Raw genomic sequence first — 461,373 nt, 5'->3', positions numbered from 1 at the left:
GGGGATCATCTGCTGGTTTATTGCAACATACGCAGGATTGTGTTTTAACCCAGCGGGTGTATGTCTCATTTATCCAGCGGCGACGTTTTGGCCTGAGCATAAAAGACTCTGGCGACTCCGGATCAACAGAGAGCGTGAGGATCTTCTTCGCCTTCTCCTGCACGAGTCTGGTTGCTGACGAGGAAGGCACTATGTCGCTTTCCCTCATGACAGAACGGATCTTCTCATCCGGAAGGCGCAGCCCTTTGTGCGCAACGCTTTCCGGAATAACATCAGCCAGGTCGTTTCTGACCATCCACCAGCACAGTTCCGGAAGCGTCAGGATATGCGACTCGGGAAAACCAGAATCACGCCGAATGACTTCCAGAATCCAGGATACCAGGTTTCCGGCCGCTATAACTGCAAGCTGTTCGGTATGCTGCCCCGACAAAGTGTGATCGCAATGCCAGCACAGGCGAATGCTTCCTGGTGGGTGCCGCATTGTTGTGAAGTTCTTGTCGTGCCACGTTGAATGTGGCCACTGGCATTCAAACCGATTACTCAACCATTGCTCAAGGGAAGGAAGCCCACCGGCACGCTGAATAACCCTCTCATTACCGAAGACCTGACGCATTACCGGATCATCAGCCAGCGGCTGAATGGCTGCCGGAACAGCCCCGGTACTTAATGACGCCATTTCTTCTGGTTCAGGCTCGAGCAGAACGCGACCACGCATGAAGAGGTGCATCAGTTCCGCACCGGGACGGAACAGCACAATCCCCATACGATGGGCGATCTCGGGGGTAAGCAGAGCTCTCACGCGACCTGCCCCCTGGCAATGTGTTCTGCCCACAGTCCACCAATCCAGCGCACACCTTTCGCCGTGAAACGTGCCTGGCTGAATGCATGATTTGAGGTTACGGATGTGCCGGTTTTCACTTCAAAACGGCCCGCATCAATATGCTGATGCCGTGGGGTCATCGTTCCGCCAAGGCGATACATGATGTCGTTCTCAAGGAGGAATAACCGCAGATCTGGCTCTTTGGCCTTAAGCAGTTTTGCCACCTGGCGGAATGACATTGACCCACTGGCTGTACAGTACCGATCAACAAACGCTACCTTCGGCGCCGCGGCAGCCAGTTCGTTAGTCAACTGCTGTTTTTGTTCTGCAAGGTCAGCTGCAAGACGTAGGGCTTCAGAGAATGATTGAGGAATCGTCTGCTGCTGTGCCTGCTCAAGCTCCTGCCAGCGATCAACCAGACGCGCGGTAAACTCCGGCGACAGCTGCGCGACAACGATATAACTGTCCCGTTTCCCTATCAGATAAACCGATACCGACTGATTGAGGTGATTTTTAACTTCCCCCATTGGGGGGAGTTCAATAACACCGCGCTCTGCCAGGCGTTCAATGGACCGTTTAACATGGTCATGTCGTGATTCCACCAGCTCAGCAATATCGCTGCTGGACATGGTTAATGCTGTTGTTGCTAATTGGCTCATACTTTTCTCCATATCAGGCGGCTGCACCCGCCGGTTCATATCTGCTGATCGTTATCTCTACCCGACCTTTCGGCACAACGGGTCCCCATTCCACCAGCATGCGCTTAATCTGGCTGTCGTCTTCCCAGACACCCGCATGTGTCAGCGCGTCAAACAGGGCTTTGTTGTAATTATCGATATCCCGGCGGCGCGCATCCGGCGGGTACAGCGTGATTTCTACCGCTGCCAGTTCAGTCGATGGCTTCGGGAGACGTCGTAATTGCTCAATGATCGCTACGCAGGCAGCGCTCTGGTATTTACGACCATCAGCGCTAATGAGGTGACGACCGGCCAGCGGCCCCTTGTTAGGGGCGCGCCAGTAAGTGTTCACGCTCGGAGGAAAAGGCAGGACTAGTTTCACGCGGCCTCTCCCCGCATATTGCGAACAAGTTCAGAAGCAGCAGTAATGATTTCGCTGGTGGCAGTCCGCTCCAGCCAGAGTTGATTGATATTGGCTTTCAGTTTGTTCTGCTGAGCCTCGCTCAATACGTCAACGCCTTCCACCTGGTTAAACACCAGGCCAACCTCGAGAGGCCAGATTCGTGACTCAGTTTCCAATGGTATTACTGGTTCCTGGGCTGTCAGCGTTGCAATTGTTTGCTCTTTACCAACAGCGAATTGAGCCAGCGCCATAAATGCCCCACCTTTTGCCTCCAGTTCTGTGCGGTTGATATAGCTGAACCGCTCACCACGCCATGACTTATCGAAGACAGCTATAGCACCGGCAAAAAACGCGCTGGTGGGTTTCTGTTTTTCGTCAGCAGGTACAAACCACACCGGCAGATCGAACCCAATGCGCCCACGGATGAATACGATGTGATCAGCATCTTCCGGCCACCACGTTTCGCTCGGCGCAGCTTTTATCAGGAATACATAACGCCCACCCTTTTCGCGCTGGGTTGCTGCGTAGTTCATGATGTGCGTCATGCCGGTGATCGCCTGTTTCTCGTGGTACTGCGAACGGCTATATGGTGGGTTGCCATAACCAGCGCCACCCAGTTCAGCAAGACGTTCAGACCAGTCCTGTGTCAGCGCATTATCTTCGGCGGTGTACCATGCCGGGCACTTCGCGTTGTCATCGTCAGCAAACAAGTCCAAAACTAATGGACCAAATAGCGCGTTGATCCCCCAAAAAAGCAGATCCGGTGTTCGCCACTGATCGCCAACTTCTTTCAATTCGTGGGCTGGTTGGCTACGTAGTGCCGCCAGCGACTGGCAATATTTATTTAACGTCATCCTCTGAACCCCGCAGGGGTCGTTGTATCAACCGGACCAAAAGCCATCACATCGCGCTTTTTCGCACCCCATTCAGCACGTTTAGGCCGTCCCTTCTGATCCCAGCGGGTAGCACTTTGCAGATAGCTCTCGAACTTTTTCGGGCCAAACAGCGTTTCCGGCCGCATGTACTGGTACTGCTCGTCGTTCTCGTGCCAGTGCTCATGCTTCAGGTCGATAACGAGTTGCAGGTCTGCAACGCTGTATCCCTCACGCAGCCGGGCGCGGATGTTCTCCAGGGATGTTTTGGATTTCTGATACCTGGATCCGCTGATCTGGTTCAAATGGGTCAGAACAAAAATTGCCTGGTCGGTAATCACAACTTCAGGGTCTGGTTGCGCCGCAACCGGACAAGAGGGTTTTGAAGTTACTTGTGGATCTTGTGTTGATTTTACTGACGGATCCCCGCCAGATTCTGACGGGTCAAAACCGCCGTTTTTGCCAGATTTCGACGGGTCAGTTTTTGAGGCGTCAAATTTTGATGCGTCAGATTTTGACGTGTCAGAATCTGACAGTTGAGAAAATGCGGCAGCCTGAAGTTTCGTCACATTCAGGCGGTACACGTTCGAAGCATTACGGTTACCATTACGGCGCTGTGTACGCGTGAGCCAGCCATCTTTTTCAAGCTTAGCGATTGCCGTTCTGATAGTGCTCGGCCCTGCGCCAAGCTGGCGAGCAATAGTTTCAATGGACGGCCAGCACACCCCCTCATCGCTGCTGAAATCAGCAAGGCGAGCCATGATCGCGACACTAGACAACTTCATGCCCGACGCCGCGCAACCATCCCATACGTAGCCGGTTAATTTAGTGCTCATGATCGTCCGTTATCTCCCTGAATTTTTGCCTGAAATGCTCAAGTGGGCTGAAGCATTCGTGCGGGTAGCCATCACGCAGATAGATAACGCGCTGTGTTTCTGGCTCCCAGCGGATAACACGGACTGGCACTCCGCGGTGGTCTTTGAACCTTCGGTTAAGTTCGCGCACAAGCGTTTTTCCCTCCGGTTGTAGACCCCCACAATTGAAACCGCCCTACTGTGGTTACACGGAACCCAGCGGTTTGATAATCTGCGTTCATACCGAAACAACGGAGTACCCGAAACCGGGATCATCCTGAGTTGCGGTAGACGGTTAAAAGCCGTTAAACTGCTCATGCGGATTATTTCTCCATACTCGAAGAGTTGTTCGCCAAGGCGCCCGGAGCTGCACACTCGCGGGCGTCACTCTTTTCAGCGACACAAAAAACTCGATAAAGAAGCGTTACGTGCTCCTGGAACTTCGCGATAACCTGATAGCTGTTTTCCTCAATCTGAGCACGCTCATCTGCGTCAATTAACCCATCAGCCGTGGCTTTACGTACAAAATTAGAATGACGGCCTATCCATTCAATGGACTCCATCAGGCGCTGATTTATGTCGGCGTTATCCAGATCATCAACATCTGCCAGTGGTACAAATACGCCCTGAGAATGGCGCGCAACGGCATCAGCGATATGAGTTGAACCACCAGCACGTTGTAAAACCATTGCCCAGCCCAGTGGGAAGATCTGGTCGCCGTCAACACGAAGGCGGTTAAACAATGCGTTCTCTGTCACGCCCAACCATTCCGCCGCCTCGGCATAACCACCAGGAAGATCGGTGATCGTTTTTTTTATCGCCGCCACCAGCCAGGCTGGCTGACGTTCGACTTTCCAAATAGGTTCGTTACCCACAGCTACCCCCTTATTCCTGTGGTTTGAGTTTTACTGAAGCATCGCTACGCTTTTCGTAAAGGTCGGGATGAAAAACCAATTTCCCCCCGGTCCGATAGGCTGCTTCAGCTGCACGCCCTTTTGGGATAAGGCGACCAGTTCTATTACGCCACTGGTAAACAGCCTCGCTTGTGATTCCAAAAAATTCGGCAACCTTCTCAGTACTGCCAAAGTAGTTTTCAATATCATCGGTTGTCATAACGCCTCCTTAGCTAAGTTTGATTAGATATTAATAACCAATCTAACTTTGGTCAATAAAAACTAAGATTGCTTAGCCTTTTAATTTATTTATGGTGTTCAAATGGAAACTGTCGGTCAGCGCATCAAAGCTCTCAGGCGCATAACCAAAACCTCGCAGAAAGAACTGGGTAAGTTCTGCGGTGTTAGTGATGTGGCGGTTGGGTATTGGGAAAAAGACGTTAATGTGCCAGGCGGCGAGTCACTTGCGAAACTTGCGAAGTATTTCAACACATCAATTGATTACATACTTTATGGCACTGAATTTGAAGGCAATCTGATAACCAAGATGCGAAGGATTCCGGTGATATCCTGGGTTCAGGCTGGACAGTTTACAGAATGTAAAGCAGCAGAAGTTTTCAGCGAAGTAGATAAGTGGATAGAGACATCACTCCGGATAGGGGATAGCTCCTTTGCATTGGAGGTTAAAGGTGATTCGATGACAAACCCTAATGGCCTCCCAACAATCCCTGAAGGGGCAACAGTCATAGTAGATCCAGATGCAGAGCCAATTCATGGAAAGATAGTCGTAGCCAGGCTTGATGGGACAAACGAGGCTACTGTAAAAAAACTTGTCATCGATGGGCCTCAAAAGTTCTTAGTTCCCTTAAATCCACGCTATCCAAACATTTCGATTAACGGTAATTGCCTGATCATCGGCGTTGTCAAAGGCGTTCAGTACGAGCTTTAACCCACCTCTAACCTTCCTCTTAACATCAGACTAAGAATAGTTTGGTGTTTTTTCTTGATCTGAAAGCTAAGTTAAGTTAGATTTTGTTCATCAACAGCGAACAGGCAGAACGCCCACGAAGTAGCCGCCGGTGGCATATGAATAACCGGATGATTCGCTGACAGGTGTCTTCGGGAGGGGTAACAGAGACGCGTCTGATTAACCGCAACTCGTAGTCAAATTCCTATAGCTGGTGGCGATACCCAAGCCAGGAATACCAAAACCAGCAGGAGTGTTAAGGGCAAGGGCTAATCACCCCCTTAGCACCCCGCCCGAAGATATCTACCACCGCGCCTGATGTGGTTAAAAGCAGGCCAAAGCTATAACAAGTAACTCCCTGTTCTGGCGGCCCGGTGTTTTCCCACTTGTCCGGTAACCGCCAGCCTTTTTCAGGGCACAACAGAAAAGGGCATCACCGGGCGACGGGCTCATAACCCAATCCACCCGGGCAAAAAGAAAGCGGTCTCTGCAAGTCGCCGACCAATGCAGGTGCCCTTCTCTGTTGTGTATGGAGAAAACACGGCGGTGGCAGCCGCCTTAACGAGGGTAAAACCATGAGTAATGACCGCACGACCGTAGTACCCGACTTCCTGAGCGAACTGGATGCCGGTGTGTTCATGAACAAAATCGCAGGAGCGCTTAATACCACTGCGCTAGGCGTTCTGAATAACGGTAACAAAGGCCAAGTAGCTCTCATCTTTGATTTTGAGCGCATGGGCAACTCTGTCGAAGAGAAACGCGTCAAGATCAAACACAAGCTGAAATACAGCACCCCAACGCCACGCGGCAAAGTCTCCGAAGAAGACACCACCGAAACACCAATGTGGGTCAACAAAGGCGGGAAGCTCACCATCCTGCAGGAGGATCAGGGGCAACTATTCGGCATCACCGGCGCGGTGGATGGAAAGCTTAAAGCGGCTCAGTGATCCGCAACAACAAATTCACTGATACCACCTAGATCATCAGTTAATAAGGAATTTCTATGTCTCAGTTAGACAGCGGTACATTTAAGCAGGTAAAAGACCTGGTCCTTTCTGGCTACCACCTGAATGATATTCATGGCCTGGCTTGCCCGACCGCATTACTACCAGAGGGTACTGGCGTTGAAAGCCTCGAGCGCTTTTCTCTGGAGCGTTTCCGCTTCCGCGGTGCCATGACCACTACCAGTATTGAAGATTTTGTTCGTTATTCGAAAGGCTATGCCAGTACCACTGAAAAAGCACGCTGCTTTATCGATGCTGACCACATGACAGCTCGTTCAGTATTCAACATTGGTACTCTTGATAACCCCGGTCACGCGGACAATATTGCATCTATCACCCTAAAACAGACCGCACCATTCCGTGCTCTTCTCCAGATCAATGGTGAGCGTCTGAAACAAAAACAGATCGCCGAGTGGCTGGAAGACTGGAGCGATTACCTGCTGGCGTTTGATGCTGATGGCAATACGATGCAGATTTCCCAGGCAGCTCAGGCCGTTCGTCGTATCACTATCCAGCAGGCAACCCAGCAGGATCATGAAGACAGCGATTTCAGCGGCAAAAAATCTCTTATGCAGAGTATTGAAGCCAGCAGCAAAGACGTAATGCCTGTAGCGTTCGAGTTCAAATGTGTGCCGTATGAAGGTTTAGGCGAACGCCGCTTTAGCCTACGCAACAGTCTGCTTACAGGTGATGAACCTCGTTTTGTACTGCGCATTGTACAACTGGAAGCCCAGGAAGAAGCTATCGCCAACGAATTTCGCGATTTGCTGATCAGCAAGTTCGAAGGTGAATCAGTGGAAACTTTCATCGGTAACTTTAAAGCCTAATTGCTCTGCATTAAATCCCCGGCGCCGCGGGGATTTATTGAAGCGTAATTCCATTAATTATCGCCACACGGCGAGGGATTCGTGCAACCAAAATCTGCGCGGTGCAGCGCGCCAATATGGAGAAAACCATGAGCTACATTCAGACATTATCCGGTAAAAAATTTAACTACCTGACCGCCACAATCGACGATATCGATGTTGAGGATATCGCGACTGCTCTTTCCAACATCTGTCGATTCGCTGGGCATCTGCCAGAGTTCTACAGCGTAGCCCAGCACTCTGTGCTTGTAAGCCAGATTGTGCCGCCAGCGTTCGCCTTCGAAGCGCTGATGCACGACGCTGCTGAGGCATATTGCCAGGATATTCCGGCCCCGCTCAAAGCCTTGCTGCCTGACTACCAGCGCATGGAAACTTATATTGATGGTCTTATCCGCTTTAAATTCGGTATCCAGCTTGAGCAAGCTGCCGTCGTGAAATATGCCGATCTAACCATGTTAGCTACCGAGCGCCGTGATCTGGAAATCGATGACGGTTCGAAGTGGGAAATTCTCGAAGGTATTCCTTGCTCTGATCTCGTTCAGGTTATCCCCCTCCGTCCTGGACAAGCCTATGGCCTGTTCATGAACCGCTTTAACGAACTGGTGGAGCAGCGCCAATGCGCCGCATGAAGGTAAAAGAACTCGTTGCGGAGGCTTTTGCCTCCGTTGCTGAATTGCCACCGAAGCATGCACCGCTTATGCGCGAAGTAGCCACCAGACTGGAAGCTACGTTCGCAGCATTAAAAGAGTCTCTGGTGCAACTGGAACAGGAACGTAAAGGTAAAACGCCATGACCGTATTTGAATATCTCCAGGCTCACCCCAACGCCACCAGCGCTGAAATAGCTAAGGGTTTAAACAAAAAAACAGCTTCGATCGCTGGTTCGTTATCGCAACTCTATACCACTGGCCGGATCGTTAAATCGGGTATTCGCAATGGTATTCCTACATACCGTATTAACGATATGCCGTTTGGGTGCAGTAACAGCTTAACCATGATGTTTAACCAGCTATTAAACACAGCCAGAAAGGGAACTGCACAATGAGTAAATCTCTGAACGCACGTTGCATCCGTCGCTGGACCGTCGAATTTAAAGGCCGCTGCGACTCGAAACATAGCCCGTATTGGCGCAAGCGCGACCTGCGCGGTTACATCCGTGAAGCGGCACTAACTACAGCTTATTGCATGGTTGAGCGTATGGCTGAGAACAATGCCAGGGTTGCTTTTTTCGGGTACCTGTACGGTTGGTCGCCTGAATTCTCAGCCTGGTACGATGAACGCCGTGAGTCATATCTGAAAGAAGCCCGGCGCACACTCAATAAGAACGCCACCAATGACGAAATCGACGAAGAGATTCAGAACGAGCTGGAGGCATGGAATGACTAAAAGCACAAACCACCCGGCTCACGGTCCTGTATCAGTCGAGCGCCTGCATCAAATACGTGAACACCTGCAGCATGATACCCAGTACTCAAACGGCGGGAACAGAGCTTACATTCTCGCTGATATGTTAAATGTGATTGATGAGGTGCTGGCATCGAGGAACGCAGAGCCAGTATTTTTCATCGAGGTTGACGGAGACGACTGGATTCAGGCTGGCAGGATTCCGGGCAGTACGTTTGATTTTAATAATCTGCCGGATGGCGTCAATAAGCTCTGGGCCGCCCCGCAGCCAGCGCCAGTAGTGCCGGATGAAAAGCCGATGCCAGAAGCGTCGAAAATGCATGCGATAGACGCTGTAGCTGCAATCGCTGAAGTCAGGGGATGGAACGCCTGCCGCGCCGCAATGCTTAAAGCAGCACCAAAACAGGAGAATATTTAACGTGAACAATTTAATGATCGACCTCGAATCCATGGGCAAAAAACCGAATGCCCCTATCGTCTCAATTGGTGCCGTGTTCTTCGATCCGCAAAGTGGTGAACTGGGTCAGGAGTTTTACACCGCTGTTAATCTTGAAAGCGCTATGGAGCAGGGAGCGGTGCCGGATGGTGACACTATTCTGTGGTGGTTAAGACAAAGCTCAGAAGCACGATCAGCAATCTGTGTTGATGATGCGATGCCGATATCATCTGCCCTATCTGAACTGAGCCATTTCATTAATCGGCATTCTGATAACCCAAAATATTTAAAAGTTTGGGGCAATGGAGCTACTTTCGACAACGTTATATTGCGCGGCGCATATGAACGCGCCAGCCAGGTTTGCCCGTGGCAATTTTGGAACGATCACGACGTCAGAACCATCGTCACATTAGGCAGAGTTGTGGGTTTCGATCCAAAGCGAGATATGCCATTCGATGGGGTTGCACATAACGCACTGGCCGATGCCCGCCACCAGGCCAAATACGTTTCAGCAATTTGGCAACGTCTACTGCCCCACCAACAATAATTTATAAATATGTAAGCCCGGGTGCAGCCGGGCTGTATGGAGAATCTGTCATGGCAAAACTTATGAAGGCGAGTCAGTGGGGTAAACGCGAATTTACCAAAGACTCGATCCCGGATAATCGAACCATTAAACGTTGGGTTGAAAACGGACTTCTCACAGGCAAAATCGTAGACGGATCTGTTTGGGTCTGCGAGTCTGAAAAATGGGGGGTCGACTCAATGGTTAATCATACGGTTCGCCAGCTTATCAGTGAGGGCTAACCATGGCAGCCAGGCCAAGAAAAAGAGAATACCGCCATCTACCCGAATATCTAATATTCGATAAAGATCGCGGCGTTTATAAATTTACGCTTATAACTGGGAAAAAAAAGAATATCGGTAAAGACAGGGCTGTAGCGATAGCTATAGCCCGTGAATACAACCTCAGAATGAGGCCTGCAAATGTACCATCAGTAGAAATACTTGTCCGTGAATCTGGCGGGGTAACGGGTGAAGCAAAACCATTCGCTGAACACGTAGATCATATTATGGAGCGGGCGATTGAGAATGAGCGCCCTTCACAGAATACACTCGACGATTGGAACAACGATGCTCTGAGGGTGAAAGAATTCTTCATCAGCATGCCAGCTTGCGATATTGAACTGGAGCATGTGAACGCCTATATAAACCACTACCATGCCGAAGCATCAGCAAACGTACAAAACAGGAAAGTCAGCTTTCTTAAAAAACTATTCTCGTATGCAGTCGATGAATCGCTAATGTTCGATAACCCGGCAACCCGTAAAAAAATGCGTAGGACAGAAGAGAAGAAACGCCAGCGCCTCTCACTTGATAACTTTAAAGCTATCAGGCGCGCAGCTGAACCATGGTTACGGACCGCGATGGATTTGGCATTGCAGACAACACACGCACGATTGGAGGTTTCACGGATCCGTTACTCCATAAGAGAGCCTAAAGACGGCATCTGCGGGTGTCTATGGTTAGCACAACCAGAAAACGGTATTTATGGGACGCTATACATCCACAGGCAGAAAGTACAAAAAAAAGAGGCATCTCACGTTGCAATCCCGATTGGGGAAGAGTTGAAGCGGATAATTGACGATAGTCGAGATAATGTTGCCAGTCCGTTTGTCGTTCACAGAATCCCAGAACGGCAGGTTAAACGCAGCAAAGAGGTTTCACACCCTACTCAAGTTGCACCGGATTATTTAAGTCGGTCGTTTTCAGCTACGCGTGACATGCTAGGTTTATGCGACCATCTACCGATGGACGAAAGACCAACCTTTCACGAAATCAGAGCGCTGGCTGCGCATCTTTTCGATCAGCAGGGTATCGATCCACAAGGGCGAATGGCACATAGCGATGCGAAATCAACAAAGATCTACACGCAAAACCATATCGATTGGGTCGTCGTTCCGCATGGAGAAATTAAATCCAATTGCTGAACATAATCTCCATAATTTATTTTCGCGACTTCATAAGCTGACGTTTTTCACTAAACCAACAAGAAATGACATTTAAAAGGCCATCCGAAATGGATGGCCAAACATAGAAGCAAATAAATTAATACTTCAGTTATTTTGATTGTTAGCAGAGAAAAGACTTATTAATTTGTTTGCTTTCTCTTGAGGCATGAAGTTAGCATAAAATAATCTCATTTCTTCTGCATAATCATCACTTTCATCAGCAACTATAGCCCAATTCAAATCTGCTTTTCTACTTAACGCTTCAAAATCATGGACAATCATTATATCACGCAAAAAGCCGTAAATATTATTATCAGGGTTATGTTCCATTGATGCTTCAACATAATTAGTAGGTAGGGCATCTGCAATAGACTTAAAATCTTTCAACCCGATATATTTTAGCTCCTCAATAATTTCTTTAGTGGTTTCTCCACCCCAATCTTTTACTTCAGCCAATTCAAATCCAATTTTTTTCGTTATCTCTTGAACAAATTTATAAAGATTTATAGAGTTAATCTCTTGAGTGAATAACTGAGTTAAATCATTATTTTTGATTGAATCCTTATACTCTTCAATAGATTTTACAATATCGGAAAATCCCTCATCTGCTATCTCAAGCATGCCTGAAAAAAGATTGATTTTTCTTTGTATTTGCAGTGGTAAATTGGCACCTAGTTTATAATTTCTATCATGTGTTAATTCTGCCCAAGCATGCTGCAGCATTGTCCTAACTTGAATCTCACAGGTTAGACCTGAAATATACTCATACTCTTTTAAAAGGGTTCTGTCTTCACCTATGTCACATACATAATGTACAGACCTATATCCAATTTTATCTGATGAAAGTCTACTTTCATTGCTCATACTATTACTCTCATCGATATTGAAAGTAGATTTTATAATCTCACTCACTTTAGCTATATCTGATTCAAGATAAAGTATAACCCTCACTCCAGAAATATCAGTAAGTTCTTCAGTAGGTTTTTTATATTTTTTACGACCAACCTTTTCAAGAATCCCTTCTTTAGTCTTAGTTCTATAACCAACTGAAAGATAATCAATTTTGTTTTGCTGCAATAAATTCTCAATTATAAAAGCAATATGCTTACCTAAAAGTTTAAATTTAGGCAAGCTAGTATCAATCCATTCGTTAAAATCAATCTCTTTCATATTCGAACCTTTATTATTAATAATAAATCTTTCGCATTATAAAAACAATAATTAAACTCAATATCAAGACAACTTGATGATTTATGTAAGACAATATAACTATAAATTATTCAATTATCAATCGATGCATTGCACAGAATGAAATTTGAAATAAATTACTACATCCCTCTGATTATTTTTATCTTTATGACACGACAACGCGATCTCACTCACAAAACTGACTGGCCTACAAATATAATTCATTGCAATCATTACAAAACTAATATATTCAATTTAATCTAAAACATCTAAACAGCATGGGGAGAAACCACCACCTAACCCATTGATGTATATAGAGCAGATTTTGTCAAAAAAGCACTGTTTGTTTATACATGCGATTAGCACCTACCACCAGCAACGGTGCGGCTTCCAGCGTTTTATAGTCGGTGTCATGGGGTGTCGGGGGTCGGAGGTTCAAATCCTCTCGTGCCGACCAAAAATCCCAATAAAACCAACCCTTGTGGTTGGTTTTTTTATGCCTGTTTTCTGAACGGGGAATTACTGGGGAAGAAAGCCATTAAATGTTGTACCCGCCCCCTGGCCGCCCGCGAATAGCTGCGGATGGAGGTTCCTGGGAGAAAGGGCGAAGAAACCGCAGTTCATAGTATAGTGCCGGTTGATAGATCTTTCTGGCACGTGGTGACACGCGCCATTTTTGTTCTCATGATTAAACTATCAATCATCATCCAAACCAAAAAGCTTGCCTAATTTGGATACTTTCTGCTTCTTATGATAAGGACTCGCGTCTTTATAAGCTTGCGCCTGAGTCTCTCCAGCCCTTTCGATAGAATAGTTGGTCTGATAGTTGCGCTGATTAGCCATATACTCTTGATAGCAAACATTGCGATCTATGCCCATGGCCTGACAACGGTTAAGACGTTCTGCCTGACTAACACAACCAGAAAGCATGGAGACAGAAGAAACTTATTCAGTAAACAGATGATTTATAATAATTTAATTTTAAAGAATTCAGAATTTATCCCGGAAAGAAACATTCCCAATGCTTTAGAGTAGGAGTACGATTAGCGCATAAAACAGTACAAATAATATGGATATACTATGTCCGTAAACGGAACAATAAATCCCACGTCGGGAACTCCCATAGTCCCCGGAGGGGTCAGGCTACTTACAATAGGAGAGATTGCACTAGCCAGGACGCTGTTTGGTGAGAGTATTATCTATAGCAAGGTGTGGGTACACCGTGAAAGCTATCTCCCCTTCAACTTACAACCCGTAGATATTGCCATGACACCAAACGGTGAACTTTGGTTTAGAGAGGGTACGTATTCACCTGATTTTTCATTAGATATACTAGAGAAAAAACACAGATTCATGCATGAGATGGTTCACGCCTGGCAAGCACAGAAAGGTATGTTTGTCAGAACCAGAGGTTTATTCTCTCGTTTCGCTGATTACAGTTACAGTTTAGATAAGGCTGACTTTCTTCATTACGGATTAGAACAGCAAGCATCAATAGCCAGTGATTATTGGTTGATACAAGCATTTGGGCTTAACAGAGATACTTACGCCCTGGTTAAATACCGTAACCTCAATTCTAATGACTCTATTCATTCAATATTATCTATATATAAATCTGTTATGAAAGGATTCCCTGGATGAAAAGATTAATAATAATGCCATTGGTATTAATGCTATCTGGATGCCCCGGAGGTATGCCTGCACCACACCCAAGAGTTACTTTTATAAATGGCAATTATCTTTGTTTTAGCACTGATCAAAAAGATGTATTGAACTACTACCGAATCGAGTCGAGTCGGAGCAAGGGATATCACATTGAAAAATCCGAATATGACTTACAACTTTCATATCCGAGTGATTGCATTGATTTTAAATGGAGTTATGGTTATTCCTATACAGTGTCATATGGATTAAATGGCAAGGACTATGTACATAAATTTTTTATTGATAATAATGGACAGCTAACAAATATGGTGTATTAATTATGTCATTACCAGCTTATTTGTTTTTATATGATGAAAACGGAATGCAGATTCCGGGAGATTGTTTATCCTTAGGCCGTGAAGGTGCTATAGAAGTCATGAATAGTAGTTACGGTGTTAGACAGCCTGTTGATAGCAACACTGGCAGCATGACAGGCTGTAGGCAGCATGATCCCGTAATTGTGCATAAGCAACTTGATAAAGTCAGCCCTTACCTGGCTGTAGCTGTTTGTGAAGGGAAGAGACTGCAAAAGGCAGTCATTAAATATTATGAGACTATAGAAGCAGGGATCGAAGTAGAGATTTATAATATTACTCTGGAGGATGTCGTTATATCCTCTGTAGATTTTACACATGTCTACTATCCTGGTAGTTCATCTCCTAATATGCATGAGGTAGTAGGTCTTAGATTCCGTGACATTAAATGGAATTATGTTAGAGGGAATATTAAATACAATGATGCCTGGATGAAACCAGCAAAAAAAGAACAGCAACAATAAATAAACGGGCATCACGCGCCCTCTATTTCATCAATCAATTTTAAACTCAACAATATCAGAACGTGGGTAACGTTTTTGTACCTGGGTACCCATTCCTGATGAAGAACGACGGCTGATGCGTAAAGACGTACGGGTCGATCCTCAATGCTCCAGATTGTTACACCATAACCATTTGTGAACGTTGGTTCTCAATAAGGCGCTGTAACTATACATTACTGACAGAACCGTAACCGTATGCAGGATCGGCCCGATTACAGACACTGAAAAGTTATGCCATAGCCTGATCCCATTTTCCCCCGCCCCCCAGCACCCTCACGGCGTCTTACCGTTCTTGAACCTCACATTGTCCATGTATTCTCCCTCTCTTCAGCACAGGTTTTACTACTTACCCATGCACAAATTGGGGTAAAATTTATCCTCTCATCAGCGCGATGAATCTGGACGATTGATGCGCTGAAAACAATAATGATACTAATAAAACTCAGGAGAATAGTATGCCTGAAGCAACGCCTTTTCGGGTGCTGATTGTCGATGACCACCCACTGATGCGGCGGGGAATTAGTCAATTATTGCAACTGGATCCCGCATTTAACGTAGTAGCTGAAGCAGGTGACGGCGCAAGTGCGATCGATCTGGCAAACCGTCTGGACCTTGACGTGATCCTGTTGGATCTCAATATGAAAGGTATGAGTGGGCTGGATACCCTGAATGCGCTGCGTCGGGACGGTGTGACCGCACAAATTATCATTCTGACCGTTTCGGATGCCGCCAGCGATGTATACGCCCTAATTGACGCGGGTGTGGATGGTTATTTGCTCAAAGACAGCGATCCTGAAGTCCTGCTGGAAGCCATTCGCAGCGGAGCCAAAGGCGGTAAAGCGTTCAGTACACGCGTCAGTGAATATCTGCGCGAACGCGACCTGTTCGGCGCACAAGAAGATCCGTTCAGCATTCTCACCGAACGCGAGCTGGATGTATTACACGAACTGGCTCAGGGGCTGTCGAATAAACAGATTGCTTCAGTGCTGAATATTTCCGAACAGACGGTGAAGGTGCATATTCGCAACCTGCTGCGCAAACTCAACGTGCGCTCTCGCGTTGCTGCCACTATTCTGTTTTTGCAAACGCGCGGTATGCAATAACCAGATATTGCCCGATAGCGCTACGCTTATCGGGCCTACACGTCACGTGCATCGCCAGGCCGGATAAGACGCGTTGCGTCGCCATCCGGCATCTTCCACTCTTACTTCTCCTGCGGCGTTAGCTGCTCCATCGCCTGTTTAATACTGCGCTCGATTACCGCCCGACGGGTATCGTTGGCGGGTAATAATTTCAGCATCATCTCCCACGCCGCAACCGCTTCGCCGAAGCGCTGCTGTTCGAAAGCGTTAAACGCGTACATGCTCAATACGCGCACGTTGGCATGTTCGCCGCGTATTAGTTGACGTAACAGCTCCCCGCCCCGACGGTTATCATCAGGGTCGGATGAACGGGTCAGCGCTTCCGCATAGCCCAGCGCCGCATCGCTGTTTTTCGGATCCAGCCGATAAGCATTGGCATAGGCTTCAGTAGCCGTGCTGGCGTTGCCGAGCACCATGCCAATACGTCCAAGCATAATCCAGCCTTCAACGTTTGCGGGATCGGCCTGTAAGCGAGTGCGCAGCCCCAGCGCCAGACGCGTCATGTCTTCTTCATTCAACGGGTCGGCTTTTGGATCCAATGCCCGCTCCAGTAGCATAGGTGCCTGAGCGGTGGCCTGTTGCCAGACCTGCACCTGTTTATAGTTCCCGGTTTGGTAATAGCTCACCGCGCCGACCACCAACGCCACCACGATGCCGGGCACAAAGAGTCCGAATCCACCGCGCTTGCCATCCGGGATGATGTCATCAGGAAACTCTTCTTGTTTCACCCGCACGCGTCGGCGAGTACGGGCGAAAATAATCCAGCCCCCGAGACCAATCGCTACCACCGGCATCACCCACAGCAGCACGGTCAGCGGAGTTAACGGAGGATCGTAAGTGACGAAGTTACCGTAGCGCGCCACCATGTAGTCAACAATCTCTTTCTGACTTTTGCCTTCCTGCATCAGTTCGTACACTTTCTGCCGCAGGTCGGTGGCAATCATTGAGTTAGAGTCGGCAATGCTGTTGTTCTGACACTTAGGACAACGCAGTTGCTCGGTAAGCTGGCGGAACTGCTGCTCCTGCGCTTCATCCTTAAACTGCATTACATCGATAGTCGCCAGCGCGGATCCCGAGATAACCAACATCAGCAGGCCCAATAAAAATCTCATTGCGCAGCCTCCTTACTGTACTTGTCCCACAGCGGTTTGATCTCGCTTTCCCACACCCGGGCGTTAAGATCACCGGCATGGCGATAGCGAATAATACCTTTCCCGTCGATCAGGAATGTCTCCGGCGCGCCGTACACGCCAAGATCGAGGCCGAGCATACCGTCGCCGTCAAACAGACTTAATGAGTATGGATTGCCCAACTCTTTCAACCAGACAATGGCTTTCTGACGATCGTCTTTATAGTTCAGACCCACTACCCTTACGCCTTGCGCAGACAGCTGATTCAGATACTGATGCTCGGCGCGACAGGTCGGACACCAGGTCGCCCAGACGTTCAGCAACACCGGCTTGCCCTGCGTCAGCACATCGGCCTGATAATGCTGACCCGGGTTTTCCAGCGATTCCAGGCGGAACGTCGGAACAGGTTTGCCGATCAACGCCGACTCCAGATTAGTAGGGTCGTCTCCCTGCGCGTTACGCGCTAACTGCCACAGCAGCGCTGCCGCAATAATGAGAAAAATAATAAACGGAATTAACAGTGCGTTGCGCTTCATACAGCCTCCGACGCATTTTTTTGCACCGCGGCGCGAGGGCGCGTGCGCTGGCGATAGCGTGGATCAAACAGGCAGAACACCCCGCCCAGCGCCATCAGCAATCCTCCGGCCCAAATCCAGCGAATAAACGGTTTGTAATACAAACGTACAGCCCATGCGCCGTTATCCAGCTCTTCACCCAGCGCAGCATACAGATCGCGCGTGAACCCGCCGTCAATCGCCGCTTCAGTCATCATCGAACTGGTGCTGTTATAGAAACGTTTTTCCGCATGCAGCGTGGCTGCCGGTTTACCATCATGCGTGACGCCAATAATGGCGACCCCGCCCCGGTAGTTTGGTCCGGTAATATCTTTCACTTCACGGAAAGTAAACTGATAGTCATGGATGCTGACGCTATCACCCGCTTTCATACGGACATCGCGTTCCACGCTGTAATTCTGGCTAAAGGCAATACCAACAATGGTAATCGCCAGCCCAACGTGAGCCGATACCATCCCCCAGTAGCTGGGCGTCAGCTTCGTTCCACGAGAAATGCGCAGGTACGCTTCGGACATGGCCAGCACAAAAATCCAGCACGCCATCGCCAGCCCCACCACCGTCATGGCGGCAATACGATCCTCAAACAGCCACGGCAACAGCAGCGACAGAATTAGCGTGGTGACAAACGCGATAATCAGTAACGTTTTCAGTTTACGCGGTCGGTCACGGCCCCAGCGCACTAATGGCCCAATGCCCAGCAGCAGCGCAAACGGCGCCATCAGCCAGGTAAACATGGTATTGAAGAACGGCTCGCCAATCGAAATGCTGCCCAGCCCAAGCTGTTTGTGCACCAGCGGCAGTAGCGTGCCCAATAACACCACCAGCATAGCGGCGATCAGCAGAACGTTGTTGCCCAATAGCAGCGATTCACGCGACCACAGCGCGTTGTTTACCCGCGAGCGAACCTTATGCCCACGCACTGCAAACAGCAGCAGGGAACCGCCAATCACCAGCACCATAAAGGCCAGAATAAACATCCCTCGCGACGGGTCAGAGGCGAAAGCATGCACCGAAACCAGTACGCCGGAGCGTACCAGGAAAGTCCCCAACAGGCACAGCGAGAAGGCGCAGATTGACAGCAGCAGCGTCCAGGCTTTGAAGCTGGCGCGCTGTTCGGTTACCGACAGCGAGTGCATCAGGGCGGTGCCCACCAGCCATGGCATAAAGGAGGCGTTCTCAACCGGATCCCAGAACCACCAGCCGCCCCAGCCCAGCTCGTAATAGGCCCAGGCCGAACCGAGTACAATCCCCAGCGTCAGAAACACCCACGCCGCCAGCGTCCATGGACGCGAAAAGCGAGCGAAGGTGCTGTCCAGACGCCCGCTCATCAACGCGGCGATCGCAAACGCGAAAGCTACCGAGAAACCGACATACCCCATGTACAGCAACGGCGGATGGAAAATCAGTCCCGGATCCTGCAACAGCGGGTTCAGATCGCGCCCTTCAACAGGGAAATTGGGCAACGTGCGGGCAAACGGATTAGAGGTAAAGAGAATAAACAGCAGGAAGCCGACGCTGACCATCCCCATCACCGCCAACACGCGGGCGACAATGTCCAGCGGCATACGCTGACTGAACGCCGCGACGGCGAACGTCCAGCCGCTCATCAGCAGCACCCACAGCAGCAGCGAACCTTCATGCGCGCCCCATGTCGCTGCCACCCGGTACCAGACAGGAAGCTGGGTATTGGAGTTACTGGCGACGTAGGTCACGGTAAAGTCATTAACCACGAAGGCATTAACCAGAATCAGGAACGCTCCCATCACGCAGATAAACAAGACCCAGGCAAAGGGCCGTGCTGAGGCCATCATCCGCACGTCGCCGCGCGCCACGCCCCACAACGGATAGACCGACAGCAGTAGTGCAACGCCAAGCGCAAGGCACAACAGCGCATTGCCAATTTCCGGCATCATGACGTTTTATCCTTATAAACACTTTCCGGGCGACGGTGGTTTTCCTGCATTGCTTTTTCGACTTCCGGCGGGGTGTAATTTTCATCATGTTTGGCCAGAACCTCTTTAGCCTGCACATGATTTCCCTTGTCCAGCTCGCCCTGAACAACGACCCCCTGCCCTTCGCGGAACAGGTCCGGCAAAATGCCTTCATAGGTCACATCCACCACACCTTCGGCGTCATAGATGCTGAAAGTTACTTTTAGCGATTGCGGATCGCGCTTCACGCTGCCCGGCATCACCATCCCACCCACGCGCAGACGCTGACCGACTTCAGGCATCTGCTGTGTCTCGCGCTTACCGTAGAGTATCTCTCCCGGGGTGTAGAACAGATCGATATTGGAACGCAGCGCGTAGAGCACCAGCGAAATGGTCAACGCCAGACCTGCCAGTACCGCGCAGGCTATCCATAGCCGATTTTTACGTCGAATATTCACGCCGCCTCCCGTTGTACTTGCGCTGCGCGCATGCGCGCTTCCCTCGCCCGCTGCTGGGCCACACCGCGTAAAATTGCGCGATGCTGTAACGCAGAATGTAGCACCAGCACCAGCAGCGGAATAACGCTCATGGCGACAGCCAGCCAGACATACAAGGCGTAACCGCCCATCGCGAAAAAATCACTCCATGATGCAAATGCAGGGGTCATTGGCGGCCTCTTTTTAAGATCAGTTCGCTCACCCACGGGCGGCGTTTTTCCATTATCAAAATCAGGTTACGCATGCGCATTAGCGCCAGCGTGACAAACAGCAACAGGTAACCGACAATCGCCAGACGCAGCGGTGCGCGCATTGCCGGATCGATACTTTGCTGCATACGGGTTGACCCCTGATGCAGCGTGTTCCACCACTCGACCGAGTAGTGAATAATCGGTAAGTTGACCACACCAATTAACACCAGAATACCGGCGGCACGCCCTGCCAGGCGGCGGTCGTCAAACGCATGCCACAATGCAATGGCGCCAACGTAGAGAAACAGCAACACCAGTTCAGAGGTGAGTCGGGCATCCCAGACCCACCAGGTTCCCCACATCGGTTTGCCCCATGCGGACCCCGTCACCAGCGCGATAAAGGTAAACACAGCGCCAATGGGCGCCATCGCAGCCAGCGCCAGATTGGCCATTTTCATCTGCCAGACCAGGCCGATAAACGCCGCAACAGCCATCGAGGCATAAATTCCCATCGACCAGATTGCCGCCGGAACGTGCAGATAAATGATGCGATAGCTCTGTCCCTGCTGATAATCAGCTGGCGCGAAGCCAAAGCCCCACACCCATCCGGTTATCAATACCACCGCGCTGGCAATCGCCAGCCACGGAATAAACCAGCCGCAGATCTGATAGAGCCGAGGGGGCATCGCCAATTGATGAAGTGTTTTCCACATAGTTCAGTCACCAGACTCCATTAATTAATATCCGTTTTGCCGGAGCGCCTTGCCCGGCCTGCAAATCCTGTCGCATTACTGCACGCTGATCCGTAACGCCGCAGCCGTGGCAAACGGGCTTAACGTGGCGCTGCCTACCAACAACGCCCCCAGAATCGCCATGTATCCTTCAACAGGCAAGTGCATGGAGGCCGCATCCATCGCCGCGGTCGCAAAAATCAGTAGTGGAATAGTAAGCGGGAGAACCAGCACGCTTAACAGCACGCCGCCGCGCTTTAACCCCACCGTCAGACCTACGCCAGGCGCGCCGAGAAAACCCAACGTCGGCGTGCCGAGCAGCAAAGTCAGCGCCATAATTTTCCAGCCGTACATATCCATGCCCAGCAGTAATGCCACCAGCGGAGAGAGGATTAACAGCGGCAAACCGGTTACGACCCAGTGCGCCATCACTTTCGCCAGCACGACCGCCGGAAGCGGCAGCGACAGCAGCATCAACTGCTCAAGGCTGCCGTCCTGTAAGTCATCACGAAACAAGCGCTCCAGCGCCAGCAATGACGCCAGCAGCGCCGCAACCCAGATAATGCCTGGCGCAATACGCGCCAGCAGCTGTGGCTCCGGCCCAATGCTCAGAGGAAACAACGTGATAACAATCAGAAAGAACCATAAAGGATTGGCGATTTCCGCACTATGACGAAACGCAACTCGCAGTTCTAAACGGAAGATTCGCCACATCATTGCGTTGCCCTCTCGCTGGTCAGCGCAATACGTCGCACTTTATTGGTCTCAACATTAAGCGGCTGGTGAGTGGTGAGAATGACAATACCGCCCTGTTCCGTATGCTGTGCCATACGCTGAGTCAGTCGCTCAACGCCGTTTACATCAATGGCGGTAAAGGGTTCATCAAGGATCCACAGCCGGGCGCGGGTCAGCCACAAACGGGCCAGCGCCACGCGCCGCTGTTGTCCGGCGGAAAGTTGATTTACCGGAATATCTTCGTATCCGGCAAGTCCCGCCTGCGCCAGCGCGTCCAGACACTGTGCGATGTCGCCATCGTGATGGAAAAAACGCAGGTTCTCCAACGCCGAAAGCCGGGTTTTTATCCCCGGCTGATGTCCGATCCACAGCAATTGCTGATGGTAGCTGTCCCGCACGTGATGCAGGGGTTGCTCTTGCCAGCAAACCTCCCCTGCGTCGGGACGCGCCAGCCCGGTAAGCAACCGCAGCAAAGTGGTTTTCCCCGCGCCGTTGCTGCCGGTAATTTGTACCCATTCCCCTGCGTTGACGCGAAATGACAGATCGCTGAACAGTATTCTGTCATCCCGCTCGCAAAGTAATTCTCTGGCTTCAAGCATACCTGGTTATCTACATCCTGTTAAAAGCCCGGTTTGACTTCGCGCATATCAGGCAATTTGTGCGCTATCCCTTTATGACAGTCAATACAGGTTTGCCCGTCTTTCACGGCCTGGTCATGCATTTTGGCCGCAACGCCTTTCTGGGCGGTTAAATCCATAAACTCGAAGTTGTGACAGTTGCGACACTCTTGCGAATTATTATCTTTCATACGCCGCCACTCATTTTGCGCCATCGTCAGACGATGATCTTCAAATTTCTGCGGTGTATCTATTAACCCCAGCGCCTTCGCGTACAGCTCTTTACTGGCCTTGATCTTACGGATCATTTTCGGGCCCCACTCATGTGGGACGTGGCAATCAGGGCAAGTCGCACGCACACCGCTGCGGTTGTTGTAGTGTACGGTTTCCATATATTCCTGGTACACCGTATTGCGCATTTCGTGACAGCTAATGCAGAACTCTTCCGTATTGGCCTTTTCCATACCGGTATTAAAGCCGCCCCAGAAAATAATGCCGCCCACAAAGCCGATTAACAACAGCGTGCCGAGCGCCAGACGGCTGGGGCGACGCCACCATTGCCAGACGCGCTTAATCCAGCCTGGTTTACGGTTAGAATTTTCCATAATGACCTCTTATTTCCCGTAACCTTTCGAGGGGGTGAAGGTATTTTCAACAATCGGCGCAGCGTCAGCCTGCGGGACGTGACATTGCAGACAGAAATAACGACGCGGCGCGACTTCAGCCAATACCTTGCCGTCGCTGTCCATAAAGTGCGTCGGACTGATGCGCGGCGCGCCGGTGGTGCGATAGCTTTCCACACCGTGACACTGCAGGCAGCGGTTAGTATTGGTCGTCACCTGATACCCTTCAACGCTGTGCGGAACCATTGGCGGTTGATTCACATAGTTCAGCGGCATACGCTCCTGCTCTTTCGGCATGCGAATCGCCCCTTCCTGCGTCCCTGAGACTTCCGGTGACTGGCTTAGGTCCACTCCGTTTGCAGCCCAAACGGCCCCACTGACGACCAGGGCAAGCAGGGCCGTCCATTGACTCAGCTTTTTAATCAGGTCATGGCTTTTCATGATTTCGCTCCCGAACTCCATCGTGTTGTTATTGTAAAAACATCCTCAGAACAGACATCCACGCAGCGACCGCAGGCCATGCAATCGCGACTGGTTACCTGCACCGGGCTTTGCTCATCCAGCACCGGCGCACGTAGCACATGCGGTTCCGGGCAAACATGAAAACAATCCATACAGCGGTTACATCTGTTACGTTCTTTTGCCGAAACGGTTAATGCACCTTTACTTCCCACCACGCTATACAGTGCGCCCAGTGGGCAGAGATGCCCGCACCAGCCATGCTCAACGACCAGTAGATCAAATAAAAACAGCGCCAGAATCAGCAGCGCTCCACTGCCAAATCCCATTATCAGACTCCGTCCGAGCAGAGAGACGGGATTTATCCATTCCCACAGCAGCGTACCGGTCAAGGCGGAACCGACCAGGATAACCACCAGCAGGACATACCGTATATAGCGCGGTAGGGTCGCGGACTGATTCAGGTCAAACCTTCTGCGTAACCAACTGGCTAAATCGGTGACCGGGTTCATCGGACAAACCCAGCTGCAAAACAGACGCTTACCCGCAAGGGCATACAGCACCGTGATGACGACCGCCCCCGTTAACGCAACCGTTGCCGGCAGGTGTCCGCTGGCCAGGCTTTGCAGCGTAATTAGCGGATCGGTGAATGGGACAGTATCCAACAGCAGGCTGCCACTGTAATTGCCATGCAGGATCCATACGCCAAGCCACGGGCCGCTCAGGAACATCGCCAGTATCAGAAACTGACTCAGACGACGCAGCAGCAGCCAGCGATGACTCTTCCACCACCCTTTTTTTGCCTGCGCTTCACGCCCGGCGTCACGTTTACGATTTGCCATTGTTCCCCTCCAGCCAGCCGAAGCGGTAATGGTGTCCTAACTCCCCTTTCGCCAGCGACAGTGGCAGCACTTTTATTGCTGGCTGCTCCAGTACGCAGACTTTTTCGCATTTCCCGCAGCCGGTACAGGCATCGCTATGGACGGTTGGAATAAACCGCGCATGCTTGCCGGTACGCATATTGCGGTCCAGCTCAAGGGTGATAGCCTCATCGATTTTCGGGCACTCGCGATAGCAAACATCGCAGCGTAGCCCTTGATAGTTGAGGCAGTTTTCGTGATCCAGCAGTACCGCCAGCCCCATACGCGAATCGTCAATGGATTCAATTTCCTTGTCCAACGCGCCACTGGGGCAGACTTTGGCGCACGGAATATCCTCACACATTTCGCAAGGAATATCGCGGGCGACAAAATACGGCGTACCAGCTGCCAGCCCGGAGGCCAGCGTCGCCAGTTTCAGCGTGTCATACGGGCATGCCTGAACGCACTGACCGCAACGCACACAGGCGCTGGCGAATGCCTCCTCGCTCAGTGCGCCAGGCGGGCGTAACCGCACGCCGGTTGCACGTGCGGTTTGCTGTTGTAACCCCAGCGCCACGCCAACGACGGCCAGCCCGCCCGCCGCGCGAACCATGTCGCGCAGAAAACGGCGGCGGCCATTTTGGGGTTTTGCTGACCGGGACATAACGCGTTACACCTTCGCCAGTTTCACAGCGCACTTCTTGAAATCCGTCTCTTTGGAGAGCGGATCCGTCGCATCCAGCGTCAGATTGTTCACCAACTGTGCGGCGTCGAAGAACGGCATGTATACCAGCCCCTGCGGCGGACGGTTACGCCCGCGCGTTTCAACAATCGAGATAACTTCGCCACGGCGGGAAACCACTTTGACTTTATCGCCACGGCGCAGATCGCGCGCTTTTGCATCCAGCGGGTGGATAAACAGCACAGCTTCCGGGAAGGCGCGGTGCAGTTCAGGCACACGACGCGTCATGCTGCCGGTATGCCAGTGCTCCAGCACACGTCCAGTGGAAAGCCACAGGTCATACTCTTTATCCGGCGCTTCAGCGGCAGGTTCAAATGGCAGCGCGAAGATGACCGCTTTGCCGTCCGGCTTACCATAGAACTTGTAGCTTTCCCCCGCTTTCACGTACGGGTCGTTGCCTTCGCTGTAGCGCCACTGAGTCTCTTTGCCCTCAACGACCGGCCAGCGTAAACCGCGCGCTTTGTGGTAATCGTCGAATGGTGCGAGATCGTGCCCGTGGCCACGGCCAAACCAGGCGTACTCTTCGAACAGCCCTTTTTGCAGATAGAAGCCCAGCTCGCGGGATTCATCGTTGAGCTGATCTTCAGCCAGTTCAGCTACCGGGAATTTGGTCACGGCTGGCGTGGCGAACAGCACGTCATACAGCGTTTTGCCGCGCAGCTCCGGTTTCTGCGCCAGTAGTTCTTCCGGCCATACCTCTTCTGTTTTGAAGCGACGGGAAAACTGCACCAGTTGCCACAGATCCGATTTCGATTCACCCGGCGCTTTAATCTGCTGACGCCAGAACTGAGTACGGCGTTCCGCGTTGCCGTAAGCCCCTTCTTTCTCTACCCACATTGCGGTCGGTAGGATCAGGTCGGCTGACAGGGCGCTGACCGTCGGGTACGGATCGGAGACGATGATGAAGTTGCGCGGATCGCGCCAGCCCGGCATACGCTCTTCGTTGATGTTCGGACCGGCCTGCATGTTGTTGGTGCACATCGTCCAGTAGACATTGAGTTTGCCATCTTTCAGCGCACGGTCTTGCGCCACGGCATGCAGCCCGACTTTTGCCGGAATGGTCCCTGATGGGATATTCCAGTGCTTCTCACAGATATCGCGGTGTTTTTCGTTGGTGACCACCATGTCCGCAGGCAGACGGTGGGAGAACGTCCCAACTTCACGCGCGGTACCGCAGGCGGAAGGCTGACCGGTCAATGAGAACGGACCACAGCCTGGCTGAGAAATTTTACCGGTCAGCAGGTGCAGGTTATAGACCAGGTTGTTGGCCCACACGCCGCGGGTATGCTGGTTAAAGCCCATCGTCCAGTAGGAGATGACTTTTTTCTTCGGATCGGCATACAACTGCGCCAACTGTTCCAGTTGATCTTTCGGTACGCCGGTCATTTCGGCGGTTTTATCCAGCGTGTACTCAGCAACGAAGGCTTTGTAATCCTCAAAGCTCATCGGTTCAGAGGCATCGGAACCTGGATTCTTCGCCGCTTTTTCCAGCGGATGAGTTGGACGCAGGCCGTAGCCGATGTCCGTCACCCCTTTACGCAGGTTAACGTGCTTGCTGAAGAAATCCTGGTTGATCGCATTGTTTTGAATGATGTAGTTTGCGATGTAGTTGAGGATCACCAGATCGGTTTGCGGCGTGAAGACCATACCGTTATCCGCCAGCTCAAAACTACGATGCTGGAAGGTGGAGAGCACTGCGACGGTAACATTCGGATCGGACAGACGACGGTTGGTGATGCGCGACCACAGAATCGGGTGCATCTCCGCCATATTCGCGCCCCACAAGACGAAAGCATCGGCATGCTCAATATCGTCATAACAACCCATCGGCTCATCCATACCGAAGGTACGCATAAAGCCAACCACCGCTGACGCCATGCAGTGACGCGCGTTCGGGTCGATGTTATTAGAACGGAAGCCGGCTTTAAACAATTTGGCGGCGGCGTAACCTTCCCAAATCGTCCACTGACCCGAGCCGAACATGCCGATAGACTCTGGGCCTTTTTCTTTCATGGACGTTTTGAATTTCTCTTCCATCACGTCAAAGGCCTGCTCCCAGCTAATCGGCGTGAATTCACCCTCTTTGTGATACTTCCCGTCCTTCATGCGCAGCATCGGCTGTGTTAAACGGTCTTTTCCGTACATGATTTTTGGCAGGAAGTAACCTTTGATGCAGTTAAGCCCACGGTTAACCGGCGCATCCGGATCGCCCTGGCATGCCACTACACGCCCTTGCTGCGTCCCGACCAATACGCCACAGCCTGTCCCGCAGAAACGGCACGGGGCTTTGTCCCATTTGATGGCTTCTTGCTGACCGACTACTGCGCGGGCTACGCCCGGCACGCTTAACCCGGCAGCCGCCGCAGCGGCCGCAACGGCGTTAGCTTTCATAAAGCTACGACGACTGAGTTTCATGGTGTTTCCTCACCTTGCTCATCCTGCTGGTGATAAACCAGCGACACCGCCAGCACGCCCGCAACGTTGCGCACTGACTCAATAGTTTTCATTAGCGTTTCACTTTGCTCTGCTTCCACCACCACAATGAGCTGGCCGCTTTCCACGTCGCTAAGTGCAACTTCGCAACCCGGAAACGAACGCAACTGCGTGGCGATATCATTGATATGCTGACTTTTGGCCTGAACGACCAGGCTGCAGACCTGCCAGTTACTGTCCATGGTTGTACTCCGCATTAATGGCTGATACCGGGCAAATCGCGACACACGCGCCACATCCGTTACAGGCCTGATTGTCGAGCTGTGGCTGATAAATACCGGACAGCGTGGGGCGAAAGGTTATAGCCATAGGTTCACAGCTATCCTGACAGCGATGACATTCAACTGACTGGTGTGCGAGACAGTTTTCCCCGATCGTAAAATTCAGATCCCATGCCCTGGTGTGGCGCGGAAGAAAAAGTGATTCGGGACAGGCCTCTGCGCAGGCATAACAAAAGCTGCACTCGCCGTGTTTGAAATTTACGCTCGGATAACCACCCTGGCCTCGCTGCAGGATGTCGGTTTCACACGCCTGGATGCAGGCGTCACAACGAAGGCAATGGGCCAGAAAGTGAGAGTCTTCCTTGCTCCACGGCGGACGGATCCCTGCGTTGGCGTTACGCCAACTGCCTGTCAACATGCCTCGACGGGATAAATCAACCATGACATTGTCCTTCCATAATGACGCTCTCCCCCGGCGGGTTGAACGACATAAAAAACTGCACTATTTATGAGTAGTTATTTTTAGTCGTAAGATATTTCAGGATGTGTAAGAGGAGCATACCCCGATCGGGGTAAATGCTGTTGCCGGATCAAAAGAGTGTTGAGTTGACGGGAAAAAATGCGCTTTTGCTCACATTTCAATGGGTTATATAATAAATTACATAACGGACACGTCACAAAGAGAATAATCTTAAAATTAAGATAAATCTTAGAATATATCGCTACACACAACCGACAACACTCAAATACTCACTGAAAATATAAGTAAATCCAGATTAATAGATAATGCAAATATGTTAACCTGCCCCAGACTCGTTCATAAGACAGAAGAAAGGAAACACTGTGAACAATAAGATGAAGACAATTGTCCCTGCCGTGCTTTTCGCCGCCTTTGCCAGCACCTCTGCCTGGGCTGGCAGTAACGATACCGGTGCTCAGCCGCTGGAAAAGGTCGCCCCTTATCCTAAAGCGGAAAAGGGTATGAAGCGCCAGGTAATCCAGCTTCCCCCTGAGAAAGATGAATCTACCCTGAAAGTAGAACTATTGATCGGCCAGACGCTGGAGGTCGACTGCAACCAACATCGCCTGGGCGGAGAACTGGATAGCAAAACGCTGGAAGGTTGGGGATACGACTACTACGTTTTCGACAAAGTCACCTCTCCGGTTTCAACCATGATGGCCTGCCCGGACGGTAAAAAAGAGAAGAAATTTATTACCGCGTATCTGGGTGATGACGGTATGCTGCGCTACAACAGCAAGTTGCCGATTGTGGTCTACACCCCGGAAAACGTGGAAGTGAAATACCGTATCTGGAAAGCGGAAGAGAAGATTCAGGACGCAGTCGCGCGCTAAGTGAGAATGTGCCGGATGGCGGCGTTCCGCCTTATCCGGCCTACAGACGCGTGAACCAGGCCGGATAAGCGCTGCGCTTATCCGGCATTTTATTTACAGCGCGATATCCGCCACAGCTTTCTGCTCAGGCTGCGGTTGAGCCTGAGGTTTCAACTGCGGTTTTGGCGCTTCATCGGCAACCTGCGGCTTGTCGTATTTCAGACCCAGAACTTCGCTGGTGTATTGCAGCTCTTGTTCAGTTGCCTCAACGTTTCCGTTCAGCTTAGTACCATAAGACGGAATAATCGTTTTCAGCTTCGCCTGCCACTCGGGGCTGGCGACTTTATCTTTAAACACTTTTTCCATCAGATGCAGCATGATCGGCGCCGCGGTTGATGCACCAGGCGAAGCGCCCAGCAGTGCAGCAATCGTACCTTCTTTATCGCTGACCACTTCAGTTCCCAGACGTAGCACGCCGCCCTTTTCTGCATCACTTTTAATGATCTGCACACGCTGACCCGCCTGCCATAGACGCCAGTCCTCTTTTTTCGCCTGCGGATAGTATTCTTGCAGTGCGGCAAAACGGTCGTCATCGTTCAGCATCACCTGACTTACCAGATATTTCACCAAATCGAAGTTATCCAGACCTACGTTGACCATCGGCATAAAGTTCGACGTCGTGGTCGAGCTGAGCAGATCCCACAATGAACCGTTTTTCAGGAACTTGGTGGAGAATGTCGCGAATGGCCCAAACAGCACGACACGCTTGCCATCCAGGATACGGGTATCGATGTGCGGTACCGACATCGGCGGCGCGCCCACAGAGGCCTGACCATACACTTTCGCCAGGTGGCGATTCACTACGTCCGGGTTTTCTGCCACCAGGAACTGGCCGCCAACCGGGAATCCGGCATAGCCTTTCGCTTCTGGAATGTCGGTTTCCTGCAACAGCTTCAGCGCCGCGCCACCGGCACCGATAAAGACAAACTTCGCCTTGATATCATGTTCCGCTTCGTTGTTTTTCAGATCGGCGACCGTAACGGTCCAGCTATTGTCTGCATTACGCTTAAAGCCTCGTACTTCGGTGCTCAGTTGCAGCGCAAAGTTGGGCTTCTTCTGCAACGAGGCAATCAGTTGGCGCGTGATTTCACCATAGTTAACGTCAGTACCAATCTCGGTGCGCGTTGCCGCGACTTTCTGTTTCGGATCGCGACCTTCCATAACCAGCGGCGCCCACTCTTTAATCTGCGCGTGATCTTCGGAATAACGCATACCACGGAATAAAGTGCTCTGCTGCAGTGCGGTGTAACGGGCGCGCAGGAAATTCACGTTCTCGTCGCCCCAGACAAAACTCATATGCGGGACGGTAGTGATAAATGAGCGTGGTTCATGCATCACGCCATTATTGACCTGATAAGCCCAAAACTGACGGGAAATCTGGAAGGCTTCGTTGATTTCGACTGCCTTTTCAATGCTGATGCTACCGTCGGCCTTTTTAGGCGTGTAGTTCAGCTCCATCAGTGCGGAGTGGCCGGTTCCGGCGTTGTTCCAGCCGTTCGAACTTTCCTGAGCGACGCCATCCAGTCGCTCGACCATGGTCATTGACCATTGTGGCTCCAGCTCTTGTAAATAGGTTCCCAGCGTGGCGCTCATGATACCGCCGCCAATCAACAGTACATCCGTTTCCTGCTCTTCCGCCGCTTTCGCTTTTGCTGCCATTGAGACAACGTTCAGCCCTACAGCCATGGTGAAGAGCATGGCAGTCACTTTTTTCATAATCTTAATGCCTTACTTTTAGTATCGCTTTTTGCTTTTAATGCAGGTGAAAATCGAGCGGCACCAACGGTAACACTTAAGTAAAAATAATTAAATATTGTTTATAAATTATATTTTAATTTTAAAAATGTTATTAATACGTTGATAATTTATGCGGTTATTGACAATCACCTCTGGAAACCTGCCCGCCAGACGCGTACTATGCTGCGCTTTGCTATTCACGCACGGATGCCTGTCGGTCTGCTGTTATCAGGCCCTTTCTGACCTGAGAGTTACTATGTCTGCAACACACTCCTCCCCTGCGGTGACAGAACAGAGCACCCGCGCCGTACTGCGACAACCCCGCCTGTTGGTACGAGAAACGCTGGCGGGAGTGGTAACCGCCCTGGCGCTGATCCCGGAAGTGATCTCTTTTTCCGTTATTGCGGGCGTCGATCCTAAAGTCAGCCTGATAGCTTCCGTCGTGTTGTGCCTGGCAATGTCTTTTTTAGGCGGCCGTCCGGCAATGGTTACCGCCGCGGCAGGATCGGTTGCGCTGGTGATTGGTCCGATGGTGCATCAACATGGCGTGCAGTACATTCTGCCAGCGGTGGTGCTGGCTGGGATGATTCAGATCCTGTTTGGCGTATCAGGGATGGCGCGTCTGATGCGATTCATTCCTACAGCCGTCATGACCGGCTTTGTCAACGCCCTGGGCATTTTGATTTTCTTTGCCCAGGTCCCGCATTTCTGGGGGAAAAGCCCGCTAATCTGGGGACTGTTTATCCTGACGCTGCTGATTGTGCTGTGGGTTCCGCGATTGATTAAAACAATCCCCGCGCCGCTTATCGCCATTGTGCTGCTGACGATATTTACTGTAAGCAGTGGGCAACTGTTACCAACCGTCGGTGGTGAAGGTTCAATGAGCGGTAGCCTTCCGGGGTTAACGCAGTTGTTAGTGCCGCTCAACCAGCAAACATTGGTCATTATCTGGCCCTGTGCGCTGAGCATCGCTTTTGTCGGTTTAATGGAGTCGCTGTTAACCGCCCGTCTGGTGGATGATCTGACGGTGACACCGTCGAACAAGAATCGAGAGAGCACTGGACTGGGGATAGCCAATATTCTGGCCGGATTTTATGGCGGCATTGCCGGGTGCGCGATGATTGGTCAAACCATCGTTAACGTCGAGATGGGCAAAGGACGCAGCCGCGTTTCGACGATTGCCGCCGGGCTGGTGTTGCTGCTGCTAGTCACCGCGTTGAGCGAAGTCATGGCGAAAATACCCATGTCGGTGCTGGCGGGAATTATGGTGATTGTGGCGGTGAAAACCTTCAGCTGGCAGAGTATCCAGCCCGCGACACTGACGAAAATCCCCGTTACTGAAACGCTGGTCATGCTGATAACCGTCGGCGCAACGGTCGCTACCGGCAACCTGGCGATTGGCGTGGTTGCCGGGGTGATGACGATGCTCATCCTGCCGCGCATCGTCAGACGTAAACGCGCGGCTACATCAGAAATAGCGTTGCCAGACCGAGAAAAATAAAGAAACCGCCGGTATCGGTGATGGCCGTGATCATGACGCTTGAGCCGACCGCCGGGTCGCGCCCAAGCTTCACCATCGTCATGGGAATAATCACCCCCATCAACGCCGCCATCAGCAGATTAAGCATCATCGCCAGGGTCATCACGCCGCCGAGCGCCATATCATCGTACAGCCACCAGGTAATGCCGCCCATAATCCCACCCCAGACGAGGCCATTTACCAGCGCCACGCCCATCTCGCGCAGGATCAAAAATGTCAGGTTTCCCGGCTGAATATTTTGTAGCGCCAACGCGCGAACAATCATGGTAATAGTTTGATTTCCGGTATTGCCGCCGATCCCTGCCACAATCGGCATCAGCGAGGCCAGCGCCACCAGTTGCGAGATCGTATGTTCAAAGCCATCAATGACCCGCGAGGCGATAAAGGCGGTACAGAGATTAATGGCCAACCATGCCCAGCGGGTTTTTACCGCTTTGGTAACAGGAGCAAACACATCCTCTTCGGCGCTCAAGCCCCCCATTCGACGCAGATCGGTATCGGTCTCTTCGTATACCACATCAACGATCTCATCAATGGTCAAACGGCCCATCAACTTACCGGCAGGATCAACCACCGCGGCACTGACCAGGTTGTCACGTTCGAACGTACGCGCGGCGTTTTCGGCAATGTCTTCCGGGGAAAAGGTGAGTGGGTCATCTTCCATCACCTCGCTGACTTTACGCTGCACATCATTGAGCAGGATACAGGTTAGCGTCAGTTCGCCGACCAGCACCTTATTGCGATCGGTCACGAAAAGTTTATCGGTGTTCTCCGGCATCCTGCCCAGCCGCCGTAAATAGCGCTGCACCACTTCCAGCGTCACGTCCGGGCGCACGGTGATGACTTCGAACTCCATAATCGCACCGACGCGATTCTTCTCGTAGTGCAGTACCTGGCGCACGCGCGCCCGCTCCTCTGCGGGTAACGTTGCCAGCAGACGGCCTGTGAGATTACGCGGCAAATGCTGGACCAGATAAATCTGTTCATCGATGTCGAGATATTGCAGGGCATCCAGCAGCTCGCGGTCGCTCATCTCATCAATCAGATCGTCCCAGACGTTTTCTGACGCCTCAAGCAGGACGTTACCGCGTTTTTCATTTTCGACCAGCCGCCACAGGGCGTGGCGCTCTTCAGAAGGTAATGCTTCGAGGGTATCGGCCAGATCGGGCGGCGGCAGGTGCGCCACCAGCGCCCCTACCTCAGCAATATCGTCGGCTAAGGTACCGACGTCATATTGCTCAGCCAGGGTAAGCTTGCCCAACAGCGTGGAAATAATGGCTTTATCTGTGGTCAGCAGCCAGATGAGGCGCGCGCGCTCTTCATCACGCAGTCTGGCGCTGTTTTTGTTGAATGCGGACATTAATCATAAATCCATGATATGAAATATCATTAATCATGATGCCGATTTATGTAAATAACAATAAACGCAACCGCCGGGCGGCTAAAAAACCGGCGGTTACAGGGATTACGCAGTACGAGCGACGGCATCTCGCGAGGCGGCGTCACGCTCATCGCCCACTAATTCACTTAACTGTCCGTTACGCATCTCCAACAGACGATCGGCGTGAATAAAATAATGATCGTCATGGCTAATAGCGAAGATGGTTTTACCCATTTCCTGCATCAGCGGCAATAACACCTGATAGAACTCACGGCGGAAGTGCGGGTCCTGATCGGCAGCCCATTCATCCAGCAGAATAATGTCACGCTCCTCCGCCAACGCCAGCAGCAGCGCTACGCGTTTTTTCTGCCCTTTCGACAGCTTGAGATTAAGAATACGCCCATCGTTCAGCTCAAGCTTGTGACCCATCTTCAGATGTTCCAGCCACTTCGCCACCAGCGCCGGATCGGCCTCTTTACCTTCCGGACCGAGCAGTTTGTCGAACAACCAGACGTCGGTAAACACGGCGGAGAACAGCTGGCGATAGTCCTCTGGTTTTTCGACAGCAACCGCTTTGCCGTCGAGCAGGATCTCGCCTGACTGCGGTTGATACAACCCGGTGAGTAACATAGCCAGTGTGGATTTCCCGCTACCATTGCCGCCAATCAGGAAGATCAGTTCCCCGCGACGAATAGTCAGATTTACCGGTCCGACAGAGAACGCATTATCCTGATAGTGGAATACCACGTTACGCAGCTCCAGCGTTTGCCAGTCCGGAAACGCGGTTGGTCGCGGGAATTCGGCCTTAAAGGGCGCCAGTGAGAATTTATTCAGCTTGTTAAAAGCGACCTGTGCGGTGAGCAGCGTCGGCAGTGCGCCAACGGCGGAGAGCAGCGGCGTACGCAGGAATAACAGCGTCAGCGAATAGGTCGCCGCCACGGCGGTATCCGCCCAGCCCAGACTGTTAGCCATCCAGAACACCAGGCCAATGGCGCCCAGCATCATAATGTTCGACCAGTTCACCGCGCTGAGGTGGAAGGTATCGGCACGGATAATATGGTGACGATATTCTTTAGCGTCCGGGACGTATAATTGATTAAAGATATGCTCGGCGCGCTCGCGGTTGAGCGTCAACTCTTTGCGCCCTTCCAGCACCGTCTGGTAATCGTTGTACAATTTGTCTTCTGTTTCGCGCAGGGTCGCCATATGTTTATATACCCGCGCGACCAGCACAAACCCGCCCCAGATGGTGATTGCCATCCAGATTGCCGTCACCAGCAGCATTTTGGTTGATAGCATCGCCAGATACGCCGCCGACCCAATAGTCAGGATAATCCCCTGCACCAGCTCAGGCAGACGAACAAAAGCGATGGTGATGTTGCGGATATCGCTGGTTAAACCGGCCAGCAACGAAGCGCTGCCAAGCTGTTCGATACGCTCGACGTGGGTGTCCAGAATACGCTTGATAAATTCACTACGCAGGCGGTAAACAAAGTGGTGTCCCAGCGTGGTTAACGCCAGCTGTGAGCCGAGGGTGACAACCATCAACAGCAGCAGCAGGCCAAGAAACTCCGGCAGCACCATCAACGTGGTGTCGACCGTTTCAATCAGGCGCTGGTTAATAAACGCAATCAGCCCAATTCCCAATGCTGCGCTGGCGAGGCTGAGCGCCATGACGCTGATAAATGGCCAGCGATACTGCCGCCAGACAAGAAGTAAAAGTTCCATGCAAACAACCCGGACAAGTAATAACAGCCCGCAGTTTAAACATCTCTTTGCCGACAGCAATAATAATTCTTATTTTTATTCTTTTTTACCAGCCTGGCGAAACGTCAGATTGTAACGACAGTCACCGGTTAACGGATGATACCCTGTCTTAAGCGGCTGGATCCCATGATAAAACAACCGTGAGTTCCCACCCCATACCACGACATCGCCATGCTCCAGCAGTAAACGTTTTAAAGGGTCATTACGGCGCAAACCGCCAAACTGAAAGATGGCCGGTAACCCCAGCGAGACAGAAACGATAGGCGCCCGCAGGTCAGGTTCGTCTTTATCCTGATGTAATGACAGTTTCGCCCCTGGCGTGTAGCGGTTAATAAGGCAGGCATCGGGTTGAAAATCGGCATAGCCCGCCGCCGTAGCCGCCTGCTGGCACAGCGCAGCGAAAGCATCCGGCATCGGCGGCCATGGCGCACCGGAAAGCGGGTCAAACGGAGAATAAAGGTAGCCATGTTGATCCGTCGTCCAGCCCAAATGACCGCAGTTGGTCATCGCCACCGACATCGTGTAACCGCCGGGCGTCACCATCTGGCGAAACGGCGAGTGTCGGGCGACAGCCGCGATCGCCTGCAGCAAAGACGGTGCGGACTCAAAGGCAAAACGCCGCAAAATTACCGCGCCGGATGCCAGCGGTTCCTGCCAGGGTTTCTCATCCGCAAAGAGATCAAGCATTACGTTTCCTCCCCAGAGATTTCTCGTTGCAGTAACTGCGCCTTGCGCGCAATACCCCAGCGGTAGCCCGAAAGCGCACCATCATTACGGATCACCCGGTGACACGGGATGACAATCGCCAGTTTGTTGGCTCCGCAGGCGCTGGCCACCGCGCGCACCGCTTTCGGTTTACCGATGGCGCTGGCTAACTGCTGGTAACTAACCGTCTTACCACATGGGATTGCGCGCAGCGCCTGCCACACCTGCAGCTGGAATGCGGTCCCGCGGATATCCAGCGGCAGCGACAGTGGAGTATTGCGCGTATTAATCACGGCGATGACCTCACGCACATGCTGCTGGAAATCAGCATCGGCTGCCTCATCCTGAGCGGCGGGAAACAGCTCATGCAGTTCCGCAACCAATGTAGCATCATCATCACCCAGCAAGATCGCGCAGATACCGCGTTCGCTTTCCGCCACCAGGCAACGCCCCAGGGCGCAATCTGTCAGGGTATAGCGCACAGAAACGTTATCGCCGCCTTTGCGAAATTGCCTGGCGGTCATACCTAGCGCCTGATCCGCTTGTCGGTAATAACTGCTGCTGTCGGGGAATCCGGCGTTCAAAATCGCCTGGGTTACTGGCGCCCCTTTTGCCAGGGCATCGCGCAGACGACGAGCGCGCCAGGACTGCTGCCACGCTTTCGGGGTCATGCCCGTCGTGGCTTTAAACAGACGGTGCAAGTGATACGGGCTCATCGCCACCTGCTGCGCCAGCTCATCCAGCGTGAGGGGCGACTCCTGCTCCAGCAACTGACAGGCGTGGGCTATTTTGTCCAGCCGATGCTGCTGCGCGCTGTCTTTATCCGGCTGGCAGCGTTTACAGGGCCGAAACCCGGCGGCCTGCGCCTGCTGGGCATCAGCAAAGAAACTGACATTTTTGCGCAGCGCATGTTTCGCCCGACAGGACGGACGGCAGAAAATACCGGTGGTGTGGACGGCGAAAACAAACTGACCGTCGGCGTCAGCATCACGATCCACAACAGACTGCCAGCGGTCATCATCAGTTATGCGTAAACGACTTTTCATTATGGACTCCTTTGTTAAGCATAGCGCTTAGCCTCAGTGTGTCCTGATAGCCAGGTATAAAAACCCGCAATCTTGCTTTTTAATTTTTATCGCTGAGCAGAAAGCTTTTAAACTGCGGCGACATCCAGGTTTTAAACCCCTGCCCCTCTTTCACAATCATATACACCGCCAGCCCTTCACGACGCACCACTTCTTTGGCCTTTTCCGGGCCGAGCACCATCAAACCGGTATCCCAGCCGTCAGCCTCCAGCGCCGTAGGCGCTATCACCGTCACAGACACCAGATTATGTTCGATCGGACGACCGGTTTGCGGATCGATAACATGCGACAGGCGTTTACCGTCCAGCTCGTAATAGTTACGGTAGCTACCGGAGGTGCTGATGCCGTGCCCGTTAATGTCGACAACCGCTTGCACCGCGTTTTCTCGATCGGTGGGTTTCTGGATCGCCACCCGCCATGGATGGCCTTCCGCATTCATACCACGACTGTTTAGCGCACCGCCAACGGAAACCAGATAACGGGCGATCCCCTCTTGCTCCATCAGTCGCGCCAGATGATCGGCGGCATAACCTTCACCAACGGTAGACAGATCCACATACAGATCCGGCAAGTCTTTTTGCAGGTAATCCCGATGAGCCTCATTAATCACTTTCAAATGTGAAAGTCCGGTTTGCGCTTTTGCGGCGTCAATTTGCGCCTGAGTGGGAATGTGCACGGGTTGCTGATCCGGACCGAAACCCCACAGGTTGACCAACGGTCCCACGGTGATATCCATCGCCCCATCGGTTTTCGCGCCAATTCTCAGCGCCGACGTGACGATATCCGCCATAGCGTCATTGACCGGCCACGGCGACAAGCTTTTCGACAGATTAAAGCGCATCAGGGCAGAATCATTTTTATAGGTTGAAAGAAGCTGATCGTCAGCATCAAGCTGAGTCTGGATCTTCGCCTGCAACTCCCTGGCGCGTTTGGCATCCACGCCCACCGCGCTGACCCGCCAGAAAGTGCCCATCGTTTTACCTTCCAGAACGGTGGCGGATTGTGTGGCCTGAGCCGGTTTCGGGGCCTCATCGCACCCGACAAAAAAGATCGTCACAGCTATTAGCGCTGCGCGATAAAAATTCATTTCCATACGTAATTATCCTCATGCGAACGGGCGCAAGAGTACACCAAAAATCGTTGTTTGTACGGCGAAAAAATAGCATTAAAAAAGGCCCCGCAGGGCCTTTTAACAACATGAACGCAGATTAGAACTGGTAAACCAGGCCCAGTGCTACGATATCATCGGTAGAGATGCCAGCATCACGGGTGAACTGGTTGTCATCCAGCAGGTTGATTTTGTAATCAACATAGGTGGACATGTTTTTGTTGAAGTAGTAGGTTGCGCCAACATCAACATATTTCACGATGTCCTGGTCACCGTAACCATTGTTCAGGTCTTTACCTTTAGACTGCAGGTAAGCCACGGACGGACGCAGACCGAAGTCGAACTGGTACTGCGCAACAGCTTCGAAGTTCTGCGCTTTGTTAGCCCAGCCCAGGTTACCCGCACGCGTTGCGTTGTAGGTCTGGGTGTACTGTGCTGCCAGGTACACGTTGTTCGCGTCGTATTTCAGACCACCAGTGTAAGTTTCAGCACGATCGCCAGTACCGAAGTTCAGCTTGTTCTGCTCGTCAGTACGTTTAGAGCTGGTGACTGCAGTACCCAGGGAGAAACCTTCACCGATATCATAAGTGATAGATCCGCCAACGCCGTCGCCGTTCTGATTCAGTGCATCACGACCGTTGCCGGTCACCCCCGTCATACCTTCACCTTCCGGGCTACCGTTTTTACCCTGGTACTGAATGGCAAAGTTCAGGCCATCAACCAGACCGAAGAAGTCGGTGTTACGGTAGGTCGCGAAGCCGTTACCACGCTGCTGCATGAAGTTGTCAGAAGTGTAAGTGTCGCCGCCGAATTCCGGCAGAACGTCGGTCCAGGACGTTACGTCGTAAACCACGCCGTAGTTACGACCGTAGTCGAAAGAACCTGCATCAGCGAACTTCAGACCAGCAAACGCCACACGGGTCCAGGCGTTGTTTTCGTTTTCAGAGGAGTTACCCATGATCTGGTATTCCCACTGGCCATAACCGGTCAGTTGGTCGTTAACCTGGGTTTCGCCTTTGAAGCCGATACGCATATAGGTCTGATCGCCATCTTTAGTAGAGTCATCAGAGAAATAGTGCAGACCATCGACTTTACCGTACAGGTCTAATTTGTTGCCGTCTTTGTTGTAAATTTCAGCCGCATTTGCTGCGCCTGCTACCAGCAGAGCCGGTACCAGGAGGGACAGTACTTTAACTTTCATGTTATTAACCCTCTGTTATATGCCTTTATTGCTTTTTTATGCCACTGCTCACTGGCTAACCCTCATTAACCAGTCGGCAACTTCATTCTCCGCAAAAACACAGAATAATCCAACACGAATATGATACTAATACTTTAAAGATGTTTCATTTATCTATGTAGATGTTTCAAAATATTAACAAAAGGGAACTTTTTTTAATTAAGAAAATGGAGAGAATAAGCACAAATAGTCAAGAATCATTATAAAATATATATAAATCAATAAATTAAACAAATGGCAACCATAGCACTGAATGATAAAAAAAAATCTTCACTCGCAACTAAAATAGACTCGCTATCATCATTAACTTTATTTATTACCGTCATTCATTCATGAATGTCTGTTTACCCCTATTTCAACCGAATGCTCTGCGTTCGGTTTTTTTTTACTCTTCTTTACACAAAGCTGACTGCTCTGTGCTACCGATGAAAAACTATCACGTCTATTAATCACCCCGTCACGTCGAGATCAGAAATAAACCTTATTATTAATTTCTTGTTATTTAATGCTAAATGTATACATTCACTACAAAATATTTGTACCCGTTATTATCCGCTGTACACCTTTGCACCATCAAGGGTTGCAGCAAAATGTGACGTAGACAATGCAAACTCTGTGGCATGGTCCAGGTATGGCAATTCATACATTACCCTTTATACTGCCCCTTCAACTTTCGCGTCGTTTAACAGGTCATAAACACGAATGAGTCAGTCTGACACAACGGCTTCTACCCGATTCTCCCTACTACCGGGAAATATTACCCGTTACTTCTTATTACTGATCGTGGTGCTGTTGGTGATGATGGGCGTCATGGTCCAGAGCGCCGTCAATACCTGGCTAAAGGATAAGAGCTATCAGATTGTCGATATCACCCATGCCATTCATAAAAGGGTCGATACCTGGCGATACGTGACCTGGCAAATTTATGACAATATTGCCGCCACGCCGAGCTCGCCTGGCGCAGAAGGGCTGCAGGAAACTCGCCTGAAACAAGATGTCTACTATCTTGAAAAACCTCGCAGAAAAACCGAGGCGCTGATTTTCGGCTCGCATGACAGCTCTACGCTGGAGATGACCCAACGAATCTCAACCTATCTGGATACGCTGTGGGGCGCGGAAAATATTCCATGGTCAATGTATTACCTTAATGGTCAGGACAATAGCCTGATCCTTATCTCAACATTGCCGCTAAAAGATCTGACTTCCGGCTTTAAGGAATCGACGATCGGTAATATTGTCGACTCCCGGCGCGCTGAAATGTTGCAGCAGGCCAATGCGCTGGATGAGCGCGAAAGCTTCTCGTCGTTGCGCCGTCTGGTCTGGCAAAACGGACATTACTTCACGCTGCGCACGACCTTTAATCAGCCGGGACATCTGGCAACGGTTGTCGCCTTTGACCTGCCGATTAATGACCTGATCCCTGCCGGCATGCCGCTGGACAGTTTCCATCTGGTCCCTGATGCCAGCTCAACGACTGAACACGTCAATGAAAAAGAGTCGCCTGACAGCGTCAGTATTAGCTTCAACAACAGTAAAATTGAGATCTCATCGGCGCTGGACACGACGGATATGCGGCTGGTCTGGCAGGTTCCATTTGGCTCATTGCTACTCGATACGCTGCAAAACATTCTGCTGCCGCTGTTACTGAACATCGCGTTGCTGGCCCTGGCGCTGTTTGGTTATACCACCTTTCGTCACCTCCCTGCCCGTTCAACCGAAGTGGCGCCAAATCATGCGGCAAATAATGAACTGCGGATCCTGCGTGCGATCAATGAAGAGATTGTTTCCCTGCTGCCGCTGGGATTGCTGGTGCACGATCAAGAAGCCAACCGCACGGTAATTAGCAATAAAATTGCCGACCACCTGCTGCCGCATTTAAATCTGCAAAATATTACCAGTATGGCGGAACAACATCAGGGCGTCATTCAGGCCACTATCAATAATGAACTGTATGAAATCAGGCTGTTTCGCAGCCAGATCTCATCGCGAACGCAGATCTTTATCATTCGTGACCAGGACCGTGAAGTACTGGTTAATAAGAAGTTGAAGCAAGCGCAGCGGCTGTATGAGAAAAACCAGCAGGCCCGCGCGGCCTTTATGCAGAATATTGGTAATGCGCTGAAGGACCCGGCTAAAACACTGGCTGCTAATGCCGCCGCGCTCAATACCCCCGACAGCCAAAAACTGGCCAATCAGGCCGACGTTCTGGTTCGCATGGTGGATGAAATCCAGTTGGCTAACTTGCTGGAAAGCGACGCCTGGAAAGGTGAATCGACGCTGTTTTCCGTGCAGGCGTTGATTGACGACGTGGTCCCGGAGGTGTTGCCGGCCATTAAGCGTAAAGGGCTGCAGCTACTTATTAAAAATCACCTTAGCGCTCATGACGAACGCCGTGGCGACCGCGATGCCCTGCGTCGTATTTTGCTGCTGCTGATTCAATATGCGGTAACCACCACGCAGATTGGTAAAATCACACTGGAGGTCGATCAGGATGAATCGGAAGCTGAACGTCTGACCTTCCGCATTCTGGATACCGGGGAAGGCGTCACGTTACAGGAAGTTGATAACCTGCATTTCCCGTTCATTAATGACACACAAGGCGATCGTTATGGCAAAGCCAACCCATTAACGTTTTGGCTGTGCGATCAGTTAGCCCGTAAGCTGGGCGGACACCTGAACATTAAAGCGCGGGAAGAGCTTGGAACACGTTATATAGTCCATGTTAAAATGCCACTGCACGATCAACATGCTGATAGTGAAGAGCGCCTGTTAGATGACGTCTGCGTGATGGTTGATGTGACGTCTAATGACGTACGGAGCATTGTATTACGTCAACTGGAAAACTGGGGGGCAACCTGCATCACGCCCGACGAACGGTTGAATAGTCAAGAATATGATCTCTTTTTAACAGATAATCCGTCTAATCTTACTGCCTCGGGCTTGCTTTTAAGCGATGATGAGTCTGGCGTACGGAAAATTGGCCCCGGTCAGCTGCGCGTCAACTTTAATATGAGCAATGCTATGCAGGAAGCTGTCCTCGAGCTGATAGAAGAGCAGTTGGCACAAGAAGAGCTCCAGGAGCTCCCCCTCGGCGGAGATGCAAACGCCGAACTTCATGCCAGCGGTTACTATGCACTCTTTGTAGACACAGTACCGGATGATGTTAAGAGGTTGTATACTGAGGCAGCAATCAGTGATTTCGCTGCGTTAGCCCAAACGGCTCATCGCCTGAAAGGCGTGTTTGCCATGCTTAATCTGGTACCCGGCAAGCAGTTATGTGAAGCGCTGGAACATCTTATTCAAGAGAAAGATGCTCCAGGTATAGAAAAATACATCAGCGACATTGACGCATACGTCAAGAGCTTGCTGTAGCAAGGTAGCCCAATACATGAACACTATGAACGTAATTATTGCCGATGACCACCCGATTGTACTGTTCGGTATTCGTAAATCACTTGAACAGATCGAGTGGGTTAATGTTGTCGGCGAATTTGAAGACTCCACAGCACTGATCAACAATTTGCCTAAGTTAGATGCTCATGTGTTGATTACCGACCTCTCCATGCCAGGAGATAAATACGGTGATGGGATCACGTTAATAAAATACATCAAGCGCCATTTCCCGAGCCTGTCGATTATTGTACTGACCATGAACAATAACCCGGCTATCCTGAGCGCGGTGCTGGATCTCGATATTGAAGGGATTGTCCTGAAGCAAGGCGCGCCAACAGACCTGCCGAAAGCGCTGGCCGCGCTGCAAAAGGGGAAGAAATTTACTCCGGAAAGCGTTTCTCGGCTGCTGGAAAAAATCAGCGCCAGTGGCTATGGCGACAAACGCCTGTCACCGAAAGAGAGCGAAGTTCTGCGCCTGTTTGCCGAAGGTTTCCTGGTGACTGAAATTGCCAAAAAGCTCAACCGCAGTATTAAAACCATCAGCAGCCAGAAAAAATCGGCGATGATGAAACTCGGTGTGGAAAACGATATCGCGCTGTTGAATTACCTCTCTTCCGTGACGCTGAGTCCTTCAGATAAAGAGTAATTAACTGCCTGATGGCACTGCGTTTATCAGGCCTACGAACAGTTTGTTCCGTAGGCCTGGTAAGGCAAACCCCGCTATCCGGCATCTTTATACCCGCGCCTTCCTCACTCTTTCCGCATAGACCGTCAGCGTTTGCTTCAATACATCTAATGTCACTGGCTTGGAAAGACAGCTATCCATACCGGATTCCAGACACCGCTGCTTCTCTTCAGCCAGCGCGTTTGCCGTCACGCCCACAACCGGCAACGTTAAACCTAACTGGCGGATGCGCTGAGTCAGGCGATAACCATCCATGTTTGGCATGTTGACGTCGCTCAGCACGATGTCGATATGGTTTTTACTCAGTACATTGAGGGCATCGACACCGTCATTCGCCGTTTTACACTGATATCCCAACGATCCCAGTTGATCGGCCAGTAAACGCCGGTTGATAGGATGATCGTCGACCACCAGTATCATCATGTCATCGTTGGTAGCGCCGACTTTATCCGGAGCGGGTAGCGCCGTCGAGAGTTCTTCACTCCCCAGATCAACGCTGTAAATATGCGCCAGCAGCGCGGGCAGTTCGTGCGGTGACGCCACGCTGTGCACCCACTCCCCTGGCCCCCTTTCCAACGGAATCCCAATATGGCGACGGCAGAAAATCACCGCGGCACGTCCTTGCCACGCCTGTTCCAGCACATCGTCGGCAACCAACAAGTCATCAGCATCCGGGCGCTGCCCCTCATAACGCAGCACGGTCACCCCGCTACGCATCAGACTGGATTCGACAAAGCGATACAGCGATGCGTTACGCACCGCCAGCCAGCAACGGGTGCCAGCCAGTCCTTCTACGCCTTTTTTCTGCGGATACTGGGCGCCATAAAGAGGAATACGGAGCGTAAACTGGCTGCCCATTCCCGGTTCTGAATCAACGGAAATGTCGCCATCCATCATGCTGATCAGTTTTTCACAGATAGCCAAACCGAGCCCGGTTCCCTGGAAATTACGCTGTACGCCAGTGCCCACCTGGAAGAAAGGATCGAACAAACGGACCACTTCTTTGGCGGGGATACCCACCCCGGTATCACGCACACGGATACTGAGGTAGTCACCGTCACACTGCACATGCAGCACAATGCAGCCGGTATCGGTAAACTTGATCGCGTTACTCAGCAGATTGGAGATCACCTGCTGTAAACGCATAGGATCGCCATTCAACGCGACGGGCACATCCGGGTCGATAAAACAGTACAATCCCAACTGCTTACGCACCACCAGCGGCAGATAGTTTGCCGTAATATGGCTCATCACTTCACGCGGTGAGAACTCGCGCGGTTCAATCTTCAACTGTTCAGATTCAATTTTCGAGAAATCGAGAATATCGCTGATAATTTTCAACAGCAGGCTGGAAGAGTTATTCATCGCCGTCACCAGGCGATCCACCCCGTTGGGTAACTCTTTGGTTTGCAACAAATCGAGGTTACCGATAATGCCATACAGCGGCGTACGCAGCTCATGGCTCACTGTCGCAAGGAACATCGATTTGGACTGACTCGCCTGTTCCGCCGCCTGGGCCATCTCCTGCAACGACTCTTCCATTTTAACGCGCGCGCTGACGTCAACCAGGACGCAAATTGCCACGTTTTCATTGCGATAGCGCGAATGCACAAAGCTGATTTGCAGATTGGTATTGTTACTGGTCAGCACATCGACAAAATTAACCTGCTGGCCGCAGATGATTTGCGTTAACCGTTGCCGGTCTTCGTGCGTCAGCATGTTCAGATAGGTATGCGCCAGTTCATTACTCAGGATGTTAATGCCATCCAGCGTGCGCAAAATACAAATTCCCACCGGCGCGGAAGCCACGATTTTACGGTTAAATTGCTCGTGTTCCTCCAGGCGCTGAGCATCGCTTTCCGCAGGAATAAAAATACGCCGCTCATACATACGCGTAAGCATAAACAATGCCGCGCCGACCAGCACATTCAGCAGAATAGCGTTCAGGATCATCATGCGGATCCGCTCCAGCACCAGATCAACCGGAACAGAGTACACAATGCTCAGCGATGACGGCGGGAGATTTTTCTTCAGCACCAGATCGCGAAAACCCGGCGTATAGCCAAACCAGGAACGCTCCTGCATCCAGCGTGGTTCAGCCTTAATATTCCCCTCAGGGCCGGTGAGCGAAATCAGCGCATGACCATTTTCATCGAGAATGGTCACCCCCATCGGCAAACTGCCCGGCGTGAAGAAGTTCTCCATGCGAATAGGTTGTTCCACGCCCAGCAGCGCCTGCAGACGGTTGGCAAGATAAACCGGCGTCAGCGCATAGAAATAGCCCACTCCAGGACGCGGCCCCTGGCTAATCCAGAACAGGTTATTACCGTTTTCATCCTGCGGCGCATTGCGATACTTAATAATGCGCTCATGCAGCGCTTTCAGGGCCTGGTCACGTTCGACGGGCATCTCACGCAGACCAAAGTTCGCCATACAGAGATTATCGCTGCCGATCAGGAATACGCGATTCAAATCATAGGCAGCAGAAAAATTGTCGCGCCAGTAGCGCATAAACCACGCCAGCGACTCCAGAGAACCTCGCCAGGCGTTGCCCATCACCGAACAGTCGGAGTCGGCAAACAGCGGCTCAAAATTAGGTACGACGGTTTTGTCATCCCGCGCCCGCAGCGACATCACGCCGTTTTCCGCCGTTAAGCGATTCTCGGCAATATATTTCAGCTCTTTAATAACATCCGATGTGCGCTGGATATAACGCTGGGCCTGATCGGAGCTGAGGTTAAGTTCCTGATGGATCTCAGACTCTCTCTGGTGCAGCGCGTTCACAATGTAGAACACAGAAGCAAAAGCGATCAGACACCAGATCAGGAGCGCCAACGCTCTGAACAGGTAGCGTGAGACTTTTAGGGTTGAATGAACGGAAGCAAGGTATTTCAAAGGGGCGAAGCTCCGCCTCAGGGCATTAATAGAGTGTGGTTAAGGTAGCGGTAAATGTCCGGCGTCGCAATGCCCTCTCTTTACGGGAATATGATACACCGCTCTGAAACCGTTGTCTTAACCCGTGATAATCGTCGTTTGCCTGAAACACACTGCACGGATGTCAGAATGCGCGACCTGAGATGGCTGGCTCGTCGGTTATATCCACGACGATTACGCAACCAAATGATCATGATGGCCATTCTGATGGTCATCATTCCGACGATATCCATAGGTTATATCGTAGAAACTGAAGGCCGTTCAGCAGTCTTATCTGAAAAAGAGAAAAAACTGTCATCAGTCATAGCGCTGCTAAACGATGCGCTGGGCGACAGCTTTAACGACTACGATAACCTGCCGCGCGAAGAGCGCATTCGGGCGCTTAATCATGAGTTAGCTCCTGTTACCGAGCGAATTACCCGGGCGTTTCCCGGCGTTGGCGCAGGGTATTACCACAAAGCGCTGGATGCCATTATCACCTACGCGCCCTCTGCGCTGTATCAGAGCAATGTAGGTATCACTATCACCGACGATCATCCGGGACGCGAAGTGATGAGTAGCAATGCGCCAGTGGTCTATTCAGGGCGACAGGTTCGTGGCGACATACTCAACTCCATGATCCCAATAGAGCGCCAGGGAGAGGTTATTGGGTATATCTGGGCCAATGAACTAACCCAAGATATTCGCCAGCAGGCCTGGAGAATGGACGTCAGGATAATTGCCGTACTGGTTACTGGGCTCATCTTTAGCCTGCTGCTGATCGTGCATTTTTCACGCCGACTCAGCGCGAATATCGACATTATTACTGATGGACTCTCAACGCTGGCACAAAAAACGCCCGCCCGACTGCCTGAACTCCCCGGCGAGTTGGGACAAATCAGCCGTAGCGTTAATGCGCTGGCGCAAACGCTACGGGACACCAAAACCCTCAACGATCTGATTATTGAAAATGCCGCAGATGGTGTGATCGCCATCGACAGACAAGGCGACGTCACCACCATGAACCCGGCGGCAGAGCAGATAACGGGCTACTCGCTGCATGAGCTGGTGGGTCAATCTTATGCGACGCTGTTTGCCAATACGCAGTTTCATAGCCCGGTACTGGATACCCTCGAGCACGGTACTGAGCACGTGGCTCAGGAGATTAGCTTTCCGGGACGTGAACGCACCATTGAGATAAGTGTTACCACCAGCCGGATCCATAACGCACACGGCGAACTGATTGGCGCGCTGGTTATTTTCTCCGATTTAACCGCCCGGAAAGAGACCCAGCGTCGGTTGGCGCAAACCGAAAGGCTCGCCACTCTGGGTGAACTGATGGCCGGGGTCGCGCATGAAGTGAGAAACCCGCTGACCGCAATCCGTGGCTACGTCCAGATCATCCGCCAGCAAACCTCCCTGCCGGAACATCAGGAGTATTTATCTGTTGTGCTTAACGAAATTGATTCCATCAATAAAGTTATTCAACAGCTGTTAGATTTTTCACGTCCGCGACAAAGCCAGTGGCAGCAGATTCAGCTCAATGCGTTGATTGAAGAGACGCTAATCCTGGTGCAAACCGCCGGCCTTCAGGCACGGATTGGTTTTACCACGGAATTAGATCCCAGCCTGCCGCCGATCGTCGCCGATCGCGAACTCCTCAAGCAGGTGATCCTCAACATTTTAATCAATGCAGTACAGGCGATCGCTGCGCGAGGCGAAATTCGCATTCGCACCTGGCAATACTCGGCCTCACAACAGGCCGTGATGATTGAAGATAATGGCAATGGTATCGATCTCGCCATTCAGAAGAAAATATTCGATCCCTTTTTTACGACGAAAGCATCAGGCACTGGTCTTGGACTGGCGCTGAGCCAGCGCATCATCAATGCGCATCAGGGGGATATCCACGTAACCAGCCAGCCTGGCTGTGGGGCGATATTTACCCTGATTTTACCTCTTAACCCGCTGGGAAATCCGTCAGAATGAAAACGACATACCGTATTCTCATCGTTGATGATGAAGAAAATGTTCGCCGTATGCTTGCCACCGCATTTTCCCTGCAAGGGCATGAAACGCATTGCGCCAGCGACGGGAAAGCCGCGCTGAGCCTGTTTAGCGAAACGCAGCCTGACGTCGTGCTGATGGATATTCGTATGCCGGAGATGGACGGCATCGACGCGCTGAAAGTGATGCGCGCCCAGCAACCACGCATCCCCGTCATTCTGATGACCGCGTATGCCGAAGTCGAAACCGCCGTAGAAGCGCTACGTAGCGGCGCATTTGATTACGTGATTAAGCCCTTTGATCTCGACGAGCTTAGCATGGTGATTCAACGCGCATTGCAACTGCAGGAGATGAAACAGGAAATCCGCAATCTACACAAAGCGTTGAGCACCAGCTGGCAGTGGGGGCATATTCTGACCAACAGTCCGCGTATGATGGATATCTGTAAAGACACAGCGAAAATCGCCCTGTCACAGGCCAATGTTCTGATAAGCGGTGAAAGCGGCACAGGAAAAGAGCTGATCGCCCGCGCCATTCACTACAACAGCAAACGCGCCAATGGCCCATTTATCAAAGTTAACTGCGCGGCTCTGCCGGAGTCGCTGCTGGAAAGCGAGCTATTTGGTCACGAAAAAGGCGCTTTTACCGGGGCACAGACGTTGCGTCAGGGATTGTTCGAGCGCGCTCATCAGGGAACGCTGTTGCTTGATGAAATTGGTGAGATGCCGCTGGTGTTACAAGCCAAACTGCTGCGTATTTTGCAGGAGAGAGAGTTTGAACGCATCGGCGGGCACCAGACCATTCGCGTTGATATTCGTATCGTCGCCGCTACCAACCGCTGCCTGCAAACCATGGTGAAGGAAGGAACGTTTCGCGAAGACCTGTTTTACCGGCTCAACGTTATCCATTTAACTTTGCCTCCCTTACGCGAGCGTCGTGAAGACATTGCCTTACTCGCCAACCACTTTTTACAAAAATTCAGCGCTGAAAATCAGCGCGATATTATCGAGATCGACCCGACGGCAATGTCGATGCTCACCGCCTGGCCCTGGCCGGGTAACATTCGTGAACTGTCAAACGTCATCGAACGTGCCGTCATTATGAATACTGGCGCGATAATTTTTGCCGACGATCTCCCCGACGCTTTCCGCAACCCGGTGAGCGCCACGACAGAGACAAAACCGACTCACTCCGGGGAGCGCAATCTGAAAGAAGAGATTAAGCGTGAGGAAAAACGCATTATCCTCGAAGTCCTCGACAGTCAGGACGGCAACCGCACCCGCACGGCGTTGATGCTGGGGATTAGCCGACGCGCCCTGATGTATAAATTACAAGAGTACGGCATCGACCCTTCGGGTTCCTGATACGCAAATTTGCTATGCAGAATTTTGCACACTGCGCAAAATTCTGCATAGCCCCTCGCTTTACCTCCCCGTTAGAAATATAAAAATACATTAATAAATTCAAACGACTAAAGATTAATACGTCTTTTAAAGCATCCTGGCATTCTGCTTGCACTTCCCTGAGCGTACCCAAAATGGAGTATGCAAAAGGGAAACATAATGAAAACAAAACTGATTACCTTACAAGACGCTGCAGGCTTCTTTCGTGACGGCATGACCATCATGGTCGGTGGTTTTATGGGGGTTGGCACACCGCCTCGCCTGGTTGAAGCCCTGCTGGAATCCGGCGTCAGAGATCTGACGCTGATTGCTAACGATACTGCATTTGTCGATACCGGTATCGGGCCACTGATCGTCAATGGGCGGGTGAGCAAAGTCATTGCCTCGCACATTGGCACCAACCCGGAAACTGGTCGTCGCATGATTGCCGGCGAGATGGACGTACAGTTGGTTCCGCAAGGTACCCTGATCGAGCAAATTCGCTGCGGCGGCGCGGGTCTTGGTGGTTTTCTGACGCCTACCGGCGTTGGCACCATCGTGGAAGATGGTAAGCAGACCATCACGCTCGAGGGCAAAACCTGGCTGCTTGAACGCCCATTGCGCGCCGATTTAGCGCTTATTCGCGCCCATCGCTCTGACATGCTTGGCAACCTCACCTACCAGCTCAGCGCCCGAAACTTTAACCCTCTGATTGCTCTCGCCGCTGACATCACGCTGGTTGAACCGGATGAAATGGTTGAAACAGGCGAGCTGCAGCCTGACCAGATTGTTACCCCCGGCGCCGTTATCGACCATATCGTCATTCCACAGGAGAGCTAATCATGGATGCTAAACAACGTATTGCGCGCCGGGTGGCGCAAGAGCTTCGCGATGGCGATATCGTCAACTTAGGTATTGGCCTGCCAACCATGGTAGCCAACTACTTGCCTGCAGATATTCACATTACGCTGCAATCTGAGAATGGTTTTCTGGGACTGGGCCCGGTGACCACCGCGCATCCTGATCTGGTAAACGCGGGCGGCCAACCGTGCGGTATTTTGCCAGGCGCGGCGATGTTTGATAGCGCCATGTCATTCGCGTTGATTCGCGGCGGTCACGTTGATGCCTGTGTATTGGGTGGGTTACAGGTCGATGAGCAGGCAAACCTTGCCAACTGGGTGGTTCCCGGCAAGATGGTGCCCGGCATGGGGGGCGCTATGGATCTGGTAACCGGTGCACGGAAAGTCATTATTGCCATGGAGCATTGCGCGAAAGACGGCTCAGCGAAAATCCTGCGGCAATGCACCATGCCGCTCACCGCGCAGCATGCTGTGCACATGCTGGTCACTGAACTTGCCGTATTCCGCTTTATTGACGGCAAAATGTGGCTAACTGAAATTGTCGAAGGATGTGATATCGCCACGCTGCGTGAAAAAACCGAAGCGCAGTTTGCTATTGCCGACGATCTGCTCATCCTGCGAGGTGACGCATGATTGGCCGCATCGCTCGCTTTATGACACGGGTGGTCAGCCGCTGGCTGCCCGACCCGCTGATTTTCGCCATGTTGTTAACATTGCTGACCTTCGGCATCGCGCTATGGTTAACGCCACAGACGCCCATCAGCATGGTGAAATTCTGGGGTGATGGTTTCTGGAACCTGCTGGCGTTTGGTATGCAGATGGCGCTAATCATCGTGACCGGCCATGCGTTAGCCAGTTCCGGGCCGGTGAAAAGCCTGCTGCGTACGGCGGCATCCGCTGCCAAAACCCCCGCCCAGGGCGTAATGCTGGTCACTTTTTTTGGTTCGGTTGCCTGCGTTATCAACTGGGGATTCGGTCTGGTGGTCGGGGCGATGTTCGCCCGCGAAGTCGCTCGTCGGGTACCGGGTTCCGATTATCCGTTACTGATTGCCTGCGCCTACATCGGCTTCCTGACCTGGGGCGGTGGTTTTTCCGGCTCAATGCCTTTGTTGGCGGCAACGCCTGGCAACCCGGTCGAGCACATAGCGGGATTAATTCCCGTCGCGGATACCCTGTTCACCGGCTTCAATATCTTCATCACCGTGGCGCTGATTGTGGTAATGCCGTTCATCACGCGCATGATGACGCCAAAACCTACAGATGTGGTGAGCATCGATCCGAAACTATTACTGGAAGAAGCTGATTTTCAGAAGAAGCTGCCACCAGACGCGCCGCCGTCGGAAAAACTGGAAGAAAGCCGCATTCTGGCACTGATCATCGGTGCATTAGGTATTGCCTATCTGGGCATCTACTTTGCCGAGAAAGGTTTCAACATCACCATCAATACCGTCAACCTGATGTTTATGATTGCCGGTCTGCTGCTGCATAAAACACCGATGGCCTATATGCGCGCCGTCAGCGCTGCCGCACGTAGCACCGCCGGAATTCTGGTGCAATTCCCCTTCTACGCCGGTATTCAGTTGATGATGGAGCACTCCGGTCTCGGTGGGCTTATTACCGAATTTTTCATTAACGTCGCCAACAAAGATACCTTCCCGCTGATGACCTTCTTCAGTTCAGCGCTGATTAACTTTGCCGTGCCGTCCGGCGGCGGCCATTGGGTTATTCAGGGACCGTTCGTCATGCCTGCGGCGCAGGCGCTGGGTGCCGATCTTGGCAAATCAGTGATGGCCATCGCCTACGGAGAGCAGTGGATGAACATGGCACAACCATTCTGGGCGCTACCGGCTCTGGCCATCGCCGGGCTGGGCGTGCGCGACATTATGGGGTACTGCATCACCGCCCTGCTCTTCTCCGGCGTCATTTTTGTTATTGGATTGACCCTGTTCTGACGGCAACAACTTATTAAAAGGAACTGAAAAATGAAAAACTGTGTCATCGTCAGCGCGGCACGTACCGCAATCGGCAGTTTTAACGGCGCACTGGCAACAACGGGTGCCGTCGAGCTTGGAGCCACCGTCATTAGAGCCGCCCTTGAGCGTGCTCACCTTGACCCCCAACGCGTGGACGAGGTGATTATGGGCAACGTGTTGCAGTCAGGACTCGGACAAAATCCGGCGCGTCAGGCATTGTTAAAAAGCGGCCTGTCCGACACCGTTTGCGGCTTTACCGTCAACAAAGTGTGCGGCTCGGGCCTGAAAAGCGTAGCGCTTGCCGCCCTCGCAATTAAGGCAGGACAAGCTCAGGCGATCGTGGCGGGAGGGATGGAAAACATGAGCCAGGCCCCCTACCTGTTAGACGCAAAGGCCCGCTGGGGATATCGTCTTGGTGATGGGCAATTGTCAGACGTTATTCTGCGCGACGGCCTAATCTGCGCCGAGCATGGGTACCACATGGGGATCACCGCAGAAAATGTCGCCAAAGAGTACGGCATCAGCCGCGAAATGCAGGATGAACTGGCACTGCAGTCGCAACGTAAAGCCGTGGCTGCCATCGCGTCCGGCGCATTCGAGGCTGAAATCGTGCCCGTCAGCGTGTCGTCCCGTAAAAAAACCATCATCTTTGAGCGCGACGAGTTTCCCAAAGCTGACTCAACGGCGGAAGGGCTCGCCGCCTTACGCCCGGCCTTTGATAAAACAGGAACCGTCACCGCAGGCAACGCTTCGGGGATCAACGACGGTGCTGCGGCATTAGTGGTAATGGAAGAGTCTGCGGCACTGGCGGCAGGGCTGAAACCGCTGGCGCGGATCAAAGCCTGGGCCAGCGGCGGCGTGGCACCGGCGATGATGGGGATGGGGCCGGTTCCGGCCACGCAAAAAGCGCTACAGCTGAGCGGGTTGCGGCTGTCCGATATCGATCTTATCGAAGCCAACGAGGCATTTGCCGCGCAGTTTCTTGCCGTCGGCAAAATGCTGGGGTTCGATCCGCAAAAGGTGAACGTCAACGGCGGGGCCATTGCGCTGGGACATCCTATTGGCGCCAGCGGCGCACGAATTCTGGTTACGCTGCTGCATGCGCTACAGGCACGCGATCAAACGCTTGGGCTTGCCACGCTGTGCATCGGCGGCGGTCAGGGAATCGCAATGATTGTGGAACGCATGAATTAAAAAAAGGGCCGGATTTCTCCGGCCCTTTTCATAACATCTCAATTACTCGTCAGCGTCATCCGCTGCATCATCATCGGTTTCTGCTTCAGGCGCGATATCCTCGTCGCCCTCAGCGGCACTTCCGTCGATGGAGTCGAGTTCTTCATCATCAACCGGCTCAGCAACGCGTTGCAGACCCACAACGTTTTCATCTTCCGCAGTACGGATGAGGATCACGCCCTGGGTGTTACGCCCTACTACGCTGATTTCCGACACGCGAGTACGTACCAGCGTACCTGCATCGGTGATCATCATGATCTGGTCGGTATCTTCAACCTGCACCGCGCCAACAACAGAGCCGTTGCGCTCGGTCACTTTGATGGAGATAACGCCCTGAGTCGCACGAGACTTGGTCGGATACTCTTCTGCCGCGGTACGCTTACCGTAGCCGTTTTGCGTCACGGTCAGGATAGCGCCTTCGCCGCGCGGAATAATCAGAGAAACGACTTTGTCTTCGCCTGCCAGCTTGATACCGCGTACGCCGGTCGCGGTACGACCCATCGCACGAACGGCATCTTCTTTAAAGCGCACTACTTTACCCGCGGCAGAGAACAGCATGACTTCGTCACTACCGGACGTCAGGTCAACGCCAATCAGCTCGTCGCCTTCGTTCAGGTTAACCGCAATGATACCGGCGGAACGCGGACGGCTGAACTCGGTCAGCGCGGTTTTCTTCACGGTACCGCTGGTGGTCGCCATAAAGACGTTCACACCTTCTTCATACTCGCGTACCGGCAGAATAGCGGTGATACGTTCGTTCGCTTCCAATGGCAGCAGGTTGACGATTGGACGTCCACGCGCGCCACGGCTGGCTTCCGGCAACTGATAAACCTTCATCCAGTACAAACGACCACGGCTGGAGAAGCAAAGGATCGTGTCATGGGTGTTGGCCACCAGCAGGCGGTCAATAAAGTCTTCTTCTTTAATACGTGCTGCTGATTTGCCTTTACCGCCACGACGCTGTGCTTCGTAATCGGTTAACGGCTGATATTTCACGTAGCCCTGATGAGACAAGGTCACGACAACATCTTCCTGGCTAATCAGATCTTCGATATTGATGTCAGCGCTGTTGGCGGTGATTTCGGTACGACGTTCGTCGCCGAACTGCTCGCGAATCAGCTCCATCTCTTCACGGATAACTTCCATCAGACGATCTGCGCTACCCAGAATATGCAGCAGTTCAGCGATCTGCTCCAGCAGCTCTTTGTATTCGTCGAGCAGTTTTTCATGCTCAAGGCCGGTCAGCTTCTGCAAACGCAGATCCAGGATCGCCTGAGCCTGCTGTTCAGTCAGGTAGTACTGACCGTCACGCACGCCAAATTCCGGCTCCAGCCATTCAGGACGCGCGGCGTCATCACCGGCACGTTCCAGCATGGCGGACACGTTACCCAGCTCCCACGAACGCGCAACCAACGCAGCTTTCGCTTCTGCCGGGGTCGGCGCGCGGCGGATCAGTTCAATGATTGGGTCAATGTTCGCCAACGCAATCGCCAACGCTTCAAGGATATGCGCACGGTCGCGGGCTTTACGCAGTTCAAAGATAGTACGGCGCGTTACGACTTCACGACGGTGGCGTACAAACGCGGCAATAATATCTTTCAGGTTCATGATCTTCGGCTGACCATGGTGCAGCGCAACCATGTTGATACCGAAAGAAACCTGCAGTTGGGTCTGGGAATAAAGGTTGTTCAGAACCACTTCCCCGACCGCATCGCGTTTCACTTCAATCACGATGCGCATACCGTCTTTATCAGACTCGTCACGCAGCGCGCTGATGCCTTCAACGCGTTTGTCTTTTACCAGCTCGGCGATTTTCTCGATCAGGCGCGCTTTGTTCACCTGATACGGAATTTCATGGACGATGATGGTTTCACGGCCGGTTTTGGCGTCAGCTTCGACTTCCGCGCGGGCGCGAATGTACACTTTGCCGCGACCGGTACGGTAGGCTTCTTCGATACCACGACGACCGTTGATGATCGCGGCGGTCGGGAAGTCCGGACCCGGAATATGCTCCATCAGCCCTTCAATGCTGATGTCTTCATCGTCAATGTATGCCAGACAGCCGTTGATCACTTCCGTCAGGTTGTGCGGCGGAATGTTGGTTGCCATACCTACCGCGATACCGGACGAACCGTTCACCAGCAGGTTAGGAATTTTGGTCGGCATGACGTCAGGAATTTGTTCGGTGCCGTCGTAGTTATCGACGAAATCAACCGTTTCTTTTTCCAGGTCAGCCATCAGCTCATGGGCGATTTTCGACATACGGATTTCCGTATAACGCATCGCCGCTGCGGAGTCGCCATCGACAGAACCAAAGTTACCCTGACCATCTACCAGCATGTAACGCAAGGAGAATGGCTGCGCCATACGAACAATGGTGTCGTAAACGGCGATATCACCATGAGGGTGGTATTTACCGATTACGTCACCAACGACACGGGCAGATTTTTTATAGGCTTTATTCCAGTCGTTGCCCAATACGTTCATGGCGTAAAGTACGCGACGGTGAACCGGTTTCAGGCCATCTCGGACGTCTGGCAGCGCACGGCCAACAATGACCGACATCGCATAATCCAGATATGAGCTCTTCAGCTCTTCCTCAATGTTGACCGGTGTAATTTCTCTCGCAAGGTCGCTCATCTAACCGCTATCCCTCTACTGTATCCCGGATTCAAAGGTCGCAAATTATAACACATTCGCACAGATTCAGGTAAATGGATTCCCCCTGACAGAGGCTTTATTCATCCCGTCAGGCTGATATACTCATTTGCATCGCAAATTTAGGAGTAGAAGCCCCAATGAATGCCGAAAAACCCCCGGTAAGCCACAACGTTGACCATGAAGAAATTGCCAAGTTTGAAGCAGTCGCGTCACGCTGGTGGGACCTTGAGGGGGAATTTAAGCCACTGCACCGCATTAACCCGCTCCGTCTGGGCTACATCACGGAGCGCTCAGGCGGCCTGTTTGGTAAAAAGGTACTCGACGTCGGCTGCGGCGGCGGCATTCTGGCGGAAAGTATGGCGCGCGAAGGCGCAACCGTCACGGGCCTGGATATGGGCTTTGAACCGTTACAGGTAGCAAAACTGCATGCGCTGGAGAGCGGTATCCAGGTCGAGTACGTCCAGGAAACCGTCGAAGAGCATGCGGAAAAACATGCGCACCAGTATGACGTGGTGACCTGCATGGAAATGCTGGAGCACGTGCCGGACCCGCAGTCGGTGGTCAGCGCCTGCGCCAGGCTGGTTAAACCGGGCGGCGAAGTGTTTTTCTCCACGCTTAACCGCAACGGCAAATCCTGGCTGATGGCCGTGGTCGGAGCGGAATATATTTTGCGCATGGTGCCGAAAGGCACGCACGATGTGAAAAAATTTATTAAGCCTGCAGAGTTATTACAGTGGGTAGATCAGACCGTGCTGAAAGAGCGTCATATGACCGGCCTGCACTACAACCCGATCACCAACAGCTTTAAACTCGGTCCGGGCGTAGATGTGAACTATATGGTCCATACCACTGCCAGCGTTGATTAACCGCTTCCTGTAGGCCGGATAAGGCGTCCAACGCTGCTATTCGGCATGCTGACAGGAACAGGGCCTGATGGCGCTTCGCTTATCGGGCCTACAAATCCTGTGCCAGATCATAAGAACTTTCTTCGCCTTAGATGAAGAAATCAGCACTCGATCAAATTTTCTATTTTTTTTCTCAATTATTGACATCCCCGCCAGGCCTTATAAGACGCGCACTTAGCGATTCTTACCCTTTTGCAACCTCAATTTAACGTCAAAATCAACTCTTGTGCTGAAAAGAATCCCTACTAGAATACTCACCATATAGCGTCTATTTTATCAAACAACCCCTACATATAGTATTTATCCACAGACTTAGTCACAACATGACTCTGTGGATAATATGGGGGATATTTTTTCTTTCACGGACAGGTAAAAAACCACATGAATCAGAGTCTGCTGGTGACAAAGCGTGATGGTAGTACAGAGCGCATCAATCTCGACAAAATCCACCGAGTTCTGGATTGGGCGGCAGAAGGACTGAATAACGTATCGATTTCTCAGGTCGAGCTGCGCTCTCATATTCAGTTTTATGACGGTATCAAAACGTCCGATATCCATGAGACGATCATCAAAGCAGCCGCCGACCTGATCTCCCGCGAGGCACCGGATTATCAGTACCTGGCTGCCCGCCTGGCCATTTTCCACCTGCGTAAAAAAGCCTACGGCGAGTTTGAACCGCCTGCACTTTACGACCATGTCGTGAAAATGGTTGAAATGGGCAAATACGACAATCATCTGCTGGAAGACTACACGGAAGAAGAGTTCAAGCAGATGGACTCGTTCATCGTACACGACCGTGATATGACCTTCTCCTATGCTGCTGTGAAGCAGTTAGAAGGTAAATATCTGGTGCAAAACCGTGTCACCGGTGAGATTTATGAAAGCGCGCAGTTCCTCTACATTCTGGTAGCGGCCTGCCTGTTCTCTAACTATCCACGTGAAACGCGTCTGCAATATGTAAAACGTTTCTACGATGCCGTTTCAACGTTCAAAATTTCTCTGCCGACGCCAATTATGTCCGGCGTGCGTACCCCAACCCGCCAGTTCAGCTCCTGCGTACTGATCGAGTGCGGCGACAGCCTGGATTCCATCAACGCCACCTCCAGCGCTATCGTGAAATATGTTTCTCAGCGCGCCGGTATCGGTATCAACGCCGGCCGCATCCGTGCGCTGGGCAGCCCGATTCGCGGCGGTGAAGCGTTCCACACTGGCTGTATTCCGTTCTATAAGCACTTCCAGACCGCGGTGAAATCCTGCTCGCAAGGCGGCGTGCGCGGCGGTGCGGCCACCCTGTTCTACCCGATGTGGCATCTGGAAGTCGAAAGCCTGCTGGTGCTGAAAAACAACCGCGGCGTTGAAGGCAACCGCGTGCGTCATATGGACTACGGCGTGCAGATCAACAAGCTGATGTATACCCGTCTGCTGAAAGGCGGCGACATCACCCTGTTCAGCCCGTCCGACGTCCCGGGCCTGTATGATGCGTTCTTCGCCGACCAGGACGAGTTCGAACGTCTGTACACCCAATATGAAAACGACGACAGCATCCGTAAACAGCGCGTGAAAGCGGTTGAACTGTTCTCCCTGATGATGCAGGAACGTGCCTCTACCGGCCGTATCTACATTCAGAACGTTGACCACTGCAACACCCACAGCCCGTTTGATCCGGTTGTTGCGCCGGTGCGCCAGTCCAACCTGTGTCTGGAAATCGCCCTGCCGACCAAACCACTGACCGACGTGAACGACGAAAACGGCGAAATTGCGCTGTGTACGCTATCCGCATTTAACCTGGGTGCTATCAACAGCCTGGACGAGCTGGAAGAGCTGGCCGTACTGGCGGTACGCGCGCTGGATGCACTGCTGGATTATCAGGATTACCCAATCCCGGCCGCCAAACGCGGCGCAATGGGCCGTCGTACGCTGGGTATTGGCGTCATCAACTACGCCTACTGGCTGGCGAAAAACGGTAAGCGTTATTCTGACGGTAGCGCCAATAACCTGACCCACAAAACCTTTGAAGCCATTCAGTATTACCTGCTGAAAGCTTCTAACGAGCTGGCAAAAGAGCAAGGTGCGTGCCCGTGGTTTAACGAAACAACTTACTCCCAGGGTATTTTGCCGATCGATACCTATAAGAAAGACCTTGATGCTATCTCTGACGAGCCGCTGCACCTGGACTGGGAAGCGTTGCGTGAGTCCATCAAGACTCACGGCCTGCGTAACTCCACGCTCTCTGCGCTGATGCCGTCGGAAACCTCTTCGCAGATCTCTAATGCGACCAACGGTATTGAACCACCGCGCGGCTACGTGAGCATCAAAGCGTCTAAAGATGGGATTCTGCGTCAGGTCGTGCCGGACTACGAACACTTGCACGACGCCTACGAACTGCTGTGGGAAATGCCGAGCAACGACGGTTATCTGCAACTGGTAGGTATCATGCAGAAGTTTATCGATCAGTCGATTTCCGCCAACACCAACTATGATCCGACGCGTTTCCCATCAGGAAAAGTGCCGATGCAGCAGTTGCTGAAAGACCTGCTCACCGCCTACAAATTTGGCGTCAAAACGCTGTATTATCAGAACACCCGCGATGGCGCGGAAGATACTCAGGACGATCTGGTGCCGTCTATTCAGGACGATGGCTGCGAAAGCGGCGCATGTAAGATCTGATGAATATTGCCGGGTGGCGCTACGCTTACCCGGCCTACGATTGCACGGTTTGTAGGCCGGATAAGGTGTTTGTACCGCATCCGGCGCTCATCCCACAAAGGATTCACATTAATGGCATACACCACTTTTTCACAGACGAAAAATGATCAGCTTCTGGAACCGATGTTCTTCGGCCAGCCGGTGAACGTCGCCCGCTACGATCAGCAAAAATATGACATCTTCGAAAAACTGATCGAAAAGCAGCTCTCTTTCTTCTGGCGTCCGGAAGAGGTCGATGTTTCCCGCGATCGCATCGACTTCCAGGCGCTGCCGGAGCATGAAAAGCATATCTTCATCAGCAACCTGAAGTATCAGACGCTGCTGGACTCCATTCAGGGACGTAGCCCGAACGTCGCGCTGCTGCCGTTAATCTCGATTCCTGAACTGGAAACCTGGGTCGAAACGTGGGCGTTTTCTGAAACGATCCACTCGCGTTCTTATACCCATATCATCCGTAACATCGTCAACGATCCGGCGGTGGTGTTTGACGATATCGTCACCAACGAGCAGATCCAGAAGCGCGCGGAAGGCATTTCCAGCTACTATGACGAATTGATCGAGATGACCAGCTATTGGCATCTTCTCGGTGAAGGCACCCATAGCGTTAATGGCAAAACGGTTGTCGTGAACCTGCGTGAGCTGAAGAAAAAGCTGTACCTGTGCCTGATGAGCGTGAACGCGCTGGAAGCCATTCGCTTCTACGTCAGCTTCGCCTGCTCCTTCGCCTTCGCCGAACGTGAACTGATGGAAGGCAACGCGAAAATTATTCGTCTGATCGCCCGCGACGAAGCCCTGCATCTGACCGGTACACAGCACATGCTGAACCTGCTGCGCAGCGGTGTAGACGACCCAGAGATGGCGGAAATCGCAGAAGAGTGTAAGCAAGAGTGCTACGACCTGTTCGTGCAGGCCGCGCTGCAAGAGAAAGAGTGGGCGGACTATCTGTTCCGTGACGGTTCGATGATCGGTCTGAACAAAGATATTCTGTGCCAGTACGTTGAGTACATCACCAACATTCGTATGCAGGCTGTTGGGCTGGATCTGCCGTTCCAGACGCGTTCTAACCCGATCCCATGGATCAACACCTGGCTGGTGTCCGATAACGTACAGGTTGCGCCGCAGGAAGTGGAAGTCAGCTCTTATCTGGTCGGCCAGATCGACTCCGAGGTTGATACCGACGATCTGAGTAACTTCCAGCTCTGATGGGCCGCGTTACTCTGCGCATCTCTGGCACACAGCTGCTGTGCCAGGATGAACACCCCTCCCTGCTTGCCGCACTCGAATCGCACAATGTTGAAGTCGAATACCAGTGTCGTGAGGGTTACTGTGGTTCCTGCCGTACCCGCCTGGTGGCGGGACAGGTGGACTGGATCGCCGAGCCTCTGGCCTTTATTCAGCCGGGCGAAATATTGCCCTGCTGTTGCCGGGCAAAAGGCGATATTGAAATCGAGCTGTAACGGTTAGTGCACTTCGTGTGCGCTAACTAACGGCATCGCCCCGCGACGCTTCATCTGTGCAATGTACAGCGCCCCGGCTAAAACCACCAGCAGCGCCCCTACCAGATAAATCGCCCGATAGCCCACACCCTCGACCATCATCCCCATAATGAACGCGCCGATCGCCATTCCCGCATCCATCGCATTGAAGAAAAGCGAATTGGCGATGCCAATTTTATGCGGCTCCACCGAGCTAATAATTTGTGTCTGGAATACCGGCGTGACTGAACCATAACCAATGCCGATTAATCCCCCGGCAATAATCATCATGATACTGCCGTTGGTGTAGCCAAGCGCCACCAGTCCGATGGTAAAGGCCAGCAAACACGGATATACCACGTATTTCGGCCCCTTTTTATCACAAATGTTGCCGGTAAAGGTTCGACAGATCATCAGACAAATGGCGTAGCACAACAGGAAATTACTGGCGGCGGCCATCAGATCCAACTCGCGCGCATACAGCGCGAGAAAAGCAGAAACACCCGCATAGGAGAAAGTCATGAAAAACGTCACCATCGCGAAAGGCAGCGCGGCGCGATCAAACATTGCCGCAAATCCCAGCTTCGGTTTTGAGCCGTCGGCATGACGGATGACCGGCGGTACGGCGACGATCAATGACAGGATAATACCCAGTACGGCAACCGCGCTACACAGCCAGAATGCGGTGGTAAAAGCTTCCCAGCGTGCCATATTCAGCCCTACCCACGGCCCCACAACCATTGCCAGCCCCATGGCCAACGAGAAAAAACTGATGCCCTCCCCACGTCGGGAGGCCGGTATCAGCCGCGCGGAAATCGTTCCTTTTACCGTGGTAATGACGCCAAACGTCACCCCATGAAGCACCCGAATAAACAGCAGCGATTCAATTGAGTGGCAAACAGGATACAGCGCAGTGACAACCAAAAAGGCCAGAGAAGAGAGCACCAGAATCGTTTTATTCGAATATTTCCCCACCCATTGCCCGGCGAACGGACGCACAACAATTGCGGCACCTAAAAAGAAGGTGACCAATAAGCCGGCTTTATCTGGCGTGGCGTGCAGGCGATCCGAAATATAGATCGGTAATAACGTGAGCAGGACATAAAACACAAAGAATATAATGAAGCTAATTATCGTGATTGCCCAAAAATCTTTCGTCCACAGTTTTTCTTTCATATTCGACAGCCTGTCCAGACGGCGCACGCAGGCAACGCTCAGCTCAACTGAGCAACGGAGAGGTGCGTCAAAATGTGATTTATACGGTAGACCGCAAGTGTAAACAGATTCATCATATTAGAGAAATTAATCGTTTTAATATTGTTAATTAGAGGGAACTAATGACATTAACCCAGATCCACGCCCTGCTTACCGTGCTTGAATGCGGCGGTTTTACCGAAGCCAGTAAGCGGTTGTATATGACCCAATCCGCTGTGAGCCAGGCCATTTCGGTGCTTGAAGAAGAGTTGGGAGTCGAATGTCTTATCCGCGAGCGCCGTAAAGACATTCAGCTCACCCCGGTTGGAAGGCGGATCGTTCCGCACCTGCGCATGATCGTTGCAGAAACCAACGCGGTGAAAGAAATTGCCGAGCAGGAGCGAAAAAACCCAGCCCGAACCCTGCGCATCGGCTGCTTTCCCAGCGCCTGCGCCTGCATTTTACCGGGCATTATCCACCACTTCGAGCAGCATCATCCGCACATCAAAATCATTCCCTTCGAAGAGAACAGCACGGCGATCGTTGATTCCCTGCGCAGTGGGGATATCGATGCCGGATTTGTGCATTTTCCGGTGAGCGGCATGTACTGCGTACCGGTCTATCGCGACAAATTTACCGTCGTGGTTCCCGAAAGCCATCCTCTGGCAGCCCATACCGCGGTTACGGTTGAACAACTGGTGGGAGAACCGCTGATTATCAGTAAAGGTCGCTATGAATTAAGCATCATGACGCTATTTAAAGAGAAAGGTATCGAGCCGGTTATTAAATACGAATTTAACCATCCGGATACCGCGATGAGTTTTATTCGTCAGGGGCTGGGTATTGCGTTATTACCGGAGTTAACGCTGAAAGCCGTTGGCGGGGAGATACGCTCGGTGGCGCTGGAGCCGACGTTCTATCGACAGATATCGTTACTGGCAAAAGAGCCGCCGGTGGACGGCAGCCCTTTATTTCTCCTGCAGGCTTGTATGGAAACGTTGACAGCAGACGGCCTTATCTAACAGTTTATAACGTTATCCAATAAGGCCTGTGACCGGAGGTGCATCACAGGCCTTGTGCCATTACTCTTTATTCAGGAATTTGACTGCTTTGTCGGGGAAGTCGGTGAACAACCCGTCAACGCCCGCCTTGTTATACAGAATGTCATACAGCTGGTTTACGTCAGTGGTGTAATCCGGTAGCTGATCGGCACGAACAGTATAAGGATGCACCACCATCTTGTTCTGATGCGCGTCCTGAACCATGCCAGTTAACGAGATATTGCCTTTTTTCGACTTCTCATCAACCAGCATGTGGTAGTCCGGCCCAATGCCGTCCGCATACTGCGCCACCTGCTTCATGGCACCCGGTTTAAACATCCAGTCGTAGTTGTAATTAACCCAACTACCGTCCGGCTTTTTCTCCTGGGTTTCATTCCAGTCAGTGTACGCAATCAACTGCACCAGATTGAGATCCATCCCCATCTTTGGTTCCAGTTCGTTTTTAATGCGCTTTAACTCCGCGACATCAAAACACTGTAGGTAAACCTTGTCGTTTTTGCTGGTATACCCGTACTTTTTCAGCACTTCCAGCGTTTTCGCTGCGATGTCCTTCCCTTCCTGGTGATGGAACCACGGCGCCTTCATTTCCGGGTAAATGCCGATGTTTTTACCGGTTGAATGATTCAGTCCCTGAACGAACTCTATCTCTTCTTCGAAGGTGTGCACGCGGAAATCAGATTTACCCATCGGGAAGCGCCCAGGGTAAGTCTGTACCTTTTTGCCATTCTCGATATCAAAGCCTTCGGTAAATTTCAGCGATTTGATCTCGTCCAGCGTAAAGTCGATGGCGTAATAACGTCCATCTTTACGCGCACGATTCGGAAAACGCTCAGCGACATCGGTGACGCGGTCCAGGTAGTGGTCATGCAGGACGACCAGATGGTCATCCTTGGTCATTACCAAATCCTGCTCCAGATAATCCGCGCCCTGAGCATAGGCCATCGCTTTCGCGGGCAGCGTATGCTCCGGTAAATAACCGCTTGCCCCACGATGCGCAATCACGATTTTATCGGCGGCGACCGCCGCGCTGCTAACAACCATACCAGCCAGCATCAGCGCCACGCTGAGACTTTTCAATGTGGTTTTCATTAATTAGCCCCCGTTACGTTTCAGCTGTACTTCTTCGTGGTGACGTTTTTCACCAATCATGACGACCACCAGCAGAATGACCGCCAGCACGCTACCGCCAATCATCACCATAAAGCCGCCGTCCCAGCCGAAGAAGTCAACGGTGTAGCCGACAATGGCGCTCGCCGCCACAGAACCGCCGAGATAACCGAACAGTCCGGTAAAGCCTGCTGCCGTGCCCGCCGCTTTTTTCGGCGCCAGTTCCAGCGCGTGCAGACCGATCAACATGACCGGGCCGTAGATCAGGAAGCCGATGATAATCATACAAGCCATATCAACGTTCGGGTTACCTGCCGGGTTCATCCAGTAAACAATGGTCGCGATAGTCACCAGCGTCATAAAGAACACGCCGGTCGCGCCACGGTTGCCACGGAAGACTTTATCCGACATCCAACCACACAGCAGCGTGCCCGGAATACCCGCGTATTCATACAGGAAGTAGGCCCAGGATGATTTATCGAGTGCGAAATGCTTCACTTCTTTCAGGTAGGTTGGTGACCAGTCCAGGATGCCGTAGCGCAGCAGATAAACGAACACGTTGGCGATAGCGATGTACCACAACAGTTTGTTTGGCAGTACATACTGCATGAAGATCTGCTTGGCGGTCAGCTCTTCTTCGGCTTTCTCGTTGTAGTCGTCCGGGTAGTCGTTCTTATACTCTTCGATAGGCGGCAGACCGCAAGACTGCGGCGTATCTCGCATCATCGCAAAGGCGAACAGCGCAACCACAATCGCACCGAAAGCAGGCATATACAGCGCCGCTTTCCAGTCATTGAACCAGGCCATACCGAGCAGGAACAGCAGAGGAGGCAGACCGCCGCCCACGTTGTGCGCACAGTTCCAGACGGAAACAATGCCGCCACGTTCTTTCTGCGACCACCAGTGCACCATGGTACGGCCACACGGCGGCCACCCCATCCCCTGGAACCATCCGCAGAGGAACAGCAGCACAAACATAATCGCAATGCTCGATGTCGCCCACGGCACAAAGCCCATAAACAACATCACTGCGGCAGCCAGAATCAAACCTGCTGGCAGGAAAACGCGCGGATTCGAGCGATCCGAAACGGACCCCATGATGAATTTCGAAAATCCGTAAGCGATGGAGATACCGGACAAGGCAAAACCCAGATCGCCGCGAGAGAAACCCTGCTCAACCAGATATGGCATCGCCAGGGCAAAGTTCTTACGTACCAGATAGTACGCGGCATAACCAAAGAAAATCCCCAGGAAAATCTGCCAACGCAATCGACGATATGTCGGATCGATCTCCGTAGCAGGCAAACGCGCCTTATGTGGCGCTGGTTTAAAAATACTCAACATAGCGTAGCCTCCGTGGCCGTCTTTCATTCGAAGTAAACACTGCAGTTCGTCATTACTACCCTACCGCTTCCAGTGTGGCCGCGATGTTAAGGAAAGATACCTAACAAAAATGTGAAACGCAGCACAAATTGTTACAGATTTATGACAAATGTTCATAAAGGCGCACGAAATCACGTTTCATTTTCGAATAATGAGCGATTATGCGCGAAATCAAACAATCCATGTTTTTTATGTGGCTAAATGATAAAAAACGAACTGTGAGGAAAAACAATGAAAACTCGCGACTCGCAAACAAGTGACGTGATTATCATTGGTGGAGGAGCAACAGGTGCAGGGATCGCACGCGACTGTGCGCTGCGCGGGTTGCGCGTCATCTTAGTGGAACGCCACGATATCGCCACGGGCGCGACCGGACGTAACCATGGCCTGCTGCACAGCGGTGCGCGCTACGCCGTCACCGACGCTGAATCTGCCCGTGAGTGCATCAGCGAAAACCAGATTCTGAAACGTATCGCCCGTCATTGCGTTGAGCCGACGGACGGTCTGTTTATTACCCTGCCGGAGGATGAGCTCTCCTTCCAGGCTACCTTCATTCGCGCCTGTGAAGAGGCCGGTATTCGCGCAGAAGCGATTGACCCTCAGCAGGCGCGCATTATCGAACCCTCCGTCAACCCACAGCTGATTGGCGCGGTCAAAGTGCCCGACGGTACGGTCGATCCCTTCCGCTTAACCGCCGCCAACATGCTGGATGCGCGTGAGCATGGCGCGGTTATCTTAACGGCCCATGAAGTGACGGGGCTGATTCGCGAAGGGACAACGGTTTGCGGCGTTAACGTGCGCAATCATCTGACGGGTGAGATGCAGTCCCTGCATGCGCCGGTGGTGGTGAATGCCGCCGGGATCTGGGGCCAGCGCATTGCCGAATATGCCGATCTGAGTATCCGGATGTTCCCGGCCAAAGGATCGCTGCTGATTATGGATCATCGCATAAACCAGCATGTCATTAATCGCTGCCGTAAACCTTCTGACGCCGATATTCTGGTGCCTGGCGATACCATTTCGCTCATTGGTACCACCTCGCAGCACATTGATTACGACGATATCGACAGCAACCGCGTCACCGCAGAAGAGGTCGATATTCTGCTGCGCGAAGGTGAGAAACTGGCGCCGATTATGGCGAAAACGCGCATTTTACGCGCCTACTCCGGTGTGCGACCGCTGGTCGCCAGCGACGACGATCCAAGCGGTCGTAACGTCAGCCGCGGTATTGTGCTGTTCGATCACGCTGAACGTGACGGACTGGATGGGTTTATCACCATTACCGGCGGCAAACTGATGACCTACCGTCTGATGGCGGAATGGGCCACCGATGCCGTTTGCCGTAAGCTGGGCAATTCTCAACCTTGCACCACCGCAGACACCGCGCTGCCCGGCTCGCAGGAATCCACCGAGCACACGCTGAAACGCGTAATTTCGTTGCCCGCGCCGTTGCGCGGTTCGGCGGTCTACCGTCACGGCGATCGCACCCCGGCGTGGCTTAGCGAAGGTCGTCAGCACCGTAGCCTGGTCTGTGAATGTGAAGCGGTCACTGCGGGCGAAGTGCAATACGCCGTCGAGAATTTAACCGTCAACAGCCTGCTGGATTTGCGTCGCCGTACCCGCGTTGGTATGGGGACCTGCCAGGGCGAATTGTGCGCCTGCCGCGCCGCAGGTTTGCTGCAACGTTTTAATGTCACCACCGCTGCGCAATCTATTACCCAGCTTTCCGATTTCCTCAACGAGCGCTGGAAAGGCGTGCAGCCTATCGCCTGGGGCGACGCGCTGCGCGAAAGCGAATTCACGCGCTGGGTCTATCAGGGATTGTGCGGTCTGGAAAAGGAGCACCAGGATGAAATTTGATACCGTCATTATCGGCGGCGGCCTGGCAGGACTGCTGTGCGGCCTGCAACTGCAAAAAAGCGGGTTGCGCTGTACGATTGTCACGCGCGGCCAAAGCGCCTTGCATTTTTCCTCCGGCTCACTGGATTTGCTCAGCAACTTGCCCGATGGTCAACCGGTGATGGAGATAGAAGCCGGTCTGAATGCGCTGCGTACTCAGGCGCCCACGCATCCGTATAGCATCATCGGAACACAGAACGTCCTGGAACTGGCCCAGCAGGCGCAGGATCTGCTGGAAGAATGCGGAACGCATTTGCAGGGCAAAGTACGCCAGTCACATCAACGCGTAACCCCGTTGGGAACCCTGCGCTCAACCTGGTTAAGTTCCCCAGAAGTTCCAGTGTGGCCACTGTCCGCACAGCGTATCTGCGTTGTCGGTATCAGCGGTTTACTGGATTTTCAGGCGCATCTCGCCGCGGCCTCGCTGCGCCAGCGCAATCTCAGCGTCGAGACGGCGGAAATCGATCTGCCTGAACTGGATGTCCTGCGTGATAATCCAACCGAGTTTCGCGCTGTCAATATTGCGCGCCTGCTGGACAACGAAGATAAATGGTCGCTGCTCTATGATGCTTTACTGCCACTGGCAAAAACCTGCGACATGATTATTATGCCAGCCTGTTTCGGCCTGGCGGATGAGCGCCTTTGGCACTGGCTTAACGAGCGCCTGCCCTGCTCGTTGACGCTGTTACCGACTCTACCGCCTTCGGTACTGGGTATGCGTCTGCACAACAAATTACAGCGCCAGTTTGTACGCCAGGGCGGTGTCTGGATGCCGGGTGATGAAGTGAAGAAAATCACCTGTCAGGATGGCGTCGTCAGTGAAGTCTGGACCCGTAACCATGCCGATATCCCGTTGCGTCCACGCTTCGCCGTGCTCGCCAGCGGCAGCTTTTTCAGCAGCGGTCTGGTCGCCACGCGCGAGGCCATTCACGAACCGATCCTCGGACTGGATGTACAGCAAACCGCCACCCGCGCCGAGTGGTATCAGCGTGATGTCTTCGATCCGCAACCGTGGCAACAGTTTGGCGTCACAACCGATGCCACTTTGCGCCCGTCGCTGGCGGGGAAAACGGTAGAGAACATGTATGCCATCGGTTCTGTTCTCGGTGGTTTTGACCCTATTGCCGAGGGTTGCGGAGGCGGCGTATGTGCAGTCAGCGCCTTACACGCCGCACATGACATTGCGAAACGTGCAGGAGGACAGCAATGAGCGACACACGTTTTGAAAGTTGTATCAAGTGTACGGTGTGCACCACCGCCTGCCCAGTAAGCCGCGTCAATCCGGGCTACCCTGGCCCAAAACAGGCCGGACCGGACGGCGAGCGTCTGCGTCTGAAAGATGGCGCGTTATACGACGATGCGCTGAAATACTGCATCAACTGTAAGCGCTGCGAAGTGGCATGCCCGTCAGATGTGAAAATTGGCGATATCATCCAGCGTGCGCGCGCCAAATATGACACTACGCGTCCATCGCTGCGTAATTTTGTTTTAAGCCATACGGATTTAATGGGAAGTGTATCCACCCCGTTCGCGCCGATAGTGAATACCGCCACCTCGCTGAAACCGGTACGCCAGTTGCTGGACTACGCGCTGAAAATCGACCATCGCCGTACGCTGCCGAAATACTCCTTTGGTACGTTCCGCCGCTGGTATCGCAGCGTTGCTGCACAGCAGGCGCAGTATCCGGAGCAGGTCGCCTTTTTCCACGGCTGTTTTGTTAATTACAACCATCCGCAACTCGGTAAAGACCTGATCAAGGTCCTGAACGCCATGGGAACCGGCGTACAGCTGCTGAGCAAAGAGAAATGCTGCGGCGTACCGCTGATCGCCAACGGCTTTACCGATAAAGCGCGCAAGCAGGCGGTCAGCAACGTGGCCTCGCTCAGGGAAGCAATTGACGGGAAAGGTATTCCGGTGATCGCCACCTCATCAACCTGTACCTTTGCACTCCGCGATGAGTACCCGGAAGTGCTGGACGTCGACAACACCGGCCTGCGCGAACATATTGAGCTGGCGACCCGCTGGCTGTGGCGCAAGCTGGATGAAGGCAAAACGTTGCCGCTGAAGACGCTACCGCTGAAAGTGGTCTATCACACGCCTTGCCATATGGAGAAAATGGGCTGGACGCTCTACACGCTGGAGCTGCTGCGCCAAATTCCGGGACTGGAGCTGACGGTGTTAGATTCTCAGTGTTGCGGAATCGCCGGAACATACGGCTTTAAAAAGGAAAACTACCCGACGTCACAATCGATTGGCGCACCGTTATTCCGCCAGATTGAAGAAAGCGGTGCCGATATCGTTGTCACCGACTGTGAAACCTGTAAATGGCAGATAGAGATGTCTACAAGCCTTCGCTGTGAACATCCGATCACCCTGCTTGCCAAAGCATTAGGTTAACTCTGTTGCCCGGTGGCGTTTGTTACCGGGCATTTTTGCGTACTCTGTTCCGCCTATCTGAATACGTTGCAATCGGGCGTATTTATCTCTGATTCACTCACGCAAATAGCCAAATCCCCCAATGCAGCTCTGATTAAAAGTGAGTACCGTCATGCCATCTTCTCCTTCAGGTGACGGACTACCATGGATGAATCAACCACCGCTACACCGCATGATGCCGTTTTTAAGAAGATAATGTCTTACCCTGAGATGGCTCGGGATTTTCTGGATATTCACCTTCCTCCAGCATTACGTGAAATGTGCGATTTGCAAACGCTGAAGCTGGAGCCCGGCAGTTTTATCGAACAGGATCTCCGCGCGTTCTATTCCGACGTATTGTGGTCGTTAAAAACCCGCGAAGGCCAGGGTTATATTTATTGTGTTATTGAACATCAGAGTACAGCGGTACAGCAATGGCATTTCGCCTGATGCGTTATGCCATTGCGGCGATGCAGCATCATCTTGATGCTGGAAATAAAACGCTGCCACTGGTCGTTCCCATGTTGTTTTATCACGGCCAGCAAAGTCCCTACCCCTGGTCACTCAACTGGCTGGATGAATTTGACTGTCCGCAGCTGGCACGGCAACTGTATTCAGAGGCTTTCCCGCTGGTGGACATCACCGTAATACCGGACGATGAGATTGCGCAGCATCGGCGCGTCGCGTTGCTTGAATTAATGCAAAAACATATTCGCGATCGTGATTTGATGGGGCTGGTGGACCGTCTGGTCTCGCTTTTAGTTACAAGCACCGCTAATGACAGCCAGCTGCAAACGCTATTAAATTACCTGCTACGATACGGCAATGTTTCTCACGTCAGCGCATTTATCCATGAGGTTGCCGAACGTTCCCCCCATCACAAGGAGAGGTTGATGACGATCGCAGAGAGGCTAAGACAAGAAGGCCACCACCATGGCCTACAAGAAGGGATACAGCAAGGATTAGAACAGGGAGTGCAAAAAGGTACGCAAGAAGAAGCCTTACGTATCGCTCGCATGATGCTGGAAAATGGAATTGATCATAATTTGGTTCAGTTAATTACCGGGCTATTGCCTGGCGATGTTACAGAGTGAGTCAGGTTGGGAAGATTTGTAGCCTTCCCAATCAATGTTTAAATCGTCAGCGATTCAACCACTTCTATCCAGCCGTGTTCGCTGGCGATATCCTGGCCGTTTAGCCAACGACGCAGCATATTCAGCGCCATCATCGCGCAAACTTCCTGACGAATCGGCAAACTGTAGCGATTAGCGCTAAGCCTTACGCGCAAGGCATGTGTCCCATCCGGGGTTGCCAGCGCAAAGTTAATATGTTCGCTTTCGAATGCCGATACTGCCAGCGCCAGCCCGGCATAGTGTTTGCCGCGTCGCTCGGTAATCCAGTGCGCCGTTTGCGCCAGCGTTTCTTCCTGAGGTGGAACCACTTCACTCGCTAGCAGAGGAGCATTAGCGCGAGAGAGCTGGAGTGCAACTAAGCCACCGGTGAACTGTTCGCTCAGCGTCAGACTGTATTGTCGCTCCTGCAATGTGCGGGCGATTTGCGCCGGCAAACCTTCCGTACCTTCGAATATCATATTCTGCCCGGCAACCCGCTTCACTTCAGGCCACAGCGCCAGCATGGCGTCTCGTTGGGAATCAGGCCCGGTCAGCTTCAGCTCAATAATCGGCATCGACGAGCGGTAACCCATTGTCACTCCCGGCGGCAAAGGCAGCGGATCCAGACTCTGCGCCAGATCGCTTTCGGAACGGCCAAAGGTGGTTAATCGCAGGCAGAGAGGTGGTTGAGGCAGAGAAAAACGCTCACGCAAACGCGGCAGAATCTCATGCTCAACCATGACTTTAAATTCCGATGGCACGCCAGGCGTAAAGAACATCAGGCAGCGGTTTAGCTTCACGGCGAACCCGCACGCGGTGCCGACCGGATTATTGATAAATTCAGCGCTGGCAGGAAGCTCAGCCTGTTTGCGGTTGCTCGACGCCATCACGCGGCCACGGTCGCGGAAATAACGCTCCATCTCGGCCAGCCAGGCTTCATGCAATACCAGCCCCTCGCCTTTTGCCGTTGCCGCCGCCTGCGCGCTTAAATCATCGCTGGTCGGCCCCAGACCGCCATTAACGATCAACACATCGGCGTGTTCGCTACGCTCACGTAGAATAGCGACCAAATCGTCAAGATTGTCCCCTACCGTATTACGGCGGGTTAACGGTAATCCCTGATTAAAGAAAAAATCAGCCAGCCAGGCGGCATTGGTGTCGACGATTTGTCCGTGCAACACTTCATCCCCGGTGGATAGCATCTCCACGTTTAACATCGTGTTCTCCTGCTTTTATGATGAAAACACTATAGCGCATGGAGGGGGGAAGGCGCGACTGAACGCCGCGCCAGAAATGTCAGAAGCTGGCGTTAACCCCAACGTACGGACCATCAGCAATCGCGTTATCGCGGTTGCCATCTTTACCCGCCAGGTTCAGGTAGCGATAACCGGCTTCAATGCTCAGCGGGCGCATAATTGTCAGACGCGCACCGGCATTGGCTTCTTCATAGCTGTCGATACCGCTGGAAAGCGAATCAGGAGAGTAATAGTACTCGCCAAACAGGCGGAAACTATCGCCAATCGGCCACTGCAAACCGCCACCAACTGCCGCCGCGTAGCCTTCATCACCATCATTAGGGTTAGTATAAATACCTTTCCCTCCGACGGTTGCCAGCAACGGACCAAGTGGAATATTCAGACCCAGTCCCAGACCGGCTGCATCGCCGTCGTCATCGTTATGCATCCAGTTACCGCTGACCGCCAGTCCGGTAGATTCAGTCCCCATACCAAACCCAAGGTTGGTGTAATCTTCGCCCGCCTGGCCACTAATGCTAATTGCGCTCGCCGATGCGGAAACAAACAGCATTCCGGCAAAACCCAACATTAAACTTTTTTTCATTTTCTATCCTTTCCAGCAAGAATCAAAACATAGCCCCAAAACCGAGGAATTGTACTGCCAGATGACAAGGAATCAATGAGCTAAAAAAGCGATGCAATGGCATATTGTAACCAAATACTACTTACAAGTTTGAGTTAAGGTTAAATTCCAGGGCTATTTGCAGAATCGACATAGCAGGCCCCCGTTTTCAACAAACATCCCCTTCTCCCCTGATAAAGCAGGGTTAAACGTCACGGAAGCGTTTTTTCTGCCGCCAGCAAAAGGTAAGATGGGTACACAATGGAATTCTCAGCATCCCCTACAAGGACCCAACCTATGCGCCAAAGAACGATTGTTTGTCCATTAATTCAAAATAATGGCTGTTATTTACTGTGCAAAATGGCTGATGACCGTGGCGTTTTCCCCGGCCAGTGGGCGCTTTCTGGCGGCGGTGTTGAAGCGGGCGAACGCATTGAAGAGGCTTTGCGTCGGGAAGTAAGGGAAGAACTGGGCGAACAGCTCGTGTTGTCAGAAATTACCCCCTGGACCTTCAGTGATGATATTCGCACCAAAACCTATGCCGATGGCAGCCAGGAAGAGATTTACATGATTTACCTCATCTTTGATTGTGTCGCGGCGAATCGTGAAGTGAACATTAACGAAGAGTTTCAGGCATTCGCCTGGGTTAAACCGGAAGATCTCGGCACGTACGACTTAAATGTCGCCACGCGTAAAACGTTAACCCTGAAAGGATTACTGTAAATTATCATTCTAATAGCGACATAAAATACCTTCCTGAATTGCGGCATTGCATTGACCTGGCTACAGCAACCAGCAATGCCGTTTACGCCACGCCATTTCTGTAAAATTCATTTAATTTCAAAACAATAAATTAAAAACACCGTTATTTTTCTTTATATCTCGAACCTTAAACTCTTAAGGATAAATTAACCTTCAGTCATTAACCTTTGAAGCCTGATAAATAATTAACGACGCCCCTGTTTATCGCGAAAAATAAAACGTCGGTGGCGTTAAATGGCTTGAAGGAATAATGATGTCTGACTTTTTGCCTTTCTCTCGCCCGGCGATGGGAGCTGAAGAACTTGCCGCAGTGAAGGCGGTTCTGGACTCGGGATGGATAACCACCGGCCCGCAAAATCAGCAGTTGGAACAAGCCTTCTGCCAGCTCACGGGAAATCAGCATGCCGTCGCCGTCTGCTCCGCCACCGCTGGAATGCACATCACGCTAATGGCGCTGGGCATTGGTGCGGGCGATGAGGTCATCACGCCATCAATGACGTGGGTTTCTACCCTCAATATGATTGTCCTGCTGGGTGCGACGCCGGTCATGGTCGACGTTGATCGTGATACGCTCATGGTCACGCCAGAGCAGATTGAAGCGGCCATCACGCCGAGAACCAAAGCGATTGTTCCGGTACATTACGCAGGCGCCCCGGCCGATCTTGACGCGATTTATGCCATTGGCGAGCGCTATGGCATTCCGATCATCGAAGATGCGGCGCACGCCGTAGGGACGTTATATAAGAATCGTCATGTCGGCGCGCACGGCACCGCTATTTTCTCGTTTCACGCCATCAAAAATATTACCTGTGCGGAAGGTGGGCTGATTGTTACCGACGACGGCCAGCTTGCCCAGCGGCTTCGCAGTCTGAAGTTTCACGGCCTGGGCGTTGATGCTTTTGATCGACAAACCTACGGCCGCGCGCCGCAGGCTGAAGTGTTGGCGCCAGGATACAAATACAACCTCACGGATATCAATGCCGCCATCGCGCTGATCCAGCTGAAGAAACTGGAGCAACTGAACTCACGCCGCGCACAAATTGCCCGGGAGTATCAACAGGCGCTGGCCGATACGCCATTTCAACCGTTGAGCCTGCCCCAGTGGTCTCACGTTCACGCCTGGCATCTGTTTATCATTCGTGTTGACGAAGCGCGCTGTGGCCTGAACAGAGATGCCTTAATGGAAGCGCTGAAGGCCAGAAATATCGGCACCGGTCTGCATTTTCGTGCGGCCCATACGCAAAAATATTATCGCGAACGCTTCACCACGCTTTCGCTGCCCAATACAGAGTGGAATAGCGCACGCATCTGCTCGCTGCCGTTGTTCCCCGATATGACCGCCACTGACACCCAGCGAGTTATTACGGCACTTCGCGAGATTGCAGGACAATAACCATGTTTGAAGCAACACCGATCAAAAAAGTCTCGGTGGTCATTCCCGTTTTTAATGAACAGGAAAGCCTGCCAGAGCTAATCAGACGTACCAGCGCCGCCTGCGAAAAATTGGGCAAAGAGTATGAAATCTTGCTGATCGATGACGGCAGCAGCGACCATTCCGCGCAACTGATGATGGACGCGTCTCAGGCGCCGAACAGCCATATTGTTTCTATTCTGCTGAACCGCAATTACGGCCAGCACTCGGCGATTATGGCCGGTTTCAGCCATGTCACCGGTGACTTGATCATCACGCTGGATGCCGATTTACAAAACCCGCCGGAGGAGATCCCCCGGCTGGTCGCCACCGCAGATGAAGGCTTCGATGTGGTCGGAACGGTACGCCAGAACCGACAGGACAGCGTATTTCGTAAAACCGCCTCGCGCATGATCAACCACCTGATTCAGCGTACTACCGGTAAAGCAATGGGCGACTACGGCTGCATGCTACGCGCCTACCGTCGCCATATTGTCGATGCCATGCTGCATTGTCAGGAGCGCAGCACCTTTATTCCGATTCTGGCCAACATTTTTGCCCGTCGCGCCACGGAGATCCCGGTACACCATGCAGAGCGTGAATTTGGTGATTCTAAATACAGCTTCATGCGTCTGATCAACCTGATGTATGACCTGGTGACCTGTCTGACCACCACGCCGTTACGTATGTTGAGCCTGCTCGGCAGCGTGATTGCCGCCACGGGCTTTACGTTGTCCGTTCTGCTTGTTGTGTTGCGCCTGACGCTCGGCCCGCAGTGGGCCGCGGAAGGGGTATTCATGCTGTTTGCCGTCCTGTTTACCTTTATCGGCGCACAGTTCATTGGCATGGGTTTACTCGGCGAATATATCGGTCGCATCTATAACGATGTCCGCGCCCGCCCCCGCTATTTTGTTCAACACGTTATTCGCCCACAAACCACGCAGTCAACCGAGGAAAACCGCGCATGAAAGCCGTCGTATTTGCCTATCACGATATGGGATGTCAGGGTGTCCAGGCCTTGTTGGATGCAGGTTATGAAATCGCCGCAATTTTTACCCACACCGACAACCCGGGTGAGAAAGCGTTTTTTGGCTCTGTTTCCCGCCTCGCCGCCAGCGCCGGTATTCCGGTTTACGCCCCGGACGAGGTTAATCATCCTTTGTGGATCGAGCGCATTAGCCAACTGGCACCCGATGTTATCTTCTCGTTCTACTATCGCCATTTACTGAGTGAGGAGATCCTCAGTCTTGCGCCTAAGGGAGCATTTAATCTGCACGGTTCGCTGCTGCCGAAATATCGCGGCCGCGCGCCGCTGAACTGGGTATTGGTCAATGGCGAAACCGAAACCGGCGTCACGCTTCATCGCATGGTCAAACGCGCGGATGCCGGCGCTATTATCGCCCAGCAGTCTGTCGCTATCTCTCCGGATGATGTGGCGTTAACGCTGCACCATAAATTGTGCCAGGCTGCGCGTCACCTGCTGGAACAGGCGCTGCCCGCGATTAAAACGGGGGATTACGCAGAGCGCCCTCAACAGGAAGCAGAGGCTACCTGTTTTGGCCGCCGCACGCCGGAAGATAGCTTCCTTGACTGGAACAAACCCGCCGCGGAGCTGCATAACCAGGTCCGCGCCGTCAGCGATCCGTGGCCGGGCGCATTTAGCTATGTCGGCACGCAAAAGTTCACCGTCTGGTCGTCGCGTGTTTGCACAAATAGCCTTGCAGCCCAACCGGGCACCGTCATCTCCGTGTCGCCTTTGCTGATCGCCTGTGTCGATGGCGCACTGGAGATTATTACCGGGCAAGCTGGCGATGGTATTGCAATGCAGGGCTCACAGCTGGCGCAGGTTCTGGGCCTCGTACCCGGTTCTCGTCTGAACAGCCAGTCAGTTACCAGCAGCAAACGTCGTACTCGCGTGCTGATCCTCGGCGTTAACGGCTTCATTGGTAACCATCTGACCGAGCGCCTGCTGCAAGAAGACAATTACGAAGTATATGGACTCGATATTGGCAGCGACGCCATTGGGCGTTTCCTGCAACATCCGCGTTTCCATTTCGTTGAAGGCGACATCAGTATTCACTCCGAATGGATTGAATATCATGTGAAAAAATGCGACGTCGTATTGCCGCTGGTCGCGATCGCCACGCCAATCGAATATACCCGTAACCCACTGCGCGTGTTTGAGCTTGATTTTGAAGAGAACCTGAAAATCATTCGCTACTGCGTGAAGTACCGTAAGCGCATCATTTTCCCGTCAACGTCCGAAGTCTACGGCATGTGTACTGATAAAGTCTTCGATGAGGACAGCTCGAATCTGATCGTCGGTCCGGTGAATAAACCGCGTTGGATCTACTCCGTTTCCAAACAGTTGCTGGACCGTGTGATCTGGGCATACGGCGAAAAAGAGGGATTGCGCTTCACCCTGTTCCGTCCGTTTAACTGGATGGGACCGCGTCTGGACAGTCTGAATGCCGCGCGAATCGGCAGCTCACGCGCCATTACCCAATTGATTCTCAATCTGGTGGAAGGCTCACCGATTAAGCTGATTGAAGGCGGCAAGCAAAAACGCTGCTTTACCGACATTCGCGATGGTATCGAAGCCCTGTACCGCATTATTGAAAATGAAGGCGGACGTTGTGACGGCGAGATTATCAACATTGGTAACCCGGAGAACGAAGCGAGTATTCAGGAACTGGCAGAAATGCTGCTTTCCTGCTTTGAAAAACATCCATTACGTCAGCATTTTCCGCCGTTTGCCGGTTTCCGCGACGTCGAAAGCAGCACCTACTATGGTAAAGGTTATCAGGACGTTGAGCATCGTAAGCCCAATATTCGCAACGCAAAACGTTGCCTGAACTGGGAACCCACCATTGAGATGCAGGAAACGGTAGAAGAGACGCTGGACTTCTTCTTACGCAGTGTGGATATCACGGAACACATATCATGACCAAAGTTGGCTTGCGCATTGATGTCGACACGTTCAGGGGGACGCGCGAAGGCGTGCCCCGCCTGCTGGAGACATTGAACCGACATAACGTTCGGGCAAGTTTTTTCTTTAGCGTGGGACCTGACAACATGGGACGCCATCTCTGGCGTCTTGTGAAGCCACAATTTCTGTGGAAGATGCTGCGCTCAAACGCAGCATCGCTCTACGGGTGGGATATTTTGCTGGCGGGTACAGCATGGCCGGGAAAAGAGATCGGCAAGGCCAATGCGGCAATGATTGCGCAAACCGCCCTGCTTCATGAAACCGGTTTGCATGCTTGGGATCACCATGCCTGGCAGGCGCGAAGCGGAAACTGGAATGACAAAGAGCTGATTGACGATATTTCACGTGGCATTACCGCCCTTGAAGCTATCATCAATCAGCCCGTTACCTGCTCCGCCGTTGCCGGATGGCGTGCCGACGACCGCGTCGTCCATGCCAAAGAAACATTCCATCTGCGTTATAACAGCGACTGTCGGGGAACGTCGTTATTCCGTCCTGTGCTGGCGTCCGGGAAAGCAGGTACGCCGCAAATTCCTGTCACATTACCCACATGGGATGAAGTGGTGGGTCAGGAGGTTCAGGCGGTGAACTTTAACGCTTATATTCTCTCCCACATCCGGATGAGCAGAGAGACGCCGGTATACACCATTCATGCAGAAGTGGAAGGTATTGCCTTTCAGCAGAATTTTGACGAGCTGCTCACTCGCGCTGCCGACATGGGAATTACGTTTTGCCCGCTCGGGGATCTGCTACCGGACGATATCAGTACGCTGCCAACAGGGCGGATCGTGCGTGGGAAAATTCCCGGCAGAGAGGGATGGATCGGCTGTCAGCAACCCGTGGATATGACACAATGAAATCGGTACGTAACGCCCTGGCATTTGTCGCTTTTATTGCGCTGTATTTTATTCTCCCCATTAATAGTCGTCTGCTGTGGCAGCCTGATGAAACGCGCTATGCCGAAATCAGTCGGGAGATGCTGACCTCTGGCGACTGGATCGTTCCGCACTTTTTAGGACTGCGTTATTTTGAAAAACCGATTGCCGGATACTGGTTGAACAGCATCGGGCAATGGCTGTTTGGCGCCAATAATTTTGGCGTCAGAGCGGGGGCGATTTTTGCCACCTTGCTGACTGCGCTACTGGTAGCCTGGCTTGCTATGCGAATATGGCAGGATAAGCGTACCGCAGTACTCTCTTCAGTCATCTTTTTAACCTTTTTTTCGGTCTATGGCATCGGCACCTACGCGGTACTCGATCCTATGATCGCACTCTGGCTGATGGCGGGCATGTGCTGCTTTTGGGTGGGGATGCAGGCCACGACCAGAACACGCAAAATCATCGCCTTTCTGCTGTTAGGGCTAACCTGCGGCATGGGCGTGATGACCAAGGGTTTCCTGGCGCTTGCCGTTCCTGTGCTCAGCGTACTGCCGTGGGTTTTCGTGCAAAAACGCTGGAAAGACCTGATCATCTACGGCCTGTTGGCAGTCGTCGGCTGCGTCGTGATTGTGCTGCCGTGGGGAGTTGCGATTGCTCAGCGTGAGCCGGACTTCTGGCATTATTTCTTTTGGGTCGAACACATTCAACGCTTCGCCCAGGATGATGCCCAACATAAAGCCCCTGTCTGGTACTACATTCCCGTGCTTTTGGCTGGCGCGTTACCGTGGCTCGGGCTGCTTCCCGGCGCGCTGCGCACGGGCTGGCGGGAACGCGATGTTTCGTGCAGCGCGCTATACCTGCTAAGCTGGATTATCATGCCGATCCTGTTTTTCAGCATCGCAAAAGGAAAACTGCCGACCTATATTCTTTCCTGCTTCGCGCCGTTGGCGATATTAACGGCGCGGTTCGGCCTGCAGGCCGCGCAAAAAGGTTCAGCCGCGCTGCGTGTGAATGGCTGGATCAACGTTCTGTTTGGTGTGGCGGGCATTATCGCCACGTTTATTGTTTCCACGCTGGGACCGTTGAAAACGCCTGTCTGGTCGCATATCGAAACCTATAAGGTTTTTTGTGCATGGGGTATTTTTCTCACCTGGACGCTCTTTGGCTGGTATACGTTAAATAACCGCGAGAAGAACTGGCAATTTGCCGCGTTTTGCCCATTAGGACTGGCACTGTTGTTTGGCTTCTCCATTCCCGATCGGGTCATGGAATCTAAACAACCGCAGTTTTTTGTCGAGATGACCAAAGAGTCGCTGGAATCCAGCCGCTATATTCTCACCGACAGCGTTGGCGTCGCCGCGGGGCTGGCCTGGAGCCTGAAGCGTGACGACATCATGCTATACGGACAAACAGGCGAGTTGAAATACGGCCTCAACTATCCGGATGCCCAGGGGCGCTTTGTCAGTCGGACGGACTTTGTCGACTGGTTAGCCCAACACCGTCAGCAAGGAAATATTACCCTCGTGCTCTCGATTGATAAGAATGAAGATATTAATCAACTAGCCATTCCTCCCGCTGATTATATCGATAATCAGGGGCGCCTGGTCCTGATTCAGTATCGACCGAAATGATCTGGATAGTCTTAGTTTTCGCCAGCCTGCTCAGCGTATGCGGACAGTTATGCCAGAAGCAGGCAACCCGTCCGGTACCATCAGGCAGGCGAAAACGCCATATTACGCAATGGATTGGGCTGGCCCTGGCAAGCCTCGGCCTGGCTATGCTGCTGTGGCTGGCGGTGTTGCAGAATATCCCTGTTGGCATCGCCTATCCCATGCTGAGCCTGAATTTTGTCTGGGTGACGCTGGCCGCCTGGAAAATCTGGCGCGAACCGGTCGCAACGCGCCACTGGCTGGGTGTGGGGCTGATAATCACCGGCATATTCATTCTTGGGAGCGCGGTGTAATGGGCATTTTTTGGGGATTATGTAGCGTTATTATCACCTCGGCCGCCCAACTGAGTCTCGGCTTTGCGATGGATAACCTGCCGCCGATGCTGCAACCGTTGAAATTTCTATCCGCCGTATTCGCCCTCAACGCTGGCGCATTTGCTCTTTTTAGTGGGCTGGCGGGATATTTACTGTCGGTAATTTGCTGGCATAAGGCCCTGCATCAGCTCGCCCTGAGCAAGGCTTATGCCCTGCTCAGCCTGAGCTATGTTCTGGTTTGGATCGCATCCATGATTCTGCCCGGCTGGCAGGGCACATTTTCAGTGAAGGCGCTGGTTGGGGTACTGTGCATCATGGCGGGTTTAATGGCGATTTTTCTGCCTGCTGACCAGCATCGGCGCTGAGCTCATTTATCTGCCGACAGTCGTACCAGGCGCTCCCATTCGTCACATATGTACTGTCTGGCATCGATTATTTTAATCACGCGAGATGCATCACGATTAACACAATACTGGGCGTCTTTCAGCGGTGAAAGGAGATCGCCGGGCTTAACCCGTTCGGAAGATTGCGCCTCAGCAAGCATCTTAAGTGATCCACCGCTATCGCAAAGTACGATATAGAGCCTCCCTGTTTTCTTATGGCAGCAAGACTTCTTCACATGCCATTCCATAGCGCACCTTTTGTTAATGAATTTCACATCAGGTTACACTTTAGCTGATAAACAAAACGACAATAGCGACGGAATGGCAAAAATGAGAAATGTAATTAATGTTTTCTTAATGTTAATGATGAAGCACTTACCCAATCCGCCAACGCGCGACGAGAGATTTTAATCCCTCCGGCTTTGAGCTCGGGCGGCAACGTCAGCCAACAAACCGGTTGCTGAAAACGGGCCAGCTTATCCTGAACCCACTCTGCAAGATTGGCATCGCCAGCATCGGTGTCATACTCGACGACCGCCACCGGACGATGACCAAACTCTTTATCTTCTAACGGGACAATAAAGGCCTGCAGAACCTGCGGATGCGCTGCAATCACGCGTTCCACTTCTTCTGGCTGTATGCCTTCCCCGCCGCTAAAAAACAGATTGTCCATGCGGCCGATAATGGTTAATTTGCCGTCCTTTAACACCCCACGATCGCGGGTGGCAAACCAGCCTTCCGCGTTAACCAGAGGGGTAAGCTGCCCGTTGCGCCAGTAGCCTTGCGCCATGCTGGCCGCACGCAACCAGACTTCGTCATCCACGATTCTGACTTCTCTGCCCGCTAAGGCTGAACCGACATCTGCCAGACCATCCGCCTCTTTCGCACAGACGGTGGAAGCGAATTCCGTCAGTCCATAACCGCACCAGCAGCGAATCCCCTGATCGCGCGCCTGCTCCGTCAACTCAACAGGAATAGCCGCGCCGCCCAGCAGCACCGCTTTGAGCGTAACCGGCGTTTTATTGACCAACAAGCGCCACAACTGAGTAGGGACCAGCGAGGCATGGGTGCAGCCGATCAGCATTTGTTCCAGCGGCTGCTTGTCGCGCACGGTCATTCGCGCTCCGGCAAACAACCAGCGCCATAAAATACCCTGGCCGGAGACATGAAACAGCGGCAGTGAAAGCAGCCAGTCATCTTCAGCGCCAAACGGCATTAATGACAGCACCCCCTGCGCGCTTGCCAGATGCGCCTGACAGGTGTGAACCGCCGCTTTTGGCAATCCGGTGGAACCTGAGGTTAACGTCATTGTGCTCAAGCGCTGAGGCAACCACGCGGCGGCATGTGCGCCAGGTAGCGCCTGCATCTGCAACGGATTCAGCCCCGGGAACGCGGTAGCCGCCTCCAGATCCAACGCAAAACGTAGCGTTAAGTCCGGAACCAGCGCGTCAAGCAACGACTGTGGCAACTGCGGGTTCACAGGTAAAACCCGCGCCCCACATTGCAGCAGCGCGAGCCAGGCCAGTAAGGCTCGCGGATGATTCCATGCGCGGAGCAGGACGCCATCGCCCTCTTCCACGCCCTGAGCGGCAAACCCGCAGGCCAGATGATCGACGCGCGTGCAAAGCTCACTCCAGCTTAATACTTCATCGTTGAGGCGCAGGGCTGGCGCCTGCGCACGAACCTGTCGCCAGTCGCGCCAGGGCCAGTCAGTGCCCGCTAAGCTCGCGCTAGCAGGCGTTTCCCATGAGGTCATAGCAGGCGTTCCAGCGCATCAACGGCAATACACGGCAACGCGCTACCCGGCCAGGCGCGTACCTGCTGGCACTGCATCAGACTCAGCGTGTCCAGACCCGGAATGGTCTGCGGCGTCAGCCAGGCGGCAATTCTCGCCAGTTGGGTTAAGCCAAGACTCGACTCAATAGACGAACTAATAACGGCGGTGAGACCAAGCGCATGCGCCGCCGCAACCTGTTCACGCACTTTGTCGAGACTACCGGTCAGCGTCGGTTTGATAACCACAGCCTTGACGCCCTCTTCGGCTTCAAAGGTGAAATCCGCTTCGCGCAGACTTTCGTCCCAGGCGATAGCGATGCCGGTTTCACGTGCGAATGCGCGTGAGTCATCGCGCGTTTTACATGGTTCTTCAAGGAAGGCGATGCGCCCACGATACTCAGGATTGACGTATTTCGCGAACTGTTGGGCTTTCAACGGCGTCCAGGCACGGTTGGCGTCAAGTCGCAGATGCAGCTCCGGAATCGCCTCCAGCAGCAGATTGGCTACCATCCCGTCGCGAACCGCTTCATACAGCCCAACCTTGATCTTGGCGACTTTTTCGCCCGGCATATCCGCCAGTTGCAGCACCAGATCGTCAGGATCGCCCGTACACAGAGGCGCAGCACGATAGTCTGCAGCCTCCGGCAGAGCGTCTGCCAGTTCGGCCAGCGCACAGCTTGCGCCAAAAGCGACAGAAGGCAGTTGTGGTAAAGAAGCATCCCCTTGCAGCCAGCCTTTCACCCAGGCCAGCAGCTCGGTTTGCGCCTCTTCCCAGCTTTCCTGACTAAAGCCTGGCAGCGGGGAGATCTCTCCCCACCCTTCACGCTCGCCGTCACGCAGACAAACATACAACCCATCACGCGTTTTTAACCGCCTGTCGCGCAGAATCACCCCCGCGTCCATGGGGATCTGCCAGCGGTATACCTGCGCGCTACGCATTACGGATTCCGTTTGAATTTGCTGAAGTCAGGCTGACGTTTCTGGTTAAAGGCGTTACGGCCTTCCTGACCTTCTTCCGTCATGTAGAACAGCATGGTGGCGTTACCGGCCAGCTCTTGCAGGCCTGCCTGCCCATCGCAGTCGGCGTTCAGCGCCGCTTTCAGGCAACGCAGCGCCATCGGGCTGTTTTGCAGCATCTCACGGCACCAGCGTACGGTCTCTTTCTCCAGATCTGCCAGCGGAACCACGGTGTTGACCAGGCCCATATCCAGCGCCTGTTGCGCATCGTACTGACGGCACAGGAACCAGATCTCACGCGCTTTTTTCTGACCAACGATACGGGCCATATAAGAGGCACCCCAACCGCCGTCGAAGGAACCCACTTTCGGGCCGGTCTGACCAAAGATGGCGTTTTCTGCCGCAATGGTCAGGTCACACATCATATGCAGCACATGGCCGCCGCCAATGGAGTACCCTGCTACCATCGCCACGACCGGTTTCGGGCAGGTACGAATCTGACGCTGGAAGTCCAGCACGTTCAGGTGATGCACACCGGAATCATCCTGATATCCGCCGTAGTCGCCACGCACTTTCTGATCGCCACCTGAGCAGAACGCTTTGTCACCCGCACCGGTCAAAATGATCACGCCGATGTTATCGTCATAGCGGGCATCCGCCAGCGCCTGGATCATCTCTTTTACGGTAACAGGACGGAAAGCATTGCGTACCTGCGGACGATTAATGGTGATTTTGGCGATACCGTCGGTGGATTTCTCGTAGAGAATGTCGGTATAGCCTGCAGAGCAATCGTGCCATTCTACCGGTGCGTAAAGCATTGTTTCATCAGGATAGATCATAAAATGTCCTATAGTCAGCGACGCAGAATCTGAGCCAGACAGTCCACCACGCCAGCGGGGTTGTCCCGATGCGCGTTGTGTCCGGCATTACGAATCACATGGTTTGGTACTGACATTTCCGTCGCCAGCGCGCGGAATTTATCGTCACGTTCACCACATAAATAATAAAACGGAAATGTGCGCGCAGTGAGTCGCGCACGTAAATCAGGTTGTACGGCAAGCGAGGTGGCCTCCAGCATCGCCGCCAGCGTATGCCCGTTATTCTGGCTACGCAGATCGACCAGCGCCTCTCTTTGCGCCGCATTCAGCGAGGAAAATACCGGCTGTTGATACCAGTCATTAAATACCTCACGCAGCGGTTCAGCGCGAAAACGCGCGGCCCAGCGGCCATCTGAAAGGCGACGTTGAACGCGCGCCTCCTCGCTTTGCAAACCAGGATGTCCACCCTCAACGACCAGACCGCAAAGCCCGGGCATCTCCTGACAGGCCGCCATCATCGCGACTCTGCCGCCAAGAGAGTATCCCACCAGCCAGTAGCTAAGTATGTTGTAACTAAGCAAGGTGCTACGCAATAGCATACAAACATCATTGAACCCGCTCACCTTGATGTCGGCGGAACCGCCGTGTCCCGGCAGGTCGATATACAGCCGCGAATAATCCTGAAACGCTTCGCCGACCGTCTGCCATTCCCGACAGTCGCCGGAGAACCCGTGCAGGAAAACCAGCCAGGGTGATCCACTCTGGCTAACGCTCGCCTGGGCGTGCAGGATCATAGATGGCTTACCTGCGCCAGCAGTTGCTGCAGGGTTTGCGCCCCGTCAGTTTCGTTCACCACCAGCTCAATAACCGTTGCCGCAGGAGTACGCCAGGCATTTGTCAACGCGCTCTCCAGTTGCTCCCAGTTTTCTGGGCGCTGATATTTGAGGTTAAACATGGCCGCGGCATGCTCAAAGTGCACGTTCTGCGGCATCAGATAGAACCGTTCACGTTCACTTGCCGGCGTCGGCAGCAGGGAAAATATCTGCCCACCGTTATTATTGACCACTATCAGGACAAACGGCGCGGAAACTTGACGCAATAACGCCAGCGCATTAAGGTCATACAGTGCAGATAAATCACCGACGATAGCCAACGTAGATTTTGCGCTAGCGCGCTGTACGCCCGCCGCCGTTGACAGCAGACCGTCAATGCCGCTCGCGCCGCGGTTGCTATAAACTGGAAAACCAGCCGGAAGCTGCGACAGCGCATCAATCAGGCGCACGACCAGACTGTTACCCACGAACAGTTGCCCTTGTTCGGGCAGATACTCGTGAATACGATGGGCTAATTGCGCTTCACCAAACACGTCGCGACGGGCTTCCACCGCCTGCCATGCCAGTTGCGCCAGGCGCGGGATTTCCACGCACCAGGGTTGGCGTTTTTCCGCCGGGTGTAGATCCAGCCAGTCACCCACCTTCGCCACCAGCCTGCGCCCACGATGATGCGCCGGATCAAGGCGACCTTCGATATTATCGACAATCCAGTATTCCTGCGGATCGCAGCTGGCCTGCCATTGCAGGAGTCGTTTTCCGGTCAGGCTACTGCCAAGCTGCACCACTATCTGCGCCTGCTGTAACTCAGTCACCGCCTTCGCATTCCCCAACCACAGGTCAGCACACGGCAGGGGTTGTCCGGTTTGCGACAAGACATCGCCAATCAGCGGCCAACCGAGCATCTGCGCCCATTGCGCAACTTTCTTGCCCTCTTCCGCGCTCATACGACCCGCGATGACGACGCCGCGCTTTTGTCGCCAGAAAAACCAGTCACGTTGTTTGTCGCTTTCCAGCCGACGCGCTTCACGTAGCCAGGGCTTGTCGTCCTGCCACCAGTCGCCGAGGCGTTGCTGCCAGGCAATACCCGTTTCGTCCATGTCGCCATACAGCGGTTCCGCAAAGGGGCAATTAATATGAACCGCCCCGCTATGCAGCGCGGCCAGGGCATTATCAATGGTGGACACCAGCCAGCTCGCCGGAATATCCTGCGTCGGGCGCGGTAAAGAGAGCGTTTGCGACGGATGAGAAGCAAACATGCCGGCCTGACGAATCGCCTGATTAGCGCCACAGTCGATAAGTTCCGGCGGTCGGTCAGCCGTGAGTAAAATCAGTTTTTCACCGGTCAGGCCCGCTTCAATCAATGCGGGATACAGGTTCGCCACTGCCGTACCGGACGTGACAATCACGGCGACTGGCTGGCGACTCACTTTTGCCAGACCTAAAGCCAGATGCCCAAGACCACGCTCATCAAAATGGGTATGGTGGATAAAAGCAGGATTTTCCGCTGCTGCCAGCGTCAACGGTGTAGAACGAGAGCCAGGGGCAATGCAGATATGCCTGACGCCGTGGCGAGTGAGTGCTTCCAGTATGACCGCCGCCCAGCGTCGGTTAAATGCGCTTACTGACATGAGATTGTCCGGTATCAATATTGCGACACAGTATAGAGAATCGAATAAATGGATTTTTGATATGAATCGGAAATATACACGAAATCACTATCCTTCCATCTGTAATAAGGTGCGTAACCCTGCCGCTTTATTGTCTATTTCTTGCCATTCTTGCTCAGGATCTGAACCACGCACGATCCCCGCGCCGGCATACAGGCGGACCACGTTGGCGTTAATTTTTGCCGAACGTAATGACACGCAGAATTCACTTTGGCGCAGAGAAAGATAACCTGCAGAACCGGCATACCACTCGCGCTCAAAGGGTTCATTTTGCCGGATGAATTCGCGCGCCAGCTCACGCGGAATGCCTGCAACTGCCGCCGTAGGCTGGAGTTGCATCAGGCAGAGCGTATCGTCGGCCTGATTCAGTTCCGTCCAGATACAACGGCGTAGATGCTGCACCTTACGCAGTCTGAGCACCTGCGGGGGGAGCACATCAAGGGTTTGCGTACAGCCTTGCAGCCGCTGGCAAATATCCTCGACCACCAGCATATTCTCGCGCTGGTTTTTATCATCTTTCATCAACCACTCGCCTAACTGCCAGGCGCGATGATCCTCGGCGTGATTGGCAACGGTTCCGGCCAGCGCTTCGGTGCGCAGCGCCGTGTCGCGCCGCCGATACAAACGTTCAGGGGAAGAGCCAAGAAAAGCGGAGTCGGCAGAGAATGCCATAAAGAAATGGTAGCAGTTAAGGTTCAGGCGACGGCTGGAAGCCATCACCGCAGCGGCATTCACCGACTGTGAAAACTGTAAATCTGTTGCTCGCGCCAGCACAACTTTGTCGAGTTCTTCGCCATTGATGGTGTGCGTGGCAAGCTTTATCAGATCTATCCAACCGGCTTTATCAGGCCAGTGCTGTTCTCCCGTCAAACTCAAACGCAGCGCGGGCAATGGTTTAACATTGGCCAGCGTGGAAATAAATTCAACCGCGCGTGCGGCGTCTTCACGCAGCGAAACATCACTGTAAAGGTGTAACCGTAAGCTCGCCACTCCGGCGCAGCGTCGCCATTCCAGTCGCGGTAACAACAAATTGCCGTGCCGAGGCTCGAACGCATTGAGGCCCCAGATACGCAGGTCAGGTTGATTGTCGTGCTGACGTAAAAACTGCTGAGCAGATGCCAGCGAGGAAAACGTGGCGACAGCCCCCAGCACAGCGGCTTCTTCGTCGCCGTTACGCTGCTGCCAGTAAAACTGGGGCCAGACGGGTTGACTGGCCAGCCATCCTAAAGCGTCAAACGCATCGTTCAGAGGGAAAGGTATGTCGTAAATACGAATTCCAGGTGCTGCCGGTATCTCTTGCGACAAATGACGCATCAGACCTTCCAGCGCAGTAGTGATTGATTGCACGCGGACCTCTCCCTGTTAAAAACCTCTCATTATACGGGGTACTGAACAGAAAAAGCAGTACCCCGAGTTAGGGAGTACGAACAAATGCGATGACGGAGCGGAATTTATCGCCGCGCTAACAATAATCCCATCACTAAACCGACCGTGGCGCCAACGCCAATTCCGCGCCAGGGTTTTTCATGCACATAGTCATCCGCCCGGCAAACGGCCTTTTTCGCGCGGAAATAATAATTGTCAGAAGCATGGCTGACGCGATTTCTCACCTCTTCTAACGCCCGCTCCGCCCGCGCTTTTAACTCAAGATATTTTTGATCGGCCGGATCGCCGGAAGAACGCAACACCTCTTCCAGCGTTTCGCTCAAGAGTTCCAGATCATCATCGATACGTGATTCATAAGATTGAAAAGACATTGTATTCTCCCTTTCTATTGACGTATCCGCTAACTATAGACAACCTGGACCGTTTGCGCCTGTTTAAGCCTGATGTGCTTCTCGCGCCATTCCGATGTGTGGAATCCCGTCTTCGTCATAAATATCCGTCACCGGCATAAAACCAAAGCGCGCATAAAACGGTTGCAGATGCGCCTGCGCGCCCAGATACAGCGCCTTGTGCGGCCAGTGTTGCGCACAGGATGCCAGCGTCTGGGTCATCAATTGTTGCCCCAGTTTTGCGCCGCGTAGCGCTTCGCTGACTATCACCCGGCCAATGACCACCGGCTCCAGATCGTCATCGCTTTTCAGAATCCTCGCATACGCCACCAGCTCATCATTGTGCCAGCCCAGAATGTGCCGATTTTCGCCAACCAGATCGTCGCCATCTACATCCTGATATGGACACTGTTGTTCAACAACAAATACCGCGCAGCGAAGCTGAAGAATGGCATACAGTTCTTGTGTACTCAGCTTTGCATGGTGGAGATCTTGCCAGTGAATCATTGTCTGCCCCTTTGTTGTGATAACCTGAACACCCTGCCTTAGCGATGGCGAAAAGTGTAACGCAAAGATGGAATTACTATTTTTAGGCACGTCAGCGGGAGTTCCTACCCGCTCACGCAATGTAACGGCAATTTTACTGAATCTGCAACACCCGACTCAGCCGGGGCTGTGGCTTTTCGATTGTGGCGAAGGAACACAGCATCAAATGCTCGCCACACCGTTCAATCCGGGAAAACTCGACCGTATCTTTATCAGCCACCTGCATGGCGACCACCTGTTTGGTTTACCTGGATTGCTGTGTAGTCGTTCGATGGCCGGGAACGTCAAGCCACTGACGCTTTACGGCCCAAAAGGATTACGGGAATTTACCGAAACCGCTTTGCGTCTGAGCGGTTCATGGACTGACTATCCTCTGGATATTGTGGAAATCACCGCGGGTGAAATCGTCGATGACGGCCTGCGTAAGGTAACGGCATATCCACTGGAACATCCGCTGGAATGCTATGGTTTTCGCATTGAAGAACACGACAAACCAGGTGCGCTAAACGCCAGTGCGCTGAAGGCGGGTGGTGTTAAATCCGGTCCGTGGTTCCAGGAGCTGAAAGCCGGGAAAACCATCGTCCTGGAAGATGGTCGCGTAATTAACGGTGCCGACTTTCTTGCCCCGGCCACCAGGGGAAAATCCGTGGCGATTTTCGGCGACACAGGCCCTTGCGCAAGTGCCTTCGAACTGGCAAATGGCGTGGATGTGATGGTGCATGAAACTACACTGGACGCGTCAATGGAGGAGAAGGCCAATAGCCGTGGACACAGTTCAACCCGACAAGCCGCGCAACTGGCGCTTAAAGCGGGTGTCGGACGCTTGATCATGACCCACGTTAGCTCACGCTACGATGAAAAAGGCTGTCAGCGATTACTCGAAGAGTGCAGAGCGCTATTCCCGGCAACAGAACTGGCTCACGATTTCGCCATTTTCACCGTTTAACGCTCTATTTTTTCGCTTCAGTGCCGATAACAGAGAAAAGGCTGGCTTTCACACTGAGGACAGGATGAACAATTTCCAGAAAGATATTGATGACAGGACCAATCTAACCCTGTCTAACCGTTTTGAACTGCTGCTGTTTCGCCTCGGCAAATCCATCGAGGAGCAGAAATCAGAGCTGTTTGGCATCAACGTATTCAAACTGCGTGAAATCGTGCCGATGCCGACGTTTACGCGTCCGGCGGGAATGAAAGCTCCGCTGTTAGGTATGGTGAATATTCGCGATCAAGTGATCCCGGTGATTGACCTGCCGGCGGTGGCGGGCTGTAAACCAGAGACCGGGCTCAACATCCTGCTCATTACGGAATACGCCCGCAGCGTACAGGCGTTTGCGGTGGAGTCAGTGGAAAACATTATGCGTCTGGACTGGCAACAGGTACATACCGCCGAGAAAGCCGTCAACGGTCGCTACATCACCAGTATCGCCTGCCTGGATGACGACAAAGAGACCAACAACCTGGCGCTGGTACTTGATGTTGAACAAATTCTTTACGACATCGTACCGTCCAATCACGATTTACGCGCGACAGACCTGAAAACCAGTAAATTCAACATCACGCCGGGTGCGGTGGCGATTGTGGCAGAAGATTCGAAAGTCGCGCGCGCGATGCTGGAGAAAGGGCTTAACGCCATGGAAATCCCGCATCAGATGCATGTGACAGGTAAGGATGCGTGGGAAAAAATCCAGCAGCTTTCCGCAGAAGCGCAGGCGGAAGGCAAGCCAATCACTGAGAAGATAGCCCTGGTGCTCACCGACCTGGAAATGCCGGAGATGGACGGTTTTACGCTTACCCGTAAAATCAAGACCGATGAACGCCTGAAGAAAATCCCGGTCGTTATCCACTCCTCGCTTTCCGGTAGCGCCAATGAAGATCACGTTCGCCGGGTTAAAGCTGATGGTTATGTGGCAAAATTTGAGGTCAATGAGCTCTCTTCTGTGATTCAGGAAGTCATGGAGCGCGCAGCGAAAGACATTAGCGGTCCACTGGTGAGCCGTCAGCTTTCGGCCTGACGCCCAACCAGCCCCCTTACTCTGCGGTTCTCCAACGAGTAAGGGAGTCGTTCCCCCACAAAAATAATCTCCTTACCATACCCTCCCTTTAATTATCATTAAAAATTGCCGCTTTTAGATATCAGCCGTTGAGTCAAAAAAATAGCCTCAACAATTATCCTACATGATTTTCACATTTCTAAGCAGGCAGTGACGTGGATAAACACCGTTTCATAAAAGATCTCCAAAAACATGCAAAATCCCTGGCCAAATACAAACTTAATTTAGACATCGACAATATCAAGAATACCTTAATCGCAGGCCAGCAACATATAGAGGAGAATGAACAATCTGTCACCTTAATCAATAACCTCATACCACTCACGACAAGAGATATCACTGAAAAAGACGTAGACATTATTCTTCCTATAATTTCAGGATACTGGATGACGCTCCTGCGCTCCGCGCAATATAAGATTTTCTTTTATGGCACCGATAGTCATTATCTCAGTTTTAGTACTATTATCGCGGATTGTTTTCAGTCACAACTTGTACATCTGGACATCACCGCAGACGTTGAACACTGTATCCAGACCATCAATCATCCGTCACCCGATAATGCAACTAAAATTCTCATCTATGATGATGAAGGGAGCCATATTTTAAGAAGAAAATTCGACTGCGCGAATGTCTTCTCTTACATCTACTATAGTCCTCTACGTGTGACCTGTGGGACTAACAAAAAATATGCCATGTATCTGGAACATGAATACAAAAAATACAATACACAGATTATTGATAATGTCGTTACCGGGTCGTCATATGCCTGGTGGGGTGTACCAACACAATTGACTACCTGTACAGCCAATATGTCCGTTAAAAGTGGTGATACTGCCTTTGCCCTGGCTATCACTGAACATCTGTCTCAGAGTGGCAAGTTAAAAAACCATATTCATATCACGAGTTTTTTTGATTTACACCATGAATTGGCCAGAAGTAAAGGCACCTTTAACAGTGGTGTATTTAAGGAGCTTAAATTTTTCGCCAAAAAAAATAATATCCCATACATTCAATATGATGAAGAAATTTTCACCAGCAATCATGATGAGATATACCAACCGGCGTCAATTAGCAGTAGCATTGAAAAAAACCTGTTAAGTTTATTTATATCTGAAGCAAAGTTGATAGCCGCAATAACAGACATTGTTAACCATAAATATCTCAACTTTGACTTTCATATGTTAATTGATGAGCAAAGAAATGAAAGTTCAATGTGCGAAGAAGAAATGGATAAACTCAGCATACAGCGCGGCAGCAATCATTCCAAACTTTTTCGTCATAAGGAATCATTGAGTTCGAATTCTCGTAATATTGAGAAAATGGTCCACAATGCTGAGAAGAATAAATACGCTATGTATATAGTATTTCCCCCTCAGCCACAGAAATATATAGAAAACATTAATAAAGAAATGGTCAATGAGGCTTTTTCATTTTACCAACAAATCACATTAAATAAGGAAAACATTGTACTTATCGATATGAGTGGTGACCCGGACTTTACTCGTCACGACTTTCAGGATGGCGACCACTTAAACTTTAATGGTGCGATTAAATTTATACAGAAACTTCAGGCCTATGGCATCACAATATAGATAAAAAAAAAGAGTCTGGACATTGCCCAGACTCTTTTTTGTTTACAGCATGATGTATTACATCAGCGGTGCCGCTAACTGCACAATGCTGATCAGCGGTTGCGGCCAGATACCCAGCACCAGCACCAACAGAGCAGAAATCAGCACCACGATCCCACCCGCGCTGTACTGCCAGTTAGACGGCGCATCGCGGTTCAGTTGTTGCGGCGCGCTCAGGTACAAGCTCACGGCAACACGCAGGTAGTAGTACAAACCAATCGCGGAACCGACCACCACGGCAGCAACCAGCCACCACAGGTTAGCCTGCACACCGACCGCCAACACGTAGAACTTACCGATAAAGCCCAGCGTCATCGGGATACCCGCCAGAGACAGCATCATTACCGTCATCACTGCCGCGAGGATCGGGCGATGCCAGAACAGACCACGGTAGGAGAACAGAGAATCTGCATCCGGGCCACGGTACGGGCTGGACATCAGGCTGACCACACCGAACGCGCCGAGGCTGCTGAACAGGTAACCGGCCAGGTAAACGCCAACCGCTTCCATCGACATCTCGCCGCTCTGCAGGGCAATCAACGCCACCAGCAGATAGCCGAGGTGAGAGATGGAGGAGTAACCGAGCAGACGCTTGATGTTGGTCTGGCTCAGCGCCATCAGGTTACCGAAGATGATGGAAGCAAAGGCGATCACGCCCAGCACGGTACGTACCGCTTCGCTGTCGCCAACCGGCGCATACAGGAACAGACGCATCACTACGCCGAAGATAGCGATTTTGCTCGCCGTCGCCAGGAAGGTGGAAACCGGAGCCGGAGCGCCCTGGTATACGTCTGGCGTCCACAGGTGGAACGGAACCAGCGAGAGTTTAAAGCCGAGGCCAACAATCATCAGACCGAAGCCCGCCAGCAGCAGCGGTTCGTGCAGCATGCCGTCGCCAAGGCTCTTACCGAGCGCAACAAACGACAGGTTGCCAGACTGCGCGTACACCAGCGCCATACCGAACAGCAGGAAGGAAGACGCTGCGGCAGACAGAATGGTGTATTTGATACTGGCTTCCAGAGAACGTTTCTGACGGAACGCGTAGCCAACCAGACCAAACAGCGGCAGAGAAATCAGTTCGATACCGAGGAACAGCGCCGCCAGATGGTTAGCATTTGCCAGCAGAATACCGCCGAGTGCAGCAATCAACACCAGCAGGTAGAACTCTTCCCGGTTGTCGTCGTAACCTTCCAGCCACGGGTAAGCAAAGGTACAGGTGGCAAGACTCGCCAGCAGCACCAGCCCGGTATAGAGCATGGCGAAACCGTCAACCCGCATCAGCGGGGTGACGTCCATGGCGCCCGCCTGGCCAACAAACCAGAGCGAAACCAACGCGGCGTTAAGCCCAATGACCGACAGCGTGGCATTGAGGAAGTGATTGCGTCGCCACGCAATGGAGAGCATCACAACCACCACCGTCAAGCCGACGATCAGCAGCGGTAGCAGCGCAATCAGGTGTTGTGGAGTTATTGTCATGGCGATTTACGGCCTTGTAGTAGTAACGGAATTAACAAACCACTGCTGGATGTTGCTCATCGCAGAATGCGAGGTATCCAGAATCGGCTGCGGATAGAAGCCAAGCAGTACCAGAAGCACGACCAGCAACAGGATGATAAACAGCTCACGCAGCGACATCCCTGGCAGTTCTACACTGGCAATCTGGCTCTTCGCCTTACCAAAGTAAGCGCGATGCAGCATCGCCAGCGAGTATACAGAGGCAAACACCAGACCAAAGGTCGAGATCACGGTAATAACCGGAACCACCTGGTAGCTGCCGAACAGAATCATAAATTCGCCAACGAAGTTACCTGTACCCGGCATACCCAGCGTACAGACTGCGAAGAACATGGACAGCGCAGGCAACCATTTCATTTTGCCCCACAGACCACCCATCATGCGCATGTCACGCGTGTGCAAACGTTCGTACAGCTGACCACACAGGATGAACAGACCGGCTGCTGACAGACCGTGCGCAATCATCTGAATTACCGCGCCCTGGTAAGCCAGTTGGCTGCCGGTGTAGATAGCAATCAGCACGAAGCCCATGTGGGATACGGAGGTATAGGCAATCAGACGTTTGATGTCGTACTGATTAAAGGCCATCCACGCGCCGTAGAAGATACCAATTACGCCAAGCCACATGGCGATAGGCGCAAACTCCGCCGACGCGTTCGGGAACAGCGGCAGAGAGAAACGCAGCAGACCGTAGGCTGCGGTTTTCAGCAAGATCCCCGCCAGGTCAACGGAACCTGCGGTCGGAGCCTGGGAGTGCGCGTCCGGCAACCAGCCATGCAGCGGAACCACTGGCATTTTCACCGCAAAGGCGATGAAGAAGCCCAGCATCAGCAGGTATTCCACGCCATGGGACATCGGGGTATTCAGCAGCTCTTCATAGTTGAAGGTCCACACGCCGGTCGCTTTGTAGTGCACAAACACCAGCGCCAGGATGGCAATCAACATCACCAGACCACTCGCCTGGGTATAAATGAAGAACTTGGTCGCCGCCGTGATACGCGTTTTCCCGTCAGAGGCTTTATGCCCCCACAGCGCGATCAGGAAGTACATCGGCACCAGCATCATTTCCCAGAAGAAGAAGAACAGGAACATGTCGATGGCCAGGAACACGCCGATCACGCCGCCTAAGATCCACATCAGGTTCAGGTGGAAGAAGCCCTGGTATTTTTCGATTTCATTCCAGGAGCAAAGGACCGCCAGAACGCCGAGCAGGCCGGTCAGCACTACCATCAGCAGCGACAAGCCGTCGATTGCTAAATGGATAGAGATGCCAAAACGTGGGATCCACGGCAGGACAAACTCAGACTGCCACTGCGGAATACCCGCAGATTGCGTCAGTGAATAGCCGCCCTGCAACCACAGTTGCAGGCCAAGCGCCAGCGTCAGTCCCATGGTAATCAGCGCGATCCAGCGCGGCACCTTCACGCCAAAGCGTTCGGTCTGCCAGCACAGGAAGCCACCGATGAAAGGGATTAATATCAACCAAGGTAATAACATGGTGATCTTTGTTCCTTGTTTAAGTCCCGTTCAGGCTATCTCACTCGTCATAGTGAACCCCGGCTGTGCTCGCAACCCTCACGTACTTCAGTACGCTCCGGTTGCTGTGCGCGGGCGGTGTCCACTCTGACTTTGCCGATAACGCCTGTCCTTTTGGACCTGATTTTCAACGAATTTTAAAAATTCTCTTTGGGTTTGTTGTGTCGGGCACAATACCAACCCTCAAACTCAACGCAGTACCATCAACAGTGCCAGCACAACGACGGCGCCAATGCTCATCGATGCCACATACCAGCGCAGATAACCGTTCTCGCTTAACAGCAGGCCTTTACCTGCAAAGCGGGAAAGGACAGCCGGAATGTTCATCATTGAGTTCAGCGGGTCGCGTTTCAGCAGCCAGGCAATGCCCAGGAACGGCTTAACGAATACTTTGTCGTACAACCAGTCAAAGCCCCAGGCGTTATACCACCAGGTACCCAGCAGACGGCCCGGCGCACTGTTGGCAATCGACGTCACAAGCGTACGTTTACCCAGCCACAGCCATGCTGCGATCAGGATGCCCGCAATCGCGACGATACCAGAGGTAATTTCCAGCGTCATGACGCGACCATGCTCAAGTTCGGTCGTTGCAGGCAGCACTCCCTGCAGCGGCGGTACGATCAGCGCGCCAACAAAGGTGGACAGGATCATCAGCACAATCAGCGGCAGATGATGGGTAATCCCCTTCCCGGCGTGAGCGTGAATTTGTTCTTTACCGTGGAATACGATGAAAATCATTCGGAAGGTGTACAGCGAGGTCATAAACGCACCGACCAGTCCTGCAACCATCAGATTGATATGACCGTTCGCCATCGCACCGACCAGAATCTCATCCTTACTGAAGAAGCCTGCGGTAATCAGCGGCAGAGCCGACAGCGCCGCGCCGCCCACCAGGAAGCAGAGATACACCAGCGGAATAGATTTACGCAGGCCGCCCATCTTGAAGATGTTCTGTTCGTGATGACAGGCCAGGATAACCGAGCCGGACGCCAGGAACAGCAGCGCTTTAAAGAAGGCGTGCGTCATCAAGTGGAAAATCGCCGCATCCCATGCCTGAACGCCGAGCGCCAGGAACATGTAGCCAATCTGGCTCATGGTGGAGTAAGCGAGAACGCGTTTGATGTCGGTCTGTACCAGCGCGGCAAAACCTGCCAGCACCAGCGTGATCGCACCGATAATCCCCACCAGATGCAGGATTTCCGGGGTCATCAGGAACAGACCATGGGTACGTGCAATCAGGTAGACACCAGCGGTAACCATCGTCGCGGCGTGGATCAGCGCGGAGACAGGCGTCGGGCCGGCCATCGCGTCAGCAAGCCAGGTCTGCAACGGCAGCTGTGCGGATTTACCTACCGCACCACCCAGCAGCATCAGGGTCGCCCACATCAGCATGTTGTTGCCGTCGGCAAAGTGCGCAGGCGCCAGTTCAACCATTTCGCGGAAGTTCAGCGTGCCCAGCTCGTTGTAGAGGATGAACAGCGCGAAGGCGAGGAACACGTCACCGACACGGGTCACCACGAAGGCTTTCATTGCCGCAGCGCCATTCTTCGGATCGCTGTAGTAGAAGCCGATCAGCAGATAAGAGCACAGACCCACGCCTTCCCAACCGAGATACATCAGCAGCAGGTTATCCGCCAGTACCAGAACCACCATGCTGGCGATAAACAGGTTGGTGTAAGCGAAGAAACGAGAGTAGCCCTCTTCTCCACGCATATACCAGGAGGCGAACATGTGGATCAGGAAACCGACGCCGGTCACCACGCTGAGCATAGTCAGCGACAGACCATCCAGCACCAGGTTAAAGCCGATGTTGAAGTCACCGACAGACATCCACGTCCACAGCGGCTGACTGTAGGCTTGTTGACCATTAGCAAAGAAGTCAACGCCAACAAACGCCGTCACCAGCGCAGCCAGGCCGATAGAGCCAACGCCCACGGTAGCGGACAGATTTTCTGACCAACGACCGCGAGAGAACGCCAGTAATACAAAGCCAATAAATGGCAGAATAATGGTTAAGGCAAGCATGTTCATCCACGCATCTCACTTACTGAATCGATGTTCAGGTTCTGGCGACGGCGATGAAGTTGCAGCAACAGCGCAAGTCCAATGCTCGCTTCCGCAGCCGCGAGGCTGATGGCGAGAATGTACATCACCTGACCATCGGTCTGGCCCCAGTAGCTTCCGGCGACCACAAAGGCCAGCGCGGAGGCGTTAATCATGATTTCCAACCCAATCAGCATAAACAGCAGATTGCGGCGGATAACCAGACCGGTTAAGCCCAGCACGAATAAGACAGCCGCGAGGATCAGTCCATGTTGTAAGGGGATCATGCGTGCTCCTCCGTTCTTCTTTTCGCACGGTCATCGGTGCGATTGCTCAGTACTTCACCTGAACGCTCTTCGCGACCCACGTGGAAGGCCACAACCAGGCCCGCCAGCAGCAGCATCGAAGCCAGTTCGACCGCCAGTACATACGGTCCGAACAGGGAAATACCGACCGCTTTCGCGCTAATTGGCGTACCGTCGATGCCCTGATCGTTAACGCCAAGAATGGCGTACACAATCACCACCAGCATGATGGCCGACAGAATCGCCGGACCAATCCACACCTGCGGTTTCAGCCATTGGCGTTCCTGTTCAATTTCAGAACCACCGAGGTTGAGCATCATTACCACGAACACGAACAGCACCATGATGGCGCCCGCGTAGACGATAATTTCCAGCGCACCGGCGAAGTAAGCGCCTAACGAGAAGAACACCCCGGAAATCGCCAGCAGCGAAATAATCAGATACAGCAGTGCGTGTACCGGATTGGTGTGGGTGATCACCCGCAAGGTTGCGAGAATGGCTATCAGGCCACAGATATAAAAAGCGAACTCCATTGCCCCTCTCCTTACGGTAACAGGCTCTTGACGTCGATAGGCTTGGCTTCGTTCTCTGCTTCGCCCTTATCTTTGCCGTCGATTGCCATACCTGCCATCCGGTAGAAGTTATATTCCGGGTATTTGCCCGGACCGGAGATCAGCAGATCCTCTTTCTCGTAAACCAGGTCCTGGCGCTTGTACTCACCCAGCTCGAAATCTGGAGTCAGCTGAATAGCCGTTGTCGGACAGGCTTCTTCGCACAGGCCGCAGAAAATGCAGCGTGAGAAGTTAATGCGGAAAAACTCCGGATACCAGCGGCCGTCTTTGGTCTCTGCTTTTTGCAGAGAGATACAGCCTACCGGACATGCTACCGCGCACAGGTTACAGGCAACGCAGCGCTCTTCACCGTCCGGGTCGCGGGTCAAAACGATACGACCACGAAAACGGGGCGGGAGATAGACCGGCTCTTCCGGGTACATCTGCGTTTCGCGTTTCGCGAACGCATGCAGGCCGATCATCCAGATACTGCGTACCTGGGTGCCGAAACCTACGAACAATTCTTTTAAGGTCATGGTCTTTGTGTCCCTTATTGCGCCTGCCACAGAATGACAGCCGCCGTTACCAACAAGTTGACGAGCGTCAGCGGCAGACAGACTTTCCAGCCGAAGGACATTACCTGGTCATAACGAGGACGCGGTAACGACGCACGAATCAAAATGAACATCATCATGAAGAACGCGGTTTTCAGCGCGAACCAGACGAATGGCGGTAAGAACGGGCCATGCCAGCCACCGAAGAACAGGGTAACCATCAGTGCAGAAATGGTGACGATACCGATGTACTCGCCCACGAAGAACAGACCGAATTTCATACCGGAATATTCAATGTGGTAACCGTCGGCCAGTTCCTGTTCGGCTTCTGGCTGGTCAAACGGGTGACGGTGACATACCGCCACGCCCGCGATGGCAAAGGTGACAAAACCAAAGAACTGCGGAATAACGTTCCAGATATCAGCCTGGTTATTGACGATGTCGGTCATGTTGAATGAACCGGCTTGCGCCACCACGCCCATCAGGGACAGTCCGAGGAACACTTCGTAGCTCAGCGTCTGCGCAGAAGCACGCATCGCCCCCAGCAGCGAGTATTTGTTGTTGCTCGACCAACCAGCGAACAGTACCGCGTATACCGCGAGACCTGCCATCATCAGGAAGAACAGGATGCCGATGTTCAGGTCAGCAACAACCCAGTTTGGGCTCACCGGCACGATGGCGAAAGCCAGCAGCAGCGAGGTAAAGGCGATCATCGGCGCCAGGGTAAAGATGACGCGATCCGAGAATTTCGGGATCCAGTCTTCTTTAAAGAACATCTTGATCATGTCCGCAACCAGCTGGAGCGAACCGCCCCAGCCAACACGGTTCGGCCCGTAACGGTTCTGGAACAGACCCAGCAGACGACGTTCGCCAAAGCTCATGAATGCCCCGCAGGTGACCACCACCAGCAGAATCACCACCGCTTTGAGAATGCTCAGCAGGATCTCAATCAGATCGGGTGTAATCCAACTCATTGTTGTGCCTCCTGCAGATCCTCAAGACGCGCACCTGCCAGAACCGGCGCGATGCCAGGCATACCCATCGGTAAACCAACCTGCCCTGCCGTTAATCCTTCAGCGATTTCAACCGGCAGCGTGATCGTATTGCCATCGTAGCTGAAAGAAACACGGGTACCGGCATTAACACCCAACTTCGCGGCGTCTGCCGGGTTAAGTTTGATGTACGGCTGCGGCATACGGGTCTGGAAGACCGGCGCACGCTGGGACAATTCGTCGCTACCAAACAGATGGTAGTACGGCGCGATACGCCACTGACCATCCTGAGCTTCGAAGCTCGCCGGAACGGTAGTGAAGTAATCCATACCGCCCGCAGAGGCTTCAATCAGACGCACGCCCGGATCGCCATGACGCAGTTTACCGCCCACTTCATCCTGGAACTTGTTCCACGCCTGTGGGGAGTTCCAGCCCGGAGCCCAGGCAAACGGAATTTGTGAACGCGGCGCAGACGGCTGGTTGTTCCCTTCCATCGAGAAGGCGAACATGGTGTCTTTATCCTGCGGCTGACGAGGTTCATGGACGCTGATGTTAGCCCGCATCGCGGTACGACCGCTGTAGCGGTGCGGCTCACGCGCCAGTTTCTGTCCACGGATACGGAAGCTTGCATCCGGCGCGGCATCTTTGATCCCAGCCAATTGCGGCAGCTTCTCAACAACCGCGTCGATAACATGGTCGAGCTGCGTCCAGTCCACTTCACGGCTCTGCACGGTGCTGTGCAGCGAGTGCAGCCAGCGCCAGCTTTCCAGCATCACGGTGTTGCTGTCGTAGTAGGAAGGGTCATAGACCTGGAAGAAGCGCTGCGCGCGGCCTTCGTTGTTAATCACCGTCCCATCGCTTTCGGCAAAGCTCGCGGCGGAAAGCACCAGGTGGGCGTTTTCCATAATTGCTGTACGCTGATGGTCAACAACCAGTACCAGCGGCGCTTTCGCCAGCGCGGCATTAACACGCGTTGCTGAAGCATGGCGATGCAGGTCATTTTCCAGCACCACAACGGCGTCAGCACGACCTGTTTCCAGCTCGGTCAGCGCATCGTCAAGAGAACCACCGCCAATCATACCCAGACCCATGCTGTTAACAGAGCGCGCAATCATGGTAATGCCGACGTCAGCGCCACGACCTTTCAGCGCCTTCGCCACGTTGGCAGCAGCCTGAATTACTTCGGCGCTACCGGCGTTGGTGCCGGAAATAATCAGTGGTTTCTTCGCTCCGGCTAATGCCTGAACGATCACGTCAATTTTGTTCTGCAGGTCACGATCGATACCGTCAACCGCCGGGGCGTTGTTATCCAGCGCGTGGGCGATAGCGAAACCTAAACGCGCCTGATCTTCAACCGGCGCACGGTAGGTCCATGCAGCGATATCATCCAGACGAGTATTATCGACGTTAGTCACAAACAGCGGGTGCTTAGCGCGCTGTCCGATGTTAAGGATTGCCGCAATCTGCCAGTCGGCCACTTTCTGCGCCGCCGCCATTTCACGTGCTTTACCTTTCACCGCCTGACGCACCGCCAGCGCAACGCGCGCGCCGGTCTGGGTGACGTCTTCGCCCAGCACCAGCACCGCATCGTAGGATTCGATTTCGCGCAGCGCCGGGGTATGAATACCGCCGTCACGCAGCACGCTCAGCGCCAGTTGCAGACGTTCCTGCTCACCCTGGGCGATACCGGTATAGAAGTTATCCGCGCCGACCAGTTCACGCAGCGCGAAGTTGCTTTCAACGCTGGCACGCGGGGAGCCGATACCAATCACTTTCTTCGACTGGCGCAGAATATCTGCCGCGCCCTGCATCGCCTGTTCGGCGTTGAGCGTGATCAGATCATCGCCACGACGCTGTACCGGCTGACGCGGACGGTCTTTCAGGTTCACGTAACCATAGCCAAAACGACCACGGTCGCAGAGGAAGTAGTGGTTAACGGTACCGTTGTAGCGGTTTTCGATACGACGCAATTCACCGTAGCGCTCGCCCGGGCTGGTGTTACAGCCAATAGAACACTGCTGGCAGATGCTCGGCGCAAACTGCATGTCCCACTTACGGTTGTAGCGCTCGGAGTGCGTTTTATCGGTGAACACGCCGGTCGGGCAAATCTCGACCAGGTTACCGGAGAATTCGCTTTCCAGCGTACCGTCTTCCGGGCGACCGAAGTAGACGTTGTCATGCGCGCCATACACGCCCAGATCCGCGCCATCGGCGTAATCTTTGTAGTAACGTACGCAGCGATAGCAGGCGATACAGCGGTTCATTTCGTGAGAGATGAACGGCCCCAGGTCCTGGTTGCGGTGCGTACGCTTCGTGAAGCGATAGCGACGGAAGCTATGACCGGTCATGACGGTCATATCCTGCAGGTGGCAGTTACCGCCCTCTTCGCAGACCGGACAGTCGTGCGGGTGGTTGGTCATCAACCACTCCACAACGCTTTCGCGGAACTGTTTCGCTTCTTCGTCATCAATAGAAATAAAGGTGCCTTCGGTGGCTGGTGTCATACAAGACATCACCAGGCGACCACGCGTATCTTCCGCGTTTTGATATTGCTTCACCGCACACTGGCGGCAAGCACCGACGCTGCCCAGCGCCGGGTGCCAGCAAAAGTACGGAATATCAAGGCCGAGAGACAGACAAGCTTCCAGCAGGTTGTCCGCTCCGTTGACCTCATATTCTTTGCCGTCTACATGAATCGTAGCCATAGTCAGCATGCTTCCAGTTGGCTTAGTCAGGGACTAAGCGTTAATCGAATTACTTATCGCGATGCAGGGGGTAACCTGCAATTACCAGCGCTCTTTCAGCAGGTTCGGCTGAATACCACCAATAGCGTGGGTATTGCTGAAGGTCTGCTTGATGCCAGCTTCGAATTCTTCGCGGAAATATTTAATGGCGCTCTGCAGCGGCTCCACCGCACCCGGTGCGTGTGCACAGAAGGTTTTACCCGGGCCGAGGAAACGACACAGTTGCTCAAGTGTCTCGATATCCCCAGGCTGGCCTTCGCCACGCTCCAGCGCACGCAGAATTTTCACGCTCCACGGCAGACCGTCACGGCACGGCGTACACCAGCCGCAGGACTCGCGGGCGAAGAACTCTTCGAGGTTACGCACCAGCGGTACCATGCCAATCTCGTGGTCAACGGCCATTGCCAGCGCAGTACCCAGACGGCTGCCTGCTTTACCGATGCTTTCGAACTCCATCGGCAGGTCAAGATGCGCCTCGGTCAGGAAGTCGGTTCCCGCGCCGCCCGGCTGCCAGGCCTTGAATTTCAGGCCATCACGCATACCGCCCGCGTAGTCTTCGAGGATCTCACGCGCAGTGGTGCCAAACGGCAGTTCCCACAGGCCAGGGTTCTTCACACGACCGGAGAAGCCCATCAGCTTGGTGCCCGCATCTTTGCTCTTCGAGATGTTCTGATACCACTCCACGCCGTTGGCGAGGATGGCCGGTACGTTACACAGGGTTTCGACGTTGTTAACGCAGGTCGGCTTACCCCATGCGCCAGAGCTTGCCGGGAACGGCGGCTTGGAACGCGGGTTAGCGCGACGACCTTCGAGGGAGTTGATCAGCGCGGTTTCTTCACCGCAGATGTAACGCCCTGCCCCGGTATGGACAAACAGTTCGAAGTCGAAACCGGTGCCCATGATGTTTTTGCCAAGCAGACCGGCTTCGGTTGCTTCGGCAATCGCGCGGCGCAGATGCACAGCCGCCTCGATATATTCACCGCGCAGGAAGATGTAACCACGGTACGCTTTCAGCGCAAACGCGGAAATCAGCATGCCTTCCACCAGCAGGTGCGGCAGTTGTTCCATCAGCAGGCGGTCTTTATAGGTGCCCGGTTCCATTTCATCGGCGTTACACAGCAGGTAACGGATGTTCATGGATTCGTCTTTCGGCATCAGGCTCCACTTCAGACCGGTGGAAAAGCCCGCGCCGCCGCGCCCTTTCAGGCCAGCGTCTTTTACCTGATTGACGATTTCGTCCGGTGACAGGCCGGTCAGGGCCTTACGCGCACCTTCGTAACCGTTTTTGCTACGGTATTCGTCCAGCCAGACTGGCTGTTTGTCATCACGCAGACGCCAGGTCAGCGGATGTGTTTCGGGAGTACGGATAATATCTTTCATTTATACCGCTCCAGCAGTTCAGGAATGCCTTCCGGGGTCAGGTGAGCATGAGTGTCGTCATCGATCATCATGTTCGGCCCTTTATCACAGTTCCCCAGGCAGCAGGTCGGCAGCAGCGTAAAGCGACCATCAAAGGTCGTCTGCCCCGGCTTGATGTTGAGTTTTTTCTCAAGCGCAGCCTGGATCCCCTGATAACCATTGATATGGCACACCACGCTATCGCAATAGCGGATCACGTGGCGACCTACCGGCTGGCGGAAGATCTGGCTATAGAACGTGGCAACACCTTCTACGTCGCTTGCCGGGATACCCAGCACATCCGCGATCGCATAGATCGCCCCGTCCGGCACCCAGCCACGCTGCTTCTGAACGATTTTCAGCGCTTCAATGGACGCCGCACGCGGGTCTTCGTAGTGGTGCTTCTCGTGCTCAATCGCTTCACGCTCAGCCGCACTCAGCTCAAAAGCCTCGGTTTGTGGTTGTTGATTCTCGTGCATAATTAGCGGTCCACATCTGACATAACAAAATCAATACTACCCAGATGGACGATAAGGTCGGACACCAGGCTGCCGCGTACCGCTACCGGGATCTGCTGCAGGTGCGCATAGCTCGGGGTACGGATACGAGTACGGTAACTCATGGTGCTGCCATCGCTGGTCAGGTAGTAACTGTTGATACCCTTGGTCGCTTCCACCATCTGGAAGGACTCGTTTGCCGGCATAACCGGTCCCCACGAAACCTGCAGGAAGTGGGTGATCAGGGTTTCGATATGTTGCAGCGTGCGCTCTTTCGGCGGCGGCGTAGTCAGCGGGTGATCCGCTTTGAACGGGCCTTCCGGCATGTTGTTGAGGCACTGCTCAAGGATGCGCAGACTCTGGCGCAGCTCTTCAACTTTCAGCATTACGCGGGTATAGCAGTCAGACACGCCGCCGCCAACCGGAACTTCAAAGTCAAAGTTTTCGTAGCCAGAGTATGGACGGGCTTTACGCACGTCGAAATCAATACCGGTCGCACGCAGCGCAGCACCGGTACAACCCCAGTCCAGCGCTTCTTTCTTGCCATAGGCGGCAACGCCCTGGGAACGACCTTTCAGGATGGTGTTACGCAGTGCAGCTTTCTCGTAGGAATCCAGACGTTTTGGCATCCAGTCGAGGAAGTCACGCAGCAGCTTGTCCCAACCGCGCGGCAGATCGTGTGCGACACCGCCGATACGGAACCAGGCCGGGTGCATACGGTAACCGGTGATCGCTTCCACCACGTCATAAATTTTCTGACGATCGGTAAAGGCGAAGAAAACCGGCGTCATCGCGCCGACGTCCTGAATGAACGTGGAGATGTACAGCAGGTGGCTGTTGATACGGAACAATTCAGACAACATAACGCGAATCACGTTGACGCGATCCGGCGTGGTGATGCCCGCCAGTTTTTCAACCGCCAGTACGTAAGGCATTTCGTTGACGCAGCCGCCGAGATATTCGATACGGTCAGTGTACGGAATGTAGCTGTGCCAGGACTGACGTTCACCCATCTTTTCAGCGCCACGGTGGTGGTAGCCGATGTCAGGCACGCAGTCGACGATTTCTTCGCCATCAAGCTGCAGCACAATACGGAACGCGCCGTGAGAAGATGGGTGGTTAGGGCCGAGGTTGAGGAACATGAAGTCCTCGTTTTCGGTACCACGCTTCATGCCCCAGTCTTCGGGTTTAAAGGTCAGCGCTTCCATTTCCAGATCCTGTTTGGCTTTGGTCAGCTCAAACGGATCGAATTCGGTCGCACGCGCCGGGTAATCTTTACGCAGCGGGTGGCCTTGCCAGGTATGCGGCATCAGCAGACGCGTCAGATGCGGGTGGCCTTCGATATCGATACCAAACATTTCCCAGGTTTCACGCTCATACCAGTTGGCGTTGGGGAACAGTTTGGTAAACGTCGGTACACGCAGATCGTTTTCAGACAACGCCACCTTGAGCATGATATCGCGATTGCGTTCAATAGAAATCAGGTGATAGAAAACGGAAAAATCCGCGGCAGGTAACCCTTCGCGGTGCGTACGCAGACGTTCGTCCATGCCATGTAAGTCAAACAGCATGACGTAAGGTTTCGGCAGTCTCTTTAAGAAATCGCCAACTTCCAGTAATTGTTCACGCTTGACCCAAACAACGGGTACCCCGGTGCGAGTCGCCTGAACGGTAAAGGCATCCGGCCCAAAACGGTTGCGCAGTTCGCCAATGACCGGGTCATCAAGGTGATCCCGTGTTTGCCATACAGCATCTTGCGCGGTTAAGTCGGTCATATTGTTCACCATTGTAAATGGTCCGTGGTAGTCGGCAGTGCTTCGCGCTATTTATGTAGTGATAAGCGAAGGAAGTGCGGCTGCCGACAGGCGCAAATTAAATCTCGTCTGGTGTACGAAGATTCGTTACAGCAATACGTTCACCGCGTTTACGCTCGCGTTCTGACTGCATATTGGCGCGATAAACACCCTGATCCCCAACCACCCAGGAGAGCGGACGGCGTTCTTTGCCAATGGAATCCTGCAGCAGCATCAGAGCCTGCATATACGCTTCTGGACGCGGCGGGCATCCCGGGATGTACACATCGACCGGAATAAATTTATCAACGCCCTGCACCACAGAATAGATGTCGTACATACCGCCGGAGTTGGCGCATGCGCCCATGGAAATAACCCATTTTGGTTCCAGCATCTGATCGTAGAGGCGCTGAATAACCGGTGCCATTTTGGTAAAGCAGGTTCCAGCCACGACCATCAGGTCAGCCTGACGCGGCGATGCACGCAGTACTTCCGCACCAAAACGGGCCACATCGTGCACAGCGGTAAACGAGGTCACCATCTCAACGTAGCAGCAGGAAAGGCCAAAGTTATATGGCCAAATTGAGTTTTTACGGCCCCAGTTAACCATGTCATGGAGCTTGCCCATGAACACGTTTTTATTAACTTCTTGCTCCAGGGGGTCGGTTACGATCTCCTGTTTTTGCAGGGGGTAACGGTCGTTCTCACCGTTAGGATCTATGCGGGTGAGCGTATAATCCATCTTAATGCCTCGCGGTTAGCGTTGACGATTAGCGATACTGTTCGTTTCCGGGTTCATACGCTCGCGGCGTGAACGCGCGGGCGTCCAGTCCAGCGCGCCAATACGCACCAGATAAACCAGACCAGCCAGTAACACAAAAATAAAAATTGCAGCTTCCACAAAGCCAATCCAACCGCTTTCACGGATAGATGTTGACCATGCGAACAGATACAGCGCTTCAACGTCGAAGATAACGAAGAACATGGCTACCAGATAAAACTTGGCAGACAGGCGCAAGCGGGCGGTGCCGACCGAGTCGATACCTGATTCAAACGGCACGTTTTTAGATCTCGCGCGCGCGCGACCACCTAAAAACCAGCCGCCGACGAGCATCAGGCAGCACAGGCCAATGGCGACAATAAGAAAGATAGCGAATGCCCAGTGATGAGCGATGATTTCAGTGGATGTTGACATACTCATTGCTTACTCATCAAAAGTAGCGCCAAATTCTCTGCTCTTTTCGGCAGATGAACGCCACATCGATTCATGGGGAGGAATAAAAAAAACCTTACAATCACTGTAGAAAACCATTTTATACAGCCAATTGATGGGGTTTTTTACTCCTTTCTATAACCTTTTGTCAACTTTAACAAAAGTTTCCTCACATTATTTTACACTACTCCAACCTCATTAACATAAAGTGCTGTTTACAGCCATTTCGGTTGCATCATCGGTCTTTTTTAATGTTGTTGAATCGTGTCCGTAGTGAAGTAAAAAAGATAATACTCGTCTATTTTGACAGGAATTCACACTAATGCCTCCCCCTAAATGGGAGTATTTTCTTGATCTGTGACACGCTTTTGTTAATTCACCATAAAAAACAGCAACAATTTCTCTAGTTTTTTAACATGGAAACAATTAACACTTCTGCTGATTATTTTTCACCCTATTTGCTGGCTGTTTTTTTACCCGCTGATTTTGTTAAGTTTTAGTATAGCAAATGACATAAACCAATGTTATTTGCATAAAAAAAGAGCCGCTGGATGTTTTTTCATCATTAGCGGCTCTTTTTTTACACTTACATTTTAAAACGTTTTTTGTGACGCGTTACTCGAAGTCGCCTTCAATAAGGAGCGAATCATCTCCCCCTTCGGGGGTAAACTGATTGTATTGCCAAGGATTTTGATATGTCTGCATCGAGTTAAAGATCACCTGAGCTAAATCATTTTGCGTAGCCGGATCGCAGCACAACAGATACTCGGTATCAGGCAATGGCGGTAATCCGTCCGCCGCGCCCAGTACGCGTAAATCAGGGCTCATCATTTCAACGGGACGCGCAGTAACGCCCAGACCGGCTTTGACCGCAGCACGAACCGCAGGCAATGTTGAAGCAACATACGCTAAGCGCCACGGGATCTGCGCAGCATTCAGCGTTGCCAACACCATATCGCGGAACGGGCTCGGATCGTCCAACAGCACCAACGGGACCGGCTCACCTTTTTGCAGGATATATTCGGCCGCACAATACCAGTGCGTCGGCGAAGTGCGCAGATTCAGGCATTCAAAATCGCCCGGACGGTTAGTCGTTACCACCAAATCCACTTCTTGCGACTTCAGCATATCCACCATATAGGCGTTGCGCTTGACCCTTACATCCAATGCAAGCTTCGGATAAACCGAGCTTATACGGTTGAGCAGGAAAGGCAGTATCGTATCGGCGGATTCATCAGAAGCGCCAATAGTTAACACTCCCTGAAGATTGTTAAACATTAATGATGAGCATGCCTCATCATTAAAACGCAATATTTTTCTGGCGTAACCCAACAGCTGTATACCATGTTCGGTCAGCAGTTTGTTGCGTCCATGACGCGCGAACAACTCTTTCCCCACGAGTTGCTCAAGACGCTGCATTTGCTGACTCACCGCAGACTGAGTGCGACATACCGCAGCTGCCGCAGCCGCGAAGGTATTCAGGTCGGCAACAGCAACGAAGGTTCTCAGCAGATCGAGGTCGAGGTTAATTATCGGACGATTTGCATTTATCATAGTTTTTCACTTACTCGCGGGTCATACCGGGTTAATGCTGTGCATTCAGAATCAAACCACTCCATTTGTTATCTGCCTTCCTTGCAGTTTCGCTTAGTGTAACCAAGTGAAAATAAGGATGTATTTGGTTTAACAAACGAAACAATTCTCTTTCTACGCTATATAATAACCGTGACACTCATCGGAATATAGCAACGAGAAAGGGCCATATTTTTAGCTGCTGGATGATTCTGACTAATGGAAAACATGTAAATTTTGTAAATTTAAAAAAAACTTAACGAACAATAATTTACACATTAAAAACTAACTTTTCAGTACGTTAGGAACAACCAACAAACATTTGAATTATCGTAAAATTCGTACTACGCACCATTTCATGAGACTTATCTTAACCTAAAACCACTATATTTATAAGTGTTATCGCGAATAATTCGAGTCTACCTGAGGTTATGTCTGACCTGCGGTTTTCGTATTATTAGGCCATTCAATTTAATGCGATTTAAATATTAAATAATAATTAATTAAGAATCCTTCAATTCATTAATTATACTTAACAATGAATTCACACCGTACCACGCACGGATCAGGCCGATAACAGCCCTCGCAGATAAAACCTCAGTATTTTCGAATGACGTCATACCGCTTATGTGTCGGCGATCTTTTGCTTTACAGAGTTAAGTTTTTTTGACCAGACAAACCACCACACTCAAACCAACACTACAAAACATATCACCAATATAATACAATTCCCCAGATTATTATTTCATGATAATTGCGTTATTTAGTTATTAACAGTTAATTATAACTTCATGGATTTTCAAAATCTTCTACTAAAGACCCTTCAAAACTTACCGTCGTGGGAGTACATTGTGCTGGGCTGACTTCCACGGCAGGGAGTGGCATTCACAGCTAAAAAGGTCAACGTTCATGTCCCCCATTGAAAAATCCAGCAAATTAGAAAACGTCTGTTATGACATTCGCGGCCCGGTTCTGAAGGAAGCAAAGCGCCTGGAAGAAGAAGGCAATAAAGTTCTGAAACTTAACATCGGCAACCCGGCGCCATTCGGGTTTGAAGCGCCAGACGAAATTCTGGTTGATGTGATCCGCAATTTGCCAACAGCGCAAGGATATTGCGACTCCAAAGGTCTTTATTCAGCCCGTAAAGCGATCATGCAGCATTACCAGGCCCGCGGGATGCGCGATGTGACCGTGGAAGATATCTATATCGGTAACGGCGTTTCCGAATTGATTGTGCAGGCCATGCAGGCATTGCTGAACAGTGGGGACGAAATGCTCGTTCCGGCGCCTGATTATCCACTGTGGACGGCAGCGGTATCGCTCTCCGGCGGTAACGCCGTGCATTACCTGTGTGACGAATCATCTGACTGGTTCCCGGACCTTGACGACATTCGCGCCAAAATTACCCCGCGTACGCGTGGGATCGTCATCATTAACCCCAACAACCCAACCGGCGCTGTGTATTCCAAAGAGTTGCTGATGGAGATTGTTGAAATTGCTCGCCAGAACAACCTCATCATTTTTGCGGATGAGATTTACGACAAAATTCTCTACGATGATGCTGAACACCACTCGATCGCCGCGATGGCGCCGGACCTGCTGACTATTACCTTCAACGGCCTGTCAAAAACCTATCGCGTTGCCGGTTTCCGTCAGGGCTGGATGGTGCTGAACGGGCCGAAGAAACATGCCAAGGGGTACATCGAAGGTCTTGAGATGCTGGCCTCTATGCGCTTATGTGCTAACGTTCCGGCGCAACATGCGATTCAGACCGCGCTGGGCGGATACCAGAGCATCAGTGAATTTATCATGCCTGGCGGGCGCCTGTATGAACAACGCAACCGCGCCTGGGAGTTACTCAATGATATTCCCGGCGTCTCTTGCGTGAAACCGCGCGGCGCGCTGTATATGTTCCCAAAAATCGACGCTAAACGCTTCAACATTCATGACGACCAGAAAATGGTGCTCGACTTCCTGTTGCAGGAAAAAGTGCTGCTGGTTCAGGGGACCGCGTTCAACTGGCCGTGGCCGGATCATTTCCGCATCGTCACGCTCCCGCGCATTGACGATATCGAAATGTCGCTGAGTAAATTTGAGCGCTTCCTGTCAGGGTATCACCAGCTGTAATAAAACACGGGCTGTTGGATCAGTATGACGAGTATTTGCATCTGACAGCCTTCTCTGCGCACAATGACTCTTAGGTTGCCATCATATAAGGGTCGTTATGAAGCAGAGCCATTTTTTTGCCCACCTCTCCCGCCTGAAGCTCATTAACCGCTGGCCGCTGATGCGCAACGTGCGCACCGAAAATGTGTCCGAGCATAGTTTGCAAGTCGCCATGGTCGCTCATGCGCTGGCCGCGATCAAAAACCGTAAATTTGGTGGTCAGCTTAATGCAGAGCGCATTGCCCTGTTGGCAATGTACCATGACGCTTCAGAGGTGCTGACCGGTGACCTCCCTACCCCGGTAAAATACTTCAACTCACAAATCGCCCAGGAATATAAAGCGATAGAGAAAATTGCCCAGCAAAAGCTGGTCGATATGGTTCCCGATGAGCTGCGCGATATTTTTGCTCCGCTGATTGATGAACATGCTTACAGCGAAGAAGAGAAATCTACCGTCAAACAGGCCGATGCGCTGTGCGCTTATCTGAAGTGTCTGGAAGAACTTTCGGCGGGCAATAATGAGTTCTTGTTGGCGAAAACGCGACTGGAAAAAACGCTGGAGTCGCGGCGCAGCGAAGAGATGGATTATTTTATGGAGGTGTTTGTCCCGAGCTTTCACCTCTCATTAGATGAGATCAGCCAGGATTCACCGCTTTAAACGATGTTGCCGGATGGCGACGTCAACGTCTTATCCGGCACATAAAAATCAAAACGGGAACAGCATCGGGATCATCACCACGCACACCGCCATCACGATCACCGTAAACGGCACGCCAATTTTCACGAAATCGCTAAAGCTGTAGTTACCCGGCCCCAGCACCAGCGTGTTCACCGGCGAAGAGACTGGTGTCATAAAGGCTGCGGATGCCGCCATTGCAATCACCATTGCAAAAGGATACGGCGAAACCCCCATCGACTTTGCCGCCGCCAGGGCAATTGGCGCCATGAGTACCGCCGTCGCAGTATTTGAGATAAATAACCCGATGCTCGCGCACAGGACGAACAGGCAACCCAACATCATGTACGGGCCATACCCGCCGCCGACGTCCATCAGTCCTTTTACTACCAGATCGACACCGCCGGTTTTTTGTAGCGCCAGTGCAAAGGGCATCATCCCGACGATCAAAATAATGCTCGGCCAGTGAATCGCTTTATAGGCGCTTTCGGCATCGATACAGCGGAATTTCCCCATCAGCAGGCAGGCGATAATTGCGGCAACCGTATTAGGAATTTCATCGGTAAGCATCAGGGCCACCATCAGCACCAGGCAGAAAATGGCATGCGGCGCCTGACTGTGCGCCGGGGAGGCTTCACTGACCTCAGCCGGCATGTTCAACACCACGAAGTCGCGCCCTTTTTGTCCCAGCAGTGTAATGAGCTTCCAGTTACCCACCACCAGAATGATATCCCCCATCAGCAACGGTTCATCCACCACCGCGCCTGCCAGCGCCGTACCATCGCGTTTCAGGCCGACCACATTCAGACCGTAACGCGTACGAAAGGCTATCTCCCGTACCGTTTTGCCAATCAGTTCCGATTCAGGGATCAGTGAGATCTCGGCCATGCCCACATCAAGCGCCTGCTCGGAGAAGTATTCCCCGCGCAGCACCATCGGCTCCAGCAGTTGCTCACTGCAAAATTCTCGCAGATCGACATCCGCTGCAGACATATCAATCAGCAGCACGTCACGGGCGCGAAATTCAGAGACCCCGTTAACATCAACAATCACGCGACGAAAGCGCCGCCAGCGCTCCACGCCAATCACGTTTGCTCCGTAACGCTCACGCAGCTTCAGGTCGTCCAGACGCTGGCCAATCATCGGTGAACCAGGGCGAATCGCCAGACGGCGGGCACGCCCCGTGAGGCGATACTCTTTGATTAAATCGCGAAAAGTCCGGCGTTTCCAACCGTCTCCCGGCTGCCCGGAGTCTTCGCCCTTCAGCATAAAGCGCATCAGCAGCATATAAATTATGCCAAGCACCAGAACCACCAGCCCCAGCGGAGTGACGCTAAAAAAGCTGAAGCCGTTAAGTCCTTCGCGTAACAACTCACTGTTGACGACCAGGTTTGGCGGTGTCGCCACCAGCGTCATCATACCGCTTATCAATCCGGCAAAGCTCAGCGGCATCATCAGGCGCGAGGGAGAAATTTGCATGCGCATGGAAACGCTTAAGACAACCGGTATAAAGATAGCAACCACGCCGGTCGAACTCATAAACGCACCGAGCCCGGCCACGGTTATCATCAGCAACACCAGCATTTTGACTTCACTGCTGCCGGCGACCTTCACCAGCCAGGCCCCCATCACCGTCGCCACTCCGGTACGCACCAGACCGTCGCCGATAATAAATAATGCCGCGATCAAAATAACGTTAGGATCGCTGAACCCGGAAAAAGCTTCTGTGATGCTCAATGTTCCACTCAGAACAAAGGCAATAATGACCAGCAAAGCGATCGCATCCATACGCACTCTGCCAGTTGCAAACAAGACGACGGCAATCGCCAACAATGAGAGAACCCATATCAATTCACCGTTCACAACATATCCTTGTTAAATGAGAGGGATGGAGCGATTCTGCCATAAAAAAGCCCCAACAATCTGGGGCTAAATCATGATCAGGTATTTCTTACAACGACCACATTTCCGTTGGGCTGCTTGGTCACAGAAATATGTTCCAGACTGGTCAGCGAAAAATCGACCTCATCCAGACGCGGCGTGTCCGCTGGCGCATTTACCGCTATTACATGGCACCCTGCCGCTAGTCCCGAGAGCACCCCTGCGGGCGCATCCTCGACTACCGCGCATTCCTGTGGCGCCAGGCCCAGTAGCTGAGCGCCTAACAGATAGGCGTCTGGCTCTGGCTTACCTCTTTTTACCCGTTCGGCAGTGACAAACACTTCAGGAGCAGGAAGTCCTGCGACACGATGACGCGCCCGTGCGACCGGCATTGAACCGGAAGTCACAATCGCCCATGGAATGCCCGCGTTGTTGAGATGGTTGAGCAAGTCAACCGCCCCTGGCAGCGCGGTGATCCCCGCGGTTTCCGTCGCTTCGATCTGCTCCAGGCGGGTGAACTCCGCAGCGATCTCCGCCTCGGACTTGCCCACCATAAAGTGTCGCAGGGAGGTAATGGCCTGCTTACCATGAATAAAGCCGAGCACCTCGGCGTGATCGAGGCCAAAACGATCGGCCCAGTTGCACCACGCGCGCTCTACTGCGGGTAAGGAATCGACCAGCGTTCCATCCAGATCAAACAGAAAACCTTTGCACTGCACGCTCGCCCCCTCAGGCATTAATGATTTGGTTAATTTCATTCGCGCTCAGGTGATACTGGCGCGGGCAAGAGTGCCAGACATTCAGCATACGTTGATATTTTTCCCACATCGGGGTCTGGGCGTTGAAGCCATGCGTACCCGCATCAAAGTGGGTATAACGCCCTTCCACATTGACCATAAACCGTACATACCCGAGGAAACGGGCTTCCGTTGCAGCGTCAAAGCCGAGGAAGGTCACGCGGCGCTCATCAATAGACTGCGCGTCTTTTAGATTAGTCCAGGACACATGTAATGCGTGATACATCTCCATAATATCGATAACCGTACGACAGGTTTCTTCCGTCAGCTCACCAAACTCACGATCCAGCTCGCGCATCTGCAAGCCGTAACCGCGTTCAATAATCGTCTGCAAACGACGATAACGCTCGGCGTTAGTGGGATCGAGCATAGTCATCATTTTGTACTGGTTAGACAAAATCAGACGTTGAGCGTTGGTCATTTCCATTTGGGACTCCTGTATCACTACTACTACGATGAAAAAAAAGAAGGCATCTTGATGCCTTCTTTTATATGCGTAATCAGGGGTCAATTACAAATCATCAAGGAAAGTTTTATCCAGTTGTTTGAAGGCGCGCTTAAGCGTGTCAGCCAGCGCCTGATAATCAGGCTTTCCTTCTACCGGAGCGAGCGCCTGTCCGGCCTCTTGCAATTTACCCCGAACTTCGTAGAACCAGTTGAGTATTGAAGGCGGCAGCGGCGTGACAGAACGCTTACCCAGCCACCACATGCCCTGCATCGGCAGACTGAGCGCAAACAGCGCCGTCGCCACGGCGGGTCCCAACTGCCCGCCTAAAGCAATTTGCCAGCATAAGGTGAAAACAGCGATGGGCGGCATAAAACGGATTGCGTAACGCGTCATACGGATGACGCGGTTCTCAACAAATACGGGCGCGAGGCGCTTTTCCATTGGCCACGTCTTCGCATAGTGCTGCCCCCGGCGAAACAAACTAAAAAAATTGACGGAACGATTATCCGGTGTCGACATGGCGGTTACCTCAACTTCACATATAAAAATTAAAAAATTTGTGCAAAACAACAACTATAAAGGACATCGTTCAAAACATTTTGTCTTTGATACCCACATTCAGGTATCCTGTGCCGGCCTGTAAGGCCTTTAGTCCAAAATCATTGAGTCGTCAAATTGGCATACAGTATGCCACTGGCTGAAAAATACGCAAAATGACATAGACTCAAAGGTATTTATTCCATCGTGCCCAAAAAGACTCTGGCGCATGATGTTAATCATAAACGTCGGTGTCATCATGCGCTACGCTCTATGACTCCCTGACGTTTTTTTAGCCACGTATCATAAATAGGTACTTCCATGTCGAGTAAGTTAGTACTGGTTCTGAACTGCGGTAGCTCCTCACTGAAATTTGCCATCATCGATGCAGTAAACGGTGAAGAATACCTCTCTGGTTTAGCCGAATGTTTCCATCTCCCAGAAGCACGCATCAAGTGGAAAATGGACGGCGGTAAACAAGAAGCGGCTTTAGGTGCAGGCGCCGCTCACAGTGAAGCGCTGAACTTTATCGTTAACACTATTCTGGCACAAAAACCAGAATTGTCTGCGCAATTGACCGCTATCGGTCACCGTATCGTACACGGCGGCGAGAAGTATACCAGCTCTGTGGTTATCGATGATTCCGTTATCCAGGGCATCAAAGATTCTGCCTCTTTCGCACCGCTGCATAACCCGGCTCACCTGATCGGTATCGCAGAAGCGCTGAAATCCTTCCCAAGCCTGAAAGACAAAAACGTCGCTGTGTTCGACACCGCGTTCCATCAGACTATGCCGGAAGAGTCTTACCTCTATGCTCTGCCGTACAGCCTGTACAAAGAACACGGCGTTCGTCGTTACGGCGCGCACGGCACCAGCCACTTCTTTGTTACTCAGGAAGCGGCAAAAATGCTGAACAAACCGGTTGATGAACTGAACATCATCACTTGCCACCTGGGCAACGGCGGTTCTGTATCTGCTATCCGTAACGGTAAATGTGTTGATACCTCCATGGGCCTGACCCCGCTGGAAGGTCTGGTGATGGGTACACGTTCCGGTGACATCGACCCGGCGATCATCTTCCACCTGCACGACACCCTGGGCATGAGCGTTGACCAGATCAACAAAATGCTGACCAAAGAATCCGGCCTGCTGGGTCTGACCGAAGTCACCAGCGACTGCCGTTATGTTGAAGATAACTACACAACCAAAGAAGACGCTAAACGTGCAATGGACGTTTACTGCCACCGTCTGGCGAAGTACATCGGTTCTTACACTGCGCTGATGGATGGTCGTCTGGATGCGGTTGTCTTCACCGGTGGTATTGGTGAGAACGCAGCGATGGTTCGTGAACTGTCTCTGGGCAAACTGGGCGTTCTGGGCTTTGAAGTTGACCACGAGCGTAACCTGGCCGCACGTTTCGGCAAATCTGGTTTCATCAACAAAGAAGGTACCCGTCCTGCGGTGGTTATCCCAACCAACGAAGAACTGGTTATCGCGCAAGACGCGAGCCGTCTGACTGCCTGATTTCACACCGCCAGCCTAGCTGGCGGTGCTGTTTTGTAACCCGCCTGAAATGGGCGGTAACGAAAGAGGATAAACCGTGTCCCGTATTATTATGCTGATCCCTACCGGAACCAGCGTCGGCCTGACCAGCGTCAGCCTCGGCGTGATCCGTGCTATGGAACGCAAAGGCGTTCGTCTGAGCGTCTTTAAGCCCATCGCTCAGCCTCGTGCCGGTGGCGATGCGCCAGACCAGACTACCACTATCGTTCGTGCGAACTCTAACCTGCCAGCTGCTGAGCCGCTGAAGATGAGCCACGTTGAATCTCTGCTGTCCAGCAATCAGAAAGATGTGCTGATGGAAGAGATCATCGCGAATTACCACGCGAACACCAAAGATGCTGAAGTTGTACTGGTTGAAGGCCTGGTCCCAACACGTAAGCATCAGTTCGCGCAGTCTCTGAACTACGAAATCGCGAAAACGCTGAATGCGGAAATCGTCTTCGTGATGTCTCAGGGTACCGATACCCCGGAACAGCTGAACGAGCGTATTGAACTGACTCGCAGCAGCTTCGGCGGCGCGAAAAACACCAACATCACTGGCGTTATCGTTAACAAACTGAACGCGCCGGTTGATGACCAGGGCCGTACTCGCCCGGATCTGTCCGAGATTTTCGACGACTCTTCCAAAGCGCAGGTGATCAAAGTGGATCCGGCTAAACTGCAAGAATCCAGCCCGCTGCCGGTTCTGGGCGCGGTGCCATGGAGCTTCGATCTGATCGCTACCCGTGCAATCGATATGGCGCGTCACCTGAACGCTACCATCGTTAACGAAGGCGATATCAACACCCGTCGCGTGAAGTCTGTGACTTTCTGCGCACGCAGCATTCCGCACATGCTGGAGCACTTCCGCGCAGGTTCTCTGCTGGTGACTTCTGCCGACCGTCCTGACGTGCTGGTTGCAGCATGTCTGGCTGCTATGAACGGCGTAGAAATCGGTGCTCTGCTGCTGACCGGCGGCTACGAAATGGACGCGCGCATCAACAAACTGTGCGAACGTGCATTCGCTACCGGCCTGCCGGTATTCATGGTGAACACCAATACCTGGCAGACCTCTCTGAGCCTGCAGAGCTTCAACCTGGAAGTTCCGGTTGACGATCACGAGCGCATCGAAAAAGTTCAGGAATACGTTGCTAACTACATCAACGCTGACTGGATTGAATCTCTGACCGCGACTTCTGAACGCAGCCGTCGTCTGTCTCCACCGGCGTTCCGTTATCAGCTGACCGAGCTGGCGCGTAAAGCGGGCAAACGTGTTGTTCTGCCGGAAGGCGACGAACCGCGTACCGTTAAAGCGGCTGCTATCTGTGCTGAACGCGGTATTGCTACCTGCGTTCTGTTGGGTAACCCGGATGAGATCACCCGCGTTGCGGCCTCTCAGGGCGTTGAGCTGGGCGCTGGCGTAGAAATCGTTGATCCCGATGTGGTTCGCGAAAGCTACGTTGCTCGCCTGGTTGAGCTGCGTAAGAACAAGGGCATGACCGAAACCGTTGCCCGCGAACAACTGGAAGACAACGTGGTTCTCGGTACCCTGATGCTGGAGCAGGACGACGTTGACGGTCTGGTTTCTGGTGCCGTTCACACTACCGCAAACACCATTCGTCCACCGCTGCAGTTGATCAAAACTGCGCCGGGTAGCTCGCTGGTGTCTTCCGTGTTCTTCATGCTGCTGCCGGAACAGGTTTACGTTTACGGTGACTGCGCGATCAACCCGGATCCGACTGCTGAACAACTGGCAGAAATCGCCATTCAGTCCGCTGAATCCGCCATCGCCTTCGGTATCGAACCGCGCGTTGCGATGCTTTCCTACTCCACCGGTACCTCTGGTGCAGGTAGCGATGTAGAGAAAGTTCGCGAAGCGACTCGTCTGGCGCAGGAAAAACGTCCTGACCTGATGATCGACGGTCCGCTGCAGTACGACGCTGCGGTTATGGCTGACGTAGCGAAATCCAAAGCGCCGAACTCGCCGGTTGCAGGTCGCGCTACCGTGTTCATCTTCCCGGATCTGAACACCGGTAACACCACCTACAAAGCGGTACAGCGTTCTGCCGACCTGATCTCCATCGGGCCAATGCTGCAGGGTATGCGCAAGCCGGTGAACGACCTGTCCCGTGGCGCGCTGGTAGACGATATCGTCTATACCATCGCCCTGACCGCGATCCAGTCTTCCCAGCAGCAGAAGTAATTTGCTGCGGTGTGCCGGATCTCTTATCCGGCAACACCTCTGCTTATCAAACCGGAAATAGCTGATATTTCCGGTTTTTTTATATCTGTTTTTTCTTTGGTACATTCTGAAATATTTGCCAGGATGCGCTGCATCAATGAATAACTATTCTTCTGTTTGCATACTTACTCTCTTTTGCATTGCAACAGGGACAGTCTTTCATGTCAGCAGTCACAGAATCACAGCCAGCCAAAAAATGGGCGATGCCCGATACGCTGGTGATTATTTTTTTCGTCGCCATTTTAACCAGCCTGGCGACATGGGTTGTTCCGGTCGGGATGTTCGACAGCCAGGAAGTGCAGTATCAGGTTGATGGGCAAACCAAAACCCGTAACGTTGTCGACCCCCACTCTTTTCGTATTCTGACCAACGATGCGGGTGAAGAGCAGTATCACCGGGTGCAGTTTTTCACCACCGGAGATGAACGCCCTGGCCTGATGAATTTTCCGTTTGAAGGATTAACCTCCGGCTCTAAATTCGGCACCGCCGTCGGCATTATTATGTTTATGCTGGTGATTGGCGGCGCATTCGGCATCGTTATGCGTACCGGAACCATTGATAACGGTATCCTGGCGCTCATTCGCCATACGCGAGGTAACGAGGTCCTGTTTATCCCGGTGCTGTTTGTTCTCTTCTCATTAGGCGGCGCGGTGTTTGGCATGGGCGAAGAGGCGGTCGCCTTTGCCATTATTATCGCGCCTTTGATGGTACGCTTAGGTTACGACAGTATCACCACCGTTCTGGTCACTTATATCGCCACCCAGATTGGTTTTGCCAGTTCATGGATGAACCCGTTCTGCGTGGTGGTCGCACAGGGTATTGCAGGCGTCCCGGTGCTCTCTGGTTCTGGTCTGCGTATCGTCGTGTGGGTCGTTGCGACCCTGATAGGGCTGACCTTCACCCTGGCCTACGCAGCACGCATCAAAAGAAATCCGCTTCTCTCCCGGGTACATGAGTCAGACCGTTTTTTTCGCGAGCAGCAGGACGAGGTTGTAGAACGCCGCTTCACGCTGGGCGACTGGTTGGTGCTGCTGGTACTGACGGCGGTGATGATTTGGGTCGTCTGGGGCGTTATCGTCAACGCGTGGTTTATTCCTGAGATCGCCAGCCAGTTCTTCACGATGGGACTGGTGATTGGCATTATCGGCGTCGTGTTCCGTCTCAACGGTATGACGGTCAACGTTATGGCATCTTCATTCACTGAAGGCGCGCGAATGATGATTGCTCCCGCTCTGCTGGTCGGTTTCGCCAAGGGCATATTATTGCTGGTCGGTAACGGAGAGGCGGGCGAAGCCAGCGTATTAAATACCCTGCTGCACAGCATCGCCAACGGTATCAGCGGGCTGGATAACGCTATCGCTGCATGGTTTATGCTGCTGTTCCAGGCGGTATTTAATTTCTTCGTCACGTCCGGTTCTGGCCAGGCTGCATTGACCATGCCGCTATTAGCGCCGCTGGGCGATCTGGTTGGCGTAAACCGTCAGGTCACCGTACTGGCCTTCCAGTTTGGCGACGGATTCAGTCACATTATCTATCCGACGTCGGCATCATTGATGGCAACGTTAGGCGTTTGTCGGGTGGATTTTCGTAACTGGCTGAAAGTAGGCGCCACGCTGTTGGGCCTGCTGTTTATTATGTCCAGCGTGGTGGTGATTGGGGCGCAGATAATGGGTTACCATTAAAAAATGATTGCCCGGCCTACGTGATTTCTCGACGCTGTAGGCCGGATGAGCAGACGTTACTCGGCTTCTTCCTGCTTTTCGGCTTTCGCCCCTTCATTCTTGGCGTTGCGGGTCATCCACAGCGCCAGCGCTTTCAGTGAGTCCGGCGTAAATTCGTCGCAGCGTGCGGTGATTTCTTCCGGCGTCAGCCAGCAAACTTCACTGACCTCTTCTTCCTGAAGCGCAAACGGCCCGTGGGAAACGCAGCTAAACAGCCCGCCCCAGACGCGACAGTTCTGGTCTTCAAAATAAAACTGACCGTGCTCGGCAAACGGCACGCCCGCAATCCCCAACTCCTCTTCCGCTTCACGGCGCGCTGAGTCCAGTAGCTGCTCGTCAGCCTGAACAACACCGCCAGCGGTGGCATCCAGCATGCCGGGCAAAAAATCTTTTGTCTCAGTCCTACGCTGAACCAGAATTTTACCCATACCATCGTGCACCACGATATACGTCGCACGATGGCGTAAGCGCTGCGCCCGCATTTGTTCCCGGCTGGACTGTGCGATGACTTCGTTGTCTTCATTCACAATATCCACCCATTCCGTACTTACCAAACGACGCTGTTCCACCATCAGGAAACCTTCTTTTTTCTGGCGCTCTTACGGCGCGTTTATGTTTGTGGGGTAAATTACGGATTAATCTCGATCTGCGCAATAACACTTTGATCATTGAGTGCCATTACGCTGAGAACATTATCATCCAGAATCCCGTAGCTTGCCGCAAAGCCTCCTTTCGGGATGCTTACCGAGCCAGGGTTAAAGTGATAGACATCCCCTTGCAACTCGGCAACCGGCAGATGAGTATGGCCATAAACCAGTACATCTCCCGCGCTGAGCACTGGCATATTTTGCGGGCCAAAAAGATGCCCGTGCGTCAAAAAGAGTCGCTGGTTTTCTGTCAGAATTTGCTGCCACGGCGCGGTTATCGGAAAATGCAGGAGCATCTGATCCACTTCGCTGTCGCAATTGCCACGCACCGCAATAATCCGCGCTGCCAGTTCATTCAACCGCTCTGCAACCTGCGCGGGCGCATAGCCTTCCGGCAACGCATTACGCGGTCCGTGATTTAAAACATCACCCAATATCACCAGCCATTGCGCACCGCTTGCGCTAAACAGTTCGAGTACGCGTTCCGTGGCTGGCAACGAACCATGAATGTCCGATGCGAACATCAGTTTCATCACTCACTCCTCGTTGAAAATTACCTTGTAATGATACTGGATTACGCTCCGATGGTCAGCAGGAACGCTTCGCTGAAAGCGCGATAAAACGCTGAACTGAAGCGCGCTGCCACTGGAAGGTGGCGTATTCCGCAAGCGCTTCTGGCACCTCATCGCCGTTAAGGACCAGACGATTAAGCATTAGCGCTAAATCGCAATCAGCGATACACCATTCGCCAAATAAATTCTGTTTACCATGCCTCAGTAAACTGCTCGCAGTGGCGAACAGTTTTTCCGCACTGGCTTTTCCGGCGTCGCTCAGCGGCGCTTTTTTCACGCCAGCAAAAACCACATCCGTTGAGCGCTCTTCACGAATAGGCATCAGATCGCTGCGGATCCACGCCTGCAGCTGGCGAGCCCGCGCGCGCTTTTGCACATCGTGTGGGTAGATGCGCTCCCACTGCGGCGGGGCAAAGCTCTCTTCCAGAAACTCAGTAATTGCTGATGATTCGCTCAGCTCGAAATCGTCAATCTCCAGGACCGGCACGCGGCGCGTCAACGCATAACCTTGCCATGAAGGTTGCAAGTGTTCACCGCTGCTGAGATCAACAGTTTTCAGCGTAAAAGGTAGCCCTTTCTCTTGCAGAGCGACATAAACAGACAGCACGTAAGGGGAGAAAAAATTGGCATCTGACCACAGCGTAATTGCAGGTTTACTCATAACGTCCTCTGAAGTGTATTGGCTTGCCTTCAAAATATAGAGTCTTTCTCTCGCTGTCACTTGATGAAAACTCACGCACGCCAACAGGCTCTATACTTGTAATGACCCGGTTCATGACAAAACGGACGCTGAAAATGATCGATCTCTATTACACGCCATCGCCAAACGGTCACAAAATCACGCTGTTTCTTGAAGAAGCGCAGCTGCAATATCGTCTGATTCATGTCGATATCAGCAAAGGTAGCCAGTTTCGTCCTGATTTTCTGCAGATCTCGCCGAACAATAAAATCCCGGCCATTATCGACAATGCGCCGCAGGATGGTGGAAGCCCGATCAGTCTGTTTGAGTCCGGAGAAATTTTACTCTATCTGGCGGAAAAGAGCGGCAAGCTGCTGAGCGGTGAGTTGCGTGAGCGCCACACCACGCTGCAATGGCTGTTCTGGCAGGTCAGCGGCCTGGGGCCCATGCTCGGTCAGAATCATCATTTCAGTCATTACGCCCCGCAGACTATTCCCTACGCCATTGAAAGATACCAGGTTGAAACCCAGCGCCTGTACAACGTGATGAATAAACGTCTGGAAACCTCCCCCTGGCTGGGGGGCGATCACTACAGCATTGCGGACATAGCCTGCTGGCCATGGATTCATGCCCACCAGCGTCAGCGTATCGACCTCGACAATTACCCGGCGGTTAATAACTGGCATGAGCGCATCCGTACGCGGCCCGCCACAGAACGCGCCATGCTGCAAGCGCAGAGTGAGAAGCGGTAACACGGTTCGATTCTCGTGTATCATGAATAGGTTCATACATGGAGGAAACCTGCAATGTCACAACCTGACGCGATTATTCGTATAAAAAACCTTCGTCTGCGCACCTTTATCGGCATCAAAGAAGAGGAGATCCTTAACCGCCAGGATATCGTCATCAACATTGCCATTCATTATCCGGCAGACAAAGCCCGTATCAGCGAAGATATCAACGACGCGCTGAATTATCGCACTATCACCAAAAGCATCATTGCGCACGTGGAGAGTAACCGCTTCTCACTATTAGAAAAATTAACTCAAGATGTGCTCGATATCGCACGCGAACATCACTGGGTCACTTATGCTGAAGTGGAGATCGATAAACTTCACGCATTGCGTTACGCCGACTCAGTATCCATGACGCTGAGCTGGCAGCGTTAAACGTAACCCGGGAGGCGACATGCAGATTCTGATTACCGGCGGTACTGGCCTGATTGGACGTCATCTGATCCCCCGCCTGCTCGAACTGGGGCATCAGATAACCGTAGTGACACGTACCCCTGATAAGGCGCGTCAGATTCTCGACTCTCGGGTCACGTTATGGAAGGGGCTGGCAGAGCAGCAAAATCTCGACGACATTGATGCCGTGATTAACCTTGCCGGAGAGCCTATTGCAGATAAGCGCTGGAGCGCTGAGCAAAAGGAGCGCCTGTGCCAGAGTCGTTGGGGCATCACGCAGAAACTGGTCGATTTAATCAACGCCAGCGAGACGCCGCCCGCGGTGTTAATATCCGGTTCCGCTACCGGTTACTACGGCGATCTGGGCGAAGTTGTCGTCACGGAAGAAGAGCCGCCGCATAACGAATTTACTCATAAGCTGTGCGCCCGCTGGGAGCAAATTGCCAGCACCGCGCAAAGTGACAAAACCCGCGTGTGTATGTTGCGTACCGGCGTGGTATTGGCCTCTGCTGGCGGGATTCTGGGGAAAATGGTCCCGCCATTCCGTCTTGGTTTAGGCGGCCCGATTGGTAACGGACGCCAATATCTGGCCTGGATCCATATTGATGATATGGTCAACGGCATTATCTGGCTGCTGGATAACGATCTGCGTGGCCCCTTCAATATGGTTTCACCGTACCCGGTACACAATGAGCAGTTTGCCCACGCACTGGGTCATGCATTAAACCGCCCAGCCATTCTGCGCGTTCCCGCTGGCGTAATACGTCTACTGATGGGCGAGTCTTCCGTGCTGGTTCTCGGCGGACAGCGGGCGTTACCCAAACGCCTGGAAGCGTCCGGTTTTGCGTTTCGTTGGTACGATTTAGAAGAGGCGCTAGCGGATGTTATCCGATAGTTGCTAAGCGCTATTCACATTCGCCGTTGCGATGGTAAGGTTATAGATCTGACTTCCGCAATGGCGACGTTATGGCAAAAATATCGACTCCCCGTCTTACCCTCTCTTTGTTTCAATTTTCTGACTGGTCATTTTTCCAGAGACTGCGTGAAAGCCCTGAAGTCATGCGCTATATGGGCGACATCGCCCCAGCAAAGGATACGCGTCTGTTATTCGCCAGACGCCTTGCCGCACAGCACACATTTGTTATTCGCGAGCATAACAACCCGACGCCGCTCGGCGATATTGGTCTGCAAATCAGTCATCTTTATCCGCATGAGGCCGACCTCGGTTACGCCCTCATGCCGCATGCGCAGGGGAAAGGTATTGCCAGCGAAGCCGTGCGCGCGGTGTGTCAGTATGCCCTGGAGCAGGCTGGCGTCACGGCGATAAATGCTTACGTGCTGGCAGAGAATAAGGGGTCGATACGTGTTCTGGAAAAGACGGGCTTTGTACGAACGCAGGTGCTGGAAAAAGCGTATGAAATTAATGGGATCGCGCACGACGACTGGGTTTATCGCCTGGAGTGCGATGCGTTAAAGCGGTAGGCCCGGAAAGCATAGCGCCTCCGGGCAACTGAATTACTTCAGCGATCCTTTGAGGAACTGCTGCAAGCGTGGGCTTTGCGGGTTGCCGAATACCTGCTCCGGGTCGCCCTCTTCTTCAATTTTCCCCTGATGCAGAAAGATTACGTGCGTGGAGACATTTCGGGCAAACCCCATTTCATGGGTCACGACCACCATGGTTTTCCCCTCTTCGGCCAGTTGCTGCATAATGCGCAGCACTTCGCCGACCAGCTCTGGGTCAAGCGCCGAGGTGGGTTCATCAAACAGCAACACCTCCGGTTCCATCGCCAGCGCTCGCGCAATAGAAACGCGCTGCTGCTGACCACCAGACAAATGCACCGGATATTTACCCTGCGCTCGCTCATCAATGCCCACTTTAGCCAGATACTTCACCGCGCGTGCGCGGGCTTCCTGCTTGCTCAATCCCAATACCTGAATCGGCGCTTCCATGACGTTTTCCAGCACCGTCATGTGGCTCCACAGATTAAAGTGCTGAAAGACCATGGTTAGTCTTGTGCGCAGCAAACGCAGTTGATTTTTGTCCGCAACCTTGAGCTGGCCGTCTTTGTCACGCACCAGTCCAATGTTCTGCCCACTGACGACAATAGAACCAGCGCTCGGTTTTTCAAGAAAGTTAATGCAGCGCAGAAAGGTACTTTTACCGGAACCTGACGAACCGATAATACTGATAACATCACCCGCATTAGCTTGCAGCGATACCCCTTTCAGCACTTCATGTTCGCCGTAGTGCTTATGTAAATCGATAACGTTTAATTTATTCTCAGACATCGTGTTACTCGAATTATTTAGAGGATACATGCTGCAACCAGCGTTTTTCCGCTTTACGGAACAGACTGATCAGGACATACGAAATAATCAAATACAGCACCGCGGCAATACCAAAAGCGGTAAACGGTTGATACGTTGCCGAGTTGATATCGCGGGCGATTTTCAACAAATCAGGCACCGTGGCGGTAAACGCCAGCGCCGTGGAGTGCAGCATTAAAATCACTTCATTGCTGTATGCCGGCAGCGCAATACGCAGCGCGGAAGGCAAAATTATGCAGCGATACAGTTTGAATGACGAGAAACCGTAAGCGCGCGCGGCTTCAATCTCACCGTGTGGCACAGAACGAATCGCCCCGGCGAAAATCTCCGTCGTATAGGCGCAGGTATTCAGCGTCAACGCCAGTACGGTACAATTCAATCCGCTGCGGAAAAACGCGTTGAGGAAGTCCGTTCCTTTGACTATCTCCAGCGTATACATCCCGGAATAAAACACCAGCAGCTGTACATACAGCGGCGTGCCACGAAAAACATAGGTAAATAACCAGATCGGGAACTGGATAAATTTATTGCTGGAAACGCGACCAATCGCCAAAAACAGCGCCAGTATGCCGCCCATCACCACCGACGAGATCAACAACCACAAAGTAATTGCCACACCGGTAAAGCGGTAACCGTCCGTCCACAGCAGGGATTTCCAGTACTCCTGAATTATCTCAATCACAGGTCAGCCCTCTTCACACCCACGGAGTAACGGCGCTCAAGGTACAGCAGCACACCATTAGAAACTGTGGTAAACACCAGATAGATGACCCCGCACACCACGGCAAAATAGAACGGCTCCCAGGTGCTCTTCCCGGCAAGCTGAGTGGCTTTCACCACATCTTCCAGACCGAGCAGCGATACCAACGCCGTGGCTTTGAGAATAACCTGCCAGTTATTACCAATTCCCGGTAAGGCATAGCGCATCATCGCCGGGAACATAATGCGGCGAAATATTTGTGAACTGGTAAAGCCGAATGCCGTCGCGGCTTCAATATGGCCTTTGGGCACAGCCATAAACGCGCCGCGGAACGTTTCGGTAAAGTAAGCCCCGTAGATAAATCCGAGCGTGATTATCCCTGCTACCATCGGATCGATATCAATCTGGCTGACCCCCATTGCATCGGTAATGGTATTCAGCGCGATTTGTAATCCATAGAAGATGAGCAACATTAAGACCAGATCGGGCACGCCGCGGATAAGCGTGGTGTACGCTTCGAAAATAAGCCCCAACGCCCGGCTTTGCGACAGTTTTGCTGCCGCGCCGACAAGGCCTATCAGAACCGCCAGCACCACTGAGCTGAGAGCCAGCTCAAGCGTAACAATTGCGCCCTGTAAAATAACACCTGAAAAGCCATACAACATGCTGCCTGTCCTGTCGTGTGTGGTGGAGTAATAAGCCTCTTTTGATTTCAGACTCACCGTTAAATGCCGGATGGCGGCGTTGCCTTATCCGGCCTACAAAATCAATGTAGGCCGGATGAGCGCAGCGCCATCAGGCATAAATTCAACGCGTCAAAAATCTACGGGCTTTATCAGCACCTGCGGTGATTAACCGCCATAAACATCAAAATCGAAGTACTTTTTAGCCAGCTTCTCGTAAGTGCCGTCAGCGCGCATCTCCGCAAAGGCTTTATTCAGTGCTTCGCGCAGCTCGTTATCATCTTTACGCAGCCCCATACCGGTACCCACGCCAAACAATTTCTCGTCTTTCACAGACGGGCCGCCGAATTTGTAATCCTTACCAACTGGCTGTTTCAGGAAGCCTTCGCTGGCAGCGACTTCGTCCTGGAATGCGGCGTCAATACGCCCGGCAGTCAGGTCAGAATAGATGTTGTCTTGTCCCTGATAGGAGACAATTTCAATACCTTTTGGCGCCCAGTGTTCGTTGCCGAACGTTTCCTGAGTGGTGCCCTGCAGCACGCCGACACGTTTGCCTTTCAGCGACTCAATGGTCGGCTGAATAGCAGAATCCTTAGCGACAACCAGACGCGAGTCGGCTGCATAAAGTTTGTCGGTAAACGCGATTTCCTGCTGACGTTTTTCAGTAATGGAAAGCGAAGACATAATCGCATCGATTTTCTTCGCTTTTAGCGAAGGGATCAGCGCGTCCAGCGGGTTTTCCACGAAGGTACATTGTGTATTAATACGTTTGCATAGCTCTTTAGCCAGATCGATATCAAAACCGACTAATTCACCCTGCGCATTTTTCGATTCGAACGGCGCATAAGTAGGATCGGTGCCGATACGAATTTTTTGCGGAATGGCTGCAAATGCTGCGGTAGCACTGGAGAAAGCCAGGACCAGAGAAAGAGACAACACCAGTTTTTTCATAACTATCCTCAACAGACTGTCTTTTATAGGGGATCTTTACAGGACCAGGTGCAGTTATCGTGCCATTAATCAGGCCGACAAGGCAAAGCATTCTACCTTGTCGGCGGTATTTATTTGCATGAAAAGCGCTTAAGTATGCACTCATGCTTATTAAGTCAGCGATAAAGGCACCAAAACAGTGCACTGAATTTATGATGCACCATAATGGTTACCCGCCATGGTGCAGCCAACTCCCCACGTCGATGAATTAATCGCCGTAGACATTAAAGTTAAAATACTTACTCGCCATCTTGTCGTAGGTGCCGTCTTTGCGCAGTTCGCCCAGCGCTTTATCGAAAGCCGCTTTCAGCTCCGCATCATCTTTGCGCAAGCCAATCCCGGTTCCGTCGCCAAAGTATTTTTTATCTTTAACTGAAGGACCGGCAAAAGCGTAGTCTTTGCCTGCAGGCTGTTTAAGGAAACCTTCACTGGCCGCGACTTCATCCTGCAATGCCGCATCCAGACGGCCCGCCGTCAGGTCAGAATAGATCAGGTCCTGGTTCGCATAGGCCACCACATCCACGCCTTTGCTGCGCCAGTTATCATTGGCATAGGCTTCCTGAGTTGAGCCTTGTAGTACGCCTACGTGTTTACCTTTGAGGGAGTCCAGAGTCGGTTGAATCGGGGAACCTTTCGCGGCGATCAAACGAGAATCTGCGGCGTAAAGTTTGTCTGAGAAGGCAATCTCTTGCTGGCGCTTCTCGGTGATAGAAAGCGAGGAGATAATGGCATCAATTTTTTTCGCTTTCAGCGACGGGATCAGCGCATCAAAGTCGCTGGCAACCCAGGTACATTTGATCTGCATGCGTTTACACATCTCATTTCCTAAATCGATATCAAAGCCGACAAAGTCGCCCTTGGCATCTTTAGAGGAAAAAGGCGCGTAGGTGGTATCTGTACCAATACGAACTGTCTGCGGAAGTGCTGCGTAACTGGCCGCGGTTGCGGAAAGTCCTACCAGCAAAGACAAAGCAAGAACCGTCTTCTTCATACATAACCCTCAAGTGGCGTAATTTTATTATGTTTTACGTTGTGTTGTGTTTGCAGACTTTTTCATGCAGGTCTTATGCCATTTTCGCGTCGTTGAGGATAATCGACGTTAAATATGTTAATAAAACGTTGCAATATTGTCCTGATTTTGAAGATAGCAGGTCTGACGGTTGAAACGCAGCGTTTCGTTGAGTTTTGACGAATTAAATGTTGAGGATATGATCGCGGTTACAAAATTGCCCTGAAACAGGGCAACGGATGTTTCTTTGCACGCTGATGGAACGGCTTACGCCCCTTGCCAGCGGGTGAAGAGGTCCTGAGGAAGGGAAATATCAAACTGGTCAAGGACACGATTAACCGTTTGATTAATCACATCATCTAACGTTTGCGGGCGATGATAAAACGCCGGGACAGGCGGCATAATCACCGCTCCAATTTCTGCCGCCTGCGTCATCAGCCGCAAATGCCCCAGATGCAATGGCGTTTCACGCACGCACAGCACCAGCGGTCGACGTTCTTTCAATACCACGTCAGCCGCACGGGTGAGCAGCCCATCGGTATAGCTATGAACGATGCCAGAAAGGGTTTTAATTGAACAGGGCAGGATAACCATCCCGGCGGTCTGAAAAGAGCCAGACGATATACTGGCGGCGATATCGCGCGTATCGTGAGTCACATTCGCCAGAGCCTGCACGTCGCGTACAGAGAGATCCGTTTCCAGCGCCAGCGTCTGCCGGGCAGCGGCGCTCATCACCAGATGGGTTTCCACATCAGTAACGTCACGCAAAACCTGCAGCAGGCGCACGCCGTAAATCGCTCCACTTGCGCCAGAAATACCAATGATGAGTCGTTTCATGTTTAATCGCCCTTGCTTGCTTCAGGTCCGACTTTGCAGGAATTTACGGGGAGTTGCAAGCAAGGGTGCGGGTTGCGCCCTTGCTTGCGAGCAAACATTAACCTTCGTTGTGCATCTCAAGGTTTTCCGCTTCATTCTGACGCAATATCGCTTTGGCATCGTCATTACGCAGGGAGTCAAGGAAATCGAGATACTGCTGGTCAACGTCTTTGGTGACATAGACGCCGTTAAACACTGAACATTCAAACTGCTGAATATCCGGGTTCTCAGCGCGGACCGCTTCAATCAGATCGTTGAGATCCTGGAAGATAAGCCCGTCTGCGCCGATTATCTGGCGGATCTCGTCCACTTCGCGACCATGAGCAATCAGCTCCGTCGCCGTCGGCATATCGATACCATAAACGTTCGGGAAGCGGATTTCCGGTGCGGCAGAGGCCAGATACACTTTCTTCGCTCCGGCTTCACGCGCCATCTCGATAATCTGTTCTGAGGTGGTGCCACGTACGATAGAGTCATCCACCAGCAGCACGTTCTTATCACGGAACTCCGCACGGTTGGCGTTCAGTTTACGGCGCACGGATTTACGACGCAGCTGCTGGCCCGGCATGATAAAGGTACGCCCTACGTAGCGGTTTTTCACAAACCCCTGACGATACGGCTTGCCGAGAATACGGGCGATTTCCAGCGCGATATCGCATGAGGTTTCCGGAATCGGGATCACCACGTCGATGTCCAGATCTTCCCACTCGCGGGCAATTTTTTCGCCGAGCTTAGTTCCCATATTCACACGCGCGCTGTAGACGGAAATCTTGTCGATAAAGGAGTCAGGACGCGCAAAGTAAACGTATTCGAACAGGCACGGATTGCTGACCGGGTTATCGGCGCACTGGCGGGTAAACAGCTGACCTTTTTCGGTGATGTACACCGCTTCGCCAGGTGCTACGTCGCGCAGGAATTCAAAGCCCAGCGTATCCAGCGCCACGCTCTCGGAAGCCACCATATACTCGGTGCGACCATCGCCGATATCACGTTTCCCCAGCACCAGCGGGCGAATACCGTTAGGATCGCGGAAGGCGACCATACCGTGGCCGATAATCATCGCCACGCAGGCATAGGCGCCACGGATCTGGCGGTTGGTTGCCGCAATAGCAGCAAAAATATTGTCTGCTTCCAGCGGGTAATGGCGGAAGTTATCCAGCTCGCTGGCGAAAATATTCAGCAGGATTTCAGAATCTGAAGTGGTATTGATGTGGCGGCGCTTTTCTTCAAATAGCTTTTTCCGCAGCTCATGCGCATTGGTCAGGTTGCCATTGTGGGCAAGCGTGATGCCATACGGTGAGTTGACGTAAAAAGGTTGAGCTTCGGAGGCGCTGGAGCTGCCAGCCGTTGGGTAACGCACATGACCGATGCCCATATTGCCCTGCAAACGCTGCATATGGCGCGCTTCAAAAATATCGCTCACCATTCCGTTTGCTTTACGCAAGCGGAAGCAGTTGTTGGCATCAATAGTGATGATGCCCGCAGCATCCTGACCACGATGCTGGAGCACCGTTAACGCGTCATAAATCGACTGGTTTACCGGCATAACACCGGCGATACCGACAATACCGCACATACGTCTTTTCCTCGTTCAGCAACGACCCAAAGTTTATACTTTGGGCAAGAAACTTGACGAGCTTTGCAGATAGTCAAAGAACCATCTGATGATGAAACTGAACTGCGGGATCAGCTGCGACTTATTCCAGTCTTCACTTTTTGACAGACCGGTAAACGTATCGAGAAAGAACAGTATGGCGGCGACGATCAGCGCTCCTCGCAGAGCACCGAAGCAAATCCCCAACACCCTGTCGGTACCCGACAGACCTGTTTTCTCTACCAGTTGGCCTATCACAAAGTTAACGATAGCGCCGACGATAAGTGTCGCGATAAACAGTATCGCGATAGCAATCCCATTTCGAACCAGTTCGTCTTCAAAGCCCGTAAACCAGACAGACAGGTAAGTGTAGTAATGGCTGGCGACAAAGAAAGCACAACCCCAAGTCACCAACGATAATGCTTCACGAACAAAGCCACGGATCAGGCTAACCAGACAGGAAAAACCAATCACCGCGATAATGGCGTAATCAATCCAGACCATAAGTGTCCCACGATTTTACGCCCTGTCGTCCTGTTCGGGGCGCATTCTAACAGAAAAAGAAAACGTTTGCGTAGGGATTTCCTTTCCACGCGTAAATAAAAATGGCGCTGAAAAAATCTTCAACGCCATACGGTTTTATGCCTCTTCGGGCACTGGCCGGAGACGGTGAAAACACCGTATCCGGCCTGCATGTAACAGCCCCTTAATTAGGGGTATATCCCATCACAACCCCACTCAGACCGGAGATCTTCTGTAGCTCGCCCAGCGAATTCTTCAGCTTATCTCTGGAGGCGTCAGGGCCGACGAGAATGCGGGTTATTTTACCCTGTACCGGCGTTGACGGGGAAGTATATACCCGGAAGCCCGCGCCACGAAGTTTACCCACGATCTCATTGACCTTATCCGCATTTTTCAGCGCGCCGAGCTGCACAACATACGCTTTGCCGGTCGGGGCTGGCGCTTCTTCAGCGACCGGTTTCGGCGCTGGAGCTGGCGCAGGCGTTGGCGCCGGTGTGGCGACAACGGGTTGCGGCTTCGGTTTAGGTTTCGGCGGTTCAACAGGTACGGGGACAGGATCTAACTCCGCGCTACTTGCCGTTGTCATACGCGACGGATCCAACGATGGCGCGGCGGCATCGCCCGCGCGCACCTCTTCTGCCGCCCCTTCAGGCGGTTGCGTTGGCAGCGCCTGCGTTGCCGCAGGCATCATGTCCGGCTCATCGCGATCGCCCGGTTTGGGCACCAGAGGGATCGCAGCAAACTCATCCTGATAATGTTTTTTTTGCCCGTCAAGCAGCCCGGGGAGCACAATCACCCCAAGCGCGACCAGCACAATTGTGCCAACTAATCGATTCTGAAACTTACTCGCCACCGCTTCTCCCCACGTCTATCACTTCCATGACATGTGCGACAGTGTGAAACGATCCACACACCAACACGGTATCTTCTGGCTTCGCCTCGGCCAGTGCCGCAGACCATGCCTGCGCCACGCTGTCATAGGCTTCACCTTTGCCCAGATGTTCTAACAGCTGTTCTGCCGTTGCGCCACGCGGCCCTTCCAGTGGCGCGCAGTACCAGGCATCAACCACGCTTTTTAACCAGGCCAACGTACCGGCAATATCTTTATCATGTAGCATACCGATAACTGCAAGTACACGCCCGCTTTTCACTAACTTTTTCAGACGTCCGGTCAGATATTCCGCCGCGTGCGGGTTATGGGCAACATCAAAAATCACCCGCGGCGACTCGCTCACAATCTGGAAGCGCCCCGGTAAAATCGCCTGTTTGATTCCGTCACGAATTGCCTGCTCGCTGACGTCAAGACCACAGGCACGCAGCGCAGCCAGTGCGGTCGCGGCGTTCGGTTGTGGAACCTGTGGCAATGGCAGATGCGCCAACGTGCCGTGAGTGTCCGTAAAGGACCAGTCGTTATCCGTTACCGTATAGCGCCAGTCCACACCACAGCGTTGCAAAATCGCCCCGCACTCTTGCGCCACATCCGCAATAGTGTATGGCATTTCAGGTTCACCAACGATGGCCGGTTTCTCTGCGCGGAAAATCCCCGCTTTCTCACGACCAATGCTCTCGCGATCAGGGCCCAGCCAGTCGGTATGATCAAGCGCAATACTGGTGACGACCGCAACATCGGCATCGACGATATTCGTCGCGTCAAGGCGACCGCCTAACCCCACTTCCAGAATGACTACGTCCAACTGAGCCTGTTTAAACAACCAGAGCGCCGATAGCGTACCGTATTCAAAATAGGTCAATGAAATATCGCCACGTGCGTCTTCAATCTCAGCAAACGAGGCAGTATGCGCGGATTCCGGCAGTTCCCCCCCCTGCACGCGCACGCGTTCCGTGTAACGCACCAGATGCGGCGAACTGTATACTCCGACTTTATAACCTGCTGCGGTCAGCACCGATTCCAGCGTACGGCAGGTCGTGCCTTTTCCGTTGGTGCCCGCCACCGTAAAGACAAATGGTGCGGGTTTTAACACGCCCAGTTTGCGCGCCACCAGGCTTACGCGTTCGAGGCCCAGATCGATGGTTTTACTGTGCAGGTTTTCCAGATAAGAAAGCCACGACGCCAGAGGCGACGCGGCTTGAGGAATACGTTTATTGTCCATGATGCCTGTAGATTCTTTACGTTGAGAAAAGCAAAAGGCAGCGCCAACTGGCCCTGCCCTTTTGTACTCGTCGTCTTTCAAGCTGCAGGCTTGTTGGCTGCGGATTACTCGGCCCATCCCTGGGCCTCCCCCTTCGGGGCCGCCGCATGCGGCGTTCAAATCTGCTCCCGGCAGATTTGTCGTTCACCCGAATCACTTACCTGTGCAAGCTCATCGGGATGAACTCTCTTGCCGCCTACCTGCAACTCGAAATCCATAGAGTATATTATCAGGACTCTGATTCCTGATCGGGTACCGGAGGTACCACTTCGCCTTCACGTGGCTCATCCGGATTCGGCGCCGGAAGATTCATCAGCTTCGCCAGAATGCTTGCCAGTTTCAGGCGCATTTCCGGACGGCGGACGATCATATCGATAGCGCCTTTTTCAATCAGGAACTCGCTGCGCTGGAATCCCGGCGGCAGTTTCTCACGTACGGTTTGCTCAATAACACGCGGACCCGCAAAGCCAATCAGCGCTTTCGGTTCGGCAATGTTGAGATCGCCCAGCATCGCGAAGCTTGCGGAAACACCGCCCATCGTTGGGTCGGTCAGTACAGAAATGTACGGTAAACCGCGTTCCTGCATTTTCGCCAGCGCAGCAGACGTTTTCGCCATTTGCATCAGAGACATCAGCGCTTCCTGCATACGCGCCCCGCCAGAAGCGGAGAAGCAGATCAGCGGACAGTTGTCTTCCAGCGCCTGCTCAACGGCACGGACAAAACGCGCACCGACGACAGACCCCATGGAGCCGCCCATAAACGCGAACTCGAATGCAGCCGCAACGACCGGCATGCCGTGAAGCGTGCCTTTCATCACCACCAGCGCATCTTTCTCGCCGGTTTCTTTCTGTGCTGAGGCCAGTCTGTCTTTGTACTTTTTGGAGTCACGAAACTTCAGCACGTCTTTCGGCTCAAGTTCGCTACCCAGTTCCACAAGAGTACCTTCATCTAACAGGCTATGCAGGCGATTGCGCGCCGACATGCGCATATGATGGTCACACTTCGGACAGACCTCAAGATTACGTTCCAGCTCAGCACGGTATAAAACCTGACCGCAGCTATCACACTTGGTCCACACCCCTTCAGGAATGCTTGCCTTGCGGGTGGGAGTAATGTTGCTTTTAATTCGTTCAATCCAGCTCATTGGTGACCTTTCTGCCTGAACCCTAGTCAGCTTTGTTATAAGGGGCGCATAATGCCATTTTTGCCCCTAACAGACCATGAATGTTGCACATTAAAACATAACAGCCCGAAACTTTGGATAAAAAAGTGGTCGAACCGCTGAGTTACTTTCTATTTTGCAGCCCGTGACGCAGCCCGTTTATGACGAATCACTTCTATCACGCCCGGCAATACGGAAAGGACGATAATCGCCACAATCAATAATTTCAGGTTTTCCTGAACTATTGGCAGATCGCCAAACAGATAGCCTGCATAGGTGAACAGCAATACCCACAGCAGCGCGCCTACAACGTTATACATCGCAAAGTGGCGGTAGGACATGTGTCCCATACCGGCAACAAATGGCGCAAATGTACGCACGATAGGCACGAAACGCGCCAGGATAATCGTTTTCCCGCCATGACGCTCGTAGAACGCATGGGTTTTATCCAGGTAGCTGCGACGAAAAATTTTGGAGTTCGGGTTACTAAAGAGTTTCTCACCGAACAACCGGCCAATCGTGTAGTTCACCGCATCGCCGACAATCGCAGCCACAATCATCAACGCCACCATCAGATGAACATTGAGATCGTTAGTTGGCAGCGCAGAAAGCGCGCCGGCAACAAACAGCAGCGAGTCCCCCGGCAGGAACGGCGTCACTACCAGCCCGGTTTCACAGAACAGGATCAGAAACAGAATCGCGTATACCCAGATACCGTATTCCGCGACCAGCTCCGCCAGGTGCACATCAATGTGCAGAATAAAATCGATAAGAAAGTAAATCAGATCCATAGTTTTGCCTTTATACGACTCAAATTAGTCCGCCAGAAATAGCGGGCCCATTGGCGGTTTTGGCAGGTCGAACCGGTCAGGGTAATCTACCGCGACCAAATACAGTCCTTCCGCTTTCGCCGTTGCCGCTGCCAGCGTTCTGTCCTTCGCCGCTAACAGTTCTGCTATCCAGCTCTCCGGCTGGTTGTTGGCGCCTACTTCCATCAGGCTGCCGACAATATTCCTGACCATATGATGTACAAAGGCATTCGCTTTAATATCCACCACCACATATGCGCCAAAACGTTCAACGTTTATGTGCATCACGTTACGCCACGGCGTGCGCGACTGGCACTGCACCGCACGAAACGAGGTAAAATCATTTTCGCCGATCAGACACTGGGCTGCACGATGCATACGTTCAGCATCCAGCGGCTCATAGTAATGGGTTACCCCTTTGCCCAAAACCGCAGGGCGCAACCGATGATTGTAGATGATGTAGCGATAACGGCGAGCCGTGGCGCTGAATCGGGCATGAAAATCATCAGGTACAGCTTTCACCCAGCGCACGGCGATGTCACCAGGTAGATTCGCATTTACGCCCAACGTCCAGGCGGCATCTTTACGCACAGCGTGCGTTTCAAAATGTACGACCTGGCCTGTGCCATGAACGCCTGCATCCGTGCGCCCCGCACAAAAGACATTGATACGCTCATTCGCGACCTGAGAAAGCGCTTTTTCCAGCTTTTCCTGAACGCTACGCACTTCGTTCTGGCGCTGCCAGCCATAATATTTGCTGCCGTCATACTCAATGCCCAGCGCAATTTTATGGGGTAGCGGCTGTTGCAGGTCCGACATTAGTACAGATACTCCTGCACCAGTTTTTCCGCAATTTTCACCGCCATCAACGCGCCGCCAAAGCGTACGTTGTCTGCCACGGACCAGAACTGAACCTGCTCCGGCATACCGTAATCGTTATGTACACAGCCGATGGAAAGATGTGGGGTACCAGACGCATCGCCAACCTGAGTCGGGAAATCGGTCTCTTCCGACAACACCACGTCTTCAGCGCGAGAAAACGCATCGCGCGCTTCTTCCGCCGCCAACGGACGCAGGGCTTCAAAATTCACCATCTGCGCGTGACCGTAGAATACCGGTGACTGTACGATGCTAGCGGAGATAAGCAGACCGTCATCCTGCATAATTTTGCGCACTTCATCGACGATACGACGCTCTTCGCGCACGCTACCTTCGCGATCTGGCAGCAGCGGCAGCATATTGAATGCCAACTGGCGACCAAAGAAATCGTCTTCGTCAATCGGGATACCATTGAGCAGTTTCGCACTTTGCCCTGCCAACGCATCCACCGCTTTTTTACCGTGCGCGGAGGCCGACAGAATATTGGTCACCGTAATACGTGAAAGACCACCGTCATCAATCAGCGGTTTCAACGCAGACAGCAGTTGACTGGTCAGGCTATTAGGGACTGCAATCACATTGCGGTTGCGGTAATCTGCCAGCACGAACGGGTTAACGTCCGGAACCACCAGCGGAACGTCAGGCTCAAGTGCGAACAGACCGCTGCTGTCGATAACCAGGCAACCGGCATTGGTTGCTTCTTCCACCCATGCAGCGGTGGCCTCAGCGCCCGCAACAAAAAATGCCAGTTGTGCCTGCGTCCAGTCAAAGTCTGCAACATCCTGAACAATGACCGATTTACCGTTAAAACGCAGGTGCTCACCAGCGCTTTCGTTACGCGCCAGCGCAAAAATTTCACCGACCGGGAACTGGCGTTCAGCCAGCGTATCGAGCAGGGCTTCGCCTACGGCGCCCGTTGCGCCCAGAATGGCAATGTTCCAGCCTTCAGACATGGTGATTTACTCCAGAAATACATAAGCGTCCCTGTCGCATTATTCGACAGGGAGCATTAAGAAGACATTAATGTGCCGGGTGATGAACCGCGTTAAAACCCAGCTTACACAGCAAGGCGGCAGCCGTTGCGTCGTCACACATCACGTATAAAGACGACCATTCACGGCGCTCAAGATAATTTTTACGCAGTTTATCAAACTCACCCGGAATTCCAGCGACTTTACGCAGCGGCGCATCATCGCGGCGCACATCATACACTAAATGCGCCAGCCTTTTCAGCGTTGGCTGATCTAACGGGCCATGCAACGTGATACGCCCAAATTCCGGCGCAGGTAACAGAGTGTTCAGCGCAACGTGCTGTTCGCGGCCAATAAACTTACTATAGGCCTCAAAGACCTGCGTGGTCCCACGCGCTTTTCCTTCCAGGGTATACCCGGCAATGTGCGCCGTGCCGATATCGGCTTTCTCCAGCAACGCCACATTGAGATCCGGCTCGCCTTCCCAGACATCCAACACCACGCTCAGCGTCTGCCCGGCGTTAAGCCGATTCAGTAATGCCGTATTGTCGATAACCGGCCCCCGGCAGGCGTTGATCAGAATGGTGCCCGGCTTCAGCCGACTAATCAGCGCGTCATCCGCAAGGTGCAGCGTTTTGTACGGACCGTCTTTAAATAACGGCGTATGGAAAGTCAGTACATCGGCCTGCTGTACCAGTTCGTCCAGCGAGCGGAAATCGCCCTCATCACCGCGATCGGCCCGCGGAGGATCGCACAGCAAGGTACGGATCCCCAGCGCTTCCAGTCGCGCCTGCAAACGTCCGCCCACGTTACCAACACCGACGATGCCCACGGTACGATCGCGTAACGCAAAACCGTCGCGCTCCGCCAGCATCAGCAACGCTGAAAAAACATATTCTACGACCGCAATCGCATTACATCCGGGCGCTGCGGAAAAACCGATTCCCGACTGCGCAAGCCAGGCTTCATCCACATGGTCCGTGCCTGCGGTTGCCGTACCGACAAATTTAACCGGTTTTCCGCTGAGCAGTGATTCATTGACTTTCGTCACCGAGCGCACCATTAAGGCATCCGCATCATCCAGTTCGGCAACGGGAATCGGACGACCAGGAACCGCTTTGACCTCCCCCAAACGACTGAACAGTTCGCGGGCATAGGGCATATTTTCATCAACGAGGATTTTCACGTCTTTCGCACCTGTTTGAGAACGAGAGTTAACCGGGCAAGTGTGCCATAATCTCGCCGCCAGGCATACTGCGAGACCTGGTCAGCACAGATTTAAGGAACAGAGACGATGCAGCCCATTTCAGGTACGCCCGCTCGCCCTCCCGGCGAAGGCCAAAATGCCCCCTCCGTTGCAGGTGAGCAACCGTTATCCACGATACAACGTACCGTGCTGGAACGACTGATTACCCGTTTGATTTCGCTCACTCAGCAGCAAAGCGCTGAGGTATGGGCCGGAATGAAACACGATCTGGGCGTCAAAAGTGATACACCGTTGCAGTCACGTCACTTTCCCGCCGCCGAACAAAATTTGAACCAGCGGCTGGAAGTCGCACAACAGAACCATGCTAATCGTCAGGTGCTGTCGCAGCTCACGGAGCTATTGAGTCAGGGAAATAACCGTCAGGCGGTGAGTGATTTTATCCGCCAGCAGTACGGGCAGACGGCGCTTAGCCAACTCACGCCTGAGCAATTGAAGAACGTGCTGACCCTGTTACAACAAGGTCAGCTTTCGATACCGCAGCCGCAGCAGCGTCCGGCTACCGATCGTCCGTTACTCCCCGCAGAGCACAATACGCTGAACCAGTTGGTTACCAAACTGGCGGCGGCCACGGGCGAATCCGGTAAGATGATCTGGCAGTCTATGCTGGAGCTGTCTGGGGTAAAAAGCGGAGAGTTAATCCCCGCCAAACAATTTTCGCATCTGGTCACCTGGCTGCAGGCGCGCCAGACGCTCAGTCTGCAAACTGCCCCGACCTTACAAACGCTGCAGGCGGCGCTGAAGCTGCCGTTAGAGCCGAATGAGCTGACGGCAATCAAAGAGTACGCGCAGCAGACGTATCAGATCCAACCACAATCGATTCTGACCACGGTTCAGGTGCTGGACTTGCTGAATCAAATCTTCCTGCGCCGCGTGGAACGTGACCGGGAGCAGGAATTAAACGATCCGCGCCATCCTCAGCCCATTTTCAGCCCGTTCGCGCCGATGATTGAAACGGTTAAATCACTGTCGACACGACCGGGAATGATATTTATTGCCTTGATGATTGCGTTAGCCATTTTCTGGCTGGTCGCTTAGCCTTTTCGCAAAGTCAGCAACGTCACAACAATTCCCACCACGGCGGATATCGCCCCGGCAAGGAATACCGAGGGATAGCCGTACGCGGTGGCCAGCACCCCGGCGACAGGGCCGCTTACGCCGTAGGAGATATCCTGAAATGCGGCGTAACCGCCCAGCGCCGTACCGCGAACCTGCGCGGGCACTCGCTTCACAACCTCAACGCCCAATGCCGGGAAGATAAGCGAACATCCGGCCCCGGTTAATGCCGCCCCGAGCAGAGCAACCCAGGCAGAGGGAGCCTGCCACAGCAGGATCAGACCCGCAGTTTCAACCAGCAATGAAACAACGGCGACCTGCACGCCGCCGAACCGGTCCGGCATCCAGCCAAACAGAATGCGCATCAGCACAAATGCCCCGCCAAACGCGGTCAGGGTGAATCCCGCCATCGTCCAGCCATTGCTGACAAAATAAAGCGAAATAAACGTACCGATGACGGCAAACCCCACGCCCTGCAATGCCAGACCCAGGCCCGGTTTCCAGATAAGCCCGACCACGCTCCACAGTGAAGGTCGCTCCCCGGCATGCGCAGGCACTTTACGAACGGTGCCGTTGAATGCCCAGGCCAGCAGCGGTAATACCATTGTGGTTCCCGCCAGCGCCGCGAAGCCGAAGTGGCTATGGATCAGCAAGCCCAACGGCGCACCGGCAGCCAGCGCACCGTAAATCGCCATCCCGTTCCACGACATCACCTTACCGGAACGCGTTGGGCCAACCAGCCCTAGTCCCCAGGTCAGCGTTCCGGTGAGCAGTTGGCTTTCGCCAAAGCCGAGGATCAGACGTCCGACAATCAACAACGCAAATTTCACCGGGACAGAGACAGGTAATAGCGCGGCTAAAAGCCACGCCGCGCCCGCCAGCGCACAGGCAAACATCCCCTGTAGCGCCGAACGTTTAGCGCCATATTGATCGGCTAAGCGCCCGGCATAACCACGCGTTAAGACCGTTGCCAGAAACTGTACGCCTACGGCGATACCGACCATGGTATTGCCATAGCCCAGCTCGTGGTGCACAAACAGTGGAATGACGGGTAAAGGCAGACCGACCGTCATGTAGGTCAGGAAAACCGCAAAAGCGATACGAAACAGCGAAAAGTTCGCCGACGGTGTTTTTTCTTGTTGGGTTACTGCTGTCATGCGTTACTCCAAAATGCAGAGTAAGGCGAGGAATGCCCACGCCCCCTCTACCTGACTTTCAGGATTAAGGTGCGTTGGATAACGTTAAACGCTTACGCATTATCAAGAGGATAATGTTGAAGCTGGAGTCTGCCTGTGAGGGGCTAAACTTGTCAACCTCGAAATCACCGAAGGCATCCACAAAACAGAGGGTTATATTATCGAAGAAAAGCACTAACAATGAGGAAATAGTTTTCAATCAGGGGGACACTCAACGATCTTTTTTGCCGGAATATATTTTTAGGGACACGGTAATGAAAGCATTTTCGTTTATTGCTCTCATCCTGATGCTTTGCGGCTGCTATGCGCCTCATCAAGACAGCACACAGGCTGTTAAACAATTCTATCTCGCGTGGATGTCCGCCTACACACAAGATCGAGATACGTCCGCGCTCATGCAACATTATGTGGCGAAAGACGTTATCGACCGTTTGGCGCTGATTGACAGCCTTTACGAGCAGGAAATAATAAATTCTGACTATTTTATGTACGTGCAGGATTACGACCCCAAATGGATCCCGCTGTTACAGATTGGAGCGGCTGAGCCCTTTCTCGGTGGTGAAAAGGTGGGAGTACAATTAGGTGGGCCGGCAGGCGAAACGCCCATGCAACTGGAAGTGTATACCCGTTGGGAAGAAGGTCGCTGGAAAATTTATCGCGTGCGGGATCTGGGCAATCAATTTGAACAACCAATCTACAGTACCGGTGATATTACACAAGCCAAAGCGTGGTCGGCGAAAATCGCATCGGAGTACGAAAAGATGAATAAATAAAAAAGGGAGCCATCAGACTCCCCTTTGCATTTTATTTTACAGACTTACGCTTTCAGCTTACGCATGACCAGCGTCGCGTTAGTGCCGCCAAAGCCGAAGCTGTTGGACATCACGGTGGTCAGCGCCTGCTCGGTCGGTTTGGTCACGATGTTCAGACCTGCCGCCTGCTCGTCCAGCTCTTCAATGTTGATGCTCGGCGCGATAAAGCCGTGTTCCAGCATCAGCAGAGAGTAGATAGCTTCCTGCACGCCAGCCGCGCCCAGTGAGTGACCAGTCATCGCTTTGGTTGCAGAAATTGCCGGGCTGTTGTCGCCAAACACTTCACGGATTGCGCCCAGCTCTTTCACGTCGCCTACCGGAGTAGAAGTACCGTGAGAGTTCAGGTAGTCGATCGGGGTGTCTACACCGTGCATCGCCATCTGCATGCAACGTACTGCGCCTTCGCCTGACGGTGCAACCATGTCTGCGCCATCAGAGGTCGCGCCGTAACCGACGATTTCCGCGTAGATGTGCGCGCCACGGGCCAGAGCGTGTTCCAGCTCTTCAACCACAACCATACCGCCGCCGCCCGCGATAACAAAACCGTCACGGTTTGCGTCATAGGTACGGGAAGCTTTCGACGGGTCGTCGTTATATTTGGTAGACAGCGCGCCCATGGCGTCGAATTCACACGCCATTTCCCAGCACAGCTCTTCGCCGCCGCCAGCAAACACGATGTCTTGTTTGCCCAGTTGAATTTGTTCTACTGCGTTGCCGATGCAGTGCGCAGAAGTCGCACAGGCAGAACTGATGGAGTAGTTTACGCCGTGAATTTTAAACGGCGTTGCGAGGCAGGCAGAAACGCCGGACGCCATCGCTTTGGTGACCACATACGGGCCAACCGCTTTCAGGCCACGCGGGCTACGCATTGCGTCAGCGCCGAACACCTGAAAACGCGGGGAACCGCCGCCGGAACCTGCAATCAGGCCAACGCGCGGGTTATTCTGGTAATCTTCTGCAGCAAGACCGGCATCCGCCACAGCCTGCTCCATGGAAAGGAATGCATAGATGGATGCGTCGCTCATGAAGCGCACTACTTTGCGGTCAATGAGGCCAGTGGTATCCAGTTTTACGTTGCCCCATACGTGGCTACGCATGCCGGAGTCCTTCAGCTCCTGAGAGAAAGTGATCCCTGAACGTCCTTCACGCAGAGATGCCAGGACTTCCTGCTGGTTATTACCGATGCTGGAAACGATGCCCAAGCCAGTAATCACTGCACGTTTCATTCAATACCTCTGTAAGTCGCACTATTTTAAAGTTTCGAGTGGCACAATAGCGTACACTTGTACGCCGAACAAGTCCGATCAGCCATTTAATGTGGAAATTTGCGCAGCCAGGCACTCATCGCTAAGATCGGGGCACAGCCTGCCAGACGAGTAACTTACGTGAAACAATACGCTATACAACCTGCCAACCTTGAATTCAACGCTGAGGGTACACCTGTTTCCCGAGATTTTGATGATGTCTATTTTTCCAATGATAACGGGCTGGAAGAGACACGTTACGTCTTCCTCGGCGGGAATCATCTCGCACAGAGATTTCCTGCGCATTCACGTCCCCTTTTCGTGGTGGCTGAAAGCGGGTTTGGCACCGGGCTTAACTTCCTGACGCTCTGGCAGGCATTTGCCGATTTTCGCGATACCCACCCTGACGCTACCCTGGAAAGATTACATTTCATCAGTTTCGAAAAATATCCGCTGACGCGTGAAGATCTGACCCTGGCCCATCAGCACTGGCCGGAGCTTGCTCCGTGGGCCACGGCACTGCAAGAGCAGTGGCCGCTGCCGCTGGCGGGATGCCATCGTCTGCTTCTTGATGATGGGCGCGTCACGCTGGATCTGTGGTTTGGCGATATTAATGAACTGACCAGTAAACTGGATGACTCTTTGAATCAAAAAGTGGACGCCTGGTTCCTGGACGGTTTCGCACCGGCGAAAAATCCGGACATGTGGACGCCAACGCTGTTTAACGCGATGGCCCGACTGGCTCGCCCCGGCGGCACGCTGGCCACCTTCACATCGGCAGGCTTTGTGCGACGGGGGTTGCAGGAAGCCGGGTTTACAATGCAAAAACGCAAAGGCTTTGGCCGCAAACGCGAAATGCTTTGTGGCATCATGGAACAGACTCTGGCGCTCTCTTCATCGGCTCCGTGGTTCACGCGCACGGGCACAGATAAGCGCGAAGCCGCTATTATTGGCGGTGGCATCGCCAGCGCATTGCTGTCGCTGGCGCTACTACGCCGCGGCTGGCAGGTCACGCTCTATTGCGCAGACGCGAAACCTGCTGAAGGCGCATCAGGTAACCGTCAGGGCGCGCTCTATCCGTTACTCAGCAAGCATGATGCGGCCATTAATCTCTTTTTCCCCACTGCGTTTACCTTCGCCCGCCGACTGTATGACGCCCTTCCGGTTGAGTTCGCACATGACTGGTGCGGCGTGACGCAGCTCGCCTGGGATGAAAAAAGCCAGCAGAAAATCACTCAAATGCTGTCTCTTGAACTGCCCGATGCGCTCGCCGTCGGCGTAGACGCACAGCAGGTGTTGCAAACGACAGGCGTGGAAACCGGATGCGGCGGGATTCAGTATCCGGCAGGTGGATGGCTGTGCCCGGCGCAGTTAACCGCCGCCGTACTGGACTATGCCACAACGCTGGGATTACGTACCCGCTACCAACACACGTTGGTCTCACTGACGCGCCAGACAGCAAGCTGGCAATTACAGTTTGCCTGTGGAGAAACCGCCACTCACGAAGCGGTGGTTCTGGCTAACGGCTATCGCATTAACCGCTTTGAGCAGACGCAGTCGTTACCGGTCTATTCCGTTGGCGGTCAGGTGAGTCATATCCCCACCACGCCTACGCTGTCAGCGCTGCGCCAGGTGTTGTGCTACGACGGTTACCTCACGCCGCATAACCCGCAAAACCAGCAACACTGCATTGGCGCCAGCTATCATCGTGGGTGTGAGGAGACTGAGTATCGCGAGGACGACCAGCAGCAAAATCGTCAGCGTTTAATCGACTGCTTCCCGCACGCCGCATGGGCAAAAGAGGTGGATGTCAGTGCGCATGCCGCCCGCTGCGGGGTCCGCTGCGCTACGCGCGATCACATCCCGATGGTGGGCAATGTCGCGGACTATAACGCCACGCTCAGCCAGTACGCCACGCTTGCCGAAGACAAAGCGCACGCGGTAAGCGCCCCGGTGTATGCCGATCTATTTATGCTGGGCGCGCTGGGGTCACGCGGGTTGTGCTCAGCCCCACTGTGTGCAGAAATTCTGGCAGCGCAAATGAGCGATGAACCCATTCCTATGGATGCCAGTACGCTGGCGGCACTGAACCCGAATCGGTTGTGGGTCAGGAAGCTATTGAAGGGTAAAGCGGTGAAATAAAATACTTTCTCATCATTGCCTGATGCGCTGCGCTTGTCAGGCCTACAAACTGAACCCGAATCGTCAGTCCACGTAGGCCGGATAAGACGCCTTAGCGTCGCCATCCGGCACAATCCACTGCAATTATTATTGCGTTGCCTTTTGAAATAAAGCGTCCCACATCTCTTTCACTAACGCCTGGTCACGCGGCGAAAGTTCGCCTGCGCTAATCGCTTTTTCCAGGCTGCTGGTCACATTGGTGTACAATGCCTCAGCGGAATGGTCCTCGCCAGCGTCCAGCTCTGCTACGGCCAGCGTCAGGTGCCCACGCAAATAGCCACTGGCAAACAACTCATCATCGCTGGCGTGCTCTACCATATCGTCGATTAATGCCAGAATGCGTGATTCAAACTCCGCGATCATCTTCTTTCCTCATTGTAAACGTGGCGGCGGCTTCAGTTGAGCGCTTCGGGCCACGGGAATTGTTCCGCCTTAAGTTCAGGCGTGTGATAATAATTCTGTAACGCGTTAATAAAGCGCGCTGGACGCTCCGGGATCCCCTTTTCCAGATATTCCATCACCTGGGCATGAACACGACGCTGGAATACCACGCGATCCGGTTCAAAGTCGCCGTTCAGATTGTCGCAACTGACGTTAAACGGATAGCCCGCCGCCATGCAAAACAGCCAGTCAAACGCCTGCGGCTTCACTTCCACATCTTCAAACTGGCATTGCGTGTTCGCGTCGCGTCCGTCCGGGCAGTACCAGTAACCAAAGTCAACCAGTTCACGACGCGCTTTACCCGCAATACACCAGTGCGAAATTTCATGTAACGCGCTGGCGTAATAACCATGCGCAAAAACGATACGGTGATACGGTACTTCCGCATCAGCAGGAAGATAGATCGGTTCGTCATCACCTTTAATCAGACGGGTATTAAATTCATCGGCAAAGCAGCCGTTAAAAATCTCAATTAACTGTTCGTAGTGATGGGTGTTATTCATTAGTTCATCCCCAGCCAGTGGAGAATCTCCTGTCCATGATTATCGTAAAGTAGCTTGGCGCTCATCACGGCGGAGACAATGACGATCATTGGCCGAATGAGTTTTTGTCCTTTGCTGAGCACCAGTCGCGATCCCATCCGTGCGCCAATGAACTGGCCAATGAGCATCACAAACCCGGTCGCCCAAATCACTTTGCCGCCGAGGGCAAACAGCAACAGTCCACCGATATTCGAGGTGGCATTTAATACTTTGGCGTGGGCCGTCGATTTTGCCAGGTTATAGCCGCACAGCATGACAAAAGCCAGCGCGTAGAACGATCCCGCCGCCGGGCCAAAAAAACCATCGTAAAACCCAACGCAGCCCCCGGCCACCAGCGCGAAAGGCAAACCGTGCAGCCGACGCTGCCGGTCTTCTTCGCCCACTCTGGGCATCAACAGAAAGTAGAGGCCAATACAGATAACCAGCACCGGCAGGATCTGGCGTAATATGTCGGACTGCACATGCTGGACCAACAACGCGCCGCTCATGGAACCGACAAAAGTCATGAAGATGTTGAGCTTCTGATCCGCCAGATTAACCACGCCCCGGCGAATAAAATAGATCGAGGAAGAGATCGATCCCCCGCAGGCCTGTAGCTTATTGGTGGCCAACGCTTGCGCGGGCGGCATTCCGGCCGCCATCAATGCCGGGATGGTGAGTAAACCGCCGCCTCCGGCCAGAGAGTCAATAAAACCTGCCAGCATTGCCACAAAAAAAAGCACACCTAACAGCAGTGGCGACACCATAAACAGAGAGACAAAATGATCCATTAGAGTACATGCTCATCCAGTAGCGCCTGGCAGGAAGGCGGCAACGGCGGCGGTGTCTTCTTCTCAGGCTTGGTGGTTCCAGGTTTAGGAGGTTCGAACCAGCTTTGCAGCTCCGCGCCACAGCCATCGCCTGGAGGAGGCAACGGTTGATCTTCGCATTCAAGGCTGTCAGCAGGACAACGTAATCGTACGTGCATATGCGCACGATGCTGGAACCACGGTCGAACTTTACGCAACCAGTCCCTGTCGGTCCCTGCATCCAGACACAGTTGCTGCTTAATCGCCGGATTCACAAAAATGCGCGTGACTTCATTATCTTTTGCCGCCAGCCTAATCAGGCTGAAAATCTCCGGCTTCCACAGCGACGGCACGACATGTTTGCCATCCCGTGAGACCAGATCTAACGCCTGAGGACGCAGCAGTTGTGACTGGGTCCAGCGCGTTTTCGGCAACTGCAGGAAAATATCGACATCCAGTCCCGTCTGGTGGCTGGCGTGACCGCCATTGAACCGCCCACCGGCCGGCATACCCATATCGCCGATTAACACCGTGCCCAGCCCCAGATTATTCGCCTGATTACTCAGACGCTGGATAAACATCACCAGATCCGGATGACCAAAATAACGTCGCTGATCGGTGCGCATCACCTGATAGTGTTCAGACTGTACAGGCAGCGTCTCGGCGCCAACAATACAGCCATTGGCGAATGCGCCGATAGACTGCGGGCTGCCCGCCACCGGATGGGTAATTTTCTGCCAGGGCGTCGCCGCCAGGCAGGCAGTGCTGGCAAAGAGAGCCAGCGCCGCAAGTGCCGTTTTTTTCATGTCTTACCAGCGTGGAATGTCAGTCTTCACGTCCGCGTTTTGCGCCCGCTGACGCAGCAGGTGATCCATTAATACGATCGCCAGCATTGCTTCTGCGATCGGCACGGCGCGGATCCCAACGCACGGATCGTGGCGTCCTTTGGTGATCATGTCGACTTCTTCGCCAAAGCGGTTAATCGTGCGTCCAGGAACGGTAATACTGGACGTCGGTTTCAGCGCCATATGTGCAACAATTTGCTGCCCGCTGCTGATCCCGCCCAGAATGCCGCCCGCATGGTTACTCTGGAAACCGTCTTTGGTGATTTCATCACGGTTTTGGCTGCCGCGCAGCGCGACAACGTCAAACCCGTCGCCAATCTCTACGCCCTTAACGGCGTTAATGCTCATCAGCGCATGGGCAATGTCGGCATCCAGGCGGTCAAATACAGGTTCACCGAGACCCGCAGGTACGCCGCTTGCCACCACGCTGACCTTTGCTCCGATGGAGTCGCCCTCTTTTTTCAGGCCGCGCATCAGTTCATCGAGCGCCTCAATTTTATCCGGGTCCGGGCAAAAGAACGGGTTAAGCTCTACCTGAGACCAGTCTTTAATCTCCAGCGGGATATCGCCCATCTGCGTCAGACAGCCGCGAATTTCAACGCCGAATTTTTCCGCCAGATATTTTTTGGCAATCGCCCCGGCCGCCACGCGCATTGCTGTTTCACGTGCGGATGAGCGTCCACCGCCACGATAGTCGCGCAGACCGTATTTTTGCTCATAGGTATAGTCGGCGTGACCAGGACGAAAAACATCCTTAATCGCGCTGTAATCCTGTGAACGCTGATCGGTATTTTCGATCAGCAGACCAATGCTGGTACCGGTGGTCACGCCTTCGAACACACCAGAGAGGATTTTCACCTGATCCGGTTCACGGCGCTGCGTAGTGTAACGCGACGTACCTGGGCGACGTCTGTCGAGATCGTGCTGCAGGTCAGCTTCTGTCAGAGAAATGCCCGGCGGAACACCATCGACAATACAACCGAGCGCCAGCCCGTGTGATTCGCCGAATGTGGTTACGCGAAAGAGTTGCCCAATTGTGTTTCCTGCCATCACGGCTCCGTTATGAGTGTTGTGTTTGTGCGCGTGTATTTAGTCTTTATAAATGCTGAAGTGCTCGCGAGCAGCAACTAACTGTTCTTTGGTCAGCATGAATACACCGTCACCGCCGTTGTCAAACTCCAGCCAGGTAAACGGTACATCCGGGTATTGCTCTATCAGATGTACCATGCTGTTTCCGACTTCACAAATCAGAATACCGTTATCTGCCAGGTAATCTGGAGCGTTCCCCAGAATGCGGCGAGTCAGTTTCAGCCCATCGCTACCGGACGCCAGACCCAGCTCAGGTTCATGACGATATTCGTTTGGCAGATCGGACATATCTTCCGCATCGACATACGGCGGGTTGGTCACAATCAGGTCATACTGCACTTTCAGCAGATCGCGGAACAGATCGGAACGGATCGGCGTCACGTGATGGATCAGACCATGTTCTTCAATATTGTGCTCAGTCACCGCCAGCGCGTCAGTGGAAATATCCACCGCATCCACTTCGGCTTCCGGGAAAGCATACGCGCAGGCAATAGCGATGCAGCCGCTGCCGGTACACATATCGAGGATATGCTGCGGCTGCTCATTGATGAGGCCCGCAAAACGATTATTGATCAGTTCGCCAATCGGTGAGCGTGGAACCAGCACGCGTTCGTCAACATAAAACTCATGCCCGCAGAACCAGGCTTTATTGGTCAGATAAGCAACCGGGATACGCTCGTTGACGCGGCGAATCACGCGTTCAACAATACGATGGCGCTCGCTGGAGGTCAGACGCGCGGTGCGCATATCTTCAGGTATATCCAGCGGCAAATAGAGCGACGGCAGCACCAGTTGTACGGCCTCGTCCCATGGGTTATCCGTGCCATGGCCATACCAGATATTCGCCGCGCTAAAACGGCTGACCGCCCAACGCAACATGTCCTGAATGGTATGCAGTTCACTCACTGCTTCATCGACGAAAATTTTATCCACGTATTCCTCCAGGGCATGCTCGTATTAATTTCGGCGGCTAGTTTGCCACGAAGACGGCGATAAATCAGCATCCACACCGGGCCTGAACGCGAAAATTGCGTTTTAAGCGATCGGATGCCCGTCGAGTCGGGTTAAACTAACGGAAAATAAAAGATGAGACTCTCGAATGAAAAAGAAAACATCGCTCAGCGAGGAGGATCAGACGCTGTTTCGCCAGCTGATGACCGGCACGCGTAAAATTAAGCAAGACACTATTGTTCACCGACCGCTACGTAAAAAAATCACCGAGGTTCCGGTTAAAAGGCTGTTGCAGGAACAGGCTGATGCCAGCCACTATTTTTCTGACGAATTTCAGCCGTTGCTGAACACAGACGGCCCGGTAAGATATCTACGTGCCGACGTCAGCCATTTCGAACTCAAGAAAATGCGCCGTGGCGACTACTCCCCGGAGCTGTTTCTTGATTTGCATGGACTGACCCAGCAACAGGCCAAACAGGAATTAGGCGCGCTGATCGCCGCCTGTCGTCGTGAGCATGTGTTTTGCGCCTGCGTTATGCATGGCCACGGAAAGCATATTCTTAAACAGCAAACGCCTCTCTGGCTGGCACAGCATCCGCACGTGATGGCCTTTCATCAGGCACCGAAAGAGTATGGTGGCGACGCCGCACTGCTGGTGCTGATTGAAGTGGAAGAGTGGCTGCCGCCAGAACTTCCCTGATGCAGAAAAACAGAAAGAGCCGCGTTTGCGGCTCTTTTATTTTCCGGATGGCGGTTGTGCCTTATCCGGCCTACTTATATCGCTTTCGCCATTTTGAGATTACACGGGCTCATCTGCCAGTTGAAAACCCCTTTTCCGCTTTCATCAAGCGTAACGCTGGCAATCGCTGACGTGGTAAACATCGGCGGAGTTTCTCCTGGGCAAAGCTCAGACACCAGATACCCCACTAAAGGTAAGTGAGAAATCACCAGCGCCGTGGTGATACCTTCATTGGCCAGAGCCTGTAAATAGGCGCTGACCAGACCAACATCGCCGCAGGGAGTCAGCTCCGGCAAAACATCCACGCCGCTTGGCAGGTTCATGCATTCCCCCACCACATCCAGCGTTTGTTCGGCTCGCAGGAACGGGCTCACCAGAACACGTTCGATATCCACTTTTTGACCTTTCAGCCAGTTCGCCATCAGGCGAGATTCGTCACAACCACAAGAGGTTAAAGGACGAACCGAATCACTGGCGGCATCGAGGGCCGCGTCGCCGTGACGCATGATAAAAACTTGCATATTGCACCGCTTTTGTTAACCAGAATCACCAACACCAGTTAATCACGGCCCCTATTGACCGTGGTAACGATATGGTGGCCGGCATTGTGCCTTATCCATTCACCGAATGAAACGCTGTTTTTTACCTCAACGGCGTAAGTATAGTCAATCTCTGTTTACATTTTGAGCATGAGCCATACATTCAGTGCGGATTCATCCTACCTTTGACCTCATGAATTCAGGTCAGTTTCCCTACTATTCCAGAATCTTTCACCGCGTTCCGCCATCAGCAATAACTGCTCACACGGCGTAAACCGCGAGCCATATTGTGTTGATAGCCGTTGCAGAACCGCAACTACTTCACCCGCGCCGAGGGAATCCATATACCGGAACGGGCCGCCGAGGAATGGCGGAAAACCAATACCAAATACAGCGCCGATATCGCCATCACGGGCGCTGCGGACGACCTTCTCGTCGAAACAGCGAGCTGCTTCATTGAGCATTAACATGACACACCGCTCAGCAATTTGCGTGGCGGTGAGTCGAGCCTGGCCCTGAGCGCCAATAAGCGTATAAATTGCAGGGTCGACCTGTTTTTTGCTTTTACGCCCTTTCGCCCCATAAAGATAGAAACCACGACCATTTTTTCTACCTTTGCGATCGTCATTCAAAATTGAAGCAACAACATTTGCAGGCGCGCTAAAACGTTCTCCATACGCCGCTTCAAGCACAGGTATAATTTTAGTGCCCGTATCAATTCCGACCTCATCCAAAAGTTGGATTGGCCCAACCGGAAAACCAAACTTAACCAGCGCGGCGTCAATGGCTTCAACCCGCTCGCCTTCGGTTAACAGGCGTATAGCTTCATTGATGTAAGGCGCTAAAATGCGGTTAACGTAAAATCCGGCCTTATCTCTGACGACTATCGGTGTTTTACCCTGTTTTTTCGCCAACTTGACGGTTGTGGCAATAGTTTGCTCAGAGGTCGTTGCATGCGGAATGACCTCAACCAGCGGCATTTTTTCCACCGGGCTAAAAAAGTGCAAACCAATCACTTGTTCAGGTCTGGCAGCCTTAGCCGCAATATCACTAATTGGTAAAGATGAGGTGTTGGAAGCAAAAATAGTGTGAGGTGCGCAATTTTGTTCAATTTCTGCCACCATCTTTTGTTTTAACGCCAGATCTTCGAACACGGCTTCAATAACCAGATCGCGATGCGCAAAACCGCGATAATCGGTAGATCCAGAAATCAACGCCAACTGTTTATCGCGCTCGCTGGCTTTGATATGACGGCGACGAACTTTCGTTTCAAGCTGATCCCAACTGTACTTCAGCGCGTGGTTGATTCCCTTAGCAGTAATATCCTTGATACGTACTGGCAAGCCACCTTTACAGGCCGTCACATAGGCGATACCTCCGCCCATCAGACCGCCACCCAGAATGCCGACACTGTTTAGCGGACCGGACTTTGCATCACTACCTGGATCCTTTTTCACGTCGGTATTGGCAAAAAAGATGTGCCGCAGCGCCTGAGACTGGGGTGTCATCGCCAATTCCCCAAATGCGCGGGCTTCTGCGTCATAACCGCTACTGCTTCCCTGGGCAAGGCCGGTTTCAATGACCTCAAGGATACGTTCCGTCGCGGGATAATTTCCCTGCGTTTTTTGCGCCGTCTTTTTACTGGCCATACGGAATAGCAGCGCTCGCCCCAGCGGCCCCGCTAATACCCGCTCACGTACGGGCAGACTCCGATGTGAGGAACTCTCTTTTTTAGCCAGTTCAACGGCAGCTTCCAGCAAAATGGACAGCGGCACGACTTCATCCACCAGCCCCACTTTAAGCGCCTGTTTTGCGCGCAATTGTTTCCCTGTGAGGATCATATCCAGCGCAGTACTGACGCCAATAAGGCGTGGCAAGCGTTGCGTGCCGCCGGAGCCGGGCAACAGACCAAGCTGGACTTCCGGCAAACCCAGTACGGTTTTAGCATCATCGGTACAAATACGATTATGGCAGGCCAGCGCCATCTCCAGGCCACCGCCCAGACATGCGCCATGAATCGCGGCGATAACCGGGATCGGCAACGCATGGATTTCCGCCATAATCTGCTGCCCCTGGCGGGCCAGCGTTTCGGCTTCCTGCGCGCTGCGGCAGCTACCAATCATGTTGATATCTGCTCCGGCGATGAAGTTATCGGGTTTCGCTGAAATGAACACCACACCGCGCAGCGCTTTGCTGCCGCGAATTTGTTTCAGGATGGCCCGAACCTGAGAAGCAAACTCCGCTTTCAGGGTATTCATTTTCTCTCCGGGCACATCAATAGTGACAACAGCAATGTTATCCAGACGCACGTTTAGCGTAAAAGCCGATGTCATTTCCATTATTCCGCCTCCAGAACCATTGCCGCACCCAAACCACCTGCCGCACAGGCGGTGACTAAACCAAAGCCGCCGCCGCGCCGGCGTAATTCATTGAGGGTTTGCGTGATCATTCGCGCACCGGTAGCAGCGAAAGGATGTCCATAGGCAATAGACCCACCCAGCACGTTAAATTTACTGTCATCAACCTCGCCAGTGGCATGTGCCCTACCCAACACTTCGCGGGCAAAACGTTCGCTGCCCAGCAACTGAAGATTCGCCAGCGTTTGTGCGGCAAAGGCTTCATGCATATCGATCAAGGTTAAATCCGCCATCGTCAGTCCAGCTCGCTCCAGCGCAAGCGGTGTTGACCACGCCGGTCCCAGCAGCATGTCCTGCCAGACATCAATTGCGGTGAAAGCATAGCTGCGTAAATACCCCAGCGGCACCAGTCCCAGCTCTTTCGCACGCGACTCCGTCATCAATATCACGGCGGCTGCGCCGTCCGTCAGCGGGGTACTGTTCGCCGCAGTGACGGTGCCGTGCTTTCGGTCAAACGCCGGACGCAGTTTGGCGTAATCGGCCAGCGTAGAGTTGCCGCGAATATTGTTATCTTCGGAAAGAGGATCTTTAAACGGTGGCGCGTAGGTGGTCATCACCTCATCGGCGAGCTTTCCTTCAGCCCATGCCTGAGCGGCACGTTGGTGAGAACGATGCGCCAGGGCGTCCTGCTGCTCGCGCGTAATGCCATAGGTTTTCGCCATTTGCTCGGCCGTATCCCCCATGCGCAAGCCGGTGGAATATTCAGCGACGGCGGGGGGGACAGGCATCAGGTCACGTAAACGCAGCCGGGAAAACAGTTTCAGGCGTTGCCCTGTTGTGCGGGCTTTATTGACATCCACCAGCACGCGCGCCAGCTTTTTGCTGACGCCAATCGGCAGGACAGACGACGAGTCCGCCCCGCCGGCAATTCCGGCGCGAATTGTCCCCGCCATCAGGCTTTCCGCGACATTCGCTACTGCCTGGAAGCTGGTAGCGCAGGCTCGGCTTACGCTGTAGGCATCCGTGTGCACATTCATACCGGTTCCCAGTACGATTTCACGAGCAATATTGGGGGCTTCAGGCATTTGTACCACCTGGCCAAAGACCAGTTGCTCGATCACATCAGCGGGTATTTCGCTACGCGCCAGCAGTTCACCAACAACCATTTTCCCCAAATCTACGGCGGGAATGCCATGAAATGCGGTTGCCTGACGGGCAAATGGCGTACGCAATCCGCTTACAATGGCGATGCGATCGCCCTGGCGGGTAACCAGCGGTAAAGCCTGACTCATAACACTCCCCTGTAAAAAATAAAAATAAGTGGTCTGACCTGATCACAGTCTTAACCAATTTTTTACATTTAGCCAAGCGGAGAGAAAAGAAAGTGGGAGCTAAGACACAGTGAATAATCACTGACTGTTACGAAAATACCCTTGCTACCAGGCAGCAAGGGTATAAAGAGAAGGGATTAACGCAGGCCCAACTGGAAAATCAGCGTTTCAGCTTCACAAGCAAAAACAAAGTCAATATCCAGACGCACACCATCTGATTCTTCGGTAAAGGTAGAGGTGATTTGGCAAGGCTCAGATTCCACGCCACGCGCCTTTTCAGTCAGAGCGGCCAGCGTTTCTTCTGCCTCTGCGCGATTCGCGAACACACGGCTGTATGACGCGGTGCAATCGGAGTTGTCCATGATGGTGCCAACATCCATACAGCAGCAAACCGGGGTTTCATCAGCACTGCATTTGCTCATTGTAGATTTCCTCTGTATTCGCACCTGAGGTGCCAGATAAACGATAGGGATATTTTACGCTCCCCTCTTTCGCCTCTCCAGTCGTTAATTGTATGAAATGCGATAAGTGACCGAAATCACACTTAAAAATGATCTAAAACAAAAATCACCCAAACAGGTGAGTGCGCATACCCGCAATTTTGCCAGCTGGATCGCGTTTCCGAGATCAGAATTGAAAATATTTATAAACATACTTGCAACATTTCAGCTGGTCAGACCTATACTCTCGGCACTGGTCTGATTTCTATGTCGTACCTCAGACCCTACACTTCGCGCTCCTGTTACGGTATGTAACATTGTTTGTATAAAAATAAATCTATGAGGTTATGGTCATGAGCCAGAAAACCCTGTTTACAAAGTCTGCTCTCGCAGTCGCAGTGGCAATTATCTCCACACAGGCCTGGTCTGCAGGCTTTCAGTTAAACGAATTTTCTTCCTCTGGCCTTGGCCGGGCATATTCGGGTGAAGGCGCTATTGCAGATGATGCAGGTAACGCCAGTCGTAACCCGGCACTGATTATGATGTTCGATCGCCCCACTTTTTCTGCGGGCGCGGTGTATATCGATCCAGACGTTAATATTTCCGGTAAATCGCCATTCACCGGACGTAGCACCGACGCAGATAACATCGCCCCTACAGCGTGGGTTCCCAACGCTCACTTCGTGATGCCTATCAACGAGCAGTTTGGTTGGGGGGCTTCTGTCACCTCAAACTATGGTCTGGCAACCGAGTTTAATGACAGCTATATCGTCGGTGAGTACGGTGGGAAGACTGATCTTAAAACGGTCAACCTTAACCTGAGCGGTGCCTACCGTCTGAATGACAGCTGGAGCTTTGGTGTTGGTTTTAATGCCGTTTACGCCGATGCAAAAATTGAGCGTTATTCCGGTGAGCAGACCGCCGCACTGCCGAAAGTAAGCCAGAAGATCGCCAGCCTGAAGGGTGACGAATGGGGCTACGGCTGGAACGCCGGTATTTTGTACGAGCTGGATAAAAATAACCGTTACGGCTTGACCTACCGCTCTGAAGTTAAAATCGACTTCGATGGTGATTACAAAAGCGGTATTCGTTCCCAGGCCAATGCGTTACCTGGCGCAGGCACCGCGTTCCCATGGGGAACAACCAATGCCACCGTCCCGGGTTCTTTGACGCTGAACCTGCCGGAAATGTGGGAACTGTCGGGCTATAACCGTATCGCTCCGCAATGGGCTATTCACTACAGCATGGCTTATACCAGTTGGAGCCAGTTCCAGGAGCTGAAAGCAACCGGCACCAACGGCCAGACACTGTTCTATAAAGAAGAAGGCTTTAAGGATTCTTACCGCATCGCGCTGGGCACGACCTACTATATGGATAAAAGCTGGACCTTCCGTACCGGTATCGCCTATGACGACAGCCCGGTTCCTGCAAGCAAGCGTTCCATCTCCATTCCAGACCAGGACCGCCTGTGGCTGAGCGCGGGTACGACTTACGCATTCAATGATGACGCATCTATTGATGTTGGTGTTTCTTATATGCACGGACAGAAAGTGACCGTCAAAGAAGGCCCGTATACTTTCGACTCTGAAGGTAAAGCCTGGCTGTTCGGTACCAACTTCAACTACGCATTCTGATTTTCTGCAGACATTAAAAAAGGTGAGCTTTTTTAGCTCACCTTTTTATTTGCCTCAATTCCTTACTCGGAATCAATATCTTTTAAATCATCCTGAATGGCTTTCGCGTTCGGGTTTTCTTCTGGTTTAAGTTTCCCGCCGTTCGCGATGAAGTCATGACGCTGGAAGTAGGCTTCACGTACCATGATGTAAGGATCGGAAGACTGACGCAGCAGACCGTCGGAATCAAGCAGCTGTGCGCGGGTTTCAATCCCTTCGACTGTCCATTTACCTATCGACAACGGCCAGGTCAGCCAGGACAGTACCGGATACAGCGTATCCACCATATCGCCACCATCATCGCGCAGCGTGAAGCTACCGTAGAACGGAAGCTGCATATACGGTCCGTAACCCACGTCATAGTGGCCTAACGTACTGCCAAAGCGGTGTGGTTCAACGCGCTGTAGCTTCGGATTCGCCATACCCGCCACATCGATAAAGCCGCCCATACCCAACAAGGTGTTCAGGAAGAAACGGGTAAAATGCACCATCCCCTGATAAGGATCGCCTTGCAGGAAATAGTTGACCATGACGGCCGGCTCTTCAAGGTTGCCCGTAAAGTTGCTCAAACCATTACGCGCCGGCTGCGGGACATAATCACGCCAGGCTACTGCTACCGGTCGAACAACATAGGGATCTAACACATTAAAGTTAAAGTTGTACATTGTGCGGTTGAACCCTTCAAATGGATCCGAACGCCCCTGCTGTTCAGTACCGGAGCTCGCACACCCCACCAAAAGTGTGGTTCCCAGCGCAAGCGCCGACAGGCGAAGCTTCATAAGTGTCTCCCTGTGTAATATGGCTATCGCTGATTGCCATCCATGACGGAACGATGACGTATCCGCCTGTTAAGATGTGAGCGATTGTAACAGCACGTCAAACGATGTCTATATACCCGGTCTTACTGATTTGATCATAGCCTGGTTATGCACACTACGCGGCGGTTCTATTTTAGCTAACCCGATAAAAACAAACGTTACCATTTTTGCTATCTCAGACTTTCTCCCGCTGATTTTCGGATAAAAACCGCTACGCTTTAGCAATACGTGCTTATGCAGGATTCGGCTATGAATGATATTGAGAAAGAAAAAATTGATCGGCACAGCGACGAAATCCAGGTCGAAAGTGATGAAAAGTTAGAAGGTAAAAAGATAGAGGTCGATGAGGACAGACTCCCCTCGCGCGCCATGGCGATTCATGAACATATCCGCCAGGATGGGGAGAAAGAGATGGAACGCGATGCGATGGCGCTGCTGTGGTCGGCCATCGCTGCCGGGCTGTCGATGGGCGCTTCGTTACTGGCAAAAGGGATTTTTCACGTGCAATTAGAAAGCGTGCCAGGTGGATTTCTACTCGAGAACCTTGGTTATACCTTCGGGTTTATCATCGTCATCATGGCCCGCCAACAGCTTTTTACCGAAAATACCGTCACTGCCGTACTACCGGTTATGCAAAACCCTACCCTCGGCAATTTTGGTCTGCTAATGCGCCTGTGGGGTGTGGTTTTACTGGGTAATATTATCGGTACCGGCATTGCGGCGTGGGCCTTTGAATATATGCCGATTTTTGATGAAGAGACCCGCGACGCCTTTGTCAAAATCGGTATGGACGTGATGAAAAACAGCCCAACAGAAATGTTTTCTAACGCGATTATTTCTGGCTGGCTGATTGCTACAATGGTCTGGATGTTCCCTGCGGCCGGTGCGGCGAAGATTGTGGTCATTATTCTGATGACCTGGTTGATTGCGCTGGGCGATACCACGCATATCGTCGTCGGCTCGGTGGAAATTCTCTATCTGGTCTTTAATGGTACGCTGCACTGGAGTGATTTCTTCTGGCCCTTTGCGTTACCGACACTCGCCGGAAATATCTGCGGCGGTACGTTTATCTTTGCGCTGATGAGCCACGCGCAGATCCGCAATGATATGAGCAACAAACGCAAGGAAGAAGCCAGGCAGCAAGCAAAACGCGAAGAATCGAAACAGAAAAACCAGAAAAAACAGGCTTGAATGGTGACTGTTTGAGCAGTCAGGCGGCTTGAGACTTACCGTTGAGGGTAAAAAACGCTATACTCGTGCCGCTTCGTCCCCTTAGTTAAATGGATATAACGAGCCCCTCCTAAGGGCTAGTTGCAGGTTCGATTCCTGCAGGGGACATTCCGAACGCTTACATCCCCTGCTAAATAATCCTACGAAACCCGTACCACGCAAGGCTTAGAGCCGAAATCAGTATCCCACCATTTCCAGCCAATAGCTTTCGCAGCCACGAACAAAAGCATCTCTTTTCGTTACTCTCACACGGTCAGAACGTCGGGAGAGATATCTATGGCCTTAACTAATATTCAGATTAAAAATGCAGATCCCGACGAGACCGACTACCCCCTTTCAGATGGGTCAGGATTATTCATTATCATAAAACCTCAAGGTTCCAGGCTCTGACGCTTCCGTTACCGACACGATCAACTGTTCTTTTTTGCTGACGATATAGCTCGGTAACTCCCCACGAAAACTGCTGGTAAGCCGTTCATAAAGAGAAGGTGAATTTCTGCGCGTGCAGACTTCGTCTTTCTGTTATGGATATTATAAATTCATTTCATCCCATCAGCCGCAGAAGTAATGTGCGCCTCCTGTTCAAGACTTGCGATTAAAGAGGCCCATATTGCTGTAATATATTCATTTAGCATCGCATCACTTAATGGCTCTTCCGCACACTGGTTCTGAGCACAGAGATTTTCAATATAAAAGTCCAGTGAACGATAAAAATCTCCGACATTATATTCCAACGCAAATGCCAGCAGGTAACAGGCGCTAATCATTGCATATTGAGCAAATGTTCCTTCTTTAGCAGGGAAAGTGTCCGTATCAGGAACTCTCCTTATACAGGCATCCCGTAAATGGCATAAGGATGAAGCAGGCAATCCAGAAGCCGAAGCTAATTTCAACGCATTAATCATATTTTCATAAAACGGGAGAAGCTTCTCATCATAAATACCATCAAAGTGCGCGACACAATTACTTAGATCACGCAAAACTAAAACACCCAGCATTAACTTTCGGTGAAAATCGAGTTTCTCGATATCTTCAGCATACTTACCAAAATAGTGATTGCTATACATTTCAACTTCCTGACTATGTGATGATTCGTTAAGAGTAAGTTATCGTGTCGGCTTACAATAATAGCACTGAGAGACATTGCCTCTTTCTATTCTGGTAACGGGCGCCCTGTCGCGTTCCATGCACTGATAAAATCGTTAATATTAAAATCGATTTCTTCCTCTTCCAGCACATCCAGTATGTCATGGTAAGAATGTTGACTCATACCGGGTTCCTGAAGCCAGCGAAGTAATCCTTGCTGATTAAGGCCCTCCGATGCTACGCGAATTTCACTTCGCAATGAAGACTGCATGTGCGCACGCGTGGTGTGACTGAGCCCCTGCCGCAAAGCTGCTCGTTTACCTGAGGTCGTAGGCATGGCGTAGTCAGTATTCTTTTGTTTAGACTCTTTTATCCACTGACTTATCTTGGTTTTTGAAGTTTTGAGTTTTTTTGCAATTTCATTCTGGCTAATCCCCTCCAGGGACATTGCTAATGCCTTAGCTTTCCTTGGATCACCTGCTTTACGTTTTTTCTGTTTCTCCACCCAGATTTTATGTTCTGGCCATGAAACCATAGTACTTTTATTAACTCCGGTCTGCCTCCCAATATCGGTGAGAGATAAATCACCTTCGACTAAAAGGCGTCTTGCTTTGGCTACATTATTTGCTTTTATCGAAGATTCTGCCTTCATGGTTTTAGCGAACTGGCATTCTTCCTCGGTATAAGACTTTCCGGTGCGTTGGCCTTTGCTGAGTTTATGTGAAAAAGGTCGACTGGTGGTGACATGATGCTTCAGCATCTTATGCTCGCATTCAAGACAAACATCCCGGGAGGGTTCAATGTGTTTTATTCTGCTGACCTTATTAACCAAAACGGCCTCGGCATGCCCGGCATCTTCCACAACAGTGATACGATGACTACGTGCCCAGATTTTTAATTTCTGACAAACAGGATAGCTACTTGATGAAAGGTAATATTGATTGTTGTTATCCACCCCAATTGCTGTTGTTGTGCAGTCCCGAACAAAGGGATCCAATTCGTCAATAGCTGAACTCAATAAGGCTTTCATTTTTATCTGAACAGATTGAACAGCATTACACTCCTTGCCGACCACCTGTTTTATTGTCGCAATTTGCTTCATCAGTACATTTTCTCTTTCAGAGACTGAGGCAGCAACATCATTTGTTTTTAAATTCTTAAGATCATGCTTCCAGTTATGCAATGTTCTTTCGGCAACCTGAGTCTCTTTTGCAATGGCTCTCACTGACCGCTTTTCAAGCAAGAGTTTCTTCGCTTTTTCTTTATCCTGTATCCTGGTTTCTTTTTGTTTCTCAGGCCTCCGGGCGCGATATTCGTCCATACGCCGCAAAGTGCCCGTTGGAATACCGGTTTTCCTTGATATCACGACAAGATCTTTATGGGTAACGATATCTTTATTACACATAAGTTGAGCGGCTTGTTGTCTCCCCTGGGTTTTCTCTGCTTTGGCCTGATTTTGTTCTTCTATAATTTTTCGGTAGATGGGCCATTTAGCGATACGGGAGCGAGGAATCCCGGTTTTCTGCTCAATAAGTCGGGCAGCTACGTTTAGTTTCACCAGACGTTCAGCCCACTGAGTATCGGTTTCTCCTGGTTTGCGTAATAACATGTCGCTGCTGATTTTTTCGTCCGATACTACTGCTGGCAACGCTATTGGATGTTGCTCCAGAGTCGCGCTGCCAGCCGCCATCGTTTTTTTTACCTTACGCTGATAGGTTGCAGTCGTACCGTATTCAACCTTTCCAGCATCAAGCCGCAGGTAGCTGCCGCCGCCAATTAATGTAATTCGCTTCTTCCCGGTAATGGAAATATAACTTGCCGAACCCAGAGTCAGCTTCTTCTCTGCAAACAAGCTCATGCTGGCGTTTTGCGCCTGTACTTCTACTGGCCCCTCGCCGGTTTTCAGGCTCAGTTGTCCGCTCCGGGTAAACACCCCCAGCTTATCCCCGGCAAGCGCTGTCATATTGCCCATCGCTCCGACACTGATATCACCTCCTGCGTTGACAGCAGCATTCTTCGCGGCTGTCATTTGCAGATGCTCCCCGCTGGTCAGAGCCACTCCTTCAGGCGCCGAGAAAAGCACGGCTTCATTGAGCGGTTTCAGTCGTTGTTCAAACATCTGTATCTGGTTGTCGATATCCGCCTTCAGGGACTGTGCCTGCTCTGCCGCCATTCCCAGCTGTTGCAGATGCTGATTAAGCAGACCGATTTCCTTCAGCGCGGCGTCCCTGTCCAGCGCGTCACCCTGCGCCTTTGCCTGTGCATCCGCACTGACAAACAGCCCCTTCCCGGCGCGTATGGTTCCCCACTCATCGGTACGCAGCTCAGCTCCTTTGCCGCGAAGTTGTCGCTGGCTGTCCACCAGGTGCCCGCTGTTGAGCTGCGTCCTGCCATACTCCGTGGCGAGCTTGATGTGCTCCTCACCGCGCTTGTCTTCCATGCGTAATTTTGAGTTGGCCGGTGTCCGGAGGATGTTCCGGGTGTGATTGTCCCGGTTCACGAGGTCGGGATGTTCGGAGTCGTGCAGCGCATATGCTATGTACGGCAGGTCAATATCACCGTTGCTGTACGCTATCGCCACTTCTGTCCCGTCAGTGAGCGGCGTATGCCAGCCCAGCATTTTACCGGCAGTCGGCTTCGCCATTCGCAGCCACAAATAGCCGTAACCTGGCTCCGTATTTTCACGGTCGAAGTCCAGCTTCACCCGATAGCGCCCCTGATCATCCATATGGGCGTAAATGTCATTTTTTTCCCGGCTTTCAATCCGGGCCGGAAGCGTGCCGTGAATTTCCGGACGCGGGATTTCCGCCGGGCGGAAACAGTAACGCTCAGTGTAAGGCATTCCCCAGACAGACACGTGCAGACGGGAATCACGAGCCCCCTCGAAGGTCACCAGGGTGAGGATCATGCCTTCTTTCAGGTCGGCTATCACATTCCCCTGCGGCTCGAGTACCTGCCCGGGGGTGAGTTGGGCAGCGTTGCTGTACAGGTGTCGAAATTGCTCTTCGAAATGTTTACCTTTTCGCGTTCAGACAACGGACGATTTTCCCGGCCATGACAGAAGTCCCTAACTGTCAGCAGTTTCAGCGGCAGCCCGGTTTTTTTCTCGGCCTCACCGGTGTGCAGGGCTAAATATAAGTTAATACGAGCTTTGGGTATTTCTTCCTGGTACGAACCGGACATGCAATGTTCCTTCATTTGACGTGTCTACGACAGCAGAAGAAGTGAAAGCCACAGGGGCTTTCCACAGAACGACTCCACCGCCCTGACAGCGATAAATAATGATGAATAAAACAGAGGGTTACGATGAAAATCGTACGCCGGTTGATGGCGTTAACAAGTCTGCACGCCCGATGCAAATGTAAATAATAATTTCACTTAAAGCCCGTCACTGCTATTTTCCATTTCAGAAAATGAAAAAATATTTCTTTCCGAATCCATTGCCCATAAAGGATTTAAGCGTATACAACCCGCCATCGCGCCACTTAATTCCCGTTATTAATTATTTCGGTAAAGTAACAATTTAGCGCCCAACTCCGATTAAGCTTTGCCAATCTGATGATTATTCAATCCGCAAACTTCACCCCATAAATACAAACAACATAAACAATATCTTTTGACAATTATTAATTACCATCATGTACATCAAGCAGAGAATTCAGAGTGGGTTTTATGTTTATTTTAAATGTTAAACCATTTTCCAGAAAATAAAATTATTTATTCCAGGAACTTATTCTCCATTGAAAAATAATTCTTCACAACAATAATCATGAATGCGTCAAAGTATTTATAAAATAGATATATATTCCAGCAATCATTGATTAATCGCCGAAAAAGATCGAATTTTAAAAATTGAAGTGTGAAAATGGTCTGGCTTTTCAAAATACCTCTGCCAGCATATGCCATAAATTCCCATTAAGCCGAGAACGGTTATTAATGAATCCCACTTGTACGCTGCCGGCCAAACTGTCGCCCCTGGCCTATCGTCAGGTTGCCAATCAGGCCTGGTGCCCTGCCACAACCGGCGAGCCATTGCTGAATTCTGCCCGTGATATTGCCGAAAGCTGGCTGAATGCTGTCATATCTGCTGCAACGATGCCATGATTCAGTCCCACATCGTCCGGGCGCTGTCTCCCCAGGATGCGATTAACTATCTCATTGAACGTTGCAGGAAAATATCTTTTTAGCTCAGCCCTGAGCCAGGCGATAAAACGGTACAGGCCTCATTGTTGCAGTGAGATTATCAGACACCAATATCTGGCCCGTCGCTACCCGCATCCCTGATTTTCTCAACCTCAGTACGTCAGCTGCTATACGCTGGCTACCAAACCAGAAAAGCCCGTCCAACGCCGTGACATCAAGTCCTGATTCGAGCGCTATCTTCAGGCGTTCCCGTGGAGATTTCACCGCTTTTGCGATCTGCTGGTAAGGGGCTTCGGTCAACCCTTCTGGATCTATGCGCCGGATACGATGCGACAGGCGATACTGAAATTCATCCGGTATACCGTCAAGGCTCGCTTTCAGGGTATACACACACCCAAAGCGTTTACCATTAAAGATGACGTTTTTCTGGCTAAGCTGTAGCACGTCACGCACGCTGGCAATCAATTGCGGGGTGCGAAGTAATAACAACCGAAAAGGCAGTTCAAAGCTGGTCACATAGTCCACGTTCAGTAAGGCAATACGCAGACGCTCTTCCGGGCCGGCCTTCATTTCCCGACATTCAGCAATGACGTCAGCCCATTGGCCGGTAAGACGAGAACTTTCAGCAGCCTCTGTAAAGCTGTACTTTTCAGTCTGATAATCAATACGTCCGCTCACACGGCATTCCCTTCTGGCCACATTTCGTGTATTTGCTGCTCACTTTACCAGCGACAGACGACTACCGAAAGCCCGGCAACCTAACAAATATTGATTCAACTCATATACTTAATTGTTATCACACTGATAATCTCATGGAATTCATTGGCTGGCGGACAGGGTCACCGTGTTAGAAATCTTTTCTTAACCCACTGAAAAATATCTAACAAATATTTTTCTCATATAAAAACGATGGTTCGTTCAATACGGATCCGAATTTATTTGGGTTAAAAAAGGTACGGTATGAAAGTCACATGGACTGTCACTCCTGCCGGGTACCAGCGTATTACCAAACGCTGTCCCGCATGTAATGTAAAACGCGAGTTTGCACCTTCCGGGTCCTTCAGGGTCAATTCACAAAAAAAAGTGCTCGATATCTGGAGCATTTATAAATGTACGCATTGTGAATATACGTGGAATATCTCGCTGTTCTCACGGCTTCACATCAGCAAAATTAACCGAGAGCTGTACCAGCGGTTTATCACTAATGATGCCAGTACGGTTCACTATTATTCTCATGATAAAGCCACTCTGAGCCGAAACAACGCTGAGCTTGCGGGTAAGCCTGATTTTCGTGTTCATGAACAATGGCAGGCCAGCATCAACATTGACCAGCACTTCGCCGTCAGCATCAGGCTTACCTGTGCTTTTCAGATCAGTGTGCTATCGATATTGAAGCGCCAGCTTTTACTCAGCACGGCGGAGATTAAGAGCCTGATAGATGAAGGTCATATTCGCGGTATCACCATGAAAGAACTCAAATCCCGAAAGTTACGGACAGCAAATGTCGATTTTCACTTGTCTGCGGTAACGTTGTATGCCCGGCGAAGGGTGGTTCTGGCGCCACGTTAATAGAATAAGGCTCATCCTGAGGTAATGAGCCCTCCCGATCCGACACCTTTGCCGGATCGGGATAGCGGTGTCATGTCAGACAACAAAACGATTAACCAGATCCCTCATGGTTACTGAGAGATTATCCAGCCGCTGGCTGTCATTCGCGGCCTGAGAAACCAATGCCGCGTTTTGCTGTGTAACCTGCTCCATGGGTCTCAGCGCCAGGTTTATCTGGGAAACACCCTGCGATTGTTCCGTCGCTACCCGGGCGATATCGCCGATATATTGCTTCATACTGGTGGTATTATCCGCCGCCGCTTTTAGCGCGGTAGCTGATGCGGTAACCCGCTCAACGCCCTCGCTGATTTTTACCATATTCTGCGCCACCAGCTCCCGGATCTGATTCGCTTCTTTAGCACAGCGCTGTGAAAGGTTACGCACTTCACTGGCTACTACCGCAAACCCCCTTCCCATCTCTCCGGCGCGAGCCGCTTCAACAGCCGCATTCAGCGCCAGCAAATTCGTCTGAAAGGAAATATCATCAATTGAGGTAACGATATTTGAGATTTTCTCACTGGAGGAGCGAATATCCCCCATGCTCTGATTTGCCGCGCTGGCGACGTTACTGGCCTGGCGAACCTCTTTTTCCAATCTTATTGTCAGGAGCTCCGCTTCGCGGGCATTGTCCGCCGTTTGCGTAATCGTCGTTGAGAGCTGTTCCATACTGGCCACGGCTTCTACAATCGATGCGGCCTGTTCATCGGTGCGCTGGGCCAGATCCTGATTTCCCGCCGTAATACTACTGCTGGCATCGTACAGCACCAGAGAGCCTTGTTTAATCTCCTGTACGATGTGCTGAATATTTTCCAGCATCGTGTTATAGGCGCGATTGAGCGAAGAAAGCTCGTCTTTCCCTGGTGTCGCCAGACGTTGAGTCAGATCGCCGTTCATACCCGCAATCTTGTTTAGCGTGTCGCTGAACTGACGGTGCATATTGAGTGCGATGGCCCCGGCGAACGCCAATGATGCCAGTAGCGCCAGCAGGCTCACGGCCATATATATCTGCCAGTTCTTACGCGCATCCTGCGCGAGTTTTATCGCACTTTCCCACAGAAGATTCGCTGCCACATTTTCAATCTGTCGCATCACTTCAATACGCTGGGTTTGTACTTTAAACCAGACGGTAGGATCGACGTCAAATCCACCATTCGCCGCATGACTAAACGCAGCTTCGCGTAATGAAAGCGCTTGGGTAGCGTCGGTGGATTGTAAGCGACTTTTGAGCATGGCGGCCTGTTCAGGTGGACTCAGGCGCAAAGATTGCGCCAGCCAGACATTCTGTTTACTGACCACATCGCTAAGCTGATGTAATTGTCCGTCGGCGAAATGACCAGAGGAAAAGATATTTGCCAGCAGCGCCCGCTCAATACCCGCTTGCTCCTTCAAATTCAGCAGGTTGTAGTAGGCTGCGAATGAATTCGCCATCTCGCCGGAATCCGTCAACGTCCCTAACCGGCCCACAAAATTCAGTACATCAGCAATAACGTTGGTATAAAACTTAACCACCTCAGAGGCTGGCAGACCCAATTGCGTCACCTTATCCCGGAGTGTCGCCAGTGACAGAATATTTTTCTTAAACGCGGCGACAGAGGTGGTGACATCCCCTGCCTGTAAGGCGGTATCGGACAGCGAATCCACAAATACCTCGATCTCGCGATCGGTTAAGGCCCGTTGTGCGTTTAGTTCATCTTTGAACGTCTTCCCTTCGGCCCCAAGAAACCCGACACTCATTCCACGCTCTTTTTGCAGTTCATGCACCACATTTCCGGCACTGCGCGCGAGGGCTGTCAGTTGGGCAATATTCTCCATCTGTCGTTCTGTTTCGATGCGCGTCCATATTCCTGAACCAGCAAACCAACATAACGCCAATAATAGTGGTTGCAGCGCGATTATTAACTTCATTTTCATCGGCATTCGATAAACCCACCACATGCCACTTACCTCCCTTATCCATATTTTCGTCATGGTTATCGGCGTGGTGTCGCTGCACTTTACATCTTTTCAAGAGATACATGGCTATTTATTTGGTTTAATATTGTTCAATATACCTCTATATAATTAGAACAAACAGGATAAACATCCATTTATATTATATTCCCAAATCTATATTTTATTATTTGAGAATATATAGCATGTTATATCTTATTCTAAGGAGGTTAATGATTAACTTGATGCTCAACGGCAGAAAGACACAAGATCGCTCCCACCGCGAGTGGCGCCCAAAGAGCTACCTGCAGAGCGCGCCTCATCTGGCTTCCCACCGAACGTTAAGGTTATAATCCTTACAACGATTTTATTGGTTTAGAAGCGACGATGACAAAACTTACCCTACAGGAACAGATGCTTAAGGCCGGTCTGGTCAGCAGCAAAAAAATGGCAAAAGTGCAGAGAACGGCGAAAAAATCGCGCGTTCAGGCTCGTGAAGCCAGAGAGGCGGTGGAAGAGAATAAAAAAGCACAGGCCGAGCGTGATAAACAGCTCAGCGAGCAGCAAAAGCAGGCTGCGCTGTCTAAAGAGTATAAAGCGCAGATCAAACAACTTATTGAAATGAATAAAATCACCATTTCTCGTGGCGATATTGGTTACAACTTCACTGATAATAACCTAATCAAAAAAGTCTATGTTGATAAAGTGACCCAGTCGCAGTTAATCAAGGGCCGTCTGGCCATTGCGCGTCTGACGGCTGAAAGCAGCAGCGATAGCGAATATGCCATCATTCCGGCTGTCGTCGCAGATAAAATTGCCCAGCGCGATGCAAGCTATATTGTATTAAATTGCGAGCTTAGCCAGGAAGCGAAGGACGAAGACGATCCGTATGCTGATTTTGTCGTCCCTGATGATTTGATGTGGTAAGAAAAACAAACAGATAATTCAGACTTCCGTCGCGTATTTCGGTGAGCGCTCGCGCCGCCACCGAAATACTGTCAACGTCTCTTCTTCTGGAACCTCGCCACTAAAACTTATAGTGTTCTTTGCTCAGCCCGTATTTTCTCATGCGTAAATACAGTTTTTTACGCGGAATTTGTAAATACTCCGCCACTTCATTAATGCGTCCCTGATGAATATTTAACGCCTCGGTAATAATCTGCCGCTCGTACTCCTCCACCCGGCGATCGAGCGGCGTCGGTTCAGGCATATGCAGCTGCGGATTTGCGGTTTCAGCCAGCGGAAGTAGCCCAACGGCAAAAAGCTCAGCGGCGTTCGCCAGCTCCCGAACATTACTTAACCACACGCGGCGCCGCATGCCTTTCAGGAGTTCCCCGTCAACGTCAGGTACCGGATGATTCAGGCGCAGACAGGCTTTCTGCAGATAATGACGAAACAGGGGCTCAATATCATCGGGACGCTGTGATAACGGCTGACAAGCGATTTGCGTCATCGCGAAACAGTAATAGAGTTCTGCCACAATCTGGTTAGTTGCCGCCAGTTCCACCAGCGATGTGGCGCCAATGCCGATTAAGCGAAAAGGACGCCGCTCCTGGCTTTGCAGGTGCACCAGTTGGTGCTGCTGTTCGCGCGTCAGGCATTCAATATGGCTCAGGACCAGCGTACCGCCTTGCGCCTGGGCAATAAGGTCATTGAGTTGTCCCGCATTGCCTGGCGTCAATTCACCGCGGATAAACGGTTCCTCGGTGCTGCGCCCAAGCTGATGCAAATAACGGGCTCCCGTCATACGCCCCGTTCCCGCCTCGCCATAAAACCAGACGGCAATATCCGTTTCCGCCAGCTGCTGCAGACGCTGGCGGTACTGATTGACCCATTCGCTGTAACCGATCAGCTCAACCTGCAGCTTTTGCTGACAATAGTGGCGACGCGCAATCACCGATTTTCGCTGACGCAGCGCATCTTCTACCAACAACAGCAGTTTGCCGGGGTCGACCGGTTTTTGCAGAAAATCCCAGGCCCCTTTTTTCACCGCTTCCACGGCCATCGGGACGTCGCCATGGCCGGTGATCAACAGGATCGGCAGCTGATTATCATCCTGATGAAACAACGTCATGAGATCGATTCCATTGCAGCCAGGCATACACACGTCGCTCAGGACAATCCCCGGCCAGTCGGCCTGTAGCCAATTTCTGGCGTCAAAAGGGTTACTGCATGCGTATACACGATAACCCTCCTGTTCAAGCAACAGCGTGTAAGCGTCGAGAACATCGGCATCGTCATCAATCAGCAAAACAGCATATTCATCACACAACATCGTTTACATCCGTCAGATTAAATTGCAGCACGACGCAGGCATTGCGCCCCGGCGTCGAGGCCAGGCGCAGCTCGCCGTTCATTTGCGTCATTAACGATACACAAATTGATAAACCAATACCGAGACCCACATCCTTACTGGTGGTAAACGGCTTTAATAGTGATGGCAACAACGCGCCTGGCCAGCCGGGGCCGTTATCACAGACTAAGACACACAATCGGTGGCCTTCAGCCTGCCAGTGAACCTCTATTTCCGCGGCAGCCGGACAGGCATCCAGCGCATTTGCCAGTATGTTTACCAGTACCTGCTGAATACGCACTTCATCACCTGCCACCCACACACTGTGAGCAGGAAGCGTCAGCGTACCCTGCTGCTTATGGCGCATAGCCAGCAGTTCCCAGGCAGCAGTAAACGTTTGTCGTAGATCGACCGGATGTAAAGGCGCGCCCGGCTCAGCCCGACGCGCAAACTGACGCAGCGAACGGATAATGGCATCGATGCGGGTAATCAGCCCCTCCGCTTTGGTTAACGTGCTTCTGGCCTGAGCGGATTGCCCCTGCTCAATTGCCCTTCCCGCCGTAAACAGGTACATCGACAGCGCATTCAGCGGTTGATTAATTTCGTGCGCCAGAGTGGTCATGGTCTGGCCGACCACCGCCAGTTTAGCCGTCTGGATCAGCTCATCCTGCGTTGCCCGGAGATCGGACTCAATCTCCTTACGCTCCGCCACTTCCTGCTCAAGCTGATTTTTTTGCGCATTCAACTGGCCCAGAGTATGGCGCAGCAGGCCCGCGATACGCCCCAATTCATCGCGCCCGTAAACCGGGATAGTGGCGTCCGTTCGCCCCAGACCGATTTGCACCACAGCCTGGTTGAGCGCGGTAAAACGCTTCACCAGCCGGGAACGAATGAAGTAGTGGTTAAGTCCCCAGGCGAGAAGGAGCGCCAGCAGCGTCGCCAACAGAATAAGTCCGCCGCTGACGCGAACAATTTGTTCCAGCCGCTGGTTAAACATCTGCATTTGCTGATGGCTATTTCCCAATTGCGCTTCAAGCAGTGTTCGAAAGCGCCCGAGTGTTGCCTCTCTGGCGTGGTTGGCATCAATGAGCGCTTTTTGCGCAGCGACATAATCGCGCATCGTATCGGGCATTTTATTTTTCATCATCCCGATTTCCAGCAGTTCATCAATGGTTTGCCGCAGGGTGATGGTACTGGGCCAGTCATCGAGGGTACGGATGTTTTCATCGGCGGTTTTCTTCAGATTCTCCAGGTAGCGGATATGGTTCTCCACCAGCATCCCGTCGTCGCTGCCCGATTTCAGTTCATTAAGCCTGTCGCGTAAATCATCGACGATCTGATTTTCAATTCTTGCCAGGGTGTAAACCTGCTGCTGCTCGTTTTGCACCTCTCTGGCACGTTTGAGATACAGTGCCGCATCGCCACTTTTTGCCTCGATTTGATCCAATAACGTCCCCTGTTGCCAGGTAAAATCCTGCACCAGTGAATTCAGCTCGGTGTTAAAATCATCGTGTAGCCAGTCGATACGTGCGGAGAGTTCACTCACTTTTTCACGCACGAGGAACATGTTGTAGAGCACCCGGTCCAGTTCCGCCATCAGCGCCCGGCTGTCCTGCAAAATCACCACCAGCTGCTGTTGCTCTGCGGGTTGTAGCCCCCGGCTCAGAGTCTCGATTTTATCCAGATGTGAGATTATCTGATTGCGCAGTTGCAGCCTCACCGTCGTGTTGGGGGCCAGCAGGAATTCATTAAGTTGATCCACAACCAGGTTAAGATTCCCTTCAATCAAAAAAGCGGAATGCACGCGCGGGAAGTAATCATCAAGCGAATAGCGTATCTGCGAGCTCTGCTCATGCCATGAGTACAAACTGACGCAGCTTACGCTCAACGTCAGTAGTGCGCCCGTCAGAAAGGCTCCCCGCAGGCTGCTGCTGATGTTGAGCTGCCGCAGGCGTTGCAGTATCGATCCACCTTTCATTTTAATTCTTCCAGTTTTGCTATCGCCTGACGTTGATTTTTAAGAAACCACAGCTGCCATTCCATCATCTGCTGTTCGGCAAAGCTTTTGTTATCGAACTGAGCAAGCCAGGCCTCATCTTCACTACGCCTGGCATCTATCGGGACGCTGGTCAGTAAGGCTCTGATTTCGGGTAACGGGCGTTTCAGGCGCGCTTCCGCACTGTATAGCGCTCGCCAGGCATCTTTCAGTTGTGCGAGACGAAAACTGATGGCGGTATCAAACATCCGTTGCACCAGCCGCTGCCGCTTAAGGATCAGCCGATAATTAAGCGCAGGCTGATTCATCAACATAGCCTGTTGAGCGGCCCGTGGGTTATCTGGCGCGAGCTGGGTAACCGGATATTTTCCCGTATTCGCATCCGCAAGGATCCGCTGTCCTTCCGGACTTAATAAGTAGCGGATAAAACGACGCGCTTCACTGGCGTGCTGGCTGTTCTTGAGAACGGCGACATAGGTTGGCGACACTGCGGAGCGAGGAAAATAGGTAAAGGCCAGATGCGGATCGTTGAGCAACAGGTTGGCATAGTTATCAATGACCGGTCCGGCAACGCCAAGACCGCTCTTAATTTTGTCGGCTACGCCAAAACTGCGTGATGAAATCGTCACCAGATTACCCGCGCTCGCTAACAGCGTCGCCCAGCCCTCTTCCCACCCTTTTTGCTGCAACAGCGACTCAACCATCAGATGATTGGTATCGGAACGTGACGGACTACTCATCAACAACGCATTCTGATATTTAGGCTGCGTTAAATCCGTCCAGTCAGCAGGAGGAGAAAGGTGTCGCGCCGCCAGCGCGGAACGGTTAATTAGCAGGCCAAAACCGGATATCGCCACCGCCACAGAGGTAGAACGAATAGACTCAGGCACCAACCTCTGGCTTTCCGGCAACGCATTATCAAAGGGCGCCAGCTTCTGATGCTCCTGAAGATGCTGTAACAGCATGGGCGATGAGGTCAAAATGAGATCAACGTTTTCCGCATTCGCGGTATCAAGCAGTTGTTCCAGCGAGCTGCTGGTCCGGTTTAACGTGCGAATCATCACCGATCCCGGCTGCGTCTGCCAGCGCTGGATAATCCAGGCCGTGGCGCCGGGGGAAAAGGTTGTGGCCATCACCAGCTCTTTACTCAACGCCTGGCGACCCGCCAACAGCGACATGAAACAGAGCGAGATTGCCCAAAAACGCCGCCAACAGAAAAGTCTGTTTGTGATCCCGTTCATAAATACCAACATGTGCAAAAAATAATATTGAGACAAAACTTACCCGTTTATCACTACAGTTGAGAGGAATAAGGTTATTCGCAAGTTTACCAAACGGAAAGTGACTACATCAGCAAAGAATACCCGAAAATACAGTATGAATTTGTTAATATCCGCACATGACAGCAATAAAAGTCCGCGTAAAAGAACAGAAATAAAATATCATTATTTAAAAAGAGTCAAAATCCGCCGCGCCACCCACAAAATGGGTCAATAATGACACATTTCATCGACTTGAGTTTCTCTCCTGCCTATTTCACTCTTCACCACGAAAACTCCTGATATTCACATCAATATAAATTTAGGTGATGATATGTTATCAATATTTAAGGCAGGGCCTGCGGCAAATAAAGTCCCGGCGGAGAAAGTCCAGGAAACTTATGGTCGCTATCGCATTCAGGCATTACTCAGCGTATTCCTGGGCTATCTTGCGTACTATATTGTGCGTAATAACTTCACGCTCTCAACGCCTTATCTGAAGGAGCATTTGGATCTCAGCGCCACGCAGATCGGTTTACTCAGCAGTTGTATGCTTATCGCCTATGGGATCAGTAAAGGCATTATGAGCAGCCTGGCAGACAAAGCCAGCCCCAAAGTCTTTATGGCATGCGGTTTGATTCTGTGCGCCATCGTCAACGTAGGTTTAGGATTCAGTACCGGATTCTGGATTTTTGCCGCGCTGGTTGTCTTCAACGGCTTGTTCCAGGGGATGGGCGTCGGCCCTTCATTTATTACTATCGCCAACTGGTTTCCGCGTAAAGAACGTGGACGCGTTGGCGCATTCTGGAATATCTCACACAATGTCGGTGGTGGTATTGTTGCCCCGATCGTTGGTGCCGCCTTTGCCATTTTGGGAAGTGAACACTGGCAAAGCGCCAGCTATATTGTTCCGGCCGGCGTTGCCGTCCTGTTTGCATTTATCGTGCTGATGCTGGGGAAAGGTTCACCACGCCAGGAAGGTTTACCGGCTCTGGAACAAATGATGCCGGAAGAAAAAGTTGTATTAAATGCCCGACACGCTGTCCAGGCGCCAGAAAATATGAGCGCCTTCCAGATCTTCTGCACTTATGTCCTGCGTAATAAAAATGCCTGGTATGTTTCACTGGTAGATGTTTTTGTCTATATGGTACGTTTTGGCATGATTAGCTGGTTGCCAATTTATCTGTTAACCGAAAAACATTTCTCGAAAGAGGAAATGAGCGTCGCTTTTTTATTTTTCGAATGGGCGGCAATCCCTTCCACATTACTGGCGGGTTGGCTTACCGATAAACTGTTTAAAGGCCGTCGCATGCCATTGGCCATGATTTGTATGGCACTCATTTTCGTCTGTCTGATCGGCTACTGGAAAAGCGAATCGCTGTTGATGGTGACTATTTTTGCCGCCATCGTTGGCTGCCTGATTTATGTTCCTCAGTTCCTGGCCTCCGTTCAGACCATGGAAATCGTACCCAGCTTCGCAGTGGGTTCCGCAGTAGGATTGCGCGGATTTATGAGCTACATTTTTGGCGCGTCATTGGGCACCAGCCTGTTTGGCGTAATGGTCGACAAAATGGGATGGCATGGCGGTTTCTATCTGCTGATGGGGGGAATTGTCTGCTGCATCCTGTTCTGCTACCTCTCTCATCGCGGGGCGCTGGAACTTGAGCAACAGCGGAAAAATGCTCAACAAGAAGAAGCATCACTCCAGTTGGCTGACGCCCGTTAATCGATTTCAGTCTCGCAAAAAGTGCCAGCGCAGCTGGCACTTCCCTACTCTCAGCTAAATAAAAAACAGCTAAACGTGAAAATTCATTTCCAATCGTAACACGCCGGATTATTGCCTACCGTCCCCCACCATAAAGCGAATGATCAAACCGCATGTTGGGGCAAGAAAAAGGAATAATCCGGTTACCATTTCGTTACCATTAGTCAACCGCATAGTAAAAACGTAAATTAAGGCGGTGAGTATGACCATGCCGATAAAAGCGCTTATTGACGCCGCAGCGCCCATTACCTGCCAGATGTAGCAACTGACGCTCAGAATACTCAATGCGAGAAAGGTCCAAAAATAGAGCATAGCGATACCTCCTGTTTGCCATAAAACTTTACGTAAGTCCTTACACTCCCTTGTTTTTATATTCTAAGATAATTTCCATCAGTTCGCAATTTAAGCAACATTTACGTTACAAAAATCACTCATCTGCTTACAATTTAGATATACACCTGGAGTTTATTTATTCATCATAAAAACAATGAATTATAAATAGTCTTTTTTTTGTTCTTAATCGCCCCCAAAATATTTACGAAACTTGAGTAATTATTTCTGGCTGACATTAATCTTCGGGTGTACATTGTGCGTCCGATCATTCATGCCCCTCGTGGTTTTGTCCTGACTCAGTTTTACACTCTTTGCAGGAACCAATGTCGTTTATGGCGGCCTAACGATCTGTGCAGAGTGTAACGCGCCAGACCCAGCGTCTTCGCGATACATCTATTTCGTACCAACAACAGGTGCTTATGTTTCCCCAATGTAAATTTTCACGCGCGTTTTTGCATCCGCGCTATTGGCTCACGTGGTTTGGCGTCGGTGTGCTCTGGTTACTGGTACAACTTCCCTATCCCGTATTATGTTTTCTTGGTACCCGTACAGGAACACTGGCTCGCCCATTTTTAAAGCGCCGTGAATCTATTGCACGTAAAAACCTCGAACTCTGTTTCCCCAATCTGTCGCAGGAAGAAAGAGACAAACTGGTCGATGAGAACTTCCGTTCACTCGGCATGGGACTGCTTGAAACAGGTATGGCCTGGTTCTGGCCGGATCACCGCGTTCGCAAATGGTTTGATGTAGAAGGGTTGGACAACCTGAAACGCGCCCAGATGGAAGACCGTGGCGTGATGGTCGTAGGCGTACACTTTATGTCGCTCGAATTAGGTGGCCGCGTAATGGGGCTGTGCCAGCCGATGATGGCAACCTATCGCCCGCACAACAATAAGTTGATGGAGTGGATCCAAACCCGCGGTCGTATGCGTTCCAACAAAGCCATGATCGGCAGAAATAATCTGCGTGGCATTGTCGGCGCCCTGAAAAAAGGGGAAGCGGTATGGTTTGCTCCCGATCAGGACTACGGCCGTAAAGGAAGCTCATTCGCGCCTTTCTTCGCCGTTAAAAACGTGGCAACCACCAATGGTACTTACGTGCTGTCGCGCCTGTCAGGCGCAGCGATGCTGACCGTAACCATGGTGAGAAAAGCAGATAACTCAGGTTACCGCCTGTTTATCACACCACAAATGGAAGGTTACCCGGCAGATGAAAGCCAGGCTGCGGCTTATATGAATAAAATTATCGAAAAAGAGATCATGCGCGCGCCCGAGCAGTATCTCTGGATCCACCGTCGCTTCAAAACCCGCCCCATGGGTGAAGCCTCGTTATATATCTAAAAAGAAAGGCCTTACGGCCTTTCTTTTTGTCTGTGGCTGAATTACTTAACGCCCCACTCGTTCTGTAGTTCAGCCATGCGCTCATTGTAGTTACGAGCAATACAGGCTGGTTTATCCTGCTCTTTCCAGCACTCGTTTCGTCCTTTAACCCAGCCGCGCTGCTCCGCTTTCAGCGTTGGGTTATTTTTCGATTTAACCAACGCCTGTTTGTAGACCCCGTTCAACTTAACATCCAGCTCGGAGAGTGATGGACTCTGGCAAATAACTTCTTCAATACTTCCCTTTGCCACCGCTGAGCAGGAGAAAGAAGGACCGCTGTGGGGCGATTTTTCCCCCGGGGCGTAGTCAATATTGTCTTCAGGCTGACAAATTCCGTGCTTACGATTTGGCCCTGACCATGAAACTTCCGGGTTGCCGTCATCTTTACGGGAGATGGAAAGCGTATTTTTGCCGCTTTTGGCTTCCCAGTAGTTTTCATTGAAGCTCTTTACGGTCGCCTTGGCACCGTCAATCCAAACGTTACCTTTACCATCACTATTCACACCACCAATACTTACGCAGCTGAAATTAAACGCCAACGGTGAGGCCGCCATTGACGTCACTGGCGTAAGAACGAGTGCTAACATCATTAATCTGGTCATTTTTAACCTTTTCATTATTGAATTCCGCGAAAAATTAACCACATTCATACTATGGTGATATGAGAATTCTCCGACTAATCATTACGTCGCTCAATAGCAATTTATTACCGGCAGAAATTAAACTGTCGCCGAATCACGACACTTGTAAGTTATTAAAATTAAATAGAAAAATGCCTCTTGTCTCACCTCATTTTTAGGCGTACATTAGCGCCGTCTGGAGCACTAAAGCTCAGAATTCTGAGGTGATGCAGCCAGGCAAACGAGGTATATTCTCCATTTCGTTTGCGCGTGCATCAGCTCTCTGTCAGGTAAGCATATGTTCATTCAGACGTACCCAGGTACGCGGAGAGATGAAAAGTGAAATATTTCTTTATGGGCATTTCTTTTATGGTCATCGTTTGGGCCGGTACGTTCGCCCTGATGATCTAAATAAAAGACGCAGCAAAAAAACAGGAGCCATCAGGCTCCTGTTTGCTTTTGGAGATCTCACGATCGGTTAGTCGGTACTTTCAATAGCCGATTTCGCACTGGCAGGCAGTAAGCCATCTGCGCGGAACATCGCTTTGATGCCGCGGATCGCCTGGCGGGTACGGTCACGGTTTTCAATTAAGGCAAAACGCACGTGCGTATCGCCATAATCACCAAAGCCAATCCCCGGCGAAACGCATACTTTCGCTTCGTTCAGCAGTTTCTTGGCAAACTCAAGTGACCCCATCGCGGCATATTGCTCAGGAATTTTCGCCCAAACGTACATTGAGGCCTTTGGCATCTCAACCATCCAACCGGCCTCATGCAGTCCTTTAACCAGCACATCACGACGGCGTTTATACTGCTCGGCAATATCCCGTACGCATTGCTGATCGCCTTCCAGCGCCGCGATTGCCGCAACCTGCAACGGTGTAAACGTCCCGTAATCGTGATAACTCTTGATGCGCGCCAGCGCGTTGACCAGCGTTTTATTGCCAACCATAAAACCGATACGCCAGCCCGCCATGTTGTAGCTTTTCGACAGGGTGAAAAATTCAACCGCGACATCACGAGCGCCAGGTACTTGCATAATCGATGGCGCTTTCCAGCCATCGTAAACGATATCGGCATAGGCGAGATCGTGAACCACCAGCACGTCATAGCGTTTAGCCAGCGCGACGACTTTTTCGAAAAATTCCAGCTCGACGCACTGTGCTGTCGGGTTGGACGGGAAACCTAAGATCATCATCTTCGGTTTCGGGTAGCTTTCACGGATCGCGCGCTCCAGCTCATTAAAGAAATCGACACCTTCAACCAGCGGCACTGACCGTACCTGCGCCCCGGCAATCACCGCGCCATAAATATGAATGGGATAGCTCGGGTTGGGTACGAGAACCGTATCACCATGATCGAGCGTTGCCAGCATCAGGTGCGCCAGTCCCTCTTTGGAACCAATAGTCACAATCGCTTCGGATTCGGGATCAATTTCAACGTCATAGCGTTCCTGATACCAGCGGGAAATCGCCCGACGCAGACGCGGAATGCCGCGAGACGTGGAATAGCCATGCGTGTCCGGGCGCTGCGCCACGGTACACAGTTTTTCAACAATGTGAGGAGGCGTGGCCCCATCTGGGTTCCCCATACTGAAATCGATAATATCTTCGCCGCGCCGACGCGCAGCCATCTTCAGTTCAGCGGTAATGTTAAAAACGTAAGGGGGAAGGCGATCAATACGCGTAAAGCGACGTTCAGGGCGGGTGTCAGCCATAATATCCTCAGATTAACGTTAGCGCCCGGACCGTCCGAGCGACGCTGCCACGATGGTGGCACGTTTAGAAAATAGCCTGAATAATTTCCTTCTGTCGAGAGGCAAAACAAAATATTTTTTTCGACACAAATGAGGAACAGGCAAACAAAATGAGGAAATATTCATTTTCACACACAGCTAAAAATTACCATCATTTAACATTTTATTGTTGAAAACATTACCTTGATCTTTGCGCTTAGAAGACAGGTATTGTAAATACAACAACAATGCAACAATCCCCTTTTAATATTAAGGTTTTTCCTCATTAGCCGCAGGCTGCGCGGGCGCTGGTCATCCAGACTCAGGTTGCCTATCATAGAGGTTTAACCCCTGCGCAAGAGTCACCCGTGCACGAAATATTTAATATGCTGCTGGCGGTATTTGACCGGGCAGCGCTAATGCTGTTTTGTCTGTTTTTCCTGATTCGTATCCGCCTGTTTCGCGAACTGTTGCACAAGTCAGCTCACTCCCCGAAAGAGTTGCTCGCCGTCACCGCGATTTTCTCGATGTTTGCCCTGTTCAGTACCTGGTCCGGCGTACCGGTTGAAGGCTCACTGGTAAACGTACGTATTATCGCGGTCATGTCAGGGGGAATTTTGTTCGGTCCGTGGGTCGGCATCATTACGGGACTCATCGCCGGCACCCACCGCTACCTGATTGATATTGGCGGCGTAACCGCCCTACCCTGCTTTATTACCAGTATTCTGGCAGGCTGCATTGCCGGGTGGATCAACCGTAAGATCCCCAAAGCGCAACACTGGCGCGCAGGTATTTTAGGCGGAATGCTGTGCGAATCCCTGACCATGATCCTCGTCGTTGCCTGGGCGCCTACGACCGCGCTGGGGCTGGATATCGTCTCGAAAATCGGTATCCCGATGATCCTGGGCAGCGTCTGTATTGGTTTTATCGTCATGCTGGTTCAAAGCGTGGAGGGCGAGAAAGAAGCCAGCGCCGCGAAACAGGCCAAGCTGGCACTGGATATCGCCAACAAAACCCTGCCGCTTTTCCGTCACGTCAACAGCGAGTCGCTCCGCCAGGTGTGTGAAATTATTCGCCATGACATCCATGCAGACGCCGTCGCGATTACCAATACCCAGCACGTTCTGGCCTACGTTGGCGTGGGTGAACTGAATTACCGCGATAACGATGACTTCGTCAGCCCGACCACGCGACAGGCGATCAATTACGGAAAAATAATTATAAAAAACAATGATGAAGCACATCGGACACCGGAAATACACTCCATGCTGGTGATCCCACTTTGGGAGAAAGGCGTTGTCACCGGCACGCTGAAGATCTACTACTGTCACGCTCACCAGATCACCTCCTCGCTACAGGAAATGGCCATCGGCCTGTCGCAAATTATCTCGACTCAGCTTGAGGTTTCTCGGGCGGAACAGCTACGCGAAATGGCAAATAAGGCAGAACTGCGGGCACTGCAGAGTAAAATAAATCCCCATTTCCTGTTTAACGCCCTGAACGCTATTTCGTCGTCGGTGCGACTTAACCCGGACACCGCGCGCCAGCTCATTTTTAATTTGTCGCGTTATCTTCGCTATAATATTGAATTAAAAGATGATGAGCAGATCGACATCAAGAAAGAGCTGTACCAAATCAAGGATTACATCGCCATCGAACAGGCCCGTTTTGGCGACAAGCTAACGGTTATTTATGATATTGATGAAGAGGTAAGCTGTTATATTCCCAGCCTGCTGATTCAGCCGCTTGTCGAGAACGCCATTGTTCATGGTATTCAACCCTGCAAAGGGAAAGGCGTGGTGACCATCAGCGTTGCAGAGTGCGGAAATCGGGTACGAATTGCCGTGCGGGACACCGGTCATGGGATCGATCCGAAAGTGATTGAGCGGGTCGAATCCAATGAAATGCCGGGTAATAAAATTGGCCTGTTGAATGTCCATCATCGCGTTAAGCTGCTCTATGGCGAAGGATTACTGATCCGCCGTCTGGAGCCGGGCACAGAGATTGCCTTTTATGTGCCTAATCAGCACTCGCCCGCAGCCGCACCGGCCACATTATTGCTTTAACCAGGAGTGAAGTCGTGAAAGTCATCATTGTCGAAGATGAATTCCTGGCCCAACAGGAACTAAGCTGGCTGATAAAAGAGCACAGCCAGATGGAGATTGTCGGCACATTTGACGACGGTCTTGACGTGCTGAAATATCTCCAGCACAACCGCGTTGACGCTATTTTTCTGGATATCAATATTCCCTCGCTGGATGGTGTACTGTTGGCGCAAAACATCAGCCAGTTCGCGCATAAGCCCTTTATTGTGTTTATTACCGCGTGGAAAGAGCACGCTGTTGAAGCTTTCGAACTGGAAGCTTTTGACTATATTCTGAAACCGTATCAAGAATCGCGCATTGTTGGCATGCTACAAAAGCTGGAGACCGCCTGGCAACAGCAGCAAGCGGGAACCTCGCCAGCCAGCCCGGTGATCCGTGAAAACGATACGATCAACCTGATCAAAGATGAGCGGATCATCGTAACCCCGATCAACGACATCTACTACGCTGAAGCCCATGAAAAGATGACCTTCGTCTATACCCGGCGCGAGTCGTATGTGATGCCAATGAACATCACCGAATTTTGCAGCAAACTGCCTGCTTCGCATTTCTTCCGCTGCCACCGCTCATTCTGTGTGAATTTGAATAAAATTCGCGAGATCGAACCCTGGTTTAACAACACCTACATTCTGCGCTTAAAAGACCTGGAATTTGAAATCCCGGTGAGTCGGAGTAAAGTGAAAGAGTTCAGACAGTTAATGCACTTATAGCGCAGAGAAAGAGCAATGAAAGAGCCAGGCCTGCCCGCCGACCAACAGTTTTTTGCCGATCTGTTCAGCGGCCTGGTGTTAAATCCGCAGCGTCTGGGGCGCGTATGGTTCGCTACCCCGCGAACCACATTACCGACCGGCAGTTTATGTATTGACCTGCCCCGCCTGGATATCGTGCTGCGCGGAGAGTACAGCAACCAGCTGGAAAAACAGCAGCACAGCCTGGCGGAAGGCGACATGTTGTTCATCCCGGCGAAAGCGGCGAATTTACCAGGCAACGATAAACCGGTGATGCTCTTGAGCCTGGTATTTTCTCCAGCCTGGCTGGGCCTCTCTTTTTACGACAACCGAACCGCATCGCTGTTGCGTCCCGTACGTCGCATTGAGTTACCACATCCGCAGCGCGGTGAAGGCGAGGCGATGCTTACCGCATTGACCCATTTAAGCCGCTCACCTCAGGCCCAGGATATTATTCAACCGCTGGTGCTGAGTCTGCTGCACCTGTGCCGCAGCGTGGTAAACACCCGGCCTGATATAGCGCGCCCGCGCTCTGAATTTCTCTATCACAGCATATGTAATTGGGTCCAGGACAACTATGCCCAATCGCTGAGCCGGGAAAACGTAGCGCAGTTTTTTAATATCACGCCGAATCACTTATCAAAAATATTTACCCAGCATGGCACCATGGGATTTGTCGAGTACGTGCGGTGGGTGAGAATGGCGAAGGCGCGCATCATCTTACAGAAATATCATCTGTCGATTAGCGAAGTCGCACAGCGTTGCGGGTATCAGGACAGTGATTATTTTTGCCGCCTGTTCCGCCGTCAGTTTGGCCTGACGCCGGGCGAGTACGGCGCGCGTTTCCAGTCAGCACGTTGATTGAAACAACACCAACGCGTTAGTCATATCCACTTGTATCGTTGTAGAATAATGCCCCTTCGCACATAACGTGCAGGCTGACTCAACAAAGTGAATATTCGATGAAAAACAGACGTGCACTTTCCCTGATGTGTCTTCAGATGCTGGAATCAGGTGCGGATCGTCGGACCGTGAAAAGAGCGCTCACCGCCCGACGCGTAAAAGGTCGCCAGGCGGTAGTACTGCTCTGCAAACAAGAGATGACGTTATTAAGGGCCGGGAAACTGCCGATTCAACACACCATAAATTAATAATTTCTCTATCAGAAGCCTTTACGCAGCCTGCAAGCGCCTCGCCGCAGGCTGGAAAGCGTTCCTCTCTGTAGAATTTAAAACGTCAGTTCCGCCTCCAGCAGCGCCAGAATGCTTTCGGCATCGGTAGCGGCAAACAACGACTGGCGGAACTGCTTGTTCACCAGCTTACGCGCAAGCTGCGAGAAGACCTTCACGTGGTTAATGCCTTCATCGGCGCCCAGCGTCAGCATGATCACCAGTTCAACGTCGCCCATCTCGGACTGCCAGTCTATCGGCTGAGCAAGCCGGGCAATACTGATACTGGAATGGTTGATCCACTGGGATTTAGTATGTGGGATAGCAACCCCGAAACCTACGGCGGTATTGACTATCTCTTCACGCTGCCAGACATCTTCCTCCAGCTCAAACGGGTGATCGGTGCGTCCATTTACCCCAAGATTGCCACATAAGAACTGGATCGCCTGCTCTTTGTTGGTAAGGGGCTCACCAACAAAAATATTCTCCAGCGCCAGTAGCGGCCGCACCTCTTTCTGTGGCGCAAATTGGTTCAGCAGATCTTCAATCTCCTGAGCGCTGCGACACTCGCAGGCCTGCATAGCGAGTTCGCGACACGCCTGGCAGTCCAGTTGACGAAGCTGGCTTTTTACTGCCGGAATCCGTGGGCTGCTCATACTTAGTTCGTCAAGCCCTAAGCCCAACAGCAGCGGCAAGTAACGTCCTTCGCCGCCCAGTTCTCCGCAAATGCCCACCCATTTACCACGTTCGTGCGCCACGCGAACAATCTGCTGCAACATCCGCAAGAACGAGGGCGTAATCGGGTTATACAGTGGCGACACGCGAGGATTATTGCGATCGACAGCGTACAGATACTGGGTCATGTCATTGGAACCAATGCTGAAGAAATCCACCTCGTCGCAGAAGTGGTCGATGATGTAACACACCGAAGGTACTTCAACCATAATGCCCAATGAAATTGTCGGAGCATGACGTAAACCCTCCGCTTTCAGCTCCACCAGCGCTTTTTGCAATTCGCTTTTTACCCATAAAATCTGGTCGAGGCTATGCACCATCGGGATCATCAATTGCGCATTACCGAAGGTTGCAGCGCGTAAAATGGCGCGCAACTGCGTGCGAAACAGCCCGGCAAACTCGGGATAAATCCGCACCGCGCGATAGCCCAGGAATGGGTTCTCTTCTTGCGGAATATTGAGATAGCGGATGTTCTTATCGCCACCAATATCCATCGTGCGAAAGATAACCGGCTTGTCGCCCGCAGCCAACAACACCTGCTGGTAGGCCTCAAACTGTTCCTGCTCGTCAGGAGCGTTGTCGCGATCCATAAACAGCATTTCTGTGCGAAACAACCCAATCCCTTCCGCGCCATTGGCAAACGCCCCCGGCGCTTCCAGCGCGGTGCCAATATTCGCTACGACGTCAATTCGTTGATTATCTTTGGTTAACGCGGGCTGGGCGGCGTCAAGCGCTTGCCGACGCTGGCATTCGTCGGCCAGCTTCTGCGCAATCGCGTAGTAGCCGCGAACCGCCTCGTCTGGATTAATGGCCAGGACTCCACATCGGGCATCCAGGACTGCGGGTTGCCCGGCATAGCGGCTAATCGCTGCCAGCGGCAAGCCGCTAAGCACCGGAATCGCCGACGCCCGAGCGAGGATCAGCGTATGCGAGGTGCGCCCTGTTTTCTCAAGGATCATGCCTGACAGATGCTGCAAATCGAGACTCAAAAACTGACTGGGCGTCAGATCTTCAGCCACCAGAATCGTTGGCTTTTCCAGCACCAGCGCATGGCGCGGCCGCTTTTCAGGCCACGTAATATGTAGCAATTGTTCGCTGATATCACGGATGTCGCTGACGCGTTCACGCAGGTAATCGCTGCCGGAAGCCGACAGCTTGTCGCATACTTGCTCCATATTGGTAATAATCGCCGCCCCCAGCCCCAGATGCTGCTCCAGCATTAAGCGGCGAATATTCCCGGCAAACTCGTCGTCCTGAATCAGAGACAGATGCGCGCTGAGAATGGTTTTACTCTCACCATCGCGCTCACGCAGTTGCTGATTGAGCAGTTCCGCCAGCGTTGCCAGACTGTGCTCCAGCCTGGCGTTGTCTTCCGCACTCGCCGCAATCGCGCGATAGCTCTCCAGATTATCACTCTGCCACAGCGTGAGCTGACCTGCCCCCACGCCGCCTGCCAGCACAGTGCCATACAGCAAATCCGGGTTGAGCCGAATCAGCGAACGCGGCAACGGATGCGCCGCCAGTTCCGCCGCCCCTGGCTGAACGCTGTCGCTGTCGATAAACCGCTGCTGAATGTACTCCTCCAGCACCCGCCTGGCCTGCTCTTCATCCTGACCGGTGATGGTTAAGCTACAGCTGTCATTAAACAGCGTCCCGGTGCCAATCAGCGCCAGCGAGCTTTTCGCATCCGCTTTGGCGTTTTGACGATGGTTGAAAAACATCACCTCACTTTGCCACTGGCTGCACTGCTCTTTCAGCTCCCATGCTGGACGCGCATGCAGTCCATTGGGTAACGGGCAAAGAAATTGAATCGTTAGCATAACAACTCCTGATTAGCGCGAAATCAGCACCTGAAGTCCGTCAGATGAGCCACGGTTTCGCACGTAAGATGTGAAATAAGCGCCGACAACAACTGCTGCGTCTGGATGATGTCACGACAGTCGGCAATTGATGCCGCACAGTGCCCATACCGCGTGGCTGGCCCCATAACAACCGTCGGGATCCCCGTTCCGCTGACGTGTACGGCCCCGCCGTCTGTGCCGCCATTACTGAACATATCGAGCTGTAACGGGATGCCCGCATCAGTGGCTACACTTTCAATCCATGCCGTCAGCTTTGGCGACGCAATCAGCGATTTATCGCTCAGCACCAGCATCGGGCCTTTGCCGAGCTGTCGGTGGTTGGCCGCGCCATAATCAAAATTTTTCGCCCAGCAGGCTGTATCCAGCACGATCGCCACATCGGGCGCAACCGCACGCGCTGCCGTTTGCCCTCCGCGCAGTCCCACTTCTTCACTGGAACTGGCCACCAGCCACACCTCACAAGGAAGGATGGCGTTATGCCATTCGCGCAGCAGCGCTACCAGCAAATAACATCCAAGTCGGTCATCAAAGGCTTTGCCCATGACGCGTTGGTGCGGCAAAACCTGAAAAGTCGTGTCAAAGGTAACGCGATCGCCTGGACACACGCCGGCCTGAAGTACTTCGTCATAAGACCGCGCGCCAATATCCACCCGCAGCGCATTCACTTCATTGCCACTGCGATCTCCGTCGAGCAGCCCCGGGATTTTGCTCTCTTCGCGGGTGGTAATCCGCACTGGCTGCAACTGTCTGGCCGCCATACGCACATTTCCCACCGGCAAGACATCGATCGCCCCTTCCTTGGAAATACTGCGCACAATAAATCCCACTTCATCCATATGCGCGCAGATCATTACCTTCGGACCGGTTGATTCATTCAGGCGGATCAACACCGATCCCAACCCATCGAAGCGCACTTCTTTGTGCAGACGATCTGCTTCTTCGAGCAAGATCTGTCGCACCTCCTGTTCTGAGGAGGCGATCGCATCAGCCTCGCTCAGCGCCTTCAGTAGCGATAAGTCCATCACGCCTCTCCCGTGTGTAACAATGTTTTCGCCATGGTGTAGAGCACCTCGCCGCCGTCTGGCGTAACCAGCACCACGTCCTCGATACGCACTCCGCCCTGCCCCAGCAGATAAATACCTGGTTCAACGGTGAGCAGCATTCCCGCCGCCAGAGGCGTCTCATCGGTAGGGGAAAAACGTGGGTTCTCATGGACTTCAATGCCGATAGCGTGTCCGGTATTGTGACCAAACGCATTACCATAGCCCGCCTGTGTAATAACTTGCCTGGCTGCGGCGTCCACCTCATTGCAACGCGCGCCAGGTCGAATTGCCGCTACCGCCGCCAGTTGCGCTTCCAGGACAACCTGATAAATCGAAAATAGCGCACTGTCTTCTGCTGGTTGCTTGGCGTCAGGTATGCGAAACGTTCGCGTCATATCCGAACAATACCCCTGATACTGTGCGCCAAAATCCAGCGTAATGAATTCACCTGCTGCAACCCGTTTATCGCTGGCTTTACCATGCGGCAGCGCGCCGCGCCAGCCGCTGGCGACAATGGTGTCAAAAGAAGCTTTGTCTGCGCCAAGCGTGCGCATAAACCACTCCAGTTCGGCGGCAATCTCGCGCTCACTCAGACCGGGTTGAATAAACCGCCGTATATGTTCAGCGCTGAGGTCGGCAATCCGACAGGCTTCACGGATACAGGCTATTTCCTGGGCCGTTTTCACCTGCCGAAGCACGTCCGGCACGGCGCTGACCAGCCGTCCATGCAGTTTGCCTGCCCAGGCCTGTGCCGTTTCCCAGCTTACCTGCTCGCCTTCGAACCCCACCGTCTGCAGCTTCTCGTCAGCAATGATGTGATTCACCCGCGAATACAACGTCTGTGTGCCATCGAGGAGATGGATCTGGTAGCCCTGGGTACGCATAGCGACATCAGTGTAATAACGGGCATCGACCAGGATATGCGCGCTGTTATGGCTGATAAACACATACCCTGAACTGCTGGAGATCCCCATATGCGGCTGTTTATTCTGCCGCGATGACAGCAGCATCGCATCGAGATGTTGCGCCGTTAACCAGTCACGCAGCGAGGCAAGTAAGCTCATGGTTACAATCCTTTTGCTCAGAGGCTTTCAATCAGCAATTTGCCTTTGCGGTACATCAGATGGCGCAGGAACACCACCATCAGCGCCGTAATCACCGCACCTAACAGGATCCCTGCCATATAGACACCGAGATTGGTCACCAGCGGCCATGCCCAGATAGCCGACTCAGGGAACCATTGCACCGCACCCAGCCAGACGGCAGCCGTCGATCCGACAATGGCGCCAACCATGTAAGAGGGAATTGCCGTGATGGGGCTTTCCAGCGCAAACGGGATAGCCCCTTCGCTGATGCCCATAAATGCGAGGAACATTGCCGTTTTTCCCTGCGGGTAGAGCTGGGCGCTGAACAGACGTTTCCCCGTTAAGCGACGGTCAAGCAGTGTTGCCAGCCCGAGGCCAATCGGCGGAATCACAATCGCAATAGAGCGCGCGGTGACCGGCAGAACGTGATCGGTGGTAAAGCTGAAGGCGACAAATCCAGCGGCTTTATTAATCGGCCCGCCGAGGTCAATCGCTGTGGCCGCGGAAATCCCCATCGCATACATCAGCGTCCCTTTCTCTCCTGCTGCGGTCAGCAGAGTACGAATTCCACCGTTGATCCAGCCGCCAAACGGCGTGATTACGTAATACATCGCCAGCATGACGAAAATGGCGGAGAGAATGGGTAGCAAAAAGGTGGTTTTGAACGCCAGCAGGAAATCAGGGAGCTGGATTTTTTGGTTCATCCACTTCACCAGATACCCGGCAACGATCGAGATAATGAGCGCGCCAATAAAGGTGGAAGGCACGGGAGCACTGGTTACCCATTGCAGCGTCGATGGGTCAAAATTCAGCATCTGGGTAGGCTGAGTAGACATCAGCCCACCGATGAACCCCGCCGGAAACGCCAGTTTGCCGCCAATCGAATTGGCAACGAACGCGGCAAACATCGGAATAGCAAAACCAAACAGCACGCCGCCAAAAGATTGCGACAACCAGGCAAACTTCAGTAATGAGAGATTAAAACCGGTAAATTTTCCGCTGTTCAACGCATCCATGATGCCCGTGTCAGCAGGAATATCGAGCCAGCTATAAGCGATCAGTTGCGAGAAGGCGAGAATTACCCCGCCCATAATCAATGTCGGCACCATGCGTGAAATACCCGACATCACATGTTGCGGAAGTTCGCCCCAGAAGCTGTTGCGGGAGGCCGGTGGATTTTTTATTGCCGCTGTCGCACCAGATGCGCCTGGCACAACGGTTGCACTGCGTTTTTTAATGGCCATACGTAGTTCCCTGTCGATGATTATTGTTGTTCAGCGGCAACCATCTCTTCGATCTCTTTAATGATGCCGGCCGCATTTTTTATCGCGTCCTGTAGCGTAATTTCGTAGACGTCACGCGACTCGAAACGCTCGTTATCTTCCGGGGTAACGGCAACTGAATGGATGATTAACGTCGCCTCAGCGATATCCTGCGCCGTCAGTCGATTTTGAATTCCGTCAGCGCCCTGAGTTTCGATTTTCACTTCATAACCGGCTTCAACCGCCGCTTCTTCCAGCGCCTGCGCCGCCATAAAGGTGTGAGCCAGCCCCATTGGGCACGCACAAACAGCAATCAATTTTTTGCTCATATTCATTTCCTCGTAATAGTTAACGAGAGAAATTATGGTCCGAGGCAAGTAGCGACCGTTATCAGACAAATAATGCTTTTACTGGACATATAATCCAGCAATCAGGAAGTGTGACGAAGGTCGGAAAGCTGGGCGGCAGGCATAAAAAAACCGCGTCAGAAGCGTAATGCTTGTCAGTTAATCATTATGGAGAACATGTGATTGCGACTCAGGGTTCCGTTCACTTCAGCTTTTCACTTTTCTGAAGCACAGGTACCCGTGAACGTGCAAGGGAGGCTCACCGCCGCCTCCCTTGCAACCCAGGCTCCCGGCGGGAAAATCGTCGCTGCGCGAGTTATTCGTCTTATGCCGTCTGCCTGTCGGGTCGGGGCCGAGCCTGCGTCCCTGCAGGCCATCCCCTCTGCCCGCATCCCTGCGGGCAGACCCGATCAGCCGCCAACGACTCATCGATTTTCAGCCGGACCGGAGTCATCGCTTCAACGCTCTGACTTCCAGTTAAATCTGTTTTGCTGTTTAAACAAAAAACGCAAATGGTCAGGTGTGGGCTGGTCCGGCTGAAAATTGCCGACGTGTTTCCGTAAGGCTGGGAGAGCCAGCATGGATGCTGGCTCAGGGCGCGCTTTGCAAGGACGCTACCTCGCGCCCGGCCCGGTAGCCTGGAGGAATAAGCGGAGGGAACCACGAAGTGGCAATTTTCCCGCCGGGAGCCGGGATTGTTAAGGGTACGGCGATAGTACCCTTAACACGTTCACTGGGAGTAATCGTTTCAGAGAAGTGAAAAACATAAGGTGAACGTAACAAATACCGGGGGCAACAAATTCATTACCTCCGGATATGCCGCTCTTAGCTATAGTTACGACGATTGCTCGTCGTTAACTGATCGTCATTACGTCAGAAGCGCGGTTTAGTGGGAATACAGGCCGGATGATTGCTAAATACCATCCGACATTGGCCTTACAAAATATGCCCCAGCGTCTGGCGCAGATGTGCGCCAGAACCAAGCAGGCCCGGATTATCATGCACAATCAGATACACCGGAATATCCTGAACGTAGGCTTTAAAACGTCCTTTATCTTCAAACCCACCGCGGAAACCGGAAGCTTTAAAGAATTCAAGGAAGCGCGGCACGATCCCGCCAGCGATGTACACGCCGCCAAACGTGCCCAGCGTTAACGCCAGATCGCCGCCAAAGCGGCCCATGATCACACAGAACAGCGACAGCGCGCGGCGGCAGTCGATACAGGAATCTTCCAGCGCACGGGCGGTGATATCCTTCGGCTGCAGATTTTCCGGCAGGCGGCCGTCTGATTTGACGATGGCGCGATACAGGTTCACCAGTCCGGGTCCTGAGAGCACACGCTCAGCAGAAACATGACCGATTTCCGCCCGCAGAACCTCAAGGATAATCCCCTCTTCTTCGCTGTTAGGCGCAAAATCCACGTGCCCGCCTTCACCCGGCAGACTTACCCAGCGTTTATCAACATGCACCAGATGCGCCACGCCGAGGCCAGTTCCCGCGCCATACACCGCAATCGGTTTGCCTTCGACAGGTTCCGCGCCGCCAAACTGGATCAAATGCTCTTTTTTCAGCATGGGGATTGCCATCGACACGGCGGTGAAATCATTGATGATTTCCAGATGGCTAAAGCCCAGATTTTTTTTCATCTCAGCAATAGAGAATGCCCAGGTATGGTTGGTCATTGCCACCCAGTCGCCGGTGATCGGACAGGCAATGGCAATGCAACCATCTTCGACGCTGACGCTATGCTCATCCAGGTACACGCGCACCACAGCCTCCAGACTGGGGTAATCCAGCCCGGAATAGGTTTTTGCCTGCGAAATCTCGCCACTGGCAATGTCGCACAGAGCAAGACGTGCGTTGGTGCCGCCAACATCACCTACTAAAGCATATTTTGTCATTCTTCCACTGCTCCGCTAAAGTCAGAATAAATCTTTGCCACACTGTAAATTCATGGGGGCATAACAACAACGGCCTGAAGGCTGATGCCCGTAGAAAATCGATCCAGATCACACAATTACTTTATCGTTTCAGCACCATTTGCAGCGATGCGGTCGCGCAGGCTGTGCAAACTATATCTATGACTCTGTTTAAAGGAATTGAAAATGCTCCATCCGCGAGCCAGAACGATGCTCTTGCTATCAACTCCCGCGATAATCATTGGCATAGCGTCCAGCCTGGTGTTGATCGTTGTGATGAAAGTCGCTTCCGTTTTACAGCAATTTTTATGGGAGCGTCTGCCGATTAGCATCGGAATTGCCCAGGACTCTCCGCTGTGGATCATCGGTATGCTCACGTTAACCGGGCTGATGGTCGGGCTTGTCATCCGCTACAGCCGGGGCCACGCTGGCCCGGATCCGGCTTGTGAACCGTTAATCGGAATGCCGGTGGCCGTTTCGGCGCTGCCAGGCCTGCTGGCGGCGCTAATCCTCGGTCTGGCGGGCGGCGTCAGTTTAGGGCCGGAACATCCCATCATGACCGTGAATATCGCCCTCGCAGTGGCGCTTGGCAGCCGCCTCTTTCCGCGCATTGCTAAGCTGGACTGGACCATTCTCGCCTCTGCCGGCACCATCGGGGCGTTATTTGGTACTCCCGTGGCCGCCGCGTTGGTGTTTTCGCAAACGCTGAATAGCTCGAACGATGTTCCTTTATGGGATCGCCTGTTTGCGCCGTTAATGGCCGCCGCCGCAGGTTCACTGACCACCAGCCTGTTCTTTCATCCCCATTTTTCACTGCCCATCGCGCACTATACGCAAATGCATCTGATCGATATCCTCAGCGGTGCGGTCGTTGCTGCTATCGCCATTGCCGCGGGCATGGTGGCCGTCTGGTGTCTACCGCGCTTGCATCATTTAATACATCGGCTTAAACACCCGGTACTGATCCTTGGGGTTGGCGGATTTATTCTCGGTATTTTGGGTGTAATTGGCGGACCGCTTACCTTATTTAAGGGACTGGATGAAATGCAGCAAATGGCGTTTAGCCAGACGCAGGGGACAACGGATTATTTGCTGCTTGCCGTGATCAAACTGGCGGCATTGGTGGTCGCAGCAGCGAGCGGTTTTCGCGGCGGGCGAATTTTTCCGGCGGTCTTCGTGGGCGTCGCGCTGGGTCTGATGCTGCACGCCCATGTTGAAGCCGTTCCGGCAGCCATCACGGTCTCCTGCGCGATTCTCGGGCTGGTGCTGGTCGTTACCCGCGACGCGTGGTTGAGCCTGTTTATGGCGGCAGTCGTGGTGCCAGACACCACTCTGCTGCCGCTGCTTTGCGTCGTTATGCTCCCCGCCTGGCTTTTATTGGCCGGAAAACCAATGATGATCGCCAGCCGTCCCGAGGAGTAGCTATCCTCCGTTGCGAGATTCCAGCGCACGGGTCACCGTGCGCAATAACTCAGGAAGATCGGCTTTCGGTAGCACCACTTCAATTAATGACAATCGTTGCGGACGGGACAGCCGGGCCAGCACTTCCTCCAGTTGGACCGCCTGCTTCACTCGCCAGCATTCCGCCTGACATTCATGACTTAACGCCTGCGGCACCTGGGTCCAGTTCCATCCGGCGATGTCGTTATAACGCTGATTTGCCCCGTGAATAGCCCTCTCCACGGTATAGCCGTCATTGTTAAGCAGTAAAATCACCGGTGATTGCCCGTCCCTGAGCATAGAGCCCAGTTCCTGGATAGTGAGTTGCGCTGCACCATCGCCAATAATCAGGATCACCCGGCGGTCCGGGCAGGCCGTTTGCGCGCCAAATGCCGCCGGGAGCGCGTAGCCGATGGAACCCCACAGCGGTTGGACCAGGACTTCCGCACCGCTGGGTAGCGAGAGCGCTGCCGCACCAAATGCCGCCGTTCCCTGGTCGACGAGGATGATGTCATCCGGCGCCAGATAGTGTTGCACCGTTTGCCAGAAATTTTCCTGGGTCAGCAGCCCCTTCTCAACCTGGATACGCCCAACTGGCGGGCGTTCGGGCGGCAGTGAAAACGACATCTCCAGACACAACTCGCGTAACGTAGTGACGGCCTGTTCCATCGGAACGTTAAACCATTGGGTACCAACACGTGACGCATGGGGCTGAACGTCAATCGTGCGCTCCGGTGGTAACCGTTGCGTAAACCCAGCGGTCAGGGTGTCGACAAATTGTGTACCGACGCAAATAATCGTATCGGCATCTTCAATGGCCTGGCGCACATAGTCGCTACTGGCTCCGGCGCTGTACGTACCGACAAACGCCGGGTGACGCTCATCAAATAACCCTTTCCCCATCAACAGCGTGGCGTGAGCCATCGGCGTTTCCGCCATCCAACGCTGCAATACAGGCTGTAAGCCAAAACGCTGCGCGAGAAAGTCGCCCAGCAGCGCTACGCGCGGACTGTCCAATAGCCGCTCGCGGGCATAATAGCGAAACGCTTCCGCCACGCTGCTTTCCGGTTCGCTCAGAGGAATAATCAGGGCGTCATTCGGCGGCGTGGCGGGCTGTTTTGCCACATCAGCAGGCAACATCAGATAGCCCGGCCTGCGCTCAGTTAACATCGCCCGTAGCACGCGATCAATTTCATAGCAGGCGTTTTGTTCATCCAGCACTGCGCTGGCCGTCGTTACAGCCTGCTGCATACGGTAAAAATGCTGAAAGTCACCGTCGCCAAGGGTGTGATGCATCAGTTCCCCACGACGCTGCGCACCGCGACAGGGCGCGCCGACAATATGCAGAACGGGAACATATTCCGCATAGCTTCCCGCGATACCGTTGATCGCACTTAACTCTCCCACGCCAAACGTGGTGAGCAAAGCTCCCGCCCCTGCCACCCGGGCATAGCCATCCGCAGCATAAGCCGCATTTAATTCGTTCGCACACCCGACCCAACGTACGCTGGGATGTTCAATCACGTGGTCAAGAAACTGCAAATTATAATCGCCAGGCACACCAAAGAGGTGGCCGACGCCACAGCCTGCCAGCCTGTCCAGCAGATAATCAGCAACGGAATATTGGGTTTGCATGACAGCTATCCTTCTGACGGTAACCTCAATGTTGAGTATCGAAGAACTGTGATGACTGTCCAGGAGAGTTGTTGTGGAGGGGGTGGAAAGCAAGATGTACAGTTTTGACGATTAAAAATTCATTACAGTCTGCTTTGTGTAAACGTATACACTCAATGACACACGTTATCCAACAGGAGGCTACATGGTTTATCAGGCTGATGAAAATCGCTATCAAACAATGGAGTATCGCCGCTGCGGCCAGAGCGGCCTCAGGTTGCCGATTGTCTCTTTGGGTTTGTGGCATAATTTTGGTGATGCCACGCAGGTAGAGAACAGTCGGGCGCTGTTACAGCGCGCATTCGATCTGGGAATTACTCATTTTGACCTGGCGAATAACTATGGCCCGCCGCCGGGCTCAGCGGAGCGAAATTTTGGCCGCATTCTGCAGGAAGATTTTTTACCGTGGCGGGATGAGCTGATCATCTCCACCAAAGCGGGCTACACCATGTGGGAGGGGCCCTACGGCGACTGGGGATCGCGCAAGTACCTGATTGCCAGCCTCAATCAAAGCCTCAAACGCCTGGGGCTGGAGTATGTTGATATCTTCTATCATCACCGGCCCGATCCAGAAACGCCGCTCAGAGAAACCATGCGCGCGCTGGATCATATTGTCCGTCAGGGTAAAGCGCTGTACGTCGGGCTGTCCAACTATCCGGCTGAGCTTGCCAGGCAGGCGATTGAAATACTCGACGATTTAGGCACCCCCTGCCTTATCCACCAGCCTAAATATTCCCTGTTTGAACGTTGGGTCGAAAGTGGCCTGCTGTCGCTGTTACAGGAAAAGGGTGTTGGCAGTATCGCCTTCTCACCGCTTGCGGGTGGGCAATTAACCGACCGCTACCTGAACGGTATTCCTGCGGACTCGCGCGCGGCAAGCTCCAGCCGTTTTCTTAACCCGGACCAGTTAACGCCACAAAAACTGGAAAAGGTCCGTGCGCTGAACGCGCTCGCAGAACGCCGGGGACAAAAACTTTCTCAAATGGCGCTCGCGTGGGTATTACGGGAAGACAAGATCACCTCCGTGCTGATAGGCGCCAGTAAACCCGCGCAAATTGAAGACGCCGTTGTCATGCTGGCAAACCGGCATTTCTCTGCCGAAGAGTGCGCTGAGATTGATGCCATTCTGAGCTGATTGAAATAAAGACACATTTATTAACAAAAAGTGCTCTCGCTCGCGATTTAAGAGTTAAGGCGATGAAACGGGGCTTTACTGCCCCGTAATATTACGTTAACAGGCCGGCTACGGCTCGATCGTGAAGGAGAGTAAACATGTTCAGGTCACTGATTCTGGCGGCAGTCTTATTGGCTTTTACCCCGCTGGCCGCGAACGCTGGCGAAATCACCCTGCTGCCATCAATAAAATTGCAAATTGGCGATCGCGATAATTACGGTAACTACTGGGATGGCGGCCGCTGGCGCGACCGGGATTACTGGCATCATAACTATGAGTGGCGCAAAAATCGTTGGTGGCGTCATGACAACGGCTATCATCGTGGCTGGGATAAACGTAAAGCTTATGAGCGCGGCTATCGCGAAGGCTGGAATGACCGTGACGACCATCGCGGTCGCGGGCGCGGTCACAAACATCATCATTAATGTAACAAAAGAGCCTGCGGGCTCTTTTGTTTTTACAAACCCAGCGCGGTTCCCACCAGTAGCCAGATATTGAGCGCGACCACTAACACCACAATCATCCAGCCAATGTATTTGACCCAGGCGGTGTTAACCAAATCCCCCATCAATGTGCCGTTGCTGGTAAAGATCAGTAGCGGCACCAGCGCAAGGGCAATCCCGAAACTGAGCAACACCTGGCTCATCACCAGAATACGGGTCGGATCCAGCCCCATCAGAATCACAATAAATGATGGCATCATGGTGACAGTACGGCGTACCCATAATGGGATATGAAAGCGGATGAATCCCTGCATCACCACCTGCCCCGCCAGCGTGCCGACCACAGTAGAAGACAGTCCCGCAGCCACCAGGCTTAAACCAAACACCGTCGCCGCCGCATGGCTCAACAGCGGTTCAAGGGTCAGGTACGCTTGATCGAGATCGGCGATACCGGTATGCCCGCTAAAATGAAATGCGGCGGCAGCTGTCGCCATCATCGCCAGGTTCACAAATCCGGCAATCGTCATGGCGATAGCCACATCCCATTTGGTGGCCGTATAGCGCTGTTGGCGCGTTCCGCCGTGCAGATGCTGGGTTAAGGAAGAGTGCAGATAAATGACGTGCGGCATGATGGTCGCGCCAAGTACGCCTGCGGCCAGGAACACAGCCTCCGAATTGGGCAGACTGGGAATAATCATCCCCTTGCTAAGCTGCGCGAAGTTCGGTTGGGAAAAGATCAGTTCCACAATGTAAGCCGCGGCCACAAACAGCAGCAGGCCGCCAATGACTTTTTCCAGCGGCTTTTGCCCGCGGCGCTGCAGCATCAAAATTAAGAATGTCGCGATGCCGGTAAGCACGGCCCCCTGCAATAACGAAACGCCCAGGATCAGTTTGAAACCAATCGCAGCGCCAATAAACTCAGCAAGGTCGGTCGCCATGGCGATAATTTCAGCCTGCACCCAGTAAAACCACACCACCGGGCGAGGATAATGATCGCGAATTTGCTCTGCCAGGTTTTTACCGGTGGCAATACCCAGTTTTGCCGACAGCACCTGAATCAGCATCGCCATCAGGTTTGCCCAGACCACCACCCACAGCAATTTATAACCAAAGCTGGCCCCTGCCTGGATATTGGTGGCAAAGTTACCTGGATCGATATAACCGATCGCCGCGATGAACGCAGGTCCCATTAATGCGAGCTTCAACTTGCGCGCTGCCCGTCCACTGCTACTCTCAACGCGATCGTTCGTCATTTTAGTGCCCCAGAAACATAGCCTTTGCTATGTTTCAAGCTACGCCCATTGAGAATGATTATCAAATTCATTTTAATGGGTGAAGTTGATTTCTCTGATAGTGATTGTCTATGGATCGATAAAGATTCTGGAAATACCGGTGAGATGTTTAATTATTGTTATTAGATTAGCACAATGACATAACTTTTCACTTCCCTACTCAACATAACAGAAGTGTATCGCCGATCACTAATTTTGAATCTCGTCACAGGTCCTTATTATAGTGTGTGTTTGATCTCGTTTTCTTTATGGTTGTTACATAGAATGTGCACGAAAACTAAACCTGCCTCATATTTGGAGCAAATATGGACCGCGTTCTTCATTTTGTCCTGGCCCTTGCCGTGGTTGCGGTACTCGCACTGCTGGTAAGCAGTGACCGTAAAAAAATCCGCATTCGTTATGTTATTCAACTGCTTGTTATTGAAGTGTTACTGGCATGGTTCTTCCTGAACTCTGATGTCGGTCTGGGCTTCGTGAGAGGCTTCTCCGAGATGTTTGAGAAACTGCTCGGATTCGCTAATGAAGGGACAAACTTTGTCTTCGGCAGCATGAACGACAAAGGCCTGGCATTCTTCTTCCTGAAAGTGCTTTGCCCGATCGTCTTCATTTCCGCGCTGATCGGTATTTTGCAGCATATCCGCGTTCTGCCAATTGTCATCCGCGCGATTGGTTTCCTGTTATCTAAAGTCAACGGTATGGGTAAGCTGGAATCCTTTAACGCCGTCAGCTCCCTGATCCTGGGTCAGTCCGAGAACTTTATCGCCTATAAAGATATTCTCGGCAAAATGTCCCGCAACCGTATGTACACCATGGCTGCAACAGCGATGTCGACGGTTTCCATGTCTATCGTCGGCGCGTATATGACCATGCTGGAGCCGAAGTACGTGGTTGCTGCGCTGGTTCTGAACATGTTCAGCACCTTTATCGTCTTGTCGCTGATCAACCCCTACACCGTTGATGCCAGCGAAGAAAACATTCAGATGTCTAACCTGCACGAAGGCCAGAGCTTCTTCGAAATGCTGGGTGAATACATCCTGGCAGGTTTCAAAGTGGCAATTATCGTTGCAGCCATGCTGATTGGTTTCATCGCGCTGATCGCCGCCCTGAACGCCCTGTTCGCTACCGTGACCGGTTGGTTTGGCTACAGCATCTCCTTCCAGGGCATCCTGGGCTACATCTTCTACCCGGTTGCATGGGTAATGGGTGTACCGTCCAGCGAAGCGTTGCAGGTGGGCAGTATCATGGCAACCAAACTGGTTTCTAACGAATTCGTCGCGATGATGGATTTGCAGAAAATCGCCTCTACGCTCTCTCCACGCGCTGAAGGCATCATCTCTGTGTTCCTGGTCTCCTTCGCTAACTTCTCTTCCATCGGGATTATCGCCGGCGCGATTAAAGGCCTGAACGAAGAACAAGGTAACGTGGTTTCCCGCTTTGGTCTGAAGCTGGTGTACGGCTCTACGCTGGTGAGCGTACTGTCTGCATCCATCGCAGCACTGGTGCTGTAAGCCTAAGACAACATTGTCGTGTTAAGACCGGGGAGGTTTTTCTCCCCGGTTTTTTTATGCGTGTTATTCAGCAAACCAAAGAAATATAAGGTGAGAACTGGCAGGATGTAAAAACAAAAAACCCCCGCTTTTCAGCGAGGGTTTAAATTTTGGTGGAGCTAAGCGGGATCGAACCGCTGACCTCTTGCATGCCATGCAAGCGCTCTCCCAGCTGAGCTATAGCCCCACGATGCTTTTACGTACAGACCAAATTTATTGGGATTAAATTTGGTGGAGCTAAGCGGGATCGAACCGCTGACCTCTTGCATGCCATGCAAGCGCTCTCCCAGCTGAGCTATAGCCCCGTCACGTAAAGCTTGTCGAGTTGACGGGCGGCATCATATGAATTCCCTTCGCGTGTGTCAACGGCAAAATTAACTCATAGAATTCAATCGCTGAAAAAGCAGTCAAATGAAGAACATTGCGTAACAACTCGCATTCAGTAGTTAAACGCGTCACGGTTTCTACTAAAATGGTGCTATAAAATGAGCCACTAATTAACCCCACGACTACTCAGGGAATCGTTATGTTCAAGGAACGGATGACGCCAGAAGAGCTTGCTAATCTGACCGGATACAGCCGACAGACCATCAATAAATGGGTGCGCAAGGAAGGTTGGGCTACATCACCAAAACCAGGCGTTCAGGGCGGTAAAGCCCGTCTGGTTCACGTCACCGAACAAGTTCGTGAATACATTCGCAGCGCTGAACGTTCAGCCGAAGGTTTATCAGATAACTTATCGTTATCCGGTGATACTTCGATTGAGGCGCTGCTGATTAGACTCGCCAAAGAGATGACGCCGTCAGAACAGAAAATGTTTACGTCATTGATCCTGCGTGAAGGCATTACGGGTTTATTACAACGCTTAGGGATCCGCGAAAACAAATAATATGAAAAAATTACGCAGCAAAATGACGACCGAAGAGCTGGCGGAATGTCTCGGGGTAGCCAAACAAACCGTCAATCGTTGGATCAGAGAGCAAAACTGGACCACCGAAAAATTTCCCGGCGTTAAAGGTGGTCGTGCAAGACTTATTCATATTGACTCCGGTGTCCGCACGTTTCTGCTCAACGTTCCCGCTTTTCGCAAAGCTCCTGAGTTTTATCAGGCTGAAGAACCGCTGGCAGAATACACCCATGTAGTGCGCAGCCATGCCTGTCGCCAGATAATCAGCGCACTGGACAATATGTCGCCAACGGAACAAGAAAAGCTGGCGATGTATATCTCGCGCGAAGGGATTCGTAATTTCCTTATCCGTCTGGGCATTGATGAGTCTGAATAACAGGTAAAAAAACGGCAGGAGCGCATCCTGCCGTTGTGTCAACAATCAGCCAGAATTACTGCTGACTTTCACGCTCTGCAATAAATGCCAGTGCTTTGTTAATACGCTCAACGCTGCGGGATTTGCCAATCGCATGCACCGTGACGTCTAACGCCGGGGACTGACCCGCGCCGGTTACCGCGACGCGCAGCGGCATCCCAACTTTACCCATACCCACTTCCAGCTCATCAGCGGTTGCCTGAATCGCGTGGTGGACGTTTTCTGCCGTCCATTCGGTAATGGCGGCCAGTTTGTCGCGAACCACTTCCAGCGGCTGACGCGCAACCGGACGCAGGTGTTTCTTCGCCGCGTCAGCGTCGAACTCAGCAAAGTCTTCATAGAAGTAGCGGCAGCTCTGCGCCATCTCTTTCAGCGTCTTGCAACGCTCGCCCAGCAGTTTCACCAGCTCAGACAGTTGAGGCCCAACGCGAGTATCGATATTTTCCTGCTCAATGTGCCACTGCAGATGCGTTGCCACATATTCCGGTGCCAGCGCATTAATGTAGTGATGGTTCAGCCACTGCAATTTTTCAGTGTTGAACGCGCTCGCAGATTTGCTCACCGCACCGAGGGAGAACAGTTTAATCATCTCTTCACGGGTGAAGATTTCCTGATCGCCGCTGGACCAGCCCAGGCGCACCAGATAGTTCAGCAGCGCTTCCGGCAGATAGCCGTCATCGCGGTATTGCATCACGCTGACCGCACCGTGACGTTTAGAGAGTTTTTTACCGTCGTCGCCGTTGATCATCGACACGTGCGCGTAAACCGGCACCGGCGCATTCAGCGCTTTCAGGATATTGATCTGACGCGGGGTGTTGTTGATATGGTCTTCGCCACGAATAACGTGAGTGATTTCCATATCCCAGTCATCGACAACCACGCAGAAGTTGTAGGTTGGGGAGCCGTCGGTACGGCGGATGATCAGATCGTCCAGCTCCTGGTTGCTGAATTCGATCGGCCCACGGATCTGATCGTCAAAAATAACGGAACCGTCCTGCGGGTTGGCAAAACGCACCACGCACGGTTCATCGGCGGCATGGTGCTCATGACCGTGGCGGCAGCGGCCGTCGTAACGCGGCTTCTCACCGTTCGCCATCTGCTCTTCGCGCAGCGCATCCAGACGCTCTTTGGAGCAGTAGCACTTATATGCGGTGCCTGCTTCCAGCATTTCATCAATAACAGCGTTGTAGCGATCAAAACGTTTGGTCTGGAAGTACGGGCCTTCATCCCATTCCAGATTCAGCCAGTTCATACCATCCATAATGGCTTCAATAGCTTCCGGCGTGGAGCGTTCGAGATCGGTGTCTTCAATACGCAGCACAAACTCACCGCCATGGTTACGAGCAAAAAGCCAGGAATAAAGAGCAGTGCGCGCACCGCCGACGTGCAGGTAACCTGTCGGGCTTGGCGCGAAGCGAGTTTTGATTTTCATGAAATGGCCTTACGTTTATAAAGATGCCGACAACCGGCAAATCCAGGGAAGATTATCAGGCTCGTATTCTATCACTGTGGTCTGATTCCTCAATGTTGATCGGGTTGGAACATCACGCTTTGCCATTTTCGTATACAAATCATGCTGAATGGATTGTTTTGCGATCGTTTTGTTTAAATTTACGACGAACGAACAATTTCTTTTGAAAATGCGTTGACTCATTTTCAACTCTCCCTATAATGCGACTCCACACAGCGGGGGTGATTAGCTCAGCTGGGAGAGCACCTCCCTTACAAGGAGGGGGTCGGCGGTTCGAACCCGTCATCACCCACCAACTACTTTATGTAGTCTCCGCCGTGTAAAACAAGAAATTGAGAAGTGGGTGATTAGCTCAGCTGGGAGAGCACCTCCCTTACAAGGAGGGGGTCGGCGGTTCGATCCCGTCATCACCCACCACTTTCTCGCCAGCTGGATTTCTTGTTAAAATATGAAGTACCGAAGTGGGTGATTAGCTCAGCTGGGAGAGCACCTCCCTTACAAGGAGGGGGTCGGCGGTTCGATCCCGTCATCACCCACCACTTCGGGTCGTTAGCTCAGTTGGTAGAGCAGTTGACTTTTAATCAATTGGTCGCAGGTTCGAATCCTGCACGACCCACCAATGTAAAAAGGCGCCCTAAAGGCGCCTTTTTGCTATGCGCAAAATTCAACGATTCGAACCTGCAGCAGGTTCGGGTCGAACGTAGTGAGACAACGGAGCCGTTTACGGCGACGGCCCGAAGGGCGAGCGAAGCAAGTCATCCTGCACGACCCACCAATGTAAAAAGGGCGCTGGCGGCGCCTTTTTGCTATCTGCGATATGAAAGTTTCGAATCTGCTTACCTGATGCGCTGCGCTTATCAGGCCTACAGACAACACCACACGCGTAGGCCGGATAAGACGTTAGTCGCCATCCGGCGCAGACATCATACCATCAACGCCGCCACCAGTTTCTCCAGCGCGGGCGTTGCCTGCTGCTGGTCATACACAATATACAAATCCGCCGGAATACGTTCCTCTAACGGACGGAACACCACACCCGGCCAGCTCATTTGCGCATAACTGTCTGCAATCAACGTAATTCCAACTCCCATACTGATCATCGCCAACACCGTTTGCGGCTCCTTCACCTCGCGAATAATCATTGGTGAAAATCCGGCGCTTAGGCAAACGCGCTGTAAAAATGCCCAGTCGGTATGAATGGACGGCATTGTGACAAAATATTCGTTCCGCAACGCTTCCAATGGTATCGCGGCAAGTTCTGCCAGGGGATGCTCTTCTGGCATCGCCACCAGGAAAGAGGATTCATGCAAACGCAGGCTGGTAAATCCAGGCGAAGGTTCTGTCGCCATCCGCCAAATTCCCGCATCCAGCTCACGTCGCTCCAGCATCGTCATCTGCATGGCAGGCATATTCTCGCGAAACAGCACCTCAACGTTAGGGTTATCTTTTAAGAAACGCCGCATCACTGGACGCATTTTTCCCCACATCGCCGTACCGATAACACCCAGCTCAATCCGCCCTGCGTCGCCGCGACCAATTTGCTCTACCCTCGCCAGCGCCTGATTCGCACTGGATAGCAATCGGCGCGACTCTTCCATCAAAATTTTTCCGGCATGTGTTAAGGCTACACTGCGGGAATGTCGGATAAACAGCAAAGTGCCGAGTTGTTGTTCCAGCTCTTTAATATGCGTACTGAGCGGCGGTTGCGACATATTCAGGCGAGCAGCAGCGCGTCCAAAATGCAGTTCTTCTGCGACAGCAAGAAAATAACGCAGTAACTTCAGATCGATACGGTGCGTGCGTTCCATGGATAATGCGCTCCTGAGGACAAAGGATAATGCGCAAAGTTACCACATCGCAGCACAGAACATGAAACAGCGGGTAGCAGGCCCCGCCGTTAATGTGCCAGTGATTTCTGCACCCGTCGTTCAGGGTCATGTTTATATTTGAAGAACAACGCAAAGATAACCGCAAGCGCTAACGCATACGCGGCAAAGACTAACCAGATAGTCTGCCAGTCCTTAACGCCATCGACAGAGAAGTAATCTACCGCCATCCCGCTCAGGATTGAGCCAACCCAAGCGCCCACGCCATTGACCATCGTCATAAACAGCCCCTGCGCACTGGCGCGAATGTTAGAACTCACTTCCTGCTCTACAAACACCGATCCTGAAATATTGAAGAAATCAAACGCGCAACCATAGACAATCATCGACATCAGCAGCATCACAAAGCCGACCGGGGACGGATCGCCAAAGGCAAAAAAACCAAAGCGCAGCGTCCACGCCAGCATGCTCATCAGCATTACCGTTTTAATACCAAAGCGTTTGAGGAAGAACGGGATAGTCAGGATAAAGCCCACTTCCGCCATCTGTGAAACTGAAAGCAAGATAGAGGGATACTTAACCACAAAACTGTCGGCAAACTCAGGATTACGAGCAAAATCATGCAGGAACGGATTGCCAAAGACATTAGTAATTTGCAGTACCGCCCCCAACATCATCGCAAACAAAAAGAAGATTGCCATACGTGGATTTTTAAACAAGACAAAAGCATCCAGCCCAAGCTTGCTGGCAAGCGTTGTGTTCGCTTTCTTCTCGGCAACCGGAATTTTCGGCAACGTAAGCGCATACAGAGCCAGCAGCAACGATGCGCCAGAAGCGATAAACAGTTGCGCACTGCTCAGTTCCAGTCCCATCAGACTCACCGTCCACATGGCCACAATAAACCCTATAGTGCCAAACACGCGAATGGGTGGGAAAGCGGTGACCGGGTCCTGACCCGATTGCGCCAGACACGAGTAGGAAACACTGTTCGATAACGCAATCGTCGGCATATATGCCATCGCGTTAACCAACATCACCCAGAACATGGTCTGCGGATCGGTAACGGTAGTGGCATATAGCAACACACCCGCGCAGACAAGATGGCAAAGCATGTAGGCGCGTTCGGCGCGTAGCCATTTATCGGCAATGATCCCCATTATGCCCGGCATGATAATCGCTGCCAGCCCTTTCGAACTGTAGACCATACCCACATTCGCGCCGGTAAAATCCAGGGTATTAATCATGTAAGAACCCAGGGTAACCAGCCAGCTCCCCCAGATGAAATATTGCAAAAACGACATGAGCTTTAAGCGAGATGCGATACCCATTTTTCCGTTCCTTGCCAAAAAAGTAAGACCCCGCAAGCGGGGTCAATTTTTAATTATTCAGGCCAGTTTGCGCAAAAAGCCGCAGATTAGATTGATAAAGTTCTGCCGGGAGAGTTCCGCTGCCGCCAGCGTCTGCGCGTGAGATAATTTCACATCGCCCAAACCTTCCGCCAGGTTAGTGATCGCTGCGACCGCAACCACTTTCAGACCGCAATGGCGGGCAGAGATAACTTCAGGCACCACCGACATCCCCACGACATCGCCACCAATGATTTGCATCATGCGAATTTCTGCCGCGGTTTCAAAGTTTGGTCCCGGATAAGAGACAAATACGCCTTCGCTCAGCGGGAAACCTTCTTCTGCGGCAACGGTTTGCAGGATTGCACGATAGTCAGCATCATAGGCATTCGCCAGCGAAAAGAATCGCTCGCCAAAACGCTCATCGTTAAGTCCCACCATCGGTGTACCTGGCATCGTATTGATGTGATCGCTAAGCGCAACCAGACTACCCGGCCCAACTTCAGGGCGGAGGGAGCCTGCGGCGTTGGTACAAAATAACAGTTCACAGCCCAGCAGCTTCAGTGTGCGAATGGCATCGGTCATCACCGTCATACCGCGCCCTTCATAGAAATGTCCACGCCCTTTCATACAGGCCACCGGAATACCTGCCAGATTTCCCAACACCAGTTCACCGGCATGACCGTGAACGGTGCTCACCGGGAACCCGGGAAGTTTCTCGTAAGAAATGGCCACCGCATCCTCAATTTGATCCGCCAACGCGCCCAGGCCTGAGCCAAGAATAAAAGCGACGCGTGGAGTGAAATCCGGCTTATAGCCACGAATAATATCGGCGCTGTACCAGGGATTTTGCGAGAAAAGAGAGTGGCTCATGAGATATCCTTAATACTGAGTAATCGAAAATAACGTCGCGTACCACACTGTTATAGCGGGACTACGCAATCGATTACCAATACCGTTTATCCCGACAAGCGATAGTAAATCGGTATCGATGAGGTACGCTAAACTGGATTGAATTCACATTATTTTTCTGCCAGAAATGGCATGGGGCGGTTTATATCTTATACAGCGGATCGCTTGCGCGACCAGCAGTTAACTCACTGGCCTGCATCCGCACTACGTCCCACAGCGCCTGGGCTGCAGTCGATAAAGAACGATTTTTACGTCGTGCCAGCATCAATTGTCGTTCCACAACCGGCGTCAGGCGTTTTACCTGCAAATGGCTGCCCTGTGGCAGAGGAAGCGCCAGCGCGGGCAGTACGCTGATACCAATGCCTGCCTCTACCATTGGAAACAACGTGGCCGGGTGACCAATCTCCTGAACAATATTGGCATCAATCGAAAAGTGGGCCAGCGCCGCATCGATCAGCGGTCGACTGCCGGAAGCGTAATCCTGTAGCACCAGACGATCATGATAGAGATCCTGCCAGTTGACCCATTCCCGCTGGGCTAACGGATGATCCTGCCGACACAGCAACAGAAAAGGTTCGGACAGTATGGCTTCACACTGCAGATCGGTCACAGCACCAGGATCAATCACAATGCCAAAATCGACTTCTCCCTGGCGAATGCTTTCCAGCACCCACTGCTGTGGCCTGTCGTGCAGCACAAAATCGATCGCAGGATAAAGCTGATTACTCTGGGCAATACACTGTGGAATCAGGTGTGCGGAGATCGTCTGGCTGGCGGCAACGCGCACCGTTCCGGTTAACTGCGTCCCCACCTGGCCTGCTTCACGCAGGGTGCTGTGCAGTTCATCCAGAATACGTTCCAGTCGCGCCGCCAACTGATGCCCGGCTTCTGTCAGTACCACTTCTCGTGTTGTTCTATCTAATAATCGGACGCCCGTCTGCCCTTCCAGCTCTTTAACGCTATGGCTGACCGCCGACTGGCTTAAGCCAATGATATCCCCCGCCCGGCTAAAACTTTTAGCCTGAGCGACGGTAACAAAGATACGGAGCTGACGCAGAGAGTAATTCATCTATTCGATTCATATATGGATGCAATAAATCAATTTTATTTCTCAAACGGAAAAACGCAAAATGTTCCTACCGAATTTCAGGAGCTTTTATGAAACTATTTCGTATTCTTGATCCGTTCACGATAACGCTAATTACTGTCGTTTTACTGGCTTCCTTTTTCCCGGCCGAGGGCGGTTTTGTCCCTTTTTTTGAAGGCTTAACCACCGCCGCCATTGCCCTGCTGTTTTTTATGCACGGGGCAAAGCTGTCGCGTGAGGCCATTATTGCCGGCGGTAGCCATTGGCGTTTGCATCTGTGGGTCATGTGCAGCACTTTCGTCGTCTTCCCGGTATTGGGTGTTCTGTTCGCATGGTGGGCACCGGTTAATGTTGACCCGATGCTGTATACCGGTTTCCTGTATCTGTGTATTTTGCCGGCCACGGTGCAGTCGGCCATCGCCTTTACATCGCTGGCGGGAGGTAACGTCGCCGCCGCCGTGTGCTCCGCTTCGGCCTCCAGCCTGCTGGGTATTTTCCTTTCACCGCTGCTGGTAGGCCTGGTGATGAATATGCACGGCGCGGAAGGCAGCCTGGAGCAGGTGGGGAAAATTATGCTGCAACTGCTGCTGCCATTCGTGTTGGGACATCTTTCACGTCCATGGATTGGTAACTGGGTATCACGACATAAAAAGTGGATCGCCAAAACGGACCAATCCTCCATTTTACTGGTGGTGTACTCTGCCTTTAGCGAAGCCGTGGTTAACGGGATCTGGCACAAAGTGGGAATCGGCTCACTGCTGTTTATCTGCGTGGTCAGCATCGTTCTGCTGGCCATTGTGATTGGCATAAACGTTTTTGTTGCCCGGAAATGCGGCTTCAATAAAGCCGATGAAATCACCATTGTCTTCTGCGGTTCGAAAAAGAGCCTGGCGAATGGGATCCCAATGGCAAATATTCTGTTTCCGACTTCGGTGATTGGCATGATGGTGCTGCCTTTGATGATCTTCCATCAAATTCAGCTGATGGTCTGCGCCGTGATGGCCCGTCGCTACAAGCAACAGACGGACGCATTGCAGGCGCAGCAGAAAAGCCGCGCCGCAAAGGCTTAAAGCGGGCGTTTCAGGGGCTGCACCAGTTGCGTCAGCCCCTCAGTTTTAATCAGCAGCGTGATTTGCATCAGCTCGCCCAGTTTACCCGCCGGGAATTCATCCTTACGGGCAAACCACAGCAGATACTCTTCCGGGACATCAATCAGCCGACGCCCCTTATATTTGCCAAAGGGCATCACGGTGTTGGCGATTTCAACCAGCTGCTCTTTTTCCATCTCAGGCACCCAGTAAGCGGATCATTTCAGCTTCATCAATCACGGTAATACCCAGTTCCTGCGCTTTTGCCAGTTTCGAACCCGCCGCTTCGCCGGCAATCACCAGATCGGTTTTCTTCGACACGCTACCGGCCACTTTTGCGCCCAGTTCGGTTAATCGTGCTTTGGCGTCATCACGCGACATCAGGCTCAGGCTTCCGGTCAGCACCACCGTTTTGCCCGCGAACGGGCTGTCGATTTCCTCAGCGTTGATAACCACCGGGGCGGGCCAGTGAATGCCCTGCGCCAGCAACTGGCCTATCACCTCGCGGTTGCTCTCTTCGGCAAAGAAATTAAACACGTGCGTCGCGACCACAATGCCAACATCCGGCACTTTTTGCAGCTCTTCAACAGAGGCCGCTTCCAGCGCATCCAGAGTGCCGAAATACGCCGCCAGACCTGCGGCAGTGGCCTCGCCGACTTCACGAATGCCCAGCGCGTAGAGGAAACGGGCAAACGTCGTTTCTTTCGCTTTTTCCAGCGCATTCACCACGTTTTGCGCCGACTTTGGCCCCATCCGATCGAGTCCGGTGAGCTTGCCTGCCGTCAGGGTGAAGAGATCTGCTGGCGTATGGACATACTCTTTCTCCACCAGTTGATCGATAATTTTGTCGCCCATACCGTCAACATCGAGCGCGCGGCGGGAAACAAAGTGTTTCAACGATTCCTTACGCTGGGCGCCGCAAATCAGGCCGCCGGTACAGCGAGCGACCGCTTCGCCTTCCACACGTTCAACATCAGACCCACACACCGGACAGTGCTGTGGAAACACGATTTCACGCGTCTCTTCCGGGCGCTCGGAAAGCACCACGTTGACCACCTGCGGGATTACATCGCCCGCCCGGCGAATAACGACTTTATCGCCAATACGCAACCCCAGACGATCGATTTCATCGGCATTATGCAGAGTGGCGTTACTGACCAGAACCCCGGCAACCTGAACCGGCTCAAGGCGAGCAACGGGCGTAATCGCCCCGGTACGTCCGACCTGAAACTCAACATCGCGAACAAAGGTCATCTGCTCCTGCGCCGGAAACTTAAAGGCCACCGCCCAGCGCGGCGCGCGAGCGACAAAGCCCAGTTGCTCCTGCAACGCCATGGAGTTGACTTTAATCACCACGCCGTCAATATCGAAGCCCAACGTCGGTCGGTCTTCTTCAACCTTATGATAGTAAGCGAGTACTTCCTCCGGCGAGTCACACAGCGCTACCCTGTCGCTTACCGGCAGTCCCCACTCTTTAAATTGCAGCAGACGGCCGAGGTGAGTATCAGGCAGCGCGCCGCCTTCCAGCACACCAACGCCATAGCAGAAGAAAGTAAGCGGTCGCTTCGCCGTGATACGGGGATCAAGCTGGCGTAATGACCCGGCGGCGGCGTTGCGCGGATTAGCAAACACTTTATTGCCGGTGCGGCGGGCTTCTTCATTAATTTTTTCAAATCCGGCCTGTGGCAGGAACACTTCCCCGCGCACTTCCAGACGCGTGGGAATATTATCGCCACGCAGTTTTAACGGGATCGCGCGGATAGTGCGCACGTTAGAGATAATATCCTCCCCCGTGGTGCCATCACCGCGCGTTGCGGCGCTGACCAGTACGCCGTTTTCATACAGGATACTGACCGCCAGGCCGTCCAGTTTCAGTTCACAGCACCAGGTCAGCTTATCGGTGCTCTTCAGTCGGTCCTGCACGCGCTTGTTGAAGGCGAGAAAACTCTCCTCATCAAACACGTTATCCAGCGACAACATCGGCACTTCATGGCGAATCTGGCTGAACGCCGACAACGGCGCGGCGCCAACACGTTGGGTTGGCGAGTCGGGGGTAACAAGGTCCGGATGCTGCGCTTCCAGCTCGCGCAGTTCACGCATCAGGCGATCATATTCCGCATCGGGAATTTCCGGCGCGTCCATCACATGGTAGAGATACTCATGATGGCGAAGCGTGGTTCGCAGTTCTGTCAGTTGTTGTTCGATTGATTCCATATCGCACCATCAATGATAAAAAACCCCCGACAGGCGGGGGTTTAGCAAGGAAATGTCACGCCAGAAGAAAATCAGGCGTGAGATTCTTTAACTTCGCGGATGCGGTCCTGATATTCCCGCAGTTTCTGCGGCGTCATCATACGACGTTGATCGTCGAGCACCACACCGCCAACTTCATCAGCAATGTGCTGCGCGGACTGCAGCATCAGCTTAAAGTTTTGCAGCTCGTCCCCGTAGGACGGAACCTGCATAAAAATAGTCACGCCAGGCGTGCTGAAGTCGCCCGTCATCTCCGGGTCAAACGTACCAGGATTAACCATGTTGGCAAGACTGAACAGCGACGGACCGCTGCCATCCGGGCTCAGGTGACGATGGAAAATATTCATATCGCCAAATTTAAAACCGGCTTGCTGAATGCTGTTGAGCAGCACATCACCGTTGAGTTCGCTACCATGGTGAGCCGCGACGTTCATAATAATGACCGCTTCTTTACGCTGCGGTTTTTCGGCAACAGGCGCTTCTTCAACGACCGGCTCAGGCTGCGGTTGGTGTTCAACGACAGGCTCTGCTGGCTGGAAGGTCTGCGGCGCAGGTTGCGGAGCCTGCTGCACGGGCTGCTGAACCTGCGGAGCAACGGGCTGATGCTGTACCGGCTGTTGCACCGGTTGCGGCTGAACAGGCTGATGTTGCACAGGCTGCTGCGGTTGAACAGGCTGAGGCGGCTGCTGAACATGCGGCGGCTGTACCGGCGCTTGTGCAGGCTGCTGCGCGGTTTGACGCGGCTGAGCAGACGCATAAGGCGGCTGGTACTGGTGTTGCGGCGACTGAGGAGGAACACCATGTTCCTGCGCGTTACCGGGAGCATGATTCACACGATGAACGCGAACTTCGCCCACGCCTTCGTCTTCCTCGACGTTGTCGTCGAACGAATCCTCGTCTTCACGTTTAGACTTCATGCGTTTCAGTGGGCGATCGCGGAATATAGAAGACCGCTCTTTACGGCTAGTCCAAAAACCATGTACCAGTAAAGCGATTATGGCGATCGCGCCAACAATGATTAATATCAGACGCAAATCCTGCATCATTATATTCTCTGTTGTTCTAACACCTTGCCACCACGGCAAACATTTACTCACTAAGAGTATTTGTCGATTACGCCAAGTGCAAGTGCACTCTTGGCTTTCACGGCATAAAGATGAACAAAATTGTGCTTTTTGCTGTTTTTTCGAACATTTCCGAACAGCTTAACGCTCAACAACCCGGTAAGATACGCCAGGTTTACCAGAGCTTATATAACAAGGAGTATGTCCTGACCATGGTTTCATCATCTGCAGTTGTACCTCGCAGCGGCCTTTATTACTTTTCTCAGGGATGGAAGCTCATCTCCCAACCGGGCATTCGTCGTTTTGTTATTCTGCCTTTACTGGTGAATATCCTGTTGATGGGCGGCGCGTTCTGGTGGTTATTTAGCCAACTCGATAGCTGGATCCCTGCGCTGATGAGCCACGTACCTGACTGGCTTCAATGGCTCAGCTATTTGCTGTGGCCGATCGTTACCATTTCCGTACTGTTAGTGTTCGGCTACCTGTTCTCCACCGTCGCCAACTGGATTGCCGCACCGTTTAACGGTTTGTTGGCGGAGCAACTTGAAGCGCGCTTAACGGGCGCCACGCCGCCCGACACCGGCGTTCTCGGCATCATGAAAGACGTTCCTCGCATTATGAAACGTGAATGGCAAAAGCTGGCGTGGTATCTCCCGCGCGCCTTCGTGTTGCTGATCCTCTATTTTATTCCGGGCATTGGACAGACCGTCGCCCCGGTGCTGTGGTTCCTGTTCAGCGCGTGGATGTTGGCCATTCAGTACTGTGATTATCCGTTTGATAACCACAAGGTGCCTTTTAAGGAGATGCGCGTCGCGCTGCGCACGCGTAAGGTGACCAATATGCAGTTTGGCGCGTTGACCAGTCTGTTCACCATGATCCCGGTACTCAATCTGTTCATTATGCCGGTTGCGGTTTGTGGCGCCACGGCGATGTGGGTAGACTGCTATCGTGCTAAGCATGCGTTATGGAAGTAATGCAAAAATGTGTAAAAGCGGGCTGGCTTATGTCCGCTCTTATTCCATACTGCAAGGCATTATTTCCCATCAGCATATAGATATGCGATTTCCTTACTTCCCCATACTTTCTCAACAGGTATGCTGAAGCGGTATCCCAATTTCATACAGTTAAGGACAGGCCATGAGTAAGATTTTTGAAGACAACTCGCTGACTATCGGTCATACGCCGCTGGTTCGACTGAACCGTATCGGTAACGGACGCATTCTGGCGAAGGTGGAATCACGTAACCCGAGCTTTAGCGTCAAATGCCGTATCGGTGCCAATATGATTTGGGATGCCGAAAAACGTGGGGTACTGAAACCGGGCGTTGAGCTGGTAGAACCGACCAGCGGCAATACCGGCATCGCGCTGGCCTACGTTGCCGCCGCTCGTGGTTACAAATTGACGTTAACCATGCCGGAAACCATGAGCATTGAGCGCCGCAAGCTGTTAAAAGCGCTGGGCGCGAATCTGGTGCTGACCGAAGGCGCAAAAGGGATGAAAGGCGCGATCCAAAAAGCGGAAGAAATTGTGGCCAGCGATCCGGAAAAATTCCTGCTGCTGCAGCAGTTCAGCAACCCGGCCAACCCGGAAATCCACGAAAAAACCACCGGGCCGGAAATCTGGGAAGATACCGATGGCCAGGTTGATGTCTTTATTTCCGGCGTCGGCACCGGCGGTACGCTGACTGGCGTGACCCGTTACATTAAAGGCACCAAAGGTAAAACGGACCTGATCACCGTCGCGGTAGAACCGACCGACTCCCCTGTCATCACCCAGGCCCTGGCGGGTGAAGAACTCAAACCGGGTCCGCATAAAATTCAGGGTATCGGCGCAGGCTTCATTCCAGGTAACCTTGATCTGAAGCTTATCGATAAAGTCGTTACCATCACCAATGATGAAGCTATCTCTACCGCACGTCGCCTGATGGAAGAAGAAGGTATTCTGGCGGGGATCTCTTCCGGTGCTGCGGTTGCTGCCGCGCTCAAGCTCCAGGAAGATGAAACCTTTACCAATAAGAATATAGTGGTTATTCTACCGTCATCGGGTGAGCGTTATCTGAGCACTGCACTGTTTGCCGATCTCTTCACTGAGAAAGAACTGCAACAGTAATGCCAGCATGTTAAAAACGCGTAAAAAAGCACCCTTTTGGGTGCTTTTTTGTGGCCTGCTTCAAAGTTTCAACTCTCCTGGCATTGATTCAACCCGCAGGAACTGGTATTTAACCAAGCTAATTATTTTGATGCGCGAAATTAATCGTTACAGGAAAAGCGCTAGCTGAATCGATTTTATGATTTGGTTCAACTCTTCCTTTCGCTGCATAATGTTTAATGACGAACGAAACGTCAGCGGCAAGAAGTTGCCAACAACGGATTGTACCGAACTCCTTTTGTGTCGCGTCCAGTTTACGCCGATGCTAACAATACAGGCTAAAGTTGAACCGCCAGGCTAGACTTTAGTTCCACAACACTAAACCTATAAGTTGGGGAAATATAATGTTCCAGCAAGAAGTTACCATTACCGCTCCGAACGGTCTGCATACTCGCCCTGCTGCTCAGTTTGTTAAAGAAGCAAAAGGTTTTACTTCTGAAATTACTGTGACTTCCAACGGCAAAAGCGCTAGCGCCAAAAGCCTGTTTAAACTGCAGACTCTGGGCCTGACTCAGGGTACCGTTGTCACCCTGTCCGCAGAAGGTGAAGACGAGCAGAAAGCAGTTGAGCATCTGGTAAAACTGATGGCTGAACTCGAGTAAGTTCAACGAGTTCTTTTAAATATCAGTCACAAGTAAGGTAGGGTTATGATTTCAGGCATTTTAGCATCCCCGGGTATCGCTTTCGGCAAAGCATTGCTGCTGAAAGAAGACGAAATCGTCATTGACCGGAAAAAAATTTCTGCCGACAAGGTTGATCAGGAAGTTGAACGTTTTCTGAGCGGTCGTGCCAAGGCATCTGCGCAACTGGAAGCGATCAAAACCAAAGCTGGTGAAACGTTCGGTGAAGAAAAAGAAGCCATCTTTGAAGGGCATATCATGCTGCTCGAAGATGAGGAGCTGGAGCAGGAAATCATAGCCCTGATTAAAGATAAGCACATGACGGCTGATGCAGCTGCGCATGAAGTTATCGAAGGTCAGGCCACAGCCCTGGAAGAGCTGGATGATGAATACCTGAAAGAACGTGCGGCTGACGTACGTGACATCGGTAAACGCCTGCTGCGTAACATTCTGGGTCTGGCGATCATCGACCTGAGCGCGATTCAGGAAGAAGTTATCCTGGTTGCCGCAGACCTGACCCCGTCAGAAACCGCACAGCTGAACCTGAACAAGGTGCTGGGTTTCATCACTGACGCGGGGGGACGTACTTCCCACACCTCCATCATGGCGCGTTCTCTGGAACTGCCTGCCATCGTCGGTACGGGTAGCGTCACCTCTCAGGTGAAAAACGACGATTATCTGATTCTGGATGCCGTAAACAACCAGGTTTACGTCAATCCGACCAACGACGTTATCGAGCAACTGCGTGCCGTTCAGGAGCAGGTAGCGACCGAGAAAGCGGAACTCGCAAAACTGAAAGATCTGCCGGCAATCACGCTGGACGGACATCAGGTTGAAGTTTGCGCCAACATCGGTACCGTGCGTGACGTTGAAGGCGCTGAGCGTAACGGCGCTGAAGGTGTTGGTCTGTACCGCACCGAATTCCTGTTCATGGACCGTGAATCGCTGCCGACTGAAGAAGAACAGTTCGCTGCGTATAAAGCCGTGGCTGAAGCCTGTGGCTCTCAGGCGGTCATCGTCCGTACCATGGACATCGGCGGCGATAAAGAGCTGCCGTACATGAACTTCCCGAAAGAAGAGAACCCGTTCCTGGGCTGGCGCGCCGTGCGTATCGCCATGGATCGTAAAGAAATCCTGCGTGACCAGGTTCGCGCTATCCTGCGTGCCTCTGCTTTCGGTAAACTGCGCATCATGTTCCCGATGATCATCTCTGTTGAAGAAGTGCGCGCGCTGCGCAAAGAGATCGAAATCTACAAACAGGAACTGCGCGACGAAGGTAAAGCTTTTGACGAAAGCATTGAGATTGGCGTGATGGTGGAAACACCGGCTGCGGCAACAATTGCGCGTCATTTAGCCAAAGAAGTTGATTTCTTTAGTATCGGCACCAATGATTTAACGCAGTACACCCTGGCAGTTGACCGTGGTAATGATATGATTTCACACCTTTACCAACCGATGTCGCCATCTGTGCTGACGCTGATCAAGCAAGTTATTGATGCTTCTCATGCTGAAGGCAAATGGACTGGCATGTGTGGTGAGCTTGCAGGCGACGAACGTGCTACACTTCTGTTGCTGGGGATGGGTCTGGACGAATTCTCTATGAGCGCCATTTCTATCCCGCGCATTAAGAAGATTATCCGTAACACGAACTTCGAAGATGCGAAGGTGTTAGCAGAGCAGGCTCTTGCTCAACCGACAACGGACGAGTTAATGACGCTGGTTAACAAGTTCATTGAAGAAAAAACAATCTGCTAATCCACGAGATGCGGCCCAATTTACTGCTTAGGAGAAGATCATGGGTTTGTTCGATAAACTGAAATCTCTGGTTTCTGATGATAAGAAAGACACCGGAACTATTGAGATTGTTGCTCCGCTCTCTGGCGAGATCGTCAACATCGAAGACGTGCCGGATGTAGTTTTTGCTGAAAAAATCGTTGGTGATGGCATCGCTATCAAACCAACCGGTAATAAAATGGTCGCCCCTGTTGATGGCACCATCGGCAAAATCTTTGAAACCAACCACGCTTTCTCTATCGAATCCGACAGCGGCATTGAGCTGTTTGTTCACTTCGGTATTGATACCGTTGAACTGAAAGGCGAAGGCTTCAAGCGTATCGCTGAAGAAGGTCAGCGCGTTAAAGTGGGCGACCCGGTTATTGAATTCGATCTGCCGCTGCTGGAAGAAAAAGCCAAGTCGACCCTGACTCCGGTTGTTATCTCCAACATGGACGAAATCAAAGAGCTGATCAAACTGTCCGGTAGCGTGACCGTGGGTGAAACTCCGGTTATCCGCATCAAGAAGTAATTCTTGCCGCAGAGAAGAATGGCGCCAGATGGCGCCATTTTTTTATCTAACGGATGGCGGCGTTAAATTTGTGAGGTCATCGGCCGGTAACACGCCTCGCGCATCAGGATTTTCATCCCTTCCGGTCCGCTTTCCAGCATCCGCCTTTCGGAATCAGACACCAGCAGTTCACAATCATACCCACCCGCAATACCAAACATCGCCCGCGCTACACAAATGTCTTCCAGTGCCTCTGTGCCGCTGGTATCAAAATGCCCGACTAAACGTCCATGCTGACGAACCACCAGCCGATAACTTTTCATCGCGCCTCCCCTGCCGGTGGCAGAATTAATTCATCACAACCGCACTGATGCGTCCAGCTCATGACGTCCAGCACGCGCTGCGCGGCATCGTATGCTGCCGTAGTCAGCGCTTTCCCCAGCACAATGCCGCTCACCAGTTCAGCACAGAACAGATCGCCGGTGCCTTTTAAATCCGTCTTCACCCGCGGGTGAGCGAACACCTCAACCGTTTCAGCCGTCACTACCGCCACATTAATATTCTCTTCGCTATCGCCCGGCGCGCTGGTGATCACCACCCATTTCAGCGTGTCGCTAAGCAGAGATTTTGCCGCTGCGATTGCTTCATCAAGCGTACGACACGGCTTTCCGCTCAGCATTTGCAGCTCGAATACGTTCGGCGTCAGCCCCTGCGCCAGCGGCAGCAGATGCTGACGATAAGCCTCCGGGATTTCGGCTTTAACATACATACCGCTATCCGTATCGCCAATCACGGGGTCAACCAAAATGCACAGGTCCGGATGCGTGGCCCGAACGGTTTCCAGCCACTGTGCCAGCAAGGCGATTTGCTCCGCGCTGCCCATGTACCCTGTCGTCACCGCCTTTAGCTCGCGTAAGGCATCACGTTCGCTTAAGGCGCGCAGATAGCCGCTAAACCAGTCGGGCGGAATAACGCCGCCGTAAAAAGTTTCATAATGCGGGGTGTTACTGAACAGTACCGTGGGTACTGCCGTCACGCGTAATCCCTGCGCTTTAATGGCCGGCACAGCGATACTGTTGCCTACGCTGCCATATACCACCTGTGACTGGACGGCGACGATATCGGTCTGTAATGCCCGATGTTTGTCGTCGAAGAGCACTGACTGAATATCACTCTCCTGCTCCATAAATTTCTCCTCTCGCTGGACAGCGCGCTTACGCCTCATTATTATCGTCATATGCTAAAATCCATTTTGTCATAGGTCAATAATGATCGACGGAAAAACCGCTAACGAAATTTTTGACAGTATCCGTCAACATGTCGCTACAGGCACGCTGGTAGCGGGAGAAACGTTGCCGCCAGTGCGGGAACTGGCAACGGAATTAAACGTGAACCGCAATACTGTCGCGGCGGCTTACAAACGTCTGGTCACCTCCGGGTTGGCACAGAGTCTGGGACGCAACGGCACCGTGATTAAGGGGATTACTGCCCCCGTTGCGCTGGAAGGTGGGAACCCAGATACCCCACTAATCGATCTTTCCGGCGGTAACCCAGCCCCCTCACGGCTTCCTGACCTGAGTAGTTATTTCGCGAAGATAAATAAGAATCCGCGCTTGTACGGCGATGCCGCTGTATCACCTGAACTTAAGGTATGGGCATCACAATGGATGCAAAATGCCATGCCCGGCGAAGGTGAAATTGATATCACCAGCGGCGCCATTGACGCTATCGAGCGGCTGCTATGCGCCCATTTACTGCCCGGCGATAGCGTGACTGTAGAAGATCCGTGCTTTTTGAGTAGCATCAACATGCTGCGCTATGCCGGATTCTCCGCCAGTCCAGCCAACGTTGATCGCGAAGGCATGCTGCCGGACCAACTGGAACTCGCACTACAGAAAGGCGCGCGGGCGGTGATTCTGACGCCGCGCGCGCATAACCCGACAGGATGCAGTCTGAGCGCATCCCGCGCGGCGCAATTGCAGGAAATCCTGGCCCGCTATCCGCAGACGCTGGTGATTGTCGACGACCACTTTGCGCTGCTGTCCACTTGCCCCTGGTATCCGGTGATTGCGCAGGAAACCACGCACTGGGCGATAGTCCGTTCGATGTCGAAAACTTTAGGCCCGGATTTACGCCTGGCTATCGTAGCCAGCGATCCCGTCACTTCCGGGAAACTGCGTTTACGGCTCAACTCCGGCAGTCAGTGGGTCAGCCATCTGCTGCAGGATTTAGCCTGCGCCTGCCTGAGTGACGAGACATATCAACACACGCTGGCGCAAACGCAGCAGTTTTACGCCGTCCAGCAGCAAAAGCTAAATTCAGCTCTGCGCCAATATGGTATTGAACTGCCCGTCGGGGACGGTCTGAATCTGTGGTTACCGCTGGCAGATCACAGTCAGGCGATCGCTTTTGCGCTGGCAAAGTCCGGCTGGCTGGTACGCGAAGGCGAAGTGTTCGGCGTCAATACGCCTGCACATGGTTTACGCATTACGCTGTCAACATTAGAAGACAGCGACATTGATAAGCTGGCGGCTGATATTCATCAGGCGCTCAAGCGCTAACAGGAGAGAAAAAGTGCGAGTTCATTTTGTTATTCATGAGTCTTTTGAATCTGCTGGTGCGTACCTGCCATGGGCCGAATCGCGCGGCTATACCATCACCTGGTCACGCGTATACGCTGGAGAAGCGGTTCCCGCCAATGCCGATGGTTTCGATATGCTCGTCGTCTTTGGCGGCCCGCAGTCGCCCCGCACCACGCAGGCAGAGTGCCCATACTTTGACGCTCAGGCCGAACAGCATCTGATCAACCAGGCGATTACGGCACGAAAAATCGTGGTGGGGATCTGTTTGGGCTCGCAGTTAATTGGCGAAGCGCTGGGCGCGAAGGTGTGTCAAAGCCCGGAAAAAGAGATTGGCCACTATCCAATCACCCTTACCGAATCAGGCCAACAGCACCCGTTATTCAGCCATTTCGGCTCACCGCTTATCGTCGGTCACTGGCACAACGACATGCCAGGGTTAACCGACCAGGCGATAATTCTGGCCGCAAGCGAGGGCTGCCCGCGACAAATCGTGCAATACGGTAATTTCGTCTATGGTTTCCAGTGCCATATGGAGTTCACAGCTGATGCGATTGAAGGATTAATTCAGCACTCAGAGCAAGAGCTGGCCGAAGCTGAAGGGAAACGCTTCATCCGCCCGGTTGAAGAGATGCGCGCCTGGGACTACCAGCAGATGAATGAGAAGCTGTGGCAATTCCTGGATAAGCTGGTGCAAAAACGTAACGAGTAATCATCCCTGGCCGGATAAAACATTATCCGGCCATCGTGCCAGGCAGTTACCTGATGGCGCTACGCTTATCAGGCCAACAAGTTAAATTCCCAGCCCCTGATTAAAGTGCTCTTCACCAAAGACGCCGGTCGAAAGATAGCGATCGCCGCGATCGCAGATGATCGCCACAACTACCGCGCCGGGCGTGGCACGTGCGACGCGTAACGCGCCCGCCACCGCGCCGCCAGAACTGACACCACAGAAAATCCCTTCACGAACGGCCAGTTCACGCATGGTGTTTTCGGCATCATTCTGGTGAATATCCAGCACCTCATCCACCAGCGAGGCGTTAAAAATGCCCGGCATATATTCCGCAGGCCAGCGGCGAATTCCCGGAATACTGCTGCCCTCTTCCGGCTGCAGGCCAACGATAGTGACCGCTTTTTCCTGCTCCCGCAGAAAACGCGACACGCCGGTAATGGTACCGGTCGTCCCCATGCTGGAGACAAAATGGGTGATGCGACCTGACGTCTGCTGCCAGATTTCGGGTCCGGTGGTGGTGTAGTGCGCATACGGGTTATCGGGATTATTAAACTGATCGAGCAGTTTACCTTCTCCGCGCTCAGACATAGCGAGGGCTAAATCGCGCGCCCCCTCCATCCCCTGCTCTTTAGTGACCAGAATCAGCTCCGCGCCATAGGCACGCATTGCCGCCCGGCGTTCCTGGCTCATGTTGTCCGGCATCAGCAGCTTCATGCGGTAGCCCTTCAGCGCGGCGATCATCGCCAGCGCGATGCCAGTATTGCCGCTGGTGGCCTCAATCAATACGTCACCCGGCTTAATTTCCCCACGCTTTTCCGCTTCAACAATCATCGACAGCGCCGCCCGGTCTTTCACCGAACCCGCAGGATTATTCCCTTCCAGCTTGACCCAAATTTCGCTGCCGTTATCCGGCGCCAGGCGTTGTAATTTCACCAGAGGCGTATTGCCAATTGTTTGTTCTAATGTGTTCACGTTTTCAGCTCGTAAAAAAGCCCGGTAAGCGTAGCGCCACCGGGCGATAACTATGCAAATTAACCTATCAGGCTGATTGCGCCAGGGCAAGTTCCTCTTCACGCGTTTCAATACGCTGGTCGCCGTTATACAAACGTGCATTTTGCAGTCCAACAAACAGCCGTTCACCGCGGCTCGGGGAATCATCGCCCTGCATGATGACCGTCAGCGGTTCGCTGTACCACCCGAGGGGTTGTACAACTAATTGGGTGTAGTGCCCTTTCGGACTGGCTTCCAGCACCTGAACCGGCAGCGGCGAATCCAGGCTGGTACGGCGGCTCACATCCACTTCCCATGGACGCAGGAACAGATCGACCGGTCCCTGATAGCCAGGCGTATAGCCCAACGGCCAACGGTGTGCGCCCACGTGGAATTGCCCACCGCGAATCGTCCCCTGCAGGCGGTTAACCTCGCCCATAAACTCCAGCACAAAACGGGTAGCCGGTTCTCGCCAGACCTGATCCGGCGCGTCGGCCTGTTCGATATGACCCTGGCTCATCACCACCACCCGGTCTGCAACTTCCGTCGCTTCTTCCTGATCGTGGGTAACAAACACGCTGGTAAACTTCAGCTCCTCATGCAGTTGACGCAGCCAACGGCGCAGTTCTTTACGCACCTGAGCATCGAGCGCGCCAAACGGCTCGTCGAGTAGCAGGATCTGCGGTTCTACCGCCAGGGCACGCGCTAATGCCACACGCTGCTTTTGCCCACCGGAAAGCTGTGCCGGGAAACGATCCGCCAGATGAGCCAATTGCACCATCTCCAGCAGTTTGGTCACTTTGGCTTTGATCGCCGCCGCATTAGGACGCTCACGCCGTGGCAGAACTGTCAGACCAAAGGCGATATTGTCGAATACCGTCATATGACGAAATAGCGCATAGTGCTGGAACACAAACCCCACTTTGCGATCGCGCGCATGCAGACGGCTGACGTCGGTGCCGTGAAAACGAATATGCCCGCTGGACTGATGCTCCAGCCCGGCAATGATACGCAGCAGCGTAGTTTTGCCCGAACCGGATGGCCCCAGCAGAGCAACCATTTGACCTGAAGGAATATCCAGCGAGATATCGTTCAGCACCTGGGTGCGACCAAAAGACTTCTTAATATTGGCAATCTCAATGCTCATGATTTTCCTCCTGCTGCGCGCGTTTCTCCTGGTTCTCCAGACGCCATTGCAACATGCTCTTCAAAAACAGGGTAATAATCGCCATCAGCGTCAACAGCGCGGCGGCGGTAAAGGAGCCAACGGCGTTATAGTCCTGCTCCAGTAATTCAATCTGCAGTGGTAAAGATAAGGTTTCGCCGCGAATCGAGCCGGAAACCACCGACACCGCGCCGAATTCGCCTATCGCACGGGCATTAGTCAGCACCACGCCATACAGCAACGCCCAACGGATATTCGGCAGCGTGACGCGGCGGAACATCTGCCAGCCAGAGGCACCAAGCAAAATCGCCGCTTCGTCTTCATTGCTGCCCTGACTTAGCATCACCGGCACCAGTTCGCGCACCACAAACGGACAGGTCACGAACACCGTCACCAGCACCATTCCCGGCCAGGAGAACATAATTTGCAGGTTGTGCTCATCCAGCCAACCACCCAGCGGGCCGTTAGAACCGTAAAACAACAGATAGATCAGACCAGCGACCACTGGCGAGACGGCAAAGGGAATATCCAACAGCGTCAGCAACAGCTGTCGTCCAGGGAAGTTGAAGCGAGTCACCAGCCAGGCCAGCAATACGCCGAACACCAGATTCACCGGCACCGCAATCAGCGCAATTAGCACCGTCAGCCAAATGGCATGCAGCATATCCGGGTCAGCCAGGTTCTGTAGCACCGGCATTAATCCCTTGCTGAACGCCTGCACGAAGATATAAATCATCGGCACCAGCAAAATAAAGGCCGATACCAACATGCCCGTGCCGATCAGAAACCATTTACCCCAGTTAATGCGGGGTGCGTCATAGCGTTTCAATTGGGTAATGTCTGCCATTAGTGACCTACCACGCGTCGACCAAAGCGACTTTGCAGGGTGTTAATTGAAAACAGTAGCAGCAACGACGCCCCGAGGATCACAGAAGCAATCGCGCTGGCAGCCGGGTAGTCAAACTCCTGCAAGCGAACAAAAATCATTAGCGAGGTCACTTCTGTTTTCCATGCGATGTTCCCGGCGATAAAAATAACCGCGCCAAACTCACCGAGGCTTCGGGTAAACGAGAGCGCTACGCCCGCCACCAGCGCAGGAGACAGCTCTGGCAACACCACTTTACGAAAACTCTGCCAGCGCGTGGCGCCAAGCGTTTCCGCCGCTTCTTCATACTCCGGGCCTAACTCTTCCAGCACCGGCTGTACGGTGCGCACGACAAACGGAATGCTGGTAAAGGCCATCGCCACCGCGATGCCCAGCCAGGTGTAGGTCACCTTAATATCCAGCTTCGCCAGCCATTCGCCGTAGAAGCCATTGACTGAAAACAGCGATGCCAGCGTCAGGCCAGCTACCGCCGTAGGCAGCGCAAATGGCAGATCCATCAGCGCATCCAACAGCGTACGGCCCGGAAAGCGATAGCGGGTTAAGATCCACGCCATCAGCAGACCGAACACGCCGTTAAAAATCGATGCCACAAACGCCGACAGCAGCGTCACTTTATAAGCCGCTACCACCTGCGGATTGGTAATCACTTCCCAATACTGCGCCCAGCTCATTTGCGCCAGTTGCATGACCAGCGCGCTAAGCGGCAGCAGCAATATCAGGCAAACGAACAGTAAGCTGGTGCCCAGACTTAAGGTAAAGCCGGGCAGCACGCGTCGGGAGGAAACAGCAAACATTTACTTACGCCCCGCCGCCAACAGTTTGTCCAGCTCACCGCCGCTGACAAAGTGCGCTTTCATCACCTCAGGCCACGTGCCAAACTTGTCTTCCACGCGGAACAGTTCGGTTTGCGGGAATTTATCTTTCAGCTTGTCCATCACCTGCGGGTTGTTCACGCGGTAGTAGAAATCGGTAATGATGGTTTGCGCCTGTGGGCTGTACAGCCAGTTCAGGTACGCTTTCGCCGCTTTTTCAGTACCGTTGGCCTGCACATTTTTATCGACCCAGGCTACCGGGAATTCCGCCAGAATGTTGACCTTCGGCACCACGACTTCGAAGCCCTGATCTTCATACTGTTTACGGATGTTGTTCACTTCCGATTCAAATGTGATCAGCACATCACCCAGGCCGCGTTCAACAAAGGTGGTCGTTGCACCGCGACCGCCGGTATCAAACACTTCGACATTTTTCAGGAACTGGGTCATAAATTGTTCGGTTTTGGCTTTATCGCCGCCGTCAGCTTTGTCCGCCGCGCCCCATGCCGCTAAATAGGTGTAACGCGCATTTCCGGAGGTTTTCGGGTTCGGGAAAATCAGCTTCACGTCCGGGCGAACCAGATCGTTCCATTCGTGGATATTCTTCGGGTTACCCTTACGCACTAAAAACGCCATGGTGGAATAGAATGGCGAGCTGTTATTCGGCAGGCGGCTTTGCCAATCGGCGGAGATCAGTTTGCCTTTATCGTGCAGGATCTGCACATCGGTGACCTGGTTATAGGTCACAACGTCAGCTTTCAGTCCCTGCAAAATCGCCAGCGCCTGTTTTGATGACCCGGCATGAGATTGTTTAATCGTCAGTTTATCGCCACCGTTATCTTTCGCCCATTGCTGTTCAAACGACGGGTTAAGGGCGGCAAACAGCTCGCGGGAGACATCGTATGAACTGTTCAGCAGTTCCGTTGCCTGCGCCTGCCCCACCAGCAACAGCATTGCTGCCAGCGTCAGGGTTCTTTTTTTCAGTAAGTTAACGGCCATTGCGCACCCTTATAAATTTAATGACTTTCTTATGGTCATCATATTTATAACCAGTGCTAAAGGAGTAACGGTTTTATATACCGTTTGATGATTTGAAAGTTGAAAAGAGAATAAGGGGTACCTCCTCCCCATCGCGCGGGGAGGAGACCGGCATCAATCAGACGCCAACGCTTACGCTTTCAGGCAAAGTGCTGCCGCCATCAATGACGTTTTGCGTGCCAGTTAAATAACTGGACTCATCCGAGGCGAGAAACGCGGCCAGTTCGCCGACTTCAAGCGGACAGGCCAGACGACGCATTGGAATCGCTTTCGCCATTTCAGTTAATACAGATTCCGGATCGTCCGGATTGGACTGACGCGCGATATTTTCCGCCATCGGCGTACGAACATAGCCAGGGCAAATGGCGTTCACGCGAATGCCGGACTGCGCATATTCCACCGCCAGCGATTTGGTTAAGCCGATAATCGCCGCTTTTGACATTGCGTAGGCCGTTTCGCCCGGATCGGCCACCATATCGCCAGTGACTGAGGACATCATCACGATGCGCCCGTCTTTGCGATCAATCATCTCCGGCAGTACGGCTTTCGTTACGTTCCAGACGCCTTTGATATTGATATCAATATGGAAGTCGCGATCGTCATCGCTCATCTCAAGGAAGTTACCGAGGCGACATACGCCGGCGTTGTTGACCAGAATATCGATTTTGCCTTCAACCTTCTTCGCGCGTTTCACCGCTTCCGTGACTGAAGCAAAATCTCTGACATCCGCGTGAACCGCCGTGCAGCGGTGACCGCGTCCAGCCAGCTCATCCGCCAGTTTTTCAATCTCATCGGAGATATCCAGCAGGATTAAGTTCGCGCCATGGCGGGCAAACGTTCTGGCGATCCCTTCGCCAATACCCTGCGATGCGCCCGTAATCAATGCTGTTTTGCCCGTGAGTTTTCCCATTTCAATATTCTCCTTTTGAATATGAAGCCTTCGCTTCATTCACGCAGAAGATACAGCAATAACAAATCGGTGCTGCGAAACGGCTCACTAATCAGTCCGGTCAATGAAAAAATATCGTCAACGCGCTTGTTTTTCGTTCGCTGACGCAACCGTTATGCGAACAGGCGGCTTTGTCTGATCAACTTTTGCTGGCCCTAATAGTTTATCCGGCGTGCAGTCACGAATGATTTTGCCCCCTTTCATGACCAGCACACGATCGAAATACTTCAGCAAATAACGACGGTGCGTCACCATGATCAGTGTCTTACCGCTGATAAAGTGATCGAGATGATCGAAAATTCGCTGTTCGGTCATTTCATCCATATTCGAGGTTGGCTCATCCCATAAGTAAATCTGAGCATCGCTACTCAAACTACGCGCTAATAACAGCTGCTGGTTTTGCCCTGAGGATAAGTTACGCGCCATAAACATCACCGGGTAACGCAGCCCCATTGGATGCTGGAGCACAAAGGTACAGTTCGCCAGATTAAGCGCCTCGATCACCTTCTTGCGGTTGTCGCAATCTTTAAGGGCAAAGTTACTTTCAATGCTGCCGGTAAACAACGTGTCATTATTGGTCACCATACTGATAAAGCGGCTGAAAAAGTTCTGCGCCAGATGTCGGGTATTGTAGCCATCGTACATAATACTGCCCTCAGTCGGTGGACAGTAGCCAGAGAGCAGGGAAACCAGCGAGCTTTTCCCGGAACCACATTCGCCAATAATTGCCACCCGCTGCCCATGAGGAATATCCAGCGTCAGCGTATCCAGCGCTTTTGATAATTGCGGATCGTACTGATAGCTCAGGGCGCGTAGAGAGATATCACCGCGCACGTTAACAATCGATTGCAGCAATTTTTGCTCATGTTCCTGCCCTGCCGGCATAAACATTTTCATTAAATCCGTAATGGTTTTATTGGTCGTAAAAATAGTAGAGAGCGTTGATGATAACCCCGAGATGATCCCCGACATCCGCCCGGAGACAATAACGGAAGAGACAATCGCCCCCGTGGTGATTTCACCTTTGATGACCAGGAAAAAAGCGAAAACCATCAGCAGGATCTGGTTCAGGTTCGACATCGCGCTAAGCGCAGACTGATAATAGACCCCAGCCTTACGCAACTTTAAGCTAAGCCATGACTGATTGTTACTGCTATTAACCCAATCAAGCATCAGGTTTTTGTTGTTTAAGGTATGGATGGTACGTAGGGAATAGAGTAATTCAGTAATGAAAACGTTACGGTTTGACTGGCTCTCCTTCATTTTATCCATCAGCACTTCCGTATACTTGAAGTATCCCCAGGCCAACAGTAGCGACACCATCATCATCATCACGGGCACTAACACCAGGGCACCGAGATTAATGTAAATAATCACACAAAAAATAATAAATACCGGAATATCCGACACGCGCTGGAAAACGGAATTTAACAGCACGGGCTTTATTTTTTGAAATTCTGTCCACAGAACAAACACGGAGGACATAGAGCTGCTTTTGGTGGTGTTGTAGATCAATGCCTCCACAAAAGAGACATCAATATTGACATCCTCCTGGCGCGAGACAATCGACTGATAGATATCTTTCGAGGATCGCAGTAAAAATTCAAAGACGATAAATACCAGTACGATACCCACCACCCCAAACAGAGAGGCGATCGATGACCCCGGTACAAGCTTATCGTAGTAAATGTTACTGAAAACCGGGATAGTCAGGGCAAACAAGGCCATAAACAGCGAGGTAAAAAAATACTTACTGTAAAAAACTTTATTATTTTGCAGTCCGGATTTTAATATCGAGCTGATTTTTATTGATTCAGTCATCCCGCTTAAAGGCTGGATCAGAAAGACCGAAATCGTCTGGATGTTTTCTCTGGCGCACGCAACGACACCCAACTCGTTGTTACGCTTGACCAGCTGTAGCCCCCCTTCCTGGCACCCGACACACACCATCCATTGCATGTCGGAGGTTAATATAATCAGCGGCATATTTTCATTCAGCAAATCGTCGGGGCGCGAGAATTTCACCTCGTGGATCATCAGACCTAATGATAGAAAATAGTTTTTAATCTGCGCTTCATGGTTCGGATCGTTTTTATCATATTGCGACAGCGTGACCGGTATTTTTGCTTCATCTATTTCGATACGTGAGTCGTGGTTTTTGGCGATGTATTGCATAACGCCAGCCAGGCCTAAATCATATAGCGTAAAATCATTCATAGAATTTGCACTCATTCCCCCGCACGTCCTGTACGGGGGAAACGGTTATTTATTGATGGTGATGTTGCTGATCGTCCTGATTATCTTCGACGCTCTGGCTAATGCTCATCACTTGTGCCGCGAAGCTGGCTGCTTCATGCGAAGAGGATTGATCCGCTGCAGAATGCGGCGCGTCACTTTCATCGCTGCGGGCGTCGTCCATGCCTGCAACGACGCTGCGGCTACTGGTATCCACCGTAAAGGCGATATCCTGACGTTCGCTATTCCCGGCACTGTCCTGCGTGCGCAACACCAGAGAATGTGGGCCATCCTCCAGCGCCACAGGCACGTCGAACTGCGTAGAGCCAGACGGCGAAGGCACCAGCGGATGCGTGACACCGTCCAGTTCAACGCTGGCATGGGTAATACTGGCGTCCAGGTTGAACTCAAAGACCGGATGCGACGACTCCACTTCTATGGTGTCCCTGGTGTCCTGCTCGCTACTGTACAGACTGCTGCGTAGCGACACCGGGTCATCGGTTCCAACATCCACATCGTGCGTCACGGTGCTGGTGTTACCCGCCACGTCGGTAATGGTGAAGGTAAGCTGATGCTCGCCCTGCGACACATCCTCAAGCTGGAGATTCCAGTTACCGTCTTTATCCACGTTTGCCGTCAGCACATCGCCATTATCCAGTGAAACGCTAACCAGGGCTCCCGCTTCGCCATGCCCGCTAAACGATAAGGTTGACTCATCGGTCTGCCAGGTTTGTTCCTGGCTACTCGTACCATCGAAAGTCACATCAAAATTATCGACATGGGTATCGACCGTGAACTCAACCGACTGGCTGGCGGTATTACCTGCCGCATCGCTGACATTCACCACCAACGTCCAGGTGCCTTCAGCCAGCGCCTCTTCAGGTGTCCAGGTCCAGTGGCCTGATTCATCCTGCGTGGCGCTGTGGGTTTCGCCGTTTATGGTCACCGTTACGGTAGTTGCATCAGGATCGATGTTACTCAGGATAAACGTTGGGGTGTCGTCCTTAGTAATGTTGTCCCCTGAGGCACCGCTATCGCTGCCCGCATCCAGGGAAACTGTCGGCGTGCTGACCGTGGTGTCGATGGTGTAATCCAGGGACGCATCCGCGCTATTACCCGCCGCATCGGTCACGGTCACCACTAACGTTCCGCTGCCGTCCGCCAGCGGGGTGTCCGGCGTATACGTCCAGTTACCCTGCTCATCCTTGGTTGCGCTGTGCGTTTCACCGTTCAGCGTCACCATCACTGACGTGGCGTCCGGGTCGATATTACTCAGGATAAAGGTTGGCGTCGTATCCTTCGTCAGATTATCACCCACCGTACCGCTATCGCTGCCCGCATCCAGGGCGATCGTCGGCGTGCTGATAGTGGTGTCGATGGTGTAATCCAGGGACGCATCCGCGCTATTGCCCGCCGCATCGGTCACGGTCACCACCAACGTTCCGCTGCCGTCCGCCAGCGGGGTGTCCGGCGTATACGTCCAGTTACCCTGCTCATCCTTGGTTGCGCTGTGCGTTTCACCGTTCAGCGTCACCATCACTGACGTGGCGTCCGGGTCAATATTGCTCAGGATAAAGGTTGGCGTCGTATCGCTGGTGATATTATCCCCTGCCGTTGCGGTGTCACTGTCCATATCCATCATTACTGTTGGTGTGCTTAGCGTACTGTCAATGGTGAAATCCAGTGAAGATTCCGAAGTGTTACCTGCGCCATCCGTGACTTTCACCTTCAGGGTCCAACTACCGTCTGACAGCGCAGTTTCCGGCGTATACGTCCAGTTACCTTGCTCATCTTTGGTTGCGCTGTGCGTTTCGCCGTTCAGCGTCACCATCACCGACGTGACATCCGGGTCAATATTGCTCAGGATAAAGGTTGGCGTCGTCTCATTCGTCAGGTTGTCACCGACATCACCGGTATCGCTGCTGGCATCAAGAGCCACCGTCGGCGTACTGATACTAGTGTCGACGGTGAAATCCAGGCTGGACTGCTTAGTATTCCCTGCCGCATCGGTTACTTTTACCTCAACGGTCCAGTTACCGTCTGCCAGCGGGGTTTCCGGCGTATAGATCCAGTTACCCAAAGCGTCTTTGGTCAGGGTTTGCGTATTGCCGTTTAAGGTCACCTCTACCTTCGTCACATCAGCGTCAACGTTAGTCACGACAAACGTCGGTTTAACGGTTTGCGTGATGTTATCGCCCACCGTGCTAGTATCGCTTGCCGCATCCATGGCGATGACCGGCGCGCTGAGCACAGTATCAATAGTAAAGCTAAAGGATTGCGTTGCGGTATTTCCTGCCGCATCCGTTGCGCTCACCTGAACGTCACATTCGCCGTCACTTAGCGGAGTTCCCCATGTTACGGTCCAGACGCCATCGCTGATCTTCGTTGCCTGCACCGTCGTTCCATCAATCGTTACGCTCACCGCAACGACATCCTTCTCGATGTTACTCAAAACCAGCGTCGGGGTTGAGTCATTGGTCAGGTTGTCGCCCAGCGCACCACCGTCTGAGGTTACATCTAGCGCCACGGCTGGCGTCGTGAACATCACATCAAGGTCGACAGGCACGCTGATATTGGTGGCAGAATCCTCTGCCTGAATGCTGACTTTACCGCCATCAGGATAGTTAATCGCGGTACTCCAACTGCCGGAGCTGTTGACATTAACTGTGGTGATAACGTTGCCGGACTCATCCTTGATAACAATGGTCGTTCCCGCTTCCGCCTTGCCTGAGAGGATCCACAGATTCCCCTCTTCGTTCCAGGAAGAGATCTCTACCGTCGGCGTATTTGGCGCAACGCTATCGACCAGAATGTCATGGTTAATGGTTTGGGTATTGCCGGCAGTATCTTGAATGGTGAAGGTTAAATTGCTGGTCCCTTCAGGCAACGCGCTGGCCTTGATGCTCCAGGTGCCATCGGCGGCAACTGTGGTGGTAGCCACCACCATCCCTGCCACCATCAGGGTGACAGTAGCCCCCGCCTCACCGACGCCATTAAAGACAGGCGTGCGGTTGTTAACTACCCATTTATCGGCCGAACTGTCTTTGTCGTCCTGCACGTTGGCGGTGAACTGGCTGATGGAGGTATCAATCACTATCGTGAAGGTTGAGACGGTACTGTCGTTCCCCGCGCGGTCTTCTGAACTCACCTGGACGGTCCATGTCGCATCGCTAAGCAACATAGGATTAACGTTTACGCTCCATTTTCCTGTACCGTCTGCCCAGACGTTGCTAACGGTCATTCCATTAATTTTGACAGTGACATAGCTGTTAGCCTCAGCCATACCGCTCAGCTTAATACCTGCAGAAATATCATTGATGTAAATCGTACCATCAACGGTGTGGTCAGCGACGCTCTCTCCGTTAATATTGTCCAGCGTGACGGGAGTATCGTTAACCGTATCGATCGTGAACTTCTGATCGCCAGTGGAGGCCGTATTGCCGGCGGCATCGGCAATATCAAAGCGGATGGTATGGCTACCGTCGTCCAGCGCTTGCGGAACGGTATATTGATAATTTCGCCCGGAGATCGTGATGGTTTCCACATACTTACCATCAATATAAACCTTGACGGGCTGACCCGTTTCACCGTTGATCTGGAACGTTGGCGTCGTTCGGGCGGTAACATAATCGTTAGAGTAGAGGCCACCATCAGGATTCATTTTATCCAGCTCAATCCAGGTGCTGGTATCGACCGTAACCAGAATGCGTGCCGACTCTGCGGTATTGCCCGCCGTATCTTCCGCCACTACGCGGATGGAATATTCACCGTCAGCCAACGTAGTTGGGTATTGCCACGTCCAGTTGCCTTCGGCATCCGCCGTTACCGTTGCGACCGTTTTTTCATCCACCAGAATAGAAATCGTCGCCCCCGGCTCTCCCGTACCATGGAAGGCTGGCGTATTGTCGCTGGTTATGTTGTCATCCAGCGAGCCTGAGTTAGACGCGTCATCCAGGTTGATGGTCGGGTAATCGGTATGGCTATCCAGCGTGAAGACAAATGGATCGCTGGTCTGGCTGTTTCCGGCCACATCCGTGATCTGTACCGTCAGGCTGTACTCGCCATCATCATTGAGGATCAGCGGTACCGTCCAACTGCCATCAGCCGCTACGGTAACCTGGCCTGCCGCGACGCCATTCAAATAGACGGTAATCGTAGCGCCGCTTTCACCGGTACCTGTGACACTCAGCGCTTTACTATTGGTCAGGTCCGGCAGCGTATCGACGCTAAAATTGTCAACCACGGTATCAATAACAACGGTAGTCGTTGCACTGGTTGCGGTATTGCCTGCCGCATCCGTCGACACCATTTTAATATCATAAGAACCGTCGGCGCTTTCCGGCATCGTCCAGCTCACTGTCCCTGCCGCATCGGCGGTTACCGTGGCAACTTTTTCGCCATTGACATAAACATCGACCGTCGCATTAGGATTGGTGACTGCCGTCAGGGTTGGCGTAGTCACTTTGGTGATGGCGTCCAGCGTGTCCGCACTGTTGGAATCACGACTCAGGACTATGTCAGTGATGCTATTTTGCGTATCGCGGGTAATATCGATATTTTTGGAGACGGTATTGCCAGCAGCATCGGTGGAAGTCACCACAAAGGTTTGCATCCCCTCCTGCAGCGTAATTTCCGTACTCCATGCACCATCGCTCTCCACGGCAATGGTAGCCAGAATCTCGCCCTGCGTATTGGCGATCGTAACGGTTGAGCCCGCTTCTGCGGTACCGTCAAGGTGAACGCTGGTTTTTTGGGTGATGTTGTCGGTATCGCTGGTGCCGGTATCATCCGTATCGCGTAAATCAACGGTCAGTGGCGCAATATAGGTATCGAGAACAAAACTCTCCGGGCCGAAGGTTTCTGTGTTACCCGCCACATCTGTTACCGAGAAGCTAATCTCATGCTCTCCGTCAGCGCCAATGTTTGTAATCGATGCCAGCCATTTACCATCACTGGCGGCGACCGTTTCCACCACTACACGACCGTCAATCATCACCTTGATATGCGCGCCGGCTTCAGAGATTCCGCTCACTACCGGGGTATTGGTGTTCAGATACCCTTCATCATTTAATCCGTTAATATCCCAGTCAAGAGGAACCACATGCGTGTCAATGACCAGACTTGCAGGGTCAGATTTTACCTCCTCCCCGTTGTTCGGGTTAATGACGCTCACCTCTATGCTGTAGGTCCCTTCAGCCATTTCTGGCAGGTTAAAGTTGTAGCGTCCGGTTGAGTCCGTTGCCGCGGTACCAACCACCTCACCGTTAACATAAATCGTCACGGTGCTGCCCGGCAGCGATGTCCCGGTAATTGATGGCGTCGTATCATTAGTGACAAAGTCACCAATGGAGCCGCTATCCGATGCGGTTTGTAGCTGCAGTGTCGGTGGATCGACGTCGATCAGCGGAATGATAAAGGCGAAGTTAGTGGCGTCAGAGACGTTACCCGCTTTGTCGGTCGCGACGACGCTAATAATATGATCGCCAGAGTTAATGGCGCTCGGCGGCGTCCATGACCATGTTCCGTTGCTGTCCGCCACAACACTGGCGACAGTAACGCCATCAATACTTATCACCAGCGTCGATCCTGCTTCCGCAGTACCACTGAATTCTGGCGCCAGGCTTAAGGCTTCATGGTTATTCCCGGGATCGGACTCGCTCAATGCAACCCCCGGCGCGTTAACCACTGTATCGATAACAAAATCAATGTTGCTTGCCTGGGTGTTTCCGGCCTTATCGGTCGCGGTAACCGAGATGGTATAGTTGCCATCAGTCAAATCACCCAGCGTAATAGACCAGGTCCCGTCCGAGGCAGGAGAGAGCGTTTGGGTCTGAATCGCATTACCGCTCTCATCCAGCACGGTCACCACCAGCGTTGCGTCTTTGTCCGTCAGACCGCCGAACGTAGGTGACGTATCTTTGGTAATTTTATCCGTCTGCGAAGAGCCTGTATCAGAAGAGGCCAGCAGCTCCACCGACAGCGCAACGTGTGTGTCGATGGTAAAATTCATGCTGCTTTCAGCGGTATTACCGGCTTTATCCGTAACGGTCACTTCTGCGGTGTAGTTACCATCCGCCAGATTGGCTGAGGTAACCGTCCATTCCCCAGCTTCATTTTGTGTCGCCGTATATTTCGCACCGTTTATAACAACAAACACGGTATCAACATCGTCCGGCACGCCGGAAACTATGAACGTCGGCTGCGTATCATTGGTTAACGAATCACTTGAGCTATCGCCAGAATCACTGGCGCTATCCATCGAAATAGTTGGCTGCGGGATCTGAGTGTCAATCGTAAAAGTCAGGGTCTCTGTCTGGTGGTTGCCCGCGACATCGACCATCTCCACGGTGGCGGTGTAAGTACCATCCGCTAGCATGTCAGCGGTATAAATCCACTCGCCCTGGGCGTTTTTCTCCAGCGTCTGCGTGTGCCCATTGAGCGTGACGGTGACGGAGGTGAGTTCCTCCGCCGCGCTAATCTGGATACGCGGCACTGAGACGTTAGTCAGGTTATCGGTGGTATTCTGCCCGGTATCATCCAGCAGCAGCACGGCAGGAGAGTCAACCACCGTATCAACGGTAAAGTTATAGGTTGTCGATGCGCTGTTACCCGCATTATCCGTAAAGGTCACGACCACGCTATATGCGCCATCCGCCAGGCTTTGCGGTACCTGCCAGCTCGTTGTCGACGGATCCAGTGACAGCGTCGTGTCACCAAGAGTTACCGTTATACTGGCGATATCGGCAGGTACGCCGCTGATACTGATAACCGGTTTCGTCACGTTGGTGATGTTATCATCAGTGCTGCCGCTGTTGCTGCCATTATCCAGCGCCAGAATCGGTGCTGAGCAAATGGTATCAACGGTAAAGCTCATTGAGGATGATTTGGTATTGCCTGCATCATCTTCAACCTTAACAGTTGCGGTATAGGTTCCATCCGGGAGGGCATCGGCATCGGGTAACTGCAAGCCCCATATACCATTCTTTTCCGTCGCGTTATAGGTTTTATTGTTGATAGTGACAGTGACGCTATAAGCATCGCTATCGATATTATCGAGCGTGAAATATGGCGTCGTATCGTTGGTTAGGTGATCGTTTGACAAGGTCCCCGTATCACTTGCAGCCGCTAAATCGATTGTTGGCGTGCTAAGGGTGGTATCCACCACAAATTTGAGTTCAGTGCTGGCGGTGTTACCCGCTTTATCCACTACTGAAACGTCGAGAGTGTAGTTGCCATCTGCCAGTGCCGGAGCCGAGTAGATCCAGCGGCCGGACTCATCCTTCGTCAACGAAGTCACCGTGCCGTTGAGGGTAACGCTCACCGACTCCACATCCGCCGGAACGCTGATTTCAAATTCAGGGGCATTGCTCTTCGTTATGTTATCGCTGTCGGAATAGCCCGTGTCGTCACCGACGACAAAGTCCACCGATACCGACGTTTGCGTATCAATGGTGAAGGTCAGCGGAGTTTCTTTGGTATTTCCGGCGTTATCCGTCACCGTGGCAATTAAGGTGTAAGTGCCGTCTGCCAGCGCTTCATCCGGCGTAAAACTCACCGGCTGACTGGTCAAATCCACAGGAATATCTTTGCCGTTCAGGTTCACCGTCAGACTATAAACATCTTTATCCAGCGAACCAAACTCAAACGTTGGCTGGGTATTGTTAGTGTAATTATCGGCGGAGCTGCTGCCGCTGTCGTCCTCGTCTTTAAGATCCACCGTCACAGGTGTAAGCGTTGTATCGATAGTAAAGGTGAAAGTTTCCTGGGTTGTGTTGCCCGCTTTATCCATCACGTTGACGACAATCGAATGCTCACCATCGGTCAACGCCGAGCTGGCGGTGTAGGTCCACTTGCCATTGGTTTTCGTCAGCGTCTGGGCATCACCGCCGTCCAGTGCCACCGAGACATGCGTAACATCTGCGGCAACCCTAATATCAAAGCTTGGGATGGTATCGTTCGTTAAATGGTCATCCGAAGAGAAACCGGTATCATCAGACATGGTAATCTGATCGATTGCCACCGTGGTATCAATGGTAAAATCGAGATCGGACGTCCGTTCGTTCCCCGCTTTATCGGTTGCCGTGACCGTTATCGTATAGTCCCCATCGGCCAGTTTAGGAGCCTGGAATACCCACTCCCCTTCGGCGTTTTTCGTCGCGATATAGTCGTTATTATTTAGCGTGACAACCACGGAATATATATCGCTGTCGACATTGCTGATAATAAATTCAGGCTGCGTCTTCGACGTCAGATTATCTTCACTGCTGTCACCCGTATCAGATGCGCTGACAAGATCAATCGTCGGCGTGTTTAGCGAGGTATCAACGGTGAAGGAGAAGGTCTGCGTTGAAGTATTTCCCGCCCGATCCTGCACTTCCAGGATCATTTTATGATTGCCATCCGAAAGTGCCGATGGCGGCGTAAAGCTCCAGTTACCGCTGCCATCCTGCGTCAGCGTAATCGGCACCCCATCAAGCGTAATGACGGCATGCGTCACGTCGCTGTCCATGTTGCTTATCAAGAACGTGGGCTTATTGTTACTCGTCAAATGATCGGTAGCGTCATAACCCGTGTCATCACCCGCGTCGAACGCAATAGTCGGTACGGAAAGCTGGTTATCAAAGGTGATCGTTTTCGTGTCGCTGGTAGTGTTCCCTGCAGCATCTTCAACGGTAACGGTCAGCGCGTAATCTCCAGCGACAGAGAGTATCGGCGAGGTGACGGTCCAGTCACCGTTGGCATTTTTCACCACGGTACAGGCAAGACCGTTAATCGTTGCCGTCAGGCTGACAACATCATCAGAGGTGGTGACGTTAAATATCGGTTGGGCAGCATTCGTGATGCCATCGGAGGACGAATCCCCGGTATCTGTCGTCAGAGTGATGGAATTAATATCCACCGAGGTATCCACGGTGAAATCATATGTCGACGTTCTTTGGTTTCCTGCTTCATCAGTAACGCGTACATCCAGCGTATATTTCCCTTCAACAAGGGCGGTTTCTGGAGTATAGGTCCAACTGCCGTCCGCTTGTTTCTTAACGGTTGTCGTCGCGCCGTTCAACGTCACTTCGATGCTGTAAACATCTGCCGGCACATTGCCTAGTTCAAACGTAGGTTTTGTGTCGTTGGTAACATTGTCGCCTACCACACCACTGTCATCCGCCGCCATCATCTTGACGGTGAGCGGCTCCAGGGTGGTGTCAATGGTGAATGTTTGCGCGCGATTCGCCGTATTGCCTGCGTCATCCGTAACGGTCACCGTAAGCGTATATTCACCGTCCGCAAGGGCAGATGGCAGAGTCACCACCCACTTCCCTTCCTGGAAAATGGCATCCTGAGTCAGTGAGCCTATGCTGACAGTGACAGCATGCGCATCAGCAGGCGCGGTGATGGCAAACGTTGGGGTGGAATCGTTGGTCATCCAGTCGTTTTGCACGCCGGTATCACTTTGCAGAGTAATACCGTCCACGCTGGTGGAGGTGTCAATGGTCACGGAGAGTGAGGTCGTCTTTTCATTACCTGCATCATCAACAACCGTCAATTGGGCCTGCCAAATCCCATCCGGCAGATCGGCGGGAACGGTAAAGGTAGCACTGCCATTTTCAACCGTAATAGGCCATGTCTGACCGTTAATCGTCAGTGAAACGCTGACAACGTCGCTATCAATATTGCCGATCACAAACGTTGGGCGCACATCCTGAGTGACATTATCTGAATCACTGTGCCCCGTATCGCTATCGCTTGAAAGCTGCAGCGTCGGCACAGAAAGGGTCGTATCAACCGTAAAATTGAGATCTTTATTACTGGTATTACCCGCTTCATCTGTTACGGTAACCGACACAGTATGTGCTCCATCGGCGAGCACCGCGGTGGAAAAATGCCACTTTCCATCAGTCTGCTTAGAAGCTTCACCAGCCGCTTTACCATCAATCATTATGCTGACATGCGTGACATCATCCGGCACGCCGATCGCAAACTCAGGTGTATTCACATTGGTTTGGTTATCGGTGGTGCTTGAACCGGTATCATCCAGAAGCACGATAGAGTCGATGTGAGTGACAGTATCAATTTCAAACCTGGCAGCGTCAGAGGTGCTCTGATTACCCGCCATGTCTTCAACCGTGACAGTTATCGTATATTGCCCATCGTCCAGCGCAACCGGACAAGCCCATGCTCCGCTTTCGTAGGTTTCACTGTCCAGTGTCCAACTATCTTTGTAGCTGCCATCGCTACTCACAATCGCTATCGTAATCGTATTGACGTCATCAGTATCCACGCCACTAATCTGGAATTGCGGCTTCGTCTCATTAGTCAGCCCATCGGTCTGGCTGTCACCCGAATCAGATACCGTCGCGAGTTCGACTGTCGGTTTATCGACAATGGTATCGATAGTAAAGCTAATCTTACTGTCAGCACTGTTACCTGCCACGTCAGTCACCGTCACAGTTGCAGTGTAACTGCCATCTTGCAACTCATCAGGTAGGGTGAAAGAAGTACTCTTGCTCAGATCTATTGTGTAGTGCTGCCCGGTGCTCAACGTCAGGGTAATAGTGGCGACATCGTCCGGAATATTGCTGAACTTAAACGTCGGTGTTGTGTCCGCAGTATAATTATCTGTCGAGCTCTCTCCCGTGTCAGAAGTCTTATCCAGCACAATATTGACTGGCAGAACCTCTGTATCCACCGTGATAGCCAGCGCCGCCGAGGTTGCGGTGTTGCCGGCGTCATCGGTCACCTGCACCCTGATGCTGTAGTCGCCGTCCGCCAGTTCCGGGGCGGTAAAGGTCCACTTGCCCTCAGCCTTCACGGCGTCATAGGCGGTGCCGTTGATAAGAACCTGCACCTTCGTCACATCCGCATCGATATTCCCCAGCGTGAAGGCCGGCGTGGTGTCGTTCGTGATGTTGTCGCTGTTGAGGCTGCCGCTGTCTGACGCATCCGCCAGATCGATGGTCGGCACCGACAGCGTGGTGTCCACCGTAAAGGTCAGGATGGCCGAGTCCGCGGTGTTGCCGGCCAGGTCGGTGACCGTCGCCACAATGGTGTGCCCACCGTCGGTCAGCGCGCTGCTGTCAATATGCCACTGCCCGTCCGCGGCCTTCGTCGCCGCCACCGGCTTACCGCCGTCAATGCTCACCATCACGCTGACGGCGTCGTTATCCGTGGCAATGGCAAAGCCCGGCGTGGCGTCGTTAGTCTGGTTATCCCCCGCCGTGCCGGTGTCGTCGCTCAGGGCGATCACCGGCGCCGCCACGCTGGTGTCCACCGTGATGGCCAGCGCCGTGGAGGTCTGCACGTTCCCCGCGTCGTCGGTCACCTGCACGCTGATGCTGTAGTCGCCGTCCGCCAGTTCCGGGGCGGTAAAGGTCCACTTGCCCTCTGACTGCACGGCGTCATAGGCGGTATCATTGATAAGAACCTGTACCTTCGTCACGTCGGCGTCGATATTCCCCAGCGTGAACGTTGGGGTGGTGTCGCTGGTGATATTGTCGCTGTTGCTGCTGCCGCTGTCTGACGCATCCGCCAGGTCGATGGTCGGCGCCGACAGCGTGGTGTCCACCGTAAAGGCCAGTGAGGACGTCGCGGTGTTGCCGGCGAGGTCGGTGACGGTGGCCACGATGGAGTGGTCGCCGTCGGCCAGCGCGCTACTGTCAATATGCCACTGCCCGTCCGCGGCCTTCGTCGCCGCCACCGGCTTACCGCCGTCAATGCTCACCATCACGCTGACGGCGTCGTTATCCGTGGCAATGGCAAAGCCCGGCGTGGCGTCGTTAGTCTGGTTGTCGCCGGGGGTGCCGGTGTCGTCACTCAGGGCGATCACCGGCGCCGCCACGGTGGTGTCCACCGTCACAGCCAGCGCCGTGGAGGTCTGCACGTTCCCCGCGTCATCAGTCACCTGCACGCTGACGCTGTAGTCGCCGTCCGCCAGCACCGGGGCGGTAAAGGTCCACTTGCCCTCTGACTGCACGGCGTCATAGGCGGTGCCGTTGATAATGACCTGCACCTTCGTCACATCCGCATCGATACTGCCCAGCGTGAACGCCGGGGTGGTGTCGTTCGTGATGTTATCGCTGTTAAGGCTGCCGCTGTCTGACGCATCCGCCAGATCGATGGTCGGCACCGACAGCGTGGTGTCGACGGTGAAGGTCAGTGAGGACGTCGCGGTGTTGCCGGCGAGGTCAGTGACCGTCGCCACGATGGTGTGGTCGCCGTCGGTCAGCGCGCTACTGTCAATATGCCACTGCCCGTCCGCGGCCTTCGTCGCCGCCACCGGCTTACCGCCGTCAATGCTCACCATCACGCTGAACGCGTCCGGATCGGTGCTGACAGTGAAGCCCGGCGTGGTGTCGTTAGTCTGGTTATCCCCCGCCGTGCCGGTGTCGTCGCTCAGGGCGATCACCGGCGCCGCCACGCTGGTGTCCACCGTCACAGCCAGCGCCGTGGAGGTCTGCACGTTCCCCGCGTCGTCGGTCACCTGCACCGTGATGCTGTAGTCGCCGTCCGCCAGTTCCGGGGCGGTAAAGGTCCACTTGCCCTCTGACTGCACAGCGTCATAGGCGGTGCCGTTGATAATGACCTGCACCTTCGTCACATCCGCGTCGATATTCCCCAGCGTGAACGCCGGCGTGGTGTCACTGGTGATGTTGTCGCTGTTGCTGCTGCCGCTGTCTGACGCATCCGTCAGATCGATGGTCGGCACCGACAGCGTGGTGTCCACCGTAAAGACCAGTGAGGACGTCGCGGTGTTGCCCGCCAGGTCGGTGACCGTCGCCACGATGGAGTGGTCGCCGTCGGCCAGCGCGGCGCTGTCAATATGCCACTGCCCGTCCGCGTCCTTCGTCGCCGCCACCGGGGTGCCGCCGTCAATGCTCACCATCACGCTGACGGCGTCGTTATCCGTGGCAATGGCAAAGCCCGGGGTGGTGTCGTTAGTCTGGTTGTCGCCGGTAATACCGGTGTCGTCGCTCAGGGCGATCACCGGCGCCGCCACGCTGGTGTCCACCGTCACCGCCAGCGCGGTGGAGGTCTGCACGTTCCCCGCGTCGTCGGTGACCTGCACCGTGATGCTGTAGTCGCCGTCCGCCAGTTCCGGGGCGGTAAAGGTCCACTTGCCCTCAGCCTTCACGGCGTCATAGGCGGTGCCGTTGATAATGACCTGCACCTTCGTCACGTCGGCGTCGATATTCCCCAGCGTGAACGTTGGGGTGGTGTCCCGGGTGATGTTGTCGCTGTTGCTGCTGCCGCTGTCTGACGCATCCGTCAGAGCGATGGTCGGCACCGACAGCGTGGTGTCGACGGTGAAAGCCAGTGAGGACGTCGCGGTGTTGCCCGCCAGGTCGGTGACGGTGGCCACGATGGAGTGGTCGCCGTCGGCCAGCGCGGCGCTGTCAATATGCCACTGCCCGTCCGCGGCCTTTGTCGCCGCCACCGGGGTGCCGCCGTCGATGCTCACCATCACGCTGACGGCGTCGTTATCCGTGGCAATGGCAAAGCCCGGGGTGGTGTCGTTAGTCTGGTTGTCGCCGGTAATACCGGTGTCGTCGCTCAGGGCGATCACCGGCGCCGCCACGCTGGTGTCCACCGTGATGGCCAGTGTGGTCGAGTTAGCGGTATTACCCGCATTGTCGGTGACGATAACACTGATGCTATAGTCGCCATCCGCCAGTTCCGGGGCGGTAAAGGTCCACTTGCCCTCTGACTGCACGGCGTCATAGGCGGTGCCGTTGATAATGACCTGCACGCTGATCACGTCAGCATCGATATTGCCCAGCGAGAATGTTGGCGTGGTGTCGCTGGTGATGTTGTCGCTGTTGAGGTTGCCGGTGTCTGACGCATCCGCCAGATCCAGCGTAGGGATAGAAACCTGGGTATCAATGGTGACCTGAATTTTTTCTGAAGTCGCTGAGTTGCCGGCGACATCTGTTGCCGTGATATAAAAAATGTAGCTTCCATCGGTCAACGCCTGCGATCCCGTGAAGCTATAAGACCAATTTCCGTTAGCATCCGCGCTGACTTTCCCGATGGCCTTCCCGTCCTGATAAATAGTGATGCTGGAATAAGCCTCGGCTGAACCAGAGAAAATCGGGGAAGCGTTATTGGTAATGCGATCGGCATCACTTATGCCGCTATCGCTATCAAGATGGATTGTGGGTGTTTCCATCGTACTATCGACCACAATATCCAGCGTGGTCGAGTTTGCGCTGTTGCCGGCGGCATCTGTTGCACGTACAACGACGGCATGCTCGCCATCAGCTAAGCTCGCCTCTTCCGGGATACGATAGTTCCAGACGCCATTTTTATCAGAGACAACCTGACCGACTACGGTACCATCAATAAAGATCTCGATCGTCGCGTTGGCTTCAGCCGTTCCGGTTAACAACGGCTGCGTTTCCTTGGTAATACCATCATCATTCGACGATCCCGTATCTGAACCCGTGTCTAATTTAAGCGACGGCGTGACGGTAATGGTATCAATGACCAGATCGTAACTACTGCTCGATGTGTTCCCCACCTCATCCTGAGCCTGAATAGTCAGCGTATAATCGCCATCGGAAAGAGCCGGATTAGGGTCATATTCGAACTGCCAGTTGCCATTAGCATCAGCCTGGGTAGTGCCCACGGCTTTACCGTCAACCATCACTGTAATGGTGGCGTATTTTTCAGCAGTCCCGTCAATTGTTAAATTATCATTTTGCCGGGTGATCCAGTCAGTCTGGCTTATCCCCGTATCATCTTCAGCCTGCAACGTGGCAACCGGTGACGTTGTGCTGGTATCGACAGTGAAAGTACAATCGGCAGATGATGGAGAAACGTTTCCCGCAAGGTCAGTCGCATAAGCCACTGCAGTATAGCTACCATCAGCCAGATCGCTTGGCAAAGTAAACGACCAGATACCATCGTGGTTTGCCGTCACCGTGCCACAGGCCTTGCCATCAATATAAATCGTCACCGTACTGCCCGCTTCTGCTGTACCGGTAAAGACTGGCGTGGCGTCGTTTGTCAGAATATCGCCTGATTTTGAAACGGTGTATTTATCCAGTTCAATATCGGGCGATACGGGAGCAACCGTATCAATAGTATATTCGTAGCTGAAGGTTTGCTGGTTGCCCGCATAATCAGTTACGGTGATTGAGAGTTCGTTCAGCCCTTCTGCAGAGGCCTGCGCCAGGTTAAAGCTGAAATTACCACTCTGTGAAGCATCAATTTCAATTTTTTCCCCGGTCGTCAGGTTAGTGATCACAATATGACTATTTGGGTCAGTTTTACCGGTAAACGCTGGATAAATATCGTTGGTATAATTGTCCCCGGCAACTCCGCTGTCTGACTGGCTAGTCATTGCCAGTGTGAATGCATCAATATCGGTATCGACAGTCACATCTATTTGTGCGGTTGAGGTATTACCCGCACGATCGGAAGAGACCACTTCAAAAGTATAAATACCATCAGCGGTGATTTTATTTTCCGGCAGTGTATATTGCCAGTTCCCCATGGAATCCACGCTGATATCGGCCACTTTGTAGCCATTCAGATATAACTCGAGCGTTGAGTTCGGTTCAGCATTACCATGCAGAGAAGGCGTTTTATCATTAGTCAGGCTATCGATCGAGGACATCCCCGTATCACTGGATTCATCAAGAATAATAACGGGTGTTTCTGGGGGAATCGTATCCAGCGTAATAACGCCGGTTGTTGATGCCGTGTTTCCCGCTTTATCCGTCGCATCAATCTCAATATTATTAATGCCTTCATTTAATTCTGAACCACTAAACTGATACGACCAGGCGCCATCAGAATCTACGGTGACTGTGGTAAGCAGAACGCCATTGGCATAGATAGCAACCTGCGATCCTGCTTCGGCTTCACCAATTATTTTCGCATCGGTAAAACGGGTAAGATTTTCACCCTCAATGCGATCGGCTGCAGGAATAGCGTACTGATCGTCGAGTTCGAAAGTGGGAGCTGCAATGACGGTATCAATGGTTACGATAATTTTCGCGCTACCGCTTCCCCCCTGCCCGTCCGTCACATCGACCTGGACGTTGTGTTGTCCGTCAGCCAGCACCGTGCCGCTATTGAATGAAAAGTTGCCCATCGCATCGGAGGTCGTGACGGCGACAACCACACCATCAATGCGCAGTGAAACTGTCAATCCGGGATCGGTAGAACCAACAAACTGCGGTGTGGTGACGTTGGTAATATTATCGTTTTTTACCCCAGAATCACTGCCGTCATCAAGCTTAAGAGCCACATCAATAGGTTTTACGTCGATGGGCGTTTCATCAGATTCTGATGAACTTGAAGAACTGGACGAACTGGATGAGTAATCAGAGAAAACGAGTCGACTGGCCTCAGCCACAGAGTCATCGTCATATTTCTTATGGTAAAGGCTGGCATCCAGCTGCTCTTCTCCCTGGTTCTGAGAGGCTGCGCCATTTTGGCCATTGCTCTGCGCTTTATCATTTAGGAACTCCTCAAGCTGCTTTTGAACTTCTGCAGAAGCTTTTTGCGCCTCTTCAGCTTCAGCACGCATTTTTTCTGCTTCATGCTTCAGATCAGCAGCCTCTTTTTTAGCTTCCTCAAGGTCTTTCGCATTAATCTCGCTGATTTTATTAATATTATCTTTCAGCACGCGATCCTGACGCTGATCTGATAGTGCAGAGTCAAGCCGTTCAAGTTGAAGATTGCTTAAGTCGATCGTTTTCAGCAGTTGCTGGCCTGAAACATCCTGCCCCTGGAATTTGAAGTGAACGTGGTTATTTTCCAGGCTTGAATAAAGAGCGCCGTTAATAACGTTAACCACCACATTACCCGGAAAAATAAATTTAAAGTCGGTCCCACTAATGACGACTTTGGCACTATCCATAGCACCATACTGCTGTAAGTCGACAATTGAATCGTTGCTTGCGAAAATAGTATTACTCATATTATCACCCTGAATTAATGAGTTGATTTACTGTCAGTGATGACCGGCTCACTGAAAACTTGTTGAAGGCCACGCAGCAATGGCGAGGCAAGGTATTTTAATATGCTGTGGTTACCTGTAATAATGAAAGCATCTACCGTCATCCCAGGTTTGATAACATCACGTTCTTTTGTACCGATAGTGAACTCTACGATAGCTTTGTAATACCTCACCGTATTTCCATTAACCGTATCTTCGTAGGAGTCAGGACTGATTTGCTCTACTACACCGGTATAAGGTTTTGAGCCCGAGAGAATAAATGAGAGAATTTTCACGTTAACCGAACCACCAACATAAATTTGATCGCGATCTTTAGGCTGAATTTTTACTTCCGCGAGCATTTTGGTTGACATTGGTTTAATCTCAAACAGCGAGTCAGCAGCCTGTATCACACCGCCTTTGGTGAAGGCATTTTTGTTAATTTGATAAATCACGCCATCAATGGGCGATCGGACGCGAGATTCTTTCATCTGCTTTTGTAATACACTCATGGCAGAGTCATTAAGCGCAGCTTCATGTTGAGCATCGACCAGGTTTTTCGACAAAGTATTACGAAAAGTAAAGATATCATCATTAATTTCGCTATGGATCACCTTTATCTCTTCTGATTTCGCTACTACCTGGCTTTCAAGATCGATAAGCTCAGACTTGAGACGCTCTACTGCCTGTTTTTTTGCCAACAGAGTGGTATAAGAACTGATACCCTTTTTAACCAAAGGAGAAAGAAGATTAACCTCTTCCTGAACAAGCATTAGCTCGCTGTTCTTGCTGATTTTAGAAATACCTAAACGCTCAATTTCGGAATTGAGGCTGTTGATTTTATTATCCTTCGTTTTGGTCTGGCTAATTAACAATTGTATATTACCAATCAAATCCTGATTCGTGATATTGCTAATATCAAAGAGAGTATAATCTTGCCTCCAGGCCAAAATAGACATCATTTCTTTGATATATAAGGCAAGATAGCGGTGCTGAGCTTGGGTACGTTCGTTTTCTTTCTGAATATCAAAGTTTGATGTTTCGGCAAGGACCTGGCCTTTGGTAACAAAATCCCCTTCCGCGACATGAATCGCATCAATCGTTCCACCTTTAGAGAGAGAAACGACCTGAGTATTATCCTTGGTGATAATGACACCGCTGCCATGTACGACCGAATTTATCTTTATCAGGCTAAAAAGTAGGAGTATGACGAGGGTCATCACGACGATGACCATCATCAGATGGTCACACTGTTTCCTGTTCATTGCGACATAGAACCGCTTTTAGGCTGTATCTGGCCAGGTTCCAGATACAGTTCATGTAACAGATCGGCGAGTTGAGCCATCTGTTCAAGCTTCGCCTGATAGATAGAGAATTGTGACTCAATCATTGTCAGGTTAGCTTGATAATGTTCATTCCTGCTGGAAATAAAGTCGAGTAGCGATTTTTGACCTAATTTGAACTCCTCTTTATATAGTTCAATGAGTTTCCCGGCATTTTCATAGGAGCGTTTAGATATTGCTAATGAATCTTTTCCCGTCATATATTTAGAGACAGAAGCATCAACACTATTGCGAGTTTTAAAAATAAAATCATCAAGACCCAGTTTTGCCTGGGTATATTTTGCGCTAAATTTGGCAACTTCAGATTGGTTCTTAAAGCCATTAAAAATGTTAAAGCCTACTTTAACGCCAACCTGGAGTTCATCCTCATAATCATCCTGCTGCGCATCTTTGGAAGGATTATTGTCCGTGTAGTGGGCGTTGAAATCTACAACCGGATAATTAGCTGATTTTGCCGCCGAATATTCAGCATTTGCTGCAGATATCGCCTTCGTCAAAGAAAGATACGTCGGATTATCCTGCATGATTTTTTTATAAACGGCATCTTTATCAGTATTAAAAAGGTATTTATTGAAAAAATCAGGCAGCTTACCCAGGTTTTCAGCGGTGACATTGTCTCCCGTAAGATTACGCAGCATCATTAACTGCGTATCCAGTTGCGCGCGGAAATTCAACTCCTGAGTGCTTAAAGAGTCGATAGATACCTGAACTTTACGAATATCCGATTGCATTGCTGCACCTGCGGCGATGAGTTCGGAAAAATCATTCAGCATCTGCTTGTAAAAGATTTTCTCGTCATCGATCACCGCAAGTATCTGCCGGGTTTTTTCCACTGACAAATAGGCATCGGCCGTTTTTTGTGCGGTTGTAAGCAACTCTTGTTGGAAATCGTACTTACTGGCCTCTTCCTGCTGCTCAGACTTAGAAATATTGCTGCTTCTGACGCCAAAATCCGCAATACGGTAAGCGAGGGTTAATTTATTCTCTACGTTCTGCTCATTATCATGTTCGTCCGTTTTTTTATGGATGGCTTCTGACGAAACGTCCAACGTCGGATAGAGAGAAGCTTTGCTCATGTTTGTCTCCTGGTGACGCATTTCGGTCTCCCAGGAGGCAATGGCCACAGAAGGTTGCGTGTTTAACGCATCCACAATTAACGTCCGCAGCGGCAACGTATGGTCTCCCGTTTCTGCATGAGCGCAGATGGCCAACGGCAGCGAACTCCCGAGGATAAGCAAAGCGATGACGGATTTATTCATGGCTTTTTTTCTCCTTAAGGACATTAATTTCTTTTTGCAGATTGCGGTGCATTCCGGCAATTTGTCCAAGCAAGGGTTCAAACGTCTGTGACTGGCTATCCAGCGTGGCGACGGTTTCATGGTGGCGATCGAGGTTGACGCGTTCGGCGGTTTCTACAGCGTTGGAGATGCCATCCAGAAGTGAAGCCTGCTCGCTAAAGTGGCGCTCAGCAACGGTATGTAGTTCCCCCACGTTTGCATCAAGATGTCCAATACCATCATTGACCTCCAGGACGGCATGATGGGTCTGCGCTTGCGAGGCCAGTAGTTCGTCCAACGTACCGCGCTGAGATTCAACCGTAGACATCAGTTGTAACTGGCTGGTCTGCAGCAAAGATTGACTTTCGGTTAGCGCTGCAAGGTGTGTTTCCTGGTTGACCAGAGCTTGCGTAGATGCGCCGATCTCTTTCTCAATCCCGAGTAAAGCGGAATGATTCGACGTGATGCCCTGGTCTATATGCTGTAACTGTTCAACCTGTCGATGAACCGCGGCAATAAGGGCATCATTAAACATCTCCGTTTTGCTGGCCCCCTCTACAGTGAAGTTAAGAAGTGAATTCAGCATGTTGTTGCTGGTGTCAAATGCGTTAGTCAGGCGTTCCTGAAAGCCAAACATGCCCGCTTTGAACTCTTTGATCACATCGTCAAGATCGGTTATCAGACGCAGGGTTTTCGTTTTTCCGAGCGCAGAATTTTTACTGCGCTCATGACATTCTCTAACGAAATCAAGGCGCGCATTGCGTAAATCGATGGCTAAACGGGTGAACTCCCCACGCAGGAAAGAACACATCACATTAAGTAAAATAGCGCTCACTACCCCATAGATTGATGAAACGAATGCGGTATTCATTCCTTTCAGTGGTTCAGCAAGCGAGGAGACCACACTGACGATAATCCCTAAGGTATCCGCCTCGTTACCGCCGGTGATTTGCGATTTTTCCAGTAATGTGATGACCGAGGCAATCGTCATTGATAAACCCGCGAAGGTACCCAACAGGCCAATCATGGTAGACAGGTTTGCGCAGGTCATAACCCCTGCCAGACTCTGGTTCTGCTTACGATTCACGCTGTTATCCATGCTTTCGTACAGCGTGGCAACAGTATCATCATCAAGGCCATGACTTGCTGAGAAAACAATCTTGTTGGCATCACCAAGCAAATAAGAGTGTTTCTGCGCGTTCTTATTACGTAATACGCTTACACACTTACTTATTTCAATAAATGAGAAAATAACAATAAATGTACCGGTCAGATACATAATAATAATGATGGAACTGTAGAATGCCGCGACATGCCATGTTTCAAAAACATAGGCGCGTAAGCCGGGAATACACAGCAAAATAACAGGCAGAAATGCGAACACTGATGCAATAATAAATGCATGATACCGCTTTAAGTTATTCATTATTTATCATTCACTCTTGGTAATGACGGCACTATTCGTCAACGTTGTTGCATCATTAACGACTGAGATAGAAACTTCCGTGTTAGGATATTTGCTTTTGACGACCTTTAGCAGGATCACACCGCGCTCGTAGGCCAGACGCATCGCATCTGAAATAGCGATGGAGGGACTGACATAGGCATAAACCACAATGCTGACCGGTTTATCTGTGCCAAACCATTTAGCCATCTCATCAATGATTTCTTGCGGATAGCCTTGCTCCATTGATTTGAAATGAACAATGAACTGATTGCCCTGAGTCTCCCAGGATGGGTTCGCTTTCGAGGTATCGAATTGACCGGAAGTTTGCCCTTTAATCGAGGTGGCCGTTTGGTTGTCGGCCAGTCTAATCACGTCACTTTTTTTATCTTCACGGCCCGCTTGCTCTGACTCGTCTGCAGGAGATGCTGCTGAAGCGGCAGTAGAATCAGAGGCGGTGGCGAAATCTGTACCGGTAGCAGCGCCAGCATCAGTTGAAGTTGAAGTTGAAGTTGAAGTTGAAGTTGAAGTTGAAGCAGAAGAAGCGGCCAACATATCAGCCTCAGCATCCTGGCTACGATTTTTATTAGCGCCTGCCGCAGTTGCTTCAACTGGCTGTGTTTGATCGACCGTACGGGTTTGATTGGGTGTTGTGCTGACAGCACCACTGCTGGCTCCGCTACCACTTACCGAGGAGGCTACTGGCTGAACAGTTTGTTCAGCCAGTAAAGGGGCTTCATAACGTTTTTTAGAGCTTTCATACATGATTAACATACTGTTAAGTACGAAAACTAACATCAGAAATATAAAAATACATAAAACCGTTGAAAATGCATCAACGAATGTTGGCCATGGGTTACTCTCTTCCATAAAAGCACCATATAAAATAAATTAATCATTCCTCAGCGGACATTATATTCATCAAAAAAAAGAAAAAATACTCACTCATTGTGTTTTAAGAAAAAACCAATACAACAAACAATATAAATAAATTCATTTTCATTCACCAAAATAATATCAGTCACAAAAACAACACTCCCCCCTGAGCGAAGCCTTTAGTTTATCCGTTTGAATTCTAAATAATATAAAACATGCCGCACGCTTGTTTTTTAGATGAAAGAAAATTCATTCATGTAAAAGCAATTCCAAGAATCATTGATATTATTTATGTAAGAAAACGCAGTTTATGGGGTGTAAAAAAAACGGCTCCTTATTACAGAAGCCGTTGTGGTATCACCGTTTTAATCTGTTCAGCATTGCCCGCGGGCAATGCTGCTTAATAATAGTGCGACATTACAGTGCCATCAGTCGGTCCAGCGACGGAGCAAAGTAATAGCCGCCGGTTACCGGCTTGGTGAAACGCAGCATGGCGTCACGCTTACCGTCAGTGTCACCGAACATGCTTAGCAGTTGCTGCTCAATATTATGTAGACGTGCGCAGTAAGCGCAGAAATAGAGACCGTGCGTGCCGCTGGCCGTGCCGTATGGCAGACTCTGGCGCACAATTTTCAGCCCTTTACCATCTTCTTTGAGATCGACGCGGCTCAGGTGAGAGGTAACCGGACGGTCATCACCGTCGATCTCTTCGTTGGCTTCCTTGGTACGACCAATCATCATTTCCTGGTCGTGAATGCTCATGCGGTTAAGCTGCTGCAGGTTATGTTCCCAACGCTGCACAAACACATAGCTGCCGCCAGCATCCACGCCATCTTTGATCACCGCGACTTCACGGCGCGTTTCTTCACCAGCCGGATTTTCCGTACCGTCAACAAAGCCGCTGAGATCACGTTCTTCAACCCAACGGAAACCGTGGATCTCTTCTTTAACGTCAATGCAGTCACCAAATGCTTCCATTGCCGCCTGCGCGACGGAGAAATTCACGTCATGACGCAGAGAGAGTATATGGATCAGCACGTCATATTGGGTAGCCGGCGCCAGGCCTTTACCATAAGGGATAAAGTCTTTTAACTCTTCCGCCCCAACGCCGCCGCTTAATGCACGCCAGGTGTTGTTGCCGAAAGCCACAACCGCGCCCAAATGCGCATCCGGGAACTTCGCTTCAAAGGTCGCCAGTTTATCGGCAAAGATTTTGCTGGCCGCACGCAGGGCCTCAACGTCGCCTTTAACATTGGCTTCAATCCAAATCGCCGCACGGCAATGTTCTGGCAAAATGCCACTCTGAACCTGAGACATTGTTCCTCCTGAAAAAAAGATGCCACGACCTCGTGGCATTGATTGGCGCTATTCTACCTGTTTTTTTAGCAAGTCGATTTGTTCAGACGCAAATTAACGCCGCCAGATTATTTTGCTGACTTTCCACGTTTTCAGCGTATCGTCCGATGGCATTAAGCCCTCAGGCCCGCTCCATTCGCCGGAAAAAATATAGCTAATATGCTGACTTCCTTCAGCTTTACATTCAATGTTCGCGCTGTCATCGCCGGTTGCTTTCTGGCAATTACCAAAGGCTTTGGTGTAAAGGTCGCTAAACGGTGTACCGATTTCGACACCCGCGTCTGATGAAATATCGCTGTCCAGGACATCAATACGGCTGATGGTTCCCTGACTGCCATTGATGACCATTGCCAGCTTGTCATCTTTCATCGCTTCATAGAAGCGCACCACATTACCGTCATCAGTCTTCATCCCGCTGCGCAGGCGGTAATCACCGTCCAGGGCATCAGCAATAGCTTTTTCATCCAGCGGCGTAGCGCCAGTTAACGCGCCGACGCCCTGCTCAGTGACCTGCGTTGAAGAACCGAACCAGTTCCACGGATTGGCGGCAGACCAGTTCACCGACGACAGCGTGGAACACCCGGTCAATAGCAGCGGCATCGCGCATAAAGTCAAACGCAGTGATTTCATTTCACTTCCTTCCTTATTTATCAACGTTGCTTGGAGTCCGGTTTCGCCAAAAAGTGCCGTTATTCTTTCTCAAGGGAAAAACAGGCGCGCAGACGTTGATTGGTTAACAGCCAGACCAGCGCGACGATATCCGCAACCAGCAGCGCCAGTCCGATGCCGTTGACAGGATCGCCTGCCAGCCACATCGCCGGTTGCCAGCAAAGCAGCACCAGTTGCGCGAGAATCAGCAATCCGCGCAGCCAGCGCCACAAAACAGGAAACGCAAAACGCCGCCCGCTGAGTAAAAAAGCCACCACCGCGGGAACGCCGGGGAGCAACCCCAGCCAGAACGCGTTATGGTCGGGATAAAACAGATTCAGTAGCGTATTGCCCTGCTCCCGGGAAGAGCCGGCAATAACAAACAGTACCCAGGTGCGTGCCTGCAGCAGCAATACGCACCAGAACAGAAAAGGCAGGCGCAGACGCCCGTGACCGTCATAGTCGGCGGGGTGAAATTCAGTACTCTTCATCTTCGATCAAGCGCTTACCGAGATTGAGTACATCCGCATGTTCATAGCCCAGGCGTTCATACATCCCCAACACCAGATCATTATCCTCACGCACCATGATTTGAATCTTCGGACACCCGCGGGCGATGAGCTTTTTCTCCAGTCGGTTAAGCAGCGCATTGGCGATGCCGCGACCGCGAAACTCAGGATGCACGCCCAGGTAATAGGCCGAGCCGCGATGACCGTCGTATCCGCCCATCACTGTACCGACTACCTCGCCGTTCACTTCAGCGACCAGGAACAAGCTGACGTCATGATTTACTTTACGCTCAATGTCCATTTCCGGGTCATTCCATGGACGCAGTAAATCACAGCGCTCCCAGAGGGTGATCACCTCTTCGAAATCTTCCTGGCGAAAAACGCGTATTTCCATGGTATTGGTTACCTTTTCAGGACGTTAAAAAGCGATTATGGCGCGAACGGCTGATTTAGCCAATATCTGACGCGAAGCGGCGGAAAAAATGGCATAATACGGAATTGTCACGTATTGAAATGAAAAGTAAAACAATTCTTATCCCGATCCGTCGCAACGGACTACGCGATACGATATAACGTCTGGAACCTTTTTTTACAACTCAGGCCGTATGAGCACTTTTAAACCACTAAAAACACTCACATCGCGCCGCCAGGTGCTGAAAGCCGGGCTGGCCGCCCTGACGCTGTCAGGCATGTCGCAAGCCATCGCTAAAGAAGAAGCGCTAAAAACCAGTAATGGACACAGCAAACCGAAAGCGAAAAAATCAGGCGCTAAACGCGTGGTTGTCCTTGATCCGGGTCACGGAGGGATAGATACCGGCGCAATTGGACGCAACGGTTCGAAAGAAAAGCACGTGGTACTGGCGATTGCCAAAAACGTACGCTCTATTCTGCGCAATCAGGGGATTGATGCGCGCCTGACCCGCTCCGGCGATACATTTATTCCGCTTTACGATCGCGTCGAGATCGCCCACAAACATGGGGCCGATCTGTTTATGTCGATTCACGCCGACGGTTTTACCAATCCGAGCGCCGCGGGCGCATCGGTCTTCGCGCTGTCAAATCGCGGCGCCAGTAGCGCTATGGCGAAGTATCTGTCCGATCGCGAAAACCGCGCCGATGAAGTCGCCGGGAAAAAAACCACCGATAAAGATCACTTGTTGCAGCAGGTGCTGTTCGATCTGGTGCAAACCGATACCATTAAAAACAGCCTGACGTTAGGCTCGCATATTCTTAAAAAGATCAAACCAGTACACCGTCTGCACAGTCGCAGCACGGAACAGGCCGCCTTCGTGGTGCTAAAATCACCCTCAATTCCTTCGGTACTGGTCGAAACGTCGTTCATTACTAATCCGGAAGAAGAACGTCTGCTGGGTACGGCGGCATTTCGTCAAAAAATTGCTACCGCTATCGCCAATGGCATCATCAGCTATTTCCACTGGTTTGATAACCAGAAAGCACACTCGAAGAAACGTTAATCATGAAGCCCGATGCACAGCGCGTAAAACAGTTCCTGCTTAGCCTGCAGGACGATATTTGCCAGCAATTATCCGCCGTAGACGGCGCCGAGTTTGTTGAAGATAGCTGGCAGCGTGAAGCAGGCGGCGGCGGGCGCAGTCGGGTGCTGCGTAACGGCGGTATTTTCGAGCAAGCGGGCGTCAATTTCTCTCACGTCCACGGCGACGCGATGCCGGCCTCGGCCACCGCCCATCGACCTGAGCTTGCCGGACGCAGCTTTGAAGCCATGGGCGTCTCGCTGGTGGTGCATCCACTCAATCCCTACATTCCGACCAGTCATGCCAACGTGCGGTTTTTTATCGCGGAAAAACCGGGCGACGACCCAGTCTGGTGGTTTGGCGGCGGCTTTGACTTAACGCCCTACTACGGCTTTGAAGAGGATGCGGTACACTGGCACCGTACGGCGCGGGATCTGTGTCAGCCGTTCGGTGATGACGTTTATCCCCGTTACAAAAAGTGGTGCGATGACTACTTCTTCCTTAAACACCGCAACGAGCAGCGCGGCATTGGCGGGTTGTTTTTCGATGATTTGAATACGCCGGGTTTCGACCACTGCTTCGCCTTTATGCAGGCGGTGGGGCAAGGTTACACCGAGGCGTATCTGCCCATTGTTGAGCGACGTAAAGCGATGAACTGGGGCGAGCGCGAGCGTGATTTCCAGCTTTATCGTCGCGGGCGCTATGTCGAATTTAACCTGGTGTGGGATCGCGGCACGTTATTTGGTTTACAAACCGGCGGGCGCACGGAATCAATTCTGATGTCGATGCCGCCGCTGGTGCGCTGGGAGTATGACTGGCAGCCGGAAGCGAACAGCCCGGAAGCTGCCCTTAGCAAGTTTATTCAGGTCCGCGACTGGGTGTAATTGCCTGATGGCGCGACGCTTATCCGGTCTACAATCCGTAGGCCGGATAAGACGCAAAGCGTCGCATCCGGCACCATAATCTTATCACGCCCACTGCCGCATACGCTGATGCAACGTCAACGACGGTTTTTCCGCAAACAACTGCTGGTAGTCGGTAGCAAACTGCCCTAAATGCCAGAATCCCCACTGCATGGCGGCATCTTTCACCGTCGTACTCTGCGACCACGGGCTTATCAGCTCGCGACGCACGGCGTTCAGGCGAATACGTTTTAACCAGGCATTCGGACCAATACCCAGGATCGCGTGAAAGGCGTTTTGCAACGTCCGGCGACTAACGTGCAGTTGGTTACACAAATCGAGCACGGTCAGCGGCTCAGACATGTTTTCCAGCACATATTCGCGCGCACGTGACAACAGACGACGATAGCTCTGATGGCTGATGCTCTCAGCGGTTATGATCGGCTGCGCTTCTTCCAGCATAGTCCCCATCGCCAGCAACAGGTTATCGCCCAATACCTTGCGTACCGCAGGTTGACGCAGGTTTTCCGGATTCTCGCTAAACGTCGCCAGCGCCTGCTGCACAAAGCCCCATAGCGCGGCTTTGTGCTGTTCTTTGACTTCCAGCGCCGACTGGTTACGCAGCATATGCAGCACCCTTTCCGGGTTATGCAGGAAGTTGGCCTGACGGGCAATCGCCTCTTCCGAAATGACAACCCCCAGAATGGTGTAATCATCCGGCGTACTCAGTTCAAACTCCGTCCCGCCTGGACGGGTGGCAATTTCAGCACTGCCCAGACATTGGGCGCCAATAAATCCCTGTTCGCCGCGCGTGGCCGGAATACCAAACCAGAACGAGTTCGGCCAGACAAGGCATGACTGGCGCAGCGCGAGTCCGGTGTATTCACGGAAAACCTGAATATCGTCGAGCAGGATTTCCGTGAACTCGCCATGAAATTTTCCCGGATGCAGCTGGTCGTAAATCTGCTGCCAGGCGGTAATCGTCAGCGCGTGTTCATATACATCCGTTGTTCGCCGCTGGTGAACGTTGTCCACCTCTACTTTCGGCGTAAGTTTAACGTCTTCGGGTAGTGCTTCATGATAAAGATGGTGCAAGTTTGCAGTACGGTTCTTTTTCATGATCTTTTAAGCCGGAAGCTTCAGGGAAGCCCCCGGCCCTCCGACAGGTTAATTTTTTAAGCGATAGCGACTACTACGTTTACGCAACGCTCCGTCAGAAAAGAGCTGTTCCAGCGCCTTTCTGGCTTCATCAAGTGACCAGCCAAAGTGGGCAGCCACTTCCCCTGCCGTCATTCCTTGACGGACCGATGCCAACAGCGTCAGAAGTTGTGCAGAGGATTCAGACGTCAACGGGGCGTCCTGCGTCTTCTCTGCTTTTACGTCTGTTTTTACATCTGGCTTCTGTTCTGGTTTTTTCGGCTGGCGCTTAAAACCGCCGATCAGCCACTGGGTGTCATCGTCCGGTCGGCCTATCTCTTTACGGCTGATAACACGGCCTGTACGCGCTGCGGCGGCGCTGCCGGCATCAAGCGCTGCGCGGCACGCCGCCAGATCGCCTTCCACCACCAGCGTCAACCTGCCAGGATCGAGCACTTCGTGGCTCAGCAGACGTACGTTCGCGGCTTTCAGCATGGCATCCGCCGCGTCTACGGCAGCCACCATGCCATCCACTTCCAGTAATCCCAGTGCATTGATCATCACAACCTCTCTTACGCGCGCTGGATTGGATTACGGGCAATATCCAGAACGGCATCGGCAAAGGCGTTACATGCGGCTTTACAAGCGGCCTGGCTACCGGTCAAAAACGCTGCTGAATAGTTGGTTTCTGACGGCGGTGGCACGTAGGTCACCAGTTGTACATCGGCAGATTTCAGCGCCGCATCAATACCAAATGTTGCTTCCAGCGGCGGCGCCACCAGATACGCCATCGGATCGCCAAGTCGGCATCCCGCCGTCGCGGAAAGATACGAACCGGTACGCGAAACCACGTGCGCCAGGAAAGCGGTATCTTCTGCGTCATTCGCCCACTGGAACGCTGCGCCGCTTTCAATGTTGGCCACCATCGCGTCCAGACCCGCGCGAACTTCAGCCGGGTTGGGTCCACCGAGCATAATCAGTACTTCGCCCGAGGTTGGAGAGGGACTATGCGCCGCCCCGGCATACAGCGAGCGGCCATAAACCACTTCCACCATCGCCTGTTTTGTCGCTTCGTCTGCGGCAATATACGCCACGTCATCAGAGTCTGCTGTGATGAGTCCGAGGCTACGGATATGTGGCGGTAACTTAAGCTCACGGGCAAAACCGTCATTTACCGAGGCAATCACGCGCATTGCGGTGACTGAAGGTCTAATCAAATCTAATGCTGGCATGATGCCTCCTTAACGGGTCATATTGATGCCGGAGGCTTTTTGCTCCAGCATGCGCTTGGCCAAATCCACAATTACCGCCGCTGCTTCAACCGGTGGCGTACCGCCCTGGTGAATGTTCGAGATACAGGTACGGTCAGCTTCTACGGTCGTCGCAACGCGCGGCGAATAGACGGCGTAGCAGGAGAGACTTTCCGACTGACCGAGACCCGGCCGTTCTCCCACCAGCAGGATCACCGCTTTCGCGCCCAGCAGCTCGCCAATCTGATCTTCGATTTTCACGCGACCATAGCGAACGAAGAACGGGGTCCCAACCTTCAGTCCGGCCTGTTTTAAGCCCGACAACAATGGCGGCAGAATCTCTTCGTAGTTGGCGGTGATAGCGTCGGTAGACAGGCCATCAGAGATAATCACCTGCACATCCGGGTTCATCACACACTGCGATTTCAGCGCATCAATGGCTTCCGCGCTCAGACGACGGCCAAGATCCGGGCGCGTCAGATACAGGTTTTTGTCGCTGATTTCCGAGCGTACTTCCAGCAGTCCCTGCGCTTTTACCCACTCTTCCGGCACTTCTTTTAATACCGTATCTTTTGAACGCGAGTGGTCGGCCAGGAAGCGCAGTAACGCCTGGGTGCGCGGACGAGGACCGGCGCGACCGGTACATACACGCGCCGCGGTACTGCGCCGCAGTTCAGTCAACACCTCTGCGCGGTGCGGATTCTCAACGCCTATCCACGCTTTGGCTTCGGCTGAACCTAAGTCCATCGCACAACTTTCACCAGTCGGCGCGGCGCACTGCGTGGTGCTGCATTTTGCTGGTGCTGACGGTTCTTGAGCCTGCGGTTGAGACTCACCCATTGACGCCATTACGCTGCGTACAATTTCTTCAATCTGTTTTTGATCCATCGTGTTTCATCCCCGCATCATCAAAAGAACAGTGACGGATCGCCCGCCCGTTTGGTCAGGCGACCGTTTGCCATAATGCCCATGGTTTCCAGCCAGCGTTCAAATTCCGGCGACGGGCGCAGGTTCAGCAACTGGCGGACGGTCGCGGTATCGTGGAATGCGGTGGTCTGATAGTTGAGCATGATGTCGTCGCCGAGCGGCATGCCCATGATGTAGTTGCAGCCAGCGGTGGCGAGCAGAATCATCAGGTTTTCGTTAAGGTTCTGGTCAGCATCAGCATGGTTGGTGTAGCAGCAGTCGCAGCCCATTGAGATGCCGCTCAGCTTGCCCATAAAGTGATCTTCCAGACCGGCGCGAATGATCTGACGGTCGTTGTAGAGATACTCCGGCCCGATAAAGCCCACGACGGTATTCACCAGGAACGGATCGTAGTGGCGCGCCAGCCCGTAGTTACGCGCTTCCATTGTTACCTGATCGGCGCCGAAGTTTGCGCCAGCGGAGAGCGCCGACCCTTGTCCGGTTTCGAAGTAAAGGCAGTTTTCCCCGGCGATACGGTTGAATTCAGCGCCAACTGCGCGCGCTTCATCGAGCATTGCCAGCTCAACACCGAACTCTTTTAAGCCTTTCTCGCTGCCGCAGATACTCTGGAAGATCAATCCACCCGGCGCGCCGCGACGAATCGCTTCAATCTGGGTGGTAACGTGCGCCAGTACGCAGCCCTGGGTCGGAATGTTGAATTTATCGATAACGCCGTACACGGTATCGAGCACGCGGCTTAAGTTTTCCACGTCATCCGTTACCGGGTTTACGCCGATCACCGCATCGCCCGCCCCGAAAGACAGCCCTTCATAGATTTGCGCCGCAATACTCTGCACGTCGTCACGGGTGTCGTTCGGCTGCAAACGGCAGCTAAAGGTGCCCGGCAGACCGATGGTGGTGTTAGCCTTTTTGATCACCGGCATTTTCTTGCCGCCGTAGATCAGGTCCGCGTTGGAGCAGATTTTTGCTACCGCAGCGACCACTTCCGACGTTAACCCTTTGCGCGTAAACGCGATGTCATCAACCGAGGTTTCATCGCTCAGCACGTACTCGCGCAGCTCGCTGATACTCCAGTTTTTGATGCGGTTATAGGCCGTTTCATTGACGTCATCCTGAATCAGACGCGTCACGCAGTCCTCTTCATAGGAAATCACCGGGTTATTGCGGATATCCGCTACCGTCATTTCCGACAATACCTGCTTGGCCGCCACGCGTTCCTGTGAACTGGTTGCAGCTACCCCTGCCAGCACATCCCCCGAACGCAGTTCGTTGGCTTTGGCCAGCACCTCTTTAACATCCTTAAACTGATAAACATTGCCGAACAATGTGGTCTTTAGTTTCATAAGTCGTTCCCTCAGGAAGGAAATGCGAGTGATTTCACCGTCACCGGCACAACCGATCCGCCAAAAAGAGGCGTACCAATGTCGATATAGTCCCCCGCCCGGACAACCACCTCATCGATGACCGCCAGCGGGTGTTGCTGTAACTGTGGGCGTAACAGCATGCCCAGGGCTTTACCAAAATCCTGCTCGGCTACCACCAGCAGGGGATGCGGATTTGGATAGCGCGCGACAAAAGCCAGCAGCGCATCAATTACCGTTAACAGCGCGGCGTAGCGCACCGGCAGAGAACCGGGCAACGCCAGCACGTAGGCGTCCGTTTGCGGATCCAGATCGAGCTGCATTAACGCCTGTTGCCAGGCGGCCACCAAATCAGCCTCATCAACCGGAATCGCCACCGGCAGATTGCGCAGCGGAAGTGCCACGCCTTCCAGCCAGATGGTGCTGCCCGAAAGCGACAGCGTATGCGCCCCGGCACCAATCACCGTGGCACGCACAGTTTGCGCCGGGAACTGCACGTTCATCTCACGCAGGCGCGGATGTTCATGCAGCGCCGTGGCGAGCAGCGGTCCAATGTCGGAAAAACAGAACGGATCGGCAGGTTGGTTGCGGTAGCACTCGCCTACCCCGCCGGACAACGTAATCACTTCCGGCTTCACGCCCGCAGGCAGCAGACCGGTTTGCATCAGCGCCTGCGCCAGCGGTGAAAGCGTGCCGTCAATCACCTCCACAATCAGCGCCGCCATACGTCGCGCCACCGCAACCAGTTGCGCCGCATTGAGGGTTCGGGCGTCAAAGCCTGGACCAAATACGTCATCAACAATCATCTGTCCCGGCTGATGCGCGTGCACCACGTGCCCCTGACCGTCGGTTTCCAGCAGTCGCCCGCCGACGTTCAGACAGGCCGAACCACTGACTTTTCCGGCGTCGAACAGCGCATAGTTCGACGTCCCGCCACCGATGTCGATATTCAGTACACGGCACAACTTCTGCTCAGACAGCGTTTGCGCCCCCGCGCCGTGACCGGCGATCACCGACTCCAGATGCGGACCGGCGCTGGCAACCACGAAGTCCCCCAGCGACTGGGAGAGCGTCATTACCGCCGGGCGGGCGTTACGGGTTTTGGCGCTTTCTCCGGTGATGATGATCGCGCCGGAATCAACGGTCTCAGGTGCGATGCCCGCCGCCTGATACTGGGCAAGGATCAGTGCCTTAAGTTCGGCCTCTTTCAACCCGCCCTGCTTATCAACAGGGGTAAAGAACACCGGGCTTTGCCAGCTAATTTCGCGTTTGATGAATTCATAGCGCGGCACCTGCGACACAGCCGCACGGTTAACCAGCTCAAGGCGCGAGAAGATCACCTGAGTCGTGGTGGTGCCGATATCAATACCGACGCTCAGTAGCTGGCGAGTGTTCACGATTGCGCCTCCGGGTTGGTTTCCACTTCTGCTGGCACGTTTTCATCTTTCGGTACCAACAGCATAGCCACGCCAATCGCCGTTACGCCGCCAATCAGCTTGCCGACAATCATCGGGAAGATCATGGCGTTCATGTTGGCGGCGGCGAAACCTAAGTGGTCACCCAGGGCGAAGGCCGCGGAGACCGCAAAGGCGCAGTTGATCACTTTCCCGCGGGTATCCATATTCTTCATCATGCCGAACATTGGGATGTTGTTCGCCAGTGTCGCCACCATACCCGCAGCCGCAATGTTATTGACTTTTAACAGGTTACCGACGCTCATCAGCGGCTTTTCAAACCAGCGGGTCAGCAGCAGCACCATCGGGTACGCACCCAGCAGCACGCAGGAGATAGAACCGATAACTTCGATGGCGCGCATTACTTCACCCGGCTTGTCGCCCGGCGCCATGAAGATAGGGTCCAGACCCGGGATCAGCTCCCAACCAAGCAGGAATTTGATGACTGCCGCCGCCAGACCGAGGGTGATCAGCGCCACCAGAAATTTCGCGAAGATCTGAAAACCGTTGATCATTTTTTCCGGGATAAATTTCAGCCCCAGCGCCACCAGCACAGCAACGATGATCACCGGGATCATGTTCATCAGGATCAGCGCGAAGGTAAACTCCACCGGCTGCCCGTTGATTTCGACGCCGGAGTACATCGCGACCAATCCCCCCGCGATACAGCCAATCGGAATGGTGACGATACCGGCCAGCACGCCCAGCGCCAGATAACGACGGTCGGACGGTTCAATAATCCCCAGCGCAACCGGAATAGAGAACACCAGCGTCGGCCCCATCATCGCCCCAAGGATCAGGCCAGAGTACAGCCACGCCGCAACGTCGCCGCCCGCCAGTTCTTTCGCCAGGAAGAAGCCGCCCATGTCGCACGCCAGCAGCGTTCCGGCAAACATCGACGGGTTCGCGCCCAGCATTTCGTACAGCGGAATAATCACCGGTCCGAGCAAATGCGCCAGTACCGGCGCCAGCGCGGTCATACCGACCATCGCCAGGCCCAACGCGCCCATCGCCATAAAACCTTCTTCAAACTGACCGCCCGATCCCTCAATACTCTTACCGAATTTACCGAGGAAGCGCGCTGAACCGCCGAACTGCGACAGGATCCTGTCCACGGCGGCAATCAGCATAAAGAACATCATGATGTACATGATGATTTCGTTAATTCCCATAGCCCCTACTCCCTGTCATTTGTGATTTGTAGGCCGGATAAGACGTTTCCGTCGCTTCCGGCATTAACGCCGTGTTATTGCCGGATGGCAGTGCGAGCACCTTATCCGGCCTACAGGCATTACCCGGCAACCGCGTACAGGTCGATAATCTGCGCCTGCGTGGCGGTGCGTGGGTTACTGCGAATACAAATATCCTCCAGCGCGGCGTCAGCCCATGCGCTGTAATGCTCGGGCTTTGCCCCAACGTCAGAGAGCCGTTTGGTCTGGCCCACTTCGCTAATCAGCTCGCTGACGGCATTGATGGCATCGCGATCGTCCGCCTTCTTGTTGGTTAACGCCCGCCCGATATGGCTGAAACGCTCGCGACACACCATGCGGTTGAACCCCATTACCGTGGGCAGCAACATGGCGTTAGCCTGTCCGTGCGGGATATGCAGCGTAGCGCCCGGCTGGTGCGCCATCGCATGACACAGGCCCAGCCCCGCGCTGGAAAACGCCATCCCGGCCATACAGGAGGCCAGCAACATGCTCTCCCGCGCCGCCAGATCCTGCCCATAGCCGACGGCCTTCGGCAGCGATTTACCGATCATCGCAATCGCGCCAATCGCCAGGCTGTCGGTAAACGGCGTCGCGTTCAGGGCACTGTACGCTTCAACGGCATGCGTCAGCGCATCGATCCCGGTCATCGCCGTGACGTGCGCGGGCACACCTTCCGTTAGCGCTGCATCAAGAATCGCCACGTCCGGCATCAGAGACGCATGCGCCAGCACTTTTTTAAGTCCGGTCGCGGCGTCGATAATCACCGTGACATTAGTGGTTTCTGAGCCCGTTCCGGCGGTAGTTGGTACGGCAATCAGCGGCAAACGTGGGCGTAACGCGCTGTGCTCGGTCATGTCAGCCAGGGTCTGCGTGGGATTAGTCACCAGCAACGCCACTGCCTTAGCGGCATCCAGTATGGAACCTCCGCCAAAGGCCACCACGCCGTCGCACTTCGATTCACGCAGTTGCGCGACCGCAGCGCAGACATCCGTAATGCACGGTTCGCCCACCGGGCACGGCCACAGCGTCATCGCCACACCTTTCATCGCCAGGCTGCGTTCCAGCGCGGCGGTCATTCCCGACTGATGCAGGAAGCTGTCGACCATGACAAACATGTGCGTCAGTCCGCGCGTTTGTGCTTCCTGTCCGCAGGTACTGAGCGCTCCCAGCCCACAAAGGGTGACCGGTGGAACGCTAAACGTTTTTACGCGTTGCAGATTCAGGGTATCGAATGCCTGAAAGAGCGCGGTCTGCAATTCAGCTTGCATAGATTCCTTCCGCTTTTTCTTTTCCGCTGTTGGCAATCGCCAGCGGGGTCATAAACAGGCTGTGCTGAGGTAAATGCACCTGCAGTTCCGGGAAGCGCTTACGGAACAGCTCATCCACGCCCGGCTGCATGCAGGAACCGCCGGCCAGCCATAAATCGGTGACGCCCTGTCCGGCTATATGGTGAGCCACGATTTCCGCCATTTTTTCGTAGACTGGCTTAACCACCGGCCAGATCTCCTGACCGTTGCTGCGTTTATACTGTTCGGCTTCTTCCAGTTGGATACGGCGGTTCCCGGCCAGCGTCAGAGAAATGTGGTGCCCGCCGGTCGCTTCATCGGCGGAATACGTCACTTTGCCCTGCTTAACAATGGCTATCCCTGTGGTGCCGCCACCGATATCCACCACGCCAGCATTATCGAGTTGCAACAGATCCGCCACGGCGGTCGGCTCGTCGAGCACATGACTCACTTCAAGTCCGGCTGACTCCAGCACGTTGATGGAGATACGTGGGTCCGTGCCCGGTGGAAATGAGGTTGCCGCATGGGTAAATCGACAACCCAGTTGTTGCTCAAGCGTATCGAGATGGCGACGAACAATGGTCACTGCGCCGAAGAAATCCCAGACGATGCCATCGCGCACGACATCGGCCCAGTCGAGGCAAACCGCTACCGGCTGCCCGTCACCGTCGACGACCATCGACACCACATCACACGTCCCCAAATCAACGCCCAGCCATAGCGGTGATTCGCTCTCAGCAGGCGTCTGGTTGCATAGCGTGGCCGCTTTTTGCAGCCTGGGTGTCAGCCAACGTTGTTCGTCGTGCGCCATCTCTTTTACTCCTTATACAATTCTGAAGGCGTCCACCAACACGCAGCGACGCAGACGTACAAACGTACGCGCGCTGGTCACCCCTTCCCCGGTTGGCGTGGTAATGGTCATCGTGGTCCAGCCTTCGCCGCCAAGTCCCAGACCGGCAATACACGGCCCGTTCTTGACGAAAATGCTGGTATCAATAGCGTTCGCCATGCGGTTCATGTTGTCGATGTTGCGTGAGTGCATCGCCGCCGTATGGTGACAACCGCCTTCAAGCCTGACCGCCAGTTCAATGGCGTCATCGACGTTAGCGACTCGCACGACCGGTAGAACCGGCATCATCAGTTCGGTGACGGCAAACGGATGCGTCGCGGAGGTTTCGACGAATAACAGCCGGGTTTGCTCCGGTACGTTCAGACCAATCGCCGCAGCGATTTTTCCTGCGTCGCGCCCTACCCAGTCACGACTGACCGTGCCTTTACCGCGCTCATCGATATTTTTCAGCAGCACTGGTTGCAGCTGTTCAGCCTGGGCCGCGGTCAATTTCACCGCATGCTGGCTTTCCATCAGACGCATCAGCTCATCGGCGACACTGTCGACCACAATCAGCACTTTTTCGTCGGCGCAGATAATGTTGTTGTCAAACGACGCGCCTTTGACAATCGACTGCGCCGCGCGGGCCAGGTCGGCCGTTTCATCGACCACCACCGGCGGGTTACCCGCACCGGCGGCAATCAGACGTTTGTTGGTGTGTTTACGCGCGGCATCTACTACGGCTTCTCCACCGGTAACGACCAGCAGGCCGATGCCTGGGTACTTGAACAACCGCTGGGCGGTTTCGATGTCCGGGTTAGCAACGGTCACCAGCAGGTTTGCCGGACCGCCTGCAGCGACCACCGCCTGGTTAAGCAGGGTGATGGCGCGCTGAGAAACTTTTTTGGCCGCCGGATGCGGCGCGAAGACCACGCTGTTGCCAGCGGCGATCAGGCTAATGGCGTTGTTAATAACGGTTGCGGCCGGGTTGGTGGACGGTGTCACCGAAGCCACCACGCCCCACGGTGCGTTTTCAATCAGCGTCAGGCCGTTATCGCCGGTCAGGACCTGTGGAGACAGGCATTCCACTCCCGGCGTGCCGCGCGCCTGCGCCACGTTTTTGGCAAATTTATCTTCTACGCGTCCCATGCCGGTTTCTGTAACGGCAAGCTCCGCTAATTCTCTGGCGTGCTTTTCGCCCGCCTCACGTAGCGCCGCGATAGCCAGTTGGCGCATGGCGACGCTTTTCAGCCCTTGCTGGGCCAGTTTTGCTGCCGCCACTGCGTCATCCAGGGAGGCAAAAACGCCCATTTCTTGAACGGCACTGACGGGTTGGCTGCTGTCTTTCATTTTCAGCAGTACCGCTTTCACGACCTGTTCAATATCCTGTTGATTCATGATTTTCTGCCTTATTTATGGAAGATCACCTGACCACCTGCCACCACTTCATCGACAATGCCAATCACGCACAGATCGACAGGTGATGATTCGTTACGGTGCGCCTGACGGGCTGAGCTTCCGCTGACCAGCAGCACCCACTCTCCGGTTCCCGCCCCGATGCTGTCGATAGCAACAGCACATTGCCCGTCGGGATTACCCTGGGCATCAATCATTTCCACCATCAGCAACTTGTCGTGCGCGAGCCCCTGATGGCGTACGGTACAAACAATTTGTCCTGTGACGATTGCCAGTTTCATACGCGCCTCCGTGGCATATTTCAGGTAAAACCTCCCCCTACCCTCCGCAGAAGGTAATGTGAAAAGGAGAGAGGGTGACGCCAGCAACGCAGTCTGTGGCGTCACATGGACGACTTACATGTCGTTGCTGTCGCCTTTAAAGCTGATCGGGAATACTTCTTCCAGATCGCCATGCGGACGCGGGATCACATGTACGGAAACCAGCTCGCCAATACGCTGTGCAGCCGCAGCACCTGCGTCCGTTGCGGCTTTGCATGCCGCTACGTCGCCACGGACCATGGCAGTGACCAGACCGCCACCGATCTGCTTCACGCCAACCAGTTTCACGCGTGCCGCTTTAACCATTGCGTCAGAAGCCTCAATCAGTGCAACCAGGCCCCGGGTTTCAATCATTCCTAATGCTTCCATTGTGTTTTCCTCTCATTAAGGGGTCCAGAACGGGACCTAAACAACCAGTGTGTGCGAGGCGTTTTCACGACTCACGTCAGTCTGGCGCGGCACTGCTGCCACCAACGCCAGTTCGATAATTTCCTGTACGCTACAGCCGCGAGAGAGGTCATGAAGCGGTGCGGCAAGCCCCTGGATCAGCGGCCCGACTGCACGATAACCTCCCAAACGCTGGGCGATTTTGTAACCAATATTGCCTGCTTCAAGCGACGGGAAGACCATCACATTGGCATTGCCCTTTAACGGACTTGCAGGCGCTTTTTGCGCGGCGACATCCGGAACAAAGGCGGCATCAAATTGCAGTTCGCCATCCACCATAAGCTGCGGCGCACGTTCACGAACGATCTCCGTGGCCTGCTGCACGTTAGCGACGTTGGGGTGACGGGCACTGCCATTACTTGAAAACGACAGCATGGCCACGCGCGGTTCTTCCCCCGTAATTGCCTGCCAGGTCTGCGCGCTGGCAATCGCAATATCCGCCAGCTGTGCGGCGGTGGGCTGGGGTACGACGCTGCAATCGGCAAAGCCTAATGACGGTCCGAGATACTGCGGCAGCATCAGGAAAATTGACGACAGCGTTTTACAGCCAGGCTGTAGCCCAATAATGCGTAACCCGGCGCGTAGCACGTTTGCCGTCGACGAAAGATTGCCGGCAATACAGACATCCGCTTTCCCCGCGCTAACCATTGCGGCGGCGAACATTAATGGGTCATTGAGTTTTTCCAGCGCATCGGCTGGCGTTTTATCTCCCGCGCGGGCCAGCCAGCGCAGCGCAAACTCTTCGCGCATTGCCAGATTGCTTTGCGGATCGATAACCTGGATACCATCCATCGCCACCCGATGGCTGAGAGCAAACTGGCGCAAGGCAAATGGACTGGCGACGAGAATGGGGCGCGCCAGACCGTGCTGATGCAGATAATTCGCCGCTTTCAGCACCCGGACATCCAGCGCATCCGGGAACACCACCCGGGCAGGTGAGCGTTGGGCGAGTTGACGAGCACGTTCAATGATCATGGCTTCTCCCCCAGTCGCTGTTGAATTTGGCTAACCGTCAGCGGATGCTTCGCCACGCTAAGAATCATCATCACGTAGACTGTACTGGAAAGGCGGTTGAGCGCCTGCATGATGTCCGGTCGCATAACGTCAAAACTGCGGGTGATGAAGACCTGCGCCGCCACCGTCTCCGTTTCACGGACTTTGGTACGCAGCAGATTCAGCAGCGCGCAATCACGTCCGTGGCTGGCCTCAGGTACCAGATGATCGTGATCCAGATAGCGCAGCGGATTATGTGAAAGCCGGTGTAAATCTTCGTCGCTCAAACCGACGATAGCTTGTGCGGTCAGCGACTCGTCCATAGCATCGGCGCGCATAATATTGCCCAGGCGTGAGCGAATATCCGCCAGCCACGGCTGCCACGGTTCCGCCAGCTCGATCTGCAACCACACGGTCAGGGCGATGGTGCTGTCCAGCGCGGCGCGAAATCCCAGACGCGGATCGCTTTTGGCTACCATCTTGTCTGCCGTCAGATGCGTCAGCGTGTCTGGTTTCTTCGCCACCGGTTGATGACACAGTTCGCAGTTGGCCTGGGGATGGGTAGCGCTGCTGGTTAAACCATGCACCGGCTGCGGCTGCTGTTCTTCGTCATCAATAAACAGGCTGCCCTGCTCGTCGATAAACTTAATGCGCAGATGTCGGCTTTCCAGTAATTCCCGGGCAGACGGCGTCAGGCGAGCGTCAGCGGGGAGATGAATTTCAGCCCCTTCGCTGAGCGTATGATTCGCTCTGAGCCATGCTTCGGTAATGAAATCCTTCATACATCCGCCTTAGCAGGACTGCCAGTTCGCAGGCCAGGCCACATACAGAAACTTCACCGTCGATGGCGTACCAAATTCAATGCTGGAGCCTTTCGGGATAAACATGACGTCCCCGGCTTTAGCAATCATGGTTTCGCCTTCGTGACGAACGTGCAGCTCGCCTTCCAGAATCATGTCGATTTCGTCGTAGTTCAGCGTCCATGGGAAAAAGGCGTTATCCCACTGCATGAACCCGGCGGCCATGCTGCTACCGTCCTGGTCGGTCACCAGGTCGGTTAAGCCAACGCAGTGCGGTTGCGCGCCGTCAAAACGCCCAAACTTCACGCTGCTACCGTCGATGACTTTGACGCCGCCTTTGCCGGTGACCGATTTAAAGCTCGGCTGCATTCCGCCCTGCTCCAGCGACTGTTTCTCCTTCATGACTTTGTCCATCAGCTGCGCGACCAGGCTTTCGGTAAATTGCCCTTCGGGCAATTGCGCAATGATGGTTTCACGAATGCGCTGGCTCTCCGTTTTGCCATCATCCCCCGCAGCCGGTGCTGCAGCGGCGGCAGTTGGCGCGGATTCGTCGCATTCACGGATAGTGACGCCCAGCAGCTCCGCCACTTCGCGTGCCTCTGGGGTGATGATGCTGGCGCGCAGAACAACCGACATTTCCTGTTCGCCGCGTGCGTGGGCCGCACGAATATCGTTAGCTGTGATGAGTTTTTTCACCTGCCCTTTCCTCCTTTTGGCTGAGCTCAGTCAGATAATCCACCAGGTGCTGCACGCTGCGCGGGTCATGGCTATTGAGCTCGAAAATCGGCTCCTGAAACCCCATCCCGCGAAGTAGTTGTCGCGTTGCGGCGACGTCGGCATCCGGCATGTCCGTTTTACTGATAACGGCGATTTGTCGTTTACTGGCGCCGATATCCAACAGCCCGGCAGGTAAGCGACTTTCTTTATCATTTGCCGCGTGTATATAAATCAACGTATCGACATCCTGCAGCGTGGTAATTAAGGCGTGGTACCAGCGCGGATGGCTAAAATATTCTCCCGGCGTATCGATATCGCCATTTTCATTAAACTCAACGGCCTGTGTTTTTCTGGCGAGGGAATAATTCCCCTGTAGCGCATTAAAGAGCGTTGTTTTCCCCGCGCCCACCGTACCGACAAACGCAATACGTTTCATCGCCGCCTCTGATTAACTTTTTGTCAGGTTGCACAACGTGAAATTTAATAACCGACCCAGACCGCTCACCGTCTGTAATAGCGCTTCTTCTACCGCGCCTACCGAGCCATAAATCACCAGTGCCCCGCTGAATCTATCGAGAAAGCCGATATGTACATCCGCCGCCTTCATGGCTAAGTCACCGGCAATCATCGCGGTTTCGCCTGGCGTCAGCGTCATAATGCCGATGGCGCCCGCCTCGGGAACGCCGATCTTTTTCGCCAGTTCTTCGCCAGGGTGCGCAATGAGATGCGCCAGCGTGACCTGTTTCCCCGGCACAAATTCCTGAATGATGCGTTCTTTTTCCATTGCTCACCGCCTCCGCTGAAACTGCCCTCATCGTGGCAATTTTTTGTCAGAGTAAATAACAAAATTCGGCAACCAGGTTTAAAAGGTGAAGTGGATCACTAAGAAAAGGAAAATAAAAAGGCGCGGGAGATACCCGCGCCAGAAATAATTAAAGTGAAATTACAGCGGCTGTGTTTGAGCTTCTACAACGGCCAGCGCCACCATATTAACGATACGACGAACAGAGGCGATCTGCGTTAATACGTGCACCGGTTTCGCTACCCCCATCAACACTGGGCCGACCGTTACGCCTTCGGAGCTGGAAACACGTAGTAAGTTGTAACTAATACGAGCAGCCTCCATATTCGGCATCACCAGAATATTGGCTGAGCCTTTCAGTGGGCTATCCGGCATACGGTCGTTACGGATACTTTCCACCAGCGCGGCATCACCGTGCATTTCACCGTCAATCATCAATTCTGGCGCACGCGCCTTAATCAGCGCCAGTGCTTCACGCATTTTGCTGGCAGACGGACAATTTGATGAGCCAAAGTTGGAATGTGACAGTAATGCCACCTTCGGTTCGATACCAAAGCGACGCACGGTTTCTGCCGCCATCACGGCGATTTCAGCCAGTTGCTCCGGCGTTGGGTCATCGTTGACGTAGGTGTCGGCGATAAAGGTGTTACCGCTTGGCAGCAGCAGTGCGTTCATCGCCCCGGCTGTATGCACGCCATCACGGTGACCAAACACCTCTTTCACCACGCTGAAGTGCTCATGATAGTCACCAATCGTACCGCAGATCATCGCATCGGCTTCACCGCGCTGCACCATGATCGCGCCGATAACCGTAGTGTTGGCAATCACCGCACGCTGCGCCTGCTCCTGGGTAATACCACGGCGCTTCATGATCTGGTAGTACTCGTTCCAGTACTCTTTAAAGCGCGGATCGGACTCATTGTTAACGATTTCAAAATCGACGCCGGCTTTGATCTGCAGTCCCAGTTTCTGGATACGCATTTCGATCACACTCGGACGACCAATCAGGATCGGCTTCGCCAGACCTAAGGTGATCAGCTCCTGAGTCGCATGCAGCACACGCGCCTCTTCCCCTTCCGTCAGCACCACACGCTTCGGCGCTTTACGTGCCTGGGAGAAAATCGGCTTCATGAACAGGTTGGTTTTGTAGACAAATTCGGTCAGCTTATCGATATAAGCGTCAAAGTCAGCAATCGGACGCGTTGCCACACCGGAGTCCATCGCCGCTTTTGCTACCGCCGGGGCGATTTTAACAATCAGACGCGGGTCGAACGGTTTAGGGATGATGTATTCCGGGCCAAAGCTCAGGTCCTGGTCGCCATAGGCGGAGGCCACCACTTCGCTCTGCTCGGCGTGCGCCAGCTCAGCAATGGCGTGTACCGCGGCCAGTTTCATCTCTTCGTTGATGGCGGTAGCGCCGACGTCCAGCGCGCCACGGAAGATGAACGGGAAGCAGAGAACGTTGTTAACCTGGTTCGGGTAGTCGGAACGACCGGTACAAATGATAGCGTCCGAGCGCACCTCTTTTGCCAGCGGCGGCAGGATTTCCGGTTCCGGGTTGGCAAGTGCCAGGATCATCGGCGCACGCGCCATCTTCTTGACCATTTCCTGGGTCAGCACTTTGGGACCGGAGCAGCCGAGGAAAATGTCTGCACCGTCAATCACGTCATCCAGCGTACGTTTACCGTCATCCACTACCGCGTAAGCCGCTTTGGTTTCCGCCATGTTCGGTTCGCGGTCTTTGTAAATCACGCCTTTGGAGTCGCAGACCACAATATTGTGTTTCTGCATCCCCAGCGCCACCAGCAGGTTCATACAGGCAATCGCCGCCGCACCTGCGCCAGACACCACCATGCGTACGTCAGAGATATTTTTCTCTACCACCCGCAGACCGTTAAGAATTGCGGCGGTGCTGATGATCGCCGTGCCGTGCTGATCATCATGGAATACCGGTATATTCATACGCTCGCGCAGTTTTTGCTCAATGTAGAAGCATTCCGGCGCTTTGATGTCTTCGAGGTTGATGCCGCCAAACGTTGGCTCCAGGGCCGCCACGACATTGATAAATTTATCCGGATCAAGCTCATCCACTTCGATGTCGAACACGTCAATCCCGGCGAATTTCTTAAACAGAACGCCTTTTCCTTCCATCACCGGTTTGCCAGCCAGTGCGCCGATATTGCCAAGGCCCAGCACCGCTGTACCGTTGGAGATAACCGCAACCAGGTTGCCGCGCGCGGTATATTTGTAGGCCGCCAGCGGGTCCTTTTCAATTTCCAGACACGGCGCTGCAACGCCTGGCGAGTAGGCCAGAGCAAGATCGCGCTGTGTTGCAAGAGGCTTGGTCGGAGAAACCTGAATTTTACCTGGTACTGGAAATTCGTGGAAATCGAGGGCACTTTGTTTTAACTGGTCATCCATCTTGTTGTTCCTTTCACGTGTCGATCAAAAAAGTGGCGCGGGTAACCATGCTACGAGCCGCACATTATCACCTCAGTCAGCGGCCCAAACTTTGAAGGTCCCCAAACTCTCGCCATTCAAAGAAAGAATTTGTTATCAACTTATAACAGCCATGTTACCTGCTTAATCCAGCAATGCCATGCTTGTCTGCTATGCTTTTTGCGTGTGCAGCCCGCAATTTTCCCAAAAGTGTGAATTAACACACGCATCTAACGCTTTACTTTTCAAGGAGTATTTCCTATGACCCGTAAAGAGCTTGCCAATGCCATTCGTGCGCTAAGTATGGATGCCGTACAAAAAGCTAACTCAGGCCACCCCGGCGCACCAATGGGAATGGCCGATATCGCCGAAGTACTGTGGAATGATTTCCTCCGCCATAACCCGACCGATCCCACCTGGTACGATCGTGACCGGTTTATTCTGTCCAATGGTCACGCTTCAATGCTGCTTTACAGTCTGCTGCATCTTTCCGGCTACGATTTGCCGTTAGAGGAGTTGAAGAACTTCCGCCAACTGCATTCGAAGACGCCAGGGCACCCGGAAATCGGCTACACGCCGGGCGTGGAAACCACCACCGGCCCGCTGGGTCAGGGTTTAGCCAACGCGGTTGGCCTGGCGATTGCCGAACGCACGCTGGCGGCGCAATTTAACCAGCCGAATCATGAGATTGTTAACCACTATACCTGGGTGTTTATGGGCGACGGCTGCCTGATGGAAGGGATTTCCCACGAGGTTTGTTCCCTGGCGGGAACCCTGGGATTGGGCAAACTGATCGGCTTCTACGATCACAACGGCATCTCGATCGATGGCGAAACCGACGGCTGGTTTACCGACGATACCGCGAAACGCTTTGAGGCCTATCACTGGCATGTGGTGCATGAGATTGACGGTCATGATCCTGAGGCGGTGAAAAAAGCGATTCAGGAAGCGCAGGCTGTTACCGATAAGCCATCGCTGATTATCTGCCGCACGGTGATTGGTTTTGGCTCACCGAATAAAGCCGGGAAAGAAGAAGCGCACGGCGCCGCGCTGGGTGAAGAAGAAGTGGCGCTAACCCGACAGAAGCTGGGGTGGCACCATCCTGCTTTTGAGATCCCCAAAGAGATTTACCGGGCGTGGGATGCACGGGAAAAAGGTGAGAAAGCGCAACAGGCCTGGAACGAGAAATTCGCGGCGTATCAACAAGCACACCCGCAGCTGGCGGCTGAATTTACCCGTCGAATGAGCGGCGGGCTACCGGAACAGTGGGAAGAAACGACCCAGAAGTACATTACCGACTTACAGGCTAATCCGGCCAAAATCGCCACCCGTAAGGCCTCGCAAAATACCCTGAACGCCTACGGGCCGATACTGCCTGAACTGCTTGGCGGCTCAGCGGATCTGGCGCCGAGCAACCTGACCATTTGGAAAGGATCTACGTCGCTTAAAGAGGATCCCGCCGGAAATTACATCCACTATGGCGTGCGGGAGTTTGGCATGACCGCGATTGCCAACGGTATCGCCCATCACGGTGGCTTTGTGCCGTACACCGCCACGTTCCTGATGTTTGTCGAATATGCCCGTAATGCCGCGCGCATGGCGGCGTTGATGAAGGCCAGACAAATCATGGTTTATACCCACGACTCGATTGGTCTGGGGGAGGATGGTCCTACGCACCAGGCCGTCGAACAGCTCGCCAGCCTGCGTCTGACGCCTAATTTCAGCACCTGGCGACCGTGCGATCAGGTTGAGGCGGCAGTAGGCTGGAAGCTGGCGGTCGAACGCCATGACGGGCCAACGGCGCTAATCCTCTCCAGACAAAATCTGGCGCAGGTTGAGCGTACACCTGAACAGGTGCAGCAGATTGCCCGCGGGGGATATGTGCTGAAGGACAGCGGCGGTAAACCGGATGTTATTTTGATTGCTACCGGTTCAGAAATGGAAATCACGCTGCTGGCGGCGGAAAAACTGACCGGTGAGGGTCGTAACGTGCGTGTGGTTTCTCTGCCCTCGACCGATATTTTTGACGCTCAGGATGAGGCGTACCGGGAATCTGTCTTACCAGCAAACGTCAGCGCCCGGGTGGCGGTGGAAGCAGGCATTGCCGATTACTGGTACAAATATGTCGGTCTAAAGGGGGCAATTGTCGGCATGACCGGTTATGGAGAATCGGCTCCGGCCGATAAATTGTTCCCGTTCTTCAGCTTTACGGTAGATAACATCGTCGCCAAAGCGCATAAAGTACTTAACGCGTGATCCACAATGTGGGCCAGGCATCTGGCCCATGCCAGTTATCGCAACTTGGTTCCTGGGCATAACGCGCCAGGCGAAACCGCTGTCCGTCGTAGCGCCAGCGCGTCTGGATACCGCAATCAGCCAACCCTCGTCCTTTGGCGAGGGTGACCAGTTCCCGCGACTTCTCGTCAAACGTGGCGTTGGTCAGTTCCATATCCCGACTTTCGGCATCCGTTTTAAATGGCAGACTCAAACGGACGGCACTGGAGGTTAACGGTTTTGCGCGTGAAACAATCCACGCCAGATCGATGGTGTTATACGCCCCGGCTTCACAGCCGATCATCAGTAACGCTTTGTCATCCGTCAGGGCCGTGACGCGCATCTCGCGACGCAGTGGATCGATCGAGCAGCGAATACCATTGATGCGCCAGTTACCATAATCCAGCAGCTCACTGCGCTCTTGTTGCGTTAAGGGCGTTGGCGTTGGGTTAATGACAGCCACACCTTTCAGGGCCGGGGCTGGCGGTACGCTAAGCGGCGGCTCATCACCTTTTTCGATCCAGGCGGTTTCGCTCCCCACGCGTTTTTGCTGGGCGTCGATAAACAGTAATGCGGCTTTTAATCCGATCAGTGAAAGATTTTGCGCGCCTTTTTGCAGGGTTATTGCCTTCGCGTCCTGTACGGTTTGTAAAAATGCGCTAATAGTGACCGGATCATCGGTCATCAGTTGCCAGGGGGTAATACGCCAGTGCTCACCGCTAAGCGAAAGCGGTGCGCCATCCAGCAACAGGCGCGGCGCAATTTCGCTCTCTTTAGCATGGGAAGGCTCCAGCCCTCCCAGTTCAATACGCAACACCGCATCGGTGTGCGCCCCGGCGCTGCGGCTGAGGGTCATGACCAGGCCGTGATGTTCTCCGGTATTGCGCGCCACGCAAAAATTCTGGTTATTACACGTCACCTGCCAGTCAGAAAACGCCTGCTGCGCGGGCGCGGCCCACAGCAAACGGACGGGAATCAGCCCGAGCAGAAAAATGAAAATGACGCGATAGCGCATGGACGGTACAACCCCGGAATTAAAACACACAGCCTAAGCGGTATCTTCCTTGCGCGACTGATGTGGCTCAATAAGAATCGTCGGATTGGCCGTCTATTTGTAAATAAATATTAATACTCAGGGTTAATCCATAAGGTGCGACGACTGCAGGTAGTTCAACAACAGCACCGTTTTGCCGTCACGGATCTCACCCGTTTTAATCATTTCCAGCGCCTGCGTGAACGGCAACTCCAGAACCTCAATATCTTCATCTTCAACACCGCCGCCTGCATTTGCCCGCTGACTGTCGCTGTATTGCGCGATAAAGAAATGGATCAGCTCCGTTACGCCGCCCGGCGACATGTAGAGTTCGAACAGTTTACGCACTTCCCCCACTTCATAGCCGGTCTCTTCAATCGCCTCTTTACGAATACACGCTTCTGGTTCGTCGTTATCCAGTAGTCCGGCGCAGGTTTCAATCAGTTGGCCGTCTTCGTTACCGTTGACCCAGGTCGCGACGCGGAACTGACGGATGAGAACCACGGTTTTCTTCTCCGCGTTATACAGCAGAATTGTGGCGCCGTTGCCGCGATCGTAAACCTCGCGCTTGTGACGAATCACCTCACCGTTACTTCGGGTCAGATCATAGGTAATATTGCGCAGGATGAAGTAGTTATCAGAAAGGACTTTATCTTTGATGAGGGTAATTTTTTGCGACATACCGGCTCCACGGCGAGAAGTGAGAAATAATACTACGCCGTGAAACCGGGTTTGTCTTGACCTTCGGCTAGTGAGATTTGACTGATTTTACGCCCAGCCAGTCGACGATCCCTTGGGCAGCATGCCGCCCTTCAGCCATCGCCGTGACCACCAGGTCCGCACCGCGTACCGCATCTCCGCCGGCAAAGATTTTCGGGTTACTGGTTTGATAACGGTACGCGCTCTCAACGTTGGCGGCAATGCGTCCCCAGTTATCGACCTTAACGCCATGCGCCTCCAGCCACGGCATACCGTGCGGGTGGAAACCAAACGCCATGATCACCGCGTCTGCAGGCATAACAAACTCACTCCCGGCGATCGGCACCGGACGTCGACGCCCATTCGCGTCCGGCTCGCCAAGCTGGGTACGTAAGAAACGCACGCCGCTGACTCGTCCATCGGCATTCAACACCAGCTCAACCGGCTGGACGTTAAACTCAAAGTTCGCCCCCTCTTCACGCGCGTTTTTCACCTCTTTTTTCGAACCCGGCATGTTGGCTTCATCACGACGATAGGCGCAGGTAACCTGGCTTGCCCCGTGACGCAGCGCGGTACGCACGCAGTCCATCGCCGTATCGCCTCCGCCCAGCACCACAACGTTCAGCCCGGCGGTATCGATAAACGGTTCTTCAGGCAGTTCATCCAGCCCCATCACCTGTTTGGTGTTGGCAATCAGGAACGGCAGCGCATCATAAACGCCCGGCGCATCTTCATTCGGCAGGTCCGCCTTCATGGAACGATAGGTCCCCACGCCCACAAATACGGCATCGTACTCTTCCAGCAGCGTCGCCAGCGCCACATCCCTACCCACTTCACAGTTAAGTTCGAAATGAATGCCCATGGCGCTGAAGATTTCACGGCGACGCGCCAGCAGCGTTTTGTCCAGCTTGAAGGCCGGTATGCCAAACGTCAGCAAACCGCCGATTTCAGGATGGCGATCGTATACGGTGGCGCTAACGCCGTTTCGCGCTAACACATCCGCACAGGCCAGGCCTGCCGGACCCGCGCCGATAATCGCGACGCGCCTATCCACTTTCTGTACGTGGCTTAAGTCCGGTAGCCAACCTTTGCTCAGCGCCCGGTCAGAAATATAACGCTCAATATTACCGATAGTCACCGCGCCATGCTCGTTACGCACCGTGCATGCCCCTTCGCAGAGCCGGTCCTGGGGACACACGCGCCCGGTCACTTCCGGCAGGCAGTTGGTCTGATGAGAAAGCTCAACCGCCGCGTCGATGTTCCCGGCTTTGACCAGTTCTATCCACTGCGGAATATGGTTATGCAGTGGGCAGGTCCATTCGCAAATACTGTGGTCGCCGCATTTCAGACAGCGGGATGCTTCCCGCTCCGCCTGCGCCGTGCGAAACGGCAGATAGATCTCTTCAAAGCTGGTTTTTCGGGCTTCAATCGCCAGCTTATCTGGCTCACCACGCGCAGGCGTCGCCTGCATTTGCTCACGTTTGGTGATGGCATCCTGAACAAAATCGGTAGCGCTACTGTGCCAGGGCTGACTCTCCAGGCTGGCTGTACGCAGTCTGCGCGCTTTTGACAGGCCGGTAAGCGCGTTTTCCGTCACCAGCTGTAACGCCTGTGCCGGACAGTTTTCCACGCAGGCGGGGCCTTCTTCACGCCCCTGGCACAAATCGCATTTATGCGCAGTCGCTTTCACCTTTCCTTTAGCCACGGGAGTGAGTACGATCTGCATCGTGCCAAAGGGACAGGCCACGACGCACGATTTGCAGCCAATACACTTTTGCGGGTTCACCTGCACGCTGTCGTTATCATGGCTGATTGCCCCGTTTGGGCAACTTCTGGCGCAGGGGGCATCTTCACAGTGGTGGCAGGTCACCGCACTGCGCTGTTGCTGATGCTTGATGACGGTAATTCGGGGCTGAAAATGCCGCGGGCTCAGGACATGCTGCTCGCCATTGTGGGCCATGACGCAAGCGACCTCACAGGCATGGCAACCCAGGCACTGCTGGCTATTGACCATAATAAAACGATTCATGGCTTCCTTCTTTTTTGGTTGCAAAAACCTTATTCTTTATATGATTGTTGTTATTAACCGACACGGAAGGAAGCGGCAATGTTCATTTGCCCAGGAAGCACAACTATTTATCCAGAACCTGTGGCAGATCAATTTATTTCATCGCATATGAAATTGTGTTTCAGTTACCATCCAGTTTCATGGCGTTTTATTAACATTTATCAAATACACCGTATCGTTCGGGCTGTATCAAGGCGCGACGTGTATTGTGTGAGGATGCACAAGTGACGGTAAAGCGTCCGGTCTCGGCCAGCCTGGCCAAGGCTTTTTTCTACATCGTGCTGTTGTCGATTCTCTCAACGGGTATTGCGTTGCTCACGCTGACCAGCAGCTTGCGGGATGCTGAAGCCATCAACGTTGCTGGCTCATTGCGCATGCAAAGCTACCGTCTGGGTTACGATCTGCAAAGCCAAAGCCCGCAGCTCAACGCCCACCGCCAACTTTTCCAGCAGGCGCTAAACTCGTCGGCATTACAAAATCTGAATGCGTGGTATGTACCGCAAGCGGTGAAAAGTCGCTATGGACGACTGCATGCAAACTGGCTGGAAATGAACGCCCGCCTGATCGATGGCGATTTAAAATGGTACCAGGCCAATATCAATAACTATGTCGATCAAATCGATCTCTTCGTGCTGGCGTTGCAACATTACGCCGAACGCAAAGTGATGCTGGTTTTTGGTATTTCGCTGGCAGGCGGGATTGGCATATTCACGCTCGTCTTCTTTACCCTGCGGCGCATTCGCCAGCAGGTGGTGCGACCGCTAAATAAGCTGGTAATGGCCAGCCAGCATATTGAGCACGGTCAGTTTGATATTCCACCGCTGGATACCGGTTTACCCAACGAACTGGGGCTGCTGGGCAAGACCTTTAGCCAGATGTCGAGTGAATTACACAAGCTGTACCGTTCACTGGAAGCCTCGGTCGCAGAGAAAACCCACGATCTCCACGAAGCCAATCGCCGTCTGGAGGTGCTGTATCAGTGCTCTCAGGCGCTCAATACCAGTCAGATTGATGTGTACTGCTTCCGCCATATTTTACAGATTGTTCGCGAACATGACGCCGCGTATTTCCTGGAGCTTACCGTCGGTGATAACTGGCGGATTAGTGAAGGGAGCAAAAGCCCCGAGCTGCCAATGCAAATCCTGCCGGTCACGATGCAGGAAACCGTCTACGGCGAACTGCACTGGCAAAGTCCAAACGTCAATGCCTCGACCCCGCTGCTCAACAGCGTATCTTCTATGCTGGGACGCGGGTTGTACTTCAACCAGGCGCAAAAACATTTTCAGCAGCTGTTGTTAATGGAAGAGCGCGCGACCATTGCACGCGAACTGCACGACTCGCTGGCGCAGGTGCTCTCTTATCTACGCATTCAGCTCACGCTGCTGAAGCGTTCGATTCCAGAGGATAACGCTCCGGCGCAAAGTATTATGGCGGATTTCTCTCAGGCGCTGAATGATGCCTATCGTCAACTGCGCGAGCTGCTGACCACCTTCCGTCTGACCTTACAGCAGGCCGATTTACCCTCCGCCCTACATGAAATGCTGGAAACACTGCAAAATCAGACCTCAGCTAAACTGATGCTCGATTGCCGGTTGCCTACGCTGGCGCTGGATGCGCAAATGCAGGTGCATCTGCTGCAGATTGTTCGTGAAGCGGTGCTGAACGCAATTAAGCATGCTAACGCAACCGAAATTGCCGTCAGTTGCGTCACCGCGCCGGATGGCAATCATACGGTTTATATTCGCGATAACGGCATCGGCATTGGCGAACCGCATGAGCCTACCGGGCACTATGGATTAAATATTATGCGTGAACGAGCGGAAAGACTGAGCGGCACGTTGACCTTCTCGCAGCCCTCCGGTGGGGGAACGCTGGTAAGCATCAGTTTTCGTTCAGCTGAATCCGACAGTAAGCTAACGTAAAGAACCGCAAAGCGCCGTCGGGTCTGGATCCAGGTCTGACGGCGCTGGCACAAAAGGTATGCTGTAAACGGGCATGATAATTTACATTATCTTCTTTTTTTCTCCACGTTTGCCCCGTACCTTGCCGCTAAAGTGAAGCAAGTCATACCCATAACGATACGCAGAAACACGAGGTCCCCTTTTAATGGCGAATTTTTTCATCGATCGCCCCATTTTTGCCTGGGTGTTAGCTATCCTGTTGTGTCTGACAGGAGCCCTGGCTATTTTTTCGCTACCCGTTGAGCAATATCCCGATCTGGCCCCGCCCAACGTGCGGGTAACCGCCAACTATCCTGGTGCATCTGCACAAACGCTGGAAAACACCGTGACCCAGGTCATTGAGCAGAATATGACCGGTCTCGATAATCTGATGTATATGTCATCACAGAGCAGCGGGACAGGCCAGGCGACGGTTACGCTGAGTTTTGTCGCCGGGACCGATCCTGATGAAGCCGTACAGCAGGTGCAAAACCAACTGCAATCGGCAATGCGTAAGCTGCCGCAGGCGGTACAGGATCAAGGGGTCACGGTACGCAAAACCGGGGATACCAATATTCTGACCATCGCCTTCGTCTCTACCGATGGCTCCATGGATAAGCAGGACATCGCCGATTACGTGGCGAGTAATATTCAGGACCCGCTCAGTCGTATAAACGGCGTGGGGGATATCGACGCCTACGGTTCACAATACTCCATGCGTATCTGGCTCGACCCGGCCAAACTTAACAGCTTCCAGATGACCGCCAAAGATGTGACCGACGCTATCGAGTCACAGAATGCGCAGATTGCCGTCGGGCAACTTGGCGGCACGCCTTCAGTGGACAAACAGGCGCTGAATGCGACGATTAATGCCCAGTCGCTGCTGCAGACTCCGGATCAATTCCGCGATATTACTCTGCGCGTTAACCAGGATGGTTCGGAAGTTAAACTGGGCGACGTGGCGACGGTCGAAATGGGGGCTGAAAAGTATGATTATCTCAGCCGCTTTAACGGTAATCCCGCCTCCGGTCTGGGCGTGAAGCTGGCCTCAGGCGCCAATGAAATGGCAACGGCAACGCTGGTTATTAACCGCCTGAACGAGCTGTCGCAATATTTTCCGCACGGGCTGGAATATAAGGTGGCGTATGAAACCACCTCCTTCGTAAAAGCCTCAATCATCGACGTGGTAAAAACGCTGCTGGAAGCGATCGCGCTGGTATTTTTGGTCATGTACCTGTTCCTGCAAAATTTCCGCGCCACGCTGATTCCCACTATCGCCGTTCCCGTCGTGCTGATGGGTACCTTCTCCGTGCTCTACGCCTTTGGCTATAGCGTGAACACGTTAACCATGTTTGCGATGGTGCTGGCGATCGGCCTGCTGGTGGATGACGCCATTGTGGTAGTGGAAAACGTCGAGCGTATTATGAGTGAGGAGGGCCTCTCACCGCGTGAAGCCACGCGAAAATCGATGGGACAAATCCAGGGCGCGCTGGTCGGTATCGCCATGGTACTGTCGGCGGTGTTTATCCCAATGGCCTTCTTCGGCGGCACTACCGGGGCTATTTATCGCCAGTTCTCGATTACCATTGTTTCCGCGATGGTGCTGTCCGTTCTGGTGGCGATGATCCTCACCCCTGCGCTGTGCGCCACGCTGCTTAAACCGCTGCATAAAGGCGAACAACACGGGCAGACCGGTTTCTTCGGTTGGTTTAACCGCATGTTTAACCGCAATGCCGAACGCTACGAAAAAGGCGTTGCCCGGATCCTGCATCGCAGCCTGCGCTGGATCCTGATCTACGTTCTGCTGCTCGGCGGTATGGTCTTCCTGTTCCTGCGTCTGCCGACTTCCTTCCTGCCGCTGGAAGACCGTGGAATGTTTACCACCTCGATACAGCTCCCCAGCGGCTCCACCCAACAACAAACGTTGAAAGTGGTAGAGGAAGTAGAGAAGTATTACTTCACCCACGAAAAAGACAACATCATGTCGGTCTTTTCCACGGTAGGATCCGGCCCCGGCGGGAACGGACAAAACGTGGCGCGTATGTTCGTGCGTTTAAAAGACTGGGATGAGCGTGACACCACCACTGGGACCTCCTTCGCCATCATCGAACGCGCAACCAAAGCGTTTAATAAGATTAAAGAGGCTCGCGTCTTCGCCAGCAGCCCTCCAGCCATAAGCGGCCTCGGAAGTTCGGCTGGTTTTGATATGGAACTGCAGGATCACGCCGGCGCGGGCCATGACGCGTTAATGGCCGCACGCGACAAGCTGATTGAGCTGGCCGGGAAAGACGCGTCCCTCACCCGCGTTCGTCATAACGGACTCGACGACAGTCCACAATTGCAAATTGATATCGATCAGCGCAAAGCCCAGGCGCTGGGCGTGTCCATTGACGACATCAACGACACATTGCAAACGGCCTGGGGCTCCAGCTACGTTAACGACTTTATGGACCGCGGCCGCGTGAAGAAAGTCTACGTCCAGGCGGCGGCAAAATACCGCATGCTCCCGGACGATATCAACCTGTGGTACGTTCGCAATAATAGCGGCGGCATGGTGCCTTTCTCGGCCTTTGCCACCTCGCGTTGGGAAACCGGCTCACCGCGTCTGGAGCGTTATAACGGCTATTCTGCCGTCGAGATTGTCGGTGAAGCCGCGCCCGGCGTCAGTACCGGTACGGCGATGGACGTGATGGAGTCGCTGGTCCGCCAATTGCCGACCGGATTTGGCCTGGAATGGACGGCGATGTCTTATCAGGAACGACTGTCGGGTTCTCAGGCCCCTGCCCTGTACGCCATCTCTCTGCTGGTCGTGTTCCTGTGTCTGGCGGCGCTGTACGAGAGCTGGTCGGTGCCCTTCTCCGTCATGCTGGTCGTGCCGCTGGGGGTTATTGGCGCGCTGCTGGCCACCTGGATGCGCGGTCTGGAAAACGATGTGTATTTCCAGGTCGGGTTATTAACCGTTATCGGACTCTCAGCGAAGAACGCGATATTGATTGTTGAATTCGCCAATGAGATGAACGAGAAAGGACACGATCTGCTTGATGCCACGCTGCATGCCTGTCGCCAGCGATTACGCCCGATTCTGATGACGTCGCTGGCGTTCATCTTTGGGGTGTTGCCGATGGCCATCAGCAATGGCGCAGGTTCCGGCAGTCAACATGCGGTGGGGACCGGTGTAATGGGCGGGATGATCTCAGCCACAATCCTGGCAATTTACTTCGTTCCCCTGTTCTTTGTGCTGGTCCGTCGACGCTTCCCATTGAAGCCACGCCCAGAATAATCGGACACAAAAAAGGCGACTTACGTTGAGTCGCCTTTTTTTATCCTTTGCAGGATATGAATTTCTTCCAGAAAATTATTTACGAAGCATGACTTCGATAAAGTCTTTCCAGTTCCCCAGTTCACGTTCAATCATAACAACCTCTCTTATTATTATGAGCATTCTACGAAATCATCATCATCAAAAGAAGATCATTTAACCGATGGTTGTGATTACATCCTCCCGTGTTTGGGGTATATGTGATCACTATGCGCTAAACCCATAAATTTTATGTGACTTACTGCAACATTTTGAAATGTTCATACATCATCTACTACTTTGACAATTCTGATGGAAAAACAGGCTGATGCAAACAGGCAAATTCTGATTTTCATTTATACGATAGTTTTGGAACTTTCAGGAATCATTATTCACCCTTGTTCAACAATGTTATATTTCTCTATAACGCCTGAATGACAATATGTATTATTCATGTTCACAAAACATAGGCATAAATATTCAAATTCCATCAATAAGGATTCAGATGATTACTCTCTACGGCATTAAGAATTGCGATACGATTAAAAAAGCCAGACGCTGGTTAGAAGAACGAGGGATCGACTACCGCTTCCATGATTATCGCGTCGACGGCCTGGACAACACGCTATTACAGTCCTTTATCAGCGAATTAGGTTGGGAGCCGCTGCTCAATACGCGTGGAACCACCTGGCGAAAACTGGATGAAGCCACGCGTAGCCAAATCACTACTGCGGACGCCGCCGCCGCGTTGATGATTGAAATGCCTGCAATTATCAAACGCCCATTGCTCTGCGCGCCGGGTAAGCATATGCTGCTTGGTTTCAGTGATTCCAGTTATACGCAGTTTTTTAATGAGGTGTAATCTATGTCGTGCCCGGTTATTGAGCTGACTCAGCAGCTTATTCGCCGTCCTTCTCTGAGCCCGGATGATGCCGGGTGCCAGGCGTTAATGATTGAACGCCTGCGCGCGGTAGGTTTTACCGTTGAGCGAATGGATTTTGGTGACACGCAGAATTTTTGGGCATGGCGCGGTAAAGGTGAGACCCTGGCATTTGCCGGTCACACTGACGTAGTGCCTGCCGGCGATGTCGATCGCTGGATTAATCCGCCGTTTGAACCGACCATTCGCGATGGCATGTTGTTTGGGCGTGGCGCTGCCGATATGAAAGGTTCGCTGGCGGCGATGGTCGTGGCCGCAGAACGCTTTGTCGCCCAACATCCTAATCATCAGGGCCGCCTGGCATTCCTGATAACCTCTGACGAAGAGGCCAGCGCCAAAAATGGCACCGTGAAGGTGGTTGAAGCGCTCATGGCGCGGAACGAACGCCTCGATTATTGTCTGGTTGGCGAGCCGTCCAGCACGGAAATCGTTGGCGACGTGGTGAAAAATGGTCGTCGTGGTTCACTGACCTGCAACCTGACCATTCACGGCGTGCAGGGGCACGTAGCCTACCCGCATCTGGCTGATAACCCGGTACACCGCGCAGCACCTATGCTCAATGAACTGGTGGCGATCGAGTGGGATCAGGGTAACGAGTTCTTCCCGGCGACCAGCATGCAGATTGCCAATATTCAGGCAGGAACCGGCAGCAACAATGTTATCCCGGGCGAGCTCTTTATTCAGTTCAACTTCCGTTTCAGCACCGAATTAACCGATGAAATGATTAAAGCCAGGGTGCTGGAACTGCTGGATAAACACCAACTGCGTTATACCGTCGACTGGTGGCTCTCCGGTCAGCCGTTCCTGACCGCACGCGGTAAACTGGTGGATGCAGTAGTGAACGCCATTGAGCACTATAATGAAATTAAACCGCAGTTACTGACTACAGGCGGGACATCCGACGGGCGTTTTATTGCCCGCATGGGGGCACAGGTAGTAGAGCTTGGGCCGGTCAATGCGACCATTCATAAAATTAATGAATGCGTTAATGCCGCCGACCTGCAACTGCTGGCCCGTATGTATCAACGTATCATGGAACAACTCGTCGCCTGATGAGTGTTCCTGTAAGAGGAAATGAGCATGGACTGGCTGGCAAAATACTGGTGGATTTTAGTGTTGGTGTTTCTGGTAGGCGTATTGCTGAACGTGATTAAAGATCTCAAGCGTGTCGACCCTAAGAAATATCTCGCCAATAAGCCGGAGCTTCCCCCGCATCGTGACTTTAACGATAAGTGGGACGACGACGACGATTGGCCAAACAAGGATCAACCGAAGAAATAATTTCCAGGCCGATAAATCCCGTAGGCCCGGTAAGCATTAGCGCTACCGGGTATTAAGTGCCGGATGGCAACGCTTCGCGTTTTGTCCGGCCTACTGTGATCAATCAGATCATCTCAATCACATCATCATCGTGAGGCTTACCACCGCTCAGCGCTTCATCAAAGTAGTGTTTCGGTACGGTAAAACGCAGATGATCGAGCGCAAACTGCATGCTGTGTTCATCAATGGCGTGCCCAAGATTTTCGACGATATCCAGCGTCACATCTCCACCAGCGCGAATTAACACTTCCTGCGCAGCAACGGCGTGAGATAACTCAATTACCCGGTCTTCACCGCCGTGAATCAAATGTACCGTCGTAGCCGTGGTTGCAACCTCTGGTAAGGTGGCGTAGCGACCATTGAAGGCGATGACCCGCGATGCCAGCCCCGGCTCGGCTTTAATACTCTCAAGCGACATAATCGCCCCCTGAGAAAAACCAATCAGCGCGGTAGCCTGAGGTGAAACGCCGCTGTGTTTTTGCCAGTAGCGCACGGTTTCAATAAAGACCGGCATAATGGCGTCAACACGCGCCTGCCGGTTCTCCTCCGTTACGCCCTGAACCGAAAACCACTGACGTCCGGAAGGAGAACCATAAGGCTCAGCCCCGCCAATGCTGACGATAAGCGCATCCGGAAACAGCGGTGCAAACCAGGAGCCGATTTCGCCCATGGCAACCGGGTTATCGCCGACACCATGAAACAGCAGCAGTAGCTGTTGAGCGGGTTTATCAGGACTTTGAACAACAAAATGGTCATGTTTCATGGCGATCTCCTTAACTGATGAGAATCATTCTACGCCGCTTAACCGCAATGACCATGTCAGTAAATTGAAGAAGTTAGTGAAAATTTTGCCATTGCATAATGCGATTTTGTAGCCGCTGTATACGTTCAGCATCCAACTGTTTCAGCGCCTGCGCCGCCTCGGCCCGTTGAACGACCAGCAGTGCTTTACGCCCGGGGATCTTCAACTGCTGGCACAATTCGACATCGCTGCGTTTAGCCTGTAAGCGCCCCCGCAAGGCCGGGAGAGGTAACTCGCTGTGCTGAAGCAGACGAGTCAGACAGCCAAGCGACGTCAGTAATGGCCGATGGGCGAAGGCAAATCCCGCCAGATCATTCCAGTCATCTTCATTAAGCGTAGACTCTTTCAACGGGTCCAGCGGAATGCCCTCACCGTTCCACTGCGTAAGGATCTCCGCATCGCGACGCAGACGCAGGTGTTCGCGCCCGGCGAGGCGTTTTCCCGCTTCGCTAATAGGCAGTAACGCCATGGCGGTATAGCACCCGCTGCTGGCTTCGCGGTGATTGCCCATTCGCACCAGAATAAAACCACAGCGCTGCCAGAAACGCCAGAGTTCGACCGTATACCCAAAACTGACGGACAGATAGTCACACTGCGTGGAGTAACGCCGGGCCTGCATTATCAACTGCTGCCCGATACCTTCTCGCTGGCGAGCAGGATGAACCGCAATTCGGCTTACCCGCCGTCCAATGAGCGTTGCCGCCAACGGATCACCGCCGTGCGCCGCCAGTGACTGTGCAACCAGATTTCCTCGTGGTCGGCGATATCCTGCCCAAACGGCCTGGCTTAATTCCGCAGACAGTCCCCCTTCATCCACCAACCAGACGGCGCCCGCCACCGAGTCTGCACACGATGCCTGGAGAAAATGCTGGCCAGGCGCGTCCATCATTCGCCGCAGATCCAGTGGCGAAGTGCGATAGTGCGCCCCGGAAAGCAGTTGATATACCGCTACCGGCAGCGCCGGGTTGTCATGCCAGGATTGTTGTTCAAATGCACTGAAATGGAGATCGCCCGACGGGGCATGCGTAAACGTTTCGTCGTCAAACAGCAGCGCATCGCTGACGATTTTCTCCAGCGGACATCCCAGCGCCCAACGTACGGGCTGTTGTAACTCAAAACGTCGAAGATGGGGAAAGCGGGCGCAGAATTTCAACAAGAAGCCTCTGCCGGTTCCCTCATAGCCCTGAACGGTGGTGGTTAATAGCGTGCGGGGAAAACGCGCGACTAACTGATGCAGTAGCGGCGCGGGGATTGCGGCGGCTTCATCAACGATAAGCCAGTCTGCGGTTGCAGAACTGCTTAACAACGCGTCCGGGGCCATAAAACGGTAACGTTCTGCGGCAAATTGCGCCAGCACATCGGTTGCCGCTTTGGCTGGCGCGGTAACAATAGCAGTCCCGTTGATACGTGCAATCAGTTGCCCCGCCAGCGCGGATTTTCCCCGACCACGCGCGGCCGTCACGGCAACCACGCCAGAAGGCATAGTCAGTAACTGCGATAAAATCAGCGCCTGTTCAGGCTGAGGTTCACCGGTTGCCGCGTGCCAGTCGGCGCGAGCAGCAAAGTGGGGATATGTAGCGGGCTGATGCTGCTGCCAGTGCAACGCCTGTCCATCACGGGAAATGACCCGTTTGACGTGTTCAACAAAATGCGGCGTTGGAATCGGGTCAGCACAGTCACTCCAGCGCAGTGAATCCGCGTCAGGATGCGTGTGCCAGCTATGCCAGGGGGGAGTCAGCAACACCAGCCAACTGCCGGCGATCAGCGTGCCGCTTAAGGCGGCAAACGCCGCAGCGTCAAATCCCGGCCCGGCGTCAAAAACTGCATGATGGAATTCGCGCCCTAGTAATATTTGCAGCGCCTGCGGCGTACAGTTCGGCTCAGCAGGAGCTTGCGCCCCTACCCATAGCCAGTCGCCGGGTAACGCGTTGCGTAGCGCTAACGCTTGCGCCTGACGCCAGCTATCCTCGCCGCTGATAACCAGCAGACGGCGGATGCCTTCGCGGGTCATCTGTTCAGTTAACGCCCTCAGCGCCGTGTTATCAGACATCCCTGCCTCTATATTTTAAATGCCTTTTCCAAAAGTATTGCACTGCCCCGGATCGCCGCTGTCAAAGCCGCGTTTGAACCAGGTAAAGCGCTGTTCAGAAGTTCCGTGGGTAAAGCTGTCCGGTACAACGCGGCCTTGTCCTTGCTGCTGCAGGCGATCGTCACCGATAGCTTGCGCGGCGTTCAGCGCCTCTTCCAGATCGCCGGACTCCAGCACGCCCTGCTGCTGCATACTATGGCCCCAGACGCCGGCAAAGCAATCCGCCTGCAGTTCCATACGCACGGAAAGACGGTTCACTTCAGCCTGTGAGGCATTCTGTTGCATCTGACGAACTTTCGGTTCAATACCCAGCAGTTTCTGCACGTGGTGGCCCACTTCATGGGCGATAACATAGCCCTGAGCAAAATCACCATCGGCGCCCAGCTTGTTTTTCATATCGTCGTAGAAGGAGAGGTCGATGTACACGGTGCCATCCGCCGGGCAGTAAAACGGGCCCATCACGGACTGGCCTGCGCCGCATCCGGTACGCGTAGCGCCCCGATACATCACCAGCTTCGGCTGTTGATAGGTCCGGCCCATTTTTTCAAACTGCTGTCCCCAGGTATCCTCCGTGGTGGCCAGAATCACCGAGGTAAATTTTGCCACTTCATCATCATTTGGGCTGATGGAGTGTGATGATTGCTGTTGGGAAACGGGTTGACCGGTCATTAATCCGGTGAGATCCACGCCATAATAACCTGCGACCAGCACCACTATCAGCAGGATGATGCCGCCTTTACCACTGGGCAAACGAAAACCAGGCCCGCCCATAGAAGGGCCGCCGGAGCTGTTTCGTCTGTCTTCTACATTGTCACTTTCACGACGCCCTTGCCAGCGCATAATCACCTCAACTTTTTATTCATTATGATGATGATCGTAGGCGGTTCGGAACAGGATTACCATAAGAAACAGTAATCAAAATCGGCGAGATTGATGAGCCGGTGAGCGATCGCCGGCTCAAAGGGGAATTAGTCTAAGTTGACACCCAGGCGATGCGCGACGGCTTCATAGGCTTCGATCAGACCGCCCAGGCTCTGGCGGAAGCGATCTTTGTCCATTTTATCCAGCGTTTCTTTGTCCCACAGACGGCTACCGTCCGGTGAGAATTCATCACCCAGCACCACTTCACCTTTATACAAGCCAAACTCAAGTTTGAAATCGACCAGAATCAGGCCCGCATCATCGAACATCTTTTTCAGCACGTCGTTCGCTTTGTAGGTCAGCTCTTTCATACGCGCCAGATTCTCTTTGCTCACCCAACCAAAAGTTTCGCAATAGGAATCGTTAATCATTGGATCGTGCATAGCATCGTTTTTCAGGAACAGATCAAACAGCGGCGGATTCAGTTCAATACCTTCCTCAACGCCTAAACGCTTAACCAGTGAACCCGCCGCGCGGTTACGCACCACACATTCAACCGGTACCATCTCCAGTTTTTTCACCAGACATTCGGTATCGGAAAGCAGTCGCTCCATCTGGGTAGGAATGCCCGCTTCTTGCAGTTTAGTCATAATGAAATGGTTGAACTTATTATTCACCATGCCTTTACGGTCAAACTGTTCAATGCGCGCGCCATCCCCTGCTGACGTATCATTGCGGAATTCGAGCACCAACAGGTCCGGGTTTTCCGTGCTGTATACGGTCTTCGCTTTACCACGATACAACTCAGCTTGCTTTTGCATCTTTATTACTCCTGGGTGTGAATTAACGATAAATATTGCGTTTTTCTGCCGACGCACACGTTTGCGTATCATATCAGAAAAAAAGGGCTGGAGTTATCCAGCCCTTCATTTTTACTTACTGAACGCTGCCTGGAAGACGGCGACCAGCGCGTCGTTCTGGCTTTGCGTCAGGGTATGCCCCTTCGGATCGATAAACTGCATACTACTGCGGTTATCTAAATCACCGACCTGCAGTTTATAGTCGCCGGATACCAGACCTGGATCGCTTGCGCCCAGCTCCTGCCAGCTGCTATCAGACAGCGGTTTGTAGGTCACGGCGATGCTGCCCTGAGAACGGGTGCTGTCGGTCACTTTCATGCCCACTTTCTCAAGCGCTGCCGGCAGACGCTGCCACACCACGTTGAACGGTCCACGCACCACCAGCATTGGTAAACCGGTGTCATCAGCGGCGCTCTGAACGTCCATGGTGGCTGCAGAGCGGTTCTGCGCGGCATTTGCTGCATCGGTGGCGTTCTTATCCAGACCAGCAGAGATAACGTTCATCATCTCAGCGCTGTAACGCTGCATTGATGCCGCATCGGCTACGGGTTTACCCGCCTGCTCGAGGTTAGTCAGTTTCACCGTTACCGCTTGCTGATAGCCCTGCGGTTTCACCGAGATTTGATAACGTCCACGGTACTGCTCGTCTTCATCCAGACGGTTCCAGTCAACCCAGTCGGTGGTCAACGTCTGGCTGGCATCATCACGTTTCGCGATCGTGTAGTTTTTAGACTGAATGACGCTAACGACCTGTGGCCACAGCGTGTTGCCACGACCATTTTCCACCAGTAATGTCGACGTATCACCTGCGATCTGGGTACGAGCGCCAGTGACTAACGCTAACGGCTGAGCCGGTGGGCGAATGTCCAGCGCTTTACCCACGGCACCGCTACCGTTGGTTACCGGGATATTATAGTCACCCGACATAACCGGCAGAATCATCCCAGCTGGCGCATGAAGCTCAGCAAGCGGTGCGGCCTCCAGATAGGATTCATCACCGCTCACCTGGCGCTTATAGCGCGAGTCAGAACTACAGGCCGCGAGCAACATAACAAGCGAAACACCCGCAACCTTGGCCAGGCGCGACTTTTGTACTGAGTAAGCCATCAAATCTCCCTAAACTTTACAGCAAACCGGCATGCTTAAGCGCCGCCTTGACGATTTCACGAGCATTGTCCGTGATTGGCGTCATCGGCAGACGCAGCGTATCGGTCGCCACAAGTCCCAACTCCTTACATGCCCATTTCACTGGGATAGGATTGGGTTCGACAAAAAGTTTGTTGTGTAACGGCATCAGACGCTGGTTAATTACCCGCGCCTCGGCAAAATGCCCTGCAGCCGCCAGTTTGCACATTTCAGCCATGTCACGCGCCGCAACGTTAGACGTTACGGAAATCACGCCATGACCACCGAGCTGCATAAAATCCAGTCCGGTCGCGTCATCACCGCTGAGCAGAATGAAGTCGTCTGAAACCAGCTCTTTGATCTGATGAACGCGACTTAAGTTCCCCGTGGCCTCTTTAATAGCGATAATATTTTTTACTTTCGCCAGACGGCCAACGGTTTCTGGCAGCATATCGCAGCCAGTACGGGACGGCACATTATACAGAATTTGCGGCAGGTCAGTATGTTCAGCGATGGCTTTGAAATGCTGGAACAAACCTTCCTGGGTTGGGCGGTTGTAATACGGCGTCACCGTCAGGCAGCCGACAACACCGCTATCGTTGAAACGCTGCGTCAGACTAATGGCTTCTGCGGTCGCATTGGCGCCCGTTCCGGCAATTACCGGAATACGCCCGTCGGCCAGCTCCAGCGTCATCATCACCACATCGCCATGTTCATCATGACTCAGGGTGGCAGACTCACCGGTGGTGCCAACCGAAACGATCGCCGAGGTGCCGCTGGCGACATGATAATCAATCAGTTTTTTCAGGCTCGACCGGCAGACTTTACCTTTCTCATCCATCGGCGTAACAAGCGCGACAATACTTCCCGTGAACATGGGCCATCCTCTGTGCAAACAAGTGTCTCAATGGTACGTTTGGTACGACAATAAAAGCAAGCGACCAGAGCCGTTCTGATTGTTGTATGCATGTTTTTTTTATGCTTTCCTTATGATTACCTCACCGCTCAAAGGAAGAACAGGTTTGACATCGTCATCGCAACACTATCTGGTCATTACTGCGCTGGGTGCCGACCGCCCAGGAATTGTGAACACCATCACGCGTCATGTCAGCAGTTGCGGCTGTAATATCGAAGACAGCCGACTGGCGATGCTGGGTGACGAATTCACATTTATCATGCTGCTGTCAGGCACCTGGAATGCCATCACCCTGATTGAATCAACCTTGCCGTTGAAAGGCGCTGAGCTGGATTTATTGATTGTCATGAAGCGCACGACTGCGCGTCCCCGCCCAGCAATGCCCGCCACGGTATGGGTGCAGGTCGATGTCCCCGATTCTCCACATTTGATTGAACGCTTTACCGCCCTGTTTGATAGCCACCAAATGAATATTGCGGAACTGGTTTCACGCACGCAACCGGCTGAGAATGGAAAGACGGCGCAGCTGTTTATTCAAATTACCGCACATAGTCCTGCGTCACATGACGCGGCAAATATTGAAGATGCGTTTAAAGCACTCTGTACAGAACTCAATGCGCAAGGCAGTATTAACGTCGTCAATTACTCACAGCATGATGAACAGGATGGAGTTAAGTAATGAACCCACTGAAAGCCGGTGATATCGCACCGAAATTTAGCTTGCCGGATCAAGACGGAGAACAAGTAAATTTAACCGACTTCCAGGGACAGCGTGTTCTGGTTTATTTTTACCCGAAAGCCATGACACCCGGCTGTACCGTACAGGCCTGCGGCCTGCGCGATAACATGGATGAGTTAAAAAAAGCAGGTGTTGAAGTGCTGGGAATCAGCACCGATAAACCGGAAAAACTTTCCCGATTCGCGGAGAAAGAAGTTCTTAACTTCACGCTCTTGTCCGACGAAGATCATCAGGTTTGCGAGCAGTTCGGCGTCTGGGGTGAGAAGTCGTTTATGGGCAAAACCTACGATGGCATCCACCGCATCAGCTTCCTGATTGATGCTGAAGGGAAAATTGAGCATGTGTTTGATAACTTCAAAACCAGCAATCACCACGACGTGGTAATGAACTGGCTGAAAGAGAACGCCTGATTCACGTTTTTCTGAAAAAAGCCTGATGGCGCTTCGCTTATCAGGCCTACAGTTTGCACACTTTGTAGGCCTGATAAGGCGTTTACGCCGCCATCCGGCATCAACCTCGGTTATTCAAACGTCCCTTTGACGCAGGCTTTTTTCTGTCTGACTACCACTTTTCCCTTCGCCCACAGGTGATTCACCTCCAGCGCGTCGTTCAGCACCAGAATATCCGCATCGCATCCCACAGCCAGACGCCCTTTATGCTCCAGCCCTAAAAACTCTGCCACCGTACGCGTCAGCGGACACAGCGCCTGTTCCAGCGGTATAGCATGAACCTTCACCAACTGGCGCACCGTTTCCGCCAGTGATTCAAACCCCGCGACGCCAATCCCGGTGAGATTACCTGACTCATCAAATTCCGGTTGGCTGCCGTTGCCGTCCGAGCTCAGGGTAATGCGCGACAGCGGCACATTTTGGCGCAGCGCCGTGGCAATAGCCGTGGCCGGATCAACAGGCTCATCAATGCTGCTGGTAATATCGATAAAACCGCCTTTGCGGGCATACTCCAGTGCCGCCTGGAACAAGGGTTCCGCACGGTTAACGTGAGTCGGCAACAGTTTAGTTATCGGCACGTCGCAGTTTTCAAGGATCTGATACAACGGTTCCAGCATGCGCGGGCTGTCGCCCATATGGAAAACGCTGATCCCCGGTTTGCGCCCTAACAATCCACCGACGCGCGACTGCGCCGCCATGTTCGCCAGTGCCTGGGTATCTGGAGCTGAAGAACGATGGTCCGAAATCGCACACTTCACGCCAATCACTTTATCGATCAGCGCCACGTCGCGATCGATGCTGCCGGTGATAGTCGGGGAAGGCAGAGAATACGCACCGGTCAGCATCCAGGCGCTGATACCTTCAAACTCCAGCGCGCGGGTTTTCGCCAGCAGCGACTCCGGATGACGGGTAATACCATCTGTACCCAGTAATCCCACCACCGAAGTGACGCCAGCTTCAACCAGCCGTGACAAACGCACTTCCGGCGTGCGGGTGTGCGGACCCGCTTCACCGCCACCGCCAATCAAATGGACGTGCTGATCGATAAACCCCGGGCACACAATCGCGCCGTCCAGATTGACGCACTCGCAGCCGGGAAAGTCTTCAGGAGAAATCGACGGCGCGATGGCAACAATTTTGCTGCCGGATACCAGTATATCCTGTCGCCCTAAATCTTCCGGCGCGTACACATGTCCCTGCTGGAACAATGTCAAATTAAGAATTGAACAGTTCATAACCTTCCTTGTCAGGCAATAACCTGCATGACCCAAATAGAGAGCAGTGCATTAATGACGCACACCGCAATAATAAGCGGATAGTAACGAGGATGGACCCCCGCAGTCCCCAAACAACGTCCCACATTTTGCACCGGATTACCCATCAGGTAGATAGCGGGTAATAATACCGTGGCATCATGTCCCGAAAGCGTACCGGCAACAACCAGGCTGGCGCAAACACCGACGCCGCCTCCCATACTCATGACCGCCGCCAGCAGGACGGTGGCAGATTCGCCCGGCAGCCCCCATAACGCCATCACGGGCTCACATACCCGCCCGACAATCTCGAGCAGCCCCGTTACTTTCAGCGCCTGGATAATCACAAACGCCATCACCACGTTCGGTAACAGGCTGGTTGTTGCTATGGTAAACCCGCGCCGTGCGCCATCGATAAACATATCCATGACGTTTTTACGTACCTGCGTTGTCATCTCAGTCCTCCTGCTGCGTACGGCGATTTTCCAACTGCGCAATCCATAAGCGCAGCAGGTTAGCCCCCACAAATTTGAACACAAGGATCACCGCCAGCGGCGTAATCACCGGAACGGTAACCATCGTAAACAGCGCGGCCCCTGAGGAAAAATAGTTGGTAATACAGGCGCTGCCGCTGGTTTGCCAGCAGGCAAAAACGGCACGTTCCTGTTCAGTGATAATGCGCTCTTCAGCCATTTCTTTCGTCATCCCGGCTGCGGCATCGGTATTTTGCAAATTCGCGATCAGCGCCAGCGAACAAACACCTGGAATTCCGAGCAACGGGCGCAGGACTGGCGTCATTAACTGTTGTGCGGCGCGTAATCCACCTAACCCTTCGGTGACGGAGATAATCCCCAGAGAAAGAATGACGGAAGGCGCCAGTTCCAGTGCGAATAAAAAGCCATCTTTAGCGCCCATGCCACCCGTGCCGCGAAAAGAGATCGCCGTATCGCCTGCCGCATTAACCTTCCCAAACGCACCGTTAAGGACGGTGAAGTCAAATACCCGCCACCATTCGGTACTTTTCGCAAACATGCCGGAAAAAAGAATAATTGTAATAAAAAAAGCGAGATAACCGCCCCATCCCACCTTTTGCTGCGTGTGTGTGTTGTGACCCATGTTGTTCTCCTGTTGGTCTTATTCCTTGCGTGACGAAAAGACATCACGCGGGTCAAGTTAAAGACAAACGCGGAGAAAAACGACACCAAAGGAGATTATTCAGAAAGTGTGGATAGAGGTCAGACAAGTTCAGCTCCGGCGACATTGCATCGCCGGAGTTTGCAGATTAAGGTTCGTCAACGGCCTGACCATCAGGCCAGGCATGCATGACGGCTTTGATAAGCGTCGCCAGAGGAATCGCAAAGAATACGCCCCAGAATCCCCACAGCCCGCCAAAAATAACGACCGACAGAATAATCACCAGCGGGTGCAGGTTAACGGCCTCGGAGAACAGTACCGGGACCAGCAGATTACCGTCCAGCGCCTGGATTATCAGGTACACGGCAAAGCAGCTCCAGAACTCGGTGCCAAGCCCGAACTGGAACAACGCCACTCCGACGACCGGAATCGTCACCACAAAAGCGCCGATATACGGGATCAAAACCGAGAACCCCACCAGCACCGCCAATAGCAGAGAATAGTTGAGGCCAAACAGCAGGAAGCCGAGCCAGGTCGCCACGCCGACCACCACCATTTCCAGCACCTTTCCGCGGATATAGTTGGTGATTTGCTGATTCATCTCTTTCCATACCTGTCCCGCCAGTCCGCGATTACGCGGCAGTACCCGACGCACGGCGTTCAGCATCTGACCTTTATCTTTGATCAGAAAGAACACCATCAACGGGACGAGAACCAGATAGACCGCCAGCGTCAGCAACCCGACCAGGGAAGCCAGCGAATATTTCACCACCGAATCGCCCATGGTGAGCATCCGCGAGCGCATATTCTCCGCCATCGCATCAATAATGCCCGCATCCATCAACGCCGGATAACGTCGTGGCAACGTGGCGGCAAAATCAGATAATTTATTGAGCATACCGGGCATATCGCGGATCAGGTAAATCCCCTGCTGCCACGCGACGGGCATCACCACAAACGCCATCAGCAGCAAAATACCGACAAACACAACCAGCACGATTGATGTAGCCCAGCGCCGTGAACAGCCGATATGTTCCAGCCGTACAGTCGGCCACTCAAGCAGGTACGCCAGCACAATGGCGACCAACAGCGGCGCCAAAAGACCGCTAAAGAAGAACAGGATGCCAAAACCGGCAACCAGAATAATTAGCAGGGCGATGGCCTCGGGGTCGCTAAAGCGGCGGCGATACCATTGCATCAACATTTCGAGCATAAAACCCTTCCATGAATCCATTAGCGGGATTGCGATCCCGAATTGTATCGAAATGTCACAAAAAAGACTTCGCTTTTTATGGCTGATTACGCAAAGTGAAAAGACATTTTTCCTGGGTGTTCATCGTCAGGTTTCACAGTTACACTCCCTAAGCTTGCGGAGTGTGAACGATACTTCACGGCATTGGTCAAATGGCTATCTCAAAAAAGAATACAGGACAGAGGTTATGTTCAGGCAGTTGAAAAAAAACCTGGTTGCTACCCTCATTGCCGCACTGACCATCGGTCAGGTTGCGCCCGCATTTGCTGACCCCGCGGACACCCTGCCTGATATGGGAACCTCGGCAGGGAGTACCCTTTCCATAGGACAGGAAATGCAGATGGGCGATTTTTATGTACGCCAGCTGCGGGGCAGCGCGCCGTTAATTAACGATCCGTTGCTGACCCAATATATTAATAGTCTGGGGATGCGTTTAGTTGCACACGCCGACTCGGTAAAAACGCCCTTCACCTTCTTTTTAATCAACAACGATGAAATTAACGCCTTTGCCTTCTTTGGCGGCAACGTTGTTTTGCACTCCGCACTGTTCCGCTATTCCGATAACGAAAGCCAACTGGCATCGGTTATGGCGCACGAAATTTCCCACGTCACGCAGCGTCACCTGGCGCGAGCGATGGAAGATCAGAAACGCAGCGCCCCGCTAACGTGGGTCGGTGCGTTAGGATCCATTTTATTGGCGATGGCCAGTCCCCAGGCGGGTATGGCGGCGCTGACCGGTACGCTGGCGGGTACGCGCCAGGGAATGATCAGCTTTACGCAGCAAAACGAACAGGAAGCGGACCGCATCGGTATTCAGGTACTGCAACGTTCGGGATTCGATCCCCAGGCCATGCCGACGTTCCTGGAAAAACTGCTCGATCAGGCCCGTTACTCTTCGCGTCCACCGGAAATTTTGCTGACCCACCCCCTGCCAGAAAGCCGTCTGGCAGATGCGCGTAACCGCGCCAACCAGATGCGCCCGGTCGTCGTCCAGTCTTCAGAAGATTTTTATCTGGCCAAGGCGCGAACCTTAGGCATGTATAACTCTGGTCGCAACCAGTTGACCGATGACTTGCTGAGTAGCTGGTCGAAAGGCAACGTACGCGAGCAACGTGCAGCGCAGTATGGCCGGGCGTTGCAGGCAATGGAGGCCAGTAAATACGACGAGGCGCGTAAAGCGCTGCAACCATTGCTGACGGCCGAACCAAACAATGCCTGGTATCTTGACCTGGCAACGGATATCGATCTCGGCCAGAAGAAAACCGGCGACGCGATTAATCGCCTTAAAAATGCTCGAGACCTGCGAGTCAACCCGGTACTGCAGCTCAATCTGGCAAATGCGTATTTACAGGGCGGACAAGCCAAAGAAGCAGCCAATATCCTGAATCGTTATACGTTTAACCATAAGGATGACCCTAACGGCTGGGATTTGTTAGCGCAAACGGAGGCTGCTCTCGGTAACCGCGATCAGGAACTGGCTGCGCGTGCGGAAGGGTATGCCCTTGCAGGGCGTCTTGACCAGGCGATTTCGATGCTCAGCAGCGCAAGTTCGCAGGTCAAACTGGGAAGCCAGCAGCAGGCCAGATACGATGCCCGTATCGACCAGTTGCGCCAGTTGCAAGAACGTTTTAAACCGTATACGAAGATGTAATTATCGAACTCTCACCGGATGGCGATGCTGTAGCGTCGCCATCCGGCAGTATTGTTATGCAAGGAGAAGTCATGTCAGACGCGATTAAAATCTACCATAACCCACGCTGCTCCAAGAGCCGAGAAACGCTGGAATTGCTGAAATCCAACGGCGTGGAGCCGGAAGTAGTACTGTATCTGGAAACGCCAGCAGACGCCGCAACCTTGCGTGAACTGCTGCAGATGCTGGGTATGTCCAGCGCGCGCGAACTGATGCGCCAGAAAGAAGATCTCTACAAGTCGCTTAACCTGGCGGACAAGAATTTGAGTGAAGATGCGCTGATTCAGGCGATGGTTGAAAATCCGAAGCTGATGGAGCGCCCCATTGTGGTTGCCAAAGGCCAGGCGCGGATCGGACGTCCGCCGGAGCAGGTACTGGAAATCGTCGGTTAACCTGAAATCGCCGCACTCTTTTCGGCTGCGGCGTTTACAGTTTCAAAATCTCTTTTACGAACGGAATGGTCAGCTTACGCTGGGCGGTGATCGATGCGTGATCAAGCTGATCCAACGTCATAAACAGCGTACGCATTTCCCGATCCAGACGTTTAAGCAGGAAACGTCCCACATCTTCCGGCAGTTCAAACCCACGAAGCCTGGCGCGTAATTGCAGCGCCTGCAGCTTATCTTCATCGGAAAGCGGCTGCAGCTTGTAGATCTGTCCCCAGTCCAGTCGCGAGGCGAGATCCGGTAACCCCAGATTGAGCTGCCTTGGCGGGCGATCGCCGGTGATCAGCAGACGCGTTTTCCCAGACTCCAGTATACGGTTGTAGAGATCAAAGATTGCCATTTCCCACAGCGAATCACCGGCCACACATTCGATATTATCGATGCATACCAGTGACAAATGCTCCATACCGTCGAGCACCTCGGGAACAAACCAGGTGCGCTTATCGAGCGGCACGTAGCCTACCGCATCGCCGCGCGCAGACAGTTCCGCACAGGCTGCATGCAGCAAATGACTACGGCCAGCGCCTTCACGCGACCAGAGATAAATATACCCGCTATGTTCCTGACGCAGCACGTTTTGCAGTGCAGCCAGTAAAGAGGAGTTATCCCCCGGCCAGAAACTTGCAAACGTTTCGTCGTCAGGAAGATAAAGTGGCAAAGAGAGCTGTGCCGGTGTGTTCAGAGATACCTCAACCCAGGATTTCATAAAATCGCGTTGAGTTTAACACAGAAATGCGTCGCGATAGAACCGGGCAGCGATGCCGCCCGGTCAGAGACTTACTGTTGCGGGCTGTCTGCATCTTTTGCGTCGAGCACCACTTCTTCCGGACGCAGCAGGCTGATGACTTTAAAAATCAAGCTCAGGCAGACACCGACGATGGTCGCCAGCGCCATGCCTTTCAGCTCTGCGGCGCCAATGTGAACTTTCGCGCCACTCACGCCAATGATCAAAATGACCGAGGTCAGGATCAGGTTCTGAGCTTTGTTGTAGTCAACTTTTGATTCGATCAGTACGCGAATACCGGAAGCACCAATCACGCCATACAGTAACAACGATACGCCGCCCATGACCGGCAGCGGGATGATCTGGATCGCCGCCGCCAGCTTGCCTACACAGGAGAGCAGGATGGCAAAAATCGCGGCGCCGCCAATAACCCAGGTACTGTAAACGCGGGTAATCGCCATTACGCCGATGTTTTCGCCATACGTGGTGTTCGGCGTAGAGCCGAAGAAACCGGAGATGACCGTAGACAGGCCGTTGGCGAACATAGAACGATGCAAACCAGGATCGCGAATCAAATCTTTTTTCACGATATTTGCCGTCACTACCAGGTGTCCGACGTGTTCAGCGATAACCACCAGCGCAGCAGGCAAGATGGTCAGAATAGCAACCCATTCAAAACGCGGCGTGTAGAGAGTCGGCAGCGCAAACCAGTGCGCCTGGGCAATCGGCGTAGTGTCCACAACGCCCATCACGAAAGAGAGCGCATAACCGGCCAGCACCCCAATCAGAATCGGGATAATCGCCATAAAACCGCGGAACAGTACGGAGCCAAATACCGTCACCGCCAGCGTCACCATCGAGATGATGATGGTTTTCGAATCCGGTAATTGCCCTTCAGCAGGCAGTAATCCCGCCATGCCCGCAGCAACGCCTGCCAGCTCCAGGCCGATGACGGCAACGATTGCGCCCATCGCCGCCGGAGGGAACATCACATCCAGCCAGCCGGTGCCTGCTTTCTTAACGATGAAAGAAACCAGGCAGAACAGGACGCCGCACATAATGAAACCGCCCAGCGCCACTTCATAACCTAACGGCAGCAGCAGCAGCACCGGAGAAATAAACGCAAAGCTGGAACCGAGATACGCGGGAATTTTACCCTTACAGATAAAGAGATACAGCAACGTACCAATGCCGTTAAACAGCAAAACGGTAGCCGGGTTGATGTGGAACAGAACTGGCACCAGTACCGTAGCGCCAAACATGGCGAACAGGTGCTGCAAACTAAGCGGGATTGTCTGTAAAAGCGGCGGTCTTTCACTTACCCCGATAGCACGGCGCGTCATAGTGTTTTCCTCTGAGTGTTGTTTGTTATTAGCGATTAGGTTGTTGTATTCAAAAAAAAGCCGACTCTTAAAGTCGGCTTCTTTTCACTTATTCGTTTACTTGGTACCAAAAATCTTATCGCCGGCATCGCCAAGCCCCGGAATAATGTATCCGTGCTCGTTCAGTCCCTGATCGATGGAGGCCGTGTACAGCTCAACATCCGGGTGCGCTTTTTCCAGCGCCGCGATACCTTCCGGCGCAGCAACCAGCACCAGCACTTTAATGCTGGTGCAGCCTGCATTTTTCAGCAGGTCGATGGTGGCGATAACGGAACCGCCGGTCGCCAGCATCGGGTCTACGATCAGCGCCATACGCTCATCGATGTTAGAAACCAGCTTCTGGAAATACGGAACCGGCTCCAGCGTTTCTTCGTTACGGTACATACCGACAACGCTGATACGCGCGCTCGGAACGTTTTCCAGTACGCCTTCCATCATGCCCAGACCGGCACGCAGGATTGGCACAACGGTGATTTTTTTACCTTTGATTTGGTCTACTTCAACCGGACCGTTCCAGCCCTCAATGGTCACCTTTTCGGTTTCCAGATCAGCGGTTGCTTCATAAGTCAGCAGGCTGCCAACTTCCGAGGCGAGTTCACGAAAGCGTTTAGTGCTGATATCGTTTTCACGCATCAGTCCCAGCTTGTGTTTGACGAGTGGGTGTTTGACTTCCACGATCTTCATACTCTTCTCCTTTCCTCAGACGAGTGGCAACCACAAAAAAAATCGCCGGATTATACCGCTTTTCGTCTCTGGCGCAACACTGCATCCGCTTGATATGGATCAACCAAAGTCGTTTGCGTCTGGATGATGAGTATAAAACAAGCCCCGTACTCATGGCGGAGCTTGTTATCAATGCTATGAATTTTAAAGATATTCAGCATTAGTCTGGATGACGTTTTGATACCATGAAAAAGATTTCTTAGGCGAGCGTGCTAATGTCCCACCACCGTCATTATTTTTATCGACGTAGATAAACCCGTAGCGTTTTTTCATCTCCCCCGTCCCGGCCGAGACTAAATCAATACACCCCCACGGGGTATATCCCATCAGCTCCACGCCATCTTCCACCACCGCTTTTTTCATCTCACGTATGTGGGCGGCAAGGTAGTCGATACGGTACTGGTCGTTGACTGTACCATCGCTCTCGCGCACGTCGATGGCGCCAAATCCATTTTCGACAATAAATAGCGGCAGTTGATAATGATCCCAGAACCAGTTCAGCGAATAGCGCAGACCGACCGGATCAATCTGCCAGCCCCAGTCCGATTTTTGCACATACGGGTTAGGTACCAGGCTTTTCGACTCATCGTAATCCAACTGGGGGTTATCCGCCGTAGCCTGCGTCGCGAAAGACATATAGTAGCTAAAACCGATGTAATCAACGCAGCCCAGGGCCAGCGCCTGACGGTCTTCCTTGGTGATATCGAGTTCAAAGCCACGGCGAGCAAAGTAGTTGAGAAGATGTTGCGGGTATCTACCACGCACATGTACGTCGGTAAACCAGTAACGACGGTGCATGGCGTTCATCGCCATCATCATATCGTCTGGCGCGCAGGTCAGCGGGTAGATTGGACACATGGCAATCATGCACCCTACCTGCAACGCGGGGTTAATTTCACGCGCGGTCTTCACCGCCAGCGCGCTTGCCACCAGTTCATAGTGCGCCGCCTGGTACATGACCGGCTCGCGATCTTCACCAGGCTGGTACTTCAGACCAGAATTAGTAAAAGGGGCGAAGTCTTCGTGATAATTCGCCTGGTTGTTAATCTCATTAAACGTCATCCAGTACTTCACTTTGTGCTGATAACGCGTGAAAACCACCCCGGCAAAACGGACAAAGAAATCGATAAGTTTACGATTGCGCCAGCCGCCGTATTCCGTCACCAGATGGTAAGGCATCTCAAAATGCGACAGCGTAATTACCGGCTCAATGCCATGTTTCAGACATTCGTCGAACAGATCATCATAAAACTGCAGGCCGGCTTCATTGGGTTGCGCTTCATCGCCTAATGGGAAAATACGCGTCCACGCAATGGAAGTACGAAAACATTTAAAGCCCATTTCAGCAAACAGCTTTATGTCCTCTTTATAGCGGTGATAAAAATCAATCGCCTCATGGTTAGGGTAATTTTTACCGGCGATCACACCGTCAGTAATTTCACGCGCCACACCATGCGCCCCCGCCGTCATCACATCAGCAACGCTAATTCCCTTTCCACCTTCCCGCCAGCCACCTTCCAGTTGGTGAGCGGCTACAGCGCCCCCCCACATGAAATCTGCTTTAAATCCAGACATACCTTCCCCCTATCATGATTACCCTGTTCAAAACACTCTCGGTGAGGTCCGTAACAGAAAACAGAAACCGGTTTCAGTACGATACTGCGCATTTGGCTGGCTGGTTTCAAGAACAAGAATGTACCCGGTTTCATTTTCGTGGCGCGATTCAAACAAATAGATAAATGACTGTAAAATGCTGAAAAAATCAGCAGATAAAACTTGTTGCAGAGCAGGCTCGCAAACGTTTGCTTTCCCTGTTAGAATTGCGCCGAATTTAACTTTTACTGCAAGTAAACATGTGGGGAAGCAGGCAGTGACCGATAAAACCTCTCTTAGCTACAAAGATGCCGGTGTTGATATTGATGCAGGTAATGCTCTGGTTGATCGAATCAAAGGCGTAGTAAAGAAAACGCGTCGCCCGGAAGTGATGGGTGGTCTGGGTGGCTTCGGTGCGCTGTGCGCATTGCCGCAAAAATATCATGAACCGGTACTGGTTTCCGGCACCGATGGCGTAGGCACAAAACTGCGTCTGGCGATGGACCTGAAACGCCACGACACCATTGGCATCGACCTGGTCGCGATGTGCGTCAACGACCTCGTGGTTCAGGGCGCTGAGCCGCTGTTTTTCCTCGACTACTATGCGACTGGCAAACTGGATGTGGATACCGCAGCCAGCGTCATTAATGGTATTGCCGAAGGCTGTCTGCAGTCAGGCTGTGCGCTGGTGGGCGGTGAAACGGCTGAAATGCCGGGCATGTACCACGGCGAAGATTACGACGTGGCTGGCTTCTGCGTTGGCGTCGTCGAAAAATCCGAGATTATCGACGGTTCAAAAGTGGCTGACGGCGACGTGCTGATTGCGCTCGGCTCCAGCGGCCCGCACTCCAACGGCTACTCCCTGGTACGTAAAATCGTTGAAGTCAGCGGTTGTGACCCTGAAACCACCGAGCTTGAAGGCAAGTCGCTGGCCGATCACTTACTGGCCCCGACCCGTATTTACGTAAAATCCATTCTGGAGCTGATCGAGAAGGTTGATGTGCATGCCATCGCCCACCTGACCGGCGGCGGCTTCTGGGAAAATATTCCGCGCGTCCTGCCAGACAACACGCAGGCAGTGATCGACGAATCCTCATGGCAGTGGCCAGCCGTCTTCAACTGGCTGCAAACGGCGGGTAACGTCAGCCAGCACGAGATGTACCGTACCTTCAACTGCGGCGTAGGCATGGTCATCGCCCTGCCTGCTTCGGAAGTGGACAACGCCCTCGCTTTGCTCAATGAGAAAGGTGAAAACGCATGGAAAATCGGTATCATCAAAGCCTCTGATTCCGAACAGCGTGTGGTCATTGAATGAAAAACATTGTGGTGCTCATTTCCGGTAACGGAAGCAATTTGCAGGCAATCATCGACGCCTGCGAACAGAAAAAAATCAATGGCACCATACGGGCAGTATTCAGTAACAAGGCCGATGCGTTCGGCCTTGAACGTGCACGAGAAGCGAATATTCCGGCACATTCGCTGGAGGCCGCTCAGTTTGCCAGCCGCGACGCATTTGACCGCCAACTGATACAAGAGATTGACGCCTACGGCCCCGATGTCGTGGTGCTGGCCGGTTATATGCGCATCCTCAGCCCGGCGTTTGTTGCTCACTATTCTGAACGGTTGCTGAATATCCACCCGTCTTTATTGCCGAAGTATCCCGGTTTGCACACGCACCGTCAGGTACTGGATAACGGCGATGAAGAGCATGGAACCTCCGTCCATTTTGTTACTGATGAACTGGACGGTGGACCGGTTATTCTCCAGGCCAAGGTTCCGGTATTTGAAGGCGACAGCGAAGATGAGGTCACTGCCCGGGTTCAGGCCCAGGAACATGCGATTTACCCGCTGGTGGTAAGCTGGTTTATCGATGGTCGCCTGAAGATGCGCGATAACGCAGCATGGCTGGACGGCGTTCGCCTGCCGCCGCAAGGCTACGCCGCCGACGAATAATCACATCTTCCGGTAGGCCTGATGGCGCTTCGCTTATCCGGCCTACTATTCTTCCCCCCTTTCTCTTTGCTATCAGACAGTTTATTGTCATATTTTTCTGGCACAGTTGGACATCTGAGAGCAATGCTCGCCATAATAAATCGGTAGTGTCCCGTGAATGAAACGGAGTAAAAGTGGTAATGGGTCAGGAAAAGCTATATATCGAGAAAGAACTCAGCTGGTTAGCGTTTAACGAACGTGTACTCCAGGAAGCTGCTGATAAATCAAACCCGTTGATCGAACGGATGCGTTTTTTAGGCATCTATTCCAATAACCTCGACGAGTTTTACAAGGTTCGTTTTGCCGAACTGAAGCGCCGAATCATCATTAGCGAAGAACAGGGTTCAAACTCTCACTCCCGCCATCTGCTCGGCAAAATCCAGGCCCGCGTATTAAAAGCCGATCAGGAATTTGACGGCCTGTATAACGAATTACTGCTGGAGATGGCGCGTAACCAGATTTTCTTAATCAACGAACGCCAATTGTCGGTGAATCAGCAGAGCTGGTTACGCCATTACTTCAAGCAATATCTTCGCCAGCACATTACGCCGATTCTGATTAACCGTGAGACGGATTTAGTCCAGTTTCTGAAAGATGACTATACCTATCTGGCGGTGGAGATTATCCGTGGTGATACGATCCGCTACGCGCTACTGGAAATCCCTTCTGACAAGGTTCCCCGTTTTGTGAATTTGCCGCCGGAGACCCCGCGTCGTCGTAAACCGATGATCCTGTTGGACAACATTTTACGTTATTGCCTTGACGATATTTTCAAAGGGTTCTTTGATTACGATGCGCTGAACGCCTATTCGATGAAAATGACCCGCGACGCGGAATACGATTTAGTGCACGAGATGGAATCCAGCCTGATGGAGCTGATGTCATCCAGCCTGAAACAGCGTCTGACCGCCGAGCCTGTGCGCTTTGTTTATCAGCGAGATATGCCTAATGCGCTGGTCGAGGTGCTGCGTGAAAAACTGACCATTTCTCGCTACGACTCCATCGTTCCCGGCGGGCGTTACCATAACTTCAAAGACTTTATTAACTTCCCCAATGTTGGCAAAGCTAACCTGGTGAATAAACCACTGCCCCGTCTGCGTCACATCTGGTTCGATAACGAGAAATTCCGTAACGGATTTGATGCAATCCGCGAGCGTGATGTACTGCTTTATTATCCGTATCACACCTTTGAACATGTGCTGGAACTGCTGCGTCAGGCCTCCTTCGACCCAAGCGTACTGGCGATAAAAATCAACATCTACCGTGTGGCAAAAGACTCGCGCATCATCGACGCGATGATCCATGCCGCGCATAACGGTAAGAAAGTCACTGTCGTCGTGGAACTGCAGGCACGCTTCGATGAAGAAGCCAACATTCACTGGGCCAAACGTCTTACCGAAGCGGGCGTTCACGTCATCTTCTCCGCCCCAGGCCTGAAAATTCACGCCAAGCTGTTTCTTATCTCACGTAAAGAAGGCGATGAAGTCGTGCGCTATGCGCATATCGGGACCGGTAACTTCAACGAAAAAACGGCGCGCCTCTATACCGATTACTCATTGCTTACCGCCGATTCACGCATTACTAATGAAGTTCGCCGGGTGTTCAACTTCATTGAAAACCCATATCGTCCGGTAACATTTGATTATCTGTTGGTTTCTCCGCAGAACTCACGTCGCCTGCTGTACGCCATGATCGACAAAGAGATCGCTAACGCACAGCAAGGGTTACCTTCAGGAATTACGTTAAAACTGAATAACCTGGTCGACAAAGGTCTGGTGGATCGTCTCTATGCAGCCTCAGGCTCGGGCGTGCCGGTCAATTTATTGATTCGCGGTATGTGTTCTCTGATCCCGAACCTTGAAGGCATCAGCGATAATATTCGCGTTATCAGCATTGTTGACCGCTACCTCGAACATGACCGGGTTTATATCTTTGAGAACGGCGGCGATAAGCAGGTGTATCTCTCCTCGGCTGACTGGATGACAAGAAATATCGACTATCGTATCGAAGTCGCTACCCCGCTACTTGATCCACGCCTCAAGCAACGCGTGCTGGATATCATTGATATTCTGTTTAGCGATACGGTGAAGGCCCGCTTCATCGATAAAGAACTGAGTAATCGCTACGTGCCACGTGGAAACCGCCGTAAGGTTCAGTCACAATTGGCGATTTACGACTACATCAAATCACTCGAGCAACCTGACTAACGATATGCCAATACATGACAAGTCACCACGACCGCAGGAATTTGCTGCGGTCGACCTGGGTTCAAACAGTTTTCATATGGTCATTGCCCGCGTGGTTGATGGTGCAATGCAAATCATCGGACGACTGAAACAACGCGTACATCTGGCGGATGGGCTCGGCGCAGACAACAAGCTGAGCGAAGAAGCAATGGAGCGCGGATTAAGCTGTTTGTCGCTTTTCGCCGAACGACTGCAAGGTTTTCCCCCGTCGAGCGTATGTATCGTGGGAACCCATACTCTACGTCAGGCGCTGAACGCGACCGATTTTCTCAAGCGCGCAGAAAAAGTCATCCCCTACCCGATTGAGATTATTTCTGGCAATGAAGAAGCACGTCTGATTTTTATGGGCGTTGAACACACCCAGCCGGAAAAAGGCCGCAAGCTGGTTATCGATATCGGCGGCGGCTCAACGGAACTGGTGATCGGCGAAGATTTCGAACCCAAACTGGTCGAAAGCCGCCGTATGGGCTGCGTTAGTTTTGCTCAGATGTATTTCCCGGGCGGCGCTATCAGTCGGGAAAACTTCCAGCGCGCCCGCATGGCGGCAGCGCAAAAACTTGAAACACTAACCTGGCAGTTTCGCATTCAGGGCTGGAACGTTGCGCTGGGCGCGTCGGGTACCATTAAAGCGGCACACGAAGTGCTGCTGGAGATGGGGGAGAAAGATGGTTTTATCACCCCCGAACGTCTGGAAAAACTGACCGCTGAAGTGCTGAAGCACGCGTCATTCGATGCGCTCAGTTTGCCGGGACTGTCAGAAGAACGAAAAGCGGTGTTTGTACCTGGGCTTGCTATTTTGTGCGGCGTTTTTGATGCGCTGGCGATTCGCGAGCTTCGGCTGTCCGATGGCGCGCTACGTGAAGGCGTGCTGTATGAAATGGAAGGCCGTTTTCGCCATCAGGATGTACGCAGCCGCACCGCCAGCAGCCTGGCGAATCAGTACAACATTGACAGTGAGCAAGCCCGGCGTGTGCTGGAAACCACCATGCAGATGTATGACCAGTGGCATATTCAGCAGCCAAAACTGGCCAATCCCCAGCTGGAAGCGTTACTGCGCTGGGCTGCGATGCTGCATGAGGTTGGGCTGAATATTAACCATAGCGGCCTGCATCGCCATTCTGCTTACATTCTACAAAATAGCGACTTACCGGGATTCAATCAGGAACAGCAACTGATGATGGCAACATTAGTTCGTTACCATCGTAAGGCGGTGAAACTTGATGATTTACCCCGCTTTACGCTGTTTAAGAAAAAACAGTTTCTGCCGTTAATCCAGCTATTGCGTCTGGGGGTGTTACTGAATAATCAGCGTCAGGCGACAACCACGCCGCCGACCCTGACCCTGCTAACCGAAGACAACCACTGGACCTTACGCTTCCCACATGACTGGTTCAGCCAAAATGCGCTGGTACTGCTCGATCTGGAAAAAGAGCAGCAATACTGGGAAGCGGTAACCGGCTGGCGTCTCAAAATTGAAGAAGAAAGCTCACCCGATATCGCAGCATAAGCTCTCAACAGGTGCCGGCTCGTCTGGCACCTGCTCTTCCAGCGTTTCGCGCAGCGGCAACGGTTTGCCAATCAAATACCCCTGCAGGTAATCAATTCCCAGCGAAATCACCGCGCTGCGTATTTCTTCGCTTTCGACATACTCCGCAACCACCAGCATTCTTTTCATCCGCGCCAGATGACAAATGGAGGCCACGATTTGGTAATCGAGGCTGTTCGAAACGATATTACGAATAAAACTGCCGTCAATTTTCAGGATATCGGCATTCACATTTTTCAGTCGCGCATAGCTGGCATATCCGGTGCCAAAATCATCAATCGCAATCTGACAGCCCAAAGATTGCAGCTGTAGTAACGTCGCCTGTGCCTGTTCCGCATTGGTTAAGGCATTGCTTTCCGTCACCTCAAAGATGAGTTGCCAGGCTTCAACTTTGTATTTCGTCAGTAACTGATTGATGTCATGCGGAAGCCGGGCACGGCATACCGATGTAGGTGATAAGTTAATGGCAAACCGACGGGCAGGCATTTGTTCCCGATTCCGCGCCATAAATTTCAGCGTGTTTTCAATCACCCACATGTCGATGCTGGATGACAAACCAAACTCGTGCGCTACCGGCAAGAAATTATCCGGAGCGATAGTTTCACCATCATCCCCATGAAGTCGCAGCAGAATTTCATGATAGACATCACCACGCACGCCAGCGATCGGCTGCGCCATCAGGAAAAAGCGATTGTGCTCCAGCGCCTGCTGCAGACGGTTCATCATCGCAACCTTATCTTTCAGATCACGTTGCAAGTGCATCACGCCGCGTCGCTGCATATTTTCTGGAGAATTGGTCGCCAGAGATATTTCGGCAATGGTGCTTAACTCACCGAGCAATAAATAAATGTGGTTAACCGGAGCGCGAACATAGCAAAAGCTGATGCCAACCTGCGGCTGTAAAGGCATGCCATCCCAGATAAAGCGGAATTGCTTAATATGCCTGTCCAGGGCTTCAATGCGCTCCTGATGAGCCTCTGTGTTAAAACGCAAAACGAGATCATTACCCGATAATTGATAGACATGCTCATCCGGTTCTAACAGAGGTGTTATCCACTGAGCGAGCTTTTGCTTGTACTGGATACGCAGCATAATGCCGTAATTTTTCACCAGCAGTTCCATGCCGGGCACGCGCAAAAAGCAGAGCACTGACCAGGGCGCTTTTTTCAAATCCCGATTCAACGCACGCAAGTTTGGAATATGTACCATTGGGTCGAAGAATGCCAGACGATGGTTCCGTCGGGTAACAAACCGCTGGCGCGTTGCCAGTACGGCAATGAAATTCACTATAAAGGAGAAAACCAGATAGCTCGATGAGGTAATGGCAAGCTGGGTATCATAGCCCGAATACCAGGGCATATAGCGCTGATAATAATGAATTGCAGTAATAAGTACGACTGACCATATCACCGAAATAAATCTATAACCGTAACGCATTGCGCCCCATAGCATAACGGGCAGTAACAGTGACAAGGTATAATTCGTGCTAAATATTGAGCTTTGTTCATTTAGCGGCATACACAACATTGACATAAATGCGGCCAATATAATCGACCAGACTGCAAGCTCTGTTTTGGTAACTTTGCTGTCAAACTGCTGCTTTAACTGAGAAAAATAGCCTCTCAGGTGCAATGGATTGCGAATCGTTCGAATAATAAGATAGCACAGTGGTACCCCAACCAGATTCCCCGCCAGCATAGCCTGATAATTGATTAACGTGCCGGTGTTAAAGGGCATTACGCCCACCATGCCTGATTTGCTCTCATAGACGCCCACAAAGGCGGCAAACTGGAAGAGAATCAGAAACAGCGTTGCCGGGCAGAACACCTGCCAGAACATTCGCTGAAACATCAGGTGAGAATCGCCGTGCGAAACATTGTTGCGTCGGGGAACGAATACCTTATACCCGCCCCAACTAAGCACTAGCGTAATTATAAAGTGAGAAATTATTGAGAGTGTTTCAAATAGTCCAACCTGCGGATATTTATACCAGATTATGGAAATGATAATTCCTGGCAATGCCGCCCAGCCAAAAAAGAGCATCAGACTAATCATCAGCGCCAATGGCAGATAGAAAAGTATTACGGTCCCCGTACTAATATGGGCATAGGTGTTGGCAGTGCTCAATATAGGCAACAGCAAAGAAGGCAAGATGAGAGGTAACGCCCACCATCTATCTCTAATACCAATATATTTTTTATTGAGTTTCATAGATGCTCAGTAGAATCCCACACATCCTGTAGGGGGTATTCAGACAGGCATCCCACCTGACTTTAAATCGTTAAAGTAATACATCATATTGATTCATCAATTCTAGTTGTCAGCAAAGGCCGACGTTTGATACATATCAAAAAAAATGCCCCTCATTAATCAATTATTACTCTTTTCATTATTTTTTATCGTTAATACATTATTCGCGCAAATAATCATATTAATTTCCATAACATAAGGGGATAAAACAACTGAAGCAATTTTACATAACGAAGAATTGACCATTCCCTCACAGTATGCCTTAATGTGAGTATCGCCCATGTCGGGTACACTACAAGGAACCTTTTGTGAGCCAGGTTACCAGCCTACGCAAACGACACCGATTTAACAGTCGCATGATCCGGATCGTACTGCTTATCAGCTTCCTCTTCTTCTTCGGACGCTTCGTCTACTCCGCCATTGGTGCGTGGCATCACCACCAGGACAAAAAAGAATCTCAGCAGCTAACCCTGCCGCAACAGACCTCCCCAGCACAAACAGCCCCACGTTAATCGCTCGCAGACCGCGTTGATGTCCTGACCCTCAAGATTCCTTACCGGATGGCTAATCGTCTGACAGTTAACCATCCGGTAAGGGATTTGTGTTCCCTCCCGTCACTACTTTTATAATGCCACATACTCCCCCAGCAAATCATTTTTTGATTTCCGCACAATTGCACAATATTTTCGCTCCTCGTCACCACACTATTGGCACTGAGTTACTATGTTTCTGTGTATTGGAGATAATAAACGTAAACACAGTTCAAATAGTCACTCGCCGATAGCATTAGTTAATATAAATAACGCACACATTAATATTTAAAATGTAATCACATATTTATATAAGATTTTGGTCTTTTATATTCAACAAGGTAATACGATGCAGGGCTTTACATTATTTCCGAAAATACGAAGCGGTATTGAATGACTCCCTGGGCACAGCGATGCTATCCAACATCGTCGCTGGTGTATTGTTGGTTTCCCTGCGACCTTTCCGCGCCGAAGAAATCGTGCAGATTGGCACTGTTACCGGGACAGTTGAAAAAGTGCATCTTTTCTCAACCCCCTACCCACCGCTGATAGTAAAGAGGTGGTGATCCCTAACGGCAAAATCATCTCTGACAATATTGTTAACTACTCTCGCCCCCCGTTTCGCCGCACCGACCAGGTCGATTGTCGATTAAAATACGCTGGCAGGGGGTTATTCCCTCTGCTGGACCACATTAACGTTGATTAATAGCTTAAAAACCCACTCTTAAATAAAATTTGAAAATTAAATGCTAAAAAAGAGACCGTAAATATCATCATCGTTACATGTTTCCATGTCTCACATTACAGGCGATAAAAAACAACCTCCCCCCCTCCCCAACATATCTGTACAATACTCTCTATCGTTTTCTATGCGTTATTCATGATGAAGGAATCCATAAAAATGGAACAACCGGTCAAATGTGACCCACATATCCTGTCGTTACTGAAAAAAACCTCCCTCAATCACATTGACTATCTGGTCGACGTTCTGACAGACAACGGCAAGGGCCGGGTAGCATTATCATCGTCCGTTAAGGACTTACTACTCGAAGAGAAGGCAGAACGGGACTACAGCGAGCATGGACTGCGGCATCTGCTACATGAATTGCAGGAATATGGCGGACACTCGCTCGTTAATATTTTCCGCAGTGAGCCGTTGCCTTATTCTGAGTTATTAACCGATGTTCATAAAAAGCTCAATGGCAAAGACAGCAAGAAAAAAAATAACGCCACAAAAGAGCGGGAAATCGTCCTAAGTTTGTTTGGTGATGACTGGCAGTCATTAGCCGATCATGAACGTTGGGAGCGCTGCACAGAAACGAAAGTTGTCTCCGGTTTTTTCAAGATGCAGGATAATCTGCGCATCAACGATAAAGGTGTTGTTATCGGCCTGTCAACTGCGGCAAGCGTAGCGGCATTTGCCGCACTCCGCTTACATCCCGTCACTGCTATCGTCAGTACGATTGGCCTTGCTAACCAAACGCTTGGGGAGGCATACCGGGTGACAATTCCGTTCATTGCCCATATCGCGATGCTCAACATGCTTTACTCGCCCAAAATAGCGCAGTAAAAATACCGTAACTAACCCAGCAGAATTCACCCTATGTCAACTTTAGCGAACAACAATCAGATAGCTGAGCAAGAAGCGGCCTTCGAGTTGGACATCGTCGACGCGCAAAATAATCCCCTGGTGAAATTACACAGCCAGCCTGGATACTGGCAAGATATTGCGCAACAGGACTCGCAGACGGAACTTGATCCCAGCAGCATTTCACTCTTTAACCACTGGCTCAGTAGCGTACCCACCGTCGCCACTGCCGTTGCAGGTAACGCGACACAATTAATGACCTGTTCTTTCGAATACAGCCAACTGGTACAGGCGAAAGATGGCAGCGGAGCAATCGGCGCGGTACTTAATCCAGACACCAACAAAATTGGCGCACAAGCCCGATTTCACGAAGCTGAAAATCTGAAGTCGCTGGTCAATGCCAGCCTGGTTTTTAATATCGCGTCACAACTTCTGGCCCAAAAACATCTTGCCGATATTAATGAGAGGCTGCGGATCATCGAACAAAAGATCGATTCGATTAAAAGCCATCTTGAACAATCGCGCCTCGCGAAGATCCAGGCTTTCCATGAACATCTCAATATTATCGGTTTATTACTGAGCCGTAATGACATTATCACCAAAGAGTCGCTACTCAACCTGGCCAAAAGCGCGCAGGAAGTACGCTCGCAGGTTAAGCATCTTGAAAAGGATATCACTCAGGCATATCGAGAAATTGAACAATTTGAACCAACCAGTTGGTTTGGATCTGACGATCTCCGGGAAGCGCTCAAACTGAAAATCAGTAATGTTGAACGGTTGCAGCGTGAGTATCTGACGGGTATGCAATGTTTGTTGGTGGCTAATCTCATCCTGTTCATCAAGCATGACGGCAACCAAGAATTTGTCCTGACAAGCGAGGTCTATTTAAAAGAACTGAATGCCAGCAACGGCATATTTCAGCAATGGGAAAAAATAAAACGTAAAGTCGCCCATCATCTCAGCAAGATGAAGCCGTTATTTGAACGAGCAAGCAGCACCCAGGCAAATGCCTTACAGGTAGAACGCAAGTTAAATCAAACGGATAGCCTGCTTAATACTGATAACGTTTTACTTACCCAACTCGGCGAACGCATCCAGGCAGCCCAATCACCGCAGGTATTGTTAGAGATTGTGGATAATAAGGTGCTGAGAGGTCGCTTTTTGCGTTAGCGCACCGGCGCTAACTAACCGTCCAGAATTGGCTATACAATACGAGATGTCGCGGCTGGAAGCAGCGGCATCTCGCCAACCAAGCGGGTGAAGGCGTGCTGGCTGAGATTTCCACAAATTATTGATATTTGGCAATCTCATTCTAATGGCGATCAACTTGAAATATACGCTGTAAATTCCGCAAAGAATATATCCAGTTTTAGTAATAAGCAGGACATGGAGTCCCGGAAGTAATCAATATGGATATTCATTATTATTAAATAACTTTCTTTATGACTCGACCTGGTTCGACGATTACGTCAATTTTACCGTCAGGAACTGTGCGCCGCATAGAAAATTCATGAATACACATAAATAAAAACCCCCTGTAAAAACAGAGGGTTGATTGCAGTTTTACCTGTTCATGAAAACTCAGGAAAGGTTATCGGCTTATTCCCACTCAATCGTGGCTGGCGGCTTACCGCTGATGTCATACACCACGCGAGAAATGCCGTTCACTTCGTTGATGATGCGGTTAGAGACGCGGCCTAAGAAGTCATACGGCAGGTGCGCCCAGTGTGCGGTCATAAAGTCGATAGTTTCGACCGCGCGCAGGGAGACAACCCAGTCATATTTACGGCCATCGCCCATCACGCCAACGGAACGTACCGGCAGGAACACGGTAAACGCCTGGCTGACTTTGTTGTACAGGTCAGCTTTGTGCAGCTCTTCAATGAAGATAGCGTCCGCACGACGCAGCAGGTCGCAGTACTCTTTCTTCACTTCACCCAGCACACGAACGCCGAGCCCCGGGCCCGGGAACGGGTGACGGTAGAGCATGTCGTACGGCAGGCCCAATTCCAGACCGATTTTGCGCACTTCGTCTTTGAACAGCTCACGCAGCGGCTCAACCAGCCCCATCTTCATCTCTTTCGGCAGACCGCCCACGTTGTGGTGAGATTTGATGACGTGTGCTTTACCGGTCGCGGAAGCGGCAGATTCGATTACGTCAGGATAGATAGTCCCCTGCGCCAGCCACTTTACATCTTCCAGCTTCAGCGCTTCTTCGTCGAACACTTCAACGAACACACGGCCGATGATCTTACGTTTGGCTTCCGGATCGTTCTCGCCTTTCAGCGCTTCCAGGAAGCGCGATTCGCCTTCCACGTGAACAATGTTCAGACCAAAGTGGTCGCCGAACATGTCCATTACCTGCTGGGCTTCGTTCAGACGCAGCAGACCGTTGTCCACGAACACGCAGGTCAGGTTTTTACCGATTGCGCGGTGCAGCAGCATGGCGGTTACGGAAGAATCCACGCCGCCGGAAAGGCCGAGGATCACTTTGTCGTCGCCAACCTGCTCGCGAATACGGACAACGGCATCGTCGATGATTTTCGCCGGAGTCCACAGCGCTTCACACTGGCAGATATCGCGTACGAAGCGCTCCAGCATGCGCATACCCTGACGGGTGTGGGTTACTTCCGGGTGGAACTGCACGCCGTAGAAGCGTTTTTCTTCGTGCGCCATAATGGCGAACGGGCAGGTCTCGGTGCTGGCAACGGTGACGAAACCTTCCGGGATCGCGGTTACTTTGTCGCCGTGACTCATCCATACGTCGAGCAGCGGTTTGCCGTCGGCGGTCAGAGAATCTTCGATACCGCGAATCAGCGCGCTGTCGGTCTGTACCTCAACCTGGGCGTAGCCGAATTCACGCTCGTTAGAACCTTCAACGTGGCCGCCCAGCTGCATTGCCATGGTCTGCATACCGTAGCAGACGCCGAAGACCGGCACACCGGCGTTGAAGACGTACTCAGGCGCACGCGGGCTGTTTGCTTCGGTGGTGCTTTCCGGGCCACCGGAGAGGATGATGCCGCTCGGGTTGAACTCACGGATTTGTGCTTCAGTAACATCCCATGCCCACAGTTCACAGTAGACGCCCAGTTCACGTACGCGACGTGCAACCAGTTGGGTGTACTGCGATCCGAAATCGAGGATGAGAATGCGATGCTTATGAATATTGTCTGTCATTTGACGATAATTCCGAGGCAAGTGAAACAATAACAAAACGCCCGGTTTAAAACCGGGCGCGGAAACTTATCAGGAGCCCAAGCGGTAGTTCGGGGACTCTTTGGTAATGGTCACGTCGTGAACGTGGCTTTCCTGGATACCCGCACCGCTGATACGCACGAATTCAGCCTTCGTACGCAGCAGGTCGATGGTACCACAACCGGTCAGACCCATACAGGAACGCAAGCCACCCATCTGCTGGTGAATGATCTCTTTCAGGCGGCCTTTATACGCTACACGGCCTTCGATACCTTCCGGCACCAGTTTGTCAGCGGCGTTGTCGCTCTGGAAGTAACGGTCGGAGGAACCTTTGGACATCGCGCCCAGGGAGCCCATACCACGGTAGGATTTGTAAGAACGGCCCTGATACAGTTCGATTTCGCCCGGAGACTCTTCGGTACCCGCCAGCATAGAGCCAACCATGACGGCAGCGGCGCCAGCGGCAATCGCTTTAGCGATGTCGCCGGAGAAACGGATACCGCCGTCGGCGATAACTGGAATACCGGTACCTTCCAGCGCTTCAACCGCGTCTGAAACGGCAGTGATCTGCGGAACGCCCACGCCAGTGACGATACGGGTAGTACAGATGGAGCCAGGGCCAATACCGACTTTCACCGCGCTGCAACCAGCTTCGGCGAGTGCGCGAGCGCCAGCGCCAGTGGCGACGTTACCGCCGATGATTTGCAGGTCAGGATATTTAGCACGGGTTTCACGGATACGTTGCAGCACGCCTTCAGAGTGACCGTGAGAGGAATCGATCAACAGTACGTCAACGCCGGCAGCAACCAGCGCGTCAACACGTTCTTCGTTACCTGCACCTGCGCCTACAGCCGCGCCGACACGCAGACGACCATGCTCGTCTTTACATGAGTTCGGTTTACGTTCTGCTTTCTGGAAATCTTTAACGGTGATCATGCCGAGCAGGTGGAAGCTGTCATCAACAACCAGCGCTTTCTCAACGCGCTTCTCGTGCATTTTGGCCAGCACGACATCACGCGCTTCACCTTCACGAACGGTCACCAGGCGCTCTTTCGGCGTCATGTATACGCTAACCGGCTGGTTCAGGTCAGTCACAAAGCGCACGTCACGACCGGTGATGATGCCAACCAGTTCGTTGTCTTCAGTCACTACCGGGTAACCTGCAAAACCGTTACGTTCAGTCAGTTCTTTCACTTCACGCAGGGTGGTGGTTGGCAGCACTGTCTGCGGGTCGGTTACCACGCCAGATTCGTGTTTTTTCACGCGGCGGACTTCTTCCGCCTGGCGCTCGATAGACATGTTCTTGTGGATAAAACCGATGCCGCCTTCCTGTGCCAGGGCAATCGCCAGGCGCGCTTCCGTCACGGTATCCATTGCTGCGGAGAGCATAGGAATGTTCAGGCGAATCGTTTTGGTCAGCTGAGTGCTAAGGTCAGCCGTGTTCGGCAGAACGGTAGAATGAGCGGGAACGAGGAGGACGTCGTCAAACGTCAGGGCTTCTTTTGCGATACGTAGCATGGGCAATATCTCACCTGGGAGGTTATTAAATATTGCCGCGGCATTATACAGAGCGTAACCGATTGCATCCACACTTTTTTGCAAAAAAACCTTGCGCTCCTCTGTGAGCATGTTACTTTCGACTGAATAACCTGCTGATTTAGAATTTGATCCCGCTCACATGTTATCCTCTCAGACCTCCTCAATTTTTACCGTAAGCCGCCTGAATCAGACGGTTCGTCTGCTGCTTGAGCAGAAGATGGGACAAGTGTGGATCAGCGGCGAAATATCGAATTTCACCCAGCCCTCTTCCGGCCACTGGTACTTCACCTTAAAAGACGATAACGCCCAGGTGCGCTGCGCGATGTTCCGCAACAGCAACCGCCGGGTGACGTTCCGTCCGCAGCACGGTCAGCAGGTACTGGTACGCGCCAACATCACGCTGTACGAACCGCGCGGCGATTACCAGATAATTGTTGAGAGCATGCAGCCCGCGGGCGAAGGGCTATTACAGCAGAAGTATGAACAGCTGAAAGCCAAACTGCAGGCGGAAGGGTTGTTCGATCAGCAATATAAGCAACCGCTGCCCTCCCCGGCCCACTGTGTCGGGGTGATTACCTCGAAAACCGGCGCGGCGCTGCACGATATTCTCCACGTTCTTAAACGCCGCGATCCGTCGCTGCCAGTGGTTATCTACCCTACCGCGGTACAGGGCGACGACGCGCCGGGGCAAATCGTTCGCGCCATTGAACTGGCAAACGCGCGTGGCGAGTGCGACGTGTTAATCGTCGGGCGCGGCGGCGGCTCGCTGGAAGATTTATGGAGTTTTAACGACGAACGCGTGGCGCGCGCAATATTTGCCAGCCGCATTCCGGTGGTTAGCGCCGTCGGCCACGAAACCGACGTCACTATCGCCGATTTTGTCGGCGACCTGCGGGCGCCGACGCCGTCGGCGGCGGCGGAAATCGTCAGCCGTAACCAGCAAGAGCTACTGCGTCAGGTGCAGTCTGCCCAGCAGCGTCTGGGCATGGCGATGGATTACTACCTCGCCAACCGCACCCGTCGTTTCACGCAGCTTTTCCACCGCCTCCAGCAGCAGCACCCGCAGTTGCGTCTGGCGCGCCAGCAAACTTCTCTGGAACGGCTGCGTCAGCGCATGAGCAGCGCGCTGGAAAACCAAATAAAGCAGGCGAATCAGCGCCAGCAACGTGTGCTGCAGCGACTGAATCAACAAAATCCACAGCCCCGCATTTATCGCGCGCAAGCCCGTATTCAGCAGTTGGAATATCGTCTGACGGAGAATGTACGCACACGTATAAGCGAACAGCGCGAGCGTTTCGGCAACGCGGTTACCCATCTCGAAGCGGTCAGTCCGCTGGCGACGCTGGCGCGCGGCTACAGCGTTTCTACCACCACGGGCGGCGGCGTACTGAAACAGATCAAACAGGTCAGCGCAGGCGATGTCATCACCACCCGACTAGCAGATGGCTGGGTGGAAAGCGAAGTGAGGGGCGTAACGGCGGCGAAAAAAACGCGGAAGAAAAAGCCGGTTTAAACCGGCACATACTCCACGCGTTTTTTCGAAATCAGCCCATGGCCATGCTGACAGAAATAATCCACCGCGCCACAAGCCTTGAGTACTTCGAGTGGTTGATAGCACTCCGGGCAACGTGCTTCCAGTTGAAAATCTTTTTGGCAACTCTCACAGCGCGCCGCACCGTTTTGTGGCTCCAGTTCAGCGTGGCAATCCGGACAAATGATAGACATTGCAACTCCAGTACAGGGATCGATTCTTGCGTTGAGTTTAACACGCTGCGCTGAATGTCTCCCAGGTCCAACAAAACGTCATACCTCATCAATTGAATGACCGGGGCATAGTTTCTGCCCCGGCATAATTGAGGTGTTATCAGGCGCTGGTAGCCGGTTTAGTTTGCGTATTTTCCAGCATGCGACGAATGGGAACAATAAGGACAATCAGGATCGCGGCGCAGATCAGCAGCGCAATCGAGCAGCGAGCGAAGAGATCCGGCAGCATATCCAGTTGGTCAGCCTTCACATGACCGCCAATCAGACCTGCGGCCAGGTTACCCAGCGCACTGGCACAGAACCACAGGCCCATCATTTGCCCACGCATTCTTTCCGGCGCCAGCAGCGTCATGGTCGCCAGACCGATTGGGCTCAGACACAGCTCGCCAAGCGTCAGCATCAGGATACTGCCTACCAGCCAGAATGGAGAAACGCCCGCCCCGCCGTTGCTGAGAACGTTTTGCGCCGCCAGCATCATCAGGCCAAAGCCTGCCGCCGCACACAAAATACCGATAACAAACTTAGTGATGCTGCTCGGGCGAATGTTCATACTCGCCAGCTTCGGCCACGCCCAACTAAATACCGGCGCCAGCAGGATGATAAACAGGGCGTTTATCGACTGGAACCAAACCGCCGGAATTTCAAAATCACCGATCATACGGTTAGTGTAGTCGTTGGCGAACAGGTTGAACGAGGTGGGTTTTTGCTCAAACGCCGACCAGAAGAATGCGGCGGAAACCAGCAGGATAAAGCAAACCAGCAGTCTGGCGCGCTCTTTGCGATTCAGGCCGGCAAAGATGAACAGGTAGATAAAGTAGAGCGCAACAGAGGCGGCAATCACGTACACCAGTATGCTGGCAACCGCGACCGGATTAATCACAATCACGCCCTGCGCAATCAGCGTAACGATAATCGCCACACCGACAGCCAGCGCGAGTAGCCATGCGCCCACACCGTTACGCTTCACTACCGGGCTGTTCCAGGTCGAGTCCAGTCCCACTTCGCTGTCGTAGCGTTTCATCGACGGAACGGCAAACACACGGAAGATGATTAACGCCACCAGCATCCCGATACCACCGATACCAAAGCCCCAATGCCAGCCATGGGTTTTAATCAACCAACCGGAGATCAAGGGGGCGATGAATGACCCCATATTGATGCCCATGTAAAACAGCGAGAAACCGCCATCACGACGCGCATCGCCTTTTTTATACAATGTGCCAACCATGACCGAAATACAGGTCTTAAACAGACCGGAACCGAGCACGATAAACATCAGGCCGATAAAGAACAGGTTATTACCCATAATGGCCGAAAGCGCAATCGACAGATGACCAAGCGCAATCAGGATGGAACCGTACCATACGGCTTTCTGTTGGCCGAGCCAGTTATCCGCCAGCCAACCACCAGGCAGCGCAGCGAGATACATCGTACCGGCAAAAATACCCACAATCGCCGAGGCGTTTTCACGCGCCAGCCCCATGCCGCCGTCATAGACGGTAGCCGCCATAAACAGGATCAGTAATGGGCGAATGCCATAAAACGAGAAACGCTCCCACATCTCTGTGAAGAACAGCGAGCCGAGCGGATAAGGATGACCGAAGAAAGTTCGGCTTTCTTTTTGATTAACAGAGGATTGCATAATTCTCCCGAAAGTTATGTCGTCGTGCGTGTAAACACCGCATGTACGCCAGCCAGTTACGTATCTGACCGATTTTTTACATGCGGCGAAAAGTTATTTAACCATTTGATAACCTAAGGCTAGTTTTGTCTAGTACCAACCCCCGGACTTTAAGATGAAAACTCGACAAATGTCTACTTTCTTAGATTTAAACTTGGTAAAAAACGAATAGTGATTGACATCGCGCGGGCTGAGGCTGGCGATGGAATACCGAAAAAAAACCCGCGACAAGCGCGGGTTTTTATCAACATCAGCAACGATTATTTGCTTTTTTTAATGTGCTTAATCAAACGCTTACGTTTACGCATCTGGGTCGGCGTCAGCGTATTACGTTTATTCGCAAACGGGTTTTCCCCTTCTTTGAACTGAATGCGGATCGGAGTCCCCATCACGTCCAGAGTTTTGCGGAAGTAGTTCATCAGATAGCGCTTATATGAATCCGGCAGATCTTTCACCTGATTGCCATGAATCACCACGATCGGCGGGTTATAACCACCGGCATGGGCATATTTCAGTTTCACGCGACGACCACGTACCAGCGGCGGCTGATGATCTTCTACCGCCATGGTCATGATACGCGTCAGCATCGCGGTACTAACGCGACGGGTGGAGCTGTCGTACGCTTCGCGGACCGATTCAAACAGATTACCGACACCGCTACCGTGCAGCGCAGAGATAAAGTGTACGCGCGCAAAATCAATAAAGCCCAGACGGAAGTCCAGCGTTTCCTTGACCTGCTCTTTCACTTCCTGCGTCAGGCCGTCCCATTTGTTGACGACAATAACAAGTGAGCGCCCACTATTGAGGATAAAGCCCAGCAGCGACAGGTCCTGATCGGAAATACCTTCCCGCGCATCAATCACCAGCATAACCACGTTGGCATCTTCAATCGCCTGCAGCGTTTTGATGACTGAGAATTTTTCTACCGCTTCGGTAATTTTCCCGCGCTTACGCACGCCAGCGGTGTCGATCAGCACATATTCACGTTCGTCGCGTTGCATCGGAATATAAATGCTGTCACGCGTGGTCCCTGGCATGTCGTAAACCACCACGCGGTCTTCGCCGAGAATACGGTTAGTCAGTGTGGACTTACCTACGTTCGGACGCCCGACAATCGCCAGCTTGATCGGCAGATCCTGCGGGTTGAAGTCGTCTTCAGGCTCTTCTTCACCGTTTTCTTTGGCTTCCAGTTGCGCCCAATATTCCGCATCTTCATCGACTTCTTCCTGCGGTGCAACGTCATCCATCCACGGCAGCAGAACATGCTCCAGCAGACTGAGAACGCCGCGACCATGGGAGGCAGCAATCGGATAAATTTCACCCAGACCCAGCGAGTAGAAATCAACAACCGCCTGATCGGGATCCAGTCCGTCCGTTTTGTTGGCCACCAGGAACGTCGGTTTCTGGCGTGAACGCAGATGTTTAGCAATGGCTTCATCCGCTGGCATCAGGCCAGCACGCGCATCCACCATAAACAGTACAACGTCCGCTTCTTCGATAGCCAACAGAGACTGTTCAGCCATGCGGGTTTCAACACCGTCTTCCGTACCATCAATACCGCCGGTATCAATACAGATAAACTCGCGGCCTTCAATTTCCGCACGACCGTACTTACGGTCACGAGTCAGACCCGGGAAATCCGCAACCAGCGCATCTCGGGTGCGAGTTAGACGGTTAAATAACGTGGATTTGCCAACGTTAGGGCGCCCGACAAGCGCGACCACAGGTACCATGTTTAAAGCCTCATTTAAAAAATCATCAGACAACGCGCACATTTTTGCGCCGTTGTTAAAAACAGTAAAACGGCCCCTGCACCAGGAGCCGTTTTTCAAAGCGAGCGGCCAGGACGATTAACGCGTAATGGAGTACAGCGTACCGTCTTTCGCCTGGATCATCAGTTTACCATCCGCAGAGACTGGCTCGGTCAGGAAACCGGAGCTGTCGACTTTCTGCTGGGCAACAAAGCGACCATCTTCAACGTTAATCCAGTGCAGGTAGCCTTCGCTATCGCCCACAACCAAATTGCCGTTATACAATGCCGGAGACGTCAGCAGACGGTGCAACAGATCGCTTTGCGTCCACAGCGTCACGCCGCCGTCGGTGGTCAGCGCCAGTATGCGGTCGTTCTGATCGACCAGGTAGATACGGTTTCCATCGACGATGAAATCATTCACCGAGCCCAGTTCACGTTTCCACATAATCTGGCCACTGCGCAGATCCAGCGCGGTCAGGTTACCATTATAAGCCAGCGCGTAAACAACGCCATTGACGATAACCGGCGTGGTATCAACGTCACTCAGACGATCGATTTCCGTTGGGCCTGTCGCCTGAGAAATACGTTGCTGCCAAATCATCTGGCCCTGCTGCATCAGCACGGCGCTTACGCGACCGTTATCACCACCAACAATTGCTGCGCCAAAGGCCGTCGCAGGGGCAGATTCGCCACGCAGAGACAGGGATGGCATGTCGAGGTTAACGGTCCACTTGATGGCGCCGTCAGCTTCGTTCAACGCCTGCAATTGACCGTTGCTGGTGTGGATTAATACCATGCCATCGCTCACAACCGGACGGGACAGCGCTTCACCGGCAACTTTCGTCTGCCATGCGGTGGTACCGTCGCTGGTATTCAACGCATAAACCTGCGCTTTTTCACTGCCAATGTAAACATGACCACCGGACACGGTTACGCCGCCAGAAAGCTGTGCAGATGCACGGGAGAACCAACCGTCTTTCTCACCCAGATTAACAGACCACACTTCTTTGCCGTCGTCTGCGTTCAACGCTTTCACGACACCTGCGCGATCGGCTGCATAGACAACGTTATCCGCCAGCGCAGGATGAAGATTGGAATAGAAATCACCAATACCGTTGCCCACGGAAGTGCTCCAGTCCGTAGACGGAGTAAACTGGTTTTCAACCACCGGTAATGGGGACATCTTAACGACATCTTCTTCGCCACTAAACAGTGAACAGCCGCTCAATAGGGTAACGGAAAGCAGCCCTGGCAGAAGTAATTTACGCAATTGCATCGGGTCCCTCTCAGATGGACAAATTATTGATTTTCATCTGCATCATTTCGCTCAGAGCAGGAGAGGCATCGCTTTTCACACCCGCTTCCCATGCGCTACGCGCACCTTGTTTGTCGCCCTTGCTCAGCAACGCTTCACCGCGCAGATCGGCAACAATGGCCGTCCACCCTTCACCTTTAATGGTGTCGAGTGTTTTCAGCGCGGTATCAGCCTGTTTAAGTTGAACCTGAACACGAGCCAGACGCAGGTTAATCACCGCTTTGAGATTCTCATCGCTGGTTGCAGCCAGGCCTTGTTGCAGCTGGCTTGCGGCTTTCTCAAGTTCATTTTGGTCAACAAACTGCTGCGCAAGTTCCAGTGAAGCTAACGCGCCGTAGGTATTTTTATTCTCTGCTGCAAATTTCTCTGCCGCAGGAATGCTATCCGCTTTACCCGCGCTAACTGCGGTCACCGTATTTTGGTATGCCAGAGAAGCAGAGCGTGCGGACTCCGTCTGATGGCTGGTCCAGTAACGCCAGCCAACCAGTGCGCCAACCCCTAAAATTATCCCAACCGCCAGCGCTTTGCCGTTTTCGGCAAAGAAGCGTTTTACCGCATCAACCTGGTCGTGTTCGTTCTCGTAAATTTCCACGCTGTCCTTCTCCTTAGCCCAGTAGAGTGCGCAAATGCGCGGCAACGCCATCCTGCGCTACTGCCGTTTGCTCACCAGAGCGCAAATCCTTCACTACAACAGTACCGTCAGCCACTTCGGACTCACCCAGTACCAGTGCAACGCGGGCGCCCCACTTATCGGCACGGGCAAACTGTTTCTTAAAGTTGCCGCCGCCGTGGTTGGTCATCAGTTTCACACCAGGAACTTCATCACGCAGACGTTCCGCAAGCCGCATTGCTGCCGACTGTGTGTCTGTGCCTGAAGCAACCAGGTATATATCGACAACAGGGGAGGCAATAAATTCCGGATTCACTGCCTGAACTAACAAAACAAGGCGTTCCAGGCCCATGGCGAAGCCCACAGCTGGCGTTGCGCGACCGCCCAGTTGCTCTACCAGACCGTCGTAACGACCACCGGCACACACTGTACCCTGCGAGCCCAGACTGCTGGTAACCCACTCAAATACGGTGCGGTTGTAGTAATCAAGACCACGAACCAGACGCTGATTAACGGTGTAGGCAATCCCTGCGGATTCCAGTAGTTTGCACAGACCCGCGAAATGCTCGCGAGAGTCATCATCGAGATAATCACCCAGCGCAGGTGCGTCGTTGAGCAGCGCCTGCACTTCTGGGTTTTTGGAGTCAAGCACGCGCAGCGGGTTGGTGTACATGCGACGCTTGCAGTCTTCGTCCAGTTTCTCTTTATGCTGTTCCAGATAGGCGACCAGCGCATCACGGTAGTTAGCGCGGGCTTCAAGCGAACCAATTGAGTTCACCTCCAGGCTAACATGTTGAGAAATACCCAGCGCGCGCCACCAGCGAGCGGTCAGCATAATCAGTTCAGCATCGATGTCCGGGCCCTGCAGGCCAAACACTTCGACACCCAACTGATGGAACTGACGATAGCGTCCTTTCTGCGGACGTTCGTGGCGGAACATCGGCCCGATATACCACAGACGCTGTTCCTGATTGTACAGGAGACCATGTTCAATGCCGGCGCGTACGCAGCCCGCAGTCCCTTCAGGACGCAGAGTCAGGCTGTCGCCATTTCTGTCCTCAAAGGTATACATCTCTTTTTCAACCACGTCGGTAACTTCACCGATCGCGCGTTTGAATAACGGGGTCTGCTCTACAATCGGCAAGCGGATTTCACTGTAACCGTAGCTACCGAGCACGTTTTTGAGTGTGCCTTCAATGCGCTGCCAGATGGCGGTTTCGCCAGGCAGATAATCGTTCATGCCGCGAATGGCTTGAATGTTTTTTGCCACGTTTATTCTCTTTATGAATATAAAAATGAACCCTCAGCGCTAACCCGAACAATGCGGGCGCCATGCGGGTTCAATCATACACGGGAAGCACGCCGCTTCCCATCACGTTGTTATTTTTCAAGCTGCTGCACGTCGATACGGCGCGCTTCGTCCAGGATACTCGCTTTAGCGCGAATACGGGCTTCAAGCTGCGTGATCATATCGTCGTTGTCGAGTCGGTCCTTACGCACACCGTCTTCGTACAGGCCGCTTTTCTTGTTACCGCCCGTCACGCCCAACGTAGAAACCAGCGCTTCGCCAGGACCATTTACCACACAGCCGATGATCGAAACATCCATTGGCGTAATGATGTCTTCCAGGCGTTGCTCCAACGCGTTAACCGTACCGATAACGTCGAATTCCTGACGTGAGCAGGTTGGACAAGCGATGAAATTGATCCCGCGCGCGCGAATGCGCAGCGATTTCAAAATATCGAAGCCCACTTTGATCTCTTCCACCGGATCGGCAGCCAGAGAAACACGCAGCGTATCGCCGATCCCTTCTGATAGCAGCAATCCTAAACCGATCGCGGATTTCACCGCCCCGCTACGTGCGCCACCGGCTTCGGTGATCCCCAGATGCAGCGGTTGATCGATCTGTTTCGCCAGCAGGCGATAGGATTCTACGGCGAGGAAAACGTCAGAGGCTTTAACGCTGACTTTGAATTGATCGAAGTTCAAACGATCGAGGTGATCCACATGACGCATAGCGGATTCCAGCAGCGCCTGCGGCGTCGGTTCACCGTATTTTTCCTGCAGATCTTTTTCCAGCGATCCGGCGTTTACGCCGATGCGGATAGGAATATTTTTATCACGAGCGCAGTCTACTACCATGCGGATGCGTTCTTCATTACCGATATTGCCTGGGTTGATACGCAGACAGTCAACGCCGTATTCCGCCACTTTCAGCGCGATACGGTAGTCGAAGTGAATATCGGCAACCAGCGGGACATTAACCTGCTGTTTGATAAGCTTGAACGCTTCTGCAGCATCCATTGTCGGTACAGAGACACGAACAATATCTGCGCCTACGCGTTCCAGCGCTTTGATCTGATTAACCGTCGCTTCCACGTCAGTGGTGCGCGTATTGGTCATAGACTGTACGGCGATGGGCGCGCCATCGCCGATCGGCACGTTCCCAACGTAAATGCGTGTCGATTTTCTACGTTGAATTGGAGCCTGGTTATGCATTAAAAAATCTCCCGCATTGCCGTCTGTTACTGAGCCGGTGATTGTTCGGCATTAACGGTCAGACGTGCAACCTGGTTAGTTCTGATAAAACGACTCAGATCGACAGGTTTACCCTGGAACTGAATCTGCACTGCCGCCGGAGCGCCAATTTTCAGTTTGTACGGCGCCTGACCGGTCAAATTCAGATTACCGTCTTTACGCTGCATACCGCTGAACAATTTTTTACCGGTCGCATCGGTTACTTCCAACCAGCAATCGGCGGTAAAGTTCATTACCAGTGCGTTAGGATCGGCTGCTGGGGTACTTACACCCGCCTGGTCAGTCGGCAGCGGGGCCGCATTTGTTGGCGCTGTTGGCGCTGCGGTTGCGGTATCCACATTGGCCTGAGACGGCGCTACAACAGCATTCTGTTGCGCATCCGCGGCTGGCGCCGGGGTTGACGGAGCATCCGTCGATGGCGCGGCGTCCGCCACTGCGCCATCATCTGCAGTCGGCGTCGTCTCCTGACCTGCTGCGGCGCTGGTATCTAACGGTACATTCTGCGCGCTGTCTTTACCGGCATTCAGCTCAGCAGAAGATTGATCGGCCATGGTGCTGATCTCTTCCTGCTGCGCTTTATGGTTCTGCCACCACCAGGCGCCTGTCAGTCCGACAACAACAAACAGCACCAGCCAGGTGAAGGTCATTAACCAGCCATCGCGCTTTTTACGACGCTTACCGAGCGAGAAGCTCTGCATCGGCGCGACTTTAGCAGGGCGAACTGGAGCCTGTTTTTCCAGCCCCGGCAACAGTTCTTCTTCAGGAATATGCACCAGACGCGCATAAGAACGGATGTACCCACGCAGGAATGTTGAAGCGAGATCGGCTGGTGCCTTATCTTCTTCAATATCGCGTACCGTGGAGACCTTCAGGCACAGTCGTTCCGCGACTGCCTGTTGGCTGAATCCGAGTTGTTCACGGGCATTGCGCAGACGAACGCCGGTGGAGAGTGCTTCATTTTTGTCGTGCGTGGCTTCAGTATTCATTCGCTACAGCTGCGTAAATTTGGGTTCTGGCGCCGGCGAGTCACAATGCTCACCCACACCGCGAAACATCTGGTCAGTTAACCTTCGTCAGACAGTATAAAACGGTCAGACTACCAATGACAAAAAAGCGTAAACCTGAGGGCTAAACTCTTGTTGCGCCGTTACATACTGCCTTAAAGTCGACAAAAACGCACCGTTATTATTGACCTGACGACAACAACCAAAGAACCTCCCCTGGCTTACATTGCACTACGGTACAAGAATTATACCGTAGTGCGCTCGGCATCAAACGGTTTTGATGTCGATAGCATCACCCTGCATACGCTTGCGCAGAGTACGCTTGGTACGGTCGATAACGTCGCCTGCCAATTGGCCGCAGGCTGCATCGATATCATCGCCACGTGTTTTACGCACGATGGTGGTGAAACCATAGCTCATCAACACTTTGGAGAAACGATCGATACGGCTGTTAGAGCTACGACCATACGGTGCGCCAGGGAACGGGTTCCATGGGATCAGGTTGATCTTACACGGCGTATCTTTCAGCAGTTCAGCCAGTTGATGCGCGTGTTCGGTACCGTCATTAATGTGATCCAACATGACATACTCAATGGTCACACGACCCTGGTTGGCGTTGGATTTCTCCAGATAACGACGCACTGCCCCGAGGAACGTTTCGATATTGTACTTTTTGTTGATAGGCACAATTTCGTCACGAATTTCATCGTTCGGCGCATGCAGAGAGATCGCCAGCGCAACGTCAATCATATCGCCCAGCTTATCCAACGCAGGTACAACCCCTGAGGTGGAAAGCGTAACGCGACGCTTGGACAGCCCGAAACCGAAGTCATCCAGCATGATTTCCATCGCCGGCACCACGTTAGTCAGGTTGAGCAACGGCTCGCCCATCCCCATCATCACCACGTTGGTGATAGGACGAACACCTGTTGCTTTTACCGCGCCGACGATTTTCGCCGCACGCCAAACCTGACCAATGATTTCCGACACTCGCAGGTTACGGTTAAATCCCTGTTGCGCCGTAGAGCAGAATTTACACTCTAATGCACAACCAACCTGTGAAGAAACACACAGGGTCGCACGATCGTCTTCCGGGATATAAACAGTTTCAACGCGCTGATCGCCAACCGCGATAGCCCATTTGATCGTGCCGTCAGAGGAACGCTGCTCTTCCACCACTTCCGGGGCGCGAATTTCAGCGACTTCTTTCAGCTTGTTACGCAGCACCTTATTGATGTCAGTCATGTCATCAAAGTTGTCGCTGCAATAGTGGTACATCCATTTCATGACCTGATCGGCACGAAACGGCTTTTCGCCCATTTCTTTGAAGAATTCGCGCATTTGCTGACGGTTCAGATCCAGCAGGTTAATTTTTCCATTTTTATTTGGAACCGCAGGAATGACGACTTCAGAAGTGTTAACTAATTCAGACATAATTTTTTCCGGCCTCGTTGTTACACGTTGTGGCCCGTGGAGGGTTAAAAAGAAACGCCCCGGCAAGCGGTCTGCTCTTCCGGGGCGTTGCATTGTACAAAGTCTGGCGCAGGGATGCCACGTTTGCACGAAGCATTAGCGAAAATAATATGTAAAGAAAGAACGTAGGCCTGATAAGACGCCTCGCGTCGCCATCAGGCAAAGCAGAGCCGGATGCGCAAACGCTTATCCGGCCTACAGAACGAGCTTATTAGCGCGTACGCGGGCAAACCTCGCCCTCACCGAAGAAATAGGCGATTTCGCGAGCGGCAGACTCAACGGAATCAGAACCGTGAGTCCCGTTTTCGGTGAAGCTGTCAGCGTAGTCGGCACGCAGGGTACCGGCCAGCGCGTTCGCCGGGTTGGTAGCGCCCAGCAGATCGCGATGGCGCTGTACGGCGTTTTCGCTTTCCAGAACGGAAACAACGATCGGACCGGAGGTCATGAATTCAACCAGACCGTCAAAGAACGGCTTGCCGTCGTGCTCAGCATAAAAGCCACGCGCCTGCTCAACGGTCAGGTGCAGCATTTTAGTCCCTACAATCTTGAACCCTGCAGCTTCAAAGCGCGCAAAGATGCTCCCAATAACGTTTTTTGCCACCGCGTTTGGTTTAATGATGGAAAAAGTACGTTCAATAGCCATTGATAACCTCTGTAATATGTTCTGTTGTTGTCTATATAGATATACGACCTGGCGCGGATTATAAAGAGCATCCCGGCAATTGACTATTGATGAAGGTAACATTTCTTTAAAATAAGATGAGTTTTAGCAACAAATACTCACCAACTGGTCTACTGCACCGAAAATCTCACCGTCGCCACCTGTCCGGCGTCATCCATCACCAGCAGTTGGTAATCCCCTTTGGCCGTCAGACGTAGCGTCAGGTGACGTCCGCGCTCGTCCAGACGTTGTCCGTTAAGAAACCACCAGCGATCACCTGTTCCACCGCTGGTTTGCACCGGCAATGAAGCCTCTGGAGAACCAGGTAAACGCTTCACAATCGCGCCATCGCGCAGACCTGTCAACTGCAACGGTAACCCGGGATCCTGCCCCAACGGCGGACATGTGGCAGAAACAGGCGGTAATCTCGCCCCACGGCGCTCTGATTCCGGCAGCCATGGTTCAAGCGGCAAGGGCCAGACGATAAGCGTCTGTTCGCGCGCCTGCGGGCAATCCGCCGCCACGCGTTTGCCCTCTCCGTCCAGCCAGACAGGGAAACGAATGCCGTTAACACCTTCCTGCTCAGGTAATAACAGTGTTGGCGGCTGACTGCCATCCAGTAGCCAGGTTGCCAGCCGGCGGCGACAGTTACTGTCTCCAGCCGCAAGAGATTGCCCGCCCGGCCAACATACCACGCCGCGGCTAACGGATTCAGGACGGGGGTCTTCCGGCTGATTCGTCCCGCGAGAGAGCAGCAGATTGTTGACCTGATTGAGCAGCGGTACGGCGCTGGCAAAGCCAAACTGCCCCACCACCGGCGTACCGTCGGGCCTGCCGGTCCAGATGCCAATCACATAACGGGCGTTAATCCCAATCGCCCACGCATCGCGATAGCCATAGCTGGTACCCGTTTTCCACGCCAGAGGAACCACTCTGCTCAGTGCGTTATCCGGTAGCGGTTGTGCTTCGTCAGCCATAATCCGGCGAATAATCCACGCCGCGCCTGCCGACATCAGCGGACGCTCCAGTAGCGGGTCTGCTGGCTGCAGACGCAATTTACCCGCCTTCCCGTGGCGGGCAAAGGCGCTATACGCCGCCACCATATCATCAAGCCTTGCCCCCGCCCCGCCCAAAATCAGCGACAGATTCGGCGCAGCCCCTGCGGGCAGATATAACGGTAAACCGACGTTACGTAACGATGCGGCAAAACGCTTCGGGCCATAGGCTTCCAGTACCTGAACCGCGGGTAAATTCAGCGAACGTACCAGCGCCTCGCTCATACTTACCGGTCCGTGAAAACCACTGTCAAAATTCCCCGGTCGATAATCACCAGTTCGCCGTGGTACATCCTGCAACAACGAAGCGGGATGAATTAATCCGTCATCCAGCGCCAGACCATAGATAAACGGCTTCAGCACCGATCCCGGCGAGCGGATCGCATTCACCATATCCACATGACCAAAGCGGGAGTCATCATTCATATCCACTGACCCCACCCAGCCACGCACGCTCATATCGGTGTGATCGACCACAATCATCGCCAGCGAACTGCGCGCCGGCAATCGCCCTTTCCAGTTTTGCGCCAGCTCTTCGAGTTGCCGCTGCAACCCGGCGTCAAGGGTAGTCACGATTTTATCGCTGCGGCTTTTTCCCAGCATCATGCGCGAAAATAACGGCGCTAACTGCGGCATCTGCCTGGGGGCCAGCCAGACCGGCTCTTCGCGTGACTCCTGCACCTGTTTTGCGGACCAAATGCCCTGAATTGCCATACGTTCGAGCACTTTATTACGCGCCGCTTCAGCGCGCTCCGGCCAACGGTCCGGACGCAGACGGCTCGGCGCCTGTGGCAGCACAGCCAGCAATGCTGCATCGGAGTAGCTCAGTTGTGCAGGCGATTTGCCAAGATAGGCCCAGCTCGCTGCGCCCACGCCTTGCAGCGTGCCGCCAAACGGCGCACGGTTAAGATACAGCGTCAGAATGTCGCGCTTGGACAGATGCCATTCCAGTTGCAACGCGCGCCAGAGCTGGCGAAACTTACCGCCAAAGGTGCGTGGGTGGGGATCGAGTAAACGCGCCACCTGCATGGTGAGCGTGCTGCCGCCTGAAACGACGCGCCCGGATGAGAGGTCCTGCCACGCCGCGCGCAGTACTGAAAACGGATTGACCCCGGGGTGTTTCCAGAACCAGCGGTCTTCGTAATTGATTAAGGCCTGAAGGTAGCGGGGGGATACCTCATCAATCGTCACCGGATAACGCCAGATACCGTCCGCGTCGGCAAAGCGCCAGAGAGGCGTACCATCGTGCGCCACCACGACACGCGCGGGATCCACCTCATGAAGCGGCAGCGGCCAGATTTTGTCTGCCGCCCAAATCGCCATCACAAACACTAGCGCAACGACTGCCAGCCAGAGCCAGCAGCCGCGTTTACCCAACCCGCGCATCATTTATGGTCTGACAATCAAAAGCCCCTCTGCCGCACTGGTTGCCCGCCACTGCGGAACATACATTGATTCCACCTGCGGGACGGGAACCTGATACGTTCCCGGTGTTACTGCTCTCGCCAGATAGACCAGCGTAACCGGCTGTCCTTCATTGACCGCCACCGCAGCGACAAAGCGATCGTCACGGAACTCAATATGCTGGATATCCGCCTGCTGCATCTGATTGAGCAGGTTCGCCACTTCGCTACCGCTATCCTGCAGACTGGCGCTGCCGTTAGCCAGATTCTGGTTTTCCAGCTCCAGTCCGGCAGGCAGTAAGTCGACGACCAGCGCATCCGGCACGTTCTGGCTGGCTTTAACGTCCAGCCAGACCAGCACCAATTCGCCGCTGCGCAGAGAATCCAGTGATTTGCTGCTCCCGTCGAGTCCCAGGATCTGACGTTCAATATGCAGGACGTTGCTGGCAGGCGTCGGTGCGGTTTGCGGATAACCACTGACATCCAGACGCAGCCACAGCGGCAGATTACCGGTATTCGTGACGCTCAGCGTGGACAGCTCGTCGGCATCCAGATTCCGGGTTTGCGATTTATCACCTGCTAACGGCTGTTCAGAGAGTGATGTTTGCGCCTGCCACGTGCCAGGTAAATCCTGTAACGTACGCGCGGCAAGGAACAACGCATTATTTTCCTGAGTAGAGAGCCAGCGCTGACCAAAGGCCTGTTCTGACAATGTGTTCAGCAACGTATTCTGCTCTTCAGGTTTGAGCTTGTTCTCTTCCAGCAATGCCAGCATCAGCGCGTTGTCGCGTAGCTGACTGCCGTAATCCGCCATCCACTGTTGTGCATCGCGACGCGGTGTATTCAGCGCCAACGTAAGCGCCTGTTCACTGCGATTAGCATCGCCCATGTTTTTCAGCGCGATCCCCAGTTGCAACAGCGGCAAACCAGAAGCCGCCTGAGCGCGGCGCTCCCAGATTTCACGCAGTGCGCCAAGCGGGGCTTTTTGCTGACGAGCCAACACCAGCGCGGCGTAGGCCTGTACAGCAAACCGGCTTGCAGACGAGTCATCGGTATAACGAATCGACATCATCCCCGGATCCTGCAAATAACGCAGCAGCCGCTCGTTCCCCCGGTTAATCACCTCAACCGGGACGCTGTAGCCTTGTTCGTTCGCGCGGACGAGGAAATCCATTACGTACGCGGTCAGCCAGTACTCTTCCGGCCCGTTCTTATCCCACAGCGCAAAACCGCCGTTATCGCGCTGCATTTGCAGTAAACGGGAAATGCCAATCTCTACTGCCGCACGGCGTTTTTCATCACTGTCGCCCGCGATACCTAATGCCTTCAGTTGCGCGGCATTAGTGTATAAAGAGGGGAACAACCCGCTCGCCGTTTGCTCAAGACAACCGTAAGGGTAAGCTTTCAGTTCACGGATGTAGCGCGCCAGATTCAGCGGCGGTTTACCGCTAAACAGCAATTGCCCCTGCATCGTCACAGGAGAGAAATTAGCCAACTCTTCGCCAGGCAGCTGCCAGGTTGCCCCCGGCTGGAGCGCAACGCCATTATTGACAGTTTGCGCGGGAAACGCCGGGCGCACGCCAATCTTCCACTGTTTGTGCTGCACAGGCAGCGTTTCCCCTGGCAGAGACAGACCGCTAATCTGCGCCTGAATTTCACCCTCGCCAAAGCCTTCCCGCGCGCGCACCGGAATAAACAGCGTAGTCCGTACGCCTGGCGCCAGATTCACAGGCGCAAGATCTTGCCCTATCAGTTCCAGTAAACCGCTGGCCGCGAGGTTAATATTCAGCGTCTGTGGTTTATCGGTCAGGTTGGTCACGTCCAGCGTCAGGCGCGAAGTATCTCCCCCCGCCAGAAAGCGCGGCATGTTCAGTTCAGCAATCACCGGCGCGGCGACAATTACTTTGCCTTCGCTGCTGCCAAAGTCATGCGCCGTCCAGGCCTGCGCCATGACCCGCAGCTCGCCGTTGAAATCACCAATCGGTAACGTCACCGTTCCTTCGCCCTGCTCGTTAAGCGTGACCGGTAACGCCTGTTGCGCCACGATATTGACGTGATTAACCGGAGGCTTACCGCCACGCTTTAACTCATCGCCATCGCCACCAAAGCGCAGCGCCGCCAGACGTCCTTGCCCTTCAATTACCTGACCGTAGATATCATAAATATCCGCACCATAGCGTTTTTGCCCGAAAAATGCCTGCCATGGGTCGGGCGTAACGTAATCAGTGATGTTCAACACCCCGCTATCAACGGCAGAGACCAGTACGTTAACCTGTTTTGGCACGTCGCCATTTTTAACGCTGGCTTTAATCTTGACGGTTAACGGCTGATTTGGGCGTATTTTCGCCGGACTTTCCAGCACCAGTCCCAGACGACGATTTTCATCGCCCAGCGGTAAATGCAGCAACCCAACCGCCCGTTTTGGCGTCGCCGAACGGGATTTGTCGCCAGGACGAACCACCAGCGCACTGAGATACAAATCGTGGCGATTCCAGGTTTTATCGACTGGAATAGTGAGGTCCAGGCCATTCGCAGGCACGTCTATTTCTTGCCACCACAACGGTCCTTCGCTGGATTCTACCATCGCATAACCTTTGCCAGCCGCGGGGGCGGCAATATGCAGCTTCATGGTATCGCCAGGACGATAGCCGGGTTTATCCAGTTTCAGGGTCACACGATCGGGGCGAACAGAGCCGCTGCCGTCGCTATTATCCTGCCAGCTATAACCCGCCCAGAAGCGCACGCTGCTCACCGCATCATTCGGCGCTTTTACTTCCAGACGATAGGCGCCCCACTCAACCGGAAAGCTCACTTTACCGGTTTCATCAGCCTTAAGATCCAGAGTCTGCTCACCTTCGATCAGATCTTTTTGATCAAACTGCGATTGCCAGCCCTCGCCTTCAGTCCAGTTCCAGTAATAATCACGACGTTCGCGGATAAAACGCACCTGCAAGCCGGACACCGCTTTTTTATCACCTTGCGCATCGGCATACACAATATCGAAAGCGGCATTGCTGTCTTCATCGACGATAGGCTGATTCACCGTGGTGTCAGTGCGATAATCATAAACAGATTTCGCCGCAAACTGCGGTCGAATCCCCGGCAGCGTATCCGCAGGCCAGATGGCTTGTTCAACCCGACGCGTCACCGGTCGGCCACCCGACTCCAGCAGGCTGGCTTGCAACACCACCTGTAACGGGGAATGCGTCTCCTGCCACTGGCTGTTGGCGGTCACTTCGCCGCGACCGTGATCGTCCAGCGTGAGCTGAACTTCATCAAGACTGCGGGAAAGGTTTTCTTCGGCAATATTACCAAACTGAAACCCCGGTAGTGTCTGCACCGCTTCGCGTAACGGGCGCAGGAAAAGCTGCCCTTGCAGAGCGTTGCCGTTGGCGGGCGCGCCGTACAGGTAGTAACCCACCACCGAGAATTTCACTTCATCAGTTGGCGCTACCGGCATTTTGCTGGCGGTGAGATTGAGCGCCATCCGCTCTGGCATAAAATCTTCAACGTGGAAATCCCACATCCGCGACGGGTTGTCGCCAGTATTGGCGCGAATATGCCACATACCGGTCGGCGCGCTGCTATCCAGCGGCCAGCTAAAGCGGTACAGACCGTTCTCCGGCTGGCTGACAACCGAGCGTAAAACCTGTCCGTCGGGCTTGACCACTTCCAGCTTCACCGGCTGGTCGGGCAACGTTTTACCGTCGCTGTCACGTAGTAATCCATTGAGGATCACCGTTTCACCGGGGCGATAGAGATCGCGCGGACCAAACATAAAGAACTGTTTGCTGTATCCCGGCGCGCCGGCAATATCAAACTCAGCCAGATCCAATGCCGGAAGTTTCAGGTCAAGCAGCGTAGTCTGCCCGTCTTTGCGGGCCAGCAATAAGGCAGCTTCTTTATCAGTCTTGAGCTGTACATGCCCCTGCGCGTCACTGGTGGCTTGCGCCAGCGTCTGCCCTTTTTCATTGAGTAATGTGACGTCAATGCCCTGCTGCGCAGCGCCGTTTTCCAGACTCTGCGTAAAGATATCCAGTTGATTATGGTAACGATGCGCTGACACACCAATATCGCTGAGCGTAAACAGCGTCGCGGCATTACTGTAGTTGTATTTTCCGGCCTGATTCATCACCGCGATGTAAACACCAGCCTGCTGCAACGGTTTGATTTCGCTCAACGGCAGCAACAGCTTTTCGCGAGTGTTGCGCGCAGGGTTGAGGTCAAAGCGTCCGGTATAGACCAGTTCCGCCATTTTCAGCAGATTATCGGATTCCCAGTTCGACAACGAATTGCGGTATTCCCACTGGCTGACAAACGCGCCGAGCGACTCTGGCTTCACGCGATAAAAATTCACATCCACACTGTTAACGTTGAGCGCCATCACCGGCAGCCCTTCAATCACTTTTCCCGGCAGTAGCGAACCGCGACTGGCGAACCCTACGCTCGGCTGGACGTCACGTGTGGTGATATTTTTTTCATAATCGATACCAAACGTCGCTTTATTCAGCGCCAGTAAATCACGCTCAATGGTAACCACAAGTTCCCGGTTAGGTTCGAGGTGCCGCAAGCGTAGCTCTTTCAGGTTTGGCGCCAGCTCCCAGGCACCATCGACTTTGCCGCTTTTTTTATCGACAACGTGCACTACGCGGGAAAAATCCTGTTCCGGATCGAGGGGAATGGAGAAGGTCAACACGAGCGTTGCCGCGCCGTCGAGCTGGACCTCTGAGGCATCTAACAGCGTCAGCGACTTGCCCTGACTTTGTTGCATCAGCTTTTCTAACTGGGCCTTGTCTTTTGCGGGCGCAGTCTGCGGAGCAGGTGCATCCGGCTTCGCAGCCGTCGTCGATTTTTCGTTATTATTATCACACCCGACAAGTGCCAGCATCAGCATGCAGGCCGCTACGCGTAAATGTTTCATTTTTCATCCCTGGCCATAGTGGCCCGTTAGCTACGTAGAACAACTATTATGCGTTAGTTTTCAGGCTGTGGAAGCCAGTAAATGAACAACGTTGTCCTAATTTTCGTGATTAATGTGGATTCACCTGACAAATCAGCCTCTTTTACTTGTCGCTTTGCACTAAACGTCCGACAATTTGCCAAAACCTGGTAAAAATGGAGATGCCTATGACCACCGCCTTCTTTGTCGCTGCCGACTGGCTTGCCGAACACATTGACGACCCGGAAATACAAATCCTTGATGCCCGGATGGCACCTCCAGGTCAGGAAGATCGCGATGTTGGCGAGGAGTATCGCGCAGGTCATATTCCTGGCGCCGTTTTTTTTGATATTGAAGCGCTTTCCGACCATACCTCGCCGTTGCCGCACATGATGCCGCGCCCGGAAGCCTTCGCTGTCGCGATGCGCGAATTGGGTATTCATCAGGATAAACATCTGGTTGTCTACGATGACGGCAATCTGTTTTCGGCGCCGCGCGCATGGTGGATGCTGCGGACTTTTGGCGTCGAGAATGTCTCCATTCTGGCGGGCGGTCTTGCTGGCTGGCAGCGCGATGAGCTCATGCTGCAGGAAGGAAACGAGGAGTTACCCGAAGGCGAATTTAACGTCGCATTTACGCCTGAAGCCGTGGTGCGCGTCACCGATGTGCTGCTGGCCAGTCATGAAAAAACGGCGCAGATCGTCGATGCCCGCCCGGCTGCGCGTTTTAATGCCGAAGTTGACGAGCCGCGTCCAGGCCTGAAGCGTGGTCATGTACCCGGTGCGCTTAACGTACCGTGGACAGAGCTGGTTCGTGACGGCGAACTCAAAACTACCGATGAGCTGGATGCTATTTTCTTCAGCCACGGCGTGAGCTTTGACCGCCCCATTATCGCCAGCTGCGGCTCCGGCGTAACGGCTGCCGTGGTGGTACTGGCGCTTGCCACGCTGGATGTTTCGAACGTCGCACTGTATGACGGGGCGTGGAGCGAATGGGGAGCGCGCAACGATTTACCGGTAGAACCATCTGAGGCTAAATAAAATCTGATTTACTCATCTTTTTCGCCCACAAAAAAACCGCCCAAATGAGCGGTTTTTTTGTGCCAGTCCGGTTCGCGGCCTTTCCAGCAGGCTATGTCACCATAGCAATGCAAGCGCGTCTCAGCAAACAAATACTCCCTTTTAAGGGAGCGAAAGTCAAGTTGATTAGCAGGGAAACTATTCAATATTTAGCGTATTATCTTCCCCGGTCCTTTCCGCCGTCTCGCAAACGGGCGCTGGCTTCAGGAAAGGATGTCCCATGGCCGTTTATGCAAGCGCGTCTCAGCGCTTGCTATCGCGGCATTATCGCCAGTGGTGCTGTCGTGATGCGGTCTTCGCATGGACCGCGCAATGAAGATACGATACTTCTGTATCGTGCTTGTTGTTTCTGGCGCGTTGTGTCTTCACGGGGATCGGGATTACCCAGGTAATTCCATACGCGTGACGCTCAGCACCCAGGGCAAGTAAGCCTGGTAGCCGCCCTTCGGGGCGGCTTTCCTTCACTCAGATAATCCGGTTTTGTTTAAAGTCGCGCAGGAAGCCGCCCCAGCGGCGTTCGTAGAACGGCGCGATATGCTCGGTAATAAAGTGGCTGACGCCCTTCTCGCCTTTCTTCACCTGGCAAATATCAATCGGTTCATCGCCCGGCAATGTATCGGTCGCGACGCTGCCTGCGGCATGAATGATCTCTTCAATATCACCTTCGGCTTCAATACCAATCAGCAGGTTCGGCTGAGCTTCCGCACTTTCTTTGATTGAGCAGAGAAACGCGCGTTTTACCGGCTTGATGGTTTTAAACAGCGTGGTCAGCGAGTCGATCATCTGCGCTGGCGGTTCAGCGACTTCAGAGAGGATCAGCGATTCGCCGCCTTCCAGTACCTCCTGGGTGCTTAGCGGACTCCCCTCATCACCGATCAGCAGACTGATTTCACGCGGCATAAACTCTTTGCCGGTCGGCAGTTTCGCGTTGAGAAACAGCGTTTCGCCGAGCGTCATTTCAAACAACGTACGCACCGGCATAACGACAAATGCTTGCTCATCTTCAACCGCCTGCTGCAGGGCCTCAAGGGAAGTAAAGAACGGGATCACGGTTGTGCCGTCTTCTTTTTCCCAGTGCTGAAGGTCGAGGGCGCTGTCTTCAACCACCGCCTCGCCTTCTGCAGCAGTACCCGGCACCCAGACGGTGGATTCAAGTAAAGTACGGAAAAATGCCGGTCGATGCGCAGGCTCTGTCGCCGCTTGTTCCAGCAACGTTTCTAATTCATTTTTTGTTTCGGACATAAGGATCACAAATTGGATGAATACATGTAGGCCGGATAAGCGTAGCGCCATCCGGCAATACAGTCATGAATTATGCGGTCAGCAGATTCGCGATGGTGCGCACACCCAGACCGGTTGCGCCCGCAGACCACTGCTCAACTGGCGCTTTGCGATAAGTTGCAGAGCAGTCAATGTGCAGCCAGCCTTGCTGGTAGTTTTCCACAAAATGAGACAGGAAGCCTGCTGCAGTGCTCGCACCCGCCGGATAGGCCGCACTGCCGGTGTTATTCAGCTCGGCAAAGTTAGACGGCAGCTGACTACGGTGGAACTCAGCCAACGGCAGACGCCAGAACGGCTCGTTTTCTTGTGCCGCGCTTGCCAGCAGACGGGCAGCCAGCTTGTCGTCAAAGCTGAACAACGCGTGATAATCGTTACCCAGGGCGGTTTTCGCGGCGCCGGTCAGCGTAGCTGCATCAATAATCAGCTCCGGTTTTTGCGCGCTGGCGTCGATCAGACCATCCGCCAGCACAAGGCGTCCTTCCGCATCGGTATTCATCACTTCCACTTTTTTGCCGTTGCGATAGTGAATAATATCGCCCAGCTTAAAGGCGTTGCCGCTGATCAGGTTATCCGCGCAGCACAGGTACAGCTTCACACGCTTGTTCAGACCACGGGTGATGGCAAACGCCAGCGCGCCGGTGACCGTTGCCGCACCACCCATATCGGACTTCATTGAGTCCATAAATGCGCTTTGCTTGATGCTGTAACCGCCGGAGTCAAAAGTAATGCCTTTGCCAACCAAACAAGCGTAAACCGGGGCTTCTTTGTCGCCAGTCGGGTTGTAGTCCAGCGCCAGCAGCACCGGAGGACGCTCGGAACCGCGCCCCACGGTATGCAGTCCCATGTAGTTCTGCTCACGCAGATCTTCACCTTTGGTGATGCGGTAAGAGACGTTATCGCAGGCAACAGAGCACAGCAGGTCGACCGCGCGCTGCGCCAATTGTTCCGGGCCCAGTTCTTCCGCCGGGGCGTTAATGGTATCGCGCACCCAGTCAATAATCTTCAGACGGTTATCCAGCTCTTTGCGCTGTGCTTCGTCCAGGGCAGCCCACTCAACTTTGCGACTGCCTTTCGGTCCTTTATAACCCTGCCAGAAAGCCCAGCTGCGTTCGGTATCCCAGCCTTCACCGTCCAGTTGCACATGTTTAATACCCAGGCCGTCGATTTTACGCGCGGCGCGCTGGATAAGGCCGAGGTCATCTTTTCCGTTCAGGTGCAGGGTAATGCCTTCATTATTAATGCTGTATGTTGCCTTTTCACCCCAGCGGGCATCGGCAGGTTGCGTGGAAAGCGTAATTTTCATGGCTTCTGTCATTTTATTTATCCTTATTTTCGCGCATACAGGAAAACGGGCCACCCGTGGGCAGCCCGTTGACTTATTCGGCTTCGTCCAGCCAGACCAGTAAAATGGCCTCAAGGATTTTTTCGTTCGATGCCTGTGGGTCATCATCGAACTCTTCCAGGTCACAGATCCATTGGTGCAGATCGGTGAAACGAACGGTCTTGGGATCACGGTCGGGGAAGGCGTCGTACAGCGCTTCACCGATTTCACGGCTATCGGTCCACTTCAGTCCCATACTACCCTCTGTTAATGCTCACGTGCATGATTGATTGTGTAACGTGGGATTTCGACCACTAAATCGTCCTCGGTTACCCGCGCCTGGCAGCTTAAACGGCTTTCCGGCTCCAGACCCCAGGCTTTATCCAGCATGTCATCTTCTTCTTCCGTGCTTTCCGGCAAAGAATCGAAACCTTCACGTACAATGCAGTGACAGGTCGTACAGGCACAGGATTTTTCACAGGCATGTTCAATCTCGATACCGTTACGCAGGGCAACGTCGAGAATGGTTTCGCCAGTCTCAGCTTCCAGAACTGCGCCATCGGGACAGAGATCCTGATGAGGCAAAATAACAATCTTTGGCATATTAAACCTCGTCCACGGAATGGCCTTTCAGCGCGCTACGGACGGATTTGTCCATGCGGCGAGCGGCGAATTCCTGGGTTTGTTTGTCTACGTTTTTAATGGCTTGTTCTATCGCGTCAACATCGTCACCCTGCGCAACCTCGCTCAATTGCGCGGCGGCGGTGTCGATAGCCTGACGTTCTGCGGCGCTTAACAGCGCGGCATCAGCGTTCAGCGCACCGGATAAACTTTCCAGTACACGTGCCGCTTCGACTTTCTGTTCTGCCAGCATACGGGCTTTGACGTCCTGCTCGGCAAAACTCATCGAATCCTGAATCATGGAGGCGATTTCACCGTCGGTCAGACCGTAGGACGGTTTGACCTGAATGGAGGACTCAACGCCGGTGGATTTCTCCATAGCGGTGACGCTCAGCAGCCCATCGGCATCCACCTGAAAGGTCACACGGATATGCGCGCCGCCTGCTGGCAGCGCAGGAATACCGCGCAGCGCAAAGCGCGCCAGTGAACGACAGTCCTGCACCAACTCACGCTCGCCTTGCATCACGTGGATGGACATCGCGGTCTGGCCGTCTTTAAAGGTGGTAAAGTCCTGCGCACGCGCCACCGGGATAGTGGTGTTACGCGGAATCACTTTCTCCACCAGGCCGCCCATGGTTTCAAGGCCCAGGGACAGCGGAATGACGTCCAGCAGCAGCATTTCGCTGTCTGGTTTATTCCCGACCAGAATATCCGCCTGGATTGCCGCGCCGATAGCGACCACTTTATCCGGGTCGATAGAGGTCAGCGGCGTACGGCCAAAAAACTCACCCACGCGTTCACGTACCAGCGGCACGCGGGTTGAACCACCGACCATCACCACTTCCAACACATCCTGCGGCTCAACGCCCGCATCTTTCAGCGCGCGACGGCAGGCCAGCAGCGTACGCTTAACCAGTGCGGAAATCAGTTCATTGAAGGTTTCACGGGTGATTTCACCCTGCCATCCCGCCACGTTAACCGTTACAGAATCGGCGTCGCTGAGCGCAATTTTCGCCGCAATGGCGGCATCCAACAGTTCACGCTGTACGCGGTTGTCGCTGCGATCGGCAACCCCCGCCTGCTCGCGAATGTAATCGGCGAGCAGATGGTCAAAATCATCGCCGCCTAGCGCGGAATCACCGCCGGTCGCCAGCACTTCGAACACGCCGCGGCTCAGGCGCAGAATAGAAATATCAAAGGTACCGCCGCCAAGATCATAGACCGCGATCACGCCTTCCTGACCGGAGTCCAGGCCATAAGCAATCGCCGCAGCGGTCGGCTCATTCAGCAGACGTAATACGTGCAGGCCAGCCAGACGCGCGGCGTCTTTGGTCCCCTGACGCTGTGCATCGTCAAAATATGCCGGAACGGTGATCACGACGCCGTCCAGTTCACCGGACAGCGATTCGGTTGCCCGCGCGGCCAGCGCTTTCAGAATGTCAGCGGATACGCGCACCGGATTAAGTAAACCAGCAGCGGTTTCAATCATCGGCAGGCCGTTTTCACTGGCCTGAAACGTATAAGGCTGATGCGGATAGCGCGCCTGGATATCCGCCAGAGAGCGGCCCATCATGCGTTTTACCGAACTAACGGTATTGGCCGGGTCAAGGGCGGCATTGGCGCGGGCATCGTAACCGACAGAGTAGCCCTGCGGCTGATAGTGAACCACTGACGGCAACAGGTGGCGACCTTCGTGGTCTGCCAGCGTTTCGGCCTGGCCGCTGCGTACGGTTGCAACCAGGGAGTTGGTAGTGCCTAAATCGATACCTACCGCCAGACGACGCTGGTGCGGCGCGGCGCTCAGACCAGGCTCACTAATTTGTAATAAGGCCATTTTCGCTTCCGGAAATTAAAAATCGAGCAGTTTTTCTTCGAGTTGTTCTGCACTGCTTCGCAGTTTATCGAGAAAACGCAGCTTACGCACGGTATCCGCCGCCGCGTCCCACATCTCGTTATCCAGCTGTTCAACCATCAGTTGATGGCGACTTTCAAACATCTTTTTCACGCGCTGGATAAAACTTTCCAGTCGCGATTCGTCTTTCGTCTGCTCGATCTCGTCAAGCTCTTCCCGCAGTTCCAGTTGCTCCATCAGGAACGCGGTATCACGCACCGTGTGCTGCTCATTGCGAATATCAAAACCGTGTAAAGACAATAAGTATTCGGCGCGCATCAAGGGATGACGCAGCGTTTGCCAGGCCTGGTTAATGGTGGCGGACTGCGAAACCGCAGCAAGTTGTTCCGCCTGAGAACCGCTGGCGAATTTATCAGGATGATACTGACGTTGTAGATCCTGAAAACGGATCGTCAGGGCCTGGAGATCAATAGGATATTGAGCGGGTAATCCGAAGAGAGTGAAGTAATCCATAACTATCTCAGGGGTAGCCTGTTAGAACAAACCCCACACGTAAAATCATGCGTGTGGGGTTATCGGTGAGCGCGTTATACTTGGAAACTTTCGCCGCATCCACATTCGTCTTTCACGTTCGGGTTAGTGAACTTAAACCCTTCGTTCAGACCTTCTTTGACGAAGTCTAACTGCGTACCGTCGAGAAATTGCAGGCTCTTACCGTCGACCACAACTTTAACGCCTTTGTCTTCAAACACGGTATCTTCAGCCGCCGGCTCGTCAACAAATTCCAGTACATAGGCCATACCTGAGCAGCCGGAGGTTCTCACGCCCAGACGCAGGCCAAACCCCTTACCGCGGTTCGCCAGGAAGGTATTTACACGCGCTGCTGCACTGTCGCTTAAGGTAATCGACATAATAAAACCTCAACTCTTAATTATTTTGCTTCACGTTTGCTTTTGTAATCCGCAATCGCGGCTTTAATCGCGTCTTCAGCCAGGATAGAGCAGTGAATTTTCACCGGTGGCAGTTCAAGCTCGTCGGCGATATCGGTGTTTTTAATCGCCTGTGCTTCGTCCAGAGATTTCCCTTTTACCCATTCGGTAACCAGAGAACTGGAGGCAATAGCGGAACCGCAGCCGTAAGTCTTGAAACGCGCGTCTTCAATGATACCCTCATTGTTGACTTTGATCTGCAACTTCATCACGTCGCCACAGGCCGGTGCGCCGACCATGCCGCTACCCACGTTCTCGTCGCTGTTGTCAAAAGAGCCCACGTTACGTGGATTCTCGTAGTGATCGATAACTTTTTCGCTGTAAGCCATGTTGAATTCTCCTTATTGGTGCCGAATTAGTGATGTGACCATTCAATACTGTTCAAATCCACGCCCTGTTTGAACATTTCCCACAGTGGAGAAAGGTCGCGCAGACGGCCAATGGAGTTGCGAACCAGATTGATGGCATAGTCAATCTCTTCTTCGGTAGTGAAACGACCTAAAGAGAAACGAATTGAGCTGTGTGCCAGCTCGTCGGTCATACCCAGCGCGCGCAGCACATAGGATGGCTCCAGGCTTGCTGAAGTACATGCAGAACCGGAGGATACCGCCAGGTCTTTCAGCGCCATAATCAGCGACTCGCCTTCAACAAAGTTGAAGCTGACGTTGAGAATGTTCGGTGCGCCCTGTTCGAGATCGCCGTTCAGGTACACTTCTTCCATGTCCTTCACGCCGTTCCACAGACGGTTACGCAGACTGCGCAGACGCGCCATCTCGGTTTCCATCTCTTCTTTCGCGATACGGTACGCTTCACCCATGCCAACGATCTGGTGGACAGGCAAAGTACCGGAACGCATGCCGCGCTCGTGACCGCCGCCGTGCATCTGCGCTTCGATACGAATACGCGGTTTACGACGCACGTACAGCGCGCCGATACCTTTCGGACCATAGATTTTGTGGCCGGAGAAGGACATCAGGTCAACTTTCAGTTGGCTCAGGTCGATAGGCAGTTTGCCCACGCTCTGAGTGGCGTCAACGTGATAGATGATGCCGCGCGCACGGCACATTTCACCGATAGTCGCGATATCCTGCACCACGCCGATTTCGTTGTTCACGTGCATGATGGACACGAGGATAGTGTCGTCACGCATTGCCGCTTCAAGTTCTTTCAGGTCGATAATACCGTTACGCTGTGGGGCGAGGTAAGTGACTTCAAACCCTTCGCGCTCCAACTGACGGCAGGTATCCAGCACGGCTTTGTGTTCGGTTTTGCTGGTGATGATGTGCTTGCCTTTTTTCTGATAAAAGTTGGCTGCACCTTTAATCGCCAGGTTATCGGATTCCGTCGCACCGGAGGTAAAGACGATTTCACGCGGATCGGCACCAACCAGATCAGCGATCTGATTACGGGCGATATCTACCGCCTCTTCAGCATGCCAGCCAAAACGGTGTGAACGGGAAGCTGGGTTACCAAAGTTTCCGTCCAGGGTCAGACACTGCATCATTTTCTCGGCAACACGCGGGTCCACCGGCGTGGTTGCGGAGTAATCGAGATAGATCGGTAATTTCATTGCTCTATAAACTCCGTACATCGCTTCAATGCAAGGAACCAGGCAACCGGCTGGATGTACGACCGAGTTAACGGGGCGTTTAACACCCCGGCCTGATTCTAAAATACTTTTATTATGCGCGTAACTTAACGTCGATCGCGTCTTGAGCACGATTAGTGCGTGGAGCGTCATGCGTGTGCTGGCGACCAGACACATCCAGGACTTCCTGATTATTCACCAGTTCGCCCAACGTAATGTTGTTGAGGAAACCGGTCAGACGATCGCTCAGATCGCGCCACAGCGCATGGGTCAGGCATTTATCGCCGCCCTGACAACCGCCTTTGCCCTGGCAACGGGTCGCATCTACAGACTCGTCGACAGCGCTAATGACTTCACCTACTGCGATGCTGCCGGCATCTTTACCCAGCAGATACCCGCCGCCTGGTCCACGTACGCTTGAAACCAGACCGTTTTTACGCAAACGGGAAAACAGCTGCTCCAGATATGACAGGGAAATTCCCTGACGTTCAGAAATATCAGCCAACGGTACCGGGCCCGTTTCTGAGTTGAGCGCAACGTCCAACATTGCGGTCACGGCATAACGCCCTTTTGATGTCAGTCTCATGTCTTACTTAGCCTCAAACTCGCCCCTGCCCGGGGTTTTTTATTGTAAAATGGGGGTATTGCATAGCAGGGGCAAGTCTGACATTCCCGACTAAATCAGTCAACTATTTACTTGACTAATTTAGTCAGGTATTTAACCTTCAGTGCCGTTTTCACTTACAGGAGGCGTTTCGCTTACTTGCCTTTATTCTGCTGTTCGATAGATGCCAGAATCCCGCGCAGGATATTCAGCTCCTGACTCTCAGGACGCGCACGCGTAAACAGACGACGCAGCTTGTTCATCACTTGTCCCGGATGGCCTTCGCGAATAAACCCGGTCGACAGCAGCGTTTGTTCCAGATGACCGTAAAAACGCTCTAAATCATCCACCAGCGGATACTCAGCTTCTTCGTATTCGACGGTCTTATTACCTTCCTGCGTCGCCAGCCAGGCCATGCGGACTTCATAAGAGATAACCTGCACCGCCATCGCCAGGTTGAGCGAACTGTATTCCGGGTTCGCGGCAATGGCGACGTGATAATGGCATTTTTGCAGTTCTTCGTTGGTCAGGCCAACGCGTTCACGACCAAATACCAGCGCCACCGGCGTATTCGCCGCTTCAGAGACGCTTTTCAAGCCGCATTCGCGCGGGTCCAGCATCGGCCACGGCAACGTACGGGAACGCGCGCTGGTGCCTACTACCAGACTACAACCCGCCAGCGCTTCATCGAGGGTATCGACGATCTGCGCGCTGCCGATCACATCGCTGGCGCCTGCCGCCAGGGCGATGGCCTGCGAGTCCGGTTTGACCAGTGGATTAACCAGCCACAGATTGGTTAAACCCATGGTTTTCATTGCACGGGCCACAGAGCCCATGTTGCCAGTGTGAGAGGTTTCCACCAGCACAATTCGAATATTTTGCAGCATTGTATTTCTTCGGCTAAAGATTATTCGGGCATATTATCATAAAACGAAGACATATTCCGAACTCGCTGCTATACTCTGCGCCGTTTTCCCGTTCTTTAACATCCAGTGAGAGAGACCGATGCATCCGATGCTGACCATCGCCGTGCGCGCAGCGCGCAAGGCGGGTAATGTAATTGCCAAACACTACGAAACTCCAGACTCTGTAGAAACCAGCCAGAAAGGCAGCAATGATTTCGTGACTAACGTCGATAAAGCCGCCGAAGCGATTATTATCGAAACGATTCGCAAATCTTACCCACAGCACACCATCATCACCGAAGAAAGCGGTGAACATGTTGGTGAAGATTTGGATGTTCAATGGGTTATCGATCCACTGGATGGCACCACCAACTTCGTAAAACGCCTGCCGCACTTCGCGGTATCTATCGCAGTACGCATTAAAGGCCGTACTGAGGTTGCCGTTGTTTACGATCCAATGCGTAATGAACTGTTCACCGCAACCCGCGGTCAGGGCGCGCAGCTTAACGGTTACCGTCTGCGTGGCAGCACGGCTCGCGATCTGGACGGCACCATCATTGCCACCGGCTTCCCGTTCAAAGCGAAACAGCACGCCGCTTCTTACATGAAAATCCTTGGCAACATGTTTACCGAATGCGCTGACTTCCGCCGTACCGGCTCTGCCGCGCTGGATCTGGCCTACGTTGCCGCAGCCCGCGTTGACGGTTATTTCGAAATTGGTCTGCGCCCGTGGGATTTCGCCGCAGGTGAGCTGATTGCGCGTGAAGCTGGCGCCCTGGTGTGCGACTTCACCGGTGGTCATAACTACATGGCGACCGGCAACATCGTTGCAGGTAACCCGCGCGTAGTGAAAGCCATGCTGGCTAACATGCGTGACGAACTGAGCGACGCGCTGAAGCGCTAATCGTTTGATGCCGGATGGCGGCTAGCGCCTGATCCGGCCTACCAGGGAAGTTCCCCGTAGGCCTGATAAGCGAAGCGCCATCAGGCATTCATCCTACAACAGTGCTAAAACGGTCTTATCCCTCGCCCCACCGGCACCGCGCTCATCCACATCACCACCGCTGCCGCAATTAATACCGTGCCCCCGGCTAACGCCAGCGTCGTCCAGCCAATCTGTCGCCACAGCACCGGCGCTTTATGCCCGCTAAGTCTCACCGCCAGCGTGCGGAAACTGTGTACCAATAAAGCCAGTGACGTAATCGTCAAAGAGGTGCCCGCCGCCATCGCCAGCGCCGACGCCATACCCCAGTAAAAGACGCCAATCACTTTGCTGAACAGCAGCACCATGATGGCCCCGGAGCATGGGCGCATCCCCATAGACAGAATAATCATCAGCCGGGCGCGCCAGTCATCACCGCTTTGCACCTGTTCAGGGTTCGGCAGGTGCTGATGCCCGCAGCCACAGCCGTCGTGATGCACATGGCGCGGCGTGAAGGCGGTAAACGTTGGCCGCGTTAGCAATAAGCGCAGTTTTTTCAGCGCCCGCCAGCACAGCAGCAGGCCTAACACGCCCACCAGCACATAGCTCCCTCTCTCCAGCCAGAAGCTGCTCATATGCAGCTGCCGCGCAGGCAACTGCAAGACGGTGAGCACGATAATCACCAGACCAATCGCGACCAGTCCTTGTAATAAAGACGACGCCAGCGTCAGGCCGATACTGGATTTGAGTTTTGACGGGTGCGTCGCAAGCCAGGTAGTAATCACCACTTTTCCATGTCCCGGCCCCAGCGCATGCAGAACGCCGTAGAGAAAACTAAACAGCAGCAGCGATCCCCCTGCCTGGGTCGGACTGGCAGCAACCGCTTTCAACAAGCCGCTCATCTGTTGGTTTACTTCGCGCTGCCAGACGATGCTTTTCATCATCACCTGCGGCCAGGCCAGCCATAGCCACAGTATGCCGCCTGCCGCCAGCAGCAAAAATAGCGCCAGCGGCCACAGCGTGAGCCAGCGACGTCCAGTGGGTCGTGGTTGATAAACTACTGACATTGCAGCGTTACCGTTTGTGCGAACTGTTTACCCAACTCCATATCCTCCGGCGGGGCGTCTTCTTTATCCAGCGACTGCGCAAAGATCAGCGTTTGTTCATTCGGCGTCGGGGTGTGTACTGAAATACGGCATTGCTGGCTGATCGCCTGCGACAGCCGGGCATCGCTATCCTGGTCATAGCTCATGTCCACGTAGTAGGTCGGATCGAAGGTTGAAATGGTATATTTTTGACCACTCAGCGGCTGTGGTTCAGCTAAGGGTAGAACGAACGTCAGCACCGCCTGATGTTCCTCACGCTCCATGCCGTATTCCGTCGGCCCGTTTTTAAACTTTACCTTTTGCCCTTCATGCCACACTTCGGTGAAATAATGCTGCCCAAGCACATTCGCCATCACTTCCGCCGCCAGTTTTTTCCAGATCTCCGAGCCAGGTTTGGCATTCCCCGCATCGTAAAGCAGATCTGCCGAGGTGATTTCATCCATCGTCCAGCGCATTTTCAGCGCCACGAACTGATTATTTTCGTTCACTATCTCGGTTTTCAAATGGATAAAGCTGTGGGGATGCGCCCCTGCGCCAAAGGACAGGACAGCAAGAAACAACGTTACAATGATGTGCTTAACACGCTGCATGACTTCTCCACGATAAAAATCCAGGCCGCCAGAAATAATGGTGTGTTTGGCGAAAGAGTGCTGAGGATAACATTGAACGAAAAAATGTTGAGCCCCCTTTTCCGGTATCGATTCAGTTCTCAATTTCGACAATTCTTTCTCCAGCAACACCCGTCGGAATCCCTTTTCGCCGCCAGAATTTACGCAAAATGATAATAGATTGTTAACTAAAAGTTTCATTTTAATTATTTATTAACAATAATTTTGCTGGTATGAATATGAAACTCCATTAATTTAACCAATATTTAACCATTAATTTTCTTTTAATTTACAATAACGGACATGGATCACATTCACGGAACTTATGATTCATTCCCTCTTCCATTCGTAGTTAACTTCACCCCGTGACATGTCCTGCCCCCTACGAAAGGTACAACTATGAAATTCAAACTCGCATTACTCAGTGCAACCCTGGTTTCTGCATGCATGTTGTCCGGCACGTCCTTTGCGGCGGAAAAATATGAAATTGCTGTGGTTGCCAAAGTCACCGGGATCCCGTGGTTTAACCGGATGGAAACCGGCGTTAATGAAGCAGCAAAAAAACTGGATGTGAATGCTTACCAGACCGGGCCTTCCACGCCGGATCCGGCTCAACAGGTGAAAGTCATTGAGGATCTGATCGCCAAAAACGTTAACGCGATCATCGTGGTGCCGAATGATGCCAAGGTCCTTGAGCCGGTGCTGAAAAAAGCGCGCGACAAAGGCATCGTGGTGCTGACGCACGAATCCCCGGACGAGCAGATTGGTCAATGGGATATTGAAACCATCGACAGTGAAAAATATGCGCAGGCTAACGTCGATGAATTAGCGAAAAGCATGGGCGGTAAAGGGGGTTATGCCATCTATGTCGGTTCGCTGACGGTACCGTTGCATAACGCGTGGGCCGATTTTGCGATTAAGTACCAAAAAGAAAAATATCCCGAAATGTTCGAGGTCACTTCACGTCTGCCGGTCGCGGAAAGCATCGATAAATCCTACGCCACCACGCTGGACCTGATGAAAACCTATCCGCAGATGAAGGGCATTATCGGCTTCGGCTCGCTGGGTCCAATCGGAGCGGGCCAGGCGGTGCAGAAAAAACGCGCCAAAGATAAAATCGCCGTCGTCGGGATCGCCATGCCAGCACAGGCTGCGCCTTACCTGATGCGCGGCGATATCAAAAAAGCGCTGCTGTGGGATCCAAAAGACGCAGGATACGCTCTGGTAACGGTGGCCGACCAGCTGTTGCAGGGTAAAGAAGTTAACGCCGATTTGAGTATCGATGGTTTAGGGAAAGCCGATATCGACACGGAGAAGAAAGTGATCCGCTTTAACAAGATCCTCGAAGTCACCAAAGACAACGCACAATCACTCGGTTTCTAAGGCTTTAGCCGACACCAGGGAACCTTAACGCCGACCGTCTGGTCGGCGCTATCAACCAAACTAACACTTAGCGTCCATGCGGACGTGCGCAGGGGTATTGTCCATGACAGACACCACCGCATTTATCACTCTTGAGAATATCAGCAAACAATTCCCGGGCGTGCTGGCGCTGGATAACGTGAATCTGACGCTGAGAAAAGGCGAAGTTCACTGTCTGGCGGGTCAAAACGGCTGTGGTAAAAGCACCATTATTAAAGTGATCTCTGGGGTGTATCATCCGGAAAAAGGCGCGCAGATTTTACTCGATGGTAAATTATTCCATCACCTGACGCCGCAGCTTTCTTCCCATTATGGTATTCAGGTTATTTATCAGGATCTGTCGTTATTCCCTAACTTTAGCGTCGCTGAAAATATCGCGGTCAACCGCTATCTGCCCGGTGGCGATATCTGGGTACGCCGTGGCGCGATGAAACAGCAGGCGCTGGCCGCCATGAAACGCATCGGCGTGAACATCGCTCCCGATAAAAAAGTCGAAAAACTGTCGATTGCCGATCGGCAACTGGTCGCCATTTGCCGCGCTATTGCCGCCGATGCGCGTCTGGTGATTATGGATGAACCCACCGCTTCGTTAACCCGCCAGGAGGTCAATGGTCTGCTGCGGGTCGTCAACGAACTGAAAGCGGCCGGGATTTGCGTGGTGTTTGTCAGCCACCGTCTGGATGAAGTGATGGAAGTGGCGGACCGTATCAGCGTGATGCGCGACGGCAAACTGGTGGGAACATACCCAGCCAGCGAACTCGACAGTCACGAACTGGCCTTCCTGATGACCGGACAACGCTTCCACTACAGCCCGCTGCCGGAAAGACCCGCTATTGAGCAAGAGCCGCTGCTCGAGCTACGCAACCTCAGCCGCCGGGGGAAATACCAGAACATCAATTTATCGCTACATAGCGGTGAGATTGTCTCCATTGTCGGTCTGCTGGGTGCCGGTCGCACCGAGCTTTGCCTCAGTTTGTTCGGCATGACCCATCCGGAAAGCGGCGAAATGCGCATTAACGGCCAGCCGGTTACTCTGCGCAATAACCATGACGCCATCAAACACGGGATCGGCTATGTCTCTGAAGATCGCCTGACGCAGGGGCTGATCATGGAGCAGTCGATCTATGACAACACCATCGTCACGGTGTTTGACCAACTGCATACCAGCAGCGGTCTGCTCGATCATCGTAAAGCGCAAAAGCTGGTCGCCGATTTGATCCGTGAGTTGAACATTAAAGTCTCCGATCCGCATCTGCCGGTCAAAACGCTCTCCGGCGGTAACGCCCAACGCATTGCCATTGCCAAATGGGTGGCAACCCATCCGCGCATCCTGATCCTCGACTCCCCTACCGTCGGCGTGGATATCGCCAACAAAGAGGGGATTTACCAGATAGCCCGCGATCTGGCGGAACAGGGAATGGCGGTGCTGATGATTTGCGATGAAATCCCGGAAGCGTATTACAACAGTCATCGTGTGCTGGTGATGCGCCGCGGCAAACTGGTGGCGGAATTTAATCCTCATCACTGCCGTGAAGAGGAGATTGCTGAAGTGGTCGAGGTAATCAATGAATAGTCTGCGTCTCTCCCGTTTAATCGGGCAACATGAATTCTGGCTGGGCCTGCTGGTCGTGGCGCTCGCCGTCGGGCTGAGCGTCAGTACCGATGAGTTCCTGTCGCTGGGCAATCTCACAGATGTCGCCACCAGTTACGCGATTCTCGGCATTCTCGCCTGCGGGCTGTTTGTGGTGCTGATTTCCGGCGGGATCGACATCTCATTTCCGGCGATGACCGCGATTGCCCAGTATGCGATGGCCAGTTGGGTGATCGCTCACGGCGGCAACTTCATACTGGCTTTAACCATCGCAATGGCGGTAGGTCTGCTGCTTGGGCTGATTAATGGCTTCCTGGTGTACTGGCTGCGCGTTCCGGCGATCATCATTACCATCGCCACGCTGAACGTCTACTACGGCCTGCTGGTTTATGCCACCAAGGGAACCTGGCTGTACGGCTTCCCGGACTGGTTTATGAACGGTATCAACTGGTTGTCGTTCACCGCGACAGACGGCTACGACTACGGTTTAACCCTGCCCCTGCTGTGCCTGGCGGCGGTGATCATCTTTACCGCCGTGCTGATGAACTATACCCGTCTTGGCCGTCAGGTTTACGCCATGGGCGGCAACCGCGACGCGGCCTCGCGCCTGGGGCTGAATTTGCTGAAGCTGCATTTCTACGTCTATGGCTATATGGGCATTCTGGCAGGCGTTGCCGCCGTGGTTCAGGCGCAAATCACCCAGTCTGTTGCCCCCAATTCCCTGCTCGGCTTTGAGTTAACGGTGCTGGCGGCGGTCGTGCTCGGCGGCACCAGCATGAGCGGCGGGCGCGGTACGTTAACCGGAACGCTACTGGGTGTTGTGCTGCTGGCGTTCTTGCAAAATGGTCTGACGCTGCTGAGCGTCTCCTCTTACTGGCACACCGTGTTCAGCGGCGCCATTATCCTGGTCAGCATTAGCGCCACGGCCTGGAACGAAAAACGTAAACTGGCAAGGGAGCTTTGAGATGAAAACAATCGCCAGATTTTTACCCGGTGATGCCATCATTCGTCTGCAATGCGTCATTATTGTGGTCGTCGCTCTGGTCTTCTCGGCCCTGCTCGGCAGCCGTTTTTTCAGCGTCGCTAACTTCCAGTCGATCGGCTCGCAGTTGCCAATCCTCGGCATGCTGGCCCTCGGGATGGGTATGACCATGCTGACCGGCGGCATTAACCTGTCGATTATTGCCGGTGCGAACGCCTGCTCGCTGGTGATGGCGGCGATTATCGTCACCCACCCGGATAACCCGCTGTTTCTGGCGCTGGCGTTGATTGCAGGCGCAGCGGTGGCGGTGGCTATCGGCACGCTCAACGGCGCTTTAATTGCCTGGGTCGGCGTCTCGCCTATTCTCGCCACCCTCGGCACGATGACGCTGATCTCGGGGCTGAATATTTTGCTCTCCAACGGGACGGTGATTTCCGGCTTCCCGACCGCCATTCAATACCTTGGTAACGCGACGATTGCCGGTATTCCGGTGGCGCTGCTGCTCTTTTTCCTCGTGGCAATCCTGCTGTGGGTGCTGCTGGAGCACACCACGCTTGGGCGCAGCCTGTATCTCGTCGGTTCCAATGAGCAGGCTACCCGCTACAGCGGTGTGAATACCGTACGGGTACAAATTTCGGTGTACGTTATTTCTGCCCTGCTCGGCTGGGTCGCCGCCATTCTGATGATGGCGAAATTCAACTCGGCCAAAGCCGGATACGGTGAATCCTACCTGCTGGTCACCATCCTTGCCTCCGTGCTCGGCGGTATCAATCCGGACGGCGGCTTCGGACGCATTATCGGCCTGGTACTGGCGCTGATTGTGCTGCAAATGCTGGAAAGCGGCCTTAACTTGCTGGGGGTCAGCAGCTATCTGACGATGGCGCTGTGGGGCGCGGTGCTGATCCTCTTTATCGCATTACAGAATCGTAAAGCCTGATTTCAGGAGAAAAAATTATGGCAAGTTACTTTATTGGTGTGGATGTCGGAACCGGAAGCGCCCGCGCTGGCGTGTTTGATCTCAATGGCAGAATGGTCGGTCAGGCCAGCCGGGCCATCGAGATTTACCGTCCGCAGGCCGATTTTGTTGAGCAGTCTTCCGATAACATCTGGCAGGCTGTGTGTAACGCGGTACGCGATGCGATTAACCAGTCGGATATCAATCCTATCCAGGTAAAAGGTCTGGGCTTCGACGCCACTTGTTCATTGGTGGTGCTGGATAAAGAAGGTAATCCACTCACCATCAGCCCTTCCGGGCGTAGTGAACAGAACATTATTGTGTGGATGGACCATCGCGCCATTACCCAGGCCGATCGCATTAACGCCCTGCATCATCGGGTGCTGGACTATGTGGGCGGTATTATCTCCCCGGAAATGCAAACGCCAAAACTGCTGTGGCTGAAGCAGCATATGCCCAATACCTGGGCTAACGCCGGTTACTACTTTGACCTGCCTGATTTCCTCACCTGGCGGGCAACGGGCGATGACACGCGCTCATTGTGCTCGACGGTGTGTAAATGGACCTATATGGGTCATGAAGATAAATGGGATGCCAGCTATTTCCGCCAGATTGGGTTGGAAGATTTGCTGGAGCACGATGCCGCCAAAATTGGCCGCTACGTGAAAACCATGGGCGAACCGCTCGGTCATGGGCTGTCAGCGCGCGCCGCCAGCGAAATGGGACTCATCCCCGGCACCGCGGTCAGCGTATCAATTATTGATGCCCACGCCGGTACGCTCGGCACGCTCGGCGCCAGCGGCGTTTCTGGCGAGGTGCCGGATTTCGACCGTCGTATCGCCCTGATTGGCGGCACCTCCACCGGACACATGGCGATTTCTAAAGAGCCGCGTTTTATCGGCGGCGTCTGGGGGCCTTACTACTCTGCCGTACTGCCGGAATACTGGCTCAACGAAGGCGGGCAGTCGGCTACGGGGGCGTTAATCGACCACGTAATTCAGTCGCATCCGTGCTACGACACCCTACTGGCGCAGGCTAAGTCCCAAGGGCAGACCATTTATGAAGTGCTGAATGCGTTGCTGCGTAAAATGGCCGGTGAGCCGGAAGATATCGCCTTCCTGACCCGCGATATGCATATCCTGCCCTATTTCCACGGCAACCGCTCGCCGCGCGCCAACCCAACGCTTACGGGTGCAATCACCGGACTTAAGCTGTCGCGCACGCCGGAAGATATGGCGCGACAGTATCTGGCGACCATCCAGGCCATTGCCCTCGGTACCCGGCATATTATTGAAACGATGAATCAAAGCGGCTACACCATCGATACGATTATGGCCAGCGGCGGCGGCACGAAAAACCCGATCTTCGTTCAGGAGCATGCCAACGCCACTGGCTGCGCGATGCTATTGCCGGAAGAGAGTGAAGCCATGCTGCTGGGCGGCGCCATGATGGGAACCATCGCCGCAGGCGTTTTTGACTCCTTCCCGGAAGCGATGTCGGCGATGAGCCGGATTGGTAAAACGGTCACCCCGCAAACCAACCGTATTAAGCAGTACTACGATCGCAAATATCGGGTATTCCACGAGATGTATCAGGATCATATGAAATATCGCCAGTTGATGCAGGAGGAGGCATGAGTAACTCATGGTCTCAAGCCACCGGCGTATTCCAGATCTACAGCGATGCCCTTGCGGGACTGGGACAGCATCTGACTGAGTCGGTCTGGCAGTCGCTGATGGCGGAACTGCGCGGATGCCAGGGGAAAATCGTCGTTACCGGCGTCGGCACCTCCGGCATTGCGGCGCGTAAAGTCGCGCATATGCTCGCCTGCGTGGAGCGCCCGGCGATTTATCTCAATGCCACCGATGCGGCGCACGGCGATCTGGGTTTTTTACGCGCCGACGACCTGGTTATTATGCTGTCGCGCGGTGGCAATTCGGATGAACTTACCCGGCTGCTGCCTGGGCTGACGGCGAGAAATGTGCCGATCCTGAGCGTGACGGAAAACGCCAATTCGGCCATCGCTAAAGCCTCGAGGCTGGTGATTTCCACCGGCGTACAGCGTGAGGCCGACCCGCTGAACATGCTGGCGACGACCTCAATTCTGCTGGTACTGGCTATCTTTGACGCCGCCTGCGCCTGTCTGATGAGTGAAAGTGGCTACTCAAAGGAGACGCTGCTGGCGGTGCATCCCGGCGGCGATGTGGGATTAACGCTGAGCCGTGGGCAGTAACGCCAGACAGCGTTCTTTAACCTGCCCCAACCATCCGCTGGTGTAATGGCAGTCAGTTAAACATGTTCAAATAAAAATACAGATGGTCAGGCGTGGCTGGTCCGGCTGAAAATTGCCGACGTGTTTCCGTAAGGCCGGGAGAGCCAGCATGGATGCTGGCTCAGGGCGCGCTTTACAGGGACGTTACATCGCGCCCGGCCCGGTAGCCTGGAGGAATAAGCGGAGGGAACCGCGGAGCGGCAATTTTCCCGCCGGGAGCCGGGATTGTTAAGGGTGCGGCGATAGCACCCTTAACACGTTCACTGGCGTTCAGTGTACAGAGAAGCGATGAACATGAGGTGAACGGAACCTTTCTCTAAAAAAGCATATTCATTATACTCCGCCAACCTATGTTGATGCTGAAGCGTTAACATAACGTCATTGCGCAAAATGCCGATTTTTTTATATCTCAACAAAAGATAAAACCGTGAAAAAGTGGATTAACGCGCTGCGTTTCACTACCGCTATCTGTTCCGCACGTTAAAAATTCTGTGACGCTCCCCAGCATTCCTGGCGTAAAGCTTTCCATTCCGCAAATCTATGCGCAAACTTTAACTATTCTTATCAAACATACTCACGGGAGATTCTACAGATGATGTCAACGCTCGCCCCGCCATCTGTACTTTCCGCTCCCCAACGCCGTTGCCAGGTACTGCTGACGCTTTTTCTGCCGGGGCAGATTGCTACCGCGCAGACCTTCAGCAGTCTCAATGGCGTCGATGATGCCACCGTTCAGGAGGATATCATTGGCGCGGGGCTCGAAATCCAGCGCTATCATCGGCTCGCCATTACTTCCGCCCAGAATGGCGGCTATACGATCGAAGGCGCCCCGCTGAACCAGCGGCTGTGCCTGTTGCATTGGCTGCGCCGTGGCCTGCGGATCTGCCCGACGTTTATCACGCAACATTTCACACCCACATTGAAAATGGCGCTTAAACAGCAGGGCATAGCGCGCACGTTGTATGATGACACCAATCTGCATGCGCTGATTAACCTCTGCTCCCGACGCTTGCAAAAACCCTTTGAGTGCCGTGATATCCAGTTCCTGCGGCTGTTTTTACAATACTGCCTGCTGCAACATCACGCGGGGATCACCCCGGAGTTTAATCCGCTCCAGCAGCGCTGGGCGCAATCCTGCGCGGAGTACGCTCTGGCTGAGGAGATTGCCCGTCACTGGCAACGTCACGTCATGCAAAGTGCGCCGCCGGGCGAATCGCTGTTTATGGCATTGCTGTTCTCAATGATTCGCATCCCCGATCCCATCCGCGATAACCACCAGCAGGATCGCCGTTTGCGTCTGGCTATCGCGCGGCTGGTGCTGCGTTTTCGCGAGTATGGCAACGTTCGCTTCAGCGATGAACAAGGGCTGAACGACCAGTTGTATATCCACCTTGCCCAGGCCCTAAACCGCAGTTTGTTTGCCATTGGTATTGATAACACGCTGCCGGAGGAGTTCAGCCGACTTTATCCCCGGCTGGTTCGCACCACCCGCGAGGCGATACACGGATTCGAAGCGGAATACGAAGTGCAATTTTCAGAAGAAGAGATCGGTCTGGTAGCGGTGATTTTCGGTGCCTGGCTGATGCAGGAGAAGGATTTGCACGAAAAGCAGATTATCCTGCTGACCGGCAGTAATGAACAACTCGAAGCGCATATTGAACAGCAGCTACGCGAACTGACGCTCCTGCCGCTCAACGTAAAACACATGCCAATGCAGGACTTTCAAAAAGAGGGCGCGCCGCGCGGCGTAACGCTGATCGTCACACCGTACACTACGCCGCTGCCGCTGTTTTCACCGCCGTTGATTCATGCGGATCTGGCGCTGACGTCTCACCAGCAGCAGCAGATCCGCAAAATCCTCGAATCATAACGTCGCAGGCTGCGCCACCACTTTCGGGCGCAGCACGATAGCCGGTAGCGCCACCAGCGCCATCACCCAGAATACGCCGCTGCCCAGGTTTTGGTACAGGTAGCCAGCGAAAACGGTCATGATGGCGATACTGCCGCCCATCGCTATCGCGGAATAGACCGCCTGTAAACGAATCACTTCGCTGCCCTGTCGCGCCGCGATATAGCGCATTGCCGCCAGGTGGCAGACGGTGAAGGTACCGCAGTGCAGGATCTGCACCACAATCAGCCACGGTAGTTCGGTGCTCCAGCCCATCAGCCCCCAACGCGCCACGCCGCAAACGGCGGAAAGCAACAGCAGATCGCGGGCGCTAAAGCGGCGGAACAGCTTGTGGCTGAGCGCGAAGATAATGACTTCCGCCACCACGCCCAATGACCATAAATAGCCCACCGCCGAAGCGGAATAACCAGCAGACTGCCAGTAAATGGCGCTAAAACCGTAATAGGCGGCATGCGCGCCCTGCAGCAGACTCACGCAGGCAAGAAAACGCCAGCTTTGCGTTATTAACGCGCGCCATGCGGGCCATCCCGCACTCTCCTGCTGACGGTTTTCACCAGCTGGCTGCACGCTCGGACGAATCATCATGCCCAGCAGCATTGAGGCGACGCCAAGCGACAGCAGAATAAGGATCACCCGATAGTCAAACAGGCTCACCAGCTTACCGGTCAGCGCAGAGCCAATCACAAAGGCCACGGATCCCCACAGTCGAACCCGCCCGTAATCCATGGTTATCTGTTTTTGCCAGGTGTTAGCCAGCGCGTCAGTCAGCGGCACCAACGGTGAGAAAAACAGGTTAAATCCGACCATCACCACCATCAGCCACGCCACGTTGGTCCCCGCCCAGAAGGCCAGCGCAAACACCAACGTCAACAGAGCCAGAATACGTAAAGCGGTAATCAGACGAGAGGGATCGCTCACGCGCGGCGCAATCAGCAAGCTACCGAGAAAACGGGCAATCAGCCCCGCGCCCAGCAGTAAACCAATGGTTTCCGGCGTCAGCCCCAACCCTTCGAGCCAGACGCTCCAGAAAGGCAGAAAAATACCGTAGCTAAAGAAATAGGTGAAATAACCGAGCGCCAGCCAGCGCGTGGAATGCAAAGCCATGAATCCCTCCCGTTTGGAGACGGTAGTCTGGCGATAAACTCTGGCTGGCGCAAGAGACCATTAACAGGCAGATAACATGATTTTCGCCCTATTCGACGCAAATTTGCATCGCAAAATGACAGCGTTCTCCCTGCGCTAAAACCTGCAATCCCGGCTGCCCCTGCATGTGGTGGGCATTCACCGGATGCGTCTGCGGCTCCAGGCACAGGAATGGTTCACCCGACATTCTGAACAGCATCAGCCACGCAGTTTGCGCTAAAATCGTGACTTTCATCACATCGCGCTGAATAACGGCCCGCCCGCTCCAGCCAGAATAACCCACATTCAACCAGGCATCTTCACCGTATTGCGCATGCATAAAATCCGCTGCGGATGGAATATTACTTTGCCAGTCCAGTGGCAGATGCTGTTCCCCCTCCGGCCAGTAGCCGCTGGCGGTGAACTGGGCCGTACTGTACGTATCAAAGGCGAAAAACGGATGGAACCCGCAGCCATAGATCATCGGTCGTTCCCCGCAATGGGTGAGTGTCAATGAAGCATGCAGGCTCGACGCTTCCAGTTGGTAGCTAATCTGCGCCGTATAGTCGTAGCCACAGGGATGCCAACTGCGCAACTGTAGCAAACAACCGCCTGGTGTCGCGGTGATAACCCGCCAGCGCTGCAGCCAGCCGTCACCGTGCAGGAAGAAGTGTTCATCCGCCTCATGGTGCGGTAGCACAACCTCTTCCCCACGTAGCATAAAACGGTTGCCCGCCACCCGGTTTGCCACCGGCAGCATCGGGAACAGGCCGCAATCACCGGGCTGCTGACCATGACCTTCACGTAATATTGCCCGTTGATGTTGTAACGAAACCAGACTCAATAGCGAACCGCCCTGCGGATCTACGCACATCCGTAGATGTGCGTTTTGAAGCATCAGCAGAGAATTCATTAGCGGGCGCTTCGTTGTTGGCTTGATGCGCCAACTTTCGTATGCTGCGCCGCCAGCTGTTCCTCCAGCGCTTCCAGCGTCACGCCTTTGGTTTCCGGCACATTACGCACAATATAGATAAAGCCCATCGCGCAAATCACACCGTAGAGCAGGAAGCTTCCCGATGCGCCCAGACTCGCATTCAGCAGTGGGAAGGTATAGGTCAGCAGGAAGCAGGCAATCCACAACGCCAGCGTGCCGAGCGACATCGCTAACCCGCGAACACGGTTGGGGAAAATTTCGGACAGCAGCACCCAGGTTACCGGGGCCAGCGTCAGGGCGTAAATGGCGATCGCCGCCAGCACCAGTACCAAAACCGGCCAGCCCAGAATGCCCAACCCGTATGCCCCGGCAATGAGTACGTAGATAACCGTCAGCCCTGATGCACCAAACAGCATCAGTTTACGACGCCCAATTTTGTCCACCAGCGGCAGAGCGGCAAGGGTAAAGACCAGATTGATGATCCCGGTCGCTACGATCGATTTTAACGTGCCGTTGATGTCGAATCCGGCAGAAGCAAATATCTCCTGCGCATAGTTGAAAATAACGTTGATCCCACACCACTGCTGGAACACTGCCAGCACCATGCCAATAATCACTATCGGTTTGATCTGCGGTTGTAACAGTGATGACCACGCGACCTTGTGGTTATCTTTTTGTAGCGTATGTTCAATCTCTTTCAGCGTTTGCCCGGCATATTCCGCCGAACCAATGCGCTGCAGCATGGTGCGCGCACGTTCGGCTTTTCCTGCCTTCACCAACCAGCGCGGCGATTCAGGGACAAAGAACATCAGCACCAGGAAAATTACCGCGGGCACTAATTCAGCGCCAAACATCCAGCGCCAGCCCGTCTGACCGTTCCAGCTTTCCACAATCGCCTGCTGCGTAGCGCCTGTAGCGACAGGTTCGGCAATCATCAGGTTGATAAGCTGCGCCGCCAGGACGCCAATGACGATGGTGAGTTGGTTAACGGCAACAAAGCGACCACGCTTTTCCGCCGGGCTGACCTCAGCGATATACAGCGGGCTTAGCGCGGATGCCAGACCAATCCCCACGCCGCCAACGATGCGATAGACAACAAACATGTCAAAATTGCTGGCAACTGCTGTTCCCCAGGCTGAAGCGCTAAAAAGGATTGCCGAGAGAATCAGCGGCATCTTTCGGCCAAACTTATCGGCGCACCAGCCGGAAATCAGCGCACCAAAGATACAACCAACCAGCGCCGAGCTCATCGCCCAGCCAGATTGCGCCGGATCGGTAATCGAAAAATAAGCTTCATAGAAGGGCTTTGCCCCGCCGATCACCACCCAGTCATAGCCAAACAGTAAACCACCGCAGGCGGCAACCAAGCAGATAGTCCAGACATAACCAATCTTTAAATGTGTCTGCGCGTTATTCATTATGATTCCTCTTTCAGGGAAACGCAGGGGACAGAAGGTTTCGGGTGAGGTTGCCCCCACCCGTTTCGGGTATTACTGGAACAGCTTTACGTTAATGGCGTGACGCAGCAGTAACGCCTTGTCATGCGCCGGATTGAGTTGCAGAAGCTCATCAAGATCGCGCTGGCAAGCAGAACTATTTCCCAGCCCCAGATGCCCAAGCGCATTGATAAACAGGCAGTGTTGCTGGTGTTTTGCTTGTGCTGAGGTATCCAGCACCACCAGATCGGGCAGCGATACGGCAAAGAAATCGACATCCGGGACGTTGTCGCGATGCGACTCAACCCATTGCAGGAAGCTGTTGAACAGAGCGTCCGCCTGTGCATCATCGCCGAGTTTTCTCTGCGCCATCCCCTGCCAGAAGAGATAGTCCACCGGCTGGTCGTTGTAGTAACGTCCGGCATCCAGTGAGCTACCGCCACGCGTGGCACGGGAGAAATAGCGCCGGGACTCCTCGAAATGCCCCTGCTGCTGGGCGCAATAACCCAGCAAATACCAGATGTCATTATCCGTTTGCCCAGGCAGGCGCCCCTCTCCAAGGTTTTGCGGGTAGTGCAGCGCCTGTTGCAGTTGCGTGATGGCGGTTTGCGGGTCGCCCGACTGAACGGCCTCCAGTGCGCGATGCATCTGATTCAGCAAATATTGCCCAGTGGCTTTGCCTTCTCCCCCCTCCCACGGATGAAATACACGCTCACGTAATATTGCCGCGGCCTCGTCGTAGCGCCCCAATCCATTCCACAGACTAAGCAGTTCCACAGTCAGATCGTCACGATGGAAGACAATATCTTTGCTGGCTTCCAGTCGTTGCAAACGCTGTTCAGCCGGTTGCGCCATCAGCTTTTTGAGATAGTCGAGTTCGAACAGGAAACGGGCATTTTGCGGCTCCAGTGCTACGGCCTGCGACAGATACTGCATCGCCTGCTGTGCATCGTGCTGTTTGTTCCAGGCATAGATACCCAATAAGCGATGCACTGGGGCAAAATCCGGCTCCTGCGCAAGGGTAAATTGCCAGCAGGAGACCGCCTCGTCATAGCAGCGTTTGCTGTACCAGAAACAGCCGAGCAAATAACGGGCAAAAGCGCTCTGCTCGAGGGTTTGCAGCATCTGTACTTCATCCAGCGTATTGGGAAAACGGACGCGATTTTGCAGACACTTACGCGCTCGTTCGATGAAAGGTTGCGGATTGTCGCTCAGCGAAGCGCGCCACAGCATCGGTAGCGTTTCCTGGCTGTCGAGCAGTTCCAGCACGCCACGGGCAGCGTCTTTTTGCCCCAATGCGATCAACCAGCCAGCCAGTTCACACGCGTTGGTACCGCGCCGCCCGGTAATCGAGATTAGCGCCTGTGCAGTGGCCTCATCCTGGCAAATGGCCCAGCGCGCATAGTGCAGGGTGTAACTCAGCGGATAATCAACCAGCTGTTGGCGAATGTATTCCAGCGCTTGCGCATTGCGATCAAGCTTTGCCAGCGCCAGCGCTTTCAGTCCCATCGCCAGGTTATTACTGCCGTTAAAACGCAGGCTCTGCTCGACTTTTTCCAACGCGCCGGCATAGTCCTGACGTTTCATCGCCAGGCGCGCTAACGACCAGAAAGCCGCGTCCCGGCAGTTGCCGCTCCAGCTCGCCTTATAATAATTATCCCAGGCGCTTTCATCGTCGCCCTGGCGTTCCTGCGCGGCGGCCAGCAGCATACTCGCCTCGCCATCACGCGGATTCTTATTGAGCTTGTGCGCCCGTTCCAGCGCCTTACCCGCGCAATGGGCTGCTAATGCCCAGTCCGCGCGGTTTAGCGCCAGCGTCCCCAAAGCCACATTATTGCGATAATCAAGCGGGTCGACCTCCAGCGCGCGGCGATAATAGTCTTCGGCATAGCGGCTGGCGTGGTTGTACTGCTCCAGATGCTGACCAATAAAATAGAGTTCATCAGTATTAGCAAGCGCTTCTGGCTGAGCTGGCGCGCTGGCCGCCGAGGGGAGTGGTAATTCTTGCGCCAGGTGCTCTTCGTACTGCAACAGCACAGAGCCATCGGCGCGAGTAACGGTCATCGTTACCCGGGCATGGCCATTGTCAGACACATCGGCTAACCAGCTCTGCCCCGGCTCAAGGGTGAGTGTATTCTCAAAGAACGGCTGCCCGTGTGCCGCAAGCGTAACCTGAACATCGCGTAGCGGCGCTATCGCATAAACGCCCACTGAAAGTTGGCTTCCCTCACGCACCAGACGAAGCGCCAGTTGCGTGCTGGCGTTTTGCACCATGCCAAGTTCGCTGTAGGGCAGGAAGTTTTGCACAAAAACTTTCTCTTCGTACGGCGCAAGCCAGGTGAAATCCGGTTGGTTATCGGTATAGACCCCGGTCATCAGTTCGATATACGGACCGTTGTCATCGGTGAGATTACGATCCCAGGCAACGCCAAAGTCGCCATATCCCCAGGTCCACTGTTTTTTCCCCGGCGAAACATGGTGGTCCGCCACGTGCAGTAATCCACCGCGTTCGCCGTGGTGCCAGGCGCCGACAAAGTCATAATCCGATTTTTCCGCCATATAAGAGGTCGGAACGGGTACGTTTTTGTAGCGAGAGATATCCACACCCGCCGAGTAATCCACTTTGTAGTAGGTGCCAGTAGCGACAGGAAACGCTGAAACATCGCGCTTGCCGTGGTCGAATACCGCGGTTACATCCGGCGGAAACACGCTCTGATGATCGTCGCCGCCTTTCACCGCCGGATTCGCCCACCACAGGAAGTGGCGCGGCGTGGCGTTACCGTTAAACACCTTCCCGGTTATTTCGATCAGCGCGCGATCTGGATACAGTGTGAATCCGGTCATCACCTGTAAACCACGCATGGGTTCAACCTCCCCCATCCACACGGTATATTCGCCCTGCTCGCCCTGCTGTTGCGTAAAATCAACCGGCATAAAGGTGGTTGGACGATGATGCTGCGGCCAGTTGAACTCAATGCCGCCAGAGATCCATGGCCCAAGCAGGCCAACCAACGCTGGTTTCACCACTTCGTTGTAGTAGACGAAATCACGTTGCTGCACTTTGTCATACGCACGATGGATACGTCCGCCTAATTCCGGCAGCAGCATGATGCGAATGAAGTCATTCTCCATCCACACCGCCTGATAGTCGCGCATTTCACGCTTGCCGGTCAGGGTATCAATCACGCCGTAGGGATAAACCGCACCAGAGGATCCCTGATACACCCTTTTCTCCAGAAACATCGGGTTAGCGTCTTCTTCACCCACCGTCCACGTTGGGAGGGTGATCGTTTCCTGCCAGACTTTAACTGAACCGTACATGCCGCTCTCCACTCAATAAACAAAAGTAAAAATTTAACCTGAGGCTATTCTGCGGCAGTTAAGTGGCGTTAAAATGCGCAATGCTCACGCAATATAGTAAAGGGAGTTAAGTGTATGCAGCGTTCGGGATTCAATAACGCCAGGGTACGTCAGGCAAATAAACAGATCTTTTTGTCGCATCTATGGCGGGAAAAACAACTTAGCAAGTCGCAGTTGGCGCAGCTGACCAGTCTGTCGATCCCGGCGGTCAGCAATATTCTTGAAGAGCTGATGGATGAAGGGAGAATCGGCCATTCGCGAGAGACGTTAAGCCAGCGCGGTTTGAGTAGCGGCAGTTATCATTTGCCAGAAACAGGCGCCTGGACGCTCTGCATCAACGTCACCCCCACCAGCATCACCAGCCAACTGGCGGACGCGCGTCTGGTGGCCGTCGGCGACTGGCGCCATGAGGTCATTAATCCTGATACGCCAAAAGCGCTGCTGACAGCATTGGCGGCACACTGGCGAGAATACCGTCGGCAATTTCCAGAGGTTACGATTAATCTGGCGCTGGGCGTGCACGGCCAGGTTGATCCGATTACCGGCGCATCAAAAACCATGCCTCAGGCTCCGTGGAAAACACCGGTGGAAATAAAATACCTGCTTGAGGAGATGCTTGGTGTGCAGGTCCGGCTGGACAATGACTGCGTGATGCTGGCGCTGGCGGAAAAGTGGCAAAATCCGGCGGCTAACGGTGATTTTTGTGTGATTAACGTTGATTACGGCATTGGTTCATCGTTTGTCATTAACGATAACATCTGGCGGGGCAGTTTGTACGGCAGCGGTCAGATTGGCCATACAATAATTGATCCGGACGGGGTTGCCTGCGACTGTGGCCGTTATGGGTGTCTGGAAACGGTGGCGTCATTAAGCGCACTGAAAAAGCAGGCTCGCGTGTGGATGAAATCGCAACCGACATCCCTGTATGATCCTCAAACGCTGACGACCGACCAGCTTATTGATGCCTGGAGGCACGGAGATGTTCGCATTCAGGCGTGGGCCGAACATGCCGCCAGCGCTATTGGCCTGAGTCTGTACAATTTTCTAAATATATTAAATATTAATCAAATCTGGCTGTATGGTCGTAGCTGCGCCTTCGGCGAAAGCTGGCTCAATACGCTGGTGCAGCAAACCGGATTTAATCCGTTCGATCATGGCGATAACCCACGAGCCCGGGCAACGCAGATCGGTTTCGGTAAGCTTAATCGCGCTCAGCAACTGATGGGCATCGGCTATCTGTATGTCGAGTCGCAGCTTAGCGAGCTGTAGTCGTTAATCCACAACGCTCACGGCTAAACGTTCATGCACCGTGGCGATAAAGTCGGTCAGCGCCGGTTTCAGCGCCCCCTTTTTCCACGCCATCAGCAGCGCAATGGTCGGAACATCGCCAACAATAGGGCGAAAAACCACCTGCCCGGTATTAAAATTATTCATATAACCGGGTATCAAAGTCACCCCCAACCCCATGCTGACCAGGTTCATGGTCACCAGAATATTGGTCGCCACCTGCACGATATTGGGCTGGCTTTTTTGCTGCTGAAACCAGTTTTTGACAATCATCGCTAACGCGCCGGAATAGGCCGGATCGGTACTGACAAAATTCACTCCGTGCAGTTGCTGTGCCGATATCGCTTTCTCATTAGCGAGCGGATGATTCACCGGTAACACCACCACCAGCGGCTCATGAATCAGCTCCAGATAATCCAGCTCTGGGCTGTAAACCGGATGACGCATTAAGCCAACGTCCAGCTCTCCGCGCAGGATCTTCTCCTCCTGCTCGGTGGTGATCAAACTGACCAGTTCAATATGCGTATCCGGTTGTTTTAAACGAAACAAAGGCAGCACTTTGGGCAACAGATTTACCTCTGCGGAAGGGACAAAGCCGATGGCGAAATGGTTATCTTCCTGCACCGTTTTACGGGCGCGAACTTTGGCATTTTCCGCCTGCTCGAGGATAACCAACGCATCCTGTAAAAAACATTCACCTGCTGCCGTTAACGCAACTTTGCGCTTGTCCCGCACCAGCAAGGGAACCCCCACACAGGCCTCCAGATCGCGGATCTGACTGCTTAACGAGGGCTGAGAGGTATGCAGTTTTTCTGCCGCCCGGGTGAAATTCAGCGCCTGCGCCACCGCCACAAAATAGCGTAAGTGCCTCAGTTCCATGCCCTTCTCCTTGTTATCGAAAAAATGTCTCAACTGGTAGAAATTTACTATTTCACAGATTGATAACTAACCAGCAACATCCTTAGGGTACAAAAAAAGAAGGTCAATACATCTTAGCTTTCAGGATTAAAAAATATGACCATACCCTCAAATTTAGACATCTACCGACTGATCGACACGCAAAACGGTCGCGTAACCCCACGTATTTATACCGACCCTGAAATTTACCAACTGGAGCTGGAACGCATCTTCGGACGCTGCTGGCTGTTTCTCGCCCACGAAAGCCAAATCCCCAAACCGGGCGATTTCTTTAACACTTATATGGGCGAAGACGCCGTGGTGGTGGTGCGCCAGAAGGACGGCAGCATCAAAGCGTTTCTCAACCAGTGCCGCCACCGCGCGATGCGCGTGAGTTATGCCGACTGCGGTAACACCCGCGCCTTCACCTGTCCGTATCACGGCTGGTCGTATGGCATTAACGGCGAGCTGATCGACGTGCCGCTGGAGCCGCGCGCCTACCCACAAGGGTTGTGCAAATCCCACTGGGGGCTGAACGAAGTGCCATGCGTCGAGAGCTACAAAGGGCTGATTTTCGGTAACTGGGATACCACCGCGCCGAACCTGCGCGATTATCTTGGCGACATCGCCTGGTATCTCGACGGCGTGCTGGATCGCCGTGAAGGCGGCACTGAAATCGTCGGTGGCGTACAGAAGTGGACCATCGACTGCAACTGGAAATTCCCCGCCGAACAGTTCGCCAGCGACCAATATCACGCGTTGTTCAGCCACGCCTCCGCCGTCCAAGTACTGGGCGCGAAAGACGACGGCAGCGACAAACGCCTCGGCGATGGTCAAACCGCCCGCCCGGTGTGGGAAACCGCCAAAGACGCGCTACAGTTCGGCCAGGACGGGCACGGCAGCGGCTTCTTCTTTACCGAGAAACCGGACGCCAACGTCTGGGTCGACGGCGAAGTCTCCAGCTACTATCGCGAGACCTATGAAGAGGCCGAGCGGCGTCTGGGTAAGGTTCGTGCGCTGCGCCTCGCCGGTCACAACAATATTTTCCCCACGCTCTCCTGGCTGAACGGTACCGCCACGCTGCGCGTCTGGCATCCGCGCGGGCCGGACAAAGTCGAAGTATGGGCGTTCTGCATCGCCGATAAAGCCGCCTCTGATGACGTCAAAGCCGCTTTTGAAAACAGCGCCACCCGCGCCTTCGGCCCGGCGGGGTTCCTTGAGCAGGACGACTCGGAAAACTGGTGTGAAATTCAAAAACTGCTGAAAGGCCACCGGGCACGCAACACTAACCTGTGCCTGGAGATGGGTCTCGGCCAGGAAAAACGTCGTGAAGACGGCATTCCGGGGATCACTAACTACATTTTCTCGGAAACCGCTGCCCGCGGCATGTATCAGCGTTGGGCCGATTTATTAAGCAGCGAAAGCTGGCAGGAAGTGCAGGAAAAAACCGCCGCATACCAGCAGGAGGTGATGAAATGAGCGCGTTAGTCTCCCCTGAGCTGCATCACCGCATCAGCCAGTTTCTGTATGAAGAAGCGCGTCTGCTGGACGACTGGCTGTTTCGCGACTGGCTGGCGCAGCTGGATGACGACATTCGTTACACCATGCGCACCACGGTCAATGCTCAAACCCGTGACCGCCGCAAAGGCGTACAGCCGCCGACCACCTGGATTTTCAACGACAACAAAGACCAGCTTGAGCGCCGTATCGCGCGGCTGGAAACCGGCATGGCGTGGGCCGAAGAGCCGCCTTCCCGCACTCGCCACATGATCAGCAACCTGCAGGTTAGCGAAACCGACCAGCCGGACGTGTTCGCCGTGCGCCTGAACTATCTGCTGTACCGCGCACAAAAAGAGCGTGACGAGACGTTCTACGTCGGCACGCGCATGGATAAAGTTCATCGTCTGCCGAGCGACGAATGGCGCTTACTGGAGCGTGAGATCGTGCTCGATCAGGCGGTGATCACCTCCCACAACCTGAGTGTACTGTTCTGATGAGCCGCATATTTGCCTGCTCCGCCACGGAGCTACCGGAGGGGGAAGCCCTCCGGCTGGAAACCTCTCCCGTCATCGCGCTGTTTCACGTTGGCGGTGAGTTTTATGCCATTAACGATCGCTGTAGCCACGGTAACGCCTCGATGTCGGAGGGCTATCTGGAAGACGACGCCACGGTGGAGTGCCCGCTGCACGCCGCCAGCTTCTGCCTGAAAACCGGCAAAGCGCTGTGCCTGCCCGCCACCGATCCGCTCACCACCTATGCGGTGCATGTGGAAGGCGGCGAGGTGTTTATTGATTTACCCGAGGAGGCCAGATGAGCGATTTACGCGATAACGTTGTGTTTATTACTGGCGGCGGCTCCGGGCTGGGGCTGGCGCTGGTAGAACGCTTTATTGAAGAGGGGGCGAAGGTCGCTACGCTGGAACTTTCGCCAGCCAAAGTCGCCAGCCTGCGCCAGTGCTTTGGTGAACACGTACTGGCGGTGGAAGGCAACGTGACCTGCTATGCCGACTACCAGCGCATGGTGGATCGGATCCTCACCACCTTCGGCAAGCTGGACTGTTTTATCGGCAACGCGGGTATCTGGGATCACAACGCTTCGCTGGTCAATACGCCCGCCGAGGCGCTGGAAAGCGGCTTCCACGAGCTGTTTAACGTTAACGTGCTGGGCTATCTGCTGGGTGTCAAAGCCTGCGCCCAGGCATTAATCGCCAGCGAAGGCAGCATCATCTTTACCCTGTCTAACGCCGCGTGGTATCCCGGCGGCGGCGGGCCCCTGTATACCGCCAGCAAGCACGCGGCCACCGGGTTGATTCGCCAACTGGCCTACGAACTCGCCCCCAAAGTGCGGGTGAACGGTGTCGGCCCGTGCGGCATGGCGACCGATCTGCGCGGCCCGCAGGCGCTGGGGCAAAACGACACCTCGATTATGCAGTCGCTAACACCGGAGAAAATCGCCGCCATTCTGCCGTTGCAGTTTTTCCCCGATCCGGCAGATTTTACCGGCCCGTACGTGATGCTGGCGTCACGGCGCAACAACCGCACGCTGAGCGGCGTGATGATCAATGCCGACGCCGGTCTGGGGATCCGTGGGATCCGGCACGTCGCGGCTGGTCTGGATCTGTAAGGAGTCATCATGAGCGAACAGATTATTGCCATCATCGGCGGCGGCCAGGCGGGAGCGATGGCCGCCGCTGCGCTACGTCAGCAGGGGTTTAGCGGACCGTTACACCTCTTTTCTGACGAGGCTCACCTACCCTACGAGCGCCCGCCGCTGTCAAAAGCGATGCTGCTGGACGATAACCCGCAGCTTCAGCCGGTTCTGCCCGCCAACTGGTGGCAGGAACACAACGTGCAGTTGCATCTGGGCGTTACGCTACGCGAGATTGATCGCGCCTCGCGTACGTTAACGCTCGCCGATGGGCAAACCTACCGCTGGACTCAGCTGCTGCTGGCTACCGGGGCCGCCGCCAGACCGCTACCGCTGCTGGATGCGCTGGGCGAGCGCTGTTTTACCCTGCGCCATGCGGGAGATGCCGAGCGTCTCCGGGCTGCGCTACAGCCAGGAAAATCGATCGTGATTGTCGGCGCGGGTACCATTGGCCTGGAGCTGGCGGCCAGCGCCACCCAGCGCGGCTGCCGGGTGACGGTGGTCGAACTGGCATCAACGGTGATGGGCCGCAATGCGCCTGCGCCGGTGCGCGACTATCTGTTAGCCCGCCATCAGCAGGCCGGGGTGAGAATGCTGCTCAATAGCGCCATTGAGCACGCTGAAGCGGGAGAATTTCTCACGCTCACCCTGCAAAACGGCGAAATACTGAAGGCCGATGCGGTCGTTTACGGCATCGGCATCGTGGCCAACGATACGCTGGCCCGCGACGCGGGGCTGGAAACGGCCAATGGTATTATTGTCGATAGCGCCTGCGCCACCTCCGACCCGGTCATTTTCGCCGCCGGTGATGTGACGCTCACTCGCCAGCCGGACGGTTCGTTAAGGCGCATCGAAAGCTGGGAAAATGCCAACTGCCAGGCGCAGGTCGCCGCCGCCGCGATGCTCGGTTTACCCCTGCCGGAAGCCACGCCGGGCTGGTTCTGGACCGATCAATACAGTGATAACCTGCAATTTGTTGGTGAAATGCAGGGAGAAAGTTGGCTCGTACGTGGCGATCCTGATGCGCAGAAAGCAATATGGTTTAGTTTGCAGAATGACGTCATTGTTGGCGCAGTGACGTTGAACCAGGGCCGGGAAATGCGCTTATTGCGGAAATGGATTCAGGCTAAGAAAAAGCCGCCAGTGGCGGCTTTAGTCGATGAAACAATCTTGCTTAAGTCACTATAACTGGCGGATGTCTCTTCGTTTATCCGGCCTACAGGTGAGTTACCTGTAGGCCGGATAAGGTCCAGCAATCAATATGACTTACGCGTAAACCGGGAAGCGCGCGCAGATATCCAGCACTTTACCTTTGATGCGCTCAATTACCGCTTCATCATTGATATTGTCCAGAACATCACACATCCAGCCAGCCAGTTCTTTCACTTCCGCTTCTTTAAAGCCACGGCGAGTGACAGCCGGAGAACCGATACGGATACCGGAAGTCACAAACGGGCTCTTCGGATCGTTCGGTACGCTGTTTTTGTTGACGGTGATGTTAGCACGACCCAGTGCAGCGTCGGCTTCTTTACCGGTCAGATTTTTATCAACCAGATCCAGCAGGAACAGGTGGTTTTCAGTCCCACCGGAAACCACTTTGTAGCCGCGGTTCAGGAACACTTCCACCATCGCTTTGGCGTTTTTCGCAACCTGCTGCTGGTAAACTTTGAACTCTGGCTCCATCGCTTCTTTCAGCGCCACGGCTTTCGCCGCAATCACGTGCATCAGCGGGCCGCCCTGCGCGCTTGGGAACACGGCGGAGTTCAGTTTTTTGTACAGCTCTTCATCACCGCCTTTCGCCAGGATCAGGCCGCCGCGCGGACCCGCCAGGGTTTTGTGGGTGGTGGTGGTCACAACGTGAGCGTGCGGAACCGGGTTCGGGTAAACGCCGGCGGCAATCAGACCGGCAACGTGCGCCATGTCGACGAACAGGTATGCGCCGATGCTGTCAGCGATTTCACGCATTTTTGCCCAGTCAACCACGCCGGAGTAGGCAGAGAAGCCACCGATAATCATTTTCGGTTTGTGCTCTTTGGCCTGCTTAGCCATGTCTTCGTAGTCAATTTTACCGGACTCATCAATGCCGTAAGGAATGATGTTGTACAGTTTGCCGGAAAAGTTAACCGGGGAGCCGTGAGTCAGGTGGCCGCCCTGCGCCAGGTTCATACCCAGCACGGTATCGCCCGGCTGCAGCAGCGCGGTGTAGACAGCGAAGTTAGCCTGAGAGCCAGAGTGCGGCTGTACGTTAGCGTAGTCAGCGCCAAACAGCTCTTTAGCGCGATCGATAGCCAGTTGCTCAACGATATCAACGTACTCGCAACCGCCGTAGTAGCGCTTGCCCGGATAACCTTCAGCGTATTTGTTGGTCAGCTGAGAACCCTGCGCCTGCATTACACGCGGGCTGGTATAGTTTTCGGAGGCGATCAGTTCGATGTGCTCTTCCTGACGTACTTTTTCCTGCTCCATAGCCTGCCACAGTTCGGCATCATAATCGGCAATGTTCATTTCACGCTTTAACATCCGCATCTCCTGACTCAGCTAACAAGTAAATTTTGGCCTGAAAAGGCAGTCTTCCAGGACTTCGGCCAACAGTATAACCGAATCATTCTTCGATAACAGGTCTTGACAAAGGATTTTACGCAAACGATTACCTTCACGGCACACAAGGCTTTGGAGAACAAAGGTCTGCTGAATTTCAACGGATTTCTTTTCAGGTTTGTGATGCAGATTTTTCACGATGTAACCTTTACAACGCAAAGTTACAAAGAACCATTTACAATGCAGGGGTATTTTTTATAAGATGCATTTGACATACATCATTAAAGTTTCAGATAAAGGAAGACCGTATGCTTGACGCACAAACCATCGCTACAGTGAAAGCCACCATTCCCCTGCTGGTTGAAACAGGTCCGAAGCTGACCGCCCATTTCTACGATCGCATGTTTACGCATAACCCAGAGCTGAAAGAAATTTTCAACATGAGTAACCAGCGCAATGGCGACCAACGTGAAGCGCTGTTTAACGCCATTGCCGCGTATGCCAGCAACATCGACAACCTGCCAGCGCTGTTGCCAGCCGTTGAGAAAATCGCCCAGAAACATACCAGCTTCCAGATTAAACCAGAGCAGTACAACATCGTAGGAAGTCACCTGCTGGCCACGCTGGACGAAATGTTCAGCCCGGGCCAGGAAGTGCTGGATGCGTGGGGCAAAGCATACGGCGTGCTGGCGGGCGTGTTTATTAACCGTGAAGCGCAAATCTACAGCGAAAACGCCAGCAAAACCGGCGGTTGGGAAGGTACGCGTCCTTTCCGTATCGTGGCGAAAACGCCGCAAAGCCGCGCGATTACCAGCTTTGAGTTTGAACCCGTCGATGGCGGTGCAGTGGCGGAATACCATCCGGGTCAATACCTGGGCGTCTGGCTGAAGCCGGAAGGTTTCCCGCATCAGGAAATCCGTCAGTATTCGCTGACCCGTAAGCCAGATGGCAAAGGCTACCGTATTGCCGTGAAGCGCGAGGACGGTGGTCAGGTTTCAACCTGGCTACATAACCACGCCAATGTCGGCGATGTGGTTCACCTGGCCGCGCCAGCAGGGGATTTCTTTATGGACGTCGCGACCGATACGCCGGTGTCGCTGATTTCCGCAGGCGTGGGCCAAACGCCGATGCTGGCGATGCTGGATACGCTGGCGAAAGCTCATCATACGGCGCAGGTTAACTGGTTCCACGCGGCGGAAAATGGCGATGTACATGCTTTCGCCGATGAAGTAAAAGAACTCGGCAAAACGCTGCCACGCTTTAGCGAGCATACCTGGTATCGTGAGCCAAACGAAGCCGATCGCGCGAAAGGTGCGTTTGATAGCATTGGTCTGATGGATCTGAACAAACTGGAAGGGGCAATCAGCGATCCGGCGATGCAGTTTTATCTGTGCGGCCCGGTCGGCTTTATGCAGTTCGCCGCGAAGCAACTGGTCGGTCTGGGCGTGAAAAACGAGAACATTCATTACGAATGCTTCGGCCCGCATAAAGTATTGTAATGTATTACGCGAGTAGGCCGGATAAGGCGTTTACGCCGACATCCGGCAATCACTCTGCCTGATGCACTACGCTTATCAGGCCTACAAATTAACGGCGCGGCTTAGATTGCCGCGTCGTCTTCTTCACCGGTACGAATACGAATAACGCGTGCCACGTCGAAAACAAAAATCTTACCGTCACCGATTTTACCGGTCTGCGCGGTACGAATAATGGTGTCAACGCAGGTATCGACGATGTCGTCGGGAACCACAATTTCAATTTTTACCTTCGGCAGAAAATCCACCATGTATTCCGCACCACGGTATAACTCGGTATGGCCTTTCTGACGGCCAAATCCTTTCACTTCTGTCACAGTCATACCGGTAATGCCGACTTCAGCCAGCGCTTCACGGACGTCGTCCAGCTTGAAAGGTTTAATAATCGCATCAATCTTTTTCATGCTATTCCTTGAAAAGGTCGCCTGTCTTTTGATCGAATAAAACTAACATAATCCGCAGATTTATTCTTTGAAATCGTTTGCCTCCAGCTCATGGCGAGAAAGCAACTTGTAGAACTCGGTGCGATTGCGCCCCGCCATTCGCGCCGCATGGGTCACATTGCCTTTTGTGATTTGCAATAGTTTGCGCAGGTAGTTAAGTTCAAACTGATTGCGCGCTTCAACAAAAGTCGGCAGCGCGGTGTTCTCCCCTTCCAGGGCCTGCTCCACCAGCGCATCGCTGATAACCGGCGAAGAGGTCAAGGCCACGCACTGCTCAATCACGTTGACCAACTGACGTACGTTGCCCGGCCAACTGGCGGTCATCAAACGCTTCATGGCATCGGTCGAGAAGGCACGCACGAAGGGTTTGTGCCGTTCAGCAGACTGTCGCAGCAGGTGGTTTGCCAGCAGCGGAATATCTTCCGTACGCTCGGCAAGCGCTGGGATCTTCAGACTAACCACGTTGAGGCGATAGTACAAATCTTCACGGAACTCGCCCCGCGCCATCGCTTTAGGCAGGTCGCGGTGGGTAGCCGATATAATGCGCACATCAATGTCTATATCGCGGTTACTGCCCAGCGGCCTGACCTTGCGTTCCTGTAAAACGCGCAGCAATTTGACCTGTAACGGCGCGGGCATATCGCCAATCTCATCAAGGAACAGCGTCCCGCCTTCCGCCGCCTGAAACAGGCCCTCGCGATTGCTTACCGCACCGGTAAAGGCGCCGCGCGCATGACCAAACAGTTCGGATTCCAGCAGCTGTTCCGGTAACGCGCCGCAGTTAATAGCAATGAATGGCTTGTGGCTGCGCGGGCTGGCGTTATGAATCGCCTGGGCAAACACCTCTTTCCCGGTTCCGCTTTGACCGTTAATCAATACGCTCACATCCGATTGCGCTACCATCCGCGCCTGTTCTAACAGACGCAGCATCAGCGGGCTGCGGGTGACGATAGACTCACGCCAGCTGTCATCAGTGGCTGGCGCAGACTGTTCCAATGCGCCATCAATCGCGTGATATAACGCGTCTTTATCAACCGGCTTGGTGAGAAAACTGAATACCCCTTGCTGCGTCGCGGCAACGGCGTCAGGGATGGAACCGTGAGCAGTGAGGATGATAACCGGCATTCCAGGTTGTACTTTCTGGATTTCAGTAAACAGCTGCATGCCGTCCATTTCATCCATACGCAGATCGCTGATAACCAGATCCACTTTTTCGCGGTTCAGCACCCGTAACCCTTCCTGCCCACTTTCGGCGGTTACGACGCTGTAACCTTCGCTGGTCAGTCGCATACCGAGCAATTTCAACAGGCCCGGATCGTCATCCACCAGCAGCAGATGTGCGGGCTTACGGCTTATCATGGTGTGACCTCATCGGCAGATGGCGCAGTGCCATCCTCGTTATCAGGCGTGGTGAGTTTATCATTCCCGTGCGGCGCATCAGGATTGTAGCTGCCGGCAGGTTTGCGCGTGGAAAGCTGACGTTCTATATCGGTCAGATTCTCCAGCTTACGGGTTGTGAGATCGAGCTGGGACTGCAAATGCTGCTGCTGTTGACGCAGCGTGTCCAGATCGCTGTCCGATGTTTGCTGAAGTTTACTGTAGCGCATACGCTCTTCGGCAAGCTGCAGTTGTAGCGTTTGGCTGCTGAGCCAGACCTGATACAGCGGTCTGACTTGCGGCGGAATTTGCGGACTTAATGCCTCGAGGCGCGTAACAGCCTCCCGCCTTTCAGGTGGCGTAATGTTAGCGTTATCAAGCAGAATCCCGCGTCTGAAAGCCCCCTGCCAGGTATCTGGCATCATCATACTGGCTTCACTGCGCGCCTGTACCGGCATCAGGCGATTGGCGCAATCCATTGCCCGCAGCCAGTACAGTGGGTTTGTCTCTGTAGGCTGGCTCGTCAGGGACCAGATATCCGTACACTCGGTTGCAAGATAGTCCGCCAGTTGGTAAGGCGGAATTTTCTCCTGAGAGGGGTCGCCAGTAACATGATTCACCGCGTTCGGCACGCACCCGGCCAGCGCCAGACACGGCAGGCTCATAAGCAAGACTCGACGGAAAAAATGTCGTTTAAGCATTCGGAAAACAACGTGTGGCATACTCACCAGACTTAGGTTTATTTTAGTGATTTTTTGCAGCAGATAGGGGCAATTCTATGCGAAAACAAACGCTTTGCGCATGGTCATCAACCAGATACAGTTTGCCTCGCATACGGCGGATGCAATCTCTGGCAATGCTCAGCCCCAACCCGCTTCCTTTTACCGCCCCTTTTCGCTGATGGCTACCCTGGAAAAAAGGCTCGAAGATCATGGTCTGTTCTGCTTCTGGAATCGGTGTGCCTGTATTCGTTATATCGATGTATACCGTTGAGCCATGCAAACTGCTGCGAATCCAAATGTTACCGGATTCAGCGCCATAGTGCACCGCATTGGAATAAAGATTGTCCAGCACGCTCATCAACAGCATCGGTTCCGCCAGGCAGGTGTTCGCCTCAAGCGCTACCTCAGTATGTATCATTTTGCCGCGAGCAGGCAGGCTATGTGCAGAAACAACGCTTTCAACCAGCGGCGCGATGTCCACACTCTCAAGCTCAACCTCGTCATCCGCCAGTTTGCGGTTGTAATCAAGAAGCTGCTCAATCAGCTTTTGCAGGTTACGGCTGCTGTCATCCAGAATACCGACCACCTCTTTTTGCTCCGGCGTAAGCGGTCCAACGACCTGATCGGCCAGCAACTCCGTCCCTTCGCGCATGCTCGCCAGCGGCGTTTTCAGCTCATGGGAAAGATGACGTAAAAACTGATGCCGTTGCGACTCAAGCCAGGAAAGACGTTCGCTCAACCAGATAATGCGCTGACCGACAGACCTCAGCTCACGCGGCCCGGTAAATAATACGCTGTCGCCCAGCGAGCGCCCTTCCCCCAGCCGATTGATCATCCTTTCTATGCCCTTCACCGGGCCGATAATCATACGAGTGAACAGCAGTACCATCGCCAGGCTGACGAGAAACAGCACCAGCGCCTGCCAGCCGAAGAACTGCCCACGTTCGGCAATTTCCTGCTGTAGCTGCTGGCCACGAGAAAAGACCACGGTGCGCGTCGCCTGTACCATCTCGGTATTGGCATTCGCGAACGCTTCCAGCCGGGCTGCCGCTACGCTATCTGGACCGCTGTTATTGCACTGTAATTGCGCGAGGTCGTTGAGATCCTGACGTAACGCCTGATAAAGCTTGGTATCCGGCAACACGCCCGCATGCGCATCCAGCATGTCGCTATAGCGCTTACGCTGACTCTGGTAGACCTTTGCCAACGTTGAGTCATCAAGCACACAATACTGCCGGTAGCTACGCTCCATCTCCAGCGCGGCGTTGGTCATCGCCTCACTGCGTCTGGCGTCAATCAGCGTGGTGCGGTTGGTCAGCGCCGCCTGCGCGCTCAAGGCATTCAGGCTTTGCCACGCCTGCCAGGCCAGAACTAACAACGGCAGCAGAATCAGCAAGAATGCCAACATAACCAATTGACGTAAAGATCGGGGGAAAACTGACCAGCGCTTCAAGGCGTTACTCTCAATGGACAGGAATAGCTTGATGCTAACTGAGGGGAACGCCAGATACAACAAAGCCGGGATTAACCCGGCTTTGTTGTGGAATAAGGCGGTGCCTAACTCGACGTTTCGCCCGGAGGTTGATATGAGCCATGCTAATATCAGATGTTGGACGGCAGGCACCTTGTTGTGCGTCATTCGAAGTTTATGTAGCGCTTCCCGAAGGGGCTGACATAAGAAGGTGAATGAGCCACTGGTTAATATTATGCAGCATCTGTGCCAATATTCAAAACACTTTGTTAACACAATGATAGATATGAAGAATATCGTTGTTCATGCAAAAAATGGTTCTGCCGGTTTTTTGCACTTTCTGTCGCCAATCAGCAACAGCTGTAGCACTTAAAAACAAAACCATTATAAATCATATAATTAAATGTCTCTTTTTGACGACATCATCACCCCACCCATGTCGGGATTTCCCGACACTTTAATTTTGCGGCATAAGCACTGATTTTATTGCCGGATGGCGGCGTAAACGCCTTATCCGGCCTACAAAGAGACAGGCAAAAAAAAAGCCCCTCGCAGGAGGGGCTTAATGGCTATCGGGCTAATTAACCGAGCTGTTTGCGCGCGTTGCGGAAAATACGCATCCACGGGCTGTCTTCGCCCCAGTTTTCCGGGTGCCAGGAGTTAGCCACGGTGCGGAACACACGTTCCGGGTGCGGCATCATAATGGTGACGCGACCATTTTCAGTGGTAACGGCAGTAATACCGTTCGGCGAACCGTTCGGGTTCGCCGGGTAGGTTTCGGTCACCTTACCGAAGTTATCAACGTAGCGCAGCGCCACCAGGCCTTTGCTCTCAAGCTGAGCCAGATGCGCGTCGTCACGCACTTCCACACGGCCTTCACCGTGAGAAACGGCAATCGGCATCATCGAACCAACCATGTCGGAGAGCAGTAAAGACGGGCTTTGCGTCACTTCGACCAGGCTGAAGCGGGCTTCAAAACGATCGGAGTGGTTACGCACAAAGCGCGGCCACAGGTCGCTTCCCGGGATCAGTTCGCGCAGGTTAGACATCATCTGACAACCGTTACACACGCCCAGCGCCAGCGTTTGCGGGCGATGGAAGAAGGTTTCAAACTCATCACGGACGCGGTTGTTGAACAGAATCGACTTCGCCCAGCCCTCCCCGGCGCCGAGCACATCACCGTAAGAGAAGCCGCCACAAGCTACCAGCGCCTGGAAATTCCCCAGACCGATACGTCCGCCCAGCAGATCGCTCATGTGCACGTCGATAGCATCGAAGCCCGCACGATGGAAAGCGGCCGCCATCTCGACGTGGGAGTTAACGCCCTGCTCACGCAGTACAGCGACTTTAGGACGTGCGCCGGTGGCGATGTACGGGGCAGCAACATCTTCGTTGATATCGAACGTCAGTTTAACGTTGAGGCCAGGATCGGCGTCGTTGGTTTTAGCGTCGTGTTCCTGATCGGCGCACTCCGGGTTGTCGCGCAGACGCTGCATCTGCCAGGTGGTTTCTGCCCACCATATACGCAGGGTAGTACGGCTTTCGCTGAACACCGACTGTCCGTTAGCGGAGAGAGTGAAGCGGTCGCCTTCCACGGCTTTGCCGAGGTAGTGTACGCAGTCTGCCAGGCCGTTGGCCGCCAGAATGGCTTCCACCGCGTCACGGTCAGCGGCGCGAACCTGGATCACCGCGCCCAGTTCTTCGTTAAACAGCGCTGCCAGACGATCGTCGCCCAGCGTGCTGATATCAGCCTCAATACCACAGTGCCCGGTGAAAGCCATTTCCGCCAGCGTCACCAGCAAGCCGCCGTCGGAGCGATCGTGGTAAGCCAGCAGCTTGCGCTGTGCGACCAGCGCCTGCATGGCGTCGTAGAAGCCTTTCAACTGCGCCACGTCACGTACGTCGGCCGGTTTGTCGCCCAGTTGGCGGTAAACCTGCGCCAGCGCGGTCGCGCCGAGTGCGTTGTGGCCCAGACCAAGGTCAATTAACAGCAGGGCATTATCTTCAGTAGAGAGCTGCGGAGTAATGGTGTGGCGCACGTCTTCCACGCGGGCAAAAGCGGTGATCACCAGTGACAACGGCGAGGTCATTTCGCGCTGTTCGTTGCCTTCCTGCCAGCGGGTCTTCATCGACATGGAGTCTTTACCCACCGGAATGGTCAGGCCAAGCGCCGGACATAATTCTTCCCCGACGGCTTTTACCGCTTCGAATAACCCGGCATCTTCACCCGGGTGACCCGCAGCCGCCATCCAGTTTGCGGAGAGTTTAATGCGTTTGATGTCGCCAATCTGTGTTGCCGCAATGTTAGTAAGCGCTTCACCTACAGCCAGACGGGCAGAAGCTGCGAAGTCCAGCAGAGCGACTGGCGCACGTTCGCCGATAGACATCGCTTCGCCATAGTAGCTATCAAGACTGGCGGTGGTCACCGCACAGTTAGCCACCGGGATCTGCCACGGCCCGACCATCTGGTCACGCGCCACCATACCGGTAACGGTACGGTCGCCGATGGTTACGAGGAAGGTTTTTTCCGCGACGGTCGGCAGATGCAGTACGCGGTTCACCGCATCGGCAATCGAGATTTCGCCACGATTCAGGGCATCACCCTTAGCTTTCAGCGTCTGCACGTCGCGGGTCATCTTCGGCGTTTTGCCCAGCAACACGTCCAGCGGCATATCGATCGGCTGGTTGTCGAAGTGGCTGTCGCTCAGGGTCAGATGCTGCTCTTCGGTGGCTTCGCCAATCACCGCGTACGGCGCGCGCTCACGCTTACACAGCTCGTCAAACAACGGCAACTGGTCAGCGGCAACCGCCAGCACGTAGCGTTCCTGAGATTCGTTACACCAGATTTCCAGCGGGCTCATACCCGGCTCGTCGCTGAGGATATCGCGCAGCTGGAATTTACCGCCACGACCGCCATCGCTTACCAGCTCCGGCATGGCATTGGACAGACCGCCCGCGCCGACGTCGTGAATAAACAGAATCGGGTTGGCATCGCCCATCTGCCAGCAGCGGTCGATAACTTCCTGACAGCGGCGTTCCATTTCCGGGTTATCGCGTTGTACGGAGGCGAAGTCGAGATCGGCATCAGACTGACCGGAAGCCATAGAGGATGCAGCGCCACCGCCGAGGCCGATGTTCATCGCCGGACCGCCGAGAACGATCAGCTTTGCGCCGACGACGATCTCGCCTTTCTGCACGTGATCGGCGCGGATGTTGCCGATCCCGCCCGCCAGCATGATCGGCTTGTGGTAGCCGCGCAGCTCTTCACCATTGTGGCTGTTGACCTTCTCTTCGTAGGTACGGAAGTAGCCGGTCAGCGCCGGGCGACCAAATTCATTATTAAACGCCGCGCCGCCTAATGGCCCTTCGGTCATGATATCCAGCGCGGTAACGATACGGTCCGGCTTACCAAAGTCTTCTTCCCATGGCTGTTCAAAGCCCGGAATACGCAGGTTGGAAACGGAGAAGCCCACCAGCCCGGCTTTCGGCTTCGCGCCGCGCCCGGTTGCGCCTTCATCACGAATTTCACCGCCGGACCCGGTTGCCGCGCCCGGCCACGGAGAGATGGCGGTCGGGTGGTTGTGAGTTTCTACCTTCATCAGGATATGGGCTGGCTCCTGATGGAAATCGTAGCGACCGGTTTTGTGGTCGGCAAAGTAGCGCCCCACTTCAGAACCTTCCATCACCGCGGCGTTGTCTTTATAGGCGGACAGCACGTGGTCCGGGGTGGTTTCAAAGGTATTTTTGATCATCTTAAACAGCGACTTCGGCTGCTGTTTACCGTCGATAACCCAGTCGGCGTTAAAAATCTTGTGGCGACAGTGCTCAGAGTTAGCCTGCGCGAACATGTACAGTTCGATGTCGTTCGGGTTGCGCCCCAGTTTGCTGAACGCGTCCTGCAGATAGTCGATTTCATCCTCCGCCAATGCCAGGCCGAGACGCACGTTGGCGTCAATCAGCGCCTGACGGCCCTCACCCAGCAGATCGACGCTGGAGACCGGCGCAGGCTGGTGATGCGCAAAGAGTTTTTCGGCATCGTTTAGCGCAGAGAAAACCGTTTCCATCATGCGGTCGTGCAGTACGTCGGCAACCTCCTGCCACTGCTCCGCAGTCAGCGTAGACGCTTCTACATAGTAAGCAACGCCACGTTCCAGACGGCTAATCTGTTGTAGGCCGCAATTGTGGGCAATATCAGTCGCTTTAGAAGACCACGGGGAGATGGTGCCCGGACGAGGGGTAACCAGCAGCAATTTGCCCTCAGGAGCGTGGCTGTGAAGAGCAGGACCATATTTCAGCAGGCGTGCAAGCTGCGCGTGCTCATCTTTATTCAACGGTGCGTTCAGATCGGCAAAATGGACGTACTCGGCGTAAATATTGTGGACCTGGAGGTTGGCAGCCTGAAAACGTGCCAGCAGTTTGTTAATACGGAATGCAGACAGTGCAGGTGAACCACGCAGAATTTCCATCATAAGTCTCTCGTCTTCTAAGCTTTCGGTGTGCCCAAGTGGGGGAAACGGGCGGTATTATAAAGAATCTACCGCGTCGACGAAACCGTTTGCGTCGAAATAAAATCACGGCCTTGTCTTATCATCAAATGCGGTCTGTTTTCTGAATAAGTTGCCAACTGACGCAAGTTTAAGCAAAATGCCGCTCATTAATGACGACTTCACTTCTTAAACAACACTACAGCAGGCAGAGACAACGTACGGTTCAGAGAATTAACTAATTGAAAAAATTAAAGATTAATTATCTGTTCATCGGCATATTAACGCTGTTGTTGGCAGCGGCCCTCTGGCCATCTATTCCCTGGTTCGGTAAAGCCGAAAATCGTATCGCCGCCATTCAGTCGCGGGGAGAACTGCGCGTCAGTACCATTGACTCGCCATTAACTTATGCGACCCTCAACGGCAAAAAATTCGGTCTGGATTATGAACTGGCCCAGGCGTTCGCCAACTATTTAGGCGTGAAATTAAAAATCACCGTGCGCCAGAACATCAGCCAGCTGTTTGACGACCTGGATAACGGGGATGCCGATCTGTTAGCCGCAGGGCTGGTGTATAACAGCGAGCGGGTGAAAAATTACCAGCCCGGCCCGACCTATTACTCGGTGTCACAACAGCTGGTGTATCGGGTTGGGCAATATCGCCCCCGAACCCTGGCTAGCGTGAATGAAAATCAGTTGACTATCGCCCCGGGGCATGTGGTGGTTAACGATCTCCAGCAGCTAAAAGAGGAAAAATTTCCCGACCTGAGCTGGAAAGTGGATGACAAAAAGGGCACCACTGAACTACTTGATGATGTCATCGCCGGTAAGCTGGATTACACCATTGCCGATTCCGTCGCCATCAGCCTGTACCAACGCGTACACCCTGAGCTGGCCGTCGCGCTGGACGTCTCCGACGAACAGCCGGTGACCTGGTTTAGTCGTCTGGACGATGACAATACGCTGGCCGCTGCCCTGTTGGATTTCTTTAATTCCATGAACGAAGAGGGTTCCCTGGCAAGACTGGAAGAGAAATATCTTGGGCATGGCGATGATTTTGACTATGTCGACACCCGCACCTTTTTGCGCGCCGTAGACAGCGTGTTGCCAGACCTCAAGCCGCTGTTTGAGAAGTATGCGCAGGAAATAGACTGGCGACTGCTTGCCGCGATCTCTTATCAGGAGTCGCACTGGGACGCGCAGGCCACTTCTCCGACCGGCGTACGCGGACTGATGATGTTGACCAAAAATACCGCCCAGAGTCTCGGGCTGACTGACCGTACCGATGCCGAACAGAGCATCAGCGGTGGCGCGCGTTATTTGCAGGATATGATGAGTAAAGTGCCGGATACCGTCCCGGAAGGAGAACGGATCTGGTTTGCGCTTGCCGCCTACAATATGGGTTATGCGCATATGCTGGACGCGCGGGCGCTGACGGTCAAAACCAAAGGCAATCCGAATAGCTGGTCCGATGTAAAACAGCGGCTACCGCTGCTCAGCCAAAAGCCGTATTACAACAAGCTGACCTATGGCTATGCGCGTGGTCATGAAGCCTACGCCTATGTGGAAAATATCCGTAAATACCAGATAAGCCTGGTGGGATATCTGCAAGAAAAAGAAAAGCAGGCGCAGGAAACGCAGCAACTGGCGCAGGATTACCCGGCGGTGTCCCCCGCGGAGTTATTAGGTAAAGAGAAATTCCCGCTTTCGGCGTTTCTGTCTCAGACGTCGTCAAACTACCTGACGCACTCCCCTTCCCTGCTGTTTTCAGCGCAAAAGAAAGAGGAAAAGTAGTCTTATCGGCCTGATAAACATCAGACAATCAGACCGGCGTTTACGCATTGGCGGATTTTTTCAGGGCTTTAATTTCCTGACGACGCATACGAAAGAAATCGCTGAGCAGCGTGGCGCATTCATCCCGCAGGACTCCCTCTGTCACTTCAACCCGATGATTCATTCCAGGGTGATGTAGCACGTCAATTAATGAACCCGCCGCCCCCGTTTTCGCATCGCGCGCGCCAAAAACCACCCGGCCGATACGGCTGTGCACCATCGCGCCGGCGCACATCACGCACGGCTCCAGAGTGACGTACAACGTGGCATCCAACAGACGGTAATTTTGCAGCACCAGGCCGCCCTGACGCAGCGCCATAATTTCAGCGTGGGCCGTGGGATCATGGTGACCAATCGGCCGGTTCCAGCCTTCGCCAATGACGCGGTTATTATGCACTAATACTGCGCCCACCGGGACTTCACGCTCATCCCAGGCGCGCTTAGCCAGCGTTAAAGCATGACGCATCCAGTATTCGTGGCTAAATTCAACTTCAGACAAAGGGGGTAACTCCAGTAATCAAAGCGGGCGCATTATACACAGACGCTCTCGTTTACTCTATTCGAGTTGTTGCAGTTCCCCACGCGGCGTGACGCGCCAGCGATGCTGGCAAAAAGAGAGCAGCGGGTTGTCCTGCTTACTGTCGCTATAACCACTATAAAGTTGCAGCGGCGCGCCAATCTGACGTTCCAGCTGTGTCACTTTCTCATGCCCCAGACAACGCAGAGGCAGCACCCAGCCACCGTATCCTCGCGCCATTTTACTGGCGATCAGATTGACGCGCGGTAGCCACGGGGTATCAAAGTAAACCTGCTCCACCAGCGACTGTGGGGAGCCGGTGATAAGCCAGATATCGGCGTCAGAACTTAACAGATAAGTGGTCAGCCGCTGCTGTACGAGCGGAAACGCCGTCACGTTATCGCGAAACCAACGTACAAAATCGGCCTGGTGCGCTTTCAGACGCGCCTCGCTACGACCAAAAGTGCATCCCCATAACAGCAGGCTCATTGGCCAGCGGGCCGCGCGTCCTTTTATCAACAACGCCAGCGCAATCACCGGTAACAGAGGCAGCACAAGCAGCACGTTCAGCGGCTGACGACGCAGCAGATAACGTATAAAACTCCCGAACATATCCTGCTGATGTAACGTGCCATCCAAATCAAAAAAGACAACGCGGCGCTGGTGATTGGTCAAACTTTATTCCTCTGGATCGTTGAACCCCAATAGCCAGGTAAACAGAAACCCGGCAATAACTGCTACCAGATAGCCTAACAGATAGAACATCACTTTTCCGGCAACAATCGTTAATGCCAGCGGTAATCCTGAGATACCAAAGGTGATAACCGTCGCCACTTTCCAGTAGCTTATCAGCGCCCCGCCTACCGCTCCGCCAAGACAGGCACCGATAAACGGCTTACCCAACGGCAGCGTAACACCAAAAATCAGCGGTTCGCCAATCCCCAACAATCCAACCGGCAACGCCCCTTTGATCACCTTTTTTAGTCGTGCATTGCGGGTTTTCATCAGCACCGCAATCGCTGCACCGATTTGCCCAACACCCGCCATTGCAAGGATTGGGAAGAGCGCGTTATAACCATGCGCCTGCACCAGTTCGACGTGGATAGGCACTAACCCTTGATGAAGCCCGGTGAGCACCAGCGGCAGGAAGGTTCCCGCCAGTATAGCGCCGACCAGAAAACCGCCGCGATCGATAGCCCAGGATGCGCCGTGAGCGATAGATTCGGAAATCCAACCGCCCAACGGTTGCAGCGCCACTATCGCAATAGCCCCGGTAATAATGGTGGTCAGCAGTGGGTTAAGGATCAGTTCCAGTGATTCCGGCAGCAGTTCACGGAATTTGCGTTCGATCCAGCACATCAACGCTACCACCAACAGCACGGCGATTACCCCGCCGCGCCCCGGCTGCAGCGTTTCGCCAAACAGGGTAATTTGCGCCAATTGCGGACTGGAGAGGATCCCCGCCATCACTCCGCCCATCGCCAGAGAACCGCCAAAGACTTTAGCGGTATTCACCCCGACCAGAATATTCATAATGGCAAACACGGCGCTGCCAAATATGCCCATCAGTCCAAGTAAATTCGGATAGTGGGTCGCAAAATCCCCGACGATATCCGGTCGCTTAAGGATGTTAATAATGCCGGTAATTAAACCGGAGGCGATAAACGCCGGAATAAGAGGGATAAAGACGTTCGCCAGCTTATGCAGCGCATCGCTCATCGGCGCTTTGTATTTCGCTTTAGCCGCTGACTTCGTGCGCTCGATATCATGCGCATCGGTGCGCTCGCCGCCTTCGGCAATCAGGGCGCGCATAGCATCCACCACCCTGGCGGCTTTACCGGGACCGACGATGATCTGGTGCTGCGCACCCTGCTTCACGTAGCCGCTGACGCCGGACAGTTGCTTGAGTCGGGATACATCGAGCTGAGCCTCATCCCGGACTTCCACCCTGACACGGGTCATACAGTTTTCCAGGCGCAGAATATTTTTCTCTCCGCCAACGCCCAGCAGAATGTCGCTGGCCAGCACCGCCGTCTTATCCATATACACCTCTTAGCGTTCTAATGCCGCGCGTAAAAAACCCTGGTGAGCGGCAAGCTTTTCGCGGGCGGCAGCGGCGTCCAGGCCGGTGAGCGCCATTAAAATGGCGGGTTTAACCTCAAAGTCAGTCTGCTTTAACAAAGCTTGCGCCTGCTCACGCGCAATGCCAGTGGCCTCGACCACCATGCGACACGCCCGATCGACCAGTTTGACGTTGGTTGCCTGCATATCCACCATCAGGTTCTGATACACCTTGCCAAACTTCACCATCGCACCGGTGGAGATCATATTGAGCACCAGTTTTTGCGCGGTACCGGATTTCAGTCGTGTTGACCCCGTCAGGGCCTCCGGCCCTACCACGGGGGAGATGGCAATATCCGCTTCATGAGCAATAGGAGAATCCGGATTGCAGGAAATCGCCACCGTTGTACAGCCTACCGTCCGGGCATATTTCAGCCCACCAATCACATACGGCGTACGACCTGAAGCCGCCAGACCAACCACCAGATCCTCTGGGGTAAGGTTGAGCGTACGCAGATCGTCTTCACCTAACTGCGGGTTATCTTCCGCGCCTTCAACCGCCTTCAGCAACGCGCCCGGTCCTCCGGCTATCAGGCCAACCACCAGACCGTGCGGTACGCCGAAAGTCGGTGGGCATTCAGAGGCATCCAGCACGCCAAGACGCCCGCTGGTACCCGCGCCCATGTATATAATGCGTCCGCCCGCTTTAAGCGCATCCGCCGCCGCATCGACCGCTCGCGCAACTTCAGGAAGAGTGGCTTTTACTGCTTGTGCTACCAGCGTATCCTGTTGATTAAAACGATGAACCAACTCCAGCGTGGAGAGCGCATCAAGATCCATGGTCTGAGGGTTACGGGTTTCTGAAACTAATGCACCGAGATTCATTTTTTGGTCCTTAGGAATTTTTAATTCATAATAATCTTTCATAATGGAATATTATATTCATCCAGGCGAGGGAAATTTTGTTTTGTAATCGCCATCACGTTTTCGCCAGGAGACAGCATGAACTGTTTAATTCGCATTCGTCAGCGTTACCCGGATCTCGCGCAAAGCGATAAAAAAATTGCGGATTATCTCCTTGCTCAACCAGATACCGCGCGTCATCTCAGCTCACAGCAGTTGGCCTTCGAAGCGGGCGTCAGCCAGTCCAGCGTAGTGAAGTTCGCGCAAAAATTGGGTTTTAAAGGATTTCCGGCACTGAAACTGGCGATTAGCGAAGCGCTGGCCAGTAATCCCAACCCCCATTCTGTTCCGGTGCATAACCAGATTCGGGGTGATGACCCGATGCGTCTGGTGGGCGAAAAGCTGATTCAGGAGAACGTGGCGGCGATGCATGCGACGCTGGATATTAACAGCGAAGAAAAACTGTTGGAGAGCGTCACGATGTTGCGCTCTGCCCGACGTATTATTCTGACCGGTATTGGCGCATCGGGTCTGGTCGCGCAGAACTTTGCCTGGAAGCTGTTGAAGATTGGTTTTAACGCGGTAGTCGAACGTGATATGCACGCCCTGCTGGCGACGGTGCAGGCGCTTTCTCCAGACGATTTGTTGCTGGCTATTTCGTACACCGGTGAGCGCCGCGAACTTAATCTGGCGGCAGATGAAACGCTGCGTACCGGGGCCAAAATTCTCGCCATCACCGGATTTACGCCCAATGCCCTGCAGCAACGCGCAAGTCATTGTCTGTATACGATTGCCGAGGAACAGGCCACGCGCAGCGCCGCGATCTCCTCCACCCACGCGCAAATGATGCTCACCGATTTACTGTTTATGGCGCTGGTGCAGCAGGATCTGGAGCATGCCCCGGAACGCATTCGTCACAGCGAAGCGCTGGTAAAAAAACTGGTCTGAGCAAAGAATGCGCGTATAATGCCCGCCCGATTTGTGATGTTTTGAGAGTTTCCTGATGGCCCTGTTAATCACTAAAAAGTGTATCAATTGCGATATGTGCGAACCTGAATGCCCGAATGAGGCGATTTCGATGGGTGACAGCATTTACGAGATTAACAGCGACAAATGTACGGAATGCGTAGGCCATTACGACACGCCAACCTGCCAGAAGGTGTGCCCGATCCCCAATACTATTTTGAAAGATCCGGCACATTTAGAGAGTGAAGAGCAGTTGTGGGATAAATTCGTCCAGATGCATCACGCGGACAAAATCTAACTTTCAATAATCACCGTGGCGCAGGCGTAGTGACGCTCATCGGCCAGCGTCACATGCATATGGGCGACGCCGAGTTTTTCCGCCAGGTTTAACGCCTCTCCCCATAACCGCAGACGCGGCTTACCGAGCTCGTCGTTGAAAACCTCAAACTGGTTGAACGCCAGGCCGTTGCGAATACCCGTACCAAAGGCTTTTGCTGCCGCTTCTTTAACCGCAAAACGCTTCGCCAGAAAACGCACCGGCTGCTGATGCGTCTCCCAGATTGCCCATTCGTTGTCGCTGAGCACGCGTCTTGCCAGACGGTCACCGGAGCGGGAGATCACCGCTTCAATGCGGGCAATCTCCACGATATCCGTACCTAATCCCAAAATCGCCATTAGCCACGCGCTTCCAGCATCAGGCGTTTCATTTCTACTACCGCGTCTTTCAGACCGCTCATCACTGCGCGTCCGATAATGGCATGACCGATGTTCAGTTCGTGCATTTCCGGGATCCGCGCGATGGCTTTAACGTTGTGGTACGTCAGGCCGTGACCCGCATTCACCTTCAGGCCAAGGCTTGCGGCAAAGGTCGCCGCTTTGGCGATACGCGCCAGTTCGCTGGCCTGTTCCGCGTCAGTTTTCGCATCAGCGTAACAGCCGGTGTGAATTTCAATAAACGGCGCGCCAACTTCAGCAGCGGCTTTAATCTGTTCTTCGTCGGCATCGATGAACAGCGAAACCAGAATGCCAGCATCCGCCAGGCGTTTACAAGCGTCGCGCATTTTGTCGCGTTGACCGGCGACGTCCAGACCACCTTCGGTGGTAACTTCCTGGCGTTTTTCCGGCACCAGGCAGCAAAAATGCGGCTTCGTCTCAACGGCAATGGCCAGCATCTCTTCGGTTACCGCCATTTCCAGATTCATACGGGTATCCAGCGTCTGGCGCAGAATACGCACGTCTCTGTCGGTAATATGGCGACGGTCTTCACGCAGATGCACGGTAATGCCGTCTGCGCCCGCCTGTTCAACGATAAACGCCGCCTGAACCGGGTCCGGGTATGCGGTGCCGCGAGCATTACGTAAAGTGGCAATGTGGTCAATGTTGACGCCTAACAGTAATTCAGCCATGACAATCCTCGTTAATCATTTTTAATTTTTACTGCGCGTTTTGGCATAAATTGCCGGAACAGTTCCCGGCTTTTTAACGGCTTACCACCAAGATACGGCTTTAACGCCATGCGGGTAAAGCGTTTCGCAGCGCGAAGCGTATCAGCATCCGGAAATTCACGCGACTCAAGCGCTTTCAGATGGCGTCCGGTAAAGGTGGCATTATCAATCACGACACTTGCGATAAATCCTTTCTCTTCCCGATAGCGATAGGTCATGGTGTCATCTACCGGCTCGCCGCTACCCGCGCAGTGGGTAAAATCCACGCCATAACCCAGATGACCGAGTAAAGCCAGTTCAAAGCGACGCAAGGCAGGCTCTGGCGAACCCGTCGCGCCTGCCAGCGCCTGAATACAGTTCAGGTAGTCGAAAAAGAGTTCAGAAAAGCGGGTCTCGTATTCAAGCACGCGTGAGATAAGCTCGTTGATATACAGACCGCTGTACAACGTAATACCGCTTAGAGGGAGTGCCAGAGAGACGGCTTCGGCGCTACGCAAGGTTTTGACCTCACCACGTCCACCAAAGCGAAGCAGTAACGGCGTAAAAGGCTGGAGTGCGCCTTTAAGATTAGAACGTTTGGAACGCGCGCCTTTGGCTACAAGGCGCACGCGGCCCGATTCTTCCGTGAAGACGTCCAGCACGAGGCTGGTTTCGCTCCACGGGCGGCTATGCAGGACAAAAGCGCGTTGCCAGCCCTCCATCGGGGTTATTCTCAGAGATCGTCGCCGTAACCGAGGCTGCGCAGCGCGCGTTCGTCATCGGCCCAGCCGGATTTCACTTTCACCCACAGTTCAAGGTGAACAGGCGCTTCGAACATCTCCTGCATGTCTTTACGCGCTTCAATACCGATGGTTTTAATTTTGGCCCCTTTGTTGCCAATCACCATCTTCTTCTGCCCTTCACGTTCGACAAGGATCAGACCGTTGATATCGTAGCCGCCGCGCTCGTTAGAGATAAAACGCTCAATCTCAACGGTGACGGAATACGGCAGTTCAGCGCCCAGAAAACGCATCAGCTTTTCACGGATGATTTCAGAGGCCATAAAACGCTGAGAACGATCGGTGATGTAATCTTCCGGGAAGTGATGAATTGCTTCCGGCAGATGCTTGCGTACGATACCCGCAATGGTATCAACATTCAGACCGGTCTCGGCAGAGATCGGCACGATGTCGAGAAAGTTCATCTGGCTGGCCAGGAACTGCAGGTGCGGCAGCAGCTCGGCTTTTTCCTGAACATTGTCTACTTTGTTCACCGCCAGAATTACCGGGGCTTTACCATCACGCAGCTTGTTGAGCACCATTTCGTCGTCCGGCGTCCAGCGAGTGCCTTCCACAACGAAAATCACCAGCTCAACATCACCAATCGAGCTGCTCGCCGCCTTGTTCATCAAGCGGTTAATGGCACGTTTTTCTTCCATATGCAGGCCCGGGGTATCAACATAAATCGCCTGATACGCGCCTTCGGTATGGATGCCAACAATACGGTGACGAGTTGTCTGAGCCTTACGAGAGGTAATAGAAATCTTCTGCCCAAGCAGATTATTCAACAAGGTGGATTTGCCAACGTTCGGGCGGCCGACGATGGCAATAAATCCGCAGTAAGTTTTATCGATGCTCATTCCAGCTCCAGTTTTTTCAACGCCTGTTCGGCGGCAGCCTGCTCAGCCTTACGACGGCTCGAACCTGTGCCAACCACCGGTTCACTCAGGCCGCTGACCTGGCAGTGGATAGTAAATTCTTGATCGTGAGCTTCACCACGGACCTGCACCACCAGGTAGGACGGCAGCGGCAGGTGGCGACCCTGCAAATATTCCTGCAGGCGCGTTTTCGGATCTTTTTGTTTGTCGCCTGGGCTAATTTCATCCAGACGGGTTTGATACCAATTCAGGATCAGTTGTTCAACGGTTTGAATATCGCTGTCGAGGAAGACGCCGCCGATCAAAGCTTCAACGGTGTCCGCCAGGATCGATTCACGACGGAAACCGCCGCTTTTCAGCTCGCCTGGCCCCAAACGTAAACATTCACCGAGGTCAAACTCACGGGCTAATTCTGCCAGCGTATTACCGCGAACCAGCGTCGCGCGCATGCGGCTCATATCACCTTCATCCACACGCGGGAAACGGTGATATAACGCATTAGCGATGACAAAGCTCAAAATAGAGTCGCCTAAAAATTCTAAACGCTCGTTATGTTTGCTGCTGGCGCTACGGTGAGTTAATGCCTGCTGCAACAGCTCCTGATGATTAAAAGTGTAGCCCAGCTTCCGTTGAAGCCGATTAATTACGATGGGGTTCATGCGATACCAATAAATGAATGCGTCAACAATTCAGCACACGAAACAGACCTGATATACGCCATTCACTTAGCCATCTGGCATCGTCTGAATGCTTTTGTATACAAACCAACGCTGTTTCGTGTGCCGTGGCAACCTGTCGGTGCCAACCTAAAACTTCGGGGGAATATTCTATACACAACGACAAGGGATGTCGTTAGTCTGCGGGAATTTATCCGAGAAATAATTCACGTTGTCGCCATAATGACGACAACGTGAACGATTATTAGCAATTAATGAATACCGCCAATACGGCTTAAACGCACGCCGGTCGGCCATTCACCCTCTTGCTTGTCGAAACTCATCCAGATTGCAGTCGCTTTACCCACCAGATTCGCTTCCGGCACAAATCCCCAGTAACGGCTGTCCGCGCTATTGTCACGGTTATCACCCATCATGAAGTAGTGTCCCGGTGGGACGATCCAGGTCGCCAGCTGCTGGCCAGGCTGACGGTAGTACATCCCTACCTGATCCTGCGCGATTGGCACGGTCAGAATGCGGTGCGTTACCTCACCGAGCGTTTCTTTACGTTCGGTGAGACGAATACCGTTCTCTTTCGTTTCGTTCAACGGAACTTCAAAGAAACCGCTGGTCGCTTCCCCGCCGTTACGACGAGCAAAGGTCTGCACAAAATCACTTGGCTGAACATCGGAGTAGGTTACCGGCAGCGCATTTTCACACGCCTGACCGGAGCTGCAACCAGGCTGAATAGTCACCTCTTTCGCCACCGGATCGTACGTCACTTTGTCTCCCGGTAAACCGACAGCGCGTTTGATGTAATCCAGACGTGGATCTTCCGGGTATTTAAACACCACGATATCACCGCGTTTCGGATGGCCGGTTTCGATCAACGTTTTCTGGTAAATCGGATCTTTAATCCCGTAGGCGAATTTCTCCACCAGGATAAAGTCGCCAATCAACAGCGTCGGCATCATCGAACCTGACGGGATCTGGAACGGTTCATAAATAAACGAACGCACCACCAGCACGATAGCTAATACCGGAAAAACGGATGCGCCAGTTTCCAGCCAGCCCGGCTTAGGGGCCACTTTTTTCAGCGTTGCTTTATCCAGTGAATCACCTGCAGCAGCTTGCGCTGCTGCCTGACGCTCCCGGCGTTTTGGCGCGAAAATGAATTTATCTACGCACCATAAAATGCCCGTCACTAGTGTGGCAATCACCAGAATCAGGGCAAACATGTTCGCCATGCCAACTCCTTAAGATTATTTGCTGTCTTTACCGACATGCAGAATGGCGAGGAACGCTTCCTGCGGCAGTTCGACGTTACCGATCTGCTTCATGCGCTTTTTACCCTCTTTCTGTTTTTGCAGCAGCTTTTTCTTACGGCTGATATCGCCACCGTAGCATTTCGCCAGAACGTTTTTACGCAGTTGCTTCACCGTTGAACGCGCGATGATGTGCGTGCCGATGGCCGCCTGGATCGCGATATCAAACTGCTGGCGCGGGATCAGATCTTTCATCTTCTCGACCAGCTCACGGCCACGGCTCTGGGAGTTGTCGCGGTGAGTGATCAGCGCCAGCGCATCGACACGTTCGTTGTTGATGAGGACATCAACACGCACCATGTCAGACGCCTGGAAGCGTTTGAAGTTATAGTCCAGCGACGCATAGCCGCGGGAGGTCGACTTCAGGCGGTCGAAGAAGTCGAGTACCACTTCCGCCATCGGAATTTCATAGGTCAGCGCGACCTGGTTACCGTGATAAACCATGTTGGTCTGTACGCCACGTTTCTCGATACACAGCGTGATGACGTTACCAAGGTAAGCCTGCGGCAGCAGCATGTGACACTCGGCGATCGGCTCGCGCAGTTCGTAGATGTTGTTCAGCGGCGGCAGCTTGGACGGGCTATCGACGTAGATTGTCTCCTTCGCCGTGGTTTCCACTTCGTAAACTACGGTCGGCGCGGTAGTGATCAGATCCAGATCGTATTCACGTTCCAGACGTTCCTGAATGATCTCCATGTGCAACAGACCGAGGAAGCCACAGCGGAAGCCAAAGCCCAGCGCGGTTGAGCTTTCCGGCTCATAGAACAAGGAAGCGTCGTTCAGGCTCAGCTTGCCGAGCGCATCACGGAAGTTTTCGTAATCGTCAGAGCTGACCGGGAACAGACCGGCATAAACCTGCGGTTTCACCTTCTTGAAACCTGGCAGCGCTTTCTCTGCCGGGTTACGCGCAGACGTTAAGGTATCACCCACCGGGGCGCCAAGGATGTCTTTAATCGCACAAACCAACCAACCTACCTCGCCGCATTTCAGCTCGGTACGGTCAACCTGTTTCGGCGTGAAGATACCCAGACGGTCGGCGTTATAAACCTGACCGGTGCTCATCACTTTAATCTTGTCGCCTTTACGCATGGTGCCGTTTTTAATACGCACCAGCGAAACCACGCCCAGGTAGTTATCGAACCAGGAGTCGATGATCAGCGCCTGCAATGGGCCTTCAGGATCGCCTTCCGGCGGCGGAATGTCGCGCACCAGACGTTCCAGCACGTCGGTCACGCCCACGCCGGTTTTCGCCGAGCAGCGTACTGCGTCGGTGGCGTCGATGCCGACGATATCTTCAATTTCTTCCGCTACACGCTCAGGGTCAGCGGCTGGCAGGTCAATTTTGTTCAGTACCGGCACCACTTCCAGATCCATTTCCATGGCGGTGTAGCAGTTGGCCAGCGTTTGCGCTTCTACACCCTGCCCGGCGTCAACCACCAGCAGTGCGCCTTCACAGGCGGCAAGCGAGCGGGAAACTTCATATGAGAAGTCGACGTGGCCCGGGGTGTCGATAAAGTTAAGCTGATAGGTTTCACCATCAGATGCTTTGAAATCGAGCGTCACGCTCTGCGCTTTGATAGTAATACCGCGCTCACGCTCAAGATCCATCGAGTCGAGAACCTGCGCTTCCATTTCACGGTCAGACAGGCCACCGCAGATCTGGATAATACGGTCAGACAGCGTCGATTTACCGTGGTCGATGTGAGCTATGATTGAAAAGTTACGTATGTTCTTCATATAGAGTAATTATTGTGCCTTACGCCCGCCTGAGCAGGCTCTGAGAAGTCGCTGATCTGAGCTTAACGTCTGTTTAAGTGAAACGCCGCATTCTACACTACAACGCTGAGGCGAGGAAACGTTCATAGAGCAAGGATAGCGGGAACTGGAAACAACCTTACAAAGTCGGTGAAACTTTTGCCGGATGGCAGCATAAACGCCTTATCCGGCCTACACTTGCATCTGAAAACGCGGTAGGCCTGATAAGCGCAGCGCCATCAGGCAAAGATATCACTGCTGGGTTTCAACGCGAATAAGATCGGGCGGGAGGGCAACGTTCAGAATGACCGGCTGCCAGGCTTCACGTTCAGCAAGCTTACGGGAATATCCGCGGGCGATCAGGAATCCGCCCACGCCACCCAGTACAGCCCCGCTTAAAGCTGCCAGGTCGGAGCCAAACAGCACCTGGAACAGCGCCGCGAAAAGAAAGAGCCCCGCCAGCGGAGACATATAAACCAGCATCGCCGATCCCAACAGGCTCCTCTCGGCAATGCCCAGCTCAACTTTTTGACCAGGGGCCAATGGCTCATCGCTGGGTACCACAATAGTGTGCGTGGTCTGCGGTCCAAGTTTATTCAGCACGCGGCTCCCGCATCCGGTCCGGGAAGCACAGCTACTACATGACGCTTTCACATCACAGCTGACCGTCGCCAGACCATTTTGCCAGGAAACGACTGTCGCCCACTCTTTGATCATTGTGCGGCCCTGAACTTAATATTGTCCGCGATACGCTTCGCCGTTTGTGGCGGCAGCTCGCCCACTATCGTAATTTCCGCGTTATCACGCACGCTGGTGCTGACCGTTCTACGCCCGGTTCGCAGCAGTTGATCGGTGCTGTTTTGCGTCGCGCGGTTTACGTTCACGGAGAAACTGAACAGGCCATCCGAATAAAGGCGTGATTCAATCGGCATGTTATCCATGGTCGGCAGCGGACGTCGACTGCTGGAGACTTCACTAAAGCCTTGCGGCACCCATGATGGACTCCAGTTGAAGTTGGTTTTTTCACCCGCAGGAACCGACAGCAACGGCGGTAGATTGGCTTTCGCCAGCGTCTGCATGCTGTCGCTAACGCCGTTGTTTACGGTAAAGGCGATGACGCGGAACTGTTCCAGCGTTTCGCCATCACGATCGAGAAGATCGACACGCATCGGTAGCTTGGTTTCGGTGTCCATCCAGACGATATAGCTGTAACGGGTGCCGTCACGAGCGACAACGCGGATCACTTCACAGAGCCGATCGGCAATGCGAGTGCGGCCTACTGAAATAAAATCATAGTAGGGTGCAAGGCGTTTGAAGTCGGTATAAATCAGGGATGGCAATGAATCAACGATATAGTCGCCGTTCAGCGTGAACGGTTCGAGCCCAGGCTCGAAATAACTTATTTCATTGCCGCGTTGCACCACTTCCCGGCGCGGTCCATCCAATTGCAACAACTGTGCTAACGGACGGTTATCCTGGCGGGCATGGCGATAACGTAGGGATTCAACACCCTGTTTATTGATGCTGACAAATGACAGCTCATAGGTTAGCGACTGGCTGGCCAGATTCATCTGCTGCAACAACGCCCCGGACGCAGGATTGGCCGAGGCGTTTACAGAGAAGAACAGGCTACCAGCCACAAGTGACATGGCAAACCAAAGTTGCTTCATTACTGCGATTGCGTTCCTAAAGTTTGAATTCCTGGCACCTGCACAGCGGCTTGCTGTGTTTGCGCCTGCTCAAACTGAAGCTGTTCAGAGTGCAGTCGACGTTGCAGTTCGTAATCCTGCAACATGGCATTAATACGACGACGCTGCTCCTGTACCTGCTGTTGCTGACCGCCGCTGGCTGTCGCGTCAGAAGGTACACCCAGGCTTACCGGACTGGCTTTACCCATCATCGGTAATGTATTAAATACCGGCGTTTCGGGCTGCTGGGACGTTTCAGATTGACCGTTATAGTGCTGGACGCCAACAATAACTGCAAGTGATACACACGCGGCCACCCCCATTTGGGTAAGCTGCGCGGCCCACGGACGCATTTTCTTCCAGAATGGCATTTTCTGCCACTGGTGCGGTGCTGGCTGGGCCTCAGGAATCAATGGCGCCGTCTGACGTACTGGCTCATCCTGGATGGCAGCCATTACGCGGGCGGAAATATCGAAATGGAGAACGTCGGCGGTATCACCTCGCATGGAATCGCGAATCAGGTGATAACTCTCCCAGGTTTTTTGCATTTCCGGGTCGTGAGTCAGCTCTTTAAGCAACTCAGTATCCAGCGTTTCGCCATCCATTAAAGCGGAAAGTTTTTCTTTCTGCATGCCTAATACCTTTTCCAGTATCCCGCTATCGTCAACGCCTGATAAGCGGTTGAACTTTATTATCAATAGCTTCCCTCGCTCGGAAGATACGTGAACGCACCGTACCTACCGGACAATCCATGATAGCGGCTATCTCTTCATAGCTCAGGCCATCCAGCTCCCGCAAGGTTATTGCCATGCGTAAATCTTCCGGGAGGGACTCAATAGTTCGGAAAACTATCTGTCTCAGTTCTTCTGACAACATTAAGTTCTCAGGGTTCGAAATTTCTTTCAGTGCACCGCCACTTTCGTAGTTTTCTGCTTCAATCGCATCTATATCACTGGAAGGTGGACGACGCCCCTGAGCGACCAGGTAATTCTTCGCTGTATTGACTGCGATACGATACAGCCAGGTATAAAAAGCACTATCCCCCCGGAACGAGTCCAGCGCACGATAGGCCTTGATAAATGCTTCTTGTACTACATCGGGTACATCGCCCGACGGTACATAGCGAGAAACCAGACTCGCCACCTTATGCTGATAGCGGACTACCAGTAAGTTAAAGGCTTTCTGATCTCCCTTCTGGACCCGTTCTACCAGGACCTGGTCCGTTAACTGCTCGCTCATCCGAGGTAAAGTCTCCCCAAACCAAATTTCCACGCGCTGTCGAAACGCCACTCCATAAGCTTCACTATGAGCAAGCAAATGCTTAGAGTGCTCAAGTTTCGTAAAGTTCCGTTACGCATTTGTTTTTTGTTTGTCATGTTGTAGACAGGTCTTATCTCTCATTATAAGTCTACATAACCCGATCAACGCACTATCTGTAAGAAATGCCCATTTCACCGCTTGCAGAGTAACCCAACGGCTACTTTATTTCATCACATAATCTGATGCTAACGGCCTGCTTCACAAAATAATTTTGCTCATTTCGGCCTCGTCATACTTTTTCTTTCATGTTTAGCCATTGCAACACATTTAAAAATAAAACGTGCAGCAACGCGCGTTCTGGTGCTATTGTGAGCAAACACTGTTTAGTAAATTAAACAAATATTATGAATACAACTCCTGAATTATCCTGTGACGTGCTGATCATTGGCAGCGGAGCTGCCGGACTCTCGCTGGCGCTTCGGCTGGCTGAGAAACATCAGGTTATTGTACTGAGCAAAGGCCCTGTTAGCGAAGGCTCGACGTTTTATGCTCAGGGTGGTATTGCCGCGGTTTTCGATGAAACCGACAGTATCGACTCCCACGTTGAAGATACGCTGGTTGCCGGGGCCGGACTTTGCGATCGTCATGCGGTAGAGTTTGTCGCCAGCAATGCCCGCACCTGTGTGCAGTGGCTTATCGATCAGGGTGTGTTATTTGATACGCAGGTTCAGCCCAACGGTGAAGAGAGTTATCACCTGACCCGTGAAGGCGGTCATAGTCATCGACGCATCCTGCATGCTGCGGATGCTACCGGTAAAGAAGTCGAAACCACCCTTGTCAGCCAGGCGCAAAATCATCCTAACATACAGGTTCTGGAGCGCAGTAATGCCGTCGATCTGATTGTCTCTGATAAAATCGGCCTGCCGGGAACGCGTCGGGTTGTTGGGGCCTGGATCTGGAATCGTAATAAAGAAGCTGTCGAAACCTGCCATGCGAAGTCAGTGGTGTTAGCTACCGGCGGCGCGTCAAAAGTGTATCAGTACACTACCAATCCGGATATCTCCTCAGGGGACGGGATTGCGATGGCCTGGCGCGCGGGATGTCGTGTCGCCAATCTTGAATTTAACCAGTTTCATCCAACGGCGCTGTATCATCCGCAGGCACGCAATTTCCTGCTGACCGAGGCGCTGCGTGGCGAAGGCGCGCACCTGAAGCGCCCGGACGGCTCGCGCTTTATGCCCGATTTTGACGAGCGTGGCGAACTGGCTCCCCGCGATATCGTCGCCCGTGCCATTGACCACGAGATGAAGCGTCTGGGCGCTGACTGCATGTTCCTCGACATCAGCCATAAACCGGAAGCATTTGTTCGTCAGCATTTCCCGATGATTTATGAAAAACTGCTGGGACTGGGCATCGATTTGACCAAAGAGCCGGTCCCTATCGTCCCTGCCGCGCACTATACCTGCGGCGGCGTGATGGTTGATGACTTTGGCCGCACGGATGTCGACGGTCTGTATGCCATCGGCGAAGTGAGCTATACCGGCCTGCATGGCGCCAACCGTATGGCGTCGAACTCATTGCTTGAGTGCCTGGTTTACGGCTGGTCAGCCGCTGAAGATATCGACAGGCGAATGCCTTACGCACGCGGTGTCAACACACTTCCCGCCTGGGATGAAAGTCGTGTGGAAAATCCGGATGAGTTGGTGGTGATTCAGCATAACTGGCATGAGCTGCGCTTATTTATGTGGGACTACGTCGGGATTGTGCGTACGACTAAGCGCCTGGAGCGCGCGCTGCGCCGTATCACCATGCTGCAACAGGAAATCGACGAGTATTACGCCCATTTCCGCGTGTCGAACAATTTGCTGGAACTGCGCAACCTGGTGCAGGTTGCCGAGCTGATTGTACGCTGCGCAATGATGCGCAAAGAGAGTCGGGGCCTGCACTACACGCTGGATTATCCTGAACAACTTCCCGAGTCAGGCCCGTCCATCCTCTCGCCGCTAAGTCATCACATAAACAGATAAAACGCCTGGGTCAGCGCCGTGTAACCTTCAGAGTAACGTTGGTCTGGCCCACGGATAACCAACCTGTCGCTAAAGCACTCCCCGGCCTGCGGGGAGAATGCCAACAATACACGATGTGGTAGCCGGGCCTCAGTTTCTGCCACATCCGTACGTAAACGCAAATGCCAGCCCATACTTAATGCCTGCTGGGTAAAGGCGTTACCAATTTGTTCCGGCAGCACGACACAAAAAAAACCATCTTCTGTAATACTCCCCGCCGCCAGCGCCAGCAATGCTTCATGATCGAGCGCGGTCGTGTAACGTGCCTGCTCGCGCTGCGGCGTGGCGCATTCCACTCCCTGTTCATAATAAGGTGGATTGCTGATAATCAAATCAAAACGCACGGTCTGGCGTGGTATCCATTGCTGCGCATCTGCTGTATGAACGCTGACGCGATGCATCCACGGAGATTGCGCGATGTTCTCCTGCGCCTGCTGCGCGGCGTCAACATCAAGCTCCACGGCGTCAATGATGACATTTTCATCAGTACGCTGGGCCAGCATCAACGCCAACAAGCCGCTCCCGGTACCAATATCCAGGATCCGTTTTACGCCCGCAACGGGGGCCCAGGCCCCTAATAAAATACCGTCCGTTCCGACTTTCATCGCAGAACGATCATGCGCCACAAAAAACTGCTTAAATGTAAATCCATTACGTCTAAGTACGGATGTAGACTGGGGCATGGAGAACAACCTTCCTGGGGAAAAAAGACGATAACATAGGATAAAAACAATACCTGAGAAGCTATATCCATACAAACAGATGAAGATTGCAGCCGTAACGTCTATAATCAGCGCCCCACACAGAGGTAGAACATGACTGTAACGACTTTTTCCGAACTTGAACTCGATGAAAGCCTTCTGGATGCCCTCCAGGAAAAAGGTTTCACTCGCCCGACCGCCATTCAGGCTGCCGCCATTCCGCCTGCGCTCGATGGCCGTGATGTACTCGGTTCTGCGCCGACAGGCACCGGTAAAACGGCGGCATATTTGCTGCCAGCGTTGCAGCACCTGCTCGACTTCCCGCGCAAAAAATCTGGCCCACCGCGCATTTTAATTCTGACGCCAACGCGCGAACTGGCGATGCAGGTTGCCGACCACGCCCGTGAACTGGCGAAGAATACGCATCTGGATATCGCCACAATTACCGGCGGCGTGGCTTACATGAACCATATGGAAGTCTTTAGCGAAAACCAGGATATCGTGGTCGCCACCACCGGTCGCCTGCTGCAATACATCAAAGAAGAAAATTTCGACTGCCACGCGGTTGAAACGCTGATCCTCGATGAGGCAGACCGTATGCTGGACATGGGCTTTGCCCAGGACATCGAACATATCGCCGGTGAAACCCGCTGGCGTAAGCAGACGATGTTATTCTCTGCCACGCTGGAAGGCGACGCGATTAAAGATTTTGCCGAGCGCCTGCTGGAGGATCCGGTTGAGGTTTCGGCGGATCCATCGACCCGCGAACGCAAGAAGATCCATCAATTTTACTACCGTGCCGATGACATTGAGCACAAAACGGCTCTGCTGATCCATCTGTTAAAACAGCCGGAAGCGACCCGTTCGATTGTTTTTGTACGTAAGCGTGAGCGTGTGCACGAGCTGGCAGGCTGGCTGCGCCAGGCTGGCATTAATAACTGCTATCTCGAAGGCGAGATGGTACAGATCAAGCGTAACGAAGCGATCAAACGCCTGACCGATGGTCGTGTGAATGTACTGGTTGCGACCGATGTTGCCGCTCGCGGGATCGACATTCCTGATGTTAGCCACGTGTTTAACTACGACATGCCGCGCAGTGGTGATGCCTATCTACACCGCATTGGCCGTACCGGCCGCGCTGGCCGTAAAGGTACCGCGATTTCTCTGGTTGAAGCGCACGACCACCTGCTGCTTGGCAAAGCGAGCCGCTATATCGACGAACCGCTGAAGGCGCGCGTTATTGACGAACTGCGTCCGACAACTCGCGCGCCAAGTGAGAAATCTAACGGCAAGCCGTCCAAAAAAGTGCTGGCAAAGCGCGCCGAGCAAAAAGCCAAAGAAAAAGAGAAACCGCGCGTGAAGAAACGTCACCGCGACGCCAAAAATATCGGCAAACGTCGTAAGCCGAGCGGAACGGCTCCCCAGCAGTCCGACAAAGAGTAAAACCGTATGCCGGGCCGTTTAGCCCGGCATTTTTTCATGCGTCGCAAAGCTCTCTTCAATACACTCAATAAACACCCGCATCGCCGGGCTAACGACTTTTCCAGCATGGTAACCGCACAATGCCGTAATTAACTCCGGCTGTTCGCTGAACGGTAACTCAACCAATTCCCCTGAACGGAGCTCCTTCTCAACGGCAAAACGCGGCAAAAAACTGACGCCAAGATTTGCCGATACGCAGTGCTTGATGCTCTCAATACTCCACAACTCAATCGTATTTTCCAGCGTAATATGACGCTTACGCAGTAGCCCTTCGAAGCGTTGTCTGAAAATACATTGCGGTTCATTAATGATAAAGCTGCAGGGAATGTGCTGGTGATGCCGGGTGAAATCAACGTGCTGCAGCAGAGGCGACGCAACCAGCACCAGTGACTGATCGCCCAGCGGTATCATCTCAAGTGCATCATCATTACCAACACGATAAAACACGCCCAGATCAACCTCATCACCGAGCAACGCATCGCGAATGACATAGCAGTTGAGCGACTGTAAGGACAACCGCACATGAGGCGCGCGTTGTTTAAATCGCTGTAGAACCTGCGGCATTTTATACGCCAGCAGCGTTTCGCCGGTCGCAACGCGTAGATCGCCGCTCGGCTGCGCATCCTGCTGCGCTGACTGACGAATCGATGCCATCACGCGGGTCAGGTCGTGTATATGCGGCATCAACCGTTTGCCCTCACTGGTGAGACACATTCTGCGGCCAATTTTTTCGAACAGCTGCACCGAAAGCTCTTGCTCAAGCTGTTGAATATGAAACGTCACGGTCGATTGCGTACAACAAAGCTTTTGTGACGCCCGCAGGAACGACCCCTCTTCCACCACCGTTTTTAACGTAATAAACCGACGTAAATCCATCCGCACCAACCCATCGAAAATATCGAACTCAGAATGCGAAAACATTCATTTTTTTAAATGTTTTGACTCGAGTACTGTCTACCAAAACAGAGGAGATAACAAGTGACCCCCATACTTTTAAGTGCATTCTGGACCTATACATTGATTACCGCGCTAACCCCCGGCCCAAATAACATCCTTGCGCTCAGTGCTGCGACGTCACACGGTTTTCGCCAGAGCACGCGCGTGCTTGCCGGGATGAGTCTGGGCTTTTTAATCGTCATGCTGATATGCGCCGGGATTTCGTTTTCGCTTGCGGCGATGGATCCGGCCATCATCCACTGGCTCAGTTGGGCAGGCGCGGCATATATCTTGTGGCTGGCATTGAAAATCGCCACCAGCCCGGCGGCAAACGATAATTTGCAGTCCGAACCGATCGGCTTCTGGGCGAGTTTTGGCTTGCAGTTTGTTAACGTCAAAATCATTTTGTACGGCATTACCGCGTTATCCACGTTCGTACTGCCCTATACGCAGGATGCACACTGGCTGATTGGGGTGAGTATTCTGCTGGCGCTGATCGGCACCTTTGGTAATGCATGTTGGGCACTAGCAGGCCATCTTTTTCAGCGCCTCTTTCGCCGTTACGGCCGACAGTTGAATATCATTCTGGCGCTGCTGTTAGTGTATTGCGCAGTACGAATTTTTTACTAACGGATATAAAAAAGCGGAAGACGCGCTGGCATCTTCCGCTTTTGATTCTCTGCTAAACGGGGTTATTCCCCGCGAGCCTTACAGGCTCTCAGTAAAGGTACGAGCAATAACGTCGCGCTGCTGTTCTGGGGTCAGAGAGTTGAAACGTACCGCATAACCAGAAACACGGATGGTCAGCTGCGGATATTTTTCCGGATGCTTAACCGCATCTTCCAGCGTTTCGCGACGCAGAACGTTCACGTTCAGGTGCTGACCACCTTCCACGCGAACTTCCGGCTGTACGTCTACCGGCACTTCACGGTATTCGATTTCACCCAGTTTGCTGACGGCAACGACGTCATCCGCATTGAAACCTGCTTTCGCAACGATGCAGCGTGCTTCGCCTTTTTCGCTGTCCAGCAGCCAGAAAGAGTTCAGCAGGTCGTCGTTTGCAGCTTTAGTAATCTGGATACCTGTAATCATTTGATGCCTCCCCGGCAAAATTATTTGATCTCGGTTGGCCGTCATCCGGCCAATTGGTAAAACCATTGTTGCTTGAGTGTATATATACCCCTCACACACCCTTGAATCTTTGATTTAAATCAATAAAAACCACACATGAAAAGTGGTGATAGGTGGATTTTATTGTTTTACATCAACTTACGCCACGTACACAGCTAAACTTTTTACATAAATTTTCAACTATCTTTAAGGCCCATGCCGTTGAGAAACGTACAGAATTTTGCGACGTGGTAAGAAGCAGTTAAGCTAGAGGGATTGAAAATTCGCAGGAGAGCGAGATGGCCACCGAATTAACCTGGCACGATGTGCTGGCAGATGAGAAACAGCAGCCTTATTTTGTTAACACGCTACATACTGTCGCTGGCGAGCGTCAGTCGGGTATGACAATTTACCCGCCGCAAAAAGATGTGTTTAACGCTTTTCGCTTTACCGAACTTGGCGACGTGAAAGTCGTCATCCTGGGGCAGGATCCTTACCACGGTCCAGGCCAGGCACACGGTCTCGCGTTCTCTGTTCGTCCGGGTATTGCCACTCCCCCCTCGCTGCTGAACATGTACAAAGAGCTGGAAGCGACGATTCCTGGCTTCACGCGCCCGACGCACGGTTATCTGGAAAGCTGGGCACGTCAGGGGGTATTGTTACTGAATACCGTACTCACCGTCCGCGCCGGTCAGGCACATTCGCACGCCAGCCTGGGGTGGGAAACCTTCACCGATAAAGTCATCAGCTTGATTAATCAGCATCGCGAAGGCGTCGTATTCCTGCTCTGGGGTTCACACGCACAAAAGAAAGGCGCGATTATTGATACCCAACGTCACCATGTGTTGAAAGCGCCGCACCCGTCACCGCTCTCCGCGCATCGTGGTTTCTTTGGCTGCAATCACTTTGTACTGGCTAATGAATGGCTGGAACAACGAGGTGAAAAACCGATTGACTGGATGCCGGTGTTACCTGCAGAAAGTGAGTAAAAAAATGCCAGCGATTCGCTGGCATTTTTATTATCAGGCTTTGTTCTGACGCCACCACTCCGCGAGCAGTACGCCGGTTGCCACAGATACGTTGAGCGTTTCAACGTTACCCGTACCGTCAATCGCCACGCACAGGTCGTCGGCTGAGCATGCCGCTTCCGGCAGCGCTTCACGCTCACGCCCTAATACCAGCACCATTTTTTCCGGCAGCGTGGTAGTAAACAACGGTTTGCCTTTCACGCTTGAGGTCATCACTACCGTGTAACCTGCCTTACGGAAGTCGTCCAGCACATCGACAATGCTGTCACCGGTGATCGGCTGAACATGCTCTGCGCCACCTTCAGCGGTACGGATTGCCGCACCTGATTCCAGCAGCGCCGCGTCCTGTACCACCACGCCTTTCACACCAAAGTGGGCGCAGCTACGCATCATTCCGCCCAGGTTGTGCGGGTTAGCGATGTCTTCCAGAGCCAGTACGCAATCCTGCGCCCCAGCCTGACCCACCCACTGCTTAACAGTGGTACCGTTACGTTTTTTGATCAGGAAACAAACACCGCCATGGTGCTCAGTACCGGAGGCTTTCGCCAGCTCAGCTTCATCAACCACATGGTAGGCTTTACGGTTTGCCGCCATCCAGCGTAATGCTTCTTTAAAGCGCGGGGTGACGCTCTGCACGAACCAGGCGCGAACAATAGCGTCCGGACGACTCTGGAACAGAGCCTGACAGGCATTTTCACCGTAAACTCGGGTTTCTTCCGCGCGCTGACGACGTAAGACTTCAGGATCGATAAAACTCTTGCCGCTAATGCCACCATGATCGGCTTTATCCTCAGCATCATCATTCGGTGCGCGGGACACGGTACGCCATGGTGAATCTTCACGTCGGCGATCGCGTTCTGCATCGCGGTCACGACCACGTTCACGGCCGCGTTCGCTGTTCGGACCCTTTCTGTCATCACGGGCAGGGCGACGACCGCCTTCGGCTCGGGAAGTACCGGGGCGTCCGCCGCCTTTACCAGTACGTGGATTTTGGGTGCGTTTATCCGAGTCATCGTCACTGCGGACGTACATCACTTTGACCTTGCCGTTTTTGTTCTTCAGTTCGTCGCTCATGTTTTTCTCCACCTGCTCTGCGCGAAGCGCGCAGATTACCCGATGTGCACGTCGTTAGCCATTATTTCATTTAAAAGCTAAGGACTATTGTACTCATTGAATAAAACGCATTGTTGTTTAGAACAGACTCCCCGATAATATGTAACATAATAGAAACATACTGGCGTCACTGCCATGAAGTCCACACTACTCATCCAGAGGTTAGTTATGAATACCGTTTGTACCAGCTGCCAGGCTATCAACCGCATTCCCGACGATCGTGTCCAGGAAGCGGCTAAATGCGGACGCTGTGGTCACGACCTGTTCGATGGGGAGGTGATCAATGCGACCGGTGAAACACTGGATAAACTGTTAAAAGACGATCTCCCGGTGGTGGTTGATTTTTGGGCCCCCTGGTGCGGACCATGCCGTAACTTTGCCCCAATTTTTGAAGATGTCGCGGAAGAGCGTAGCGGTAAAGTGCGTTTTGTTAAAGTGAATACAGAAGCCGAACGTGAGCTCAGCGCCCGCTTCGGCATCCGCAGTATTCCGACCATCATGATCTTCAGAAAAGGTGAAATCGTCGATATGCTTAATGGCGCCGTACCTAAGGCTCCGTTTGATAGCTGGCTTAACGAATCATTATAATCTCTACGGGGCGCATCTTGTGCCCCGTTTTCACCTCTGCGACAATAGCGTTTTTCAACGTGTTCCCCCATGACCGATAACGCAGTTCTTCAGTTACGCGCTGAGCGCCTCGCGCGCGCCACGCGTCCTTTCCTCGCCCGAGGTAACCGTATTCGTCGCTGCCAGCGCTGCCTGCTGCCGCTAAAGCTCTGCTTATGCGCAACATTAGTACCGTCTGAGGCCAAAAGCCGTTTTTGTCTGGTCATGTTTGATACCGAGCCGATGAAGCCCAGTAACACGGGACGTTTAATCGCCGATATTTTGCCCGATACCGCGGCTTTTCAGTGGTCACGCACCGAACCGCCGCAGGCGCTGCTTGAACTGGTGAAAAATCCTGATTACCAGCCGATGGTGGTATTCCCGGCTTCCTATGCGGGCGAAGAGCGCAAAGTGATTTTCACGCCGCCGACCGGCAAACCGCCGTTGTTTATTATGCTCGATGGCACCTGGCCGGAAGCGCGTAAAATGTTCCGCAAAAGCCCGTACCTCGACAACCTGCCGGTGATCTCCGTTGATTTATCGCGCCTTTCTGCTTATCACCTGCGTGGTATTCACGCCGAAGGGCAATACTGTACTGCCGAAGTCGCCATCGCTTTGCTGGATCTGGCTGGCGATACGCAAGCTGCGGAAGGGTTAAGCGATCACTTCACTCGCTTTAAAACCCGTTACCTGGCAGGAAAAACTCAACATCAGGGAAGCGTCACAGCAGACTCGACAGAAAGCGTTTAAAATCATTCGGTCACTGGTGTCATTAAGGAAGCCGATATGAGTCAACGTGGTCTGGAAGCACTACTGCGACCGAAATCCATTGCGGTGATTGGGGCGTCGATGAAGCCTAACCGCGCGGGTTACCTGATGATGCGTAATCTGCTTGCCGGCGGTTTCAATGGGCCAGTTCTACCGGTGACGCCCGCCTGGAAAGCGGTATTAGGCGTACTGGCCTGGCCCAATATCAGCAGCCTGCCTTTTAGCCCCGACCTCGCCGTGTTGTGCACCAATGCCAGCCGTAACCTGGCATTGCTCGAAGCGCTTGGCGAGAAAGGCTGTAAAACCTGCATTATTCTTTCGGCTCCCGCGGCCCAGCATGCAGAACTGCTGGCCTGCGCCTCACGCTATAAAATACGCCTGCTGGGTCCCAACAGTCTGGGACTTCTCGCCCCCTGGCAGGGACTTAACGCCAGCTTTTCCCCCGTCCCGATTAAGCGCGGCAAGCTGGCTTTTATCTCTCAATCCGCCGCCGTATCCAATACCATACTCGACTGGGCGCAGCAGAGAGAAATGGGCTTTTCTTACTTTATCGCGTTGGGTGATAGCCTGGATATCGACGTTGATGAGTTGCTGGATTACCTGGCGCGCGACAGTAAAACCAGCGCAATATTGCTCTATCTCGAACATTTGAGCGATGCCCGGCGCTTTGTCTCTGCCGCCCGTAGCGCCGCGCGCAATAAACCCATTCTGGTGATTAAGAGTGGCCGCAGCCCGGCAGCGCAGCGTTTACTGCATACCAGCGCCGGGATGGACCCAGCCTGGGATGCGGCTATTCAGCGCGCCGGTTTATTACGCGTGCAAGATACTCACGAGCTGTTCTCGGCGGTCGAAACCCTGAGTCACATGCGCCCGCTGCGTGGTGACAGACTAATGATCATCAGTAACGGCGCCGCGCCTGCCGCACTGGCATTGGATGAGCTATGGTCGAAGAATGGCAAACTCGCCACGCTGAGTGAAGATACCTGCCAGAAATTACGCGATGCGCTACCAGCCCATGTTGATATCGGCAACCCGCTGGATCTTCGTGACGACGCCAGTAGCGAACACTATGTAAAAACGCTGGATATTTTGCTCGCCAGCCAGGACTTCGACGCGCTGATGGTGATTCATTCGCCCAGCGCCGCCGCCCCCGGGACCGAAAGCGCACAAGCGTTGATTGAAGCAGTAAAGCAGCATCCTCGAGGGAAATTTATCTCCTTACTAACCAACTGGTGCGGGGAGTTTTCTTCCCAGGAAGCCCGTAGGCTATTTAGCGAAGCAGGGGTGCCCACCTACCGTACACCGGAAGGAACCATCACCGCATTTATGCATATGGTTGAGTATCGGCGTAACCAGAAGCAACTGCGAGAAACGCCTGCGCTACCGGACTACCTGACCACGAACACCGCCGAGGCGCATAATCTTTTACAGCAGGCGATTGCCGAAGGGGCCACATCGCTGGATACCCATGAAGTGCAGCCGATTTTACAAGCTTATGGCTTACACACGCTCCCGACCTGGATCGCCAGCGACAGCGCGGAAGCTGTGCATATCGCAGAGCAGATCGGCTATCCGGTGGCGCTCAAGCTGCGTTCCCCTGATATCCCGCATAAATCGGAAGTTCAGGGGGTAATGCTCTACCTGCGTACGGCAACAGAGGTACAGCAGGCCGCGAATGCGATTTTTGATCGGGTGAAAATGGCCTGGCCGCAGGCGCGCATCCACGGTTTATTAGTGCAAAGCATGGCGAATCGCGCTGGCGCTCAGGAGCTTCGCGTCGTCGTTGAACACGATCCGGTATTTGGCCCGCTGATTATGCTGGGTGAAGGTGGGGTTGAGTGGCGACCAGAAGAGCAAGCCGTGGTGGCATTGCCGCCATTGAACATGAATCTGGCGCGTTATCTGGTGATCCAGGGGATCAAAAATAAGAAGATCCGCGCTCGTAGCGCACTACGCCCACTGGATATCGCCGGACTAAGCCAGCTTCTGGTGCAGGTATCCAACCTGATCGTCGATTGTCCGGAAATTCAGCGTCTGGATATCCATCCGCTGCTGGCCTCCGCCGGTGAATTTACCGCGCTGGACGTCACGCTGGACATTGCCCCTTTCACGGGCGATAACGAAAGTAGATTGGCTGTACGCCCCTACCCTCATCAGCTTGAAGAGTGGGTTGAGTTGAAGAACGGCGAGCGCTGCCTGTTCCGCCCCATTTTGCCAGAGGACGAACCTCATCTGCAGCAGTTCATTTCTCAGGTAACCAAAGAAGATCTTTATTATCGCTATTTTAGTGAGATCAACGAATTTACCCATGAAGATTTAGCCAATATGACACAGATCGACTACGATCGTGAAATGGCCTTTGTCGCTGTGCGTTGTAGAGATAATCATGAAGAGATCCTCGGCGTGACGCGAGCTATCTCGGATCCTGATAACGTAGATGCCGAGTTTGCCGTCCTGGTTCGTTCTGATCTCAAAGGACTTGGACTGGGTCGCCGATTGATGGAAAAATTAATTGCCTATACCCGAGATCACGGACTTAGACGCTTGAATGGTATTACGATGCCAAACAATCGCGGTATGGTCGCCCTGGCCCGGAAACTCGGGTTCGTTGTTGACGTCCAACTCGAAGAGGGGATTGTTGGGCTAACGCTTAATCTGGCCCAATTTGAGGAATCGTGAGTAAGGTACTGGAAATGTTGACCACATTAATGGGTACTGGTGGTATCATTGCCCGCTTATGTCGTCTGCATAGCACAGAGGACCCTTCAATGAACAGAGAAGAAATGCACTGTGATGTTGTCAAAATTTAAGCGTAATAAACATCAACAACACCTTGCCCAACTACCCAAGATTTCTCAGTCAGTTGATGATGTAGATTTCTTTTATGCTCCCGCTAATTTCAGGGAGACTCTGCTGGAAAAAATCGCCAGCGCGACGCGACGGATCTGCATTATTGCGCTGTACCTGGAACAGGATGACGGTGGCAAAGGCATACTCGACGCGCTCTATGCGGCAAAACGGCAGCGTCCTGAACTGGATGTCCGGGTGCTTGTCGACTGGCACCGAGCCCAGCGCGGGCGCATTGGTGCTGCGGCATCTAATACCAATGCTGACTGGTATTGCCGCATGGCGCAAGAAAACCCCGGTATCGATATTCCTGTCTATGGCGTGCCGATTAACACGCGCGAAGCCCTTGGCGTTCTGCATTTCAAAGGCTTTATCATCGATGACAGCGTCCTGTATAGCGGCGCCAGCCTGAACGATGTTTATCTGCATCAGCATGATAAATATCGCTACGACCGTTATCAGTTGATTCGCAACGCGCAAATGGCCGATATCATGTTCAATTGGGTGGCGCAAAACCTGATGAATGGTCGCGGCGTTAATCGTCTTGATGATATCAATCGCCCTAAAAGCCCGGAAATTAAAAACGACATCCGCTTGTACCGTCAGGAACTGCGCGATGCGTCATTCCATTTTCAGGGAGATGCGGATAATGAACAGCTTTCTGTTACGCCTCTGGTTGGACTCGGAAAATCCAGTCTGTTAAATAAGACTATTTTCCACCTCATGCCCTGCGCAGAGCACAAACTCACAATTTGCACCCCTTATTTCAATCTGCCCGCCATACTGGTGCGCAATATCATTCAGCTGCTGCGTGAAGGGAAAAAGGTCGAAATCATTGTCGGTGATAAAACCGCCAACGACTTTTACATCCCGGAAGATGAGCCTTTTAAAATCATCGGCGCGCTGCCCTATCTGTATGAAATTAACCTGCGCCGTTTCCTGAGCAGACTGCAATATTATGTGAATACCGACCAGTTAGTCGTGCGCTTATGGAAAGATGATGACAACACTTATCATCTGAAAGGCATGTGGGTTGATGATAAATGGATGCTGCTCACCGGCAACAACCTTAATCCTCGAGCCTGGCGTCTGGATCTGGAAAACGCCATCCTTATCCACGATCCTAAGCAAGAGCTGGCGCCCCAGCGCGATAAAGAGCTGGAGCTTATCCGCACGCATACCACCGTGGTTAAGCACTACCGCGACCTGCAAAGCATTGCTGACTATCCAGTCAAAGTGCGTAAGCTGATCCGTCGACTACGCCGTATTCGTATCGACAGATTAATTAGCCGTATTCTGTAACCAAGACCCCGTCACTGACGGGGTTTTTCATATGGAGGCAACGGTGCGCCTGTTTATCCTTACCAGTATCCTGGCTATTTCTGGCTGCAGCCACATGGCAAACGACCGCTGGAGCGGACAAGACAAAGCTCAACATTTTATTGCCTCCGCCATGCTTGCCGCAGCCGGTAACGAATATGCCCAGCATCAGGGTAACAACCGAGATCGCAGTGCGGCTATTGGCTTGATGTTCTCAGTCAGCCTGGGCGCATCAAAAGAGCTGTGGGACAGCCGCCCCGCTGGGAGCGGCTGGAGCTGGAAGGACTTTGCCTGGGATGTTGCGGGCGCCTCAACCGGCTATGCAGTCTGGCAACTGGCGCATCATTAGAGGCGCAGCCCTTTCCCCTTACCATGCAGCATCAGCGATACTAAAAATGCGACGACTGCCAGCGCGGTAACGTACCAGAAGAATGTGGTTTCCATCCCGATGGATTTCAGGGATAAGGCAACATATTCGGCTGAACCACCAAACAGAGCATTCGCCACCGCATAAGATAACCCAACCCCCAGGGCGCGTACCTGCGCCGGAAACATCTCAGCCTTCAGAATGCCGCTGATGGACGTATAGAAACTCACGATCAACAAGGCGCACATTACCAGAGTAAACGCCATATACGGAGACGTCACGTTTTGCAATGCTGTCAAAATGGGAACGGTGAAAATCGCAGCTAATGCGCCAAAGCATAGCATGGAAGTACGTCGGCCAATTTTATCTGACAAAGCGCCAAACAATGGTTGCACCAGCATGAACACACACAGTGCCGCCGTCATAATCCCGCTGGCTACGTTGGCATGCATACCTGCGGTATTAACCAGGTACTTCTGCATATAGGTTGTGAAGGTGTAAAAACACAGCGAGCCAGTAGCAGTAAAGCCAAGCACCATGATGAAGGCTTTGCGATTACGCCACAGACCTTTCAGAGAACCCGCTTCTTTCAGCGCGCGAACATCCTGTTTCGAGGTTTCATCCAACTGGCGACGCAGCCATAGCGCGACAATAGCTAACACGGCGCCCAGCGCAAATGGAATACGCCACCCCCACTCTCTGAGCGCTGAATCTTCTAAGGTTTGCTGTAAAATGACCACAACCAGTAATGCCAATAGCTGCCCGCCAATTAACGTTACGTACTGGAATGAAGCATAAAAACCTTTCTTACCTTCAATGGCCACTTCACTCATGTAGGTAGCGCTGGTCCCGTATTCGCCCCCGACAGACAGTCCCTGAAATAGTCTGGCCAGCAGCAATAGCGCAGGAGCCCAGGTACCGATGGTTTCATACCCCGGAAGACAAGCGATCACCAGCGATCCCATACACATCATACAAACTGACAGCAGCATGGATTTTTTGCGCCCGTGCTTATCAGCGATGCGACCAAACAACCAGCCGCCAATTGGTCGCATCAGAAAGCCTGCGGCAAAAACGCCGGCAGTCTGTAAGAGTTGCGTAGTGGTGTTTCCTGATGGAAAAAAGATATGAGCAAAATAGAGAGAGCAGAAAGAATAGATATAGAAATCAAACCATTCGACCAGATTCCCTGATGATGCTCCGACAATCGCCCAAATACGACGACGGGTATCGCCGTCTGTCAGCGTCCCGTTCTCAGTTACACTGCTATCAGCCATTAGAATTATACCCCTGCCAAGGATCGCGTGAATTTATCAATGCTAGTTGTGTCTTTTTTGGTAAATTAAATGTTATATAATTGTTATAATTAATTATGCGATATAAGTCACGGTTTTAATTAGCACAGAAAGGATTCAGATATGTTCGAGGGGATAGCGTCGGAGGTCGCATAAGGCGACAGGCGGAGTTTATTTCACACAGACGCAAAAAAGCCCATCCGGCAGGATGGGCTTCTTCACTTTATTTGATGCCTGGCAGTTCCCTACTCTCGCATGGGGAGACCCCACACTACCATCGGCGCTACGGCGTTTCACTTCTGAGTTCGGCATGGGGTCAGGTGGGACCACCGCGCTACAGCCGCCAGGCAAATTCTGTTTATTAACCCGCTTTTCGCCGGTTAATGTCATCTGTATCAGGCTGAAAATCTGTCTTCTCAAATCCGCCAAAACACCTTCGGCGTTGTAAGGTTAAGCCTCACGGTTCATTAGTATCGGTTAGCTCAACGTATCGCTACGCTTACACACCCGACCTATCAACGTCGTCGTCTTCAACGTTCCTTCAGGAGACTTTAAGTCTCAGGGAGAACTCATCTCGGGGCAAGTTTCGTGCTTAGATGCTTTCAGCACTTATCTCTTCCGCATTTAGCTACCGGGCAGTGCCATTGGCATGACAACCCGAACACCAGTGATGCGTCCACTCCGGTCCTCTCGTACTAGGAGCAGCCCCCCTCAATTCTCCAGCGCCCACGGCAGATAGGGACCGAACTGTCTCACGACGTTCTAAACCCAGCTCGCGTACCACTTTAAATGGCGAACAGCCATACCCTTGGGACCTACTTCAGCCCCAGGATGTGATGAGCCGACATCGAGGTGCCAAACACCGCCGTCGATATGAACTCTTGGGCGGTATCAGCCTGTTATCCCCGGAGTACCTTTTATCCGTTGAGCGATGGCCCTTCCATTCAGAACCACCGGATCACTAAGACCTGCTTTCGCACCTGCTCGAGCCGTCACTCTCGCAGTCAAGCTAGCTTATGCCTTTGCACTAACCTCCTGATGTCCGACCAGGATTAGCTAACCTTCGTGCTCCTCCGTTACTCTTTGGGAGGAGACCGCCCCAGTCAAACTACCCACCAGACACTGTCCGCAACCCGGATTACGGGCCCACGTTAGAACACCAGCCATTAAAGGGTGGTATTTCAAGGACGGCTCCATGCAGACTGGCGTCCACACTTCAAAGCCTCCCACCTATCCTACACATCAAGGACCAGTGTTCAGTGTCAAGCTATAGTAAAGGTTCACGGGGTCTTTCCGTCTTGCCGCGGGTACACTGCATCTTCACAGCGAGTTCAATTTCACTGAGTCTCGGGTGGAGACAGCCTGGCCATCATTACGCCATTCGTGCAGGTCGGAACTTACCCGACAAGGAATTTCGCTACCTTAGGACCGTTATAGTTACGGCCGCCGTTTACCGGGGCTTCGATCAAGAGCTTCTCCTTACGGATAACCCCATCAATTAACCTTCCGGCACCGGGCAGGCGTCACACCGTATACGTCCACTTTCGTGTTTGCACAGTGCTGTGTTTTTAATAAACAGTTGCAGCCAGCTGGTATCTTCGACTGATTTCAGCTCCATGAGTAAATCACTTCACCTACCTATCAGCGTGCCTTCTCCCGAAGTTACGGCACCATTTTGCCTAGTTCCTTCACCCGAGTTCTCTCAAGCGCCTTGGTATTCTCTACCTGACCACCTGTGTCGGTTTGGGGTACGATTTGATGTTACCTGATGCTTAGAGGCTTTTCCTGGAAGCAGGGCATTTGTCACTTCAGCACCGTAGTGCCTCGTCATCACACCTCAGCGTTAAAAGGTACCGGATTTACCTGGAACCTCCGCCTACATGCTTAAACCGGGACAACCGTCGCCCGGCCGACATAGCCTTCTCCGTCCCCCCTTCGCAGTAACACCAAGTACAGGAATATTAACCTGTTTCCCATCGACTACGCCTTTCGGCCTCGCCTTAGGGGTCGACTCACCCTGCCCCGATTAACGTTGGACAGGAACCCTTGGTCTTCCGGCGTGCGGGTTTTTCACCCGCATTATCGTTACTTATGTCAGCATTCGCACTTCTGATACCTCCAGCAACCCTCACAGGCCACCTTCAACGGCTTACAGAACGCTCCCCTACCCAACAACACATAGTGTCGCTGCCGCAGCTTCGGTGCATGGTTTAGCCCCGTTACATCTTCCGCGCAGGCCGACTCGACCAGTGAGCTATTACGCTTTCTTTAAATGATGGCTGCTTCTAAGCCAACATCCTGGCTGTCTGTGCCTTCCCACATCGTTTCCCACTTAACCATGACTTTGGGACCTTAGCTGGCGGTCTGGGTTGTTTCCCTCTTCACGACGGACGTTAGCACCCGCCGTGTGTCTCCCGTGATAACATTCTTCGGTATTCGCAGTTTGCATCGGGTTGGTAAGTCGGGATGACCCCCTAGCCGAAACAGTGCTCTACCCCCGAAGATGAATTCACGAGGCGCTACCTAAATAGCTTTCGGGGAGAACCAGCTATCTCCCGGTTTGATTGGCCTTTCACCCCCAGCCACAAGTCATCCGCTAATTTTTCAACATTAGTCGGTTCGGTCCTCCAGTTAGTGTTACCCAACCTTCAACCTGCCCATGGCTAGATCACCGGGTTTCGGGTCTATACCCTGCAACTTAACGCCCAGTTAAGACTCGGTTTCCCTTCGGCTCCCCTATACGGTTAACCTTGCTACAGAATATAAGTCGCTGACCCATTATACAAAAGGTACGCAGTCACACCCGAAGGTGCTCCCACTGCTTGTACGTACACGGTTTCAGGTTCTTTTTCACTCCCCTCGCCGGGGTTCTTTTCGCCTTTCCCTCACGGTACTGGTTCACTATCGGTCAGTCAGGAGTATTTAGCCTTGGAGGATGGTCCCCCCATATTCAGACAGGATACCACGTGTCCCGCCCTACTCTTCGAGTTCACAACCTGTGCATTTTTGTGTACGGGACTATCACCCTGTACCGTCGGACTTTCCAGACCGTTCCACTAACACACATGCTGATTCAGACTCTGGGCTGCTCCCCGTTCGCTCGCCGCTACTGGGGGAATCTCGGTTGATTTCTTTTCCTCGGGGTACTTAGATGTTTCAGTTCCCCCGGTTCGCTTCGTTAACCTATGTATTCAGTTAACGATAGTGTGACGAATCACACTGGGTTTCCCCATTCGGAAATCGCCGGTTATAACGGTTCATATCACCTTACCGGCGCTTATCGCAGATTAGCACGTCCTTCATCGCCTCTGACTGCCAGGGCATCCACCGTGTACGCTTAGTCGCTTAACCTCACAACCCGAAGATGTTTCACTTCTGATTGCGAAAATTTGAGAGACTCGAACACACCGCTTTTCATTTCTTGTTTACGGAGAAATGAAACAGTGTGTCGTTTCAATTTTCAGCTTGATCCAGATTTTTAAAGAGCAAATATCTCAAACATGACTCGCAAGTCAGTTTTGAGATATCAGGGTGCGCGTCTTTCACTCACGAACCAGCAAGTGGCGTCCCCTAGGGGATTCGAACCCCTGTTACCGCCGTGAAAGGGCGGTGTCCTGGGCCTCTAGACGAAGGGGACACTGAAGTCTCAATCGCAAGACGCCTTGCTATTCACTTTTCATCAGACAATCTGTGTGAGCACTGCAAAGGTCGGTTCTTTAAGGTAAGGAGGTGATCCAACCGCAGGTTCCCCTACGGTTACCTTGTTACGACTTCACCCCAGTCATGAATCACAAAGTGGTAAGCGCCCTCCCGAAGGTTAAGCTACCTACTTCTTTTGCAACCCACTCCCATGGTGTGACGGGCGGTGTGTACAAGGCCCGGGAACGTATTCACCGTGGCATTCTGATCCACGATTACTAGCGATTCCGACTTCATGGAGTCGAGTTGCAGACTCCAATCCGGACTACGACATACTTTATGAGGTCCGCTTGCTCTCGCGAGGTCGCTTCTCTTTGTATATGCCATTGTAGCACGTGTGTAGCCCTACTCGTAAGGGCCATGATGACTTGACGTCATCCCCACCTTCCTCCAGTTTATCACTGGCAGTCTCCTTTGAGTTCCCGGCCGGACCGCTGGCAACAAAGGATAAGGGTTGCGCTCGTTGCGGGACTTAACCCAACATTTCACAACACGAGCTGACGACAGCCATGCAGCACCTGTCTCAGAGTTCCCGAAGGCACCAAAGCATCTCTGCTAAGTTCTCTGGATGTCAAGAGTAGGTAAGGTTCTTCGCGTTGCATCGAATTAAACCACATGCTCCACCGCTTGTGCGGGCCCCCGTCAATTCATTTGAGTTTTAACCTTGCGGCCGTACTCCCCAGGCGGTCGACTTAACGCGTTAGCTCCGGAAGCCACGCCTCAAGGGCACAACCTCCAAGTCGACATCGTTTACGGCGTGGACTACCAGGGTATCTAATCCTGTTTGCTCCCCACGCTTTCGCACCTGAGCGTCAGTCTTTGTCCAGGGGGCCGCCTTCGCCACCGGTATTCCTCCAGATCTCTACGCATTTCACCGCTACACCTGGAATTCTACCCCCCTCTACAAGACTCTAGCCTGCCAGTTTCGGATGCAGTTCCCAGGTTGAGCCCGGGGATTTCACATCCGACTTGACAGACCGCCTGCGTGCGCTTTACGCCCAGTAATTCCGATTAACGCTTGCACCCTCCGTATTACCGCGGCTGCTGGCACGGAGTTAGCCGGTGCTTCTTCTGCGAGTAACGTCAATCGCTGTGGTTATTAACCACAACGCCTTCCTCCTCGCTGAAAGTACTTTACAACCCGAAGGCCTTCTTCATACACGCGGCATGGCTGCATCAGGCTTGCGCCCATTGTGCAATATTCCCCACTGCTGCCTCCCGTAGGAGTCTGGACCGTGTCTCAGTTCCAGTGTGGCTGGTCATCCTCTCAGACCAGCTAGGGATCGTCGCCTAGGTGAGCCGTTACCCCACCTACTAGCTAATCCCATCTGGGCACATCCGATGGCAAGAGGCCCGAAGGTCCCCCTCTTTGGTCTTGCGACATTATGCGGTATTAGCTACCGTTTCCAGTAGTTATCCCCCTCCATCGGGCAGTTTCCCAGACATTACTCACCCGTCCGCCACTCGTCACCCGAGAGCAAGCTCTCTGTGCTACCGTTCGACTTGCATGTGTTAGGCCTGCCGCCAGCGTTCAATCTGAGCCATGATCAAACTCTTCAATTTAAGTTTGATGCTCGTGAATTAAACTTCGTAATGAATTACGTGTTCACTCAGAGACTTGGTATTCATTTTTCGTCTTGCGACGTTAAGAATCCGTATCCTCGAGTGCCCACACAGATTGTCTGATAAATTGTTAAAGAGCAGTGCCGCTTCGCTTTTTCTCAGCGACGCGGGGTGTGCATATTACGCTATCCCACTTCAGAGTCAAGCGTTTATTTACGCTTTTCTCCGCTGACCCGGCGGCGTGTAATCCGTTGTTCCGTGTCAGTGGAGGCGCATTATAGGGAGTTATTTCAGGCTGACAAGTTAAAAATACAAAAAACTTATCAAACGATTACTTTTCACTCAACCCTTCTATTTTTGCCTGGTTTTTAAACAAAAACGAGCCCCACAGGGCTCGTTTATTATCGTTTTGTGACTTACTGCACTGCCACGATACGGTCGTCGTTCACTTCCAGGCGAATGGCTTTGCCAGGAATCAGCTCCCCAGACAAAATTTGCTGCGCCAGCGGGTTTTCGATCTGTTGCTGGATAGCGCGTTTCAATGGACGCGCGCCATATACCGGATCGTAACCATTCGCGCTCAGCAGTTTGAGCGCTTCGTCTGAGATATGGATTTCATAGCCACGCTCTTCCAGACGTTTATACAGACGCTGCAGTTGGATCTGAGCAATAGAAGCAATATGCTGCTCACCCAACGGATGGAATACCACAACCTCATCTATACGGTTGATAAATTCCGGGCGGAAGTTATGGCTCACAACGCCCAGCACCATATCCTTCATGTGGCTGTAATCGAGTTCGCCAAAACGTTCCTGGATCAGATCAGAGCCCAGGTTCGAAGTCATGATGACCACCGTATTACGGAAGTCGACCGTTCTCCCCTGCCCGTCGGTCAGACGACCATCGTCAAGCACCTGCAGCAGAATGTTGAACACATCCGGATGCGCTTTCTCCACTTCATCCAGCAGGATGACGGAGTAAGGACGACGGCGCACTGCTTCAGTGAGATACCCCCCCTCTTCGTAGCCGACATATCCCGGAGGCGCACCGACCAGACGAGACACCGAGTGTTTCTCCATAAACTCGGACATATCGATACGCACCATTGCATCGTCACTGTCGAACATAAAGTTTGCCAGCGCTTTACACAGTTCGGTTTTACCGACACCGGTCGGCCCAAGGAACAGGAATGAACCAATCGGACGGTTCGGGTCAGACAGCCCAGCACGGCTACGGCGAATCGCGTTAGATACCGCTTCAACCGCTTCGTTCTGGCCAATCACACGGCTGTGCAACTCCTGCTCCATACGCAACAGTTTTTCCCGTTCGCCTTCCAACATGCGGGCAACCGGGATCCCCGTCCAACGCGCCAGCACTTCAGCAATTTCTGCATCGGTCACTTTGTTACGCAACAGACGCATAGTTTTACCTTCCGACTGGGTAGCGGCTTCCAGCTGTTTTTCCAGCTCCGGGATTTTACCGTACTGCAGCTCGGACATCCGCGCCAGGTCGCCCACACGACGCGCCTGCTCGATGGCGATCTTCGCCTGCTCCAGCTCAGCCTTAATCGTCTGAGTACCGGAGAGCGAGGCTTTTTCCGCTTTCCACTCTTCTTCTAACTCAGAATACTGGCGCTCTTTGTCGTCCAGTTCTTCGTTGAGCATATCAAGACGTTTTTTACTCGCCTCATCAGACTCTTTCATTAATGCCTGCTGTTCCAGTTTGAGCTGGATAATACGGCGGTCGAGTCTGTCCAGTTCTTCCGGCTTGGAGTCAATCTGCATACGAATGCTGGATGCCGCTTCATCGATCAGGTCGATGGCTTTATCCGGCAACTGACGGTCGGCAATATAGCGGTGAGACAGCGTCGCTGCCGCAACAATCGCCGGGTCAGTGATCTGCACATGGTGGTGCAGCTCATAACGTTCTTTCAGACCACGCAAAATGGCGATGGTGTCTTCTACTGAAGGTTCGGCCACAAACACTTTCTGGAAACGGCGTTCCAGCGCCGCATCTTTTTCGATGTACTGACGATATTCATCGAGCGTGGTTGCGCCTACGCAGTGCAGTTCCCCACGCGCCAGCGCCGGTTTTAGCATGTTCCCGGCGTCCATGGCGCCATCGGCTTTACCCGCGCCAACCATGGTATGCAGCTCATCAATAAACAGAATGACGTTGCCTTCTTGTTTAGAGAGATCGTTCAGCACACCTTTTAAACGTTCTTCAAACTCGCCACGATATTTTGCCCCGGCCACCAGCGCGCCCATATCCAGCGCCAGTACGCGGCGGCCTTTTAAGCCTTCCGGCACTTCGCCGTTGATAATACGCTGCGCCAGTCCTTCAACGATGGCGGTTTTACCGACGCCAGGTTCACCAATCAATACCGGGTTATTTTTAGTACGACGTTGCAGCACCTGAATGGTGCGGCGAATTTCTTCATCACGACCGATAACCGGATCGAGCTTGCCCTGTTCGGCGCGTTCGGTCAGATCGACGGTATATTTTTTCAAGGCCTGACGTTGGTCTTCAGCTCCCTGATCATTCACGCTTTCACCTCCACGCATTTGTTCAATTGCCTGAGTGATATTGGCGGTCGTCGCCCCTGCTGATTTTAATAAATCGGTCAGCGTACCGCGTGACTCAAGCGCCGCCAGAACGAACAGCTCTGACGAAATAAAGTTGTCCCCTCGTTTTTGCGCCAGCTTGTCGCAAAGATTCAGTACACGCACCAGATCCTGAGAAGGCTGCACATCACCGCCGGTACCTTCTACCTGCGGCAAGCGGCTCAACGCCTGGTCAATGGCTGTACGTAACTGGCCGGCATTAATGCCAGCAGAGGTTAATAAAGGACGTACCGATCCCCCTTCCTGATTCAGCAAGGCGCTCATTAGATGAAGTGGTTCGATGAATTGATTGTCGTGCCCCAATGCGAGTGACTGGGCATCGGCAAGAGCAAGCTGGAATTTATTAGTAAGACGATCCAGACGCATAACTCCTCCCATAACAGGTCAAAATTGCTACTGGAGATTAAATGAGGTCATCCCTCAATTATTCAAGGTGAATGACCTGAATTATGTGAAAAGAAAATTACACGTACCGGATCGTCTTGATTCTTTAGGTTATATCAGCCAAATAAAACTTGCCATACGACCCGTGGTATTGTCGCGACGATAAGAGAAGAAAGTCTCACTTTCGCTGAAGGTGCACCGGTCACCGCCGTAGAGGTGCGTCACGCCGACATTTACCAGACGCTGGCGCGCAAGCTGGTAGATATCCGCCAGATATTTGTCTGCGCGCGGTACAAATGCGAGGTCCGCCTGCGGATCATGCGCCATGAACGCTGCGCGGACTTCTGGCCCCACTTCAAACGCGTTCGGGCCAATCGCCGGGCCTAGCCAGGCAATAATGTTTTCAGGTTTGTCGGCAAAACACGCCACCGTCTCTTCCAGCACACCGGCGCATAATCCGCGCCAACCTGCATGGGCCGCCGCGACTTCCGTACCTGCACGATTACAAAATAGTACGGGCAGACAGTCCGCCGTCATCACCGCACACACGGTACCAGGCGTATTGCTGTATGACGCATCCGCACGTTTGGAGGAGTACGGCTCGCCCGTCAGTTTCAGGACGTCCTTGCCGTGAACCTGTTCCAGCCAGACTGGCTTTGAAGGCAGATTGCCCGCAGCAAACAGTCGTTTGCGGTTCTCTTCGACATGCTCCGGGTTATCGCCGCAATGGGCGCCCAAATTCAGCGAATCATAAGGCGGCATACTGATACCGCCAATACGGGTAGAACTACATGCCGCAACACCTTGCGGTAGCGGCCACTGCGGGACAATTAGCTTACTCATAACCAGGCAATATCATCCTTATGTTCTTCGAAATCAGCGCGCATCACTTCAATCAATTCCACCATATCTTGCGGAATTGGCGCATGCCATTCCATTTCGATACCGGAAATCGGGTGATACAGACGCAGCATGGTCGCGTGCAGCGCCTGACGGTCGAACTTACGCAATACGGAAATAAATTCGTCAGAAGCGCCTTTTGGTGGACGCGGACGACCACCGTAGACCGGATCGCCCACCAGCGGATGAGTGATATGCGCCATGTGCACGCGGATCTGGTGCGTACGTCCGGTTTCCAGACGCAACCGCAGACGCGTGTGCACACGGAAGTGTTCCATAATACGATAGTGCGTCACCGCCGGTTTACCCATCGGGTGTACCGCCATGTGTGTACGCTTGGTCGGGTGACGGCTAATCGGCTCTTCAACGGTTCCGCCCGCTGTCATATGACCAATCGCCACGGCTTCGTACTCACGGGTAATTTCACGCAGCTGTAATGACTCCACCAGACGCGTTTGCGCCGGAACGGTTTTTGCCACCACCATTAATCCGGTCGTGTCTTTGTCCAGACGATGGACGATACCCGCGCGAGGAACATCCGCAATTGGCGGGTAGTAATGCAGCAACGCATTCAATACCGTGCCATCAGGATTGCCTGCGCCCGGATGCACCACGAGGTCACGCGGTTTGTTGATAACAAGAATGTCATCATCTTCATACACGATATCCAGCGGGATATCCTGAGGTTCAAAACGAACCTCTTCGTCAATTTCTGCATTGATGGAGACCTGCTCTCCACCCAACACTTTTTCTTTCGGTTTATCGCAAAGATTGCCATTTACCAGCACGCGCTGGTCGAGGATCCATTCTTTTATGCGCGATCGCGAATAATCAGGGAACAATTCGGCCAAAGCCTGATCTAAGCGTTGACCGAGCTGATTTTCGGAGACTGTTGCGGTGAGTTCTACTCGTTGTGCCATAAACTGCTTCTTTGTTTAACGTTGGGTTTTACGGCTTTGCCGTTTAATATAGTGTGCTATTGTAGCTGGTCTTAACCGGGAGCAGGAACAGAGAATCTCCCGTAAAACATTTTGAGGAAAGTCAAAACGTCATGACGCGCATGAAATATCTGGTGGCAGCAGCCACGTTGAGCCTGTTTTTGGCGGGTTGCTCTGGTTCAAAGGAAGAGGTGCCCGATAATCCGCCAAATGAAATCTACGCGACTGCTCAGCAAAAGCTGCAGGACGGTAACTGGAAACAGGCAATAACGCAATTGGAAGCGTTGGATAACCGTTATCCATTTGGACCGTATTCTCAGCAGGTGCAATTAGATCTCATCTACGCCTACTACAAAAACGCCGATCTGCCACTTGCTCAGGCTGCCATCGATCGTTTTATCCGTCTTAATCCGACACACCCTAACATTGATTATGTCATGTATATGCGTGGCCTGACCAATATGGCGTTGGATGATAGCGCACTGCAAGGATTCTTTGGGGTTGATCGCAGCGATCGCGATCCACAACATGCCCGAGCTGCGTTTAATGACTTTTCCAAACTGGTACGTGGCTATCCGAACAGCCAGTACACCACTGACGCCACTAAACGTCTGGTGTTCCTGAAAGATCGTCTGGCGAAGTATGAATACTCCGTTGCGGAATATTACACTGCCCGTGGCGCATGGGTGGCGGTGGTAAACCGTGTGGAAGGCATGCTGCGCGACTACCCGGATACCCAGGCAACGCGTGATGCTCTGCCGTTAATGGAAAACGCTTATCGCCAGATGCAAATGAATGCTCAGGCAGAAAAAGTAGCGAAAATCATTGCCGCCAACAGCAGTAACACCTGATTTACCTCAGAATGCAAAACGGCAGCCCCAAGGGCTGCCGTTTTTTTATCCGTTTACGCCATAACTGAAGCGGTTTAGCTCCAACGCATCTCATCAAATATGGCCTGCTTTCTGCTATTCCTCAAGTAAAAAATCGCTTGTTCCTGCGGTGCCTCACAAAAAGGTTTTCTTGACAAAAAGCGACAAAATAATGTGATTTAAATCACACATTTTGACATTAGGAACGGTATGCTGGAATCACCAAGACGGGAAAGACAAGAGGTAAAATTTATGACAATGAACATTACCAGTAAACAAATGGAAATTACTCCGGCAATTCGCCAGCATGTCGCAGACCGTCTCGCCAAACTTGAAAAATGGCAAACTCATCTGATTAATCCACATATCATTCTGTCTAAGGAGCCACAGGGTTTCATTGCTGATGCCACCATCAATACACCGAACGGACATCTGGTCGCCAGCGCAAAACACGAGGATATGTACACCGCAATTAACGATTTGATCAACAAGCTGGAACGGCAGCTCAATAAAGTGCAGCACAAAGGCGAAGCCCGTCGTGCAACGACTTCAGTCAAAGACGCCAACTTCGTCGAAGCAGAAGAAGAGTAGTCCCTTACATTGAGTGTATCGCCAACGCGCCTTCGGGCGCGTTTTTTGTTGACAGGGTGAAAACAGTACGGGTACTTTACTGACGTAGCCAAAGGAAAATTACATGAAACTTGTCCCGTTCTTCTTCGCATTCTTTTTTACCTTCCCCTGAATGGGAGGCGTTTCGTCGTGTGATAAAGAATGCGAAGACGAACAATAAGGCCTCCCACAACGGGGGGCCTTTTTTATTGATAACAAGAAAGGCAACACTATGACATCGGAAAACCCATTGCTGGCGCTGCGCGATAAAATCAGTTCGCTGGATGAAAAATTACTGGCCCTGCTGGCTGAACGGCGTGGGCTGGCCGTAGAAGTCGGTAAAGCTAAACTGCTTTCACATCGTCCAGTACGTGATATCGACCGCGAACGCGATCTGTTAGACCGGCTGATTCAGCTTGGCAAAGCGCATCATCTCGACGCGCACTATATCACCCGCTTGTTCCAACTGATTATCGAAGACTCCGTCCTGACGCAGCAGGCACTGCTCCAGCAACATCTGAACAAAATTAACCCGCATTCCGCGCGCGTCGCCTTCCTTGGACCAAAAGGCTCATACTCACACCTCGCCGCACGTCAGTATGCTGCCCGTCATTTTGAACAATTCATTGAAAGCGGCTGCGCGAAATTTGCCGATATCTTTAATCAGGTCGAAACCGGACAAGCTGACTATGCGGTCGTCCCGATTGAAAACACCAGCTCCGGTGGGATTAACGACGTCTACGACCTGCTGCAGCACACCAGTCTGTCTATCGTTGGCGAGATGACTATTACGATTGACCACTGCGTACTGGTATCCGGCACAACCGATCTCGAGACCATTGATACGGTATACAGCCACCCGCAGCCGTTCCAACAGTGCAGCAAGTTCCTGAGCCGTTACCCACACTGGAAGATTGAGTACACCGAAAGCACCTCAGCGGCGATGGAAAAAGTTGCACAAGCTAACTCACCGCGCGTAGCCGCATTGGGGAGCGAAGCCGGAGGCGTACTGTATGGTTTGCAGGTTCTCGAGCATATCGAAGCTAACCAGACACAAAACATCACCCGCTTTGTGGTACTGGCACGCAAGGCTATCAATGTTTCCGACCAGGTTCCGGCTAAAACCACGCTGCTGATGGCAACAGGCCAACAGGCCGGTGCGCTGGTTGAAGCGCTGCTGGTACTGCGTAACCATAATCTGATTATGACTAAACTGGAGTCACGCCCGATTCACGGCAATCCATGGGAAGAGATGTTTTATCTTGATATCCAGGCGAATCTGGAATCCCCCCAAATGCAAAAAGCGTTAAAGGAATTGGGGGAGATTACGCGTTCGATGAAGGTGCTGGGATGTTACCCGAGTGAGAACGTGGTGCCGGTCGATCCGAGTTAACGTGACAATGCCGGATGGCGCTAAGCTTATCCGGCATCTTACTTAAGGACGGCTGTCATTCGCCTGGCGCAACAAAGTACGGCTTTCGCTCTGGAAGCGTTTCGCATAATCGCCAAACCAGTGCTCCACCTTACGGAAGCTGTCGATAAACGCTTGCTTATCGCCCTGCTCCAGTAAACCAATCGCCTCACCAAAACGTTGATAGTAGCGTTTGATCAGCGCAAGGTTGCTCTCAGACGACATAATGATATCGGCATACAGCTGCGGATCCTGGGCAAACAGGCGTCCAACCATCGCCAGTTCAAGGCGATAAATCGGCGAAGAGAGCGCCAGCAATTGTTCCAGTTGCACGTTTTCTTCCGCCAGGTGCAGACCATAGGCGAAGGTCGCAAAGTGACGCAAGGCCTGAATAAACGCCATATTCTGGTCGTGTTCAACGGCGCTGATCCGATGCAGCCGCGCGCCCCAGACCTGAATCTGTTCCAGGAACCACTGATAGGCTTCCGGCTGACGTCCATCACACCAGACAACCACCTGTTTTGCCAGACTGCCGCTGTCCGGACCAAACATGGGATGTAACCCCACCACCGGACCATCGTGCGCTGCCAGCATCGCCTGTAAAGGACCATTTTTCACCGATGCCAAATCGACCAGGATACAGTCAGACGGCAGACGCGGTAATTTAGCGATCACCTGCTCGGTGACGTGGATCGGCACGCTGACGATCACCATGCCTGCATCAGAGACGATCTCCGACGCGCGATCCCAGTCCTGCTGTTCCAGGATCCGCACCTGATAACCTGACAGAGTGAGCATTTTTTCGAAAAGACGCCCCATCTGACCACCGCCGCCGACGATCACTACCGGTCGTAGGGAAGGACAAAGCGTTTTAAATCCTTTGTCATTTTCACTGGAGTAGGACTCGCGCATAACCCGGCGCAGCACATCTTCAATCAGATCCGGCGGTACGCCAAGGGCTTCCGCTTCCGCGCGGCGTGAAGCCAGCATAGAGGCCTCCCGCTCCGGCACGTAAATCGGCAGCCCAAAGCGGCTTTTTACTTCACCGACTTCAGCAACCAGCTCCAGGCGGCGTGCCAGCAAATCCAGCAGCGCCTTGTCGACTTCATCAATTTGATCGCGTAATGCGGTCAATTCAGCAACCATAACCAACCTCTTATGCTACACGCGCCGACAGCTGGCCGTTTAAATCCAGGCTAATTTCACGCAGTAGCGCATCCGTCATTTCCCAGCTAATGCAGGCATCGGTTACGGACACGCCGTATTTCATTGCGCTGCGCGGCTGTTCGGAAGACTGGTTGCCTTCATGAATATTACTTTCAATCATCAAACCAATGATCGAGCGATTGCCATCTTTGATTTGCGCAATCACGGATTCAGCCACGGCAGGCTGACGGCGGTAATCTTTATTGGAGTTACCATGACTGCAATCTACCATCAGGGAAGGTCTTAGTCCCGCCTGTTCCATCTCTTTTTCGCACTGGGCAACATCTGCCGGGCTGTAGTTCGGCGCTTTGCCGCCACGCAGGATCACATGACCGTCCGGATTGCCCTGAGTTTGCAGCAGCGCTACCTGCCCTGCCTGGTTAATACCGACAAAACGGTGTGACTGCGCCGCGGCACGCATGGCGTTGATCGCGGTGGCCAGGCTGCCGTCAGTGCCGTTCTTAAAGCCAACCGGCATCGAAAGACCAGAAGCCATTTCACGGTGAGTCTGTGATTCCGTGGTACGCGCACCGATTGCTGACCAGCTAAACAGATCGCCCAGGTATTGCGGGCTATTAGGATCCAGGGCTTCAGTTGCCAGCGGAAGTCCCATATTTACCAGTTCAAGCAGCAACTGACGCGCAATTTTCAGTCCAGCTTCAACATCAAAAGAGCCATCCATATGAGGATCGTTAATTAACCCTTTCCAACCAACGGTAGTACGGGGTTTTTCAAAATAGACGCGCATCACCAGGTAGAGGTTATCGCTGACCTCTGCGGCAAGGGCTTTAAATCGACGAGCGTACTCAATTGCCATTTCAGGATCGTGAATGGAGCACGGACCACATACCACCAGCAGGCGCGGATCGCGACCGGAGATAATATCTGAAATGGTTTTACGCGACTGGGCGATTTGCGCCTCTTGTGCCTGGCTCAGCGGAAATTCAGCTTTCAGCTGTTCCGGAGTCATCAGAACCTGTTCGTCGGTAATATGTACGTTGTTCAGCGCGTCTTTTTGCATGATGGTGATCCTGTTTAGCTCGTTTGCGATAGTTGATCCTCAGCGAGGAGGAAATAACGATATCACAACAGGTAAAGATTTCAATCCATAATCCGTAAAATTTAATTTACATCGAGCTATTAATCACTAAATAAGGCCTACATGAGTGTATAGTTAAATTTACACAATCCTGATATCAGATCCACTATGCTTAAAAAAACGCGGGAGCACAGACAATGAAGCAACTCATCAGCACCTTATTAATACTACTTCTTAGCGGATGTCAGATAGACCCCTATACTCACGCCCCTACCTGGACTGGCACCGACTGGTACGATGCCGGCATACGCGATGCCATTTCAGGCTATGCGGTTAAAGATAATGAAATTCTTGCCGACAATTACAATGATCCAGAAGTCGATCGTACGGAATATCTTAAGGGTTACGCCGAGGGACAACGTAAAACTTGCCAGCAGGATTTTGTTTACGCCAGGGGTCTGGCCGGGAAAACCTTTCCCCCAAGTTGCGATACTGTCGAAAATGTTGACCAGTTACACAACGCCTGGCAAAAAGGGGCAAACGAAGGTAATGCCGCTATAAGATTAAATTAAACAATAGCTTATATTTTATATACACATAAGATTTAACTTAAATTATCCATAGCTTTATACCCGGAATAATGACGACTTAGGAAAATAATGTTATTTTGTCTCAAACAATCTTGAGTGTATTTCGACGCTTTACGGCAACCGCTGGTAGGTAACTATTCATGAGCTATTCTTACCGACTCATACTTCTACTGGCACTGCTCCTGACCGGATTACCGCTGTACGCCCAGAGCGTTACGGAAGAAGCAAAATCTGTACGCGCGATGGTTTCCGGCATCGTCAGTTATACACACTGGCCTGCACTTTCCGGGCCACCAAAACTGTGTATTTTCTCTTCATCGCGTTTTTCCAGTGTACTGGGAGATACCAGTACTGGTGCTTTACCCTATCTTCCCGTCATCATTCGTACGGAACAAGAAATATTAGTTTCGCAGTGTGATGGTTTTTATTTTGGAAAAGAATCCCCTGGTTATCAGGTGGAATTAAAGAATAAATATCCGACAAAGGCACTGTTATTAATCGCTGAACAGAATCCCGAATGCGTTATTGGCAGTGCCTTTTGCCTCATAATTAAAGATGAAGATGTGAGATTTTCCGTAAATATGGATTCCCTTTCACGCAGTGGCGTAAGGGTCAGTCCAGACGTATTGATGCTAGCACGGAATAAAAAGCATGGATAAGGGCCATTCTCCCATAACACGCCCGACGTTTAAGCGGACATTACGGCGTATCAGCATAATCAGCGTCCTGGTCACCATGACGTTGATCTGGCTGCTGCTTAGCATTTCCTCCGTGCTGGCATTAAGACAGTATGCGCAAAAGAACCTGGACCTGACCGCAGCCACGATGACTCGTACACTTGAAGCTGCATTAGTCTTTTCTGACAGTGTTGCGGCAACAGAAACTCTGGCGGCGCTAGGGCAACAAGGGCAGTTTTCCGTAGCGGAAGTGCGTAATAAAAATCAGAACGTGATCGCCACCTGGCGCTATGACGCGCAGGACACCACGGAAAAGATCAGCGGTTTGATCAGCCACTGGTTGTTTCCGCAACCGGTCACGCAGCCCATTTTGCATAATGGCAATGTTATTGGTGAAGTGCGCCTGACTGCCCGCGATAGCGTGATCAGCCATTTCATTTATCTGTCGCTGGCCGTTCTTACCGGATGCATTCTGCTGGCATCAGGCATTGCATTAATGCTCACTCGCTATTTGCACAATGGCGTAGTAGAAGCCCTGCAAAATATCACCGAGGTGGTACATGATGTCCGTACCAACCGTAACTTTTCACGACGTGTTTCAGAAGAACGTATCGAAGAATTTCATCTTTTTGCCCAGGATTTTAATAGCCTGTTGGACGAGATGGAGGAATGGCAACTTCGGTTGCAGGCAAAGAACGCTCAGCTTTTGCGTACCGCATTACATGATCCTCTGACAGGACTGGCAAATCGCGCCGCATTTCGCAGCAGCATTAACGCCCTGATGAACGACGATGCTGCCCGCAGCAGTTCTGCATTGCTATTCCTTGATGGTGATAATTTTAAATTTATTAACGATACCTGGGGCCACGCAGCGGGCGACCGTGTCCTGATTGAAGTTGCAAAAAGGCTGTCCGAGTTTGGAGGTGATCGACATCACCCCTACAGGCTTGGCGGCGATGAGTTTGCCATGGTGCTGTATAGCGTTCACTCAGAATACGAAGTTCAGCGTATCTGTGCCGCACTGTCACAAGCGTTTAACCGACCTTTTGACCTGCACAATGGTCATCTGGCAAGCATGACACTCAGCATTGGCTTTGCGCTGACGTGGGAACATGCCTCTGCCGAGAAATTACAAGAACTTGCCGATCAAAATATGTATCAGGCCAAACATTTACGTTCTGAACGCATTATTAAATAAGGAATTACACACATGTTAAAACGCCTATTTTCACCGTTTTTTCTGCTTTTACTGATCGTGGCAGGCTGTCAGGCACCTCAGGGAAAATTTACCCCAGAGCAAATTGCAGCTATGAAATCGTACGGATTTAGCGAAGTTTCAGGAGACTGGTCTCTTGGCCTGTCTGACAATATCCTGTTTGATAAAAACGACTATAAGCTACGTCCGGAAAGTGAAAAGCAGATTCAGGAAATGGCATCCAAACTGGCTGCTACCGGGCTAAACCATGCTCGTCTGGATGGTCATACGGATAACTACGGCGAAGACAGCTACAACGAGGCTCTGTCGCTCAAACGCGCGAATGTCGTGGCCGATGCCTGGGCACAAGGCGCTAATATTCCCCGTACCAATCTGACCACCCAGGGACTCGGGAAGAAATACCCTATCGCCAGTAACCAGACCTCTAAAGGTCGTGCTGAAAACCGCCGTGTCGCGGTCGTGATCGCCACACCGTAATCATCCCCGGCTGACTGTATCCAGAGAGTATGTAAAGTTCCCCGGCAGTCAGTCTGTTCCCCATCAGTAAATATCGCGATAAAAAAAGGGCCAGCCTTTCGGCCAGCCCTTTTCTAACAGGATGTCGCTTGCGCGAATCTTAGTTAAGACGCTCTTTGATACGAGCAGACTTACCAGTGCGCTCACGCAGGTAATACAGTTTAGCTTTACGAACAGCACCACGACGTTTAACAGCAATGCTGTCAACTACCGGAGAGTGAGTCTGGAAGACACGCTCAACGCCTTCGCCGTTGGAAATTTTACGAACAGTGAATGCAGAGTGCAGACCGCGGCTACGAATAGCGATAACCACGCCCTCAAATGCCTGCAGACGTTTTTTGGAACCTTCAACAACCCATACTTTCACTTCCACGGTATCACCCGGACGGAAGGAAGGTACGTCCTGCTTCATCTGTTCTTGTTCAAGTTGCTTAATAATGTTGCTCATAATTTAATCTCTTATCCTGGGTAAACTGATATTGGGGGCTTACGCCTGCCCATCATGTTTATGTTGCTGTTGTGCGTGTTCCTTTTTGAACTCCGCCAGCAACCTTGCTTGCTCTTCAGTCAGAGCCAGGTTTTCCAGAAGTTCAGGTCTTCTAAGCCAGGTCCGGCCCAGCGACTGTTTCAAACGCCAGCGACGTATCTCAGCGTGGTTCCCCGACAGTAATACTGCCGGTACTTCCATCTGCTCTAACACTTCAGGTCGGGTATAGTGTGGACAGTCCAGCAACCCGTCAGCAAACGAATCTTCGATTGCTGATGCTTCATGACCCAGAACCCCCGGAATAAACCGGGAAACGGAATCGATCAGCGTCATTGCCGGTAACTCACCACCGCTGAGGACGTAATCGCCGATTGACCATTCTTCATCAATTTCGGTTTGAATCACGCGCTCATCGATACCTTCATAGCGACCACACACCAGAATCAGCTTTTGATTCGTGGCCAGTTCGCTGACGCCCGCTTGATCAAGCTTGCGTCCCTGAGGTGACAGATAAATCACCTTTGCGCCTTCACCAGCCGCAGCTTTTGCCGCATGAATGGCATCCCGTAAGGGTTGCACCATCATTAACATCCCCGGTCCGCCGCCGTAAGGACGATCGTCCACGGTACGGTGCCGGTCATGAGTAAAGTCTCGAGGACTCCAGCTCTGGATGTTCAGCAGGCCATTTTTTACTGCCCGGCCAGTTACCCCGTAATCGGTAATTGCGCGGAACATTTCAGGAAACAGGCTAACAATACCTATAAACACAAGCCAATCCCCATAACGCCGACTTTTACCGTTTATCCGGTGGTTTAAAAACCAGGATCCCAATCTACTTCGATAGTACGAGTAGCGAGATCGACTTTCTTGATAACCTGCCCATCGAGGAACGGTACAAGACGTTCCTTGATACCAAACGCATCTTTCAGGTTTGCCTTGATGACGATGACGTCATTCGAACCGGTTTCCATCATATCGACGACTTTACCGAGATCGTAGCCTTCAGTGGTCACTACCTGGCAGCCCATAAGGTCTTTCCAGTAGTAGGAACCATCTTCCAGCGCTGGCAACTGCGAGGAATCCACGACAATTTCACAATTGGTCAGTAGATTCGCCGAATCACGATCGTCAACGCCTTTCAGCTTGATGATCAGATCCTGATTGTGGTGCTTCCAGCTTTCCAGCTGTACTTGCTGCCACTGACCCGCCTTCTGGATAAACCAGGGCTGATAGTCAAAAATGCTTTCGGCGTCTTCAGTGGAAGAAAACACTCTGAGCCAACCACGAATACCGTAAGAAGACCCCATTTTCCCCAAAACGATGGGTTCCACAGGAGCCTGCGCGGCGAGTTGCTTGCTCATCATGACCACCGTGACAGATTAAGCTGCTTTGTTTGCTGCTTTGATCAGCGTAGCTACGCGATCAGAAATAGTCGCGCCCTGGCCAACCCAGTGAGCGATGCGATCCAGATCCAGGCGAGTGCCTTCTTCTTTTTCGCTAGCGATTGGGTTAAAGAAGCCAACGCGCTCGATGAAGCGACCGTTGCGTGCATTACGGCTGTCGGTGACAACAACCTGGTAGAACGGACGCTTTTTAGCGCCGTGACGAGCTAAACGAATAGTAACCATAACATCCTCTTGTGTGAATAAAACACCGGGCCCCATCGAGGGAAGGGACCCGGTGTCATATTAAAAGCCCGAAAATTTTACTGATTTCTGGGAAAAAAGCAATCAACAGTTAATAACTCTGCTGTAGAAGGCCGTCGGCGGCGCAGCGAGTTCGGTGCCGGCGTGCACGCAGCCACCGCAGCGTACACACAGTACGTGAGGATGGCGAGCACACCCCGGTGCCGAAGTAGCAAGTGAGCCAGGCCGGGAAATTAGCGGCCCGGGAAGCCTGGCGGCATCATCCCCTTCATACTCCGCATCATCTTCGCCATCCCGCCTTTCTTCATTTTCTTCATCATGCGCTGCATGTCGTCGAACTGTTTCAGAAGGCGGTTAACGTCCTGTACCTGCATACCGCAGCCGGTAGCAATACGGCGTTTACGGGAACCTTTGATGATTTCCGGCTTAGCGCGTTCTTTCATCGTCATCGAGTTGATGATGGCTTCCATACGCACCAGCACTTTATCGTCCATCTGCGATTTCACATTGTCAGGGATCTGACCCATACCCGGCAGTTTGCCCATCAGGCTTGCCATACCGCCCATGTTTTTCATCTGCTTGAGCTGCTCAAGGAAATCGTTGAGATCGAAGCCGTCGCCTTTTTTCAGCTTGCTGGCTAATTTCTCTGCCTGCGCGCGGTCAACTTTGCTTTCGATATCTTCGATCAGCGACAGCACGTCGCCCATGCCGAGAATACGTGAAGCAATACGATCCGGGTGGAACGGCTCCAGCGCTTCGGTTTTCTCGCCGACGCCGAGGAATTTAATCGGCTTGCCGGTGATATGACGAATAGAAAGCGCCGCACCGCCACGAGCATCACCATCAACTTTGGTCAGCACCACGCCGGTTAATGGCAGCGCTTCGTTAAAGGCTTTTGCGGTATTGGCGGCATCCTGACCGGTCATCGCATCGACGACAAACAGCGTTTCTACCGGCTTGATAGAAGCGTGGACCTGTTTGATTTCGTCCATCATCGCTTCGTCAACGTGCAGACGACCGGCGGTATCCACCAGCAGCACGTCGTAGAATTTGAGTTTGGCTTCTTTCAGCGCGGCGTTGACGATATCGACCGGTTTTTGACCGACATCCGACGGGAAGAAGTCCACACCAACCTGCTCGGCCAGCGTTTCCAGCTGTTTAATCGCCGCCGGGCGATAAACGTCCGCAGAGACCACCAGCACTTTCTTCTTGTGCTTCTCACGCAGGAATTTCCCCAGCTTACCCACGCTGGTGGTTTTACCTGCCCCCTGCAAGCCCGCCATCAGCACGACGGCAGGCGGCTGAGCAGCCAGATTCAGGGTCTGGTTTTCTTCGCCCATTGCCGCAACCAGCTCGTTACGGACAATCTTGACGAATTCCTGACCCGGCGTCAGGCTTTTGTTAACTTCATGACCAACCGCTTTCTCTTTTACGCGATTGATAAACTCACGCACTACCGGCAGCGCTACGTCAGCCTCCAGCAGCGCCATGCGCACTTCGCGCAGCGTCTCTTTAACGTTGTCTTCAGTAAGGCGTCCACGGCCACTGATATTGCGCAGCGTGCGCGACAAACGATCGGTTAAATTATCAAACATTGTCTCTCGCCTGGGGTGGAAACGGTCGGTCGCGACAGCGACACATCAACAGAAATTTGTCGCAGTATAACATGAAGCCGCCTTTGTTGTTATGCAACGGTTGGAGCAGCGGTCACGTAACGCTATACTGCTTTTCTTTATCACTGGCCAACTGTCGACACCTAATATGCCCGTTTTTGCTCTGCTCGCCCTTGTCGCCTACTCATTCAGCCTCGCGCTGATTATTCCCGCTCTGCTGCAAAAAAACAGCGGCTGGCGGCGTATGGCTATTCTTTCTGCGGTCGTCGCGCTGGTAAGCCATGCTATCGCCCTGGAAGCGCGTATCCTGCCCGGCGGTGAAAGCGGACAAAACCTGAGCCTGTTGAACGTTGGCTCGCTGGTTAGCCTGATGATCTGCACGGTAATGACTATCGTCGCTTCACGCAACCGTGGCTGGCTATTACTGCCCATTGTCTACGCCTTTGCTCTGATCAACCTCGCCTTCGCGACGTTTATGCCTAACGAGTTCATCACTCATCTCGAAGCGACACCGGGCATGATGATTCACATCGGGCTATCGCTGTTTGCTTACGCCACGCTGATTATCGCCGCGCTGTATGCACTACAGCTGGCCTGGATCGATTATCAATTGAAAAACAAAAAACTGGCGTTCAGTAATGAAATGCCGCCACTGATGAGCATTGAGCGGAAAATGTTTCATATCACCCAGATCGGCGTGGTTCTGCTGACGCTCACTCTGTGTACTGGCCTGTTTTACATGCATAACCTGTTCAGTACTGAAAATATTGATAAAGCCGTTCTTTCTATCGTGGCATGGTTTGTCTATATCGTTCTGTTGTGGGGGCATTACCATGAAGGCTGGCGCGGACGTCGCGTCGTATGGTTTAACGTCGCAGGCGCAGTCATTCTGACGCTGGCCTATTTCGGCAGCCGTATACTGCAGCAGTTCGTGAGTTAAATCTTTAAGGAACCCTACGTGGAACACATCTCCACCACCACGCTCATTGTCACGCTTCTCATCATGGTGGTCATTTCCGCCTATTTTTCCGGTTCTGAAACCGGAATGATGACTCTGAATCGCTATCGTCTGCGGCATCGGGCCAAGCAAGGTAATCGTCAGGCAAAACGCGTTGAAAAGTTACTTCGCAAGCCGGATCGCCTGATAAGCCTGGTACTGATCGGGAATAACCTGGTGAATATTCTGGCCTCTGCGCTTGGCACTATTGTCGGTATGCGCCTGTATGGCGATGCCGGCGTCGCCATCGCCACCGGGGTGCTAACGTTTGTGGTACTGGTTTTTGCCGAAGTACTGCCAAAGACCATTGCCGCGCTGTATCCAGAAAAAGTCGCCTACCCGAGCAGTTTTTTGCTGGCCCCCCTGCAAATCATCATGATGCCGCTGGTCTGGTTGCTTAATACCATCACCCGTCTGCTGATGCGCATGATGGGTATCAAAACGGATATCGTGGTGAGCGGTTCGCTGAGTAAAGATGAACTGCGAACGCTGGTGAATGAATCACGCTCCCAAATCTCACGTCGTAATCAGGATATGCTGCTGTCCGTGCTGGATCTGGAAAAAGTCAGCGTCGATGACATCATGGTGCCGCGCAGTGAAATCATCGGCATTGATATTAACGACGACTGGAAATCAATCGTGCGCCAGCTTTCGCACTCCCCTCACGGTCGTATTGTGCTGTACCGCGACTCACTCGACGATGCCATCAGTATGCTGCGCGTACGCGAAGCCTGGCGATTAATGGCGGAGAAAAAAGAGTTCACCAAAGAGACCATGTTACGCGCGGCTGACGAAATTTATTACGTCCCGGAAGGTACGCCCCTCAGCACCCAGCTCATTAAATTTCAGCGCAATAAGAAGAAAGTGGGTCTGGTGGTCAATGAATATGGCGATATTCAGGGGCTGGTCACGGTCGAAGATATTCTGGAAGAGATTGTCGGCGATTTCACCACGTCAATGTCACCGACGCTTGCCGAAGAGGTGACGCCGCAGAATGATGGCTCAGTGATCATTGACGGCAGCGCCAACGTTCGTGAAATCAATAAGGCGTTTAACTGGCACCTGCCGGAGGATGACGCACGTACCGTGAACGGTATTATTCTTGAAGCGCTGGAAGAGATCCCGGTTGCCGGCACGCGAGTGCGTATTGGGCAGTACGATATCGATATTCTCGACGTGCAGGACAATATGATTAAACAGGTACAGGTGTTGCCGGTTACACCGCTGCGCGAGAGCGTATCGGACCAGTGAGAGGAGTCCGGACCGGGTAGCGCATCAGCATTACCCGGCCCGAGGCTGATTAGCCTTTGGCTTTCGCCACGGAGACCATCGCCGCACGGATGGTACGTCCGTTCAGGGTATAGCCTTTCTGCATGACCATCAGCACATTACCGGCAGCAACGTCGTCAGACTCTACCATTGCAATGGCCTGATGCACGTTCGGGTCCATCGGCACATCGATATCCGCAACCACCTGCACACCAAACTTCGCCACCACATCCAGCATTGACTTACGCGTCAGCTCAATACCTTCAATCATCGGCGCCATCGCATCATTGTCTTTGTCCGCCACTTCCAGCGCACGATCCAGACTGTCCAGCACCGGCAGCAGCTCGTTGACGAATTTTTCCAGCGCAAATTTATGCGCTTTTTCTACGTCCAGTTCGGTACGACGACGCAGGTTTTCCATTTCCGCTTTGATACGCAACACGCTGTCGCGCTCGCGAGTTTCGGCTTCAGCAAGCTGAGCTTCCAGATTCGCAATTTTTTCATCGCGCGGATCCACCTGCTCAGCAGAAGCGTCTGGTTCAACCGCCTCAACTTCTTCGTGCTGATCCATGATAATTTCTTCCGGGGCTTGCCCCTCAGGCGTTTTCTGTTCTTTACTACTCATGAATTTCTCCGCGTTTTTTTCGCATTCATCTCGCTAACCTGGATTATTATGGGGATAAGATTCAGGGTTTCAAGGGAAGTACTCACATTGTCACTAATCTTCGTTACAAGGACCTCGAGAAAATGAACAATCATTTCAAGTGTATTGGCATTGTGGGGCATCCACGTCACCCCACTGCACTGACAACACATGAAATGCTCTACCGTTGGCTGTGCACCAAAGGTTATGAGGTTATCGTGGAGCAACAAATCGCTCACGAGCTACAGCTGAAAAATGTGAAAACCGGTACGCTCGCGGAGATTGGCCAGCAGGCAGACCTCGCCGTAGTCGTCGGTGGCGACGGCAATATGCTGGGCGCTGCGCGCACCCTGGCACGTTATGACATCAAGGTTATCGGCATTAACCGTGGTAACCTCGGTTTCCTCACCGACCTCGATCCAGACAATGCCCACCAACAATTAGCCGACGTGCTGGAAGGCCACTACATCAGCGAAAAACGCTTTTTACTCGAAGCCCAGGTATGCCAGCAGGATTGCCAGAAGCGCATCAGCACCGCAATCAACGAAGTGGTACTGCATCCAGGCAAAGTGGCGCACATGATTGAGTTCGAAGTGTATATCGATGAAATCTTTGCTTTCTCTCAGCGTTCCGACGGGCTAATTATCTCTACGCCTACCGGTTCTACCGCCTACTCCCTCTCTGCCGGAGGCCCAATTCTGACGCCATCTCTGGATGCCATTACGCTGGTGCCGATGTTCCCGCATACGCTTTCTGCGCGTCCGCTGGTGATCAACAGTAGCAGCACCATTCGCCTGCGCTTTTCTCATCGCCGTAGCGATCTGGAGATCAGCTGCGACAGCCAAATCGCCCTGCCGATACAGGAAGGGGAAGACGTATTGATCCGTCGCTGTGATTATCATCTGAACCTGATACATCCAAAAGATTACAGCTATTTCAATACATTAAGTACAAAACTGGGCTGGTCAAAAAAATTATTCTAATTTAACGCCAACCTCTTTACTGTATAAAAAACCAGTTTATACTGTATGTAATTACAGTTATGGTTTTTCATACAGGAAAACAGCTATGTTGGCACAACTGACCATCAGCAATTTTGCTATCGTTCGTGAACTTGAGATCGATTTCCAGAACGGCATGACCGTCATCACCGGTGAGACAGGTGCGGGTAAGTCCATTGCCATTGATGCTCTCGGTTTGTGCCTGGGCGGGCGCGCAGACGCTGACATGGTGCGCGCAGGCGCTGCGCGAGCCGACCTCTGCGCCCGTTTCGCCTTAAAAGACACCCCAGCAGCTTTGCGCTGGCTGGAAGAGAACCAGCTTGAAGATGGCCGTGAGTGCTTGCTGCGTCGCGTGATCAGCAGCGACGGCCGCTCCCGTGGCTTTATTAACGGTACCGCCGTTCCGCTGTCACAGCTTCGTGAGCTGGGCCAGCTGCTGATTCAAATCCACGGCCAGCACGCGCACCAGCTTCTGACGAAATCCGAACACCAAAAATTCCTGCTTGATGGTTACGCCAATGAAGCATCCCTGACCCAGGAAATGACCGCGCGCTATCAGCTATGGCACCAAAGCTGCCGCGATCTGGCGCATCATCAGCAACAAAGTCAGGAACGCGCAGCACGGGCGGAACTGTTGCAATATCAGCTAAAAGAATTGAACGAATTCAACCCGCAGCCGGGCGAGTTTGAGCAAATTGATGAAGAGTACAAGCGTCTGGCTAACAGCGGGCAATTGCTCACCACCAGCCAGCAGGCGCTGGCTATCCTCGCGGATGGCGAAGACATCAATCTGCAGAGCCAATTGTACACCGCAAAGCACCTGGTCACTGAACTCGCAGGCATGGACGGCAAACTTTCCGGTATCCTGGATATGCTGGAAGAGGCAACCATTCAGCTCAGTGAAGCCAGCGATGAACTGCGCCACTATTGCGATCGTCTGGATTTAGACCCTAACCGTTTGTTCGAACTTGAGCAGCGTATTTCAAAGCAAATCTCGTTGGCACGTAAGCATCACGTCTCCCCGGAAGCGTTACCGCAGTTCTATCAGTCTTTGTTAGATGAGCAACAGCAACTTGACGATCAGGCTGACTCGCTCGAAACCTTAACCCTGGCGGTGAACAATCACCACCAGCAGGCGCTGGAAACAGCAAAAAGGTTGCACCAACAGCGCCAGCATTATGCGCAGGAACTGGGACAATTCATTACCGAGAGTATGCATACCCTTTCGATGCCGCATGGTCTCTTTTGCATTGATGTAAAATTTGATGAGCACCATCTGAGCGCGGACGGCGCCGATCGCGTAGAGTTTAAAGTTACCACTAACCCGGGTCAGCCGTTACAGCCGATCGCGAAAGTTGCTTCTGGCGGCGAGCTGTCGCGCATCGCTCTGGCTATTCAGGTTATTACCGCACGTAAAATGGAAACTCCGGCGCTGATTTTCGATGAGGTTGATGTCGGTATCAGCGGTCCGACGGCTGCGGTCGTGGGCAAAATGCTGCGTCAGTTGGGGGAATCAACCCAGGTTATGTGCGTGACTCACCTGCCGCAGGTTGCTGGTTGTGGTCATCAACATTTCTATGTCAGCAAGGAAACTGACGGCGCAATGACGGAAACACACATGCAACCGCTTGATAAACGCGCGCGTCTGCAGGAGTTAGCCCGCTTACTTGGCGGAAGCGAAGTCACGCGCAATACCCTCGCAAACGCAAAAGAACTGCTGGCGGCATAAACTTTTTTCCCTTGTGAAGGTCTGAGTTCAACATAAAATCGCCGACCGACCCGACAGCAAAAGGTTTTAAAGTGGTGAAAGGTCTATTATCATCGGCATATTACATATGAGCCGCGTACTGCTCGGGCCCGAAAAGGAATCAAATCACTATGCGCTGTAAAACGCTGACTGCTGCTGCAGCAGTACTACTGATGTTGACTGCAGGCTGTTCCACTCTGGAGCGAGTGGTTTACCGCCCTGACATCAACCAGGGAAATTATCTGACACCAACCGATGTCGCCAAAGTGCGTACAGGCATGACGCAACAGCAGGTTGCTTATGCTCTGGGTACCCCGATGATGTCCGATCCTTTTGGCACTAACACCTGGTTCTATGTGTTCCGTCAGCAACCTGGACATGAAGGCGTAACTCAGCAAACGCTGACGCTGACCTTTAACAGCAGCGGCGTATTGACCAACATTGATAACAAACCTGCCCTGACCGACAACAAGTAGGTTTGAGAGATCAAAAAAAGGTGCTCAATGAGCACCTTTTTTATTGTCTGTTATTTTTTAGCGGATTTCTCTGCTCGCTGCCTGCGCAGCTCTTTGGGATCGGCAATCAGCGGCCGATAAATTTCCACCCGATCGCCGTCATGCAGAACATCCGCAAGCTTTACCGGACGGCTGTAGATGCCCACTTTATTTTTGCTGAGATCGATATCATTACGCAATTCCAGCAGCCCGGAAGCGCGGATAGCCTCTTCCACCGTTGCGCCCTGCTGCAGCGTTACGCGCTGTAAATACTGTTTTTCGGGCAGCGCATATGCCACTTCAACGACAATTTTAGCCGACGCTGACACTGTAAACCTCTTTCGCGCGAACCGTGAAAGCCTGCACCATATTCGAAGCCAGCTCTTTAAAGATGCGGCCAAACGCCAGCTCGATGAGTTTATTCGTGAACTCGAAATCGAGATGAAACTCAATGCGACACGCGTCCTGGCTTAACGGCGTAAACTTCCAGCCGCCAATCAGTTTCTTAAACGGTCCATCGACCAGATGCATCAGGATGCTCTGGTTACTGGTCAGTTGGTTACGCGTGGTGAACGTTTTGCTAATCCCTGCTTTGGAGACATCCACTGCGGCAGTCATTTGTCCCGGAGTCGACTCCAGTACGCGGCTACCGGTGCACCCCGGTAAAAACTGGGGATAGGATTTAACATCATTCACTAACTGATACATCTGCTCCGCACTGTAAGGTACTAAAGCGGTCCGGCTAATCTGAGGCATAACAATTTCCATCAATATCAATCACACAAATAATACCATTTATCACTCGCTAAAAAAAACGCTATAGCCCAACTCGTGCTAAGATAGCGCCTTGCGCCCCGCTGGATGAAATGGGGTGTTTTTCGATTCCAGATTACCTATACTGAGCGGCATTATGACGAAGAAAAAAGCACACAAACCTGGCTCAGCCACAATCGCGCTTAACAAACGCGCACGACACGAATACTTTATCGAAGAAGAGTTCGAAGCAGGACTCGCTCTGCAGGGCTGGGAAGTCAAATCCTTGCGCGCAGGTAAAGCTAACATCGGCGATAGCTACGTTATACTCAAAGACGGCGAAGCGTTCCTGTTTGGCGCCAACTTCACACCGATGGCCGTTGCCTCAACACACGTGGTATGCGATCCCACCCGTACCCGTAAACTACTGTTAAACCAGCGCGAACTCGACTCTTTGTATGGTCGTATGAATCGGGAGGGTTATACCGTAGTAGCACTGTCGCTGTACTGGAAGAACGCCTGGTGTAAAGTAAAAATTGGCGTCGCCAAAGGTAAGAAACAACACGACAAGCGCTCCGACGTAAAAGAACGCGAATGGCAGGTGGATAAAGCACGTATTATGAAAAATGCCGGGCGATAACCTTCTTTTCTCTGTGGCCAGTCTATCACCATGATGACTGGCCTTTATTTTTTAGTTATTGAAAGTCGTACAATACATTCATAGTAATTATAGATTCCATTGCTGAATCGTTCAGTTAAAAATACGAACCCCAGCCTGCAGGCAAGCAGTAGTCCAATAAAATAAAACTTCAAGTACTCCCACGCGCTATTTTTCATCTTTCAAAATAGCATTATTATTACTGTTGTTTATTATTAACAATAAATAACAAAAACAACAATTACAGCAACTTATAAATAAAACCTATTTATCGAAACGTTTAACTCATTTCGATGAAAAATATCACCATATGTTTTTAATATCTGGACATTGCAGAAAGTTTTCTTTCTGACTATATCATCTAATACGAAAGAACTATTTTGGTGCTCAGACTACGACTTAATTTTTTCAGAAACTGATACCAGTAAATCTTATCCATGAAATTACATGTGTAAGTTCATCATTATGATGAACGAGGCACCTGTCTGCTCATTTTCCCGGCACGCCGTTGCGGATTAATACTCCCGACCTGCCATCAGGAGTGAACATATGCGTCTACTCGCCGTTGTATCGAAGTTGACTGGTGTTTCTACCAATGTTGAAGCCTCTGAAATTACACTCAACTCACCTTCTATTGTGAAACTGTCCGTTTCACGTGAGGAGGTCAGCCAGTTGACTCGTGTTAATCAGGATCTGGTTGTCACACTCCGTTCAGGTGAAACCATCACCATTAAAAATTTTTACGTCGGAAAAGGTGATGCGCAAAACCAGCTCGTTCTGGAAGACAGCAATGGCGCGCTATGGTGGGTTCAGGATACGGATGGTGCTTTCCATTTTCAGCACCTGGACGATCTCACGCCGCTGATGACGGCCGAAGGCAGTCATGACGGAGGCGCAATCTGGCCCTGGGTCCTTGGCGGGGTTGCGGTCGCTGGCGGAATTGGCCTCGCTGCAGGAGGTGGCGGTGGTGGCGGCGGCGGGAGCGGCGGGAGCGGCGGGAGCGATAATAATGCCGGAAACGGTAATGGTAGCGGCGGCAACGGTAATGCCGGAAACGGCAATGGTAACGGCGGCAGCGGTAGTGGCGATGGCGATAACGGCGCGCCGCCAACAACAACCCCCAATATGCCAGACATGCCCGTCATCACCAGCGTAATTGACGACCAGGAGCTTATTACCGGCCTTGTCAATCAACAGGAGTCCACCAACGATAATACGCCTGAACTCCAGGGTACCGGCCCGGCAAATGCCACATTACATATTTTTGATAACGGCGTCGAAATAGGCCAGGTTACTATCGATGCCAACGGCCACTGGTCGTTTACCCCCTCATCCCCTCTTGCAGACGGCACTCACCAGTTTACCGTCAGCGCGTCAAATAATGCGGGTAGTAGTGGGATGTCAGACAGTTGGGTGATTATTGTCGATACGCTTGCCCCTGATACCCCCGTGGTTACTCAGGAAATCGACAATGTCGGTTCCATTACCGGTCTTATCGCCAATGACGGCGAAACCGACGATGCCACGCCAACTCTCACTGGTACTGGCGAAGCAGGGAGTACCATCAGCATCTATGACAATGGCATCCTGATTGGTATGGAGCCAGTAGATGACAATGGTAACTGGACCTTTACTCCTGATACGCCCCTCAGCGACGGCGTTCACAATCTGACGCTGACGCAAACTGACGCCGCAGGTAACGTGAGCGCGGAAACGAGCCTGCCGACATTTACCGTTGATACGACCGCGCCTGCAGGCGCGGTGATTTCCGCAGTAAACCTCGAAGGCACCACGGTAACGGGTAGAGCGGAAGCAGGAAGTCTGGTCACTATCATTGGTAGTAATAGCCAGGTTTTAGGGGCAATAACGGTCGATCAAACCGGCAATTTCGTCATCGCGATTTCCCCCTCACAGACGCACGGCGAAGCGTTGCTCGCGAAGATTCAGGATAAGGCGGGCAACATCGGGCCAGATACCCCATTTTATGCCACAAATTCCGGCTATCCGGGCGTACCCGTTATCGTCAGCGTTATGGATGATGCCGCACCGTCAATCGGGTTATTGAGCAACAATCAGGCCACCAACGATCAAACGCCAACGCTCTCTGGCACTGCGGACGCTAACAGCACCGTTAACATTTATAACAATGGTACGATTATCGAAAGCGTGGTTGCCGACGCCAATGGCAACTGGAGCTGGACATCCGCTACGCCGTTGCCGGAAGGGCCGCACGCTTTCAGCGCCACGGCAACAAACCAGCTAGGGACAGGCGGTATGTCGCCAACATTTAATATTAGTATCGACATACAGCCGCCGTCGCCACCAGACGATCTCAGCGTCTCCGCAGACGGCAGTGTTGTCACCGGGACGGCCGAGCCAGGCAATACTGTCGTTATCACCGACAGTAATAACACTCCGATCGGCAGCGGCGTCGCCGGAGAAGATGGAACATTTACCATCCCCATCACCCCGCCACAGACCAATGGCGAAACGATTACCGCCATCGCGACCGATCCGGCAGGCAACCCAAGCCAGCCAGAAACCACGCTCGCGCCAGATATCACGGCCCCGCAGCCGCCCGCTAACCTGATGATTAATCCTACGGGGGATCAGGTTACCGGCACCGCAGAACCCAACAGTACGGTACATATTCTGGATCCAGATGGCGCGATCATTGGAACAGCAACTGCTGGCCCGAGCGGAGATTTCACCGCCACGCTGGTTCCGCCGCAGACTAACGGTGAACGCCTTAACGCGAATGCAACGGATGCAGCAGGCAATACCAGCGGTAACACTCCGATTACCGCACCAGATACCACAGCACCTGATGCGCCAACCGGCGTCATCGTCGCCGGGGACGGCGGTTCTGTAAGCGGACATGCCGAAGCGGGAAGCACCGTCACCGTCAAAGACAGCAACGGCAATCAGATTGGTGTAGGTCAGGCTGACAGCGGTGGCAACTTCACCGTGTCGATTACACCGTCGCAAATGAACGGCGAAACGGTAAAAGTCACCGCAACTGACAGCAATAATAACGAAAGCCTGCCAACCTCGGCGCTGGCACCGGATATCACCGCACCAAACCAGCCGATTATCATTGCCGTGACGGATGATGTCGCGGATGTCATCGGTTCCATCAGTAACAACGGCTTAACTAACGACGATAAACCTAAACTCGAAGGCACTGCCGAGGCCGGAGCTCAGGTTAAAATTTACGATAACGGCGAACTGTTAACGACCGTCACCGCTGATCTCAACGGTAACTGGAACTATACGCCCACAACAGCGTTGACCCAGGGCGCGCACATATTTACGGTGACGGCAACCGATGCCGCCAGCAATACCAGTAGCGCCGCAAGCTGGAAAATAATTGTCGATAGTCTCGCTCCGACCGTCCCCGTGATTACGCTGATTAACGATGATGTCGGCAGCATCACAGGTAGCGTCGCGAACAACGGTTGGGTCACCAACGATAATACGCCAACCATATCAGGCACCGGTGAACCCGGTTCTTTGGTGAGCCTGTACGATGGCAGTTTCCTGATGACAGTCATGCTTGTCGATAGCACGGGAACCTGGAGTTATACCGTTCCGGCAAATCAGGCGCTCAGCGATCGCATCCACCAGTTTACAGTTTCTGCTACGGATGCCGCTGGTAACGTCGTCACCTCCTCCACCGTGGTCAGCGTTACCGTAGATACCCAACCGCCAGGCAATCCTGTCATTTTGACTGCCACCGACGACGTCGGGAATGCGCCGATTGATCTGTCCACCGGTAGTCGCTCAAACGATACTTTGCCGCTGCTGAAAGGGACCGGGACAGCCGGTTCTACCATCACCCTCTATGATGGCGCCACGTCGATTGGTAGCACAACGGTATTACCTGATGGCACCTGGAGTATTCAACTCAGCCAGCCGCTCAGTGAAGGTCCACATAGTTTGTCAGCAATTGCGACAGACGTTGCAGGCAACGCCAGTAACCCAGGTAATTTCACGCTGACCATTGATACCACCCCACCGCCAGCCCCGGTTATCAGCTCAGCAGAAGGTCTGATTGGCACAAGCCTTCAAACGTTGAGCAACGGTGGCAGTACCAAGAGCACGACCCCCGAACTGTCCGGAACCGGCGAGCCAGGCGCGACGATTACCCTTTACGATAACAACGTTTTTCTTGGTACCACCACCGTTCAGCCAAATGGAAGCTGGACATATACGCCGACAGGTCCACTGCCGGACGGTCCGCATAAATTTACGGCGACGGCGACCGATATGGCTGGCAACACGGGGATCCCGTCAGCAGGCTTTACGCTGACGGTAGATAACCTGCCGCCAGCAAAACCAGAGCCGCCAACCATAACGGATGACGTCAACCCGATAACCGGCATCATCACTAACGGCATCACTAACGATACCACGCCAACCTTTAGCGGCACGGGCAACCCTGGCGATCTTATTTCTATCTACCTTGATGGCAACACTTCACCGCTGGGTACTGCGACCGTTGGCGCAGATGGCTCCTGGAGCTTTACGCCCACCAGCCCCATTAATCCGGACAATTATCAGGTCACCCTCACCGCAACCGATCCTGCTGGTAACGTCAGCCTACGTTCGGATGCTGTTGCCCTGGGGATTGATACGACACCTTCAGCGCCGCCGGTGATTATCGCCGCTAACGATAATGTCGGCGACGTCCAGGGCGATGTTGCGGCTAACGGCGTGACCGATGACACCACGCCAACCATTCGAGGTACTGGCACCGACGGGGATACTATTACTCTGTATAACGGCGGTACGGTGCTCGGCACAGCAACGGTGGCAGGCGGAACCTGGAGTATTACGCCCGGGACGGCACTGACCAACGGGAGCTACACGCTGATCGCCACCGCAACCGATCCGGCCGGTAACATCAGCGACAGCTCAAACAGCATTTCGTTTACGGTTAACAACACGAAGCTGACCCTACCGCTGGTCACGGATATTCAGGATAACGTCGGCGTCTTTACTGGTTCGCTAACCAGCGGCAGCGTGACGGACGATACAATGCCAACCATTAGCGGGACCGGCACGCCAGGCAGTACGGTGTTAATTTATGACGGCAACAATCCCATCGCCATTGCGACGGCTATCGTTGCCGCGAACGGCAGTTGGAGTGTCGATGTTCCCCTTACGCCCAACGCTACTCACACATTGACGTTCGGTGCCCAGGATGGGGCCGGTAACGTACTGGCGGCAGATAATCCGCTAACGTTGATTGTCGATACGCAGCCTCCTGCCATTCCAGTTGTTACCAGCGTAGATCCTGATGGGACGAAAGTAAGCGGCACGGCAGAAATTGGCAGCACGGTAATTATCCGTAGCGGCAACACCGTTCTTGGTCAGGGAGTGGCTGACAGTTCCGGGAACTTTACTGTCACGATTTCACCGGCACAAACAACGGGTCAGGCGCTCACCGCTATTGCCCAGGATCCTGCAGGCAATCAGAGCGATCCTGCGCCGTTTAACGCCGCCATCTCCAACGTGCCACATCCCCCGACTCTTGAGATTGTCGATGACATCGCGCCCATCATGGGGGTGATTGGCAACGGTAAAACCACTAACGACACCTTACCGCTGCTGCAAGGAACAGCCACCGCTGGGGCGACTGTTAATATTTATATAGATGGTGTGTCACCTGCCATTACAGTGACCGCCGATGCAGTTTCCGGTGCCTGGAGTTATCAGTTACCCACTGCGTTGACTAACGGCACAACCTATAACTTCACCGTGTCACAAACTGTAGGCGGCACCACCAGCGGTTTATCGCCCAACTACGCCATCACCATCGACACCACCGCTCCGCAGGTGCCAACTATCACCAGCATCATTGACGATGTTGCCCCAGGCACCGGATCGTTGGATAAAGGGCAAATTACCAACGACTCACGCCCGACATTCAACGGAACCGGCGAAGCAGGCGCAACCATCACGCTTTACGATAAAGGCGTTGCTTATGCCACAACCACGGTAAACAGCAACGGTTTCTGGAGCTTTACCCCGACCGACCCTCTGGGAGAAGGCGACCATCTCTTCACCGCTCGCGCAACAGATGCCGCAGGCAACCAGGGAGATCCGTCCAGTGACTTCCGGATCATTGTCGATACTCTGGCGCCGGATGCCCCCTCCATTGTGACGGTCACAGACAACGTTGGTACAACTCAGACCCTGACCTCCGGACAGTTGACCAACGATAATACCCCAACGCTCGCGGGCACCACTGAAGCGGATTCGGTTGTGACCATCCGCGATAATGGCGTAGTGATTGGCACAACCACCAGCGATGAAAACGGCAACTGGAGCTTTACGCCTGCGCCTGCTCTCGGTGAAGGCAGCCACTCACTGACCGCCTCCGTCACGGATGGCGCGGGCAACATCAGCCCGGCCACGCCACCGTTCGTGGTCGTCGTCGACACGCTTCCCCCTGCTGCGCCAGTCATCACCTCGGTGATTGACGATCAACCCGGTAATACGGCGCTAACTAACGGACAGTTGACCAACGATGCGCTGCCAACGCTGAACGGTAAAGGTGAGATCGGCGCCATCATCACGATCCGTGATAATGGTAGCGACTTAGGGACAACTCAGGTGGATGCGTCGGGCAACTGGAGCTTTACGCCAGAAACGCCCCTGGGCCAGGGTCAGCATATTTTCACCGCCGTTGCCACCGATCGGGCCGGAAATACGGGCGGAGTATCATCATCGTTTACGATTGAACTGGACTCTATTGCCCCGTCAATACCGGTCATCAGCACGGTGCAGGACAACACCGCCCCGACAACGGGCCCAATAACCAACGGCCAGACCACGAACGAATCCCGTCCGGCCCTGAGTGGCACCGGTGAAGTTGGCGCGACGATTACTGTCCTGAGCGACGGTCAGCCCATCGGCACTACGACCGTTGGCGCGAACGGTACCTGGAGCCTAACCCCAACGGCTGCACTCAGTAACGGGCCACATACGCTGACCGTCACCGCTACAGACAGTGCGGGTAATACCAGCCCTCCATCCAATGGCTTCGCACTTATCGTCGACACGGTGTTGCCGGGGACGCCAGTCATTACTCAGGTTGCGGATGATGTCGGTCCGGCAACCGGTAATCTGAATAACGGCCAGGCCACAAACGATACACAACCCACACTCAACGGCACAGCTGAAGCCAATTCGACGGTCAAAATTTACGATAACGGAACGTTTATCGGTTCAACCACAGCGGATGGGACGGGCGCCTGGAGCTTCACGCCGCCAGCCCTGGGCAATGGCAACCACGCGCTGACAGCAACCGCGACGGACGCTGCCGGAAACGTCAGCCCAACGTCCGCTGGATTTAACATCGTTGTTGATACCGTCGCTCCCCTGGCGCCAACCATTATTCAGGCTTTTGATGACGTGCTGCCGGGTACCGGAACGCTGTCGAACGGAGCCTTTACTAACGACACCCGTCCGTTACTCAACGGCTCGGCGGAAGCGGGCGCCCGAGTGGCCATCTACGATAATGGCACGCTGCTGGCGACGGTGACTGCGGCGATAGACGGCACCTGGGAATATCTGCCCGCCACGCTGGGCAACGGTCAGCATGTGTTTACCGCCATTGCCACCGACGCCGCCGGCAACGTCAGCCCGGCGTCGAGTGGATTTATTATTAATGTCGACACGCTTGCGCCAACTACCCCGATACTGGTCTCGGTGGTCGATGACGTCGCAGGCGGCGTGTTCAATGCGGTGCTCAGCAACGGGCAACTCACTAACGATGCGCGCCCAACGTTGAACGGCACCGCTGAAGCAGGCAGCACCGTCAGTATCTATGACGGGAGCACCCTGCTGGGAACGGCACTGGTGCAGAGCAATAACAGTTGGTCGTTTACCCCAACCACGCCGTTGGCGAGTGGATCGCACACCTTCACCGTCACCGCCACCGACGCGGCGGGCAATACCAGCGGCGCGACGGCCGGTTTTAGCGTCGTGGTGGATACTACCGCCCCGACGCTGCCTGCAATCAGCAGCATTATTGATGATGTCGGACCAAACACCGGCGCGATTGGCAATAATCAGCCAACCAATGACGCACGCCCAACGTTAACCGGCACCACCGAAGCCAATGCGCGGATCGATATTTATGATAACGGCATCTTCGTCATCAGCGTGACGGCGGACGGCAGCGGCAACTGGAGTTACACCCCGCCCACCGAGCTGGCACAAGGTCCCCACTCCTTTACCATCACCGCAACGGACAGTGCAGGTAACACCAGCGGCACATCGGCGCCCGCAGCGATAGTGGTCGATACCGTCGCGCCAGGCATTCCTGGCGGACTTTCAGTAAACGCCACCGGCACGACGCTCACAGGCGTTGCCGAGCCCAACAGCACGGTCATCATTACCTCTAACGGCGGAACGGTGCTCGGTACGGCAACTGCGAACGCCTCCGGTAACTTCACCTTCACGCTGAACCCACCGCAAATCAGTGGGCAAACGCTGTTGGTTAGCGCACAGGATGCCGCGGGCAACATCGGTACAGCAGGCAACGTTCTGGCACCCTTTACCGGTGTACCGCCTGCGCCCGTTATTGCCAGCGTGTTCGATGACGTCGGCTCGGTCACTGGTCTGGTCACGGCGGGTAAAACCACCAATGACACCCTGCCAACGCTCAGCGGAACAGCGCAGGCTAGCGCCGTGGTCCGACTGTATAACAACGGGGTGTTCATGGGCGCCACGACCGCAGATGGCAATGGGCTCTGGAGCTTTACCCCAACCGGCGCGCTCAGCGAAGGTAACCACGCGTTTACCGCCACGGCAACAAATGCCAACGGCACCAGCGGATTGTCCGGTTCGTTCAGCGTGATTGTGGATACCACCCCGCCCTCCGCGCCAACAATACTGATCAGCGCCGATGGCGGAACCGTAAGCGGCGTCGCCGAAGCGGGAAGCACGGTCACTATCTCTCTACCCGGCGGCACCAGCGTGACGGCCATCGCCAACAGCAGCGGTGTCTATAGCGTCAACTTGCCGGTTCGCCAGATTGAAGGTCAATCGCTGTCCGCCACGGCGACCGATGCAGCGGGTAATACATCATCGCCTACAAGCGTTATCGCCCCGGTATTGCCGTTGCTGGCCGAAGACAACATTACCCGTCTGCCGCTACAGACCGATGTTACCGTCAGCACCGAGCATAAAAGCGATTATGGTTTCCTGTTGGTCAACGCGCTGGGTAATGTGGCGAACGTGCTGGGGGACGATACGGCAACCGTCAATTTTAATATCGCCTCTGGAGGCAGCGGATCCATTACGATCAATGCAGCCGCGACCGGCGTGGTCCTGTCACTGCTAAACACGCTGGAGATCGTGATCCAGCGCTTTGACAGCTCGCTGAATGCCTGGGTGACGGTAGTGGATACCGGCCTACCAAACTTTGCCAGCCTTCTCACCTTAGGCGCTTCTGGCGTAACGCTTAATTACAGCGGACTGACGGGGGGCGATTACCGTGTCGTAAGCTATAACACCAACCTGCTGGCAACGGGCTCTTACACCAGCCTTGATGTCGCGGTGGTGAAAAGCAGCGCCGGGACCATCATCGGCGGTACGACGGAATCTGGCAACATCATCACGGATATCGATCCCACCAACGGGCAGGATAACGCGCCGTCTGGCACGCTGGTCACCTCCGTAACCGACGGTAACGGCAACATCGTGAGCGTCCCGGCGGGCGGCATTGATGTGCAGGGGAAATACGGCATCCTGCATATTAATCAGAACGGTAGCTATACCTACACCCTGACTAATACGTCAATTTCAGTGTATGGACGCTCCGAAAGTTTCACCTATACGCTGACGCATGGCGCAGATAGCTCATCGGCAAAACTGGTGGTAACGCTGGGCCAGCCCCCAGCGACCAGTACAGTCACAGCAGCAGATGATATTGCCGCGCTGACTTACGGGACACAGGTCATTGCGATCGATAATGGAACCTCAAAACAAACTGGCTTCACGCTCGTTAACGTTGGACTGGGTAATGTGCTGGACGTCAGTCTGGTTAACGGCCTGACCAACCCTATCAAATTCAACGTGGATGATGGCGCAACCCGCACGCTGACCGTGCAGGCGAATGTTCTCGGCGTGACGGTGGGCGGTTTTGATCTCTACATTTATCGCTTCAATGAGTCTATTCAACAATATGAACAGTTCCGTGTGAAGCCCAATTGGGTCACCGCGGTGTTAGCCGGCGGCTCTACGGAATACACCATCACGCTACCTGGCGGAGACTATCTGTTCCTGCTTAACGCTTCCGGCGGTCTGGCTCTGGCAACCACTTATACGCTGGACATTAAGGCGGATCATACCTACGCCGTAGACAGCCTGAGCGCGTCGACCAACGGAAATCTGTTGGTCAATGACTCGGCTCCGGCCAATACCGTTATTACCGAGGTGAACGGCGTCGCCGTTAATGGGACGGGCATCACAACCATAAACGGGCAGTACGGCACGCTGACTATTGATGCGAAGGGGAACTACACCTACACGTTAAAAAGCGGGCTGGGCGCGGACGGCATCAACACCCCTGACAGCTTCGTGTATAAGGTCCGGGCGCCAAACGGCGACACCGGCAGCGCGTCGCTGAACATTACGGCAACCCCGCAGGCACTGGATGCCGTCAATGACATCAGCCCCCAGATGGCGGTCACCACGCAGGCGGATACATCCCGGTCGTTCACCGATAATAGCGTCGGTAACGCCAGTTGGAACGCCCAACTCTTGTCAGCAACGTCACAAAATGGCACAGGAACTATAGAGGTTGCAGCGGGAACGGCGGTGCAAAACGCCATCCTGCATTTTAACGTCGCTTCAGGTCTGACGCTGGGCGGACTAACCGTCACCTGGACACTGTACGACAGTAATAACGTCAAGGTGACTAATGGCTCGTTCAACGGCGGATTGCTGGTTGGCGGCAATATTGATATTGCCCTGAGCGGGATCGTACTGCATAGCGGTAACTACCGCCTCGACTACACCGGCAGCGTCGGGGCTCTGGGGCTGGGGAATATCACCATCACCCCAAGCGTAAAAGGCACGATAATCGATCTGCAAAACTTCGAGACCTCCGCCGCAAACAGCGTCACGGGCAATATCTATGACGGAGACCATATTGCCAGCGTGCATACCCTGCTGACGGTGAACGGCACTGG

393 protein-coding genes, 8 tRNA genes, 3 rRNA genes, 1 other RNA gene, 7 pseudogenes and 1 other annotated feature (2 of these 413 cut by a window edge) are annotated in these 461,373 nt (G+C 53.0%); of the genes and pseudogenes, 155 read left to right on the top strand and 257 right to left on the bottom strand.

From position 1 onward, the window contains the following. The 8 genes from ICA20_RS08310 to ICA20_RS08275 all read right to left on the bottom strand — a co-directional run. Positions 1–799: the 5' portion of a DUF968 domain-containing protein gene (locus ICA20_RS08310; RefSeq protein ID WP_038642135.1), read on the bottom strand. Its footprint begins 191 nt before the window's first position; only the first 799 of its 990 coding nucleotides appear in the window; the start codon lies at positions 797–799; its stop codon lies off the left edge, out of view. Then, the gene (locus tag ICA20_RS08305; RefSeq protein WP_001704138.1) at positions 796–1,479 is read right to left on the bottom strand and encodes a phage regulatory protein/antirepressor Ant; all 684 of its coding nucleotides are present in this window, start codon (positions 1,477–1,479) and stop codon (positions 796–798) included. The genes ICA20_RS08310 and ICA20_RS08305 overlap by 4 nt, the downstream gene beginning before the upstream one ends. Before the next feature lie 13 nt (positions 1,480–1,492). Next, positions 1,493–1,879, bottom strand: a complete 387-nt coding sequence (locus ICA20_RS08300; protein ID WP_003034741.1) for a RusA family crossover junction endodeoxyribonuclease — start codon at positions 1,877–1,879, stop codon at positions 1,493–1,495. Next, complete coding sequence (locus ICA20_RS08295; protein WP_038642139.1) at positions 1,876–2,754, bottom strand: phage N-6-adenine-methyltransferase; 879 nt, start codon at positions 2,752–2,754, stop codon at positions 1,876–1,878. Before ICA20_RS08295 ends, ICA20_RS08300 begins: the two co-directional genes overlap by 4 nt. Next, positions 2,751–3,608 carry a conserved phage C-terminal domain-containing protein gene (locus ICA20_RS08290; RefSeq protein WP_038642141.1) on the bottom strand — a complete coding sequence of 286 codons (858 nt, stop codon included), beginning with the start codon at positions 3,606–3,608 and terminating at the stop codon, positions 2,751–2,753. Before ICA20_RS08290 ends, ICA20_RS08295 begins: the two co-directional genes overlap by 4 nt. Next, the gene (locus ICA20_RS08285; protein ID WP_003034732.1) at positions 3,598–3,777 is read right to left on the bottom strand and encodes a DUF4222 domain-containing protein; all 180 of its coding nucleotides are present in this window, start codon (positions 3,775–3,777) and stop codon (positions 3,598–3,600) included. The genes ICA20_RS08290 and ICA20_RS08285 overlap by 11 nt, the downstream gene beginning before the upstream one ends. 172 nt (positions 3,778–3,949) lie before the next feature. Then, on the bottom strand, positions 3,950–4,501 hold the full coding sequence (locus tag ICA20_RS08280) for a YmfL family putative regulatory protein (RefSeq protein ID WP_038642145.1): 552 nt from the start codon (positions 4,499–4,501) through the stop codon (positions 3,950–3,952). Between the two features lie 10 nt (positions 4,502–4,511). After that, on the bottom strand, positions 4,512–4,739 hold the full coding sequence (locus ICA20_RS08275; RefSeq protein ID WP_003826141.1) for a Cro/CI family transcriptional regulator: 228 nt from the start codon (positions 4,737–4,739) through the stop codon (positions 4,512–4,514). 102 nt (positions 4,740–4,841) lie between these two features. Between ICA20_RS08275 and ICA20_RS08270 the strand changes: the two genes are divergently transcribed. From ICA20_RS08270 to ICA20_RS08220, 11 genes are all read left to right on the top strand, one after another. Further along, positions 4,842–5,468: a LexA family transcriptional regulator gene (locus ICA20_RS08270; RefSeq protein WP_003826139.1), complete on the top strand. Its 627-nt coding sequence runs from the start codon at positions 4,842–4,844 to the stop codon at positions 5,466–5,468. A 593-nt stretch (positions 5,469–6,061) separates the two neighbouring features. Next, positions 6,062–6,433 (top strand): hypothetical protein, encoded by a 372-nt coding sequence (locus tag ICA20_RS08265; protein WP_038642148.1) that lies wholly within the window; start codon positions 6,062–6,064, stop codon positions 6,431–6,433. 56 nt (positions 6,434–6,489) lie between these two features. Then, on the top strand, positions 6,490–7,317 hold the full coding sequence (locus ICA20_RS08260) for a DUF2303 family protein (protein ID WP_038642150.1): 828 nt from the start codon (positions 6,490–6,492) through the stop codon (positions 7,315–7,317). Between the two features lie 128 nt (positions 7,318–7,445). Continuing rightward, complete coding sequence (locus tag ICA20_RS08255; RefSeq protein ID WP_038642152.1) at positions 7,446–7,985, top strand: hypothetical protein; 540 nt, start codon at positions 7,446–7,448, stop codon at positions 7,983–7,985. Beyond that, positions 7,973–8,149 carry a hypothetical protein gene (locus ICA20_RS08250; RefSeq protein ID WP_001253787.1) on the top strand — a complete coding sequence of 59 codons (177 nt, stop codon included), beginning with the start codon at positions 7,973–7,975 and terminating at the stop codon, positions 8,147–8,149. Before ICA20_RS08255 ends, ICA20_RS08250 begins: the two co-directional genes overlap by 13 nt. Then, positions 8,146–8,400, top strand: coding sequence for a hypothetical protein (locus ICA20_RS08245; RefSeq protein ID WP_038642154.1), 255 nt, complete (start codon positions 8,146–8,148; stop codon positions 8,398–8,400). The genes ICA20_RS08250 and ICA20_RS08245 overlap by 4 nt, the downstream gene beginning before the upstream one ends. Continuing rightward, positions 8,397–8,741, top strand: coding sequence for a hypothetical protein (locus tag ICA20_RS08240; RefSeq protein WP_038642156.1), 345 nt, complete (start codon positions 8,397–8,399; stop codon positions 8,739–8,741). The genes ICA20_RS08245 and ICA20_RS08240 overlap by 4 nt, the downstream gene beginning before the upstream one ends. Further along, positions 8,734–9,177, top strand: a complete 444-nt coding sequence (locus tag ICA20_RS08235) for a hypothetical protein (RefSeq protein ID WP_038642158.1) — start codon at positions 8,734–8,736, stop codon at positions 9,175–9,177. Before ICA20_RS08240 ends, ICA20_RS08235 begins: the two co-directional genes overlap by 8 nt. A 1-nt stretch (position 9,178) precedes the next feature. Next, complete coding sequence (locus ICA20_RS08230; RefSeq protein ID WP_038642160.1) at positions 9,179–9,742, top strand: 3'-5' exonuclease; 564 nt, start codon at positions 9,179–9,181, stop codon at positions 9,740–9,742. 50 nt (positions 9,743–9,792) lie between these two features. Next, the gene (locus ICA20_RS08225) at positions 9,793–10,002 is read left to right on the top strand and encodes a hypothetical protein (protein WP_001096408.1); all 210 of its coding nucleotides are present in this window, start codon (positions 9,793–9,795) and stop codon (positions 10,000–10,002) included. A gap of 2 nt (positions 10,003–10,004) precedes the next feature. Continuing rightward, complete coding sequence (locus ICA20_RS08220) at positions 10,005–11,186, top strand: phage integrase Arm DNA-binding domain-containing protein (protein ID WP_038642163.1); 1,182 nt, start codon at positions 10,005–10,007, stop codon at positions 11,184–11,186. A gap of 126 nt (positions 11,187–11,312) precedes the next feature. Here ICA20_RS08220 and ICA20_RS08215 read toward each other — a convergent pair whose 3' ends face one another. After that, complete coding sequence (locus ICA20_RS08215; RefSeq protein ID WP_051594529.1) at positions 11,313–12,377, bottom strand: RelA/SpoT domain-containing protein; 1,065 nt, start codon at positions 12,375–12,377, stop codon at positions 11,313–11,315. 1,098 nt (positions 12,378–13,475) lie between these two features. Here ICA20_RS08215 and ICA20_RS08210 point away from each other — a divergent pair. From ICA20_RS08210 to narP, 4 genes are all read left to right on the top strand, one after another. Next, positions 13,476–14,036 carry a hypothetical protein gene (locus tag ICA20_RS08210; RefSeq protein WP_051594530.1) on the top strand — a complete coding sequence of 187 codons (561 nt, stop codon included), beginning with the start codon at positions 13,476–13,478 and terminating at the stop codon, positions 14,034–14,036. After that, positions 14,033–14,377 carry a putative T6SS immunity periplasmic lipoprotein gene (locus ICA20_RS08205; protein WP_071888157.1) on the top strand — a complete coding sequence of 115 codons (345 nt, stop codon included), beginning with the start codon at positions 14,033–14,035 and terminating at the stop codon, positions 14,375–14,377. Before ICA20_RS08210 ends, ICA20_RS08205 begins: the two co-directional genes overlap by 4 nt. Before the next feature lie 2 nt (positions 14,378–14,379). Next, complete coding sequence (locus ICA20_RS08200; RefSeq protein ID WP_038642167.1) at positions 14,380–14,877, top strand: type VI secretion system tube protein Hcp; 498 nt, start codon at positions 14,380–14,382, stop codon at positions 14,875–14,877. A 494-nt stretch (positions 14,878–15,371) separates the two neighbouring features. Next, complete coding sequence (narP, locus tag ICA20_RS08195; RefSeq protein WP_038642169.1) at positions 15,372–16,019, top strand: nitrate/nitrite response regulator protein NarP; 648 nt, start codon at positions 15,372–15,374, stop codon at positions 16,017–16,019. 101 nt (positions 16,020–16,120) lie between these two features. Here the strand turns inward: narP and ICA20_RS08190 are convergent, their stop codons facing one another. The 15 genes from ICA20_RS08190 to napF all read right to left on the bottom strand — a co-directional run bounded on the left by ICA20_RS08190 (position 16,121) and on the right by napF (position 28,305). Continuing rightward, a complete protein-coding gene (locus tag ICA20_RS08190; protein WP_038642171.1) occupies positions 16,121–17,170 on the bottom strand; it encodes a cytochrome c-type biogenesis protein CcmH in 1,050 nt (349 codons plus the stop codon). Next, a complete protein-coding gene (gene dsbE / locus ICA20_RS08185; protein ID WP_003834613.1) occupies positions 17,167–17,724 on the bottom strand; it encodes a thiol:disulfide interchange protein DsbE in 558 nt (185 codons plus the stop codon). Before dsbE ends, ICA20_RS08190 begins: the two co-directional genes overlap by 4 nt. Then, positions 17,721–19,676, bottom strand: a complete 1,956-nt coding sequence (locus tag ICA20_RS08180) for a heme lyase CcmF/NrfE family subunit (protein WP_038642174.1) — start codon at positions 19,674–19,676, stop codon at positions 17,721–17,723. Before ICA20_RS08180 ends, dsbE begins: the two co-directional genes overlap by 4 nt. After that, positions 19,673–20,152 (bottom strand): cytochrome c maturation protein CcmE, encoded by a 480-nt coding sequence (ccmE, locus tag ICA20_RS08175; protein ID WP_038642175.1) that lies wholly within the window; start codon positions 20,150–20,152, stop codon positions 19,673–19,675. The genes ICA20_RS08180 and ccmE overlap by 4 nt, the downstream gene beginning before the upstream one ends. After that, positions 20,149–20,361 carry a heme exporter protein CcmD gene (gene ccmD / locus ICA20_RS08170; RefSeq protein WP_005129320.1) on the bottom strand — a complete coding sequence of 71 codons (213 nt, stop codon included), beginning with the start codon at positions 20,359–20,361 and terminating at the stop codon, positions 20,149–20,151. The genes ccmE and ccmD overlap by 4 nt, the downstream gene beginning before the upstream one ends. Next, the gene (locus ICA20_RS08165; protein WP_038642178.1) at positions 20,358–21,095 is read right to left on the bottom strand and encodes a heme ABC transporter permease; all 738 of its coding nucleotides are present in this window, start codon (positions 21,093–21,095) and stop codon (positions 20,358–20,360) included. Before ICA20_RS08165 ends, ccmD begins: the two co-directional genes overlap by 4 nt. Positions 21,096–21,170: 75 nt before the next feature. Next, entirely contained in the window at positions 21,171–21,830 is a 660-nt protein-coding gene (gene ccmB, locus ICA20_RS08160) for a heme exporter protein CcmB (RefSeq protein ID WP_038642180.1), read from the bottom strand. Next, a complete protein-coding gene (ccmA, locus tag ICA20_RS08155; RefSeq protein ID WP_038642182.1) occupies positions 21,827–22,447 on the bottom strand; it encodes a cytochrome c biogenesis heme-transporting ATPase CcmA in 621 nt (206 codons plus the stop codon). The genes ccmB and ccmA overlap by 4 nt, the downstream gene beginning before the upstream one ends. A gap of 20 nt (positions 22,448–22,467) precedes the next feature. Next, complete coding sequence (napC, locus tag ICA20_RS08150) at positions 22,468–23,070, bottom strand: cytochrome c-type protein NapC (protein WP_003027548.1); 603 nt, start codon at positions 23,068–23,070, stop codon at positions 22,468–22,470. A 9-nt stretch (positions 23,071–23,079) separates the two neighbouring features. Beyond that, on the bottom strand, positions 23,080–23,529 hold the full coding sequence (gene napB, locus ICA20_RS08145; protein WP_038642185.1) for a nitrate reductase cytochrome c-type subunit: 450 nt from the start codon (positions 23,527–23,529) through the stop codon (positions 23,080–23,082). Continuing rightward, positions 23,526–24,389, bottom strand: coding sequence for a quinol dehydrogenase ferredoxin subunit NapH (napH, locus tag ICA20_RS08140; RefSeq protein WP_038642187.1), 864 nt, complete (start codon positions 24,387–24,389; stop codon positions 23,526–23,528). The genes napB and napH overlap by 4 nt, the downstream gene beginning before the upstream one ends. After that, positions 24,376–25,071 carry a ferredoxin-type protein NapG gene (napG, locus tag ICA20_RS08135; RefSeq protein ID WP_038642189.1) on the bottom strand — a complete coding sequence of 232 codons (696 nt, stop codon included), beginning with the start codon at positions 25,069–25,071 and terminating at the stop codon, positions 24,376–24,378. The genes napH and napG overlap by 14 nt, the downstream gene beginning before the upstream one ends. A 6-nt stretch (positions 25,072–25,077) precedes the next feature. Continuing rightward, the gene (gene napA, locus ICA20_RS08130) at positions 25,078–27,564 is read right to left on the bottom strand and encodes a nitrate reductase catalytic subunit NapA (protein WP_038642191.1); all 2,487 of its coding nucleotides are present in this window, start codon (positions 27,562–27,564) and stop codon (positions 25,078–25,080) included. Further along, positions 27,561–27,824 (bottom strand): chaperone NapD, encoded by a 264-nt coding sequence (gene napD, locus ICA20_RS08125; protein ID WP_038642193.1) that lies wholly within the window; start codon positions 27,822–27,824, stop codon positions 27,561–27,563. Before napD ends, napA begins: the two co-directional genes overlap by 4 nt. Continuing rightward, the gene (napF, locus tag ICA20_RS08120) at positions 27,814–28,305 is read right to left on the bottom strand and encodes a ferredoxin-type protein NapF (protein WP_038642195.1); all 492 of its coding nucleotides are present in this window, start codon (positions 28,303–28,305) and stop codon (positions 27,814–27,816) included. The genes napD and napF overlap by 11 nt, the downstream gene beginning before the upstream one ends. Before the next feature lie 413 nt (positions 28,306–28,718). Between napF and eco the strand changes: the two genes are divergently transcribed. Continuing rightward, on the top strand, positions 28,719–29,216 hold the full coding sequence (eco, locus tag ICA20_RS08115) for a serine protease inhibitor ecotin (protein ID WP_038643271.1): 498 nt from the start codon (positions 28,719–28,721) through the stop codon (positions 29,214–29,216). 93 nt (positions 29,217–29,309) lie between these two features. On the opposite strand, the gene mqo is transcribed toward eco, so the two are convergent. Next, the gene (gene mqo, locus ICA20_RS08110) at positions 29,310–30,971 is read right to left on the bottom strand and encodes a malate dehydrogenase (quinone) (protein WP_038642197.1); all 1,662 of its coding nucleotides are present in this window, start codon (positions 30,969–30,971) and stop codon (positions 29,310–29,312) included. 277 nt (positions 30,972–31,248) lie between these two features. On the opposite strand from mqo, the gene ICA20_RS08105 reads away from it, so the two are divergent. Next, positions 31,249–32,493: a SulP family inorganic anion transporter gene (locus ICA20_RS08105; RefSeq protein ID WP_038642199.1), complete on the top strand. Its 1,245-nt coding sequence runs from the start codon at positions 31,249–31,251 to the stop codon at positions 32,491–32,493. Here ICA20_RS08105 and mgtE read toward each other — a convergent pair. The 6 genes and pseudogenes from mgtE to ICA20_RS08075 all read right to left on the bottom strand — a co-directional run bounded on the left by mgtE (position 32,456) and on the right by ICA20_RS08075 (position 39,779). Beyond that, positions 32,456–33,892 (bottom strand): magnesium transporter, encoded by a 1,437-nt coding sequence (mgtE, locus tag ICA20_RS08100; RefSeq protein WP_038642202.1) that lies wholly within the window; start codon positions 33,890–33,892, stop codon positions 32,456–32,458. The two genes, ICA20_RS08105 and mgtE, sit on opposite strands and share 38 nt — an antisense overlap. Before the next feature lie 105 nt (positions 33,893–33,997). After that, positions 33,998–35,641, bottom strand: coding sequence for a multidrug ABC transporter permease/ATP-binding protein (locus ICA20_RS08095; RefSeq protein WP_038642204.1), 1,644 nt, complete (start codon positions 35,639–35,641; stop codon positions 33,998–34,000). 35 nt (positions 35,642–35,676) lie between these two features. Then, positions 35,677–36,367: pseudogene (gene alkB, locus ICA20_RS08090) on the bottom strand (DNA oxidative demethylase AlkB). Then, on the bottom strand, positions 36,367–37,431 hold the full coding sequence (gene ada, locus ICA20_RS08085) for a bifunctional DNA-binding transcriptional regulator/O6-methylguanine-DNA methyltransferase Ada (protein ID WP_038642208.1): 1,065 nt from the start codon (positions 37,429–37,431) through the stop codon (positions 36,367–36,369). Before ada ends, alkB begins: the two are co-directional and overlap by 1 nt. Positions 37,432–37,510: 79 nt before the next feature. Then, positions 37,511–38,563, bottom strand: coding sequence for an FAD:protein FMN transferase ApbE (gene apbE, locus ICA20_RS08080; protein WP_038642210.1), 1,053 nt, complete (start codon positions 38,561–38,563; stop codon positions 37,511–37,513). A gap of 115 nt (positions 38,564–38,678) precedes the next feature. After that, the gene (locus ICA20_RS08075) at positions 38,679–39,779 is read right to left on the bottom strand and encodes a porin OmpC (RefSeq protein WP_038642212.1); all 1,101 of its coding nucleotides are present in this window, start codon (positions 39,777–39,779) and stop codon (positions 38,679–38,681) included. A gap of 741 nt (positions 39,780–40,520) precedes the next feature. Between ICA20_RS08075 and rcsD the strand changes: the two genes are divergently transcribed. Together rcsD and rcsB are read left to right on the top strand one after the other, a co-directional pair. Further along, positions 40,521–43,190 (top strand): phosphotransferase RcsD, encoded by a 2,670-nt coding sequence (gene rcsD / locus ICA20_RS08070; protein WP_038642214.1) that lies wholly within the window; start codon positions 40,521–40,523, stop codon positions 43,188–43,190. A 16-nt stretch (positions 43,191–43,206) separates the two neighbouring features. Continuing rightward, entirely contained in the window at positions 43,207–43,857 is a 651-nt protein-coding gene (gene rcsB, locus ICA20_RS08065; RefSeq protein ID WP_003027592.1) for a response regulator transcription factor RcsB, read from the top strand. 87 nt (positions 43,858–43,944) lie between these two features. Here the strand turns inward: rcsB and rcsC are convergent, their stop codons facing one another. Continuing rightward, positions 43,945–46,791 carry a two-component system sensor histidine kinase RcsC gene (rcsC, locus tag ICA20_RS08060; RefSeq protein ID WP_038642216.1) on the bottom strand — a complete coding sequence of 949 codons (2,847 nt, stop codon included), beginning with the start codon at positions 46,789–46,791 and terminating at the stop codon, positions 43,945–43,947. A 168-nt stretch (positions 46,792–46,959) separates the two neighbouring features. On the opposite strand from rcsC, the gene atoS reads away from it, so the two are divergent. The 6 genes from atoS to ICA20_RS08030 all read left to right on the top strand — a co-directional run bounded on the left by atoS (position 46,960) and on the right by ICA20_RS08030 (position 54,225). Continuing rightward, positions 46,960–48,798, top strand: coding sequence for a two-component system sensor histidine kinase AtoS (atoS, locus tag ICA20_RS08055; protein WP_038643273.1), 1,839 nt, complete (start codon positions 46,960–46,962; stop codon positions 48,796–48,798). Continuing rightward, entirely contained in the window at positions 48,795–50,180 is a 1,386-nt protein-coding gene (atoC, locus tag ICA20_RS08050; RefSeq protein ID WP_038642218.1) for an acetoacetate metabolism transcriptional regulator AtoC, read from the top strand. The genes atoS and atoC overlap by 4 nt, the downstream gene beginning before the upstream one ends. A 198-nt stretch (positions 50,181–50,378) precedes the next feature. Further along, positions 50,379–51,038 carry an acetate CoA-transferase subunit alpha gene (atoD, locus tag ICA20_RS08045; RefSeq protein WP_038642220.1) on the top strand — a complete coding sequence of 220 codons (660 nt, stop codon included), beginning with the start codon at positions 50,379–50,381 and terminating at the stop codon, positions 51,036–51,038. Positions 51,039–51,040: 2 nt separating this feature from the next. Further along, the gene (locus tag ICA20_RS08040) at positions 51,041–51,691 is read left to right on the top strand and encodes a 3-oxoacid CoA-transferase subunit B (protein ID WP_038642222.1); all 651 of its coding nucleotides are present in this window, start codon (positions 51,041–51,043) and stop codon (positions 51,689–51,691) included. After that, complete coding sequence (locus ICA20_RS08035) at positions 51,688–53,010, top strand: TIGR00366 family protein (protein ID WP_038642224.1); 1,323 nt, start codon at positions 51,688–51,690, stop codon at positions 53,008–53,010. The genes ICA20_RS08040 and ICA20_RS08035 overlap by 4 nt, the downstream gene beginning before the upstream one ends. A 30-nt stretch (positions 53,011–53,040) precedes the next feature. After that, positions 53,041–54,225 carry an acetyl-CoA C-acetyltransferase gene (locus ICA20_RS08030; RefSeq protein WP_038642226.1) on the top strand — a complete coding sequence of 395 codons (1,185 nt, stop codon included), beginning with the start codon at positions 53,041–53,043 and terminating at the stop codon, positions 54,223–54,225. Between the two features lie 42 nt (positions 54,226–54,267). On the opposite strand, the gene gyrA is transcribed toward ICA20_RS08030, so the two are convergent. Next, complete coding sequence (gyrA, locus tag ICA20_RS08025; protein WP_038642228.1) at positions 54,268–56,904, bottom strand: DNA topoisomerase (ATP-hydrolyzing) subunit A; 2,637 nt, start codon at positions 56,902–56,904, stop codon at positions 54,268–54,270. 158 nt (positions 56,905–57,062) lie between these two features. Between gyrA and ubiG the strand changes: the two genes are divergently transcribed. The 4 genes from ubiG (at position 57,063) to yfaE (ending at position 61,993) form a co-directional block, all read left to right on the top strand. Beyond that, entirely contained in the window at positions 57,063–57,791 is a 729-nt protein-coding gene (gene ubiG, locus ICA20_RS08020; RefSeq protein WP_038642230.1) for a bifunctional 2-polyprenyl-6-hydroxyphenol methylase/3-demethylubiquinol 3-O-methyltransferase UbiG, read from the top strand. Between the two features lie 420 nt (positions 57,792–58,211). Beyond that, on the top strand, positions 58,212–60,497 hold the full coding sequence (gene nrdA / locus ICA20_RS08015; RefSeq protein ID WP_038642232.1) for a class 1a ribonucleoside-diphosphate reductase subunit alpha: 2,286 nt from the start codon (positions 58,212–58,214) through the stop codon (positions 60,495–60,497). 111 nt (positions 60,498–60,608) lie between these two features. After that, positions 60,609–61,739: a class Ia ribonucleoside-diphosphate reductase subunit beta gene (gene nrdB / locus ICA20_RS08010; protein WP_038642234.1), complete on the top strand. Its 1,131-nt coding sequence runs from the start codon at positions 60,609–60,611 to the stop codon at positions 61,737–61,739. Further along, complete coding sequence (gene yfaE, locus ICA20_RS08005; RefSeq protein ID WP_038642236.1) at positions 61,739–61,993, top strand: ferredoxin-like diferric-tyrosyl radical cofactor maintenance protein YfaE; 255 nt, start codon at positions 61,739–61,741, stop codon at positions 61,991–61,993. The genes nrdB and yfaE overlap by 1 nt, the downstream gene beginning before the upstream one ends. Positions 61,994–61,996: 3 nt before the next feature. On the opposite strand, the gene ICA20_RS08000 is transcribed toward yfaE, so the two are convergent. Beyond that, positions 61,997–63,187 (bottom strand): MFS transporter, encoded by a 1,191-nt coding sequence (locus tag ICA20_RS08000; protein ID WP_038642238.1) that lies wholly within the window; start codon positions 63,185–63,187, stop codon positions 61,997–61,999. Between the two features lie 161 nt (positions 63,188–63,348). On the opposite strand from ICA20_RS08000, the gene ICA20_RS07995 reads away from it, so the two are divergent. Continuing rightward, the gene (locus ICA20_RS07995; protein WP_038642240.1) at positions 63,349–64,227 is read left to right on the top strand and encodes a LysR family transcriptional regulator; all 879 of its coding nucleotides are present in this window, start codon (positions 63,349–63,351) and stop codon (positions 64,225–64,227) included. A gap of 60 nt (positions 64,228–64,287) precedes the next feature. On the opposite strand, the gene glpQ is transcribed toward ICA20_RS07995, so the two are convergent. Beyond that, positions 64,288–65,355, bottom strand: a complete 1,068-nt coding sequence (gene glpQ, locus ICA20_RS07990) for a glycerophosphodiester phosphodiesterase (RefSeq protein ID WP_038642242.1) — start codon at positions 65,353–65,355, stop codon at positions 64,288–64,290. A gap of 3 nt (positions 65,356–65,358) precedes the next feature. Next, positions 65,359–66,717: a glycerol-3-phosphate transporter gene (gene glpT, locus ICA20_RS07985; RefSeq protein ID WP_038642244.1), complete on the bottom strand. Its 1,359-nt coding sequence runs from the start codon at positions 66,715–66,717 to the stop codon at positions 65,359–65,361. A 270-nt stretch (positions 66,718–66,987) separates the two neighbouring features. On the opposite strand from glpT, the gene glpA reads away from it, so the two are divergent. The 4 genes and pseudogenes from glpA to ICA20_RS07965 all read left to right on the top strand — a co-directional run bounded on the left by glpA (position 66,988) and on the right by ICA20_RS07965 (position 72,164). Next, positions 66,988–68,616, top strand: coding sequence for an anaerobic glycerol-3-phosphate dehydrogenase subunit A (gene glpA / locus ICA20_RS07980; RefSeq protein ID WP_038642246.1), 1,629 nt, complete (start codon positions 66,988–66,990; stop codon positions 68,614–68,616). Continuing rightward, the gene (glpB, locus tag ICA20_RS07975) at positions 68,606–69,865 is read left to right on the top strand and encodes a glycerol-3-phosphate dehydrogenase subunit GlpB (RefSeq protein ID WP_038642248.1); all 1,260 of its coding nucleotides are present in this window, start codon (positions 68,606–68,608) and stop codon (positions 69,863–69,865) included. The genes glpA and glpB overlap by 11 nt, the downstream gene beginning before the upstream one ends. Further along, a complete protein-coding gene (gene glpC, locus ICA20_RS07970) occupies positions 69,862–71,052 on the top strand; it encodes an anaerobic glycerol-3-phosphate dehydrogenase subunit GlpC (protein ID WP_038642250.1) in 1,191 nt (396 codons plus the stop codon). The genes glpB and glpC overlap by 4 nt, the downstream gene beginning before the upstream one ends. A gap of 183 nt (positions 71,053–71,235) precedes the next feature. After that, positions 71,236–72,164, top strand: a pseudogene (locus ICA20_RS07965) (Rpn family recombination-promoting nuclease/putative transposase). A gap of 38 nt (positions 72,165–72,202) precedes the next feature. Here ICA20_RS07965 and ICA20_RS07960 read toward each other — a convergent pair. After that, positions 72,203–73,399, bottom strand: a complete 1,197-nt coding sequence (locus tag ICA20_RS07960; RefSeq protein ID WP_038642252.1) for a nicotinamide mononucleotide deamidase-related protein YfaY — start codon at positions 73,397–73,399, stop codon at positions 72,203–72,205. Between the two features lie 79 nt (positions 73,400–73,478). Next, positions 73,479–74,021 carry a YfaZ family outer membrane protein gene (locus ICA20_RS07955; RefSeq protein WP_038642254.1) on the bottom strand — a complete coding sequence of 181 codons (543 nt, stop codon included), beginning with the start codon at positions 74,019–74,021 and terminating at the stop codon, positions 73,479–73,481. A 315-nt stretch (positions 74,022–74,336) separates the two neighbouring features. Here ICA20_RS07955 and nudI point away from each other — a divergent pair, with 315 nt between their 5' ends. From nudI to arnF, 8 genes are all read left to right on the top strand, one after another. Beyond that, positions 74,337–74,762 carry a nucleoside triphosphatase NudI gene (gene nudI / locus ICA20_RS07950; RefSeq protein WP_038642256.1) on the top strand — a complete coding sequence of 142 codons (426 nt, stop codon included), beginning with the start codon at positions 74,337–74,339 and terminating at the stop codon, positions 74,760–74,762. A 292-nt stretch (positions 74,763–75,054) separates the two neighbouring features. Then, positions 75,055–76,194 (top strand): UDP-4-amino-4-deoxy-L-arabinose aminotransferase, encoded by a 1,140-nt coding sequence (arnB, locus tag ICA20_RS07945; RefSeq protein ID WP_038642258.1) that lies wholly within the window; start codon positions 75,055–75,057, stop codon positions 76,192–76,194. Between the two features lie 2 nt (positions 76,195–76,196). Next, positions 76,197–77,180, top strand: a complete 984-nt coding sequence (arnC, locus tag ICA20_RS07940) for an undecaprenyl-phosphate 4-deoxy-4-formamido-L-arabinose transferase (protein WP_038642260.1) — start codon at positions 76,197–76,199, stop codon at positions 77,178–77,180. Further along, positions 77,177–79,159 (top strand): bifunctional UDP-4-amino-4-deoxy-L-arabinose formyltransferase/UDP-glucuronic acid oxidase ArnA, encoded by a 1,983-nt coding sequence (gene arnA, locus ICA20_RS07935; RefSeq protein WP_038642262.1) that lies wholly within the window; start codon positions 77,177–77,179, stop codon positions 79,157–79,159. Before arnC ends, arnA begins: the two co-directional genes overlap by 4 nt. After that, a complete protein-coding gene (gene arnD / locus ICA20_RS07930; protein WP_038642264.1) occupies positions 79,156–80,058 on the top strand; it encodes a 4-deoxy-4-formamido-L-arabinose-phosphoundecaprenol deformylase in 903 nt (300 codons plus the stop codon). The genes arnA and arnD overlap by 4 nt, the downstream gene beginning before the upstream one ends. Next, the gene (arnT, locus tag ICA20_RS07925; RefSeq protein ID WP_038642266.1) at positions 80,055–81,710 is read left to right on the top strand and encodes a lipid IV(A) 4-amino-4-deoxy-L-arabinosyltransferase; all 1,656 of its coding nucleotides are present in this window, start codon (positions 80,055–80,057) and stop codon (positions 81,708–81,710) included. The genes arnD and arnT overlap by 4 nt, the downstream gene beginning before the upstream one ends. Then, a complete protein-coding gene (arnE, locus tag ICA20_RS07920) occupies positions 81,707–82,042 on the top strand; it encodes a 4-amino-4-deoxy-L-arabinose-phosphoundecaprenol flippase subunit ArnE (RefSeq protein ID WP_038642268.1) in 336 nt (111 codons plus the stop codon). Before arnT ends, arnE begins: the two co-directional genes overlap by 4 nt. After that, a complete protein-coding gene (arnF, locus tag ICA20_RS07915) occupies positions 82,042–82,428 on the top strand; it encodes a 4-amino-4-deoxy-L-arabinose-phosphoundecaprenol flippase subunit ArnF (RefSeq protein WP_038642270.1) in 387 nt (128 codons plus the stop codon). Before arnE ends, arnF begins: the two co-directional genes overlap by 1 nt. Positions 82,429–82,430: 2 nt before the next feature. Here arnF and pmrD read toward each other — a convergent pair whose 3' ends face one another. The 9 genes from pmrD to ICA20_RS07870 all read right to left on the bottom strand — a co-directional run bounded on the left by pmrD (position 82,431) and on the right by ICA20_RS07870 (position 90,779). Continuing rightward, positions 82,431–82,694 (bottom strand): signal transduction protein PmrD, encoded by a 264-nt coding sequence (pmrD, locus tag ICA20_RS07910; protein WP_038642272.1) that lies wholly within the window; start codon positions 82,692–82,694, stop codon positions 82,431–82,433. 95 nt (positions 82,695–82,789) lie between these two features. Continuing rightward, entirely contained in the window at positions 82,790–84,202 is a 1,413-nt protein-coding gene (gene menE / locus ICA20_RS07905; protein WP_038642274.1) for an o-succinylbenzoate--CoA ligase, read from the bottom strand. Continuing rightward, entirely contained in the window at positions 84,199–85,161 is a 963-nt protein-coding gene (gene menC, locus ICA20_RS07900; protein WP_038642276.1) for an o-succinylbenzoate synthase, read from the bottom strand. The genes menE and menC overlap by 4 nt, the downstream gene beginning before the upstream one ends. After that, a complete protein-coding gene (menB, locus tag ICA20_RS07895; RefSeq protein ID WP_038642278.1) occupies positions 85,161–86,018 on the bottom strand; it encodes a 1,4-dihydroxy-2-naphthoyl-CoA synthase in 858 nt (285 codons plus the stop codon). The genes menC and menB overlap by 1 nt, the downstream gene beginning before the upstream one ends. A gap of 14 nt (positions 86,019–86,032) precedes the next feature. Further along, positions 86,033–86,791 (bottom strand): 2-succinyl-6-hydroxy-2,4-cyclohexadiene-1-carboxylate synthase, encoded by a 759-nt coding sequence (gene menH, locus ICA20_RS07890; protein WP_038642280.1) that lies wholly within the window; start codon positions 86,789–86,791, stop codon positions 86,033–86,035. Beyond that, positions 86,788–88,458, bottom strand: coding sequence for a 2-succinyl-5-enolpyruvyl-6-hydroxy-3-cyclohexene-1-carboxylic-acid synthase (menD, locus tag ICA20_RS07885; protein WP_038642282.1), 1,671 nt, complete (start codon positions 88,456–88,458; stop codon positions 86,788–86,790). The genes menH and menD overlap by 4 nt, the downstream gene beginning before the upstream one ends. 87 nt (positions 88,459–88,545) lie before the next feature. Next, complete coding sequence (gene menF / locus ICA20_RS07880) at positions 88,546–89,844, bottom strand: isochorismate synthase MenF (RefSeq protein ID WP_038642284.1); 1,299 nt, start codon at positions 89,842–89,844, stop codon at positions 88,546–88,548. A 104-nt stretch (positions 89,845–89,948) separates the two neighbouring features. Next, the gene (elaB, locus tag ICA20_RS07875; protein WP_006683669.1) at positions 89,949–90,254 is read right to left on the bottom strand and encodes a stress response protein ElaB; all 306 of its coding nucleotides are present in this window, start codon (positions 90,252–90,254) and stop codon (positions 89,949–89,951) included. A 63-nt stretch (positions 90,255–90,317) separates the two neighbouring features. Further along, positions 90,318–90,779, bottom strand: a complete 462-nt coding sequence (locus tag ICA20_RS07870; RefSeq protein ID WP_038642287.1) for a GNAT family N-acetyltransferase — start codon at positions 90,777–90,779, stop codon at positions 90,318–90,320. 67 nt (positions 90,780–90,846) lie between these two features. Here ICA20_RS07870 and rbn point away from each other — a divergent pair, with 67 nt between their 5' ends. The 3 genes from rbn to ICA20_RS07855 all read left to right on the top strand — a co-directional run bounded on the left by rbn (position 90,847) and on the right by ICA20_RS07855 (position 94,464). Then, the gene (gene rbn / locus ICA20_RS07865; RefSeq protein WP_038642289.1) at positions 90,847–91,764 is read left to right on the top strand and encodes a ribonuclease BN; all 918 of its coding nucleotides are present in this window, start codon (positions 90,847–90,849) and stop codon (positions 91,762–91,764) included. A gap of 64 nt (positions 91,765–91,828) precedes the next feature. Then, a complete protein-coding gene (locus ICA20_RS07860) occupies positions 91,829–92,833 on the top strand; it encodes a chemotaxis protein (RefSeq protein WP_038642291.1) in 1,005 nt (334 codons plus the stop codon). A gap of 194 nt (positions 92,834–93,027) precedes the next feature. Continuing rightward, positions 93,028–94,464, top strand: coding sequence for a hypothetical protein (locus ICA20_RS07855; RefSeq protein WP_038642293.1), 1,437 nt, complete (start codon positions 93,028–93,030; stop codon positions 94,462–94,464). Positions 94,465–94,521: 57 nt separating this feature from the next. Here ICA20_RS07855 and nuoN read toward each other — a convergent pair whose 3' ends face one another. The 14 genes from nuoN to lrhA all read right to left on the bottom strand — a co-directional run bounded on the left by nuoN (position 94,522) and on the right by lrhA (position 111,198). Next, a complete protein-coding gene (gene nuoN, locus ICA20_RS07850) occupies positions 94,522–95,979 on the bottom strand; it encodes an NADH-quinone oxidoreductase subunit NuoN (RefSeq protein ID WP_038642295.1) in 1,458 nt (485 codons plus the stop codon). Between the two features lie 6 nt (positions 95,980–95,985). Then, on the bottom strand, positions 95,986–97,515 hold the full coding sequence (gene nuoM, locus ICA20_RS07845) for an NADH-quinone oxidoreductase subunit M (protein WP_003027692.1): 1,530 nt from the start codon (positions 97,513–97,515) through the stop codon (positions 95,986–95,988). Between the two features lie 228 nt (positions 97,516–97,743). Next, positions 97,744–99,585 carry an NADH-quinone oxidoreductase subunit L gene (gene nuoL, locus ICA20_RS07840; protein WP_038642298.1) on the bottom strand — a complete coding sequence of 614 codons (1,842 nt, stop codon included), beginning with the start codon at positions 99,583–99,585 and terminating at the stop codon, positions 97,744–97,746. Continuing rightward, entirely contained in the window at positions 99,582–99,884 is a 303-nt protein-coding gene (gene nuoK, locus ICA20_RS07835) for an NADH-quinone oxidoreductase subunit NuoK (RefSeq protein WP_006683663.1), read from the bottom strand. The genes nuoL and nuoK overlap by 4 nt, the downstream gene beginning before the upstream one ends. Further along, positions 99,881–100,435: an NADH-quinone oxidoreductase subunit J gene (gene nuoJ / locus ICA20_RS07830; RefSeq protein ID WP_038642300.1), complete on the bottom strand. Its 555-nt coding sequence runs from the start codon at positions 100,433–100,435 to the stop codon at positions 99,881–99,883. The genes nuoK and nuoJ overlap by 4 nt, the downstream gene beginning before the upstream one ends. Before the next feature lie 11 nt (positions 100,436–100,446). Next, positions 100,447–100,989, bottom strand: a complete 543-nt coding sequence (nuoI, locus tag ICA20_RS07825; protein ID WP_003028062.1) for an NADH-quinone oxidoreductase subunit NuoI — start codon at positions 100,987–100,989, stop codon at positions 100,447–100,449. A 14-nt stretch (positions 100,990–101,003) separates the two neighbouring features. Further along, positions 101,004–101,981, bottom strand: a complete 978-nt coding sequence (nuoH, locus tag ICA20_RS07820) for an NADH-quinone oxidoreductase subunit NuoH (RefSeq protein ID WP_003028063.1) — start codon at positions 101,979–101,981, stop codon at positions 101,004–101,006. Continuing rightward, positions 101,978–104,704: an NADH-quinone oxidoreductase subunit NuoG gene (nuoG, locus tag ICA20_RS07815; RefSeq protein WP_038643275.1), complete on the bottom strand. Its 2,727-nt coding sequence runs from the start codon at positions 104,702–104,704 to the stop codon at positions 101,978–101,980. The genes nuoH and nuoG overlap by 4 nt, the downstream gene beginning before the upstream one ends. Before the next feature lie 81 nt (positions 104,705–104,785). Then, positions 104,786–106,123 carry an NADH-quinone oxidoreductase subunit NuoF gene (gene nuoF / locus ICA20_RS07810; RefSeq protein ID WP_003839356.1) on the bottom strand — a complete coding sequence of 446 codons (1,338 nt, stop codon included), beginning with the start codon at positions 106,121–106,123 and terminating at the stop codon, positions 104,786–104,788. Further along, a complete protein-coding gene (nuoE, locus tag ICA20_RS07805) occupies positions 106,120–106,620 on the bottom strand; it encodes an NADH-quinone oxidoreductase subunit NuoE (RefSeq protein WP_006683660.1) in 501 nt (166 codons plus the stop codon). Before nuoE ends, nuoF begins: the two co-directional genes overlap by 4 nt. A 2-nt stretch (positions 106,621–106,622) precedes the next feature. Continuing rightward, entirely contained in the window at positions 106,623–108,425 is a 1,803-nt protein-coding gene (nuoC, locus tag ICA20_RS07800) for an NADH-quinone oxidoreductase subunit C/D (RefSeq protein ID WP_006683659.1), read from the bottom strand. Positions 108,426–108,510: 85 nt separating this feature from the next. Continuing rightward, on the bottom strand, positions 108,511–109,173 hold the full coding sequence (gene nuoB / locus ICA20_RS07795) for an NADH-quinone oxidoreductase subunit NuoB (protein WP_003028075.1): 663 nt from the start codon (positions 109,171–109,173) through the stop codon (positions 108,511–108,513). Between the two features lie 15 nt (positions 109,174–109,188). Beyond that, entirely contained in the window at positions 109,189–109,632 is a 444-nt protein-coding gene (gene nuoA, locus ICA20_RS07790) for an NADH-quinone oxidoreductase subunit NuoA (RefSeq protein ID WP_003028077.1), read from the bottom strand. Positions 109,633–110,259: 627 nt separating this feature from the next. Further along, positions 110,260–111,198: a transcriptional regulator LrhA gene (lrhA, locus tag ICA20_RS07785; RefSeq protein WP_038642304.1), complete on the bottom strand. Its 939-nt coding sequence runs from the start codon at positions 111,196–111,198 to the stop codon at positions 110,260–110,262. Positions 111,199–112,125: 927 nt separating this feature from the next. Between lrhA and alaA the strand changes: the two genes are divergently transcribed. Further along, positions 112,126–113,343: an alanine transaminase AlaA gene (alaA, locus tag ICA20_RS07780; RefSeq protein WP_005129483.1), complete on the top strand. Its 1,218-nt coding sequence runs from the start codon at positions 112,126–112,128 to the stop codon at positions 113,341–113,343. Positions 113,344–113,440: 97 nt separating this feature from the next. After that, complete coding sequence (gene yfbR / locus ICA20_RS07775) at positions 113,441–114,040, top strand: 5'-deoxynucleotidase (RefSeq protein ID WP_038642306.1); 600 nt, start codon at positions 113,441–113,443, stop codon at positions 114,038–114,040. Positions 114,041–114,088: 48 nt separating this feature from the next. Here yfbR and ICA20_RS07770 read toward each other — a convergent pair whose 3' ends face one another. From ICA20_RS07770 to yfbV, 4 genes are all read right to left on the bottom strand, one after another. Then, complete coding sequence (locus ICA20_RS07770) at positions 114,089–115,921, bottom strand: SLC13 family permease (RefSeq protein ID WP_038642308.1); 1,833 nt, start codon at positions 115,919–115,921, stop codon at positions 114,089–114,091. A gap of 77 nt (positions 115,922–115,998) precedes the next feature. After that, entirely contained in the window at positions 115,999–116,676 is a 678-nt protein-coding gene (locus ICA20_RS07765) for a sugar phosphatase (RefSeq protein ID WP_129694839.1), read from the bottom strand. After that, positions 116,669–117,163 (bottom strand): YfbU family protein, encoded by a 495-nt coding sequence (locus ICA20_RS07760; RefSeq protein WP_038642310.1) that lies wholly within the window; start codon positions 117,161–117,163, stop codon positions 116,669–116,671. Before ICA20_RS07760 ends, ICA20_RS07765 begins: the two co-directional genes overlap by 8 nt. Before the next feature lie 84 nt (positions 117,164–117,247). Continuing rightward, positions 117,248–117,703 carry a terminus macrodomain insulation protein YfbV gene (gene yfbV / locus ICA20_RS07755; protein ID WP_038642312.1) on the bottom strand — a complete coding sequence of 152 codons (456 nt, stop codon included), beginning with the start codon at positions 117,701–117,703 and terminating at the stop codon, positions 117,248–117,250. A 339-nt stretch (positions 117,704–118,042) separates the two neighbouring features. Between yfbV and ackA the strand changes: the two genes are divergently transcribed. The 3 genes from ackA (at position 118,043) to yfcC (ending at position 123,187) form a co-directional block, all read left to right on the top strand. Further along, positions 118,043–119,245, top strand: coding sequence for an acetate kinase (gene ackA, locus ICA20_RS07750; protein WP_006683648.1), 1,203 nt, complete (start codon positions 118,043–118,045; stop codon positions 119,243–119,245). A gap of 76 nt (positions 119,246–119,321) precedes the next feature. Next, a complete protein-coding gene (gene pta / locus ICA20_RS07745; protein ID WP_038642314.1) occupies positions 119,322–121,466 on the top strand; it encodes a phosphate acetyltransferase in 2,145 nt (714 codons plus the stop codon). A 200-nt stretch (positions 121,467–121,666) separates the two neighbouring features. Then, positions 121,667–123,187, top strand: coding sequence for a putative basic amino acid antiporter YfcC (gene yfcC / locus ICA20_RS07740; protein WP_038642316.1), 1,521 nt, complete (start codon positions 121,667–121,669; stop codon positions 123,185–123,187). Between the two features lie 56 nt (positions 123,188–123,243). On the opposite strand, the gene yfcD is transcribed toward yfcC, so the two are convergent. The 3 genes from yfcD to yfcF are packed head-to-tail and all read right to left on the bottom strand — an operon-like array spanning position 123,244 to position 125,106. Beyond that, positions 123,244–123,798: an NUDIX hydrolase YfcD gene (gene yfcD, locus ICA20_RS07735; protein WP_038642318.1), complete on the bottom strand. Its 555-nt coding sequence runs from the start codon at positions 123,796–123,798 to the stop codon at positions 123,244–123,246. 56 nt (positions 123,799–123,854) lie between these two features. Then, entirely contained in the window at positions 123,855–124,406 is a 552-nt protein-coding gene (yfcE, locus tag ICA20_RS07730) for a phosphodiesterase (RefSeq protein WP_038642320.1), read from the bottom strand. A 55-nt stretch (positions 124,407–124,461) separates the two neighbouring features. Next, positions 124,462–125,106, bottom strand: a complete 645-nt coding sequence (gene yfcF / locus ICA20_RS07725) for a glutathione transferase (protein ID WP_038642322.1) — start codon at positions 125,104–125,106, stop codon at positions 124,462–124,464. 134 nt (positions 125,107–125,240) lie between these two features. On the opposite strand from yfcF, the gene yfcG reads away from it, so the two are divergent. From yfcG to ICA20_RS07705, 4 genes are all read left to right on the top strand, one after another. After that, positions 125,241–125,876, top strand: a complete 636-nt coding sequence (yfcG, locus tag ICA20_RS07720; RefSeq protein WP_038643278.1) for a GSH-dependent disulfide bond oxidoreductase — start codon at positions 125,241–125,243, stop codon at positions 125,874–125,876. Between the two features lie 54 nt (positions 125,877–125,930). After that, positions 125,931–126,293 (top strand): dihydroneopterin triphosphate 2'-epimerase, encoded by a 363-nt coding sequence (gene folX, locus ICA20_RS07715; protein ID WP_038642324.1) that lies wholly within the window; start codon positions 125,931–125,933, stop codon positions 126,291–126,293. 19 nt (positions 126,294–126,312) lie between these two features. Continuing rightward, entirely contained in the window at positions 126,313–127,206 is an 894-nt protein-coding gene (locus ICA20_RS07710) for a TIGR01777 family oxidoreductase (protein ID WP_038642326.1), read from the top strand. Between the two features lie 71 nt (positions 127,207–127,277). Then, positions 127,278–127,793 carry a GNAT family N-acetyltransferase gene (locus ICA20_RS07705; RefSeq protein WP_071888158.1) on the top strand — a complete coding sequence of 172 codons (516 nt, stop codon included), beginning with the start codon at positions 127,278–127,280 and terminating at the stop codon, positions 127,791–127,793. Positions 127,794–127,826: 33 nt separating this feature from the next. Here the strand turns inward: ICA20_RS07705 and hisP are convergent, their stop codons facing one another. The 15 genes from hisP to pdxB all read right to left on the bottom strand — a co-directional run bounded on the left by hisP (position 127,827) and on the right by pdxB (position 142,170). Then, positions 127,827–128,600 (bottom strand): histidine ABC transporter ATP-binding protein HisP, encoded by a 774-nt coding sequence (gene hisP, locus ICA20_RS07700; RefSeq protein ID WP_038642330.1) that lies wholly within the window; start codon positions 128,598–128,600, stop codon positions 127,827–127,829. Positions 128,601–128,613: 13 nt separating this feature from the next. After that, positions 128,614–129,321, bottom strand: coding sequence for a histidine ABC transporter permease HisM (hisM, locus tag ICA20_RS07695; RefSeq protein WP_038642332.1), 708 nt, complete (start codon positions 129,319–129,321; stop codon positions 128,614–128,616). After that, positions 129,318–130,004, bottom strand: coding sequence for a histidine ABC transporter permease HisQ (locus tag ICA20_RS07690; protein WP_038642334.1), 687 nt, complete (start codon positions 130,002–130,004; stop codon positions 129,318–129,320). Before ICA20_RS07690 ends, hisM begins: the two co-directional genes overlap by 4 nt. A 186-nt stretch (positions 130,005–130,190) precedes the next feature. Further along, complete coding sequence (hisJ, locus tag ICA20_RS07685; protein WP_003028120.1) at positions 130,191–130,973, bottom strand: histidine ABC transporter substrate-binding protein HisJ; 783 nt, start codon at positions 130,971–130,973, stop codon at positions 130,191–130,193. 247 nt (positions 130,974–131,220) lie between these two features. Then, a complete protein-coding gene (gene argT / locus ICA20_RS07680) occupies positions 131,221–132,003 on the bottom strand; it encodes a lysine/arginine/ornithine ABC transporter substrate-binding protein ArgT (RefSeq protein WP_006683634.1) in 783 nt (260 codons plus the stop codon). A 285-nt stretch (positions 132,004–132,288) separates the two neighbouring features. Further along, positions 132,289–132,858 (bottom strand): UbiX family flavin prenyltransferase, encoded by a 570-nt coding sequence (locus ICA20_RS07675; RefSeq protein ID WP_038642336.1) that lies wholly within the window; start codon positions 132,856–132,858, stop codon positions 132,289–132,291. A gap of 97 nt (positions 132,859–132,955) precedes the next feature. Continuing rightward, the gene (gene purF / locus ICA20_RS07670; RefSeq protein ID WP_005129677.1) at positions 132,956–134,473 is read right to left on the bottom strand and encodes an amidophosphoribosyltransferase; all 1,518 of its coding nucleotides are present in this window, start codon (positions 134,471–134,473) and stop codon (positions 132,956–132,958) included. A gap of 33 nt (positions 134,474–134,506) precedes the next feature. Further along, positions 134,507–134,995 (bottom strand): colicin V production protein, encoded by a 489-nt coding sequence (cvpA, locus tag ICA20_RS07665; protein WP_038642339.1) that lies wholly within the window; start codon positions 134,993–134,995, stop codon positions 134,507–134,509. Between the two features lie 202 nt (positions 134,996–135,197). Beyond that, positions 135,198–135,866: a cell division protein DedD gene (gene dedD / locus ICA20_RS07660; RefSeq protein ID WP_038642341.1), complete on the bottom strand. Its 669-nt coding sequence runs from the start codon at positions 135,864–135,866 to the stop codon at positions 135,198–135,200. After that, positions 135,856–137,124 (bottom strand): bifunctional tetrahydrofolate synthase/dihydrofolate synthase, encoded by a 1,269-nt coding sequence (gene folC / locus ICA20_RS07655; RefSeq protein WP_038642343.1) that lies wholly within the window; start codon positions 137,122–137,124, stop codon positions 135,856–135,858. Before folC ends, dedD begins: the two co-directional genes overlap by 11 nt. Before the next feature lie 268 nt (positions 137,125–137,392). After that, entirely contained in the window at positions 137,393–138,307 is a 915-nt protein-coding gene (accD, locus tag ICA20_RS07650) for an acetyl-CoA carboxylase, carboxyltransferase subunit beta (protein ID WP_038642345.1), read from the bottom strand. 149 nt (positions 138,308–138,456) lie between these two features. Continuing rightward, positions 138,457–139,116 (bottom strand): DedA family protein, encoded by a 660-nt coding sequence (locus tag ICA20_RS07645; protein WP_003028140.1) that lies wholly within the window; start codon positions 139,114–139,116, stop codon positions 138,457–138,459. Between the two features lie 24 nt (positions 139,117–139,140). Further along, positions 139,141–139,953, bottom strand: a complete 813-nt coding sequence (truA, locus tag ICA20_RS07640) for a tRNA pseudouridine(38-40) synthase TruA (RefSeq protein ID WP_038642347.1) — start codon at positions 139,951–139,953, stop codon at positions 139,141–139,143. Then, on the bottom strand, positions 139,953–140,966 hold the full coding sequence (locus ICA20_RS07635; RefSeq protein WP_038642349.1) for an aspartate-semialdehyde dehydrogenase: 1,014 nt from the start codon (positions 140,964–140,966) through the stop codon (positions 139,953–139,955). The genes truA and ICA20_RS07635 overlap by 1 nt, the downstream gene beginning before the upstream one ends. Before the next feature lie 67 nt (positions 140,967–141,033). Beyond that, the gene (gene pdxB / locus ICA20_RS07630) at positions 141,034–142,170 is read right to left on the bottom strand and encodes a 4-phosphoerythronate dehydrogenase PdxB (protein WP_038642351.1); all 1,137 of its coding nucleotides are present in this window, start codon (positions 142,168–142,170) and stop codon (positions 141,034–141,036) included. Positions 142,171–142,278: 108 nt separating this feature from the next. Here pdxB and flk point away from each other — a divergent pair, with 108 nt between their 5' ends. Next, positions 142,279–143,286 (top strand): flagella biosynthesis regulator Flk, encoded by a 1,008-nt coding sequence (gene flk, locus ICA20_RS07625; RefSeq protein ID WP_038642353.1) that lies wholly within the window; start codon positions 142,279–142,281, stop codon positions 143,284–143,286. On the opposite strand, the gene ICA20_RS07620 is transcribed toward flk, so the two are convergent. Continuing rightward, positions 143,283–144,461 carry an MFS transporter gene (locus tag ICA20_RS07620; protein ID WP_038642354.1) on the bottom strand — a complete coding sequence of 393 codons (1,179 nt, stop codon included), beginning with the start codon at positions 144,459–144,461 and terminating at the stop codon, positions 143,283–143,285. The genes flk and ICA20_RS07620 overlap by 4 nt on opposite strands. Positions 144,462–144,754: 293 nt before the next feature. Between ICA20_RS07620 and ICA20_RS07615 the strand changes: the two genes are divergently transcribed. Then, on the top strand, positions 144,755–145,273 hold the full coding sequence (locus ICA20_RS07615) for a YbjP/YqhG family protein (protein WP_038642356.1): 519 nt from the start codon (positions 144,755–144,757) through the stop codon (positions 145,271–145,273). A gap of 44 nt (positions 145,274–145,317) precedes the next feature. On the opposite strand, the gene fabB is transcribed toward ICA20_RS07615, so the two are convergent. Continuing rightward, the gene (gene fabB / locus ICA20_RS07610; protein WP_038642358.1) at positions 145,318–146,538 is read right to left on the bottom strand and encodes a beta-ketoacyl-ACP synthase I; all 1,221 of its coding nucleotides are present in this window, start codon (positions 146,536–146,538) and stop codon (positions 145,318–145,320) included. A 159-nt stretch (positions 146,539–146,697) separates the two neighbouring features. Here fabB and mnmC point away from each other — a divergent pair, with 159 nt between their 5' ends. Continuing rightward, the gene (gene mnmC, locus ICA20_RS07605) at positions 146,698–148,698 is read left to right on the top strand and encodes a bifunctional tRNA (5-methylaminomethyl-2-thiouridine)(34)-methyltransferase MnmD/FAD-dependent 5-carboxymethylaminomethyl-2-thiouridine(34) oxidoreductase MnmC (protein ID WP_038642360.1); all 2,001 of its coding nucleotides are present in this window, start codon (positions 146,698–146,700) and stop codon (positions 148,696–148,698) included. A gap of 126 nt (positions 148,699–148,824) precedes the next feature. On the opposite strand, the gene ICA20_RS07600 is transcribed toward mnmC, so the two are convergent. From ICA20_RS07600 to prmB, 6 genes are read right to left on the bottom strand one after another with little or no spacing between them, the layout of a single operon-like run. After that, entirely contained in the window at positions 148,825–149,100 is a 276-nt protein-coding gene (locus ICA20_RS07600) for a YfcL family protein (RefSeq protein WP_038642363.1), read from the bottom strand. 32 nt (positions 149,101–149,132) lie between these two features. Next, complete coding sequence (locus tag ICA20_RS07595) at positions 149,133–149,681, bottom strand: elongation factor P hydroxylase (protein WP_038642365.1); 549 nt, start codon at positions 149,679–149,681, stop codon at positions 149,133–149,135. Next, positions 149,681–150,490: a sulfite exporter TauE/SafE family protein gene (locus ICA20_RS07590; protein ID WP_038642367.1), complete on the bottom strand. Its 810-nt coding sequence runs from the start codon at positions 150,488–150,490 to the stop codon at positions 149,681–149,683. Before ICA20_RS07590 ends, ICA20_RS07595 begins: the two co-directional genes overlap by 1 nt. Further along, on the bottom strand, positions 150,490–151,314 hold the full coding sequence (gene mepA, locus ICA20_RS07585) for a penicillin-insensitive murein endopeptidase (protein WP_038642368.1): 825 nt from the start codon (positions 151,312–151,314) through the stop codon (positions 150,490–150,492). The genes ICA20_RS07590 and mepA overlap by 1 nt, the downstream gene beginning before the upstream one ends. A 3-nt stretch (positions 151,315–151,317) precedes the next feature. Beyond that, positions 151,318–152,403 carry a chorismate synthase gene (gene aroC, locus ICA20_RS07580; protein ID WP_038642369.1) on the bottom strand — a complete coding sequence of 362 codons (1,086 nt, stop codon included), beginning with the start codon at positions 152,401–152,403 and terminating at the stop codon, positions 151,318–151,320. A 39-nt stretch (positions 152,404–152,442) separates the two neighbouring features. Next, positions 152,443–153,375, bottom strand: coding sequence for a 50S ribosomal protein L3 N(5)-glutamine methyltransferase (gene prmB / locus ICA20_RS07575; protein ID WP_038642381.1), 933 nt, complete (start codon positions 153,373–153,375; stop codon positions 152,443–152,445). Between the two features lie 166 nt (positions 153,376–153,541). On the opposite strand from prmB, the gene smrB reads away from it, so the two are divergent. After that, positions 153,542–154,093, top strand: coding sequence for an endonuclease SmrB (gene smrB / locus ICA20_RS07570; protein ID WP_006683613.1), 552 nt, complete (start codon positions 153,542–153,544; stop codon positions 154,091–154,093). Between the two features lie 74 nt (positions 154,094–154,167). Here smrB and sixA read toward each other — a convergent pair whose 3' ends face one another. The 4 genes from sixA to ICA20_RS07550 form a co-directional block, all read right to left on the bottom strand. Next, on the bottom strand, positions 154,168–154,653 hold the full coding sequence (gene sixA / locus ICA20_RS07565; protein WP_038642383.1) for a phosphohistidine phosphatase SixA: 486 nt from the start codon (positions 154,651–154,653) through the stop codon (positions 154,168–154,170). 209 nt (positions 154,654–154,862) lie between these two features. After that, a complete protein-coding gene (gene fadJ / locus ICA20_RS07560; RefSeq protein ID WP_038642385.1) occupies positions 154,863–157,010 on the bottom strand; it encodes a fatty acid oxidation complex subunit alpha FadJ in 2,148 nt (715 codons plus the stop codon). Continuing rightward, a complete protein-coding gene (fadI, locus tag ICA20_RS07555) occupies positions 157,010–158,320 on the bottom strand; it encodes an acetyl-CoA C-acyltransferase FadI (RefSeq protein WP_038642387.1) in 1,311 nt (436 codons plus the stop codon). The genes fadJ and fadI overlap by 1 nt, the downstream gene beginning before the upstream one ends. Before the next feature lie 176 nt (positions 158,321–158,496). Then, positions 158,497–158,781, bottom strand: a complete 285-nt coding sequence (locus ICA20_RS07550; RefSeq protein ID WP_038642389.1) for a YfcZ/YiiS family protein — start codon at positions 158,779–158,781, stop codon at positions 158,497–158,499. 371 nt (positions 158,782–159,152) lie between these two features. Here ICA20_RS07550 and fadL point away from each other — a divergent pair, with 371 nt between their 5' ends. Then, positions 159,153–160,433: a long-chain fatty acid transporter FadL gene (fadL, locus tag ICA20_RS07545; RefSeq protein ID WP_038642391.1), complete on the top strand. Its 1,281-nt coding sequence runs from the start codon at positions 159,153–159,155 to the stop codon at positions 160,431–160,433. A 62-nt stretch (positions 160,434–160,495) separates the two neighbouring features. Here the strand turns inward: fadL and mlaA are convergent, their stop codons facing one another. Further along, positions 160,496–161,251: a phospholipid-binding lipoprotein MlaA gene (mlaA, locus tag ICA20_RS07540; RefSeq protein ID WP_038642393.1), complete on the bottom strand. Its 756-nt coding sequence runs from the start codon at positions 161,249–161,251 to the stop codon at positions 160,496–160,498. Between the two features lie 297 nt (positions 161,252–161,548). Here mlaA and ICA20_RS07535 point away from each other — a divergent pair, with 297 nt between their 5' ends. Both ICA20_RS07535 and ICA20_RS07530 read left to right on the top strand, forming a co-directional pair. Continuing rightward, on the top strand, positions 161,549–162,481 hold the full coding sequence (locus tag ICA20_RS07535; protein WP_110498802.1) for a formate/nitrite transporter family protein: 933 nt from the start codon (positions 161,549–161,551) through the stop codon (positions 162,479–162,481). Positions 162,482–162,556: 75 nt separating this feature from the next. Next, a tRNA-Arg gene (locus ICA20_RS07530) sits at positions 162,557–162,628 on the top strand. Positions 162,629–163,059: 431 nt separating this feature from the next. Here ICA20_RS07530 and ICA20_RS07525 read toward each other — a convergent pair. The 3 genes and pseudogenes from ICA20_RS07525 to ICA20_RS07515 all read right to left on the bottom strand — a co-directional run. Then, positions 163,060–163,587: a hypothetical protein gene (locus ICA20_RS07525; protein ID WP_038642397.1), complete on the bottom strand. Its 528-nt coding sequence runs from the start codon at positions 163,585–163,587 to the stop codon at positions 163,060–163,062. Positions 163,588–165,278: 1,691 nt separating this feature from the next. Further along, a pseudogene (gene vgrG / locus ICA20_RS07520) lies at positions 165,279–166,598 on the bottom strand (type VI secretion system tip protein VgrG); the annotation flags it as partial. A 2-nt stretch (positions 166,599–166,600) separates the two neighbouring features. Beyond that, positions 166,601–166,789 (bottom strand): annotated as a pseudogene (locus tag ICA20_RS07515) (type VI secretion system contractile sheath small subunit); the annotation flags it as partial. A gap of 753 nt (positions 166,790–167,542) precedes the next feature. Here ICA20_RS07515 and ICA20_RS07510 point away from each other — a divergent pair. Next, positions 167,543–167,710, top strand: coding sequence for a hypothetical protein (locus ICA20_RS07510; protein WP_155268632.1), 168 nt, complete (start codon positions 167,543–167,545; stop codon positions 167,708–167,710). An 84-nt stretch (positions 167,711–167,794) separates the two neighbouring features. Here ICA20_RS07510 and ICA20_RS07505 read toward each other — a convergent pair whose 3' ends face one another. Further along, a complete protein-coding gene (locus ICA20_RS07505; protein ID WP_038642401.1) occupies positions 167,795–168,427 on the bottom strand; it encodes a hypothetical protein in 633 nt (210 codons plus the stop codon). Positions 168,428–168,709: 282 nt separating this feature from the next. On the opposite strand from ICA20_RS07505, the gene ICA20_RS07500 reads away from it, so the two are divergent. Beyond that, on the top strand, positions 168,710–169,318 hold the full coding sequence (locus ICA20_RS07500) for a DUF1062 domain-containing protein (protein ID WP_038642403.1): 609 nt from the start codon (positions 168,710–168,712) through the stop codon (positions 169,316–169,318). Between the two features lie 75 nt (positions 169,319–169,393). Here the strand turns inward: ICA20_RS07500 and ICA20_RS07495 are convergent, their stop codons facing one another. After that, complete coding sequence (locus ICA20_RS07495) at positions 169,394–171,292, bottom strand: methyl-accepting chemotaxis protein (RefSeq protein WP_038642405.1); 1,899 nt, start codon at positions 171,290–171,292, stop codon at positions 169,394–169,396. A gap of 381 nt (positions 171,293–171,673) precedes the next feature. Here ICA20_RS07495 and ICA20_RS07490 point away from each other — a divergent pair, with 381 nt between their 5' ends. Beyond that, positions 171,674–172,213, top strand: coding sequence for a DUF2058 domain-containing protein (locus ICA20_RS07490; protein ID WP_038642407.1), 540 nt, complete (start codon positions 171,674–171,676; stop codon positions 172,211–172,213). 100 nt (positions 172,214–172,313) lie between these two features. On the opposite strand, the gene pgtA is transcribed toward ICA20_RS07490, so the two are convergent. The 3 genes from pgtA to pgtC are packed head-to-tail and all read right to left on the bottom strand — an operon-like array spanning position 172,314 to position 176,753. Next, positions 172,314–173,561: a two-component system response regulator PgtA gene (gene pgtA / locus ICA20_RS07485; protein WP_038642409.1), complete on the bottom strand. Its 1,248-nt coding sequence runs from the start codon at positions 173,559–173,561 to the stop codon at positions 172,314–172,316. Next, complete coding sequence (gene pgtB / locus ICA20_RS07480) at positions 173,551–175,542, bottom strand: two-component system sensor histidine kinase PgtB (RefSeq protein WP_165353575.1); 1,992 nt, start codon at positions 175,540–175,542, stop codon at positions 173,551–173,553. Before pgtB ends, pgtA begins: the two co-directional genes overlap by 11 nt. Before the next feature lie 11 nt (positions 175,543–175,553). After that, a complete protein-coding gene (gene pgtC / locus ICA20_RS07475) occupies positions 175,554–176,753 on the bottom strand; it encodes a phosphoglycerate transport regulator PgtC (protein WP_129695018.1) in 1,200 nt (399 codons plus the stop codon). 415 nt (positions 176,754–177,168) lie between these two features. Between pgtC and pgtP the strand changes: the two genes are divergently transcribed. Next, complete coding sequence (gene pgtP / locus ICA20_RS07470) at positions 177,169–178,560, top strand: phosphoglycerate transporter PgtP (protein ID WP_038642412.1); 1,392 nt, start codon at positions 177,169–177,171, stop codon at positions 178,558–178,560. Between the two features lie 108 nt (positions 178,561–178,668). On the opposite strand, the gene ICA20_RS07465 is transcribed toward pgtP, so the two are convergent. Continuing rightward, positions 178,669–178,911: a DUF2545 family protein gene (locus ICA20_RS07465; protein WP_038642414.1), complete on the bottom strand. Its 243-nt coding sequence runs from the start codon at positions 178,909–178,911 to the stop codon at positions 178,669–178,671. A 440-nt stretch (positions 178,912–179,351) separates the two neighbouring features. On the opposite strand from ICA20_RS07465, the gene lpxP reads away from it, so the two are divergent. Next, positions 179,352–180,272: a kdo(2)-lipid IV(A) palmitoleoyltransferase gene (lpxP, locus tag ICA20_RS07460; protein WP_038642416.1), complete on the top strand. Its 921-nt coding sequence runs from the start codon at positions 179,352–179,354 to the stop codon at positions 180,270–180,272. 41 nt (positions 180,273–180,313) lie between these two features. Here the strand turns inward: lpxP and ICA20_RS07455 are convergent, their stop codons facing one another. Next, positions 180,314–180,928 (bottom strand): lysozyme inhibitor LprI family protein, encoded by a 615-nt coding sequence (locus tag ICA20_RS07455; protein ID WP_038642418.1) that lies wholly within the window; start codon positions 180,926–180,928, stop codon positions 180,314–180,316. Between the two features lie 342 nt (positions 180,929–181,270). Here ICA20_RS07455 and ypdK point away from each other — a divergent pair, with 342 nt between their 5' ends. Beyond that, complete coding sequence (gene ypdK / locus ICA20_RS07450) at positions 181,271–181,342, top strand: membrane protein YpdK (protein WP_010723117.1); 72 nt, start codon at positions 181,271–181,273, stop codon at positions 181,340–181,342. 67 nt (positions 181,343–181,409) lie between these two features. Here ypdK and alaC read toward each other — a convergent pair whose 3' ends face one another. Further along, positions 181,410–182,648, bottom strand: a complete 1,239-nt coding sequence (gene alaC / locus ICA20_RS07445; protein WP_038642420.1) for an alanine transaminase — start codon at positions 182,646–182,648, stop codon at positions 181,410–181,412. Between the two features lie 386 nt (positions 182,649–183,034). Between alaC and ICA20_RS07440 the strand changes: the two genes are divergently transcribed. From ICA20_RS07440 to ICA20_RS07425, 4 genes are all read left to right on the top strand, one after another. After that, entirely contained in the window at positions 183,035–184,732 is a 1,698-nt protein-coding gene (locus tag ICA20_RS07440) for a sensor histidine kinase (protein WP_071888159.1), read from the top strand. Positions 184,733–184,746: 14 nt separating this feature from the next. Further along, complete coding sequence (gene ypdB, locus ICA20_RS07435) at positions 184,747–185,481, top strand: two-component system response regulator YpdB (RefSeq protein WP_038642424.1); 735 nt, start codon at positions 184,747–184,749, stop codon at positions 185,479–185,481. Between the two features lie 15 nt (positions 185,482–185,496). Then, positions 185,497–186,360 (top strand): AraC family transcriptional regulator, encoded by an 864-nt coding sequence (locus ICA20_RS07430; RefSeq protein WP_038642425.1) that lies wholly within the window; start codon positions 185,497–185,499, stop codon positions 186,358–186,360. A gap of 101 nt (positions 186,361–186,461) precedes the next feature. Further along, positions 186,462–186,650 carry a hypothetical protein gene (locus tag ICA20_RS07425; RefSeq protein WP_071888160.1) on the top strand — a complete coding sequence of 63 codons (189 nt, stop codon included), beginning with the start codon at positions 186,462–186,464 and terminating at the stop codon, positions 186,648–186,650. Between the two features lie 77 nt (positions 186,651–186,727). Here the strand turns inward: ICA20_RS07425 and ptsP are convergent, their stop codons facing one another. From ptsP to glk, 6 genes are all read right to left on the bottom strand, one after another. Next, positions 186,728–189,223, bottom strand: coding sequence for a phosphoenolpyruvate--protein phosphotransferase (gene ptsP, locus ICA20_RS07420; RefSeq protein ID WP_038642427.1), 2,496 nt, complete (start codon positions 189,221–189,223; stop codon positions 186,728–186,730). Between the two features lie 23 nt (positions 189,224–189,246). Next, a complete protein-coding gene (ypdE, locus tag ICA20_RS07415; protein WP_038642429.1) occupies positions 189,247–190,287 on the bottom strand; it encodes an aminopeptidase in 1,041 nt (346 codons plus the stop codon). Further along, positions 190,287–191,372, bottom strand: coding sequence for an aminopeptidase (gene ypdF / locus ICA20_RS07410; RefSeq protein WP_038642431.1), 1,086 nt, complete (start codon positions 191,370–191,372; stop codon positions 190,287–190,289). Before ypdF ends, ypdE begins: the two co-directional genes overlap by 1 nt. A 17-nt stretch (positions 191,373–191,389) precedes the next feature. Next, a complete protein-coding gene (locus ICA20_RS07405; protein WP_038642433.1) occupies positions 191,390–192,637 on the bottom strand; it encodes a PTS fructose transporter subunit IIC in 1,248 nt (415 codons plus the stop codon). A gap of 20 nt (positions 192,638–192,657) precedes the next feature. Next, entirely contained in the window at positions 192,658–192,984 is a 327-nt protein-coding gene (locus tag ICA20_RS07400) for a fructose PTS transporter subunit IIB (protein WP_003028254.1), read from the bottom strand. Between the two features lie 954 nt (positions 192,985–193,938). Beyond that, positions 193,939–194,904: a glucokinase gene (gene glk, locus ICA20_RS07395; protein ID WP_038642435.1), complete on the bottom strand. Its 966-nt coding sequence runs from the start codon at positions 194,902–194,904 to the stop codon at positions 193,939–193,941. A gap of 204 nt (positions 194,905–195,108) precedes the next feature. Between glk and ICA20_RS07390 the strand changes: the two genes are divergently transcribed. After that, a complete protein-coding gene (locus tag ICA20_RS07390) occupies positions 195,109–196,344 on the top strand; it encodes an ion channel protein (protein WP_038642437.1) in 1,236 nt (411 codons plus the stop codon). On the opposite strand, the gene ICA20_RS07385 is transcribed toward ICA20_RS07390, so the two are convergent. Then, complete coding sequence (locus tag ICA20_RS07385) at positions 196,345–197,997, bottom strand: thiamine pyrophosphate-binding protein (RefSeq protein ID WP_038642439.1); 1,653 nt, start codon at positions 197,995–197,997, stop codon at positions 196,345–196,347. 184 nt (positions 197,998–198,181) lie between these two features. Between ICA20_RS07385 and mgrA the strand changes: the two genes are divergently transcribed. Next, the gene (mgrA, locus tag ICA20_RS07380) at positions 198,182–199,171 is read left to right on the top strand and encodes an L-glyceraldehyde 3-phosphate reductase (protein WP_038642441.1); all 990 of its coding nucleotides are present in this window, start codon (positions 198,182–198,184) and stop codon (positions 199,169–199,171) included. A gap of 137 nt (positions 199,172–199,308) precedes the next feature. Continuing rightward, positions 199,309–199,635 (top strand): DUF2502 domain-containing protein YpeC, encoded by a 327-nt coding sequence (gene ypeC, locus ICA20_RS07375; RefSeq protein WP_003834889.1) that lies wholly within the window; start codon positions 199,309–199,311, stop codon positions 199,633–199,635. Between the two features lie 32 nt (positions 199,636–199,667). Here the strand turns inward: ypeC and ICA20_RS07370 are convergent, their stop codons facing one another. After that, positions 199,668–200,906, bottom strand: a complete 1,239-nt coding sequence (locus tag ICA20_RS07370; RefSeq protein ID WP_038642443.1) for an Nramp family divalent metal transporter — start codon at positions 200,904–200,906, stop codon at positions 199,668–199,670. 344 nt (positions 200,907–201,250) lie between these two features. On the opposite strand from ICA20_RS07370, the gene nupC reads away from it, so the two are divergent. Beyond that, entirely contained in the window at positions 201,251–202,453 is a 1,203-nt protein-coding gene (nupC, locus tag ICA20_RS07365) for a nucleoside permease NupC (protein ID WP_038642445.1), read from the top strand. 150 nt (positions 202,454–202,603) lie between these two features. Here the strand turns inward: nupC and ICA20_RS07360 are convergent. Beyond that, positions 202,604–202,679: transfer RNA gene (locus ICA20_RS07360), tRNA-Ala, on the bottom strand. 42 nt (positions 202,680–202,721) lie between these two features. Beyond that, positions 202,722–202,797: transfer RNA gene (locus ICA20_RS07355), tRNA-Ala, on the bottom strand. A 221-nt stretch (positions 202,798–203,018) separates the two neighbouring features. Between ICA20_RS07355 and ICA20_RS07350 the strand changes: the two genes are divergently transcribed. Continuing rightward, positions 203,019–203,381: a YfeC-like transcriptional regulator gene (locus ICA20_RS07350; protein WP_006683575.1), complete on the top strand. Its 363-nt coding sequence runs from the start codon at positions 203,019–203,021 to the stop codon at positions 203,379–203,381. A 1-nt stretch (position 203,382) separates the two neighbouring features. Then, positions 203,383–203,775 (top strand): YfeC-like transcriptional regulator, encoded by a 393-nt coding sequence (locus tag ICA20_RS07345; RefSeq protein ID WP_038642449.1) that lies wholly within the window; start codon positions 203,383–203,385, stop codon positions 203,773–203,775. Positions 203,776–203,830: 55 nt separating this feature from the next. Here the strand turns inward: ICA20_RS07345 and gltX are convergent, their stop codons facing one another. Continuing rightward, entirely contained in the window at positions 203,831–205,246 is a 1,416-nt protein-coding gene (gltX, locus tag ICA20_RS07340) for a glutamate--tRNA ligase (protein ID WP_038642458.1), read from the bottom strand. A 258-nt stretch (positions 205,247–205,504) separates the two neighbouring features. Between gltX and ICA20_RS07335 the strand changes: the two genes are divergently transcribed. The 5 genes from ICA20_RS07335 (at position 205,505) to ICA20_RS07315 (ending at position 206,060) form a co-directional block, all read left to right on the top strand. Beyond that, positions 205,505–205,580: transfer RNA gene (locus tag ICA20_RS07335), tRNA-Val, on the top strand. Between the two features lie 46 nt (positions 205,581–205,626). Next, positions 205,627–205,702, top strand: a tRNA-Val gene (locus tag ICA20_RS07330). A 46-nt stretch (positions 205,703–205,748) separates the two neighbouring features. After that, positions 205,749–205,824, top strand: a tRNA-Val gene (locus ICA20_RS07325). Between the two features lie 4 nt (positions 205,825–205,828). After that, positions 205,829–205,904: transfer RNA gene (locus ICA20_RS07320), tRNA-Lys, on the top strand. A gap of 22 nt (positions 205,905–205,926) precedes the next feature. Then, a non-coding RNA gene (locus ICA20_RS07315) (RtT sRNA) lies at positions 205,927–206,060 on the top strand. A 148-nt stretch (positions 206,061–206,208) separates the two neighbouring features. On the opposite strand, the gene ICA20_RS07310 is transcribed toward ICA20_RS07315, so the two are convergent. The 4 genes from ICA20_RS07310 to ICA20_RS07295 form a co-directional block, all read right to left on the bottom strand. Beyond that, a complete protein-coding gene (locus ICA20_RS07310) occupies positions 206,209–207,093 on the bottom strand; it encodes a LysR family transcriptional regulator (RefSeq protein ID WP_038642460.1) in 885 nt (294 codons plus the stop codon). Between the two features lie 89 nt (positions 207,094–207,182). Further along, a complete protein-coding gene (locus ICA20_RS07305) occupies positions 207,183–208,439 on the bottom strand; it encodes a nucleoside permease (RefSeq protein WP_038642462.1) in 1,257 nt (418 codons plus the stop codon). A gap of 57 nt (positions 208,440–208,496) precedes the next feature. Next, positions 208,497–209,330 carry a xanthosine phosphorylase gene (gene xapA, locus ICA20_RS07300; RefSeq protein ID WP_038642464.1) on the bottom strand — a complete coding sequence of 278 codons (834 nt, stop codon included), beginning with the start codon at positions 209,328–209,330 and terminating at the stop codon, positions 208,497–208,499. Positions 209,331–209,511: 181 nt separating this feature from the next. Next, entirely contained in the window at positions 209,512–210,438 is a 927-nt protein-coding gene (locus ICA20_RS07295) for a LysR family transcriptional regulator (RefSeq protein ID WP_149282280.1), read from the bottom strand. A gap of 89 nt (positions 210,439–210,527) precedes the next feature. Between ICA20_RS07295 and ICA20_RS07290 the strand changes: the two genes are divergently transcribed. Continuing rightward, positions 210,528–211,526, top strand: a complete 999-nt coding sequence (locus tag ICA20_RS07290; RefSeq protein ID WP_038642468.1) for a bile acid:sodium symporter family protein — start codon at positions 210,528–210,530, stop codon at positions 211,524–211,526. Here ICA20_RS07290 and ICA20_RS07285 read toward each other — a convergent pair. The 3 genes from ICA20_RS07285 to zipA form a co-directional block, all read right to left on the bottom strand. After that, the gene (locus tag ICA20_RS07285; protein WP_032944144.1) at positions 211,523–211,741 is read right to left on the bottom strand and encodes a DUF3820 family protein; all 219 of its coding nucleotides are present in this window, start codon (positions 211,739–211,741) and stop codon (positions 211,523–211,525) included. The two genes, ICA20_RS07290 and ICA20_RS07285, sit on opposite strands and share 4 nt — an antisense overlap. Position 211,742: 1 nt before the next feature. Next, positions 211,743–213,758: an NAD-dependent DNA ligase LigA gene (ligA, locus tag ICA20_RS07280; protein ID WP_038642470.1), complete on the bottom strand. Its 2,016-nt coding sequence runs from the start codon at positions 213,756–213,758 to the stop codon at positions 211,743–211,745. 71 nt (positions 213,759–213,829) lie between these two features. Further along, positions 213,830–214,843 carry a cell division protein ZipA gene (gene zipA, locus ICA20_RS07275; protein ID WP_038642472.1) on the bottom strand — a complete coding sequence of 338 codons (1,014 nt, stop codon included), beginning with the start codon at positions 214,841–214,843 and terminating at the stop codon, positions 213,830–213,832. Between the two features lie 230 nt (positions 214,844–215,073). Here zipA and cysZ point away from each other — a divergent pair, with 230 nt between their 5' ends. The 5 genes from cysZ to crr all read left to right on the top strand — a co-directional run bounded on the left by cysZ (position 215,074) and on the right by crr (position 219,934). Beyond that, positions 215,074–215,835: a sulfate transporter CysZ gene (cysZ, locus tag ICA20_RS07270; protein WP_069324501.1), complete on the top strand. Its 762-nt coding sequence runs from the start codon at positions 215,074–215,076 to the stop codon at positions 215,833–215,835. Positions 215,836–215,998: 163 nt separating this feature from the next. Beyond that, a complete protein-coding gene (cysK, locus tag ICA20_RS07265; protein ID WP_038642476.1) occupies positions 215,999–216,970 on the top strand; it encodes a cysteine synthase A in 972 nt (323 codons plus the stop codon). Between the two features lie 383 nt (positions 216,971–217,353). Further along, positions 217,354–217,611 carry a phosphocarrier protein Hpr gene (gene ptsH, locus ICA20_RS07260; RefSeq protein WP_002913505.1) on the top strand — a complete coding sequence of 86 codons (258 nt, stop codon included), beginning with the start codon at positions 217,354–217,356 and terminating at the stop codon, positions 217,609–217,611. 45 nt (positions 217,612–217,656) lie between these two features. After that, the gene (gene ptsI, locus ICA20_RS07255; protein ID WP_003038080.1) at positions 217,657–219,384 is read left to right on the top strand and encodes a phosphoenolpyruvate-protein phosphotransferase PtsI; all 1,728 of its coding nucleotides are present in this window, start codon (positions 217,657–217,659) and stop codon (positions 219,382–219,384) included. Between the two features lie 40 nt (positions 219,385–219,424). Then, positions 219,425–219,934 carry a PTS glucose transporter subunit IIA gene (crr, locus tag ICA20_RS07250; protein WP_000522253.1) on the top strand — a complete coding sequence of 170 codons (510 nt, stop codon included), beginning with the start codon at positions 219,425–219,427 and terminating at the stop codon, positions 219,932–219,934. Between the two features lie 62 nt (positions 219,935–219,996). On the opposite strand, the gene ICA20_RS07245 is transcribed toward crr, so the two are convergent. Together ICA20_RS07245 and pdxK are read right to left on the bottom strand one after the other, a co-directional pair. Beyond that, on the bottom strand, positions 219,997–220,236 hold the full coding sequence (locus ICA20_RS07245) for a hypothetical protein (RefSeq protein ID WP_038642483.1): 240 nt from the start codon (positions 220,234–220,236) through the stop codon (positions 219,997–219,999). Continuing rightward, positions 220,233–221,099 (bottom strand): pyridoxine/pyridoxal/pyridoxamine kinase, encoded by an 867-nt coding sequence (pdxK, locus tag ICA20_RS07240; protein ID WP_038642485.1) that lies wholly within the window; start codon positions 221,097–221,099, stop codon positions 220,233–220,235. The genes ICA20_RS07245 and pdxK overlap by 4 nt, the downstream gene beginning before the upstream one ends. 82 nt (positions 221,100–221,181) lie before the next feature. On the opposite strand from pdxK, the gene ptsJ reads away from it, so the two are divergent. Both ptsJ and ICA20_RS07230 read left to right on the top strand, forming a co-directional pair. Beyond that, positions 221,182–222,474: a transcriptional regulator PtsJ gene (ptsJ, locus tag ICA20_RS07235; RefSeq protein WP_038642487.1), complete on the top strand. Its 1,293-nt coding sequence runs from the start codon at positions 221,182–221,184 to the stop codon at positions 222,472–222,474. Between the two features lie 13 nt (positions 222,475–222,487). Next, complete coding sequence (locus ICA20_RS07230) at positions 222,488–223,204, top strand: type 1 glutamine amidotransferase (RefSeq protein ID WP_038642489.1); 717 nt, start codon at positions 222,488–222,490, stop codon at positions 223,202–223,204. Between the two features lie 81 nt (positions 223,205–223,285). On the opposite strand, the gene cysM is transcribed toward ICA20_RS07230, so the two are convergent. From cysM to ICA20_RS07150, 16 genes and pseudogenes are all read right to left on the bottom strand, one after another. Beyond that, entirely contained in the window at positions 223,286–224,197 is a 912-nt protein-coding gene (gene cysM, locus ICA20_RS07225; protein ID WP_038642491.1) for a cysteine synthase CysM, read from the bottom strand. Positions 224,198–224,264: 67 nt separating this feature from the next. Continuing rightward, a complete protein-coding gene (cysA, locus tag ICA20_RS07220) occupies positions 224,265–225,362 on the bottom strand; it encodes a sulfate/thiosulfate ABC transporter ATP-binding protein CysA (RefSeq protein ID WP_038642493.1) in 1,098 nt (365 codons plus the stop codon). Next, positions 225,352–226,227 (bottom strand): sulfate/thiosulfate ABC transporter permease CysW, encoded by an 876-nt coding sequence (gene cysW / locus ICA20_RS07215; protein WP_038642495.1) that lies wholly within the window; start codon positions 226,225–226,227, stop codon positions 225,352–225,354. Before cysW ends, cysA begins: the two co-directional genes overlap by 11 nt. Next, positions 226,227–227,060, bottom strand: a complete 834-nt coding sequence (gene cysT / locus ICA20_RS07210) for a sulfate/thiosulfate ABC transporter permease CysT (RefSeq protein ID WP_038642497.1) — start codon at positions 227,058–227,060, stop codon at positions 226,227–226,229. Before cysT ends, cysW begins: the two co-directional genes overlap by 1 nt. Continuing rightward, the gene (locus tag ICA20_RS07205) at positions 227,061–228,077 is read right to left on the bottom strand and encodes a sulfate ABC transporter substrate-binding protein (RefSeq protein WP_038642500.1); all 1,017 of its coding nucleotides are present in this window, start codon (positions 228,075–228,077) and stop codon (positions 227,061–227,063) included. It abuts the gene before it with no gap. Between the two features lie 157 nt (positions 228,078–228,234). Further along, on the bottom strand, positions 228,235–229,026 hold the full coding sequence (ucpA, locus tag ICA20_RS07200) for an SDR family oxidoreductase UcpA (RefSeq protein WP_038642502.1): 792 nt from the start codon (positions 229,024–229,026) through the stop codon (positions 228,235–228,237). A gap of 117 nt (positions 229,027–229,143) precedes the next feature. Beyond that, positions 229,144–231,282 (bottom strand): peptidase domain-containing ABC transporter, encoded by a 2,139-nt coding sequence (locus ICA20_RS07195; RefSeq protein ID WP_071888161.1) that lies wholly within the window; start codon positions 231,280–231,282, stop codon positions 229,144–229,146. A 49-nt stretch (positions 231,283–231,331) separates the two neighbouring features. Next, positions 231,332–248,224, bottom strand: a complete 16,893-nt coding sequence (locus ICA20_RS07190) for an Ig-like domain-containing protein (RefSeq protein ID WP_051594532.1) — start codon at positions 248,222–248,224, stop codon at positions 231,332–231,334. 14 nt (positions 248,225–248,238) lie between these two features. Beyond that, complete coding sequence (locus tag ICA20_RS07185; protein ID WP_051594533.1) at positions 248,239–249,480, bottom strand: HlyD family type I secretion periplasmic adaptor subunit; 1,242 nt, start codon at positions 249,478–249,480, stop codon at positions 248,239–248,241. A gap of 23 nt (positions 249,481–249,503) precedes the next feature. After that, positions 249,504–250,844, bottom strand: coding sequence for a TolC family protein (locus ICA20_RS07180; RefSeq protein WP_051594534.1), 1,341 nt, complete (start codon positions 250,842–250,844; stop codon positions 249,504–249,506). Then, on the bottom strand, positions 250,837–252,288 hold the full coding sequence (locus ICA20_RS07175) for a MotA/TolQ/ExbB proton channel family protein (protein ID WP_051594535.1): 1,452 nt from the start codon (positions 252,286–252,288) through the stop codon (positions 250,837–250,839). Before ICA20_RS07175 ends, ICA20_RS07180 begins: the two co-directional genes overlap by 8 nt. A gap of 744 nt (positions 252,289–253,032) precedes the next feature. After that, positions 253,033–253,176: pseudogene (locus tag ICA20_RS07170) on the bottom strand (hypothetical protein); the annotation flags it as partial. A 423-nt stretch (positions 253,177–253,599) separates the two neighbouring features. Beyond that, complete coding sequence (gene yfeX / locus ICA20_RS07165; protein WP_038642506.1) at positions 253,600–254,499, bottom strand: porphyrinogen peroxidase; 900 nt, start codon at positions 254,497–254,499, stop codon at positions 253,600–253,602. A 93-nt stretch (positions 254,500–254,592) separates the two neighbouring features. Beyond that, complete coding sequence (locus ICA20_RS07160) at positions 254,593–255,168, bottom strand: RpoE-regulated lipoprotein (RefSeq protein ID WP_038642508.1); 576 nt, start codon at positions 255,166–255,168, stop codon at positions 254,593–254,595. A gap of 59 nt (positions 255,169–255,227) precedes the next feature. Continuing rightward, on the bottom strand, positions 255,228–255,677 hold the full coding sequence (locus tag ICA20_RS07155) for a DUF2919 domain-containing protein (protein ID WP_038642510.1): 450 nt from the start codon (positions 255,675–255,677) through the stop codon (positions 255,228–255,230). After that, the gene (locus ICA20_RS07150; RefSeq protein ID WP_006683546.1) at positions 255,664–256,089 is read right to left on the bottom strand and encodes a GNAT family acetyltransferase; all 426 of its coding nucleotides are present in this window, start codon (positions 256,087–256,089) and stop codon (positions 255,664–255,666) included. The genes ICA20_RS07155 and ICA20_RS07150 overlap by 14 nt, the downstream gene beginning before the upstream one ends. Before the next feature lie 211 nt (positions 256,090–256,300). Here ICA20_RS07150 and amiA point away from each other — a divergent pair, with 211 nt between their 5' ends. Further along, positions 256,301–257,170 (top strand): N-acetylmuramoyl-L-alanine amidase AmiA, encoded by an 870-nt coding sequence (amiA, locus tag ICA20_RS07145; protein WP_038642512.1) that lies wholly within the window; start codon positions 256,301–256,303, stop codon positions 257,168–257,170. A gap of 2 nt (positions 257,171–257,172) precedes the next feature. Then, a complete protein-coding gene (gene hemF / locus ICA20_RS07140; protein ID WP_038642514.1) occupies positions 257,173–258,072 on the top strand; it encodes an oxygen-dependent coproporphyrinogen oxidase in 900 nt (299 codons plus the stop codon). Positions 258,073–258,156: 84 nt separating this feature from the next. Here hemF and eutR read toward each other — a convergent pair whose 3' ends face one another. The 18 genes from eutR to maeB all read right to left on the bottom strand — a co-directional run bounded on the left by eutR (position 258,157) and on the right by maeB (position 275,461). Further along, complete coding sequence (eutR, locus tag ICA20_RS07135) at positions 258,157–259,209, bottom strand: HTH-type transcriptional regulator EutR (protein WP_038642516.1); 1,053 nt, start codon at positions 259,207–259,209, stop codon at positions 258,157–258,159. Positions 259,210–259,257: 48 nt separating this feature from the next. Continuing rightward, positions 259,258–259,788, bottom strand: coding sequence for an ethanolamine utilization microcompartment protein EutK (gene eutK, locus ICA20_RS07130; RefSeq protein ID WP_038642518.1), 531 nt, complete (start codon positions 259,786–259,788; stop codon positions 259,258–259,260). A gap of 11 nt (positions 259,789–259,799) precedes the next feature. Next, on the bottom strand, positions 259,800–260,459 hold the full coding sequence (gene eutL, locus ICA20_RS07125) for an ethanolamine utilization microcompartment protein EutL (protein WP_003838537.1): 660 nt from the start codon (positions 260,457–260,459) through the stop codon (positions 259,800–259,802). A 9-nt stretch (positions 260,460–260,468) separates the two neighbouring features. Beyond that, entirely contained in the window at positions 260,469–261,365 is an 897-nt protein-coding gene (gene eutC / locus ICA20_RS07120) for an ethanolamine ammonia-lyase subunit EutC (protein ID WP_038642522.1), read from the bottom strand. 20 nt (positions 261,366–261,385) lie between these two features. Beyond that, positions 261,386–262,747: an ethanolamine ammonia-lyase subunit alpha gene (gene eutB, locus ICA20_RS07115; protein WP_003038029.1), complete on the bottom strand. Its 1,362-nt coding sequence runs from the start codon at positions 262,745–262,747 to the stop codon at positions 261,386–261,388. Positions 262,748–262,758: 11 nt separating this feature from the next. Continuing rightward, entirely contained in the window at positions 262,759–264,162 is a 1,404-nt protein-coding gene (gene eutA, locus ICA20_RS07110) for an ethanolamine ammonia-lyase reactivating factor EutA (RefSeq protein WP_038642524.1), read from the bottom strand. Next, the gene (gene eutH, locus ICA20_RS07105; RefSeq protein WP_038642526.1) at positions 264,159–265,391 is read right to left on the bottom strand and encodes an ethanolamine utilization protein EutH; all 1,233 of its coding nucleotides are present in this window, start codon (positions 265,389–265,391) and stop codon (positions 264,159–264,161) included. Before eutH ends, eutA begins: the two co-directional genes overlap by 4 nt. Before the next feature lie 119 nt (positions 265,392–265,510). Beyond that, positions 265,511–266,698 carry an ethanolamine utilization ethanol dehydrogenase EutG gene (eutG, locus tag ICA20_RS07100; RefSeq protein ID WP_038642528.1) on the bottom strand — a complete coding sequence of 396 codons (1,188 nt, stop codon included), beginning with the start codon at positions 266,696–266,698 and terminating at the stop codon, positions 265,511–265,513. Beyond that, positions 266,688–267,527 carry an ethanolamine utilization protein EutJ gene (eutJ, locus tag ICA20_RS07095; RefSeq protein WP_038642530.1) on the bottom strand — a complete coding sequence of 280 codons (840 nt, stop codon included), beginning with the start codon at positions 267,525–267,527 and terminating at the stop codon, positions 266,688–266,690. The genes eutG and eutJ overlap by 11 nt, the downstream gene beginning before the upstream one ends. Positions 267,528–267,539: 12 nt before the next feature. Next, complete coding sequence (locus ICA20_RS07090; protein ID WP_038642532.1) at positions 267,540–268,943, bottom strand: aldehyde dehydrogenase family protein; 1,404 nt, start codon at positions 268,941–268,943, stop codon at positions 267,540–267,542. A gap of 11 nt (positions 268,944–268,954) precedes the next feature. Beyond that, complete coding sequence (gene eutN, locus ICA20_RS07085) at positions 268,955–269,242, bottom strand: ethanolamine utilization microcompartment protein EutN (protein WP_003038011.1); 288 nt, start codon at positions 269,240–269,242, stop codon at positions 268,955–268,957. 114 nt (positions 269,243–269,356) lie between these two features. Beyond that, positions 269,357–269,650 carry an ethanolamine utilization microcompartment protein EutM gene (eutM, locus tag ICA20_RS07080; protein WP_003835054.1) on the bottom strand — a complete coding sequence of 98 codons (294 nt, stop codon included), beginning with the start codon at positions 269,648–269,650 and terminating at the stop codon, positions 269,357–269,359. Positions 269,651–269,686: 36 nt separating this feature from the next. Continuing rightward, positions 269,687–270,703, bottom strand: a complete 1,017-nt coding sequence (gene pta / locus ICA20_RS07075) for a phosphate acetyltransferase (protein ID WP_038642535.1) — start codon at positions 270,701–270,703, stop codon at positions 269,687–269,689. Further along, complete coding sequence (eutT, locus tag ICA20_RS07070; protein ID WP_038642537.1) at positions 270,700–271,503, bottom strand: ethanolamine utilization cob(I)yrinic acid a,c-diamide adenosyltransferase EutT; 804 nt, start codon at positions 271,501–271,503, stop codon at positions 270,700–270,702. Before eutT ends, pta (ICA20_RS07075) begins: the two co-directional genes overlap by 4 nt. A gap of 9 nt (positions 271,504–271,512) precedes the next feature. Further along, a complete protein-coding gene (gene eutQ, locus ICA20_RS07065; protein WP_038642538.1) occupies positions 271,513–272,217 on the bottom strand; it encodes an ethanolamine utilization acetate kinase EutQ in 705 nt (234 codons plus the stop codon). After that, entirely contained in the window at positions 272,195–272,674 is a 480-nt protein-coding gene (eutP, locus tag ICA20_RS07060) for an ethanolamine utilization acetate kinase EutP (protein WP_003037998.1), read from the bottom strand. Before eutP ends, eutQ begins: the two co-directional genes overlap by 23 nt. 12 nt (positions 272,675–272,686) lie before the next feature. Then, positions 272,687–273,022: an ethanolamine utilization microcompartment protein EutS gene (gene eutS, locus ICA20_RS07055; RefSeq protein WP_003037995.1), complete on the bottom strand. Its 336-nt coding sequence runs from the start codon at positions 273,020–273,022 to the stop codon at positions 272,687–272,689. A 159-nt stretch (positions 273,023–273,181) separates the two neighbouring features. Continuing rightward, positions 273,182–275,461 (bottom strand): NADP-dependent oxaloacetate-decarboxylating malate dehydrogenase, encoded by a 2,280-nt coding sequence (gene maeB / locus ICA20_RS07050; RefSeq protein WP_038642540.1) that lies wholly within the window; start codon positions 275,459–275,461, stop codon positions 273,182–273,184. Between the two features lie 279 nt (positions 275,462–275,740). On the opposite strand from maeB, the gene tkt reads away from it, so the two are divergent. Next, positions 275,741–277,735: a transketolase gene (tkt, locus tag ICA20_RS07045; RefSeq protein WP_038642542.1), complete on the top strand. Its 1,995-nt coding sequence runs from the start codon at positions 275,741–275,743 to the stop codon at positions 277,733–277,735. Here tkt and ICA20_RS07040 read toward each other — a convergent pair. From ICA20_RS07040 to aegA, 3 genes are all read right to left on the bottom strand, one after another. Then, the gene (locus tag ICA20_RS07040) at positions 277,725–278,768 is read right to left on the bottom strand and encodes a DUF1176 domain-containing protein (protein ID WP_038642544.1); all 1,044 of its coding nucleotides are present in this window, start codon (positions 278,766–278,768) and stop codon (positions 277,725–277,727) included. The genes tkt and ICA20_RS07040 overlap by 11 nt on opposite strands. A gap of 123 nt (positions 278,769–278,891) precedes the next feature. Then, the gene (gene nudK, locus ICA20_RS07035; protein ID WP_006683526.1) at positions 278,892–279,467 is read right to left on the bottom strand and encodes a GDP-mannose pyrophosphatase NudK; all 576 of its coding nucleotides are present in this window, start codon (positions 279,465–279,467) and stop codon (positions 278,892–278,894) included. A 67-nt stretch (positions 279,468–279,534) separates the two neighbouring features. Continuing rightward, complete coding sequence (aegA, locus tag ICA20_RS07030; RefSeq protein ID WP_038642546.1) at positions 279,535–281,514, bottom strand: formate-dependent uric acid utilization protein AegA; 1,980 nt, start codon at positions 281,512–281,514, stop codon at positions 279,535–279,537. A gap of 263 nt (positions 281,515–281,777) precedes the next feature. Between aegA and narQ the strand changes: the two genes are divergently transcribed. Continuing rightward, a complete protein-coding gene (gene narQ, locus ICA20_RS07025) occupies positions 281,778–283,475 on the top strand; it encodes a nitrate/nitrite two-component system sensor histidine kinase NarQ (protein WP_038642548.1) in 1,698 nt (565 codons plus the stop codon). Between the two features lie 184 nt (positions 283,476–283,659). Then, a complete protein-coding gene (gene acrD / locus ICA20_RS07020) occupies positions 283,660–286,773 on the top strand; it encodes a multidrug efflux RND transporter permease AcrD (protein ID WP_038642550.1) in 3,114 nt (1,037 codons plus the stop codon). 75 nt (positions 286,774–286,848) lie between these two features. Here the strand turns inward: acrD and ypfM are convergent, their stop codons facing one another. After that, a complete protein-coding gene (ypfM, locus tag ICA20_RS07015) occupies positions 286,849–286,908 on the bottom strand; it encodes a protein YpfM (protein ID WP_001386977.1) in 60 nt (19 codons plus the stop codon). Between the two features lie 388 nt (positions 286,909–287,296). On the opposite strand from ypfM, the gene ICA20_RS07010 reads away from it, so the two are divergent. Genes ICA20_RS07010 through ICA20_RS07000 form a run of 3 tightly spaced genes read left to right on the top strand, consistent with a single transcriptional unit; the run spans position 287,297 to position 289,012 of the window. Next, on the top strand, positions 287,297–287,653 hold the full coding sequence (locus ICA20_RS07010; RefSeq protein ID WP_038642552.1) for an ArsC family reductase: 357 nt from the start codon (positions 287,297–287,299) through the stop codon (positions 287,651–287,653). A 3-nt stretch (positions 287,654–287,656) separates the two neighbouring features. Continuing rightward, positions 287,657–288,784 (top strand): succinyl-diaminopimelate desuccinylase, encoded by a 1,128-nt coding sequence (gene dapE, locus ICA20_RS07005; RefSeq protein WP_038642554.1) that lies wholly within the window; start codon positions 287,657–287,659, stop codon positions 288,782–288,784. A gap of 27 nt (positions 288,785–288,811) precedes the next feature. Continuing rightward, a complete protein-coding gene (locus tag ICA20_RS07000) occupies positions 288,812–289,012 on the top strand; it encodes a membrane protein (RefSeq protein WP_003037974.1) in 201 nt (66 codons plus the stop codon). A 103-nt stretch (positions 289,013–289,115) separates the two neighbouring features. On the opposite strand, the gene ypfH is transcribed toward ICA20_RS07000, so the two are convergent. The 6 genes from ypfH to dapA form a co-directional block, all read right to left on the bottom strand. Continuing rightward, positions 289,116–289,814 carry an esterase gene (gene ypfH, locus ICA20_RS06995; RefSeq protein ID WP_038642556.1) on the bottom strand — a complete coding sequence of 233 codons (699 nt, stop codon included), beginning with the start codon at positions 289,812–289,814 and terminating at the stop codon, positions 289,116–289,118. A gap of 73 nt (positions 289,815–289,887) precedes the next feature. Then, entirely contained in the window at positions 289,888–291,903 is a 2,016-nt protein-coding gene (locus ICA20_RS06990) for a GNAT family N-acetyltransferase (protein ID WP_038642558.1), read from the bottom strand. 15 nt (positions 291,904–291,918) lie between these two features. Next, a complete protein-coding gene (locus tag ICA20_RS06985; RefSeq protein WP_038642560.1) occupies positions 291,919–292,782 on the bottom strand; it encodes a neutral zinc metallopeptidase in 864 nt (287 codons plus the stop codon). Between the two features lie 128 nt (positions 292,783–292,910). Then, complete coding sequence (purC, locus tag ICA20_RS06980; RefSeq protein WP_038642562.1) at positions 292,911–293,624, bottom strand: phosphoribosylaminoimidazolesuccinocarboxamide synthase; 714 nt, start codon at positions 293,622–293,624, stop codon at positions 292,911–292,913. Between the two features lie 111 nt (positions 293,625–293,735). Then, positions 293,736–294,770 carry an outer membrane protein assembly factor BamC gene (bamC, locus tag ICA20_RS06975; RefSeq protein ID WP_038642564.1) on the bottom strand — a complete coding sequence of 345 codons (1,035 nt, stop codon included), beginning with the start codon at positions 294,768–294,770 and terminating at the stop codon, positions 293,736–293,738. A gap of 16 nt (positions 294,771–294,786) precedes the next feature. Further along, positions 294,787–295,665 (bottom strand): 4-hydroxy-tetrahydrodipicolinate synthase, encoded by an 879-nt coding sequence (gene dapA, locus ICA20_RS06970; protein ID WP_006683510.1) that lies wholly within the window; start codon positions 295,663–295,665, stop codon positions 294,787–294,789. A gap of 145 nt (positions 295,666–295,810) precedes the next feature. On the opposite strand from dapA, the gene ICA20_RS06965 reads away from it, so the two are divergent. Together ICA20_RS06965 and bcp are read left to right on the top strand one after the other, a co-directional pair. Then, positions 295,811–296,383, top strand: coding sequence for a glycine cleavage system transcriptional repressor (locus tag ICA20_RS06965; RefSeq protein ID WP_038642566.1), 573 nt, complete (start codon positions 295,811–295,813; stop codon positions 296,381–296,383). Continuing rightward, a complete protein-coding gene (gene bcp, locus ICA20_RS06960) occupies positions 296,383–296,853 on the top strand; it encodes a thioredoxin-dependent thiol peroxidase (protein WP_038642568.1) in 471 nt (156 codons plus the stop codon). Before ICA20_RS06965 ends, bcp begins: the two co-directional genes overlap by 1 nt. Before the next feature lie 110 nt (positions 296,854–296,963). Here the strand turns inward: bcp and iadA are convergent, their stop codons facing one another. The 4 genes from iadA to ICA20_RS06940 all read right to left on the bottom strand — a co-directional run bounded on the left by iadA (position 296,964) and on the right by ICA20_RS06940 (position 300,492). Next, a complete protein-coding gene (gene iadA / locus ICA20_RS06955; RefSeq protein ID WP_038642570.1) occupies positions 296,964–298,127 on the bottom strand; it encodes a beta-aspartyl-peptidase in 1,164 nt (387 codons plus the stop codon). Positions 298,128–298,138: 11 nt separating this feature from the next. Next, positions 298,139–298,600 (bottom strand): YjiG family protein, encoded by a 462-nt coding sequence (locus ICA20_RS06950; protein WP_003037948.1) that lies wholly within the window; start codon positions 298,598–298,600, stop codon positions 298,139–298,141. A 1-nt stretch (position 298,601) separates the two neighbouring features. After that, complete coding sequence (locus tag ICA20_RS06945) at positions 298,602–299,261, bottom strand: nucleoside recognition domain-containing protein (protein ID WP_038642572.1); 660 nt, start codon at positions 299,259–299,261, stop codon at positions 298,602–298,604. A 166-nt stretch (positions 299,262–299,427) separates the two neighbouring features. Beyond that, positions 299,428–300,492 carry an AI-2E family transporter gene (locus ICA20_RS06940; RefSeq protein ID WP_006683504.1) on the bottom strand — a complete coding sequence of 355 codons (1,065 nt, stop codon included), beginning with the start codon at positions 300,490–300,492 and terminating at the stop codon, positions 299,428–299,430. A gap of 226 nt (positions 300,493–300,718) precedes the next feature. On the opposite strand from ICA20_RS06940, the gene bepA reads away from it, so the two are divergent. Together bepA and arsC are read left to right on the top strand one after the other, a co-directional pair. Further along, entirely contained in the window at positions 300,719–302,182 is a 1,464-nt protein-coding gene (bepA, locus tag ICA20_RS06935) for a beta-barrel assembly-enhancing protease (protein ID WP_038642574.1), read from the top strand. A 71-nt stretch (positions 302,183–302,253) separates the two neighbouring features. Beyond that, positions 302,254–302,613, top strand: a complete 360-nt coding sequence (gene arsC, locus ICA20_RS06930; RefSeq protein ID WP_038642576.1) for an arsenate reductase (glutaredoxin) — start codon at positions 302,254–302,256, stop codon at positions 302,611–302,613. A 34-nt stretch (positions 302,614–302,647) separates the two neighbouring features. Here arsC and ICA20_RS06925 read toward each other — a convergent pair whose 3' ends face one another. The 4 genes from ICA20_RS06925 to ICA20_RS06910 form a co-directional block, all read right to left on the bottom strand. Continuing rightward, positions 302,648–303,349, bottom strand: a complete 702-nt coding sequence (locus ICA20_RS06925) for a DnaA inactivator Hda (RefSeq protein WP_211924219.1) — start codon at positions 303,347–303,349, stop codon at positions 302,648–302,650. Between the two features lie 95 nt (positions 303,350–303,444). Then, complete coding sequence (uraA, locus tag ICA20_RS06920) at positions 303,445–304,734, bottom strand: uracil permease (RefSeq protein WP_038642578.1); 1,290 nt, start codon at positions 304,732–304,734, stop codon at positions 303,445–303,447. 96 nt (positions 304,735–304,830) lie between these two features. Beyond that, a complete protein-coding gene (gene upp, locus ICA20_RS06915) occupies positions 304,831–305,457 on the bottom strand; it encodes a uracil phosphoribosyltransferase (protein WP_038642580.1) in 627 nt (208 codons plus the stop codon). Between the two features lie 183 nt (positions 305,458–305,640). Continuing rightward, complete coding sequence (locus ICA20_RS06910; protein ID WP_038642582.1) at positions 305,641–307,071, bottom strand: 6-phospho-beta-glucosidase; 1,431 nt, start codon at positions 307,069–307,071, stop codon at positions 305,641–305,643. A 295-nt stretch (positions 307,072–307,366) separates the two neighbouring features. Here ICA20_RS06910 and purM point away from each other — a divergent pair, with 295 nt between their 5' ends. From purM to ppx, 4 genes are all read left to right on the top strand, one after another. Next, positions 307,367–308,404 (top strand): phosphoribosylformylglycinamidine cyclo-ligase, encoded by a 1,038-nt coding sequence (gene purM, locus ICA20_RS06905; protein ID WP_038642584.1) that lies wholly within the window; start codon positions 307,367–307,369, stop codon positions 308,402–308,404. Then, complete coding sequence (purN, locus tag ICA20_RS06900) at positions 308,401–309,042, top strand: phosphoribosylglycinamide formyltransferase (protein WP_038642586.1); 642 nt, start codon at positions 308,401–308,403, stop codon at positions 309,040–309,042. Before purM ends, purN begins: the two co-directional genes overlap by 4 nt. A gap of 179 nt (positions 309,043–309,221) precedes the next feature. After that, positions 309,222–311,288 (top strand): polyphosphate kinase 1, encoded by a 2,067-nt coding sequence (ppk1, locus tag ICA20_RS06895; protein ID WP_038642588.1) that lies wholly within the window; start codon positions 309,222–309,224, stop codon positions 311,286–311,288. A 4-nt stretch (positions 311,289–311,292) separates the two neighbouring features. Then, positions 311,293–312,834, top strand: a complete 1,542-nt coding sequence (gene ppx, locus ICA20_RS06890; protein ID WP_038642590.1) for an exopolyphosphatase — start codon at positions 311,293–311,295, stop codon at positions 312,832–312,834. Here the strand turns inward: ppx and ICA20_RS06885 are convergent. Continuing rightward, complete coding sequence (locus ICA20_RS06885; protein WP_038642592.1) at positions 312,814–315,084, bottom strand: sensor domain-containing phosphodiesterase; 2,271 nt, start codon at positions 315,082–315,084, stop codon at positions 312,814–312,816. The two genes, ppx and ICA20_RS06885, sit on opposite strands and share 21 nt — an antisense overlap. Before the next feature lie 159 nt (positions 315,085–315,243). Beyond that, positions 315,244–315,405, bottom strand: coding sequence for a hypothetical protein (locus ICA20_RS06880; protein WP_230592248.1), 162 nt, complete (start codon positions 315,403–315,405; stop codon positions 315,244–315,246). A 26-nt stretch (positions 315,406–315,431) separates the two neighbouring features. Here ICA20_RS06880 and ICA20_RS06875 point away from each other — a divergent pair, with 26 nt between their 5' ends. The 4 genes and pseudogenes from ICA20_RS06875 to ICA20_RS06860 all read left to right on the top strand — a co-directional run bounded on the left by ICA20_RS06875 (position 315,432) and on the right by ICA20_RS06860 (position 318,411). Beyond that, entirely contained in the window at positions 315,432–315,635 is a 204-nt protein-coding gene (locus tag ICA20_RS06875) for a YfgG family protein (RefSeq protein ID WP_071888163.1), read from the top strand. Positions 315,636–316,069: 434 nt separating this feature from the next. Next, positions 316,070–316,281, top strand: a pseudogene (locus ICA20_RS06870) (mechanosensitive ion channel domain-containing protein); the annotation flags it as partial. 273 nt (positions 316,282–316,554) lie between these two features. Next, complete coding sequence (locus tag ICA20_RS06865) at positions 316,555–317,223, top strand: hypothetical protein (protein WP_051594537.1); 669 nt, start codon at positions 316,555–316,557, stop codon at positions 317,221–317,223. A gap of 33 nt (positions 317,224–317,256) precedes the next feature. Beyond that, complete coding sequence (locus ICA20_RS06860) at positions 317,257–318,411, top strand: hypothetical protein (protein ID WP_038642594.1); 1,155 nt, start codon at positions 317,257–317,259, stop codon at positions 318,409–318,411. Positions 318,412–318,840: 429 nt separating this feature from the next. On the opposite strand, the gene guaA is transcribed toward ICA20_RS06860, so the two are convergent. Continuing rightward, a complete protein-coding gene (gene guaA / locus ICA20_RS06855; RefSeq protein WP_038642595.1) occupies positions 318,841–320,418 on the bottom strand; it encodes a glutamine-hydrolyzing GMP synthase in 1,578 nt (525 codons plus the stop codon). A gap of 69 nt (positions 320,419–320,487) precedes the next feature. Next, positions 320,488–321,954, bottom strand: a complete 1,467-nt coding sequence (guaB, locus tag ICA20_RS06850) for an IMP dehydrogenase (RefSeq protein ID WP_038642597.1) — start codon at positions 321,952–321,954, stop codon at positions 320,488–320,490. 160 nt (positions 321,955–322,114) lie between these two features. Between guaB and xseA the strand changes: the two genes are divergently transcribed. Next, entirely contained in the window at positions 322,115–323,488 is a 1,374-nt protein-coding gene (gene xseA / locus ICA20_RS06845) for an exodeoxyribonuclease VII large subunit (protein ID WP_038642599.1), read from the top strand. Here the strand turns inward: xseA and ICA20_RS06840 are convergent. The 12 genes from ICA20_RS06840 to ICA20_RS06785 all read right to left on the bottom strand — a co-directional run bounded on the left by ICA20_RS06840 (position 323,485) and on the right by ICA20_RS06785 (position 342,153). Next, complete coding sequence (locus ICA20_RS06840; RefSeq protein ID WP_038642601.1) at positions 323,485–323,700, bottom strand: zinc ribbon domain-containing protein; 216 nt, start codon at positions 323,698–323,700, stop codon at positions 323,485–323,487. The genes xseA and ICA20_RS06840 overlap by 4 nt on opposite strands. Before the next feature lie 139 nt (positions 323,701–323,839). Continuing rightward, a complete protein-coding gene (locus ICA20_RS06835) occupies positions 323,840–325,381 on the bottom strand; it encodes a peptide MFS transporter (RefSeq protein WP_038642603.1) in 1,542 nt (513 codons plus the stop codon). Positions 325,382–325,680: 299 nt separating this feature from the next. Further along, positions 325,681–327,153, bottom strand: coding sequence for a ribosome biogenesis GTPase Der (der, locus tag ICA20_RS06830; RefSeq protein WP_038642605.1), 1,473 nt, complete (start codon positions 327,151–327,153; stop codon positions 325,681–325,683). A 117-nt stretch (positions 327,154–327,270) separates the two neighbouring features. Beyond that, positions 327,271–328,449 carry an outer membrane protein assembly factor BamB gene (bamB, locus tag ICA20_RS06825; protein WP_038642607.1) on the bottom strand — a complete coding sequence of 393 codons (1,179 nt, stop codon included), beginning with the start codon at positions 328,447–328,449 and terminating at the stop codon, positions 327,271–327,273. A gap of 10 nt (positions 328,450–328,459) precedes the next feature. Then, positions 328,460–329,080: a YfgM family protein gene (locus ICA20_RS06820; protein WP_038642608.1), complete on the bottom strand. Its 621-nt coding sequence runs from the start codon at positions 329,078–329,080 to the stop codon at positions 328,460–328,462. 13 nt (positions 329,081–329,093) lie between these two features. Then, positions 329,094–330,368: a histidine--tRNA ligase gene (hisS, locus tag ICA20_RS06815; protein ID WP_038642610.1), complete on the bottom strand. Its 1,275-nt coding sequence runs from the start codon at positions 330,366–330,368 to the stop codon at positions 329,094–329,096. 110 nt (positions 330,369–330,478) lie between these two features. Continuing rightward, on the bottom strand, positions 330,479–331,597 hold the full coding sequence (gene ispG, locus ICA20_RS06810) for a flavodoxin-dependent (E)-4-hydroxy-3-methylbut-2-enyl-diphosphate synthase (protein WP_016154000.1): 1,119 nt from the start codon (positions 331,595–331,597) through the stop codon (positions 330,479–330,481). Between the two features lie 26 nt (positions 331,598–331,623). Continuing rightward, entirely contained in the window at positions 331,624–332,622 is a 999-nt protein-coding gene (gene rodZ / locus ICA20_RS06805; protein WP_038642612.1) for a cytoskeleton protein RodZ, read from the bottom strand. A gap of 285 nt (positions 332,623–332,907) precedes the next feature. Continuing rightward, positions 332,908–334,074 (bottom strand): bifunctional tRNA (adenosine(37)-C2)-methyltransferase TrmG/ribosomal RNA large subunit methyltransferase RlmN, encoded by a 1,167-nt coding sequence (locus ICA20_RS06800; RefSeq protein WP_003037713.1) that lies wholly within the window; start codon positions 334,072–334,074, stop codon positions 332,908–332,910. 250 nt (positions 334,075–334,324) lie between these two features. After that, a complete protein-coding gene (gene ndk, locus ICA20_RS06795; RefSeq protein ID WP_003037710.1) occupies positions 334,325–334,756 on the bottom strand; it encodes a nucleoside-diphosphate kinase in 432 nt (143 codons plus the stop codon). A gap of 149 nt (positions 334,757–334,905) precedes the next feature. Next, positions 334,906–337,218 carry a peptidoglycan glycosyltransferase PbpC gene (gene pbpC / locus ICA20_RS06790; protein WP_038642615.1) on the bottom strand — a complete coding sequence of 771 codons (2,313 nt, stop codon included), beginning with the start codon at positions 337,216–337,218 and terminating at the stop codon, positions 334,906–334,908. Next, the gene (locus tag ICA20_RS06785) at positions 337,219–342,153 is read right to left on the bottom strand and encodes an alpha-2-macroglobulin (protein ID WP_038642617.1); all 4,935 of its coding nucleotides are present in this window, start codon (positions 342,151–342,153) and stop codon (positions 337,219–337,221) included. A gap of 206 nt (positions 342,154–342,359) precedes the next feature. Here ICA20_RS06785 and sseA point away from each other — a divergent pair, with 206 nt between their 5' ends. Next, the gene (gene sseA, locus ICA20_RS06780; protein WP_038642619.1) at positions 342,360–343,211 is read left to right on the top strand and encodes a 3-mercaptopyruvate sulfurtransferase; all 852 of its coding nucleotides are present in this window, start codon (positions 342,360–342,362) and stop codon (positions 343,209–343,211) included. Positions 343,212–343,550: 339 nt separating this feature from the next. Next, complete coding sequence (gene timP, locus ICA20_RS06775; protein ID WP_306669585.1) at positions 343,551–343,679, top strand: small toxic inner membrane protein TimP; 129 nt, start codon at positions 343,551–343,553, stop codon at positions 343,677–343,679. A 36-nt stretch (positions 343,680–343,715) separates the two neighbouring features. Here timP and sseB read toward each other — a convergent pair whose 3' ends face one another. The 11 genes from sseB to trmJ form a co-directional block, all read right to left on the bottom strand. Then, complete coding sequence (sseB, locus tag ICA20_RS06770) at positions 343,716–344,492, bottom strand: enhanced serine sensitivity protein SseB (protein WP_038643302.1); 777 nt, start codon at positions 344,490–344,492, stop codon at positions 343,716–343,718. 70 nt (positions 344,493–344,562) lie between these two features. Next, positions 344,563–345,846, bottom strand: coding sequence for an aminopeptidase PepB (pepB, locus tag ICA20_RS06765; protein ID WP_038642620.1), 1,284 nt, complete (start codon positions 345,844–345,846; stop codon positions 344,563–344,565). A 61-nt stretch (positions 345,847–345,907) separates the two neighbouring features. Further along, positions 345,908–346,108: a Fe-S cluster assembly protein IscX gene (iscX, locus tag ICA20_RS06760; protein WP_038642622.1), complete on the bottom strand. Its 201-nt coding sequence runs from the start codon at positions 346,106–346,108 to the stop codon at positions 345,908–345,910. Positions 346,109–346,119: 11 nt separating this feature from the next. Further along, the gene (fdx, locus tag ICA20_RS06755; protein WP_003037690.1) at positions 346,120–346,455 is read right to left on the bottom strand and encodes an ISC system 2Fe-2S type ferredoxin; all 336 of its coding nucleotides are present in this window, start codon (positions 346,453–346,455) and stop codon (positions 346,120–346,122) included. A 1-nt stretch (position 346,456) separates the two neighbouring features. Next, on the bottom strand, positions 346,457–348,307 hold the full coding sequence (hscA, locus tag ICA20_RS06750; protein ID WP_038642624.1) for a Fe-S protein assembly chaperone HscA: 1,851 nt from the start codon (positions 348,305–348,307) through the stop codon (positions 346,457–346,459). A 15-nt stretch (positions 348,308–348,322) separates the two neighbouring features. Continuing rightward, positions 348,323–348,838, bottom strand: coding sequence for a co-chaperone HscB (gene hscB / locus ICA20_RS06745; protein ID WP_038642626.1), 516 nt, complete (start codon positions 348,836–348,838; stop codon positions 348,323–348,325). Positions 348,839–348,912: 74 nt separating this feature from the next. Continuing rightward, positions 348,913–349,236 carry an iron-sulfur cluster assembly protein IscA gene (iscA, locus tag ICA20_RS06740; protein ID WP_038642628.1) on the bottom strand — a complete coding sequence of 108 codons (324 nt, stop codon included), beginning with the start codon at positions 349,234–349,236 and terminating at the stop codon, positions 348,913–348,915. A 20-nt stretch (positions 349,237–349,256) separates the two neighbouring features. Further along, positions 349,257–349,643, bottom strand: a complete 387-nt coding sequence (gene iscU / locus ICA20_RS06735; RefSeq protein WP_002913991.1) for a Fe-S cluster assembly scaffold IscU — start codon at positions 349,641–349,643, stop codon at positions 349,257–349,259. Between the two features lie 26 nt (positions 349,644–349,669). Beyond that, on the bottom strand, positions 349,670–350,884 hold the full coding sequence (gene iscS / locus ICA20_RS06730; protein ID WP_038642631.1) for a cysteine desulfurase: 1,215 nt from the start codon (positions 350,882–350,884) through the stop codon (positions 349,670–349,672). 112 nt (positions 350,885–350,996) lie between these two features. After that, positions 350,997–351,488: a Fe-S cluster assembly transcriptional regulator IscR gene (gene iscR / locus ICA20_RS06725; protein ID WP_003037674.1), complete on the bottom strand. Its 492-nt coding sequence runs from the start codon at positions 351,486–351,488 to the stop codon at positions 350,997–350,999. Positions 351,489–351,661: 173 nt separating this feature from the next. Next, positions 351,662–352,393: a tRNA (cytosine(32)/uridine(32)-2'-O)-methyltransferase TrmJ gene (gene trmJ / locus ICA20_RS06720; RefSeq protein WP_038642633.1), complete on the bottom strand. Its 732-nt coding sequence runs from the start codon at positions 352,391–352,393 to the stop codon at positions 351,662–351,664. Positions 352,394–352,511: 118 nt separating this feature from the next. On the opposite strand from trmJ, the gene suhB reads away from it, so the two are divergent. Continuing rightward, the gene (gene suhB / locus ICA20_RS06715) at positions 352,512–353,315 is read left to right on the top strand and encodes an inositol-1-monophosphatase (protein ID WP_003835237.1); all 804 of its coding nucleotides are present in this window, start codon (positions 352,512–352,514) and stop codon (positions 353,313–353,315) included. A 104-nt stretch (positions 353,316–353,419) separates the two neighbouring features. Here suhB and ICA20_RS06710 read toward each other — a convergent pair whose 3' ends face one another. Further along, positions 353,420–354,400 (bottom strand): nickel/cobalt transporter, encoded by a 981-nt coding sequence (locus ICA20_RS06710; protein WP_038642636.1) that lies wholly within the window; start codon positions 354,398–354,400, stop codon positions 353,420–353,422. Beyond that, positions 354,391–355,029: a DUF1007 family protein gene (locus ICA20_RS06705; protein WP_038643306.1), complete on the bottom strand. Its 639-nt coding sequence runs from the start codon at positions 355,027–355,029 to the stop codon at positions 354,391–354,393. Before ICA20_RS06705 ends, ICA20_RS06710 begins: the two co-directional genes overlap by 10 nt. A 417-nt stretch (positions 355,030–355,446) precedes the next feature. On the opposite strand from ICA20_RS06705, the gene ICA20_RS06700 reads away from it, so the two are divergent. The 7 genes from ICA20_RS06700 to csiE all read left to right on the top strand — a co-directional run bounded on the left by ICA20_RS06700 (position 355,447) and on the right by csiE (position 364,139). Next, positions 355,447–356,430, top strand: a complete 984-nt coding sequence (locus ICA20_RS06700; RefSeq protein ID WP_038642638.1) for an autoinducer 2 ABC transporter substrate-binding protein — start codon at positions 355,447–355,449, stop codon at positions 356,428–356,430. A gap of 103 nt (positions 356,431–356,533) precedes the next feature. Further along, entirely contained in the window at positions 356,534–358,042 is a 1,509-nt protein-coding gene (locus ICA20_RS06695; protein ID WP_038642640.1) for a sugar ABC transporter ATP-binding protein, read from the top strand. Further along, on the top strand, positions 358,035–359,024 hold the full coding sequence (locus ICA20_RS06690; protein ID WP_038642642.1) for an ABC transporter permease: 990 nt from the start codon (positions 358,035–358,037) through the stop codon (positions 359,022–359,024). Before ICA20_RS06695 ends, ICA20_RS06690 begins: the two co-directional genes overlap by 8 nt. Position 359,025: 1 nt before the next feature. Continuing rightward, positions 359,026–359,979 (top strand): ABC transporter permease, encoded by a 954-nt coding sequence (locus ICA20_RS06685; RefSeq protein ID WP_038642644.1) that lies wholly within the window; start codon positions 359,026–359,028, stop codon positions 359,977–359,979. A 17-nt stretch (positions 359,980–359,996) separates the two neighbouring features. Continuing rightward, on the top strand, positions 359,997–361,634 hold the full coding sequence (locus tag ICA20_RS06680) for an FGGY-family carbohydrate kinase (RefSeq protein ID WP_038642646.1): 1,638 nt from the start codon (positions 359,997–359,999) through the stop codon (positions 361,632–361,634). Beyond that, positions 361,631–362,230: an SIS domain-containing protein gene (locus tag ICA20_RS06675; RefSeq protein WP_038642648.1), complete on the top strand. Its 600-nt coding sequence runs from the start codon at positions 361,631–361,633 to the stop codon at positions 362,228–362,230. The genes ICA20_RS06680 and ICA20_RS06675 overlap by 4 nt, the downstream gene beginning before the upstream one ends. Positions 362,231–362,861: 631 nt before the next feature. Continuing rightward, positions 362,862–364,139 (top strand): stationary phase inducible protein CsiE, encoded by a 1,278-nt coding sequence (gene csiE, locus ICA20_RS06670; RefSeq protein ID WP_038642650.1) that lies wholly within the window; start codon positions 362,862–362,864, stop codon positions 364,137–364,139. Here the strand turns inward: csiE and ICA20_RS06665 are convergent. The 4 genes from ICA20_RS06665 to ICA20_RS06650 all read right to left on the bottom strand — a co-directional run bounded on the left by ICA20_RS06665 (position 364,134) and on the right by ICA20_RS06650 (position 370,991). Beyond that, entirely contained in the window at positions 364,134–365,282 is a 1,149-nt protein-coding gene (locus ICA20_RS06665; protein WP_038642652.1) for a 3-phenylpropionate MFS transporter, read from the bottom strand. The two genes, csiE and ICA20_RS06665, sit on opposite strands and share 6 nt — an antisense overlap. 88 nt (positions 365,283–365,370) lie before the next feature. Beyond that, positions 365,371–366,213, bottom strand: coding sequence for an aldose 1-epimerase (locus tag ICA20_RS06660; RefSeq protein ID WP_038642654.1), 843 nt, complete (start codon positions 366,211–366,213; stop codon positions 365,371–365,373). Then, positions 366,213–367,652, bottom strand: a complete 1,440-nt coding sequence (locus ICA20_RS06655; RefSeq protein ID WP_038642656.1) for a sugar porter family MFS transporter — start codon at positions 367,650–367,652, stop codon at positions 366,213–366,215. Before ICA20_RS06655 ends, ICA20_RS06660 begins: the two co-directional genes overlap by 1 nt. A 72-nt stretch (positions 367,653–367,724) precedes the next feature. Then, a complete protein-coding gene (locus ICA20_RS06650) occupies positions 367,725–370,991 on the bottom strand; it encodes a DUF5107 domain-containing protein (RefSeq protein WP_038642658.1) in 3,267 nt (1,088 codons plus the stop codon). A 114-nt stretch (positions 370,992–371,105) separates the two neighbouring features. Here ICA20_RS06650 and ICA20_RS06645 point away from each other — a divergent pair, with 114 nt between their 5' ends. Further along, a complete protein-coding gene (locus tag ICA20_RS06645; protein ID WP_038642660.1) occupies positions 371,106–372,299 on the top strand; it encodes an ROK family transcriptional regulator in 1,194 nt (397 codons plus the stop codon). 3 nt (positions 372,300–372,302) lie between these two features. Here ICA20_RS06645 and hcaR read toward each other — a convergent pair whose 3' ends face one another. Continuing rightward, a complete protein-coding gene (hcaR, locus tag ICA20_RS06640) occupies positions 372,303–373,196 on the bottom strand; it encodes a DNA-binding transcriptional regulator HcaR (protein WP_038642661.1) in 894 nt (297 codons plus the stop codon). Between the two features lie 135 nt (positions 373,197–373,331). On the opposite strand from hcaR, the gene hcaE reads away from it, so the two are divergent. The 5 genes from hcaE to hcaD are packed head-to-tail and all read left to right on the top strand — an operon-like array spanning position 373,332 to position 377,549. After that, a complete protein-coding gene (hcaE, locus tag ICA20_RS06635) occupies positions 373,332–374,693 on the top strand; it encodes a 3-phenylpropionate/cinnamic acid dioxygenase subunit alpha (RefSeq protein ID WP_038642663.1) in 1,362 nt (453 codons plus the stop codon). After that, entirely contained in the window at positions 374,690–375,208 is a 519-nt protein-coding gene (gene hcaF / locus ICA20_RS06630) for a 3-phenylpropionate/cinnamic acid dioxygenase subunit beta (protein ID WP_038642665.1), read from the top strand. Before hcaE ends, hcaF begins: the two co-directional genes overlap by 4 nt. Beyond that, entirely contained in the window at positions 375,208–375,528 is a 321-nt protein-coding gene (gene hcaC / locus ICA20_RS06625; protein WP_038642667.1) for a 3-phenylpropionate/cinnamic acid dioxygenase ferredoxin subunit, read from the top strand. The genes hcaF and hcaC overlap by 1 nt, the downstream gene beginning before the upstream one ends. Then, complete coding sequence (gene hcaB, locus ICA20_RS06620) at positions 375,525–376,337, top strand: 3-phenylpropionate-dihydrodiol/cinnamic acid-dihydrodiol dehydrogenase (RefSeq protein WP_038642669.1); 813 nt, start codon at positions 375,525–375,527, stop codon at positions 376,335–376,337. Before hcaC ends, hcaB begins: the two co-directional genes overlap by 4 nt. A gap of 9 nt (positions 376,338–376,346) precedes the next feature. Next, positions 376,347–377,549: a phenylpropionate dioxygenase ferredoxin reductase subunit gene (hcaD, locus tag ICA20_RS06615; protein ID WP_038642671.1), complete on the top strand. Its 1,203-nt coding sequence runs from the start codon at positions 376,347–376,349 to the stop codon at positions 377,547–377,549. A gap of 78 nt (positions 377,550–377,627) precedes the next feature. Here the strand turns inward: hcaD and glyA are convergent, their stop codons facing one another. Further along, entirely contained in the window at positions 377,628–378,881 is a 1,254-nt protein-coding gene (gene glyA / locus ICA20_RS06610) for a serine hydroxymethyltransferase (protein WP_032939458.1), read from the bottom strand. A 326-nt stretch (positions 378,882–379,207) separates the two neighbouring features. Between glyA and hmpA the strand changes: the two genes are divergently transcribed. Next, entirely contained in the window at positions 379,208–380,398 is a 1,191-nt protein-coding gene (gene hmpA / locus ICA20_RS06605; RefSeq protein ID WP_038642674.1) for an NO-inducible flavohemoprotein, read from the top strand. Between the two features lie 101 nt (positions 380,399–380,499). Here hmpA and glnB read toward each other — a convergent pair whose 3' ends face one another. The 5 genes from glnB to purL form a co-directional block, all read right to left on the bottom strand. After that, on the bottom strand, positions 380,500–380,838 hold the full coding sequence (gene glnB, locus ICA20_RS06600) for a nitrogen regulatory protein P-II (protein WP_000717694.1): 339 nt from the start codon (positions 380,836–380,838) through the stop codon (positions 380,500–380,502). A 60-nt stretch (positions 380,839–380,898) separates the two neighbouring features. Then, complete coding sequence (glrR, locus tag ICA20_RS06595) at positions 380,899–382,233, bottom strand: two-component system response regulator GlrR (protein ID WP_304529550.1); 1,335 nt, start codon at positions 382,231–382,233, stop codon at positions 380,899–380,901. Next, a complete protein-coding gene (gene qseG, locus ICA20_RS06590) occupies positions 382,233–382,976 on the bottom strand; it encodes a two-component system QseEF-associated lipoprotein QseG (protein WP_038642680.1) in 744 nt (247 codons plus the stop codon). The genes glrR and qseG overlap by 1 nt, the downstream gene beginning before the upstream one ends. A gap of 22 nt (positions 382,977–382,998) precedes the next feature. Further along, positions 382,999–384,429: a two component system sensor histidine kinase QseE/GlrK gene (gene qseE / locus ICA20_RS06585; protein WP_123261017.1), complete on the bottom strand. Its 1,431-nt coding sequence runs from the start codon at positions 384,427–384,429 to the stop codon at positions 382,999–383,001. 599 nt (positions 384,430–385,028) lie between these two features. Next, complete coding sequence (gene purL / locus ICA20_RS06580; protein ID WP_038642684.1) at positions 385,029–388,916, bottom strand: phosphoribosylformylglycinamidine synthase; 3,888 nt, start codon at positions 388,914–388,916, stop codon at positions 385,029–385,031. A gap of 257 nt (positions 388,917–389,173) precedes the next feature. Here purL and mltF point away from each other — a divergent pair, with 257 nt between their 5' ends. Then, a complete protein-coding gene (gene mltF / locus ICA20_RS06575) occupies positions 389,174–390,724 on the top strand; it encodes a membrane-bound lytic murein transglycosylase MltF (RefSeq protein ID WP_038642686.1) in 1,551 nt (516 codons plus the stop codon). 40 nt (positions 390,725–390,764) lie between these two features. On the opposite strand, the gene tadA is transcribed toward mltF, so the two are convergent. The 4 genes from tadA to murQ form a co-directional block, all read right to left on the bottom strand. Continuing rightward, a complete protein-coding gene (gene tadA, locus ICA20_RS06570; protein ID WP_230592307.1) occupies positions 390,765–391,229 on the bottom strand; it encodes a tRNA adenosine(34) deaminase TadA in 465 nt (154 codons plus the stop codon). Positions 391,230–391,319: 90 nt separating this feature from the next. Next, entirely contained in the window at positions 391,320–391,955 is a 636-nt protein-coding gene (yfhb, locus tag ICA20_RS06565) for a phosphatidylglycerophosphatase C (protein WP_038642689.1), read from the bottom strand. Positions 391,956–391,958: 3 nt separating this feature from the next. Beyond that, positions 391,959–393,323, bottom strand: coding sequence for a PTS transporter subunit EIIC (locus ICA20_RS06560; RefSeq protein ID WP_038642692.1), 1,365 nt, complete (start codon positions 393,321–393,323; stop codon positions 391,959–391,961). Positions 393,324–393,332: 9 nt separating this feature from the next. Continuing rightward, positions 393,333–394,226 (bottom strand): N-acetylmuramic acid 6-phosphate etherase, encoded by an 894-nt coding sequence (murQ, locus tag ICA20_RS06555; RefSeq protein WP_038643308.1) that lies wholly within the window; start codon positions 394,224–394,226, stop codon positions 393,333–393,335. A gap of 117 nt (positions 394,227–394,343) precedes the next feature. On the opposite strand from murQ, the gene ICA20_RS06550 reads away from it, so the two are divergent. Next, positions 394,344–395,192 (top strand): MurR/RpiR family transcriptional regulator, encoded by an 849-nt coding sequence (locus tag ICA20_RS06550; protein WP_038642693.1) that lies wholly within the window; start codon positions 394,344–394,346, stop codon positions 395,190–395,192. A 55-nt stretch (positions 395,193–395,247) separates the two neighbouring features. Then, entirely contained in the window at positions 395,248–395,508 is a 261-nt protein-coding gene (locus ICA20_RS06545; protein ID WP_038642696.1) for a YfhL family 4Fe-4S dicluster ferredoxin, read from the top strand. Here the strand turns inward: ICA20_RS06545 and acpS are convergent. The 12 genes and pseudogenes from acpS to rseD all read right to left on the bottom strand — a co-directional run bounded on the left by acpS (position 395,505) and on the right by rseD (position 405,116). After that, positions 395,505–395,885: a holo-ACP synthase gene (gene acpS, locus ICA20_RS06540; RefSeq protein ID WP_038642698.1), complete on the bottom strand. Its 381-nt coding sequence runs from the start codon at positions 395,883–395,885 to the stop codon at positions 395,505–395,507. The two genes, ICA20_RS06545 and acpS, sit on opposite strands and share 4 nt — an antisense overlap. Continuing rightward, positions 395,885–396,616 carry a pyridoxine 5'-phosphate synthase gene (pdxJ, locus tag ICA20_RS06535; RefSeq protein ID WP_003838383.1) on the bottom strand — a complete coding sequence of 244 codons (732 nt, stop codon included), beginning with the start codon at positions 396,614–396,616 and terminating at the stop codon, positions 395,885–395,887. The genes acpS and pdxJ overlap by 1 nt, the downstream gene beginning before the upstream one ends. An 11-nt stretch (positions 396,617–396,627) precedes the next feature. Beyond that, the gene (recO, locus tag ICA20_RS06530; RefSeq protein WP_038642700.1) at positions 396,628–397,356 is read right to left on the bottom strand and encodes a DNA repair protein RecO; all 729 of its coding nucleotides are present in this window, start codon (positions 397,354–397,356) and stop codon (positions 396,628–396,630) included. 11 nt (positions 397,357–397,367) lie between these two features. Further along, positions 397,368–398,273, bottom strand: coding sequence for a GTPase Era (era, locus tag ICA20_RS06525; RefSeq protein WP_038642702.1), 906 nt, complete (start codon positions 398,271–398,273; stop codon positions 397,368–397,370). Continuing rightward, the gene (rnc, locus tag ICA20_RS06520) at positions 398,270–398,950 is read right to left on the bottom strand and encodes a ribonuclease III (protein WP_003037579.1); all 681 of its coding nucleotides are present in this window, start codon (positions 398,948–398,950) and stop codon (positions 398,270–398,272) included. The genes era and rnc overlap by 4 nt, the downstream gene beginning before the upstream one ends. 269 nt (positions 398,951–399,219) lie before the next feature. Beyond that, positions 399,220–400,194 carry a signal peptidase I gene (gene lepB / locus ICA20_RS06515; RefSeq protein WP_038642704.1) on the bottom strand — a complete coding sequence of 325 codons (975 nt, stop codon included), beginning with the start codon at positions 400,192–400,194 and terminating at the stop codon, positions 399,220–399,222. Positions 400,195–400,209: 15 nt separating this feature from the next. Further along, positions 400,210–402,009, bottom strand: coding sequence for a translation elongation factor 4 (gene lepA / locus ICA20_RS06510; RefSeq protein ID WP_038642706.1), 1,800 nt, complete (start codon positions 402,007–402,009; stop codon positions 400,210–400,212). 270 nt (positions 402,010–402,279) lie between these two features. Continuing rightward, positions 402,280–402,744 (bottom strand): SoxR-reducing system protein RseC, encoded by a 465-nt coding sequence (gene rseC / locus ICA20_RS06505; RefSeq protein ID WP_038642708.1) that lies wholly within the window; start codon positions 402,742–402,744, stop codon positions 402,280–402,282. After that, complete coding sequence (rseB, locus tag ICA20_RS06500; RefSeq protein ID WP_038642710.1) at positions 402,741–403,697, bottom strand: sigma-E factor regulatory protein RseB; 957 nt, start codon at positions 403,695–403,697, stop codon at positions 402,741–402,743. The genes rseC and rseB overlap by 4 nt, the downstream gene beginning before the upstream one ends. Next, entirely contained in the window at positions 403,697–404,347 is a 651-nt protein-coding gene (gene rseA, locus ICA20_RS06495) for an anti-sigma-E factor RseA (protein ID WP_008785497.1), read from the bottom strand. The genes rseB and rseA overlap by 1 nt, the downstream gene beginning before the upstream one ends. 31 nt (positions 404,348–404,378) lie before the next feature. Further along, positions 404,379–404,954: an RNA polymerase sigma factor RpoE gene (gene rpoE / locus ICA20_RS06490; RefSeq protein WP_003037573.1), complete on the bottom strand. Its 576-nt coding sequence runs from the start codon at positions 404,952–404,954 to the stop codon at positions 404,379–404,381. Further along, positions 404,951–405,116: pseudogene (gene rseD / locus ICA20_RS06485) on the bottom strand (rpoE leader peptide RseD). The gene rpoE and the pseudogene rseD overlap by 4 nt, the downstream one beginning before the upstream one ends. A 263-nt stretch (positions 405,117–405,379) precedes the next feature. On the opposite strand from rseD, the gene nadB reads away from it, so the two are divergent. Continuing rightward, complete coding sequence (gene nadB, locus ICA20_RS06480; protein ID WP_038642714.1) at positions 405,380–407,002, top strand: L-aspartate oxidase; 1,623 nt, start codon at positions 405,380–405,382, stop codon at positions 407,000–407,002. Here nadB and trmN read toward each other — a convergent pair. Further along, positions 406,987–407,724 carry a tRNA(1)(Val) (adenine(37)-N(6))-methyltransferase TrmN gene (gene trmN, locus ICA20_RS06475; protein ID WP_038642716.1) on the bottom strand — a complete coding sequence of 246 codons (738 nt, stop codon included), beginning with the start codon at positions 407,722–407,724 and terminating at the stop codon, positions 406,987–406,989. The two genes, nadB and trmN, sit on opposite strands and share 16 nt — an antisense overlap. A 132-nt stretch (positions 407,725–407,856) precedes the next feature. Here trmN and srmB point away from each other — a divergent pair, with 132 nt between their 5' ends. After that, a complete protein-coding gene (gene srmB, locus ICA20_RS06470; RefSeq protein ID WP_038642718.1) occupies positions 407,857–409,185 on the top strand; it encodes an ATP-dependent RNA helicase SrmB in 1,329 nt (442 codons plus the stop codon). An 18-nt stretch (positions 409,186–409,203) separates the two neighbouring features. Here srmB and ICA20_RS06465 read toward each other — a convergent pair whose 3' ends face one another. Further along, the gene (locus ICA20_RS06465; protein ID WP_114140338.1) at positions 409,204–410,100 is read right to left on the bottom strand and encodes a LysR family transcriptional regulator; all 897 of its coding nucleotides are present in this window, start codon (positions 410,098–410,100) and stop codon (positions 409,204–409,206) included. Positions 410,101–410,202: 102 nt separating this feature from the next. On the opposite strand from ICA20_RS06465, the gene eamB reads away from it, so the two are divergent. Continuing rightward, complete coding sequence (gene eamB / locus ICA20_RS06460; protein WP_038642722.1) at positions 410,203–410,790, top strand: cysteine/O-acetylserine transporter; 588 nt, start codon at positions 410,203–410,205, stop codon at positions 410,788–410,790. A gap of 78 nt (positions 410,791–410,868) precedes the next feature. On the opposite strand, the gene grcA is transcribed toward eamB, so the two are convergent. Continuing rightward, complete coding sequence (gene grcA / locus ICA20_RS06455; RefSeq protein ID WP_005121223.1) at positions 410,869–411,252, bottom strand: autonomous glycyl radical cofactor GrcA; 384 nt, start codon at positions 411,250–411,252, stop codon at positions 410,869–410,871. Positions 411,253–411,569: 317 nt separating this feature from the next. Between grcA and ung the strand changes: the two genes are divergently transcribed. Next, a complete protein-coding gene (gene ung, locus ICA20_RS06450) occupies positions 411,570–412,259 on the top strand; it encodes a uracil-DNA glycosylase (protein WP_038642724.1) in 690 nt (229 codons plus the stop codon). A gap of 33 nt (positions 412,260–412,292) precedes the next feature. Here ung and ICA20_RS06445 read toward each other — a convergent pair whose 3' ends face one another. Further along, on the bottom strand, positions 412,293–413,372 hold the full coding sequence (locus tag ICA20_RS06445) for a tRNA/rRNA methyltransferase (RefSeq protein ID WP_038642726.1): 1,080 nt from the start codon (positions 413,370–413,372) through the stop codon (positions 412,293–412,295). Between the two features lie 207 nt (positions 413,373–413,579). Between ICA20_RS06445 and trxC the strand changes: the two genes are divergently transcribed. From trxC to ICA20_RS06420, 5 genes are all read left to right on the top strand, one after another. After that, positions 413,580–413,999: a thioredoxin TrxC gene (trxC, locus tag ICA20_RS06440; RefSeq protein WP_003037559.1), complete on the top strand. Its 420-nt coding sequence runs from the start codon at positions 413,580–413,582 to the stop codon at positions 413,997–413,999. A 69-nt stretch (positions 414,000–414,068) separates the two neighbouring features. Then, positions 414,069–414,767 (top strand): tRNA-uridine aminocarboxypropyltransferase, encoded by a 699-nt coding sequence (gene tapT / locus ICA20_RS06435; RefSeq protein ID WP_038642728.1) that lies wholly within the window; start codon positions 414,069–414,071, stop codon positions 414,765–414,767. 36 nt (positions 414,768–414,803) lie between these two features. Next, positions 414,804–417,464 (top strand): protein lysine acetyltransferase, encoded by a 2,661-nt coding sequence (pat, locus tag ICA20_RS06430; RefSeq protein WP_038642730.1) that lies wholly within the window; start codon positions 414,804–414,806, stop codon positions 417,462–417,464. A 114-nt stretch (positions 417,465–417,578) separates the two neighbouring features. Further along, positions 417,579–418,934 carry a CDP-diacylglycerol--serine O-phosphatidyltransferase gene (gene pssA, locus ICA20_RS06425; RefSeq protein ID WP_038642732.1) on the top strand — a complete coding sequence of 452 codons (1,356 nt, stop codon included), beginning with the start codon at positions 417,579–417,581 and terminating at the stop codon, positions 418,932–418,934. A gap of 43 nt (positions 418,935–418,977) precedes the next feature. Further along, positions 418,978–419,301: a YfiM family lipoprotein gene (locus ICA20_RS06420; RefSeq protein ID WP_038643310.1), complete on the top strand. Its 324-nt coding sequence runs from the start codon at positions 418,978–418,980 to the stop codon at positions 419,299–419,301. On the opposite strand, the gene ICA20_RS06415 is transcribed toward ICA20_RS06420, so the two are convergent. From ICA20_RS06415 to rluD, 8 genes are all read right to left on the bottom strand, one after another. Further along, positions 419,298–420,596, bottom strand: a complete 1,299-nt coding sequence (locus ICA20_RS06415) for an MFS transporter (RefSeq protein ID WP_038642734.1) — start codon at positions 420,594–420,596, stop codon at positions 419,298–419,300. The genes ICA20_RS06420 and ICA20_RS06415 overlap by 4 nt on opposite strands. Positions 420,597–420,846: 250 nt before the next feature. Beyond that, positions 420,847–420,962, bottom strand: a 5S ribosomal RNA gene (rrf, locus tag ICA20_RS06410). Positions 420,963–421,060: 98 nt separating this feature from the next. Further along, positions 421,061–423,965: ribosomal RNA gene (locus ICA20_RS06405) — 23S ribosomal RNA — on the bottom strand. Positions 423,966–424,175: 210 nt separating this feature from the next. Further along, positions 424,176–424,251: transfer RNA gene (locus ICA20_RS06400), tRNA-Glu, on the bottom strand. Positions 424,252–424,336: 85 nt separating this feature from the next. Beyond that, positions 424,337–425,876, bottom strand: a 16S ribosomal RNA gene (locus tag ICA20_RS06395). Together the 16S, 23S and 5S rRNA genes with 1 tRNA gene alongside form the textbook arrangement of a ribosomal RNA operon. 416 nt (positions 425,877–426,292) lie before the next feature. Continuing rightward, a complete protein-coding gene (gene clpB, locus ICA20_RS06390) occupies positions 426,293–428,866 on the bottom strand; it encodes an ATP-dependent chaperone ClpB (protein ID WP_038642736.1) in 2,574 nt (857 codons plus the stop codon). Positions 428,867–428,995: 129 nt separating this feature from the next. Then, positions 428,996–429,727, bottom strand: coding sequence for a purine nucleoside phosphorylase YfiH (yfiH, locus tag ICA20_RS06385; protein ID WP_038642738.1), 732 nt, complete (start codon positions 429,725–429,727; stop codon positions 428,996–428,998). Next, entirely contained in the window at positions 429,724–430,704 is a 981-nt protein-coding gene (gene rluD, locus ICA20_RS06380; RefSeq protein WP_038642740.1) for a 23S rRNA pseudouridine(1911/1915/1917) synthase RluD, read from the bottom strand. The genes yfiH and rluD overlap by 4 nt, the downstream gene beginning before the upstream one ends. 131 nt (positions 430,705–430,835) lie before the next feature. Between rluD and bamD the strand changes: the two genes are divergently transcribed. The 4 genes from bamD (at position 430,836) to pheA (ending at position 433,593) form a co-directional block, all read left to right on the top strand. Further along, a complete protein-coding gene (bamD, locus tag ICA20_RS06375) occupies positions 430,836–431,573 on the top strand; it encodes an outer membrane protein assembly factor BamD (protein ID WP_005130417.1) in 738 nt (245 codons plus the stop codon). Between the two features lie 270 nt (positions 431,574–431,843). Beyond that, on the top strand, positions 431,844–432,182 hold the full coding sequence (gene raiA, locus ICA20_RS06370; RefSeq protein WP_003031244.1) for a ribosome-associated translation inhibitor RaiA: 339 nt from the start codon (positions 431,844–431,846) through the stop codon (positions 432,180–432,182). 102 nt (positions 432,183–432,284) lie between these two features. Further along, positions 432,285–432,410 (top strand) — a sequence feature (Phe leader region). Continuing rightward, entirely contained in the window at positions 432,286–432,333 is a 48-nt protein-coding gene (gene pheL / locus ICA20_RS06365) for a pheA operon leader peptide PheL (protein ID WP_100250063.1), read from the top strand. (Overlaps the previous feature by 48 nt.) A gap of 22 nt (positions 432,411–432,432) precedes the next feature. Continuing rightward, complete coding sequence (gene pheA / locus ICA20_RS06360) at positions 432,433–433,593, top strand: bifunctional chorismate mutase/prephenate dehydratase (RefSeq protein WP_038642743.1); 1,161 nt, start codon at positions 432,433–432,435, stop codon at positions 433,591–433,593. Between the two features lie 42 nt (positions 433,594–433,635). On the opposite strand, the gene tyrA is transcribed toward pheA, so the two are convergent. Further along, positions 433,636–434,757 carry a bifunctional chorismate mutase/prephenate dehydrogenase gene (gene tyrA / locus ICA20_RS06355; RefSeq protein WP_038642745.1) on the bottom strand — a complete coding sequence of 374 codons (1,122 nt, stop codon included), beginning with the start codon at positions 434,755–434,757 and terminating at the stop codon, positions 433,636–433,638. A 10-nt stretch (positions 434,758–434,767) separates the two neighbouring features. Then, positions 434,768–435,838 (bottom strand): 3-deoxy-7-phosphoheptulonate synthase AroF, encoded by a 1,071-nt coding sequence (gene aroF / locus ICA20_RS06350; RefSeq protein ID WP_038642747.1) that lies wholly within the window; start codon positions 435,836–435,838, stop codon positions 434,768–434,770. Between the two features lie 215 nt (positions 435,839–436,053). Between aroF and ICA20_RS06345 the strand changes: the two genes are divergently transcribed. The 4 genes from ICA20_RS06345 to ICA20_RS06330 all read left to right on the top strand — a co-directional run bounded on the left by ICA20_RS06345 (position 436,054) and on the right by ICA20_RS06330 (position 438,816). After that, entirely contained in the window at positions 436,054–436,428 is a 375-nt protein-coding gene (locus tag ICA20_RS06345; RefSeq protein ID WP_038642749.1) for a DUF2799 domain-containing protein, read from the top strand. A 158-nt stretch (positions 436,429–436,586) separates the two neighbouring features. After that, complete coding sequence (locus ICA20_RS06340) at positions 436,587–437,105, top strand: YfiR family protein (RefSeq protein WP_038642751.1); 519 nt, start codon at positions 436,587–436,589, stop codon at positions 437,103–437,105. Beyond that, positions 437,098–438,321, top strand: coding sequence for a diguanylate cyclase DgcN (dgcN, locus tag ICA20_RS06335; RefSeq protein ID WP_038642753.1), 1,224 nt, complete (start codon positions 437,098–437,100; stop codon positions 438,319–438,321). The genes ICA20_RS06340 and dgcN overlap by 8 nt, the downstream gene beginning before the upstream one ends. Before the next feature lie 12 nt (positions 438,322–438,333). After that, a complete protein-coding gene (locus ICA20_RS06330; RefSeq protein ID WP_038642755.1) occupies positions 438,334–438,816 on the top strand; it encodes an OmpA family protein in 483 nt (160 codons plus the stop codon). A 139-nt stretch (positions 438,817–438,955) separates the two neighbouring features. Here ICA20_RS06330 and rplS read toward each other — a convergent pair whose 3' ends face one another. From rplS to ffh, 5 genes are all read right to left on the bottom strand, one after another. Beyond that, complete coding sequence (gene rplS, locus ICA20_RS06325) at positions 438,956–439,303, bottom strand: 50S ribosomal protein L19 (RefSeq protein WP_006687325.1); 348 nt, start codon at positions 439,301–439,303, stop codon at positions 438,956–438,958. 39 nt (positions 439,304–439,342) lie between these two features. Further along, positions 439,343–440,110, bottom strand: coding sequence for a tRNA (guanosine(37)-N1)-methyltransferase TrmD (trmD, locus tag ICA20_RS06320; RefSeq protein WP_003031232.1), 768 nt, complete (start codon positions 440,108–440,110; stop codon positions 439,343–439,345). A gap of 44 nt (positions 440,111–440,154) precedes the next feature. After that, positions 440,155–440,703, bottom strand: coding sequence for a ribosome maturation factor RimM (rimM, locus tag ICA20_RS06315; RefSeq protein ID WP_003031230.1), 549 nt, complete (start codon positions 440,701–440,703; stop codon positions 440,155–440,157). A gap of 18 nt (positions 440,704–440,721) precedes the next feature. Further along, positions 440,722–440,970 (bottom strand): 30S ribosomal protein S16, encoded by a 249-nt coding sequence (gene rpsP / locus ICA20_RS06310; RefSeq protein ID WP_003031228.1) that lies wholly within the window; start codon positions 440,968–440,970, stop codon positions 440,722–440,724. A 251-nt stretch (positions 440,971–441,221) separates the two neighbouring features. Continuing rightward, a complete protein-coding gene (ffh, locus tag ICA20_RS06305; RefSeq protein ID WP_006687321.1) occupies positions 441,222–442,583 on the bottom strand; it encodes a signal recognition particle protein in 1,362 nt (453 codons plus the stop codon). A 166-nt stretch (positions 442,584–442,749) separates the two neighbouring features. Between ffh and ICA20_RS06300 the strand changes: the two genes are divergently transcribed. Both ICA20_RS06300 and ICA20_RS06295 read left to right on the top strand, forming a co-directional pair. Then, positions 442,750–443,541 carry an inner membrane protein YpjD gene (locus tag ICA20_RS06300; RefSeq protein ID WP_038643312.1) on the top strand — a complete coding sequence of 264 codons (792 nt, stop codon included), beginning with the start codon at positions 442,750–442,752 and terminating at the stop codon, positions 443,539–443,541. Between the two features lie 18 nt (positions 443,542–443,559). Then, positions 443,560–444,849 (top strand): HlyC/CorC family transporter, encoded by a 1,290-nt coding sequence (locus tag ICA20_RS06295; protein ID WP_038642758.1) that lies wholly within the window; start codon positions 443,560–443,562, stop codon positions 444,847–444,849. Between the two features lie 49 nt (positions 444,850–444,898). Here the strand turns inward: ICA20_RS06295 and grpE are convergent, their stop codons facing one another. Beyond that, positions 444,899–445,492, bottom strand: a complete 594-nt coding sequence (gene grpE / locus ICA20_RS06290) for a nucleotide exchange factor GrpE (RefSeq protein ID WP_038642760.1) — start codon at positions 445,490–445,492, stop codon at positions 444,899–444,901. Between the two features lie 122 nt (positions 445,493–445,614). Between grpE and nadK the strand changes: the two genes are divergently transcribed. The 3 genes from nadK (at position 445,615) to bamE (ending at position 448,734) form a co-directional block, all read left to right on the top strand. Continuing rightward, positions 445,615–446,493, top strand: a complete 879-nt coding sequence (nadK, locus tag ICA20_RS06285; protein WP_038642764.1) for an NAD(+) kinase — start codon at positions 445,615–445,617, stop codon at positions 446,491–446,493. Positions 446,494–446,578: 85 nt separating this feature from the next. Beyond that, the gene (gene recN, locus ICA20_RS06280) at positions 446,579–448,240 is read left to right on the top strand and encodes a DNA repair protein RecN (protein ID WP_038642766.1); all 1,662 of its coding nucleotides are present in this window, start codon (positions 446,579–446,581) and stop codon (positions 448,238–448,240) included. Between the two features lie 149 nt (positions 448,241–448,389). After that, positions 448,390–448,734: an outer membrane protein assembly factor BamE gene (gene bamE, locus ICA20_RS06275; protein ID WP_003826401.1), complete on the top strand. Its 345-nt coding sequence runs from the start codon at positions 448,390–448,392 to the stop codon at positions 448,732–448,734. 50 nt (positions 448,735–448,784) lie between these two features. Here bamE and ICA20_RS06270 read toward each other — a convergent pair whose 3' ends face one another. Then, a complete protein-coding gene (locus ICA20_RS06270; RefSeq protein WP_038642768.1) occupies positions 448,785–449,081 on the bottom strand; it encodes an RnfH family protein in 297 nt (98 codons plus the stop codon). Next, complete coding sequence (ratA, locus tag ICA20_RS06265) at positions 449,065–449,508, bottom strand: type II toxin-antitoxin system toxin RatA (protein ID WP_038642770.1); 444 nt, start codon at positions 449,506–449,508, stop codon at positions 449,065–449,067. Before ratA ends, ICA20_RS06270 begins: the two co-directional genes overlap by 17 nt. A gap of 154 nt (positions 449,509–449,662) precedes the next feature. On the opposite strand from ratA, the gene smpB reads away from it, so the two are divergent. Both smpB and ICA20_RS06255 read left to right on the top strand, forming a co-directional pair. Next, complete coding sequence (gene smpB, locus ICA20_RS06260) at positions 449,663–450,145, top strand: SsrA-binding protein SmpB (protein WP_038643314.1); 483 nt, start codon at positions 449,663–449,665, stop codon at positions 450,143–450,145. Between the two features lie 567 nt (positions 450,146–450,712). Beyond that, positions 450,713–461,373: the 5' portion of a BapA/Bap/LapF family large adhesin gene (locus ICA20_RS06255; protein WP_038642772.1), read on the top strand. It continues 583 nt past the right edge of the window; only the first 10,661 of its 11,244 coding nucleotides appear in the window; it begins with the start codon at positions 450,713–450,715; the stop codon falls past the right edge of the window.

This window comes from Citrobacter sp. C5_2, from assembly GCF_014596845.2.
GTDB lineage: Bacteria > Pseudomonadota > Gammaproteobacteria > Enterobacterales > Enterobacteriaceae > Citrobacter > Citrobacter werkmanii.
Note: the sequence above shows the minus strand (reverse complement) of the source record. Positions and strands in the feature narration are given on the sequence as shown.

What these genes read in the sequence shown, in the direction of transcription:
- yfiH (WP_038642738.1), bottom strand. Translation starts at nt 429,727, where the DNA reads ATGAGTAAGCTAATTGTCCCGCAGTGGCCGCTACCGCAAGGTGTTGCG.
- ICA20_RS06415 (WP_038642734.1), bottom strand. Translation starts at nt 420,596, where the DNA reads ATGGCTGATAGCAGTGTAACTGAGAACGGGACGCTGACAGACGGCGAT.
- nuoI (WP_003028062.1), bottom strand. Translation starts at nt 100,989, where the DNA reads ATGACCTTAAAAGAATTGTTCGTAGGTTTCGGCACCCAGGTACGCAGT.
- yfcC (WP_038642316.1), top strand. Translation starts at nt 121,667, where the DNA reads ATGTCAGCAGTCACAGAATCACAGCCAGCCAAAAAATGGGCGATGCCC.
- suhB (WP_003835237.1), top strand. Translation starts at nt 352,512, where the DNA reads ATGCATCCGATGCTGACCATCGCCGTGCGCGCAGCGCGCAAGGCGGGT.
- recN (WP_038642766.1), top strand. Translation starts at nt 446,579, where the DNA reads ATGTTGGCACAACTGACCATCAGCAATTTTGCTATCGTTCGTGAACTT.
- ICA20_RS07160 (WP_038642508.1), bottom strand. Translation starts at nt 255,168, where the DNA reads ATGAAATCACTGCGTTTGACTTTATGCGCGATGCCGCTGCTATTGACC.
- hcaF (WP_038642665.1), top strand. Translation starts at nt 374,690, where the DNA reads ATGAGCGCGTTAGTCTCCCCTGAGCTGCATCACCGCATCAGCCAGTTT.
- arnA (WP_038642262.1), top strand. Translation starts at nt 77,177, where the DNA reads ATGAAAGCCGTCGTATTTGCCTATCACGATATGGGATGTCAGGGTGTC.
- csiE (WP_038642650.1), top strand. Translation starts at nt 362,862, where the DNA reads ATGATGTCAACGCTCGCCCCGCCATCTGTACTTTCCGCTCCCCAACGC.
- ICA20_RS07600 (WP_038642363.1), bottom strand. Translation starts at nt 149,100, where the DNA reads ATGATCGCGGAGTTTGAATCACGCATTCTGGCATTAATCGACGATATG.
- apbE (WP_038642210.1), bottom strand. Translation starts at nt 38,563, where the DNA reads ATGGAAATGAATTTTTATCGCGCAGCGCTAATAGCTGTGACGATCTTT.
- ICA20_RS07860 (WP_038642291.1), top strand. Translation starts at nt 91,829, where the DNA reads ATGAACAATTTCCAGAAAGATATTGATGACAGGACCAATCTAACCCTG.
- rcsD (WP_038642214.1), top strand. Translation starts at nt 40,521, where the DNA reads ATGAGTCAGTCTGACACAACGGCTTCTACCCGATTCTCCCTACTACCG.
- glpQ (WP_038642242.1), bottom strand. Translation starts at nt 65,355, where the DNA reads ATGAAAACCACATTGAAAAGTCTCAGCGTGGCGCTGATGCTGGCTGGT.
- hcaB (WP_038642669.1), top strand. Translation starts at nt 375,525, where the DNA reads ATGAGCGATTTACGCGATAACGTTGTGTTTATTACTGGCGGCGGCTCC.
- ypdF (WP_038642431.1), bottom strand. Translation starts at nt 191,372, where the DNA reads ATGAGCTTACTTGCCTCGCTGCGTGACTGGTTAACGGCGCAACATCTC.
- ICA20_RS07960 (WP_038642252.1), bottom strand. Translation starts at nt 73,399, where the DNA reads ATGTTAAACGTGGAGATGCTATCCACCGGGGATGAAGTGTTGCACGGA.
- maeB (WP_038642540.1), bottom strand. Translation starts at nt 275,461, where the DNA reads ATGGATGACCAGTTAAAACAAAGTGCCCTCGATTTCCACGAATTTCCA.
- ICA20_RS08265 (WP_038642148.1), top strand. Translation starts at nt 6,062, where the DNA reads ATGAGTAATGACCGCACGACCGTAGTACCCGACTTCCTGAGCGAACTG.
- gyrA (WP_038642228.1), bottom strand. Translation starts at nt 56,904, where the DNA reads ATGAGCGACCTTGCGAGAGAAATTACACCGGTCAACATTGAGGAAGAG.
- trmJ (WP_038642633.1), bottom strand. Translation starts at nt 352,393, where the DNA reads ATGCTGCAAAATATTCGAATTGTGCTGGTGGAAACCTCTCACACTGGC.
- napH (WP_038642187.1), bottom strand. Translation starts at nt 24,389, where the DNA reads ATGGCAAATCGTAAACGTGACGCCGGGCGTGAAGCGCAGGCAAAAAAA.
- rbn (WP_038642289.1), top strand. Translation starts at nt 90,847, where the DNA reads ATGGAATTACTATTTTTAGGCACGTCAGCGGGAGTTCCTACCCGCTCA.
- bamD (WP_005130417.1), top strand. Translation starts at nt 430,836, where the DNA reads ATGACGCGCATGAAATATCTGGTGGCAGCAGCCACGTTGAGCCTGTTT.
- hcaE (WP_038642663.1), top strand. Translation starts at nt 373,332, where the DNA reads ATGACCATACCCTCAAATTTAGACATCTACCGACTGATCGACACGCAA.
- bamE (WP_003826401.1), top strand. Translation starts at nt 448,390, where the DNA reads ATGCGCTGTAAAACGCTGACTGCTGCTGCAGCAGTACTACTGATGTTG.
- glpA (WP_038642246.1), top strand. Translation starts at nt 66,988, where the DNA reads ATGAAAACTCGCGACTCGCAAACAAGTGACGTGATTATCATTGGTGGA.
- iscX (WP_038642622.1), bottom strand. Translation starts at nt 346,108, where the DNA reads ATGGGACTGAAGTGGACCGATAGCCGTGAAATCGGTGAAGCGCTGTAC.
- nrdA (WP_038642232.1), top strand. Translation starts at nt 58,212, where the DNA reads ATGAATCAGAGTCTGCTGGTGACAAAGCGTGATGGTAGTACAGAGCGC.
- arnD (WP_038642264.1), top strand. Translation starts at nt 79,156, where the DNA reads ATGACCAAAGTTGGCTTGCGCATTGATGTCGACACGTTCAGGGGGACG.
- gltX (WP_038642458.1), bottom strand. Translation starts at nt 205,246, where the DNA reads ATGAAAATCAAAACTCGCTTCGCGCCAAGCCCGACAGGTTACCTGCAC.
- pssA (WP_038642732.1), top strand. Translation starts at nt 417,579, where the DNA reads ATGTTGTCAAAATTTAAGCGTAATAAACATCAACAACACCTTGCCCAA.
- cysZ (WP_069324501.1), top strand. Translation starts at nt 215,074, where the DNA reads ATGGTTTCATCATCTGCAGTTGTACCTCGCAGCGGCCTTTATTACTTT.
- pmrD (WP_038642272.1), bottom strand. Translation starts at nt 82,694, where the DNA reads ATGGAATGGCATGTGAAGAAGTCTTGCTGCCATAAGAAAACAGGGAGG.
- nudK (WP_006683526.1), bottom strand. Translation starts at nt 279,467, where the DNA reads ATGTCGCAAAAAATTACCCTCATCAAAGATAAAGTCCTTTCTGATAAC.
- iscU (WP_002913991.1), bottom strand. Translation starts at nt 349,643, where the DNA reads ATGGCTTACAGCGAAAAAGTTATCGATCACTACGAGAATCCACGTAAC.
- ratA (WP_038642770.1), bottom strand. Translation starts at nt 449,508, where the DNA reads ATGCCTCAGATTAGCCGGACCGCTTTAGTACCTTACAGTGCGGAGCAG.
- pgtP (WP_038642412.1), top strand. Translation starts at nt 177,169, where the DNA reads ATGTTATCAATATTTAAGGCAGGGCCTGCGGCAAATAAAGTCCCGGCG.
- ICA20_RS08305 (WP_001704138.1), bottom strand. Translation starts at nt 1,479, where the DNA reads ATGAGCCAATTAGCAACAACAGCATTAACCATGTCCAGCAGCGATATT.
- rimM (WP_003031230.1), bottom strand. Translation starts at nt 440,703, where the DNA reads ATGAGCAAGCAACTCGCCGCGCAGGCTCCTGTGGAACCCATCGTTTTG.
- ptsH (WP_002913505.1), top strand. Translation starts at nt 217,354, where the DNA reads ATGTTCCAGCAAGAAGTTACCATTACCGCTCCGAACGGTCTGCATACT.
- rluD (WP_038642740.1), bottom strand. Translation starts at nt 430,704, where the DNA reads ATGGCACAACGAGTAGAACTCACCGCAACAGTCTCCGAAAATCAGCTC.
- yfaE (WP_038642236.1), top strand. Translation starts at nt 61,739, where the DNA reads ATGGGCCGCGTTACTCTGCGCATCTCTGGCACACAGCTGCTGTGCCAG.
- ICA20_RS08260 (WP_038642150.1), top strand. Translation starts at nt 6,490, where the DNA reads ATGTCTCAGTTAGACAGCGGTACATTTAAGCAGGTAAAAGACCTGGTC.
- ICA20_RS06665 (WP_038642652.1), bottom strand. Translation starts at nt 365,282, where the DNA reads ATGGCTTTGCATTCCACGCGCTGGCTGGCGCTCGGTTATTTCACCTAT.
- ICA20_RS07645 (WP_003028140.1), bottom strand. Translation starts at nt 139,116, where the DNA reads ATGGATCTGATTTACTTTCTTATCGATTTTATTCTGCACATTGATGTG.
- ICA20_RS08180 (WP_038642174.1), bottom strand. Translation starts at nt 19,676, where the DNA reads ATGATGCCGGAAATTGGCAATGCGCTGTTGTGCCTTGCGCTTGGCGTT.
- yfbV (WP_038642312.1), bottom strand. Translation starts at nt 117,703, where the DNA reads ATGTCGACACCGGATAATCGTTCCGTCAATTTTTTTAGTTTGTTTCGC.
- ICA20_RS07705 (WP_071888158.1), top strand. Translation starts at nt 127,278, where the DNA reads ATGGCAAAAATATCGACTCCCCGTCTTACCCTCTCTTTGTTTCAATTT.
- ppk1 (WP_038642588.1), top strand. Translation starts at nt 309,222, where the DNA reads ATGGGTCAGGAAAAGCTATATATCGAGAAAGAACTCAGCTGGTTAGCG.
- srmB (WP_038642718.1), top strand. Translation starts at nt 407,857, where the DNA reads ATGACTGTAACGACTTTTTCCGAACTTGAACTCGATGAAAGCCTTCTG.
- rodZ (WP_038642612.1), bottom strand. Translation starts at nt 332,622, where the DNA reads ATGAATACTGAAGCCACGCACGACAAAAATGAAGCACTCTCCACCGGC.
- ICA20_RS07490 (WP_038642407.1), top strand. Translation starts at nt 171,674, where the DNA reads ATGACAAAACTTACCCTACAGGAACAGATGCTTAAGGCCGGTCTGGTC.
- ICA20_RS07635 (WP_038642349.1), bottom strand. Translation starts at nt 140,966, where the DNA reads ATGTCTGAAGGCTGGAACATTGCCATTCTGGGCGCAACGGGCGCCGTA.
- ICA20_RS06345 (WP_038642749.1), top strand. Translation starts at nt 436,054, where the DNA reads ATGAAGCAACTCATCAGCACCTTATTAATACTACTTCTTAGCGGATGT.
- bamC (WP_038642564.1), bottom strand. Translation starts at nt 294,770, where the DNA reads ATGGCTTACTCAGTACAAAAGTCGCGCCTGGCCAAGGTTGCGGGTGTT.
- ICA20_RS07765 (WP_129694839.1), bottom strand. Translation starts at nt 116,676, where the DNA reads ATGCCTGAGGGGGCGAGCGTGCAGTGCAAAGGTTTTCTGTTTGATCTG.
- ICA20_RS06330 (WP_038642755.1), top strand. Translation starts at nt 438,334, where the DNA reads ATGTTAAAACGCCTATTTTCACCGTTTTTTCTGCTTTTACTGATCGTG.
- atoS (WP_038643273.1), top strand. Translation starts at nt 46,960, where the DNA reads ATGCGCGACCTGAGATGGCTGGCTCGTCGGTTATATCCACGACGATTA.
- fadL (WP_038642391.1), top strand. Translation starts at nt 159,153, where the DNA reads ATGAGCCAGAAAACCCTGTTTACAAAGTCTGCTCTCGCAGTCGCAGTG.
- ICA20_RS08220 (WP_038642163.1), top strand. Translation starts at nt 10,005, where the DNA reads ATGGCAGCCAGGCCAAGAAAAAGAGAATACCGCCATCTACCCGAATAT.
- nadB (WP_038642714.1), top strand. Translation starts at nt 405,380, where the DNA reads ATGAATACAACTCCTGAATTATCCTGTGACGTGCTGATCATTGGCAGC.
- lepB (WP_038642704.1), bottom strand. Translation starts at nt 400,194, where the DNA reads ATGGCGAACATGTTTGCCCTGATTCTGGTGATTGCCACACTAGTGACG.
- ICA20_RS07590 (WP_038642367.1), bottom strand. Translation starts at nt 150,490, where the DNA reads ATGGATCATTTTGTCTCTCTGTTTATGGTGTCGCCACTGCTGTTAGGT.
- napC (WP_003027548.1), bottom strand. Translation starts at nt 23,070, where the DNA reads ATGGAAAATTCTAACCGTAAACCAGGCTGGATTAAGCGCGTCTGGCAA.
- nuoL (WP_038642298.1), bottom strand. Translation starts at nt 99,585, where the DNA reads ATGAACATGCTTGCCTTAACCATTATTCTGCCATTTATTGGCTTTGTA.
- ubiG (WP_038642230.1), top strand. Translation starts at nt 57,063, where the DNA reads ATGAATGCCGAAAAACCCCCGGTAAGCCACAACGTTGACCATGAAGAA.
- menH (WP_038642280.1), bottom strand. Translation starts at nt 86,791, where the DNA reads ATGATCCTGCACGCCCAGGCGAGCGTTAGCCAGAGTGGATCACCCTGG.
- ICA20_RS07195 (WP_071888161.1), bottom strand. Translation starts at nt 231,282, where the DNA reads ATGAATGATTTTACGCTATATGATTTAGGCCTGGCTGGCGTTATGCAA.
- der (WP_038642605.1), bottom strand. Translation starts at nt 327,153, where the DNA reads ATGGTACCTGTGGTCGCGCTTGTCGGGCGCCCTAACGTTGGCAAATCC.
- sixA (WP_038642383.1), bottom strand. Translation starts at nt 154,653, where the DNA reads ATGCAAGTTTTTATCATGCGTCACGGCGACGCGGCCCTCGATGCCGCC.
- ICA20_RS08215 (WP_051594529.1), bottom strand. Translation starts at nt 12,377, where the DNA reads ATGAAAGAGATTGATTTTAACGAATGGATTGATACTAGCTTGCCTAAA.
- pdxJ (WP_003838383.1), bottom strand. Translation starts at nt 396,616, where the DNA reads ATGGCTGAATTACTGTTAGGCGTCAACATTGACCACATTGCCACTTTA.
- ICA20_RS08245 (WP_038642154.1), top strand. Translation starts at nt 8,146, where the DNA reads ATGACCGTATTTGAATATCTCCAGGCTCACCCCAACGCCACCAGCGCT.
- iscR (WP_003037674.1), bottom strand. Translation starts at nt 351,488, where the DNA reads ATGAGACTGACATCAAAAGGGCGTTATGCCGTGACCGCAATGTTGGAC.
- guaA (WP_038642595.1), bottom strand. Translation starts at nt 320,418, where the DNA reads ATGACAGACAATATTCATAAGCATCGCATTCTCATCCTCGATTTCGGA.
- pgtA (WP_038642409.1), bottom strand. Translation starts at nt 173,561, where the DNA reads ATGTTGTGTGATGAATATGCTGTTTTGCTGATTGATGACGATGCCGAT.
- alaC (WP_038642420.1), bottom strand. Translation starts at nt 182,648, where the DNA reads ATGGCTGACACCCGCCCTGAACGTCGCTTTACGCGTATTGATCGCCTT.
- xapA (WP_038642464.1), bottom strand. Translation starts at nt 209,330, where the DNA reads ATGAGCCACTCTCTTTTCTCGCAAAATCCCTGGTACAGCGCCGATATT.
- napA (WP_038642191.1), bottom strand. Translation starts at nt 27,564, where the DNA reads ATGAAACTCAGTCGTCGTAGCTTTATGAAAGCTAACGCCGTTGCGGCC.
- smpB (WP_038643314.1), top strand. Translation starts at nt 449,663, where the DNA reads ATGACGAAGAAAAAAGCACACAAACCTGGCTCAGCCACAATCGCGCTT.
- ICA20_RS07955 (WP_038642254.1), bottom strand. Translation starts at nt 74,021, where the DNA reads ATGAAAAAAAGTTTAATGTTGGGTTTTGCCGGAATGCTGTTTGTTTCC.
- ICA20_RS06865 (WP_051594537.1), top strand. Translation starts at nt 316,555, where the DNA reads ATGGAACAACCGGTCAAATGTGACCCACATATCCTGTCGTTACTGAAA.
- smrB (WP_006683613.1), top strand. Translation starts at nt 153,542, where the DNA reads ATGAAAAAGAAAACATCGCTCAGCGAGGAGGATCAGACGCTGTTTCGC.
- ICA20_RS06545 (WP_038642696.1), top strand. Translation starts at nt 395,248, where the DNA reads ATGGCCCTGTTAATCACTAAAAAGTGTATCAATTGCGATATGTGCGAA.
- era (WP_038642702.1), bottom strand. Translation starts at nt 398,273, where the DNA reads ATGAGCATCGATAAAACTTACTGCGGATTTATTGCCATCGTCGGCCGC.
- qseG (WP_038642680.1), bottom strand. Translation starts at nt 382,976, where the DNA reads ATGCCACACGTTGTTTTCCGAATGCTTAAACGACATTTTTTCCGTCGA.
- ICA20_RS07010 (WP_038642552.1), top strand. Translation starts at nt 287,297, where the DNA reads ATGATTACTCTCTACGGCATTAAGAATTGCGATACGATTAAAAAAGCC.
- ICA20_RS07995 (WP_038642240.1), top strand. Translation starts at nt 63,349, where the DNA reads ATGACATTAACCCAGATCCACGCCCTGCTTACCGTGCTTGAATGCGGC.
- ICA20_RS06950 (WP_003037948.1), bottom strand. Translation starts at nt 298,600, where the DNA reads ATGACAACGCAGGTACGTAAAAACGTCATGGATATGTTTATCGATGGC.
- ICA20_RS06695 (WP_038642640.1), top strand. Translation starts at nt 356,534, where the DNA reads ATGACAGACACCACCGCATTTATCACTCTTGAGAATATCAGCAAACAA.
- ICA20_RS07305 (WP_038642462.1), bottom strand. Translation starts at nt 208,439, where the DNA reads ATGGGTATCGCATCTCGCTTAAAGCTCATGTCGTTTTTGCAATATTTC.
- atoC (WP_038642218.1), top strand. Translation starts at nt 48,795, where the DNA reads ATGAAAACGACATACCGTATTCTCATCGTTGATGATGAAGAAAATGTT.
- rcsB (WP_003027592.1), top strand. Translation starts at nt 43,207, where the DNA reads ATGAACACTATGAACGTAATTATTGCCGATGACCACCCGATTGTACTG.
- ICA20_RS08190 (WP_038642171.1), bottom strand. Translation starts at nt 17,170, where the DNA reads ATGAGATTTTTATTGGGCCTGCTGATGTTGGTTATCTCGGGATCCGCG.
- arnB (WP_038642258.1), top strand. Translation starts at nt 75,055, where the DNA reads ATGTCTGACTTTTTGCCTTTCTCTCGCCCGGCGATGGGAGCTGAAGAA.
- nudI (WP_038642256.1), top strand. Translation starts at nt 74,337, where the DNA reads ATGCGCCAAAGAACGATTGTTTGTCCATTAATTCAAAATAATGGCTGT.
- eutM (WP_003835054.1), bottom strand. Translation starts at nt 269,650, where the DNA reads ATGGAAGCATTAGGAATGATTGAAACCCGGGGCCTGGTTGCACTGATT.
- glpT (WP_038642244.1), bottom strand. Translation starts at nt 66,717, where the DNA reads ATGTTGAGTATTTTTAAACCAGCGCCACATAAGGCGCGTTTGCCTGCT.
- pepB (WP_038642620.1), bottom strand. Translation starts at nt 345,846, where the DNA reads ATGACAGAAGCCATGAAAATTACGCTTTCCACGCAACCTGCCGATGCC.
- rseA (WP_008785497.1), bottom strand. Translation starts at nt 404,347, where the DNA reads ATGCAGAAAGAAAAACTTTCCGCTTTAATGGATGGCGAAACGCTGGAT.
- ndk (WP_003037710.1), bottom strand. Translation starts at nt 334,756, where the DNA reads ATGGCTATTGAACGTACTTTTTCCATCATTAAACCAAACGCGGTGGCA.
- ffh (WP_006687321.1), bottom strand. Translation starts at nt 442,583, where the DNA reads ATGTTTGATAATTTAACCGATCGTTTGTCGCGCACGCTGCGCAATATC.
- ICA20_RS07000 (WP_003037974.1), top strand. Translation starts at nt 288,812, where the DNA reads ATGGACTGGCTGGCAAAATACTGGTGGATTTTAGTGTTGGTGTTTCTG.
- nuoA (WP_003028077.1), bottom strand. Translation starts at nt 109,632, where the DNA reads ATGAGTATGTCAACATCCACTGAAATCATCGCTCATCACTGGGCATTC.
- hisJ (WP_003028120.1), bottom strand. Translation starts at nt 130,973, where the DNA reads ATGAAAAAACTGGTGTTGTCTCTTTCTCTGGTCCTGGCTTTCTCCAGT.
- ICA20_RS06940 (WP_006683504.1), bottom strand. Translation starts at nt 300,492, where the DNA reads ATGCTCGAAATGTTGATGCAATGGTATCGCCGCCGCTTTAGCGACCCC.
- ackA (WP_006683648.1), top strand. Translation starts at nt 118,043, where the DNA reads ATGTCGAGTAAGTTAGTACTGGTTCTGAACTGCGGTAGCTCCTCACTG.
- lpxP (WP_038642416.1), top strand. Translation starts at nt 179,352, where the DNA reads ATGTTTCCCCAATGTAAATTTTCACGCGCGTTTTTGCATCCGCGCTAT.
- ICA20_RS08075 (WP_038642212.1), bottom strand. Translation starts at nt 39,779, where the DNA reads ATGAAAGTTAAAGTACTGTCCCTCCTGGTACCGGCTCTGCTGGTAGCA.
- glpC (WP_038642250.1), top strand. Translation starts at nt 69,862, where the DNA reads ATGAGCGACACACGTTTTGAAAGTTGTATCAAGTGTACGGTGTGCACC.
- ICA20_RS08040 (WP_038642222.1), top strand. Translation starts at nt 51,041, where the DNA reads ATGGATGCTAAACAACGTATTGCGCGCCGGGTGGCGCAAGAGCTTCGC.
- narP (WP_038642169.1), top strand. Translation starts at nt 15,372, where the DNA reads ATGCCTGAAGCAACGCCTTTTCGGGTGCTGATTGTCGATGACCACCCA.
- yfcE (WP_038642320.1), bottom strand. Translation starts at nt 124,406, where the DNA reads ATGAAACTGATGTTCGCATCGGACATTCATGGTTCGTTGCCAGCCACG.
- fadJ (WP_038642385.1), bottom strand. Translation starts at nt 157,010, where the DNA reads ATGGAAATGACATCGGCTTTTACGCTAAACGTGCGTCTGGATAACATT.
- nuoN (WP_038642295.1), bottom strand. Translation starts at nt 95,979, where the DNA reads ATGACAATAACTCCACAACACCTGATTGCGCTGCTACCGCTGCTGATC.
- ppx (WP_038642590.1), top strand. Translation starts at nt 311,293, where the DNA reads ATGCCAATACATGACAAGTCACCACGACCGCAGGAATTTGCTGCGGTC.
- nrdB (WP_038642234.1), top strand. Translation starts at nt 60,609, where the DNA reads ATGGCATACACCACTTTTTCACAGACGAAAAATGATCAGCTTCTGGAA.
- ICA20_RS08095 (WP_038642204.1), bottom strand. Translation starts at nt 35,641, where the DNA reads ATGGAACTTTTACTTCTTGTCTGGCGGCAGTATCGCTGGCCATTTATC.
- ICA20_RS06660 (WP_038642654.1), bottom strand. Translation starts at nt 366,213, where the DNA reads ATGAATTCTCTGCTGATGCTTCAAAACGCACATCTACGGATGTGCGTA.
- bamB (WP_038642607.1), bottom strand. Translation starts at nt 328,449, where the DNA reads ATGCAATTGCGTAAATTACTTCTGCCAGGGCTGCTTTCCGTTACCCTA.
- nuoG (WP_038643275.1), bottom strand. Translation starts at nt 104,704, where the DNA reads ATGGCTACGATTCATGTAGACGGCAAAGAATATGAGGTCAACGGAGCG.
- mgrA (WP_038642441.1), top strand. Translation starts at nt 198,182, where the DNA reads ATGGTTTATCAGGCTGATGAAAATCGCTATCAAACAATGGAGTATCGC.
- trxC (WP_003037559.1), top strand. Translation starts at nt 413,580, where the DNA reads ATGAATACCGTTTGTACCAGCTGCCAGGCTATCAACCGCATTCCCGAC.
- crr (WP_000522253.1), top strand. Translation starts at nt 219,425, where the DNA reads ATGGGTTTGTTCGATAAACTGAAATCTCTGGTTTCTGATGATAAGAAA.
- ICA20_RS07180 (WP_051594534.1), bottom strand. Translation starts at nt 250,844, where the DNA reads ATGAATAAATCCGTCATCGCTTTGCTTATCCTCGGGAGTTCGCTGCCG.
- ICA20_RS07620 (WP_038642354.1), bottom strand. Translation starts at nt 144,461, where the DNA reads ATGACAGCAGTAACCCAACAAGAAAAAACACCGTCGGCGAACTTTTCG.
- ICA20_RS08275 (WP_003826141.1), bottom strand. Translation starts at nt 4,739, where the DNA reads ATGACAACCGATGATATTGAAAACTACTTTGGCAGTACTGAGAAGGTT.
- eutB (WP_003038029.1), bottom strand. Translation starts at nt 262,747, where the DNA reads ATGAAACTAAAGACCACATTGTTCGGCAATGTTTATCAGTTTAAGGAT.
- hcaR (WP_038642661.1), bottom strand. Translation starts at nt 373,196, where the DNA reads ATGGAACTGAGGCACTTACGCTATTTTGTGGCGGTGGCGCAGGCGCTG.
- ccmB (WP_038642180.1), bottom strand. Translation starts at nt 21,830, where the DNA reads ATGATGTGGCGAATCTTCCGTTTAGAACTGCGAGTTGCGTTTCGTCAT.
- ICA20_RS07455 (WP_038642418.1), bottom strand. Translation starts at nt 180,928, where the DNA reads ATGAAAAGGTTAAAAATGACCAGATTAATGATGTTAGCACTCGTTCTT.
- arsC (WP_038642576.1), top strand. Translation starts at nt 302,254, where the DNA reads ATGTCAGACGCGATTAAAATCTACCATAACCCACGCTGCTCCAAGAGC.
- eutT (WP_038642537.1), bottom strand. Translation starts at nt 271,503, where the DNA reads ATGAAGGATTTCATTACCGAAGCATGGCTCAGAGCGAATCATACGCTC.
- yfeX (WP_038642506.1), bottom strand. Translation starts at nt 254,499, where the DNA reads ATGTCTCAGGTTCAGAGTGGCATTTTGCCAGAACATTGCCGTGCGGCG.
- ypfH (WP_038642556.1), bottom strand. Translation starts at nt 289,814, where the DNA reads ATGAAACATGACCATTTTGTTGTTCAAAGTCCTGATAAACCCGCTCAA.
- lepA (WP_038642706.1), bottom strand. Translation starts at nt 402,009, where the DNA reads ATGAAGAACATACGTAACTTTTCAATCATAGCTCACATCGACCACGGT.
- tapT (WP_038642728.1), top strand. Translation starts at nt 414,069, where the DNA reads ATGACCGATAACGCAGTTCTTCAGTTACGCGCTGAGCGCCTCGCGCGC.
- eutJ (WP_038642530.1), bottom strand. Translation starts at nt 267,527, where the DNA reads ATGGCGCACGACGAACAACGTTGGCTGACACCCAGGCTGCAAAAAGCG.
- flk (WP_038642353.1), top strand. Translation starts at nt 142,279, where the DNA reads ATGCAGCCCATTTCAGGTACGCCCGCTCGCCCTCCCGGCGAAGGCCAA.
- ICA20_RS06680 (WP_038642646.1), top strand. Translation starts at nt 359,997, where the DNA reads ATGGCAAGTTACTTTATTGGTGTGGATGTCGGAACCGGAAGCGCCCGC.
- ICA20_RS08240 (WP_038642156.1), top strand. Translation starts at nt 8,397, where the DNA reads ATGAGTAAATCTCTGAACGCACGTTGCATCCGTCGCTGGACCGTCGAA.
- ICA20_RS07390 (WP_038642437.1), top strand. Translation starts at nt 195,109, where the DNA reads ATGCTCCATCCGCGAGCCAGAACGATGCTCTTGCTATCAACTCCCGCG.
- ICA20_RS06675 (WP_038642648.1), top strand. Translation starts at nt 361,631, where the DNA reads ATGAGTAACTCATGGTCTCAAGCCACCGGCGTATTCCAGATCTACAGC.
- amiA (WP_038642512.1), top strand. Translation starts at nt 256,301, where the DNA reads ATGAGCACTTTTAAACCACTAAAAACACTCACATCGCGCCGCCAGGTG.
- ICA20_RS07175 (WP_051594535.1), bottom strand. Translation starts at nt 252,288, where the DNA reads ATGAATAACTTAAAGCGGTATCATGCATTTATTATTGCATCAGTGTTC.
- hscA (WP_038642624.1), bottom strand. Translation starts at nt 348,307, where the DNA reads ATGGCCTTATTACAAATTAGTGAGCCTGGTCTGAGCGCCGCGCCGCAC.
- ICA20_RS07525 (WP_038642397.1), bottom strand. Translation starts at nt 163,587, where the DNA reads ATGTATAGCAATCACTATTTTGGTAAGTATGCTGAAGATATCGAGAAA.
- nuoF (WP_003839356.1), bottom strand. Translation starts at nt 106,123, where the DNA reads ATGAAAGATATTATCCGTACTCCCGAAACACATCCGCTGACCTGGCGT.
- iadA (WP_038642570.1), bottom strand. Translation starts at nt 298,127, where the DNA reads ATGAACTGTTCAATTCTTAATTTGACATTGTTCCAGCAGGGACATGTG.
- nuoB (WP_003028075.1), bottom strand. Translation starts at nt 109,173, where the DNA reads ATGGATTATACGCTCACCCGCATAGATCCTAACGGTGAGAACGACCGT.
- eutK (WP_038642518.1), bottom strand. Translation starts at nt 259,788, where the DNA reads ATGATCAATGCACTGGGATTACTGGAAGTGGATGGCATGGTGGCTGCC.
- ICA20_RS08165 (WP_038642178.1), bottom strand. Translation starts at nt 21,095, where the DNA reads ATGTGGAAAACACTTCATCAATTGGCGATGCCCCCTCGGCTCTATCAG.
- glpB (WP_038642248.1), top strand. Translation starts at nt 68,606, where the DNA reads ATGAAATTTGATACCGTCATTATCGGCGGCGGCCTGGCAGGACTGCTG.
- menC (WP_038642276.1), bottom strand. Translation starts at nt 85,161, where the DNA reads ATGCGTAGCGCGCAGGTATACCGCTGGCAGATCCCCATGGACGCGGGG.
- ICA20_RS07150 (WP_006683546.1), bottom strand. Translation starts at nt 256,089, where the DNA reads ATGGAAATACGCGTTTTTCGCCAGGAAGATTTCGAAGAGGTGATCACC.
- ptsP (WP_038642427.1), bottom strand. Translation starts at nt 189,223, where the DNA reads ATGCTAACGATTCAATTTCTTTGCCCGTTACCCAATGGACTGCATGCG.
- tyrA (WP_038642745.1), bottom strand. Translation starts at nt 434,757, where the DNA reads ATGGTTGCTGAATTGACCGCATTACGCGATCAAATTGATGAAGTCGAC.
- yfcF (WP_038642322.1), bottom strand. Translation starts at nt 125,106, where the DNA reads ATGAGTAAACCTGCAATTACGCTGTGGTCAGATGCCAATTTTTTCTCC.
- sseA (WP_038642619.1), top strand. Translation starts at nt 342,360, where the DNA reads ATGACCACCGCCTTCTTTGTCGCTGCCGACTGGCTTGCCGAACACATT.
- ICA20_RS06705 (WP_038643306.1), bottom strand. Translation starts at nt 355,029, where the DNA reads ATGCAGCGTGTTAAGCACATCATTGTAACGTTGTTTCTTGCTGTCCTG.
- aroC (WP_038642369.1), bottom strand. Translation starts at nt 152,403, where the DNA reads ATGGCAGGAAACACAATTGGGCAACTCTTTCGCGTAACCACATTCGGC.
- ICA20_RS06985 (WP_038642560.1), bottom strand. Translation starts at nt 292,782, where the DNA reads ATGCGCTGGCAAGGGCGTCGTGAAAGTGACAATGTAGAAGACAGACGA.
- hemF (WP_038642514.1), top strand. Translation starts at nt 257,173, where the DNA reads ATGAAGCCCGATGCACAGCGCGTAAAACAGTTCCTGCTTAGCCTGCAG.
- nuoC (WP_006683659.1), bottom strand. Translation starts at nt 108,425, where the DNA reads ATGGTGAACAATATGACCGACTTAACCGCGCAAGATGCTGTATGGCAA.
- ccmD (WP_005129320.1), bottom strand. Translation starts at nt 20,361, where the DNA reads ATGACCCCTGCATTTGCATCATGGAGTGATTTTTTCGCGATGGGCGGT.
- ICA20_RS07400 (WP_003028254.1), bottom strand. Translation starts at nt 192,984, where the DNA reads ATGAGCAAAAAATTGATTGCTGTTTGTGCGTGCCCAATGGGGCTGGCT.
- ICA20_RS06465 (WP_114140338.1), bottom strand. Translation starts at nt 410,100, where the DNA reads ATGGATTTACGTCGGTTTATTACGTTAAAAACGGTGGTGGAAGAGGGG.
- timP (WP_306669585.1), top strand. Translation starts at nt 343,551, where the DNA reads ATGGACCGCGCAATGAAGATACGATACTTCTGTATCGTGCTTGTTGTT.
- ccmA (WP_038642182.1), bottom strand. Translation starts at nt 22,447, where the DNA reads ATGCTTGAAGCCAGAGAATTACTTTGCGAGCGGGATGACAGAATACTG.
- ICA20_RS06835 (WP_038642603.1), bottom strand. Translation starts at nt 325,381, where the DNA reads ATGCAATCCTCTGTTAATCAAAAAGAAAGCCGAACTTTCTTCGGTCAT.
- ICA20_RS07185 (WP_051594533.1), bottom strand. Translation starts at nt 249,480, where the DNA reads ATGATGGTCATCGTCGTGATGACCCTCGTCATACTCCTACTTTTTAGC.
- ICA20_RS06560 (WP_038642692.1), bottom strand. Translation starts at nt 393,323, where the DNA reads ATGGATAAGACGGCGGTGCTGGCCAGCGACATTCTGCTGGGCGTTGGC.
- ICA20_RS06840 (WP_038642601.1), bottom strand. Translation starts at nt 323,700, where the DNA reads ATGTCTATCATTTGTCCGGATTGCCACGCTGAACTGGAGCCACAAAAC.
- ICA20_RS07690 (WP_038642334.1), bottom strand. Translation starts at nt 130,004, where the DNA reads ATGTTGTATGGCTTTTCAGGTGTTATTTTACAGGGCGCAATTGTTACG.
- eutP (WP_003037998.1), bottom strand. Translation starts at nt 272,674, where the DNA reads ATGAAACGTATTGCGTTTGTCGGTACGGTGGGCGCGGGGAAAACAACG.
- napB (WP_038642185.1), bottom strand. Translation starts at nt 23,529, where the DNA reads ATGAAAAGCCATGACCTGATTAAAAAGCTGAGTCAATGGACGGCCCTG.
- aegA (WP_038642546.1), bottom strand. Translation starts at nt 281,514, where the DNA reads ATGAATCGTTTTATTATGGTCAATAGCCAGCAGTGCCTGGGTTGCCAT.
- xseA (WP_038642599.1), top strand. Translation starts at nt 322,115, where the DNA reads ATGTTATCCTCTCAGACCTCCTCAATTTTTACCGTAAGCCGCCTGAAT.
- hscB (WP_038642626.1), bottom strand. Translation starts at nt 348,838, where the DNA reads ATGGATTACTTCACTCTCTTCGGATTACCCGCTCAATATCCTATTGAT.
- ICA20_RS07405 (WP_038642433.1), bottom strand. Translation starts at nt 192,637, where the DNA reads ATGGCCATTAAAAAACGCAGTGCAACCGTTGTGCCAGGCGCATCTGGT.
- ICA20_RS08250 (WP_001253787.1), top strand. Translation starts at nt 7,973, where the DNA reads ATGCGCCGCATGAAGGTAAAAGAACTCGTTGCGGAGGCTTTTGCCTCC.
- ICA20_RS06445 (WP_038642726.1), bottom strand. Translation starts at nt 413,372, where the DNA reads ATGAGCGACGAACTGAAGAACAAAAACGGCAAGGTCAAAGTGATGTAC.
- ICA20_RS07090 (WP_038642532.1), bottom strand. Translation starts at nt 268,943, where the DNA reads ATGAATCAACAGGATATTGAACAGGTCGTGAAAGCGGTACTGCTGAAA.
- nuoH (WP_003028063.1), bottom strand. Translation starts at nt 101,981, where the DNA reads ATGAGTTGGATTACACCCGATCTGATTGAGATCCTGCTGAGCATTCTC.
- napG (WP_038642189.1), bottom strand. Translation starts at nt 25,071, where the DNA reads ATGTCCCGGTCAGCAAAACCCCAAAATGGCCGCCGCCGTTTTCTGCGC.
- fadI (WP_038642387.1), bottom strand. Translation starts at nt 158,320, where the DNA reads ATGAGTCAGGCTTTACCGCTGGTTACCCGCCAGGGCGATCGCATCGCC.
- pdxK (WP_038642485.1), bottom strand. Translation starts at nt 221,099, where the DNA reads ATGGAGCAGGAGAGTGATATTCAGTCAGTGCTCTTCGACGACAAACAT.
- pgtC (WP_129695018.1), bottom strand. Translation starts at nt 176,753, where the DNA reads ATGTCGCTGTTGGCGGGTCGCCAGGCGTTGAGTAAAGAGCTGGTGATG.
- arnF (WP_038642270.1), top strand. Translation starts at nt 82,042, where the DNA reads ATGGGCATTTTTTGGGGATTATGTAGCGTTATTATCACCTCGGCCGCC.
- guaB (WP_038642597.1), bottom strand. Translation starts at nt 321,954, where the DNA reads ATGCTACGTATCGCAAAAGAAGCCCTGACGTTTGACGACGTCCTCCTC.
- menE (WP_038642274.1), bottom strand. Translation starts at nt 84,202, where the DNA reads ATGACCTCATGGGAAACGCCTGCTAGCGCGAGCTTAGCGGGCACTGAC.
- cysW (WP_038642495.1), bottom strand. Translation starts at nt 226,227, where the DNA reads ATGGCAGACATTACCCAATTGAAACGCTATGACGCACCCCGCATTAAC.
- ICA20_RS07510 (WP_155268632.1), top strand. Translation starts at nt 167,543, where the DNA reads ATGAATCCCACTTGTACGCTGCCGGCCAAACTGTCGCCCCTGGCCTAT.
- dsbE (WP_003834613.1), bottom strand. Translation starts at nt 17,724, where the DNA reads ATGAAGCGCAACGCACTGTTAATTCCGTTTATTATTTTTCTCATTATT.
- ICA20_RS07550 (WP_038642389.1), bottom strand. Translation starts at nt 158,781, where the DNA reads ATGAGCAAATGCAGTGCTGATGAAACCCCGGTTTGCTGCTGTATGGAT.
- glk (WP_038642435.1), bottom strand. Translation starts at nt 194,904, where the DNA reads ATGACAAAATATGCTTTAGTAGGTGATGTTGGCGGCACCAACGCACGT.
- mlaA (WP_038642393.1), bottom strand. Translation starts at nt 161,251, where the DNA reads ATGAAGCTTCGCCTGTCGGCGCTTGCGCTGGGAACCACACTTTTGGTG.
- menB (WP_038642278.1), bottom strand. Translation starts at nt 86,018, where the DNA reads ATGATCTATCCTGATGAAACAATGCTTTACGCACCGGTAGAATGGCAC.
- ICA20_RS08210 (WP_051594530.1), top strand. Translation starts at nt 13,476, where the DNA reads ATGTCCGTAAACGGAACAATAAATCCCACGTCGGGAACTCCCATAGTC.
- ada (WP_038642208.1), bottom strand. Translation starts at nt 37,431, where the DNA reads ATGAAAAGTCGTTTACGCATAACTGATGATGACCGCTGGCAGTCTGTT.
- ICA20_RS08290 (WP_038642141.1), bottom strand. Translation starts at nt 3,608, where the DNA reads ATGAGCACTAAATTAACCGGCTACGTATGGGATGGTTGCGCGGCGTCG.
- trmN (WP_038642716.1), bottom strand. Translation starts at nt 407,724, where the DNA reads ATGCCCCAGTCTACATCCGTACTTAGACGTAATGGATTTACATTTAAG.
- arnT (WP_038642266.1), top strand. Translation starts at nt 80,055, where the DNA reads ATGAAATCGGTACGTAACGCCCTGGCATTTGTCGCTTTTATTGCGCTG.
- folX (WP_038642324.1), top strand. Translation starts at nt 125,931, where the DNA reads ATGTCACAACCTGACGCGATTATTCGTATAAAAAACCTTCGTCTGCGC.
- alaA (WP_005129483.1), top strand. Translation starts at nt 112,126, where the DNA reads ATGTCCCCCATTGAAAAATCCAGCAAATTAGAAAACGTCTGTTATGAC.
- bcp (WP_038642568.1), top strand. Translation starts at nt 296,383, where the DNA reads ATGAACCCACTGAAAGCCGGTGATATCGCACCGAAATTTAGCTTGCCG.
- fdx (WP_003037690.1), bottom strand. Translation starts at nt 346,455, where the DNA reads ATGCCAAAGATTGTTATTTTGCCTCATCAGGATCTCTGTCCCGATGGC.
- ICA20_RS06910 (WP_038642582.1), bottom strand. Translation starts at nt 307,071, where the DNA reads ATGTCTGGATTTAAAGCAGATTTCATGTGGGGGGGCGCTGTAGCCGCT.
- ICA20_RS07295 (WP_149282280.1), bottom strand. Translation starts at nt 210,438, where the DNA reads ATGAATTACTCTCTGCGTCAGCTCCGTATCTTTGTTACCGTCGCTCAG.
- rnc (WP_003037579.1), bottom strand. Translation starts at nt 398,950, where the DNA reads ATGAACCCCATCGTAATTAATCGGCTTCAACGGAAGCTGGGCTACACT.
- iscA (WP_038642628.1), bottom strand. Translation starts at nt 349,236, where the DNA reads ATGTCGATTACCTTAAGCGACAGTGCAGCAGCGCGTGTAAATACCTTC.
- ypdE (WP_038642429.1), bottom strand. Translation starts at nt 190,287, where the DNA reads ATGGACTTATCGCTACTGAAGGCGCTGAGCGAGGCTGATGCGATCGCC.
- ICA20_RS06300 (WP_038643312.1), top strand. Translation starts at nt 442,750, where the DNA reads ATGCCCGTTTTTGCTCTGCTCGCCCTTGTCGCCTACTCATTCAGCCTC.
- mepA (WP_038642368.1), bottom strand. Translation starts at nt 151,314, where the DNA reads ATGAAAAAAACGGCACTTGCGGCGCTGGCTCTCTTTGCCAGCACTGCC.
- ICA20_RS08295 (WP_038642139.1), bottom strand. Translation starts at nt 2,754, where the DNA reads ATGACGTTAAATAAATATTGCCAGTCGCTGGCGGCACTACGTAGCCAA.
- eutL (WP_003838537.1), bottom strand. Translation starts at nt 260,459, where the DNA reads ATGCCAGCATTAGATTTGATTAGACCTTCAGTCACCGCAATGCGCGTG.
- ICA20_RS06880 (WP_230592248.1), bottom strand. Translation starts at nt 315,405, where the DNA reads ATGGGCGATACTCACATTAAGGCATACTGTGAGGGAATGGTCAATTCT.
- elaB (WP_006683669.1), bottom strand. Translation starts at nt 90,254, where the DNA reads ATGTCTTTTCAATCTTATGAATCACGTATCGATGATGATCTGGAACTC.
- ICA20_RS07290 (WP_038642468.1), top strand. Translation starts at nt 210,528, where the DNA reads ATGAAACTATTTCGTATTCTTGATCCGTTCACGATAACGCTAATTACT.
- pta (WP_038642535.1), bottom strand. Translation starts at nt 270,703, where the DNA reads ATGATCATTGAACGTGCTCGTCAACTCGCCCAACGCTCACCTGCCCGG.
- ICA20_RS06645 (WP_038642660.1), top strand. Translation starts at nt 371,106, where the DNA reads ATGCAGCGTTCGGGATTCAATAACGCCAGGGTACGTCAGGCAAATAAA.
- ICA20_RS07205 (WP_038642500.1), bottom strand. Translation starts at nt 228,077, where the DNA reads ATGGCCGTTAACTTACTGAAAAAAAGAACCCTGACGCTGGCAGCAATG.
- dgcN (WP_038642753.1), top strand. Translation starts at nt 437,098, where the DNA reads ATGGATAAGGGCCATTCTCCCATAACACGCCCGACGTTTAAGCGGACA.
- ICA20_RS07710 (WP_038642326.1), top strand. Translation starts at nt 126,313, where the DNA reads ATGCAGATTCTGATTACCGGCGGTACTGGCCTGATTGGACGTCATCTG.
- dapE (WP_038642554.1), top strand. Translation starts at nt 287,657, where the DNA reads ATGTCGTGCCCGGTTATTGAGCTGACTCAGCAGCTTATTCGCCGTCCT.
- pat (WP_038642730.1), top strand. Translation starts at nt 414,804, where the DNA reads ATGAGTCAACGTGGTCTGGAAGCACTACTGCGACCGAAATCCATTGCG.
- ICA20_RS07345 (WP_038642449.1), top strand. Translation starts at nt 203,383, where the DNA reads ATGAAAAAATTACGCAGCAAAATGACGACCGAAGAGCTGGCGGAATGT.
- fabB (WP_038642358.1), bottom strand. Translation starts at nt 146,538, where the DNA reads ATGAAACGTGCAGTGATTACTGGCTTGGGCATCGTTTCCAGCATCGGT.
- ICA20_RS08000 (WP_038642238.1), bottom strand. Translation starts at nt 63,187, where the DNA reads ATGAAAGAAAAACTGTGGACGAAAGATTTTTGGGCAATCACGATAATT.
- ICA20_RS07675 (WP_038642336.1), bottom strand. Translation starts at nt 132,858, where the DNA reads ATGAAACGACTCATCATTGGTATTTCTGGCGCAAGTGGAGCGATTTAC.
- ICA20_RS07615 (WP_038642356.1), top strand. Translation starts at nt 144,755, where the DNA reads ATGAAAGCATTTTCGTTTATTGCTCTCATCCTGATGCTTTGCGGCTGC.
- rseB (WP_038642710.1), bottom strand. Translation starts at nt 403,697, where the DNA reads ATGAAGCAACTTTGGTTTGCCATGTCACTTGTGGCTGGTAGCCTGTTC.
- folC (WP_038642343.1), bottom strand. Translation starts at nt 137,124, where the DNA reads ATGGACAATAAACGTATTCCTCAAGCCGCGTCGCCTCTGGCGTCGTGG.
- acpS (WP_038642698.1), bottom strand. Translation starts at nt 395,885, where the DNA reads ATGGCGATTTTGGGATTAGGTACGGATATCGTGGAGATTGCCCGCATT.
- pbpC (WP_038642615.1), bottom strand. Translation starts at nt 337,218, where the DNA reads ATGATGCGCGGGTTGGGTAAACGCGGCTGCTGGCTCTGGCTGGCAGTC.
- ung (WP_038642724.1), top strand. Translation starts at nt 411,570, where the DNA reads ATGGCCACCGAATTAACCTGGCACGATGTGCTGGCAGATGAGAAACAG.
- yfbR (WP_038642306.1), top strand. Translation starts at nt 113,441, where the DNA reads ATGAAGCAGAGCCATTTTTTTGCCCACCTCTCCCGCCTGAAGCTCATT.
- purN (WP_038642586.1), top strand. Translation starts at nt 308,401, where the DNA reads ATGAAAAACATTGTGGTGCTCATTTCCGGTAACGGAAGCAATTTGCAG.
- yfcD (WP_038642318.1), bottom strand. Translation starts at nt 123,798, where the DNA reads ATGGTGGAACAGCGTCGTTTGGTAAGTACGGAATGGGTGGATATTGTG.
- ICA20_RS07350 (WP_006683575.1), top strand. Translation starts at nt 203,019, where the DNA reads ATGTTCAAGGAACGGATGACGCCAGAAGAGCTTGCTAATCTGACCGGA.
- ICA20_RS07245 (WP_038642483.1), bottom strand. Translation starts at nt 220,236, where the DNA reads ATGAAAAGTTATCGGCTGGTGGTTCGTCAGCATGGACGTTTAGTCGGG.
- napD (WP_038642193.1), bottom strand. Translation starts at nt 27,824, where the DNA reads ATGGACAGTAACTGGCAGGTCTGCAGCCTGGTCGTTCAGGCCAAAAGT.
- ICA20_RS07040 (WP_038642544.1), bottom strand. Translation starts at nt 278,768, where the DNA reads ATGCGCTATCGCGTCATTTTCATTTTTCTGCTCGGGCTGATTCCCGTC.
- atoD (WP_038642220.1), top strand. Translation starts at nt 50,379, where the DNA reads ATGAAAACAAAACTGATTACCTTACAAGACGCTGCAGGCTTCTTTCGT.
- ICA20_RS06650 (WP_038642658.1), bottom strand. Translation starts at nt 370,991, where the DNA reads ATGTACGGTTCAGTTAAAGTCTGGCAGGAAACGATCACCCTCCCAACG.
- clpB (WP_038642736.1), bottom strand. Translation starts at nt 428,866, where the DNA reads ATGCGTCTGGATCGTCTTACTAATAAATTCCAGCTTGCTCTTGCCGAT.
- ICA20_RS08225 (WP_001096408.1), top strand. Translation starts at nt 9,793, where the DNA reads ATGGCAAAACTTATGAAGGCGAGTCAGTGGGGTAAACGCGAATTTACC.
- ICA20_RS06690 (WP_038642642.1), top strand. Translation starts at nt 358,035, where the DNA reads ATGAATAGTCTGCGTCTCTCCCGTTTAATCGGGCAACATGAATTCTGG.
- recO (WP_038642700.1), bottom strand. Translation starts at nt 397,356, where the DNA reads ATGGAGGGCTGGCAACGCGCTTTTGTCCTGCATAGCCGCCCGTGGAGC.
- accD (WP_038642345.1), bottom strand. Translation starts at nt 138,307, where the DNA reads ATGAGCTGGATTGAACGAATTAAAAGCAACATTACTCCCACCCGCAAG.
- ICA20_RS07310 (WP_038642460.1), bottom strand. Translation starts at nt 207,093, where the DNA reads ATGGAACGCACGCACCGTATCGATCTGAAGTTACTGCGTTATTTTCTT.
- ICA20_RS07425 (WP_071888160.1), top strand. Translation starts at nt 186,462, where the DNA reads ATGAAAAACAGACGTGCACTTTCCCTGATGTGTCTTCAGATGCTGGAA.
- nuoE (WP_006683660.1), bottom strand. Translation starts at nt 106,620, where the DNA reads ATGCACGAGAATCAACAACCACAAACCGAGGCTTTTGAGCTGAGTGCG.
- nadK (WP_038642764.1), top strand. Translation starts at nt 445,615, where the DNA reads ATGAACAATCATTTCAAGTGTATTGGCATTGTGGGGCATCCACGTCAC.
- bepA (WP_038642574.1), top strand. Translation starts at nt 300,719, where the DNA reads ATGTTCAGGCAGTTGAAAAAAAACCTGGTTGCTACCCTCATTGCCGCA.
- ICA20_RS06860 (WP_038642594.1), top strand. Translation starts at nt 317,257, where the DNA reads ATGTCAACTTTAGCGAACAACAATCAGATAGCTGAGCAAGAAGCGGCC.
- nuoK (WP_006683663.1), bottom strand. Translation starts at nt 99,884, where the DNA reads ATGATCCCCTTACAACATGGACTGATCCTCGCGGCTGTCTTATTCGTG.
- tkt (WP_038642542.1), top strand. Translation starts at nt 275,741, where the DNA reads ATGACCCGTAAAGAGCTTGCCAATGCCATTCGTGCGCTAAGTATGGAT.
- grcA (WP_005121223.1), bottom strand. Translation starts at nt 411,252, where the DNA reads ATGATTACAGGTATCCAGATTACTAAAGCTGCAAACGACGACCTGCTG.
- eco (WP_038643271.1), top strand. Translation starts at nt 28,719, where the DNA reads ATGAAGACAATTGTCCCTGCCGTGCTTTTCGCCGCCTTTGCCAGCACC.
- eutR (WP_038642516.1), bottom strand. Translation starts at nt 259,209, where the DNA reads ATGAAAAAGAACCGTACTGCAAACTTGCACCATCTTTATCATGAAGCA.
- uraA (WP_038642578.1), bottom strand. Translation starts at nt 304,734, where the DNA reads ATGACGCGCCGTGCTATCGGGGTAAGTGAAAGACCGCCGCTTTTACAG.
- ICA20_RS07500 (WP_038642403.1), top strand. Translation starts at nt 168,710, where the DNA reads ATGAAAGTCACATGGACTGTCACTCCTGCCGGGTACCAGCGTATTACC.
- ICA20_RS06785 (WP_038642617.1), bottom strand. Translation starts at nt 342,153, where the DNA reads ATGAAACATTTACGCGTAGCGGCCTGCATGCTGATGCTGGCACTTGTC.
- ICA20_RS08270 (WP_003826139.1), top strand. Translation starts at nt 4,842, where the DNA reads ATGGAAACTGTCGGTCAGCGCATCAAAGCTCTCAGGCGCATAACCAAA.
- ligA (WP_038642470.1), bottom strand. Translation starts at nt 213,758, where the DNA reads ATGGAATCAATCGAACAACAACTGACAGAACTGCGAACCACGCTTCGC.
- ICA20_RS08200 (WP_038642167.1), top strand. Translation starts at nt 14,380, where the DNA reads ATGTCATTACCAGCTTATTTGTTTTTATATGATGAAAACGGAATGCAG.
- pheA (WP_038642743.1), top strand. Translation starts at nt 432,433, where the DNA reads ATGACATCGGAAAACCCATTGCTGGCGCTGCGCGATAAAATCAGTTCG.
- hcaD (WP_038642671.1), top strand. Translation starts at nt 376,347, where the DNA reads ATGAGCGAACAGATTATTGCCATCATCGGCGGCGGCCAGGCGGGAGCG.
- purF (WP_005129677.1), bottom strand. Translation starts at nt 134,473, where the DNA reads ATGTGCGGTATTGTCGGTATCGCCGGTGTTATGCCGGTAAACCAGTCG.
- menD (WP_038642282.1), bottom strand. Translation starts at nt 88,458, where the DNA reads ATGTCAGTAAGCGCATTTAACCGACGCTGGGCGGCGGTCATACTGGAA.
- truA (WP_038642347.1), bottom strand. Translation starts at nt 139,953, where the DNA reads ATGTCGGACCTGCAACAGCCGCTACCCCATAAAATTGCGCTGGGCATT.
- cysK (WP_038642476.1), top strand. Translation starts at nt 215,999, where the DNA reads ATGAGTAAGATTTTTGAAGACAACTCGCTGACTATCGGTCATACGCCG.
- tadA (WP_230592307.1), bottom strand. Translation starts at nt 391,229, where the DNA reads ATGCGTCATGCTTTAACGCTGGCTAAGCGCGCCTGGGATGAGCGTGAA.
- ICA20_RS06700 (WP_038642638.1), top strand. Translation starts at nt 355,447, where the DNA reads ATGAAATTCAAACTCGCATTACTCAGTGCAACCCTGGTTTCTGCATGC.
- raiA (WP_003031244.1), top strand. Translation starts at nt 431,844, where the DNA reads ATGACAATGAACATTACCAGTAAACAAATGGAAATTACTCCGGCAATT.
- ICA20_RS08255 (WP_038642152.1), top strand. Translation starts at nt 7,446, where the DNA reads ATGAGCTACATTCAGACATTATCCGGTAAAAAATTTAACTACCTGACC.
- ICA20_RS06945 (WP_038642572.1), bottom strand. Translation starts at nt 299,261, where the DNA reads ATGGGTCACAACACACACACGCAGCAAAAGGTGGGATGGGGCGGTTAT.
- hisP (WP_038642330.1), bottom strand. Translation starts at nt 128,600, where the DNA reads ATGTCTGAGAATAAATTAAACGTTATCGATTTACATAAGCACTACGGC.
- cysA (WP_038642493.1), bottom strand. Translation starts at nt 225,362, where the DNA reads ATGAGCATTGAGATTGCCAATATTAAGAAGTCTTTTGGTCGCACCCAG.
- glnB (WP_000717694.1), bottom strand. Translation starts at nt 380,838, where the DNA reads ATGAAAAAGATTGATGCGATTATTAAACCTTTCAAGCTGGACGACGTC.
- upp (WP_038642580.1), bottom strand. Translation starts at nt 305,457, where the DNA reads ATGAAGATCGTGGAAGTCAAACACCCACTCGTCAAACACAAGCTGGGA.
- purC (WP_038642562.1), bottom strand. Translation starts at nt 293,624, where the DNA reads ATGCAAAAGCAAGCTGAGTTGTATCGTGGTAAAGCGAAGACCGTATAC.
- sseB (WP_038643302.1), bottom strand. Translation starts at nt 344,492, where the DNA reads ATGTCCGAAACAAAAAATGAATTAGAAACGTTGCTGGAACAAGCGGCG.
- nupC (WP_038642445.1), top strand. Translation starts at nt 201,251, where the DNA reads ATGGACCGCGTTCTTCATTTTGTCCTGGCCCTTGCCGTGGTTGCGGTA.
- grpE (WP_038642760.1), bottom strand. Translation starts at nt 445,492, where the DNA reads ATGAGTAGTAAAGAACAGAAAACGCCTGAGGGGCAAGCCCCGGAAGAA.
- iscS (WP_038642631.1), bottom strand. Translation starts at nt 350,884, where the DNA reads ATGAAATTACCGATCTATCTCGATTACTCCGCAACCACGCCGGTGGAC.
- ICA20_RS06990 (WP_038642558.1), bottom strand. Translation starts at nt 291,903, where the DNA reads ATGTCTGATAACACGGCGCTGAGGGCGTTAACTGAACAGATGACCCGC.
- ICA20_RS06655 (WP_038642656.1), bottom strand. Translation starts at nt 367,652, where the DNA reads ATGAATAACGCGCAGACACATTTAAAGATTGGTTATGTCTGGACTATC.
- ICA20_RS08205 (WP_071888157.1), top strand. Translation starts at nt 14,033, where the DNA reads ATGAAAAGATTAATAATAATGCCATTGGTATTAATGCTATCTGGATGC.
- ispG (WP_016154000.1), bottom strand. Translation starts at nt 331,597, where the DNA reads ATGCATAACCAGGCTCCAATTCAACGTAGAAAATCGACACGCATTTAC.
- dapA (WP_006683510.1), bottom strand. Translation starts at nt 295,665, where the DNA reads ATGTTCACGGGAAGTATTGTCGCGCTTGTTACGCCGATGGATGAGAAA.
- ICA20_RS07495 (WP_038642405.1), bottom strand. Translation starts at nt 171,292, where the DNA reads ATGTGGTGGGTTTATCGAATGCCGATGAAAATGAAGTTAATAATCGCG.
- rpoE (WP_003037573.1), bottom strand. Translation starts at nt 404,954, where the DNA reads ATGAGCGAGCAGTTAACGGACCAGGTCCTGGTAGAACGGGTCCAGAAG.
- glyA (WP_032939458.1), bottom strand. Translation starts at nt 378,881, where the DNA reads ATGTTAAAGCGTGAAATGAACATTGCCGATTATGATGCCGAACTGTGG.
- ICA20_RS08105 (WP_038642199.1), top strand. Translation starts at nt 31,249, where the DNA reads ATGTCTGCAACACACTCCTCCCCTGCGGTGACAGAACAGAGCACCCGC.
- ptsJ (WP_038642487.1), top strand. Translation starts at nt 221,182, where the DNA reads ATGATCGACGGAAAAACCGCTAACGAAATTTTTGACAGTATCCGTCAA.
- ICA20_RS06685 (WP_038642644.1), top strand. Translation starts at nt 359,026, where the DNA reads ATGAAAACAATCGCCAGATTTTTACCCGGTGATGCCATCATTCGTCTG.
- ICA20_RS07760 (WP_038642310.1), bottom strand. Translation starts at nt 117,163, where the DNA reads ATGGAAATGACCAACGCTCAACGTCTGATTTTGTCTAACCAGTACAAA.
- ICA20_RS06550 (WP_038642693.1), top strand. Translation starts at nt 394,344, where the DNA reads ATGAACTGTTTAATTCGCATTCGTCAGCGTTACCCGGATCTCGCGCAA.
- cvpA (WP_038642339.1), bottom strand. Translation starts at nt 134,995, where the DNA reads ATGGTCTGGATTGATTACGCCATTATCGCGGTGATTGGTTTTTCCTGT.
- ICA20_RS07155 (WP_038642510.1), bottom strand. Translation starts at nt 255,677, where the DNA reads ATGAAGAGTACTGAATTTCACCCCGCCGACTATGACGGTCACGGGCGT.
- eutG (WP_038642528.1), bottom strand. Translation starts at nt 266,698, where the DNA reads ATGCAAGCTGAATTGCAGACCGCGCTCTTTCAGGCATTCGATACCCTG.
- ICA20_RS06340 (WP_038642751.1), top strand. Translation starts at nt 436,587, where the DNA reads ATGAGCTATTCTTACCGACTCATACTTCTACTGGCACTGCTCCTGACC.
- eutH (WP_038642526.1), bottom strand. Translation starts at nt 265,391, where the DNA reads ATGGGAATTAACGAAATCATCATGTACATCATGATGTTCTTTATGCTG.
- cysT (WP_038642497.1), bottom strand. Translation starts at nt 227,060, where the DNA reads ATGTTTGCTGTTTCCTCCCGACGCGTGCTGCCCGGCTTTACCTTAAGT.
- eutN (WP_003038011.1), bottom strand. Translation starts at nt 269,242, where the DNA reads ATGAAACTGGCAATCGTCACAGGACAAATTGTTTGTACCGTACGCCAT.
- ypeC (WP_003834889.1), top strand. Translation starts at nt 199,309, where the DNA reads ATGTTCAGGTCACTGATTCTGGCGGCAGTCTTATTGGCTTTTACCCCG.
- rseC (WP_038642708.1), bottom strand. Translation starts at nt 402,744, where the DNA reads ATGATCAAAGAGTGGGCGACAGTCGTTTCCTGGCAAAATGGTCTGGCG.
- rpsP (WP_003031228.1), bottom strand. Translation starts at nt 440,970, where the DNA reads ATGGTTACTATTCGTTTAGCTCGTCACGGCGCTAAAAAGCGTCCGTTC.
- ICA20_RS06800 (WP_003037713.1), bottom strand. Translation starts at nt 334,074, where the DNA reads ATGTCTGAATTAGTTAACACTTCTGAAGTCGTCATTCCTGCGGTTCCA.
- purL (WP_038642684.1), bottom strand. Translation starts at nt 388,916, where the DNA reads ATGATGGAAATTCTGCGTGGTTCACCTGCACTGTCTGCATTCCGTATT.
- ICA20_RS07870 (WP_038642287.1), bottom strand. Translation starts at nt 90,779, where the DNA reads ATGATTCACTGGCAAGATCTCCACCATGCAAAGCTGAGTACACAAGAA.
- ICA20_RS07370 (WP_038642443.1), bottom strand. Translation starts at nt 200,906, where the DNA reads ATGACGAACGATCGCGTTGAGAGTAGCAGTGGACGGGCAGCGCGCAAG.
- mqo (WP_038642197.1), bottom strand. Translation starts at nt 30,971, where the DNA reads ATGAAAAAAGTGACTGCCATGCTCTTCACCATGGCTGTAGGGCTGAAC.
- arnE (WP_038642268.1), top strand. Translation starts at nt 81,707, where the DNA reads ATGATCTGGATAGTCTTAGTTTTCGCCAGCCTGCTCAGCGTATGCGGA.
- aroF (WP_038642747.1), bottom strand. Translation starts at nt 435,838, where the DNA reads ATGCAAAAAGACGCGCTGAACAACGTACATATTACCGACGAACAGGTT.
- ICA20_RS06710 (WP_038642636.1), bottom strand. Translation starts at nt 354,400, where the DNA reads ATGTCAGTAGTTTATCAACCACGACCCACTGGACGTCGCTGGCTCACG.
- rplS (WP_006687325.1), bottom strand. Translation starts at nt 439,303, where the DNA reads ATGAGCAACATTATTAAGCAACTTGAACAAGAACAGATGAAGCAGGAC.
- ICA20_RS07385 (WP_038642439.1), bottom strand. Translation starts at nt 197,997, where the DNA reads ATGCAAACCCAATATTCCGTTGCTGATTATCTGCTGGACAGGCTGGCA.
- ICA20_RS07595 (WP_038642365.1), bottom strand. Translation starts at nt 149,681, where the DNA reads ATGAATAACACCCATCACTACGAACAGTTAATTGAGATTTTTAACGGC.
- ICA20_RS08035 (WP_038642224.1), top strand. Translation starts at nt 51,688, where the DNA reads ATGATTGGCCGCATCGCTCGCTTTATGACACGGGTGGTCAGCCGCTGG.
- hcaC (WP_038642667.1), top strand. Translation starts at nt 375,208, where the DNA reads ATGAGCCGCATATTTGCCTGCTCCGCCACGGAGCTACCGGAGGGGGAA.
- argT (WP_006683634.1), bottom strand. Translation starts at nt 132,003, where the DNA reads ATGAAGAAGACGGTTCTTGCTTTGTCTTTGCTGGTAGGACTTTCCGCA.
- ICA20_RS07285 (WP_032944144.1), bottom strand. Translation starts at nt 211,741, where the DNA reads ATGGAAAAAGAGCAGCTGGTTGAAATCGCCAACACCGTGATGCCCTTT.
- eutS (WP_003037995.1), bottom strand. Translation starts at nt 273,022, where the DNA reads ATGGAAAAAGAACGCATCATTCAGGAATTTGTGCCGGGGAAACAGGTC.
- napF (WP_038642195.1), bottom strand. Translation starts at nt 28,305, where the DNA reads ATGGTTGATTTATCCCGTCGAGGCATGTTGACAGGCAGTTGGCGTAAC.
- ICA20_RS07465 (WP_038642414.1), bottom strand. Translation starts at nt 178,911, where the DNA reads ATGCTCTATTTTTGGACCTTTCTCGCATTGAGTATTCTGAGCGTCAGT.
- ICA20_RS07430 (WP_038642425.1), top strand. Translation starts at nt 185,497, where the DNA reads ATGAAAGAGCCAGGCCTGCCCGCCGACCAACAGTTTTTTGCCGATCTG.
- arnC (WP_038642260.1), top strand. Translation starts at nt 76,197, where the DNA reads ATGTTTGAAGCAACACCGATCAAAAAAGTCTCGGTGGTCATTCCCGTT.
- eutC (WP_038642522.1), bottom strand. Translation starts at nt 261,365, where the DNA reads ATGGATCAAAAACAGATTGAAGAAATTGTACGCAGCGTAATGGCGTCA.
- hmpA (WP_038642674.1), top strand. Translation starts at nt 379,208, where the DNA reads ATGCTTGACGCACAAACCATCGCTACAGTGAAAGCCACCATTCCCCTG.
- murQ (WP_038643308.1), bottom strand. Translation starts at nt 394,226, where the DNA reads ATGAATCTCGGTGCATTAGTTTCAGAAACCCGTAACCCTCAGACCATG.
- nuoJ (WP_038642300.1), bottom strand. Translation starts at nt 100,435, where the DNA reads ATGGAGTTCGCTTTTTATATCTGTGGCCTGATAGCCATTCTCGCAACC.
- ucpA (WP_038642502.1), bottom strand. Translation starts at nt 229,026, where the DNA reads ATGGGAAAACTCACGGGCAAAACAGCATTGATTACGGGCGCATCGCAG.
- ICA20_RS07190 (WP_051594532.1), bottom strand. Translation starts at nt 248,224, where the DNA reads ATGAGTAATACTATTTTCGCAAGCAACGATTCAATTGTCGACTTACAG.
- ICA20_RS06885 (WP_038642592.1), bottom strand. Translation starts at nt 315,084, where the DNA reads ATGAAACTCAATAAAAAATATATTGGTATTAGAGATAGATGGTGGGCG.
- mgtE (WP_038642202.1), bottom strand. Translation starts at nt 33,892, where the DNA reads ATGTCCGCATTCAACAAAAACAGCGCCAGACTGCGTGATGAAGAGCGC.
- lrhA (WP_038642304.1), bottom strand. Translation starts at nt 111,198, where the DNA reads ATGATAAATGCAAATCGTCCGATAATTAACCTCGACCTCGATCTGCTG.
- ICA20_RS08030 (WP_038642226.1), top strand. Translation starts at nt 53,041, where the DNA reads ATGAAAAACTGTGTCATCGTCAGCGCGGCACGTACCGCAATCGGCAGT.
- nuoM (WP_003027692.1), bottom strand. Translation starts at nt 97,515, where the DNA reads ATGTTATTACCTTGGTTGATATTAATCCCTTTCATCGGTGGCTTCCTG.
- ICA20_RS08235 (WP_038642158.1), top strand. Translation starts at nt 8,734, where the DNA reads ATGACTAAAAGCACAAACCACCCGGCTCACGGTCCTGTATCAGTCGAG.
- yfcG (WP_038643278.1), top strand. Translation starts at nt 125,241, where the DNA reads ATGATCGATCTCTATTACACGCCATCGCCAAACGGTCACAAAATCACG.
- ptsI (WP_003038080.1), top strand. Translation starts at nt 217,657, where the DNA reads ATGATTTCAGGCATTTTAGCATCCCCGGGTATCGCTTTCGGCAAAGCA.
- acrD (WP_038642550.1), top strand. Translation starts at nt 283,660, where the DNA reads ATGGCGAATTTTTTCATCGATCGCCCCATTTTTGCCTGGGTGTTAGCT.
- zipA (WP_038642472.1), bottom strand. Translation starts at nt 214,843, where the DNA reads ATGATGCAGGATTTGCGTCTGATATTAATCATTGTTGGCGCGATCGCC.